The organism is Allorhizobium sp. nf9_anc (assembly GCF_056323085.1).
The window spans coordinates 1,425,488-1,872,586 of sequence record NZ_CM150481.1; the positions used below are offsets into that span (position 1 = coordinate 1,425,488).

At 61.6% G+C, this 447,099-nt stretch carries 429 protein-coding genes, 9 tRNA genes and 1 riboswitch (2 of these 439 only partly in view); of the genes, 204 read left to right on the forward strand and 234 right to left on the reverse strand.

The annotated features are described in order from the left end of the window. The 3 genes in view from mobA to AC02Y0_RS06760 are tightly spaced (at most 29 nt apart) and all read right to left on the reverse strand, a layout consistent with a single transcriptional unit that may run on beyond the window. On the reverse strand, positions 1-51 hold the start of the coding sequence (gene mobA, locus AC02Y0_RS06750; RefSeq protein WP_476383195.1) for a molybdenum cofactor guanylyltransferase MobA. The gene continues 576 nt to the left of window position 1, outside the view; the window shows 51 of its 627 coding nt (coding positions 1-51); it begins with the start codon at positions 49-51; its stop codon lies beyond the left edge, outside the window. A gap of 4 nt (positions 52-55) precedes the next feature. Next, positions 56-1,261: a multidrug effflux MFS transporter gene (locus AC02Y0_RS06755; RefSeq protein WP_476383196.1), complete on the reverse strand. Its 1,206-nt coding sequence runs from the start codon at positions 1,259-1,261 to the stop codon at positions 56-58. 29 nt (positions 1,262-1,290) lie between these two features. Next, positions 1,291-2,196: a DMT family transporter gene (locus tag AC02Y0_RS06760; RefSeq protein WP_444558357.1), complete on the reverse strand. Its 906-nt coding sequence runs from the start codon at positions 2,194-2,196 to the stop codon at positions 1,291-1,293. A 229-nt stretch (positions 2,197-2,425) separates the two neighbouring features. Here AC02Y0_RS06760 and AC02Y0_RS06765 point away from each other — a divergent pair, with 229 nt between their 5' ends. Then, complete coding sequence (locus AC02Y0_RS06765) at positions 2,426-4,960, forward strand: methyl-accepting chemotaxis protein (protein WP_476383197.1); 2,535 nt, start codon at positions 2,426-2,428, stop codon at positions 4,958-4,960. A gap of 24 nt (positions 4,961-4,984) precedes the next feature. On the opposite strand, the gene moaA is transcribed toward AC02Y0_RS06765, so the two are convergent. Beyond that, positions 4,985-5,971, reverse strand: coding sequence for a GTP 3',8-cyclase MoaA (moaA, locus tag AC02Y0_RS06770; RefSeq protein WP_476383978.1), 987 nt, complete (start codon positions 5,969-5,971; stop codon positions 4,985-4,987). 205 nt (positions 5,972-6,176) lie between these two features. On the opposite strand from moaA, the gene AC02Y0_RS06775 reads away from it, so the two are divergent. Next, positions 6,177-6,539: a gamma-butyrobetaine hydroxylase-like domain-containing protein gene (locus AC02Y0_RS06775; protein ID WP_444558359.1), complete on the forward strand. Its 363-nt coding sequence runs from the start codon at positions 6,177-6,179 to the stop codon at positions 6,537-6,539. Here AC02Y0_RS06775 and AC02Y0_RS06780 read toward each other — a convergent pair. Further along, positions 6,520-7,011 carry a MarR family winged helix-turn-helix transcriptional regulator gene (locus tag AC02Y0_RS06780; protein ID WP_102020287.1) on the reverse strand — a complete coding sequence of 164 codons (492 nt, stop codon included), beginning with the start codon at positions 7,009-7,011 and terminating at the stop codon, positions 6,520-6,522. The genes AC02Y0_RS06775 and AC02Y0_RS06780 overlap by 20 nt on opposite strands. 47 nt (positions 7,012-7,058) lie before the next feature. Here AC02Y0_RS06780 and AC02Y0_RS06785 point away from each other — a divergent pair, with 47 nt between their 5' ends. Further along, positions 7,059-7,982: an alpha/beta hydrolase gene (locus AC02Y0_RS06785; protein WP_476383198.1), complete on the forward strand. Its 924-nt coding sequence runs from the start codon at positions 7,059-7,061 to the stop codon at positions 7,980-7,982. 69 nt (positions 7,983-8,051) lie between these two features. After that, entirely contained in the window at positions 8,052-8,660 is a 609-nt protein-coding gene (locus tag AC02Y0_RS06790) for a pyridoxamine 5'-phosphate oxidase family protein (protein WP_476383199.1), read from the forward strand. 10 nt (positions 8,661-8,670) lie between these two features. Here the strand turns inward: AC02Y0_RS06790 and AC02Y0_RS06795 are convergent, their stop codons facing one another. Together AC02Y0_RS06795 and AC02Y0_RS06800 are read right to left on the reverse strand one after the other, a co-directional pair. Next, positions 8,671-9,735 (reverse strand): GGDEF domain-containing protein, encoded by a 1,065-nt coding sequence (locus AC02Y0_RS06795; protein ID WP_102020284.1) that lies wholly within the window; start codon positions 9,733-9,735, stop codon positions 8,671-8,673. A gap of 218 nt (positions 9,736-9,953) precedes the next feature. Continuing rightward, the gene (locus AC02Y0_RS06800) at positions 9,954-11,561 is read right to left on the reverse strand and encodes a fumarate hydratase (protein WP_444558363.1); all 1,608 of its coding nucleotides are present in this window, start codon (positions 11,559-11,561) and stop codon (positions 9,954-9,956) included. Between the two features lie 178 nt (positions 11,562-11,739). On the opposite strand from AC02Y0_RS06800, the gene AC02Y0_RS06805 reads away from it, so the two are divergent. Then, positions 11,740-12,606 (forward strand): GGDEF domain-containing protein, encoded by an 867-nt coding sequence (locus tag AC02Y0_RS06805; protein ID WP_476383201.1) that lies wholly within the window; start codon positions 11,740-11,742, stop codon positions 12,604-12,606. 45 nt (positions 12,607-12,651) lie between these two features. On the opposite strand, the gene fumC is transcribed toward AC02Y0_RS06805, so the two are convergent. Further along, positions 12,652-14,040 (reverse strand): class II fumarate hydratase, encoded by a 1,389-nt coding sequence (fumC, locus tag AC02Y0_RS06810; RefSeq protein WP_476383202.1) that lies wholly within the window; start codon positions 14,038-14,040, stop codon positions 12,652-12,654. A 448-nt stretch (positions 14,041-14,488) separates the two neighbouring features. On the opposite strand from fumC, the gene AC02Y0_RS06815 reads away from it, so the two are divergent. Then, positions 14,489-16,363: a L,D-transpeptidase family protein gene (locus AC02Y0_RS06815; RefSeq protein ID WP_476383203.1), complete on the forward strand. Its 1,875-nt coding sequence runs from the start codon at positions 14,489-14,491 to the stop codon at positions 16,361-16,363. A 64-nt stretch (positions 16,364-16,427) separates the two neighbouring features. Here the strand turns inward: AC02Y0_RS06815 and AC02Y0_RS06820 are convergent, their stop codons facing one another. Then, positions 16,428-17,123, reverse strand: coding sequence for an HAD family hydrolase (locus tag AC02Y0_RS06820; RefSeq protein ID WP_476383204.1), 696 nt, complete (start codon positions 17,121-17,123; stop codon positions 16,428-16,430). A gap of 123 nt (positions 17,124-17,246) precedes the next feature. Here AC02Y0_RS06820 and rpiA point away from each other — a divergent pair, with 123 nt between their 5' ends. The 3 genes from rpiA to gor all read left to right on the forward strand — a co-directional run bounded on the left by rpiA (position 17,247) and on the right by gor (position 20,012). Further along, complete coding sequence (rpiA, locus tag AC02Y0_RS06825; protein ID WP_102020278.1) at positions 17,247-17,948, forward strand: ribose-5-phosphate isomerase RpiA; 702 nt, start codon at positions 17,247-17,249, stop codon at positions 17,946-17,948. Positions 17,949-17,965: 17 nt separating this feature from the next. Further along, positions 17,966-18,508 (forward strand): DUF2059 domain-containing protein, encoded by a 543-nt coding sequence (locus AC02Y0_RS06830; RefSeq protein ID WP_102020277.1) that lies wholly within the window; start codon positions 17,966-17,968, stop codon positions 18,506-18,508. A gap of 115 nt (positions 18,509-18,623) precedes the next feature. Continuing rightward, complete coding sequence (gene gor, locus AC02Y0_RS06835) at positions 18,624-20,012, forward strand: glutathione-disulfide reductase (RefSeq protein ID WP_476383205.1); 1,389 nt, start codon at positions 18,624-18,626, stop codon at positions 20,010-20,012. Between the two features lie 445 nt (positions 20,013-20,457). Here the strand turns inward: gor and AC02Y0_RS06840 are convergent, their stop codons facing one another. Beyond that, on the reverse strand, positions 20,458-21,318 hold the full coding sequence (locus tag AC02Y0_RS06840; protein WP_476383207.1) for an alpha/beta hydrolase family protein: 861 nt from the start codon (positions 21,316-21,318) through the stop codon (positions 20,458-20,460). Between the two features lie 244 nt (positions 21,319-21,562). Between AC02Y0_RS06840 and AC02Y0_RS06845 the strand changes: the two genes are divergently transcribed. Further along, on the forward strand, positions 21,563-22,939 hold the full coding sequence (locus tag AC02Y0_RS06845; RefSeq protein ID WP_102020274.1) for a class II 3-deoxy-7-phosphoheptulonate synthase: 1,377 nt from the start codon (positions 21,563-21,565) through the stop codon (positions 22,937-22,939). An 81-nt stretch (positions 22,940-23,020) separates the two neighbouring features. Continuing rightward, positions 23,021-23,419, forward strand: a complete 399-nt coding sequence (locus AC02Y0_RS06850) for a GFA family protein (protein ID WP_476383209.1) — start codon at positions 23,021-23,023, stop codon at positions 23,417-23,419. A 6-nt stretch (positions 23,420-23,425) separates the two neighbouring features. Here the strand turns inward: AC02Y0_RS06850 and AC02Y0_RS06855 are convergent, their stop codons facing one another. Together AC02Y0_RS06855 and AC02Y0_RS06860 are read right to left on the reverse strand one after the other, a co-directional pair. Further along, positions 23,426-24,316, reverse strand: a complete 891-nt coding sequence (locus AC02Y0_RS06855) for a hypothetical protein (protein WP_476383211.1) — start codon at positions 24,314-24,316, stop codon at positions 23,426-23,428. Positions 24,317-24,520: 204 nt separating this feature from the next. Then, positions 24,521-26,452: an LTA synthase family protein gene (locus AC02Y0_RS06860; RefSeq protein ID WP_476383212.1), complete on the reverse strand. Its 1,932-nt coding sequence runs from the start codon at positions 26,450-26,452 to the stop codon at positions 24,521-24,523. Between the two features lie 200 nt (positions 26,453-26,652). Between AC02Y0_RS06860 and AC02Y0_RS06865 the strand changes: the two genes are divergently transcribed. The 4 genes from AC02Y0_RS06865 (at position 26,653) to bluB (ending at position 30,533) form a co-directional block, all read left to right on the forward strand. Next, the gene (locus tag AC02Y0_RS06865; protein ID WP_476383213.1) at positions 26,653-28,332 is read left to right on the forward strand and encodes an NAD+ synthase; all 1,680 of its coding nucleotides are present in this window, start codon (positions 26,653-26,655) and stop codon (positions 28,330-28,332) included. A gap of 2 nt (positions 28,333-28,334) precedes the next feature. After that, positions 28,335-28,670, forward strand: a complete 336-nt coding sequence (locus AC02Y0_RS06870; RefSeq protein WP_476383214.1) for a hypothetical protein — start codon at positions 28,335-28,337, stop codon at positions 28,668-28,670. Between the two features lie 19 nt (positions 28,671-28,689). After that, positions 28,690-29,526, forward strand: coding sequence for a TolB family protein (locus AC02Y0_RS06875; RefSeq protein WP_476383215.1), 837 nt, complete (start codon positions 28,690-28,692; stop codon positions 29,524-29,526). A 38-nt stretch (positions 29,527-29,564) separates the two neighbouring features. Further along, positions 29,565-29,754: riboswitch (cobalamin riboswitch) on the forward strand. 41 nt (positions 29,755-29,795) lie between these two features. Beyond that, positions 29,796-30,533 carry a 5,6-dimethylbenzimidazole synthase gene (bluB, locus tag AC02Y0_RS06880; RefSeq protein ID WP_476383216.1) on the forward strand — a complete coding sequence of 246 codons (738 nt, stop codon included), beginning with the start codon at positions 29,796-29,798 and terminating at the stop codon, positions 30,531-30,533. On the opposite strand, the gene AC02Y0_RS06885 is transcribed toward bluB, so the two are convergent. From AC02Y0_RS06885 to AC02Y0_RS06900, 4 genes are all read right to left on the reverse strand, one after another. Further along, entirely contained in the window at positions 30,490-31,545 is a 1,056-nt protein-coding gene (locus AC02Y0_RS06885; RefSeq protein WP_476383218.1) for a DUF2865 domain-containing protein, read from the reverse strand. The two genes, bluB and AC02Y0_RS06885, sit on opposite strands and share 44 nt — an antisense overlap. Positions 31,546-31,679: 134 nt before the next feature. After that, positions 31,680-32,321, reverse strand: coding sequence for an acyl-homoserine-lactone synthase (locus tag AC02Y0_RS06890; RefSeq protein WP_476383219.1), 642 nt, complete (start codon positions 32,319-32,321; stop codon positions 31,680-31,682). 100 nt (positions 32,322-32,421) lie between these two features. Then, on the reverse strand, positions 32,422-33,150 hold the full coding sequence (locus AC02Y0_RS06895; RefSeq protein WP_476383220.1) for a helix-turn-helix transcriptional regulator: 729 nt from the start codon (positions 33,148-33,150) through the stop codon (positions 32,422-32,424). A gap of 116 nt (positions 33,151-33,266) precedes the next feature. Next, entirely contained in the window at positions 33,267-35,582 is a 2,316-nt protein-coding gene (locus tag AC02Y0_RS06900; RefSeq protein ID WP_476383221.1) for an NADP-dependent malic enzyme, read from the reverse strand. A 212-nt stretch (positions 35,583-35,794) separates the two neighbouring features. On the opposite strand from AC02Y0_RS06900, the gene AC02Y0_RS06905 reads away from it, so the two are divergent. The 5 genes from AC02Y0_RS06905 to AC02Y0_RS06925 all read left to right on the forward strand — a co-directional run bounded on the left by AC02Y0_RS06905 (position 35,795) and on the right by AC02Y0_RS06925 (position 40,831). After that, complete coding sequence (locus AC02Y0_RS06905; RefSeq protein ID WP_476383222.1) at positions 35,795-36,649, forward strand: UDP-2,3-diacylglucosamine diphosphatase; 855 nt, start codon at positions 35,795-35,797, stop codon at positions 36,647-36,649. A gap of 171 nt (positions 36,650-36,820) precedes the next feature. Then, positions 36,821-37,972 (forward strand): MlaE family lipid ABC transporter permease subunit, encoded by a 1,152-nt coding sequence (locus AC02Y0_RS06910; protein WP_476383223.1) that lies wholly within the window; start codon positions 36,821-36,823, stop codon positions 37,970-37,972. 10 nt (positions 37,973-37,982) lie between these two features. After that, positions 37,983-38,792, forward strand: coding sequence for an ABC transporter ATP-binding protein (locus AC02Y0_RS06915; protein WP_476383224.1), 810 nt, complete (start codon positions 37,983-37,985; stop codon positions 38,790-38,792). Between the two features lie 3 nt (positions 38,793-38,795). Further along, on the forward strand, positions 38,796-40,169 hold the full coding sequence (locus tag AC02Y0_RS06920; protein ID WP_476383225.1) for an MlaD family protein: 1,374 nt from the start codon (positions 38,796-38,798) through the stop codon (positions 40,167-40,169). Positions 40,170-40,195: 26 nt separating this feature from the next. Beyond that, positions 40,196-40,831 carry an ABC-type transport auxiliary lipoprotein family protein gene (locus tag AC02Y0_RS06925; RefSeq protein ID WP_444558496.1) on the forward strand — a complete coding sequence of 212 codons (636 nt, stop codon included), beginning with the start codon at positions 40,196-40,198 and terminating at the stop codon, positions 40,829-40,831. 123 nt (positions 40,832-40,954) lie between these two features. Here the strand turns inward: AC02Y0_RS06925 and AC02Y0_RS06930 are convergent, their stop codons facing one another. Beyond that, a complete protein-coding gene (locus AC02Y0_RS06930; protein WP_476383226.1) occupies positions 40,955-46,801 on the reverse strand; it encodes an apolipoprotein A-IV repeat region-like domain-containing protein in 5,847 nt (1,948 codons plus the stop codon). Positions 46,802-47,273: 472 nt separating this feature from the next. On the opposite strand from AC02Y0_RS06930, the gene AC02Y0_RS06935 reads away from it, so the two are divergent. Both AC02Y0_RS06935 and AC02Y0_RS06940 read left to right on the forward strand, forming a co-directional pair. Beyond that, positions 47,274-47,648, forward strand: a complete 375-nt coding sequence (locus AC02Y0_RS06935) for an Hpt domain-containing protein (protein ID WP_476383227.1) — start codon at positions 47,274-47,276, stop codon at positions 47,646-47,648. 114 nt (positions 47,649-47,762) lie between these two features. Continuing rightward, the gene (locus AC02Y0_RS06940; protein ID WP_102020383.1) at positions 47,763-48,083 is read left to right on the forward strand and encodes a 2Fe-2S iron-sulfur cluster-binding protein; all 321 of its coding nucleotides are present in this window, start codon (positions 47,763-47,765) and stop codon (positions 48,081-48,083) included. Between the two features lie 295 nt (positions 48,084-48,378). Here AC02Y0_RS06940 and AC02Y0_RS06945 read toward each other — a convergent pair whose 3' ends face one another. Beyond that, a complete protein-coding gene (locus AC02Y0_RS06945; RefSeq protein ID WP_476383228.1) occupies positions 48,379-49,005 on the reverse strand; it encodes a DUF922 domain-containing Zn-dependent protease in 627 nt (208 codons plus the stop codon). Between the two features lie 110 nt (positions 49,006-49,115). Between AC02Y0_RS06945 and folP the strand changes: the two genes are divergently transcribed. The 3 genes from folP to folK are packed head-to-tail and all read left to right on the forward strand — an operon-like array spanning position 49,116 to position 50,858. Then, positions 49,116-49,985, forward strand: a complete 870-nt coding sequence (folP, locus tag AC02Y0_RS06950; protein ID WP_476383979.1) for a dihydropteroate synthase — start codon at positions 49,116-49,118, stop codon at positions 49,983-49,985. Continuing rightward, positions 49,982-50,353, forward strand: coding sequence for a dihydroneopterin aldolase (gene folB / locus AC02Y0_RS06955; RefSeq protein WP_476383229.1), 372 nt, complete (start codon positions 49,982-49,984; stop codon positions 50,351-50,353). The genes folP and folB overlap by 4 nt, the downstream gene beginning before the upstream one ends. Before the next feature lie 58 nt (positions 50,354-50,411). Beyond that, positions 50,412-50,858 carry a 2-amino-4-hydroxy-6-hydroxymethyldihydropteridine diphosphokinase gene (folK, locus tag AC02Y0_RS06960; protein WP_476383980.1) on the forward strand — a complete coding sequence of 149 codons (447 nt, stop codon included), beginning with the start codon at positions 50,412-50,414 and terminating at the stop codon, positions 50,856-50,858. Positions 50,859-50,885: 27 nt separating this feature from the next. Here folK and AC02Y0_RS06965 read toward each other — a convergent pair whose 3' ends face one another. From AC02Y0_RS06965 to AC02Y0_RS06980, 4 genes are all read right to left on the reverse strand, one after another. After that, complete coding sequence (locus tag AC02Y0_RS06965) at positions 50,886-51,437, reverse strand: hypothetical protein (protein ID WP_476383230.1); 552 nt, start codon at positions 51,435-51,437, stop codon at positions 50,886-50,888. Between the two features lie 141 nt (positions 51,438-51,578). Then, positions 51,579-52,688, reverse strand: coding sequence for a YcjF family protein (locus AC02Y0_RS06970; RefSeq protein ID WP_476383231.1), 1,110 nt, complete (start codon positions 52,686-52,688; stop codon positions 51,579-51,581). Beyond that, complete coding sequence (locus tag AC02Y0_RS06975) at positions 52,685-54,157, reverse strand: YcjX family GTP-binding protein (RefSeq protein ID WP_476383232.1); 1,473 nt, start codon at positions 54,155-54,157, stop codon at positions 52,685-52,687. The genes AC02Y0_RS06970 and AC02Y0_RS06975 overlap by 4 nt, the downstream gene beginning before the upstream one ends. A 130-nt stretch (positions 54,158-54,287) precedes the next feature. Next, complete coding sequence (locus AC02Y0_RS06980) at positions 54,288-54,782, reverse strand: SixA phosphatase family protein (protein ID WP_476383233.1); 495 nt, start codon at positions 54,780-54,782, stop codon at positions 54,288-54,290. 275 nt (positions 54,783-55,057) lie between these two features. Here AC02Y0_RS06980 and dksA point away from each other — a divergent pair, with 275 nt between their 5' ends. Next, positions 55,058-55,477: an RNA polymerase-binding protein DksA gene (dksA, locus tag AC02Y0_RS06985; protein WP_476383234.1), complete on the forward strand. Its 420-nt coding sequence runs from the start codon at positions 55,058-55,060 to the stop codon at positions 55,475-55,477. Positions 55,478-55,570: 93 nt separating this feature from the next. Here the strand turns inward: dksA and AC02Y0_RS06990 are convergent, their stop codons facing one another. Continuing rightward, positions 55,571-57,058, reverse strand: coding sequence for a hypothetical protein (locus tag AC02Y0_RS06990; RefSeq protein WP_476383235.1), 1,488 nt, complete (start codon positions 57,056-57,058; stop codon positions 55,571-55,573). Between the two features lie 257 nt (positions 57,059-57,315). Between AC02Y0_RS06990 and cckA the strand changes: the two genes are divergently transcribed. Then, on the forward strand, positions 57,316-59,937 hold the full coding sequence (gene cckA, locus AC02Y0_RS06995) for a cell cycle histidine kinase CckA (RefSeq protein ID WP_476383236.1): 2,622 nt from the start codon (positions 57,316-57,318) through the stop codon (positions 59,935-59,937). A gap of 89 nt (positions 59,938-60,026) precedes the next feature. Here the strand turns inward: cckA and AC02Y0_RS07000 are convergent, their stop codons facing one another. Together AC02Y0_RS07000 and AC02Y0_RS07005 are read right to left on the reverse strand one after the other, a co-directional pair. Continuing rightward, positions 60,027-60,953 (reverse strand): pseudouridine-5'-phosphate glycosidase, encoded by a 927-nt coding sequence (locus tag AC02Y0_RS07000; protein ID WP_476383238.1) that lies wholly within the window; start codon positions 60,951-60,953, stop codon positions 60,027-60,029. A 29-nt stretch (positions 60,954-60,982) separates the two neighbouring features. Continuing rightward, positions 60,983-61,927 (reverse strand): carbohydrate kinase family protein, encoded by a 945-nt coding sequence (locus tag AC02Y0_RS07005; protein WP_476383240.1) that lies wholly within the window; start codon positions 61,925-61,927, stop codon positions 60,983-60,985. 242 nt (positions 61,928-62,169) lie between these two features. On the opposite strand from AC02Y0_RS07005, the gene recA reads away from it, so the two are divergent. The 3 genes from recA (at position 62,170) to AC02Y0_RS07020 (ending at position 67,455) form a co-directional block, all read left to right on the forward strand. Beyond that, the gene (recA, locus tag AC02Y0_RS07010; RefSeq protein WP_102020243.1) at positions 62,170-63,258 is read left to right on the forward strand and encodes a recombinase RecA; all 1,089 of its coding nucleotides are present in this window, start codon (positions 62,170-62,172) and stop codon (positions 63,256-63,258) included. A 153-nt stretch (positions 63,259-63,411) separates the two neighbouring features. Then, the gene (gene alaS, locus AC02Y0_RS07015) at positions 63,412-66,069 is read left to right on the forward strand and encodes an alanine--tRNA ligase (RefSeq protein WP_476383241.1); all 2,658 of its coding nucleotides are present in this window, start codon (positions 63,412-63,414) and stop codon (positions 66,067-66,069) included. Between the two features lie 135 nt (positions 66,070-66,204). Then, a complete protein-coding gene (locus tag AC02Y0_RS07020; RefSeq protein WP_476383242.1) occupies positions 66,205-67,455 on the forward strand; it encodes a GGDEF domain-containing protein in 1,251 nt (416 codons plus the stop codon). Between the two features lie 6 nt (positions 67,456-67,461). Here the strand turns inward: AC02Y0_RS07020 and AC02Y0_RS07025 are convergent, their stop codons facing one another. Then, a complete protein-coding gene (locus AC02Y0_RS07025; RefSeq protein ID WP_476383981.1) occupies positions 67,462-69,096 on the reverse strand; it encodes a SulP family inorganic anion transporter in 1,635 nt (544 codons plus the stop codon). A 163-nt stretch (positions 69,097-69,259) separates the two neighbouring features. On the opposite strand from AC02Y0_RS07025, the gene AC02Y0_RS07030 reads away from it, so the two are divergent. Further along, positions 69,260-69,778: a hypothetical protein gene (locus tag AC02Y0_RS07030; protein ID WP_476383243.1), complete on the forward strand. Its 519-nt coding sequence runs from the start codon at positions 69,260-69,262 to the stop codon at positions 69,776-69,778. Positions 69,779-69,811: 33 nt separating this feature from the next. Here AC02Y0_RS07030 and AC02Y0_RS07035 read toward each other — a convergent pair whose 3' ends face one another. Then, positions 69,812-71,026 carry an NADP-dependent isocitrate dehydrogenase gene (locus tag AC02Y0_RS07035; RefSeq protein ID WP_102020240.1) on the reverse strand — a complete coding sequence of 405 codons (1,215 nt, stop codon included), beginning with the start codon at positions 71,024-71,026 and terminating at the stop codon, positions 69,812-69,814. Positions 71,027-71,248: 222 nt separating this feature from the next. On the opposite strand from AC02Y0_RS07035, the gene AC02Y0_RS07040 reads away from it, so the two are divergent. From AC02Y0_RS07040 to AC02Y0_RS07070, 7 genes are all read left to right on the forward strand, one after another. Next, entirely contained in the window at positions 71,249-71,785 is a 537-nt protein-coding gene (locus AC02Y0_RS07040) for a hypothetical protein (RefSeq protein WP_476383244.1), read from the forward strand. Positions 71,786-71,919: 134 nt separating this feature from the next. Further along, on the forward strand, positions 71,920-72,753 hold the full coding sequence (locus AC02Y0_RS07045) for an RNA methyltransferase (RefSeq protein WP_476383245.1): 834 nt from the start codon (positions 71,920-71,922) through the stop codon (positions 72,751-72,753). Then, a complete protein-coding gene (gene murI / locus AC02Y0_RS07050; RefSeq protein WP_476383246.1) occupies positions 72,731-73,576 on the forward strand; it encodes a glutamate racemase in 846 nt (281 codons plus the stop codon). The genes AC02Y0_RS07045 and murI overlap by 23 nt, the downstream gene beginning before the upstream one ends. An 84-nt stretch (positions 73,577-73,660) precedes the next feature. Then, entirely contained in the window at positions 73,661-74,950 is a 1,290-nt protein-coding gene (locus AC02Y0_RS07055; protein ID WP_476383247.1) for a hemolysin family protein, read from the forward strand. A 394-nt stretch (positions 74,951-75,344) separates the two neighbouring features. Further along, the gene (locus tag AC02Y0_RS07060; RefSeq protein ID WP_476383248.1) at positions 75,345-75,581 is read left to right on the forward strand and encodes a DUF1127 domain-containing protein; all 237 of its coding nucleotides are present in this window, start codon (positions 75,345-75,347) and stop codon (positions 75,579-75,581) included. Between the two features lie 152 nt (positions 75,582-75,733). After that, positions 75,734-76,870: an MFS transporter gene (locus AC02Y0_RS07065; RefSeq protein WP_476383249.1), complete on the forward strand. Its 1,137-nt coding sequence runs from the start codon at positions 75,734-75,736 to the stop codon at positions 76,868-76,870. Between the two features lie 99 nt (positions 76,871-76,969). Beyond that, positions 76,970-78,502 (forward strand): helicase HerA domain-containing protein, encoded by a 1,533-nt coding sequence (locus tag AC02Y0_RS07070; protein ID WP_476383250.1) that lies wholly within the window; start codon positions 76,970-76,972, stop codon positions 78,500-78,502. Here the strand turns inward: AC02Y0_RS07070 and AC02Y0_RS07075 are convergent, their stop codons facing one another. From AC02Y0_RS07075 to AC02Y0_RS07090, 4 genes are all read right to left on the reverse strand, one after another. Then, entirely contained in the window at positions 78,503-80,701 is a 2,199-nt protein-coding gene (locus tag AC02Y0_RS07075) for a methyl-accepting chemotaxis protein (RefSeq protein ID WP_476383251.1), read from the reverse strand. Between the two features lie 199 nt (positions 80,702-80,900). Beyond that, positions 80,901-82,136: a peptidase T gene (pepT, locus tag AC02Y0_RS07080; protein WP_476383252.1), complete on the reverse strand. Its 1,236-nt coding sequence runs from the start codon at positions 82,134-82,136 to the stop codon at positions 80,901-80,903. Positions 82,137-82,166: 30 nt separating this feature from the next. Continuing rightward, positions 82,167-82,997, reverse strand: a complete 831-nt coding sequence (locus tag AC02Y0_RS07085; protein ID WP_476383253.1) for a D-alanyl-D-alanine carboxypeptidase family protein — start codon at positions 82,995-82,997, stop codon at positions 82,167-82,169. A gap of 166 nt (positions 82,998-83,163) precedes the next feature. After that, complete coding sequence (locus AC02Y0_RS07090) at positions 83,164-84,207, reverse strand: endonuclease/exonuclease/phosphatase family protein (RefSeq protein ID WP_476383255.1); 1,044 nt, start codon at positions 84,205-84,207, stop codon at positions 83,164-83,166. 361 nt (positions 84,208-84,568) lie between these two features. Between AC02Y0_RS07090 and rpsD the strand changes: the two genes are divergently transcribed. From rpsD to AC02Y0_RS07115, 5 genes are all read left to right on the forward strand, one after another. After that, positions 84,569-85,186: a 30S ribosomal protein S4 gene (gene rpsD / locus AC02Y0_RS07095; protein ID WP_102020230.1), complete on the forward strand. Its 618-nt coding sequence runs from the start codon at positions 84,569-84,571 to the stop codon at positions 85,184-85,186. A gap of 113 nt (positions 85,187-85,299) precedes the next feature. Then, on the forward strand, positions 85,300-86,226 hold the full coding sequence (locus tag AC02Y0_RS07100; RefSeq protein WP_102020229.1) for a glutaminase: 927 nt from the start codon (positions 85,300-85,302) through the stop codon (positions 86,224-86,226). Between the two features lie 58 nt (positions 86,227-86,284). Continuing rightward, a complete protein-coding gene (ttcA, locus tag AC02Y0_RS07105; RefSeq protein ID WP_476383256.1) occupies positions 86,285-87,172 on the forward strand; it encodes a tRNA 2-thiocytidine(32) synthetase TtcA in 888 nt (295 codons plus the stop codon). A 175-nt stretch (positions 87,173-87,347) separates the two neighbouring features. Beyond that, positions 87,348-88,553 (forward strand): lipase, encoded by a 1,206-nt coding sequence (locus tag AC02Y0_RS07110; protein WP_476383258.1) that lies wholly within the window; start codon positions 87,348-87,350, stop codon positions 88,551-88,553. After that, positions 88,550-89,131 carry a protein-S-isoprenylcysteine O-methyltransferase gene (locus AC02Y0_RS07115; protein WP_476383259.1) on the forward strand — a complete coding sequence of 194 codons (582 nt, stop codon included), beginning with the start codon at positions 88,550-88,552 and terminating at the stop codon, positions 89,129-89,131. Before AC02Y0_RS07110 ends, AC02Y0_RS07115 begins: the two co-directional genes overlap by 4 nt. Positions 89,132-89,137: 6 nt before the next feature. On the opposite strand, the gene AC02Y0_RS07120 is transcribed toward AC02Y0_RS07115, so the two are convergent. Then, a complete protein-coding gene (locus AC02Y0_RS07120; protein ID WP_476383260.1) occupies positions 89,138-89,755 on the reverse strand; it encodes a thioesterase domain-containing protein in 618 nt (205 codons plus the stop codon). A 277-nt stretch (positions 89,756-90,032) separates the two neighbouring features. Between AC02Y0_RS07120 and AC02Y0_RS07125 the strand changes: the two genes are divergently transcribed. Then, on the forward strand, positions 90,033-90,860 hold the full coding sequence (locus AC02Y0_RS07125) for an inositol monophosphatase family protein (RefSeq protein ID WP_476383261.1): 828 nt from the start codon (positions 90,033-90,035) through the stop codon (positions 90,858-90,860). A 60-nt stretch (positions 90,861-90,920) separates the two neighbouring features. On the opposite strand, the gene AC02Y0_RS07130 is transcribed toward AC02Y0_RS07125, so the two are convergent. The 3 genes from AC02Y0_RS07130 to AC02Y0_RS07140 all read right to left on the reverse strand — a co-directional run bounded on the left by AC02Y0_RS07130 (position 90,921) and on the right by AC02Y0_RS07140 (position 92,928). After that, positions 90,921-92,168, reverse strand: coding sequence for a multidrug effflux MFS transporter (locus tag AC02Y0_RS07130; protein ID WP_476383262.1), 1,248 nt, complete (start codon positions 92,166-92,168; stop codon positions 90,921-90,923). A 90-nt stretch (positions 92,169-92,258) separates the two neighbouring features. Then, positions 92,259-92,591, reverse strand: a complete 333-nt coding sequence (gene grxD, locus AC02Y0_RS07135; RefSeq protein ID WP_476383263.1) for a Grx4 family monothiol glutaredoxin — start codon at positions 92,589-92,591, stop codon at positions 92,259-92,261. 106 nt (positions 92,592-92,697) lie between these two features. Beyond that, a complete protein-coding gene (locus AC02Y0_RS07140; protein WP_476383264.1) occupies positions 92,698-92,928 on the reverse strand; it encodes a hypothetical protein in 231 nt (76 codons plus the stop codon). Between the two features lie 123 nt (positions 92,929-93,051). On the opposite strand from AC02Y0_RS07140, the gene AC02Y0_RS07145 reads away from it, so the two are divergent. Continuing rightward, positions 93,052-94,206, forward strand: a complete 1,155-nt coding sequence (locus AC02Y0_RS07145; RefSeq protein ID WP_476383265.1) for a hypothetical protein — start codon at positions 93,052-93,054, stop codon at positions 94,204-94,206. Positions 94,207-94,264: 58 nt separating this feature from the next. Here AC02Y0_RS07145 and AC02Y0_RS07150 read toward each other — a convergent pair whose 3' ends face one another. The 3 genes from AC02Y0_RS07150 to AC02Y0_RS07160 form a co-directional block, all read right to left on the reverse strand. Continuing rightward, the gene (locus tag AC02Y0_RS07150) at positions 94,265-94,498 is read right to left on the reverse strand and encodes a BolA/IbaG family iron-sulfur metabolism protein (protein WP_054149753.1); all 234 of its coding nucleotides are present in this window, start codon (positions 94,496-94,498) and stop codon (positions 94,265-94,267) included. Positions 94,499-94,612: 114 nt separating this feature from the next. After that, entirely contained in the window at positions 94,613-96,835 is a 2,223-nt protein-coding gene (gene purL / locus AC02Y0_RS07155) for a phosphoribosylformylglycinamidine synthase subunit PurL (RefSeq protein WP_476383266.1), read from the reverse strand. Positions 96,836-96,982: 147 nt separating this feature from the next. Then, entirely contained in the window at positions 96,983-98,401 is a 1,419-nt protein-coding gene (locus tag AC02Y0_RS07160) for an aminotransferase-like domain-containing protein (RefSeq protein WP_476383267.1), read from the reverse strand. A 43-nt stretch (positions 98,402-98,444) separates the two neighbouring features. Between AC02Y0_RS07160 and AC02Y0_RS07165 the strand changes: the two genes are divergently transcribed. After that, positions 98,445-98,747 carry a DUF1127 domain-containing protein gene (locus AC02Y0_RS07165; RefSeq protein WP_476383268.1) on the forward strand — a complete coding sequence of 101 codons (303 nt, stop codon included), beginning with the start codon at positions 98,445-98,447 and terminating at the stop codon, positions 98,745-98,747. Here the strand turns inward: AC02Y0_RS07165 and AC02Y0_RS07170 are convergent, their stop codons facing one another. The 5 genes from AC02Y0_RS07170 to purC form a co-directional block, all read right to left on the reverse strand. Continuing rightward, positions 98,748-99,134: a hypothetical protein gene (locus tag AC02Y0_RS07170; protein ID WP_476383269.1), complete on the reverse strand. Its 387-nt coding sequence runs from the start codon at positions 99,132-99,134 to the stop codon at positions 98,748-98,750. It abuts the gene before it with no gap. A 61-nt stretch (positions 99,135-99,195) separates the two neighbouring features. After that, positions 99,196-99,867, reverse strand: coding sequence for a phosphoribosylformylglycinamidine synthase subunit PurQ (gene purQ / locus AC02Y0_RS07175; protein ID WP_476383270.1), 672 nt, complete (start codon positions 99,865-99,867; stop codon positions 99,196-99,198). After that, positions 99,864-100,121 (reverse strand): hypothetical protein, encoded by a 258-nt coding sequence (locus tag AC02Y0_RS07180; RefSeq protein ID WP_476383271.1) that lies wholly within the window; start codon positions 100,119-100,121, stop codon positions 99,864-99,866. Before AC02Y0_RS07180 ends, purQ begins: the two co-directional genes overlap by 4 nt. A 19-nt stretch (positions 100,122-100,140) precedes the next feature. Beyond that, a complete protein-coding gene (gene purS / locus AC02Y0_RS07185; RefSeq protein WP_476383272.1) occupies positions 100,141-100,383 on the reverse strand; it encodes a phosphoribosylformylglycinamidine synthase subunit PurS in 243 nt (80 codons plus the stop codon). Positions 100,384-100,401: 18 nt separating this feature from the next. After that, positions 100,402-101,166: a phosphoribosylaminoimidazolesuccinocarboxamide synthase gene (gene purC, locus AC02Y0_RS07190; protein ID WP_476383273.1), complete on the reverse strand. Its 765-nt coding sequence runs from the start codon at positions 101,164-101,166 to the stop codon at positions 100,402-100,404. 242 nt (positions 101,167-101,408) lie between these two features. Here purC and AC02Y0_RS07195 point away from each other — a divergent pair, with 242 nt between their 5' ends. Next, entirely contained in the window at positions 101,409-101,723 is a 315-nt protein-coding gene (locus AC02Y0_RS07195; protein WP_102020212.1) for a DUF1476 domain-containing protein, read from the forward strand. 38 nt (positions 101,724-101,761) lie between these two features. Here AC02Y0_RS07195 and AC02Y0_RS07200 read toward each other — a convergent pair whose 3' ends face one another. Further along, positions 101,762-104,233 carry an EAL domain-containing protein gene (locus AC02Y0_RS07200; protein WP_476383274.1) on the reverse strand — a complete coding sequence of 824 codons (2,472 nt, stop codon included), beginning with the start codon at positions 104,231-104,233 and terminating at the stop codon, positions 101,762-101,764. 183 nt (positions 104,234-104,416) lie between these two features. Then, a complete protein-coding gene (locus AC02Y0_RS07205; protein WP_476383275.1) occupies positions 104,417-104,965 on the reverse strand; it encodes an RBBP9/YdeN family alpha/beta hydrolase in 549 nt (182 codons plus the stop codon). A 167-nt stretch (positions 104,966-105,132) separates the two neighbouring features. Here AC02Y0_RS07205 and AC02Y0_RS07210 point away from each other — a divergent pair, with 167 nt between their 5' ends. Both AC02Y0_RS07210 and AC02Y0_RS07215 read left to right on the forward strand, forming a co-directional pair. Further along, positions 105,133-106,791, forward strand: coding sequence for a tannase/feruloyl esterase family alpha/beta hydrolase (locus AC02Y0_RS07210; RefSeq protein WP_476383276.1), 1,659 nt, complete (start codon positions 105,133-105,135; stop codon positions 106,789-106,791). A 243-nt stretch (positions 106,792-107,034) separates the two neighbouring features. Further along, on the forward strand, positions 107,035-107,826 hold the full coding sequence (locus tag AC02Y0_RS07215; RefSeq protein WP_476383278.1) for a DUF2189 domain-containing protein: 792 nt from the start codon (positions 107,035-107,037) through the stop codon (positions 107,824-107,826). A 16-nt stretch (positions 107,827-107,842) separates the two neighbouring features. Here AC02Y0_RS07215 and AC02Y0_RS07220 read toward each other — a convergent pair whose 3' ends face one another. The 5 genes from AC02Y0_RS07220 to rpe form a co-directional block, all read right to left on the reverse strand. Beyond that, a complete protein-coding gene (locus AC02Y0_RS07220) occupies positions 107,843-108,133 on the reverse strand; it encodes a hypothetical protein (protein ID WP_476383279.1) in 291 nt (96 codons plus the stop codon). Positions 108,134-108,213: 80 nt separating this feature from the next. After that, entirely contained in the window at positions 108,214-109,515 is a 1,302-nt protein-coding gene (purB, locus tag AC02Y0_RS07225) for an adenylosuccinate lyase (protein WP_166599734.1), read from the reverse strand. Positions 109,516-109,576: 61 nt separating this feature from the next. After that, positions 109,577-110,059: a hypothetical protein gene (locus tag AC02Y0_RS07230; RefSeq protein WP_476383280.1), complete on the reverse strand. Its 483-nt coding sequence runs from the start codon at positions 110,057-110,059 to the stop codon at positions 109,577-109,579. Beyond that, positions 110,056-110,775, reverse strand: a complete 720-nt coding sequence (locus AC02Y0_RS07235) for a DUF2259 domain-containing protein (protein ID WP_476383281.1) — start codon at positions 110,773-110,775, stop codon at positions 110,056-110,058. Before AC02Y0_RS07235 ends, AC02Y0_RS07230 begins: the two co-directional genes overlap by 4 nt. Beyond that, positions 110,772-111,449: a ribulose-phosphate 3-epimerase gene (gene rpe / locus AC02Y0_RS07240; protein ID WP_476383282.1), complete on the reverse strand. Its 678-nt coding sequence runs from the start codon at positions 111,447-111,449 to the stop codon at positions 110,772-110,774. The genes AC02Y0_RS07235 and rpe overlap by 4 nt, the downstream gene beginning before the upstream one ends. 212 nt (positions 111,450-111,661) lie before the next feature. On the opposite strand from rpe, the gene AC02Y0_RS07245 reads away from it, so the two are divergent. Further along, positions 111,662-112,426, forward strand: a complete 765-nt coding sequence (locus tag AC02Y0_RS07245; RefSeq protein WP_476383283.1) for an SDR family NAD(P)-dependent oxidoreductase — start codon at positions 111,662-111,664, stop codon at positions 112,424-112,426. A gap of 6 nt (positions 112,427-112,432) precedes the next feature. Here the strand turns inward: AC02Y0_RS07245 and AC02Y0_RS07250 are convergent, their stop codons facing one another. Further along, positions 112,433-113,512, reverse strand: a complete 1,080-nt coding sequence (locus AC02Y0_RS07250; protein WP_476383983.1) for an ABC transporter substrate-binding protein — start codon at positions 113,510-113,512, stop codon at positions 112,433-112,435. Between the two features lie 179 nt (positions 113,513-113,691). On the opposite strand from AC02Y0_RS07250, the gene AC02Y0_RS07255 reads away from it, so the two are divergent. Genes AC02Y0_RS07255 through AC02Y0_RS07285 form a run of 7 tightly spaced genes read left to right on the forward strand, consistent with a single transcriptional unit; the run spans position 113,692 to position 119,438 of the window. Continuing rightward, entirely contained in the window at positions 113,692-114,177 is a 486-nt protein-coding gene (locus AC02Y0_RS07255) for a flavin reductase (RefSeq protein ID WP_476383984.1), read from the forward strand. Positions 114,178-114,203: 26 nt separating this feature from the next. Then, positions 114,204-115,136: an AAA family ATPase gene (locus tag AC02Y0_RS07260; protein WP_476383284.1), complete on the forward strand. Its 933-nt coding sequence runs from the start codon at positions 114,204-114,206 to the stop codon at positions 115,134-115,136. Between the two features lies 1 nt (position 115,137). Next, positions 115,138-116,412, forward strand: a complete 1,275-nt coding sequence (locus tag AC02Y0_RS07265; protein ID WP_476383285.1) for a vWA domain-containing protein — start codon at positions 115,138-115,140, stop codon at positions 116,410-116,412. Further along, on the forward strand, positions 116,409-116,738 hold the full coding sequence (locus AC02Y0_RS07270) for an XdhC family protein (protein ID WP_476383286.1): 330 nt from the start codon (positions 116,409-116,411) through the stop codon (positions 116,736-116,738). The genes AC02Y0_RS07265 and AC02Y0_RS07270 overlap by 4 nt, the downstream gene beginning before the upstream one ends. Next, entirely contained in the window at positions 116,738-117,454 is a 717-nt protein-coding gene (locus tag AC02Y0_RS07275) for an XdhC family protein (RefSeq protein ID WP_476383287.1), read from the forward strand. The genes AC02Y0_RS07270 and AC02Y0_RS07275 overlap by 1 nt, the downstream gene beginning before the upstream one ends. After that, the gene (locus AC02Y0_RS07280; protein ID WP_476383288.1) at positions 117,451-119,094 is read left to right on the forward strand and encodes an NTP transferase domain-containing protein; all 1,644 of its coding nucleotides are present in this window, start codon (positions 117,451-117,453) and stop codon (positions 119,092-119,094) included. The genes AC02Y0_RS07275 and AC02Y0_RS07280 overlap by 4 nt, the downstream gene beginning before the upstream one ends. A gap of 2 nt (positions 119,095-119,096) precedes the next feature. Continuing rightward, positions 119,097-119,438 carry a TfoX/Sxy family protein gene (locus AC02Y0_RS07285; protein ID WP_476383289.1) on the forward strand — a complete coding sequence of 114 codons (342 nt, stop codon included), beginning with the start codon at positions 119,097-119,099 and terminating at the stop codon, positions 119,436-119,438. On the opposite strand, the gene AC02Y0_RS07290 is transcribed toward AC02Y0_RS07285, so the two are convergent. The 5 genes from AC02Y0_RS07290 to bcp form a co-directional block, all read right to left on the reverse strand. Beyond that, entirely contained in the window at positions 119,426-119,833 is a 408-nt protein-coding gene (locus AC02Y0_RS07290) for an NUDIX domain-containing protein (protein WP_476383290.1), read from the reverse strand. The genes AC02Y0_RS07285 and AC02Y0_RS07290 overlap by 13 nt on opposite strands. A gap of 4 nt (positions 119,834-119,837) precedes the next feature. Continuing rightward, entirely contained in the window at positions 119,838-121,340 is a 1,503-nt protein-coding gene (locus AC02Y0_RS07295; RefSeq protein ID WP_444558443.1) for a DEAD/DEAH box helicase, read from the reverse strand. Positions 121,341-121,575: 235 nt separating this feature from the next. Next, positions 121,576-122,883, reverse strand: a complete 1,308-nt coding sequence (locus AC02Y0_RS07300) for a M23 family metallopeptidase (protein ID WP_476383291.1) — start codon at positions 122,881-122,883, stop codon at positions 121,576-121,578. 134 nt (positions 122,884-123,017) lie between these two features. Beyond that, the gene (locus tag AC02Y0_RS07305; RefSeq protein ID WP_476383292.1) at positions 123,018-123,863 is read right to left on the reverse strand and encodes a ferritin-like domain-containing protein; all 846 of its coding nucleotides are present in this window, start codon (positions 123,861-123,863) and stop codon (positions 123,018-123,020) included. A 1-nt stretch (position 123,864) separates the two neighbouring features. Further along, positions 123,865-124,332 (reverse strand): thioredoxin-dependent thiol peroxidase, encoded by a 468-nt coding sequence (gene bcp / locus AC02Y0_RS07310; protein ID WP_476383294.1) that lies wholly within the window; start codon positions 124,330-124,332, stop codon positions 123,865-123,867. A 122-nt stretch (positions 124,333-124,454) separates the two neighbouring features. Between bcp and AC02Y0_RS07315 the strand changes: the two genes are divergently transcribed. Next, complete coding sequence (locus AC02Y0_RS07315; RefSeq protein WP_476383295.1) at positions 124,455-127,865, forward strand: hypothetical protein; 3,411 nt, start codon at positions 124,455-124,457, stop codon at positions 127,863-127,865. Positions 127,866-127,877: 12 nt separating this feature from the next. Here the strand turns inward: AC02Y0_RS07315 and AC02Y0_RS07320 are convergent, their stop codons facing one another. Next, entirely contained in the window at positions 127,878-128,570 is a 693-nt protein-coding gene (locus AC02Y0_RS07320) for a cobalt-precorrin-6A reductase (protein ID WP_476383296.1), read from the reverse strand. Continuing rightward, on the reverse strand, positions 128,560-129,696 hold the full coding sequence (locus tag AC02Y0_RS07325) for a cobalt-precorrin-5B (C(1))-methyltransferase (protein WP_476383298.1): 1,137 nt from the start codon (positions 129,694-129,696) through the stop codon (positions 128,560-128,562). Before AC02Y0_RS07325 ends, AC02Y0_RS07320 begins: the two co-directional genes overlap by 11 nt. Positions 129,697-129,803: 107 nt before the next feature. Between AC02Y0_RS07325 and cobA the strand changes: the two genes are divergently transcribed. From cobA to cbiB, 4 genes are read left to right on the forward strand one after another with little or no spacing between them, the layout of a single operon-like run. After that, positions 129,804-130,661: a uroporphyrinogen-III C-methyltransferase gene (gene cobA / locus AC02Y0_RS07330; RefSeq protein ID WP_476383299.1), complete on the forward strand. Its 858-nt coding sequence runs from the start codon at positions 129,804-129,806 to the stop codon at positions 130,659-130,661. Next, positions 130,658-131,962, forward strand: coding sequence for a cobyrinate a,c-diamide synthase (locus AC02Y0_RS07335; RefSeq protein ID WP_476383300.1), 1,305 nt, complete (start codon positions 130,658-130,660; stop codon positions 131,960-131,962). Before cobA ends, AC02Y0_RS07335 begins: the two co-directional genes overlap by 4 nt. Further along, positions 131,959-132,963, forward strand: coding sequence for a threonine-phosphate decarboxylase CobD (cobD, locus tag AC02Y0_RS07340; RefSeq protein WP_476383302.1), 1,005 nt, complete (start codon positions 131,959-131,961; stop codon positions 132,961-132,963). The genes AC02Y0_RS07335 and cobD overlap by 4 nt, the downstream gene beginning before the upstream one ends. Continuing rightward, positions 132,960-133,937 carry an adenosylcobinamide-phosphate synthase CbiB gene (gene cbiB / locus AC02Y0_RS07345; protein WP_476383303.1) on the forward strand — a complete coding sequence of 326 codons (978 nt, stop codon included), beginning with the start codon at positions 132,960-132,962 and terminating at the stop codon, positions 133,935-133,937. The genes cobD and cbiB overlap by 4 nt, the downstream gene beginning before the upstream one ends. Before the next feature lie 59 nt (positions 133,938-133,996). Here the strand turns inward: cbiB and AC02Y0_RS07350 are convergent, their stop codons facing one another. Then, the gene (locus AC02Y0_RS07350; protein ID WP_476383304.1) at positions 133,997-134,722 is read right to left on the reverse strand and encodes a Crp/Fnr family transcriptional regulator; all 726 of its coding nucleotides are present in this window, start codon (positions 134,720-134,722) and stop codon (positions 133,997-133,999) included. A 191-nt stretch (positions 134,723-134,913) separates the two neighbouring features. Between AC02Y0_RS07350 and hemN the strand changes: the two genes are divergently transcribed. The 8 genes from hemN (at position 134,914) to AC02Y0_RS07390 (ending at position 142,854) form a co-directional block, all read left to right on the forward strand. Then, complete coding sequence (gene hemN / locus AC02Y0_RS07355) at positions 134,914-136,263, forward strand: oxygen-independent coproporphyrinogen III oxidase (RefSeq protein WP_476383305.1); 1,350 nt, start codon at positions 134,914-134,916, stop codon at positions 136,261-136,263. Between the two features lie 105 nt (positions 136,264-136,368). Continuing rightward, positions 136,369-136,647 carry an acyl carrier protein gene (locus AC02Y0_RS07360; RefSeq protein WP_476383306.1) on the forward strand — a complete coding sequence of 93 codons (279 nt, stop codon included), beginning with the start codon at positions 136,369-136,371 and terminating at the stop codon, positions 136,645-136,647. A gap of 24 nt (positions 136,648-136,671) precedes the next feature. Beyond that, positions 136,672-137,145, forward strand: a complete 474-nt coding sequence (locus AC02Y0_RS07365; protein ID WP_476383307.1) for a 3-hydroxyacyl-ACP dehydratase FabZ family protein — start codon at positions 136,672-136,674, stop codon at positions 137,143-137,145. 101 nt (positions 137,146-137,246) lie between these two features. Next, on the forward strand, positions 137,247-138,449 hold the full coding sequence (locus AC02Y0_RS07370; RefSeq protein ID WP_476383308.1) for a beta-ketoacyl-ACP synthase: 1,203 nt from the start codon (positions 137,247-137,249) through the stop codon (positions 138,447-138,449). A gap of 13 nt (positions 138,450-138,462) precedes the next feature. Next, positions 138,463-139,752 carry a beta-ketoacyl-ACP synthase gene (locus AC02Y0_RS07375; RefSeq protein WP_476383309.1) on the forward strand — a complete coding sequence of 430 codons (1,290 nt, stop codon included), beginning with the start codon at positions 138,463-138,465 and terminating at the stop codon, positions 139,750-139,752. 169 nt (positions 139,753-139,921) lie between these two features. Beyond that, the gene (locus AC02Y0_RS07380; RefSeq protein WP_476383311.1) at positions 139,922-140,950 is read left to right on the forward strand and encodes a zinc-binding dehydrogenase; all 1,029 of its coding nucleotides are present in this window, start codon (positions 139,922-139,924) and stop codon (positions 140,948-140,950) included. Positions 140,951-140,960: 10 nt separating this feature from the next. Continuing rightward, positions 140,961-141,884, forward strand: a complete 924-nt coding sequence (locus AC02Y0_RS07385; protein WP_476383985.1) for a lipid A biosynthesis lauroyl acyltransferase — start codon at positions 140,961-140,963, stop codon at positions 141,882-141,884. A gap of 238 nt (positions 141,885-142,122) precedes the next feature. Further along, a complete protein-coding gene (locus AC02Y0_RS07390) occupies positions 142,123-142,854 on the forward strand; it encodes a PAS domain-containing protein (RefSeq protein WP_476383312.1) in 732 nt (243 codons plus the stop codon). A gap of 34 nt (positions 142,855-142,888) precedes the next feature. Here the strand turns inward: AC02Y0_RS07390 and AC02Y0_RS07395 are convergent, their stop codons facing one another. Next, on the reverse strand, positions 142,889-143,410 hold the full coding sequence (locus AC02Y0_RS07395; protein ID WP_476383313.1) for a hemerythrin domain-containing protein: 522 nt from the start codon (positions 143,408-143,410) through the stop codon (positions 142,889-142,891). A 277-nt stretch (positions 143,411-143,687) separates the two neighbouring features. Here AC02Y0_RS07395 and ccoN point away from each other — a divergent pair, with 277 nt between their 5' ends. From ccoN to AC02Y0_RS07445, 10 genes are all read left to right on the forward strand, one after another. Further along, complete coding sequence (gene ccoN, locus AC02Y0_RS07400) at positions 143,688-145,328, forward strand: cytochrome-c oxidase, cbb3-type subunit I (RefSeq protein ID WP_476383315.1); 1,641 nt, start codon at positions 143,688-143,690, stop codon at positions 145,326-145,328. A gap of 11 nt (positions 145,329-145,339) precedes the next feature. Then, positions 145,340-146,071: a cytochrome-c oxidase, cbb3-type subunit II gene (gene ccoO / locus AC02Y0_RS07405; RefSeq protein ID WP_476383316.1), complete on the forward strand. Its 732-nt coding sequence runs from the start codon at positions 145,340-145,342 to the stop codon at positions 146,069-146,071. Positions 146,072-146,081: 10 nt separating this feature from the next. Beyond that, positions 146,082-146,234 carry a CcoQ/FixQ family Cbb3-type cytochrome c oxidase assembly chaperone gene (locus tag AC02Y0_RS07410; protein WP_006726187.1) on the forward strand — a complete coding sequence of 51 codons (153 nt, stop codon included), beginning with the start codon at positions 146,082-146,084 and terminating at the stop codon, positions 146,232-146,234. A gap of 3 nt (positions 146,235-146,237) precedes the next feature. Further along, on the forward strand, positions 146,238-147,104 hold the full coding sequence (ccoP, locus tag AC02Y0_RS07415) for a cytochrome-c oxidase, cbb3-type subunit III (protein ID WP_476383317.1): 867 nt from the start codon (positions 146,238-146,240) through the stop codon (positions 147,102-147,104). A gap of 168 nt (positions 147,105-147,272) precedes the next feature. After that, positions 147,273-148,865: a cytochrome c oxidase accessory protein CcoG gene (ccoG, locus tag AC02Y0_RS07420; RefSeq protein WP_476383318.1), complete on the forward strand. Its 1,593-nt coding sequence runs from the start codon at positions 147,273-147,275 to the stop codon at positions 148,863-148,865. Next, positions 148,855-149,343, forward strand: coding sequence for a FixH family protein (locus tag AC02Y0_RS07425; RefSeq protein WP_476383319.1), 489 nt, complete (start codon positions 148,855-148,857; stop codon positions 149,341-149,343). Before ccoG ends, AC02Y0_RS07425 begins: the two co-directional genes overlap by 11 nt. Before the next feature lie 2 nt (positions 149,344-149,345). After that, positions 149,346-151,655 carry a cation-translocating P-type ATPase gene (locus AC02Y0_RS07430; RefSeq protein WP_476383320.1) on the forward strand — a complete coding sequence of 770 codons (2,310 nt, stop codon included), beginning with the start codon at positions 149,346-149,348 and terminating at the stop codon, positions 151,653-151,655. Beyond that, the gene (gene ccoS, locus AC02Y0_RS07435; RefSeq protein WP_102020172.1) at positions 151,652-151,807 is read left to right on the forward strand and encodes a cbb3-type cytochrome oxidase assembly protein CcoS; all 156 of its coding nucleotides are present in this window, start codon (positions 151,652-151,654) and stop codon (positions 151,805-151,807) included. Before AC02Y0_RS07430 ends, ccoS begins: the two co-directional genes overlap by 4 nt. A gap of 96 nt (positions 151,808-151,903) precedes the next feature. Continuing rightward, a complete protein-coding gene (gndA, locus tag AC02Y0_RS07440) occupies positions 151,904-153,325 on the forward strand; it encodes an NADP-dependent phosphogluconate dehydrogenase (RefSeq protein WP_476383321.1) in 1,422 nt (473 codons plus the stop codon). A 218-nt stretch (positions 153,326-153,543) separates the two neighbouring features. Beyond that, positions 153,544-154,725, forward strand: coding sequence for a GGDEF domain-containing protein (locus AC02Y0_RS07445; RefSeq protein ID WP_476383322.1), 1,182 nt, complete (start codon positions 153,544-153,546; stop codon positions 154,723-154,725). Positions 154,726-154,774: 49 nt separating this feature from the next. Here the strand turns inward: AC02Y0_RS07445 and AC02Y0_RS07450 are convergent, their stop codons facing one another. Then, positions 154,775-155,806: a LacI family transcriptional regulator gene (locus AC02Y0_RS07450; protein WP_444558466.1), complete on the reverse strand. Its 1,032-nt coding sequence runs from the start codon at positions 155,804-155,806 to the stop codon at positions 154,775-154,777. 449 nt (positions 155,807-156,255) lie between these two features. Between AC02Y0_RS07450 and AC02Y0_RS07455 the strand changes: the two genes are divergently transcribed. From AC02Y0_RS07455 to AC02Y0_RS07500, 10 genes are all read left to right on the forward strand, one after another. Continuing rightward, positions 156,256-157,491: an ABC transporter substrate-binding protein gene (locus tag AC02Y0_RS07455; RefSeq protein WP_102020169.1), complete on the forward strand. Its 1,236-nt coding sequence runs from the start codon at positions 156,256-156,258 to the stop codon at positions 157,489-157,491. 165 nt (positions 157,492-157,656) lie between these two features. Then, entirely contained in the window at positions 157,657-158,559 is a 903-nt protein-coding gene (locus tag AC02Y0_RS07460; protein WP_102020168.1) for a carbohydrate ABC transporter permease, read from the forward strand. Next, the gene (locus AC02Y0_RS07465) at positions 158,552-159,496 is read left to right on the forward strand and encodes a carbohydrate ABC transporter permease (protein ID WP_102020167.1); all 945 of its coding nucleotides are present in this window, start codon (positions 158,552-158,554) and stop codon (positions 159,494-159,496) included. The genes AC02Y0_RS07460 and AC02Y0_RS07465 overlap by 8 nt, the downstream gene beginning before the upstream one ends. Before the next feature lie 4 nt (positions 159,497-159,500). Next, positions 159,501-160,589: an ABC transporter ATP-binding protein gene (locus tag AC02Y0_RS07470; RefSeq protein WP_476383323.1), complete on the forward strand. Its 1,089-nt coding sequence runs from the start codon at positions 159,501-159,503 to the stop codon at positions 160,587-160,589. Between the two features lie 62 nt (positions 160,590-160,651). Beyond that, a complete protein-coding gene (locus tag AC02Y0_RS07475; protein WP_476383324.1) occupies positions 160,652-163,111 on the forward strand; it encodes a beta-mannosidase in 2,460 nt (819 codons plus the stop codon). 63 nt (positions 163,112-163,174) lie between these two features. Next, positions 163,175-163,936, forward strand: a complete 762-nt coding sequence (locus tag AC02Y0_RS07480; RefSeq protein ID WP_476383325.1) for a sugar phosphate isomerase/epimerase family protein — start codon at positions 163,175-163,177, stop codon at positions 163,934-163,936. A gap of 27 nt (positions 163,937-163,963) precedes the next feature. Continuing rightward, positions 163,964-165,097, forward strand: coding sequence for a Gfo/Idh/MocA family protein (locus AC02Y0_RS07485; RefSeq protein WP_476383326.1), 1,134 nt, complete (start codon positions 163,964-163,966; stop codon positions 165,095-165,097). 169 nt (positions 165,098-165,266) lie between these two features. Then, on the forward strand, positions 165,267-166,319 hold the full coding sequence (gene mgrA / locus AC02Y0_RS07490) for an L-glyceraldehyde 3-phosphate reductase (RefSeq protein WP_476383327.1): 1,053 nt from the start codon (positions 165,267-165,269) through the stop codon (positions 166,317-166,319). Between the two features lie 199 nt (positions 166,320-166,518). After that, the gene (locus AC02Y0_RS07495; RefSeq protein WP_476383328.1) at positions 166,519-168,123 is read left to right on the forward strand and encodes a glycoside hydrolase family 43 protein; all 1,605 of its coding nucleotides are present in this window, start codon (positions 166,519-166,521) and stop codon (positions 168,121-168,123) included. A 219-nt stretch (positions 168,124-168,342) separates the two neighbouring features. Next, complete coding sequence (locus AC02Y0_RS07500; protein WP_476383329.1) at positions 168,343-169,410, forward strand: DMT family transporter; 1,068 nt, start codon at positions 168,343-168,345, stop codon at positions 169,408-169,410. A 116-nt stretch (positions 169,411-169,526) separates the two neighbouring features. Here AC02Y0_RS07500 and fghA read toward each other — a convergent pair whose 3' ends face one another. From fghA to AC02Y0_RS07545, 9 genes are all read right to left on the reverse strand, one after another. Continuing rightward, positions 169,527-170,360, reverse strand: coding sequence for an S-formylglutathione hydrolase (gene fghA / locus AC02Y0_RS07505; protein ID WP_476383330.1), 834 nt, complete (start codon positions 170,358-170,360; stop codon positions 169,527-169,529). A 28-nt stretch (positions 170,361-170,388) separates the two neighbouring features. Further along, the gene (locus AC02Y0_RS07510; RefSeq protein ID WP_476383331.1) at positions 170,389-171,033 is read right to left on the reverse strand and encodes a DUF1345 domain-containing protein; all 645 of its coding nucleotides are present in this window, start codon (positions 171,031-171,033) and stop codon (positions 170,389-170,391) included. Between the two features lie 48 nt (positions 171,034-171,081). Beyond that, complete coding sequence (locus tag AC02Y0_RS07515; RefSeq protein ID WP_140827743.1) at positions 171,082-171,528, reverse strand: YaiI/YqxD family protein; 447 nt, start codon at positions 171,526-171,528, stop codon at positions 171,082-171,084. A 4-nt stretch (positions 171,529-171,532) separates the two neighbouring features. Continuing rightward, positions 171,533-171,628, reverse strand: coding sequence for a hypothetical protein (locus AC02Y0_RS07520; RefSeq protein WP_476383986.1), 96 nt, complete (start codon positions 171,626-171,628; stop codon positions 171,533-171,535). A 347-nt stretch (positions 171,629-171,975) separates the two neighbouring features. Then, positions 171,976-172,431 carry a GNAT family N-acetyltransferase gene (locus AC02Y0_RS07525; RefSeq protein WP_476383987.1) on the reverse strand — a complete coding sequence of 152 codons (456 nt, stop codon included), beginning with the start codon at positions 172,429-172,431 and terminating at the stop codon, positions 171,976-171,978. Beyond that, on the reverse strand, positions 172,431-173,558 hold the full coding sequence (locus AC02Y0_RS07530) for an S-(hydroxymethyl)glutathione dehydrogenase/class III alcohol dehydrogenase (protein WP_102020154.1): 1,128 nt from the start codon (positions 173,556-173,558) through the stop codon (positions 172,431-172,433). Before AC02Y0_RS07530 ends, AC02Y0_RS07525 begins: the two co-directional genes overlap by 1 nt. 101 nt (positions 173,559-173,659) lie before the next feature. Then, a complete protein-coding gene (locus AC02Y0_RS07535; protein ID WP_476383332.1) occupies positions 173,660-174,277 on the reverse strand; it encodes a GNAT family N-acetyltransferase in 618 nt (205 codons plus the stop codon). Between the two features lie 56 nt (positions 174,278-174,333). Then, positions 174,334-175,605 carry a zinc metalloprotease gene (locus tag AC02Y0_RS07540; protein ID WP_476383333.1) on the reverse strand — a complete coding sequence of 424 codons (1,272 nt, stop codon included), beginning with the start codon at positions 175,603-175,605 and terminating at the stop codon, positions 174,334-174,336. Between the two features lie 103 nt (positions 175,606-175,708). Next, the gene (locus AC02Y0_RS07545; protein ID WP_476383334.1) at positions 175,709-176,641 is read right to left on the reverse strand and encodes a DMT family transporter; all 933 of its coding nucleotides are present in this window, start codon (positions 176,639-176,641) and stop codon (positions 175,709-175,711) included. 282 nt (positions 176,642-176,923) lie between these two features. Between AC02Y0_RS07545 and AC02Y0_RS07550 the strand changes: the two genes are divergently transcribed. Next, the gene (locus AC02Y0_RS07550) at positions 176,924-177,361 is read left to right on the forward strand and encodes a helix-turn-helix domain-containing protein (protein ID WP_476383335.1); all 438 of its coding nucleotides are present in this window, start codon (positions 176,924-176,926) and stop codon (positions 177,359-177,361) included. Positions 177,362-177,365: 4 nt separating this feature from the next. Here AC02Y0_RS07550 and lipB read toward each other — a convergent pair whose 3' ends face one another. Next, on the reverse strand, positions 177,366-178,082 hold the full coding sequence (gene lipB / locus AC02Y0_RS07555) for a lipoyl(octanoyl) transferase LipB (protein WP_476383336.1): 717 nt from the start codon (positions 178,080-178,082) through the stop codon (positions 177,366-177,368). A gap of 214 nt (positions 178,083-178,296) precedes the next feature. Between lipB and AC02Y0_RS07560 the strand changes: the two genes are divergently transcribed. Further along, positions 178,297-178,381: transfer RNA gene (locus AC02Y0_RS07560), tRNA-Leu, on the forward strand. Positions 178,382-178,437: 56 nt separating this feature from the next. On the opposite strand, the gene AC02Y0_RS07565 is transcribed toward AC02Y0_RS07560, so the two are convergent. Both AC02Y0_RS07565 and AC02Y0_RS07570 read right to left on the reverse strand, forming a co-directional pair. Next, positions 178,438-178,938 (reverse strand): BON domain-containing protein, encoded by a 501-nt coding sequence (locus AC02Y0_RS07565; protein WP_476383337.1) that lies wholly within the window; start codon positions 178,936-178,938, stop codon positions 178,438-178,440. 67 nt (positions 178,939-179,005) lie between these two features. Further along, positions 179,006-179,500 (reverse strand): peptide deformylase, encoded by a 495-nt coding sequence (locus AC02Y0_RS07570; protein WP_476383338.1) that lies wholly within the window; start codon positions 179,498-179,500, stop codon positions 179,006-179,008. 181 nt (positions 179,501-179,681) lie between these two features. Between AC02Y0_RS07570 and mgtE the strand changes: the two genes are divergently transcribed. Both mgtE and AC02Y0_RS07580 read left to right on the forward strand, forming a co-directional pair. After that, entirely contained in the window at positions 179,682-181,094 is a 1,413-nt protein-coding gene (gene mgtE / locus AC02Y0_RS07575) for a magnesium transporter (RefSeq protein WP_476383339.1), read from the forward strand. Positions 181,095-181,203: 109 nt separating this feature from the next. Further along, positions 181,204-181,596, forward strand: a complete 393-nt coding sequence (locus tag AC02Y0_RS07580) for a MerR family transcriptional regulator (protein WP_054149681.1) — start codon at positions 181,204-181,206, stop codon at positions 181,594-181,596. 29 nt (positions 181,597-181,625) lie between these two features. Here AC02Y0_RS07580 and AC02Y0_RS07585 read toward each other — a convergent pair whose 3' ends face one another. The 3 genes from AC02Y0_RS07585 to AC02Y0_RS07595 all read right to left on the reverse strand — a co-directional run bounded on the left by AC02Y0_RS07585 (position 181,626) and on the right by AC02Y0_RS07595 (position 183,896). Continuing rightward, a complete protein-coding gene (locus AC02Y0_RS07585) occupies positions 181,626-182,102 on the reverse strand; it encodes a methyltransferase family protein (RefSeq protein WP_476383340.1) in 477 nt (158 codons plus the stop codon). Positions 182,103-182,116: 14 nt separating this feature from the next. Continuing rightward, positions 182,117-183,091, reverse strand: a complete 975-nt coding sequence (locus AC02Y0_RS07590) for an acetyltransferase domain-containing protein (RefSeq protein ID WP_476383341.1) — start codon at positions 183,089-183,091, stop codon at positions 182,117-182,119. Between the two features lie 112 nt (positions 183,092-183,203). Then, on the reverse strand, positions 183,204-183,896 hold the full coding sequence (locus tag AC02Y0_RS07595; RefSeq protein WP_476383342.1) for a DUF599 domain-containing protein: 693 nt from the start codon (positions 183,894-183,896) through the stop codon (positions 183,204-183,206). Between the two features lie 592 nt (positions 183,897-184,488). Between AC02Y0_RS07595 and AC02Y0_RS07600 the strand changes: the two genes are divergently transcribed. The 6 genes from AC02Y0_RS07600 to dusA all read left to right on the forward strand — a co-directional run bounded on the left by AC02Y0_RS07600 (position 184,489) and on the right by dusA (position 189,688). Further along, the gene (locus AC02Y0_RS07600; RefSeq protein ID WP_444558487.1) at positions 184,489-185,889 is read left to right on the forward strand and encodes an L-serine ammonia-lyase; all 1,401 of its coding nucleotides are present in this window, start codon (positions 184,489-184,491) and stop codon (positions 185,887-185,889) included. Positions 185,890-186,154: 265 nt separating this feature from the next. Beyond that, positions 186,155-186,592: a DUF1489 family protein gene (locus tag AC02Y0_RS07605; RefSeq protein WP_148167216.1), complete on the forward strand. Its 438-nt coding sequence runs from the start codon at positions 186,155-186,157 to the stop codon at positions 186,590-186,592. 126 nt (positions 186,593-186,718) lie between these two features. Then, on the forward strand, positions 186,719-187,804 hold the full coding sequence (locus AC02Y0_RS07610) for a DUF1176 domain-containing protein (RefSeq protein ID WP_476383343.1): 1,086 nt from the start codon (positions 186,719-186,721) through the stop codon (positions 187,802-187,804). A 140-nt stretch (positions 187,805-187,944) separates the two neighbouring features. Beyond that, the gene (locus AC02Y0_RS07615; RefSeq protein ID WP_476383344.1) at positions 187,945-188,139 is read left to right on the forward strand and encodes a hypothetical protein; all 195 of its coding nucleotides are present in this window, start codon (positions 187,945-187,947) and stop codon (positions 188,137-188,139) included. Between the two features lie 51 nt (positions 188,140-188,190). Further along, positions 188,191-188,565: a tyrosine-protein phosphatase gene (locus AC02Y0_RS07620; protein WP_476383345.1), complete on the forward strand. Its 375-nt coding sequence runs from the start codon at positions 188,191-188,193 to the stop codon at positions 188,563-188,565. A 55-nt stretch (positions 188,566-188,620) separates the two neighbouring features. Beyond that, positions 188,621-189,688: a tRNA dihydrouridine(20/20a) synthase DusA gene (dusA, locus tag AC02Y0_RS07625; protein ID WP_476383346.1), complete on the forward strand. Its 1,068-nt coding sequence runs from the start codon at positions 188,621-188,623 to the stop codon at positions 189,686-189,688. Between the two features lie 79 nt (positions 189,689-189,767). Here dusA and AC02Y0_RS07630 read toward each other — a convergent pair whose 3' ends face one another. Then, on the reverse strand, positions 189,768-189,980 hold the full coding sequence (locus AC02Y0_RS07630) for a cold-shock protein (RefSeq protein ID WP_006724570.1): 213 nt from the start codon (positions 189,978-189,980) through the stop codon (positions 189,768-189,770). A gap of 453 nt (positions 189,981-190,433) precedes the next feature. Here AC02Y0_RS07630 and AC02Y0_RS07635 point away from each other — a divergent pair, with 453 nt between their 5' ends. Beyond that, a complete protein-coding gene (locus AC02Y0_RS07635) occupies positions 190,434-191,060 on the forward strand; it encodes a J domain-containing protein (protein WP_370873153.1) in 627 nt (208 codons plus the stop codon). Between the two features lie 190 nt (positions 191,061-191,250). On the opposite strand, the gene AC02Y0_RS07640 is transcribed toward AC02Y0_RS07635, so the two are convergent. After that, a complete protein-coding gene (locus AC02Y0_RS07640) occupies positions 191,251-191,757 on the reverse strand; it encodes a hypothetical protein (protein WP_476383347.1) in 507 nt (168 codons plus the stop codon). Between the two features lie 1,075 nt (positions 191,758-192,832). Here AC02Y0_RS07640 and AC02Y0_RS07645 point away from each other — a divergent pair. Genes AC02Y0_RS07645 through AC02Y0_RS07655 form a run of 3 tightly spaced genes read left to right on the forward strand, consistent with a single transcriptional unit; the run spans position 192,833 to position 194,825 of the window. Then, positions 192,833-193,246: a hypothetical protein gene (locus AC02Y0_RS07645; protein ID WP_476383348.1), complete on the forward strand. Its 414-nt coding sequence runs from the start codon at positions 192,833-192,835 to the stop codon at positions 193,244-193,246. After that, positions 193,243-193,740 (forward strand): ImmA/IrrE family metallo-endopeptidase, encoded by a 498-nt coding sequence (locus tag AC02Y0_RS07650; protein WP_476383349.1) that lies wholly within the window; start codon positions 193,243-193,245, stop codon positions 193,738-193,740. Before AC02Y0_RS07645 ends, AC02Y0_RS07650 begins: the two co-directional genes overlap by 4 nt. Beyond that, the gene (locus tag AC02Y0_RS07655) at positions 193,737-194,825 is read left to right on the forward strand and encodes a beta family protein (RefSeq protein ID WP_476383350.1); all 1,089 of its coding nucleotides are present in this window, start codon (positions 193,737-193,739) and stop codon (positions 194,823-194,825) included. The genes AC02Y0_RS07650 and AC02Y0_RS07655 overlap by 4 nt, the downstream gene beginning before the upstream one ends. Here the strand turns inward: AC02Y0_RS07655 and AC02Y0_RS07660 are convergent. Continuing rightward, the gene (locus AC02Y0_RS07660; protein ID WP_476383351.1) at positions 194,774-195,448 is read right to left on the reverse strand and encodes a sce7726 family protein; all 675 of its coding nucleotides are present in this window, start codon (positions 195,446-195,448) and stop codon (positions 194,774-194,776) included. The genes AC02Y0_RS07655 and AC02Y0_RS07660 overlap by 52 nt on opposite strands. A 53-nt stretch (positions 195,449-195,501) precedes the next feature. Then, on the reverse strand, positions 195,502-198,537 hold the full coding sequence (uvrB, locus tag AC02Y0_RS07665) for an excinuclease ABC subunit UvrB (protein ID WP_476383352.1): 3,036 nt from the start codon (positions 198,535-198,537) through the stop codon (positions 195,502-195,504). A 227-nt stretch (positions 198,538-198,764) separates the two neighbouring features. On the opposite strand from uvrB, the gene AC02Y0_RS07670 reads away from it, so the two are divergent. Beyond that, the gene (locus tag AC02Y0_RS07670; RefSeq protein ID WP_476383353.1) at positions 198,765-199,676 is read left to right on the forward strand and encodes a hypothetical protein; all 912 of its coding nucleotides are present in this window, start codon (positions 198,765-198,767) and stop codon (positions 199,674-199,676) included. Between the two features lie 34 nt (positions 199,677-199,710). Here the strand turns inward: AC02Y0_RS07670 and AC02Y0_RS07675 are convergent, their stop codons facing one another. Continuing rightward, entirely contained in the window at positions 199,711-201,690 is a 1,980-nt protein-coding gene (locus AC02Y0_RS07675; RefSeq protein ID WP_476383354.1) for a putative bifunctional diguanylate cyclase/phosphodiesterase, read from the reverse strand. A 337-nt stretch (positions 201,691-202,027) separates the two neighbouring features. Here AC02Y0_RS07675 and AC02Y0_RS07680 point away from each other — a divergent pair, with 337 nt between their 5' ends. Further along, positions 202,028-202,378 carry a DMT family protein gene (locus AC02Y0_RS07680; protein ID WP_476383355.1) on the forward strand — a complete coding sequence of 117 codons (351 nt, stop codon included), beginning with the start codon at positions 202,028-202,030 and terminating at the stop codon, positions 202,376-202,378. A 55-nt stretch (positions 202,379-202,433) separates the two neighbouring features. Here AC02Y0_RS07680 and AC02Y0_RS07685 read toward each other — a convergent pair whose 3' ends face one another. After that, on the reverse strand, positions 202,434-202,871 hold the full coding sequence (locus tag AC02Y0_RS07685; RefSeq protein ID WP_476383356.1) for a hypothetical protein: 438 nt from the start codon (positions 202,869-202,871) through the stop codon (positions 202,434-202,436). 137 nt (positions 202,872-203,008) lie between these two features. Here AC02Y0_RS07685 and AC02Y0_RS07690 point away from each other — a divergent pair, with 137 nt between their 5' ends. After that, positions 203,009-203,785: an MmyB family transcriptional regulator gene (locus AC02Y0_RS07690; RefSeq protein WP_476383357.1), complete on the forward strand. Its 777-nt coding sequence runs from the start codon at positions 203,009-203,011 to the stop codon at positions 203,783-203,785. A gap of 6 nt (positions 203,786-203,791) precedes the next feature. Here the strand turns inward: AC02Y0_RS07690 and AC02Y0_RS07695 are convergent, their stop codons facing one another. Beyond that, positions 203,792-204,178: an acyl-CoA thioesterase gene (locus AC02Y0_RS07695; protein ID WP_476383988.1), complete on the reverse strand. Its 387-nt coding sequence runs from the start codon at positions 204,176-204,178 to the stop codon at positions 203,792-203,794. Positions 204,179-204,360: 182 nt separating this feature from the next. On the opposite strand from AC02Y0_RS07695, the gene AC02Y0_RS07700 reads away from it, so the two are divergent. From AC02Y0_RS07700 to AC02Y0_RS07710, 3 genes are all read left to right on the forward strand, one after another. After that, a complete protein-coding gene (locus tag AC02Y0_RS07700) occupies positions 204,361-206,172 on the forward strand; it encodes a methyl-accepting chemotaxis protein (protein ID WP_476383358.1) in 1,812 nt (603 codons plus the stop codon). A 164-nt stretch (positions 206,173-206,336) separates the two neighbouring features. Further along, positions 206,337-207,125: a hypothetical protein gene (locus AC02Y0_RS07705; protein ID WP_476383359.1), complete on the forward strand. Its 789-nt coding sequence runs from the start codon at positions 206,337-206,339 to the stop codon at positions 207,123-207,125. A gap of 263 nt (positions 207,126-207,388) precedes the next feature. After that, complete coding sequence (locus AC02Y0_RS07710) at positions 207,389-208,210, forward strand: sulfite exporter TauE/SafE family protein (protein ID WP_476383360.1); 822 nt, start codon at positions 207,389-207,391, stop codon at positions 208,208-208,210. Between the two features lie 22 nt (positions 208,211-208,232). Here the strand turns inward: AC02Y0_RS07710 and AC02Y0_RS07715 are convergent, their stop codons facing one another. The 4 genes from AC02Y0_RS07715 to AC02Y0_RS07730 all read right to left on the reverse strand — a co-directional run bounded on the left by AC02Y0_RS07715 (position 208,233) and on the right by AC02Y0_RS07730 (position 211,983). Next, complete coding sequence (locus AC02Y0_RS07715; RefSeq protein ID WP_476383361.1) at positions 208,233-209,606, reverse strand: biosynthetic peptidoglycan transglycosylase; 1,374 nt, start codon at positions 209,604-209,606, stop codon at positions 208,233-208,235. A 508-nt stretch (positions 209,607-210,114) separates the two neighbouring features. Continuing rightward, a complete protein-coding gene (locus AC02Y0_RS07720) occupies positions 210,115-211,140 on the reverse strand; it encodes a GlxA family transcriptional regulator (protein ID WP_102020122.1) in 1,026 nt (341 codons plus the stop codon). Between the two features lie 321 nt (positions 211,141-211,461). Beyond that, positions 211,462-211,689: a hypothetical protein gene (locus tag AC02Y0_RS07725; RefSeq protein ID WP_476383362.1), complete on the reverse strand. Its 228-nt coding sequence runs from the start codon at positions 211,687-211,689 to the stop codon at positions 211,462-211,464. An 81-nt stretch (positions 211,690-211,770) separates the two neighbouring features. Next, positions 211,771-211,983 (reverse strand): hypothetical protein, encoded by a 213-nt coding sequence (locus AC02Y0_RS07730; RefSeq protein WP_476383363.1) that lies wholly within the window; start codon positions 211,981-211,983, stop codon positions 211,771-211,773. A gap of 111 nt (positions 211,984-212,094) precedes the next feature. Between AC02Y0_RS07730 and AC02Y0_RS07735 the strand changes: the two genes are divergently transcribed. Both AC02Y0_RS07735 and AC02Y0_RS07740 read left to right on the forward strand, forming a co-directional pair. Continuing rightward, the gene (locus AC02Y0_RS07735; protein WP_444557059.1) at positions 212,095-212,991 is read left to right on the forward strand and encodes a LysR family transcriptional regulator; all 897 of its coding nucleotides are present in this window, start codon (positions 212,095-212,097) and stop codon (positions 212,989-212,991) included. A 98-nt stretch (positions 212,992-213,089) separates the two neighbouring features. Beyond that, the gene (locus AC02Y0_RS07740) at positions 213,090-213,524 is read left to right on the forward strand and encodes an acyl-CoA thioesterase (protein ID WP_476383364.1); all 435 of its coding nucleotides are present in this window, start codon (positions 213,090-213,092) and stop codon (positions 213,522-213,524) included. A gap of 3 nt (positions 213,525-213,527) precedes the next feature. Here the strand turns inward: AC02Y0_RS07740 and AC02Y0_RS07745 are convergent, their stop codons facing one another. Both AC02Y0_RS07745 and AC02Y0_RS07750 read right to left on the reverse strand, forming a co-directional pair. After that, on the reverse strand, positions 213,528-214,157 hold the full coding sequence (locus AC02Y0_RS07745; protein WP_476383365.1) for a histidine phosphatase family protein: 630 nt from the start codon (positions 214,155-214,157) through the stop codon (positions 213,528-213,530). 44 nt (positions 214,158-214,201) lie between these two features. Beyond that, complete coding sequence (locus tag AC02Y0_RS07750; RefSeq protein ID WP_476383366.1) at positions 214,202-214,927, reverse strand: pyridoxamine 5'-phosphate oxidase family protein; 726 nt, start codon at positions 214,925-214,927, stop codon at positions 214,202-214,204. A 64-nt stretch (positions 214,928-214,991) separates the two neighbouring features. Between AC02Y0_RS07750 and pdxR the strand changes: the two genes are divergently transcribed. Continuing rightward, positions 214,992-216,395, forward strand: a complete 1,404-nt coding sequence (gene pdxR / locus AC02Y0_RS07755) for a MocR-like pyridoxine biosynthesis transcription factor PdxR (protein ID WP_476383367.1) — start codon at positions 214,992-214,994, stop codon at positions 216,393-216,395. A 21-nt stretch (positions 216,396-216,416) separates the two neighbouring features. Here pdxR and AC02Y0_RS07760 read toward each other — a convergent pair whose 3' ends face one another. After that, positions 216,417-217,043, reverse strand: a complete 627-nt coding sequence (locus AC02Y0_RS07760; protein ID WP_476383369.1) for a TetR/AcrR family transcriptional regulator — start codon at positions 217,041-217,043, stop codon at positions 216,417-216,419. Positions 217,044-217,141: 98 nt separating this feature from the next. Here AC02Y0_RS07760 and AC02Y0_RS07765 point away from each other — a divergent pair, with 98 nt between their 5' ends. After that, positions 217,142-217,738 carry an NAD(P)H-dependent oxidoreductase gene (locus tag AC02Y0_RS07765; protein ID WP_476383370.1) on the forward strand — a complete coding sequence of 199 codons (597 nt, stop codon included), beginning with the start codon at positions 217,142-217,144 and terminating at the stop codon, positions 217,736-217,738. A 40-nt stretch (positions 217,739-217,778) separates the two neighbouring features. On the opposite strand, the gene AC02Y0_RS07770 is transcribed toward AC02Y0_RS07765, so the two are convergent. The 10 genes from AC02Y0_RS07770 to AC02Y0_RS07815 all read right to left on the reverse strand — a co-directional run bounded on the left by AC02Y0_RS07770 (position 217,779) and on the right by AC02Y0_RS07815 (position 225,969). Further along, on the reverse strand, positions 217,779-218,528 hold the full coding sequence (locus AC02Y0_RS07770) for a hypothetical protein (RefSeq protein WP_476383371.1): 750 nt from the start codon (positions 218,526-218,528) through the stop codon (positions 217,779-217,781). Positions 218,529-218,691: 163 nt separating this feature from the next. Further along, positions 218,692-220,725, reverse strand: a complete 2,034-nt coding sequence (locus AC02Y0_RS07775) for an ASKHA domain-containing protein (protein ID WP_476383372.1) — start codon at positions 220,723-220,725, stop codon at positions 218,692-218,694. Positions 220,726-220,786: 61 nt separating this feature from the next. Further along, positions 220,787-221,047 (reverse strand): BrnA antitoxin family protein, encoded by a 261-nt coding sequence (locus AC02Y0_RS07780; protein WP_476383373.1) that lies wholly within the window; start codon positions 221,045-221,047, stop codon positions 220,787-220,789. Continuing rightward, positions 221,034-221,321 (reverse strand): BrnT family toxin, encoded by a 288-nt coding sequence (locus tag AC02Y0_RS07785; protein WP_476383374.1) that lies wholly within the window; start codon positions 221,319-221,321, stop codon positions 221,034-221,036. The genes AC02Y0_RS07780 and AC02Y0_RS07785 overlap by 14 nt, the downstream gene beginning before the upstream one ends. 54 nt (positions 221,322-221,375) lie before the next feature. Next, positions 221,376-222,350, reverse strand: a complete 975-nt coding sequence (locus AC02Y0_RS07790; RefSeq protein WP_476383375.1) for a methyltetrahydrofolate cobalamin methyltransferase — start codon at positions 222,348-222,350, stop codon at positions 221,376-221,378. Positions 222,351-222,428: 78 nt separating this feature from the next. Next, on the reverse strand, positions 222,429-223,526 hold the full coding sequence (locus AC02Y0_RS07795) for a methylenetetrahydrofolate reductase (RefSeq protein WP_476383376.1): 1,098 nt from the start codon (positions 223,524-223,526) through the stop codon (positions 222,429-222,431). A gap of 4 nt (positions 223,527-223,530) precedes the next feature. Then, the gene (locus AC02Y0_RS07800) at positions 223,531-224,130 is read right to left on the reverse strand and encodes a methylenetetrahydrofolate reductase C-terminal domain-containing protein (RefSeq protein ID WP_476383377.1); all 600 of its coding nucleotides are present in this window, start codon (positions 224,128-224,130) and stop codon (positions 223,531-223,533) included. After that, a complete protein-coding gene (locus tag AC02Y0_RS07805) occupies positions 224,123-224,425 on the reverse strand; it encodes a virulence factor (protein ID WP_444557072.1) in 303 nt (100 codons plus the stop codon). The genes AC02Y0_RS07800 and AC02Y0_RS07805 overlap by 8 nt, the downstream gene beginning before the upstream one ends. Positions 224,426-224,533: 108 nt before the next feature. After that, positions 224,534-225,322, reverse strand: coding sequence for a formyl transferase (locus tag AC02Y0_RS07810; RefSeq protein ID WP_476383378.1), 789 nt, complete (start codon positions 225,320-225,322; stop codon positions 224,534-224,536). Continuing rightward, a complete protein-coding gene (locus AC02Y0_RS07815) occupies positions 225,322-225,969 on the reverse strand; it encodes an exopolysaccharide biosynthesis protein (RefSeq protein WP_476383379.1) in 648 nt (215 codons plus the stop codon). Before AC02Y0_RS07815 ends, AC02Y0_RS07810 begins: the two co-directional genes overlap by 1 nt. Before the next feature lie 225 nt (positions 225,970-226,194). Here AC02Y0_RS07815 and AC02Y0_RS07820 point away from each other — a divergent pair, with 225 nt between their 5' ends. Beyond that, positions 226,195-226,362, forward strand: coding sequence for an entericidin domain-containing protein (locus AC02Y0_RS07820; protein WP_476383380.1), 168 nt, complete (start codon positions 226,195-226,197; stop codon positions 226,360-226,362). Between the two features lie 35 nt (positions 226,363-226,397). Here the strand turns inward: AC02Y0_RS07820 and AC02Y0_RS07825 are convergent, their stop codons facing one another. Further along, positions 226,398-227,369, reverse strand: coding sequence for a hypothetical protein (locus AC02Y0_RS07825; RefSeq protein ID WP_476383381.1), 972 nt, complete (start codon positions 227,367-227,369; stop codon positions 226,398-226,400). Positions 227,370-227,476: 107 nt separating this feature from the next. After that, positions 227,477-228,091: a DUF1638 domain-containing protein gene (locus AC02Y0_RS07830; RefSeq protein WP_476383382.1), complete on the reverse strand. Its 615-nt coding sequence runs from the start codon at positions 228,089-228,091 to the stop codon at positions 227,477-227,479. Between the two features lie 37 nt (positions 228,092-228,128). Here AC02Y0_RS07830 and AC02Y0_RS07835 point away from each other — a divergent pair, with 37 nt between their 5' ends. Together AC02Y0_RS07835 and AC02Y0_RS07840 are read left to right on the forward strand one after the other, a co-directional pair. Then, positions 228,129-228,290 carry an entericidin domain-containing protein gene (locus tag AC02Y0_RS07835; RefSeq protein ID WP_102020103.1) on the forward strand — a complete coding sequence of 54 codons (162 nt, stop codon included), beginning with the start codon at positions 228,129-228,131 and terminating at the stop codon, positions 228,288-228,290. A 53-nt stretch (positions 228,291-228,343) separates the two neighbouring features. Then, positions 228,344-228,478 carry a hypothetical protein gene (locus AC02Y0_RS07840; RefSeq protein WP_281408928.1) on the forward strand — a complete coding sequence of 45 codons (135 nt, stop codon included), beginning with the start codon at positions 228,344-228,346 and terminating at the stop codon, positions 228,476-228,478. 27 nt (positions 228,479-228,505) lie between these two features. Here AC02Y0_RS07840 and AC02Y0_RS07845 read toward each other — a convergent pair whose 3' ends face one another. After that, a complete protein-coding gene (locus AC02Y0_RS07845) occupies positions 228,506-229,207 on the reverse strand; it encodes a corrinoid protein (protein ID WP_102020102.1) in 702 nt (233 codons plus the stop codon). 270 nt (positions 229,208-229,477) lie between these two features. Between AC02Y0_RS07845 and AC02Y0_RS07850 the strand changes: the two genes are divergently transcribed. From AC02Y0_RS07850 to AC02Y0_RS07860, 3 genes are all read left to right on the forward strand, one after another. Next, on the forward strand, positions 229,478-231,043 hold the full coding sequence (locus tag AC02Y0_RS07850; RefSeq protein ID WP_102020366.1) for a trimethylamine methyltransferase family protein: 1,566 nt from the start codon (positions 229,478-229,480) through the stop codon (positions 231,041-231,043). Positions 231,044-231,141: 98 nt separating this feature from the next. Further along, positions 231,142-231,843, forward strand: coding sequence for a ferredoxin (locus tag AC02Y0_RS07855; RefSeq protein ID WP_476383383.1), 702 nt, complete (start codon positions 231,142-231,144; stop codon positions 231,841-231,843). A gap of 100 nt (positions 231,844-231,943) precedes the next feature. Continuing rightward, complete coding sequence (locus AC02Y0_RS07860; RefSeq protein ID WP_476383384.1) at positions 231,944-232,687, forward strand: phosphodiester glycosidase family protein; 744 nt, start codon at positions 231,944-231,946, stop codon at positions 232,685-232,687. 10 nt (positions 232,688-232,697) lie between these two features. Here the strand turns inward: AC02Y0_RS07860 and AC02Y0_RS07865 are convergent, their stop codons facing one another. The 7 genes from AC02Y0_RS07865 to AC02Y0_RS07895 form a co-directional block, all read right to left on the reverse strand. Further along, on the reverse strand, positions 232,698-233,039 hold the full coding sequence (locus tag AC02Y0_RS07865) for a hypothetical protein (protein WP_102020099.1): 342 nt from the start codon (positions 233,037-233,039) through the stop codon (positions 232,698-232,700). A gap of 118 nt (positions 233,040-233,157) precedes the next feature. Beyond that, entirely contained in the window at positions 233,158-234,363 is a 1,206-nt protein-coding gene (locus tag AC02Y0_RS07870) for an ABC transporter permease (protein ID WP_476383385.1), read from the reverse strand. Beyond that, positions 234,353-235,069 (reverse strand): ABC transporter ATP-binding protein, encoded by a 717-nt coding sequence (locus tag AC02Y0_RS07875; protein WP_476383386.1) that lies wholly within the window; start codon positions 235,067-235,069, stop codon positions 234,353-234,355. The genes AC02Y0_RS07870 and AC02Y0_RS07875 overlap by 11 nt, the downstream gene beginning before the upstream one ends. Positions 235,070-235,077: 8 nt before the next feature. After that, complete coding sequence (locus AC02Y0_RS07880; RefSeq protein WP_476383989.1) at positions 235,078-236,304, reverse strand: efflux RND transporter periplasmic adaptor subunit; 1,227 nt, start codon at positions 236,302-236,304, stop codon at positions 235,078-235,080. A 240-nt stretch (positions 236,305-236,544) separates the two neighbouring features. Further along, positions 236,545-237,084: a type II toxin-antitoxin system VapC family toxin gene (locus AC02Y0_RS07885; protein ID WP_476383387.1), complete on the reverse strand. Its 540-nt coding sequence runs from the start codon at positions 237,082-237,084 to the stop codon at positions 236,545-236,547. Then, complete coding sequence (locus AC02Y0_RS07890) at positions 237,081-237,821, reverse strand: hypothetical protein (protein WP_476383388.1); 741 nt, start codon at positions 237,819-237,821, stop codon at positions 237,081-237,083. The genes AC02Y0_RS07885 and AC02Y0_RS07890 overlap by 4 nt, the downstream gene beginning before the upstream one ends. Before the next feature lie 114 nt (positions 237,822-237,935). Further along, positions 237,936-238,025 (reverse strand) — tRNA-Ser (locus AC02Y0_RS07895). A 316-nt stretch (positions 238,026-238,341) separates the two neighbouring features. On the opposite strand from AC02Y0_RS07895, the gene AC02Y0_RS07900 reads away from it, so the two are divergent. The 4 genes from AC02Y0_RS07900 (at position 238,342) to AC02Y0_RS07915 (ending at position 242,451) form a co-directional block, all read left to right on the forward strand. Next, positions 238,342-239,394, forward strand: coding sequence for a septal ring lytic transglycosylase RlpA family protein (locus tag AC02Y0_RS07900; RefSeq protein ID WP_476383990.1), 1,053 nt, complete (start codon positions 238,342-238,344; stop codon positions 239,392-239,394). A 54-nt stretch (positions 239,395-239,448) separates the two neighbouring features. Then, on the forward strand, positions 239,449-240,618 hold the full coding sequence (locus tag AC02Y0_RS07905; RefSeq protein ID WP_476383389.1) for a D-alanyl-D-alanine carboxypeptidase family protein: 1,170 nt from the start codon (positions 239,449-239,451) through the stop codon (positions 240,616-240,618). Between the two features lie 118 nt (positions 240,619-240,736). Beyond that, positions 240,737-241,429 (forward strand): dTMP kinase, encoded by a 693-nt coding sequence (tmk, locus tag AC02Y0_RS07910; RefSeq protein WP_476383390.1) that lies wholly within the window; start codon positions 240,737-240,739, stop codon positions 241,427-241,429. Then, on the forward strand, positions 241,426-242,451 hold the full coding sequence (locus AC02Y0_RS07915) for a DNA polymerase III subunit delta' (RefSeq protein WP_476383391.1): 1,026 nt from the start codon (positions 241,426-241,428) through the stop codon (positions 242,449-242,451). Before tmk ends, AC02Y0_RS07915 begins: the two co-directional genes overlap by 4 nt. Before the next feature lie 71 nt (positions 242,452-242,522). Here the strand turns inward: AC02Y0_RS07915 and AC02Y0_RS07920 are convergent, their stop codons facing one another. Continuing rightward, positions 242,523-243,155, reverse strand: a complete 633-nt coding sequence (locus AC02Y0_RS07920; protein ID WP_476383392.1) for a LysE family translocator — start codon at positions 243,153-243,155, stop codon at positions 242,523-242,525. 240 nt (positions 243,156-243,395) lie between these two features. Between AC02Y0_RS07920 and metG the strand changes: the two genes are divergently transcribed. From metG to AC02Y0_RS07935, 3 genes are read left to right on the forward strand one after another with little or no spacing between them, the layout of a single operon-like run. After that, positions 243,396-244,949 (forward strand): methionine--tRNA ligase, encoded by a 1,554-nt coding sequence (gene metG, locus AC02Y0_RS07925; RefSeq protein WP_476383394.1) that lies wholly within the window; start codon positions 243,396-243,398, stop codon positions 244,947-244,949. Positions 244,950-244,953: 4 nt separating this feature from the next. Beyond that, on the forward strand, positions 244,954-245,739 hold the full coding sequence (locus AC02Y0_RS07930; RefSeq protein ID WP_476383396.1) for a TatD family hydrolase: 786 nt from the start codon (positions 244,954-244,956) through the stop codon (positions 245,737-245,739). A 10-nt stretch (positions 245,740-245,749) separates the two neighbouring features. Further along, positions 245,750-246,568 carry an MBL fold metallo-hydrolase gene (locus AC02Y0_RS07935; protein ID WP_476383397.1) on the forward strand — a complete coding sequence of 273 codons (819 nt, stop codon included), beginning with the start codon at positions 245,750-245,752 and terminating at the stop codon, positions 246,566-246,568. A gap of 39 nt (positions 246,569-246,607) precedes the next feature. Here the strand turns inward: AC02Y0_RS07935 and AC02Y0_RS07940 are convergent, their stop codons facing one another. Continuing rightward, positions 246,608-247,141 carry an N-acetyltransferase family protein gene (locus tag AC02Y0_RS07940; RefSeq protein WP_476383398.1) on the reverse strand — a complete coding sequence of 178 codons (534 nt, stop codon included), beginning with the start codon at positions 247,139-247,141 and terminating at the stop codon, positions 246,608-246,610. Positions 247,142-247,472: 331 nt separating this feature from the next. Between AC02Y0_RS07940 and AC02Y0_RS07945 the strand changes: the two genes are divergently transcribed. Continuing rightward, complete coding sequence (locus AC02Y0_RS07945) at positions 247,473-248,900, forward strand: ISNCY family transposase (protein WP_476383399.1); 1,428 nt, start codon at positions 247,473-247,475, stop codon at positions 248,898-248,900. A 6-nt stretch (positions 248,901-248,906) separates the two neighbouring features. On the opposite strand, the gene AC02Y0_RS07950 is transcribed toward AC02Y0_RS07945, so the two are convergent. The 3 genes from AC02Y0_RS07950 to AC02Y0_RS07960 all read right to left on the reverse strand — a co-directional run bounded on the left by AC02Y0_RS07950 (position 248,907) and on the right by AC02Y0_RS07960 (position 253,268). After that, positions 248,907-249,644 carry a hypothetical protein gene (locus AC02Y0_RS07950; protein WP_476383400.1) on the reverse strand — a complete coding sequence of 246 codons (738 nt, stop codon included), beginning with the start codon at positions 249,642-249,644 and terminating at the stop codon, positions 248,907-248,909. 270 nt (positions 249,645-249,914) lie between these two features. Continuing rightward, on the reverse strand, positions 249,915-250,670 hold the full coding sequence (locus AC02Y0_RS07955) for a metallophosphoesterase (RefSeq protein WP_476383401.1): 756 nt from the start codon (positions 250,668-250,670) through the stop codon (positions 249,915-249,917). A 111-nt stretch (positions 250,671-250,781) separates the two neighbouring features. Next, positions 250,782-253,268, reverse strand: a complete 2,487-nt coding sequence (locus tag AC02Y0_RS07960) for a glycoside hydrolase family 3 C-terminal domain-containing protein (protein WP_476383402.1) — start codon at positions 253,266-253,268, stop codon at positions 250,782-250,784. Positions 253,269-253,499: 231 nt separating this feature from the next. Here AC02Y0_RS07960 and AC02Y0_RS07965 point away from each other — a divergent pair, with 231 nt between their 5' ends. Continuing rightward, the gene (locus AC02Y0_RS07965; RefSeq protein WP_102020086.1) at positions 253,500-253,946 is read left to right on the forward strand and encodes a DUF4864 domain-containing protein; all 447 of its coding nucleotides are present in this window, start codon (positions 253,500-253,502) and stop codon (positions 253,944-253,946) included. 48 nt (positions 253,947-253,994) lie between these two features. On the opposite strand, the gene tgt is transcribed toward AC02Y0_RS07965, so the two are convergent. The 5 genes from tgt to coaD all read right to left on the reverse strand — a co-directional run bounded on the left by tgt (position 253,995) and on the right by coaD (position 257,957). Then, complete coding sequence (gene tgt / locus AC02Y0_RS07970; protein WP_006727702.1) at positions 253,995-255,125, reverse strand: tRNA guanosine(34) transglycosylase Tgt; 1,131 nt, start codon at positions 255,123-255,125, stop codon at positions 253,995-253,997. Positions 255,126-255,128: 3 nt separating this feature from the next. Next, complete coding sequence (queA, locus tag AC02Y0_RS07975) at positions 255,129-256,223, reverse strand: tRNA preQ1(34) S-adenosylmethionine ribosyltransferase-isomerase QueA (protein ID WP_476383403.1); 1,095 nt, start codon at positions 256,221-256,223, stop codon at positions 255,129-255,131. Between the two features lie 92 nt (positions 256,224-256,315). Continuing rightward, the gene (locus AC02Y0_RS07980) at positions 256,316-256,825 is read right to left on the reverse strand and encodes a peptidylprolyl isomerase (protein ID WP_427275138.1); all 510 of its coding nucleotides are present in this window, start codon (positions 256,823-256,825) and stop codon (positions 256,316-256,318) included. Between the two features lie 39 nt (positions 256,826-256,864). Further along, entirely contained in the window at positions 256,865-257,434 is a 570-nt protein-coding gene (locus AC02Y0_RS07985; protein ID WP_476383404.1) for a peptidylprolyl isomerase, read from the reverse strand. Between the two features lie 28 nt (positions 257,435-257,462). Then, complete coding sequence (gene coaD, locus AC02Y0_RS07990; protein ID WP_476383405.1) at positions 257,463-257,957, reverse strand: pantetheine-phosphate adenylyltransferase; 495 nt, start codon at positions 257,955-257,957, stop codon at positions 257,463-257,465. A gap of 210 nt (positions 257,958-258,167) precedes the next feature. On the opposite strand from coaD, the gene AC02Y0_RS07995 reads away from it, so the two are divergent. The 3 genes from AC02Y0_RS07995 (at position 258,168) to AC02Y0_RS08005 (ending at position 258,758) form a co-directional block, all read left to right on the forward strand. Next, complete coding sequence (locus AC02Y0_RS07995; protein WP_172450130.1) at positions 258,168-258,326, forward strand: hypothetical protein; 159 nt, start codon at positions 258,168-258,170, stop codon at positions 258,324-258,326. A gap of 83 nt (positions 258,327-258,409) precedes the next feature. Further along, a complete protein-coding gene (locus AC02Y0_RS08000) occupies positions 258,410-258,562 on the forward strand; it encodes a hypothetical protein (protein ID WP_162760091.1) in 153 nt (50 codons plus the stop codon). A 61-nt stretch (positions 258,563-258,623) separates the two neighbouring features. Further along, the gene (locus AC02Y0_RS08005; RefSeq protein WP_267499031.1) at positions 258,624-258,758 is read left to right on the forward strand and encodes a hypothetical protein; all 135 of its coding nucleotides are present in this window, start codon (positions 258,624-258,626) and stop codon (positions 258,756-258,758) included. A gap of 175 nt (positions 258,759-258,933) precedes the next feature. On the opposite strand, the gene gyrA is transcribed toward AC02Y0_RS08005, so the two are convergent. Then, complete coding sequence (gene gyrA / locus AC02Y0_RS08010; protein WP_476383406.1) at positions 258,934-261,735, reverse strand: DNA gyrase subunit A; 2,802 nt, start codon at positions 261,733-261,735, stop codon at positions 258,934-258,936. A gap of 195 nt (positions 261,736-261,930) precedes the next feature. Between gyrA and AC02Y0_RS08015 the strand changes: the two genes are divergently transcribed. After that, a complete protein-coding gene (locus AC02Y0_RS08015; protein ID WP_444557096.1) occupies positions 261,931-262,560 on the forward strand; it encodes a MarC family protein in 630 nt (209 codons plus the stop codon). Between the two features lie 10 nt (positions 262,561-262,570). Next, positions 262,571-263,848 carry a DUF2254 domain-containing protein gene (locus AC02Y0_RS08020; RefSeq protein WP_476383407.1) on the forward strand — a complete coding sequence of 426 codons (1,278 nt, stop codon included), beginning with the start codon at positions 262,571-262,573 and terminating at the stop codon, positions 263,846-263,848. Positions 263,849-263,940: 92 nt separating this feature from the next. Here the strand turns inward: AC02Y0_RS08020 and AC02Y0_RS08025 are convergent, their stop codons facing one another. Further along, positions 263,941-264,486 (reverse strand): single-stranded DNA-binding protein, encoded by a 546-nt coding sequence (locus AC02Y0_RS08025; protein WP_166599265.1) that lies wholly within the window; start codon positions 264,484-264,486, stop codon positions 263,941-263,943. 268 nt (positions 264,487-264,754) lie between these two features. On the opposite strand from AC02Y0_RS08025, the gene uvrA reads away from it, so the two are divergent. The 3 genes from uvrA to AC02Y0_RS08040 all read left to right on the forward strand — a co-directional run bounded on the left by uvrA (position 264,755) and on the right by AC02Y0_RS08040 (position 270,386). Further along, positions 264,755-267,676, forward strand: a complete 2,922-nt coding sequence (gene uvrA, locus AC02Y0_RS08030; protein WP_476383408.1) for an excinuclease ABC subunit UvrA — start codon at positions 264,755-264,757, stop codon at positions 267,674-267,676. Between the two features lie 93 nt (positions 267,677-267,769). Continuing rightward, on the forward strand, positions 267,770-268,573 hold the full coding sequence (locus tag AC02Y0_RS08035; protein WP_476383409.1) for a DUF72 domain-containing protein: 804 nt from the start codon (positions 267,770-267,772) through the stop codon (positions 268,571-268,573). Positions 268,574-268,724: 151 nt separating this feature from the next. Then, complete coding sequence (locus AC02Y0_RS08040; RefSeq protein ID WP_476383410.1) at positions 268,725-270,386, forward strand: Na/Pi cotransporter family protein; 1,662 nt, start codon at positions 268,725-268,727, stop codon at positions 270,384-270,386. Between the two features lie 15 nt (positions 270,387-270,401). On the opposite strand, the gene AC02Y0_RS08045 is transcribed toward AC02Y0_RS08040, so the two are convergent. After that, positions 270,402-271,880, reverse strand: a complete 1,479-nt coding sequence (locus AC02Y0_RS08045; protein ID WP_476383411.1) for an NAD(P)H-hydrate dehydratase — start codon at positions 271,878-271,880, stop codon at positions 270,402-270,404. 351 nt (positions 271,881-272,231) lie between these two features. Between AC02Y0_RS08045 and AC02Y0_RS08050 the strand changes: the two genes are divergently transcribed. From AC02Y0_RS08050 to hspQ, 4 genes are all read left to right on the forward strand, one after another. Beyond that, on the forward strand, positions 272,232-272,570 hold the full coding sequence (locus AC02Y0_RS08050; protein WP_006727717.1) for a P-II family nitrogen regulator: 339 nt from the start codon (positions 272,232-272,234) through the stop codon (positions 272,568-272,570). Positions 272,571-272,633: 63 nt separating this feature from the next. Further along, positions 272,634-274,043, forward strand: a complete 1,410-nt coding sequence (gene glnA, locus AC02Y0_RS08055) for a type I glutamate--ammonia ligase (protein WP_069041355.1) — start codon at positions 272,634-272,636, stop codon at positions 274,041-274,043. Between the two features lie 145 nt (positions 274,044-274,188). Beyond that, positions 274,189-275,109: a DMT family transporter gene (locus tag AC02Y0_RS08060; RefSeq protein ID WP_476383412.1), complete on the forward strand. Its 921-nt coding sequence runs from the start codon at positions 274,189-274,191 to the stop codon at positions 275,107-275,109. Positions 275,110-275,196: 87 nt separating this feature from the next. After that, entirely contained in the window at positions 275,197-275,526 is a 330-nt protein-coding gene (gene hspQ, locus AC02Y0_RS08065; protein WP_112245661.1) for a heat shock protein HspQ, read from the forward strand. Between the two features lie 78 nt (positions 275,527-275,604). Here hspQ and AC02Y0_RS08070 read toward each other — a convergent pair whose 3' ends face one another. Then, complete coding sequence (locus AC02Y0_RS08070) at positions 275,605-276,240, reverse strand: invasion associated locus B family protein (RefSeq protein WP_444557104.1); 636 nt, start codon at positions 276,238-276,240, stop codon at positions 275,605-275,607. Between the two features lie 274 nt (positions 276,241-276,514). Here AC02Y0_RS08070 and AC02Y0_RS08075 point away from each other — a divergent pair, with 274 nt between their 5' ends. The 3 genes from AC02Y0_RS08075 (at position 276,515) to AC02Y0_RS08085 (ending at position 280,083) form a co-directional block, all read left to right on the forward strand. Continuing rightward, on the forward strand, positions 276,515-278,320 hold the full coding sequence (locus AC02Y0_RS08075; RefSeq protein WP_476383414.1) for an extracellular solute-binding protein: 1,806 nt from the start codon (positions 276,515-276,517) through the stop codon (positions 278,318-278,320). 98 nt (positions 278,321-278,418) lie between these two features. Beyond that, positions 278,419-279,090 carry a DsbA family oxidoreductase gene (locus AC02Y0_RS08080; RefSeq protein WP_476383415.1) on the forward strand — a complete coding sequence of 224 codons (672 nt, stop codon included), beginning with the start codon at positions 278,419-278,421 and terminating at the stop codon, positions 279,088-279,090. Positions 279,091-279,147: 57 nt separating this feature from the next. Beyond that, on the forward strand, positions 279,148-280,083 hold the full coding sequence (locus AC02Y0_RS08085) for a DMT family transporter (RefSeq protein WP_476383416.1): 936 nt from the start codon (positions 279,148-279,150) through the stop codon (positions 280,081-280,083). Between the two features lie 35 nt (positions 280,084-280,118). Here AC02Y0_RS08085 and mfd read toward each other — a convergent pair whose 3' ends face one another. Both mfd and AC02Y0_RS08095 read right to left on the reverse strand, forming a co-directional pair. Beyond that, positions 280,119-283,625: a transcription-repair coupling factor gene (gene mfd / locus AC02Y0_RS08090; protein ID WP_476383991.1), complete on the reverse strand. Its 3,507-nt coding sequence runs from the start codon at positions 283,623-283,625 to the stop codon at positions 280,119-280,121. Between the two features lie 6 nt (positions 283,626-283,631). After that, positions 283,632-283,946: an FAD assembly factor SdhE gene (locus tag AC02Y0_RS08095; RefSeq protein ID WP_476383417.1), complete on the reverse strand. Its 315-nt coding sequence runs from the start codon at positions 283,944-283,946 to the stop codon at positions 283,632-283,634. A gap of 95 nt (positions 283,947-284,041) precedes the next feature. Between AC02Y0_RS08095 and recG the strand changes: the two genes are divergently transcribed. Continuing rightward, positions 284,042-286,147, forward strand: coding sequence for an ATP-dependent DNA helicase RecG (gene recG / locus AC02Y0_RS08100; protein ID WP_476383418.1), 2,106 nt, complete (start codon positions 284,042-284,044; stop codon positions 286,145-286,147). Between the two features lie 12 nt (positions 286,148-286,159). Here the strand turns inward: recG and AC02Y0_RS08105 are convergent, their stop codons facing one another. From AC02Y0_RS08105 to pcsA, 9 genes are all read right to left on the reverse strand, one after another. After that, positions 286,160-286,888, reverse strand: coding sequence for a DUF502 domain-containing protein (locus tag AC02Y0_RS08105; protein ID WP_476383419.1), 729 nt, complete (start codon positions 286,886-286,888; stop codon positions 286,160-286,162). 102 nt (positions 286,889-286,990) lie between these two features. Further along, the gene (glmS, locus tag AC02Y0_RS08110) at positions 286,991-288,817 is read right to left on the reverse strand and encodes a glutamine--fructose-6-phosphate transaminase (isomerizing) (RefSeq protein WP_476383421.1); all 1,827 of its coding nucleotides are present in this window, start codon (positions 288,815-288,817) and stop codon (positions 286,991-286,993) included. A gap of 139 nt (positions 288,818-288,956) precedes the next feature. Continuing rightward, a complete protein-coding gene (glmU, locus tag AC02Y0_RS08115; RefSeq protein WP_476383423.1) occupies positions 288,957-290,318 on the reverse strand; it encodes a bifunctional UDP-N-acetylglucosamine diphosphorylase/glucosamine-1-phosphate N-acetyltransferase GlmU in 1,362 nt (453 codons plus the stop codon). A 73-nt stretch (positions 290,319-290,391) separates the two neighbouring features. Next, positions 290,392-291,144 (reverse strand): FadR/GntR family transcriptional regulator, encoded by a 753-nt coding sequence (locus AC02Y0_RS08120; RefSeq protein ID WP_476383424.1) that lies wholly within the window; start codon positions 291,142-291,144, stop codon positions 290,392-290,394. A 149-nt stretch (positions 291,145-291,293) separates the two neighbouring features. Beyond that, positions 291,294-292,367 carry a BMP family ABC transporter substrate-binding protein gene (locus AC02Y0_RS08125; protein WP_476383426.1) on the reverse strand — a complete coding sequence of 358 codons (1,074 nt, stop codon included), beginning with the start codon at positions 292,365-292,367 and terminating at the stop codon, positions 291,294-291,296. Positions 292,368-292,407: 40 nt separating this feature from the next. Further along, positions 292,408-293,328: an ABC transporter permease gene (locus tag AC02Y0_RS08130; protein ID WP_476383427.1), complete on the reverse strand. Its 921-nt coding sequence runs from the start codon at positions 293,326-293,328 to the stop codon at positions 292,408-292,410. Next, positions 293,325-294,416, reverse strand: coding sequence for an ABC transporter permease (locus AC02Y0_RS08135; protein WP_444557116.1), 1,092 nt, complete (start codon positions 294,414-294,416; stop codon positions 293,325-293,327). The genes AC02Y0_RS08130 and AC02Y0_RS08135 overlap by 4 nt, the downstream gene beginning before the upstream one ends. Beyond that, on the reverse strand, positions 294,406-295,995 hold the full coding sequence (locus AC02Y0_RS08140) for an ABC transporter ATP-binding protein (protein WP_476383428.1): 1,590 nt from the start codon (positions 295,993-295,995) through the stop codon (positions 294,406-294,408). Before AC02Y0_RS08140 ends, AC02Y0_RS08135 begins: the two co-directional genes overlap by 11 nt. 122 nt (positions 295,996-296,117) lie before the next feature. After that, a complete protein-coding gene (pcsA, locus tag AC02Y0_RS08145) occupies positions 296,118-296,846 on the reverse strand; it encodes a phosphatidylcholine synthase (protein ID WP_102020060.1) in 729 nt (242 codons plus the stop codon). Between the two features lie 190 nt (positions 296,847-297,036). On the opposite strand from pcsA, the gene AC02Y0_RS08150 reads away from it, so the two are divergent. Continuing rightward, positions 297,037-298,242: a UbiH/UbiF family hydroxylase gene (locus AC02Y0_RS08150; protein WP_476383992.1), complete on the forward strand. Its 1,206-nt coding sequence runs from the start codon at positions 297,037-297,039 to the stop codon at positions 298,240-298,242. Here the strand turns inward: AC02Y0_RS08150 and AC02Y0_RS08155 are convergent. Then, positions 298,219-299,181, reverse strand: coding sequence for an AEC family transporter (locus tag AC02Y0_RS08155; protein WP_476383429.1), 963 nt, complete (start codon positions 299,179-299,181; stop codon positions 298,219-298,221). The two genes, AC02Y0_RS08150 and AC02Y0_RS08155, sit on opposite strands and share 24 nt — an antisense overlap. Before the next feature lie 42 nt (positions 299,182-299,223). Continuing rightward, positions 299,224-299,970: a cytochrome c biogenesis CcdA family protein gene (locus tag AC02Y0_RS08160; RefSeq protein WP_476383431.1), complete on the reverse strand. Its 747-nt coding sequence runs from the start codon at positions 299,968-299,970 to the stop codon at positions 299,224-299,226. Between the two features lie 185 nt (positions 299,971-300,155). On the opposite strand from AC02Y0_RS08160, the gene AC02Y0_RS08165 reads away from it, so the two are divergent. The 3 genes from AC02Y0_RS08165 (at position 300,156) to AC02Y0_RS08175 (ending at position 300,709) form a co-directional block, all read left to right on the forward strand. Then, positions 300,156-300,231 (forward strand) — tRNA-Lys (locus tag AC02Y0_RS08165). Between the two features lie 103 nt (positions 300,232-300,334). Further along, positions 300,335-300,457: a hypothetical protein gene (locus AC02Y0_RS08170; RefSeq protein ID WP_280951000.1), complete on the forward strand. Its 123-nt coding sequence runs from the start codon at positions 300,335-300,337 to the stop codon at positions 300,455-300,457. 126 nt (positions 300,458-300,583) lie between these two features. After that, positions 300,584-300,709 carry a hypothetical protein gene (locus tag AC02Y0_RS08175; RefSeq protein ID WP_280950999.1) on the forward strand — a complete coding sequence of 42 codons (126 nt, stop codon included), beginning with the start codon at positions 300,584-300,586 and terminating at the stop codon, positions 300,707-300,709. A 139-nt stretch (positions 300,710-300,848) separates the two neighbouring features. Here AC02Y0_RS08175 and AC02Y0_RS08180 read toward each other — a convergent pair whose 3' ends face one another. Continuing rightward, complete coding sequence (locus AC02Y0_RS08180; protein WP_476383432.1) at positions 300,849-302,303, reverse strand: cobyric acid synthase; 1,455 nt, start codon at positions 302,301-302,303, stop codon at positions 300,849-300,851. 997 nt (positions 302,304-303,300) lie between these two features. On the opposite strand from AC02Y0_RS08180, the gene AC02Y0_RS08185 reads away from it, so the two are divergent. From AC02Y0_RS08185 to bmt, 4 genes are all read left to right on the forward strand, one after another. Continuing rightward, entirely contained in the window at positions 303,301-304,299 is a 999-nt protein-coding gene (locus AC02Y0_RS08185; protein ID WP_476383433.1) for an ABC transporter substrate-binding protein, read from the forward strand. A 220-nt stretch (positions 304,300-304,519) separates the two neighbouring features. Beyond that, positions 304,520-305,434, forward strand: a complete 915-nt coding sequence (locus AC02Y0_RS08190; protein WP_444557122.1) for an ABC transporter permease — start codon at positions 304,520-304,522, stop codon at positions 305,432-305,434. Next, positions 305,427-306,479: a quaternary amine ABC transporter ATP-binding protein gene (locus AC02Y0_RS08195; RefSeq protein ID WP_476383434.1), complete on the forward strand. Its 1,053-nt coding sequence runs from the start codon at positions 305,427-305,429 to the stop codon at positions 306,477-306,479. Before AC02Y0_RS08190 ends, AC02Y0_RS08195 begins: the two co-directional genes overlap by 8 nt. 128 nt (positions 306,480-306,607) lie before the next feature. Further along, positions 306,608-307,627, forward strand: coding sequence for a betaine--homocysteine S-methyltransferase (gene bmt / locus AC02Y0_RS08200; RefSeq protein WP_476383435.1), 1,020 nt, complete (start codon positions 306,608-306,610; stop codon positions 307,625-307,627). A gap of 71 nt (positions 307,628-307,698) precedes the next feature. On the opposite strand, the gene AC02Y0_RS08205 is transcribed toward bmt, so the two are convergent. The 5 genes from AC02Y0_RS08205 to cysG all read right to left on the reverse strand — a co-directional run bounded on the left by AC02Y0_RS08205 (position 307,699) and on the right by cysG (position 312,656). Then, positions 307,699-308,511, reverse strand: coding sequence for a ferredoxin--NADP reductase (locus AC02Y0_RS08205; RefSeq protein ID WP_476383436.1), 813 nt, complete (start codon positions 308,509-308,511; stop codon positions 307,699-307,701). Between the two features lie 170 nt (positions 308,512-308,681). Then, positions 308,682-309,194: a DUF934 domain-containing protein gene (locus AC02Y0_RS08210; protein WP_476383438.1), complete on the reverse strand. Its 513-nt coding sequence runs from the start codon at positions 309,192-309,194 to the stop codon at positions 308,682-308,684. Positions 309,195-309,207: 13 nt separating this feature from the next. Beyond that, complete coding sequence (locus AC02Y0_RS08215) at positions 309,208-310,881, reverse strand: nitrite/sulfite reductase (protein WP_476383439.1); 1,674 nt, start codon at positions 310,879-310,881, stop codon at positions 309,208-309,210. A gap of 15 nt (positions 310,882-310,896) precedes the next feature. Next, complete coding sequence (locus AC02Y0_RS08220; RefSeq protein ID WP_102020052.1) at positions 310,897-311,211, reverse strand: DUF2849 domain-containing protein; 315 nt, start codon at positions 311,209-311,211, stop codon at positions 310,897-310,899. A 2-nt stretch (positions 311,212-311,213) separates the two neighbouring features. Further along, positions 311,214-312,656: a siroheme synthase CysG gene (gene cysG, locus AC02Y0_RS08225; protein ID WP_476383440.1), complete on the reverse strand. Its 1,443-nt coding sequence runs from the start codon at positions 312,654-312,656 to the stop codon at positions 311,214-311,216. A gap of 270 nt (positions 312,657-312,926) precedes the next feature. On the opposite strand from cysG, the gene AC02Y0_RS08230 reads away from it, so the two are divergent. From AC02Y0_RS08230 to AC02Y0_RS08240, 3 genes are read left to right on the forward strand one after another with little or no spacing between them, the layout of a single operon-like run. Further along, a complete protein-coding gene (locus AC02Y0_RS08230) occupies positions 312,927-313,514 on the forward strand; it encodes a deaminase (protein ID WP_476383441.1) in 588 nt (195 codons plus the stop codon). Between the two features lie 20 nt (positions 313,515-313,534). Next, positions 313,535-314,368 carry a nucleoside triphosphate pyrophosphohydrolase gene (gene mazG, locus AC02Y0_RS08235; RefSeq protein ID WP_476383442.1) on the forward strand — a complete coding sequence of 278 codons (834 nt, stop codon included), beginning with the start codon at positions 313,535-313,537 and terminating at the stop codon, positions 314,366-314,368. 6 nt (positions 314,369-314,374) lie between these two features. Continuing rightward, entirely contained in the window at positions 314,375-315,592 is a 1,218-nt protein-coding gene (locus AC02Y0_RS08240) for an FAD-dependent oxidoreductase (RefSeq protein ID WP_476383443.1), read from the forward strand. Here the strand turns inward: AC02Y0_RS08240 and bchJ are convergent. From bchJ to dusB, 11 genes are all read right to left on the reverse strand, one after another. Beyond that, positions 315,492-316,229, reverse strand: a complete 738-nt coding sequence (bchJ, locus tag AC02Y0_RS08245) for a bacteriochlorophyll 4-vinyl reductase (RefSeq protein WP_476383444.1) — start codon at positions 316,227-316,229, stop codon at positions 315,492-315,494. The two genes, AC02Y0_RS08240 and bchJ, sit on opposite strands and share 101 nt — an antisense overlap. Beyond that, the gene (gene bchE, locus AC02Y0_RS08250; protein ID WP_476383445.1) at positions 316,216-317,841 is read right to left on the reverse strand and encodes a magnesium-protoporphyrin IX monomethyl ester anaerobic oxidative cyclase; all 1,626 of its coding nucleotides are present in this window, start codon (positions 317,839-317,841) and stop codon (positions 316,216-316,218) included. The genes bchJ and bchE overlap by 14 nt, the downstream gene beginning before the upstream one ends. A gap of 86 nt (positions 317,842-317,927) precedes the next feature. Beyond that, complete coding sequence (gene hflX / locus AC02Y0_RS08255; protein ID WP_476383446.1) at positions 317,928-319,262, reverse strand: GTPase HflX; 1,335 nt, start codon at positions 319,260-319,262, stop codon at positions 317,928-317,930. Between the two features lie 67 nt (positions 319,263-319,329). Beyond that, entirely contained in the window at positions 319,330-319,581 is a 252-nt protein-coding gene (gene hfq / locus AC02Y0_RS08260; RefSeq protein ID WP_006728386.1) for an RNA chaperone Hfq, read from the reverse strand. A 112-nt stretch (positions 319,582-319,693) separates the two neighbouring features. Then, positions 319,694-320,557 carry a D-amino-acid transaminase gene (locus AC02Y0_RS08265; protein WP_476383447.1) on the reverse strand — a complete coding sequence of 288 codons (864 nt, stop codon included), beginning with the start codon at positions 320,555-320,557 and terminating at the stop codon, positions 319,694-319,696. Positions 320,558-320,571: 14 nt separating this feature from the next. Then, on the reverse strand, positions 320,572-321,948 hold the full coding sequence (gene trkA / locus AC02Y0_RS08270; RefSeq protein WP_476383448.1) for a Trk system potassium transporter TrkA: 1,377 nt from the start codon (positions 321,946-321,948) through the stop codon (positions 320,572-320,574). A gap of 49 nt (positions 321,949-321,997) precedes the next feature. Further along, entirely contained in the window at positions 321,998-323,362 is a 1,365-nt protein-coding gene (gene ntrX / locus AC02Y0_RS08275) for a nitrogen assimilation response regulator NtrX (protein ID WP_476383449.1), read from the reverse strand. After that, entirely contained in the window at positions 323,352-325,616 is a 2,265-nt protein-coding gene (locus tag AC02Y0_RS08280; protein ID WP_476383450.1) for a sensor histidine kinase NtrY-like, read from the reverse strand. The genes ntrX and AC02Y0_RS08280 overlap by 11 nt, the downstream gene beginning before the upstream one ends. A gap of 179 nt (positions 325,617-325,795) precedes the next feature. Then, a complete protein-coding gene (gene ntrC, locus AC02Y0_RS08285; protein ID WP_102020041.1) occupies positions 325,796-327,247 on the reverse strand; it encodes a nitrogen regulation protein NR(I) in 1,452 nt (483 codons plus the stop codon). Further along, complete coding sequence (locus tag AC02Y0_RS08290; RefSeq protein WP_102020040.1) at positions 327,247-328,386, reverse strand: two-component system sensor histidine kinase NtrB; 1,140 nt, start codon at positions 328,384-328,386, stop codon at positions 327,247-327,249. Before AC02Y0_RS08290 ends, ntrC begins: the two co-directional genes overlap by 1 nt. Then, positions 328,383-329,399: a tRNA dihydrouridine synthase DusB gene (gene dusB, locus AC02Y0_RS08295; RefSeq protein WP_476383993.1), complete on the reverse strand. Its 1,017-nt coding sequence runs from the start codon at positions 329,397-329,399 to the stop codon at positions 328,383-328,385. The genes AC02Y0_RS08290 and dusB overlap by 4 nt, the downstream gene beginning before the upstream one ends. A gap of 158 nt (positions 329,400-329,557) precedes the next feature. Here dusB and AC02Y0_RS08300 point away from each other — a divergent pair, with 158 nt between their 5' ends. Together AC02Y0_RS08300 and AC02Y0_RS08305 are read left to right on the forward strand one after the other, a co-directional pair. Next, positions 329,558-330,766, forward strand: coding sequence for a bifunctional 2-C-methyl-D-erythritol 4-phosphate cytidylyltransferase/2-C-methyl-D-erythritol 2,4-cyclodiphosphate synthase (locus AC02Y0_RS08300; RefSeq protein WP_476383451.1), 1,209 nt, complete (start codon positions 329,558-329,560; stop codon positions 330,764-330,766). After that, positions 330,766-331,272, forward strand: a complete 507-nt coding sequence (locus AC02Y0_RS08305; protein WP_476383452.1) for a CinA family protein — start codon at positions 330,766-330,768, stop codon at positions 331,270-331,272. Before AC02Y0_RS08300 ends, AC02Y0_RS08305 begins: the two co-directional genes overlap by 1 nt. Here the strand turns inward: AC02Y0_RS08305 and AC02Y0_RS08310 are convergent. The 17 genes from AC02Y0_RS08310 to AC02Y0_RS08390 form a co-directional block, all read right to left on the reverse strand. Further along, on the reverse strand, positions 331,257-331,709 hold the full coding sequence (locus AC02Y0_RS08310; RefSeq protein WP_476383453.1) for a type II toxin-antitoxin system RatA family toxin: 453 nt from the start codon (positions 331,707-331,709) through the stop codon (positions 331,257-331,259). The genes AC02Y0_RS08305 and AC02Y0_RS08310 overlap by 16 nt on opposite strands. Before the next feature lie 10 nt (positions 331,710-331,719). Then, a complete protein-coding gene (locus AC02Y0_RS08315; RefSeq protein WP_476383454.1) occupies positions 331,720-332,289 on the reverse strand; it encodes a P-loop NTPase family protein in 570 nt (189 codons plus the stop codon). Between the two features lie 12 nt (positions 332,290-332,301). After that, a complete protein-coding gene (locus AC02Y0_RS08320; protein WP_476383455.1) occupies positions 332,302-332,598 on the reverse strand; it encodes a HigA family addiction module antitoxin in 297 nt (98 codons plus the stop codon). Positions 332,599-332,606: 8 nt separating this feature from the next. Beyond that, positions 332,607-332,888, reverse strand: coding sequence for a type II toxin-antitoxin system RelE/ParE family toxin (locus tag AC02Y0_RS08325; protein ID WP_476383456.1), 282 nt, complete (start codon positions 332,886-332,888; stop codon positions 332,607-332,609). A 26-nt stretch (positions 332,889-332,914) separates the two neighbouring features. Further along, positions 332,915-333,910 carry a lipoyl synthase gene (lipA, locus tag AC02Y0_RS08330; protein ID WP_476383457.1) on the reverse strand — a complete coding sequence of 332 codons (996 nt, stop codon included), beginning with the start codon at positions 333,908-333,910 and terminating at the stop codon, positions 332,915-332,917. 40 nt (positions 333,911-333,950) lie between these two features. Further along, complete coding sequence (locus AC02Y0_RS08335; RefSeq protein ID WP_172450126.1) at positions 333,951-334,205, reverse strand: GlsB/YeaQ/YmgE family stress response membrane protein; 255 nt, start codon at positions 334,203-334,205, stop codon at positions 333,951-333,953. Between the two features lie 76 nt (positions 334,206-334,281). Further along, on the reverse strand, positions 334,282-335,727 hold the full coding sequence (gene lpdA, locus AC02Y0_RS08340; protein WP_476383459.1) for a dihydrolipoyl dehydrogenase: 1,446 nt from the start codon (positions 335,725-335,727) through the stop codon (positions 334,282-334,284). A gap of 81 nt (positions 335,728-335,808) precedes the next feature. Beyond that, positions 335,809-336,075: a YdcH family protein gene (locus AC02Y0_RS08345; RefSeq protein ID WP_444557144.1), complete on the reverse strand. Its 267-nt coding sequence runs from the start codon at positions 336,073-336,075 to the stop codon at positions 335,809-335,811. A gap of 112 nt (positions 336,076-336,187) precedes the next feature. Further along, the gene (locus AC02Y0_RS08350) at positions 336,188-336,826 is read right to left on the reverse strand and encodes an SGNH/GDSL hydrolase family protein (RefSeq protein ID WP_102020030.1); all 639 of its coding nucleotides are present in this window, start codon (positions 336,824-336,826) and stop codon (positions 336,188-336,190) included. 16 nt (positions 336,827-336,842) lie between these two features. Next, positions 336,843-338,186: a pyruvate dehydrogenase complex dihydrolipoamide acetyltransferase gene (locus tag AC02Y0_RS08355; protein ID WP_476383461.1), complete on the reverse strand. Its 1,344-nt coding sequence runs from the start codon at positions 338,184-338,186 to the stop codon at positions 336,843-336,845. Between the two features lie 12 nt (positions 338,187-338,198). Then, entirely contained in the window at positions 338,199-339,578 is a 1,380-nt protein-coding gene (locus tag AC02Y0_RS08360) for a pyruvate dehydrogenase complex E1 component subunit beta (protein WP_476383462.1), read from the reverse strand. A 15-nt stretch (positions 339,579-339,593) separates the two neighbouring features. After that, the gene (gene pdhA / locus AC02Y0_RS08365; RefSeq protein WP_102020027.1) at positions 339,594-340,640 is read right to left on the reverse strand and encodes a pyruvate dehydrogenase (acetyl-transferring) E1 component subunit alpha; all 1,047 of its coding nucleotides are present in this window, start codon (positions 340,638-340,640) and stop codon (positions 339,594-339,596) included. 148 nt (positions 340,641-340,788) lie between these two features. Continuing rightward, the gene (locus AC02Y0_RS08370; RefSeq protein ID WP_102020026.1) at positions 340,789-341,106 is read right to left on the reverse strand and encodes an FtsB family cell division protein; all 318 of its coding nucleotides are present in this window, start codon (positions 341,104-341,106) and stop codon (positions 340,789-340,791) included. Positions 341,107-341,253: 147 nt separating this feature from the next. After that, complete coding sequence (gene eno / locus AC02Y0_RS08375; RefSeq protein ID WP_476383463.1) at positions 341,254-342,528, reverse strand: phosphopyruvate hydratase; 1,275 nt, start codon at positions 342,526-342,528, stop codon at positions 341,254-341,256. A gap of 214 nt (positions 342,529-342,742) precedes the next feature. Next, positions 342,743-343,591 (reverse strand): 3-deoxy-8-phosphooctulonate synthase, encoded by an 849-nt coding sequence (gene kdsA / locus AC02Y0_RS08380; RefSeq protein WP_476383464.1) that lies wholly within the window; start codon positions 343,589-343,591, stop codon positions 342,743-342,745. Then, the gene (locus AC02Y0_RS08385) at positions 343,588-344,481 is read right to left on the reverse strand and encodes a VOC family protein (protein WP_476383465.1); all 894 of its coding nucleotides are present in this window, start codon (positions 344,479-344,481) and stop codon (positions 343,588-343,590) included. Before AC02Y0_RS08385 ends, kdsA begins: the two co-directional genes overlap by 4 nt. A gap of 27 nt (positions 344,482-344,508) precedes the next feature. Continuing rightward, complete coding sequence (locus AC02Y0_RS08390; protein ID WP_476383466.1) at positions 344,509-345,051, reverse strand: DUF1003 domain-containing protein; 543 nt, start codon at positions 345,049-345,051, stop codon at positions 344,509-344,511. A gap of 201 nt (positions 345,052-345,252) precedes the next feature. Here AC02Y0_RS08390 and lexA point away from each other — a divergent pair, with 201 nt between their 5' ends. Beyond that, positions 345,253-345,966, forward strand: a complete 714-nt coding sequence (lexA, locus tag AC02Y0_RS08395) for a transcriptional repressor LexA (RefSeq protein WP_102020021.1) — start codon at positions 345,253-345,255, stop codon at positions 345,964-345,966. On the opposite strand, the gene AC02Y0_RS08400 is transcribed toward lexA, so the two are convergent. After that, positions 345,947-348,442, reverse strand: a complete 2,496-nt coding sequence (locus AC02Y0_RS08400) for a ComEC/Rec2 family competence protein (protein WP_476383467.1) — start codon at positions 348,440-348,442, stop codon at positions 345,947-345,949. The two genes, lexA and AC02Y0_RS08400, sit on opposite strands and share 20 nt — an antisense overlap. A gap of 266 nt (positions 348,443-348,708) precedes the next feature. Between AC02Y0_RS08400 and gltA the strand changes: the two genes are divergently transcribed. The 6 genes from gltA to AC02Y0_RS08430 all read left to right on the forward strand — a co-directional run bounded on the left by gltA (position 348,709) and on the right by AC02Y0_RS08430 (position 355,688). Further along, positions 348,709-349,998 (forward strand): citrate synthase, encoded by a 1,290-nt coding sequence (gene gltA, locus AC02Y0_RS08405; RefSeq protein ID WP_102020019.1) that lies wholly within the window; start codon positions 348,709-348,711, stop codon positions 349,996-349,998. Between the two features lie 217 nt (positions 349,999-350,215). Then, positions 350,216-352,105 carry a peptidylprolyl isomerase gene (locus AC02Y0_RS08410; protein WP_476383468.1) on the forward strand — a complete coding sequence of 630 codons (1,890 nt, stop codon included), beginning with the start codon at positions 350,216-350,218 and terminating at the stop codon, positions 352,103-352,105. Positions 352,106-352,131: 26 nt separating this feature from the next. Continuing rightward, a complete protein-coding gene (gene trpD, locus AC02Y0_RS08415; protein WP_476383469.1) occupies positions 352,132-353,154 on the forward strand; it encodes an anthranilate phosphoribosyltransferase in 1,023 nt (340 codons plus the stop codon). Between the two features lie 10 nt (positions 353,155-353,164). Beyond that, a complete protein-coding gene (trpC, locus tag AC02Y0_RS08420) occupies positions 353,165-353,980 on the forward strand; it encodes an indole-3-glycerol phosphate synthase TrpC (RefSeq protein WP_476383471.1) in 816 nt (271 codons plus the stop codon). Beyond that, positions 353,977-354,474 (forward strand): cyclic pyranopterin monophosphate synthase MoaC, encoded by a 498-nt coding sequence (gene moaC / locus AC02Y0_RS08425; RefSeq protein WP_476383472.1) that lies wholly within the window; start codon positions 353,977-353,979, stop codon positions 354,472-354,474. Before trpC ends, moaC begins: the two co-directional genes overlap by 4 nt. Next, the gene (locus AC02Y0_RS08430; protein ID WP_476383473.1) at positions 354,474-355,688 is read left to right on the forward strand and encodes a molybdopterin molybdotransferase MoeA; all 1,215 of its coding nucleotides are present in this window, start codon (positions 354,474-354,476) and stop codon (positions 355,686-355,688) included. Before moaC ends, AC02Y0_RS08430 begins: the two co-directional genes overlap by 1 nt. 89 nt (positions 355,689-355,777) lie before the next feature. Here the strand turns inward: AC02Y0_RS08430 and AC02Y0_RS08435 are convergent, their stop codons facing one another. The 4 genes from AC02Y0_RS08435 to AC02Y0_RS08450 all read right to left on the reverse strand — a co-directional run bounded on the left by AC02Y0_RS08435 (position 355,778) and on the right by AC02Y0_RS08450 (position 359,861). After that, positions 355,778-357,415 (reverse strand): CTP synthase, encoded by a 1,638-nt coding sequence (locus tag AC02Y0_RS08435; protein WP_280951005.1) that lies wholly within the window; start codon positions 357,413-357,415, stop codon positions 355,778-355,780. A 134-nt stretch (positions 357,416-357,549) separates the two neighbouring features. Next, positions 357,550-357,960 (reverse strand): preprotein translocase subunit SecG, encoded by a 411-nt coding sequence (secG, locus tag AC02Y0_RS08440; RefSeq protein ID WP_476383475.1) that lies wholly within the window; start codon positions 357,958-357,960, stop codon positions 357,550-357,552. Between the two features lie 108 nt (positions 357,961-358,068). Further along, on the reverse strand, positions 358,069-358,839 hold the full coding sequence (gene tpiA, locus AC02Y0_RS08445; RefSeq protein WP_476383476.1) for a triose-phosphate isomerase: 771 nt from the start codon (positions 358,837-358,839) through the stop codon (positions 358,069-358,071). Positions 358,840-358,985: 146 nt separating this feature from the next. Continuing rightward, positions 358,986-359,861 (reverse strand): alpha/beta fold hydrolase, encoded by an 876-nt coding sequence (locus AC02Y0_RS08450; RefSeq protein WP_476383994.1) that lies wholly within the window; start codon positions 359,859-359,861, stop codon positions 358,986-358,988. 223 nt (positions 359,862-360,084) lie between these two features. Here AC02Y0_RS08450 and parE point away from each other — a divergent pair, with 223 nt between their 5' ends. The 3 genes from parE to AC02Y0_RS08465 all read left to right on the forward strand — a co-directional run bounded on the left by parE (position 360,085) and on the right by AC02Y0_RS08465 (position 363,988). Beyond that, positions 360,085-362,139 carry a DNA topoisomerase IV subunit B gene (parE, locus tag AC02Y0_RS08455; protein ID WP_476383477.1) on the forward strand — a complete coding sequence of 685 codons (2,055 nt, stop codon included), beginning with the start codon at positions 360,085-360,087 and terminating at the stop codon, positions 362,137-362,139. A 58-nt stretch (positions 362,140-362,197) separates the two neighbouring features. Continuing rightward, positions 362,198-363,436: an AI-2E family transporter gene (locus AC02Y0_RS08460; RefSeq protein ID WP_476383478.1), complete on the forward strand. Its 1,239-nt coding sequence runs from the start codon at positions 362,198-362,200 to the stop codon at positions 363,434-363,436. A gap of 132 nt (positions 363,437-363,568) precedes the next feature. Beyond that, on the forward strand, positions 363,569-363,988 hold the full coding sequence (locus AC02Y0_RS08465; protein WP_476383479.1) for a hypothetical protein: 420 nt from the start codon (positions 363,569-363,571) through the stop codon (positions 363,986-363,988). A 5-nt stretch (positions 363,989-363,993) separates the two neighbouring features. On the opposite strand, the gene AC02Y0_RS08470 is transcribed toward AC02Y0_RS08465, so the two are convergent. From AC02Y0_RS08470 to AC02Y0_RS08480, 3 genes are all read right to left on the reverse strand, one after another. Beyond that, positions 363,994-365,133, reverse strand: a complete 1,140-nt coding sequence (locus AC02Y0_RS08470; RefSeq protein WP_476383995.1) for a DUF2336 domain-containing protein — start codon at positions 365,131-365,133, stop codon at positions 363,994-363,996. 148 nt (positions 365,134-365,281) lie between these two features. Next, positions 365,282-365,890 (reverse strand): flavin reductase family protein, encoded by a 609-nt coding sequence (locus AC02Y0_RS08475; RefSeq protein ID WP_476383480.1) that lies wholly within the window; start codon positions 365,888-365,890, stop codon positions 365,282-365,284. Continuing rightward, complete coding sequence (locus AC02Y0_RS08480; protein WP_476383481.1) at positions 365,890-366,474, reverse strand: nitroreductase family protein; 585 nt, start codon at positions 366,472-366,474, stop codon at positions 365,890-365,892. Before AC02Y0_RS08480 ends, AC02Y0_RS08475 begins: the two co-directional genes overlap by 1 nt. Before the next feature lie 110 nt (positions 366,475-366,584). On the opposite strand from AC02Y0_RS08480, the gene AC02Y0_RS08485 reads away from it, so the two are divergent. After that, positions 366,585-367,538: a hypothetical protein gene (locus AC02Y0_RS08485; RefSeq protein WP_476383482.1), complete on the forward strand. Its 954-nt coding sequence runs from the start codon at positions 366,585-366,587 to the stop codon at positions 367,536-367,538. Positions 367,539-367,542: 4 nt separating this feature from the next. Here AC02Y0_RS08485 and AC02Y0_RS08490 read toward each other — a convergent pair whose 3' ends face one another. The 5 genes from AC02Y0_RS08490 to AC02Y0_RS08510 all read right to left on the reverse strand — a co-directional run bounded on the left by AC02Y0_RS08490 (position 367,543) and on the right by AC02Y0_RS08510 (position 371,905). Next, positions 367,543-368,382 (reverse strand): lysophospholipid acyltransferase family protein, encoded by an 840-nt coding sequence (locus AC02Y0_RS08490; protein WP_102020007.1) that lies wholly within the window; start codon positions 368,380-368,382, stop codon positions 367,543-367,545. A gap of 97 nt (positions 368,383-368,479) precedes the next feature. Next, entirely contained in the window at positions 368,480-370,477 is a 1,998-nt protein-coding gene (thrS, locus tag AC02Y0_RS08495) for a threonine--tRNA ligase (RefSeq protein ID WP_476383483.1), read from the reverse strand. 115 nt (positions 370,478-370,592) lie between these two features. Beyond that, entirely contained in the window at positions 370,593-371,021 is a 429-nt protein-coding gene (locus AC02Y0_RS08500; protein ID WP_476383484.1) for a DUF2267 domain-containing protein, read from the reverse strand. 66 nt (positions 371,022-371,087) lie between these two features. After that, complete coding sequence (gene yidD / locus AC02Y0_RS08505; protein ID WP_476383485.1) at positions 371,088-371,456, reverse strand: membrane protein insertion efficiency factor YidD; 369 nt, start codon at positions 371,454-371,456, stop codon at positions 371,088-371,090. A gap of 2 nt (positions 371,457-371,458) precedes the next feature. Then, complete coding sequence (locus tag AC02Y0_RS08510; RefSeq protein ID WP_476383486.1) at positions 371,459-371,905, reverse strand: iron-sulfur cluster assembly scaffold protein; 447 nt, start codon at positions 371,903-371,905, stop codon at positions 371,459-371,461. Between the two features lie 269 nt (positions 371,906-372,174). Between AC02Y0_RS08510 and folE the strand changes: the two genes are divergently transcribed. The 3 genes from folE to AC02Y0_RS08525 all read left to right on the forward strand — a co-directional run bounded on the left by folE (position 372,175) and on the right by AC02Y0_RS08525 (position 374,284). Further along, on the forward strand, positions 372,175-372,780 hold the full coding sequence (gene folE, locus AC02Y0_RS08515) for a GTP cyclohydrolase I FolE (RefSeq protein ID WP_476383997.1): 606 nt from the start codon (positions 372,175-372,177) through the stop codon (positions 372,778-372,780). Positions 372,781-372,795: 15 nt separating this feature from the next. After that, the gene (hisI, locus tag AC02Y0_RS08520; RefSeq protein ID WP_476383487.1) at positions 372,796-373,248 is read left to right on the forward strand and encodes a phosphoribosyl-AMP cyclohydrolase; all 453 of its coding nucleotides are present in this window, start codon (positions 372,796-372,798) and stop codon (positions 373,246-373,248) included. A 79-nt stretch (positions 373,249-373,327) separates the two neighbouring features. Beyond that, the gene (locus AC02Y0_RS08525; RefSeq protein WP_476383488.1) at positions 373,328-374,284 is read left to right on the forward strand and encodes a patatin-like phospholipase family protein; all 957 of its coding nucleotides are present in this window, start codon (positions 373,328-373,330) and stop codon (positions 374,282-374,284) included. Positions 374,285-374,332: 48 nt separating this feature from the next. On the opposite strand, the gene AC02Y0_RS08530 is transcribed toward AC02Y0_RS08525, so the two are convergent. Then, positions 374,333-374,767, reverse strand: a complete 435-nt coding sequence (locus AC02Y0_RS08530) for a CBS domain-containing protein (protein WP_444557175.1) — start codon at positions 374,765-374,767, stop codon at positions 374,333-374,335. Positions 374,768-374,870: 103 nt separating this feature from the next. Continuing rightward, on the reverse strand, positions 374,871-375,647 hold the full coding sequence (locus tag AC02Y0_RS08535) for a rhomboid family intramembrane serine protease (RefSeq protein WP_476383489.1): 777 nt from the start codon (positions 375,645-375,647) through the stop codon (positions 374,871-374,873). Positions 375,648-375,960: 313 nt separating this feature from the next. Here AC02Y0_RS08535 and AC02Y0_RS08540 point away from each other — a divergent pair, with 313 nt between their 5' ends. From AC02Y0_RS08540 to AC02Y0_RS08565, 6 genes are all read left to right on the forward strand, one after another. Continuing rightward, the gene (locus AC02Y0_RS08540; protein ID WP_476383998.1) at positions 375,961-376,572 is read left to right on the forward strand and encodes a PilZ domain-containing protein; all 612 of its coding nucleotides are present in this window, start codon (positions 375,961-375,963) and stop codon (positions 376,570-376,572) included. Between the two features lie 482 nt (positions 376,573-377,054). Beyond that, positions 377,055-377,663: a transglutaminase-like cysteine peptidase gene (locus AC02Y0_RS08545; protein WP_102019996.1), complete on the forward strand. Its 609-nt coding sequence runs from the start codon at positions 377,055-377,057 to the stop codon at positions 377,661-377,663. Positions 377,664-377,881: 218 nt separating this feature from the next. Further along, on the forward strand, positions 377,882-378,676 hold the full coding sequence (locus tag AC02Y0_RS08550) for a hypothetical protein (protein ID WP_476383490.1): 795 nt from the start codon (positions 377,882-377,884) through the stop codon (positions 378,674-378,676). Positions 378,677-378,832: 156 nt separating this feature from the next. Continuing rightward, a complete protein-coding gene (locus tag AC02Y0_RS08555) occupies positions 378,833-380,233 on the forward strand; it encodes a D-alanyl-D-alanine carboxypeptidase (RefSeq protein ID WP_476383999.1) in 1,401 nt (466 codons plus the stop codon). Between the two features lie 47 nt (positions 380,234-380,280). Further along, complete coding sequence (locus tag AC02Y0_RS08560) at positions 380,281-380,553, forward strand: hypothetical protein (protein ID WP_476383491.1); 273 nt, start codon at positions 380,281-380,283, stop codon at positions 380,551-380,553. 16 nt (positions 380,554-380,569) lie between these two features. Further along, positions 380,570-381,097 carry a gamma carbonic anhydrase family protein gene (locus tag AC02Y0_RS08565; RefSeq protein ID WP_476383492.1) on the forward strand — a complete coding sequence of 176 codons (528 nt, stop codon included), beginning with the start codon at positions 380,570-380,572 and terminating at the stop codon, positions 381,095-381,097. Between the two features lie 12 nt (positions 381,098-381,109). Here AC02Y0_RS08565 and AC02Y0_RS08570 read toward each other — a convergent pair whose 3' ends face one another. From AC02Y0_RS08570 to znuC, 3 genes are read right to left on the reverse strand one after another with little or no spacing between them, the layout of a single operon-like run. Further along, positions 381,110-381,517 carry a Fur family transcriptional regulator gene (locus tag AC02Y0_RS08570; protein ID WP_444557180.1) on the reverse strand — a complete coding sequence of 136 codons (408 nt, stop codon included), beginning with the start codon at positions 381,515-381,517 and terminating at the stop codon, positions 381,110-381,112. Between the two features lie 4 nt (positions 381,518-381,521). After that, positions 381,522-382,337, reverse strand: a complete 816-nt coding sequence (gene znuB / locus AC02Y0_RS08575) for a zinc ABC transporter permease subunit ZnuB (protein WP_476383493.1) — start codon at positions 382,335-382,337, stop codon at positions 381,522-381,524. Beyond that, positions 382,327-383,223, reverse strand: a complete 897-nt coding sequence (gene znuC / locus AC02Y0_RS08580; RefSeq protein WP_476383494.1) for a zinc ABC transporter ATP-binding protein ZnuC — start codon at positions 383,221-383,223, stop codon at positions 382,327-382,329. Before znuC ends, znuB begins: the two co-directional genes overlap by 11 nt. A 100-nt stretch (positions 383,224-383,323) precedes the next feature. On the opposite strand from znuC, the gene znuA reads away from it, so the two are divergent. Continuing rightward, positions 383,324-384,430, forward strand: a complete 1,107-nt coding sequence (znuA, locus tag AC02Y0_RS08585) for a zinc ABC transporter substrate-binding protein ZnuA (RefSeq protein WP_476383495.1) — start codon at positions 383,324-383,326, stop codon at positions 384,428-384,430. Positions 384,431-384,522: 92 nt separating this feature from the next. Beyond that, positions 384,523-385,713, forward strand: coding sequence for a GTP-binding protein (locus AC02Y0_RS08590; protein WP_476383496.1), 1,191 nt, complete (start codon positions 384,523-384,525; stop codon positions 385,711-385,713). Positions 385,714-385,716: 3 nt separating this feature from the next. Here the strand turns inward: AC02Y0_RS08590 and lpxB are convergent, their stop codons facing one another. From lpxB to AC02Y0_RS08660, 14 genes are all read right to left on the reverse strand, one after another. Next, positions 385,717-386,892 carry a lipid-A-disaccharide synthase gene (gene lpxB, locus AC02Y0_RS08595; RefSeq protein ID WP_476383497.1) on the reverse strand — a complete coding sequence of 392 codons (1,176 nt, stop codon included), beginning with the start codon at positions 386,890-386,892 and terminating at the stop codon, positions 385,717-385,719. Beyond that, the gene (locus tag AC02Y0_RS08600; protein WP_476383499.1) at positions 386,889-387,779 is read right to left on the reverse strand and encodes an LpxI family protein; all 891 of its coding nucleotides are present in this window, start codon (positions 387,777-387,779) and stop codon (positions 386,889-386,891) included. Before AC02Y0_RS08600 ends, lpxB begins: the two co-directional genes overlap by 4 nt. 3 nt (positions 387,780-387,782) lie before the next feature. After that, complete coding sequence (lpxA, locus tag AC02Y0_RS08605; RefSeq protein ID WP_476383500.1) at positions 387,783-388,598, reverse strand: acyl-ACP--UDP-N-acetylglucosamine O-acyltransferase; 816 nt, start codon at positions 388,596-388,598, stop codon at positions 387,783-387,785. Next, positions 388,595-389,062 carry a 3-hydroxyacyl-ACP dehydratase FabZ gene (gene fabZ, locus AC02Y0_RS08610; RefSeq protein WP_476383501.1) on the reverse strand — a complete coding sequence of 156 codons (468 nt, stop codon included), beginning with the start codon at positions 389,060-389,062 and terminating at the stop codon, positions 388,595-388,597. The genes lpxA and fabZ overlap by 4 nt, the downstream gene beginning before the upstream one ends. After that, positions 389,055-390,119: a UDP-3-O-(3-hydroxymyristoyl)glucosamine N-acyltransferase gene (lpxD, locus tag AC02Y0_RS08615; protein ID WP_476383503.1), complete on the reverse strand. Its 1,065-nt coding sequence runs from the start codon at positions 390,117-390,119 to the stop codon at positions 389,055-389,057. Before lpxD ends, fabZ begins: the two co-directional genes overlap by 8 nt. Before the next feature lie 50 nt (positions 390,120-390,169). After that, positions 390,170-392,524 carry an outer membrane protein assembly factor BamA gene (bamA, locus tag AC02Y0_RS08620; RefSeq protein ID WP_476383504.1) on the reverse strand — a complete coding sequence of 785 codons (2,355 nt, stop codon included), beginning with the start codon at positions 392,522-392,524 and terminating at the stop codon, positions 390,170-390,172. A gap of 194 nt (positions 392,525-392,718) precedes the next feature. After that, on the reverse strand, positions 392,719-393,852 hold the full coding sequence (gene rseP / locus AC02Y0_RS08625) for an RIP metalloprotease RseP (RefSeq protein WP_102019982.1): 1,134 nt from the start codon (positions 393,850-393,852) through the stop codon (positions 392,719-392,721). A gap of 66 nt (positions 393,853-393,918) precedes the next feature. Next, entirely contained in the window at positions 393,919-394,752 is an 834-nt protein-coding gene (locus AC02Y0_RS08630) for a phosphatidate cytidylyltransferase (RefSeq protein ID WP_476384000.1), read from the reverse strand. Between the two features lie 8 nt (positions 394,753-394,760). After that, entirely contained in the window at positions 394,761-395,504 is a 744-nt protein-coding gene (locus AC02Y0_RS08635) for an isoprenyl transferase (RefSeq protein WP_102019981.1), read from the reverse strand. A 49-nt stretch (positions 395,505-395,553) separates the two neighbouring features. Further along, positions 395,554-396,114: a ribosome recycling factor gene (frr, locus tag AC02Y0_RS08640; RefSeq protein ID WP_102020345.1), complete on the reverse strand. Its 561-nt coding sequence runs from the start codon at positions 396,112-396,114 to the stop codon at positions 395,554-395,556. 60 nt (positions 396,115-396,174) lie between these two features. Then, positions 396,175-396,897: a UMP kinase gene (gene pyrH, locus AC02Y0_RS08645; protein WP_102019980.1), complete on the reverse strand. Its 723-nt coding sequence runs from the start codon at positions 396,895-396,897 to the stop codon at positions 396,175-396,177. 98 nt (positions 396,898-396,995) lie between these two features. Beyond that, entirely contained in the window at positions 396,996-397,922 is a 927-nt protein-coding gene (gene tsf, locus AC02Y0_RS08650) for a translation elongation factor Ts (protein WP_166599382.1), read from the reverse strand. 260 nt (positions 397,923-398,182) lie between these two features. Next, entirely contained in the window at positions 398,183-398,950 is a 768-nt protein-coding gene (gene rpsB / locus AC02Y0_RS08655; protein WP_102019978.1) for a 30S ribosomal protein S2, read from the reverse strand. A gap of 188 nt (positions 398,951-399,138) precedes the next feature. After that, positions 399,139-399,954 carry a cell envelope integrity EipB family protein gene (locus AC02Y0_RS08660; protein ID WP_444557392.1) on the reverse strand — a complete coding sequence of 272 codons (816 nt, stop codon included), beginning with the start codon at positions 399,952-399,954 and terminating at the stop codon, positions 399,139-399,141. A gap of 131 nt (positions 399,955-400,085) precedes the next feature. Between AC02Y0_RS08660 and AC02Y0_RS08665 the strand changes: the two genes are divergently transcribed. The 4 genes from AC02Y0_RS08665 to AC02Y0_RS08680 all read left to right on the forward strand — a co-directional run bounded on the left by AC02Y0_RS08665 (position 400,086) and on the right by AC02Y0_RS08680 (position 402,984). Next, complete coding sequence (locus AC02Y0_RS08665; RefSeq protein ID WP_476383505.1) at positions 400,086-400,556, forward strand: RidA family protein; 471 nt, start codon at positions 400,086-400,088, stop codon at positions 400,554-400,556. Beyond that, positions 400,553-401,284, forward strand: a complete 732-nt coding sequence (locus AC02Y0_RS08670) for a glycerophosphodiester phosphodiesterase (RefSeq protein WP_476383506.1) — start codon at positions 400,553-400,555, stop codon at positions 401,282-401,284. Before AC02Y0_RS08665 ends, AC02Y0_RS08670 begins: the two co-directional genes overlap by 4 nt. 10 nt (positions 401,285-401,294) lie before the next feature. Beyond that, positions 401,295-402,494, forward strand: coding sequence for a GNAT family N-acetyltransferase (locus tag AC02Y0_RS08675; protein WP_476383507.1), 1,200 nt, complete (start codon positions 401,295-401,297; stop codon positions 402,492-402,494). Positions 402,495-402,564: 70 nt separating this feature from the next. Beyond that, positions 402,565-402,984: an HIT family protein gene (locus AC02Y0_RS08680; RefSeq protein WP_476383508.1), complete on the forward strand. Its 420-nt coding sequence runs from the start codon at positions 402,565-402,567 to the stop codon at positions 402,982-402,984. Positions 402,985-403,015: 31 nt separating this feature from the next. Here AC02Y0_RS08680 and AC02Y0_RS08685 read toward each other — a convergent pair whose 3' ends face one another. The 8 genes from AC02Y0_RS08685 to cysE form a co-directional block, all read right to left on the reverse strand. After that, the gene (locus AC02Y0_RS08685; RefSeq protein ID WP_476383509.1) at positions 403,016-403,204 is read right to left on the reverse strand and encodes a hypothetical protein; all 189 of its coding nucleotides are present in this window, start codon (positions 403,202-403,204) and stop codon (positions 403,016-403,018) included. Positions 403,205-403,294: 90 nt separating this feature from the next. Then, positions 403,295-403,627, reverse strand: coding sequence for an AzlD domain-containing protein (locus tag AC02Y0_RS08690; protein WP_102019971.1), 333 nt, complete (start codon positions 403,625-403,627; stop codon positions 403,295-403,297). Then, the gene (locus tag AC02Y0_RS08695; RefSeq protein ID WP_476383510.1) at positions 403,624-404,406 is read right to left on the reverse strand and encodes an AzlC family ABC transporter permease; all 783 of its coding nucleotides are present in this window, start codon (positions 404,404-404,406) and stop codon (positions 403,624-403,626) included. The genes AC02Y0_RS08690 and AC02Y0_RS08695 overlap by 4 nt, the downstream gene beginning before the upstream one ends. A gap of 71 nt (positions 404,407-404,477) precedes the next feature. Continuing rightward, on the reverse strand, positions 404,478-406,955 hold the full coding sequence (clpA, locus tag AC02Y0_RS08700) for an ATP-dependent Clp protease ATP-binding subunit ClpA (RefSeq protein WP_476383511.1): 2,478 nt from the start codon (positions 406,953-406,955) through the stop codon (positions 404,478-404,480). A gap of 9 nt (positions 406,956-406,964) precedes the next feature. After that, a complete protein-coding gene (gene clpS, locus AC02Y0_RS08705; protein ID WP_102019968.1) occupies positions 406,965-407,312 on the reverse strand; it encodes an ATP-dependent Clp protease adapter ClpS in 348 nt (115 codons plus the stop codon). 241 nt (positions 407,313-407,553) lie between these two features. Continuing rightward, on the reverse strand, positions 407,554-407,901 hold the full coding sequence (locus tag AC02Y0_RS08710; protein ID WP_444557197.1) for a phasin family protein: 348 nt from the start codon (positions 407,899-407,901) through the stop codon (positions 407,554-407,556). Positions 407,902-408,103: 202 nt separating this feature from the next. Continuing rightward, entirely contained in the window at positions 408,104-408,310 is a 207-nt protein-coding gene (locus tag AC02Y0_RS08715) for a DUF3126 family protein (RefSeq protein WP_076396262.1), read from the reverse strand. A 141-nt stretch (positions 408,311-408,451) separates the two neighbouring features. After that, complete coding sequence (gene cysE / locus AC02Y0_RS08720; RefSeq protein WP_476383512.1) at positions 408,452-409,276, reverse strand: serine O-acetyltransferase; 825 nt, start codon at positions 409,274-409,276, stop codon at positions 408,452-408,454. 71 nt (positions 409,277-409,347) lie between these two features. Between cysE and AC02Y0_RS08725 the strand changes: the two genes are divergently transcribed. Continuing rightward, on the forward strand, positions 409,348-410,151 hold the full coding sequence (locus tag AC02Y0_RS08725) for an enoyl-CoA hydratase-related protein (RefSeq protein ID WP_476383513.1): 804 nt from the start codon (positions 409,348-409,350) through the stop codon (positions 410,149-410,151). 3 nt (positions 410,152-410,154) lie between these two features. Here AC02Y0_RS08725 and AC02Y0_RS08730 read toward each other — a convergent pair whose 3' ends face one another. Next, complete coding sequence (locus tag AC02Y0_RS08730; protein ID WP_476383514.1) at positions 410,155-410,940, reverse strand: alpha/beta fold hydrolase; 786 nt, start codon at positions 410,938-410,940, stop codon at positions 410,155-410,157. 165 nt (positions 410,941-411,105) lie between these two features. Here AC02Y0_RS08730 and AC02Y0_RS08735 point away from each other — a divergent pair, with 165 nt between their 5' ends. Continuing rightward, the gene (locus tag AC02Y0_RS08735) at positions 411,106-411,351 is read left to right on the forward strand and encodes a zinc-finger domain-containing protein (protein WP_102019963.1); all 246 of its coding nucleotides are present in this window, start codon (positions 411,106-411,108) and stop codon (positions 411,349-411,351) included. A 28-nt stretch (positions 411,352-411,379) separates the two neighbouring features. Further along, a complete protein-coding gene (locus tag AC02Y0_RS08740; protein ID WP_476383515.1) occupies positions 411,380-412,543 on the forward strand; it encodes an FAD-dependent monooxygenase in 1,164 nt (387 codons plus the stop codon). A 16-nt stretch (positions 412,544-412,559) separates the two neighbouring features. On the opposite strand, the gene AC02Y0_RS08745 is transcribed toward AC02Y0_RS08740, so the two are convergent. Beyond that, positions 412,560-413,750 carry a cystathionine beta-lyase gene (locus tag AC02Y0_RS08745; RefSeq protein WP_476383516.1) on the reverse strand — a complete coding sequence of 397 codons (1,191 nt, stop codon included), beginning with the start codon at positions 413,748-413,750 and terminating at the stop codon, positions 412,560-412,562. A gap of 356 nt (positions 413,751-414,106) precedes the next feature. Between AC02Y0_RS08745 and AC02Y0_RS08750 the strand changes: the two genes are divergently transcribed. The 4 genes from AC02Y0_RS08750 (at position 414,107) to AC02Y0_RS08765 (ending at position 418,441) form a co-directional block, all read left to right on the forward strand. Further along, entirely contained in the window at positions 414,107-415,135 is a 1,029-nt protein-coding gene (locus AC02Y0_RS08750) for an amino acid ABC transporter substrate-binding protein (RefSeq protein ID WP_476383518.1), read from the forward strand. Positions 415,136-415,302: 167 nt separating this feature from the next. Beyond that, complete coding sequence (locus AC02Y0_RS08755; protein ID WP_102019959.1) at positions 415,303-416,496, forward strand: amino acid ABC transporter permease; 1,194 nt, start codon at positions 415,303-415,305, stop codon at positions 416,494-416,496. A 2-nt stretch (positions 416,497-416,498) separates the two neighbouring features. Then, positions 416,499-417,650, forward strand: coding sequence for an amino acid ABC transporter permease (locus AC02Y0_RS08760; RefSeq protein ID WP_444557204.1), 1,152 nt, complete (start codon positions 416,499-416,501; stop codon positions 417,648-417,650). A 17-nt stretch (positions 417,651-417,667) separates the two neighbouring features. Next, entirely contained in the window at positions 417,668-418,441 is a 774-nt protein-coding gene (locus tag AC02Y0_RS08765) for an amino acid ABC transporter ATP-binding protein (RefSeq protein WP_102019957.1), read from the forward strand. Positions 418,442-418,526: 85 nt separating this feature from the next. Here the strand turns inward: AC02Y0_RS08765 and AC02Y0_RS08770 are convergent, their stop codons facing one another. From AC02Y0_RS08770 to AC02Y0_RS08805, 8 genes are all read right to left on the reverse strand, one after another. After that, a complete protein-coding gene (locus tag AC02Y0_RS08770) occupies positions 418,527-419,258 on the reverse strand; it encodes a nuclease (RefSeq protein ID WP_476383519.1) in 732 nt (243 codons plus the stop codon). A 152-nt stretch (positions 419,259-419,410) separates the two neighbouring features. Beyond that, positions 419,411-419,668, reverse strand: coding sequence for a hypothetical protein (locus AC02Y0_RS08775; RefSeq protein WP_476383520.1), 258 nt, complete (start codon positions 419,666-419,668; stop codon positions 419,411-419,413). A 225-nt stretch (positions 419,669-419,893) separates the two neighbouring features. Then, positions 419,894-419,970, reverse strand: a tRNA-Arg gene (locus AC02Y0_RS08780). A gap of 30 nt (positions 419,971-420,000) precedes the next feature. After that, a complete protein-coding gene (locus AC02Y0_RS08785; RefSeq protein ID WP_102020343.1) occupies positions 420,001-420,306 on the reverse strand; it encodes an ETC complex I subunit in 306 nt (101 codons plus the stop codon). Positions 420,307-420,656: 350 nt separating this feature from the next. Next, positions 420,657-421,028 carry a hypothetical protein gene (locus tag AC02Y0_RS08790; protein ID WP_476383521.1) on the reverse strand — a complete coding sequence of 124 codons (372 nt, stop codon included), beginning with the start codon at positions 421,026-421,028 and terminating at the stop codon, positions 420,657-420,659. 289 nt (positions 421,029-421,317) lie between these two features. Then, positions 421,318-421,394, reverse strand: a tRNA-Pro gene (locus AC02Y0_RS08795). Between the two features lie 105 nt (positions 421,395-421,499). After that, positions 421,500-421,964, reverse strand: a complete 465-nt coding sequence (locus tag AC02Y0_RS08800; RefSeq protein ID WP_476383523.1) for a DUF192 domain-containing protein — start codon at positions 421,962-421,964, stop codon at positions 421,500-421,502. Between the two features lie 16 nt (positions 421,965-421,980). Continuing rightward, positions 421,981-422,559 (reverse strand): cold-shock protein, encoded by a 579-nt coding sequence (locus AC02Y0_RS08805; RefSeq protein ID WP_102019953.1) that lies wholly within the window; start codon positions 422,557-422,559, stop codon positions 421,981-421,983. Positions 422,560-422,742: 183 nt separating this feature from the next. Between AC02Y0_RS08805 and gloA the strand changes: the two genes are divergently transcribed. From gloA to AC02Y0_RS08830, 5 genes are all read left to right on the forward strand, one after another. Then, positions 422,743-423,183, forward strand: coding sequence for a lactoylglutathione lyase (gloA, locus tag AC02Y0_RS08810; RefSeq protein WP_476383524.1), 441 nt, complete (start codon positions 422,743-422,745; stop codon positions 423,181-423,183). A gap of 102 nt (positions 423,184-423,285) precedes the next feature. Then, positions 423,286-424,281: a hypothetical protein gene (locus tag AC02Y0_RS08815; RefSeq protein WP_476383525.1), complete on the forward strand. Its 996-nt coding sequence runs from the start codon at positions 423,286-423,288 to the stop codon at positions 424,279-424,281. 158 nt (positions 424,282-424,439) lie between these two features. Beyond that, a tRNA-Glu gene (locus AC02Y0_RS08820) sits at positions 424,440-424,514 on the forward strand. A gap of 171 nt (positions 424,515-424,685) precedes the next feature. Further along, a tRNA-Glu gene (locus AC02Y0_RS08825) sits at positions 424,686-424,760 on the forward strand. 169 nt (positions 424,761-424,929) lie between these two features. Continuing rightward, positions 424,930-425,004 (forward strand) — tRNA-Glu (locus tag AC02Y0_RS08830). Between the two features lie 36 nt (positions 425,005-425,040). Here the strand turns inward: AC02Y0_RS08830 and recJ are convergent. From recJ to AC02Y0_RS08850, 4 genes are all read right to left on the reverse strand, one after another. Continuing rightward, positions 425,041-426,846: a single-stranded-DNA-specific exonuclease RecJ gene (recJ, locus tag AC02Y0_RS08835; RefSeq protein WP_476383526.1), complete on the reverse strand. Its 1,806-nt coding sequence runs from the start codon at positions 426,844-426,846 to the stop codon at positions 425,041-425,043. A gap of 516 nt (positions 426,847-427,362) precedes the next feature. Then, on the reverse strand, positions 427,363-428,682 hold the full coding sequence (locus AC02Y0_RS08840) for a homoserine dehydrogenase (protein WP_476383527.1): 1,320 nt from the start codon (positions 428,680-428,682) through the stop codon (positions 427,363-427,365). Positions 428,683-428,753: 71 nt separating this feature from the next. Continuing rightward, positions 428,754-429,971, reverse strand: coding sequence for an LL-diaminopimelate aminotransferase (locus AC02Y0_RS08845; RefSeq protein ID WP_476383528.1), 1,218 nt, complete (start codon positions 429,969-429,971; stop codon positions 428,754-428,756). Between the two features lie 230 nt (positions 429,972-430,201). After that, the gene (locus tag AC02Y0_RS08850) at positions 430,202-430,612 is read right to left on the reverse strand and encodes an SHOCT domain-containing protein (protein ID WP_476383529.1); all 411 of its coding nucleotides are present in this window, start codon (positions 430,610-430,612) and stop codon (positions 430,202-430,204) included. Positions 430,613-430,772: 160 nt separating this feature from the next. Between AC02Y0_RS08850 and AC02Y0_RS08855 the strand changes: the two genes are divergently transcribed. Next, positions 430,773-432,605: a PHA/PHB synthase family protein gene (locus AC02Y0_RS08855; protein WP_476383531.1), complete on the forward strand. Its 1,833-nt coding sequence runs from the start codon at positions 430,773-430,775 to the stop codon at positions 432,603-432,605. 93 nt (positions 432,606-432,698) lie between these two features. Here the strand turns inward: AC02Y0_RS08855 and AC02Y0_RS08860 are convergent, their stop codons facing one another. Then, positions 432,699-433,028 (reverse strand): nuclear transport factor 2 family protein, encoded by a 330-nt coding sequence (locus tag AC02Y0_RS08860; RefSeq protein ID WP_476383532.1) that lies wholly within the window; start codon positions 433,026-433,028, stop codon positions 432,699-432,701. A 77-nt stretch (positions 433,029-433,105) separates the two neighbouring features. Between AC02Y0_RS08860 and AC02Y0_RS08865 the strand changes: the two genes are divergently transcribed. The 6 genes from AC02Y0_RS08865 to AC02Y0_RS08890 all read left to right on the forward strand — a co-directional run bounded on the left by AC02Y0_RS08865 (position 433,106) and on the right by AC02Y0_RS08890 (position 439,018). After that, positions 433,106-433,489, forward strand: a complete 384-nt coding sequence (locus tag AC02Y0_RS08865; RefSeq protein WP_476383533.1) for a winged helix-turn-helix transcriptional regulator — start codon at positions 433,106-433,108, stop codon at positions 433,487-433,489. An 18-nt stretch (positions 433,490-433,507) separates the two neighbouring features. After that, on the forward strand, positions 433,508-434,227 hold the full coding sequence (gene sfsA / locus AC02Y0_RS08870) for a DNA/RNA nuclease SfsA (protein WP_476383534.1): 720 nt from the start codon (positions 433,508-433,510) through the stop codon (positions 434,225-434,227). 41 nt (positions 434,228-434,268) lie between these two features. Continuing rightward, entirely contained in the window at positions 434,269-435,093 is an 825-nt protein-coding gene (gene map, locus AC02Y0_RS08875) for a type I methionyl aminopeptidase (RefSeq protein ID WP_476383535.1), read from the forward strand. Between the two features lie 115 nt (positions 435,094-435,208). Further along, positions 435,209-436,075, forward strand: a complete 867-nt coding sequence (gene radC / locus AC02Y0_RS08880; protein WP_476383536.1) for a RadC family protein — start codon at positions 435,209-435,211, stop codon at positions 436,073-436,075. Between the two features lie 148 nt (positions 436,076-436,223). Then, positions 436,224-437,648, forward strand: coding sequence for a Si-specific NAD(P)(+) transhydrogenase (gene sthA / locus AC02Y0_RS08885; RefSeq protein ID WP_476383537.1), 1,425 nt, complete (start codon positions 436,224-436,226; stop codon positions 437,646-437,648). Between the two features lie 155 nt (positions 437,649-437,803). Then, positions 437,804-439,018: an MFS transporter gene (locus AC02Y0_RS08890; protein ID WP_476383538.1), complete on the forward strand. Its 1,215-nt coding sequence runs from the start codon at positions 437,804-437,806 to the stop codon at positions 439,016-439,018. A gap of 5 nt (positions 439,019-439,023) precedes the next feature. Here the strand turns inward: AC02Y0_RS08890 and AC02Y0_RS08895 are convergent, their stop codons facing one another. From AC02Y0_RS08895 to AC02Y0_RS08915, 5 genes are all read right to left on the reverse strand, one after another. Beyond that, positions 439,024-439,773, reverse strand: a complete 750-nt coding sequence (locus tag AC02Y0_RS08895; RefSeq protein ID WP_476383539.1) for an MBL fold metallo-hydrolase — start codon at positions 439,771-439,773, stop codon at positions 439,024-439,026. A 77-nt stretch (positions 439,774-439,850) separates the two neighbouring features. Beyond that, positions 439,851-441,329: a trigger factor gene (tig, locus tag AC02Y0_RS08900; protein ID WP_476383540.1), complete on the reverse strand. Its 1,479-nt coding sequence runs from the start codon at positions 441,327-441,329 to the stop codon at positions 439,851-439,853. 184 nt (positions 441,330-441,513) lie between these two features. Then, positions 441,514-441,598: transfer RNA gene (locus AC02Y0_RS08905), tRNA-Leu, on the reverse strand. A 149-nt stretch (positions 441,599-441,747) separates the two neighbouring features. After that, entirely contained in the window at positions 441,748-442,323 is a 576-nt protein-coding gene (locus AC02Y0_RS08910) for a GDYXXLXY domain-containing protein (RefSeq protein WP_476383541.1), read from the reverse strand. Further along, complete coding sequence (locus tag AC02Y0_RS08915; protein WP_476383543.1) at positions 442,320-443,429, reverse strand: DUF2157 domain-containing protein; 1,110 nt, start codon at positions 443,427-443,429, stop codon at positions 442,320-442,322. The genes AC02Y0_RS08910 and AC02Y0_RS08915 overlap by 4 nt, the downstream gene beginning before the upstream one ends. 572 nt (positions 443,430-444,001) lie before the next feature. Here AC02Y0_RS08915 and AC02Y0_RS08920 point away from each other — a divergent pair. Then, complete coding sequence (locus AC02Y0_RS08920; protein ID WP_006728511.1) at positions 444,002-444,148, forward strand: DUF1127 domain-containing protein; 147 nt, start codon at positions 444,002-444,004, stop codon at positions 444,146-444,148. A 90-nt stretch (positions 444,149-444,238) separates the two neighbouring features. Here the strand turns inward: AC02Y0_RS08920 and AC02Y0_RS08925 are convergent, their stop codons facing one another. The 3 genes from AC02Y0_RS08925 to cobJ form a co-directional block, all read right to left on the reverse strand. Further along, positions 444,239-445,204, reverse strand: a complete 966-nt coding sequence (locus AC02Y0_RS08925; RefSeq protein ID WP_476383544.1) for a nucleoside hydrolase — start codon at positions 445,202-445,204, stop codon at positions 444,239-444,241. 90 nt (positions 445,205-445,294) lie between these two features. Beyond that, positions 445,295-446,074, reverse strand: coding sequence for a precorrin-4 C(11)-methyltransferase (gene cobM, locus AC02Y0_RS08930; RefSeq protein ID WP_476383545.1), 780 nt, complete (start codon positions 446,072-446,074; stop codon positions 445,295-445,297). A 155-nt stretch (positions 446,075-446,229) separates the two neighbouring features. Beyond that, positions 446,230-447,099: the 3' portion of a precorrin-3B C(17)-methyltransferase gene (gene cobJ / locus AC02Y0_RS08935; protein ID WP_476383546.1), read on the reverse strand. Its footprint extends 966 nt past the window's final position; the window shows 870 of its 1,836 coding nt (coding positions 967-1,836); its start codon lies beyond the right edge, outside the window; its stop codon occupies positions 446,230-446,232.

Consider the following 447,099-nt stretch of genomic DNA (forward strand, 5'->3'; position numbering starts at 1 on the left):
GGACAGGCCGCCTGCGAGAATGACTGCGGGAGGTCGAGCGTCCGGCATCATGTGTTCACCGCTCTTCACCCGGTGCGAACCGCAGGAAGATCACGGCAATCAGCGCCAGCACACAGCAGGCGAGCATGACCAGTAGCAGCGGCATGGCTCCCGTCTCGACCGACAGGATACGGGAGGCCAGCCAGGAGACGAAGGCGCCCCCGCCCATGGTGATGGCGCCGCCAAGACCAGAGGCCGAGCCGGCAAGCTCAGGGCGCACGCTGACGATGCCGGCATTGGTGCTCGGCAGCGACAGGCCATTGCCGAAGCCGACCACGACCTGGGGTGCGAAGAAGGCAATCGACGACACGAAGCCCTGGAGGAAGAAGAAAATGGGAATTGCCGCACCCACCAGCGCGACGATGCCGCCGACGAGCATCATCATGTCGATGCCGGCGCGCCTTGCAAACCGGCCCGAGAGGTAGTTGCCGGCAATGTAGCCGGCGGCGATGAACATGAATTGCAGGCCAAGCACGCTCGGCGTCAGGCCCATCAGCGTGCCGCCGACGAAGGGCGCACCGCCAAGAAAGGCGAAGAAGGCGCCCGAGGTGAAGGTGCCGGCCATGGTGTAGCCCCAGAAGCGCGGTGAGGCGAGGAGGCGCGGCCATGCCCGGAATTGCTGCGAGAAGCTTCCGCTTTTCTGGCGGTTCGTCTCGCCAAGGTCCCGGTAGACGAGCAAAAGCACCAGGATTGCCGCGACGAGGATTGCCACGAAGTTTGAGCGCCAGCCAAAGCTGTCGCTGAGCAGGCCGCCAAGCGTCGGACCGATCATCGGGATCAGCGTCATGCCCATGGTGACATAGCCGATCATCGAGGCTGCTTCCTCCATCGGCACCATGTCGCGGATGATGGCGCGGGACAGAACCAGACCTGCAACGACGGCCGTCTGGACCATGCGCGCGATGGTCAAAACTTCGATCGAGGTCGCAACCATGCAGACGAGGGAGGCAAGGATCAGGATGCAGAGTGCGCCCAGCATCACCGGTCGACGCCCATAGCGGTCGGATAGCGGGCCGATGACCAGCTGCACGAGGGCCGTCATCGCGATGTAGCCGGAGACCAGAACCTGCACACGGTCGTAGTCCACGCCCAGATCGGTCGCCATGGCCGGCAGTGCCGGAAGGAAGATGTTCATCGTCAGCGCCGAGAGGCCCGCGATTGCCACAAGGGTGACGATGTGCGGGGCCGTGGTCCTGTCGAAGAAGCGGGAAACTTGCTGCACGCGTATGTGTCCTTGGGCGCTAGACGAAATCAGCCGGGAGAGGCCGGATCGGCGCGGCGGGCGAGCGCCGCCTTCTTCTTGCTCTCGCGATAGAATGTGTAGAGGCCGGAGCCGATGACAATGGCCGAGCCTACGACCATCCAGACATCCGGCGTTTCGTTGAAGAAGAGCATGCCGAGAAGCACCGCCCAAAGGAGGCTCGTGTACCGGAAGGGGGCGATGAAGGAGATCTCGCCGGTCCGCATCGCCATGATGATGGCCTGGTAGCCGGCAAAGAGGAAGATCGAGGCGAAGGCCAGCCGGCCAAGTGCGCTGCCGGACATCGGTTGCCAGCCGCCAAAGACGGGGATCAAGAGGAGTCCGGCAAACGAGATGGAGGCTGCCGTGAACAGCGTCACCGTCAGCGACGAGATATTGGGATCGATGCGCCGGGTGACGAGATCGCGCCCGGCGGCCGTGATCACGCAAAGCACGATGTAGACGGAGGCAAGCGTGAAGCCTTCCGGCCCCGGCTGAATGATGACAAGGACGCCGATGAAGCCGAGCCCGATCGCTGTCCAGCGTCGCCAGCCGACGGGTTCCTTGTAGAACAGAGCCGCCCCCAAGGTCACCGCCAGCGGCAGCGACTGCAGGATCGCCGAGGCATTGGCGAGCGGCACCTGGCCGAGCGCTGCCAGGAAGGCGACGGCGGCGATGGTCTCCAGCACGATCCGAACCAGGATCAACGGCTGCAGGATGTTTCTGATGTGATCGAGCGCGCCCATGCGCCGGGCGACGATATAGACCAGAAGAGCCGTGAAGGCCCCGCGCACGAACATGATCTGCGCCACGGTCAGTTCCGAGGTCACCGATTTCGTCAGGGCGTCGTTGAATGTGAAGCCAGCCATCGAGATCGCCATCAAGAGGGCGCCTCGGGTGTTCTCGGATAATGCCATGCTCGATTCCCGTGCGTGTGGCCCGGTTCTAAACCAAGCGGCATGCGCGAGAAACCGTAATTCGGCTGTTCCGCACCTGAAACGATGCTGCAGTGCCAAAAACGCGGTCGGCAGTTAACCTTTGTTCAAACTCCGGTCGACAAGCTCTGATCCGGCGCTGCATGAGGTGGTTCCGTTCCTTCGACCCTGCGCGATGATCTCGCAGGACATCGACCTCTCCGAGGGTCTTATGAGTTTTATTGATCGCCTCCTGCAAAGTCGCAGGATCGTCACCAAGGTATTGCTTTTCGTTGTTCCTCTCGTTCTGCTCATGGCCGGTGTCGGCCTTCTGGGCTATTGGACTGCCACCACTCTCAACGGCCATATGACCGTTACCCGTGCCACCATCGGCAATATCAGCGACCTGGAAACACTGCAGCAGGGCCTGCAGGAATTCAGCCTCGATCCAACCGGTGCAAGCAGGCAGGCTCTTCTTGCCGCGATTGACGGCCAGAAGAAGGGTCTTAACGTACTCAATGGTGTGCTGGCGAAGCAGGCACAATCAGGCGATCTGTCGGCCTTGACCGGATTGCCGGCAGCGATGCGCGACCAGACGGGGGCTCTCTGGGCCAGCAAGACGACCCGCGATGAGCTGGATGCCGGCCTGACCGCCGCCGTCGCTGGCTTGCAGGCGGAGAGCCAGCAGATCGTCAAACAGGTCGATTTTGTCCGCGACGATCTCGCCGGTAAGGAGCGCTTCGCCAAGGAGCTGCTGTTCGATGCCTCGGCCTTCAAGTCTTTGCTCGATCGGCTCGGTAAACTGCGCGTTGGCGTGCAGTTGGCCTTTACGCCTGAAGAGCAGCTTGCCGAGACGAAACTCTATCTCGGACCGATGCGGAAGGATCTGGCGAAAGCCAACGAAATTGCTTCCGACAAGGGCAAGGTTCTGGTCGGTGAAGTTGGGGCTGCCATTGCCAAGATCGAAACGATCCTCGGTCAGTCGGCGCCAGACGATGTCAGGGCGCAGGACCTCGGTCGCGTGCTCGCCGAACTGGTCGAGATCGAACAGAAGATCACCTTGCAGGCTGCCAAGAACAGCGATGTCGCTGCCGATCGCTTCGTCAACCTCGACAAGCTCGTGGCCGAGCAGAAGGAATTGATGACGCTCGTCGACAGCGCTTCACTCACCATTGCGACGATTGAACTCCGCGTCCAGCAGATGCTGGGGACGCTGGACGATCAGAGCCGTGCCGTGGTCGTCGGTGAGGTGGAGGCGCTGCAGACGGTTGCGGCCCGCATCTCCGAGCTCGGCGCCAAGAACAGTGCCCTGCGTGATTTCCCGCAGAAGATCGTGCCGCATCTGGCGTCGATCACGGAAAACTCGCAGGCCCGTCTCGATGCCGGTCGCGACTGGCAGGACAAGCGACTGGCCGCCAATGCGGCTGTCTCTTCCGCGATGGGATCGCTGCGTAATTTCGTCAGCCAGGCCCAGGAAATCGGCCGCGAGGACAGCGAGCGTTCCGCCACGATTTCGGTCATCACCATGGTGGTGGGCACGCTGCTTGCGATCATCGGCGGCCTGATGCTGGTCGAAACGCTGCGGGCGCCGCTGAAGCGCATCACCGGCGTTATGTCGAGGCTCGCCAGCGGCGATCTCTCGGTGCCGATCGAGGGCCGCAATCGCGGCGACGAGATTGGCGACATGGTGCGCTCGGTAACTGTCTTCCGCGATGCCGCTTTGGAAAACCGGCGTCTTGAGGAAGAGGCAGAGGCGGCGCGTTCGCGGTCCGAGCAGGAGGGCGCGCAGCGCGCCCAGGAGCGAGCCCGCGTCGAGGCCGATCAGCGCTCTGCGCTGGAGGCCTTGTCCTCGGTGCTCGAAGCGTTCGCAAACGGCCAGCTCAACGTCTCCATGCGTGACGACCTGCCGGCCGATTTCGTTGCCATGGCATCGACCTACAATCAGGCGGTCGAGGCACTGCGTGCAACGCTCGAAGAGGTTCGCGCGGCCAGCGTCGACATCAATGCCGGGACCGAAAACCTTGCGGTTTCCGCTGACGATCTGGCACGCCGCACCGAACAGCAGGCGGCGGCACTTGAGGAGAGCGTGCGTGCGCTCTCACACTTGAGCGATGTCGTTCGCTCGACGGCGGATGGAGCCGGGCGCACCGCTCAGTCCGTCCAGTCGGCGCGAGATCATGCGCGGCAGTCTGGTGTGGTGGTCAGAAGGGCCGTCGAGGCCATGGCCGAGATCAGCCGCTCCTCGGAGAAGATCTCGACCATTATCGGCGTGATCGACGAGATCGCCTTCCAGACGAACCTTCTCGCACTCAATGCGGGTGTCGAGGCCGCACGCGCCGGTGAGGCCGGTCGTGGCTTTGCGGTGGTTGCTCAGGAAGTCCGTGATCTCGCCCAGCGCTGTGCCAATGCGGCCAAGGAGATCAAGACTCTCATCTCCGTCAGTGGCGGTCAGGTCAAGTCGGGTGTCGAGCTTGTCGAAAACACCGGCGTTGCTCTGCAGTCGATCATCGATCAGGTCGAGGAGGTTCAGGCGCTGGTCGAACGCATCTCCGCAGCGACCCGCGAGCAGTCGACCGGCATCAGCGAAGTGACATCTGCCGTGCGCGACGTCGAGCTGATCACGCAGCAGAATGCGGCCATGGTCGAGGAGAACAATGCCGAGATCCAGGGACTTCGCCAGCGCGTCGATATCCTGATGAACAAGATCTCGCGGTTCCGCACCGACACCCAGCGCAGCGAGACGCAGGCCTATCGGCGTTCGGCATAATCGCCACGAAGCTACCGGCGGCGATCAGCCGCCGGTCACGCTCATGTGGCGGGCAACAGCCGGCTTGCGATGGTTGCGATCGATTATGAAGTCGTGGCCCTTTGGCTTGCGCGAAATGGCTTCGTCGATGGCCGCTGAAAGATAGGCATCGTCATCGGATGCGCGAAGTGCCGTGCGCAGGTCGGCGGCATCGTCCTGGCCGAGGCACATATAAAGCGTACCCGTGCAGGTCAGACGCACGCGGTTGCAGCTCTCACAGAAATTGTGGGTGAGGGGCGTGATGAAGCCAAGGCGGCCACCGGTTTCGCGCACTTCCACGTAACGGGCCGGCCCACCGGTGCGATAGGGGATGTCGTCCAGGGTAAACTGCTCTTCCAGCCGCTGGCGAACCAGTGACAGCGGCAAGTACTGGTCCGTCCGGTCCTCGTCCGTCTCGCCCATCGGCATGGTTTCGATCAGCGTCAAGTCCATGCCCTCGCCATGAGCGAAACGCATGAGTTCCGGGATCTCGTGCTCGTTGAAATCCTTCAGCGCGACGGCGTTCAGCTTCACATGGATGCCCGCGGCTTGGGCGGCGCGGATGCCTTCCATGACCTTGTCGAGCTCGCCCCAGCGGGTGATCGTCTTGAACTTCACTGGATCGAGCGTGTCGATGGACACGTTGATGCGGCGCACACCGCAGTCGGCGAGTTCGGCCGCATTCCGGGCAAGCTGCGAGCCATTGGTCGTAAGCGTCAGTTCGTCAAGCCCGCTTCCGATGTGGCGCGACAGGCCGCGCACGAGATGCATGATGTTCTTGCGGACCAGGGGTTCGCCGCCGGTGAGGCGCAGCTTACGAACGCCCTTGGCGATGAAGGCGGAACAGAGCCGGTCGAGTTCTTCCAGCGTCAGAAGATCCTTCTTCGGCAGGAAGGTCATGTTCTCCGCCATGCAATAGGTGCAGCGAAAATCGCATCGATCCGTAACGGAGACGCGCAGATAAGTGACGGCCCGCCCGAAGGGGTCGATCATCGGTGCGGCTCGGTCCACGAGCGGCTCGGCATTGCGCCAATTGGCGGGGGTATGGTCCAACAGGTTCCTCCTGTTCGTTTCATCCAATGTGGGGTCAAGCCCTTGAAGCGTCAAGCTGACATCGACTGTCGACTTGAAATTGGATTGCAAACAGACCGTGATCGCCCTAGGTCTGCTGCAGCCAAACGGAAGAGACGAGTGCCCCATGAGTGAGATCTGGCCGAGCGAATTGAAGGTGTCCAAAGATCGCCGTCTGCTGACGGTGACCTTCAACGACGGCGTCGTCGCCTCGCTTCCGGCGGAAATGCTGCGTGTGCTTTCGCCATCGGCGGAGGTCCAGGGACATGGACCCGGTCAGAAGGTCACGGTGCCCGGCAAGCGCAATGTCGGCATTCGCCAGATGACGCCGACGGGCAATTATGCCGTTCGCATCGGCTTCGATGACGGTCACGACACCGGCATCTTCACCTGGCTTTATCTGCGGGAGCTTGGCGAGAGCGGAGATGAAAAATTCGCCGCCTACGAGGCTGAACTTGCCGAAAAGCGGCTCAGCCGCGATCCTCGCTGACTTCCAGGTCCCCCATTTCATCCGATGACAGCATGCGCTGGATCAACAGATCCATGTTGTCTGCGAGACGCTGGCAGTCCTCGATCGGCGTCGCCGACAAGGTGCGCTCGATCAGATCCGTCTGAATACGCATCGCTTTTTCGCTGAGCGCTCGTCCTTCGTCCGTCAGGGAGAGCCTGAGGATGCGCTTGTCCTTTGGATCTGGACGCCGCTCGAGCAGTCCACGCTTCTCCATCTGGGGCAGCAGCATGCTCATATTGGATCGACCGACGAGCAATTTGCGGGCAAGCTCCTGCTGCGAAATCCCTTCGAACCGATAGAGATTGACCAGAATATCGAGATGCGGCGGCTTGATGTCGAGCGGTACCAGAGCACGGCCCAGGGCCTGCTGCATCAGCTGGCAGGCACGAGCGACCGAGATCCAGCTGCGAAAACGGGGATGGTCCCAGGGGAAGGCTTGCTTTTTGTTCATTCTTGTACTTTATTGTTCAGCATTGAACATTCGATGGGATTCTGACTATGCCATCCTTTCCTCTCAAGGTCACCCGCCTGGCTTTCGCGCAGCTGGAGAAGGCGTCGCCGGCCCTTGCCGGGCGCATCGCCTTCGAGCTTTTCTGTCGAACGCCGAGCCGACGACCGAAGGGCGCAAAGGCGAAACAGGTCTTCATGGTGGGGCGCAATCGGTTGCGGCAGGCGCAGACGGTGCGGCTCGCGCTGTCGCGCGGGATGGCGGCCGCCCATCTCCTGCCGACAGAGACCGTGGGCAAGAATGGGCACCTGATCCTGGTGGTGCATGGCTGGGGATCGCGTGCCGAGTATCTCTCTGATCTGGCCCTCGGCCTTCGCCAAACGGGTGCGGAAGTTGTGGTTCTCGATCTGCCAGGTCATGGAGCGTCCAGCGGGCGGCGGCTTGATCTCAAGATTGCCGCTGAGGCCATCGTGGCTGCCGAGCGTCATTTTGGCCGTTTCGACGGTGTGCTCGGTCACTCCTTTGGCGGTGCGGCCGTGATGATGGCCGCAGGCTCTGTCTTTCCGGAACTGAAGCCGCTGCAGGCCGATCGAATTGCCCTAATCGGCTCGCCGTCGAGCATGGGAGAGGTGTTCAACGGCTTCGCCTCCATGGTCGGCCTTGGGCGCGGCAGCGTCGGCGCAATGCGCAATCGGGCGATGGAACTGGTCGGGGCGCAGGTCGAGGATCTGGATGGCGTTAGCGTCGCGCGGCGCATCGATCGGCCCTTGCTGGTGGTTCATGCCGAGGACGACAAGGAGGTCAATGTCGGTCACGCTCAACGCTATATCGGCGTTTCGCCGCATGTCCGGCATCTCTGGGCCAATGGCCACGGCCACCGGCGGATTGTCAGTGCACCCGAGGTGATCGCGGCGGTCGCGTCCTTCCTCGCTGGGGCGGATGCGTCAGCCCAGGTTGATCGCCGGGTGTCATAGAAGCGTCATCGCCCTTGCCTAACCCCGGACGCTGGATAGTGTTCAGAACCGGAAAGAGGGAGTGCGGCAATGACGATCATCACATCCGTGGACGAGTTGACGGCGATTTATGGCGCGGTGAGTGAAGCGTCGACCGCCAAGGTGACGCGATCTCTGACGCCGGCCTATCGTCGGATGATCGACATGTCTCCCTTTGTCGCCCTTGCGACCGTCGGGCCGGAGGGGCTGGACTGCTCGCCGCGCGGTGATCGCGGGACGGTGGTCCGGATCGAAGACGAGCAGACGCTCGCTTTGCCGGAGTGGCGCGGCAACAACCGGGTCGATTCGCTCATGAACATCGTGCGTGATCCGCGCGTTGCCCTGATGTTTCTCATTCCCGGCTCAAACAGTGTGATGCGCATCAACGGTCGCGCCGTTGTGTCGGTAGCGCCTGATCTTCTGCAAAGCTTCGAGATGGACGGCCGTCACCCGCGCAGCGTCATCTTGATCACGATCGACGAAGCCTATTTCCAATGTGCGCGGGCCGTCATGCGGGCGGAGTTGTGGGTTGTCGAGAAGCAGATCGCGGCCGATTCGTTGCCTACTCCCGGCGAGATGCTGAAGGCAGCGAAAGAGGATTTCGACCGCGAGACTTATGACCGGGAATGGCCCGAACGGGCCGCCAAGACCATGTGGTAACCGCGCCGGTTCAGCGCTTGTAGATCAGCCAGCTCTTGTTGAAGTCCTTTTTCATCCCGTCTTCATAGGGCTTGGTGCGATTGCGGCCGGCATTCTTGGCGCAGTAGAGCGCGATGTCCGACTTGGCATAGAGTTCACCCGCGTCTTCGGCGTCGGGTGCCATGGCAAAGCCCAGCGAGATGGTAATCGGCCCGTAATTCACGCCGGTCTTGGAGTTCTTGAACGGCGTCGTCTCGAGCGCAATGCGGACGCGTTCGCAGGTCTGGTAGATCTCGTCCGCCGTGTTGCCTTCGATGATGATGGCAAACTCTTCACCGCCCGTCCGTGCAACGAAGCTGTCCTTGCGGACATTGGCGCGGATCACGGTTGCGACCGTTGCCAGGATCTTGTCGCCGACGGGATGACCGTAGGCGTCGTTGACCTTCTTGAAATTGTCGATGTCGGCCAGAACGAGGGCAGCAAGCGGCTTGGTGCCGCTGGTGTAGATCGTTGCAAGCTTTTCGTCGAAGGCGCGCCGATTGGCGATGCGGGTCAGCGAATCCGTATTGGCGATCCGCTTGTATTCGTCGAGTTCGCGGCGAACCTCGTCCATTTCCTGGGAGCGCTGCGACATCTGAACGACCGTCTCCTCGCCATGGGCCATGGTGGAGCCGGTGGCTTCGGTCAGGATGTTGATGGCGCTGCGCAGGATGTCGGCGCTGTTGGTGCTCTTCGAATTGATCCGGTGATAGGTTTCGCCCAGCAGGCGGTTGTAGCTCTGCAGGGAGTTCTGCTCCTGCTGCAGAAGTCGCAGCAGCCCGTCCAGTTCGCCAATCAGCTTGCTGTGGACATTTTCGATGGCTTTGGACTGGTGGGCGGCAAAATACTGTTCGCCGACGGCATCCAGCTCATCTTGCGTCGCACGGCTGCCGAGCGCTGCCAGTTCCCGGGTGAGAGATGGATTGGAGCCGATGAAGGCTTCGTAGAACAGCTCGTAATTGCGCGGGATTGGGGCAACCCCCATCGAGCGCATCGCGTAGGTGATCTGTGCCGCGACGTCAGGTGCCTGCGTCTTCGGCGGTGTCGCCGTGCTCATTCGGCCAACTCCAGTGGTCGCTCAGTCAAGGCCTTCAAAGGCCATAAGAAAAATTACAGGCAAATGATTGGAAAATGTTTAATGTTCGCGCAACGACAATTTGTCGGTGCGAAATGAGCGGCAATCGCTCTTTTTCGATAAGTATCTGCGAAATAAGGAATGATCGCCGTCGCGGAAAATGCCTTCCGCAACGGCAGTTCGTTTGGCTGCAAGAAAACTCAGCCGAGGTTGAATTCCTGGAAGAAATCATTGCCCTTGTCGTCGGTGACGATGAAGGCGGGGAAGTCTTCGACCTCGATCTTCCAGACCGCTTCCATACCGAGTTCGGGGTATTCCAGGACCTCGACCTTCTTGATGCAGTCCTGTGCCAGACGGGCAGCCGGGCCACCGATCGAGCCGAGATAGAAGCCGCCATGGGTCTTGCAGGCCTCACGCACGGCGCGCGACCGGTTGCCCTTGGCAAGCATGACCATCGAGCCGCCGAAGGACTGGAACTGATCGACGTAGCTGTCCATGCGGCCGGCAGTCGTCGGGCCGAAGGAGCCGGAGGCGTAGCCGGTCGGGGTCTTGGCGGGACCGGCGTAATAGACCGGATGGTTCTTCATGTATTCGGGCATGCCTTCGCCCTTTTCCAGGCGATCGCGGATCTTCGAATGGGCGAGGTCGCGCGCGACGATGATCGTGCCCGTGAGCGACAGGCGCGTCTTGACCGGGTGTTTGGTCAGTTCCGCCAGGATCGCGCTCATCGGCTGGTTCAGGTCGATCTTGACGACCGACGAGGAAAGGGCCGTGTCGTCGATCTCGGGCATGTATTTCGACGGATCTGTCTCCAGCTGCTCGATATAGATGCCGTCTCGGGTGATCTTGCCCTTTGCCTGGCGGTCGGCGGAACAGCTGACGCCGAGGCCGATCGGCAGCGACGCGCCGTGGCGGGGCAGGCGGATGACACGCACGTCGTGACAGAAATACTTGCCGCCGAACTGCGCGCCGACGCCCATCGACTGGGTCAGCTTGTGGATTTCCTTTTCCATTTCGATGTCGCGGAAGGCGTGGCCGCTCTCCGAGCCTTCGGTCGGCAGATCGTCGAGATAGCGCGCAGAGGCGAGCTTGACGGTCTTCAGCGTCATCTCGGCGGAGAGGCCGCCGATGACGATCGCCAGATGGTAGGGGGGACAGGCTGCCGTACCCAAGGTGAGGATCTTCTCCTTGAGGAAGTCGATCATCCGGTCATGGGTCAGAAGCGATGGCGTGCCCTGATAGAGGAAGGTCTTGTTGGCCGAGCCGCCACCCTTCGCCATGAAGAGGAACTTGTAGGCGTCCTCGCCCTCCTCATAGAGGTCGATCTGGGCCGGCAGGTTGGTCTTGGTGTTCTTTTCCTCGAACATCTTGATCGGGGCGAGCTGCGAGTAGCGCAGATTGCGACGCTCATAGGCGTCACGCACGCCCTCGGCCAATGCCGCGTAGTCCTGTCCGTCGGTCCAGACGCGGCGGCCCTTCTTGCCCATGACGATTGCGGTGCCGGTGTCCTGGCACATCGGCAAGATGCCGCCGGCGGCGATGTTGGCATTCTTCAGGAGGTCGAAGGCGACGAAGCGGTCATTGTCGGTGGCCTCGGGGTCTTCGAGGATCGAGGCGAGCTGCTTCAGATGGCCGGGGCGCAGGAGGTGGTTGATATCCGAGAGTGCGGTTTCGGCGAGAAGGCGCAAGCCTTCAGGTTCGACCGTCAGGATCTCCTGACCCTTGAAGGTCTCGATGGAGACATAGTCGGACGTGATCTTGCGATAGGGAGTCAGGTCTTCGCCAATTGGGAACAGATCGTCTGCCATCACGGGGCCTTTCGCGACGTAAGCTGGAAATTCCGGTGGTTTACGGGGAAGGGCTTAACATTTCAATGCGGCGAAAGCCTTAAGCTGCGCGTTGACAGGACAGGTGGCCTTCTGTGAAAGGCCTGATCGCATGCCCTTCGACGGGCCTGTCAAACACGGAGAAGTGCAAGGAATGCCCATGGACTACGCCAACCGAGCGAAGTGGTATCGCTCGATCATCGCCAAGATATTCCTCGTCAGCTTCGTCTGCATCCATGTTCCCCTGATTGCACTGCTGATCAATTTCGGCACGGCCACGCAATCGGATATGTTGACGATAGGGCTCGTCGTGCTTGGGGCCACGCTGGTGGGAACCGCAGCCTGCCTGGCGACGATGTGGTGGTTGACGTTGCCGCTGCGCAATCTGGCGATGGCTATCAGTCGGTATCGCACCGGGGCCGCTTTTGCGGAGGAGAACCTCAACAAGCATGGTGATGACGAGATTGCGGTCGTGACGCGGGCCGTCTGCGGCATGGTCGGCGAGATCTCGGCGCTTGCCGAACGCGTCGAGGGACAGCCGGCTCTCGACCCACTGACGGGCCTGTTGAATGGCAGCGCCGCCTATGGTGTGCAGCTTGGACCTCTGGCGCGGCAGATCGGTGGTACGGCGGACATCGTGGTCGCCGTCTTCGAACTGGAGGCGATTGGTGCCCCGCTTTCGGGGTTGGACCAGGAAACGTCCGACCGGGCGCTGGTGGCTGTGGGCGATCTGGTTCGCCAGCATTTCTCACCACGGCCGGTGGCGGCACGCATGTCCAATACGACATTCGTGCTGCTCTTTGCAGGCGATGAACTGTCTGCCGTCCATGCCAGCTGCGAGGCGATCCGGCGCGCTGTGCTCGAACTCGAAGTTGGCTCCCTGGCGCGTGGTCGACTGCGCGTGACGTTCGGGCTTGCCATTCGCCGCAAAAACGAGGCCATGGCCGACCTGTTGCATCAGGCGGACATGGCGCTCTTCCGGGCGAAGGACATCCGCCGCACCGGCCTTGAGATGTTGCTGCGCTAGGCGGGCAAGAATTGACGGCGCGGAATCCTCCGCGCCGCTTGGCCTTTACTGTGGGCCGATCATCAGTTCCGGGCGCACGAACTGGTCGAACTCCTCGTTGGTCAGATAGCCGCCACCGACGGCCTCTTCACGCAAGGTGGTGCCGTTCTTGTGCGCGGTCTTGGCAATCTTGGCGCAGGTGTCGTAGCCCAGGCGGCTGTTGAGCGCCGTCACCAGCATCAGCGAATTCTCGACGCCCTTGCGGATATTGTCCTCGCGAGCCTCGATGCCGACGACGCAATTGTCGGTGAAGGAGACGGCGGCGTCGCCCAAAAGCTGCACCGATTGCAGGAAGTTGTAGGCCATCATCGGATTGAAGACGTTGAGCTCGAAATGGCCCTGGCTGCCGGCAAAGGTGATCGCGGCCTGGTTGCCGAAGATGTGGGCGCAGACCTGGGTCAGGGCTTCCGACTGTGTCGGGTTGACCTTGCCCGGCATGATCGAGGAGCCCGGTTCGTTTTCCGGCAGCGCCAGTTCGCCGAGACCGGCGCGGGGGCCGGAGCCCAGGAAGCGGATGTCGTTGGCAATCTTGAAGAGCGCTGCTGCAGCCGCATTGATCGCGCCGTGGGCAAAGACCATCGCGTCGTGTGCTGCAAGCGCCTCGAACTTGTTCGGGGCCGTGATGAAGGGCAGGCCGGTGATCTCGGCGATTTCTGCCGCCACCTTCTCCGCAAAGCCGATTGGGGCATTGAGCCCTGTCCCGACTGCGGTGCCGCCCTGGGCGAGTTCATAGAGACCCGGAAGGGTGAGTTCGATCCGCTTGATCGAAGAGGCGACCTGAGCGGCGTAACCGCCGAATTCCTGGCCAAGCGTCAGCGGCGTTGCATCCTGGGTGTGGGTGCGGCCGATCTTGATGATGTGGGCAAAGGATTTCGACTTGGCGTCCAGGGCCGCGTGCAGGTGTTTCAGGGCCGGCAGCAGGTGGTGGACGACATGCTCGGCAGCCGCGATATGCATGGCCGTTGGATAGGTGTCGTTCGACGACTGGCTCATGTTGATGTGGTCATTGGGGTGGACGGGCTTCTTTGAACCCATTTCTCCGCCCAGCATCTCGATGGCGCGGTTGGAGATCACCTCATTGGCGTTCATGTTTGACTGCGTGCCGGATCCGGTTTGCCAGACAACGAGGGGGAAGTGGTTGTTCAGCTTGCCGTCAATAACTTCCTGGGCGGCCGCAACGATGACATCGCCGATTTTCGGATCGAGTTTGCCAAGCGCCATATTGGCGCGAGCGGCTGCCTGCTTGACGATGCCGAGCGCGCGCACCACCGGCAGAGGCTGCTTCTCCCAGCCGATCTTGAAGTTGCCGAGCGATCGCTGAGCCTGGGCGCCCCAATAGCGGTCCGAGGCGACTTCGATCGGGCCGAAAGTGTCGGTTTCTGTGCGGTGCGTCATCTGATGTCCTGCCTTTGACGGGGGCTGTGCCGGCTGCCGGCGTTAGCGATGGATTTAGGTGCTCGCGGGGCCGTTACAAGCTGAACATCATAAGATGACCGTAACTGTCAACTCTATATCGGGAGGCGTATCTGCCACGGTCGCAGCGGTGCGTCTGTGTCGTTTGCAGCACGTGTCACGACTATTTGTCGTGAAGTGAATGGGGATCCTGGGGGTGCGTTTGCTACGAGTTGTTAACGTCAATCAAAATTTAACGAATGTTTCCATTTAGTTTGCGCGGGCACGGCGGCTTTCCTCAGCCGACGGGTCACACAAAGTTGACGCTGTTGCATGAGAGAGCATGGCGACGTCCAACTTTTCAACGATATGCCGATCCGCTAGTGATCCGCCAAGACACTCATGATGCCGCGAGTCCGCCCAAGACTCGGACCGGGAAATGGAACAGAGAATGACGAGAAACACGAAATTCGTAGTCACCGCGCTTCTTGCTGCGACTACCGCGGTCGGAACCCTGCCGGGCGAGGCGACTGCCACTACGCTTCTCGATCTGCTCCGCGGCGGCCCTGGTCGTCAGGCCAAGCAGCAGGCTGCTCCGGCCTCGCTGGAACAGCAGGCGCGCGGTGGGCTTGAGATGGGTGATCCGGAGCCGTTGCCGAAGGTCGCGGGCCCGCAGTACTACACATACAAGCCGGAGGCGCAGCGCGCGATCAAGATCAAGCTGCCGGTATCGGAGCCTGTCGCAGGCTCTGCCGAAGCTCAGGCTTCGCCGGAAGTCTTGGGTAGCCGGCGTTTCCTGTCCGACGTCTCTGTTCGGGCGAATGACGAGGTCGCGAAGACTGTCGAAGCCTATTACGGCAATCTCAACAAGCCGCTGATCTGGACGGATGGCGAGGGTATTTCCGAGCGAGGTCGCCGGATGATCGAGGCGCTCGCCGCCGCAGACACCGTCGGTCTCTCGCCCGACGACTACCTGGTTACCATGCCGGCCGAAACGGCTGATCCTGCCGATCCGGAGAAGCGTCAGCGCGAGCTGATGGGGTTCGAAGTGGCGCTCTCGGCCAAGGTGCTGACCTACGTGCAGGATACGACGCGCGGGCGCATCGATCCGAACAAGATCTCCGGCTATTACGACTTCAAGCGGAAGGGCGTGAACATTGCGCCCGTGCTCGATATGCTGCGGCTGAGCCCTGACGTCGCCGCCTATCTGCGCAACCGCGATCCGAAGAGCCCGCAATTCGTGGCCTTGCGCGACGAGCTCGCCCGTCTGCGAGCGGAAGATGCTCAGGCCTCGACGAAGCCGATCGCGATTGCGCCGGGTACCTTGCTGAAGCCCGGTCAGAGCAATCCGGAACTCGCCAATGTCGTGGGTGCGGTGAAGCAGGTTGCCTCCGAAGCCGTCCTGTCTGCGCATGCAGCAACGCTGACCGGCTACATGAACACGCCGGAATACACGCCCGAACTGGTCGCGCTCGTCGAAGCGTTTCAGAAGGAAAAGGGCTTGAAGCCTGACGGTGTCGTCGGCCCCGCCACGATCCGTGCCATGACCGGCCATAGCAATGCCGAGAAGATCGCCAAGCTGCAGACGTCGCTGGAAGCCGTGCGCTGGCTGCCGACCGATCTCGGCTCGCGCTATGTCTTCATCAATGCGCCTTCCTTCCGCGCCACTTACGTGAACGACGGCAAGGAACAGCTGTCGATGCGGGTGGTCGTCGGTTCCAAGGCCAACCAGACCTATTTCTTCCAGGACCAGATCGAGACCGTCGAATTCAATCCCTATTGGGGCGTTCCAAAGTCGATCATCGTCAACGAGATGCTGCCGAAGCTGCGCGCAGATCCATCCTATCTGGACCGCCTCGGCTACGAAGTCTCGTATGACGGCCGTAAGGTTGCATCGAGCCAGGTCGATTGGAACGTGACCCATGCCGTCGACGTCCGTCAGCCGCCGGGTGGCGACAATGCACTCGGCGAGTTGAAGATCCTCTTCCCGAACGAGCATGCGATCTACATGCATGACACGCCGTCGAAGAGCTACTTCAACCGCGACATGCGGGCGCTCAGCCATGGCTGTGTGCGCCTCGCCGAGCCGCGCGTGATGGCGGCTGCGGTTATGGGCACGACGGTCGAGGAAATCGGTAAGCAGATCGCATCGGGCCAGAACCGTGCCGTTCAGGTGCCGCAGAAGATCCCGGTTTACGTGTCCTATTTCACGGCCTGGCCGAACAAAGACGGCGTCGTCGAGTATTTCGATGATGTCTATGGCCGCGACGGCCACACGGCAAAGGCCTTCAAGGCGACGACGGATGCGCGCGCACCGCGGGTCTGATCAGGCAGATTTCTGAGCATGATATTGAATGGCGGGCCTGGTGCCCGCCATTTTTTGTGTCCGCTTAGCGGGTCAGGCGCTCGACGAGTTCGACGGTCAGTTCGTCGAAGTGTGCGATCACATGCGAGGCGCCGAGCTCTTCCACGGGAACGTCCGAATAGCCGAATGGGACAGCGATCGATGGGATGTTTCCGTTTCGGGCGGCCAGGATGTCGTTGATGCTGTCACCGATCATCAGCACCTTGTCGGCCACGCCGCCCGCGCGTTCGACGGTTGCCAGGATGTGTGCCGGGTCAGGCTTGCGGAAGGCGAATGTGTCGCCGCCGGCAATGGCTGCGAAATAGTCGGTCAGCTCCAGACGTTCGAGCAGTGGCAGCGCCAGCCGTTCCATCTTGTTGGTGCAGACGGCCAGCCGGAAGCCTGCGGCGCGCAGCCGATCAAGCGCGTCGAGCAGGCCCGGATAGGGGTGGCTCTTGCCGGGCATGGCTTCTTTATAGTGATCAATGAAGCGGTCGAGCAGGGCGGGGACCTCGTCTTCGGTCAGCGGCGCACCGCGCAGGGCGAAGGCCCGCTGGATCATGACGCGCGCACCCTGGCCGACAAGATGGGTCAGGTCATCATAGGTGACGGGGTCGAGATTGCGGGCCGCGATCGTGTGGTTGAGGCTTTCGACCAGGTCCGGGGCCGTGTCGATCAGGGTTCCGTCGAGGTCGAAGACGATGGTCGTGGCGGTCAAGACGAAGCTCCCTTGCAATCTCATCAGTGCTGCCGGGGGTAGGGGAAATCCTCTGAAAAGGCAACGCCGCATGGCGATGCGGGGCTTTCACTCGGCCAAGGAGGCGTGTAAACAGCATCCAACGAAACGGACGGGAGCTTTCGGCGCATGGACGCCCGCGAAATGAAGATCAAGGCCGCAGCTGCGGCGCTGGAACATGTCGAAGACGGCATGCGTCTCGGGATCGGAACCGGTTCGACCGCGGAAGAATTCGTTCGGCTGCTGGCGGAAAAGGTGGCCGGTGGCCTCAAGGTCGAGGGTGTCCCGACATCCGAGCGCACGGCGCGCCTCTGCCTTGAACTCGGCGTTCCGCTGAAGTCGCTGGACGAACTGCCGCAGCTCGATCTGACGATCGATGGCGCCGACGAGATCGATGGTGGTTTTCGCCTGATCAAGGGCGGCGGCGGCGCGCTTCTGCGCGAAAAGATCGTCGCGGCTGCCTCGACCCGGATGATCGTCATCGCCGACGAGACCAAGCTGGTCGAAACACTCGGCGCATTCCCACTGCCGATCGAGATCAATCCCTTCGGCCAGGCGTCGACCCGGCTTGCCATCGAACGACTGGCAGACGAGCTCGGTCTCAGCGGTCCCATGAAGCTCAGGACCCGTTCGGACGAGAGCCTCTTCATGACCGACGGCGGACACCTCATTCTCGACGCATCTTTTGGCCGCATTCCTGATGCAGACGCTCTGGCAAGCCGGCTCAATCAAATCCCCGGCGTGGTGGAACACGGCCTTTTCATAAACTTGGCATCGCTCGCGATCATCGCCGGACCGGCGGGTGCACGGGTGATGGAGCCGAAGAACTAACAGGAGCATTGAATTTCATGATCAGCTTTACGGGTATGGGCCGCTTTGCCTCGATCGCCGTCATCGCCGGCAGCCTTGCACTGGGCGCCGTTTCGGCAAAGGCTCAGGACGTGCCGGCCGAGCACATGCAGGCGGCACGCGACGCGATCAGCGCGCTCGGCGTGACCAACCGCTTCGATGCGATCCTGCCGAACATCATGGACCGTCTGACGGCCCAGCTCATCCAGGCCTATCCGAACCTGCAGGACGTGATCTCGGCCAAGGTCGAGGAAGAAGCCCTGAAGCTTGCTGCCCGCCGTGCAGACCTCGAACGCGAAGCAGCACTGGTCTATGCCAAGGCGTTCACGGCTGAAGAACTGAACCAGATCACTGCCTTCTACGGCAGCGAAGCCGGCAAGAAGCTGTTGAAGGATGGCCCGATTGCCACCCGCGAACTGCTGAAGGCAGCCGACATCTGGACCGCCGGCATCGCCCGCGATCTCGAACAGCAGGCCAATGCAGCCCTGCTCGCCCAGGTTCAGGCCGAGCAGCCGGCAGCGGCGGAAGCGCCGAAGCCCTGATACGATCCGTTTTGGATTTTCGAGCCCGGGCGTCGTCCCGGGCTTTTCTTTTTGTGCTTCCGTCTCCTATATCAGGCGCAGTTGCAGCAAGCGCCCGGCCGGGCAGGAGACCTCCATGAGCCAGTTCGACTACGACCTCTTCGTCATCGGCGGCGGCTCAGGCGGGGTGCGCAGCGCCCGTGTGGCGGCATCGCTCGGCAAGAAGGTGGCGATTGCCGAAGAGTATCGCTTCGGCGGTACCTGCGTGATCCGCGGCTGCGTGCCGAAGAAGCTCTTCGTCTATGCCTCGCAGTATCACGAACATTTCGAGGATGCGGCCGGCTATGGCTGGACGGTTGGCGAAAGCAAGTTTGACTGGCCGTCGCTGATTGCTGCCAAGGACAAGGAAATCGACCGGTTGGAAGGCCTTTATCGCAAGGGCCTGGAGAATGCCGACGTCGAGATCCTTGAAACGCGCGCCGAACTCACGGGGCCCCACAGCGTGCGCCTCGTGAAGGGCGGCCAGGAAGTCACGGCCGAGCGCATTGTCGTGGCCGTCGGTGGCGCGCCCAATCCGCATGCGGCTCTGCCAGGCTATGAGCACTGCATCTCGTCCAACGAGGCATTTCATCTTGAAAAGTTGCCGCGCTCCATCCTGATTGCCGGCGGCGGGTATATCGCAGTGGAGTTTGCCAACATCTTCCACGGGCTGGGCGTCGAGACGACGCTGATCTATCGCGGTGGCGAGATCCTCAGCCGCTTCGACCAGGACATGCGCCGTGGGCTGCATGAGGCGATGGTGGCCAAAGGGATCCGCATCATTTGCCAGGACCATATCCAGAAGGTGACGAAGTCGCCCGCCGGCAATCTCGACGTTGAGACGATGAACAATGGCCGTTTGGTCGTCGAGCAGGTCATGCTGGCGCTCGGCCGCGATCCGAACACCACGGGGCTTGGTCTCGAAGCTGCAGGCGTTGAGACGAACGAGCGTGGCGCGATCGTGGTCGACGCGTATTCGAAGACCAACGTGCCGAGCATCTTCGCTCTCGGCGATGTCACGGACCGGGTTCAGTTGACGCCGGTCGCCATCCATGAGGCGATGTGCTTCATCGAGACGGAGTACAAGAATAATCCGACGTCACCCGATCATGATCTGATCGCGACGGCAGTATTCTCGCAGCCGGAGATCGGCACCGTTGGCCTTTCTGAAGAGGCTGCTGCGAAGAAGTTCGAGGAGATCGAGGTTTATCGCGCGCAGTTCCGTCCGATGAAGGCGACGCTGTCGGGCCGGGCCGAGAAGATGATCATGAAGCTGATCGTCAATGCCGCCGATCGCAAGGTCGTCGGCGCACACATCTTGGGCCATGATGCAGGCGAGATGGCGCAGCTGCTGGGCATCACACTCAAGGCCGGCTGCACCAAGGATGATTTCGATCGCACCATGGCCGTTCACCCGACAGCTGCGGAAGAACTGGTGACGATGTACACGCCGACATACAGGGTCAGGAACGGCGAGCGGGTCTAAGCCGCCGCCGCTTGTACCGACATTAAAGCAATCCCTGCGGGTCTCATCAGAGGTCCGCAGGTGACAATCAGAACTTCGAGATGAGATCCAGTCCCAGGACGGGTGCCGATAATGCGGCAAGGCTCAGAAGCGAGAGCAGGACAATCCGGAGCCGGCGGCTCCTGCGGGTTTGTACTCCAGTCCAATCATACGCCATCACACGATCCTCATGATCAACGCAGGAAGTCAAAACTTCCCGAACACCACGTTACGCCCCCATAGAGCGGGGTAGAGGGCGAGGCTTGCGTGAAGCTTGCCTCCGGTCGGTACGGGCGCACGCCTCGGGATTGAGGTGTTCGCAAGATCTCCATGCTCTCATGAAGCGACGGCTTTGCAAGTTTTCACTGAAAAGCGTGCGTGTTTTGGGCTGTGAATTGTGTGGGTAACCATGCTGCGCTGCGATAGCTCAAGCCTGCTTCAGCCAGTCCACCGCGGGTCCCCAGAGAGTGTCCTTGAAGGCCGAGCGGAAAAAGCCGAGATGGCCGATTGTGCCGCCTGCTTCATGCGGGGAGACCCAGCGTATCTCTGTCGGGGCGCGGCTGTAGTATTTCAGCAGTGCATGTTGGGCCTTGGGCGTACCCCAGGGATCGTCGGTCAGGCCGATGGCGAGAATGGGGGTCTCGACCTCTGCAAAGCGGCGCGCCGCATCCATGGTCGGATCGGCGAAGAAGTATTCGGGATGCCGGCCCCAACGCGCCCATTCGCGAAAGATGGTCCCTGGCAGGGTCTGACCCAGGCCGATCTGGCCGGGAACCTTGCCGAGCAGTGCCGCCAGCGGCACGCCCACCAGATTCATCTGGCTGAAGACGCGAAACCTCGGCTTGGTGTTTCCCCAGTATCCGGTCATGGTCGCGACCATCAGATAGCGGGAGAACCTGTCGGAGCGGCCACCGAGCGCCAATACCTGTCCGCCGAAGGACTGGCCGACGCCGACGATCGGATGCTGGGGTCCCTCCAGTTCGAGTCGACGCAGTGCGGCGGGCATGTCGAAATGCGCCCAGTCGCGCATCAACAGCGGACGCCTCCAAGTCTTCGGTGCCTGGGAGGCTGCGACGCCGCGATAGTCGTAGGTCATGGCGGCGCGGAAGCCGTGATGGGCGACGAGATGTTCGGCAAAGCGGGCGTAGAATCCGCGTGGCACGGCTGCGGCCGAGGAGATGAGCGCCATGGGCCCGTCGCCGCGACCACGCATTAGCGTTCCGTGCAGCGGGAAGCGGTCCGCCGTTTCGAACTGGATTTCGGTATTTTCGATCTCGTGCCGTGTCATGCCGAACCTCCCGTTCCGGATGTCGATCAAGATCTTACGTTTACGTGCATGTCATATCAAGCGTCTGCCGTCGCAAGGGCAGGTCCGGGCCAGTCCGAGGGGTGAGAAAGTGCGCGGTCGGCTCTTCGTTATACCCTCCGAAAGTCCCTAAACTTCGGCTTTCCAAGCATCGATTAACCGTTTATAAGCCCCCATCCGATGCGGCCGGGAGGTTGCCGCAGCTAGTATCAGACAGGTGACGACCATGGCGCAGAATTGGACCCCGAGCAGCTGGAGACAGAAGCCGATCAAGCAGGTTCCGGCGTATCCGGACCTCGACGCATTGAAGGCTGCCGAGCAGCAGCTTTCGACTTATCCGCCGCTGGTCTTTGCGGGCGAGGCCCGTCGCCTGAAGAAGTCGCTGGCCCAGGTCGCGGAAGGCGAAGCCTTCCTGCTGCAGGGCGGTGATTGCGCCGAGAGCTTTGCTGAGCATGGCGCCGACAACATCCGCGACTTCTTCCGCGCCTTCCTGCAGATGGCCGTCGTCCTGACGTTCGGTGCGCAGCTGCCGGTGGTCAAGGTTGGCCGTATTGCCGGCCAGTTCGCCAAGCCGCGCTCTTCGGACATGGAGACGATCGGTGGCGTCGAGCTGCCGAGCTACCGTGGTGACATCATCAACGGCATCGAGTTCACCGAAGAGGCTCGCATCCCGAGCCCCGAGCGCCAGCTGATGGCCTATCGCCAGTCGGCAGCGACCTTGAACCTGCTGCGCGCCTTCGCGATGGGTGGCTATGCCAACCTCGAGAACGTGCATCAGTGGATGCTCGGCTTCGTCAAGGATAGCCCGCAGGCCGAACGCTACCGCAAGCTTGCTGACCGCATTTCCGAAACCATGGACTTCATGAAGGCCGTGGGCATCACCTCGGAAAACAATCCGAGCCTGCGCGAAACCGATTTCTTCACCAGCCATGAGGCTCTGCTTCTCGGCTATGAAGAAGCGCTTACCCGCGTCGACTCCACCTCTGGCGACTGGTATGCAACCTCCGGCCACATGATCTGGATCGGCGACCGTACGCGCCAGGCCGACCATGCGCATCTGGAATACTGCCGCGGCATCAAGAACCCGATCGGTCTGAAGTGCGGCCCGTCGCTGCAGGCCGACGATCTGTTGAACCTGATCGACATCCTGAACCCGCAGAACGAAGCCGGTCGCCTGACCCTGATCTGCCGTTTCGGTCACGACAAGGTTGCCGAGCACCTGCCGCGCCTCATCCGCGCCGTCGAGCGTGAAGGCCGCAAGGTCGTGTGGTCCTGCGATCCGATGCACGGCAACACGATCACGCTCAACAACTATAAGACCCGTCCGTTCGAGCGGATCCTGTCGGAAGTGGAGAGCTTCTTCCAGATCCACCGTGCAGAAGGCTCGCATCCGGGCGGCATCCATATCGAGATGACCGGCAAGGACGTGACCGAATGCACCGGCGGTGCGCGTGCGGTGACCGGCAATGATCTTGCCGATCGTTACCACACCCATTGCGACCCGCGCCTCAACGCCGACCAGGCGCTCGAGCTTGCCTTCCTGCTTGCCGAGCGGATGAAGAGCGGCCGTGACGAAAAGCGGATGCTGGTTGCGAACGGCTGAAGCATAAGTTCAGCATTCCGAGTTTGACGACCGGGCGGGCTTCAACGAAGCTCGCCCGGTTCTCGTTTGCGGAGGTGTGTGATGAGCGAAGACAAGATTGGCGGCTGTCTGTGCGGCGCGGTGACGATTACGGTCAGGGGTAAGCTTGGACCCGTCAGCTATTGCCATTGCTCGCAATGCCGTCGGCAGACCGGGCTCTATTATGCGACGACGGATGCGGCGCTGAGCGAGGTCGAGATCAGCGGGCGCGAGAAGATCAGCGCCTATCGGGCAAGCCCCGATGCCGAGCGCGCCTTTTGCCGCGATTGTGGTTCAGCTCTCTACTGGAAGGCGGATGGCGAGGCGCGGATCTCGCTGATGGCGGGCCTGTTTCCGAACCCGACGGCTCTCGAAGGCGGCTATCACATCTTCTGTGCCGACAAAGGCGATTTCTACGACATCGAGGATGGCTTGCCGCACTATGCCGCAAGCCGAAGTTGAGCGCCTTCAGGCGGCAGCCGCGTTCTCCGCGTTGATCCCCAGTGAAGCCAGCGCCTGCTGGTAGGACTGGTCGATGGCTGCAAACTTGGCCGACTGCCAGTTGAAATAGTCTTCCAGGAAGCGGTTCGTCAGCAGCAGGTCGCCCCGGCGTCGCGGCTGCTCCCAGCAGAGGAGCTCTTCGGTTTCCGCCTTCTTGAACATGCGCTTCAGGTTGGTGGTCGAGACCTGATAGGTTTCGCTCAATTCCACCAGCGTCACCGGTCCGCAGGATACGCTTGAAGCCGTGCGGTCGACATTGTCGAGACGTGCGATCAGGTCGTGCAGGATGATGCCGCCGAGATCCGACCACAGGAAGTGGCCAATCGAGTCCGGTGGCTCCCGCCACATCGGATCGCCCACCATGATGTCGGCGCCGATGGGTTGGGCGATCAGGAAGATCCGCTCTTCGCCCAGCGAGGTCATTTCGCGATTGCCGCCATCGAGCCGATCGAGGCAGGCGAGATGGCCATTGAACCAGCTGCGCAGGCCGTTCAGGCTGAGTTCCGTAGGCTCAAGGACGCGGACACGCTTGTCGGGGACGTCGGGAACGTCACGCAGGAACTTGTAGGCGACCAGTTCCGCCAGATAACCCGTCGCCGTGTTGCGGCTTGCAGCCCCCAGGCGCATTACCGTTTCCACGAAACGTGTGGCCGTCAGGCCCGACAGCGGGTCGTCCGGCGTGCGGCGCAAGGCGAGCGCGAACACCGACTGCGTCATCAGCCACTTGCGGTGGGATGCCTTCAGGCGGGACATGCGCGGGGTTCGCATGTGAATGCCAATGAGATGCTGGGCGATCTGCCTTTCGATCGCCGGGTAGAGCGGATGTGCAACTATTTCAGCGCGCGACATGAGCGGCATGGCAAAAGCTCGGCGTTAAACTTTGAATGCAATCAGAGTGTTCGACCGCTCGTGCAGCCAGGCAAGAACAGTGGTCGCTAATACTGTCAAGCAGGCCGGTTTGGTGAACAAAAAAAGTCTATGACTGAAATCGGGGGGCGCTGCAATAGCGCCCCCCGTTCAAAATGTCTTTATGGATAACTGTGATCCGAAGTAACGATGCGTTCAACTGCTCGGTTGCAGTCGATCGGACTGCTCGGGGAAGAAACGATCAAGTCCGTAGCCTTCGCCGAACATCACATCGTGCTGCAGAAGACGGTAATCGCGGATCAATGGGTCGATGCGGCCCGACAGAGCCCAGTCGGCCTGCGCCTTGTTGTTACGGCCGATCAGTTGATGCCGGTCGATGACCGAGTAACGTTCGGCGACGCGGCCGAGCATGCCGGTATAGTATGGGTGGCGATAGCCGGCCATACGGACGATATAGTAGGGCAGCTGCGAGGGGCTGACCGAGCCGATGTCCTTCTGAACGCCGCGCTTGGACGACCAGATGACGAGCGGAGTCTCGTGCTCGCGCTTCATGGTGGCGACCGAGGCCTTGCGGGTGGCGACGACGTTCGCCATGTAGCCGCTCTCCGTATAGACCTCGTTCAGCGGTGGCAGGTGGTCGCCGAAGAGCACGATGATCGTTTCGCGGCGGCGCTTCTTCGCCCAGTCCATGAGAACCTTCAGGCTCTGGTCCGCTTCCTTCACACCCTGCGCATAGGTCGCAAGCGCGCTGGTGTTGCCGTCAGAGAGGGTCGGAGCGTCCACCTCGATGGTGTTCTTGGCATAGCGGTTATGCTCGTAGGGCCCGTGACCCTGCAGGGTGACAGCGAAGAAGAAGAAGGGTTCGCTGGTGTTGTCGGCTTCCCGGATGATGTGGCGCGTCAGGGCCTCGTCCGAGGCGAAGATCCCACGCTTGTCCATCACAGGCATGTTCTCTTCGGACTGGAACTGACGGAAGCCCAGAGACTGGTAGACGTTGTTGCGGTTCCAGAACCAGCCCTGGAAAGGGTGGAAGGCCTTGCTCACATAGCCCTTCGATTCAAAGAAGGTGGCGAGAGAAGGCACGGGACGGCGGATATATTGCTGATAGGGAATGCTGCCATAGGGCAGGAAGGCATTGGAAAAGCCGGTCAGCGCTTCGAATTCGACATTAGCCGTCATGCCGCCGAACTCCGGCGAGAAGACCTGGCCGGACTGCGAGGCGCGGATGGTCGGCATCGGATCGGTCGAGTAGCGGACGCTGCTCATCTTGGTCGGATCCCACAGCGACTCGCTCATGACGACGATCACGTCGGCCTGACGGCCCGAGAAGAAGGACGCTGGCAGAAGGTCGGTCTGCATGTCGGTGATGGCGACGTGATTGTAGCCGGCGGGGGCGCTGACGCTCGCCATCGGCACGTTGAAGGCAAAAGCCATCAGGAAGCCGTTGTGGCGATAGTTTTCCTTCTGGTCCCACATCATCGGCACGATGTTGAGGCGATCCCGGAAGGCGGAAAAGGCCATCGGGTCCATCAGGGAGATGAAACCGGCGAGCAGCGGGAAGGCGAGGGCAAGGCGAACGCCCCGGCCTGTCAAGTTCAGCCGCGGGAAGACCTTACGGCTCTTCCAGATGAGCGTGACGAATGCGGCAACGAAAACGAGGCTTCCGATGGCAAGGGCAATCGCTTTGACCGGTTCAGCCGCAACGATGGCTGGCAGCAGCTGCATGATCTGACGACCGAAGAGAAGGTCGCTCGGAAAAAGCGGGTCCGACAGGAAGAGCTGCTTCTGTCCCGAGAAGAAGGCGGGCAGCAGAGCCAGCGGCGCAACGAAGAGCGTGGACTGGTAAGCCTTGCCGATAATGGCGTCTGCAAAGCAGAGGACCAGGAACATGATGCCCACGGCCACAAGCCCGGGCCGGCTCGACGATGTCAGGTACTCGACGACATCGACCATCGTGCCGCGTGCGAGCACTTCGCTCAGTACGACGATGACGGCTGCGATCAGCGCCGTGTTGACCCACTGAATGACCAGCTGCAACGTCCAGGACGTGCCGAGCTCGCGTTCGCGCGTCGCACCAAAGGCATTAAAAATGGTCGCGACGAGCGATTTCGGGCTGGTCTGTGCCACGTCGAACTCCGGGTCAGGGACAGGTGTCGTAAAATCTTCGCACAGATGTCACACAAGTGTCATGAATGCTACATGAACCGTAGCGCAGAAGCCTTTGTTCCCACACTTTCAGGGGGATTGGTTAGCGGCGGCGGACATTGCTGATCACAGGGTCGACAAGCAACGTTGCGATCGGTCACGCGAGCGGCTAAATCGATGTCATGAGCGAAGCAAAGAAGATCTCCGACGTCCTGCGTATCGCGGTGGCACAGTTCAATCCTGTTGTCGGCGACGTCGCCGGCAATCTGGCCAAGGCGCGTGCTGCGCGCGCCGATGCGGCCGGGCAGGGGGCAGACCTCCTGTTGCTGACGGAGCTCTTCATTTCAGGCTATCCGCCGGAAGATCTGGTATTGAAACCCGCCTTTCTGAGCGCCTGTCTCCAGGCTGTTGAGGCGCTTGCCGCCGACACGGCCGATGGTGGCCCGGGCGTGATCGTCGGCTTTCCCCGCCAGGGCGAGAAGGGACGGCACAATTCCGTCGCCATTCTCGACGGCGGGAAGATCCTTGCCTTCCGCGACAAGCTCGATCTGCCGAACTATGGCGAGTTCGACGAGAAACGCGTCTTTACCGAAGGCGAGATGCCGGGACCGGTGAATTTTCGCGGTGTGCGCATCGGGGTGCCGATCTGCGAGGAGATCTGGAACGATCTCGGCGTCTGCGAGACGCTGGCCGAGACCGGCGCCGAAATTCTGCTGGTACCGAATGGCTCGCCCTACTACCGCGGCAAGGTCGATGTCCGCCATCAGGTGGCGCTGCGTCAGGTGATCGAGACAGGCCTGCCGCTGGTGTTCGCCAACCAGCTCGGCGGCCAGGACGAACTCGTCTTCGACGGCGCAAGCTTTGCCTTCAACGGCGACAAGTCGCTCGCCTTCCAGATGAGCCAGTTCGAGGAGACGCTGTCGGTCACGACCTGGAAGCGCACGGATGATGGCTGGCGCTGCGACCAGGGTCCGATGTCGCGTATTCCGGAGAAGGAAGAGGCCGACTACCGCGCCTGCGTGCTGGGCTTCCGCGACTACGTTAACAAGAACGGTTTCAAGAGCGTCGTGCTCGGCCTGTCCGGTGGCATCGATTCTGCCATTTGTGCTGCGATCGCCGTCGATGCGCTCGGCGAGGAGCGGGTGCGCACGATCATGCTGCCCTATCGCTATACCTCGCAGGAGAGCTTCGCCGACGCGGAAGCCTGCGCCAAGGCGCTCGGCTGCCATTATGACATCGTGCCGATCCAGGAGCCGGTTGAGGGCTTCCTGTCGTCGCTGTCGGAAATGTTCGAGGGCACCGAGAGCGGCATCACGGAAGAAAATCTGCAGAGCCGTACACGAGGGACAATCCTGATGGCGGTCTCCAACAAGTTCGGTTCGATGGTCGTCACCACTGGCAACAAATCGGAGATGTCGGTGGGCTACGCCACGCTCTATGGCGACATGAATGGCGGCTTCAACCCGATCAAGGACCTCTACAAGATGCAGGTCTATGCGCTGTCGGCCTGGCGCAACGAGAATGTCCCCCCAGGCGCGCTTGGACCATCCGGCGAAGTCATTCCCGCAAACATTCTGTCCAAGGCGCCGTCTGCCGAGCTTCGGCCGAACCAGACCGACCAGGATTCGCTGCCGCCTTATCCGGTTCTCGACGATATCCTCGAATGCCTCGTCGAAAAGGAAATGGGCGTGGACGAGATCGTTGCGCGTGGCCATGACATTGCGACGGTGCACCGGGTGGAGCACCTGCTTTATCTTGCCGAATACAAGCGCCGCCAATCGGCGCCGGGCGTGAAGATCACCAAGAAGAACTTCGGACGCGATCGCCGCTATCCGATCACGAACCGTTTCCGGGATCGCTGAGCGTGTCGATAGAGGACCACGATGCCCGGGCTGCTTTGCCTGATTTCACGGCGGAGGAGCGCAGCTATATCTTTGCTGTCGGAGCGCATGACAATCAGGATAGCGGGCTGTACCGGACGCTCTCAGGCGCCGCCTACTTCCTGCCCTCGATTGCGATTGGCTGCTACGGCCTGTGGGATGGAAGCTTCAAGATGCTGGGCATCGGGTTCCTCACGCTGAACGTCAGCCTGATCTGGGGTTTCTACACCGAATGGCGCAGTGCTCATCTTGAGCGGACTGGCCGGGCGATCTTCGCCAAACTGCGCCAGGCGATGGAAAATCGCTCACGTGCAGACTGATTATTCCAAGGAGACCACTATGCGCAGTTCGGTCGAGATCTACGATATGACGACCCGTGAATGCGAGGTCGTCTGGCAGACGGAGGACCTCGTCGAGGCGCCCAACTGGTCGCGTGACGGCGAGTTTCTCGTCATCAATGGCGACGGCCTGCTCTATGCATTGCCGCTCGATGAGGATGATCCGGAGCCGGAACTGATCGACACCAGCTTCGCCGTCCGGCTGAACAACGACCACGGCATTTCGCCTGACGGTGCCTCGATCGTCTTTTCCGACCATACGCTCTACGGCAAGTCCTGCATCTACATGCTGGGTGACGGGGATGACGAGCCAAGGCAGGTGACGACGAACATGCCGTCCTATTGGCATGGCTGGTCGCCGGACGGGAAGGTGCTTGCCTATTGCGGCGAGAGAAACGGTGCCTTCGACATCTACACGATTTCGACGAAGGGCGGTGCCGAACAGCGCCTGACCAACGGCGAGGGGCACAATGACGGTCCCGATTATTCGCCTGACGGGCAGTGGATCTACTTCAATTCCAGCCGCACCGGCACCATGCAGATCTGGCGGATGCGCACCGATGGCACCGGCCTGGAGCAGCTGACCTCCGACGGCTACGGGGACTGGTTCCCGCATCCGTCGCCGGATGGCAGCAAGGTGCTGTTCCTCTCCTATGATGCCGAGGTCTCAGGTCATCCCCGTGACAAGCAGGTCCGGCTTCGTTTGATGGATGCCGATGGCGGCAATGTGGAGACGCTGTTCGAGTTCTTCGGTGGGCAGGGCTCGATCAACGTGCCGAATTGGTCGCCGGATGGATCCGCCTTCGCATTCGTGCGCTACTTCCCAACAAGTGACTGACGCCGTCGTTTTTGATCTGTCCCAGCCGGGCTCTTCACGCTAGAAACCATCTGTCAGGTGCCTGCCTATCGGCAGGAGAATCGGGAAGCTGGTGAAATTTCGGCACGTGCCCAACGCTGTGAGGCGGACGTGATGCGCAAGGGGGAACCCGACCACTGGAGCAATCCGGGAAGGTGCGTGTTGCGGATGATGCCCAGTCAGAAGACCGGCCTGACAAGATAGACCGAACCCGCGTGGACGGCGGGTGGTTGCGCATTGTGGGGATTACGATGCACGACGATCCGAACGAGTACCTCGTCCGGACAGCGCCCTTTGTCGACGAGGACAAGGATGCCGTCTACCGGGCCATTCATACGCGACGCGATGTTCGCGACCAGTTTCTTCCCGATCCTTTGCCCGACGATCTCGTGCGCAGGCTGCTTGAAGCAGCCCATGCCGCACCGTCGGTTGGTTTCATGCAGCCTTGGAGCTTTATCCTGGTCCGCAGCGCTGAGACGCGTGCGGCGGTCTGGGACGCGTTTGCGCGGGCTAATGAAGAGGCAGAGGCGATGTTTCCCGAGGCGCGCCGCGATGCCTATCGGGCGCTGAAGCTGGAGGGCATCCGCAAGGCGCCGCTGAATATCTGCGTCACGTGTGATCCCGATCGTGCCGGTCCCGTTGTTCTCGGGCGGACCCATGATCCCAGGATGGATGCCTTCTCGACGGTCTGCGCGATCCAGAACCTGTGGCTTGCCGCGCGAGCGGAAGGGGTCGGGCTCGGCTGGGTCAGCATCTTCCACGAGGCCGAAGTGAAGGCGATCCTCGGGATCCCGGATCGCGTCCAGATCATCGGTTACCTGTGCCTCGGCCTTGTCGATCACCTCTATGCGTCGCCCGAACTCGAAGTGAAGGGCTGGCGCAAGCGTCTGGCGCTCGAGGAGCTGATCTTCGAGGAGCATTGGGGCGTGCATGCCGCCGGGCCGGTCACTCCTGCAGGGGCTGTGGACCCGGCGCTGCCGGGTTCCTGAGATCGATCGTTCCCTTGTCGGGAGGGATGAAGACCGGGCCGACGCGGCGAACATTGAGGTTTGCCTCATCCAGACTGCGTTCCACGGCAGGGCGGGGAGCCGCCGGTGTCGTTTTCGACTTCGGTGCAATCTCCAGCACGGAAGACTGGTAGTCGGGCAAGGCGGGACGGGGCGTCATGCGTTGGTAGTATTGCTGAAGATTGCAGGCGCAGGACGGCTCCGCATTCGTCCGGCGATTGCGGTAGACGAAGGCGTTCGGCAGGTCCCTGTAGGGACGGCCAGTGATGGCCGAGACCATGTCGACCGTTTCGCTGCGTTCCGGCGCGTGAAAGAAGAGCTCCGTTTCCGTCCCCGGGCACATCTGCTGACACTGGGCAGCGTCGCGGCCAAAATTCATCGCTGACGTCTGTGATGAAATCGGGAAAAAGCCGCCGTCGCAGGTGCGGACGCAGAGCGTGCGGACATTGCCGGTCGGAAGGATGCCGATCGGCGGCGGTGGCGTCGCATAGGCTGCTTCCGCCTCGCGGTCCGGACGGTAGGGTTCCGGCAGCGTGTCGAGATAGGGGATGCGCTCGGCTTCCTGCGGCAGTGGCGGCTCATCCGGGCCGCATCCATTTGCCTCGAGGGCCGTTACAAGAGCTGCGCGGGCATCCGCCACGCGGCTTTCGCGAAGGTCGGCCAGCCGCGTTGCAAGGATGTCGCGATTTGCCTCCATGCGGGAGATTGCCGTTGCCAGGTCGCTGCAGTCATTGCCGCCATCAGGCCGGATCTGGACGATGGAAGAGGTGAGGCAGCGCAGCCGACGCTGGTCCTGGCGCGCCTTGCGCAGTTCGAGATTCTGCTGCGCAATGGCGCTGGCATAGCTGTTGATCTCAGGCGATCGTCCGCCCTGCTCCACCAGGACCAGGCGGTCGCGCAGTCGCTCGCAAAGCGCCGAGGCCTCGGCCCCGGATGGCAAGATGCCGCCCATGAGGACAAACATCGCGATGGAACTGACTATCCTGCTCGGCACATCCGGATTCCAGTTGTCGTTTGCAAGGCAGACTACGACCCTGATGCGGTGCAGGATATCCGAGTGGTGGTCAAATTCAAATGACAGATGACGTGAGTAGGGTACGGCACCTGCCGCACCCGCCTTGTTCTATGTCATGCGGCCTGAGCTGCCGTGAGGGTCATCGGTCGTTCGAGCACGCTTCCCTCGATTGCCGCCACCGCTTTCATCCTGTCGAGCATGTCCCGGGAGACCTCCCAGGATACCGCTACCGCCTGAACCACGCCGATGCGCTGGGGCTCGCCGATCCGCAATCCGGGGCAGCCCATGCGCTTGAACATGCGCTCCAGAAACACATCCGTTACGGTGACGATGTGGCTGAGGCCGGATGCCAGGCCCAGTTCTCCGACGCCGCACATCAGCTCGGCTGCGGCGATCGTCACCTGGTTTCCGGCACGGTCCTGCGAGATCTCGGGATCGATGCAGAAGCGGCTCGATTCCCAGATGGCGGCGCTGCGGATTTGCGGACCGTCCCCGAGCAGGATCGGGAATGTGTCGTCGAGCATGTTCGGCCCAAGCGTCGGCAGCAGTCGAAGCGAACCGCGCAGACGTCCCTCATCGCCATAGGAGAGAACATAGAGCGGATTGGACCGGTCATAGTCGTCGATCTCCCAGGCATCGCGCACCTCGACCTCCCAGCCGAGGAGGTCGTGGAAGACACGTTTGCGCAGCCTGTGCATCGCATCGATGTCGGAGGGAAACTGGTGTCGGCGTGCGCCGTTGATGATCCTGATCATGCCTTGCTCCTTCTTGCAGAACGGAACAGGCAGGATGCGGCTCAAGCCATCCGAATGAAATTGACGGTTGCGCCAGCATTCTTATATGCAATCTATGATACTATGAAGGTTTTGCCTTTTCTGATGACACGTCAGTGTCCGCGAGACGCGGGATCAGGCCGCGCCAAACGGCCTCGGCGACAGCTTGAGCATTTGTCATGACGTCGAGTTTGTGCCGGGCATTGGCCATGAAGTGGCGGATCGTGCGTTCGGTAATGCCGAGAATGACGGCTGTTTCCCAGTAGCTCTTGCCGGCTGCAATCCAGGCCAGCGTCTCGCGCTCGCGGCGGGTCAACGACTGTCCCCCCGACTTTTCCAGGCTCTCCATGCGAGCGGGTCGCGTCAGCCTGGCGTTCAAACGTGTGCCCAGGCTCAGGAGGTCTCTGTCGTGGAGGCGGCGCCAAGTGGAGAGTTCGGGGATCTGTGGTCCGGCTTCCACCAGAAGACCGCTGTTGCGACCGGGCAAGGGGTAGCCAATGATTGCAGGCCCGTCCTCGTTGCCCCTGTTCCTGCCGGCGAGTTGAATGGGCTCGAGGGCTGCGAAGACACGGAGGATCTGTTCGACAGGCGGCTTGCGATGCGGGCTGCGCACACTGTGTGGCACGTGTCGCCGGAGACTGCGGTGAATGGTATGGGCGCGCATGCGGCCATTGCTGATGACCGCGTCGACATAGGTGACCGGTCCCGTTTCGTAGGCCACCTGCAGGCGCGACAGGAAGGCTGGAGGATCGAGCGTTTCCTGCTGGTCCAGCCAATCCAAGAGTTCGAAATATGCCCCCGACTGCGCCATCGACAATACCCTATATTTCAAGGGAAACAGTGTCGGCGTTGCAGCTTTGGCTTGTCTAGTGGCTAAGTTTCGCGGCGGTCGAGCGGCGGACGAAAACCGCCGCTCGAGAGCCCAAATCAACCGGCCGGCTGCGACGCTTCGACGACGGCCAGTGCTGCCATGTTGACGACGCCACGGGATGTCACAGAGGTCGAAAGCACGTGCGCCGGCATGGCGGCACCGAGCAGGATCGGACCCACATGCAGGGCATCCATCATGGTGCGGACGATGCCGAGCGAGATGTTGGCGGCGTCGAGATTCGGGAAGACCAGAAGGTTTGCTTCACCCGTCAGCGTGCTCTCCGGCATGGCGCGCTTGCGCAGGACCTCTGACAAGGCCGAGCCGCCCTGCATTTCGCCGTCGACTTCGATCTCCGGTGCATTGGTCCTGATGATCTCAAGTGCTTGACGCATTTTCGAGGCGCTGGCGGACGGGCGGGAGCCGAAGTTGGAATGGGAGAGCAGGGCTGCCTTCGGGCTGATGCCGAAGCGGCGGATTTCCTGCGCCGCGAGAATGGTCATTTCCGCGATCTCCTCGGCACACGGATCGTCCGTGACGAAGGTGTCAGTGAAGAAGATGGCGCCGCGCTGCGAGATCAGCAGGCTGAGACCTGAGAAGTCGCGCACACCCTCACGCTTGCCGATGATCTGGCGAACGTCACGGACATGGCGGTCGTAGCGGCCTTCGACGCCGCAGATCAGGGCATCTGCATCACCACGCTTGACGGCAAGTGCGCCGATAACAGTGGTGTTGGTGCGCACGATCGTGCGCGCAGCTTCCGGGTTGATGCCGGCGCGGCCGACCAGCGCGAAGTAGTCGTCGACATAGTCGCGGTAGCGCGGATCGTCTTCCGGATTGACCAGTTCGAAATCGGTGCCCGGGCGGATGCGCAGGCCGTAGCGCTTCAGGCGCGTCTCGATGATCTGCGGACGTCCGATCAGGATCGGTTCGCCGATACCGTCTTCGAGCAGGACCTGGGCTGCGCGCAGCACGCGCTCGTCCTCGCCTTCGGCGAAGATCACGCGCTTGTTCGATGCCGTCTTGGCAGCCGCGAAGATCGGCTTCATGACGAAGCCGGAGCGGAAGACGAAGCGATTCAGCTGGTCGAGATAGGTGTCGAAATCGGCGATCGGACGGCGTGCGACGCCGCTGTCGGCTGCCGCCTTTGCAACGGCCGGAGCGATACGCAGGATCAGGCGCGGATCGAACGGCGAGGGGATCAGGTAGTCTGGGCCGAAGGTTGGCGTTTCGCCGGTATAGGCGCGCGCGGCGACTTCGGAGACTTCCTCGCGGGCGAGGGCTGCGATGGCGCGGACGGCGGCCATCTTCATCTCTTCATTGATCGTGGTCGCGCCGCAATCGAGTGCACCCCTGAAAATGTAGGGGAAGCAGAGGACGTTGTTGACCTGGTTCGGGAAGTCGGAGCGACCGGTGCAGATCATCGCGTCGGGGCGGGCCGCGCGGGCCTCTTCCGGCATGATTTCCGGCTTCGGATTGGCGAGCGCCATGATCAGCGGCTTTGGCGCCATGCGGGCCAGCAGTTCCGGCTTCAGGACGCCGGCTGCCGACAGGCCGAGGAAGACGTCGGCATCGTCGATGCTTTCGGCGAGCGCACGCTTGTCGGTTTCCTGGGCGTAGACTTCCTTCCAGGGGTCCATCAGCTCGTTGCGGCCCTTGTAGACCAGGCCTTCAATGTCGTGGACCCAGATGTTCTCGCGCTTGGCGCCGAGGATCACCAGGAGGTTGAGGCAGGCGAGGGCGGCCGCACCGGCACCGGAGGCGACAATCTTGACGGTCTCGATCGACTTGCCGGCAAGTTCCAGGCCGTTCAGGATCGCGGCGGCAACGATGATCGCGGTGCCGTGCTGGTCGTCATGGAAGACAGGAATGTTCATCTTGGCGCGGAGCTGGTCTTCCACCTGGAAGCATTCCGGGGCCTTGATGTCTTCGAGGTTGATACCGCCGAAGGTCGGCTCGAGGGCCGAAATGGTCGAGACCATGTCGTCGACGCCAGGTGCATCGATTTCGATGTCGAAGACGTCGATGCCGGCGAATTTCTTAAAGAGGACGGCCTTGCCTTCCATGACCGGCTTGGAGGCCAGCGGTCCGATATTGCCGAGGCCCAGGACCGCTGTGCCGTTTGAGATCACGGCGACGAGGTTGGAGCGTGCCGTGTAATCGTCGGCGGCTGCCGGGTCGTCCTTGATGGCGAGACAGGGAGCGGCGACACCCGGCGAATAGGCAAGGGCGAGGTCGCGCTGATTGCCGAGCGGCTTGGTTGCCTGGATCTCGAGTTTCCCGGGACGGGGATAGCGGTGATAGAAGAGCGCCTGCTCGTCGAGATCGGCGGTCGGGTTCGCAACTTGCGGCTTGTTCTTGTCCTGGGAATTCATTGGTTTCACCGGCAGTTTCTGGTCATCGGATCTGTATGCCCGTCATACACGAATTGACCGGGAGTGGTAGACTTTAGTTCCGCCTATGCCCAGCGAGCTTTCAGTAGATTTTGAGGGGTGAAGGTCCCGTAAATGGCATGATCACGGCGATGTCATCTTCCTGAAACACGAGTCTGATTAAGCGCTTTCAAGACAGCGATGAGGACCGTGCCGTGGAAGAAGCCAGCGAAACACGCCATTTCAGGACCCTGTTCATCTCGGACGTTCATCTCGGATCGAAAGCCGCCAAGACGGACTTCCTCCTGGATTTCCTGCGCACGCACGAGGCCGATACCATTATCCTCGTCGGTGACATCGTCGACGGATGGCGCCTGAAGCGCAGCTGGTACTGGCCGCAGCAATGCAATGACGTGGTTCAGAAGGTGTTGCGCAAGGCGCGCAAGGGCACGCGGATCATCTACATCCCCGGCAATCACGATGAGTTCATGCGCGATTTCCCGGGCATCCATTTCGGCGGGATCGAGGTCGAGCAGCGCATCGTGTACGAAATGGCCGATGGCAAGAAATACCTCGTCCTCCATGGCGACGAGTTCGACGTGGTCGTGCGCAATGCCCGCCTGCTCGCCTATCTCGGTGACTGGGCCTATGACACCGCGATTGCCATCAACGTCCTTCTGGCCGCGATCCGTCGCCGCCTCGGCATGCCCTACTGGTCTTTCTCGGCCTGGGCGAAGCTGCAGGTCAAGCATGCGGTCAATTTCATTGGCGAGTTCCAGCGCGTCGTGGCAGACGAGGCACGCCGCGCCGAGGTGGATGGCGTTATCTGCGGCCACATCCACCACGCCGTCATGGAAGACATCGACGGCATCCACTACGTCAACACCGGCGACTGGGTGGAAAGCTGCACGGCGATCGCCGAACATCCCGACGGTCGGCTGGAGTTGATCTCCTGGGGCCACAAGATCAGCGAAGCGCCGGTAGCCAAGCGCGCCAGCAAACTCGTCCCCATCCTGCTGCCGAAACCGATTGCCGAAACGGCCCAGGACGATGGGATTCGCGCGGCCTGAGCCACCCCTCTGTTGCAAAGCGGTCATGACGGCCCGCAATCGGGTTGGAAAACGCAATTAACGGTTTGCAAAGGATTTCTTCGCAGGCGGCGATGGTTATAGTGTGCAGCTATCTGTCACGTGATTTGCGAACCCGGATCCCCCGGCGCGAATTTGGAAGTTGTCGCCACCTTGAGTTCGGTTGAGCAAGAAGACGCCCGTATTGAGATCGAAGAGCAGCCGGACGGAAACGCCCGGCTGATCCGGCTTGCCGGTCGCTGGAAGAACACCAGCCTGAGCGCGATGATCAACTCCGCCGGCCCGCTGGTTGATTCTCCGGTCGCGCAGCGGGAGACGATCGATCTCAGCGCAGTCAGCGATATGGACACGGCTGGCGCATGGCTGGTTCGCCGCTACATAACCGAACGGCGCGAGCGCGGCGGATCGATCGAGATCGTTGGCGGATCTCCGGGGATGCGCGAGTTGATCGAAGCGCTTCCTGAGCACGTCACGGCTCCGGAAAAGCCGGTCGATCACCGCACCCGTTTCGAGCGCATCTTCGAACCTGTCGGGAAAGTGACGATCAGCCTCTGGGGCGATCTGATCGCGATGATGTTTGTCCTCGGATCTGCCGTCCGCGGGGCGCAGACCAAGGCTGGGCGCGGTTCCGGTGTGTCTCCGGCATCCGTGGTCAATCAGCTCGACCACATGGGCGTGCGGGCCGTCCCGATCATCACATTGATGTCGTTCCTGATCGGCGCGATCATTGCCCAGCAGGGAGCGTTCCAGTTGCGCTATTTCGGTGCCGAAGTTTTCGTCGTCGATCTCGTCGGTATCCTGCAGCTGCGCGAAATCGGCGTGCTTCTGACCGCGATCATGATCGCGGGGCGTTCCGGTAGCGCCATCACGGCTGAAATCGGTTCGATGAAGATGCGTGAGGAAATCGATGCCTTGAAGGTCATCGGCCTCAATCCGATCGGGGTTCTGGTCTTTCCGCGGCTTGTTGCGCTGACGATTGCACTGCCGCTGCTGACGATCGTCGCCAACTTCGCCGCGCTTTATGGCGCAGCGGTCGTGGTCTGGGCCTATTCCGGCATCACCTTTGATGTCTTCATCACCCGCCTGCACGAGGCAGTCGATTATTCGACGCTTGCGACCGGCATGATCAAGGCGCCGTTCATGGCGCTGATCATCGGGATCATTGCGGCTGTCGAAGGCATGAAGGTGGGCGGCAGCGCCGAATCGCTCGGACGCCATGTCACCGCATCCGTGGTCAAGTCGATCTTCGTCGTCATTCTCGTGGACGGGCTGTTTGCCATGTTCTACGCCGCGATCGATTTTTGAGGAGGGCCAGATGAACACCAGACCCTCCCCAGACCGCGAGGTCATCCTGTCGGTGAAGGAACTGACGGTCGGCTTCGGCGATAAGATTGTTCTCGACAAGCTGAACCTCGACATCTACCGCGGCGAGATCCTCGGCTTCGTCGGGGCATCCGGCGCGGGCAAGTCCGTTCTGATGCGCACTGTGCTGCGCCTGTTGCCGCGTCGCTCCGGCAAGATCGAGATCCTCGGCGCGGATTACGATGCGGTCGATGACCTGCAGCGCATGAGACTCGACACACGCCTGGGGGTTCTTTTCCAGCACGGCGCCCTATTTTCCTCACTCACTGTGAAGGAAAACATCCAGCTGCCGATGCGTGAATATCTGGATCTGCCGCAATGGCTGATGGATGAGCTTGCCTATCTCAAGATTGAGCTGGTTGGTCTCCATCCCGATGCTGCGGACAAATATCCGTCCGAACTTTCAGGCGGCATGATCAAGCGTGCGGCACTTGCGCGTGCGCTGGCGCTTGATCCGGATCTCGTCTTCCTCGACGAACCAACCTCCGGTCTCGATCCGATCGGGGCTGCCGAATTTGATGAATTGATCGCGCAGCTGCGCGATACGCTGGGATTGACGGTCTATATGGTGACCCACGATCTCGACAGCCTGTTTTCCGTCTGCGACCGTATTGCGGTTCTGGGACAGAAGCGCGTTCTGGTCGAGGGGACGCTGGACGACATGCTCGCCTTCGACGACGAGTGGGTGCAATCCTATTTCAAGGGCAAGCGTGCCCGTTCCATTCCCCGGGCGGAGCCTTCCGCCGGACATCCGGTAGAGTGAGCCATGGAAACCAAAGCCAATTACGCCATAGTCGGTTTTTTCACGATGCTGGTCATCGGGGCCGCCTTCGGCTTCGTCTATTGGATGGCCGAATATGGACGCGGTGGCGAAATGGCGCCGCTCGCCATTCGCATTCCGGGATCGGCCAATGGCCTTAGCATCGGTTCGCCGGTTCGCTTCAACGGCATTTCGGTCGGCTCAGTCCGCAATCTCTATATCGACAATGAAGATCCGAATTTCTCGGTGGCCTTCACTGAGGTCCGCGCCGACGCTCCCGTGACATCCGGCACCACCGCGGTGCTTGAAATCCAGGGGCTGACGGGCGCTGCCTATGTCGAGCTTTCCGGCGGCGGTCCGGGATCCGGTGATCCCATCCTGCAGCGTGCCATGGATACCGGTGAGCCGGCTATCCTGACAGCCGAACAATCCAGCGTGACCAATCTGTTGACGACCGCCGACCGCATCTTGCAGCGAGCCGATGGTGCCGTGGCCGAGCTTCAGGGCTTCATCGCCGATGCCCGCGCACCGCTAACCAACACCGTTCGCAATGCCGAGACCTTCTCGAAGTCGCTCGCTGATAATGCCAAGGGGATCGATGAATTCCTGAAGAGTGTCAGCTCGCTGTCCGATTCCGTATCCGGTCTCTCCGGCCGTCTCGATACAACGCTGGCGGCAGCCGAGGATCTCTTCAGGGCGCTTAACTCCGAGAAGATCGACCAGATCCTGACCAATACGGAGCGGGCAACGGCAAGCTTTGCCGACGCTTCGAACCGGATCGGTCCGGCGATCGACAGCTTCCGCGAAACGGCTGACACCTTCCAGCGCTTCGGCAACAATGCCGATCAGACGCTCCAGAAGGTCTCGTCGCTGATCGATGCCGTCGACAGCCAGAAGATTGGCCAGGTCGTTGACGATGCGTCGGTCGCTTCTGCCGATGCCCGCAAGGCGATCGCAGGCTTCCGCGAACTTTCGGACAGCATTACAGGCCGTCGTGACGATATCGACAAGGCCATCGACGACTTTACCCAGCTTGCAAACCGTCTGAACACCTCATCCCAGCAGGTCGACGGGATCCTTAGGAAGGTTGATGCGTTCCTTGGCTCGGGTGATGCAAATTCGCTCAGCGTGGAAGCCCGCAAGACGCTTGAGGCCATCCGCATGACGGCCGAGAACCTCAACGCCCAGATTGGACCGATTGCTTCCAACTTGCAGCGCTTCTCGGCGACAGGCCTGCGCGACATCCAGACGCTGGTGAACGATACCCGCAACACTGTTCGCGGCCTGAACGACGCGATTACCAATTTCGACGACGACCCGCAGCGCCTGCTTTTCGGCGGCGATACGGTCAAGGAATTTGACGGGCGGACACGCCGATGACGAGAACCACCGGGAAGGACGACAGAATGGACAGGATCGGCGTCAACGGCTCCAAAGGCGTGGCAAAGCTCCGGCGGCTGCTTGTGGCTTCGGTGCTGATCCCAAGCCTTGGCCTCGGCCTTGCCGCCTGTGGGTCCAAGGCGAACAACGACACATTCGACCTTACGGCTTCGGTAAGCGATGTGGCGACCAATGCCAGCGCCCGCAACCGGCAGCTCCTGGTGGCCGATCCGTCGGCGCTCAAGGCGCTGGACAGCGAGCAGATCCTGGTGCGTGTGTCCGGCGCGGAGATCCGTTATCTTTCGCAATCGCAGTGGAGCGATCGCCTGACGCGGGTCGTGCAGTCGAAGCTCGTCGAAGCCTTCGAGAACACCGGACGCCTGGGCGGCGTCGGGCGTCCCGGGCAGGGCCTGGCTATCGACTTCCAGCTGATCACGGATGTCAGGGCCTTTGAAATTTCGGCCGAAGGTGGCGATCGCGGTGTGGTCGAGATCTCGGCAAAGCTGCTCAATGATCGCAATGGCACCGTCAAGGCGCAGCGGGTGTTCAAGGCTGAGGTGCCTTCGACAGGGTCCGACAACGCGGCCTATGTAGCAGCCCTCGACCGTGCCTTCGCACGCGTGACCGGTGATATCGTCGCCTGGACGCTTCAATCGATCTGAAGCCTATCAAGGCTCAGTCAGCTAGCAGTCTGACAAAAAGAAAACCCCGGATCAGCATATGATCCGGGGTTTTTCTTTTGGCTTGTCGGAAGCCGGCTGACCGGCTCCCGTATTGGTTTGATATCAGCTGAAACGGCCGGCCGCGTGCGCGAGCATCGTGTAGACCTTGCCCGTGTCCGACGTCAGGTAGGACTGGGTGATCGACTTGTCGCGGTCAGTGCGGGCTACGTCTGCCAGAAGCTTTTCGAAATCGGCGATGTAGCGATCGACGGCGACGCGGAATTCCGGCTCGCGGTCGTACTTGCGCTTGATCTCGTCGAAGGTCTGCTGGCCCTTCAGCGTGTAGAGGCGACGGGTGAAAATGTCGCGCTCGCCCCGCTGGTAGCGGCGCCACAGGTCGACCGAGGCGTCGTGGTCAATGGCGCGGGCGATGTCGACCGACAGCGAATTCAGTGATTCGACCATATGGCGCGGATTGCGGGTATCGCTCTGGCGGGCCGGCGGAGCTTCGGCGACCGGGCGCTGCGGGGCAGGGGCCGGACGGGCAGGAGCGGTCTCAGTGGGCTCCTCACGCGAGGCGCCACGCAGGAGGTCGCTGATCCAGCCGCCACCTTCGGCGCGCGTGGTCGCGGCCGTCGATTGGTTATAGGCGTCGGTTGCGCCGAGGCTGCCGCGAAGCCCCAGGCTTTCGCTCTGGCGGATCTGCGGCGCCGGCTGCGGCTGTGGTTGCGGTGCGACCGGCTGGCGACGAACGGGCTCTGGCTGGGCTTCGGCCAGACGACGGGCCACTGGCTCGGAGATTTCCAGCGTCTGGCTGGTGCGGCCTACGAGCTGCGAGATGTCCTGCAGGGCCTTGATCTGCTCGGAGACCGCGCGGCGCATCTGGGCCGCACTTTCCTTGGCTTCCTCTGGAAGGTCGAAGGCACCGCGCTTCAGTTCGTTGCGCGTCAGGTCGAGCTCCTTGCGGATGTCGACAGCCGAGCGGCGGATCTCATCGGTTGCGCCGCTGAAGCGTGCGACAGCTTCGTCAACGGCGCTCTGCATGGCTTCGCGCAGGGCGAGCGCTGCACCTTCGGACTTGCGACCCGCTTCTCCGAGGAGACGGTCGATGTCGCTCAAGGAGACGGCGAGGCCGCCACGCAGACGGTTGGCGAGTTCGCCCGAACGCTTCTCGGCCTCGGTCAGCGTCTTGTCGATCGACTGCTGGGCTTCCTGCTCGGCAGAGAGCAGGGCATTGCGCATATTGGCGGCCGTAATCTGCGCCTTCTTTTCCGTCTCGCCGAGCACCTGGCCGATGTCGGCGAAGGAGGCCTGGACGCTTTCGCGCATATTGGTCGCCGTTGACTGGGCGCGCTTTTCCGTCTCGCCCAGGATCTGGCCGATATCGGTAAAGGAGGCCTGGACGCTCTGGCGCAGGTTGCCGGCCATCTGACCGGAGCGTTGTTCGGCGCGGTCGAAGGCGGTTTCCACCATCTTGCCGAGACCCTGCATCGTCGTCTCGATTTCTTCCGAGCGCTTCACAAGGCCGATGGAAAGATCGCGGAGCGCCTGCTGGCGCTCTTCGAGCGTGCCCACGAGGTTCGACTGGGCGGCCGACAGAAGTTCGGACGCCTTGCCGAGAACCTGGGTGTGGTCACCGAAGCGGCTGACGATCGAGGAGACCTGCTGCAGCGTTTCGCCGGAGATGGCGGTCAGGCGGCCGAGCTTGTCGTCGAGCAGGCGGTTCGAGGTGGACAGCATGTCCGTGGCCTGGTTCGCCGTCTCATTGAAGCGGTTGGCGGTGGCGCCGAGGCGGCTGTCGAGGGAGCCGATGCTCTGCACGGCTTGATCGATCATCGAAGACAGGCCGGCATTGCTGTCGCCGAGGCGTTCGATGAGCTGCGAGGCGCTGGCAACCAGGTTCTGCTCGGCGGTGCCGAGCGTCGACACGGCGCGATCCGTGCGCTGGCTGATCGCGTCGACGAGGGCTGCGTTTTCGGAGCGCAGGCGCTCGGCGCTCTGTTCTGCGGCAGCGGTGATCTGTTCGGCGGCGACACGGCCGGTCTCGGCATAGGCGGCGACCACCGGAGCTGCCTTCTCGTCGATCAGGCGCGACAGTTCGGCCGAGCGGGTCGAGAGCATCGAGTTCAGCTCGCGGGTGCGGTCGTCGAGAACCGAGCGGATCGAATTGCCACGGGCTTCGAGCGCCTTTTCCACCGCGTTCATTGTGGTGGCGAGTTCCTGGGTATTGCCAGAAATCGCATCGCGGATGGAATTGCCGCGAGCCTCGAGTGCCTTTTCTGCCGCGTTCATGGCAGTGGCGAGTTCCTGCGTATTGCCGGAGATCGCTTCACGGATCGCGGCGGCTCGCTGTTCCAGCGTGGTGCTCACTTCGCCGAGAGTGCCCGAAAGATTGGCCACCTGCGCGCTGACAAGGGCTTCTGCCTGGTTCACCTTGTTGCTGATGACATCGCCGGCCTGCGAGAAGGTTTCGGCGATTGTCGCAGCCTGTCCGGCAAGGCGGTTCTGGGTTTCAGTGATGCGCCGCGCGAGGTCTTCGGAACGTTCTTCGACCGTGCGATTGAGTTCCGCGCTACGTTCGCCGATCTGCTCGGCGAACTGCGAGGTGGTGGCCGCCAGGCGATCGACGGAGCGCTGAGCCTCGGCATCGAGGTCACGGGCGGCGTCGGTCACGGCGCTGCGAAGGGCAGTCGCCAGACCTGCGGCCTTGCCTTCGATGGTGCGGTTGACGTTTTCAAGGCCGATATTGAGCGCACGGTCCATGGTCGCCAGACGCTCTTCGATCACCGGGGTGCGGGTGTCGAAGGTTTCGGCAACGCGGTTCACGCCTTCGTCGAGCACCTGTGCGACGCGCATGGAAGCTTCGTCGCCAACGCGCTCCATGTTGGAAACCTTCTCGTCCAGACGGGCGGCAAACTTCTCGCCGGCATCGTTGACGCGGGCGTCGACGCCATCAAGGCCGTTGCGGAGACGGTCTTCCAACGTTCCCAAGCTCTGCTCGATGCGGGTGCTGGTTTCGTCGAGGCGGATGGTCATGCCGGAGACGGACTGTTCGACCGTGCCGGAGAAGCCCTGGGCAGACCGGGTGATGTCGTCAGCTGCTTCGCGGATCTGATCCGTCAGCGCACCGGCCGTTCCACGCAGGCGCTCGTCGAGCGCGCGGCTGCTGGCGTCGATGGCCTTCCGGAGGTTTTCCTCGTGATCCTCGAGGCTCATCTCGAGCATGCCGGTGCTGGCGGCCACTGAGGCGCCAATCGAGGTTGCATGTTCGCTGAGTGTGGTTTCCAGTGCATCGCGGGCATCGCCGAGCGAGGCCGTGATGGCTTGCGTGCGATCGTCGAGCGTCGCGCGGATGCGCTCATGGGTGTCGACCAGACGGTCATCAATTGCGGCCACGCCAGAGGCGATCGTCTGCGAGATCCGGTCGGTGTTGTCGCCGAGGGTGCTCGCCAGAGCATTGGTCGCCGTGTCCAGGCTGGTTTTCAGCGTGAAGTTGGTGTCGGCAATCCGGCCGTCGATATCGTCGACGCCTGATTTCAGCGTGTTGGCGATGCGGGCCGCATTGTCTTCCAGCGTGTTCGAAATGGTGTTCGAGGCCGCAGCCAGCATGCTGTCGAGCCGCTGTTCGCTGCCGCCGAGCGCGTCGCCGAGGCCGGTAATGCCAGCGGCGACCGTTTCAGCGATGCGGCCGGACGACTGGCCGAGGTTTCGTTCGATTTCGCCGGTCGCGTCTTCCAGCGTCGAAGACAGGTAAGACGCATGGCTTGCGAGCGAAAGTTCGAGGCGCTCCTGGTTTTCGCCATAGGCGTTGCGGATCGCTTCGGCCTTTTCAGCGAAGGCGGCGTCGATCCGACGGTCGGCATCTGCGACGGTCTCGATGATCGAAGAGGCGCGCTGGCTCAATGTTTCATCGATCCGACGCTGGCTGTCGTTCAGGGTCTCGGAGAGATCCTGGGTGCGGGCCGTCAGCGTCAGGTCCAGTTCGAGGCTCTTGGTGTTCAGCGCATCGATCAGGATCTCGCTCTGGCCTTCCACCAAGGTCGCGATGCCACGGGCCTTGACGTCGAGGGTTTCGGCGAAGCGGTCCTGGTTGGCTTCGAGCGCATTGACGATGTGCTCGGCGCGGCTCGAGAGTGTTTGTTCGAAGCGAGACTGGTTGTCGCTGAGGGCATTGTAGAGCGAGCCACTGCGCTCTTCCATCACCTGGTCGATACGCTTCTGGGCGCTTTCCAGGCTCTCGGTGAGGGCTGCTGCACGGGCCGACATCGCGTCTGCAATTTCTTGCGCGCGGTCGGACATCGAGCTGTCGAGCATTTCCTGGCTGGTGCTCAGCGTCATCGCGATGGCGAGCGACTGGTCCGTGAGGGTGGAGCCGAGGCGTTCGATGCTCGAATTCAGGATGCCGCTGATCGAATCCGTTCCGCCGTTCACCGTTTCGTTGATGCGGGCGAGGCTTTCCATCAGCTTCGAATCGAGCGAGCCGGAGCGCTGGTCGAAGGCGCTGGCGAATTCGGCCACGCGCTGGTCGAAGGTCGCGTTGATCTGGCCGATCGTCGTCTGGAAGCGGTCCTCGAAGAGGCCCGAGCGCAGGTCGAGATCGACAATCGCGTCGTCGGCGCTCGCCTGAAGGCTCTGGCGGAAGCTGCGGCCGCGTTCGTCGAGCGAGCTGTTGAGGCGCGACAGCACGTCGTCGAGCGACGAGGTGATAGAGCCTTCGCTGCCCTTCAGGGTCTCGGCGATATCGCGGGTGCGCTCGACGAGGGTTTCGTTGAGCTGACGTGCACGTTCGTTGAGAGCTGCATTCAGCTTCTCGGTGTTGCTATCGAGCGTCGAGGCCCGCGTCTCGAATTCGCCGAGCAGTTCGCGACCGCGCTGGCTGAGCGTCGAGGTCAGCGACTGAAGCTGGGTGTCGAATTCATTGGAGAGCGACATGCCGGACGCGGCCAGCGTCTGGACCATGTTTTCTGTCTTGTGGGACAGCAGCGAGCCGAGTGCGGTCACGGCTGCATCCGACTTTTCCATGATCGTTGCAGCACGCATGTCGATCATCGAGGCAAAGGCTTCGCCCGAGGTCTGCAGGCGTACCGAGATTTCTTCGGTCGCGAGCGACAGCTCTTCCTTCAGCTGCTCGTGGGCCCCCACGATCGACGAGCGGATCCGCTCGGCATGATTGACGATCGCATCGCGTTCGGCGCCGAGTTCGTGGACGAGGCCACGGACACGCAGTTCATTGTCGGTGTAGCTGCGCTCCAGCGCCGTTACTTCCGAATGGACCAGCGTTTCAAGTTCGGTGGCGCGCGCAATGGTGCGCTCGATGCCCTCGTTCATGGCCGAGACTTCACGGCGCACGGCCTGGCCGACGGTCATGATGCGTTCGGAGGCAATTGTTTCAGGCTCAGCAAGGCGCAGTGCCACTTCGGCCATGGAGCGTGCAGCGTTGCGCAGGTCATGGGCGCGAGCCATCATGATTGCGAAGGCGAAGAAGAGCATGATCGGCAGGAAGGTGCCAACGACGATGGCGACGACGCCGGGCATGGCAACGATGTCGGCAACCGAAGGCGCCTGCCAGATCGCGCCACCGTAAAGAAGCTGTGTCAGGCCGAGGGCGCCGAGCACCCACAGAGCCGATACAATCGCGGCATTGCGCAGTGCCGACGTGAGCGAGGCACCGTCGAGAGATTTCAGGATGGCGGAGGGCGTGCGGCGGGAACCGTCATTGGCGGGCGCGAAGGCGGGAGCCTTGGGAGCCGGCTCCGGGTTCAACTCACCGGCGCGTGCGGAACGACGCTCTATGGACTTCTTCGAGGCAGAACGCGGGATACTATCTGACACAGGTGCCTCCGGGCCGCGAGCTTGGGACCGAGCCTTGACAGGCGCGGCGGCTTCCTCGCCGTCGAAATCGATGCTCAGGGCCGCCTCGAGAGCCTGGAACGCGTTCTCGTCAATCGAGTCGGACTTCTTGTTCGCCATAGGGTTACGCCTCGTTACCGCTTACTCTCGGCAGGACGGACACTGACAGCGATACCGCTGATCGCCTGGCCCCGTCCGGATCCCGCCGTTTACCTGAGATTCCGTCTGTCGCCACGCCAGACGAGATCTCTTCTTTCGCAATTCAACTGCTCACAGCCGGCGTTCCCGCCGGACGTTTTAGCACCGACTGGCTTGCGGGCATAGTTCACGCACTTTTGCCCAATCAACCGTATCGTACTGACACATTTGGTCATGCGATACAATTAATGCGCTCCCGGCGGTCCAGTGTCTCCGGGTCTTGTTAACAGTATTTCAATCAAGGTTTAGGCTGAAAAGCCAGTCTGTGCCGGGGTTTAATTTTCGTTAACCATAGTGAGAGCTTTTTCCCGAAATCCCCGGGGTTTTTAACGCGGTGCCCATCGTGATGCCTCAGGCTGGCATCACCAAAAACAAAAAATCAAGGATCACGGTCATGGCAGCCGCAGTTAACATCGCCTTTACAACCCCTGATAACCTCAACGGTCTGACGCCGTCGCAACAGCGTCCGATCGACCTCGTGCATCTTGCATCGCAGACGAAGGGCGACAAGGCGGTGGAAGTCGAGATCCTGCAGATGTTCGCGCGTCAGGCGCGCGGCTGTCTCGTCGCGCTGACGGCGGACCGGGGCAAGGTCGAAGTCAAGGCAGCAGCGATCCGCCTGCGCAATGCCGCCATGGCTGTCGGTGCCTTGCGCGTCGCTGCCGCTGCTGATCTCGTGGAAACCAAGGGTGCGAATGCCGATGCCCTGGCTTCGGTCGCGGCTGCCGTCCTGGAAGCGGAACACTTCATCCTGAAGCTTGCCCGCTGATCCCAAACAGGCGCGAGCCGCTGATGCCGCTCGCTTCCCCGTGAGTTGACTGCCCTTCCGAATTGGGAGATGACTTCGCCGGTTTTTCACAAGGCGAAGTCTGGACAGGCAAACATGGCAAACATCAGCATCATCGCATTCGACGGCACCCGTTTCGACATCGCGGCAGCCGAGGGCTCCACGGTCATGGAAAATGCCGTCCGCAACTCGGTCCCCGGGATCGATGCCGAATGCGGCGGCGCCTGCGCCTGTGCCACCTGTCATGTCTATGTCGATGACGCCTGGTCCGAAAAGGTCGGCCAGCCGTCGCCGATGGAAGAGGACATGCTGGACTTTGCCGTCGAGGTGCGCCCAACGTCGCGTCTTTCCTGTCAGATCAAGGTGACGGCGGCCCTCGAGGGCCTCGTCGTCCATGTGCCCGAACGTCAGGGCTGAACGCCTCTGTCAGCGCTATCCCCTGTTAAAAAAGCCCCGCTTTCGTCAAGACGAAAGCGGGGCAAGGGGGCGCATCGCCAAGCAGGCGAGGGAGGAAGCACCTGTGGCACCAGGACGCGCCGGGAGAACGGGGAAATCGGGTTACGCTTAATCAACGTATTCGATGACACTTATATTTCAGATTTGTATCAAGGGCCACGCCCAGAAATTGCCGGTTATTCACAGGCGAGGGCGCAAGCCTGGGGCAAGCCGCAGCATGGCAGCAACACTCCCCCTCGAAATTAATGGGTGATTTCTACTGGTTTTCCAGGGTTTCCCGGCGATGCCGGAGGATTCGCAGCATGCGATCCTGGAAATTCTTCGCCTCGATCATATCGAATCGCATCTGTGCCTCGTCATGCGCGACGGTCACTTCGTCCGTGACCTCGCTGGCGCGATCCTGAAGGGTCTCGCAATCCCGGGTCGGCCGCAGCTTCAGGAGGCGCTGCTCCAGGAGTTTGGCATGCTGGCGGGCAATTTCCGCGTGGCGCTCCTCGTGGCGCTTGATGTCGGAGGACAGGGCGTCCCACAGAGTGGCCATCTCCTGCGATGCCCGATTGCGGTTCTTCCAGCGCGGTATGATGAGCTTGGTGTCCACGGTGACGCGCACATCCTCGACCGCACAGCGGTTGCCGCGCAGCGCATAGGTCAGGTCGCCGCCGAAACGGATCTGGGTTGCGCCGGGATGGCGGCTGCCGCTTGCCTGCGTGAAAGGGCCCTTGCGTGACAGTTCGGCATCAAGTTCGGCGGCGGTTCTCCCGCCGATCTGGAAGTAGCTGATGGACTTGCGGACGACGACGTCAGCGCGGGCCGAAAGTGGCAGTGAGATGCCGGTCAGGACTGCCAATATTAGAGCAGCCCGAAGACGGCGGGAGTGCTTCATTCTTTTTTCCGCAATGTTGTATTCGCCGCGCCCTTGGGGCATAGCCAAACCCGATCTGCACTATCGCAGCTTCGCGGATTTCCGTCGAGAGGATACAGGGTCGCGTGACCATGGTTGAACGCACAATTTGGCGTGTAGGGCATGGCCGCAGCCTCGATCTTTCCAAGCGCGGGGCGATCATGGCCATCGTCAATGTGACGCCAGATTCCTTTTCCGATGGCGGCCTGCATGCCGACGTCGAGGCGGCCGTTGCCCATGCGCTGGCCTGTGTCGACGAGGGGGCGGTCATCCTCGATATCGGCGGAGAATCGACGCGCCCGGGTGCTGCCGAGGTCACGCCAGAGGAAGAGATGGCGCGCGTCGTGCCGGTCATCTCGGCGCTGAGGCAGAAGACAGATGCGCTGATTTCCATCGATACCTATCGTGCTGCCACCGCACAGGCTGCGGTGGAGGCCGGCGCTCATATCATCAACGACGTGCACGGGCTGCAGCGCGAACCGGAGATCGCAGCCGTTGCGGCGGCGGCAGGCGCTGGTCTCTGCATCATGCATACGGGTCGCGGGCGCGAGAAGCTTGCCGATCCGATTGCCGACCAGCGGCATTTCCTGGGCCTTTCGCTCGATATCGCGGCTCGTGCAGGCGTGGCGCGTGAAACAATCGTTCTCGATCCGGGTTTCGGTTTTGCCAAGGAAACCACGGAAGAGAACATGGACCTGATGATCCGTTTCGAGGAGTTGCAAGACTTCGGCCTGCCGCTTCTCGCCGGCACGTCGCGCAAGCGTTTCCTTGGAGCCCTGACAGGCCGGGAAGCGCGTGATCGTGATGCGGCAACGGCGGCGACCACGGTTGCCCTGCGACTGAAAGGCGCTTCCGTTTTCCGCGTCCATAATGTCGCGATCAACCGGGACGCGCTCGTCATCGCCGATGCTATGCTTTCGGCAGAGCGGCGGCTGGCCGCAACTAAGGAATTGTCCGCATGAGCGGTGTTTTCACCATCACCCTGAAGAACTGCGCCTTTTTCGCCCATCACGGGGTATTCCCGGAGGAGGGGGTGCTCGGCCAGCGGTTTTTCGTCGATGCGGAGTTTGACGTCGATGCGATCGAAGCCGCCGAGACCGATACTCTCGAAGGGACCGTGCATTACGGGATCGCCTTTGAGGTGATCCGTGACATCGTGACCGGCAGCCGTCGCCAGTTGATCGAAGCCTTGGCGCTTGCGATCGCGCGCGGCTTGCTCGACCGGTTCCCGGAAATGCAGCGATGCCGGATCACGGTTCGCAAGCCGAGCGCGCCGATCGCCGGCATTCTCGACCATGTACAGGTGAGTGTTGAACAGTTCAGACGTTAAGCGCTGGCAGGCGGCAACGCTTGGCCTTGGCGGCAATATCGGCGACCCCGTAGCCGCGATGGCGGAGGCGCTTCGCAGGCTCGACGCGCGGCGCGATTGCCGCGTGACTTCGGTTTCCAGGCTCTACCGGACGCCGCCCTGGGGCAAGACCGATCAGGATGATTTCTACAACGCCTGCGCCTCCGTCGAGACGCTGCTCGAACCGCAAGAACTGCTGGCTGCCTGTCTCGAGATCGAGCGGACGATGAAGCGCGTGCGAGTCGAGCGCTGGGGGCCGCGGACGATCGACATCGACATCCTGACTTTCGCCGATCGCATCATCGATGCCGAGCATCTGAAGGTGCCGCATCCGCGCATGACGGAACGCGCCTTCGTGCTGATGCCGCTCGCGGACGTCGATCCGGAGCTCTCGGTGCAGGGGCGCTCAGTTGCGGATTGGCTTGGAAGCATCGATCAGGCGGGAATCGTCATCGCAAACGAAAACCGCGCCTGGTGGCGCGGTTGAATTCTGGCTCTCGCGATTTAGGGACCGTCAGTCGTTTTCAGCGGTCTCAGCCATGGCAGTTGCCTGGCGATTGAGCTTGAGACCGATGACCGGGATCATCCGGTCTTCCACCTTCACGGAAATGGTGATGTTCATCGCATCGTCTTCTTCGATACGAGCAACCATGGCGCCGTTCAGCTTGGCGCGGTTGATCCCCATTACGGCGCGGTTGCCGGTGACAGTGCCCGAAACGATGTCGAGGCCCTTGCCATCGGCACCATCCAGGAACTGGCCCTTGTAGCTGCCGCCGGACTGCGAGATGATAGCCGACATCGGCTGGCTGAAGACGCCAACGCGGCAGGTGCCGTCGAGTTTCAGGCCGGTTTCCTTGCCCTCAGCCGGAAGCCCGGTGAGGTTGCAGGTGAACTTGGTGCCCTTGTACTTGCCAGCAACGATCTCGCCCGGACCCTTCCAGACCCCGGCGACGGATTCGAAGAAGCGCTTGTCGCGCGAAGCAGCATCGGCGACCGTGGCCGGCATGATTGCGGCAACGGCAAGGATGACGGCGCAGCGGCCGAATGTCGAGGAGCGAGAGAACATCGATTTGCCTTGGTACGAGAAACCAGAAACCCCGCTCAGACCCTAGCGGAAAAATGGTTAATGCATCATTGCCATTAACCCCAAATGCCGGTTCCGACAACCGGCAAAAGTCACTGGTCTCTCCGGTGTGGCCCGTCTGCCTCACCCCGTCCGGTCGCGGTCCTTGCCGGTCATGGAGGGGGTGAGGTCGCCGATGAAGTCGCCGATGCCAGGCCGTTTGGCCGCGCGGAACGGCAGTGGCCTGCAGAGGTCCATGGCGGCAATGCCGATGCGGGCAGTCATCAGGCCATTGATCACGCCTTCGCCGAGACGGGTCGAAAGGCGCGCGGCAAGCCCATGGCCGAGGACCTGCTGGGCTAGGCCGTCGCCGATGGCAATGGAGCCGGTGACGGCAAGATGGGCGAACACGTCCCTGAGGAGGCGGAGCATGCCGAAGGAACCCGGTCTTCCACCATAGAGTTCGGCCATGCTTCTGATCAGCCTGACGACCTCAAAAAGCACATAGGCGAGATCGACCACAGCTCTGGGGCTGACGGCGGTGACCACCGAGACGCGCTTGGCGGCGTTGAGGATGAGCGCGCGAGCCTTGATATCCAGGGGGGAGAGCAGTTCCCGTTCGGCAAGCTCGATCAAGTGCGGCGCGTCGATGATGTCGTCTTTGACCGCGTCCAGCGTCTTTTGCCCGCGGGTTGTCTCCGGGCGATGGGACACGAGGCTCGACAGTTTCGCAACGACAGCGGCGGCGCGGGTGCGCTTGCCGCTTTCTGCCGCAGCGTCTGCTTCCACCTTCAAATCTTGCACGGCGTCCAGGCGCCATAGGCCAAGCAATTCCCGACCGACGGCGATCATGAACGCGAGCAGGCCCACGGCGAGCACTGCGACCGCCAGATAGCCAAGCCAGTCGGCGCGGGCGAAGAGGTCCGAAATCAGTCGGTCGACCCAGAGGCCGAAGGCAAGCGACAGGAGCACGCCGAATGCGCCCGTCGCGAGTTTCGCAAAGGAGAAGCGCCGACGGCGTGGTTCTGCCACGGGAACCGGCGGCAGTTCATCCACTGCGGCCGCAAGGAACGGATCTTCCGCGTCGGGGACAATCAGGACCTCGCCGGAGAAGCTACGTGGCTGTCGGCTGGTCTTGTCTTGAGGGTCGGCGCGCCGTGTTTCGGGCTCAACGGAGAAGGCTGCGGGCCGTCTTTGCGGCTCGGAAGCCTTCGCGGTCGGTGCGCTAACGGGGGGCACGGTGGGTTTCTTCATGCGAGACGGTCTCCCAGCAGGAATTGCAGCGCGCGGTCCAGGCGGATATGCGGCACGGATAGCGTCACGCCGTGCTTCTCATCAAGTTGTGGCGGTCGGAAGCGGACGATGCTGAGGTCCGGCAGGGTCGCTGATGTGTCACCTTCGTCGACGGAGCGGAAATAGGCTTCCGGATCCTGCGGCAGGTCGCCCGGAAAGACTGCCGTCTTGCGATCGCCATCGAAGATCTCGTTGCCGATGCGCTCGCCGGCCATCGGCGTGCCGACGATGACGGGCAGATCGTGGCCGTCCTGCTTCACGTTCGCTTCCCGCGTCGCGCGCACCGAGGCGAGCGCCATGACTTCTATGCCGGCACCGCTCATGCCGATCGTGCGGATCGCGCGGTTGACGAGGCGCCGTGTCAGCACTTCGAGCCTGTCATGGCTCTCGTGGTGCAAATGGTCTGCTTTCGTTGCCGCCACCAGCACGCGGTCGATCCGTCGGCGCACCAGCGACGTCAGGACGTTGTTGGAGCCGGCGCGGAAACAGGCGAGCACGTCTCCCAGCGCGCGTTCCAGATCCTGGACCGCTTCCGGGCCGCGATTGAGAGCCTGAAGTGCATCGACCAGCACGATCTGGCGGTCCAGTCGCGCAAAATGCTCGCGAAAGAAGGGTTTCACCACCACCGACTTGTAGGCTTCGAAGCGGCGCTCCATCATCGCCCGAAGGGATCCCTTCGGGGCACGGCCTTCCGAGAGAACCGGGAGTGGGGCGAAGGTCAGGGCTGGCGAGCCTTCAAGGTCGCCCGGCATCAAAAAGCGGCCGGGAGGCAGGGTCGACAGAGAGCGCTCATCCGATTTGCAGAGCCTGAGATAGGTCGTGAAGGCTTCGGCCAAGCGGCGGGCGGTCATCTCGTCTGCGGGGCCGTCGGGATCGACAGTTGCCGCCAAGGCCAGCCATTCGCGGGCCAGTTTGGCGCGCACGCCGGTTTCTGCAAGCTTCGTCGTATTCTCTGAAAATGTCCTGTAGTCCTGGCCCAGCAGCGGCAAGTCGAGCAGCCATTCACCGGGATAGTCGACGATGTCGATCGACAGCCTGCCGGCCGAGAACATGCGGTTCCAGGAGCTGGCGCTCTTGTATTCGATTGTCAGCCTGAGCTCGGAAATGGCGCGCGTCGAATCCGGCCAGACCCGTTCGTCGACCAGTGCCCTGATGTGGTCTTCGTATTGGAAGCGTGGGACGGCGTCGTCCGGCTGTTCCTGCAGGGTGGCGCCGGTCATGCGTCCCGACCGCAGCGGTTCGAACAGCGGCAGTCGACCGGCGTGGAGCAGATTGTGCACCAGCGATGAGATGAACACGGTCTTGCCGGCGCGCGAAAGACCCGTCACGCCGAGCCTGATCGTCGGGTTGATCAGATGCGCAGCCCGATCGGTCAGATTGTCGAGGGCGATCGCGGCTTCGTCGGTCAGACTGGTGAGGGAAGGGGGCAAAGGGCTGTCCTGCGAGACGGTGACGGGTGCTGTGTCGCCCCGGCACGAGAGAGTTCAGATATCGTGATCCCCCATATAGGCGTCGGTTGCGGCGCAAAAAAGAGGCAGGCTTTGCCCGCCTGACAAACCGTCAGCCGACGAGAAAGTCGCGCAGCCGATAGGCCTCGTCGCCCATGGCGTCGATCACGGCGAGGCCCGAGGTGGGATAGCCTTCCGGCACCGTCCTTGCCATCACGTCGTTGCCGCACAGCCGGGCAAAGACCTCCTCGATCGCCGGGTTGTGCCCGACGAGCATCAGCGCCTCGACGCCCTGGGTCGATGCGGCGATCTCAAGATAGGCCTCTGCCGGGGCGTTGTAGAGCGCGTCGACATAGCGGAATTCTACGAGGCCCGAAAACACCCTGTTGATGGCGTCGGCGGTCTGCCGGCAGCGCTTAGCGGTCGAGCAGACAACGAGATCAGGGCGGTACTGCTTGTCGGCAGCGGTCTCGGCCAGGAGTTCGGCCTCGGCGAACCCCGCATCTGACAGGCTGCGATCGAAATCGCGGCCACCTGGCTCGGCCCAACCGGATTTCGCGTGGCGCAGCAGATAGATGCGCTGGGGAGGCTGAATGGAGGGCGTCATCCGTTGGACATTCCGCGTAAGATGGTGCTAGTCACTGAACTACCGGTTCTTGTGCCTCGCCGTCAACCATGCGCGGCGAATGCGCTCATCATCCTATCGTGGTGGGTTGCTGTATATCGGGCGTCAGTACTCAAGCAAATTATGCTTAAAAAATAGAAATTTAGATGAAAAATGTAACAGATTTAAAAATGGCTTTGAAACAGTCAGAAGGCTTGAACAGGTTGCCTTGAAAGGTTATACACCCGCCCATTGAGATGTTCTTCAGGAGAATCGCGTTGAGTGAGAAGATCAATCTTAGCAATTATGTGCTCTCGGAAGACGATGAGTTCATGAACGCGAGCCAGCGGGCCTATTTCAGAGCCAAGCTGATCGCATGGAAAAACGACATCCTCCGAGAAGCGCGTGAGACACTCGGCCATCTCGCCGAAGAGAGCGCTAACCACCCAGACCTCGCCGACCGGGCTTCCTCCGAAACCGACCGGGCCATTGAGCTTCGGGCGCGCGACCGCCAGCGCAAGCTGATCTCGAAGATCGACGCTGCCCTGCAGCGGATCGATGACGGGACCTACGGTTATTGCGAAGAAACCGGTGAGCCGATCGGCCTCAAGCGCCTCGACGCTCGTCCGATTGCAACGCTGTCGATCGAGGCCCAGGAGAGGCATGAGCGTCGCGAAAAGGTCTATCGCGACGAGTAAGGCTCAAGCCTCGTAGAGCCGCTTGTGTTCATCGGAGTTTTAAGACCCGCCATCGGCGGGTCTTTTCATTTGCGCAGTTGGAAAGTGGTCCCGTCAGGGATTTCGGCTGGCCGACATTTCCCCGAAGATCCGCGCGATTTCCGTCTGCAGGTTGGGCTCCTGGCCCTGCTTGTCGGAATTCGGCGCAACAGTATCAGATTGGCCATTTGCCGGAAGGATTGCCGAGGCCGGGAGGCGCGGCCGGTCTGCCCGGGTCTCCGGCAGGATCTGCGAGAATTCGGCAGCGGGCTTCGGCGCGGGGGCCGGGTCGGCAGCGAGATGGAAAGCCATCTCTTCTTCGAGCACGCGTTCGAAATCGCTTAGATCGCGGCTCGGTGCTTCCGGTTCGCTGGCAACCAGTCGGCGCTCAGCAACCGGTTCGTAGCGCTTGGCCTCAAATGGCAGAGGCTGCGCGGCAGACGGGGCAGGACCGAGGACACGCAGGCGCGCTGCTTCGAGCATATCTTCTGCCGCCGGCGCATCGATGACGGGCGGCAAGGCAGGGGCGGTCTGCTGCGCGGATGCGACCGGCCGTTCTGCTTCGCGAGCGGGCTGCACCATCTCCGGCGCCATGACCGGCTCCATAGGTTCCATCCGGAATGTCTCGGTCCCCGGCGTGTAAGCCTTGGCCGGCGGTTCGATGGCGGGCGCTGCTTCGGTAACCTCAGTCTCAAACGCCACCGGCGTCACAGCGGCATCGGAAGGCCCGGCGTTGACCGAAACTGCCATGACGGGCTCGACGCTGGCCGTTGGCTGAACCAGTGCAACGTCTGGCGCCATCGGCTTTTCCATAGGCGGGGCGGGGCGCTGCACTGCTTCGATCGTCGGAGTTTGTGCAGGTTCTGCTGGCCGTTTTTCCACCGCTATCACGGGTGCTGCGACGGCAGCAGGTGCCGCAGCAAAGGCAGCTGCCAGGACCGGTGTTGGAGGGGTGACGGGCTGTCTTTCCTGAGCGGGCTCGTGAACCCGCGGCTGGACCGGCTGCGACCGCTGTTCGGCTGGTCGTTGCTGGGCAGTTGGGGCCGCCGCCGGCTGCGGCCGTGTCGGTGCGACCACCGGTTCAGGTTTTGATAGCTCTGCCGGCTGATGCTTGATAGTTGGTTCGATGACAGTGTTCATCGTCGCGGCCGGCGAGGCGATCCGAGGGGCTGCAGCGTCCGTCGCGGGCAGGGTCGGTGCCACGGCCGCGCTCGGCAATTCCGACTGTTCCTCGAGCGCCTGCGGGTTCACAGGTCTTGCGCTCAGATAGGGGCGTTCATCGCCGATCCCGCTTTCGATGACCAGGTCGGTCGGGCCGCCGATCATCACGAGGTGCTCGATATTGTCCCGGCGGATCAGGACGATGCGGCGGCGCGTATCGATCGCTGCTGCGTCCAGCACCTGAAGGCGCGGCTGGCGGTTGCGACCGCCGCGGACGAAGGGCGACGGGGCCCGATTGCGCAGGATCCAGAGCACGATGAAAAGGCAGAGCAAGGCAAGGCTGACTCCCAGCGCCGCCACGAGAAAACGATCGCCATAAGCCTTGATCAAGTCATCCAGCATTTTCGTGCTCCTTTTGTCTGGCTTTCTGGCAGAAGACGGCCCTTTCCGCAATCTTGCGCGGACGCCAACATATCGCGTCCATAACGCAACAAAGTTCCAAATGCTCCGCCAGGATTGCGGCATTCCTGTGGGGGAGCGGCTCTGCGCTCACATCTGGGCCTTTCTTTGCTTTTTGCTGTTGCGGCAAATTGATAAACAGGAGACAGCGCCGATTCTCGCTAGGTCGGATCATCCGTGCGCTTAGGCAAGAGGCATTCATGACACGACAGCAGTACGAACGAGATGGAGACGGCCCCTTGGTCGATCGCCGCAGCGGCGTCGGCATGGCGTTGCGCATCCTGCTGCTTGCCCTCGTGCTGATCGCGGCCTCTGCCGCCTTCATCTTCTTCCGTGATCAGTTGGACAATCAGGTCGTGCTGGGCGTGCTCGGCATTCTCGCGATGATGGGCATCTTCTTCATCGTGTCTGCCGTCATCGGTTTCGTCGAGGTCATGCCGCAGTCCAACAGTGACACTCTCGCGCGCCGCTTTCTGGCCAGCCAGCCCGATGGTACGCTGATCACCGACAGCGAAGGCCGGATCGTCTATGCGAATCTGGCCTATGGCACAATGACGGGCGCGCGCACGGCGACCGAAGTGCAGACGCTCGAGGCATTGCTCTCTCGCTACCGGGAATCGAGCGAGGCGCTCTATCGGCTGACCAACGGGTTGCGCGAAGGGCGCGACAGCCATGAAGAATTCCGCCTCCTGAAGCCGCTTGGTAACCAGACGAACAACGGGTCCGGCGCCCACTGGTACCGCCTGAAGGCGCGGCTGCTGCCTGGCGAAGGTCGCGGCAAGCCGCTGCATGTCTGGCAGATTTCCGACATCACCGCCGAGCGCGACGACCAGGAGCGCTTCTTCAAGGAATTGCAGCACGCGATCGACTATCTCGACCATGCGCCGGCCGGCTTCTTCTCCGCCGGTCGCAAGGGTGAGATCTATTATCTGAACGCCACGCTTGCAGAATGGCTGGGGGTCGACCTTACCCAGTTCAACCCTGGCTCCATGACGATTTCCGATCTGGTGGCCGGCGAGGGCATGGCGCTCATCAATTCGGTTCAGGCCGAGCCTGGTCAGGCGCGAACCGAAACGCTCGATCTCGACCTGCGCCGTGTCAACGGCCAGAGCCTGCCGGTTCGGCTCGTGCATCGCGTGCGTGCCGCGCGGGACGGAGCGCCGGGCGAGAGCCGGTCGATCGTTCTGTCACGCGTCCAAGGCGAGGGCGGAGACCAGTCGGATTCGGTCGCGTCGATGCGCTTCACCCGCTTCTTCAACAATACGCCGATGGCGATTGCCTCCGTTGACGGCGAGGGCCGGATCCTCCGGACCAACGCGCCATTCATGAAGCTCTTCGCCGACATCATTTCGCGCGACGAGATCGAGCGCCATGGACTGATCGAGGTCGTGCTGCACGAGACGGAGCGGGAAGGTTTCCGTGAGGCGCTCGCGGCGGCCATGGACCGCCAGGGTGACATTCCGCCGATCGACAGCCGTCATCCGACCAATGACGTCAGGCATTTCCGCTTCTACGTGAACGCGGTCATCGACCAGAGCGACGAGGCGCCGGAAGAGGCTGCGATCGTCTACGCCGTCGACGTGACCGATCAGAAGGCGCTCGAGGCGCAGATGGCGCAGACGCAGAAGATGAATGCGGTCGGCACGCTTGCCGGCGGTATCGCGCACGACTTCAACAACGTGCTGACGGCCATCCTCCTGTCCTCCGACCACCTGCTTCTGCAGGCGCGGCCCTCGGATGCGAGCTTTGCCGATCTCATGGAGATCAAGCGCAACGCCAACCGGGCGGCCGTTCTCGTGCGCCAGTTGCTCGCCTTCTCGCGCAAGCAGACGATGCGGCCGAGCGTCTTGAACCTCACCGACGTGATCGGCGATCTCAGGATGCTGGTCGACCGGCTGATCTCCGGCAGCAATGTCAAACTCAGGGTCGAATACGGCCGGGATCTCTGGCCGGTGAAGACGGACCTCTCCCAGTTCGAGCAGGTGCTGATCAATCTCTGCGTCAATGCACGCGACGCCATGCCGGATGGTGGATCGATCACCGTGTCGACCCGCAATGTCGATGCCGACGAGGCCGCGGCCTTCGGCTATCGTGGCCTGCCGTCGGAAGACATGGTGCTGGTCGAGGTCGCCGATACCGGAACCGGCATTGCGCCCGAGATCATGGACAAGATCTTCGAGCCCTTCTTCACCACCAAGGAAGTGGGCAAGGGAACGGGTCTCGGACTTGCCATGGTCTATGGCATCGTCAAGCAGTCGGGCGGCTACATCTATCCGGAATCGGAAGTCGGCAAGGGTACAACCTTCCGCATCTTCCTGCCGCGCCATGTGCCCGAGGTTCAGCCGGTTATCGAAGGCCAGGTCCAGGCCTCCGTCAGCGGTGACACGATCACCGTCGCGACGGCCAGTGCCAAGGCCGAGGCTCAGGATGCGCCTGATCTGACCGGCAAGTCGGCCGTCGTGCTCCTCGTCGAGGACGAAGAGGCCGTTCGGCGCGGCGGCAAGCGCATGCTCGAGACGCGCGGCTATACCGTGCATGAGGCCGGTTCCGGCGTCGAAGCGCTCGACATCATGGAAGAGCTCGACGGTGCGGTCGACATCGTCGTTTCCGACGTCGTCATGCCTGAAATGGACGGCCCCACCCTGCTGACCGAGTTGAGGAAGAAATATCCGGACCTGAAGTTCATCTTCGTCTCGGGCTATGCCGAGGACGCCTTTGCCCGCAACCTGCCGGCAGACGCGAAGTTTGGCTTCCTACCGAAACCCTTCTCGCTCAAGCAGCTCGCTGTCGCTGTGCGTGAAATGCTGGACGGCGAAGGCTGAGGGCTTCCGCAGGGTTTTAGAGTATTGGTGAATCAAAGAACCCGCCGGATCGCTCCGGCGGGTTCTTTTTCATTCGGATTGTTAGTAGCTCAGCCGTTCATGGCGACGGCGATTTCGGCTGCCAGACGCGCATTATTTTCGACCAGCGCGATATTGGTCTTCAGCGAGCGGCCACCGGTTAGGTGGAAGATGTTGTCGAGCAGATAGGGCGTAACCTGCTTGCCGGCAATTTCGTCGCGTTCGGCATTGGCAAGGGCCCGGCTGATATAGATTTCCATTTCCTCGCGCGGGATCTCGTCGCCTTCCGGCACGGGGTTGGCGATCAGCATGCCGCCATCGATGCCGAGCTGGTCGCGCATCTTCTGGAAATTGGCGATGGCCGCCGGGCTCTGCAGGTTGAGCACGCTCTTGAGGCCGGAGCTGCGCGACCAGAAGGCGGGGAAGTCTTCGCTGTCATAGGTGACGACAGGTACGCCACGGGTTTCCAGCACTTCCAGTGTCTTTGGAATGTCGAGGATGGCCTTCGGGCCGGCCGACACGACGATGACGGCGGTGCGGGCCAGTTCTTCGAGGTCAGCCGAGATGTCGAAGCTCTCCTCGGCGCCGCGGTGGACGCCGCCGATGCCGCCGGTCGCAAAGACATGGATGCCGGCGCGATAGGCGGCAATCATGGTGGCGGCAACAGTGGTTGCGCCATTGCGGCGTTCGGCGATCGCAAACGCAAGATCGGCGCGCGAGAGCTTCATCACGTGCTCCATCTGCGCCAAGGCTTCGAGCTCTGCCGGCTCCAGGCCGATATGCAGCACACCCTTGATGACGGCGATGGTTGCGGGCACGGCGCCCTGCTGGCGTACGATGTCCTCGACGCTGCGGGCCATCTGCAGGTTGCCGGGATAGGGCATGCCATGGGTGATGATGGTGGATTCGAGCGCCACGATCGGGGCGCCGCGCTGCTTGGCGGCGCTGACTTCGCTCGAATAGGTGATGGGAAGGAGGGGGGAGATGGAACGGGTCATGGGGGATCTTCCGCTAGAAATTCAGGTTCTCATGACAGGAAACGGGCAGGCGGGACAAGAGCCAACTGGCGCTTGAGCCGTTCCTCGGAGAGATTTTCATCGGTTGCGTGGGGTGAGGCGAGGGTGATGGCCGCAGAGGCGGTGCCATGGCGCAAGGCCTCGGTCAGGTCGGTACCCTTCAACCTCGCATGCAGAAAGCCTGCCGCGAAAGCGTCGCCGGCGCCGGTCACATCAGCGATTTCGTCGAGTGGCACGGGTTCGATGAGCGCAATGCCCTCTGGACCGAAGGCGACCGTCGGGCCGCTGCCGCTGGTCACCGTCCCACCGGCAAGGCCTTGGGCACGCAGCAGATCCGGCCAATCCTCAGCTCTTTCCGGTCGCGATCCGGCAATGGTCTCGGCCTCCGCGCCATTCATGAAGAGGTGGCTGATGTGGGGCAGGGCGCCTTTGAACTTGACCACCTTCGCTGGCGAGATGGCGATCGCGGAAAGGCCCTTGCCCTCAGAATCGCAGACCTTCGCAAGGGCGGTCAGCGTATCTGCCGGGAGGTTTGCGTCGGTCAGCACGTGGTTTGTGCTCGCCAGGCTGTCGCGCAGAGACCGCGCCTTCAGGCGGCGGGCCGAGAAGGCATCATAAAGCGCCATGTCGGCAAGCGCGATCACCAGGTTGCCGTCGCGCTCAAGGATCGCCGTATAGCTCGGCGTCGCGCGATCGAGGAACATCACCGGCTGATCGTCGAGGCCAGCGCGCTCGGCGGCATCGGCGACCATCTGGCCGGCTGCATCACCACCTCGGGGTGCGATCAGGCGGACCGCGCGACCGAGCCGCGAGAGATTGCGGGCCGCATTGAAGACGCCGCCGCCGGCTTCCTCGAACCATTGCCCGGGATTGCTGGCACCGGGCTTCGTGTCGCCGAATATGCGTGCCCGGCGGTCGATATGCGCGCCACCGATGGCGAGGATTTCAACGGTCATCTATCGCTCTCCGGAGCCCGCAAATATCGAATCGAACTGGTTCTCAAGGCTGCAGCATGCGGGCCCCGCCGTTCCCATATCGCTAACCGCTGATATGGTGGAACATCTCTCGAACACTCTTGCAAAAATGGTTTCGAAACAACCACTTCGCATGCTCTTGCAAAATGAGAACAAAAAGTGTACATATTCCCCATCGGCGGCTTCATTGCCTATGCGGCCTCAATAACCTAAAGGTGGATCAAATGGCACAGAATTCTTTGCGGCTTGTAGAGGACAAATCGGTGGATAAAAGCAAGGCATTGGAAGCGGCGCTCTCGCAGATCGAACGGTCGTTCGGCAAGGGCTCGATCATGAAGCTCGGCGCGAACGAGAGCGTGGTCGAAGTCGAGACGGTCTCGACGGGGTCGCTCAGCCTCGATATCGCGCTCGGCATCGGCGGTCTGCCGAAGGGGCGCATCATTGAAATTTACGGCCCGGAAAGCTCGGGTAAGACGACGCTTGCGCTGCAGACGATTGCAGAGGCCCAGAAGAAGGGCGGCATCTGCGCCTTCGTCGACGCTGAACACGCGCTTGATCCGATCTATGCCCGCAAGCTCGGCGTCGACCTGCAGAACCTCCTGATCTCGCAGCCTGATACCGGCGAACAGGCGCTTGAAATCACCGACACGCTGGTGCGCTCCGGCGCGATCGACGTTCTCGTCGTCGACTCGGTTGCAGCGCTGACCCCGCGCGCCGAAATCGAAGGCGAAATGGGCGACAGCCTGCCGGGCATGCAGGCCCGTCTGATGAGCCAGGCGCTGCGCAAGCTGACCGCCTCGATCTCGCGCTCGAAGACCATGGTGATCTTCATCAACCAGATCCGCATGAAGATCGGCGTCATGTTCGGTTCGCCGGAAACGACGACCGGCGGTAACGCGCTGAAGTTCTACGCCTCTGTGCGCCTTGACATCCGCCGTATCGGCGCGGTCAAGGATCGCGAAGAGGTTGTCGGCAACCAGACCCGCGTCAAGGTCGTCAAGAACAAGATGGCGCCGCCCTTCAAGCAGGTCGAATTCGACATCATGTATGGCGAAGGCGTGTCGAAGACCGGCGAACTCGTCGACCTCGGCGTCAAGGCCGGCATCGTCGAGAAGTCGGGGGCCTGGTTCTCCTATAACAGCCAGCGTCTCGGCCAGGGTCGTGAAAACGCCAAGCTCTTCCTGCGCGACAATCCGCCCGTGGCTCAGGAAATCGAGATGGCGTTGCGCCAGAATGCCGGTCTGATTGCGGAAAAGTTCCTGCAGAATGGCGGACCGGATGCCAATGACGGCGATGGTGCCGACGACGCGTAAGGCGTTTGGCCTTTATCTGAAAGTTTTGCCGGCCGCGTTTCCCTGGAGGCGCGGCCGTTTTCGTTGCGGCTGCTGGACAGGGAAGAAGCCGGGCGATAAAAGCCATTGATTTTGCAAATTGGCCGGCTTCCCGGCCTGAATGAAGGGCGTGACATGAGCGGTGTAAACGACATCCGGTCGACTTTTCTCGATTACTTCAAGACGAACGGTCACGAGGTCGTTTCCTCCAGCCCGCTGGTGCCGCGCAATGACCCGACACTGATGTTCACCAATGCCGGCATGGTGCAGTTCAAGAACGTCTTTACGGGTCTCGAACAGCGTCCGTATTCGACCGCTGCGACCGCGCAGAAATGCGTGCGCGCCGGCGGCAAGCACAATGACCTCGACAATGTCGGTTATACCGCCCGCCACCACACCTTCTTCGAAATGCTCGGCAACTTCTCCTTTGGCGACTATTTCAAGGAGCGTGCGATCGAGCTTGCCTGGAACCTGATCACCAAGGAATTCGGCATCGACCGGAACCGCCTGCTGGTCACCGTCTATCACACCGATGACGAGGCCCACGCTCTGTGGAAGAAGATCGCCGGGCTCTCCGACGACAAGATCATCCGCATCGCGACCAACGACAATTTCTGGGCCATGGGGGACACCGGTCCTTGCGGTCCCTGCTCGGAAATCTTCTACGATCACGGCGACCATATCTGGGGTGGCCCTCCGGGCTCGCCGGAAGAAGACGGTGACCGTTTCATCGAGATCTGGAACCTCGTCTTCATGCAGTATGAGCAGGTGACGAAGGAAGAGCGCATCAACCTGCCGCGCCCGTCGATCGACACCGGCATGGGACTGGAGCGCGTTGCCGCCCTGTTGCAGGGCAAGCACGACAATTATGACATCGACCTCTTCCGCGCCCTGATCGATGCTTCCGTCGATCTCACCGGGGTCAAGGCCGAGGGCGAGCGCCGCGCCAGCCACCGCGTCATCGCCGACCACCTTCGCTCGTCGGCCTTCCTGATCGCCGATGGCGTTCTGCCGTCGAACGAAGGCCGCGGCTACGTGCTCCGCCGCATCATGCGCCGCGCCATGCGCCATGCGCAGCTTCTCGGCGCCAAGGATCCGATCATCTACAAGCTGCTGCCGGTTCTGGTGCAGCAGATGGGTCGCGCCTATCCGGAACTGGGCCGTGCCGAGTCCCTGATCTCGGAGACCCTGAAGCTCGAAGAAACCCGTTTCCGCAAGACGCTGGAGCGCGGCCTGACGCTGCTCTCCGACGCGACCGCGACGCTCGACAAGGGCGACAGCCTCGACGGCGAGACCGCGTTCAAGCTCTACGACACCTATGGCTTCCCGCTCGACCTGACCCAGGACGCGTTGCGCGGCCGGGAAATCGGCGTCGATCTGACCGGCTTCAATGATGCCATGCAGCGCCAGAAAGCCGAGGCGCGCGCCAATTGGGCCGGCTCCGGCGACAAGGCCCAGGAGACCGTCTGGTTCGAGCTCAAGGAAAAATTCGGCGCGACCGAATTCCTCGGCTACAGCTCTGAAACTGCCGAAGGCCAGGTGCTGGCCATCGTCAAGGACGGCAAGGTCGTCGAAAAGGCGAGCGCCGGTGAAGAGGTTCAGATCGTCGTCAATCAGACGCCGTTTTACGGCGAGTCCGGTGGCCAGATGGGCGACACCGGCGAGATCGTCGGTGAAGGCTATTCGCTCGCCGTCAGCGATACCCAGAAAAAGGGCGAGGGCGTCTTCGTCCACGTCGCGACCGTCCAGAACGGCATCGTGACGGCTGGTGGCGCGGTTTCGCTCAACGTCGACCATGCCCGCCGCTCGCGCCTGCGGTCCAACCATTCCGCCACGCACCTTCTCCATGAGGCACTGCGTGACGTGCTCGGCACCCATGTCGCTCAGAAGGGTTCGCTCGTGGCGCCCGAGCGTCTTCGCTTCGATATCTCTCATCCGAAGCCGATCTCGGCCGAAGAGTTGAAGATCGTCGAAGAGATGGCAAACGAAATCATCATCCAGAACGCGCCGGTCACGACCCGCCTGATGGCCGTCGACGACGCGATCGCGGAGGGCGCCATGGCGCTCTTCGGCGAAAAATACGGTGACGAAGTTCGTGTCGTATCGATGGGCACTGCGGTTCGCGGCGAGAAGGCCGGCAAGGCCTATTCGATCGAACTTTGCGGCGGCACGCATGTGTCGGCGACCGGCGACATCGGTTTGGTGCGCTTGGTCGGCGAAAGCGCCGTCGGGGCCGGTGTGCGCCGTCTCGAAGCCCTGACCGGTGAGGCGGCTCGCGCCTATCTCGCCGAGCAGGACGAGCGCGTCAAGACGCTGGCTTCGACGCTCAAGGTGCAGCCGACGGATGTCGTCGCCCGCGTCGAGGCGCTGGTGGACGAACGCCGCAAGCTCGAAAAGGAACTGGCGGAAGCCAAGCGCAAGCTCGCCATGGGCGGTGGTGCGAGTGGTGGCGCTGAGGCGCCGAAGCAGGTGAACGGCATCAACTTCATCGGCCGTGTGCTTGCCGGCATCGACGCCAAGGACCTCAAGGGCATGGCAGACGAGGCAAAGGCCGGTCTGGAAACAGCGGTCGTCGTGCTGATCGCTGTGGCTGAAGACGGCAAGGCAAGTGCTGTCGTCTCCGTCACCCCGGATCTTGCTGCCCGCCACAGCGCTGTCGATCTCGTCCGCGTCGCTTCTACTGCTCTTGGTGGCAAGGGTGGCGGTGGACGTCCCGACATGGCCCAGGCCGGCGGTCCCGATGGGGCTCAGGCCGATGCTGCGATTGCGGCTGTCGAGGCCGTGCTGGGCTGACCTCTCGCGGTTTGATCGGATCAAGGCCGGGCAATGCCCGGCCTTTTTTATTGTCGATTATCGAGATTTACCGATAGATTTTGCGGATTCTTCAACCTTGTGGACTACGACTGTTGCATCATCGAGGTTGTCGACTTGGCTGCAGTCTTTCACATTCCCACGCTCACTGTGTGCCTTGCGGCAACGCTGATCATCGTATCCGGCTTTCTCACCCTTCTCTGGGTGCATGAGCGTGACAATCGTGCGCTCGGGTTCTGGTCGCTCGGCTTCTCCGCCGGCGCGCTCGGAATGGTGCTGGTCAGCCTGCGCGAACTCGCGCCACCTATCGTCGCGCTCGGCCTGGGCAATGGCTTGGGCATTTACAGCATCGGCCTGATCTGGCTGGGTTGTCTGGCGTTCGAAGGCGAAACGCGCAAGGGCAGCGGTATCATCGCGGCGGCGGGCGCTGTCCTCTGGCTTTGTCTGTTTGCGTTCCCATTTTTTGCAGAAGATCTCGGCATCCGCATCCTGGTGGCATCGATCCTTTATGCCGGTTACTCCTTCCTCTGCATTCCCATTCTTCTGTCTGGGCAGCGGCGGGAGCCTCTGCCGGCCCGGCTCATTGCTATCGTTGCGTTCGGCACCCATGGCGCGGCCTATGTCATCCGGTTTCCGCTGCAGCTGATCGAGCCGGTGCACCTCGTCGCCGGCCATGCGCCGCTCTGGTACGGCACCATGAACTTCGGTTTCTTCGTACAGGGGCTGGTTGGCGCTCTCGCGGTGTTCGCCATGGTGCATGAGCGGGCGACGCGCCGCTACAAGCGGGATTCCGAGACGGATGTGCTGACATCGCTGTCCAACAGGCGGGCCTTCATGGAGGCTGTCGCCAAGGCACGTGCCGGGTTTGGCGGATCCGGCCCGGGTGCCGTGCTTGCGGTCGTCGATGCCGATCACTTCAAGTCGATCAACGACACCTACGGACATGCGGCCGGCGATCTTGTCCTCATGCAGCTTGGTCGGTTCCTGTCCCGTGAGTTGCCCGACGGCGTTATCGTCGGACGGCTCGGAGGCGAGGAGTTCGGTATTTATCTACCTGCCTATATAGCTATGCGGCATCCGCAGTTGCTGGAGGACCTGCGACGCGGGGTGAGTACGATCGCGACCGATGATCTAGCGTCGTCGCCGGGTGTCACGGTCAGCATCGGTGCCGTATCCCTTCCTTCGGGCCCGCTTGATTTTTCGCGTGCTCTCGCCAGTGCCGACAAAGCGCTCTACGGATCGAAAAAGGCAGGGCGCAATTGCCTCACCTGGGCGACGGCAGATCAAGATCCAGGCGAGCGGCTGGAGCTTCACCCCGAGTCGTCGATGGGCGAGCCGGTGACATCAGCACCCCGTTCTGCCGCCTGAAAAGCCTCAGGGATTGTGGGCTGCCTCGCGTCGGGCGAGCGCCTCGCGCGCTTCGCCCATCGTGCGAACGAAGGTTAATCCATGTTCTGGTGCTTCGTGGTGGTGGAGCATGGTCTTCAGTTCCGGTCGATCCGTGACGAGGTAAACCTCGACACCCTGCCGGACGGCCTTGCGGATGACGCTGGTCAGCAGGTTTACTCCCGAAGTGTCGACGAACTGGATGCCGGTGCAATCGAGGATAAGATTGCGGTGGTCGTCGCCGATGCGATCAAGCACGGCGCCGGCGGCGGCCACGGCGCCGAAGAAGAAGGCCCCATCCAGCCGGTAGGTCACGGTATCGGCATCCGTCGCATCCAGCGGCTTTTCCGGCCCTTCCGCCGTCACCCTTATGCTCTTCGACATATGGTGGATGAATTGCAGTGCTGCAAGCGAGAAGCCGACGACGATGCCTTCCGTCAGGTCGCGGAAGACCACCAGAAGGAAGGTGACGCCGAGAATGAGTGCTTCGCCGCGCGATGAGCGAACGAGGGCTGCGATCGCCGACTTCTCCACCATGTTCCAGGAGACGACCGCGAGCACGCCGGCTAGGGCCGCGAGCGGTATGAAGGCGGCGAGCGGAGCTGCGACCAGCATGAAGCCGAGCAGGAAGGCCGAATGCAGCATGCCGGAGACGGGGCTCGTCGCCCCGGCGCGGACATTGGTCGCGGTGCGTGCGATCGTGCCTGTGACGCAGATGCCGCCGAACAGGGCCGAGGCAATGTTCGCGGTTCCCTGCGCCACGAGTTCGGTGTTGGAGCGATGCCTGCGTCCGGTCATGCCGTCGGCCACCACGGCCGAGAGCAATGATTCGATCGCGCCGAGCAGTGCAAAAGCGATGGCGTCCGGCAGGACGGCAATGGCCAGTTCCGCTGTGACGTTCGGCAGCGCCGGCAGAGGCAGGCCCGAGGGTATGCCGCCAAACTTGGAGCCGATGGTCGCGACAGGCAGTTGAAGCATCCCAGCGATCGCCGAGGCGACGATCACTGCGATCAGCAGTCCCGGCCAGGACGGACGGTAGTGGCGCAGCACAAGGATGATCGCGATGGTGAGGCCGGCAATCCCGGCCGCCGCCGGTGACACGCTCGGCAGGGCATTGGCGATGGCGCCTAGTTTCTCGGCAAGCGGGCCGGGCTCCCCCTCGGCGAAGGTCAGCCCAAGCAGTTCGCCGATCTGGCTTGCGAAGATGATGACCGCAATACCGGCGGTAAAGCCCACAGTGACGGGATAGGGAATGAACTTTATATAGTCGCCGAGCCTCAGAAGCCCGCAGGCGATCAGCATCACTCCGGCCATGGCGGTTGCCAGCAACAGTCCCTCAATGCCGTGGGTCGCAACCGTCATGCTGACGAGCACGATGAAGGCACCGGCCGGTCCGCCGATCTGGTGGCGGCTGCCGCCGAGCAAAGAGACGATGAAGCCGCCGATGATCGCCGTATAGAGCCCGCGGTCCGGCGTCACGCCCGAGGCAATGGCGATTGCCATCGAAAGCGGAAGGGCGACAATTGCCACCGTCAGTCCCGCAAGCGTATCGGCCTTCAGGCGCGCAAGACCATAGCCTTCGCGGAAGACGCTGATCGTTTTGGGAAGGATGACATCTGCCATGTTGATCGCGATTGCCGGGTGGTGAACGCGGTCGCCCCTCTGCCGCGTCTCTTCAGCCATTGGACTCTGAGTCCGCGCATTTGACAACATGGCCAAAGGGATACAGTCGCTGAGTGCGATCTGCCGGCTTTTCGAGGGGCAGAATTCTCCCTATGGATAGATCATGAAGACCGAGACGAGTTATCCCACCCTGATGATCTATCCGCGCCGCGGCCTTGCGGTGCTCTGGGCTGCAGGCGGTGCGGTCATTCTGTCCGTAGCATTCGGCGGGCTCCTGGCGAGCCTGCTCGGCGGCGGTTGGGCAAGCCTGATGACCTTCGTCTATCTGCTCCTGTTCGCGATCGGCATCCTGGGGTTCCGCCGAGGTTGGCAGGGCCTGGTTGCGGCGATGCGGCCCGTGGTCGAGCTCAACAACGAGGAACTGATTGATCTCAGAACCGAGCGCCGGATTGCCTGGGCCTCCATCGTCGAGCTTTCACAGCGCCGCGTGGCCGGCCGCTGGGTGATCGATATCGACTATCTCGATGAAGACGATCCGGATCGTCTCGACAGCTACGATCTGCCGCTCTCCGGCTATCACATCTCCGGACGCCGTCTGGGGGCGGAGATCCGCAAACGCTTTGCCGAGGTGGATGCCGGCGACGCACTTCCCGATACAGAAAACCCGGCCACGTTGCCGTGACCGGGTTCTGAAATTTCAGGCTTTGGCTGCCGATCAGGCGGCCATGGCCTTCTTCAGGTTTTCGTCGACCTTGTCGAGGAAGGCTGTGGTCGAGAGCCACGGCTGATCCGGACCGATGAGCAGCGCCAGGTCCTTGGTCATGTAACCGGCTTCAACCGTGTCGATGCAGACCTTTTCCAGCGTCGTTGCGAAGTTGGCCAGATCGGCATTGTCGTCCAGCTTGGCGCGGTGAGCGAGGCCACGGGTCCAGGCGAAGATCGATGCGATCGAGTTGGTCGAAGTTTCCTGACCCTTCTGGTGCTGGCGGTAGTGACGCGTAACCGTACCGTGGGCGGCTTCGGCTTCGACGGTGCGGCCATCGGGGGACAAGAGAACCGAGGTCATCAGGCCGAGCGAGCCGAAGCCCTGAGCAACCGTATCCGACTGAACGTCGCCATCGTAGTTCTTGCAGGCCCAGACGTAGCCACCGGACCACTTCAGAGCAGAAGCGACCATGTCGTCGATCAGGCGGTGTTCGTAGACGATGCCGGCTTCGTCGAACTTCGCCTTGAACTCGGTCTGGTAGACTTCTTCGAAGATATCCTTGAAGCGGCCGTCATAGGCCTTGAGGATGGTGTTCTTGGTCGACAGGTAGACCGGCCACTTGCGCATCAGGCCGTACATCATCGAGGCGCGGGCGAATTCGCGGATCGATTCGTCGAGGTTGTACATCGCCATGGCGACGCCGGCGCCCGGTGCGTTGTAGACTTCCTTCTCGATGACTTCGCCATCTTCACCGACGAACTTGATCGTCAGCTTGCCCTTGCCGGGGAACTTGAAGTCGGTCGCCTTGTACTGGTCGCCGAAAGCGTGACGGCCGACAACGATCGGCTTGGTCCAGCCGGGAACGAGGCGGGGTACGTTCTTGCAGATGATCGGCTCGCGGAAGATCACGCCGCCGAGGATGTTGCGGATCGTGCCGTTCGGGCTCTTCCACATTTCCTTGAGGTTGAATTCCTTGACGCGCTGTTCGTCCGGGGTGATCGTCGCGCACTTGATGCCGACGCCGTGCTTCTTGATGGCGTGAGCGGCGTCGATGGTTACCTGGTCATTGGTTGCGTCGCGGTTTTCGACCGAGAGGTCGTAATATTCGATGTCGAGATCCAGGTAGGGCAGGATCAGCTTGTCCTTGATGAACTGCCAGATGATGCGGGTCATCTCGTCGCCGTCGAGATCGACCACCGGGTTGGCTACCTTGATCTTGGTCATGAATATCCTCACGAGTTTTTGCCTGACGCGCAGGCGCGGGGAGGGCGCTCTGCCGATGGCCTGCCTATAACATTCTCTCGTTACAAGGCAAACAGGAGAGGGTGTCTTCCGGTAAATTCTAGGTTCAGACTTTCGACGTGCGTTTTGCCCCAAACTTGGTTGCGGGAGACGCCCGATTTGCGGCTAAAAGCAAAGTGTCGATCAGATCCTTCGGAGTCTCCCATGAAACCCCTGTCTGCAGCCTTCGTCCTTGGCCTGTTTTTCGTATCGGTCGCGCCTGGTGTCGCGACAGCCGACATGAAGGCTCCGGTTCGGGAAATCATAGAGGCGGCGGCCCGCAGTTGGGACAACACGATCGACGAGCCGGCGGAGGACGTCTTCAGCGTGGATCGACTGGACCGACTGTTCAGCGAGGATTTCGCGCGGGCATTCGAGGCGGCATCGAAGAACCCGCCCTTCGATCCGCCCGAAGGCGAGACGACCGGCTATCCCTTCGACTACGACCCGATTGCCCAGGGGCAGGATGGTTGCCCCTTCGAGAATATCCATCTGGAGGACGACGGGGAGGGGCAGGTGACCGCGTTTTTCAACAATCGTCGTTGCATGGGCGAAGGCCCTGACTACGAGGTCCAAACGATCCTGATGTTCGAGGTCGTTGACGAGGACGGTCGGACGGTCATCGACGATTTCTACCCCGTGGTCGACGGACAGAATGGCTCCTCGATCAAGCAGGACTTGAAGGCGCAAGGCGGGCTCTGAGCTCTGGCGCGCCGTTTCTCTGCACGAGACTCACCGGGCGCAACGCCGTTCCACGGCTTCCTTGCCGGTGCAACCCCTTTGCGCCCTGACGATTTTATGCCAATGGGTGGCCCACACTCATACAAGGGCAGATCATGGCAGGGACGAACAGCGAGCGCATCATGCTGGCCGAAGGGCCGGCAATCATTCTGGTTGAGCCGCAACTCGGCGAAAACATCGGCATGGTGGCGCGCGCCATGGCCAATTTCGGCCTGGCTGAGCTGCGTCTCGTCAATCCGCGCGACGGCTGGCCATCCGAGAAGGCCCGCTCTGCAGCAGCCAAGGCCGATCACGTGATCGACGGTACGGTGGTCTTCGATACGCTCGAAGAGGCCATCGCCGATCTCAACTTTGTCTATGCGACGACAGCCCGTTTCCGGGATGGCTTCAAGCCGGTGCGCTCGCCGGTTACCGCCGCCGAGACCCTTCGCCAGAAGTTTCGCACGGGCGAGAAGACGGGGATCCTGTTTGGACGCGAGAAGTCTGGCCTCTCCACCGAAGATGTGGCGCTGGCCGATGAAATCGTCACCTTTCCGGTCAATCCGGCGTTTGCCTCGCTTAACATCGCCCAGGCGGTGCTTCTCATGTCCTATGAATGGATGAAGTCCGACATCGAGGATCTGCATTCCGTGCCGTTCGATGCGCCGGAGCAGCCACAGGCGACGAAGGAAGAGGTCGTCGGCATGTTCGAGCATCTGGAACAGGCGCTCGAGGTCAGAGGTTATTTTCACCCCGCCAGCAAAAAGCCGAGAATGATCGACAATCTGCGCGCTGTGTTCACTAGGCGAGCCTTCACGACACCCGAAATCCATGTGGTGCGCGGCGTGATCAACTCGCTCGACCGATTTTCGCGGCCAGGCCAGATCAATGCGTCGGTAAAGGCTGTGGTGGCGGAAGATGGATCTGATGACGAAGGTTCCGGCAAGTAACAGCGACACGGACGGCTTAAAGCCGATCCTGGTTTTCGATTCGGGCATCGGCGGTCTCACCGTGCTGCGCGAGGCGCGCCTCTTGATGCCGGAGCGCGGCTTCATCTATGTGGCCGACGACGCCGGCTTCCCCTATGGCGGTTGGGAAGAGGAGCCCCTGAAGGCGCGGATCGTCCGGCTCTTTGAAGACCTCTTCGAGCGTTACAATCCCGAGGCGGTCATTGTCGCCTGCAATACCGCCTTCACGCTTGCGGGTGCTGATCTTCGCCAGCACTTTCCGGAGATGCGCTTCATCGGCACGGTGCCAGCGATCAAGCCGGCGGCAGAGCGCACGCGCTCCGGGCTCGTCTCGGTGCTGGCGACGCCTGGGACCGTGAAGCGCGCCTACACACGCGATCTCATCCAGTCCTTTGCCTCGCAATGCCATGTCCGCCTCGTGGGCTCGGAGAACCTTGCGCGCATGGCCGAGGCCTATATCCGGGGTGAGGCGCTTGATGATCAGGCCGTGCTTGCCGAGATCGCACCCTGTTTCGTCGACAAGGACGGGGCTCGCACCGATATCGTCGTGCTCGCCTGCACCCATTACCCGTTTCTCGCCAATGTCTTCCGTCGGCTCGCGCCCTGGCCGGTCGACTGGCTCGACCCTGCAGAAGCGATTGCACGGCAGGCGCGCCGGCTGGTTCCGCTCGTCGAGGGTGCAGAGCACCCGGAGGATTTCGACTTTGCGGTGTTCACCTCCGGCAGCCAGGATTTCTCCACGCGCCGGCTGATGCAGGGCATGGGCCTGTCCGTGAAACCCGTCTCCACGCCCTTTTTCGGCTAATGACCTTTTTGGTCGGGGTCCGGCGTGCTACCTATGCGGGGCTGCCGGACGTTCAGCCGGTGTAGAGGAGCCTTGTCCCCTTAGTTGTTTACCGAAATTGCGATTGTTCTTTTCCTGACCGTGCTCAACGGCGTACTCGCCATGTCCGAGCTTGCAGTCGTCTCTGCCCGACCCGCGCGCCTGAAGGTGCTTGCTGAGCAGGGCAGCCGGGGAGCAGAAACTGCGCTCAGACTGGCCGGAGATCCCGGTCGCTTCCTGTCAACCGTCCAGATCGGCATTACCCTGGTGGGCGTTCTCTCCGGTGCCTTCTCGGGCGCCACGCTCGGTGCCCGTCTGTCGGGCTGGCTGCAGGCCCAGGGCCTGTCCGTCGGTCTTGCGGATCCAATCGGGGTTGGCACCGTCGTCGTTCTCATCACTTATCTCTCGCTGATCGTTGGCGAACTCGTGCCCAAACAGGTGGCGCTGCGCGATGCCGAAGGTGTTGCCGTGCGCGTCGCGGTCCCGATGTCTGTCCTGTCCAAGGTCGCTGCCCCCCTGGTTTTCCTGCTCAACGGATCCGGAAAGCTTGTCCTGTCGCTGCTCGGACAGAGCGGTGAAGGCACCGGCAAGGTGACGGACGAAGAAATCCGCACGGTTCTTGCCGAGGCCCATAGCGCAGGCGTCATCGAGACCAGCGAATCGGCCATGCTCTCCGGCGTGATGCGTCTTGCCGACCGCCAGGCACGCGGCCTGATGACACCGCGCCGCGATGTGCAGATGCTCGACCTTGACGACACGCTCGACGAGATCCGGGAGAAGCTGAGGGACATTCCCCATTCGCGTATCCCTGTTCGCATTGGCGATTCGGATGAGATCGCTGGGGTCCTGCCGACCAAGAAGCTCTATGAGCGCCTGGCGGAAGGTGGCCCGTTCAGCCTCTCCGAACTGGTGAGCGACGTCCCCGTCGTCTCTGACCTTGCCAAGGCGACCGATATCATCGCCTCGCTCCGCCGCACTTCGCTGCACATGGTTCTGGTCTATGATGAATACGGCCATTTCGAAGGGATCGTGACCAGCGGCGATATCCTGGAAGCCATTACCGGCGCCTTCAGTCAGGACGAGACTGAAGAGCAGGCCATGGTGCAGCGCGCTGACGGATCCTATCTCGTCGCCGGTTGGACACCCGTCGACGAATTCATCGATGTGATCCGCGTGCCGATCGATCCGGATCCGGACTACACCACGATCGCCGGCTTCGTGCTCGACGAGTTGAAGCGTATCCCGGAACTCGGCGAGACCTTCACGAAGGGCGACTGGCATTTCGAGGTCATCGACCTCGACGGCCGGCGCATCGACAAACTGCTGGTCTCACCCGTGCGACCCACCGACGCCTGAGGCGATCAGCACACCTGCGACAATTTGTTGCATATCGGCAACGGTCTTCGGCAAGATTTGCAATCTCGAATTGCGATCTTGCCGGAGGCTTTTTTGCGTGGCATGTTCCCATCATCCGCAACACGAACAACAGGAGGCGACAGATGTTTCATTTTACAATGCGTACGCGCCTCTCTGGCGGATCGGTGCCATCGACGTGCGTGGGAGTTTCCACCACCGTTCGATCCACCCGATGACTGTCTGAACAGTCATATTTCCTGCCTTTTCCGGCGTTTTTCCACCATCCTGACGTGACTTGCTGTCTGCGCGTTTGAACGCGTCCGTCCGCTCGGCCCACGTCGCTTTTCATCACCGAAAGGACCTGGGCGCAGCTGCGTTCCGGGACGGACAAGTCATGCACGAAAATCAATCTTTAGTTGAAATCCCGCTCGCAAAGCGGATGGACGAACTGCTCGAACGCTTTGGTTCATGGCGGCTATTGGCTGCCCTGGTCGGCGCAAGCTTTCGGCGCAGGCAAATCCGCAATCTCGCGGTTCATCTGTCACCGCAGATGCGGCGGGATATCGGATTGCCAGAGGAAGACGATCTGGTTTTGCCACGGCGTCCGTCGCTTTGGGATATCCGACCCTGATCGGACGCGGCCTGGGCATCGCTGATGTCCCGGGCCGCAGTTTATTGTCGGTGAACAGACCATTCTCGGCACTGGTCTTCTATGCGAATCGGCAAGGCTCGCCGAATGTCTCTTGCTCCGCCGTTTCTTCCCTGCAGCATCCCGGTATTCCCATGCCCCCCAAGCCCGCCATCATGACCGCCTTTTTCCTGCAGCCGATTGCCTTTGGCAGCTGGTTGCCGCAGATCCCCGGCGTGCAGGAGCGACTGGCGCTTGGGCCGGCCGAGCTCGCGATCGCGCTTCTCGGTTTGCCCACGGGCATCCTGCTGATGTTGCCATTTGCCGGGCAGTTGGTCGGGAGGATCGGCAGCCGGAATACGCTGCTCTATGGTTTCCCGGTTTTCCTCGCGCTCGTCCCCTTGCCGGTCGCAGCGCCCGACATCGTCTCGCTCTTCCTGCTCCTCGTCTTGCTCGGCATCGGTCTCTCGACCATTGAACTCGGTCTCAATGTCGAGGCCGACATTATCGAGAAGCGTGGGAGCGCGTCGATCATGAACCGTTGCCACGGCTTCTGGAGCCTCGGCATCATGACAGGCAGTTTGATCGGTGCAGGCTTTCTGGCACTTCACACATCGCCCGCGTTAGCCATCGGATTGCTGTCGCTGCTCCTGGTGCCAGTTGCCTTTTTTGTCTGCCGCGCCCTGCCAGTGCATGAGGTGCCGGTTGCCGAAACGCAGCCACGATCATCCTGGCGGCTGCCGAGCCCTGGTATCCTTGGCATCAGTCTCTTCGTCTTTGGGATCACGATGACCGAAGGGGCCGTCGCCGACTGGTCGGCCGTCTATCTCAAGGATGTCTTTTCAACATCAGGCATGGCGACCGGCATGGGCTATGTGGTCTTCGCCATGATGGTCTCGGTCGGGCGTTTTCTTGGCGATGCGGCCAAGGAACGCTTCGGGCCTGTCGTCCTGGCGCGGGTCTGCCTGTCTTTCTCGCTGGTCGGAATGCTGCTTGTCGTCGTCGCACCCATGACGGCCATCGTTTATCTGGGGCTCGGCTGCGTCGGTCTCGGCGTGTCGGTCGGCTTTCCGCTTGCCGTCACGGCCTCTGCCGATCTCGGAGACCGTCCGGCTGCAGAAAATGTGGCGATCCTGAGCTTCATTGCGCTGTTCGGCTTTCTGGTCGGGCCACCGATGATCGGTTTTGTCGCAGAACTTTCAGGTCTGCGCAGCGGGCTTGCCATGCTTCTGCCTCCGCTGCTACTCAGCATGCTGCTAGCCGGGCTCCTGCGTCGCGGTCACTCCGCGTGAAAACCTGACTTCCCTGTGGGTTTCGCGGATGTAAGCCACACGGGGATGCCCAAGTCTGTTAGGGACTACGGTTCAACACACGAATTGAGGATACCGCCATTGAAGGTCGGAATCGATATGGGAACGGTGCAGGGCGGTCAGCCTGCCAAGCTCGATATCGAGGAGCTTCTCGCGACCCGTCTGCTCGTGCAGGGCAATTCCGGCTCGGGCAAGTCGCATCTGCTGCGCCGTCTGCTCGAACAGTCTGCCCAGTGGGTGCAGCAGGTCATCATCGATCCTGAAGGCGACTTCGTCACGCTCTCGGACAAGTATGGCCATGTCGTCGTCGACGGCGAGCGCACCGAGGCAGAACTTGCGGGTATCGCCGACCGTATCCGCCGTCACCGCGTCTCCTGCGTGCTGACGCTCGAAGGTCTCGACGTCGAACAACAGATGCGTGCCGCCGGCGCCTTCCTCAACGGTCTTTTCGATGCCGATCGTGAATTCTGGTATCCGGTACTGGTCGTGGTCGACGAAGCCCAGATGTTTGCGCCGGCTGTCGGCGGCGATGTCTCGGAAGATGCGCGCAAGATGTCGCTTGGTGCCATGACCAACCTGATGTGTCGTGGCCGTAAGCGCGGGCTTGCCGGTGTCATCGCCACGCAGCGTCTGGCAAAGCTTGCCAAGAACGTCGCGGCGGAAGCCTCCAACTTCCTGATGGGCCGAACCTTCCTCGATATCGACATGGCGCGTGCGGCCGACCTGCTCGGCATGGACCGCCGCCAGGCAGAAATGTTCCGCGATCTGCAGCGCGGCAATTTCGTGGCGCTGGGCCCCGCCATGTCGCGCCGGCCGCTGCCGATCGTCATCGGTGCCGTGGAAACATCGGCGCGCTCGTCCTCGCCCATGCTGATGCCGCTGCCGGATGCGCCTCAGGATGTTGAGGACCTGATCTTCACGCCCGATCCTGAGGAATTCACCCGACCGATCGTGCGCCGCGCGCCGCCTGCGCCGCGTCCGACGACAGATATCCTGGCCGAACTCTCGCGTTCAACACCGGCCTCGACGGCGCCTGCGCCGAGCGAATCGCCGATGCGGGGCGCCGAAATGTCCGCCGAAGAGCGCGAAGACCGCCTCTCGGCTGTGCTCTCCGAAATCCTCGGTGACCCGCAGGCCGCCTATCGGACCGACAGCGTGCTCTATCAGGAATTCCTGGTGCGCGCCCGTATGCGCCGCGTTTCCGGTCCGCCGATGCCGATGGGCGAGTTCCGCCGCCGGGTGGCGATTACGCGGGCCGGGGTCGATGAAGAGACGGCCGAAAGCGAGGGATGGCAGACGGCGCTGTCGCTCTCTGTTCGCGTCTCAGACGATTTGCAGGGTGTGTTCCTGCTGCTTGCCAAGGCAGCGCTGCGCAACGAGGAATGCCCGTCCGACCAGCGCATCGCGCGCGCCTATGGCACGCATTCAGCCCGTCGTGCGCGCCGTCTACTCGGTTATTTCGAGGAGCAGGGTCTGGTGGTTGTTCACACCGACTTTGCCGGCAAGCGCATCGTCGCCTTCCCGGATCTGGAGGTGCAGACCGCACCCGGCGCCCCGGATGCGATCGATGATGAGCCTGCGGCCTCCGTCGTTGATCAGCACGCAGCAGAATGATCAGGCTGCGCGGCGCATCCGCGCCTGTTGCGGCAGAATGAACCGGCGCACCAGTGTCTGAAGACGGTCCGATTCGTTCGCCAGCGAGCCGACGGAGGCGGTGGTTTCCTCAACCATGGCGGCGTTGCGCTGGGTTGTCTGATCCAACTCGTTGATGGCGGAATTGACTTCGGCGAGCCCGGTAAACTGCTCGCGCGACGAGGTGGAGATCGATTCCATGTGCTCGTTGATCTGGCCGATATAGTCGGAGATCTCGGTCAGGGAATTGCCCGTCTGACGGACAAGATCAACGCCCTCGCCAATCTGCTTGCCGGAGGTGGTAATCAGCGCCTTGATTTCCTTCGCAGCATTGGCTGAGCGCTGGGCCAGTTCTCGGACTTCCTGAGCGACAACCGCAAAGCCCTTGCCCGCTTCGCCAGCACGTGCCGCCTCGACGCCAGCATTGAGCGCAAGCAGGTTCGTCTGGAAGGCGATCTCGTCGATCACGCCGATAATGCTCGAGATCTTCGAGGAGCTAGCCTCAATTGCCTTCATGGCGTCTTCGGCCTTGGTGACGATGACGCCTGAGCGGCTGGCGTCGTCATTGGCTTCGCGCGCAACACGGCGGGCTTCTTCCGTGAGTTGCGACGCGCTCTTGACGTTGGTCGTGATCTGCTCGATCGCGGCCGCGGTTTGCTCCAGGGCTGTTGCCTGTTGCTCTGTGCGCTTTGAAAGGTCGTTCGCACCTTCGTTGATCGAACTTGCGCCTTCATCGATGGAGGCGACGCCGTCAATGATGGCGATCAGTGTTTCGGCCAATTGCGCGACCGAATGGTTGAAGTCATGGCGCAGCGCTTCGAAATCCGGCGCGAAGGGCTCTGTCAGGCTGAAGGCCAGATCGCCCGAGGACAGGCGTTTCAGACCTGCTGCGAGGCCTGAAGTGGCAATGCGAAGCTTCTCCGCGGCTTCTGCCTCTGCCAGTGCCTGAGCGTGCTGGCGCTCCTGCTCCATCCGTTCGCGCGCGTCTCCCGCTTCCTTCTCCAGTTGCTGATTGCGGACGGCTGCCAGCTGGAACACTGCGATGGAGCCCGCCATCGCGCCGATCTCATCCTTTCGCTGCGTGAAGGGTATGGTGACGCCATAATCGCCCGCTGCGATGCGGTTCATGACGGTCGTCATGGTTGAAATCGGGCCAATGAAGCGAGTTGCCGCGATGGCGGCAAGTGCCATAGCCACGAGGGCGACGATTGCGCCGAACACCAACATCTTGTTTCTTGCGTCGCGGGCGGCCACGACCATATCTGCACTCGGCGCAGACAGCATCAGTGTCCATTGCTCATCCAGCCCGGGAAAGCTGATCTTCACGGAGGCATGGTAGATGCCGTTCTCGTCGGTGATATCTGCGATATTGGCGGCCGATGCCTTCTGTCCCAGACTGAGGAAAGTGCTGTCTTCCACAGATTTTGCCAGCAGTGATTTATCTGTATGTGCCAGCCACAGGCCGGAAGCATCGGCCAGATAGACCGCACCGGTGCCGAATGGCTTCAATTCTCCGACTCGGCGTGAAATGTCGCTCAGGTTAAAGTCCGTGCCGGCAAGACCGATCAACTCGTCGCCCCGCCGAATAGGCGAGGTGATCGTGGTGATCATCGTCTCGACATTTTCAATCAGGTCCGTATAGGCGGGGGTAATCAGCGGTTTGCCCGCTTTCATCGGTTCCTGGTACCAGATCTTCGCTGCCTCGTCGGCCATATCCAGCTTTTCGATTTCGACGCGCTGTCCACCCGTGCGGTAGAGGTAGGTCGCGAAGCGACCGCTGCGCAGCTCGGCATTGGGGTGATTGATGAACTTCTCGTCCTCTCCGTCCAGCTTCTGTGGTTCGAAGACGAGGCTCACGCCGAGCAAGCCTTTTTCCGCGTTGACGGCACGATCGAGAATATCGCCCAGCAAGTCTCGGTTCGGTTTATCCGTCGCGGCAACCGCTTCCGCAGCGTGACTGACGCCCTGCAAAACTGCCGAGGTCCGGGAGATATCGGCGCGGATGTCGTTGGCATATTGCAGCAGAAGCCCGCGGGCAGACTTTTCGGCTTCCTGCTTCATGGCGCTTTCCATGAAGGCGGCACCGACGAGCGCAACGGCGGTCAAACCTAGGGTGAAGCCAACCACAGCCAGAACAGTGAAGCGGCCGCGCAACGAGCGAAACAGATAGTCCAAAATCATTAATCTCATCCCGACGAAGAATGCTGTTCAGCAATACAGTCTTCGTTGGGTAGAGAGAAAAGATTGAGAATAAGTCAAAATCACTTCCAGATCATAGAAGTCACGCACTCATACATCGTCCTCTAAATTATATATTATAGAAATACGATTTCGCTTGGGGTGCAAAGGAAAAGTGCCGTTTCACGAGGCCTTGTTACTTTCAGGCCGCTCGCTCTTCCCAGACCTTCACCAGTGCGACGATCGTCTCGACCGCCTTTTCCATATCCTGAACGCTCACCCATTCGAGCGGCGAGTGATAGGCATGGCCGCCGGTATATATGTTGGGGCAGGGCAGGCCCATGAAGGAGAGGCGCGAGCCGTCGGTGCCGCCTCGGATGCTGTGACGGACCGGTTCGAGACCGACGCGGCGGACAGCTTCCTCGAGGTTGTCCATGATCTCCGGATGGTGATCGAGGACCTCCTTCATGTTGCGGTACTGGTGCTTCACCGTGAAGCTATGCGTCGAGCCAGGATAGGTGGCCATCACCTCATGGGTGATCTCCTGCAACAAATCTTCCTTTTCCTTCAGGCCGGCTTCGGTGAAGTCGCGGATGATGAGCTGAAGCTTGGCCGCTTCCATGCTGCCCGCGATGTCGACGGGGTGGATGAAGCCCTGACGGCCCTCCGTGGTCTCCGGCGCGATATCGCGGGGCAGGCGGGCGACGATGTCGCTTGCAGCCTTGATCGCATTCTCCATCTTGCCCTTGGCATAACCCGGATGCATGGCGACGCCCGTGATCTCGATGCTCACGCCGTCTGCCGAGAATGTCTCGTTCTCGATCTCGCCGACCGTCGAGCCGTCGAGGGTATAGGCGAAGCGGGCGCCGAGCTTCTGCAGATCCACCTTGTCGGCCCCCCGGCCGATTTCTTCGTCGGTCGTGAAGAGGATCTTGATGGTGCCATGCGGAATGTGCGGGTTGGCCATGAGATGGGCGGCCGCCGTCATGATCTCGGCGACACCTGCCTTGTCGTCGGCGCCGAGCAGGGTGGTGCCGTCGGTTGTGACGATGTCGTTGCCGATCTGGCTGTTCAGCTGCGGATGGGAGGCAACGCGGATAACCTGGCTCGTGTCACCCGTCAGCGTGATGTCGCCACCCTGGTAGTTGCGCACCAGCTGCGGCTTCACATTCGTGCCGGTGAAGTCGGGCGCCGTGTCCATGTGGCTGCAGAAGCAGATGACGGGTACATCCTTGGCTGTGTTGGCCGGGATCGTCGCATAGACATTGCCGTGTTCGTCGAGATGGGCGTCGGTGAGACCAAGCGCCAGGAGTTCGGCGACCAGAACGCGCCCCAGGTCCTTCTGCTTTTCCGTCGACGGCTGCGCGTCGGAGGCCGGATCGGACTGCGTGTCGATGACGACATAGCGGAGGAAGCGGTCGAGAACGGTCTCGGTCATGGGCTAGGCCTTTCCTAGTATTCCTGCGGATCACTGGCTGACTTTAGTGCCCAGATGGCGGTCAAAGAGCGTGATCATTTCCTGCGTTCGGGCATTGGCGCTGTCGGCACCCAGCACCACGCCGATCAGGCGGCGGTTGCCGTTGCTGGCCGAGGTGACGATGTTGTAGCCCGACGCATTGGTAAAGCCGGTCTTGATGCCCTCGGCGCCGGGATACTGCGCCAGAAACGCATTGTGGCCGCGAAACTTCATGCTGCGGAAGGTCATGCCGCGCGAGGCGAAGAGTTTGTATTCTTCGGGAAAGTCGCGCAGCAGCGCAAGGCCGAGCCTTGCCATGTCGGTGGCCGTCGTCACCTGACGCGGGTCGGGCAGGCCAGACGGATTGGTGAAGACGGTATTCGTCATGCCGAGTTCGCGGGCTTTCGATGTCATCATCTGACCGAAGGCTTCTTCCGAACCGCCAAGGGTTTCGGCGACGGCCGTTGCCGCGTCGTTGGTGGACAGAACGACCATGCCCATGACCGCTTCCTGGACGCTGATCGTATTGCCGGCGCCGACTGCGAACTTGTAGGGCTCCTTGTCATTGGCATTCTTCGAGATGACCAGTCGCTGGTCCCAGTCGAAACGGCCGGAATGCAGCGCCTCGAAGGTGAGGTAGAGCGTCATCATCTTGGTCAGCGATGCCGGATAGAGAACCTTGTCGGCGTTTTCCGCTTCCAGGATCGCACCGGTTCCCGCATCGACGAGGATATGGGCGTGGCCGGGTTTCTGGGTCTCTGCAGCTGCCGGCGTGACGGCTGCCAGGAGGCTGAGAAGCAGGGCGGCGAATGACGCCAAGCGGAATGGGGATCGACCAATCATGAAGTAATCTGGACCTGTGCGACGGGATGGGACGTGCCTTGGATAGACCACTTGCCCCCGTGTGTCAGGGGGTAAGTCTCGGAAGAACCGGATTTGGCACGACTAAAAGGGGTCCGCGATGCCCGGTAAGCATCGATGGGTCGGGCGCTGGCGTTGGGCTGGCTGTTCACTGGCCGGGCTTCAGGTCAGCCGTTTCCTTCAGATAGGCTTCGGAAAAGTCTGTCCGCAGTTCGATCCAGACCGGCAGGTGGTCCGAGATCTCGTGCGTACGCCAGGTGGAGAAGGCCTTCTCCGTCTGCGGATAGGTCCCCGCAGGCAGGGCGGCAACAGCAGGATCTGCAGCCATGGCCGCATAGCTGGCCGCCTCGGACGTTGTGTAGACTGCCTCGTGCCAGGGTATGATGTCGCCCCGGAGCAGGTTTTCGCTGTCCAGGGGGCCGGTAAAGGCGATCTGGTCATAGGCTTTCTTTCCATCGAGCGAGGATGGCGGCAGTGGCGAGACGCTGAACCCGTTGTCGAGCAGGGCTTTCCCGCCCGGGTCCTCGAGATCAACGATATTCATGTCGCCGAGCATGATATGGACTTCGTCTGTGGCCTTCGCACGCTTGGTGAGTTCGGCGGCGATGACGCGGATCTCGTCCTCTCGCAGCGGGCGGTTTTCCTTCTCCTCGAATACGATATGGGTCGAACAGAGGGTGAAGCGGAACCAACCGGCCTGGAAGGCTGCGAAGAAGGGTGTGCGACCAATCTGCTCATCACCGGGCAGGGCGCCCTTGGAAAAGACCATTTCCCCGATCAGATTGCGGAAGAAAACGCGATTGCGATTGTAGGCAAAAGCCATGCGCTCGTAATTGCCGCGGCCTGAACCGGAGCTGTCATTGATGAAATAGGTCCAGTTGGGCCCGAGCAGCCGCATGAGGCGCTCCATCGAGGCAATGTCCTTGACCTCCTGGATGGCGCAGATGTCGAAATGGTCTATGATTTCGGCAATATAGTGCATGCTTTCGTTGAGGCGCAGCCGACCGCCGTCAAAGTGACGAATGTTCCACGAGCCGATGATCAGTGAATTGGGCCGGCGCGCCGTGGTGATCCTGCTGTTCAGCAGCGCACGCAGCCGAAGAATGCGCTCGGCGATACAGCCGGCCTGGCCTGGACGATCCTTTCCGCGGGGATAGGTCCGTTCGTCGCGCAATGTCTTGTAAAATGCCATGATGCCCCTCCATCGTGCTAGAAAGCCGCTGTAGTCCCATCTTGCTTCGGTGAGTAAAGCGCGAAACGGGTTGGGTATCAATGGTTGTGTCTCCGTCGGCGCCATCGACCATGCTGTGTGATGGAGCCTGGCCTGTCATCAAAACGTCGCCTTCCGCTTGACTTGTCGGTCTCTTGCCACTAATGACCCCACCAACGCCGGGCCGAAATGCCCGGTGTTTGTTTTGACATGTCCCGTGGTTTTCTCCGTTCGCTGACGTGAGAAGCCTGTCAGAACCTCTCAGAAGGAGGTTCAGAGGAGGGCGTGTTTCCTTAAGCGGTTTGGCAACAAACCGCTCTAACCTGTTGAAAAGGAAATACGGATGAGCAAGCGCGCATCTTCCAAGTATAAAATCGACCGCCGTATGGGCGAGAACATCTGGGGCCGTCCTAAGTCCCCGGTAAACCGCCGCGAATACGGCCCGGGCCAGCACGGCCAGCGCCGCAAGGGCAAGCTTTCCGACTTCGGCGTGCAGCTGCGCGCTAAGCAGAAGCTCAAGGGCTACTACGGCGACATCCGCGAGAAGCAGTTCCGCGCCACCTACGACGAAGCCAACCGCCGCAAGGGCGACACCGGCGAAAACCTGATCGGCCTGCTCGAGTCGCGTCTGGACGCCATCGTCTACCGCGCCAAGTTCGTACCGACGGTCTTCGCTGCCCGCCAGTTCGTCAACCATGGCCACGTCACGGTTAACGGCGTTCGCGTCAACATCGGTTCTTACCGCTGCAAGGCTGGCGACGTCATCGAAGTTCGTCAGAAGTCGAAGCAGATGGTCACCGTTCTGGAATCCGTATCGCTCGCCGAGCGTGACGTTCCTGACTACATCGAAGTCGACCACAACAAGATGGTTGCTACCTTCGTTCGCGTTCCTGGTCTGTCGGATGTTCCGTACCCGGTCATCATGGAACCGAACCTGGTCGTCGAATTCTACTCGCGCTAATTGCTCGCGAGACGGATTTGTGGAAAGCCGCCCTTCGGGGCGGCTTTTTCTGTTTGCAGTGCAGCGCTGCCTGGGGAAGATGACGCGGCACAAACGCGGTTGAAGGAAACGAGATGGATCTGCAGCTGATCGCCGACGAGATCGTCACCGCGCTCGAGCCGCGCCTTGGGGAGGGCAAGGTCGCCGACTACATTCCGGAGCTCGCCCGGGTGGAGCCGAAGCAGTTCGGCATCGCGATCACCACCGTCGATGGCCAGACCTTCAAGGCAGGCCACGCCGACACGGCCTTCTCGATCCAGAGTATCTCCAAGGTCTTCATGCTGACACTGGCGCTCGGCAAGGCGGGCGAATCGATCTGGAAGCGCGTCGGCCGCGAACCCTCCGGCTCCTCCTTCAATTCCATCGTCCAGCTCGAACACGAGCATGGCATCCCGCGCAATCCCTTCATCAATGCCGGCGCAATCGTGGTCACCGACATGGTCCTGGCAGGGCACAAGCCGCGCGAGGCGATCGGCGAATATCTGCGCTTCATGCGCTACCTCGCCGATGACGAGACACTATCGATCGACGAGAAGGTCGCCCAGTCGGAGCAGCGCACGGGTTACCGCAACTTCGCGCTGGCCAATTTCATGCGTGGCTTCGGCAATCTCGATCACCCGGTCGAACACACGCTCGGTGTTTACTTCCACCAGTGCGCGCTGGCGCTGTCCTGCGTCCAGCTTTCCCATGCGGGCCTGTTCCTCGCCAACAGGGGCACCAATCCGCTGACGGGCTTCTCGGTCGTCTCGCCGAAGCGTGCGCGCCGCATCAATGCCTTGATGCTGATGTGCGGGCATTATGATGGTTCTGGCGATTTCGCCTATCAGGTCGGCCTGCCTGGCAAGTCCGGCGTCGGCGGCGGCATCCTTGCGGTGGCGCCGGGCAAGGCCTCGATTGCGGTCTGGTCCCCCGGCCTCAACAAGGTCGGCAATTCAGCGCTCGGTTCGGCCGCACTCGAAATGCTGGCCACCCGAACCGGGTGGTCCGTCTTCGGGACTTGATCTTCAGGGCCGCAACAGGCATTGCAAGGCGGAATTGCCGCCGAGGCCGGAGCCGCAGATGAACCTCGTGAACACGATCGATAGTCAGAATGCCGCCGCGCTCGACGGCGAGGACGAGCTCGACCTGTCGACCGTGCATCCGGTCTTTGCCAATGCGCCGCGCTCCGTGTCGTTCAACAAGCTGCGCAAGCGGCTTATACGGCAGGTGCGCCAGGCGCTCACCGATTTCGATATGCTGAAGGGCCAGCAACGCTGGCTGGTCGGTCTCTCCGGCGGAAAGGACAGCTACGGCCTGCTGGCCATCCTGCTCGATCTGCAATGGCGCGGTCTGCTGCCGGTCGAACTCATCGCCTGCAATCTCGACCAGGGTCAGCCGAATTTTCCCAAACACGTTTTACCGGAATATCTCGCCTCGATTGGGGTGAAGCACCGGATCGAATATCGCGACACCTATTCGATCGTGAAGGAAAAGGTGCCGAGCGGCGGCACCTATTGCTCGCTCTGTTCGCGGCTGCGTCGTGGCAATCTCTACCGGATCGCGCGTGAGGAGGGCTGTGATGCCCTGGTGCTCGGCCACCACCGCGAGGATATCCTCGAAACCTTCTTCATGAATTTCTTCCATGGCGGCCGGCTCTCGGCCATGCCGGCGAAGCTGCTCAACGACGAGAAGGATCTCTTCGTGATGCGCCCGCTGGCCTATGCCGCTGAAGAGGATATGGCGCGCTTTGCCCAGGCCATGCAGTTCCCCATCATCCCTTGCGACCTTTGCGGCTCCCAGGACGGGCTTCAGCGCAATGCGATGAAGGAGATGCTGGCCGGGATCGAAGCAAAGATGCCGGGCCGCAAGGATGCGATGCTGAGAGCGCTCGCCCATGTCGATCCGTCGCATCTCATGGACCCCAAGCTCTTCGATTTTGCCGGGCTGATGGCAACGAAGGCGGGTTGAGCGCTGCACTGCACCCATTGTTGCGGTCTTGCTTGTAAAGACACGGGAAAAATCGACGCAATCCTGCTGTAAGGGGTTCCAAGGCTGGACTGCGCATGAGGCATCTTGCACATTGCGCGCGGAAAGGGGCAGCGAGCATTGCGTCGCGGCTCCGGTAATGTGTGTGGGAGTAGGAATGTCTGAGGTCGCTCAGCCTTCGGTGTCGAGGCGTGCCGTGTTTCTCGTCGGAGGTTATGAACGCAACGACGCTGCCGGCTTCTTCCGGCGGATCGGTCGCGAGATGGACCGTTTCCGCAAATGCTGGTCCGTCGACGCCACGCTTGGAACGCCGGTCGAGGCGTCCAGAGGGGCTGCGACCACCGCATCCGTCGACTATCGCGGCCCGGATGGCACCTGCCGGTCCGATATCACCTTTCTCAGCTTTGATGACATCGTGAAGCATGATGGCGCCAGACCCTTCGTGGTCAGGCTCGGCGCCTATCTGTTGGCCTTCTTCGACTATGTCTTCAGCGGCACCATGTTCCGCTTCTTTGCAACGAACTGGCGCTTCGCTCTCTATTTCCTCTATCCCGTCGTGATGCTGGTGTTCTTTGCCTGGCTGGGCACGATTGCCTATCGGCTCACGGGTGCTTTGCCGCTTCCTGGTGGTCCGGTTCTCCCGGCGTTTGTCGGGGCTAGCGTCGCCTATGTCGTCGGCCGCTTCATCGGTCAGCGCTACTTCGTCTTCCATCTGATGGATCTCTGGTCGTTCAGCCGGGAGCACCTGCATTGCCGCCGTCCGGAAATGGATGCGCGCATAGACGTCTGGGCCTCGCTGATCGACGAACGGTCCTCGGCCGTCGACTATGATGAAGTTCTTCTTGTCGGGCATTCCACCGGTGGCGCGCTGATCCTCGATGTCGCGCATCAGGTTGCGGAACGACTGGTTGCCGAGGGGCGGCCGGTCAACTTCAAGCTTGTCACCGTTGGCTCGACCTCGCTGAAGGTTGCGCTTCATCCGGCAGCGAAACGCGCCCGCGAACGGCTCCAGGCTCTATCCGGCTATCCCGGTATCCGCTGGACCGAGTTCCAGGCGCTGACCGACATCATCAACTTCTACAAGTGCAATCCTTATACGCGTGCCGGCCTCACGCATCAGCGCGGAGATGAGTTCCCACGGCAGTATCAGGTCCGCATCCGCGACATGCTGGAGCGCGATGCCTACAAACGCGTGAAGAAGAACTTCTTCCGGGTTCACTATCAGTTTATCTCGGCCAACAGCCGGCGCTATTTCTATGATTTCTTCATGATCTGCTGTGGCACGCGACCGATCGAGGCCGTAAGAGGCGATACTCTGCCGCTTGCGGTGGAGGCAGGCAAAACGGCAGAGGCAGTGTCATGATCCGTATATCCTTTATCATCTGGGCCTTGATGCTCGTGACCTGGTGCGCCATGCGCTATCCGGCCATGCGTCGGGCGCGCCGTCAGAAGACCCGGGTCGACCGCCGCACCACGCTCGACATCTCCCTGCTTGTCACCTGCACCTTCGGACTGGTTGTCATGCCGATCGTCTGGCGGCTCGGCATCTTCGACGGCTTGGCCGATCGCGGGCAGGGGATTGTCCTCGTGATACTGGGGACGCTGACCGGCATCGCCTTTCTCTGGCTCTTCCGACGCAGCCACAAGGATCTCGGCAAGAACTGGTCCGTGACGCTCGAAGTACGCGAAGGCCATCAGCTGGTTACGGGCGGCGTCTATGCCCATGTCCGGCATCCGATGTATGCCTCGTTCCTGCTCTGGGGCATCACCCAGGCTCTGCTGATCCCGAACTGGATCGCAGGTCTTGCCGGTCTTGTCGCGGTGGTGGCCCTCTATGCCGTCCGCCAGTCTCGTGAGGAGGCGATGATGCGGGATACCTTCGGCACCGAGTACGACGCCTATTGCGCCCGCACCAAGCGGCTCATCCCCTGCGTCTTCTGAGACGCCTCAGCGCTTGCGCAGCGCCTGCGTGATTTCCTTGATTGCCCTATCATGGAGCGCCGGGTTCTTGTCGATGTTGAAGTGACCGATGCCCTTGATGGCAGTTTCACCCTGGCGCAGGTTGATATTGGCGAGCTCGCCCTTGAAGCCGGGTGCGGGCAGGACAGGCGACCAGAGGTTTTCACCACCGGTATAGAAATTCAGCGTCTTCTTGACGTTGCCAGGGACCGGACCCTTGCCCGTCGGATCGAAGCTCAGGATCAGCGCCACCGGAATCTTCATCGGCTGTAGTGCGCTTGCCACCGAGAATGTCATGTCGGCACCCAGCGAATGACCGATGAGCACGATCGGGCGGGCATCCTTCGATTCCCTGTAGCGGTCGGCAATCTTGCGGGCAAAGGCCTGGGCATTGGGCAGAGAGAGAACCTCTGCCTTGATCCCGTCTGCGGTGAGCTGTCTTCCAAGCGTGTCCAACCCCGTCGAGAAGATGTTGGCGAAGCCGCGGAAGAGATAGACCTGACCGGTCGCCAGCTTCGGTTTGCGGGGTTTTGCTGCTTCTGCGGGCAGGACGGAGGCAGCAAGGATCAGCGATGCATGGGAAAGAAGGGCGCGCCTGGAGATCATGTCGGGAGGTGGTCCTGAAAAAGCAGTTGTTTCGAATTCATGCATGATTCAGGCCGGCTGACAACCGGAACGGCCGTGCTTTCGACCTCTACCTCACCATTGTTGATGGGCTAGGGCACTTCAGGCGGAGAGGGATCCGCCTTCAATACCTTCGATCCCTTCACACAAAACTCTGGACGCAAAACCGCTTCGCACTTTGGCGAGAATTGCACTAGAACGGGCGCGACCGGACGGTGCGACTGGGTCGCGCCATGCCTCAAGCATCAGGAGACGCCTCATGACTGCCGCCATCGATATCGCTGCCCTTGCCAATCTCCTGCAGGAGGCTGCCGTCGAGGAGATCCTGCCGCGCTTTCGCAATCTCGGCGATGGCGATATCAGGATGAAGACGGAGGCGATCGACCTCGTCACGGAAGCCGACGAGGCCGCCGAGCGTCTGATCCGCAAGGGCATCGAAGGCCTGATGCCCGACGCCCTGTTCGTTGGCGAGGAATCGGTCGCGGCTGATCCTGCCCTCCTCGATCGCCTCAAGGATGCCGATCTCGCCGTCATCGTTGATCCCATCGACGGAACCTTCAACTTCGCCTCCGGGCTCAGCCTTTTCGGCGTCATGCTCGCCGTGGTCTCCAAGGGCGAGACCGTGGCCGGTTTGATCTATGATCCGATCGGCAATGACTGGGCGCTTTGCGAAAAGGGATCCGGTGCCTGGCTCTATCGCACGGATGGCGCCCAGGAGCAGATGTTCATGCGGCCGAGCGGTCCGCTCGAGCAGATGATCGGCATTGCCAATACCGGCTTCTTCGATCTTGAGATGCGCCGCAAGATCCTGTCGAACCTTGCCGAGGTCCGGCTCTTCACCAGCTACCGTTGTGCAGCCCATGAATACCGGCTGCTCGGCCAGGGGCACATGGATTTTGCGATGTACAACAAGTTGATGCCCTGGGATCACCTCGGCGGTGCCTTGATGATGCAGGAGGCGGGCGCCCATGTCGCGCGCTTCGACGGTTCGCCCTATCTGCCGCATCATACGGCGGGTGGGCTTTTGGTTGCCGCCGATGAAGACGCCTGGCAGGAATTGCGCGAGCGGATCTTCACCGTCGACTGATCAGAGAAAAGGCCCGGCAGTGACCGGGCCTTTCGATTTCTGGGCTGCGCAACCGGTCGGTCAGACCGGCTTGTTCTGTGCCTGGAACAACCGGCCCTTTTCGCCGATCAGGACGAAAACGAGACCGATGATCGAGACCACGAAGAAGCCGGCCACCATGGGCAGTGCCGTGCCGTCGAAGGCCTGGCCGATGGCCGCCCCGATGATCGATCCGCCGATAGTGCCCATAAAGCCGAGCACCGAGGACGCCGTGCCGGCCACGTGACCGAGCGGCTCCATGGCCAGCGAGTTGAAGTTCGAACCGATCCAGCCAAACTGGAACATCGCCAGCGCGAAGAAGGTGATGAACAGCGCAAACGGCATCGGCGCCGGACCGACAAGCTGCACCACAAGCCAGATCAGATTGATGGCAATGAAGCCCAGCAACGAGGCATGGGACAGCTTGCGCATGCCGAACCGGCCGACCAGCTTGGCGTTGACGAAGGACGAGAGTGCCATGAACAGGGCGACAGCGGCAAAGGCGACCGGGAACCAGACGCCGAGGCCGTAGATGCCGACATAGATCTGCTGGGCCGAGTTGATGAAGCCGAACAGGGCTCCGAAGATGAAGGTGCTGGCAATTGTGTAACAAAGGGCCACACGATTTGTCAGCACGATGCGGAAGCCGTCGAAGATGACCTTCACCGTGAACGGGCGCACGTCTTCCGGTGCCAGTGTCTCGGGCAGGCGAACATACATCCATGCGCCGACGATGACGGCGATCACCGCCATGAAGACGAAGATCCAGTGCCAGTCGCCGAAGAGCATGATGACCTGGCCTGTGCCGGGCGCGACGACCGGGATGACCATGAAGACCATCATGATCAGCGACATGACTTCCGCCATCTGGCGGCCGCCGAAGACGTCACGGACGATCGAGACCGTGATGACGCGGGTCGCGGCCGAGCCGATGCCCTGGATGAAGCGCAGCAGCAGCAGCGATTCGAAGGAAGGCACGAAGACCACGGCGAGCGACGAGACGACATAGATCGCAAGGCCGACGATCATCGGGATGCGCCGGCCGAAACGGTCCGCAATCGGGCCATAGAAGAGCTGCGCGATGCCGAAGCCGATCAGATAGGCGGAGACGACATATTGCCGATGGTTCTCGTTCTCGACGTTGAGTGCCGCGCCGATTTCCTGCAGGCCGGGCAGCATGATGTCGATGGCGAGCGCGTTGAGCGCCATCAGGAAAGCCATGAGGGCAATGAACTCGGCACGCCCCATGCCACCTAAGGCCTTGGGAGCGGACTGTAATGAATCTGACATGAACTATGACCTTATAACGGCATGAAGGCGTTGCTTGGGACAACGCCTTCATCGCCTGGAGATTTTTTAGAGGCCTTGCGGCCGGTAGGGTCAGGCTGCGCCGCGAACGGCGATGCCCTGGTCTTCGAGATGCGTCTTGAGTTCGCCCGCCTGGAACATCTCGCGGACGATGTCACAGCCGCCGACGAATTCGCCCTTGATGTAGAGCTGCGGAATGGTCGGCCAGTTGGAATAGGCCTTGATGCCTTCACGGATTTCCATGTCGGCCAGCACGTTGACGCCCTTATAGTCCACGCCGAGGTAGTCGAGAATCTGGACGACCTGGCCCGAGAAACCACACTGCGGGAACTGCGGGCTGCCCTTCATGAACAGGACCACGTCGTTGGTCTTGACTTCGTTGTCGATGAATTCGTGGGCGCTCATGTCATTTGTCCTTTCACATGCCGTTCAAGGCGGCAGCTTTGCTTTGCCGTAGAAATAGCAACACAGCTCGCCTTTTGCCAGTGGCGAGTTTGCGGCTGGGCCTGAATTAACGGCTCCGCTGGCGGCTGCGCTTTGCAGCAGAGCGGCGGCGGCTCACCTGCTTGCGGGCCGGGGCCTTCACGCGCTTCGTCGTCTTGCGCACGAAGCGTCCCGTCGTTGCAGAGCGGGTCTGGCGCTTGCGCCGACGCGTCGTGCCGCTGCGGGTCGATTTCTTCAGGATTTCCTTTAGGACGCCTTCGACGACGTCCTTGACGATGTTTCCGAGCAGATCCGCCATGTTTATCCCTCTTGCACTCACGGTTCTGGATGGTTTTGTTCCATTACGCTCTTTAAATCAGCGCAAATCTCGTCTAGCAAGCGCCACCTGCGGCCGCCTGCCGTCGATTGAGTGACCGCTTTCATGATCCACAGCCGCATCGTCCTGCATTTCCCGGGTTTCGAACCCCTCAATGCAGAAGCCCACCGCCAGCGCTATGAGCGCTCCGCCGCTCAGGCTGCCCGGATCTGGCAGGCACGCTTCGATGTGGGCGGGCTCTCTGTCGATGAAACGGGCGCGCACTTTCCGGTGGATGCCGAGGTGGCCGGCTGGGCGACGCGTTCCGATATCCATGTGTTCGACCACAATGATCTGATCACCGCGATGCGGTCCGAGCCGGTCTGGCTGCAGATTGCGAAGGGCTTCAAGGCGGGCTTCGACGTCGTGCGGCAGGGCGGAGCTCTCGGCTATTTTCGCCATGCCTGGCGTTTTGGCCTGTTCTTTCTCTTCCCATTCCTGTTCCTCGCCGCCGGTATCGCACTCGGGGTCAATGTCGCGGCCATTCCGTCAACATTCGACCTGTCGTTTTGGTGGTTCCTCCTCACCGTGCCTGCCGGCGCCCTCGTCTTTCGCTATGGTGTTATCCGCTTCTCGGATCGCTATCATGTGCTGCATCTGCTGGCCGACTGGCGGCTCGCGGTTGCCGTTGCCGAGAACCGGTCGGAGGTTGCATCCTTCATCGAGATTGCGGCAGATGAGGCGATTGCCTCGCTCAAGCAGCCGTCGGACGAAATCCTGGTCACATCGCACAGCATGGGCGCCAACTTTGCACTTTCGGTCGTCGGTCGCCTCATCGAGAAAGCACCTGAGGTTCTCGAGGGACGGCGGATCGTTTTCGTCACGCTGGGGGGAGCGGCTCTCCAGTGCAGTCTGTTGTCGAGCGCGACCATCCTTCGCCGTCGGATCGGCAGCGTCGCGCGTGCTCCCTCGATCGACTGGTTCGACATCCAGTGCCTGACCGACCCGATCCATCTCTACAAATGCCATACGGTGGCGCTGTCTGGACACATGGATGCGCCGCAGCCGAAGCTGGTCTTCGTTCGTTTCAAGCACGCGATGTCGCCGGAGCGCTACGAGAAGAACCGCCGCGATTTTCTGCGCATGCACCGGCAATATGTGCTCGGTCCCGACCAGCCGAGCGGCTTCGACTTCACCTTAATGACGGCCGGGCCGCTCCCGGCCAACAGCTTCGAAGCGCTGGATTCGACACGCGCTCCGGTCATCCACCCGATGTCGTGAAAAAGGCCCGCCGGTGAACGGCAGGCCTTAGATTTCGTCTCGGCAAGGACAGCCCCGATCAGTCGGGAATGCTGGTCTGCAGTGCGAGTGCATGCAGCACGCCGCCCATATTGCCCTTCAAGGCATCGTAGACCATCTGGTGCTGCTGGACGCGGCTCTTGCCCCGGAAGGCTTCGGCGACGACCTCGGCGGCATAGTGATCACCGTCTCCGGCGAGGTCGCGGATAACGACCTTCGCTCCCGGAATACCGGCCTTGATCATGTCTTCGATGTCGCCTGGTTTCATCGGCATGTAACAGATCCCTCATGCAAATCAGCAATGCGAGAACTATCCTGCATTCGCCGAAGTCTTTCAATGGGGTAGGCCGCGCCTACCCCATGCTCCACAGGCATGTGATCGAATGCCTCAGGCGAGCTTGCCGTCCATGAGCGCGGGGAACCAGGCTTCGTGGGCCGCCTTGAGGTCTTCGACCGCGACAGGCTTGGCATCGCCGAGCACAACGTTCGAACCGCCGGTGCGGCCGATCCACGGGCAGAAGACGCCAGCGGCTTCGGCGCGGACCTGAACCTGGTCGACATTGGCTTCGGTGACGGTCAGGACGTAGCGGCCCTGGTCTTCGCCATAGAAGACGGCGATCGGGTTCGCATCGTTCAAGGCGTTGATATGTGCGCCGATGCCGGAGGCCATAGCCATTTCGGCGACGGCAAGGCCGAGGCCACCCGACGAGCAGTCGTGAACGGCGGTCGCGAGACCGTCCTGGATCAGGCCGCGGACGAAGTCGCCGACCTTCTTTTCATGCTCGAGATCAACATGCGGTGCCGGGCCGTCGGTGCGGCCGTGAATGTCGCGCAGGTAGCAGGATTGGCCGAGATGTGTGCCCCAGCCGGACGGAGCGCCGGCGAGCAGGATCGCTTCGCCCTGAGCGGCAAAGCGGATACGGGCCATTTTCTTCCAGTCCGCCATCAGGCCGACGCCGGCAATGGTCGGGGTCGGCAGGATGCCCTGGCCATTGGTCTCGTTGTAGAGCGACACGTTGCCGGAGACGATCGGGAAGTCGAGCGCAAGGCAGGCCTCGCCGATGCCTTTGATCGCAAAGACGAACTGGCCCATGATTTCAGGACGCTCGGGATTGCCGAAGTTGAGGTTGTCGGTCGCCGCCAGCGGCAATGCGCCGGTCGCTGTGATGTTGCGCCAGCATTCGGCCACCGCCTGCTTGCCACCTTCGAACGGATCCGCCTCGACGTAACGCGGGGTGACGTCGGAGGAGAAGGCGAGCGCCTTGGAGGAGTGACCCTCGACGCGAATCACGCCGGCATCGCCGCCCGGCAGCTGCAGAGAATTGCCCTGGATCAGCGTGTCATACTGCTCATAGACCCAGCGGCGCGAGGAGTTGTTGGCGGAGCCAACGAGCTTCAGCAGCGCGTCTGCGACGTCGCCGGCCGGAATGTCGTTCTCAGCGAGCGGGGCAGGGGTCTTCGGCTCGATCCACGGACGATCATATTCCGGGGCTTCGTCGCCGAGTTCCTTGATTGGCAGGTTCGCGACTTCCTCGCCCTGGTGGATGACGCGGAAGCGCAGGTCGTCTGTCGTGTAGCCTACGATCGCGAAGTCGAGGCCCCACTTGACGAAGATCGCCTTGGCGACTTCTTCCTTGGAAGGCTCGAGCACCATGAGCATGCGCTCCTGGCTTTCCGACAGCATCATTTCATAGGCCGTCATGCGCTCTTCGCGCACCGGCACCTTGTCGAGCTGTAGTTCGATGCCGAGGCCGCCCTTGGCGCCCATTTCGACCGCCGAGCAGGTGAGGCCTGCGGCACCCATGTCCTGGATGGCGATGACGGCGCCAGTCTGCATCAGCTCAAGGCAGGCTTCCAGCAGGCACTTTTCGGTGAAGGGGTCACCGACCTGGACCGTCGGGCGCTTCTCTTCGATCGACTCGTCGAATTCGGCCGATGCCATGGTCGCACCGCCGACGCCGTCCCGACCGGTCTTGGCACCGAGATAGACGACCGGCAGGCCGACGCCCTTGGCCTCAGACAGGAAGATGCCGTCCGCCTTGGCGAGGCCGGCGGCGAAGGCGTTGACGAGGATGTTGCCGTTGTAGCGCGCGTCGAATTCAACTTCGCCGCCAACCGTCGGAACACCGAAGGAATTGCCGTAACCGCCGACACCGGCAACGACGCCAGCGACGAGGTGCTTGGTTTTCGGATGGTCAGGGGCGCCGAAGCGCAGGGCGTTCATGGCAGCCACCGGACGCGCGCCCATGGTGAAGACGTCGCGCAGAATGCCGCCGACGCCGGTCGCAGCCCCCTGATAGGGTTCGATGTAAGACGGATGGTTGTGGCTCTCCATCTTGAAGACGACGACATCGCCATCATCGATATCGACGACACCGGCATTTTCGCCCGGTCCCTGGATGACGCGCGGACCCTTGGTCGGCAGCGTCTTCAGCCACTTCTTTGAAGACTTGTAGGAGCAGTGCTCGTTCCACATAGCCGAGAAGATCCCGAGCTCGGTGAAGGTCGGCTCGCGTCCGATCAGGTTCAGGATGCGATCGTATTCATCCGGCTTTAGGCCGTGGCTTGCGATCAATTCTGCGGTGATGGGACGGGAGTTGGAAACGGTCATCTGGCTCTCAGGGCAATGGAGATCGGTGGGAGATCGGTTTCGAGGCAGGCTATAACCCAAGCCTGCGCCCGGCGCACTTGAAAAATGCGCGCAATCAGGCCTTTCCTGCCGCTTTCCAGCACAAGAAGCCTTGGCTATTCCCGATGGTCAGACGATGGCGCTGGTGCCGAGCGGCGACTGGTCGAGGATGCGCCGAACCGTCTTCAGGCCTTCGATCGAAATCGAGCGTTCGCGGCCTTCGCTGAAGCCGACGCGGACATGGTGATAGACCCGTGACGAACGGGCGGGCTTGAACTCGTCCTCGTCGTCGATCAGGACATCGGCATCGAGCACCGCCTGCTTGAAGGTGCCGGACATCCAGGGCTCCGGAAGCTTCAGCCAGAAGAAGGGTAGGCGCGGATGGGAGCGGAAGTCCTTGCCGGCAAAGAGCTCGCGGACGACCGCTTCGCGCGCGCCGATTTCCGCCAGCACCTTGCCGCGGATTTCGCTCGCGGCGCCCGACAGTACCAGCCGGGCGGAGAGTTCAGCGAGAAGAAAAGGTAGGCCGCCGCTCACCATCTTCTGGGTCACGCGGACGCGCTGGCTCATATGGGGTGGGCAGGCGACCCAGCCGCCGCGTACGCCGGCTGCGACGCATTTCGACAATCCGTTGAGTAGGAAGGTCCGGTCTGGCGCGAGTTCGGCCAACAACGGAATCTCATCTGCGATCATGCCGCCATAGAGATAGTCCTCGATCAGCCAGACATTGTATTTGCGGGCGATGGCGACGATGTCCTTGCGCCTGGAAAGCGGGAGCGTCGCGAGCGTCGGGTTCTGGCCCGATGACATGATGAAGGCGGCCTTGGGATGTTCCCGGGCGCAGACGCGCTCGAAATCCTCCGGCAGGATCCCATCCTGGTCCGAATCGACGAGCGCAATTTGCCGGCCCATCAGGTTGGCGCTGCGCGACACCTGCGAATAGGTCAGGTGCTCGCATACGATCCGGTCGCCAGCGCCGCTGACGGCGGCGACCACGGCATTGATGCCGGCATGGACGCCGAGTTGCGGCAGGATCTGTTCGGCATCGGGTGTCCAGCTGCCTGAAGACAGCCATTGCCGGCCTGCTTCCAGCCAGTCGGGGGAGAGGGTTCGGGTATAGCTCGAAATCTCGCCCGGATGGGCAGAAGCGATCTCCGCCATGATGCGCCCGACTAGTTCCGCCTGGCCGACATCGATCGCGGCCGTCGTGTCGAAGCGCAGTTTGCCTGGCGGTGGGATGATGGCGCGCGTGCCGCCATAGTTGATCGACACGGGATCGCGGGGTTGCGCCGCGCCGCTGTCGTCGTTGCCCTGAACATACGTGCCGCGACCGACCTCGCCTGTCACCAGCCCTCTTTCCCGCAGCAAGGCATAGGCACGCGAGATTGTCCCTATTGTCACCCCGACGTCATAGGCGAGATCTCGCTGCGGCGGCAATTTGGCGCCATTGGGTAGTGCGCCTGATTTGATGGCGTTTTCCGCTTCATCCGCGATGCGGACATAAAGCGGGCCAGTGCCTGTGTCGAGGGAGGGGAGCCAATTTGTCATGATGACAATTCTATAGATTGTCACCCAATAGGAGTCAATTCATATGCTGTCATCACAGGAATTGACATCGGGAATTTTTGTTATGGTGACAATAGAGACAATCGGTTCGAAGGCCGTGGCTGCCCCGGTTCAGCCGCCAAGATTGGCGTGGCTGGCTGGGACCATTCAGGCTGCGGGAAGGGCGTTGGCGCTGTGGCGGCGGCGACGGACGACGCGCGTCCATCTCTCACAACTGACCGACGACCAGCTGCGGGATGTGGGCCTGTCGCCTGACGTAGCCGAGCGTGAAATCAGGAAGTCGCGTCTGCTGCTGCTGCTCGAGCGGCCGTATCAGCCGCCGTTCTGATCAGCAGTCGTTCCTGCCATTCGCCCAGCGGACGACGTCCTGACGGATCCGTGGCGCGACAGTTTCGTTCAACAGAGGGCCGAATGCGTCGAGGCGAGGGGGCGTTCCCTCGGCCTGAACCACGAGCACGGGGCGGTCGTCGCGGGACCCCTTGCGAACCAAAAGAATACGTGGGCGACCGGAGAAGGAGCTCAGTTCAGGGGAGAGCTGGTAGGTCCGGAAAGCGGCGTCTCCGGACTTGAACCAGCAGCGGTTTGCAGCGACCGCCACCTTTTCCATGATGTCGAGCGCAGATTGTCCACGGACTGCGGGCCGAGGAGCCTCAGGCTTGCAGGCCGTGAGGCCCGTTGCTGCAAGGAGAATGACGGAGAAGGCGAAGCGGCGCATTGGCGATCTTTCGGCTAACTGCCGCCTTCCCTTAAAGGTCTGTGGTTAAGCGAAGCTTACTTCAGGCCGCGATGACGTCGAGTGCCGAGGCGAAGATGCCGCGGCCGTCATTGCCACCATGGGCAGCCTCGATCAGGTTCTCCGGATGCGGCATCATGCCGAGAACGTTGCCCCGGGCGTTGATGACGCCGGCGATATCGTTCATCGAGCCGTTCGGATTGGTGCTGTCGGCATAGCGGAAGACCACCTGGCCATTGCCCTCGATCGTCTTCAGCGTCTCGGCATCGGCGAAGTAGTTGCCGTCGTGGTGAGCGACCGGGCAGCGAATGATCTGGCCCTTGGCATAGGCGCGGGTGAAGTCGGTATCGGCGTTCACCACTTCCAGCCGGATTTCCTTGCAGACGAACTTGAGCGACTGGTTGCGCATCAGGGCGCCCGGCAGCATGCCTGCTTCGACCAGGATCTGGAAGCCGTTGCAGACGCCGATGACCTTGACGCCCTTTTCGGCCTTTTCCTTGATCGCCTGCATCACCGGCATGCGGGCTGCGATCGCGCCACAGCGCAGGTAGTCGCCATAGGAGAAGCCGCCCGGGATGACGATCAGGTCGACATCGGGAATGTCAGTCTCCGTCTGCCAGATCGTGACGGGCGCGTGGCCGGAGATCTTGGTGAGAGCCGCGATCATGTCGCGGTCACGGTTGAGGCCTGGGAGCTGGACGACGGCTGATTTCATGGCTGTGGCTCAAACCTTGCTTGGGCCTCTGCGAGTTCACGCAATTCGAGGCGATCTTCTATCCGGTCGAGACGAACAAGAACCTGCGCCATAGTTCCATGCAGATTGTTCAAGTCGCCTTGCATGACGTGCATGTGGCTGCGAAGGCTTATAATGTCCTGCCTCAGTCCTCGATTGTCTTCGCTCATATTCGCCAAATCGGCATGGACGCGCTTCAACAACTCATACATGAGTTCGTTCGTTATCTCGGCCATCACGGCTCTCCCTCAACCCTTAGGCGATGGAGATAGTATAATTCTCGATAACCGTGTTGGCCAGGAGCTTTTCACACATGGCCTTGAGGTCGCTTTCCGCCTTCGCCTTGTCGGTGCCTTTGACTTCGAGGTCGAAAACCTTGCCCTGGCGGACCTGGCCTACGCCGTCGAAACCGAGGGCGCCGAGTGCGCCTTCAATGGCCTTGCCCTGTGGGTCGAGGACGCCGTTCTTCAGGGTAACGGTGACACGTGCCTTGATCACTGATCTCTTCTCCGAAGCTTACTTGACGAGAACCGGGCCGGTGCCACGGATCGGTTCGTTTTCATTGATGATGCCGAGCCGGCGGGCGACTTCCTGATAGGCTTCGAGAAGCCCGCCCAGGTCCTGCCGGAAGCGGTCTTTGTCGAGCTTTTCACGGGTCTCGATGTCCCAGAGGCGGCAGCTGTCCGGCGAAATCTCGTCGGCGAGGATGATGCGCATCATGTCGCCTTCATAGAGGCGGCCGCATTCGATCTTGAAGTCGACGAGCTGGATGCCGATGCCGAGGAAGAGGCCGGACAGGAAGTCGTTGACGCGGATGGCGAGCGCCATGATGTCGTCGAGTTCGGCAGGATTGGCCCAGCCAAACGCGGTGATATGCTCTTCGGAGACCATGGGGTCCGCGAGCGCATCGGACTTGTAGTAGAATTCGATGATCGAGCGAGGCAGAACCACGCCTTCCTCAATGCCGAGGCGAGTCGAAAGCGAGCCGGCGGCGACGTTGCGCACGACGATCTCAAGCGGGATGATCTCGACTTCCTTGATCAGCTGCTCGCGCATGTTCATGCGGCGGATGAAGTGGGTCGGAATGCCGATCTTATTGAGGTGCGTGAAGACGTATTCGGAGATTCGGTTGTTCAGAACGCCTTTCCCGTCGATGACTTCATGCTTCTTCTTGTTGAATGCCGTTGCATCGTCCTTGAAGAACTGGATCAGCGTGCCGGGCTCGGGACCCTCATAGAGGATCTTTGCCTTGCCCTCGTAAACGCGGCGGCGACGGTTCATGGGCGGTTTTCTCTGTTGTTGGCATCCCGGCGCGAAAGCGCGGACGCAGTGGATCGGTCTTTAGGGCGGTCCCTTAACGGAAAACCTTCGTTTTCACAATGCGCAGATCACCCCTTCCTGCCAAAACGTCGCGCCATCAGGGACTCACCTGGAATCGCGGAAGTTTGCATTGCACTTTGTACTCCCTTTTGATTAATGGGGAAACGAAACCGCACGATGGCGGCACAAAATGGGAGATCGATATGAGCGGCATTGGTGATCGCGAAAAGGCCTTTGAAAACAAGTTCGCCCACGATCAGGAGCTGCGCTTCAAGGCTGAAGCGCGTCGCAACAAGCTTCTCGGTCTCTGGGCCGCCGGTCTGCTCGGCAAGGCCGACCCGGACGCCTATGCGAAGGAAGTCGTTGCTGCCGATTTCGAAGAGGCCGGTGACGAGGACGTGATCCGCAAGGTGATGGGGGATCTGACGGCTGGTGGCGTATCGATCACCGACGAAGAACTGCGCACGAAAATGGTCGAGTTCCTCGGACAGGCCATCGAGCAGATCCAGAACGCCTGATCCAGGATCTGTATTCATCGACATCGATCCGCCCCGGCTTATGCCTGGGCGGATTTTTTGTGTTTTCTGAGGAGCTCGGTCACATCTGCCACGCTGGCGGGCCAGGCCAAGCCATATCCTTGCAGCACGTCGCAGCCGAGGCGGCTGAGGATGCGGGCGTGCTCTTCCGTTTCCACACCTTCCGCCGTCACCTTGATGCCGAGCGAGCGGGCGATCTGGATGATCGACTTCACGAGGATCCTCTGCTCCTGGCTGTCGGGCACGTGTTCGATCAGCTGCCGGTCGATCTTGAGTGTCGTTGGCTTGAGGTTGAGCAGGCCGACGATCGACGCATGACCGGTGCCGAAATCATCGATCTCGATATCGATCGCCAGCCGGCGCAACATGTCGAGGTTGCTCATCACGGCGGCGTCCTGGCGGTCCAGGAAGACACTCTCCAGGAGTTCGAAGGAAACGGTTCCAGGCTTGATGTCGAGGTCGTGCAGTCCGCGAGCAAGGTCCGGATCTGTCAGCCGGCGTGCCGAGACGTTCACCGATATCTTCGGCGGCGCGATGCCGGCGGCGCGCCAGCCCTCGAGATCGGTGAGTGCCTTTTCCAGAATTAGGCCATCGATCTGGGCGAGCACGCCGTATTCTTCTGCGATCGGCAGGAATTTGTCCGGGCCTATGATCCCCCTTGTCGGATGCCGCCAGCGGGCGAGGCATTCCGCGCCGACCACTGACCGCGTCCGGGCATCGAACTGAAGCTGGTAGTAGGGGAAGATCTCGTCGTTCTCCAAAGCCCGCAAAAGCTCGCCGGAGAGGCGGCTTGCGTCGGCCAGCATGGTTCTGCTGGCCGGTGCGTAGAATTCGTAGCGGTTGCGGCCGAGGTTCTTTGCCTTGTAGAGCGCGATATCGGCGTTTTGCAGGAGCTGCTTGGGGTCGATGTCCCGTGTCAGCGTATGCGCGATCCCGATGCTCGCGCCGAAGCGGCATTCCTGCCCGTTGTACCAGGCCGGCTGGCGCATGTGGGCAATAATCCGGCTGGCAACCGCCGAAATTGTGGATGTCGCCCCTTCGTGGTCGATAATGACGACGAATTCGTCGCCCCCGATGCGGGCAGCAAAGTCCTTGACGCGGATGTTTTCGCGCAGGATGCGGGCCGCAAGCGTCAGCATGGCATCGCCGGCACCGTGGCCGAGGGTATCGTTGATCTGCTTGAACCGGTCGAGGTCGATGTGGAGGATCGCAATGCCGGCGCCCAGCGTGCCTTTGCCAGCGCGCCACTCCTCGAGTTTCTCTTCCAGATAGCGCCTGTTCGGCAGGCCCGTCAGATAGTCGTGCAGGGCCGATTGTTCGGCCTCAAGCCGGGTCCGCTCCAGTTCCGCATTGCGGGCCTCGGCAAGGGTCTTTTGCTGTTCCAGTTCCTGCCGGAGGCGCTGGTCTTCTGTAACGTCCCAGTTCACACCGATCATCTTCAGCCGGCCGTCATGATCCATGAAGGGAAGGCTGTTCGCGCGGATGTACCGGGTGCTGCCATCCTTGGCGATGATTCGATAGTTGTCGGTAAAGGGCTTCAGCTCGGCGATCTTGGCTGCGACATGCGCCAAGGTGCGGCTGCGGTCTTCCGGATGCAGCTTGCTTTCCCAGAAGCCGCCGATCTGGACGTCGCAATCGTTTTCGACTTCGAAGATGCGGCGCATCCCTTCGTCCCACTCGCTCGTGCCGGCTTCGAAATCGGTCTCGAAGATGCCGATCCCGGAAATGTCGACGGCGAGCTTTAGGCGACGCGACAGGCCATCAAGCCATTCTTCCTGCTGTTTGCGGGCAGTAATGTCAGTGTCGGTGCCGACGATCCGGGCAGGCTTGCCCTCTTCGTCCCGTTCGACGCATGCGCCACGGCATTCGATCCAGACATAGTGACCTTCCCGGTGCAGCTCGCGATATTGGAAGACGGTGTATTCCGGGTCGCCGGCATTCTGTCGTTCGATGCAGTGGACGACGCGCTCGCGATCCTGGGGGTGCACCAGCTGCAGCCAGTCCTCCATGGTCGGCGGGAAGGGATCGCCGGGCCTCATGCCGCGGATCTGTCGCCAGATCTCGGAATAGTAGAGTTCACCCGAGCTGCGCTGGTCCCATACGCCTGAGAGCGAGCCAACAAGCGCGTGGTTCCATCGGCTCTCGCGTTCCTTGACCTCGTAAAGCTCCCGGCGGAGGCTGGTGATGTCAGTCAGCTGAAGGAGCGTCGGCGCTGGTCCTGAGCCATGGACGCTTGGGCCGGCAAGGGTTGCGATGAAGTGCCGGCGATCTGCGTTTGCCTTGGTGATCTCGAGGACCGAGGGGATGCCATCCATCATGCGGCTGAGGGCCACGACCATCTTCGGCGCGTCTGCGCCATTCAGCCACTCTACGACATTATGTCCCGCGATATGCTGCTCGCCAAAGGCCCCGCACATCGCTTCGTTTGCATTCCGGATGATGCCATCCGGTTCCAGCCATGCTGCAGGCCAGGGCAGTTGCGATATGTCCATTTCACCTGCACCAGGAGTGGCAGAGGTGGCTGCTTTTGGGTGCAAAATCATGCTCCTGGCCTCGAATGGTTGCAGGAAGTCTATGAGTGCCAACTTAAGAAGGGTTTAAACTTGGTCGTTTCCGGCGAACATTAAGACCAAGTTTGCAATTGGTCGCAGGCGGCGTCGCCGGATGCGCTGACCTTACAAGCGCCCGATAAACTGGGCGAAGACCATCGTACCCTCGGGCCAGGGACCATGGCCGGATTCTGCATTGATATGGCCGGATTCGCCCGCATCGATCAGGAAGGATCCCCAGGCGTTCGCGATTTCCTCGGCATGCGCATAATCCCCGAAAGGATCGTTGCGGCTGGCGATCATGATCGACGGAAAGGGAAGCGGAAGACGCGGATAGGGCCCAAAGGTCATCAGGTGCTTGGGGCGGATGTCGGGGTTGGCGACGTCAGGAGGAGCCACCAGAAAGGCGCCGGCTACACGCTGTTTCATCTCCGGGATCGCATGCACGATGGCGGGCACCCCGAGGGAGTGGCCAACGAGCACGACGGGCTTCGTGGATGCGTTCACCTCTTCGGCCACACGGGCAATCCAATCCTCGCGAACCGGCTTCGACCATTCGGCCTGCTCCACGCGCCGTGCCGTCGAGAGCTTCTGCTCCCAGCGGGTCTGCCAGTGTTCGGGGCCGGAATTGGTATAGCCGGGGACGATCAGGATTTCTGCTTCGGAGACTTTCATGGCTCCTATCTGCGGTCCCGCCGGGGCGACGTCAAGATTTCTCAAAGCTGAACTGGCGATAAAAAATAATACGTAACACATACTAGTTCGGGGCTTGTCCCGATGTTACGATCTTCCTGTCCTAGATCGGGAGGAGATCGGTCTGGGCGTCTATCGGGAGGAATTTCATGAAGCACATCCATATGATGGCTGCAGCCATGCTGCTGCCTTGGCTCGCTCCGTCCGCCGCGCAGGCGGCAATCGCCTGCGCTGACCTTGCCAAGGACGGCAACCACCCATCCACGGTGACCCTTACCGAGGCTGTCGACACTCCAGCGAGTGAAGAGGTGCCGGTGGCCCATTGCCTCGTCAGGGGGCAGACGACGGAAAGGCAGGGCATGGACGGAAAGGTCTATGCGATCCGCTTTGAATTGCGGCTACCGAACGCCTGGAATGAACGTTTCGTCCATCAGTTCAATGGCGGCAATGATGGCGCGGTGGTGCCGGCGCTCGGCATCCTGCTTGGCGGGCGCAAGAGCGAGACCGCACTGGGACGCGGCTACGCGGTGGTGTCCAGTGACGCAGGCCATGACGGGAAGGCCAATCCTGACAAGGGGCTGGCTGGCGGTGCCGCCTTTGGGTTCGACCCGGAAGCGCGCCGTGACTATGGCTACGCAGCCGTGGCAACCCTCCAGCCAATTGCAGAAGAGATTGTCGAGGCCCATTACGGCAAGCCGATCGCATTCCGATATGGTCTGGGCAGTTCCAATGGTGGGCGCCATGCGATGGTGGCTGCAGAGCGCATGCCAAAGGTCTTCGACGGATTGCTGGTCGGCTATCCCGGTTTCAACCTTCCGAGGGCCGCCGTGCAGCATGCGCTCGATATTCAGGCCTGGAGCAGTGTCGATGAAGATATCGCAAAATCCTTCAGCCGCGATGACCTGAAGCTCGTGGCTGACAGCGTCCTTGGCGCCTGTGACAAGCTGGATGGCGCAGAAGATGGCGTTATTGCCGACGCGGACAGCTGCGAGCAGTCCTTCGACATCACGTCGCTGACCTGCGAGGGCGACGCTACCTCCGGATGCCTGAGCACCAAGCAGGTTGATGCGCTGAAAACCTCCCTGGCCGGCCCGGTGGATGCATCGGGCAATGCGCTTTACAGCCGGTGGATCGTCGATACGGGCATCGCATCCGGCAATTGGCGCACCTGGAAGATCGAAAGCCCGATCGAGGCCTGGAAGAACAAGCCGATCATCGGTGTGATGGGCGCGGCATCGCTGGCGCAGGTGTTTACGACGCCGCCGACGGCTGTCGGTGGCACGCCCGAGGAGTTGATCGCCTTCCTCCGAGACTTCGATATTGCCCGCGACGGGCAGAAGATCTTCGCGACAGATCAAACCTTCCAGCAATCCGCCATCGACTTCATGGTCCCGCCCGGGGCTGCGGATCCCAGGCTTGAAGCGTTCCGTCAGGCGGGCCACAAGATGATCGTGTTCCACGGCAATTCCGACCCTGTCTTTTCGGTGGTGGATACGGTCAACTGGTATCGCAAGCTCGACGAAAACCTCGATGGCTCCGCCTCCGATTTCGTCAAGCTCTACCGCATCCCCGGCATGCCACATGGCGCTGGCGGACCGAGCTTCGACGATTTCGACTTCTTTGCGCCGCTTGTCGACTGGGTCGAGAAGGGCAGGGCGCCGGAGGCTATCCCTGCCGGTGTGACGGAGGGTAATAAGGAGGCAGGTCCGCTCCAAGGGGAGCGTTTCGTCTATTGCCCCTATCCCTCGGTTACGCGCGCTAGTGATGATCCGGGTGCTGAAGGCGAAGCACGCTACGCCTGCCGATAACTGAGCCGACGACTGGTGGCGCCCAGCGTCATCAGTCGCTTCACGGCTTCGTGCGCCGTTGGGCGCGACAGGAAGGATATTAGCTGATACACTAAATCCTTAATCAGCATGTCTGGTGCGTCGATCGGATGACGATGCGCCAGAGGATACAGACGGCGCGTTGTCGCGACCCTCTCGGCCCGACGCCGCCCCGCATTTCACTTTGCAGCTAGACGATCCAGTTTGCTCGAGGAGGAAGTGAGAATGTCGACTTTCCATGTGATGACCAATGCTACCGGTAACATCGAACGGCCCGCGGTTCGCCAGATCGCAGTGTCGGATGTCTTTGCGTCCCTGCGTGAAGGCTATGAGGATTTTCGCGAAAAGCCTTCGCATTATGCCTTTGTCGCGCTGATCTATCCCATCGCCGGGGCCCTGATGATCGGCTGGAGTGCCGGCGTCGAGCTCCTGCCGATGGTCTACCCTCTGTTGACCGGCTTTGCCCTGCTCGGGCCACTGATGGCGCTCGGGCTCATGGAAATCAGCCGGCGCCGCGAACTTGGCCAACCGGCCGACTGGTCGAACGTGCTCGACCTCTTCAAATCGCCATCACTGCCGTCGCTCCTGATGATGAGCGCCTATCTCGTCACCTTGTTCATGGTCTGGCTGGTCGTGTCCCGCGGGCTCTACCTCTCCATGGTGGGTGACTATCCCGCGCCGGGTGTGTTCGCCTTCGCGACCGGTATCTTCGACCACCCGAACGCCTGGGCCTTCCTGTTCTGGAGCAATGGCTTCGGCTTCCTGCTGGCTCTCGTGGCCCTGACGATCAGCATCGTGGCTTTCCCGATGTTGCTCGACCGCGACTGCGGGGCAGCGGCGGCTGTCGGCACATCGGTCCGGGCAAGCCTTGCCAATCCGGTGCCGGTTGCGGTCTGGGGCCTCATGGTCGCGGGCTTGCTTGGGATCGGAATGGCGACGCTGATGGTCGGCCTCGTGGTCATCGTGCCGGTGCTCGGGCACGCGACCTGGCACTTCTATCGCCGGCTGGTGGTCTAGGCTTCGGCCGGGGCAATCACGCCCGGCTCAAAGCATAGGCGCCAACCGCCACCACGGACAGGACGAGAGGCACAATGCGTTTGCCTCTCGTTCTGCCGATTGCCGCAAGAGCCGCCATTGCGCTCAAGGCTGCGAGGAGGAGTAGGGTCGAGACGAGTTTCCTGCTGCCGTCGGTCTCGATGGAGCTTGCGGCAAAGGTCGGATCGAGTTCAGCCATCCAGTCATATTTGCTGCCGCCAAGGAGCAGGATGCCGAAAACCGCGGTCGCATAGATCGCCAGGATGGCGAGGCGCACCAGACGCTGCATGACATGTCCTTCGATCGAAACGAAACGGGCGCGGATTTCTCCGCGCCCGCCATCTCATCTTGTCGCGTTGCCGCGTCCGGTCAACCGAAGACGCGGGCGAAAATCGTGTCGACGTGTTTGGTGTGATATCCGAGGTCGAACTTCTCGCGGATGTCTTCTTCCGAAAGGGCGGCGCGAACCTCTTCGTCGCCGAGCAGTTCTTCCAGGAAATCTGCGCCCTTTTCCCAGACCTTCATCGCATTGCGCTGGACGAGACGGTAGCTATCCTCACGCGAGACGCCGGCCTGCGTTAGTGCCAGAAGCACGCGCTGGCTCATGACCAGGCCCTTGAATTTGTTCATGTTCTTCAACATATTCTCGGGATAGATGACGAGCTTTTCGATGACGCCGGCCAGACGGTTCAGGGCGAAATCAAGGGTGATGGTGGTGTCTGGGCCGATCGCGCGCTCGACGCTCGAATGGCTGATGTCGCGCTCGTGCCAGAGGGCCACGTTTTCCATGGCAGGAACGACCGACATGCGAACGAGCCGGGCGAGACCGGTGAGGTTTTCGGTCAGGACCGGGTTGCGCTTGTGCGGCATGGCTGACGAGCCCTTCTGGCCCGGCGAGAAGAACTCTTCGGCTTCCAGAACTTCCGTGCGCTGCATGTGGCGGATTTCGATCGCGACGTTTTCGATCGAAGAGGCGATGACGCCGAGCGTGGCGAAGAACATCGCGTGGCGGTCGCGCGGGATGACCTGGGTCGAGATCGGCTCCGGTACGAGGCCGAGCTTTGCGCAGACATGCTCTTCGACGCGCGGGTCGATATTGGCAAAGGTGCCGACGGCGCCGGAGATCGCGCCGGTCGCGACTTCAGCGCGGGCATTGACCAGACGATCGCGGTTGCGGGCCATCTCGGCATAGAAGCGGGCAAAGGTCAGGCCCATGGTCGTCGGCTCGGCATGAATGCCGTGGCTGCGACCGATACGCACCGTGTCCTTGTGTTCGAAGGCGCGGGCCTTGAGGGCTGCCAGCACGCGGTCCATGTCGGCGATCAGGATGTCGGCGGCGCGAACCAGCTGGATGTTCAGCGTCGTGTCCAGCACGTCCGACGAGGTCATGCCCTGGTGGACGAAGCGGCTATCCGGGCCGATGAATTCGGCGAGATGCGTCAGGAAGGCGATGACGTCATGCTTGGTCACGGCCTCGATCTCGTCGATGCGGGCGACGTCGAATTCGGCCGGGCCACCCTTTTCCCAGATGGTGCGGGCGGATTCCTTGGGGATCACACCGAGATCGGCGAGCGCGTCGCAGGCATGGGCCTCGATCTCGAACCAGATGCGGAACTTGGTTTCGGGGGACCAGATGGCGACCATTTCCGGCCGGGAGTAACGCGGGATCATCGGGCTCGTCTTTCGTTGGACTTGAAATGCTGGCCCCCCTTAGCAAAGTGGGGCGGCAAGCTCAACGGCTGCGGCGGGCCATCACGACGCTCAAGGCGATAAGCATGGCAAAACCGGCCGGCAGCAGATGCCGCACACCCAGCACCGCGAACTGATAGAGGGCCACGGCGGTCGTGTAGAACATCTGGTAGCCCCAGATGCGTGAGGCAAAGGGTGCGTGCCAATGGGCATAGAAATAGCGGTATTGTAGCGCGTAGAGGCCGGCCGTTGCGCCGATGGTGACAATACCGAGGAGCAACACCCATCCAGCGAGAACCACGGATGGCCGACGCCTCTGGGTCGCTATATGAATCAGCGGCAGCGCGACAATCCAGCCTAGGAGGCCGCCGCCTGCGTAAATCGCCGTCAGGCCGAGATCATGGCTGCCGGTGGCGCGACCGAAGACATGGACCGAGAGCAGGAAGCTTGCCGCCATGGCAAGGCCCCAGGCGATCGAACCGAAGATCCACAATGCAGCCGGTGGAAACCATCGCCACTGCGTCAAGGCTTCACCGGAACGGCGAGCCAGCGCAGATTGTTGCCCTCGAATCCGAGGGAGACGACCTGGATCATGACCATGTGCGGCGCGGGCGAGCCCATGGCAGGCGTCACCACGCCGCCGATCGCATAGGCGCTCGGGCAGTTGCGGCTCTTCGGGACGGACTTGTCGCGATAGACCTCGCGCCGCGTGTCAGGCTTCTTGTCATCGGCGAGCGACAGCGCAAAGCCCTGAACATTGACGTTCATGCTGCGGCAGAGTTCCTGGGCCTCAGCGCCGAATTCTTCCAGAGACAGGCGATGGATGCCATCGGAGACGTACAAGCTCGGGAAGGCCTGATAGCGCCGCTCGCGAACCTGTTCCGACAATTCCCCAATCGGCGACAGGGCGACCAGAAAGCCCGGGTCGTCACCGATCTTTCTGACGTCGAGGATCGTCTTTGCCTGAGCGAGGCTCTCACGCCGCGCTTCGCCGACCGATGCTTCTTCGCGACGGATCAGCACCGACACCGGTGTGCCGGGCACGTATGCGTCGGTCTGCGTGTCGATCACCTGGATTTCCGCGTAAGCGAAACCGGAGCCGTCCTGCTGGCCGAATTGCTCGAAGGCGAAAAACCTGCCGTCCGGAGAGAAGCCGATCGGTCGCATCTCCGCCACGTCACCGGCGCTGACGGCGGTGGCCGTCAGGAGAACGAGTGCAATGGCGGAAAGCGTGATCCTCAACCGCGACCTCCCTCGGCTGCCTTGCGCAGAGTGTCGACCGTCTTGCGGTAGTCGTCAACGCCCTTGCCCTTGAAGATCGCGGAACCCGCGACGAGGGCATTGGCGCCGGCCTTGGCGATCTCCGCGGCATTATCAGCCGTCACGCCACCGTCGACTTCGAGATCGATCGGGCGGTTGCCGATCAGGGCATGGGCCTTGGCGATCTTGTCGGTCATGGCGGGAATGTACTTCTGGCCGCCGAAGCCCGGGTTGACGCTCATGATCAGGATGAGGTCGAGATCATCCATCACGTGCTCAAGGACCGAGAGCGGGGTCGCCGGGTTGAGCGAAACGCCGGCCTTTTTGCCGAGTGCCCGGATGGTTTGCAGCGAACGGTGCAGATGCGGTCCTGCTTCCGCATGAACGGTGATGATGTCACAGCCGGCATCGGCGAAGGCCGCCAGATAGGGATCGGCAGGCGCGATCATCAGATGGCAATCGAACACAGCCTTGGTGTGCGGGCGCAGCGTCTTGATCACCGCCGGGCCGAAGGAGATGTTCGGCACGAAATGGCCGTCCATGACGTCGAGATGCACCCATTCCGCGCCGGCATCGACGACATCGCGGACTTCTTCGCCGAGGCGGGAGAAGTCGGCTGCGAGAATGGAGGGCGAGATCAGGAGAGGGCGGGTCATCTTGGTATCCTCGACGGGCAGTACGATTGCGCGCCGTCCGGGCGTTGCTTGCCTTGGCGGACGGGGCGATGGCTCGGCGACCGCATAGCATCGGCGACCCCGGGCGGCAACCATGCCTTGGGATGAGAACGTCCCATCGCCATGCCTGCCCTTGACGATCGCCGCCTGGCCCTTCATCCCTCGGACACATCAAAGCAGTCTGGGAGGACGACATGGCCAAGTTCGCAATCATCACCGGTGGCAGCTCCGGCATCGGCCGGCATCTGGTCTCGGCCTTTGCGCGCGAGGGTTATGACGTCGCCTTCACCCATCTTGGCCAGAGTGATGCCGCTGCCGAAGTCGAGGCGGAGGCCGCAGCGCTTGGCGGGCGCGCCGTGGGCCGAGAATGCGAGGTGGCCAACAGTTCAGCAATCGAAGCCTTCCTCGACGAGGTGATTGTCTGGGCGGGCCAGACACCCGATGTGCTGGTCAACAATGCCGGCATCCAGACCTGGGCCTCGATGCTCGAGCTTTCCGAAGAGCGCTGGGATGCCGTGATCAGCACCAATCTCAAGGGTACGTTCCTGAATACCCAGCGTGTCGCCCGACGCATGGTCGCTGCCGGTAAAGGTGGGGCGATCATCAATCTCGGCTCCGGCTGCAACAAACATGCCTTCCCGAAGCTCGTCGATTACACCGCCTCCAAGGGTGGCATCGAGCAGCTGACCAAGGTGTCTGCCGTCGAGCTCGGGCCGCATCAGATCCGCGTCAACTGCGTGGCGCCGGGCGCCATCGAGACGGCCCGCACGCAGGCTGAGGCGCCCGATTACGCCAAGACATGGGGAGACGTCACGCCGCTCCGCCGCGTCGGCACGCCGGAGGATATCGCAGGTCCGATCCTTTTCCTCGCCGGACCGCAATCGGCTTTCGTTACCGGCCAGACAATCTGGGTCGATGGCGGGGTGTTCAGCCAGGCCTTCTGGCCCTATCGCGACTGAGGGCTTTTACTGCGTCTTTTCCGGCACCGGCACGAACCGGTCGCCCTGCCACTCCAGCAGGCGATAGGGGTTCTCGGTCAGTTCGTGATCCTCGCCGAAGGTGACCGGGCCGAGCGCCGTCTCGAAGGTCGTGCCGATGAGGGCATCCGCGACGGGCGTGCCCATGGCTGAGGAAATGCCCCAGGCATCCGCAAGGATGGTCACGGCTGAATGGGCGGGCACGACATAGCCTTCCGGCGTGATCTTCGCCTCTGTGAGTTCAGCCGCAAGCGCTGCGGCGGCAGGCTCCTGGGGTGTCTCGATCAGACCGACTGCGAGCACGCCATCTTCCAGAGGCACAGGCTCGTCGGCCGCGCGCATGGCCTCGCCGCCGAGCAGGGTCAGCGACAGGCCTTCCGCCTTCGCGTCACGGGCGATGACCGCCACGTCGCCGCGGTCGCCTCCGATAAAGGCGTGGGTGATGCCGGCAGCTTTCACGCGCCGGACAAGCGTCAGTTGCTGCTCCTGGCCCGGACGAAAGGTATCGACAAAGGCGGGCTTCAGGCCGCGCTCTTCAAGGCTCGTCCGGATTGCCTCTGTCAGTTCCCGGCCACGGATGGTGCCGTCTTCGAGAAGGGCGACGGCTGAACCCGCCCAGTCGCGCAGGATGACATCCGAGAGCTTGGCAGCCTCCTGGTCGGCATTCGGCGCCAGGCGGAAGAGCGGCGAGCCCGCCTTGATCGCATCTTCCATCAATCCCTTCCAGCGAACCGAAAGGGTGAGGGCTGGCACATTGGCCTGCTTAAGCGCGGGAAGGGCGTCCTTCAAACTCTCGCTGCAAAGAAATCCGATGGCGGCTGTGGCACCCGCTGCCGAAATCGCGTCCGCAATCACCTTGCCACTGCCTTCGCTGCAGGTCTCGTCGATTTCGACGAGCGTGATCGAGAGCTTGCCCGCAGCCAGGGTTGCGCCCTGGCGAACCTGGTCTCCGAGCACTGCGAAAGGGCCATTCTGGGGTGCGACGACCGCAATCTTGAACTCGGCGGCCGTGGGCGCGCCGAGGCTGACGCCCAGGAGCAGCGAGGTTGCGAGAGCAAGTTTCAACAGGGGCTTCTGCATCATGGCGCAATCCTAGCCGAAAGCGCAGCCAATTGGAAATGCTGGCTTTCCGGCCTTCGTGGGGTGGTTGGAACGAAATCGTTCTCCTGTTGTGGAAAAGGTAAGGGCCGCGGCCCATATTGCGGTTTCTACGGGGGATGCCTTCAAGGGGAGACGTGAATTTGAGCATGCAAGGTCTGGATCCGGTCGCCTATCGCGAAGCCATGAGCCGCTATGCGGGGCATGTGCAGATCGTGACGACGGAGCATGAGGGTGTCAGGCGTGGCGTGACGATCACGGCGGCATGCTCTGTCTCCGACAGTCCACCGACCGTGCTCGCCTGCCTCAACAACAGCAATCCGAGCAATGCCGTGCTGTTCGAGAGCGGACATTTTGCCTTGAATACGCTGGGTGCCCATCACCAGGATCTCGCCAATGCCTTTGCCGGCTTCGGCAAGCTGACGTCCGAAGAGCGTTTCGCGCTTGCAGAATGGCAGGTTATGGAGACGTGCTCGCCCGTGCTCTCCGATGCGATCGTCGCCTTCGACTGCGTGGTCACCGACCGTAAGGTCACCAACACGCATACGGTGCTTTTCGGTGAAGTGAGGGCGGTACATTTCGGCGCGCGTGAGCCGTCGCTCATCTATCTGGACCGAGGCTACCGCACGCTATAAGCTTCCGCTCAAACATGGGAGGAGACATGGCAGAAACCTCGGGAAAGGTCCTGCCGGAGACGATCGATGGCATCATCGATCTTCTGTCGGCGGAGGATTATCTGGCGGCAAAGCCGCTTGCGACTGTGCTGTTCCTGGCTCTCAGGATGAAGCGTCCGCTGTTTCTGGAAGGCGAGGCGGGCGTCGGCAAGACCGAAGTCGCCAAGGTGCTCGCCAAGGCCCTCGACCGTCCGCTGATCCGACTGCAGTGTTACGAAGGTCTCGACGTCGCTTCCGCCGTCTACGAGTGGAATTATCCGGCCCAGATGCTGGAAATCCGCATGGCTGAGGCCTCGGGCGTCTCGGACCGCTCGCGGCTCGAGAGCGACATCTTTTCCGAACGCTATCTCATCCGCCGCCCTGTCCTGCAGGCGCTTGAGGGACAGCCCGGCCGGGCGCCGATCTTCCTGATCGATGAACTCGACCGCACCGACGAGGCCTTCGAGGCGTTTTTGCTTGAAGTGCTCTCCGATTTCCAGGTGACGATCCCCGAATTCGGAACGGTGAAGGCCGCCGAGCCGCCGATCGTCATTGTGACGTCCAACCGGACGCGCGAAGTGCACGACGCCTTGAAGCGTCGTTGCCTCTATCATTGGGTCGATTATCCGGCCGCTGCCGACGAACTCGCCATCATCAGGCGCAAGGTGAAGGGCTGCAACGAGCAGCTCTCCCGACAGATCGTTGCCTATGTGCAGAAGCTCAGGACCGTCGATCTCTTCAAAAACCCTGGCATCGCAGAGACCATCGACTGGGCGACAGCGCTTACCGAACTCGATCGCCTCGCACTCGATCCGGAGACAATTGCAGATACGCTGGGCACGCTCCTGAAATATCAGGAGGACATTGCCCGCATTCAGGGGAGCGAAGGCGAAAAGCTGCTTTCCGAGGTCAAGGCCGAGTTGCTGGCGAAGGCTGGCTGAGATGGAAACCTTCGGGCCGCACCAGGGCAGCGGACGCGACGGCATCGTCGTGCCGCCACCGGCTCAAGGGGACGGGCGGCTTGCCGACAATATCGTGCATTTCGCGCGCGTGTTGAGAAAGGCTGGCCTGAAGCCTGGGCCGGGTGCTGTGATCGACGCCATCGCCGCGATCGATGCGATCGGCTTCGGCTCGCGCGTGGAGTTTCATGCGGCGCTGTCGGCCATCTTCGTCAAACGCCACGAGGACCAGCCCGTTTTCGACGAGGCCTTTTCGATCTTCTGGCGCTCGCGGGATATCGTCGGCAAGATGATCGCGCTGATGTCGCCGGTCGCGGCGATTGGCGAGCGGCAGAAGCCGAAGGCTGGCGGTGCGCGGGTCAGTGACGCGCTGTTTGCCGACAAGAGCCGTGAGCCGAAGCCGCGCGACGAGCCCGATGTCGAGATCGATGCGCGGCTTACGGTTTCCGGCCAGGAGGTGTTTCGCCGGCTCGATTTCGGGCAGATGACCGCCAGCGAGCTTAAGGAAGCCCGCCGCGCCATCGAACGGCTCGCCATGCCGCTCGATCTGGTCGAGACCCGTCGCTATCGGCTGTCACCCCGCGGGCGGATCATCGATCCGCGGGCGACGATGCGGCAATCGCTGCGTACCGGCGGTGACCTGATGTTGCCGAAATTCCGCGAGCGCCGGCAACAGCCGCCACCGCTCGTCATCCTCGCCGACATCTCCGGCTCGATGAGCCAGTACACCCGCATCTTCCTGCATTTTCTCCATGTGCTGACCGAGCGCCGCCGCCGGGTGCACACCTTCCTGTTCGGCACCCGGCTCACCAACGTCACCCGCCAGCTTCGCCACCGTGACCCGGACGAGGCGATCGCCCAATGCACCGATGCCGTCGCCGACTGGTCGGGCGGCACGCGTATCGGCGAGACGCTGAAGCTCTTCAACCGGCATTGGGCTCGGCGCGTGCTGGGGCAGGGCGCCGTCGTGTTGCTCATCACCGACGGGCTGGAGCGGGACGAGGTGGAGCTTCTGTCGCGGGAAACCGATCGCCTGCACCGCTCCTGCCGCCGCCTCGTCTGGCTCAATCCGCTGCTGCGTTTTGCCGGTTTCGAGGCCCGCGCACGGGGCGTCCGCGCCATGCTGCCGCATGTCGACGAGTTGCGCTCGGTGCACAATCTGGAAGTCCTTTCGGATCTGGTGCAATCTTTGTCCGGCGCACCGGATCGAGACTGCGACCCGAAGCGTTACCTCGGTTCTGGAAGGAGCCCGTCATGACCACAGAGACCATTCTGCGCGACCCACTCGCGATTGCCGAGACTTGGCACGCCGAAGGCCGGTCCGTCGCCATCGCCACTGTCATCGAGACCTGGGGCTCGGCACCGCGCCCGGTCGGTAGCCATCTTGTCATCGACGGCGAGGGGAATTTCGAAGGCTCGGTTTCCGGCGGTTGCGTTGAAGGGGCCGTCATTACCGAAGCGCTCGACGTCATCGAGAACGGGGCAGCAAAGATGCTGGAGTTCGGTGTCGCCGACGAGACTGCCTGGCGCGTCGGGCTCTCCTGTGGCGGGCGCATCCGCGTGCATGTCGAGAGGCTCGGCTGATGGACGTTTCGACGCTTACGGCCTTGAATTCCGCCAAGCGCGATCGTCGCGGCGCCGTGCTGGTAAGCGATCTCGCCGCAGGAACGTCCCGGCTGATCTCGGAAGATCAGGTGCCGACTGGTGACCTCGGACAGGAAATCGAGGCGCGGCTGCTCTCCGGCAAGTCGGGTATGGTCGAGATCGACGGTCGGAGCCTCTTCCTCAACGTGTATCTCCCGCCGCCGAGGATCGTGGTGATCGGCGCCGTGCATATCAGCCAGGCGCTGGCTCCGATGGCGGCGCTTGCCGGCTTCGCGGTGACCATCATCGATCCGCGCACGGCCTTCGCCACCCCCGAGCGCTTCGCCGGCATCGACCTACGCGCCGACTGGCCTGACGACGTGTTTGCGAGCATGCCGCTTGATCGCTACAGCGCCATGGTCGCCGTCACCCATGATCCGAAGATCGACGATACCGGTCTGATCGCAGCCCTTAACGCCGGCTGTTTCTATGTCGGCGCGCTGGGTTCGCGCAAAACCCATGCAAAGCGCGTCGAGCGATTGATGGCGGTCGGTCTGGATGCTGATCTCCTTGCCGGCATCCGCGCCCCGATCGGTCTCGATATCGGTGCCGCCACACCGGCGGAGATCGCGGTTGCCATCCTCGGTGAGATCATCCAGTCGCTCAGAAGGCGCAGCCTCGTCTCCGCCTCGATTCCGCAAGAGGCCTCCGCATGAAGTTCGGGCCAATCCCGACCGTCGAGGCCGAAGGTACGATCCTCGCTCATTCCCAGCCACTCGCCTCCGGCAAGCTTTCGAAAGGCCATCTCCTGCAGGCCGCCGATATCGCGCGTCTGACCGCCGAGCACATCTCAACCGTGATCGCCTGTCGCCTCGAGCCGAGTGACCTGACGGAAGATGAGGCGGCCGAGAGACTGAGTGGCGCCATCCAGCCCAAAGGTCTCAGCCGTAGTCCCGCCTCGACGGGGCGGGTGAATCTCTACGCCAGCGAAAACGGGCTCTTTTTGGCGGAAAGGTCTGTCGTCGATCGGTTCAATGCCGTGGACCCTGACATCACCTTGGCCTGTCTCAGCGATCGTCGCGACGTGCGGGCCGGCGATCTCGTGGCGACGATCAAGATCATTCCGCTGGCGGTCGCAGGTGCGAGCGTGGAGCGCGCGACGACGATCCTTGAGCAAACTCGCGCCTTCGAAGTGGCCCCCTACCGCGCGCATCGCGTCCATCTCATTGCGACGCAATTGCCGTCGCTCAAACCGTCCGTCATGGAGAAGACGGCGCGCGTGCTCGAAGCCCGGCTCATGCCCTTGGCCAGCCGGTTGGTTTCAGAACGGCGCGTGGCCCATCGGGCCGAGGCTGTGGCAGAGGCATTGCGTGCGGCTCTCGAGGAAACACTGCCTGAACGAGATGATCCGCCCCTGATCGTCGTCTTCGGCGCCTCAGCGGTTGCCGATCAAGAGGATGTCATCCCCTCGGCCATCCGGCTGGCGGGTGGCGACGTCACCCAGGTCGGCCTGCCGGTGGATCCCGGCAATCTGCTTGTGCTCGGCCATGTCGATGGCGTGCCGGTCATTGGCGCGCCCGGTTGCGCCCGGTCGCCGAAGGAAAACGGCTTCGACTGGGTGCTGAACAGGATCCTCGCCGGTCATCCACCCGATCGGGCCGAGATGACAGGCTGGGGTGTAGGAGGCCTCTTGATGGAGATTCCGAGCCGTCCGCTGCCGCGCCTTGCCGCAACTGCAGACGCCGATCCTGCAGCATTCGGGCTGGTGGTGCTTGCTGCGGGTCGCGCGAGCCGGATGGGCGAGGGCGGGCGGCACAAGCTACTGGCTGAATTCGAGGGCGAGCCGCTTGTACGGCGCTCGGTCCGGCAGGCGGTGGAGGCGAAGTGTGGGCCGGTCACTGTAATCACCGGTCATCGCAGCGCGGAGGTCGCCGAGGCTCTTTCAGGGCTTGGCGCGCAGGTGGAGGAGAACCCGGATTTTGCGAGCGGCATGGCAAGCTCGCTGAAAGTGGGACTTGCCTCCATCGAGGCACAGGGACTGCCCGGGATGATGGTGCTGCTCGCCGACATGCCGAACGTCTCGTCCGCCGATATCGCGGCACTCGCCCAGGCCTATCGCAAGGCAGGTGGCAAGGCGATCGTGCGTGCAGTTTCCGATGGCCAGCGGGGAAATCCCGTCGTTCTGCCGGCTGCCACCTTCGAGGCCTTGAAGGCGCTTGAGGGCGATATCGGTGCGCGACCGGTAATCGAAAGTGCAGGCCTTGCCGTCATCGATGTCGAAATCGGATCCGCCGCTCGTCTTGATGTGGATACGCCCGAGGCTATTCTCGCAGCCGGTGGCATCCTGAGGGACTGAACATGGACAATGCGGCAATCGAGGAGATGTTCGAGGCGGTCGGCCCTGTGACGATACGACGGATGTTCGGCGGCAAGGGCATCTATGCGCGCGGCATCATCTTTGCGCTCGAACTGCGCGGGGAGTTGATGCTGAAAGGCGATGACGACAGTGCGGCACTGCTGGAGGAAGCCGGCGCCAAGCGCTGGCGCTATGAGGGCCGCAATGGCAGGCCCGTTGCCATGCCCTACTGGACGGTCCCCGACGAGGCGCTCGATGATCCCGACATGATGGCGAAATGGGCGCGGATCGCGCTCGATGCCGCGATCCGGGTCACCGAGCGGGAAGCCGCTCAGCGCAGATAAGTCAGAACTGTCTGTGTGAAGACCGAAAGCGGCTGCGGCAGATCGTCGAGATCAAACCAGCCAATCTCCGAGAGCTTGTCGGGTTCGGTGAGCTGCGGCTCGCCGGTCGTGTCATCGGTGACGTAGAGCAGGGAAATCCAGTGCTGGCGGTCCGCCTCGATCCGCTGCTCGGTCAGGCCGAGATAGCGGATTTCGCCAATCTCCAGCCCCGTCTCTTCCTCGGCTTCACGGCGCGCGGCAGTCTCTGCCGGCTCCATATGGTCGACCTTGCCGCCCACGATGTTCCAGTGGCCGGCTTCCGGTGCCTTCATGCGCTTGCACAAAAGCAGTTTGCCATCCCGAAGGATGGCAAGACCAACCCCGAGACCGGGGAAATCGATACCTGGCTGACCCAAGGGATCAGGCCTTTGCGGCAGCAACGATCAGCATGAAGGCAGGGATGTCATCGCCGAAGCCAACAGGCGTCGGGCCGTCGTCATGGTCATGGTGACGGTTGCGACGACGATCGCGGTTGTCGTCATTGGCCGGCGACGGATTGTTGCGGTTGTTGCGCGGGTTCTGATCGCGGCGCTTGTCCGTTCTGCGTTCCGCCGCTACCGGTTCTGCCTTGACCACTTCGACCTTCACCGCTTCTACCACCTGTTGTTCCTCTACCGGTTTGACATACTCGCTGCGCGTATCGGATTTATGACCGCCGCGCCGCTCGCGACCCTTGTCGCGGCCGCGTTTTCCACGGCTTTCGTCGTGGCTCTCCGCAGGCGCCGGAAGCGCCGACAGATCACCATCGAGCCATTCGATCTTCTGGTCGATCAGCTTTTCGATGGCATCGAGGAACTTGGTGTCGCTGCGCGTCACCAGGGTAAAGGCTGCACCCGACCGCCCAGCACGGCCGGTACGGCCGATGCGGTGAACATAGTCTTCGGCATGGATCGGAACGTCGAAGTTGAAGACGTGGCTGACATCCGGAATGTCGAGACCACGGGCTGCCACGTCGGATGCGACGAGCAGCGTGATCGCATTGGCCTTGAAGCCTGCCAGCATTGTGGTGCGCGAGCGCTGATCCATGTCGCCATGTAGGGCGCCGACTGAGAAGCCGTGGCGCTCAAGCGAACGGAAGAGGTCGGCCACATCCTTCTTGCGGTTGCAGAAGATGATCGCGTTCTTCAGGTCGTCCTGGGCGCGGATCAGGTCACGCAGCGTCGAACGCTTTTCGTAATCCTTGTTGTGGCAGGCAACCAGGCGCTGGGTCACGGTCTTCGCCGTCGAGGACGGCGGTGCGACTTCGATGCGCTCGGGGTTCTGCAGGAACTGGTCGGCCAGCTTCTGGATCTCCGGCGGCATGGTTGCCGAGAAGAAAAGCGTCTGGCGCGTGAAGGGGATCATCTTTGCGATACGCTCGATGTCGGGAATGAAACCCATGTCGAGCATGCGGTCGGCTTCGTCGATGACGAAGACTTCAACGCCGGTCATCAAGAGCTTGCCGCGCTCGCAATGGTCGAGCAGTCGGCCGGGCGTGCAGATCAGGACGTCTGCGCCGCGTTCAAGCTTGCGGTCCTGCTCGTCGAAGGACACGCCGCCGATCAGGAGCGCGACGTTGAGCTTGTGATTCTTGCCATACTTCTCGAAGTTCTCAGCGACCTGGGCTGCCAGTTCGCGCGTCGGCTCCAGAATGAGCGTGCGCGGCATGCGGGCCCGGGCGCGGCCCTTTTCGAGCAGCGTCAGCATCGGGAGAACGAAGGATGCCGTCTTGCCGGTGCCAGTCTGCGCAATGCCCAGAATGTCCCGCCGCTGCAGGGCCGGCGGAATGGCGCCTGCCTGGATTGGGGTCGGGATCGTGTAGCCGGCATCAGTGACGGCAGAAAGGACTTTTTGGCTCAGGCCAAGGTCAGCAAAAGTGGTCAAAGGGAAGTAGTTTCCGTTCCTGTTCTCGCGAACATCGCTCTATAGCCCTTGAGATTGGGCTCCAATGGTTGCGGCGAATAGTGGGAAACTGCCGGAAAGTCAAGGAAACAGGCGGATTTACCCCTACAAAGGCTTAATCTTCACCATTAATTGGCAAGAGTTGAGCAAACCAATTATAATGCATTCGCTTTCTGGGTGTCGCATAAGGCGAGTTTCCGGTTTTCGAATAGCCGCATCAATTGATCAGCGGCGTCAGTTTCATGCCGGCATTGAGAAAACGCATCGGATCGACGGGATCCCCATTGCGGCGGACTTCGTAGTGCAGGTGCGGCCCCGTTGACCGGCCCGTAGAACCCGAAAGACCGATCAATTGGCCCGGTTCAACCGTGTCGCCTTCGCTGACGAGAATGCGGGACATGTGGCCGTAACGGGTGGTGAGGCCAAGACCGTGGTCGACCTCGACCATGTTGCCATAGCCGCCGGAAAAGCCTGCAGTGACGACCTTGCCGCTGCCCGTCGAGCGGATGTCTGTGCCGGTCGGTGCCCTGAAATCGATCCCCGCATGCATGGCAAGGCCGCCGAAGAAGGGGTCGGGACGATTGCCGAATCGGCTGGTGATTTCCTGGCCCGGCGCCGGATTGGCAAAGGGCAGGCGTTTTGCGGTTCCGCGAACGGTTTCAAGACGGTTGAGGGCGGCGTCGAGCGCGTTGATCGAGGCATTGAAGTCGCGGTCCGACTGCGGCGCCAGGTAAGGACCGCCGACGGCGTCTGCCACCGGCAGAGCTGCAACCTCTTCAATCGGCACGCCCTGTCGCTTGAGAATGGCGGCGATCTCGTCCGCTGTCTGGGAGGCGCCGCTTGCCAGCTGATCGATGCGCTGCAATTGCTCTGCTTCGATCTCTTTCAGGGACAAGGTCATGTGGGAGAAGAGGCGGTCGGCACGATCGGCGACATTTTCGCCAGTCATCGGAACATAGCCGAGGGCGAGGGGCGGTTTCTCTGTTGTCGCTGATGGACGTGATGCGCCTTCGCCCCCGAGGAGAGCCGCGAAAGCTTCGGTGCCGTTTGCGAGAGCTGCCTGATCCTTGCCGTCGACGAGAGGCTTTTCGGCCGGGACCGGTCCGTCAGCGGGCAGGGGATCAGAGGGGGTGCCCTCGAGAAGGGCGCCGATCCGGCCATGCCGTGATGTCAGAGCCATCTGCTGTTCGAGGAGCTTTTCCACCTTCTCCTCGACGACCTGCTGGTCGAGCAGTTGCCGGGAGGTAACGCGGTCGACCTGAGCGCGCAGCGCTGCGATTCGGTCTTCGTATTCGTGCTGCATGCGTGCCTGCCGCGCCATGGTGGCGCCGATCAGATTGTCGCGCAGAACGAGGTAGGTCGTGGCGCCGAGATAGCCGATGGCCATTGTGCCAAGAAAGCAGACGGTGAGGGCAATCATCCAGGGGCGGATCGTCATGTGGCGTATCCGGTCGCCGCTCGCCAGGATGACGACGTGCTGCACCTTGCGCTTTCCGAAGACCTGGTTGTTTGAAGTCGTCGCCACGCTGACCCCCAATTCCTGCTCGATCAATCGCTGCCGCGCGAGTGTCCGATGGCGGTGAGTCGCCTGTCTGCTCCCGCTTTTAGGAGTTACGCATAATTAGGGTTAATGAAGCGTTAGGCGATTGGAATTGCGGTTCAAACCGAGGAATTGTTCTTGGATGAAAGCGAGCGGTAGAAGGATGGCGTGAGGCCGGCTTCGGCGCGGGCCACGTCGTTGAAAGGCGCTTTCAACTGGCCGCGAAAATTGGCACGCACAAGGTCCTGGAAGGCGCGCGCCGGGTCACGCTTTTCGCGGGCGCAGAGGAAGCGGAACCACTTCGCGCCAACAGCCACGTGGCCCTTCTCGTCCTCGTAGATGACCTTCAGGACGTCGGCACTGTCGATGTCCCCGGTCTCGCGCATCTTCTCCTGCAGTGCCGGCGTCACGTCGAGGCCGCGCGCTTCGAGAATGAGGGGCACCACCGCGAGCCTGGCCGTCAGGTCGTTCTTGGTCGAATGGGCGGCCTGCCACAGGCCGTCATGGGCCGGCATGTCGCCATAGTCGGCGCCGAGTGTCCGCAGGCGATCGCGCACCAGGTTGAAATGCTTGGCTTCCTCGAAGGCCACCTTCATCCAGCCGTCGAAGAAGGAATGCGGCACGGGCTCGGTGGCAAAGCGGGCCACGATGTCGAGGGCGAGATCGACGGCATTGAGCTCGATATGGGCGAGCGCATGCAGGAGCGCCACACGCCCTGGCAGCGTATGCAGCGACCGCTTGCCGACCGCCTTGGGTGGAACAAGTTCCGGTTTCTCCGGGCGGCCTGGTCGATCGGGAAGCGGTGGATCGAGCGGCGAGCGCAAGGACAGGCGGCGTTCCTGCCAGCGGATCGCCGCCGTTTGTGCGAGCGCCGTCTTCTCGTCGAGGTCGGCGCTCAGGATTGCAAGTGTGGCAGCGCCGCGAAGGGAGTGAAAAGCCGTCTCGGGCTGCGTCATCTCGGGCATGTCAGAGGGCCTGCGCGGCCTTCAGCACGGCTTCGGCATGGCCAGGAACCTTCACCTTGCGCCAGACTTCGGCCACCTTGCCAGATCCGTCGATCAGGAAGGTCGAGCGTTCGACACCCATATAGGTCTTGCCGTACATGCTCTTTTCCTTCCAGACGCCATAGGCTTCCAGTGCCGTGTGCTCTTCGTCTGCGGCAAGCACCACAGACAGGCTGTGCTTGGCTGCAAACTTGTCATGGCTCTTCACCGAATCGGGCGAGACGCCGATCACGGTCGCGCCCAGCTTTTCAAACTCTGCGCTGAGGCCCGAGAAGTCGATCGCTTCGGTCGTGCAGCCGCTCGTGTCGTCCTTGGGATAGAAGTAGAGAACGACTGGTTTTCCGGTGAAATCGGAGAGCGAAACGGTGCCGCCGCCGTTGCGGGGCAGGGAGAAATCGGGGGCCTTTTCCCCGGCAGTCAAATCCGTCATGGGATAACCTTTCTTTTGCCCGTTTTATGAGTGAATCTGGGCATCATCGATATATAGTCCGCTCCGAAGTCGTCCAGAGCGACTTGTTAGCGGCATCGGTCGACGGAGACAATCACCAGCACATGTCTGAGATCCGGGGCGAAAAGCTACGGTTTCGCAAGCGGGACATCGTGCCGCTGCATGCCCTTCCGTCCGCTCAGGCCGAAGATCCCCTCATCGTGCATTGTCCACCGCCGAAGCGGTCGCTGTTCCGTCGCTTTCTCAGGGTGCTGGCCGGCTTTGCCGGGCTTTGGCTCGTGGTGTTCTTCGCCGTCTATGCGGTGGTCGAAAGCGGTACTCTCGATGCAGCACTGGCACAGCGCGCCCAAGCGGTTCTGAACAATGCCCTGGGAGGGCAGTTCACAGCCAAGATCGGCGGCACCGAAGTCCGATTCTCTGACGGCATGGAGCTGACGGTCGAAGCGCGCGACGTCACCCTGCATGAGCAGGCCGGTGGCCAGCAGGTGGCCCTGACCCAATCCGTCCGCTTCATCGTCGAACCACTTGCCCTGCTCGGCGGTCGTTTCGTGATCCGTGAAGTGGTGAGTGAGGGTATCAATCTCGATGCCACGGTGCTGCCGAAGGGCAAGCCGATCGATCTGAGCGGTCTCCGGATCGACCAGGTTCCGGCGCGGCTGGCGGGCGCTTTCGAAGAGCTCGACAGGCTGCAGGGCATCATCGCGCGCGGCGGCCTCGACCGCATGCGTCTTGCCGGTCTGGAGATCGAGTCGACCAGTGCGAGCGGGCGACCGTTGATCATCGCGATCGATGACGTCGCGCTGGAGCGGGGCGAAGACGATTCGCTGTCGATCTTCGGCGCAGTCTCGGTCAATGGCCAGCAGACGGAGCTCACCGCGCTCACCACGAATGTCGGCGGTCGTGCCGAATCTTTGACGATGCGGATTGCCGATGTGCGGGTCACGCCATTTCTGCTCCGGCGCTCCAGCACCGGTGAGGCACGTCAGGGCATCGACGGCTCTGCCGAGCTGCTTTTGACGGCACGACGAGCCGATGGCGGGCAGGCGCCGGCGGTGTCGCTCGGCATCAACATGCGCAATGGCGGCTTCTACTCGGATGGCCAGCGCCAGGAACTGACAGACGCTGCGCTCAAGCTCTCCTACGACTTCTCCAAGGACACGATCGAACTTGCCGATTCCGTCGCGCGCTTCGGCGAGACGGTGTTCCCGCTCTCGGGTGGCATCATCGATCTCGACCGGCTTCCGGAGGGACCGAGTTTTGGCAAGGGGTTCGGCATCGATCTGGTGGTTACGGACGGGCGGGCGAATGTGCCCACGGCCGGCGAGACACCGTTCCCGTTCTTCCTGAAAGGCTATGGTCGCTATCTGGTCGGCGAGAACATGCTGCAGCTCGACACGCTGGATGCCTCGACGCCTGGTGGCAACATGCGTGGCAAACTGCAGGTGCGCTTCGGCGGCACGGGTCCCGAGATCCGCTTCAACGCGGAAGTGCAGAATATGGCGACCAGCGTCGTCAAGCAGCTCTGGCCCTACTGGATTGCTTCCAAGCCCCGGCAATGGGTGCTTGAGAACCTCTATGGCGGTACTATCCCGCGCGGCACGATCGACGTCTTCATTCCGCAGAACCGTCTGTCGATCGATCCGAAGCCCGTCCGCCTCAATGCCGACGAGCTGAAGATCGGCTTCGATCTCGAGGATGCCCGGCTGAACCTCACCGGTGATCTGCCGCCGCTTCGCGATGTCTATGGGCGCTTCGACATGCTGGGAGAACGGGTGGATGTCGACATCCGCTCGGCCGGTTCCTTCTTCCCGTCAGGACGCATGGTGAACCTCGATCGTGGGAAGCTCGTTCTGCAGGACGCCTATGAAAAGCCGCTGATGGCGGATCTGGAGCTCGATGTCAGTGGTGCAGCGGATGCCGTTGCCGAGCTGGTGTCGTTCAAGCCGATCGAGGCCCTGCGCACCGTCGATTTCAAGGCCGATGACTTTGCCGGAAAGGTGCGGGGCAAGGCGAAGATCCGCCTCGGTCTCGTCCCGGACCAGCGTCCGCCGAACCCGATCTGGATGGCTGAGGTCGATCTGGAAGATGTCGATGTGGCGAAACCTTTCGACGGCCGGCGCATCAGCGACGTGACGGGCAAGCTGCTGGTCGATGTCGACAAGGCCAAACTGGACGCCGAGGCCCTCATCGACGACGTCCCGATGGAGGTCGAGCTCACCGAACCGGTTCGGAAGGGCGAGGGCGAAGTCGCACGCGAACGGGTCGTCACGGCTACGCTTGACAACGCAACGCGCGAAAAGCTGGTGCCCGGGCTCGGCGAGATCGTCAATGGTCCGATGAAACTCGAACTGCGCCGCCTCGATGAAACTCGTCAGGCCGTCTCCGTCGATCTGCGCTCCACAACGCTCACCATCCCCTGGGTAGGATGGTCGAAGGGGCAGGGGATCGGCGCCAAGGCGACGTTCGAGCTGTCCAAGAATGGTGAGCAATCACTGATCGAGAAGTTCGAGCTGGATGGCGATGGGTTCGGCGCGACCGGCGATCTCTCGGCTGACGATCGGGGTCTTGTGGCGGCCAATCTGTCGCGGGTAAGGCTCTCGCCTGAAGACGATGTCGCGCTGACCGTGCGGCTCACCAAGGGTGTTTATTCGGTCGTTGCCAATGGGCGCGCCTTTGATGCTCGCTCGCTGCTCTCCACCTTGCAGAACCCCTCCGGTGACGGTGAGACGGCGAAGTCCGGGACCTCTCTCAGGATCGAGGGCCGGTTCGAGCGCGTGCTCGGCTTCGGTGGCGAACAGCTGTCGGGTGTCTCGATCATCTATGGTGCCGGCAAGGGCCGGGTGAATGCCGTGGATTTCTCCGGCGTGACGGGCAGTGGCCAGGCGCTGGTTGCGAAGCTGCGCCAGCCGGAAGGGCTGCGGGAACTGTCGGTGACGACGAGTGACGCTGGAGCTGTGCTGCGCTTCCTCGATACCTACAAGCGGCTCGGAGGCGGGCTTGCCAATCTGCGGCTCACCGAAACCCGCGACGGCGCCTGGAGCGGCAATCTCGATCTGCGCAATTTCCAGGTCGAGAACGAAGAGCGCCTGCAGACCATCGTCTCGACACCGACGGGTGCCGACGGGCGCAGCCTCAACAACGCTGTTCGAAGCGACATCGATGTCAGCTCTGCCCGGTTCCAGCGTGCGTTCGCCCGTCTGGCCATGGTCAACGGCACCCTCAGCGTGGAAAACGGCATCGTGCGCGGGGAACAGATCGGCGCGACCTTCCAGGGCATCGTCCGCGACCAGGCCGGAAGGATCGATCTGACCGGCACCTTCATGCCCGCCTATGGTCTCAACCGTCTGTTTGGGGAATTGCCCGTGATTGGCGCCATCCTCGGCAATGGCCGCGACCGTGGCCTGCTCGGGATCACCTTCAAGCTGACGGGTGCAACGTCCAAGCCGAACCTCGTGATCAACCCGCTGTCGATCATCGCGCCCGGCGTCTTCCGCCAGATCTTCGAATTCCGCTGAGGCTGATTAGGGTCAGTCGCGCTCGATCATGATCACCGGCAGCGCCAGCCGCCGTGCCGCGATGATCTTGGCGTAGCCCGCGGGTCCCCCGGAATTCCGGCAAACGAGATGCGTGATGCCATGCGCGGTGAAGAGGTCTGCCTCCCGGTCGGGATCCGATGCCGGCTTGCCGAGGACGAGCGTGTAATCCGCGAAACCGAGTGGCGTCTCCGGCGGATCCACCATGCGGATGACAAAGTGGCAGTCGTCGCGCCCGGTGAAGGCATCCAGATACTGCCTGCCAAGGGCGAGAAAGACAGTGGCCCCTTGCGGCAATACCTCTGCTGCCGCCTCAAGCGTCGCCACGGACTTCCAGCGGTCCCCGGGCTGCTTCTGCCAGCGGGGTCGCAGCCGCTGTTCGAGCGGGATACCCGAAATCGCCGAGGCCTTGATGGCGTTCTCGCTGATCCGCCTGGCAAAGGGATGCGTGGCGTCGATCATCCGGTCGAACTGCTCGTCCCGCAAATAGGCTGCGAGCCCATCCGCGCCGCCAAAGCCGCCGATGCGAACCTCGCCCGCCGGCAGCACCGGATCGACCGTCCGTCCCGCCAGCGAGGTCGTGACACTGTGGCCTTCCTCAATCAGTTGTGCGGCGAGCAGACGTGCCTCTGCCGTTCCACCGAGGATCAGGATCTTCTGTCGAGATGCGGGCAGGCTACTGGGCATGGGCGATGACCGTGCCCTTGCGGTCGGTGACGAGGATATCCACGGTGACGCCGCTGTCGCGCAGTACGCCTTCTGCGGTTAGTTTCGCCGCCTCGGCCACCGACTGGGCGATCTCAACCTTCGCCTTCGTCATGATCTCCAGCACTTCCATTGCCGTGTTCGCCTCCTGCACGGCTCGCCGCTCGGTTTCATCGAGCGACAGTGTGCAAGGCAGGGAGAGATAAAACATGTTGTCGATCTGACTGCGCGAGGAATGCAGGTCGAGCGCGCCCTGGGCGAGCTTGGACATCTTGGCGAAGCCGCCGGCGATCGTCAGGCGCGGCACCGGATGGGCGCGCAGATATTTGAGAAGCCCACCCGCAAAGTCGCCCATGTCGATCAGTGCCCCGTCGGGCAGGGCGTGGAAGACCTGGGCTGCCTTTTCCGACGTCGAGCCGGTCGCGCCGAGCAGATGCGTTAGGCCCTCGGCGCGCGCCACGTCGATGCCGCGATGGATGGAATGGATCCAGGCAGCACAGGAGAAGGGATGGACGATGCCCGTGGTGCCGAGGATGGAGATGCCGCCGAGAATGCCGAGCCTCGGATTCCAGGTCTTTTCGGCTATCGTGGCGCCACCTGGCACCGAGATCCTGATCTCCACATCCGGCGAGACCTGATGCTCTTCCGCCAGCGCCTCGATCTCGGCTGTCATCATCGCGCGCGGCACCGGATTGATTGCGGCCTCGCCGACTGCAATCGGCAGGCCGGCCTTGGTCACCGTGCCGACGCCGTCGCCCGCCACAAAGCGGATGCCGCTTCCGGGAGATAGGCGGGTCACCGTCGAGATTACGGTGGCCCCATGGGTTACATCCGGATCATCGCCTGCATCCTTGACGATGCCCGCAAAAGCGCTTTCGCCCGCGAAGCCTTCGCAGGCAAGCGCGAAGGCCGGCGTCTCGCCTTTCGGCAGCGTGATCGAAACGGGATCCGGGAAGGCGCGTGTCAGCAAGGCCGTAAAAGCCGCCTTGGTGGCCGCCGTGGCGCAGGCGCCGGTCGTCCAGCCGTTGCGCAGTGGCGCGCCTTCCGGCTTGTCCAGCCGGTGGCCTTCTGCTGCGTCTTTCGCGTCTGGTCGATTGGCATCGCTCATGGCTCGCTTATAGGCGAGGCAGCCTCCGGGCGAAAGTCAGGTGACCGCAGGTTCCGTGCGGAAAGCAGCGGGGCGGAATTGCAATTTTTTCCGACGGGGCCTAGACCATGAGCATGACTAATATGACGCGTCTCGTCCTGCCAACAAGCCTGCCGGCCATCGAGCCGGGCCATGTGTGGCTGGCCGGCGCCGGGCCGGGAGACCCGGGCCTGTTGACCCTGCTCGCGGCCAAGGGGCTGTCGGAGGCAGACGTCATCGTGCATGACGCGCTGGTCAACGAAGACTGCCTGAAACTGGCGCGCACCGGCGCCATACTCGAATATGCCGGCAAGCGCGGCGGCAAACCGTCGGCCAAGCAGCGTGACATTTCCCTTCGTCTCGTCGAGCTCGCCAGGGCCGGCCACCGTGTGCTGCGCCTCAAGGGCGGCGATCCCTTCGTCTTCGGGCGGGGTGGCGAAGAGGCACTGACGCTCATCGAACATGGCGTGCCCTTCCGCATTGTTCCCGGCATCACCGCCGGTATCGGTGGGCTTGCCTATGCAGGCATCCCCGTCACCCATCGCGAGGTCAATCATGCGGTGACCTTCCTCACGGGGCATGATTCGTCCGGCGTGGTGCCCGACCGGATCGACTGGGACGCGATCGGTCGCGGATCGCCTGTCATCGTCATGTATATGGCGATGAAACACATGGGGCAGATCGCCGCCAATCTGATTGCCGCCGGCCGTTCGCGTGACGAGGCCGTCGCCTTTGTCTGTAATGCCGCGACCCCGGAGCAGACCGTGCTCGAAACCACGCTCGGACGCGCCGAAGCCGACATGCTCGCCGCTGGCATCGAGCCGCCCGCAATCGTCGTCATCGGCGAGGTCGTCCGGCTTCGGCCATCGCTCGACTGGCTGGGTGCACTTTCCGGTCGCAAGCTTCTGCCTGATCCCTTTGCCGTGGAACAGAAAGACACGGCATGAGCGGACTGCTGATCGCCGCGCCGGCTTCCGGTTCGGGCAAGACAGTGGTGACGCTTGGCCTGATGCGGGCGCTGCGCCGGCGCGGCATTTCCGTTGCCCCGGGCAAGGCTGGCCCCGACTATATCGATCCTGCCTTCCATGCCGCCGCGAGTGGCTCGCCCTGTTTCAATTTCGATCCCTGGGCCATGCGTCCCGCGTTCCTCAAGGCGCAGGGCGCTCAATGTGCCAAGAGCGGCACTCTTGTTATCGAGGCGATGATGGGGCTCTTCGATGGCGCCGCCGACGGGACGGGAAGCGCCGGCGATTTGGCGGCCCTTCTGTCGCTGCCGGTGGTGCTCGTCGTCGACTGCGGGCGGACTTCGCAATCGGTCGCAGCCCTTGTCACGGGGTTCTCAAGGTTTCGATCCGATGTGCAGGTCGCGGGTGTCATCCTCAACCGTGTCGGCAGTGACCGGCATGAGGGTATGCTGCGGGAAGCCATGGCGAAGACGGAGGTTCCGGTTCTCGGCAGCCTGAGAAGCGATAAATCGCTTTCGCTGCCCGAACGGCATCTCGGCCTCGTGCAGGCGGGCGAACATGGCGCGCTCGAAACCTTCATGGAAAATGCGGCCGATGCCATCGAGGCCGGTGTCGACCTCGATCGCCTGATGCAGTTGGCCGGCAAGACGGCTGACGCCTCGGGCTCCGCAACGGTCACGAGCCTTCCGCGGCTTGGCCAGCGGATCGCAATCGCCCGCGACATCGCCTTTGCCTTTTCCTATCCGCATCTGCTCGAAGGCTGGCGCGCCCAGGGCGCGGAATTGTCCTTCTTTTCGCCGCTTGCAGACGAAGCACCGGCGGCGGATGTGGATGCGATCTATCTGCCCGGCGGTTATCCGGAACTGCATGCGGGCAAACTGGCGTCTGCGGAGCGCTTCCGGTCCGGCATGGTGTCCGCGGCCGAGAGGGGCGCCACGATCTACGGCGAGTGTGGGGGCTACATGGTGCTTGGCGAGGGACTGGTCGATGCTGACGGTGAGCGTCACGGCATGCTCGGTCTCTTACCCCTTGTGACCAGCTATGCGACGCGCAAGCGGCATCTGGGTTATCGGCGGCTGCGGTCGCTGGCGCCAGACCTGTTTGCCGGTGACTTCACTGCCCACGAATTCCACTATTCCACCGTCATCTCCGAGGGCGCTGCAGACCGCCTCTTCGAAGCGGAGTGTGCCTTGGGCGAGAAGCTTGGCGCCGTTGGCCTGCGTCGCGGCTCAGTGGCGGGATCCTATATGCATCTGATCGATATCGCGGGAGAGGGCGCATGAGCGGTCCCATCCAGCATGGCGGCGGACTTGCGGCTGCCGCTTCGCTATACGGAGGACGCATCGGAGACTGGCTGGACCTGTCCACCGGCATCAATCCCTGCCCACCGGAACTGCCGGAGATCCCGATGCGCGCCTGGCATCGCCTTCCAGACCAGGAGCGCGAAATGGCAGCGCGCGAGGCGGCTCGCGGCTACTATCGCTCGGGCGCGCGCCTGCCTCTGCCAGTGCCGGGCACACAGTCCGTCATCCAGCTCCTCCCGCGCCTTGTTGCGCCGGGCAGTCGTGTCGCCGTGCTGACGCCGACCTATGGCGAATATGTTCGAGCCTTCACCCTGGCTGGTCTGGCGGTTGACGCAATCAGCGACCTCGAACAGGTCACTGGCGATCACGGGCTGGTCGTCGTGGTGAACCCCAACAATCCCGATGGTAGGTTTTACGGGCGCGAGAGGCTGCAGGCGCTGGCCGGCGAACTCGCGCATCGGAACGGAGTGCTCGTCGTCGACGAAGCCTTCGGTGATACTGAACCCGACCACAGCCTTGCAGCTGATCCCAGCCCGAATATCATCGTCTTCCGCTCTTTCGGCAAGTTCTTCGGGCTCGCCGGCATCCGCCTTGGTTTCGTCATTGCCGAGGAGAACCTGACGGCGCGATTTGCAGAATGGCTCGGTCCCTGGGCGGTATCCGGACCCGCATTGGTTCTGGCCGAACATCTGATGACGTCGGACACAGGGCGTATCACCGACCAGATCCGTCAGCGTTCTCGCGCACTCTCCGAAGTCTTGTCGAATGCGGGCTTCACGGTGCGGGGAGGTACGGATCTGTTCCAGCTGGTCGAGTACGTGGACGCTCCCGAATTGCACGACCATCTCTGCAGCCATCATATCCTGACCCGTAAATTCGACTACCGGCCAGACTGGCTGCGCTTCGGCCTTTCTCCAGACGAGGCCGGCGATGCGCGCCTTCTGGCGGCGCTCAACTCCTTTCGGAAACCACAGACATGAGCCATCTCCTCATCCTGCTTGCGGCGATCGGTCTTGATCGCGTCGTCGGCGATCCTCCGTGGCTCTGGCAGCGCGTGCCACATCCGGTGGTCCTGTTCGGCAAGGCCATCGATCTCTTCGAAAAGCCTCTGAACCGCACGACGTTTACCGCGGAAGGCAGGCGGCTCAACGGTGTTATCACCATCGTCCTGCTGCTCATCGCCTCTGCAGTCATCGGCCTGGTCCTCTCGTCGATCTTCGAAGCTCTGGGCGTGGTCGGCCTGATCCTTGAAATCGTCGTTGTCGGCGTTTTCCTCGCGCAGAAAAGCCTTGGCGATCATGTGCAGGCCGTGGCTGACGGGCTGCTCGGGCATGGCCTGGACGGCGGTCGCCGTGCGGTGGCGATGATCGTCGGGCGCGATCCGAAGACGCTCGATGAAGCGGGTGTCTCGCGTGCTGCAATCGAAAGCCTGTCGGAGAATTTCGCCGACGGCGTGGTGGCACCGGTCTTCTGGTACGCGATCGCGGGCCTTCCCGGGATCCTCGCCTACAAGATGCTCAACACCGCCGATTCGATGATCGGACACAAGAACGAGCGCTTCCTTGATTTCGGCTGGGCCTCGGCGCGGCTCGATGACCTTGCCAATTGGCCCGCCGCGCGGCTTTCGGCCGTTTTTATCGCGCTTGCGGCATGGCTGAAGCTCGGGGCAGGGGCCGGTCGTCGCTCCTTCTCGGCAGCACTTCGAGACAGTGGCCTGCATCGGTCACCGAATTCCGGCTGGCCTGAGGCCGCAATGGCCGGCGCGCTTGATCTGCAGCTGGCAGGTCCGCGTGTCTATGGCGGAGTCAGGGTGAGCGAGCCTATGATGCATGCGGCAGGCCGCAGCGATGCCGGCCCCACGGATATCCTGATCGGTATCCGGGTCTTCTACTTGGCCTGTACGGTCATGGCGGCTTTAGTTGCGGTCGCCTGGCTCATCGTCCGGTGGTTCTAGGCCGGAAAGACCGAATTATCGCTTGAGAAAAGAATCGGCGCGGGTACCGACGCTGAGGGTCAGTCGATACCGGCTGCGTCGCGCAGGCGGTCGAGCTTCGGCACGATGACGTGGCGATTGTTCTCGATGACGATGATTCCGTCCTTACGCAGCTTGGTCATCTGGCGGCTGACGGTTTCGATCGTGAGGCCCAGGAAGTCAGCAATGTCGGCGCGCGAGAGCGGCAGGTCGAAGGTCTGGGTGCCCTCGCTTTCCGGATCGATATGCGTCGCGATCAGGTAGAGGAAGCTTGCGACCTTTTCCTGGGCGGTCTTGCGGCCCAGCGTCAGCATCCAGTCACGCGCTTCGTCGAGTTCCTTCAGCGACTGGGAATGCAGCTTGCGCTCCATGTCAGGCACTTCGCCGACCATGCGGTCGACGATGTTGCGCGGGAAGGTGCAAATATCGGTGTCGGTCGCGGCTTCCGCCGTGATCGTGCTTTCGCCGAGGAAGGGGCGGCCCAGGAAATCGGGCGCAAACTGCAGGCCGACGATCTGCTGGCGGCCATCGGCCATCATCTTCGACAGCTTGATGACGCCCTTCAGGATATTGCTGTAGCTGCCGACTTGCTCGCCCTGTCCGATGACCTCGTTACCGGCTTCGACGCGACGGCGAATCGAGTGGCGATTGAGTTCGACCAGCTGGGCGGATGTAAGCACCGAGCAGAGGCCGCCATGACGGGCTTCACAGGAACGGCAGACCGCGGGAGCCTCGCATTCCGGGAAGTGTTTTCTGTAGGTGTCCATGGTGAAGCCATCCCGTCAGACCGCTCGGCGCCTTTAAGGCTGCGTCCGGTCGAGTGCCCTCCTCGGGCCGCTGAGTTTCAATAAACTCTACGTGAGAAATGTATCAGCAAATTGATCGAAGTCAAAGGCCGCGATGTGTGACGGCGCTATCTTTGGTCGCAGTTCGATACACCTCAAGGCAGCGCAATCTCATGGAAAATTCCCTTCTCGCCAAGTATTCCGGCGCTGTCCCACGCTACACGAGCTATCCGACGGCGCCGCATTTTCATGAAGATATCGACTGCGGCAAATATGCGCAGTGGCTCCAGGCGATCACTGGAAAAGAGCGCATCTCGCTCTACATCCACGTCCCCTATTGCGACCGCCTCTGCTGGTTCTGTGCCTGTCATACCAAACATACGCTGAAATACGAGCCTATCGCGATCTATCTGGAATCGTTGAAGAAGGAGATCGCAGCCGTTGGCGCGCTGGTCAGCCGCGACGCGGCCGTCACGGCTGTGCATTTCGGTGGCGGCTCTCCGACCATGGTGCGGCCAGACGATCTGATCGATCTGATGGCAGCCCTTCGGTCGGCCTTTCGTTTTGCCGATGACGTCGAGATCAGCGTCGAGATGGACCCGAATGACCTCGACGAGCCACGCTATAATGCGCTCGCCGCCATCGGCATGACACGTGCGAGCCTCGGCGTTCAGGACTTCCACCCTGAGGTGCAGAAGGCGATCAACCGGATCCAGACCTTCGAGCAGACGAAATCGGTGGTGGAGGCTGTGCGGGCGCGCGGTGTGCATTCGGTCAATTGCGACATTCTCTATGGCCTGCCGCACCAGACCGAGACGACCGTGGCGGAGACGGTCAAGGACATCCTGTCACTCGCGCCTGACCGTATCGCTCTCTTCGGTTACGCGCATGTGCCGTGGATGAAGAAGCATCAGACGATGATCAAGGAAGAGGTGCTACCCGGCCTTGAGGAGCGTTTCGCGCAGATGAGCCTTGCCGCCTCGATGCTTGTCGCTGCCGGATACGAGCCTGTGGGCATCGACCATTTCGCGCTGCCGTCCGACCGGATGGCGATTGCGGCGCGGGAAGGGCGCCTGCGTCGCAACTTCCAGGGCTACACGGATGATGCCGCCGAAGCCCTGATTGGGCTCGGCGCCTCGTCGATCGGGCAATTGCCACAGGGCTATGTGCAGAACATGCCGGCGACGGGCGAATACCAGCGTATGGCTGATGCTGGCGGTCTCACCGCCGTTCGCGGCATCGCGGTGAGCGATGACGACAGGCTGCGCCGCCGCGTGATCGAAGAGATCATGTGCCGCTTCACGGTCTCCTTCCCGGAGCTCAAGTCCGAATACGGCAATGCCGTCGACGACATCGTTGCGGAAGCGCGAGCCTTTGCGCAGTCCAATCAGGACCGCATCTGTCTGATCGAAGACGACCACTTCGTCATAACCGAGGCCGGTCGTCCCTTCGCGCGGACCATTGCCGCCGTCTTCGACAGCTACCTCTCCAATGGCAAGGGGCGCCATTCGATTGCTGTTTAGGCAACACTTCGGCTGCAAATTTCACTGCAATACAAAACCACCATTGGCATTTCACGCTGCTTTCCTTATGTGGAACCCAGAATTTGAGACATATGAGGTACTGGCGTGACCGCTACATTCGACAAAGTTGCCGACATCATCGCAGACACCAGCGAAATCGATCGCGAGACGATTACGCCGGAAAGCCACACGATCGATGACCTCGGCATCGACAGCCTCGACTTCCTCGACATCGTCTTTGCGATCGACAAGGAATTCGGCATCAAGATCCCGCTCGAGCAGTGGACGCAGGAAGTCAACGAAGGCAAGGTTTCGACCGAGGAATACTTCGTTCTGAAGAACCTGTGCACCAAGATCGACGAATTGCGGGCCGCCAAGGGCTGATCCGCCACGCGGCGGAGACATGTCATGCTGCTTGAATACTTCCAGATGATTGACAAGGTCGAGAGCGTGGATCTCGGCCTTGGTCGTTTGAAGGCTACCTCGACCGTGCCGATGGAAAGCCCCGTTTTTGAAGGGCATTTCCCCGGCATGCCGCTCGTGCCCGGCGTTCTCCTGATCGAGACCATGGCGCAGGCCTCCGGCATGCTGCTGCTCGCGGTCAAGGACTTCGAGGCTATGCCCTTCCTGATGTCGGTCGATGGCGCCAAGATGCGCACCTTCGTCGAGCCGGGCGCCGTGCTCGACATCGAGGCGGAGCTTGAACACGACGGGTCCGGCTTTGCTGTTACCAAGGCGAAGATCACGAGCGGCGGCAAGAAGGTATGCGACGCGCAATTGAAGCTGCGCACCATGCCCTTCTCCGATGTCCCGCTCGCCCCGATCGTGCGCAAGCGCGCCGAGGAAGTCGGTCTCATGGCCGCGATGGCCGCCCAGGCCTAAGGCGCATTCGGCCGCAAGGGCGCAATTCCTATTGACCTTGGGGCCTTATTCGGGAAAACCCGCATTTTAGGCTGGCCAGCCTGCCGGCGAGAGGATTGCATATGGTCAAACAACCGAATGATGTGGTGATCACCGGCGTCGGGATCGTCACCTGCCACGGCACCGGCAAGGATGCGCATCTCGCGCTGCTTTCTGCCAAGACCGCACCCGAGCCTGTGCTCGAGACCGAAAAGTTCGCGCCCTATGTCGTGCACAAGCTGCCCGAGATCGACTGGTCGGAGCAGATCGGGCGCAAGGACCAGCGCCAGATGGAAAACTGGCAGCGCCTCGGCGTCTTTGCAGCTGGCCTCGCGCTCGACGATGCCGGCATGAAGGACGATGTCGACGCCTGTGGCTCGATGGACCTGATCGTGGCCGCTGGTGGCGGCGAGCGTGACATCGCCGTCGACAGCCTGATCGTCGACGAGGCGCTGAAGCGCAACGATCGCGAAAAATTCCTGATCGAGAAGCTGAAGACCGAGCTTCGCCCGACGCTGTTCCTGGCCCAGCTCTCCAACCTGCTCGCCGGCAATATCTCGATCGTTCACAAGGTCACCGGTTCCTCGCGCACCTTCATGGGCGAGGAAGCGGCCGGCATCTCCGCGATCGCAACCGCCTTCGCCCGCATCAAGGCCGGCCAGTCGACCCATACGCTCGTCGGCGGCGCCTTCGTTGCCGAACGCCCCGATATCCTGCTCCTCGTCGAAGGCATCCGCGCCCACCAGACTGGCCCGTGGCAGCCTCTCTGGTCGCGTGACGGTTCGTCCGGCGGTGGCATGATCCTCGGCACGGTCGGCGCCTTCCTGGTGCTGGAATCGCGCGAACATGCCGAAGCGCGCGGTGCACATATCTATGCCGTGCTGGACGCCGTCGAAGGCGATCGTGGCAATCGCGACGAGGGCAAGCTCGAAACGCGCCTCGGCCGAATGGTGCCGGAAGCGGCATCGCTTTCATCAGCCGATACGATCGTCTTCTCGGGCGCTTCGGGTCTTGCTGACCTCACCCTACGTGAGAAGGCTCACCTAACGGAACGTTTTGCCGGCATGCCGGTGCGGGGTTACGCCGGTTCGATCGGTCATTCCGTTGAGGCGCAGTTCCCGGCGGGGCTGGCGCTTGCAGCACTTGCCATCGATGCCGGTGCCTCAGTGCCCGCTTTCGATCCGGCCAGCGAAGCCGCCCAGGCCGGTCCGGCCAAACATGCCATCATCTCCACCGTCGGCTATGTGCGGGGCGAAGGCCTTGCCGTGCTCTCGGCGAATGCGTGAGAAGGATAGATCCATGACCGACAGCCGCTTCAAGGATCATCTCAGCCGCCCGATCATCGCCGTCACAGGCATGGGCGTCATCACCTCGCTCGGCCAGGGCCTCTCCGACAACTGGTCGAAGCTGACGTCGGGACTATCAGGCATCCACTATATCAAGCGTTTCGATACCGAGGGCATGTCGACCCGCATCGGTGGCACCGTCGATTTCATCGCCGTTCCCGCCAACAATGCCGTCGAGCGTTCCTATGCGCTGGCTCGCGAAACGACCATCGAGGCGCTGGCCCAGGCTGGCATCAATGGCGATTTCAACGGCCCGCTCTTCCTCGCCGCACCGCCGGTCGAGCCGGAATGGCATGACCGGTTTGCGCTTGCCGAGCGCGCGCCGGCCTCGACCCAGCCGGGCGATGCCTATGACCGTTTCCTCGCCGCCATGCGCGAACAGCCCGATCCGGTCTTCCTTGAAGCCGTGCAGTTCGGCTCCATCTCCGAGCGTCTATCCGACAAGTTCGGCACGCGTGGCCTGCCGGTGACGCTATCGACCGCTTGCGCCTCTGGCGCCACCGCCATCCAGCTCGGCGTCGAGGCGATCCGCCAGGGCCGCACCGAGCGGGCGTTGACGGTTGCGACCGACGGCTCGATCAGCCCTGAGGCCGTGATCCGCTTCTCGCTGCTCTCGGCACTCTCCACCCAGAACGATCCGCCGGAAAAGGCATCGAAGCCATTCAGCAAGGAGCGCGACGGCTTCGTCATCGCCGAGGGTGCCGCAACGCTCGTCCTGGAGTCGCTGGAATCGGCGATTGCCCGTGGCGCCAAGGTGCTCGGCGTGATCAAGGGCTGCGGCGAAAAGGCCGACCATTTCCACCGTACACGCTCGTCGCCGGACGGCGGCCCTGCGATCGCTACGATCAAGGCAGCGCTTGTCGATGCCGGCCTGTCCGAGGATGCCATCGGCTATATCAATGCCCACGGCACATCGACGCCCGAGAACGACAAGATGGAATACGGCGCCATGCTGTCGGTCTTCGGTGACCGGTTGAAGGACGCCATTCCGGCTTCGTCGAACAAGTCGATGATCGGGCATACGCTGACGGCTGCCGGTGCGGTCGAAGCGGTGTTCTCTATCCAGACCATGCTGACCGGCACGGTGCCGCCAACCATCAACTACACGAACCCCGATCCATCGATCGTGCTCGATGTGGTGCCGAACGTGAAGCGGGAGGCCTCGGTTTCGGCTGTGCTCTCCAACTCCTTCGGTTTTGGCGGTCAGAACGCCAGCCTTGTCATGACGCGGGAACCGGTCTAAGGCCTGCGCCAACAATTCGGGACGTCATCCTCGGCTTTCAGCTGGGGATCCACGCACCTCGCAAGAACAACGAAGGTCGGCAGATGCCCGGGGTTAGCCCCGGTTTGACGATGAGAGCGTGACGACGCCTCATCCGCATCCGCCCCATAGGCCCTGAAGGAAACATGTCATGCGCGCATTGCAACTCGTCGAAGACCGCAAGCTTGAAATCGTCGACCTGTCGGAGCCGGATGCTCCGGGTCCTGGCGAAGTCACACTGCGCGTCAAGGCCGTCGCGCTGAACCATATCGACGTCTGGGGCTGGCGCGGCATGGCGTTTGCCAAGCGCAAGATGCCACTCGTCATCGGTGCGGAAGCCTCCGGTGTCGTCGAGGCGATCGGTCCCGGCGTCGGCAATATCCTGCCGGGCCAGCTCGCCGCCGTGTACGGCGCGCGCACCTGCGGTCTCTGCAAGCCCTGCCGCGAAGGCCGTGACAATCTTTGCGAAAACGTCTCGGGCGTGCATGGCTTCCATCTCGACGGCTTTGCCCAGGAAAAGATCAACCTGCCGGCCCGACTGCTGGTGCCTGCCCCTCCGGGCGTCGATGCGGTTGCCGCGGCTCTCGCCCCGGTTACCTTCGGTACTGTCGAGCATATGCTCTTCGACAATGCCAAGCTCCAGCCGGGCGAAACCATTCTCATCCATGCCGGCGGTTCCGGCATCGGCACGGCTGCCATCCAGCTTGCCAAGAAGATCGGCTGCACGGTGATCACCACCGTCGGCTCCGACGACAAGATCGAGCCGGCCAAGGCACTCGGCGCCGATCACGTCATCAATTACCGCACCGATCGCTTCGAAGGCATGGTCCGCAAGATCACCAAGAAGAAGGGCGTCGACGTCGTCTTCGAACATGTCGGCAAGGATACGTTTGCGGCATCGATGTTCTGCCTGAAGCGCGGTGGTCGCCTCGTGACCTGCGGCTCGACCTCTGGTGTGTCGACCGAAGTGAACCTGATGATGCTCTTCCAGCAGCAGCTGAAGCTTTTCGGCTCTTTCGGCTGCCGGATGGAAAACATGGCAGACGCCATGCAGAAGATGGCGCGCGGCCTCGTGCATCCCGTGATCGATACGCAGGTCTCCTTCGACGACATCGACAAGGCGCTTGCCCGCATGGAAGGCCGCCAGGTGTTCGGCAAGATCATCCTGAAGATGGATTGATCGCGTGCGGATGCTCGTCACCCGTATCGTTCTGGCGCTGCGCAAGTTCTATCACTGGTCCGTGGCCCAGATCGCCTTCGGCTTTCTGACGTCGCTCAAGATCTTTCCGGCAGACGGGGCGATCAACTTCGCCGATCGGCTGATGCGCTGGGTGGGGCCGAAGACCAAGCGTCATCGCCTGATGCAGGTGAATTTGCGCAATGCTTTTCCGGAAAAGTCGGAAGAGGAACTCGAGGTCATTGCGCTGGCAAGCTGGGGCCATATGGGCCGACTGGCTGCCGAATATGTCTTCCTGGACCGTCTCTTCGACTTCGATCCGGAAAAGCCCGGCGAGGGCAGGGTAGAGGTGTCGGGCGTCGAGCAGTTCCTCGACCTGCGCGACAATCCGCGTCCCTTCATCGTCTTTACCGGTCACACCGCCAATTTTGAGCTGTTGCCGGTCGCGGGTGCCGCCTTCGGGCTGTTCGTCACGGTCCTCTTCCGGCCGCCGAACAATCCCTATATCGCGGACAAGGTCTTCGAATTCCGCCGCAAGCGCATGGGCAACCTCGTGCCGTCCCATGCGGGATCGTCGTTTGCGCTGGCGCGCCAGCTGGAGCAGGGCGGCGGCGTTGGCGTGCTTGTCGACCAGAAGTTCTGGAAGGGGGTGGAAACGCAGTTCTTCGGCAATCCGGTCCGCACCAACCCGCTGCTCGCCAAGCTTGCCCGACAGTTCGATTGTGAGGTCTATCCGGCTCGCTGCATCCGCCTGCCGGGGAACCGGTTCCGGCTGGAGATCGAGCCTCAGGTTGTGCTGCCACGCAACGACAAGGGCCAGATCGACGTCACGGCCACGGCACAACTCTTGAACGACAAGGTCGAATCCTGGGTTCGTGAATACCCTGAGCAATGGCTCTGGTATCATGACCGCTGGGACATCAAGCGGTCGATCTAGAACCTATACTCAGCTTGCTACCGACCGAGTTGATTCGCTGTGGCGCAGACGAGCGCGGCAGTCTGCCCGTAAGTCTGAATTTTCATCATTCATTTCACAAAGGTGGGCCGATATTTTTTGGGCTGCGCCGCGACCCGGTGCCCGTGCCGATTGAAGGTGACGCAACCTCATGTTACGGACGCCCAATTGTCTGTGACGTGTCGGGTTTTTTTGTCACATCTGAGGGATGAGGTTGCGAATGTCTTTTGACGAATTCCGTGATTCGAATCTGCGCGCAATGTTCGAAGCGGTTTCGTTGAAGAACCTTCAGTTGCAGCAGGCCATTCGCAGCGGTGACGACCAGCTTGTCCGCGTCCTCGATCGTGAGATCGATCCGCTGATTTCGGCGCTAATCAGCTACCGCGCGACGGATTTCGATGACATCTATCTGCAGATGCGTTTGCTGACCAAGCTCCTGCGTGAAGATGCAGATGACCGGACCTGCGTGCTTCGCCATGCGTCCATGCTGACGCTTCTGGTCGAGCGCTATTTCGGCCCGAGGCGAAGCCAGGAGGTCCCGGCGCCGAAGGTTTCTTCGACCCGTCCGCTTCAGGGTGGCGACGACATCCAGCTGAATGAAGCCATTCTCAACAATCTGCCGGAGCACGTGGCGGTCGTCACGCGGGACTATCGCTATCTGTTTGCCAATACGGCGATGGCCGGCATGCTGGGCATGCGACAGATGGAGATCATTGGGCGCAGTGTGTTCGATCTCTGTCTTGCTGATGGCAATGACGACTGGCTGCAGGATGCGCTGGACGCCGCCTTTGCAGGCCGTTCCGGTTCCTTCGTCGCCAGGATCTCGGCTGGGATGGGCAAAAGCGATATGCGCGGCCGATACGCGCCTTTGCGTGCAGCCGATGGCAGCGTCAGCGGTGCCATCCTGACGCTCGGCGAGTCGGAACCCGTTTTCGGCGACGTCGCGGCCTGAAGGCGTCTGCTGGCTTGGCAGCCGGGCAGGGGCTTCAGCGCCCGACTGCCTGCAATTCTTCTGCCGTCACGCCCTGCAACAGGTGCTCTCGCTCAAAGGCGATGTGACGGCGAATGCCTTCGAAGAAACCGCGCAGCATGTAGCCGACGGCCTCCATGTTCACGCGGTCGCCAGAACCGAGCTTGAGCAGCGCATCCGTCAGTTCCTCGGCAAAGCACTCATCCTCGCAATGCTCGAACTTCAGCCTCTCCAGCGTCGGCCCGAGGGCATCGGTCGCATCAGGGCTTGCCTCAAGCTGCGGGAAGAGGACCGTCTCTTCATAGTGATGGATCCCCTTGATCAGGGGGCCTAGGGCCTTCGCCGCATAGATGCACTTCTGCCGGTTGATGCTCGCCGGCAGTGAGTCGGCGATTTCTTCCAGTTCCCGGCAGAGTGCGAGTTGTTCTGTATGGGCGCGATATAGCCAGGCCAGATCACGCTTGCCCGCATCGAGCAGACGGTTCCCCGTCCTCGTATTGCTATTGTCGGCCTTGCCAGTCTGCATGTTCGTTAGCATGTCCGTTCTCTCCAACGGGGTTCTCCGCCGCACGGCTCCCCAGTGCTCCAAGACACGCGCATCGGATCCTTGCATTTTGCGATCGAAAGCCTTGGTGCCTGAGGGATCGCGAACCCGATTGCATCTCCAAACCTCGCCAATTTTAGAGAGACACGCATTGACTTGGATCAAGGTAGCTTGAGCCACCCAATGCGATTGGTGCATCCGACGCGGGAGGTTCGGCCCATTGGGCACAAGCCCCCGCGATGAGATCAGCAAGCGTTGGGGGATTCCAACAATGAACTACACGTTAGAGACACTGGTGATGGCGGTGCTCGCCTTCGCCGCGCTGCTCGGGGTGGCTTTCACCCAGGACAGCCTCTTCGCAGCCCATATGTGGGTTGCGTTCTTCGTGCTCACTGCGGGCACGATCGTCATGCTGCGTCGGATGCAGTTTGCTCCGTCCGTGGCATCCTCCTCCGCAACCAAGCCCAAGGCCCCGCAGTCGGAATATTTCGACGAGGTCGTCCGCTATGGTGTCATCGCCACCGTCTTCTGGGGTGTCGTCGGCTTCCTGGTCGGCGTGGTCGTCGCCTTGCAGCTCGCCTATCCCGATCTCAACATCGAGCCCTGGCTGAATTTCGGGCGCCTGCGTCCGCTGCACACCTCGGCCGTTATCTTCGCCTTCGGCGGTAACGCTCTGATCGCGACGTCCTTCTATGTGGTTCAGCGCACTTCGCGCCAGCGCCTCTTCGGCGGAAATCTCGGCTGGTTCGTTTTCTGGGGCTACCAGTTCTTCATCATCATGGCGGCCACCGGCTATCTGCTTGGTATCACCCAGGGCAAGGAATATGCCGAGCCGGAATGGTATGTTGACCTGTGGTTGACCGTCGTCTGGGTCGCCTATCTCATCACCTTCATGGGCACGGTGATGACCCGCAAGGAGAGCCACATCTATGTGGCCAACTGGTTCTACCTGTCCTTCATCATCACCATCGCGATGCTCCACATCGTCAACAACCTCGCGATCCCGGTCTCGTTCCTCGGCGTGAAAAGCTACTCGGCCTTTGCCGGTGTCCAGGATGCGCTGACCCAGTGGTGGTATGGCCACAACGCCGTCGGCTTCTTCCTGACCGCAGGCTTCCTCGGCATGATGTACTATTTCGTGCCCAAGCAGGCCGGCCGTCCGGTCTATTCCTACCGCCTGTCGATCATCCACTTCTGGGCTCTGATCTTCATGTATATCTGGGCCGGCCCGCACCACCTGCACTACACGGCTCTGCCCGACTGGGCTCAGACGCTCGGCATGGTGTTCTCGGTCATGCTCTGGATGCCGTCCTGGGGTGGCATGATCAACGGTCTGATGACGCTGTCTGGCGCCTGGGACAAGATCCGCACCGACCCGATCATCCGCATGATGGTGATTGCCATCGCCTTCTACGGCATGTCGACCTTCGAAGGCCCGATGATGTCGATCAAGGCCGTCAACTCGCTCAGCCACTATACCGAATGGACCATCGGTCACGTTCACTCGGGCGCACTCGGCTGGGTCGGCATGATCTCCTTCGGCGCGATCTACTACCTGACTCCGAAGCTTTGGAACCGCGATCGCCTGTACTCGATGCGCATGGTCAACTGGCACTTCTGGCTCGCCACGCTCGGCATCGTTGTCTATGCCGCCGTGCTCTGGGTTGCCGGTATCCAGCAGGGCCTGATGTGGCGCGAATATGATGCCCAGGGCTTCCTGGTCTACTCGTTCGCCGAGTCGGTCGCTGCCATGTTCCCCTACTATGTCCTGCGTGCCGTTGGCGGTGCCATGTACCTGCTGGGCAGCGTGATCATGGCCTACAACATCCTGATGACCATCCTCGGCTATGAGCGCCAGGAAGCCCCGATCCCCGGATCGGTCGCTCCCGCCGCCCTGCAGCCGGCTGAATGAGGAGGGCTCCCATGTCCATTCTTGATAAACACGCAATCCTCGAGAAGAACACGAGCCTTCTCTTCCTCGGTTCGCTTCTGGTGGTCACCATCGGCGGCATCGTGGAGATTGCACCGCTCTTCTACCTCGAGAACACCATCGAAAAGGTGGAGGGCATGCGTCCCTACTCACCGCTCGAACTGGCCGGCCGCAACATCTACATCCGTGAAGGCTGCTATGTCTGTCACAGCCAGATGATCCGGCCGTTCAAGGACGAGGTTGAGCGCTACGGACACTACTCACTGGCAGCGGAGTCGATGTACGACCATCCGTTCCAGTGGGGTTCGAAGCGCACCGGGCCGGATCTCGCTCGTGTCGGCGACCGCTATTCGAACGAATGGCACGTGCAGCACCTGACAGAGCCGCGCGACGTCGTGCCGGAATCGATCATGCCGAGCTACTCGTATCTGAAGACGACGCCGCTCAAGGTCGCCAATGTCACGATGGACCTGAAGGCCAACAGCCTCGTCGGTGTGCCCTATACCGAAGAGATGATGGCACAGGCGGAAGCCGATCTCGCCGCCCAGGCCGATCCGAACGCCGATACGTCAGGTCTTCTGGAGCGCTATCCGAAGGCCAAGGTCGCCGATTTCGACGGCAATCCCGCGCAGGTTTCGGAGATGGACGCTCTCGTCGCCTATCTGCAGATGCTCGGCACGCTGGTCGACTTCTCCACCTATGACGACGCAAGCGGTTACCGCTGAGGAGAGCACCATGGAAACCTACACCGCCATGCGCCACTTCGCCGACAGCTGGGCTCTGCTCGCCATGACCCTGTTTTTCGTCGGAGTCGTGCTCTTCACATTCCGCCCGGGCGGCAAGAAGCCTGCCGACGACGCGGCCAGCATCCCTCTCAAGGAGGATTGAACAATGGCAGACAAGAAACACATCGACGAGATCAGCGGCGTCGAGACCACCGGCCATGAGTGGGACGGCATTCGCGAGCTGAACAACCCGATGCCGCGCTGGTGGGTCTATACCTTCTATGCGACCATCGTCTGGGCGATCGGCTACACCGTCATGTATCCGGCCTGGCCGCTTCTGACCGACAACACCAAGGGCCTGCTCGGCTATTCCAGCCGCGCAGAAGTCGCCCAGGAGCTGACGGCGGCGCAGTCTGCGCAATCGGTCTATCTTGAGAAGATCGCCGCTCTGCCGCTCGACCAGATCGTCGCCGACAAGGACCTGACCCAGTTCGCGCTTGCCGGTGGTGCTGCCGCCTTCAAGGTGAACTGCTCGCCCTGCCATGGTTCGGGTGCCGCCGGCGGTGCCGGTTATCCGAACCTCAACGACGACGACTGGCTGTGGGGCGGGGATCTCGAATCGATCCACACCTCGATCGCCCATGGCATCCGTTACGATCAGGATCCGGATACGCGCGTTTCGGAGATGCCGGCTTTCGCCGACATCATCGAGCCGGAGCAGATCAAGCAGGTTGCGGCCTATGTCGTCAGCCTGACCGGCACGCCGAACGATGCGGCCATGGTCGAGCCGGGCAAGCAGGTCTATGCCGACAACTGCGCCTCCTGCCATGGGGAAGACGCCAAGGGCAATCGCGATTTCGGTGCGCCGAACCTCGCCGATGCCATCTGGCTGAAGGTCGATGGCGAGGCTCAGATTGCAGCACAGATCCGCCAGCCGCGCCACGGTGCGATGCCTGGCTGGGCCGCACGCCTGGGGGATACCACCGTCAAGCAGCTGACCGTCTATGTGCACCAGCTGGGCGGCGGCGAATAAGCTGACCCCTTCTTCCCAATCTTCAGGGCCGCATCGTTGATGCGGCCCTTTTTCGTGCAATAGCGAAAATCCTATGTGTTGCGACGCTTCGCCGCTGCTTGACTTAAGTCAAGGCGGGCTGGCCTTCGAGATGGGACAAGGCGAGCATCAGAAGAAGGTTCTCGTCCCATGAACATACACGCCGATCAAACCCGCGCCGCCGACGCGCCCGAGGTGGAGAGATTGGAAGCCGAGGCGGTGATGTCGGCCAAGAGCCGCGGCCCGCTCTATGAGGCTCGCAAGAAGATCTTCCCGAAGCGTGCGGAAGGGGCCTTCCGCCGCTTCAAGTGGATCATCATGGCGATCACGCTCGGCATCTACTACCTCACACCCTGGCTGCGCTGGGATCGCGGTGAGTTCGCGCCTGATCAGGCCGTGCTGATCGACCTTGCGCATCGGCGTTTCTATTTCTTCTTCATCGAGATCTGGCCGCAGGAGTTCTTCTTCGTCGCAGGCCTGCTCGTGATGGCCGGTTTCGGCCTCTTCCTCGTCACCTCAGCCGTCGGCCGAGCCTGGTGCGGTTATACCTGTCCGCAGACCGTCTGGGTCGATCTCTTCCTCGTCGTCGAACGATTCATCGAGGGCGACCGCAACGCCCGCATCAAGCTTGAATCGGCGCCCTGGACCTTCGACAAGATCTGGAAGCGCGTTAGCAAACACGCCACCTGGATCCTGATCGGTGTTCTGACGGGTGGTGCCTGGATCTTCTATTTCGCCGACGCGCCCTCGCTCGCCATGGATTTCCTCACCGGCAATGCCGCACCGGTCGCTTATATGACTGTCGCCATCCTGACGGCTACGACGTATGTCTTCGGCGGCCTGATGCGCGAGCAGGTTTGCATCTATATGTGCCCCTGGCCGCGCATCCAGGCCGCCATGCTCGATGAGAACTCGCTCGTCGTCACCTATAACGACTGGCGCGGCGAGCCCCGCACGCGCCACGCCAAGAAGGCGGTCGCCGCTGGCGAATCGGTTGGCGACTGCGTCGACTGCAATGCCTGCGTCGCCGTCTGTCCCATGGGCATCGACATCCGCGACGGCCAGCAGCTCGAATGTATCACCTGCGCGCTCTGCATCGACGCCTGTGACGGCGTCATGGACAAGGTTGGCAAGCCGCGGGGCCTCATCGCCTATGCGACGCTCGACGAATACCAGTCGAACATGGCGCTCGCCACCGGTGGCGGGACCTGCAGCATTGACCCGAAGAAGGTGCGCAACGAAGACGGCAGCTTCTCGGACAAGGTCCGCCATTTCGACTGGCGCGTGATCTTCCGCGCCCGCACGCTGCTCTACATGGGCGTCTGGACCGCTGTCGGCATCGGCATGCTCGTTGCTCTGCTGGGTCGCGACCGCCTGGAGGTCAACGTATTACATGACCGCAATCCACAATTCGTGCTGGAATCCGATGGCTCGATCCGCAACGGATACACGGTGCGCATCCTCAACATGATCGCTGCCCCGCGCGAGATCGAGGTGTCGCTCGAAGGCCTGCCGGATGCGACGATGAAGATCAACGGCATCAACCAGCCACCCGCCCGTTCCTTCACCGTCTCGGTCGAGCCGGACGAGGCGACCACGCTCAAGGTCTTCGTGACGCTTTCGGGCGACAAGGTCGAGGACGACAATCAGGAATTCCAGTTCATTGCCAAGGATCAGGGCAGTGACGAGCGCGATGTCTATGAAGCCGTCTTCATAGGACCGGGAGAAAAAGATGACGACTGACGCAAAAAAGCCCTTCACCTTCACCGGCTGGCACATGCTGACGATCATGCTGGCCTTTTTCGGCACGATCATCACGGTCAACTTCACCATGGCCTATCTGGCAACGTCGAGCTGGAGCGGGTTGGTGGTGAAGAACACCTATGTCGCAAGCCAACAGTTCAACGGCAAGACGGCTGCCATCCGCGAGATGCTGGCGACCGGTATCGCCGGGGATCTCCAGGTCGATGCCAAGGGCATGCGCTACCGGCTGACGCTTCCGGGAAACACGGCCGTCGTTGCCGATGCGGTGACGGCCCATTTCAAGCGGCCCGTCGGTGTCGCCCAGGATTTCGAACTCCAGCTGACGCCCGCCGGCGACGGTCTCTATCTGGCTGAAACGGCTGTTCTACCCGGAAGCTGGATCGTCGAGATCAAGGCGACGAAGGACGGCAAGTTGATCATGCATGAGGCGAAGCGGGTTACCGTTTCAGGAGAATGACGATGAGTTGCTGCGCGGCAGGCACCGAAGGCGCATTGGACATGGAGCGGGCAGGGGTCTCCCTGCCTTCGGCGGAAGAACTGAAGCTCTCCAGCCGAGCGGTTGGACCCGGCCTCTGGCAGGTCGACATGAGCGTGCCCGCTGTCCATTGCGGCACCTGCATCACGACTGTCGAAGGTGTGCTGAAGGCGCTTCCCGAAGTCGAGCGGGCGCGCGTCAACCTCTCGACCAAGCGTGTCTCCGTCGTCTGGAAAGAGACCGTCGACGGCGTCGAGACCGACCCGGTCAATCTCGCCCGGGCCATCGCCTCGACTGGCTATACCGCCCATCTGTTCACATCAGCGGAAGAAGCTTCCGTCGCGCTGCGCAACAAGCTGATCCGGGCGGTTGCCGTCTCAGGCTTTGCCGCGACCAATATCATGCTCTTGTCCGTCTCCGTCTGGTCCGGCGCGGATGCCTCGACGCGTGATCTCTTCCACTGGATCTCGGCGATGATTGCAGCACCGGCCCTGATCTATGCCGGTCGCTTCTTCTACGAATCGGCCTGGAACGCGCTCCGCCACGGGCGCACCAACATGGATGTGCCGATCGCGATCGGCATCACGCTCTCCTATTTCGCCTCGCTCTGGGAAACCATCCATCACGGTGAACACGCCTATTTCGACGCAACGGCGTCACTGCTCTTCTTTCTTCTGATTGGCCGCACGCTCGATCACATCATGCGCGACCGGGCACGCTCCGCCATCAGCGGGCTTGCCCGCCTCAATCCGCGCGGTGCCATGGTGCTGGCCGACGACGGCTCGCGCGAATATCGCGCGGTCGATGAGATCCGTGTGGGCGATCAGGTCGCGATATCAGCTGGTGACCGCATTCCCGTCGATGGCGTCGTCGTCTCTGGCGAGAGCGATCTCGACATGTCGATCGTCAATGGCGAAAGCGCGCCGGTTTCTGTCCGTCCGGGCACCGAAATCCAGGCTGGTACGCTGAGCCTCACGGGCTCGCTGACCGTCCGCGCCACGGCGACCGCCCAGAACTCCTTCCTCTCCGAAATCATTCACCTGATGGAAGCGGCTGAAGGGGGCAGAGCGCGCTATCGCCGCATCGCCGACCGCGCCGCGCAATATTATTCGCCGGCCGTGCATCTGCTGGCGATCACCTCCTTCGTCGCCTGGGGTCTCTATGACGGAGACTGGAAGCACGCGATGATGGTCGCGATCGCGGTGCTCATTATCACTTGCCCCTGCGCTCTCGGGCTTGCCGTGCCTGTCGTCCAGGTCGTTGCCGCCGGTCGCCTGTTCAAGGCTGGCGTCATGGTCAAGGACGGTTCCGCCATGGAGCGGCTTGCCGAAATCGAGGCTGTGGCCTTCGACAAGACCGGCACGCTGACGCTCGGCCGCCCGCGCCTCGTTGATGCCACCAAGATCGAGCCGATCGGCTTTGCTGTCGCCGCCGGTCTCGCAGCCCATTCCCGCCATCCGCTGTCTCGGGCGCTCTGGGCGGCCTATGGGGGGCAGCCTCGGGGGTTCGACACCGTTCGTGAAGTGCCGGGATCCGGCGTCGAAGCTGAAACGGTGGAGGGCGTCTGGCGTCTCGGCAACCGTCGCTTTGCCTGCGTCTCTGAGGCCGTTGATACGAGCGACAAGCCTTACTCCGAGGTCGTTCTCTCGCTCGACGGGATCGAACGGGCGACCTTCCTGTTCGAAGATATGCTGCGGCCAAGAGCCCAGTCCTCGATCGCGGCCCTGAAGCAGGCCGGCCTCGACCTCGGCATTCTCTCGGGCGACCGCGCCCCCGTTGTTGCCAAGCTCGCCGCCGATCTCGGCATCGATAACTGGCGCGCCGGTCTTTCCCCGCGCGACAAGGCCGAAGCCTGCGCCGAGGCATCGGCCCGCGGTCGCCGCGTACTGATGGTCGGTGACGGCATCAATGATGCACCGGCGCTCTCATCCGCGCATGTCTCGATGGCACCCGCCACGGCCGCCGATGTCGGTCGCCAGGCGGCTGATTTCGTCTTCATGCGTGACGGGCTGGAAGCCGTGCCTTTTGCCATCGAAGCCTCGCGTCGTGCAGGTCGCCTGATCCGCGAGAACTTTGCGCTCGCGATCGGCTACAACGTCATCGCCGTTCCGATTGCGCTGCTTGGTTACGCCACGCCGCTGATTGCAGCGGTCGCCATGTCCACCTCGTCGATCATCGTGGTCGCCAATGCGCTGCGTCTCAACCGGTTGACCCTGGATGAAAACGTGCTCGCATCAGGTCTTGCCGCGAACGCATCGACACTACCTGCCGATGGTGCGAGGATCGCCGCATGAACATGTTGATTTTCCTCATCCCTATCGCGCTCTTCCTCGGCGGCCTCGGTCTCTTCGCCTTCCTTTGGTCGCTCAAAAGCGGCCAGTATGAGGACCTCGATGGCGCGGCCTGGCGGGTTATCTCGGAGAGTGATGACAAGCCCGACGCTTGATACAGCGTTTACCGAACGGTCAACTTTCGCTCTTGCCGCATGCCTTCGCGGATGCGAGAAAGCCGCATCCATGAATTTGCATGCGGAGGCTTCATCGTGCAGCAAGCGGAAATCGGACTGATCGGTCTTGGAGTTATGGGTTCCAATCTGGCGCTCAACATTGCCGAAAAAGGCAATCGGATCGCAGTCTTCAATCGGACGCCGGCGCGCACGGACGAGTTTCTCGCAGAAGCCGGCGATCTGGCCGGCCAGATCATCGGCTGCCACACGATCGAAGAATTTGTCGCTGCCATTCGTCCCCCACGCCCGATCATCATCATGATCAAGGCCGGTGAGGCCGTCGACCAGCAGATGGCCGCGCTGATGCCGTATCTGTCGAAGAACGACATCATGATCGATGCCGGCAATGCCAATTTCCGCGATACGGTCGCGCGCTTTGAAAAGCTCGCAGGGACCGACCTGACCTTCATCGGCATGGGTGTATCCGGCGGCGAAGAGGGTGCCCGTCATGGTCCCTCGATCATGGTCGGCGGCACCGAGGAGAGCTGGAAGCGCGTCGAACCTGTTCTCACCTCCATCGCGGCCAAGTTCAACGATGACCCTTGCGTCGCCTGGCTCGGTACCGACGGTGCCGGCCACTTCGTCAAGACGATCCACAACGGCATCGAATATGCCGACATGCAGATGATCGCCGAGATCTACGGCATCCTGCGTGATGGCCTGAAGATGTCGGCCGCCGAAATCGGCGAGATCTTCGGCGAATGGAACAAGGGCCGCCTCAACTCCTACCTGATCGAAATCACCGAGAAGGTGCTGAAGGCAACCGACCCCGAAACCGGCAAGCCGATGGTCGACATCATCGTCGATGCTGCCGGCCAGAAGGGTACCGGCAAGTGGTCTGCCATCGAAGCGCAGAACCTCGCGGTTACGGCTTCCGGCATCGAAGCCGCTGTTGCCGGCCGTGTTCTGTCGTCGCTGCGTGAAGAGCGCATGGCTGCCGAAAAGTTGTTCGGCCTGCCGGCGCTTGCCGAGGCGCCTGCTGATAAGGCCGCCTTCATCGCCGATCTCGAAAACGCGCTGCTCGCCGCCAAGATTGCCGCTTACGCACAGGGCTTTGCCGTCATGTCGTCGGCGTCGGAAGAGTTCAACTGGTCTTTGCCCATGCCGACGATCGCCCGCATCTGGCGCGCCGGCTGCATCATCCGTTCGCAGTTCCTTGACGAGATCACGTCCGCCTTTACCAAGGATCCGAACGTGCCGAACCTCGTTGTGACGCCGGCCTTTGCCGAGATGGTCAAGGAGACCGACGGGGCGCTCCGCCGCGTCGTTGCTTATGCCGCGCTCTCGGGCCTTCCGGTTCCGGCCATTGCCTCGGCGCTCTCCTACTTCGACACCTATCGTCGCGGTCGCGGCACGGCAAACCTCATCCAGGCGCAGCGCGACTTCTTCGGCGCGCATGGCTTTGATCGCCTCGACGGCAAGGACCTGCATCACGGTCCCTGGGCCGGCCAGTTCTGATCGAACGACAGCATGAACCGAAGGGACCCGACATGAACAATGTCGGGTCCTTTTCTTTTTGGAACCCCTGCCATCGCCAGCCCTTTCATTGCCTTGTGAATGAAATGTCTGGCAGGTGGTTTTCGTTAAAATGATAGCCGCTTGTTTACCTTTGGCTTAACGCCTGTGGCCTAGCGTGGCCAGGCGGTTAAGGAAACCGCTCGAAATGCAGGCGAATCATGATGGTCTCCGTTAATCTTTCCACAGTCTCTGTTGGTGCTTTCGCACTTCTGGCTGTCTTTGCGTTCTTGTACTGGCGGCAGTGGCGGCAGGACTCAACGCGCAACGAGTTCGCCCTGCTTTCTGCAGCGACGGCCAGCGGTGCTGCCGGTGCATTCCTCAGCATCTTCTCCAGCGGAGACTTCGGACTGTTCACCGTCGGGCTCGCTCAGACCCTGATGCTGCTTTCGGCGACCGTGGCATGGCAGGCGCTCCGCGCTTTCGACCACCGGAGCCTTAACCTCAAGCATGCGGTAGCCGGTCCTCTGTTCTTCTTCCTTTTGACCGCGTCGGCTCCGTTCCTGCAGGTCGATGTGAATGCCCGCTTCCAACTCGGCATGCTGGTCGGTGCTATTTATACAGCGCTCGCCGCCCGCGAATTGGTGGTGTCCGAGACTGAAGAACGCCTGAGCAATCGGCCCTTCACCTATAAATGGTTCGGCATCATGTCGGCACTGCTTATCCTGGCGGGCATCGCGGCCTTTGTCTGGCCACTTGGCACGTCTGACGTCGCCGCCGCGTTGCAGCCTCTGTGGTTTTCGGGGATCGTGCTGGCGATGTTCCTGCATGCAGTCATTGCGCCGGTCTCCATGTTCCTGCTCGTTCGTGACCGGCTGCTCGTTGAACATAATTGGGCGGCCGCCACCGATATGCTGACCGGCCTTGCGAACCGCGGCACCTTCCTCGACCTTCTGCAGACGTTGTCTATGAAGATCCGCGGGGAGGGCGCCTTCCTCTATGTCGACGTCGACCATGTGAAGCGGATCAACGACCGTTTCGGCCATTCCGGCGGCGATCACGTGCTGAAGACCTGCGCCGAGCTCATTCAGCGCGAACTGCCCGAGCATGCGCTTCTCGGCCGGCTCGCGGGCGCCGAGTTCGCCGCCTATGTGCCGTTCTGCAAGGTGGAGGAGGCCGAGACGCTCGGCAACATCATCCGCGACAGCGTCGCACAGCAGATGTTCTTTCTCGGCGACGAGATGGTCGAGGTCACCGTGAGTGTTGGCGTCGCCCATGGCGCCGTTCAGGTGACGCCGGACGAGCTCCTGAAGCGCGCCGATGCAGCCCTTCACACGGCGAAGGTCCGTGGCCGCAATTCCGTGGTTGTCTGGCACGAGGGCGAAAGCCCGTCCTTCGCCTGACGCCGGGCGTGCAGCAAGCGCGGGGAGCCTATGCTGCTATCCGTCCGGCCTATTCCCAGCGCGGCTTGCTGACGCTCTGCAGCAGTTCCGCATCGACGCCGTCGATGCGGGCAATTACCGCCTTGGCAAGCTCGCGTCCCGACTGGCGCACATCCTCATAGACCGCGATGATCTCGGGGCGGATCCAGTTGAGGATCGGCGTGCCCTGCTTGGCGACGAGGTCGATCTCTACGCCCACGCGCTTGCCGGCCGCCTCGATCCCGGCATTGGCCGCGATCGCGCTGCTGCCTGAGGACGAGATCAGGCCGTCTGGCGCGTCCGGCCCCCGCATCAGCGCCTCGACGGACGACCGGATCTGCCCGAGCGATGCGTCGATGTTGATGTGCAGCGGTACTTCCTCGGCACCGAAGGCCTTCAGGCCGCGCATGAAGCCATCGAAGGTGTGCTGGTAATAGGTGAGCTTGCTCGGCGGCGGCAGCAGCGCCAGGCGCTTGCGTCCACGCTTCACCAACCGTTCCACGGCGCTGTAGGCGAAAGCCTCGTTGTCAAAGTCGTGATAGGGATGCTCGATGCCCATGGCGGTACGGCCATGGGTGACGAAAGGCATGTTCTGCTCGGTGAGCAGCCGCACGCGGTCGTCATCGGGCTCGGTGCGCGAGATGATCACGCCATCGGCCGAGCCGGTCTCGAGAATATAGCGGACCGGCAGCATCGGGTCCTTGGTATGGGCATGTGGCGTGACCACGATGTGGTAGGGGGTGCCCGATAGCACTTCCGAGATTCCGACCACCATCTGGTTGGAAAAGCCCAGAATTTCCTCATCGATGCCGAGCACCAGGGCAATGACGTTGGTCTTGCCCGTGCGCAGGCGAACGCCCGCCCGGTTCGGCTGATAGCCCAGTTGGCGCGCCACCATGCGCACCCGTTCCTTGGTCTCGGCGCCGATATCGGGAGCGTCCTTCAGGGCCCGCGACACGGTGGTGATGCCGAGGCCCGTCATGAAGGCGATCGTCTTGAGCGTCGGCCGCTCCTTCGTCGCCACTGGGCGGTCTATGAGGCCGCCCCCCTGCTGATCTGTCATGTCGTCCCCGCCACTCGCACAAGCCACGCTTATAATTGGCTTTTCCTCGCCTGCAAACCTGGAGACCGGCACTCCTCCCGGTACGGTGAACGGAAAATCTGAAACGATACAGTGGATTTGTCGAGCGGTTTCTCGTGCTGCGCTGCGAAGGCGTGCAACTTTTACGATTGTGCGCTGCGAAATTACGGGTCTTCGCGCCGCGAAGTCTCGCCAAAAGAGACGATATATCGAAATAAATGATAAAGCATTGAAAATGATGGAGTTATGGCAGTGTTTGGACTGCTCTTGGAGCGATCGAAATCCGAATCAAAGCGTTTTGAAGGGTGGTGTGCAGGTGCACCCTGACGATGAATGCGGAGGTGAAAGCGTTTTTTCCGATCCGGCTGGTTGCGTCTGCGATTTCTTTCGCATAAGTTTTTCCGGCAACGTTTCAGTGAGGGAGGAGACTCATGAATTTTCGTAGCTTTGCGGCAGCTTTGGCCGCTACTGTTGTCATGCCGTTTGCGGCAGCACAGGCCACCGATCTCGAAGTAACCCATTGGTGGACGTCCGGCGGTGAAGCCGCGGCCGTCGCCGAGCTTGCCAAGGCCTTCGATGCCACCGGCAACAAATGGGTCGACGGCGCTATCGCCGGTTCCGGCGGTACCGCCCGCCCGATCATGATCAGCCGCATCACCGGCGGTGATCCGATGGGCGCCACCCAGTTCAACCACGGCCGCCAGGCCGAGGAACTGGCTGAAGCCGGTCTGATGAAAGACCTGACGGCTGTCGCCGAAAAGGAAGGCTGGAAGGACATCATCAAGCCGGCAAGCCTGCTCGAAAGCTGCACGATCGACGGCAAGATCTATTGCGCCCCGGTTAACATCCACTCCTGGCAGTGGCTGTGGCTGTCGAACGCCGCCTTTGAATCGGCTGGCGTTGCCGTGCCGAAGAACTGGGACGAGTTCGTCGCAGCAGCACCGGCACTTGAAGCCAAGGGCATCATTCCGCTCGCGGTTGGTGGTCAGCCGTGGCAGTCTGCCGGTGCGTTCGACGTGCTGATGGTCGCCATTGCCGGCAAGGAGACCTTCGAGAAGGTCTTCAAGGAAAAGGATGAGGCCGTCGCAGCCGGTCCGGAGATCGCCAAGGTCTTCAAGGCCGCCGACGATGCTCGCCGGATGTCCAAGGGCACCAATGTGCAGGACTGGAACCAGGCCACCAATCTTGTGATCACCGGCAAGGCCGGCGGTCAGATCATGGGTGACTGGGCACAGGGCGAATTCGCTCTCGCCAATCAGGTTGCCGGCAAGGATTACACCTGCCTTCCGGGCCTCGGTGTGAACGAGATCATCTCGACCGGTGGTGACGCCTTCTACTTCCCCGTCATCGATGACGCGGAAAAGTCGGCAGCACAGGACGTTCTCGCGTCTACTCTGGTTGCCCCTGCAACGCAGGTCGCCTTCAACCTGAAGAAGGGCTCGCTGCCCGTTCGTGGTGACGTCGATCTGGCCGCTGCCAACGATTGCATGAAGAAGGGCCTCGACATTCTCGCCAAGGGCAATGTCATCCAGGGCACCGACCAGCTGCTTTCGGCTGACAGCCAGAAGCAGAAGGAAGACCTCTTCTCTGAGTTCTTCGCCAATCCGTCCATGACTGTCGAAGATGCGCAGAAGCGCTTCGCCGACATCATTGCTTCCGCCGAGTAATCGCGGGTGACCTGTCCGGCCAGGGGTGTCTCCTGGCCGGACATTGGCCATTATCGACCGGGTAGGGCATGAGCGCCCGTCTGCCGGCCGTGTGCGGGAAGCGTGTGCGTTTCAGCGTGACGGTCTTGGCTGGCCACCCGTGTCCAGGACGAGGAGGACTGACCCATGGCAAGCCCGTCGCATGCCGGTCGACCCAACAAGCTGTTTCGCAATCTGAACGCCAAGATCGCCTCTATTCCCATGGTGCTGACCGCAATGGTCATCTTCCTTGGCGGCACGATCTGGACGGTCGTCTATTCCTTCACCAATTCGAAGCTCCTGCCGCGTGCGAGTTTCGTCGGCTTTGATCAGTACGAGCGCCTCTGGGACGCGCCGCGCTGGGTGATGTCGATCCAGAACCTGGCCATCTACGGCATCCTGTCGCTGATCTTCTCGATCGTGATCGGCTTCGTGCTCGCCGCATTGATGGACCAGAAGATCCGCTTCGAAAACGCGTTCCGGACGATCTTCCTTTATCCCTTCGCGCTTTCCTTCATCGTCACCGGCCTTGTGTGGCAGTGGATCCTGAACCCGGATTTCGGGGTGCAGTCGATCGTGCGCTCGCTCGGTTGGGAGACGTTCACCTTCAATCCCCTCTATGATGCTGACATCGTCATCTACGGCATTCTGATTGCCGGTCTCTGGCAAGGCACGGGGCTCGTCATGTGCCTGTTGCTCGCGGGCTTGCGCGGCATCGACGAGGACATCTGGAAGGCCTCGCGTGTCGACGGCATTCCGATGTGGAAGACCTATCTCTTCATCATCATCCCGATGATGCGCCCGGTCTTCATCACCACGCTCGTGATCATCACATCAGGGATTGTCCGCCTCTACGACCTCGTCGTCGCCCAGACCAGCGGCGGCCCCGGTATCGCCTCCGAAGTGCCGGCAAAGTACGTCTACGACTACATGTTCCAGGCGCAGAACCTCGGACAGGGCTTCGCCGCCTCCACCATGATGCTGCTGACGGTTGCCATCGTCATCATCCCCTGGGCCTATCTCGAATTCGGAGGAAAGAAGCGTGGCTAATCCCGGTTCTCTGAACACCACCGCCGCCGGTTTCGATGCCGTCTCCGATCGTCTCGGAGCCGGGCCCCGCGGCGCAAAGCCGAAGCGCACCTTCTCACCGCGCAACATCATGCTCTACGGATCGCTGATCTTCTTTGCGATCTACTATCTGATCCCGCTCTACGTGATGATCGTCACCTCGCTCAAGGGCATGCCGGAGATCCGTCTCGGCAACATTTTCTCGCCGCCGGTCGAGATCACCTTCGAGCCCTGGGTCAAGGCCTGGGCGACCGCTTGCACCGGCCTCAATTGCGATGGTCTGTCGCGCGGCTTCTGGAATTCGGTGCGCATCACCGTGCCGTCGACGCTGATCTCGATCCTGATCGCCTCGGTCAACGGCTATGCGCTCGCCAACTGGCGCTTCAAGGGTGCGGAACTGTTCTTCACCATCCTGATCATCGGAGCCTTCATTCCATACCAGGTGATGATTTATCCGATCGTCATCGTGCTGCGCGAACTTGGTATCTACGGCACGCTGACCGGCCTCGTGATCGTGCACACCATCTTCGGCATGCCGATCCTGACACTGCTGTTCCGCAACTATTTCACCTCGCTGCCGGAAGAGCTGTTCAAGGCCGCGCGCATCGACGGGGCAGGGTTCTGGCAGATCTATCTGAGGATCATGCTGCCGATGTCGCTGCCGATCTTCGTGGTCGCCATGATCCTGCAGATCACCGGCATCTGGAACGACTTCCTGTTCGGCGTGGTCTTCACCCGACCGGAATATTACCCGATGACCGTGCAGCTCAACAACATCGTCAATTCGGTCCAGGGCGTGAAGGAATACAACGTCAACATGGCCGCAACGTTGCTCACCGGCGCCGTGCCGCTCATCGTCTACTTCATTTCCGGACGCCTTTTCGTCCGGGGCATCGCCGCCGGCGCAGTCAAGGGTTAAGCTCATGTCGCACAGTGTATCGATCAAGGACCTCTCGTTGAGCTTCGGCGCCGTCAAGGTGCTGGAAAACCTCAATCTCGACATCGTCGACGGTGAGTTCATCGTTCTCCTCGGCTCATCCGGCTGCGGCAAGTCCACGCTGCTCAACTGCATCGCTGGCCTGCTCGAGCCGACCGACGGCCAGATCTTCATCAAGGGCAAGAATGTCACATGGGAAGAGCCCAAGGACCGCGGCATCGGCATGGTGTTCCAGTCCTATGCTCTCTATCCGCAGATGTCGGTGAAAAAGAACCTCTCCTTCGGCCTGCAGGTCGCCAAGATGCCGAAGGAGGAGATCGAAAAGCGCGTCCAGCGCGCCGCCGATATCCTGCAGATCGGCCCGTTGCTCGACCGCAAGCCTTCGGCACTGTCAGGCGGCCAGCGTCAGCGCGTGGCAATCGGCCGAGCCCTGGTGCGCGACGTCGACGTCTTCCTGTTCGACGAGCCGCTCTCTAACCTCGATGCCAAGCTGCGCTCGGAACTGCGTGTCGAGATCAAGCGTCTGCATCACAGCCTCAAGAACACGATGATCTATGTCACCCATGACCAGATCGAGGCGCTTACGCTCGCCGACCGCATCGCGATCATGAAGAGCGGCGTCATCCAGCAGCTTGCCGATCCGAACACGATCTACAACCAGCCGAGAAACCTCTTCGTTGCCGGCTTCATCGGCTCGCCGTCGATGAACTTCCTGCATGGCGATCTCGTCAACGAGGGCGGCGAGATCTTCTTCCGCACCCACGACGTGCTCTTCTCGATGAAGGGATATCGCTCGCAGGAGCCTCTGACCGGCGGTCGCAAGGTCGTGCTCGGCGTGCGGCCGGAGCATATCAAGGTCGATGAAGAGAGTGGCATCAGCGAATTGCACGAGGCCGTCGTCGACATCGAGGAGCCGATGGGCGCCGACAACCTTCTGTGGCTGAAGCATGCCGGTCATACCATGTCGGTCCGCATCGGCGGCACACGCCGCTACGCGCCGGGTGCCAAGGTGCGGCTGGGCTTCGACATGGAAGTCGCCTCGCTCTTCGATGCGCAGACCGAAGAGCGCATCTGAACAGTTCCCCCTGCGCCCCGGGCTGTGACCGGGGCGCCTTTTTCTTCTGCAGGACAAGCATCATGACTGAGAGTGCAAACGGCGGCGTCATCGATCTTCACGGCGAATGGCATCTCGCTTGCGCCGATGGCGCACACGCGGCGGCGATCACGCTGCCGGGTGACGTGCATTCGGCTCTCCATGCGGCGGGCCTGATCCCGGATCCCTATTTCGGCCGCAACGAGGAAGTCGTGCAATGGGTCGCCGAACGCGACTGGGTCATCGAGCGCCGCGTTGTCGTGCCCGATATCTCTGGCAGCTGGTATCTCGACATCGATTATCTCGACACGGTCGCCGTCGTCTTCGTCAACGATATCCCGGTGCTGTCTGCCGACAACTGCTTCCGCCGCTATCGCCCCGATGTGAGCCACGCTTTGCAGCCGGGCGAGAACACCATCCGCATCGTCTTCCATTCCAGCATCACGGCAGGCGCCGAGCGCCAGGCGCGCCAGCCCTTCTATATTCCCTATTCGACCGGCAATTGCCCGATCCCGAACGGCAACATGCTGCGCAAGCCGCAATGCCATTTCGGGTGGGACTGGAATATCGCGATCGCGCCGCTCGGGATTTACGGCACACTGTCGTTGAAGAAGCTCGACCCCGCCCGCATCGAGCATGTCGAGACGGAGCAGGTCCACCATGCCGATGGCCGGGTCGAGCTCAAGGTTACCGCTACCATCCATTCCTTCGAGCCAGCCGTGGTGCCGATCCACTTCGCACTCGACGCCGACCGTATTCGTCTCGATGTTGGCATTGCTGCCGGCGAGACCAAGGTCGTGCATGTCTTCGAGATCGAAAGCCCGCGCCTCTGGTGGCCATCGGGCTCAGGCGAACAGGCGCTCTATGCGCTTACCGTCGATCTGCCGACCGAAACCGTCACCCGCCAGATCGGGTTGCGAACCGTCGAGTTGATCACCGATCCGGACGCGGCCGGCAGCCGCTTCGCGCTCAAGGTCAACGGCCGCGAGATCTTCTGCCGTGGCGCCAACTGGATCCCGGCCGATGCGTTGTTCTCGCGCTCGTCCGAGGAGAAGACCACCGATCTGCTGAATTCTGCCGTCGCTGCGCATATGAATATGATCCGCATCTGGGGCGGTGGCTTCTACGAGGCCGACTGGTTCTACGACCTCTGCGACCGGCTCGGCCTGATGGTCTGGCAGGATTTCATGTTCGCGTGCAATCTCTACCCTTGCACCGAGGACTTCCTCGACAACGTCGCCCACGAAGTCGAATATCAGGTCAAGCGGCTGTCCAGCCACGCCTCGATCGTGATCTGGTGCGGCGACAATGAGCTCGTCGGTGCGCTCACCTGGTTCCCGGAATCCCGCAACAACAGAGACCGTTACCTCGTCGCCTATGATCGCCTTAACCGGACCATCGAGCAGGGCGTCAAGAAGACTTATCCGCAGGGCATCTGGTGGCCGTCGAGCCCGGCTTCCGGCTATCTCGACTACGGCGATGCCTGGCATGCCGATGGCTCTGGCGACATGCATTACTGGTCCGTCTGGCACGAGAATAAGAGTTTCGATAATTACCGAACTGTCAAACCGCGCTTCTGCTCGGAATTCGGCTTCCAATCCTATACGTCGCTGCCGGTCATCGAGAGCTTCGCCGACAAGGCGGACATGAACATCGCCTCGCCTGTCATCGAGCTTCATCAGAAGAATGCCGGCGGCAATGAGCGGATTGCGGGCACGATGTTCCGCTATTTCCGTTTCCCGAAGGATTTCGCCAATTTCGTCTATCTGAGCCAGATCCAGCAAGGTCTCGCCATCAAGACGGCCGTCGAATATTGGCGCTCGCTGAAGCCCCATTGCATGGGCACGATCTATTGGCAGCTCAACGACACTTGGCCGGTCGCCTCCTGGTCCAGCCTCGACTACGGCGGCAGCTGGAAGGCCATGCACTACATGGTGCGCCGCTTCTTCCAGCCGGTCGCGGTCGCAGCCATCCCGTCGGAAGATGGCAGCAGCATTGCGCTCTCCATGGTCAACGATACGCTCGACACCGTCACCATCGACGCCAACCTCTTCGTGCTGACGCTCTCTGGCGAGCGCATTCCGCTGAAAAGCGTGCAGGGCGACTGCGGCCCGGATGCCGCAGACATTCTCGTCACCCTCGATGCGAGCGAGATCCCGGCCGATGGCCTGCTCGCCTGGAACTTCACGGTTTCGAATGGCATGACCGGGGAGGGGCATTTCATCAACGGCACCTACAAGGCGCTCGATCTCGAACCATCGCGTCTCGAAACCTCGGTCACGCCGACCGGCGACGGTGCGTTCGAGGTGGCCGTCACGTCCCACGGCCTGGCGCTCTTTGTCATGCTCGAAAGCGCAACCCCCGGCCGATATTCCGATAACGCCTTCGATCTTTCGGCCGGCGAGAGCCGCCGCATCATCTTCAAAGCGGACACTCAGCTTGCCGCCGGCACCGTGCCGCAGTTCCGCATCTACGATCTTTACAGCTGCCAGTCGGCGGACTGACAGCCATCATATCTAAGGCCCTGGGCGCCCGATCCAGGACCAAACGAGGAGGAGACTACCCCCATGACCAAACTCGGTTTTCAGCTCTACAGCGCCCGCAATTTCCCGCCCTTCAGCGGCATCTATCCGAAGCTCCAGGCCGCTGGTTACGGTGAGGTCGAGGGCTACGGTGCCCTCTACGCCTCGCTCGCCGATGGCGAACTCGACGCCTTCCGCAAGGAGCTTGATGACAATAGCCTCACCATGCCGACCGCGCATTTCGGTCTCGACATGATCGAGAGCGATCCGGCTCGCGTAATCAAGATCGCCAAGACGCTCGGCATTGAAGCCGTCTATTGCCCCTATCTGATGCCCGATCAGCGCCCGACGGATGCAAGCGGCTGGTTCGCTTTTGGCCAGCGCCTGCAGGCCGCGGGCAAGCCGCTGCGCGATGCCGGTCTCGTTTTCGGCTGGCACAATCACGACTTCGAGTTTGCAAGCTTGCCGGATGGTTCGACCCCGCAGGAGCAGATCTTCGCTGGCGGTCCCGAGCTCGACTGGGAAGCCGACATCGCCTGGGTCATCCGCGGCAAGGCCGATCCCTTCGCCTGGATCGAAAGCTACGGCAAGCGCATCAGCGCAGTCCACGTGAAGGACATCGCGCCGGCAGGCGAGAATGCCGATGAGGACGGCTGGGCCGATGTCGGTCACGGCACCGTCGACTGGAAGGGTCTGATCGCGGCGCTGAAGAGCACCCGTGTCAAACATTTCGTCGTCGAGCACGACAATCCCAAGGATATCGACCGGCTGATCACCCGTTCGATCGCTTCCTTCAACACCTATTGAACCCATCGCACATAGCAGGATACTTCCATGGCACGCGAACTCGGCGTCGGCATCATCGGATGCGGCAATATCTCCACCACCTACTTTACGCTTGCGCCGCTGTTTCGCGGCCTGAAGGTCGTTGCCTGCGCGGATATCAATCCGGCAGCGGCAGAAGCCCGGGCTGCCGAATACGGCGTCAAGGCTCAGACCATCGATGAACTCCTCGCCAATCCCGAGGTCGACATCGTCGTCAACCTGACGATCCCGGATGCACATTACCCGGTCTCCAAGCGCATCCTCGAAGCCGGCAAACACGTCTATTCGGAAAAGCCGCTGGTGCTCTCGCTCGAGCAGGGCGAAGACCTGCGTGCGATTGCCAAGGCCAAGGGCCTGTCGGTCGGCTGCGCGCCGGACACCTTCCTCGGCGGTGCGCATCAGCTGGCACGTGCCTATATCGACAAGGGCGGCATCGGCCGTGTCACGTCGGGCACCTGCCATGTGATGAGCCCGGGCATGGAAATGTGGCATCCGAACCCGGACTTCTTTTTCCTGCCCGGCGGCGGCCCGGTCCTCGATCTCGGCCCCTATTACATCGCCAACCTGATCAACCTGATCGGCCCGGTGAAGCGCGTCGCGGCCCTGACATCGATGGCCAACGAGACCCGCACCATCACCAGCCAGCCGCGCAATGGCGAGACAATCCCGGTCAAGACCCCCACCAACATCCATGCGCTTCTGGAATTCCAGAATGGCGCCACGATCACGCTTTCTGCCAGCTGGGATGTCTGGAGCCACCGCCACGCCAATATGGAGCTCTACGGCACCGAGGGCTCGCTCTACGTGCCGGATCCGAACTTCTTCGGCGGCGTCGTGGAGGCCTCCGGCCGCGACAAGAACATCCAGCCTCTCGAAGCCTGGGATCACCCGTTCGGTCGCAACAACCAGGAAAGCCCGCAGGGGCCGCGTGCCAATTACCGCACGGCCGGCCTCGCCGACATGGCGGTTGCGATCCTCGAAGGCCGCGATGCCCGCTGCTCGCTCGACCGCACGCTGCATGGCGTCGATGTCATGGTGTCGATCCTGAAGTCGGGCGAGACGGGTGAATTCGTAACCCTGTCGACAACCTGCACCCAACCGGCTGCTCTGGGTATCGACGAAGCGCAGGCTCTGCTTAGATAAGGTCTGTGTCTTAGCCCCTCATCCGGCTGCCGCCACCTTCTCCCCGCAAGCGGGGAGAAGGCCGGTGCGGCCGGCGTCTTGCCCCCTTCTCCCCGCATGCGGGGAGAAGGTCCCGGCAGGGGGATGAGGGGCAATCATGCGACCATGACCTTCTGGGAGAGAACCATCCATGACCTATACCCCCGCCGAAAACCGCTATGAGCGGATGACTTATAATCGCTGCGGCAAGAGCGGGCTGAAGCTGCCGGCGATTTCGCTCGGCCTCTGGCACAATTTCGGCAATGACACGCCGCATTCCACCAAGCAGGCGATCTGCCGCAAGGCTTTCGATCTCGGCATCACCCATTTCGACCTCGCCAACAATTACGGCCCGCCGGCCGGCTCTGCCGAAGAAGCGTTCGGCGAAATCCTCAAGACCGATTTCCGCGGTTACCGCGACGAACTGATCATCTCGTCCAAGGCCGGCTACAACATGTGGCCCGGCCCTTACGGCGAATGGGGCAGCCGCAAGTACCTGATCGCCTCCTGCGACCAGAGCCTGAAGCGGATGGGCCTCGACTATGTCGATATCTTCTATTCCCACCGCTTCGATCCCGACACGCCGCTTGAGGAAACCTGCGGCGCGCTTGACCACATCGTGCGGTCGGGCAGGGCGCAGTATGTCGGCATCTCCTCCTACAATTCGAAGCGCACCCGCGAAGCTTATGCCATCCTTAAGAGCCTCGGCACGCCGCTTCTCATCCACCAGCCCAGCTATTCGATGATCAATCGCTGGATCGAGGAAGACGGGCTGATCGATACCCTCGAAGACCTCGGTGTCGGTTCGATCGTCTTCTCGCCGCTCGCGCAGGGCATGCTCACCTCTAAATACCTGAACGGCATTCCGGAAGGCACCCGCGCCACCCAGGACAAGTCGCTTGATCCGGGCTTCCTCAACGAGCGCAATCTTGAAAACATCCGGGGCCTCAACCGCATCGCCGAGAAGCGCGGCCAGACGCTGGCGCAGATGGCGCTGTCCTGGGTGCTGCGCGGCGGCCATATCACCACCGCCCTGATCGGCGCGTCGAAGCCTTCCCAAGTGGAGGACTGCGTCAAGGCGATCGAGACGCCGGACTTTACGGCAGAAGAACTCGCCGAAATCGACGTCTTCGCCAAGGACGCCGACATCAACATCTGGGCGGCCTCTGCCGAGCGCAAGGGCCCGCCACGGAAGAAGAAGTAAGGCCCACTCCACCCTCCCCTTGAGGGGGAGGGTCGGAGCGAAGCTCCGGGGTGGGGTGACGTGCACGAGTTTTGCTTCACTCATGGTGTCGAACTCGCATGGATCCCCCCCACCCGCCGCTTCGCGGCGACCTCCCCCATCAAGGGGGAGGTGGGCCATCAATTTGCAATAAGCCATCAGGCAGGAGAAACCACACGCCATGATCATCAACCCCATCCTGCCCGGCTTTAATCCGGATCCGTCGATCTGCCGCGTGGGCGACGACTACTACATCGCCACCTCCACCTTCGAGTGGTTTCCGGGCGTGCAGATCCACCACTCGCGCGATCTCGCCAACTGGGAGCTCGTGACCCGTCCGCTCAACCGAGCGAGGCAGCTCGACATGCGCGGCAATCCCGACAGTTGCGGCGTCTGGGCACCGTGCCTGTCCTACGCCGATGGCCTGTTCTGGCTCGTCTATACCGACGTCAAGCGCTTCGAAGGCTCGTTCAAGGATGCGCATAACTACATCGTCACGGCACCCTCGATAGAAGGCCCCTGGTCCGATCCCATCTATGTCAATTCCTCCGGCTTCGACCCCTCGCTCTTCCATGACGACGGGCGAAAGTGGTTCCTTAACATGCAGTGGAACCACCGCCCCGAGGCGCGCAACACCATCGGCCACGCCAAGTTCGACGGCATCCTCCTGCAGGAATGGGACCCGCAGACGCAAGAGCTCACCGGCCCGATCAAGAACATCTTCGAGGGCAGCAGCCAGGGGCTCGTCGAAGGCCCGCATCTCTTCAAGCGCAATGGCTGGTACTACATGACCACCGCCGAGGGCGGCACCGGCTACGACCATGTCGTGACCATGGCCCGCGCGCGCTCGATCGAGGGCCCTTACGAGATGCATCCGAACACGCATCTCATCACCTCGAAAGATGCCCCCGACGCTATCCTGCAACGCGCCGGCCACGGCCAATATGTCGAGACGCCCGATGGCCAATTCTACCACACCCATCTCTGCGGTCGCCCCATGGCGCCGAAGCGCCGCTGCACGCTGGGTCGCGAGACGGGCCTGCAGAAATGCGTCTGGAAGGACGATGACTGGCTCTATCTCGAGCAGGGCGGCGTTGTGCCAGCCGTCGAGGTGCCGGCGCCTCTTGGTGCAGTCAAACGGGAGGAGCCAGTCGAGATCATCAGAACGTTCGACAGCGCAGACTTACCTAGGGAATTCCAGTGGCTGCGCACGCCGCAGCCGGAGCGCCTGTTCAGCCTGAGCGCGCGGGCAGGGCGCTTGCGCCTCTTCGGTCGTGAAAGCATCGGCTCCTGGTTCGAGCAGTCGCTCATCGCCCGTCGCCAGGAGCATCACCGCTTCCATGCCGAGACGCGGCTGGAATTCTCGCCCGACACTTACCAACAAGTCGCAGGCCTGACCCACTACTACAACCGCTACAAGTTCCATGCACTCGGGGTCTCGACCGACGAGAAGCTCGGCCGCTCGCTGATCATCCTGTCCTGCCCGGGTGACTACCCCTCCGGCAATCTCACCTTCCCGATCGGGATGGGCCAGTCGATCCCCGATGGCGCGATCGATCTTGCCATGGACATCACCGACAACGATCTGCAATTCTCCTGGCGCCCAGCGGGCGAGGGTGCATGGCAGCCCATCGGCCCTGTCCTCGACGCCGGTGTCGTCTCCGACGAAGGCGGCTTCGGCGAACACGGCTCGTTTACCGGGGCATTCGCCGGCATGTTCTGCTTCGACATCACGGGTCAGGGCCGACCGGCGGACTTCGAGCGGTTCGTCTATCGGCGGGGGTGAGGGGCGCGCGCTGACATACCCCGTCGTCATCCTCGGCCTTGTGCCGAGGATCTACTGAGGTCTCAGTCAATTCGACGGTCGTAGATGCTCGGGACAGGCCCGAGCATGACGACGCCCGGCGGTCACAGCATCCCACTGCGCCAGTGCATTCGTGCCGGGATGGACAGTTGCGGCGTGAATCGGGCTGTACGCTTTCGACATTCTCGCTAAACTCGGCGCATGGACCATCCCCACTCCCATCTCTTTCCGGGCGTTCCGCTCGCCCTCGGCTCGGCCATCCTCTTCGGCGCCTCGGCGCCGCTGTCGAAATGGCTGCTCGGCAGCGTGGATCCGTGGCTTCTGGCGGGTATCCTCTATCTCGGGGTCGGCGTCGGCCTGGCGCTTGTTCACTGGGGGCGGCCACTGATCGGGCTTCAGCGGGTCGAAACCCCGCTCTCCCGCCCCGATCTGCCCTGGCTTGCCGCCGTCGTGCTGTTCGGCGGCATCATCGCACCACTGTTCCTGATGCTCGGGCTGTCGCTGACGACTGCCTCCTCCGCCTCGTTGCTCCTCAACCTCGAGGGCCTGGCCACCATGCTGATCGCTTGGCTGGTGTTTCGCGAAAATGTCGATCGCCGCCTGTTGATCGGCGCTCTCACTATCCTTCTCGGCGCCGTCGTTCTGTCATTCGATGGGGGCGGCTTTGAGCTTGATCCGGGCGGTCTATGGATTGCGGCCGCCTGTCTCTGCTGGGGCATTGATAACAATCTGACCCGCAAGCTTTCGTCTGCCGACCCGGTGCAGATCGCGGTGATCAAGGGGCTGGCCGCCGGATCTACCAACGTCATCCTTGCCTTTACGCTCGGCGCCGCCATACCTGACATGACGATCATCGCCGCCGGCGCCGTGGTCGGCTTTCTCGGCATCGGCGTAAGCCTTGTGATGTTCATGCTGGGTTTGCGCCATCTCGGCACCGCGCGCACCGGCGCCTATTTCTCGCTCGCGCCCTTCATCGGCGCCCTGATCGCCGTGACCGTCTTTCGTGAGGCGCCATCCGTCTCGCTTCTGCTCGCGGCGTTCCTGATGGGGATCGGCTTATGGCTGCATCTGTCGGAACGGCATGAACATGACCATGTGCACGATCCCCTCGAGCACGATCATCTTCACAGCCATGACGATCATCACAGCCATGTGCATGATGGCCCGGTGACCGAGCCGCATGCACATTGGCACCGCCACACGCCGCTCAGCCACAAACACCCGCATTATCCGGATCTGCATCATCGCCATGGGCATGGGCATGGGTGACGGGCGTCTGGAGGCGAGCGCACTAAACCACCGTCATCCTCGGGCCTGCCCCGAGGATCTACTGATGTCTCACCCAATTCAACGGTAGTGGATGCTCGGGACGAGCCCGCTGGCTTTCAACCCAGCCGTTCCGCATGCCACTTCAAATGATCCTCCATGAAGGTCGAGATGAAGTAGTAGGAGTGGTCGTAGCGCTCGTGCATGCGCAGCGTCAGGCCGATATCCGTGCCCTTCACCGCCTCCTCAAATTTCCAGGGGGCGAGACCTGTCTCCAGGAAACTGTCGGCCTTGCCTTGGTCGATCAGGAACTCCGTGAAACGGGCGCCGTCCTCGACGAGCGCGCAGGCGTCGTATTCGCGCCACTTGGCGCGGTCGGCGCCGAGATATTTTTCAAACGCATCCTGCGTCCAGTCGGCCGTCAGCGGATTAACGATCGGGGCGAAGGCCGAGCAGCTCTTGAAGCGGTCGGGATTTTTCAGCGCAATCGTCATCGCGCCATGGCCGCCCATGGAATGGCCGAAAATGCCCTGGCGGCTCATATCGGCCCGGAATTGCTCGGCCACCAGCGTCGGCAGCTCTTCCGTGATGTAGGAATACATCTGGTAGTGCTCCGCCCAGGGCGTTTCAGTGGCATTGAGATACATGCCGGCACCCTTGCCCATCTTCCAGTTGGTCAACTCGTCTGCCACGTCATTACCGCGCGGGCTGGTGTCCGGGCAAACCACGATCAGGCCGAGTTCGGCGGCCATACGGCGGTATTCGCCTTTTTCCATGACATTGGCATGGGTGCAGGTGAGGCCTGAGAGATACCAGAGCACGGGACGCTTCTCGGCGATCGCCTGGGGCGGCACGAAGACGGCGAAGGTCATCTCGGTGCCTGTCGCTTCCGACTGGTGCGAGAAGACGCCCTGCATGCCGCCGAAGGCGGTGTTCTGGGAGAGAATGTTCATCGGGAAGCTTCCTTGTCCTGGGAATGGGTCAGCCGGCGAGCGACACGGCCGCGTTGACAGCGGCGGCCACCAGCACGGTGTTGAAGAAGTAGGAGATCGTGGCATGCACAAGGTTCAGCTTGCGCATCGGGGTCGAGGTGATCACGACGTCTGATGTCTGGGCCGTCATGCCGATGACCAGCGAGAAATAGAGGAAATCGTGACCGCAGGGATCTGGCGTGCCGGGAAAGTCGAGCCCGCCGCGCCGCCCGTTCTCATGGGCGCGGGAGGGCCGCCAGTAGACATGGGCGTAGTGCATCGCCGCCATCGTGTGGATCGTCAGCCAGCCCAGCACGACGGCGGCAACGGCGAGCGCCAGTTCACCCAGTCCCGCCTGCTGTTCGCGGTTCAGCGCCAGAAACAGCGAGCCGATGGCAGCGACGATGGCGAGCACCGTAACGCCGAGAATGACAAAGGCCGGGGCATCGGCGACGTCGGCACGTTGTTTGAGATAGGCCGGCGTAAGCCGCCGCAGGCGTAAAAAGGCGAGGGTGAGATAGACGGTGAAGAACAGGATGGCCGGCAACTCGATGGTGACATCGGGTTCGTAGACTACGGCGAAGGGCAGAGCTGAAAGCGCAATCACACCCGCCACCATGAAGGCGCGGTAGCGATGATCCAGCACTGAATTCATCATATTTTTCAAAGCGTCGCGCCGCCGTTATGGCCGTTGAATGAGGGCCTACTTCTTGATCCGGCGGCAGAGCCTGTCAAGCGTTTCGAGGAAGGCCGAGCGGTCGCGCGGCGAAAAGGCAGCGTTGTAGCCCTTGCTCTCGCCGGTCTCGCGCAAATGGGCTCCGAGATCGCGCATGGCCGTCGCCATGCCAATATTGGCCGTGTCGAAGATCCGCCCCGTCGGCCCTGTCACCAGCGCACCGGCCGCCACGCAACGACCGGCCAGCGGCACATCGGCGGTAACCACGATATCACCTTCGCCGCAACGCTCGGCGATCCAGTCGTCGGCCGCATCGAAGGCACCTGATACGATGACGTTCTTCACCATCGGATCGCGCGAAGGCCGCAGGCCCGAATTCGCCACAAAGGTCACCGGCAGATCATGCCGCTCGGCGACTTTCAGGATCTCCGGCTTCACCGGACAGGCATCGGCATCGACATAGATTTCGGGCATTTGATCAGTCGTCAAAAAATCTGCGATAGTCTCGCGCCGCATGCAGGAGACGGATGAGCTCGATCCCGTCCCCGGTGTCGAGTGGCTGGTAGATAATCAGGTATCGCCGGAAGGGGAAGAGGCGGAAGTCTCTATGCCAGCTCTATTGCCGTCGCTTGAAGACCGAGATTAGCTCGTCAGCACTCTCCATCGGTGCCAATGCACCGCTTCCGAGGCCTGCCTCCGCCTGCAGGAGGACCGCGTTGCTCCAAAAGTCCTCGTCTAACTCTGGAATCTCACTGGTGTCGATATCTTCGTCCGACAGGTTTTTCAGTTCTTAGAGGCTCAATTCTTTGTCGAAATGTCGGGGCATTTTTGTGCCTCCTGTCCGATCGTCGCTAAACCAGACTGTATCATTCTCCAGCAGCTGCACACCATAGAACGCCCGGAAAACTTAGGCTCCAAAACCTACCCCCGCCGCAGCATATCGACATGCGGAATCCCATCCTCCAGATATTCCTCCGAGATCACCTCGAACCCGAGCGACCCATAGAACTTCTGCAGATGGCTCTGCGCCGAGATCTCGATCGGCTCGCCGGGATGGCGCTTCTCCACCTCCGCAATTGCCTCGCGCATCAAGGCTTCGCCCAGCCGCCTGCCGCGATGGTTGGGCGACACCGCCACGCGGCCAATGCGCGGATGATGCTCCGGCGTCGGGCGCCAGAGCCGTGCGCAGGCGATCAGGTCGTCTCCATCCAGCAGTCGCAGATGCAGGCAGTCGATATCGTTTCCATCCAGCTCCGGATAGGGGCAGTGCTGCTCGACGACGAAGACATCGACGCGCAGTTTCAGCATGGCGTAGAGGTCGACGGCGGAGAACTCATCGAGCCTCCGCACATCGACCGTGTAGGCAGGCCCCGTGATCAATAGACCACGACGCCCCGGATGCTCTCGCCCTTATGCATCATGTCGAAACCCTTGTTGATGTCTTCGAGCGGCATGGTGTGGGTGATCATCGGGTCGATCTGGATCTTGCCTTCCATGTACCAGTCGACGATCTTCGGCACGTCGGTGCGGCCGCGCGCACCACCGAAGGCCGTGCCCATCCAGTTGCGGCCGGTGACCAGCTGGAAGGGACGCGTCGAGATCTCCTGGCCGGCACCGGCAACGCCGATGATGACAGACTTGCCCCAGCCGCGATGCGAGGCTTCAAGTGCCTGGCGCATGACTTTGGTGTTGCCGGTGCAGTCGAAGGTGTAGTCGGCGCCGCCGATCAGGTCGCCGTTGCGCTTGGTCATGTTGACCAGATACGGCACGATGTCGCCTTCGACTTCCTTCGGATTGACGAAATGCGTCATGCCGAATTTTTCGCCCCAGGCCTTCCGATCCGGGTTGATGTCGACGCCGATGATCATGTCGGCGCCAGCAAGGCGCAGGCCCTGCAACACGTTCAGTCCAATGCCGCCGAGGCCGAAGACGATCGCGGTCGCGCCGATCTCGACCTTGGCGGTGTTGATGACGGCGCCGATGCCCGTGGTGACACCGCAGCCGATGTAGCAAATCTTGTCGAAGGGCGCGTCCGGGTTGACCTTGGCGACCGCGATCTCCGGCAGAACCGTGTAGTTCGCAAAGGTCGAGCAGCCCATATAGTGGTGGATCTTGTCCTTGCCGATCGAGAAGCGCGAGGTGCCGTCCGGCATCAGACCCTGGCCCTGGGTGGAGCGGATCGCGGTGCAGAGGTTGGTCTTGCGGGACAGGCAGGAATAGCATTCGCGGCATTCCGGCGTGTAGAGCGGGATGACATGGTCGCCCTTCTTCACCGAGGTGACGCCTGGGCCTACATCCACGACGATGCCGGCACCTTCATGGCCGAGAATCGCCGGAAACAGACCTTCGGGATCAGCGCCCGAAAGGGTGAAATCGTCGGTGTGACAGATCCCGGTGGCCTTGACCTCGATCAGCACCTCGCCCGCGCGCGGGCCTTCGAGCTGAACGGTCATGACCTCGAGCGGCTTTCCAGCCTGAACGGCGACGGCGGCGCGAACATCCATGGTTTTTCTCCCTGACAAATCGTTGGGCCGGACTTTCGCACGGCATTGCCATCCGGCTCAAGGGGCGAGCCGGATTTTATCAATAGTCTGATTTTTCTTGGCTATTCAGACTTCAGGATCGGGAAATGCTGAGCGGCATCGGCGCGCAGTTTCCCGGTCTGACGCGGGTCTTCGAAGATTTCGACCATACGCTTGTAAGGCGTGAAGCCCGAGCGCTGGTAGAAGGCGAGGGCGGCCGGGTGGTCGAGATGGCAGGTGTGGACCCAGAATCGCGAGATGGGTTTCTCCCAGGCCTTGTCTATCGCGACATTCATCAGGATGCGCCCGGCGCCAGCACCGATCAGGCTCTGGTCGAGCCCGAAGAAGGACAGTTCACATTGCCCGGCCTCGCGGAAGTCGAGTTCCAGCAGGCCCAACCGCTCGCCATTTTGCATCATGGCATAGATCTCGACTGCGGGGTCCCCGATGATCGCCAGCAGAGCATCGTGGGCCATGACTGCGCGCGAGACCCAGAGCCAGTCTTCGCCGACCTGGCGATAGAGCGCGCGATAGTCATTGAGCGACGGCGAATGCCAGCGCTCGACCGTCAATCCATCCGTCGGCGGATTGGCGCGCGGCGCGGGTCTTGCCGTCATTTCAAGGCAGGTAACGATCGTCGCCAGCATATCGGGCGCGACATCGTGATAGCCGGCGGAGAGGGGTGTGTTCTCGGTGTCCATGCGCTTCTTGGAACCTGAGCGCCCGGCGATGTCAAGCTTTCGCGGGATGGTGCACTTCAGTCAAACAACCTGTCGCAGGCATAGATGACGGCATAGGCATGGATGGCGAGCGCTGCGTAATAGCCAAAGCCGGTCATCAGCCTTTCGGCCGCATTCATCGGCACCAGCGCCTCGCGCGGCTTGATCGATTTCGTCCTGATCAGGCTGAGCAGGATGAAGATCATCAGGCCACCGATCAGCATCGGCGCCCCCAGGCCGATGCGCCAGCCGGTCCAAAGGATCACGCCTGTTACGACGAAGCTGGTGATGGCGAGCGCCCTTTGCCCTTCGAAGACCTGGCGTAGAACCTGTCCGCCATCGAAGCGGTAGGTCGGGAGCAGGTTCAACAGGTTGAAGGCGCCGAGAATGACGAGGAAGACAAGCGTCGGACCGTCCATGGCCGCAGGATGCGGAATGCCTTGCACCGACTGGTGGGCCGCGACCAGGATCGGCACCAGAAGCGCAGAAAAGCCCGCTCCCATCAGGGCGCAGGTCGCCACCTCGAAATGGCTGTTATAGGGCCGCCCGCCGATTGCGATCCCGCCCAGAAGCGGCACGAAGATCATCCGGACGCTCGGATGGCCAAAGGCGCGGTAGGCCACCATGTGTCCGAGTTCGTGCAAGAGGATGACGAGGGTGAGGAAGACCGACATCATCAGCCCTGTCGCCGTCAGGCTGAAGAATGGCCAGAGCAGAAGCGTCGAGATGATGACCAGCACCGTCTGCCAGGCCGGATGCTCGAAATGCAGGAAGCCGGAGCTGTGGCGTTCCTCGACATGGTCTTTCAGCGAGGCCAGTTCGCGGGACAGCGCCATTTTGCGGAAGAGATAGAAGGCAAGGCCGCGATAATTGTCCGTCTGCTCGAAGGTGACCCGGCTGCCCAGCGGCGCGCGCTCGACCTTCCGGCTTTCCCGATAGCCTTCCCAGAAGGTTTGATCGAGCGTGCTGTCGCCGACTACCCTCAGGTCGCAGGAAAAGCAGGTGCCAGCGGTCATGGCGGTGCGATCAACTATCATGGTGCGTCGGCTCGGACGGCCATGGCGGTCCGGGTTCCGGTAGGCGAACTCGATCAGATCCGGCTTGCCGTCGACAGGCTCAACAGAGATCACGTTCGGGTGCCAGGCCGTCAGATCGCCGGCCGGCCGCGTGATGTTCCAGAGTTCTTCCGGGCGCTCGCGAATGATCCGGCTCACACGGATCGTCCGGCGCCCCAGCGGGGCTGCCATCAGGAGCCACAGCAAAGCGAGGTTGAACGCGGCCAGAAAGACTGCGGCCTGATGTGTCGCCAAGAAGGCTCTCCCAATGGTGAGGATTGATGGGCCCAACCTAAGCGAGAAGCCTTACGATTCCATCGCTGGAATCGCTCAAATGCAACATATCCTGCCGCTTCGCTCAGCCCGCTTCCGGCACCGTTTGAGAGGGGGATGCCCGCTTTTGCTCCCGCCAGAGAATGAAGAGACCCGAACCCACGATGATCAGGATGCCCAGCCATTTCGATGGCGTTGGAAACTCGTCGAACAGGAGATAGCCCAGGGCGACGGCAGCGATGATCTCGAAATACTGGAATGGCGCCAGCACCGAGAGGGTCGCCATGCGGAAGGCCCGGACGACGAGCAGGTGAATATAGCCGGAAATCGCGCCCAGAATGATCAGCAGCCCGAGCCCAAGGGCCGAGGTCGGGAGCGCAATCTCGAAATGGGCATCGCCGGCTGCGGTCCCGAGCAGCAGCGTCGCCCCAATGAACAGCGTTCCGCCAATGCCCGCCATGGTCTGCATGGTCATCGGTGAATCGGCCTCGCCGATCGCGCGATTGAGGAACATGTAGAGCGCATAGAGGAAGGCGCAGGCGACCGGGAGTAGCGCCGTCAGCCCGAACACTTCATAGCTCGGCTGAATGACGATCATCGCGCCGCCAAAGCCGACCGCAATCGCCAGCCACCGGCGCCAGCCGACCTTTTCCTTGAGGAAAACCGCCGACATGGCCGTCAGGATGAAGGGCTCGACGAAATAGATCGCGAAGACATCGGCCAGCGGCATGTATTTGACGGCCATGAAGAACATCAGGCTTGCCGCGCCGTGGATGGCGCCGCGCAGCAGGTTGATCCAGGGGCGCTTGGCCGAAAAGGCGCCCATGCCGTTGATCGCAATCAGCACCGGAAGCACCGAGGCGAGCTGGAAGAAAAAGCGGTAGAACGTGATCTGACCCGGTGACATGCCCTCCACCGTCGCCATGTATTTGGCGATCGCGTCCATCACAGGCAGGACGAGCATGCAGGCCGCCATCAGGACCATGCCGCGAAAGGGAGTGGAAGACGAGCTGAGCATGGAAGAGACTCGGACAAGAGGAGCGTGCTGCGTTCGCTGAACAAGCATGACCCGCCCCTTGTGATCAAGTGAAAGAAGCTCGGGAACAAAGGAAAGACCTTCGCGTTTAACAGGCGTTTGTACGCATCTTTCGGCTGAGGCCATGTGGCGGGTTTACACTCGTGGGTGGCGCGCCGGGGAAGATGCGGGGTCTATGCATCCGCTAATGTAGAGATGTGAGATCGGAACTTTGTCATCCGTCGGCACCTGGCTTGACGGAACCGAACGATCAGGAGGTCGCGAATGCCCGCACGCGAGCGTTTTTCCCGTATGACGGATTCCAGTGACGACACGCTTGGAGGGCGCCTTTCCGCGGCGCGTGACGCCTCCGGTCTATCGCTCGCGGATGTCGCAAATCGCATTGGCGTGAAACGCGACAGCCTGCTCGCCTGGGAAGCCGACCGCGCGGAGCCGCGTCCGTCGAGCCTCATCGATCTCGCCGGCATCCTCGGTGTTTCGCCGATGTGGCTGATGACCGGTGTGGGCTCGGGTCCGATCCAAGAATCCGGAGATTTGCCACTGGAGGCGCTGAAGCTCGAACTCCAACGCTTGACCGATGCACATCTCGAATGCGGGCGCCTCATCGAAAAGATCGCCCGACAGATCGAAACCTACGAGGAACGAGATGAGCGCCGGCGGGATGCCGGTGATCTCGACGGGCCCGTCATGGGACGGGCGTAAGCCGTCAGGCTTCGTTCGTCGTCGGGCCGAAGACGTCTTCGAACGCCTCCCGCAAACGGATATCGACATCCGCCATCATCACAGGCAGGCCAAGATCAACCAGGCTGGTCACGCCATAGGCGGAGATCCCGCAGGGCACGATGCCGCCGAAATGGGAGAGGTCCGGATCGACATTGATCGACAGCCCGTGAAAGCTCACCCAGCGTCGCAACCGGATGCCGAGTGCTGCAATCTTGTCCTCGCTCATCGTCCCGTCGGGAAGAGTGGGCTTTTCCGGGCGGCGCACCCAGACGCCGACGCGGTCTTCGCGGCGCTCGCCCTTGACGTTCATGCTGTCGAGCGTGCGGATGACGACTTCTTCGAGTGCAGCCACATAGGCGCGGACATCCTGGCGGCGGCGCTTGAGGTCAAGCATCACATAGGCAACGCGCTGGCCGGGGCCGTGATAGGTGTATTCGCCGCCGCGGCCGGTGGCAAAGACCGGGAAGCGATCCGGCTCGATCAGGTCCTTGGAATCGGCACTCGTGCCGGCGGTATAGAGGGCAGGGTGCTCCACCAGCCAAACCAGTTCGTCGGCCTTGCCATCGGCGATATCGGCCACCTGCCGCTCCATCTCGGCGACTGCATCCTCATATCCGACAAGTCCGTCGGCGACTCGCCAGCGCACCGGGGCCGAGCCTTCTTGGGCGTGCATGGAGAGGTCGAGATCAGTGCGGAGCATGAAATTTGCCTTCGGCTGTGGATAGGCGCAAAGCCTTGTTTTTCCTTTATTTGGCAAGAAAAGCCCCGGACTTCAAGGGCTGCAGCCACCCCCATCCCGAGGGCTTTTCCACCGCCCATGACGAATTTTCAAAAATCTGTCACGGCGGGCTTGTGGACCCCAGAGGCTTTTGCTACATGCAGCCCCGCCGGAGCAATTCGGCGCCTACCACGATGCGGTCGTGGCGGAATTGGTAGACGCGCAGCGTTGAGGTCGCTGTGGGGCAACCCGTGGAAGTTCGAGTCTTCTCGACCGCACCAAAAAAAAGAACCCGGCCTTCGAGCCGGGTTTTTTGTTGCCGATTTTCAAGGACTTCTTAGTCGGCATCATTGGGAATATGGCTATCGACGCCGAGTGTCGTAACGAAATTCTTCACTTCGCGGACCCCGTTCACGGAAAGCACCTTCAGTTCGATCGCCCGGCGCTCCTCGGCCGTGTCTACGGCGCCGCGCAGCGTCACGACATGGCCGTCGACATGGATGTCCAGGCCGGTCAGCACCGTGTCGTCGAAGCTTTCCAGTGCGGTTGAAATGTCCGATTCGAGCTGGTCATCATCCTCGCGACCCTCGGTCGTAGGCGTGTCAGGCGTCGCGAGATTCGGCTCGAAGCCTTCTCCAGTGACCGACTCGACCCTGAAGCCCTCATTGCGCTCCCGGTCGAAGTTGGCGCCCGTCTCGCCGTAGCCGCGATTGTCGACCGGGGATGCTGTCGCACCCGGACCATCGGCATAGGGCCAGCCTTCGCCGATATTGCGCTGATCATAATCGCGGTATTCGTCTTCGCGGGAGAATTCGGTCTTGCGGTCGTCCTTGGCCATCGGGGGCTCCTTCGTCACTCTGGTGACGGGATAACGCCGGGCCTTCCGCTTTGTTCGGCCGCGTCCGTCAGCGGGCCGTCTTTTCCCATTTCTTGAGGAGCCGCTCCCGCTTCAGGCGGGATAGTTTCTGGACCCAGAAGATGCCGTCGAGCTGGTCGACCTCGTGCTGCATGCAGATGGCGGCGAAGCCCTCTAGGTCTTCCTCCACCACCGCACCGTCGAGTGTCTGGTAGCGGACGCCTACTGCCTTTGGCCGCGTGACCTCTTCCGTCATGCCTGGCATCGAGACACTGCCCTCCGTGTGGGTCATGACGTCGTTCGAAAACCAGAGGATCTCAGGATTGACGTAGTTCTGCCGTCCGCCCAGTTCCGGCAAGTCGATGACGATCAGCCTCTTGAGGATGCCGCAATGGGTTGCGGTAATGCCCACACCGGGTGCGGCTTTCATGGTCTCGTAGAGATCATCGGCAAGCGTCGCGAGCTCGGGGCCGAAGTCGGCGACGGGTTCTGCCGCCGCTTTCAGGGCCGGATCGGGATAGCGTCGAATGGTCAGGCGGGTCACGGTAAGCTCACTTCTGGCGGTGTGTCCGGGCAATCGGCTGTGGCCTGTCGGTCACGCTAGCAGGAAGCGCGGTGCTTTGCACAGACATGCGCGTTTTTCCGCTATCTGCTTGTTGACTTGAGGGTTTTTGCGGCCATTCTCCGGGTCGTCGAGGCATGGTGCCGCAAAGCGTGAGGTTGGGATGACAGAGAACGACGACGAGATTCTCGACCGCCCGGCGGCCGAAGACAGGCAGGACGACATCTATGACGAGGAAGGCTCGGTTCGCCACGACTTCCTGACTATGGTCGGCGCGGCGATTGCCGATCGCGACGTGATCTTCCTGCGCCAATACGTCGCAAAGCTGCACGAATCGGAACTCGGTGACCTCATCGAGGCGATCCAGCCCGACCAGCGACTGGCAATGATCCGCCTGCTCGGCGACGATTTCGACATGACGGCGCTGACGGAAGTCGACGAAGCGATCCGCATGCAGATCGTCGACCAGATGCCGAATGCGCAGATCGCCGCCGCCATCGGCGAGCTCGATTCCGACGATGCTGTCTACATTCTCGAAGACCTCGACGATGAGGACCGCGAGGAAATCCTCGCGCAGCTGCCGTTCACAGAGCGGGTGCGCCTGCGCCGAGCGCTCGACTATCCGGAAAGCTCGGCTGGTCGCCGCATGCAGACGGAATTCGTCGCCGTTCCGCCCTTCTGGACGGTCGGCCAGACGATCGACTACATGCGCGACGAGGAGGACCTGCCGGAGAGCTTTACCCAGATCTTCGTCATCGACCCGACCTTCAAACTGCTCGGCGCGGTCAATCTCGATGCCATCCTGCGCACCAAGCGCCAGGTGAAGATCGAAACCATCATGCATGCGACCAACCACCCGATCCCGGCCGAAATGGACCAGGAAGAGGCGGCCCAGGTTTTCGAGCAATACGACCTTCTGTCGGCCGCCGTCGTCGACGAGAACGAGCGGCTCGTCGGCGTGCTCACCATCGACGACGTGGTCGACGTGATCCAGGAAGAGGCGGAAGAAGACCTTCTGCGCCTTGGCGGTGTCGGCGACGAAGAGCTCTCCGACAGCATTGGCGAAACCTCCCGCTCGCGCGTGCCATGGCTGGCGGTCAATCTGGTCACCGCCTTCATGGCCGCCTCGGTCATTTCGCTGTTCGAGGCGACGATCCAGCAGATCGTGGCGCTCGCCGTGCTGATGCCGATCGTGGCGGGCATGGGCGGCAATGCCGGCTCGCAGACCATGACCGTGACGGTTCGCGCGCTCGCCACCCGCAATCTCGACATCCACAACGCCTTCCGCGTCGTGCGCCGTGAAGCAGGGGTTGGGCTCCTGAACGGGGTGATCTTCGGTCTTCTGATCGGGGCCGTCGCCGGATTCTGGTTTCAGGATGCCAATATCGGCGGCATCATCGCAACCGCGATGCTTATCAACATGATGGCCGCTGCCATCGCCGGCATCCTCATTCCGCTCGCGCTCGACCGATTCGGGGCGGACCCTGCGGTTGCCTCCGCGGTCTTCGTCACCACAGTCACCGACATCACCGGCTTCTTTGCCTTTCTCGGCCTTGCCACCTGGTGGTTCATGTGATGCAGGGCACAGCGCGCGCGCCCTAAAGGGCTGCGTTACAGGGGAATGGCGGGGCAAAAAATTGACTTGTACGTAAAAGTCAATATCATGGTCTCCAGTACAGGATCGGATGACCGTGAAGAAATACTATAGCATAACAGAGCTCACGCGTGAATTCGGTGTTTCGACGCGCACCCTGCGGTTTTACGAGGACGAGGGCCTGCTGCATCCGGAACGTCGTGGCCGCACGCGCCTCTACCGTGCCGCTGACCGTCGGTTTCTGCAGGAAATCCTGCGCGGTCGCCGCATCGGCTTCACCATCGCCGAAATCCGCGAAATCGTTCACGTCTACAAGGAGCCGCCGGGCGAAATCGGCCAGCTCAAGCTGATGATGAAGAAGATCGACGAGAAGCGCGACGAGCTTCGCCAGAAGCGCCGCGACATCGACGAGACGCTATCCGAACTCGACCAGGCCGAAGAAGCCTGCCTGACGCGCCTGGTGGAAATCGGCGTCGGCACCTGACGCCGCCTAACCCCGCGCCACTCACCTGATCAAAACCAACGCCGCGTCCGCTTGCGATAGTGCTCGTAATCGAAGCCGAATCGCGCTTCGAGATGGCGCTCCTCGCTTGGGATGGCGAGCAGCCGTGTGGCCGCGAGCGACACCAGAGCCGCGATAAAGAACCAGCTGTTGCCGGACATCAGCCCAAGCGCCACCGTGAACAGCGTATAGCCGAGATAGATCGGGTTGCGGCTGTAGCGGAAGGGACCGCAGGTGACGAGATAGCGGGCGCAGCCGCTGTCGAGCACGGGTGTCTGTCGTTCCATCAGCGTGCGCACCGCCCAGATATCGAGCGTGACGGCGACCAGCGCAATCGCGAAACCGATCGACGGCAACAACAGCGGATGGGGCGAGGGGATCGGTGCCAGCGCCGCAATGCGTCCGGCCAGAATGGCCGTCAGGATGCTCGTCAGATAGAGCATCGGCGGCCAGGGATATTTCAGAGGCTTCGCACGGTAGGCATTCATTGAAGAACTCCCCGTTACGGCGCTGACTGACTCCTCAACGTGCATTCGTCGGCCAGCGTCTGTATGCGCTGATCCTGCTCCGGCAAGATTGCGCCGGACTGGAGGGGAGAGAATAGGTTCTCCGCCTGCAGCCGTTCCAGCGTACAGGCGCAGAAGCGCTGGCAGAGCCCCGCTTCATTGCCCTGTTCGAGGCAGCTTGCCTCGCAGCTCCCGATATACTGCGCAACCGGATCGACGGCGGGCGGCGGGATAACGAAGCTTGCGAGATAAAGTCCCGCAATCAGCACCGGCTGATGGAGCAGATAGACGGTCAGCGAATGCCGTCCGCCCCAGCGCAGCCAACGCGGGCCGGCCGGCAGCCGGTCGATCCAGCCAAGCCTTTGCCCATCCACCAGGAAGCGAGCGACCGCGATGCCCGTCAGCAACGCGCCGATCCAGGGCAGGAGCGGCACATAGTCGTTCGAACGGGGCAGGGTTTCGGAGAGGCCGAGGAACCAGAACCAGGGCGCATCGAAGCTTGGCGACCGGAGATATGCGGGCAGGGCGAAGGCGACCACCGCTGCAAGCAGCGTGACGAGCGGCGGAAGCTTCAGAAACAGAAGACCGATCAGGCTGGAGAGCGCGATTGCATGCAGGATGCCGAAGAAGATCCAACTGTCCGGCGTGAACCAGAAGGTCGCGACCGAGATGGCGGCGGCTGCTATCACGATCATGCCTAGCCGGCGCAGGAAGGGCTGCAGCCGTAGCTTCGGATACTGGGCCAGCACGAGGCTGAAGCCTGCCAGGAAGAGGAAGCTCGAGGCGATCATCCGGGCATAGATCCGCAGGAAGCCCTGCGTGGATGTGCCCGGCGCCAGATAGCCGAAGAATTCCAGGTCCCAGCTGAAATGATAGCTCGCCATGGCGATCAGGGCGAGCCCGCGTGCGGCATCGAGAGCCAGAAGGCGCGGCCGGGCGGAACCGGATCGGGGCTCAGTCGTGTCTGCCACGCAGTCTTCCTTCACGTCTCGTTCGTCAGGCGCGCTGCCCACGGGTTGGCTCAGCCTGCGGGGTCGGTGCCAAACACGGCAAAATCAAGGCTTTGCAGGCCTCCTCCCGCTTTCAGGTATCGCGCTCGGTCAGCAGAGCAAGGCGCGCTTCGGAGAAAAACTGCCGGCGCAGCAGGACGATAAAGACGAGTACGGTCGCCACCATGAAGACCCAGGGGCTGACGAACCAGCCGAGATAGCCGATCGAGTAGAAGATTGCGCGGAGGCCCATGTTGAAGTGGCTGGCAGCGATGATGTTCATCCGGATGGTGCGTTCGGCCGCGTCCATCGCCCGCTTCGGATCCTTGGCCGCTTCTTCCATCATCGGGATCGCGCCGAACAGGATGGTGCAGTAGTTGAACAGGCGATACGACCAGCCGAACTTGAAGAAGGAATAGGCAAAGAGGCCAATCAGCCCGCAGACCTTGAGCTCGAAGGTCGCCCGGCCGCCCTGGACGATAAAGGGTATGTCGCGGAGGATGGCGTCGACCTGTTCCGTCGCGCCGAGCAGCGCAAAACAGCCGCCGATGGCGAAGATCGTCGTCGAGGCGAAGAATGCCGTTCCGTTCTGCAATCCGCCCATGATCTGTGTGTCGATCATCTTCAGGTCGCGGGTCATCGAGTTCAGGATCCATTCGCGCCGCCGCTCGGCCATGGCCTTGGTCAGGCTCGTGCGCGACAATATCTGCTGGTTGCCGGTGATGCGGGCATAGGCGAGCCAGAGCAGGACAAAGAGCGCCATGGCGCAGTAGTCGACGATGGTCATTGCGGCGAATCCTCAAGGCTGATCGCAGGCGCCATTATCCCGTCGACTGGCTTGTCCACAATGGGAATTAACCACGCGAAAGATATTGGTCCAAATTGAGGCAGGGCGAATGAGGCGGTCGTTAACGCTTCCACTGGCTAACTCATTGTTATTTCATAAATCCATGCAAGGGGTGCATGCCTGATACGCAAAATGCGCCTCCCTTTTGCCATTTTTGCAGTTGCGAAGCCTGCCCGATTTTAATAGATCAAGCATCAGAAAGCGGTCGGGGGACGGCTTTCCTTGTGATGTGACCTCGTTTGGAGTTTCCATGGAAGGCAGTTTCCAGAAGTCGTGCTGGGGTGTCACCTTCCGTGCCTTGATGGGTTTTGCTGGCGTTATGTGCCTGGCCTACCTTTTCGGCACGATCTGACATCCGCCACAGGCGATTGAACAGGCAGCGCGGTCGTTTCGACCGCGCTGTTTGCGTTTCAGGGGTAAAACACCATCTCTGCCATGTCGCGGCCATGAAAGCCGATGTCGATTGCAAGGCGCATTCGTGCTAGGCGATGCTCTAGCCTTTGCGCTTTCAGTCCCGCATGCGAGGAGCCCCATGTTTCTTTCGGTTTTCGACGTGTTCAAGATCGGCGTCGGCCCCTCGAGTTCCCACACCATGGGTCCGATGACGGCGGCCAACCGGTTTCTCGATCTCATTCTCTCCGACCAGTGGCCGCGCCCGGCAGGCGCCCATGTCGCAGCGCTGAAGGCGAGCCTGCATGGTTCGCTCGCCTACACCGGCATCGGCCATGGCACCGGCAATGCCGTCATCATCGGTTTGATGGGTGAGGCGCCCGACAGCATCGATCCTGATCGGATGGAGGGCATCATAGCCGAGGTGGAACGGACAGGTCGCGTCACGCCATCAGGCCATCCGGCCTATCATTTCCAGCCGAAGGACGATCTAGTCTACGACAAGAAGACCCCATTGTCCGGCCATGCCAACGGCATGCGGCTCTCGGCGCTGGACAAGGACGGGCGCGTCCTGCTGACCCAGATCTATTATTCGATCGGTGGCGGCTTCGTCGTAACCGACACCGAGCTGCTCGCCATGCAGAAGCAGAAGAAGCAGGCCTCGGCGCAAAAGGTGCCGTATCCCTTTGCCTCGGCCAAGGAGATGCTCGCCATGGCCGCCGCCTCCGGCATGACGATTGCGCAGATGAAGCGTGCCAATGAAGAAGTCGTCCGGTCCCGCGAGGATCTGGATGCCGGTCTCGACAGGCTTTGGGACGCGATGTCGAGCTGTATCGACCGTGGCCTGCGCCAGGACGGCCAGCTTCCGGGTGGATTGAAGGTTCGCCGCCGGGCGAAATCGATCCATGACCAGCTGCAGGAGGAATGGCGCTCGAACCGTCTCAACCCTGTTCTCGCCAATGACTGGCTCTCGGTCTATGCCATGGCGGTCAACGAGGAGAATGCAGCCGGCGGCCGCGTCGTGACCTCTCCGACCAATGGTGCTGCCGGCGTCGTGCCCGCCACCATCCGCTATTACCTGCATTTCCATCCCGACGCCGACCAGCAGGGCATTCGCGACTACCTGCTGACGGCGGCGGCCATTGGCGGCATCATCAAGCACAATGCCTCGATTTCGGGCGCTGAAGTCGGCTGTCAGGGCGAAGTCGGCTCGGCCTCTGCCATGGCCGCCGCCGGTCTTGCCGCCGTCATGGGCGGCACGCCGGAGCAGATCGAGAACGCCGCCGAAATCGCGCTGGAACACCATCTGGGCATGACCTGCGACCCGGTCGCCGGTCTCGTCCAGGTTCCCTGCATCGAGCGCAATGCGCTGGGCGCCGTGAAGGCCGTCACCGCCGCTTCGCTCGCCCTCAAGGGCGACGGCGTGCATTTCGTGCCGCTCGACGCATGTATCGAGACGATGCGTCAGACCGGCAACGACATGAACGAGAAATACAAGGAAACCTCGCTCGGAGGTCTGGCCGTCAACGTTGTGGAGTGTTGAGGCGGGCAGGGGCTTTGCTCCTGTCCTGATACCATCTGCGGCGTCATCCTCGGGCTTGTCCCGAGGATCTGCTACGCGAACTCCGCCCCCCGACGGTAAAGGTCGCATATCCAGACCATCGTTGAGCGGATAGCCTCCCTCGGCAGATCCTCGGGACGAGCCCGAGGATGACGAAGCATCAAAGTAACCACCGAAACTGTTGAGCACGTCCCCCTGCGACACCCCAGCCCTTGACCCGCAGCCGGGACCGGCTATCTCGGGTGTCATGGCACTGCATCTCCTCAAGCTCTGCGTCGGAGCCGACTCAATCGACGACCTTCGCGACTGGGTCGCCGAACGCTGTCTCGTGGCTGTGGCGGCGGGTCTTGAGCCGCATAGCTCGCATGTCACCCGGATGGTGCCCAAGCGCATGGAAGAGCTGCTCGATGGTGGTTCGCTCTACTGGATCATCAAGGGCCAGTTGTCGGCGCGCCAGAAGCTCCTCGACATCAAGACCTTCACCGGCGGTGACGGGATTTCGCGCTGCGAACTGATCCTCGGCCCCGAGGTGATCGAGGTGGCGCCCGCACCGCGTCGTCCGTTCCAGGGCTGGCGCTATCTGGATGCCGACGCCGCGCCCCGCGACCTGTCCGCGTCCGGTGCCAATATCGAGGATATGCCCGACGACCTGAAGCGGGAACTGGCAGAGTTGGGTCTGCTGTGAGCGGCCTTTTTTGATCCGCATCTAGAGAAGGTTCCGGCTTGTGAGGACCCGTCTCTGACGATACCCTAAAATTTGGGTGGATTGCGCTGCCGTGGGGCAGGGCGCGGTCCGGGATCAGGGGGAACCATGCCGTCTTTGAAATTGCCTTGTCTTGCTCTGGCGCTGGCTTTTGCCGCGTCGCATCCCGTTGTCGCACAAGAGCCGGCGATCGACCTCAAGCTGTTCGGCAAACATGAAATTGAAGGCGGCCTCAGCACCTGCCATCTCGCCTTTTGGCAGAGCAACAAGGATCCTGAGACGGACAAGTATGCCTATCTCATCTACATGCCGTACGATAAGGACGGCGTGCAGATGCAGGCGGTCGTCGAGATCGGCAAGGAGAAGATCCCGCTGAACGAGAGTGCACGGGGCGATTTCGATCCGCCGCCGCGGCTCGGTTACCGGCTCTATTCCAGCGCCGATCATGCGACGCATGTACTGGTGCGGATCGAAGAGGCGGTCGTCACGGGATCGCTGCAGACGGTCAGCAAGGCGACAGTCACCGTGGTCCGCGAAGATCTTCCGCCTTTCGTCGCGGGTGCCAAGGGCGTCATCGGCTGTCCCGGCTCGCCGGCGCCCGAGACGGCGCAAGCTACGCCGGAGCCTGTCTCTGACGAGGGCGCCGCGGCTGGCGGACCTTCTCCCTATACCGGTCCGGTCGGGTTGCCGCTCACCCCGCCTGTCACGCTCACGGCCACCAGCGAGGTGCCGGCGGCGGTTCGCAACGAGATCGCGACCTATGCGCCCGACGAGTGCAGCGAGCCGGATACGCTTGCCTATCCGGGTCAGCGCTATGCGGTGAATGACAATTTCATTCTCTGGGAAGTCCCGTGTTTCCTCGGCGCCTATCAGGGCACCAGTATCTTCGCGATCACACAAAATCCGCCCGCCGACTGGGCAACGATGCTCAGCCTGCCCAATCCGCCGGCGCTGGAGGGCGAGAACAATGCGCAGATGATGAACCCGGAGGTCTTTGCCGAAGAGGGCGTCTTCATCTCGACCTCGCTTGGGCGCGGCGAGGGGGATTGCGGCACCTACCAGGTCTTCCGCCTAATGGATGCGCCGGGCGAGACCTTTGAGTTCCAGCTGATGGAATATCGCGAGAAGGTCAATTGCGACGGCGTGCAGTCCGAGCCGTCCGAATGGCCTTTGCAGTTCCAGGCGGGCGAGTGAGGGCAAGGCTCGGCAGCTTGCGTGGACTTTTTTGGTTCTGCGCCTTGTGGGGCTGAGCCTTTGCCATCGAAACATCTGAATCGGGGGCCATGAGCCGCAGGGCAAGGCTGGTCATTCGGGCCGGGCCGGGGGAATTTGCAATGTCGAGTGTCGAGGATAATCACGAGAGCCTGGAGCGCAGGGCGCGGCCGGTAGGCGGCTGGCGCAGGATTGCCTTGCGGTCGGGCCTCACCCTTGCCGGGCTTGCCGCACTGTTCGGTGCCTATGTCGGCATCCTGATCCTGTCCGGCAATTTCCATGAAGTCCTGCCCTGCCAGCTCTACCGTTCGGCCTAGCTCTCCGGCGAGCGGCTGGGCGAGGAGATCGACCGTTACGGCATCAAGACGGTGATCAACCTGCGTGGCGAGAATGTCGGCAAGGTCTGGTATGACGACGGGGTCGTAGCCACCGCGGCGCATGGCGCGACGCATATGAATTTCGGCATCTCGGCCCGCAAGGACCTGACGCCGGAAAAGGCGCAGCAATTGCTGACCCTGCTCAAGACCGCCGAACAGCCGATCCTCGTGCATTGCATGTCGGGGGCCGACCGCACGGGGCTCGCCTCGGTGATCTTCCTGCAACAGGTCGCCGGCATCGATGAGGAGGAGGCCGAATGGCAGCTCTCGCCGATCTACGGCCATATCAATCTGCCGTTCCTCGCAGCCTATGCCATGGACGATACCTGGGAGCGGCTTGAAAAGGTGATCGGGCTGGACAGCTGAGCGGGGCCCGGCCGGCATGGTGTCTTTTGCGGGGAAACATGCTATTGGCGCGCCCATGACGACAGAAACCGACTTCCTCACCCGTGACATACCCGGTCCCAAGCCCTATGGGCGGGCGGTGTTTGCCGTTGCACCCATGATCGACTGGACGGATCGGCATTGCCGGTTCTTTCATCGGCAGCTGTCGAGCCAGGCGCTGCTCTATACCGAGATGGTGGTGGCCGATGCGATCATTCATGGACCGCGGGAGAAGCTGCTGTCGTTCAACGGTGAAGAACATCCGGTGGCGCTGCAGCTCGGCGGGTCGGATCCGGGAAAGCTGGTCGAGGCGGTCCGGATCGCTTCTGACTATGGCTATGACGAGATCAACCTCAATGTCGGCTGTCCGTCGGATCGGGTGCAGTCGGGGACGTTCGGCGCCTGTCTCATGCAGACGCCCGAGGTGGTCGAGGCTTGCGTCGCCGCGATGAAAAAGGTGGCGACGGTGCCGGTTACCGTCAAGTGCCGGATCGGGGTCGATGATCAGGAGCCGGCCGAGGTGCTTCCCGAATTTCTCGCCCGGATGATCGGGGCGGGGGCGGATGCGATCTGGATCCATGCGCGCAAGGCCTGGCTGAAGGGGCTTTCCCCGAAGGAGAACCGGGAGATCCCGCCGCTGGATTACGAGCTGGTCTATCGGATGAAGCGGGAGAACCCTGACGTTTTCCTCGGCATCAATGGCGGGATCAGCGATCTCGACCAGGCTGTGGAGCATCTCTCCGTCATGGATGGCGTCATGCTGGGGCGGGCGAGTTATCACAATGCGACGCTTTTGACCGGGGTCGATCAGCGGATCTATGGCGATGTGGCCAAGACGGTCGACTGGGATCGGGTGCGCGATGCGATGATCGGTTATGCGGAGCGGGTGATCGCGTCCGGCGGGCGGCTCAACCATGTCACGCGGCATATGGTCGGGCTGTTCCAGGGCTATGCCGGCGCGCGGCGCTATCGGCAGATCCTGTCGTCGGAGGCGACCAAGCCGGGTGTTTCGCCTGACTTGATTGCCGCGGCCTTTGCGGCGGTCGACATCTTAGGAGGTCCGAAGACACAGGGCGCTTCGAACAGCTCTGCCGCTGCGGAATAGGTTCTAGCGCGGCTTTCGGGCGTTTTCAGGCCCTGAAATCGAAAATGGCGTCCCGGGGGACGCCATTTGAAATCTGTAATCAGGCAGCCTGGATGTTGACGGCCTTGGGGCCCTTGCCCATGCGGTCCGGCTCGGTGTCGAAGGTGACCTGCTGGCCGTCCTGCAGGGTCTGGAGACCCGAGGCCTGGAGCGCGGAGATGTGGACGAATACGTCCTTCGCGCCGCCTTCCGGGGTGATGAAGCCGAAGCCCTTGTCCTGGTTGAAGAATTTAACGGTGCCCTTGGTGGCCATGGGAGAGTTCCTTGTTCCCGAATTTCTTGTCGTCTGCGCCGCGGCCGGCGGACCGGAAGCGGCTGGTTGAAGTTCCGCCGAAACGGAACCGTCGAGTGGTCGCGATAACGGGGAAAGAACGTCTACCGGCGGGAGAAGGCCCCCATGACCGCAGATGCGGTCCATACAAGTCAGTCCAGTCTCCGGGATCTTTGGTGCCCGAACGGAGAAAGAGGTAGGGGCATTTTCGGACCTTGGCAAGTATGAAAAGTCACACTGTGCGGTGCAGCAGCGTGGCAACGGGCTGAAATCCTTGAGTTTTGAGGGGTGGCGGCCACCCCCGGCCGCGGTCTTGCCACCCCCTCGACCCTGCCGGTCACCGATTTTTCGGTCGGGGACAGAGCGGTGTTCCGTCTTGAAGCAGCCGCCATCCGGGTTTAGGGGAGGGGTGGCTGGGCGCGGGAGTGGATGAGTATGGCGAAGACGGGTGCCGCAGTGATCGACCCTTACGAGCTCCTGGGCGTGGCCCGCGATGCCGACGAGGCCGCCATCAAGGCCGCCTATCGCAAGGTGGCGAAGACCGCCCATCCGGATGCCGGCGGCGATACGGAAGCCTTCGCCAAGATCTCCGCCTGCTACGAATTGCTGAAGGATCCCGTGCGCCGCCGCGTCTTCGACGACACCGGCTATGATCCGCAGCTCGCCGAGCCCACCGATCTCAAGGGGTTGATGGTGCTGGAGACGCTGATCAACGACATGATCCTCGACGAGCGCGAGCCAGGCTCGTTCGATCCCGTCGCGGGGCTGCGGCGCAAGCTTACCGACGACATCCTCAAATGCCGCTTCCACATTCTCGAGCTGGAGCGCCACCGGGCGCGGGTCCGCAAACATCTCGACCGGCTCGGCCGGAGGCCGGAAACCGACGTGCTCGGCTCGATGCTGCGGGCCCGGGCGCAATCGATCACCGATGCCATCAAGGCGTCGGAGGTGCAGATCGGTGCGATCGAGCGGGCCTATTCCATGCTCGAGGGCTATTCCTACGAAATGGAGCCGCTGCCTGTTGAGGTGGAGGCCGAGGATCTGCCGAAGGCGGCGGAGTAGCATCATTCCCTCTTCTCCCCAGCGGGGAGAAGTGCCGAGCACAGCGAGGCGATGAGGGGGCGGCTTGACCGCAGCTTTTGCAGTCCAATCTTGAAAGCTGCCGAAGCGTGCTTTGTCGGTGAGCTTCGCTCCCCCTCATCCGGTCCTTCGGACCACCTTCTCCCCGCTGGGGAGAAGAGGGAACGCGCCGTCATGCCGCGGTGCCCGGGCTGGCGGCGTTGGGCTTTTCCGGTTTGCTGTGATGCCAGGCGAGGCGGTAGAGGGCGGTGGTGTGCGGGTCGGGATCGGTGGCGTGCCAGTCGGCAAGCGCTGTCCGCTCGTGTTCGGGATGCGGGCCGGGGCGGGTGTGGATGCGGTGGAGTATCGCCAGCGCCAGGCGAAGCTGGGCGGCGGCCTTGGTGTCTTCGGGCCATTGGCGGGGCTCGGTGCTGGGGCCGACATGCGGCTCTACCTCGCCAAGCATGGTCTGAAGCAACGGGTGCGCCTCCGGTTTGGCCTTGGCCGCGCAGGGCGGCAGGCCTGCGCCCGAGGCCAGCGGCCGATCCGCGCGCTGCGCCTCCCCGCTGCAATGCCGGTTGCGCCGGCATTGGCGCCGCCGGCAGGTGAGGGGGACTGCGTGTTCGTCGAGCACGTCGCGCAGCAGGCGCAGGTCCAGCGGTTCGGGCTTGGGGTCATCGGCGGTTGTCGGTTCTGGCATGTCGGTCTCCTTGTCGTGAGGTGTTTCGGGAATTGGCGAAATAGGGAATTTTTGGGGGGGCGCGACGCCCTCATGCTGAGGTGCCCGCGAGAAGCGCGGGCCTCGAAGCATCCTGCGCTAGTGGCCTCGCCCTTCGAGGCCCGACGAGGTCGGGCACCTCAGGATGAGGGGCAATCATTGGCCCAAGCTTCGCCGCCGGTCGGGATCAACTCCCTCCGGGTCGGGTCATGCTTGTCTCGGACGAGGCGCCAGAAGCAACCTGTCTAAGGTGTTTATGTGGCTCCTTCCGGCGCCTCGTTCGACGTTTTTTCCCGCTGCATGCGTCTCTCTGGCAAGGCGGCGACGGTCCTTGGTCCTCGGGTCAGGCCCGAGGATGACCGAGGAATGACCGGGCGCGGGTCCGGCTGCGGCGTCACATGATGACGCTTCAGCCTGGCCGGTGGCCCGGGAGGTTCCCGCCGGATGGTGCACCAATCCGACCGGGACCCTCGCCCGGGGGATGATCGTCTGGCCATTTGCGACCCGGCGCTCATCCCCGCCGTTTGTTTCGCCCCGCTGTCTGGATGTTCGCGACAGCGCTGGCGCCTTGTCTGTGTGCCTCTGAGGCACGTCCTTCCGATCAGGGGTTTCAGGCGTCGGGCATCCGACCGTCCGCCGTCACTTCCACCCCTTCGTCCGGAGGGAGACCGTTGCAGCGGGCCGGGGAATTGTGCCTGCGAGAGCACGCCACCCCGGCGCCGACCCCGCCTCGCCTGACATCGCATCGTCAGGTGTATCCGAGGGCGGGACGGGGGTGATTCTACGAGGGTGGAAAGGGTGGGGGATGAAAAAACATGTCGGAGTTTGATTTTGTTGGGGAATCGCTGCGGGGCGTCCCCCTTTTTCGGCGGAATTAGCGCGAGTCGGGCGGGTCTCCATCACTCACAGAAGATGCAGCCTTGGCCACAAAAGGGAGACTATTGTCACCGTCGCGCTGTCGGAATTGCATAAGTTGCGCAGCCTAACGTTTCAATTTAGGGTGATGCTGGAAAGCCTGATGCGATCGCGTGTCAGGTTCACAGATGGACTTGAGAATATGTCCCAGAATAAAGGTAATTCAAGCTTCGCGACTGGAGTAGCTCTTGGTGGCTTCTTTGGGGGATTCGTATTCAGTGCGTTCTTGTTTTCTGGTTTGCTTCATGTGAACGATCAATCCGGTTTCAATCTGGACTTTGACGCTGCTACAACAATCACAATTGTGCTGACTGCTTTATCGATAATGCTTACTGCGTTGGGAATAATCATAGCGGTAGTAGGAGCTTTTGGTTTCAGCATGCTGCGGACCGCTGCAATTGAATCGGCGGCAAACCATGCAGCAGATCAGTTGGGAGAGCGAGGTGAGCTACGGAAGTTGATAGAGGCGAGGGTCAACTCATTGGTCGCCGAGATGCAAAAGGGAGGGTTTACCAATCTCGATCTCCCGAATCCAGAGTCGGAGTACGGTGAATGATCAGTCAATCTCGCGAGTGGGATAACTTGGCCGAAGATGCGAAGGCAGCAATCGTCGCTTATCAGCAGGATTTCCCAGTTAAAATTGGCGATTTGATCAAAGAATTTAATTTAGAATTGAAGGTTTCAACTCTCGACGTTGGTATATCTGGTATGATCTTTCCATTTGAGGGGAGTTATAAAATACTGGTGAACAAGCATGAGCCCGCTTATAGGCGTCGCTTCACTGCGGCTCATGAGCTTGCGCACTTCCTGCTTCATAGAGATAGTATTGGAAGTGGTATTAGCGATAATGTTCTATACAGATCTACTTTGTCAGATTCTATGGAGGCAGAGGCAAACCGGCTAGCGTCCGATATTCTGATGCCGCTGGCGGCGGTCAAAGCCGCGCGCAAAGATTTGCTGGTTGCGAAAAACGCCGACGCGGTCTCACCGCTTGCGGCTATGTTTGCCGTCTCTGAGGAAGCTATGCGAATTAGGTTGGGCCTAAAGTGACCGCACAATACATTCCTATACTCTCGATTAGACCTGCCGAAATTGTGGCTCTCTCGGAGCTGCCGGACGTTGCCAAAGATCGAATGGCGCCTTTGTTCCTAATCAAGCCTTGGCTTGGTGCTGGGCCATTAATGCGGGGCATCGAGAAGGTAATCCACAGCTATCCCGGTCGCCGTTGGTTTGCAGAATTAGATCCCCAATACGAACCTGGGAGCGGTAGCGAGGCATTCGGCGAAATCAGTTCACTAAGAGATCCTGCGGCTGGCTTTCAGAACTGGGTGCATTTCGTAGGAAGCCTCCCAAATGCTGTGCCAGTGCTACAGCTCAGAGGTAGTATTGATGCTCCTAATGTTTTAGACCAAATTGATCGCGCAGCGGACTTAGGTCGAGGGGTTGCTGTACGAATTGACCGCGCCATCTTGACCGCGACAGCGTCTATTAATCCGCTAATCGACTTGTTTGCTCAACGCCCAGAAGTAGATTTCACTGTTATTGTAGACTATGGGCAACGTGATTATCGTATTCTCGTAGACGTTATCCCAGCTGTAGCTGACATGAATTATATACGAAATAAGATGGGGGCAGTGGAACTTTGTGTATCGTCAACCACGTTCCCCTCTTCGTTCTCAAGTTCCTCTCAAGAAATTTACGAGCGTAGCTTCTTTAGTGAGGTAAATTCTCAGGTAGGAGGCCTTATATACAGCGATCGCGGGAGCGCTCGCGCTGTGGATCAAGGCGGCGGGGGAGTTCCGCGGCCCCGTATTGATCTGCCAACTTCTTCCCAATGGCACTTCTTCCGCAGTGATTGCGTAAAGGAAGAGGGGGAGTCACCTGAAGAATTCAGAGACCGTCGCCTCGATGCTTATGGTGATATGGCGGATGCCGCAGTCAATAGCCCGCTTTGGGATCCCGCTTTGAATGTATGGGGCACCCAGTTAATAAAGATTACTCAACTTAGGAGTCAGTATGGAATTACGTCCCCTGCTAAGGCGACGGCTTGTCGAATAAACATACATTTGACGAAGCAATCACTCTATGGAGTATCAATTTCTGAAAACGACCTCGAAGAAGAGTGGGTCGACTGAATTTCAGAGATTAGATTGGATAGATCCTCCCTGTATTTCTGGTGTTTCAATTTTAAATTTTGTTGTCGAACATGATTTGGATTCGTGTTTCGGATGTCGGTAGGGTCTATTTTTTGATCGAAATTGACACTCAATAATTTGTATCGCGTGCGAAGAAGATTGCGATAGTGTTCTTCAGATGGAGAAAAGTCTCTTTTCTTTAGTAGAGATGCTGGAAACAAGCTAAAGGTAAGCGCGCGTCGTGATATCGATCGACTTCTTCCCGCCAAGAGTGTTTTAACTGTTCCGCCGGTCACAATGTGCAAACCGACGCTCTCCCTCGCGCATATAGCCCTTGCCTTCTCTGCATGATTCTCACTGACGATCACATCGACCCGATTGCTTACTAACTTCAGGTTTTTGATCTGTCCCTCTAAGCGTTGAATCTTATCGCGGCTGCTTTTAATCTCGACAGAGATCACCTGATTGTCGCTCACGTACACCAAGTCCGCCCGCGCCTTCCAGTTGTTGGCGGCGTACTCATTTATCAGTACGCCTGCGCCTGAGGAGCCATAACGCTTCGCCAGCCACGATGCGGCTAAGATCTTGATTTCCATCTCGAAAGCGTTGTGTGCAATATTCATTTCGCGCCTGCCTGAAGCGACCGGTATCCTGATTCTACTTTACATCTAGTTTATCACCGCCCCGGGCGCCCCGTCTTGCCCTTCGTCCTTGCCTTGCGCTTGCCATCACCCGGATCCTCGTAGGAGCCGGCGCCGGAGCGGGCGCGGATGATGGGGCGGGGGTCGTCGGGTTGCCCCTCATCCGCCCTGCGGGCACCTTCTCCCCGTGAACGGGGAGAAGGAGGAGCCTCCGGCTTGTCCGGAAGCTTGCCGGTCACCGGTTTTTCGGTGCGGCCGACGGTCATTTCGTCGAGGGTGTTCTTGCGGAAATAGGAGCTTTCCGGGCCGGATTTCGGCAGGGGGACGGCGCCGTCGGTGCCGGGGCCCATGTCGTCGATATGGGGTTTGGAGAAATAGCTGCCCTTGCCTTCCGGGGAGCCCGACTTGTTGCGGCCTGACGTGGAGATGCGGGGCTGCCCCTCATCCGCCCTGCCGGGCACCTTCTCCCCGCCAGCGGGGAGAAGGGGGGCGCTGCGGCCCTTCGACGTTTCCTGCGACTTGGATTCCTGCTTCGCAATCGGGTCGTCCATGGCGGCGAGTTCGACGGCCTTGAGGCGTTTGATTTCGTCGCGGAGGCGCGCGGCCTTTTCGAAGTCGAGGTCGGCGGCGGCGTTGCGCATGTCTTTTTCGAGCGCGTTGAGATGAGCCTGGAGGTTGTTGCCGACGAGGTGGCCGCCATCGGCGAAGCCCTTGCCGGACACGCCAGAGATATCGGCGCGGACGTGGTCGCGTTCGTAGACGCTGTCGAGGATGTCGGAGATGCGGGCTTTGACGGACTCAGGCGTGATGCCGTGTTCGGTGTTGTAGGCGACCTGCTTTTCGCGGCGGCGGGACGTCTCATCCATGGCGCGCTGCATCGAGCCGGTGATCTGGTCGGCATAGAGGATGACCTTGCCGTCGACGTTTCGCGCGGCGCGGCCGATGGTCTGGACAAGCGAGGTTTCCGAGCGGAGGAAGCCTTCCTTGTCGGCATCGAGGATGGCGACGAAGCCGCATTCGGGGATGTCGAGGCCTTCGCGCAAAAGGTTGATGCCGACGAGCACGTCGAAGGCGCCGAGACGCAGGTCGCGGATGATCTCGATGCGCTCCAGCGTGTCGATGTCCGAGTGCATGTAGCGGACGCGCACGCCCTGTTCATGCAGGTATTCGGTGAGGTCCTCGGCCATGCGCTTGGTGAGCACGGTGACGAGGGTGCGGTAGCCCTTGAGCGCCGTTTCGCGGATTTCGCCAAGCACGTCGTCGACCTGGGATTTGGCCGGGCGGATTTCGACCGGCGGGTCGATGAGGCCTGTGGGTCGGATGACCTGTTCGGCGAAGACGCCGCCGGCTTCTTCCATTTCCCAGCTGCCGGGGGTGGCGGAGACAGCGACGGTCTGGGGGCGCATGGCGTCCCATTCCTCGAAGCGCAGCGGGCGATTGTCCATGCAGGAGGGCAGGCGGAAACCGTATTCGGCCAGCGTCGCCTTGCGGCGGAAGTCGCCGCGGTACATGCCGCCGATCTGGGAGACGGAGACGTGGCTCTCGTCGATGAAGAGCAGGGCGTTGTCGGGGATGTATTCGAAGAGCGTCGGTGGCGGCTCGCCGGGCTTGCGGCCGGTGAGGTAACGCGAATAGTTCTCGATGCCTGCGCAGGAGCCGGTGGCCTCGAGCATTTCGATGTCGTAGCGGGTGCGCTGTTCCAGCCGCTGGGCTTCGAGCAGGCGGCCGCCCTTTTCGAGCTCGGCGAGGCGGATCTTCAGCTCGTCCTTGATCGATTTGATCGCGCCGTTGAGGGCGGGCCTAGGCGTGACATAGTGGCTGTTGGCGTAGATCTTGACCGTCTTCATGTCGCCGGTCTTCTTGCCGGTGAGCGGGTCGAATTCGGTGATGCTCTCGATCTCGTCGCCGAAGAGGGTGATGCGCCAGGCGGCATCTTCCAGGTGGGCGGGGAAGAGTTCGATCGTGTCGCCGCGGACCCGGAAGGAGCCGCGGACGAAGTTGATGTCCTGGCGCTTGTATTGCTGGGCGACGAGGTCGGCCAAGAGCTGGCGCTGGTCGATGCGGTCGCCGACCGACATCTGGAAGGTCATGGCGGTGTAGGTTTCGACCGAGCCGATACCATAGATGCAGGAGACGGAGGCGACGATGATGCAGTCGTCGCGCTCGAGGATGGCGCGGGTGGCGGCGTGGCGCATGCGGTCGATCTGCTCGTTGATCGAGGATTCCTTCTCGATGAAGGTATCCGAGCGCGGCACATAGGCTTCCGGCTGGTAGTAGTCGTAATAGGAAACGAAATATTCGACCGCGTTGTCGGGGAAGAAGTTCTTGAACTCGGAATAGAGCTGGGCGGCGAGCGTCTTGTTCGGCGCGAGGATGACGGCCGGGCGCTGGGTCGCCTCGATCACCTTGGCCATGGTGAAGGTCTTGCCGGAACCGGTGACGCCGAGCAGGACCTGGGTGCGGTCATTGTTCGAGAGGCCCTCGACGAGGTCCTTGATGGCGGTCGGCTGGTCGCCAGCGGGCTCGAAGTCGGAGGCCATGCGGATCGGCACGCCGCCTTCGGATTTCGCCGGGCGGGCCGGGCGGTGCGGCATCCAGAGTTCGCCGTTCTTGAACAGCGGGTTGCCGCTTTCGATCAGGGCGGAGAGCGCCTCGACGGTTGCGGTGACAGCGCCGGGGGCGAGGGATTCGGCCTCTTCCAGCGAGACGTCCATGCCGGCGATCGGATTGAGGCCGGCGGCGGCGCGGGTCTTCGGATCCGAGGATGCGCCGATCGAGACGCCGCGGGAGGTCTTGGTGGAGGTGGTGTTTTTCGCCGTGGGTTTGGTGGTCGCCTTTTCGAGCGCCACTTTTTCGGCGTGGCGGCGGGCCTCGATCTCGATCTTCTTGCGGTGTTTGCCCGCTTTCGACGCGAGTTCGCGCTGGCTTTCGACCGTGGAAGCTTCCGCCTCGGCCTCCAATTGCTTCACCCAATCGGACACGGAACCCGACAGGGGCGCGCCTTCGAACGAGGCTTGCGGGGCTTCCTCGAAACCATTCGAGGGGGCGGAAGATTTGGGAGATTTGGCCATGGCCGGAATATGGAGAAGGGCGGCGGCAAAGGAAAGGGGCGGGGCGGGATAATCAGAACGAAAACGCAACAGGGAGGCGGAGTTGTTGCCAGCGTGGTGGCAGGAGGGTCGGGGGTGTTAGATCGGGACAGGGATGTGTTGCGAAGAAGGGCAGGGTTGCGCATAGTGGTGCTGCAGCCGATGGGAGACGTCGTATCCGTACTGCTCATTCGCCCGCACAGCAGTCGATGTCGACGGAACCGGACTGGTCCGCGGTCGACGCGGTCGTTCTTGCCCAGAGCACGCGGCGTGAGAGCCTGCTGCGCCAGGAGCGAATGATCAAGATTTGCGGTCTGGGCGTCATTGCGTCGGCCTGCGGCGCCGGGCTCTGGCTGAGCTATCTCCGGTCCGATCCGCAAATCGCCCACGCGACGCTTTTCCTGGCATTGCTCGCGCTGGTCCCGCTCTTCATGGTGATCGCGGCCAAGCAGCGTCGGTTCCAGACGGATTTCTACATCGCGATCCTGCCCCTGCTTCTGCCTGGTCTCGACCAATGGTCGATCGTCACCAGGAAACCGGCGCGACAGATCGAGCGCATGCCGGGTCATTATTTCGTTCCGCGTGACGAGATCGATTGCGATTTTCATATCGAAGGCTCTCTACACGGCGTTCCGTTCTCGGTAACGCAGGCGGTTCTGCGACATTCGCCGGCTGAAAGCCCAGAGACAACATTTCGAGGCCTCATTGTCTGGACACGGGTTTCCAATGCGTTTCCAGGCGACTTCTCTGCCTTGCGCCGACCGCCGCAGGAACGTTCGCTCTGGCGGGGTACAGTCTTGCCGGACAGGCTGATGCCAATGCCGAATGCAACGCGTCTGGGGCGTTGGGCCTATGACTTTGTCTCAACGGATCTTGTAACGGCCGACATGCGGTTGAACGGCATGGTCGGTGCGATCGACACCCTGTTGACGCTGAAGCTGGACGACCTGCCGCAAGTGGCAATCAGGGGCGCGGACGCATTCGCGCTGCTTCCGCTGCCACGCTTTGGCTGGGATGGCGACACGCCAGCGCACACTCTCGATGTCGAGCGGGACGTCCGACCTTTTGCGGCCAGGCTGCGGAGTGTGTTGCAGGCCATGGATGCGGTGCGGAAGATCTAGACCCGCTGCCTGGGCTGCCGGTTGAGCGTTTAACTTACGCCACCGACAGATGCTTGGCTTTTGCCTTGCGCTTCAGGTCCGCGCTCGGCTGGTGCTCGGCGATCCAGGTGTCCAAGGCTCTTGGGGGCATGGGGCGGGCGAAGAGGTAGCCCTGGGCGGTGCCGCAGCCGAGGCGGGCGAGGATGGCGGCGTCTTCGGGGGTCTCGACGCCTTCGACGACGATCTGCAGGGACAGGGACTGGCCGAGGCTGACCATGGCGGAGATGAGCTTCTGGTTGGTCTCGCTGCGGGCGACGTCCTTGACGAAGCTGCGGTCGATCTTCAGGCGGTCGACCTTGAGGCCGATGAGATAGGCGAGCGATGAGTGGCCCATGCCGAAGTCGTCGACGGCGAGCTTGTAGCCGGCCTGTTCCAGCTGCTTCAGCTGTTCGTCGGCAAGCGCCGGATCGAGGATCGCCTCTTCGGTGATTTCGACTTCCAGGGTCGAGGGGTCGACGTCGTGTGCGGCGGTCACGCGGTGCAGCATCGAGGCGACGGAATAAAGCGCGAATTCGCGCGGGGAGACGTTGAGCGCGACGGTGACATCCTTGAGGCCGAGTGCCGGCAGGCGGCGGGCAAGCAGGCATGCGTCTCCTGCAATGCGGGCCGTCAGCTGTTCGGACAGATGCACGGTGCGGGCGGCATTGACGATCTCCGGCGGTGAGACGAAGCCGAGCTGCGGATGCTGCCAGCGGACCAGAGCTTCGAAGCCGGTGATGCGCCGGCTCATCAGATCCACCTGCGGCTGGAACCAGGCGCCGAGGCTGCCGGTGTCGATCGCCCGCTCAAGATCCTGCTCGATGATCCGCTTGCGCTCGGCATTGCGGCGTAGATCGGGATCGAATTCGCGCAGCTGGCGACGGTCGCCACGCTTGGCGTCATAGAGGGCCATGTCGGCGCAGGCGAGCAGTTCCTCGGCATCGCCGGCATGATCGGGATAGGCGGCAAGGCCGACGCTGAGGCCGACGACGGCCTGGCGCTGGTGCCAGTGGATCGGGTGACGGCTTGCCTCGAGCACGGTGGCGGCATGGGCGCGGGCGCGCTCCAGGGCTTCTGGACCGCTGACCACGACGGCGAATTCGTCGCCGCCGAGGCGGGCGATCAGGCTGCCGTCCTCGACGATGGAGGAGAGGCGGGCTGCAATCTCGCGCAACAGGGCGTCGCCTGCGCTGTGGCCGAGCGTGTCGTTGATCGACTGGAAGCGCTCCACATCGAAGATCAGCAGCGCCACCTGCTCCTTCACGACCGTGGCGCGTGCGATGTCACCGGCCAGTCGTCCGTGAAAGAACATGCGGTTGGCGAGGCCGGTCAGCGTGTCCCGATTGGCGAGTGCCTCGAGGCGGGAATTCTGGCGCAGGATATCGCTGTTGGCGCGGGTCAGGCTGTCGGCCAGCGCAGTCGCCTGATGGCGCGCCACCTGGCTGCTGACGAACATGTTTTCCGCCCAGATGCTGCGGCGGATGAAGACGAAGATCATCAGCGAGAGGCAAAGGCCGACCAAGACCTCGTTCAGCTGCCACATGCCAATGAGATTGATCATCAGGGAGATGAGGATCGGGATCGAGTAGTTGAGCGCCAGTGGCGTGTAACCGATCTGCTTGATGACCGAGCCGGCGGCCATGCCGCCCATCATCAGGAAGAGTGGTGCATGTCGTCCGAGCGGCTCGAAATCGGCCACGGCCCAGGGAAGGGCGGCCCAGACCAGGCCGAGGGCGAGGGCGCCGATCGAGAGAATGGTGAGGCTTCCCTTCGGCGCTGACATCAGCGCGCCGCGCCGGGTGAGCGCCTGCATGGCATAGGCTCGCGCCGCGATCACGATGATTGCGCTACCGAACCAGGCGAGGGTCGCCCAGGTCGTTTCGTCATGTAGGTGGAGGATATAGATGCAGACGCAGAGCGTGATGATGTTCAGAACGAGGGTCGAACGATAGCCGTCTGCGATGTCCGCCACCTGGGCTTGCAGCACTGCCGGCATTGTCTTGCCGCTTCGGCTCTCACTCAACCACATAAAACAAAGCCCATACCGATCGCAATAAATACTCAATAACAAGAGCGACTTAACGGGATGTTACGGCAACTTTGCGCAATTTAACGAGAAATCATCGGCAACTTTTTGGCGACCTGGCGACAGAGATCCCCTCGCGCTTTGCGGGCAGTCTATCTGCTTGTGGGCGGGGTCTGGTTTCCTCAGGTTGTAAAATATGACGGAGAGGATTGTCTGCCGCCTGCACCATCCTCGTTCCATATTGTTATGGTCAGATATACGCCGCGACTCGGGGTCGCGTCATTATCCTCCCACGCACGAGTTTTCCATGCCGAGCTTTTCCCCCGCCGCTCTTTGGCCCATCCTGCTTCTGTCCCTCTCCAATGTTTTCATGACCTTCGCCTGGTATGGGCATCTGAAATACAAGACGTCCGCGCTCTGGATCGCCATCCTTGCGAGCTGGGGCATCGCCTTCTTCGAATACTGCCTGGCGGTGCCGGCCAATCGGATCGGCGCCGAGGTCTATTCCGCCGCGCAGCTGAAGACGATGCAGGAAGTGATTACTCTGATCGTGTTTTCCGGCTTCTCGGTCTTCTTCCTCAAGGAGAGCCTGACGATCAATCATGCCATCGGTTTTGCGCTGATCGCCGCGGGGGCGGCCTTCGTTTTCCGCGGGTAACGAGAAGGCGCGGCTGTGCCAGCCGCGCCCTTCCATATGACAGTTTCCGCTTTCCTCAACGGTGTGCAGCCACCGGTCCGGTCTCTAGCCGCCAGGCGGGCAGGACTATGGCGAGCATCAGCACCGTGTTGAGCAACACGTTGACCGTGGCGCCGGCGACGAAGGAGCCGGTGCTGTCGACGAGGAACCAGGCGAGTGTCGCTTCGATCAGCAACAGCCGCGCGAGCCTGGGATCGACCGGGAGCAGCCGGTCGACGACGAGCCACATCATCACGCCCCAGCCGACCATGACGCCGCCGCCAATGGCAGCAAGCGCACGGGCGGCCTGATGGTCGAGCGTCTGTTGGCCATCAAACGGCCAGAAGACGATATCGGTGAGCCAGGTCGCGGGCAGGGCGGTGGCCGGATGGGCGCCCAAGGCCACGAGCAGGCCGAGGAGCACGACGAAGAGGCTGTTCAGTTTCAGCCAGGTGGATGTGAATTCGGGGGACATCTGCGGTCTTCCTTCTTGGTTGCGATGGACCGACCATGCGGAGCGGAAGAGACTGCCGCAATTACCGCTGAGGTAAGTGACGGCATTGGCTGCGCGTGGCAGATAGTCTGGAGACCTAGCTTCGAAAGAGGAATGTCATGGCATTGGAATTCGGCGGCCAGCTCCGAACCTGGCGTGGCAAGCGGCGCATGAGCCAGTTGCAGCTGGCACTCGCAGCGGAGGTCTCTGCCCGCCATATCGCCTTTCTCGAAACCGGGCGGGCGAAGCCGAGCCGACGCATGGTGCTGCTGCTGGGAGATGCGCTGGAAGTGCCAAGGGCCGATCGGAACCTGATGCTGGATGCAGCGGGGTTTCGAGCCGCCTATGCCAGCCGTCCGCTGGATAGCGCTGCCATGGAGCCGATCCGCAAGGCGATCACCCATATGATTGAGGGGCATTCGCCCTATCCCGCCTTTGTCTTCAACCGACACTGGAGGGTGCTCGATGCCAATGCCAGCGGGCGCGCCATGCTGGCCGGCTTCGGGCTGGATGCCGACGACAGCTTTATCGATTTTTTGCTTGCGCCCGGGCGAGGTCCTGACCTGGTCGAGAACTGGGCTGAGGTGGCGCATCATCTGGCCGCACGGTTTCGGCTGGAGAGCGCCCATCTCGGCGGCGATCCGGTGCTGGAGCGGGCAGCAGCCGGGCTCGCCTTCGGGCCGGAGCCGCAACATGGCGAGTCGACCAAGGGCGGTGATTTGCCGCCTGTCCTCACCGTGCGCTTTCGGCTCGGCGGACAGGTCTATCCGATGTTTTCGACGATGACGCAGTTTGGCACTGCCGAGGACATTGCGCTGGCGGACATCAAGATCGAGATGTTCTTTCCGACGGATGCAGCCTGCGAGGCGCTGTTCCAGCAGATGGCGGCCGGGTGATCCTCGTCAGGCGGCTGGCACGGGTGTCGGCTTGCCGTCCACATCCAGCGCGACCATGACGAAGGTGGCTTCCGTGACCTTTTCCATGATGTGGGTGAGATAACGCTGGGCCCAGGTTTCCACCTTGAGCGTCATCGATGTACGCCCGACGCGGGATATCTCTGTATAGACGCAGAGGGTGTCGCCGATCTTCACCGGCATGGCAAAGGCCATTTCCTGGACGGCGGCGGTGACGACGCGGCCGCGGGCGCGTTCAGCCGCCCGGATACCGCAGGCGAGGTCCATCTGGGCCATCACCCAGCCGCCGAAGATATCGCCGGCGGCATTGGCATCAGCCGGCATGGCCAGCGTGCGCAGTGTCAGTTCGCCCGTGGGTTTCGCTGTCGCGTCGATCATGTCTTTTCGATTCTCTTTTTCTGTTGCGCGCCCAGAAAACGGGGCGTGCGCGGCAGGCGCCACTACTAGATTTCACGGGCGAAAAAGTGCCCCTCACTTTTAGTAGGCGCGCATTTACGGAAATTAGAACTGATAAATATCAAACTTTAGACATTATGGAATTTTCTGGGGGTGGAAGAATGAAAATCATGTCTCTGTCGGTGCGCCTCTATGCACTGGTCGCACTGGCTCTGGCAGTCCTTGTTGGTGCGCTGACTTACAGCCTGTTTCAGTCCTACGACACGCTGGTGCATGAGCGCCGCATGGGTCTGGCGCAGATCAATGACAACGCTGTCGCGATCCTCAACAAGTATCACAAAATGGAGCAAGAGGGCACGCTGACGCGCGAGGAGGCGCAGGAGCGGGCCAAGGATGTGATCGGCGCGATGCGCTATCAGCCCGATGGCTACATGTGGATCAATGACATGCAGCCCGCCATGGTCATGCATCCGATCAAGCCCGAGCTGAACGGCAAAGACCTGAGCCAGAATAAGGACCCGAACGGCAAGTTCCTGTTCGTGGAATTCGTCAATACGGTTAAGGCCGGCAAGGAAGGCTTCGTCGACTACTACTGGCCGAAGCCGGGCTTCGAGGAGCCGGTCGAAAAGCTGTCGCATGTCATCGGCTTTGACGCCTGGGGCTGGGTTGTCGGCACCGGCGTCTATTCGGACGATCTGGCGGTGCTGTTCCGCGGTACGGCGATCCGCTATGGCGTGCTGATCGGCTTTGCCACGATCGGCCTCGTCTTCTTCGCCTATCTCGTGGTGCGCAGCGTCGTGAACCCGATCAATCGTCTCAAGGGCGCCATGCAGGACATCGCCGAGGAAAAGGTCGATGTCGAAGTGGCCGATACCAATCGCAAGGACGAGATCGGCGGCATGGCGAAGACGCTGCAGGTGTTGCGCAACAGCGTTCGCGAGCGTATCGAGCTTCGGGACCGCGAGGTGCAGCAGCAGGCGAGCCTGAACGGCGAGCGCGAGCGCAACGAGATCAACCTGCGCACGGCCTCCGAACGGCAGAACCATGCGATCAACGCGCTGGGTTCGGCACTGGAGCAGCTGGCCGAGGGTGACCTCACCGTGCAGATCGGCGTCATCGGCTCGGAATACGAAAAGCTGCGCGACGACTTCAACCGTGCGGTGGAATCGCTCGGCGGCGTTATTGCCGCGATCAACCAGACGAGCGAGATCGTGACGTCTTCTGCCGGCAATATCAGCGAGGCGACCAACAACCTGTCGAAGCGCACCGAGCAGCAGGCGGCAGCCCTTGAAGAGACCGCAGCGGCGCTTGACGAGATTACCGCCACCGTTCGCACGGCGGCCGAACGCGCCAATGAGGCGCGCCAGATGGTGGCCGAGACGAAGACCAGCGCCAATCGTTCTGGTCAGATCGTGCGCAATGCTGTCGATGCCATGGGCCGGATCGAGGGTTCGTCGCAGAAGATCAGCCAGATCATCTCCGTGATCGACGAGATCGCCTTCCAGACCAACCTGCTGGCGCTGAATGCCGGCGTCGAGGCGGCGCGTGCCGGCGAAGCCGGTCGCGGTTTTGCGGTCGTGGCGCAGGAAGTGCGTGAACTCGCACAGCGCTCGGCCAATGCGGCGAAGGAGATCAAGGTGCTGATCAGCGCGTCGGCGGCCGAAGTCGACACGGGCGTGGGCCTGGTGCGTTCGACCGGCGAGGCGCTTGTCGAGATCGAGGCGCTGGTCAACCGTGTCAACGAGAGCGTCAACACGATCGCGACGGCTGCCAAGGAACAGGCAACGGGGCTGGCCGAGATCAACACCTCGGTCAACCACATGGACCAGATGACCCAGCAGAATGCTGCTATGGTCGAGGAAACCTCGGCGGCCGGCCAGTCGCTGGCGGAGGAGAGCTACAATCTGCGCCAGCTGCTCTCGCGCCTCAAGGTCAATGCCCAGCAGGCCATGGGCCATCGCCGGGCGGCTTGATTGTCGCCACGCATCGTCGGCACAGACGAACGAAAGGGCCGGTGGAGTGATCCGCCGGCCCTTATTTTTTGCGGCGAATTCCTGGCGAATTCCGTTCATGGCGCATTAAGCCGGGAGACCTTAAGCTGCTGGAAGTTGTCCCATATGGGGCCATCGAGGGTGAAATGAGTTTTGTGTTTTCGTCCCTTGGCAGCCGGCTCACGGTTGCTGTTTTCGCAAGCTTTCTCGTTGCCGGCTGCTCCGGCAGCGACCGGGTGCCCTTTGCCGATATCGGCGGGCCGAAGGCTGGCGACCAGTTGATCGGCAAGGTGGATCGCGCCCGCGACGGACGCGTCATCGTGGGGCGGGTCGGTGACCCCCGCGCGGAGGCTGCGGCCTATGCGCCGGCGGCGGGGGCGCAGAATGGCGGGAGCCAGGGGCTGGATTATCTCGATACACCCAACATGGCCGAGAGCGACGGGATGCAGGCGGCGCCCATGATGGCGGCGGCTGAGCCTGAGATGGTCGATGGGGGCCAGGGACAGGCGATGAGCGCGATGGTCATTCCGGATGGCGGCGTGAACATCGATGGCGAGCTCGGGATTGGGGCGGCCCCTCAGGTGTCGGATCTCGGTTCGGCGGAGATGGCAAGCCCTGTCGGAGTGCAGCCGCATATGGTGACCGAGGGCGGGGCGATGGCGATTGCCGAGGGCAATACCAGCCAGCCGGTGGTGGACGGGATCGGCTTCGACGAGCCGACGCAGATCGTAACGGGCCCGAGCGGGGCTCCAGTGGCGGAGACGCAGGTTGCCGAGCAGATGCCGGAGGAGGGCGGGATCCTGCCGCTTTCGGTCGATAGCGGCAATTCCGGCATGGAGGATCCGGTTCCGGTCGGGAGCCGGCGGGTCGCGGCGCAATCCGCGCCGGGGGCCAAGGATTGTTCGCTCTATCTCGACAAGCGCAACTGCCGCTGAGGCGGGTTTTTGCTTGCTGCGCTAATTCGGGAATTTCCTAAATCTTGACTGTGCTTTTGGCGCAAGATGGTGGTTGCGCGGATGGATCCGGTCGCGAGGGGCGTACCGAGACGGGTAAGGCTGGGCTTGCGGGCGGGGTGGCGGAGGCCTAGAGGCAGGGCAGGTTCTTGTGCAGCGGCCGGATGGTCGGTGTGCCCTGTCTTGCCTCTCATCTGCCCTTCATGACCGTCCGGCCGGGCGGTCGATCTTTTCCGGAGTGCCCCATGCCGCCGATTGCCGATATACTCTTGTTTGCCGTGATGCTGGCTGCCGCGGGCGCCGTGGCGGGGCTCTTGGCCGGCGTCTTCGGGATCGGCGGGGGTGCGGTGCTGGTGCCGGTCTTCTACCAGGTCTTCGGTTATGCCGGGATCCCGGAGGAGGTGATCATGCATCTCGCCGTCGGCACCTCGACGGCGCTGATCGTGCCGACCTCGATCCGGTCGTTTCAGGCGCATCGGAAGCGCGGGGCCGTCAACATGGAGCTCTTGAAGGGCTGGATGATCGCGGTGCCCTTGGGCGCGCTGCTCGCCACCGTCGTTGCCGCCTATGTGTCGAGCGAGGGCTTGCGGCTGTTCTTCGCGGTCATGGGTCTGGTGCTGGCGGCGCGCATGCTGTTTCTGTCCAACCGGATGCATCTGGGCACCGAACTGCCGGGCCAGCCGGCGCGGTTTCTCGTGGGCTCCGCGATCGGGCTGTTTTCAGGCCTGATGGGGGTCGGCGGCGGGGTGTTCAACAACACCTTCATGACGCTCTACGGCCGGCCGATCCACCAGGCGGTCGCGACGTCCTCGGGCGTCGGCGTGCTGATCTCGATCCCGGCCTTTTTCGGCTTCATCTATGCCGGCTGGGGCGAGGCGGGCCTGCCGCCGTTTTCCACCGGCTTCGTCAACTGGATCGCCTTTGCAGTGATCTTCCCGATCGCCATGCTGGTCACGCCCTATGGCGCACAGCTGGCGCACCGGCTGAACAAGCGGCAGCTGGAAATGGGCTTTGCGGTGTTTCTGCTGTTTGTATCGGCGCGGTTTTTCTGGAGCCTTTACGGCTGAGGGGCGCATGACGAGATGATGCTCAGGCTGTTTTCCTTTCTAGGTGCTGCTTAGAGCACATGTCTTCAAGTCGCGTGACATCGCTAATCGGTGCAATCACTCGTCCAGCACTTATCTGTTCCCGGAATATCTCCATCACCGACACTATGTCTCCGGCGCTCAAGAGACCCTTTGACCTCAAGTGAATAATGTTTTTCGAGACTTTTTCGACAATCAGTTTCGATCTAACATTCGCAACGCGCTCAATTAAGAAAAACGTCTGAGCACTGCTTATGTCGTTTAGCTTTTGGCCAGGAAAGAAGTGGCTCAGCGCTTCAGCAATGCCCATTACGTTATGCTCATATCTGACCGCACATATATACATGTCCGCAATGTCGGATTTTTGGAACTGCTTATCGAACCAGAGTGCAAGAAGAAGCTCTACCAGCTTCCGACGCAGAGCGCTCCGTAATCGCTTTATGAACAGAGTTCTCGCGATCTGTTGAGTAATTGTGGAGCCGCCGCTGCGTTTCCGTCTGCTTACGTACCGATAAGCGGCGGCTAGCATCGCTCTCAAGCTAACGCCGGAATGCTCATAGAAGCCTCGATCCTCTAATTCGACGAGGATAGGCCTCATTTTCTCTAGAGGAGTGCCCAGCCTCTTTGCTTCTATTACCGAAAGTCTTGCACGGTAGATCGTGTACTCAATATCTTTGACAAGCGGTTGCCTTAGTAAGGTGGCCACTACGCCTGCAAATAACCGGCCTACCGTTTCGTATTGGTCAAGAAGATGTAGTCTGTAGAAAAACGCAACGAAAGCGCTCCAAACCAGCCCTAAAATCAAAGGCGTCGATTGAAAATTAAAACCATAATCATTGAGTAGATTTCGTGGTGTGAATAGCCAAACGAAAACTCCGGACGCTATCGATATACAAAATATCGGTACTGCCTTCGCGGACTGCCACCCGTGAAACATAGGCAAGTGATATGGTTCGTTAGCGCCTTCAATTCTGCGACTAGGCAGTACGAGTTCAATCTTCCCGTAACTTAACCCCAGCATCCTTCTCAATATTACTATTTTTCTACTCGCTAAAACAGCGGTCTTCCTCGTGTCTGCAAAATATGTCGTCGCAGATAGCGTAATCAATGAGAACAATATCGCGCTCGCCGTAAATCCGGATAGACTGGATATTCCATTTTGGAGCGCTTCGTCCACGATCCTTGTATTGTCTTTGTAGAACGCTGCGCCTATTCCTATTATGCCGACTAGCAAAGATGTCGAAAAACTCAGAACCTTTTCATCTGCTGCTAGCGTTGAAGCTGCGAGTTCATACTCTTTCAACGCGACATCAGCGGCTTCAGGTGAAAGATGATATGTCGGGAAATATTGCTGGTCTTGCTCTTTGATTTTTCCCATCAAATTCCCCCTTGTGTAAATTTTTCAAAACTCAATGATTTGGTAATGTGCCTGAATTTCCAAGGAAAAACAGACTGTTTATTGCTGAGTACCCATTGCTCTAAAATAGCTGTTGTCTAAATCATACAAGAACAATCCCTGCTAGGATGGCAAGGTTAACTTGGGTCGCCAGGTACAGGTGCCTGAATCAGTTTAACGCTCACCGTAATCGTAATGCTCTGGCAGTTTAGCATGATGATGCGGAATGGCCGATCTGGCGCCAACGATCAGCCCTCATCCTGAGGTGGGAGCGGGAGCGACATCAGAAGGACGAGGGCGGGCGGCGTCCTGGGGCTGGGCCTCGGTCCTTCGAGGCCCGCTGACGCGGGCACCTCAGGATGAGGGGTAACGTTGTCTGCGCGGCCGACTCTCTATGGGGTAGATCTAGGGGCTCGGGGGAAGTCCCCTCCCAAACCCTCCCCACAAGGGGGAGGGCTTAACCTAGCGGCGCCCTTCATGGCTCGTGGCTTCACACCACCACGCCCGTGCGATTGCTCGACATCGTGAGCTTCCTCTCCGCGCGCTCCTGCTGGGGCGAGCGGTTGTAGAGTTCGCGGTAACACTTGGAGAAGTGGGAGGCGGAGACGAAACCGCAGGCGACGGCGACTTCGACGACGGGCATGGAGGACTGGACCAGCAGATGGCGGGCGCGGTCGAGGCGGATTTCGAGATAGTAGCGGGCCGGCGAGCGGCCCATTTCCTGTCGGAAGAGGCGTTCGATCTGGCGGCGCGAGAGGCCGGCGTCGTCGGCGATTTCGAGAAGCGAGAGGGGCTCTGCGAGATTGGCTTCCATCAGCTCGATGATCTGCAGCACCTTGGAATTCTGCACGCCGAGGCGGGCGCGCAGAGGCAGGCGCTGGCGGTCGTTGGCGGAGCGGACGCGGTCGGTCAGGTGCTGTTCGCAGACGCGGTTGACCAGACCTTCGCCGAAATCCTGGCCGATCAGGTTCAGCATCATGTCGAGCGAGGCCGTGCCGCCGGCGCAGGTGTAGAGATTGCCGTCGACTTCGTAGAGGTCGGCATAGACTTCGGCCTGGGGGAAGGTTTCCGAGAAGCCGGGCAGGTTTTCCCAGTGGATGGCGCAGCGCTTGCCATTCAACAGGCCGGCCTGGGCCAGCACATGGGCGCCCGTACAGAGCGAGCCGACCGCGACATTGCGGTTATAGGCTTCGCGCAGCCAGGCATTGACCGACTTGTTGTTGAACTCCTCGACATAGATGCCGGAACAGACGATCGCCATGTTCGGGCGGTTTTCGCCGCCGAGAAAGCGGCGCTCGTCGGCGAGCGAGGAATTCACCTCGATGCCGATGCCGGAGGAGGAATAGACCTTCTGGCCATCGACCGAGGCGAGGCGCCACTCATAGGCGGCATAACCCAGCATGCGGTTGGCGATGCGCAGCGTCTCGATGGCGCCGGCAAAGGGCAAAAGCGTGAAATGGGGGACGAGGAAGAAGACGATCGAACGCTTCTTGGTCTGTGGCTGCTGCTTGCTCATGATGGTGCCCCGTTGTCCTTGCTGCCGTTCCCTTGTTTTGTCGGCATGCTCCGCCTGAATTGATCGGCGCGATGGTCGCTTTGCGACATTGTCATGAAATCGCGCGCCGTGAAACTATTCGGGATCGCTAACGAGCGACATTTTTCCGCGTTTTTCAGGCTGCGACGTCATGGATCGGGCGTGGGCGGCGGGTCTGGTCGCAGGTGGTTGAAAAGCTTTGGCTTCGCGGAATGGGAGGCGCCGGGCTTTCGGCGGACGGTTTCGCCGGTTTGCGACGCGGAGGGGCGTCCGCGTCGCTGAGGGAGAAGGCTTGGGGGTGGCTCAGCGGCGCGTGTCGCCTGCAGGCCAGCCGAGATCCTTGCGCAGATCGAAGGGCAGGGCCTCCAGGGCGGCCTGCTCCAGACGATGGCGGCGGTGCTCGGCGATCGCCCGGGCGAGACGGTTCAGTTTTGCCGCGAGGTGGCCGGCCATGGCCTTTGCCGTTGCACCCAGCATAGAGGCCGGGGAGGCGGTTCTGATCTCGGGGGTGACACTGCAAACCATGGTCATGGTCGTTATCCTTCGTGGCTCGGTGGCCCTCTCTTCATCCGTTGTCTGGGGCCGGTTTCTGGTATTGCGCAGTCTCAATCATCAATCAAACGAATGTTTCTTATGTCTATCATTCTGAAAGCTGATCAATTGGCGATGGCGTGTCAGGCCGAGATCATCGCGCAAGGCCGAGGGCAGCGGGGCGAGAAGGCGGCGGGTGGCTTCGCGCGTGGCGTTGTGGCGGGAGTTCGCGAGAAGGGTCGCGAGGGTCTGGCGCAGGGTGCGTGAATGGGCTGGTGAGCGGGCTTCTGGCATGGCGAACATCCTCCTTTCGCGGTGTGTGAGAAGGAGGATGCGCCCCGATTGACATTCAATCAAACGCAATAGTATCGTTCTCAAGTTCAATTTTGTTGAAGGTCAATCCGCATGACTCTCATGTTGCGCCAGCCGCTTCCGCTTCTCGACAATGATGTTCTGCGCACCTTCGTGGCGATCGCCGAGACCGGCAGTTTCACCACCGCCGCCGACCGGGTGTACCGCACGCCGTCGGCCGTCTCGATGCAGATCAAGAAGCTCGAGGAGCAGCTGAATGTGACGCTGTTCTTACGCGATGCGCGCTCGGTGACGCTGACGGAAAGCGGCGAGGTGCTGTTGCCCTATGCAAGGCGGATGCTGGCGCTTTCGAACGAGGCGGTCGGGCGGTTTCGCATGCCGGAGATGAAGGGGGTCGTCAGGCTCGGTGCGCCCGATGATATCGGCGAGCGCTTCATGCCGACGATTCTGAGGCGGTTTGCCGAGCTTTATCCGCTGATCATGGTGGATCTGACGGTCGACACATCGGGGGCGCTTCGCCGGCGGCTCGCCGAGCAGCGGCTGGATCTGACGCTGGTCAATTGTGCGCCGGGTCAGGTGGTGCATGAGGGCGAAGTGATCCACCAGGAGCAACTGGTCTGGGCCGGTGCCAAATGCGGCACGGCGCATTTGCGCGATCCGCTGCCCGTATCGATCTGGGAGGATGGCTGCTGCTGGCGGGCGGATGCGCTGGCGCGGCTCGACAAGGACAAGCGACCCTACCGCATCGCCTATCTCTCGGCGCATACGATGGCGCAGCGCGCTGCGGTGATTGCCGATCTTGCGGTCGCGCCCTTGCCGCGCAGCTACCTCACCGACGACATGACGGCGCTGGGGTCCAAGCACGGGCTGCCGGAGCTGGGCTCCTTCGAGGTGCGGTTGCTCACCGGCCGCGAGACGAGCGAGACGATTCAGGCGGTGGCCGACAGCGTGCGTTACGCCTTTTCCGAGATGATCGGCATGGCGGCGTAAACGGGCCCGATCGGTAAGTGATTGGCGATTTCTGCAATTAGGGAAATGCCGAATTGCGTTTGGGCCAATAGGCAGTAGGCAGTAGGATTTGAGTGGGTATGGTGGATGAGACGAAGACTTTGAGGCTCGAGGATTTTGCGGGCCAAGCTTACGACAAGCTGCGTTATGGCGACACGGACCGGCAGGGGCATGTCAACAATGCGGTCTTTGCCACCTTCATGGAAACCGGGCGTGTGGAGCTGATCTACAATCCCGCCGATCCGCTGCTGGACGAGGGTTTTTCCTTCGTGCTCGCCAAGCTCGATATCGACTATATCGCGGAGGTGCTGTGGCCCGGCACGGTCGAGATCGGCACGCGGGTGACGCGTGTCGGGCGGTCTTCGGTGACGATGCAGCAGGCGGTGTTCCAGAACGGCAAGTTGTGTGCGTCTGCCGAGACGGTGGTGGTGCATTTCGACCAGGCGACGCGCAAGTCGCATGCGTTTTCGGACGGCCAGCGGGCCAAGCTCGAGGGGTGGATGCAGGCGGGGTGAACCTCAGACGAGGTTGGCGAGATGCGCCGTTTCGCCGAGCGTGACCACGGCGCGGCTCTTCCACTGAGCGTTCTCCGCCAGATGGGTGATGCTGCCCGATTTGACCGGGAAATTGACCCGGCCGAGGCTTTCGATCGGCATGCCGATCCACCAGGCGATGACGAAGGTCAGTGCGAAGCCGTGGGTGATGATGATGTGGTAGTCGGCGGGATCGGCGAGGATCTCGTCCATGGCGCGGTAGATGCGGGTTGCCATCATGCGCCGGCTTTCGGCGCTTTCGATGCCGCCGGTATCGTCAAGGCCGCCGTCTTCGGGGACCGGCAGGCGGCGACTGTCGAGCCAGGCTTGGGGCTTTCCTTCCGCGACACCATAGCTCATTTCACGCAGGTCCGGCGTCAGACGGGGTGGCAGCTGCAGCTGGCGACCGATGGTGTCGGCTGTCTGGCTGCAGCGGAGCAGATCCGAGGAGATGAGGCCGGGTGCTTGGCCGGCGCAGAGGGCGGCCAGGCGCGCGGCGATCGCCTCGGCCTGGCGGTGGCCGAGATCGGTGAGACCGGTATCGTACCAGCCGCCGACCTTTCCTTCGACATGATGGATCGATTGCGGATGGGTGACGACGAAAAGGGTTTTCATGCGGGGCCTCGCTTTCAAAACGTGCCCCGCATCGGGAGGCGCGTTCAGCCCTCTCTTTCGTAGAGCGCCTGGCTTTCCGTCAAGACCTCATCGAGGCGGCGGCCTTCCTGGAAATGGGCGAGGTGGTCGGGGAAGGTTACGCCCTCGGGCACCTTGGGGCAGATTTCGGGGGCGCGGAGGCGGGTTTCGACCGGGATGATGCCGGCCCAGACGCGGGCGTCGACATCGGCCGGATCATCGGAGACGCCGCCGGAGCGGATCTTGGCGGAGGCCTCCTCGATGCGCATGCCGATGACCATGGTGCCCTTGGCTTCCTGGGGATCGTTTTCGCGCAAGACGTCGGTGCGGCCGGGATAGAAGCGGTCGACGACGGCGTCTAAGGCTTCCGCCTTTTCCTCCGGGTCGTCGATGATATGGGCCGTGCCGAAGCACATGGCGGAGCGGTAGTTGGCGGAGTGGTGGAAGCCGGAGCGGGCGAGTACCAGGCCGTCGAGATGGGCGACGGTGAGGCAGACGGGGATGCCTGTCTTCTGGCTCTTCAGCATGCGGCTGGCGGACGAGCCGTGCCAGAACAGCCAGTCGCCCTCGCGCCAGTGGATGGTCGGCGTGCAATAGGGCTGGCCGTCAATGACATAGGCGACGTGACAGAGGAGTGCCGCATCGAGCACGGCATAGACGGCGTCGCGGTCGTAGGCTGCGCGCTCGTGCAGGCGCTTGGCCCGGTTGCGCGGGGTGACGGGGAAGGTTTGTGGCTCGGGTCTCTCGTTCATGCTTGCCTCCTGACGGCTGATGCGGCAGGGATAGTTGCAGTGATTGGTCCTAAGAAGATCCACCATGCATAAAAATATCCGAACCAATTCCGACTGGTCTGCGAGCACGCCGATGCTGCCAGCGCAGGGGCCAAGGCGGCTGGCGCTTTATCGTTCGCTGCGCGGGCTGATCGAGAGCGGGCAGATGCGGCCCGGCGACAAGCTGCCGACGACGCGGGATATCGCCAATCGGTTTGGCGTGTCACGCGGGGCTGCCGTTGCGGCCTATGAGATGCTGGTGGCCGACGGCTTTGCCGAAGCGCGCGTGGGGGCGGGGACCTATGTGGCCGAGGCCGTGCCGCTGTTGCAGGCGGCGCCGGAGGCTCCAGCCGTCGCGGAGGCGGAAGTGCAGGCGCCGCTGCCCGGCACGCTCGGGTGTTCGACGGCGGACGAGACGACGCTTCGGATCTTCCGGATGCTGATGAACCGGCATCTGACGCAGCCTTCGGCACGGCATTTTCACTACAATGATCCGGCGGGGAGTTATGCGCTTCGGGTGGAAGTTGCGGCTTATCTGAAGGCGGCGCGCGGGGTGGTGTGCGAGCCCGACCAGGTGATCATGACGGCGGGGACGCAGCAGGGGCTGGATCTGGCAGTGCGGACGCTGCTCAAACCCGGCGATCCCGTGTGGATCGAGGACCCGTGTTACGCGGCGGCACGCGAGCTTTTCGAAGGGGCGGGGCTCTCCGTGACGCCGGTGCCCGTCGATGGCGAGGGGATCGAAGTGTCCTCGGGGATTGCGGCGCGGCCGGAGGCGAAGGCGGTCTATGTGACGCCGTCGCATCAGTATCCGTTGGGTGTGACGCTTTCCATGGCCAGGCGGCTTGCCCTGATCGACTGGGCTCGGCAAGCTGGCGCCTATATCATCGAGGATGATTACGATAGCGAGTTTCGCTTTGCCGGGCCGCCGCTCAGCGCCCTGCAGGGGATCGATGGCGAGGGCCGGGTGATCTATCTCGGGACGTTTTCGAAGACGCTACTGCCGGGGTTTCGTTTCGGCTATCTCGTGGTTCCCCGCCATTTGCGTGAGCGGGTGCTGACCATTCGCCGGCTAACCGATCGCTTTCCCTCGACGCTCGCCGAGGATGCGCTGACCGAATTTCTACGCGACGGGCATTTTTCGGCGCATATCAAGCGGGCGCGCAAGCGGGTGAAGGCGGCGCGGGATGCGCTGGTGGAGGCGCTCAGGGATGGGCCTTTCCAGATTTCCGCACCCGAGCAGGGCCTGCATCTTGTGGCGGAACTTGCGCCCGGGGCGGACGATGTTTTGCTTGCGCGACAGGCGCGAGAGATGGGCTTCGGGACCAAGGCGCTGTCGCCGCTCTATCACGGGCAGTCCGGACGGCGCGGGCTTGTCATCGGCTTTTCCGGATTTCCGCCAGAGGTTTTGGGGGCTGCTGCCCGCCGATTTTGCGCTTCGCTCGGCTGACGTTGCGGCACGTCGCTGTTGTCATGCGGTCGAGTTCGGCGATGGCGCGGTCTGAATGGCGCCTGATATCCAGATGTCGAGAAACTGGCCGAGCATGAGCTCGGCGGTCTGCGGCGGTGTGAGCCAGCCGGAAATTTCATAGACGATGACTTCGTGGAACAGCGCCTGCACGCCGCGGGCGAGAAGCTGTGCGCGTTCGGGCGAGGTGCTGGTCGCAGAGCGGGCGGTAAAGAGGGTGGCGACCTGGCCTTCCAGCACGCGGCAGAGATCGAGGAAGGCGTCCGTATGCGGCCCACGGGCGACAGCGGACTGGCTGAGATAGAGGCCAGCAAAGGCGTGTTCGCGGCAGAAATAGGCGAGCCATGGCGAGAGCAGGGCGCGCAGCCGGTCGGCCAGCGGGCGGTCATCCGTGCGGTCGACTTCCGCCTTGCCGGCTTCGGCGAGCTTCTCGATTTCGGTGAGGCCGAGGGCGGCCAGGAGATTGGCCTTGTCGCCGAAATGGGCAAAGACGCTCGATTTCGCCACCTTCGCGGCGGTTGCGATCTGGTCGATGCTGGTCGGCTCATAGCCCTGGCGAGAGAACAGGTCGCGCGCGGCGGCCAGGATCTGCTCGCGGGTCTGGCGGCTGCGGGACTGGCGAAGCTTCATGCACGATTCCTTTTGGAAGAGCCTACGCCAAAAATATCTTGACCGAGGTCATTTTAATCATCATAAACTGACCGCGGTCAAAAACAAGAGGATCCCTCATGTCTTTCCTGTCGCGTGATGCCCAGCCGTCCCGGGTTCTGGTGCTGAATGGCAATCCCGCACGGGACACCCTGTGTGGCGCCATGGCGGAAAGGATCGCGGACGAGGCGCGCAGGCGGGGCCAGACGGTTCGGCTGGTGCATCTCGAGGATCTCGAATTCGACGCCAATCTGCGCCAGGGCTATCGCGCCCGGATGGACTGGGAGCTGGACCTGCAGGCGCTCGCCGAAAGCCTCACCTGGTGCGACCGGCTGGTCATCGTGCATCCGCTGTGGTGGGGTTCGGCGCCGGGCCGGCTGAAGGGCCTATTCGACCGGTTGCTGATGCCGGGTTTCGGCTTTCAGTATATCGAGGGCAAGTCTCTGCCGAAGCCGCTGCTTTCAGGCCGCAAGGCGCGCGTGGTCATCACCTCTGATACGCCGACCGTCTTCCTCAAATGGATCTATGGCAATGGCTGGGTGAAGGTACTGCGCCGGCAGATCCTGGCTTTTTGCGGGTTCAAGGATTTGAAGGTGAAGTATTTCAGCCCGGTGCGCGGGGCAAAGCCGGAGGCGCTGGCGAAGATGGTGGAGGATTCGGCGGGGATTTTGGGGTGAGGGAGCATAGTGACTTTGGATTGCCCTTCTCGGTCTGCCCTCAAGTCGGGCCGCTGACCGGCGGCAGCGGATTTTTCAACAGGACGTCTTCTATTGCCGCCGAAACCCATTGGGTTATCAGCGTACGCGCCTCCCACAATTCCATAGGGCAGCTATGAGGCTTTTTCTTTTGGTTGGGATGGTGCCTATGCGCTGTGTTGGCCGTCTGGGTAAACCGCTTGATTTCGGCCTCAGGCAGCCCTCCGCTTGGCATTGGTTTTAAGGCCTCATAGGCCTTGTAGAGATCAACCCAGTTGGGCTTTCCTTCGAGATAGCGAAGTGCCGCACCGATATCCGGTACAAGCGCTGCCGCTCTCATCCACTCTTGGGGGCGGGAGGGCGCCAGCTTTGACTTGATTACGTTGCCGTTGGCATCCGTAACGGTAAGCTGAATGATGCCCGGTCGGATCTTTAGTGTGGCGGGGAGCGCTTCCAACACATGATGCTTGCGCGGCGGACTATTGTGGACAAATTCCACGATCGCACCGCAGGAAACAGCATCAGCATCAGCATTCTTCGCCATAGCGACATTCAAGGTACAAAGTAACGGCTTAGCGGCCGAATAAACTTCGGATGGTCCCCTCATCTCCTCAAAATTCGATGAAAATAGAACCAGATAGTCGCCCCTTTCGTCGAATATTTCCTTTACATAAGGATCGAATGGTTGCTTCAGCAAGATCTTCCAAGCCGCGAGATCCAGCTCATCGCCCTTCAGCTCAATACCCCAGTTGCCAGTCATGGTGCTTTCCATGGTTATCCTGACGAGCAGCAACACTCGATCGGCAGTATTTGATTAAGCAATCTGAGAAATGAGCGAGTTTAACGTAGACGTAAAGCCTCTAGGGTGTCTCATGTTGTGATTTGCGCAGGGGGCATCTTTACGCGATTGGTTTCGGCGTGACCTGCTGCGCCACCTACTCCCTACTCCTCCGCCGCCTCCGCCCGCCACCCTCGCCATCACCCTCCGCGAGCACCTTGCGCTCCGGCAGCGTCACTGCCGCGGAGAGCTTCGGGAAGGGATCGACCTTGTTGGGCAGTGCCATGGCGTCGATGAAGAGTTGCTGGAAATGCGGCTCGAGTGCCGTTTCGATCTTTTCGATGCGGGTGACGGTTTCCTCTATTTCGCGGCGGTGGTCGCGGTTGAGGAGGGCCATCAGGGCGCCGGTGCCGGCGGCGTTGCCGACGGCTTTGACTTCTGAGAGTTCGCAATCGGGGATGAGGCCGAGCACCATCGCGTATTTCGGATCGATGAAGGAGCCGAAGGCACCGGCGAAGCGGATGGTGTCGACGGTTTCGACCTCGAGCTTTTCCATCAGCAGCTTGATGCCGGCATAAAGGGCGGCCTTGGCGAGCTGGATGGCGCGCACGTCGTTCTGCGTCACCGTGATCTTCTGGGCGCCGTCATGCAGCAGGTAGGAGAAGGTGCGGCCGTTTTCGAGGATGCGGGGGCTTTTGGCCGCCATGCCGCCATCGACGACGCCATCGGTCGAGATGACGCCGGAGAGATACATTTCGGCGACGACTTCGATGATCGCCGAGCCGCAGATGCCGGTGATGCCGGTCTTTTCGGCGGCTTCGGCAAAACCATCCTCGTTCGACCACTGCTGGACGCCGATGACCTTGAAGCGGGGTTCCAGCGTTTCAGGGTCGATGCGGACGCGCTCGATGGCGCCGGGGGCGGCGCGCTGGCCGCAGGAGATTTCCGCACCTTCGAAGGCAGGACCCGTCGGGGACGAAGCGGCAACCGTGCGTTCACGGTTACCAAGCACGATCTCGGCATTGGTGCCGACATCGACCATCAGCATCATCTTGTCCTGGCGATGCGGGCCTTCCGAGAGCGTGGCGCCGGCGGCGTCAGCGCCGACATGGCCGGCGATGCAGGGCAGCAGATAGGTGCGGGCGCCGGGGTTGAGCGATAGCTCGATGTCCAGGGCTTTGCAGGAGATCGCGCCGGAGACGGCAAGCGCGAAGGGCGCCTGGCCGAGTTCGGTCGGATCGATGCCGAGGAAGAGATGGTGCATGATCGGGTTGGCGACGAAGACCGCATCGAGGATGTCGGTTCTGGCGACGCCGCCGGAGGCGCAGACCTGATCGACGAGATCGGAGACGGCCTGGCGGACGGCCTTGGTCATGGCTTCGCGGCCATCGGGGTTCATCATCACATAGGAGACGCGGCTCATCAGATCCTCGCCGAAGCGGATCTGCGGGTTGGAGGCGCCGGAGGAGGCGACGATGCGGCCAGACAGCAGCGAGACGAGATGCATGGCGATGGTGGTCGAGCCGATGTCGCAGGCGATGCCATAGGCTTCGTTGTGCAGGCCGGGCCAGAGCCCAATTACGGTAGGGCGCGAGGTTTCGCTGTCGCGGTGGATGGCGGCGGTGACGGTGAAGTTCTCCCTGCGCAGGATTTTTTGCGCCTGGGGCAGGAGATAGGGTTCGATCTGGAGATCGGTGTAGCCCCAGTCCTTTTCCAGTATGACCTTCATGCGATCGAGATCGCCAAGCGGCTTGTGCATGTCGGGTTCGTCGACCTCGACATAGCAGAGATGGACGGCCGGGTTGCGCTCGATGACGCGGTCGGAGGCTGCCTTGCGCACGACCTGGGCATTGACCACGGCATCCTGCGGCACGTCGACGACGAGATCGCCCTCAATGGTGGCCGAACAGGAGAGGCGGCGTCCCTCGGGCAAAGTGCGGACTTCGGCGTAGCGCTTTTCCTTGGGGCCAACAGGCGAGATATGTTCGTTGGAGGAGGTGACGCCATGTTTGGCGAAATGGCCTTCCTGGACCTCGATCTGGCAGCGCCCGCAGGTGGCTCGGCCGCCGCAGACGCTCTCGACATAGACGCCGAGCGTGCGGGCGGCCTCCAGCACCGAGGTGCCGACGGGGAAATGGCCACGCTTGCCGGAGGGCATGAAGAGGACAAGGGGATCTGCGGTCTCGGTCATCAGGGTCTTTCGGTATGTGGGGGGTGATCCCCGGTGTCATGCTTGTCCGGCCTTGGGCGCTTTACTTGGCAATCGTCTTTTCCAAGGCCTCGCGGATCAGGCGGGTGTAGGGAATACCCCGTTCCCGTGCCTTGGCCTTGATCGCCGAAAGCAGGGCTTCCGGCAGCCTCATGTTCAGTTGTGCCGACTTCTTTTCGAACTCGAACTGGACGGGTTTGAAGTCGGACAGGTCGTATTCTGAAAGGTCTGCAGTGTCGACGAAGGCCTCAGCCTCCTCGTCAGAATGCAGGACCGGCATCTGCTTGCCCTTACCGTTGCTCATAGCGCCTGATCTCCCGTTCGTGCATGTAACGCGCGCTGATAGGTCGGATGAGAATTCCGAGCTCGCTTTCGCGGAAGGTGAAGACGACGAAGACGTACCGACCTTCAGCAGTGGTCCCGATCGCACGCTTTCGGTCTTCACCAACCGTTGGGTCGGGATAGACCGATGGCGTCCTCATGAACACTTGCTCGATTTCCGGTTTCGTCAGGCCATGCCTGGCACATTTCGGCCAGTTGCCGCTGTCCCAATCAAAGCCGGAAATCGATCGCTTCATCTTTCCATACTACACGTTTGTATAGGCAAATGTAAAACGGTGGGAGCTATGCTGTTACTCCGTTGCAGCACCGCCACCGACACGCGCGGCACGGCCGCCGCGGCGGCCGCCGCCGGTGGAGGCAGAGGCGGGGGATGCGGTCGGGGCTGCATGGGCCCCGCCTTCGGCGGGCTTGTAGTCGCGGTAGGTCTTGATCCAGTTGTAGCAGTTCTCGTCGGTGCCGTTCAGCACGTTGGCGGCGCGCACGGCTTCCATTTCCTGCGGGCGGCAGGGGTTCATGATGGCGGACGTCATGCCCGCACCAATGACCATGGGGATGAAGCCGGCATTGATGCCGTGGCGATGGGGCAGGCCGAAGGAGATGTTGGAGAGGCCGCAGGTGGTGTTGACCTTCAGCTCCTCGCGCAGCCGCCGGATGAGGGCGAAGACCTGCAGGCCGGCGGAACCGATGGCGCCGATCGGCATGACGAGCGGGTCGACGACGATGTCATGCGGCTTGATGCCGTAATCCATGGCGCGCTCGACGATCTTCTTGGCAACAGCGAAGCGGACGTCCGGATCCTGGGAGATGCCGGTCTCGTCGTTGGAGATGGCGACGACCGGGACATTATACTTGGCGCAGAGCGGCAGGATGGCTTCGAGCTTTTCTTCCTCGCCGGTGACCGAATTGACCAGCGGGCGGCCCTTGGCGACCTTGAGTGCTGCCTCGATGGCGGCGGTGACGGAGCTGTCGATCGCGAGCGGCACGTCGACGAGGCCCTGGACGATTTCCATGGTCTGGACGAGCAGGCCCGGCTCGGTCTCGTTCGGGTTGACCGAGGTCACACCGGCATTGATGTCGAGCATGGTGGCGCCGGCTGCGACCTGTTCCAGCGCATCCTTGATGACGGTCTCGAAATTGCCGGCCTGCATTTCGGCGGCGAGCTTCTTGCGACCCGTCGGGTTGATGCGCTCGCCGATGACGCAGAAGGGCTGGTCGAAACCAATGATGATTTCCTTGGTGGCGGATGCGACGATGGTGCGGGTCATTTCAGTCCTCCGGTCGATGCCGGCTCTCGCACGGCGGGAATGGGATGTGCCGGCAATTGCCGGGAAAAAGCAATGTGGTCAGTGGGTTTGCGAATGGGCCGCGCGGCCGGCCATTTCCTGCTGGTCCTGGACGGGATCGGCGCCGATCTCGCGCATGCGCTGGGCGGCGATGTCATCGGCGCGAGCATGTTCACGCTTCCAGGGCTGACGGCCCTTGAGGATGCCGGATTCATGCACGATCTCGGCGACATATTCTTCCTGGCGATAGGCCATGACATGTACGCCGGAGACGCCCTCGATCTCCTTCACCTCGTTGATGATGTCGATGCAGAGCTGCTTGCCTTCCTTCTTCTGGTCCTGTGCCCCCTCGAGGCGGGCAATGACAGAATCCGGAATGTGGATGCCCGGCACGTTGGAGCGGATCCACTTTGCGGTCTTAGCCGAGGCGAGCGGGCCGACGCCGACGAGGATGTAGCATTTCTCGTGGAAACCGAGGTCGCGGACCTTCGCCATGTAATCGCGGAACATCGGCACGTCGAAGCAGTACTGGCTCTGGACGAACTGGGCGCCGGCTTCGATCTTCTTGCCCAGGCGATAGGGCCGGAAGTCGTATGGGGGCGCGAAGGGGTTAATGGCGGCGCCCAAGAAGACCTTGGGCGGGGTGGTCAGCTTGCGGCCGGAAAGGAATTTCGACTCGTCGCGCATGGTGCGGACGGTTTCCAGGAGCGACATGCAGTCGAGGTCGAACACGGGCTTGGCACCCGGCTGGTCGCCGGCCTGTACGCCGTCGCCGGTCAGGCACATGATGTTGGCCACGCCCATGGCGGCAGCGCCCAGCACATCGCCCTGGATCGCGATGCGGTTCTTGTCGCGGCAGGCGATCTGCATGATCGGGGCATAGCCCATGCGGGTCAGAAGCGCGCAGATGCCGACGGAGGACATGTGGCAGTTGGCGCCTGACGCGTCGACCGCATTGATGCCATCGACCCAGCCATCGAAGACCTTGGCGCGCTCATACACATCTTCCGGGTCGGCGCTGTCCGGCGGGTTGAGTTCAGCCGTGACGGCGAATTCGCCGCGGCGCAGAACGCGCTCCAGGCGGCCGAGCGAGGAATGGCCGGGCAGGGGATCGAGCGGCAGGTGGACGCCAAGCGGATTTTCGTCGATCTGGGCCATGCTCTCAGACTTCCTTTGCCGTCTGTTTTTCCCGCTCGGCGGCGGCTTCTGCCGTGACGCGCAGCCAGGAGGATGTTTCGCGCAGCGACTGGTTGACCGGCTTCTGCACCTTCAGGATCGCGTCACCGGCGACCATGTTGCGCGAGCCGTTCCAGGCCTGGACCCAGACGCAGGGCATGTCGGGCTCGACCTCGCAATTGCCATTGGCGCGCACGCCGCCGCAGGGGCCGTTGCGCAGCTGCTTGGGACAGTTCATCGGGCAGGACATGCCGGTCGAGGACAGCACACACTGGCCGCACATGCGACAGTCGAAGAGAAGCCCCTTCACATTGCGCTCGACGAAGGTGACCGGGGTCTCGACGCGGTTATAGCCGAGCTTCTTCCAGACCGGATGGAGGAAGAGGAAGGCATTGGCGAAATTGCGGTAGAACCATTCGAGGAAGCGCGAATTGCGGACCGCCCAGAGGCGGATGGTATAGGAGCGGCGGGCGCGGCGGTTGGGCGAAACGCCGGCCGGTGTGAAGGAGCCGGTCTTTGCCTTGGCGGCCGGGGCGGCATTGCCCTTCTTCGGCGGGCCCGGGTCAACGAGTACTGGTTCAGCCATTGTCGCGGCCTCCGGCATGGACGAGGGCGACGAGGCGGGCCTTGTCGTAGGCGGCTTCGATTTCTGCGGCAGCGGTTTCGGCCTCGGCTTCGAGGTCGTCACCGACAGGGACCGGATCGGCCTTGCGCCAGTCGGCGAGATAGGCGTCGGTTTCAGCGGCGCCTGAGCGCATGGCGGCCATGTCGATCGCCTCGGTGAAGCGCAGCGAGAGCTCGCGCTTGGCCGATTTGCGACCCTGCTTGACGATGACCTGAGCGGGAATATCCCGCCAGAAAACGACGATCTTGTCTGCCATGCCACTCTCTCCCTTTGACGGCAGAATGCACGGGGGGCATTCGCCGGACTGCGCTTTTCACGACGTCGCTTGTCGCCAAAAACGACGCTGCTGCGAGTCCCGGTGTTTTTACCAGATTCGCCGCGTGACGCCGCACCAGATCCAGGACCAGAGCGTCGGCGGGAAGCGGAGCGCCGAGGGGCCGTCGGGCGTCCGCGGAGCAAGGCGACCGGCAAGCGCGTCTTCGAGGGATCGTCTGGTGATGTCGAGGGAAGCGATGGTCATTAGCAGCGGGTAGGTGGAGATGAAATCGGCTGATGCAGGCCGGGTCCGAACCTCGTAGAGCGTGCCGCCGGTGTCTGTGCCGGCATCAACGAGATGGAGCGTGGCGCCGAAGTTCTCAGCATCGTTTTCGCGCAGCGACCAGTAGCCGCCCATCTGGCCGCGATAGTTGGGATTGATGCCGGCATGCAGGTTGATGACCGTGCAGGGCATGGCCGCGAGTTGCTTTCCCGACATGAGGCGGGTGGAGACGAGCAGGACGGCGCCCGGGCCGATCTGCTCGATCAGGTCCTTGGTCTCGGCAGCATTGATCGAGGTGACGGGGTGGATCGGGATGGTATCCGGCAGCGCGCGATCGAAGCCGTGGCGGCTCAGCAATTCTTCGACGCGGCGGTCGGCGAGGCGGCGCAGAAGACGGGCGGCGACCATGGTGCCGAGCTGGCCAAGTGCGGCGACCCAGCCCAGCTTTCTGGCGCGGCGGCGGGTGATCTCGCCCTTGCCCTCGGCATTTTCCAGGATGACGTGAACATCCATGCCGGATTTCACGAGATGCTGGACGACGATGGTCGGATTGAGGCCGCCGGCGGTCATGACGACCACCGGGCGGCGCATGGTGTCCGTGACGGTTTCAGACATCAGACGACGAGCGAGACGACGGCGACTGCGGTGTAGACGACGAAGCCCGCGATCATCAGAGACAGGATGCCGATGACGCAGCCGGCGAGGACGCCGAGGCCATCACGCTGGGAATGCGCAAAGCCGAGGACGGCAAGCGCAAAGGCCGGCGGCCAGTTGCCGAGCGGGATCGGCAGGAAGACGACGATCGCAAGGATCAGGGCCAAGACACCGATCACCCGTTCGGCGAAGCGGCTTTCAAACAGCCAGAAGCGCGGGATGACCAGCTTTTCGGCCCAGCGCATCCAGGGAACGAGACGCTTGACGATCGCCTCGAATGTCTGCGGCTCGACGCCGTAATCGCTGACGATGCGCGGAAAGAAGACCCGGCCACCGGGGGACATTGCCATCTGCCAGGCGACGAAGACCAGCGGCAGGCCGAGGATGAAGGTGCTGCCGGGCGGCAGGGGCACGAGATTGGGGAGCGCAAAGACCAGGAGGAAGGCGCCGAAGGAGCGGTCCTGAAGGGCGATCGCGATGTCGCGGATCGTCACCTTGCGCTCCGTCGTGCGGGCCAGACGGACCAGAAGGTCCGAAAGGTTTTCGGGATGATTGTGTTCACGCGCAGTGACGAGACCCGCCACCCATGTTTCCGCCCTGTCGGTCATGCCTGATTCTCTTGGTTTTTGTTGACCTAGCCCCAAGTTTGCACGGGGATATTACAGGGGGATTAAAAGCCGGCTGGGTCGCAGTTCACGCTTTTGGGAATGGTGAAGGGAGGGTGAAGAAGGGGCTGTTCCGACCAGCGATTCATCGACCTAACTGGCTGCCTTGATTTTTCCACAGGCGCTTGGCACTAAGTTCGCCTTGTTTTGATCAGACGGGGAATCAGAATGGCTGTCGTTTCTCATCGTTTGGCGGGTGTCTTCGCCTTCATCATCGCCATGACACTCGGTCTTTCGTCTTGCGGCAATACGATCCGCGGCATTGGCAATGATCTCGGAAACGCCGTCGATGCGACGCAGGATGCAGGCCGCAGCGTTGCCAATTCGGTGCGCTAGTTGCGAAACGAAAACTGTTGGGGGCACCGATGTGGTCAGGAGATAGAGTATAAAACCTTGTCCGCTAGCATGCGGAGCGAGGAGACCTGAGCCCTGTCGGGGGTTTCAATGTCACCGTGAGCTATATCGTTACGCAAGTCCTTCAAAGTCGAAAAAATTTCACAGTCAGCCCCAGTAATACCCGGCCAGATATTTTCTGCGCAAAATTGGAATTTCTTGGAAAGGTCTCTTATTTTGGAGTTCCTATTTGGTGCGCGTTCGAAGGTTTGGTGCGTCAGCACCTCCAAGGCGAGAAAAACATAGATGAAGCTTTTGAGAGTATCTCTCTCGTTGCAGCCTAACCAGAAAAATCTCGCGCTACGCGTTGGAACGGCTCTTGAAGTTCTATCGATCGAGTTGACCAAGGTTTCGTATTGTCCAGACCCTAAGGCTCGGTTTACGCGAAGTTCAGCCTGAACGCTGATGTTGAATGGTCTAATGATCTTCAAATCGGCGGAAACTCCGACGGTTGCCCGGTCAATTTCTCGAATAATTGGCGCTTCAGTGTATCTTGATAACGCCACTAATGCAGACGACATAACCAGAGAGCGCAGATTCTGCTCGCATTCATCCAGCAGGGCCCGGGTGTGCTTGAAGCAGTCGTAGGCCTCAATTGATGTTTCGCTTTGAATAGCAAACGTACACATGTCCGTCTGAGGCTCAGGCAAGTTTAGAACTAGCAGGGCGTACGGGCCTTTGCAGTGGTGTTCTTTCTCCCAAGCGACAAGGTCATCAACCCAATCATCATCACACAGACTTCGGCAGATTTCGTTGGCGTCTCGGGCAAACCCGACACTGAAGTTCAAATCTTCAATGCTTGATGAATATCTGGCGACACCGCCGTCAGGAAGGTTGATCCCTTCAATTGAATACATGATCATACGTCTGAAACGGGCAGTGATTGCCAACGGCGGCTCTAGCTTAGAAAAACCCATTGCATTGAGTGCATGATCTGAAATTTGAACCATTTTAGGAGCCTACGGCGTTTCGTTCCCGCAGAGATTGCATTTGATGGCCCGTGAGATCAAGCGTCTGCGTGTAGGTTCCGTGCGTTGAGTCCTGCGAGGACTGGAAGTCAGACGTTCCGTGCTGCCGCGACGAGTTCGGGCTGGAGATCGCCATAGCCGGTGAAGCGGTATTCGTAATCCAGCTTCAGATAGTTTGCCGCCCATTTGGCCTTGGCTTGCAATTCGGCGTCCTCGGTCTGGGCGAGGTAGACGATCTTCGTGTAATTGCCGAAGACCATGTCGCGCAGTTCGGGATGGCGGTCGAGCTTCAGAGGTTCGATGACAAAGGCCTCGAACTGGCGGGTGATGAGATCCGTCAGGTAGAAGGCGGTGAATTCCGTTTCGCATTCGGCGAGGAATTTTTCCGTGCCGGTGAAGAAGGCGTAGCAATGCGGGCCCGAGAGCCGCTCGATGCCTTCCTCGCGACAGATCTTGTCGACTTCACCCTGGGTGCCGCATTCCGCATAGCCGATGAAGATGTTGTCGTGGCCTGAGGCCCGGGCTTCCGCGATTTTTTCGCGCAAGGCAGGTGCGATGCGGTCTGGCCAGACATGCCAGATGGCGGGCAGGCATTCGAGCGTCAGATGGTCGAGGCCGTTGAGGGCTTTTACGGCCAAAATCTCGCGCGCAATCGCGCCGCACGCAATCACGTGAACCTTTTCCGATTTCGCGCGTTGTTCCATCGCAATCCACTCGTTACCAGACAGAAGGTACATTCACATGATGGCGAAAAAACTGACAGTCGGCGCAGCCCTCGTTCTCACCGTCTTCGCACTGTCGTCTTGCGGCAATACGATCCGCGGCGTTGGCCAGGATGCTGCAAATACCGTTGACGCGACGCAGAACGCTGCGAACAACGTCGACGCAGCCGCCTCCCGCTAAGCGCATTCGCGCGGGGACACCGCTTTGAGCGCAGCTATATCAGGAGAGGGAGCATGACGCTCACGACCATCGCAAAGGCCAGTGCCATCTATATGCTGGCGGCCATCCTGTATGCCGGCGGGCATGTTGCCTGGCAAACCATGGCAACGTCCCCTCAGGGCGAGTATTACGCAGAAGCCGGCCTTTAAAAGGGCCGGCTTCGCCGTTTTCAGACCTCAGGCACGGGCGCCCATGCTGTTGTGCTTGCGGCTGATGAATTCCTTGGCCGTTTCCACCGCCACAGCTGCATCGCGGCAATAGGCATCAGCGCCGACGGCCTTGCCGAATTCCTCGTTGAGCGGCGCGCCGCCAACCAAGACGACGTAATCGTCGCGAATGCCCTTTTCCTTCATCGTGTCGATCACGACCTTCATATAGGGCATGGTGGTGGTGAGCAGCGCCGACATGCCAAGGATATCCGGCTTTTCGCGTTCCAGAGCTTCGAGGTAGTTTTCGACCGGATTGTTGATGCCGAGGTCGATGACGTCGAAGCCAGCGCCTTCCATCATCATGCCGACCAGGTTCTTGCCGATGTCGTGGATGTCGCCCTTGACGGTGCCGATGACCATCTTGCCCTGCTTCGGGGCGCCGGTTGCGGCGAGAAGCGGGCGCAGAATTGTCATGCCGGCCTTCATCGCGTTGGCCGAGAGCAGAACTTCCGGCACGAAGAGAATGCCGTCGCGGAAATCGATGCCGACGATGCGCATGCCTTCGACGAGTGCCTGGGTGAGGATGTCATAGGGCGCCCAGCCGCGTTCGAGCAGGATGTTCGTCGCTTCTTCAATCTCTTCCTTGAGGCCGTCATAGAGGTCATCATGCATCTGCTGCACGAGCTCTTCGTCGGAGAGTTCGGAAAGAATGATGTCGTCTTCGGCCATGGTGGTGCTTCCCGCTTCTTTTTCAACGCGATTCCGGTCGCGCCGGGCATGAGACTGCCCGATCGAAAGTTAAACCTCAAGTTCGTGAAAAACTCTTTTCGATTACGACGCGGCGGCAGTGAAAAGCGACGGTGGCAGACAAGTGATGGAAAAGCCGATGTCTGCATGACGCAAGTCGTTGGCGCATAAAGGATGGTTTCACAAGCGGATTGGATTAGCATAATGGAGGAGAGAAGCAGCGCGGACGAGCGCTCGAGCGAGGAAGCAGACATGGACGACATCACGGCAGAACCGGGCGCAGGCCGCCGCCAGCGTGGCGAAGGACGAGGGGCAGCGGCCCGAAGGGCATCGCGCAGCGGCGGCGGTGCCGGTCCGTCGATGCCTTACATCACCCGCAAGATTCAGCCGTACAACGTGCTGGACGAAGAAGGCCTTCAGCTGATCGAGCGCAATGCCGACATCGTGCTGGAGGAAATCGGGATCGAATTCCGTGAAGACGCGGAGGCGCTGGAGCTCTGGAGACAGGCTGGCGCCGACGTGAAGGGCGAGCGGGTGCATTTTCCGAAGGGTCTCTGCCGCGAACTTCTGAAGACTGCACCTTCCGAATTCACTTGGCATGCCCGCAACCCTGAGCGCAGTGTGCGGATCGGCGGCAATGCCACCGTGTTTGCGCCGGTCTATGGCTCGCCCTTCGTCCGCGATCTCGAAGGCGTTCGTCGTTATGCGACGCTTGAAGATTTCCGCAACTTCGTGAAGCTCGCCTATATGGCCCCGTCGATGCATTCGTCGGGCGGCACGGTCTGTGAGCCGGTCGACATTCCGGTGAACAAGCGTCACCTCGACATGGTCTACAGCCACATCAAATATTCCGACAAGCCGTTTATGGGCTCGGTCACGGCACCGGAGCGGGCGGAAGATTCGGTGGCGATGGCGAAGCTCGTTTTCGGTGACGACTTCGTCGAAAACAACTGCGTCATGCTGAACCTGATCAACGCCAACTCGCCGATGGTTTTCGACGAGACCATGCTCGGTGCGGCGAAGGTCTATGCCCGCCACAACCAGGCTTCGGTCATCTCGCCGTTCATCCTGTCGGGCGCCATGAGCCCGGTGACCGTGGCCGGCACGCTGACGCAGATCCTCGCCGAAGTTCTGGCGGGTGCCTCGTTTACGCAGCTGATCCGGCCGGGCGCGCCTGTTCTGTTTGGCACGTTCGCCGCTTCGATCTCGATGCAGTCGGGTGCACCGACCTTCGGCACGCCGGAACCGGCACTGGTGTCTTATGGTGCCGCCCAGCTTGCGCGTCGCATGGGTTTGCCTTTCCGTACCGGCGGTTCGCTCTGTGCGTCGAAGGTTCCGGATGCGCAGGCGGCACACGAGAGCGCCAATACGCTCAACATGACGCTGCTTGCCGGTGCAAACTTCGTTCTGCATGCGGCCGGTTGGCTCGAGGGTGGTCTCGCCGCCTGCTACGAGAAGTTCATGATCGACCAGGATCAGCTCGGCATGATGCAGAAGATGGCACAGGGCGTTGATCTGACCGAAGACGGCCAGGCGATGGACGCGATCCGGGAAGTGGGTCCGGGCGCGCATTATCTCGGCTGCGCCCACACGCAGGCGAATTTCCAGACGGCTTTCTACCGCTCGGCGCTTGCCGACAACAACTCCTTCGAACAGTGGGAGATCGAGGGTCGCAAGCGCATCGAAGACCGGGCCAACGTGCTCTGCCGTTCGTGGCTCGACAGTTACGAGGCCCCGGCACTCGATCCTGCCATCGACGAGGCGCTGCTTGCCTATATTGCGAGCCGCAAGAATTCGATGCCCGACGCCTTCACCTGAAAGGGTCCCGTTGCCAGGGAGCAAGGCGGAGCCAACCAGGTTGCCGACATGATCCAAGAGGAGGTCTGGCGACCGCATTACAAGATCGAGGGGCCGCGATGAGCGGCCCTTCGGGCGTTTTGGGCAGGCTCGATGCGGCGCTGGCGGCATTCGGTCTGTCGTCTCGTGGGGTGGTGCGTTTCGGCGAGCAAGAGCAGGGGCCGTCTTTGGCTGACGGCCGGCCCGCGGCGGCTGTCGTGCTGATCGGTATTGTCGGCGGTGCGATGTGGCCGGTGTTCGACGCCTGGCGTGCGACGCAGATGGACGGGGGCGGATCGGATCCGCTCGATCGCTGGTCGAAGATCGTCATCGACGGCGTGGCCGAGGAGATCGGGGCGGTCGCCTGTTGTCCGTCAGAAGCGCCTTACCAACCGTTTCAGGCATGGGCGATGAAAGCGGAAGGGCTGAAAGCCTCGCCGCTCGGGATCCTCATCCATCCGCGCTTTGGACTGTGGCACAGCTATCGCGGCGTGCTGCTGTTTGGAGAGTGGGACGAGGAGGTCGAAACGCCTGTAGCGTTCGCTCATCCCTGCGATCGCTGTCTGGAGAAGCCTTGCCTGTCCTCCTGTCCTGTCGATGCCATCACGCCAAGCGGCTTTGATGTCGCCGGCTGTCGCCAGCATCTGGCGGGTCCTGTGGGGCAAAGGGGCTGCATGATGTCAGGGTGTCTGGCGCGCAACGCCTGTCCGGTCGGGACCGAATACCGCTATCCGCCGGAACAGCTTGGTTTTCATATGCAGGCGCTGAAACTCCCCGCTTGAGGGACACTGGTGATTTCGGTGATATCCGGTTTGCGGCCTTCACAATGTCCGGAATCATCGCCAAGAACGGGTTCACTCAAGGACCCGTGGAATTCCCTGCATGCGCAAGAGCCTTTCTCTCCTCGGCCTTCTGACCGGCCTGCTGCTGCCCTCGCTGACCTTTGCGGCTTGCGAGCAGATGCGCGAGGGGGCCGCGACCTATCTTGCCTGTCGCTTTGATCCGACGCGGGAGGATATACGCCTGCATCTCGGAAGACCGGATGGTGCGGCCTATGGCGGGTTTGTCGGCCTTCGGCGTCAGCTCTGGGCGGAGCGGCGGGTGCTCACCTTTGCGATGAATGCCGGCATGTATCACGATGATCTCTCGCCGGTCGGTTACTTCGCCGAATATGGCAAGGTGCTGAAACCGGCGGTGACCGGCGGCGGATGGGGGAATTTTCACCTGCTGCCGAACGGGGTCTTCCTGATCAAGGGCGGCAAGGCTTCCGTGATGGAGACGAAGGCCTTCGTCGCCAGTGGCCTAGTGCCGGATTTCGGCACGCAGTCCGGGCCGATGCTGGTCATCGACGGCAAGCTGCATCCGAAGTTTCTGGCCGATAGCGACAGCTTCAAGATCCGCAACGGCGTCGGTGTCGACGACCGCGGGCAGGTCCACATGGTCGTCTCACGGGTGCCGGTGCGCTTCTATGATTTTGCGGTGTTTTTCCGCGACCGTCTGGGTGTGGGCAACGCGCTCTATCTCGACGGGACGATTTCGAGCGTGTTCATCGCTGAGGACAAGCGGATGGACCGGCTGTTTCCCATGGGGCCGATCCTCTCGGTCAGCATGCCGATCCCGCAGTAAGACTGGGGGGTCAGACGGCAGCTTTCGGATAGGCGCGTTCCAGGCCGCCGGAGCGATTGAGGCCGGTGCGGAACGAGGCAAAGGCCGGATGCTGGCTGGAGCGGGCGGCTTCCATCAGGCGGATCTGGAGACGGGCCGGGGCATTGTCGCCGATCCATTCGCCTGCGCGCTCGAGCTTCAGCGAATTGAGAAAGCGGGCTTCCGAGGCAATCTCCAGATAGACATAGAGACCCTCGAGCAGGGCATCGTCCTGGGCCGGGTTCTCGAAGATCAGCTTCAGGAAGGCCTGATCCGGCTCCTGCAGGGAGGCGATCTTGGCAGCGACGGTGTCGCGATCCGGAAAGGCGGACATGGGTTCACTCCCTCACATGGTCAAGGCTACCGGACAGGGGCAGGCCCCGATCCATTAGGATGAGCTACACCACAACAAGTTTGCCCGAGGCTTGCTGCGATGATGCAACGGCTTGGCGTCACTCGTGGCGGAGAGCATCGATCGGGTTCATCTGGGCGGCGCGGCGGGCGGGGAAATAGCCGAAGACCATGCCGATCGCCGCCGAAAAGGCGAAGGCGAGCAGGATGATCGAGGGGCTGGCGACGAAGGGGACGGACATCAGGGAGACTGCCGTGTAGGCGATGCCAAGGCCAAGCGCGATGCCGACCACGCCGCCGAAGACGGAGAGCGTCACGGCTTCGACGAGGAACTGCATCAGCACCTGACGCTCGACCGCGCCAATTGCCAGCCGGATGCCGATCTCGCGGGTGCGCTCGGTGACCGAGACCAGCATGATGTTCATGATGCCGATGCCACCGACAAGCAGCGAGACGGCGGCGACTGCTCCGAGCAGGCCGGTCATCAGTGTCGTGGTGCCGGTCAGGGTGGCTGCCATCTGGGTCATGTCGTTGACGGAAAAGTCGTCGTCTCGGCCGGCAACGATCTTGCGGCGTTCGCGCAGCAGACGCTCGACATCGGCCTGGACCTTTGATGTCGAGACGCCGTCTTCCGCCGACAGCATGATGCTGGAGACATCCGTCGAGCCGCCGATACGGCGCTGGAAGACCTTGAGCGGCATCATGACGACATCGTCCTGGTCGCTGCCCATGCCGCTCTGGCCCTTCTTGGCGAGAATGCCGATCACCTGGCAGGCGACATTGCCGACGCGGATCGTCTGTTCAATGGCGGGCGTCGAGCCGAAGAGCTTGGAGCGGACGGTTTCGCCGACGAGGCAGACGGCCTGACCGCCGCGCTCTTCCGACGCCAGGAAGGTGCGGCCCGACGCCAGTTCCCAGTTTTGCGCGATCAGGTAATCGTCTCCAGAGCCGATGATCGAGGTCTGGCGGCTCTGGCCGCTGAAGATGACGGTCTGGCTGGACTGGTTGATGGCGGCCACGGCGCGCAGGCCGGGGATCTGCTCGCGGATTGCCTCGATGTCCCTGATGGTGAACTTCTTGGCGTCGGTTGCGGCACGGCCCGGTCCAAACTGGCCGGGGCGAACGAAGAGCAGGTTGGTGCCGAGCTTTGAGATCTCGCTCGTGACCTGGGCCGTCGTGCCGTTGCCGATCGTGACCATGGCGATGACGGCGGCAACGCCGATGACGACGCCGAGCACGGTGAGGAAGGAGCGTAAGAGGTTTCGGCGGATGGCGCGCAGCGCCAGTTTAAGGGTTTCACCGAACATGGGCACGTGCCTCCTCGATCCCGCTGTCGGACTGGATATGGCCGTCGACAAACCGCAGGGTCCGCTTCGCATAGGCGGCGATATCGTCTTCGTGGGTGACCATGATCACCGTGATGCCGTGGTCGCGGTTGAGGCCGGTGATGAGTTCCATGATCTCGCGGCTGGTCTTGGTGTCGAGATTGCCGGTCGGTTCATCGGCAAGCAGAACGGCGGGGTTGGTGACGATCGCGCGGGCAATCGCCACGCGCTGCTGCTGGCCACCGGACAGTTCCTGGGTGGTATGGTTTTCGCGGCCGGCGAGGCCGACCTGCGACAGCGCCTTCAGCGCCCGCGCCCGCCGTTCACGCCCGTCCATGCCGCGATAGACCAGCGGCAGTTCGACATTTTCGACGGCCGAGGTGCGGGCGAGCAGGTTGAAGCCCTGGAAGACGAAGCCCATCATGTGGCGGCGGAGCAGGGTGTACTGCGCGCGATCAAAGCCTGATGTGTCGATACCTTGAAAGAAATACTGGCCTGATGTCGGCACATCGAGGCAGCCGAGGATGTTCATGGCGGTCGATTTGCCGGAGCCGGACGGGCCCATGATCGCGACAAATTCGTTGCGTTCGATCGACAGGTCAACCCGGTCGAGGGCGCGGATGGTTGCCTCGCCGCGTCCATAGACGCGGGAGATCTGGCGAAATTCGAGGAGCGGGGAGGAGGCCATGGCGCGCCTTAGCCGTTGCGGACGGCCTGGTCGGTGATGACCTGGTCGCCTTCCTTGACGTCGCCCTTGACGACGACCGTGTTCTGGCCGTCGGAGGCGCCAATCTCGATGTTGACGGCGACAGGTACGCCGTTGCGCAGCAGCCAGATGGTGCGCTCGCTGCCCTCGGGTTCGGGCGCACTTTGCGGCGCTTCGCGAGGCGGGCGGAAGAGGCTGAAGACGCCGCTGCCGCCGCCGGTGGTCTCCGCCGCGGTGGTGGCCGGCGGGGAATAGCGCAGGGCGGCATTGGGGATCAGCAGGCCGTTCTTCACCGACTGGACGACGATATCGGCGGTCGCGGTCATACCCTGGCGCAGCAGAAGATCGTCATTGGAGACAGAGAGAATGCCCTTGTAGGTCACGACGTCGCTCACGGTTTCGGCAGCGTAGCGGATCGAGGTGATCTCGGCGGGGAAGCGCTGGTCGGGAAAGGCGTCGACCGTAAACGTGGCGGCCTGGCCGACGGCGACCTGACCCACATCGGCCTCGTCGATCGAGACCTGCAGCTCCATCTGGCGCAGATCGCCGGCCAGGGTGAAGAGCGTCGGGGCTTCGAGCGATGCTGCGACCGTCGCGCCGGTGTCGACATCGCGCGACAGCACAATGCCATCGATCGGCGAGACGATGGTCGCCTTGGACACCGACAGTTTCGCCTGTTCGAGGGCGGCTTCTGCAGAGATGACATCGGCTTCGGCGCTCTGGCGCGCGGCGGACGCCGCCTGGTACGTGTATTCGGCGGTGTCGAGATCCTGCTGGGTGGAGACGCGGCTGGAGACGAGCGTGGTCTGGCGGTCGAGCTTGGACTTGGCGGATTGTTCGTCGGCGCGGGCCTTGGAGACCGAGGCGCGGGTGGACGCGAGAGCCGCCTCCTTGGCCTTCAGGTCGGCGTTCAGCTTGTCGGTGTCGAGGCGCGCCAGCACGTCGCCCTTCTTCACCTCGCTATTGAAATCGGCAAGCACCTCGCGGACCGTGCCAGACTGTTCCGAGGAGACGTCGACCTGAACTGTCGGCTCCACGGAGCCGGTTGCAGTGACGACCACGGTGACATCTCCGGGCTTCAACTCGGCGGTGGTATAGCTGACGGTGGTTCCGCCCGCCGACCAGAGATAGGCACCGTAGCCGAGGCCGACGATCGCGAGCAGACCAAGGAAACGCAGGCCCCAGCGGGCCTTTGGCCGCGCGGCGCTTGCGAGCATCGCCTTCAGCTCTTCCGTCTCGGACGAGGTCTTGGGGTTCGGGTTTTCGATCACGTCTGCTCCGTCTCAATCATTCTGCTTCACCGGACCTTGGACCAGGCCGGCGCCCAGGCCCTTGATCGGTATCAAGGGCATCAGGTTCCATGGCTATGCAGATAGACTTTCGGCGGGGAAAGGACAGTGAAAGATTGGTAAGGTTGGGAGGAGGGCAGGCCGCGCGCCCGCTAGAAGGCCCAAGTTTTAGCGGTCTGAAGGTTCAACTAGCGGCAATGGCATTTGCGGATCGCTTGGAGGCAGCGGCAGGCCGCCAATTCCGATCGTTTCGAAACCGAAGTCCTTTCCGAGCTTCCGGAGATGTGGATCATCTGAATAGACGGTGTCGGCTCGATGTACCTTGGCGACGGCTGCAATCATCACATCAAACTTTAGCTTAGAGCGGGCGTCACCACCCACCGGCTTGATGTCACTCGACATTAGCTGCGCCAACATAGCGCCCGCCTCCACTGCGGCGCGTTTGCCGAAGTCAGCAATAACGACACAGCGCTCTTTTTCGAGAATCTGAAGATATTCCGGCCCGGCGGTGCCCGCTCTTACTAACACCTCGGCAAGGACCGGAGTTGGCACGATAACAGTCGCCTTCGAGCGTTCCAATGTCTTGAGAAGAAAAGCTACACGAGCTCCACATTCAGTAACGCGTTCGCCTGTGATGGGATCAATTGGAGGCGATGTTCGGTCGTTCAGGAGGAACAACAAGACGCTCGTATCAATGACTGCGCTCAATGAGACACCTCGCCATTTCCACGTTCACTCAAAATCAATGCTACCGGATCCAGTTCCTCAACCCATCCGTTTCCGCCCACTTCTCTTAGCTTTGCGAATACCTCACCAATGGGATTGTCGTCGAGCGGTTCAAAATCATTGATCCTAAAGCCCCTTAACTCCCACTCACCTGTTCCAGAACGTTCCCAGGTCCCGACCCCTTGTACTCTGACATAAGAGCCGAGGAAAAACGTGGCCATCTTTCTCGCCAGTTCACGACTGGTGGTGCAGCGGCTGTACGTGCGGTCTCCATCCATCAACGTTACATGAATCGTTTCGTCTTTGCCGCCTATACGGACGATCTGCCCGTCCAGGAACCCTTCCTCTTTGAAAGGACCATAACACGGTGGAACTGGGCGCTCGCGCCCCATGAAGGAAATCAAAACGTTTCCGGCGCCGTCGGCGAGAGAACCCGTTGCGTTGTCGGCAGCAAGAAGCTCATCGATCTTCCGAAGTGCTTTTTGGAGATCACCGTTTGCGTCGCTATTGATAGACGCCAACCGTACCTCCACCTTCTTCGCAGCACTGAAATCAATTTTTGCGTATACCTCTACCGATCCTTCCAGAACTTCGGAGAGATGGACGTGCTCATGCTCGCCGAAGACACGAGCGAGTTCCGTGATGTATTCAGCCAACCGGCTCATCGGAATCGTGTCGGGCGTAAAAGCCTCATTGATCTTGAAGCAATATACAGTCATGGCAGCCTTCTTTGGAGGCAAGCTTATCATATGGGAAATCGGACAAACATCATGAAAGTCCAGATGTTGCCCATCAGTTAATGGTAGGCCATGAAAAGTAGAACAAAAACGGCATGGCGGAAGAGGTGGGATTCGAACCCACGGTACGGTCTCCCGCACGCCGGTTTTCAAGACCGGTTCCTTAAACCACTCGGACACTCTTCCGGACGGGTGCGTTATGCGCAAAGCCGTCGAACTTGGCAAGAGTGATTGTCGCTTGAAAAGTGGGTTCAGGTGGGGAGCGCGTGACCTCGCTGAGGTCCAATTCGGCAATCGGATCCGGCCCTCGCTTCATTAACCATGCGCTAACCATGATCGCAGCTTTGTGGCGCCTTGGATCGTTCAAATTGTGACTTTTCCCATTTTGGCCATTTTTGCACAGGCTTCATTGCGCGCAAGTGAGCGGGGCATGGGGGCCTCGCAGATGGGGCGCGATGTCAGCATGCCCCGCTGATCTGAAGTGGGACAGATGCAGTTTTCGATGCGTGGCCTGATGGCCAATTCGGGGAAGTGGTTCGGACTGGTGTTGCTCTGCGCCTTCACCGCCTCCTGTTCGACGACCAAGACGGCCGAGAAGCCGAAGCGGTCGAAGGAGTATTTCGCCGAATCGATCTATGGCGTGAAGGCAAGCCCGCGTCTCGTCGCGAGCGGTCCGGTTCCAAAGGGCGGCGGGCGCTACATGGTCGGCAAACCCTATGTGGTGAAGGGCAAGACCTTCGTGCCGAAGGAAAATCCCGGCTATGACAAGGTCGGTGTCGCCTCCTGGTATGGCGATGCCTTTCATGGCCGGATGACGGCGAATGGCGAGCTCTATGACAAGGAGCATCTGTCCGCGGCCCATCCGACGCTGCCACTGCCGAGCTATGCGCGGGTTACCAATCTGAATACCGGCAGCTCCGTCATCGTGCGTATCAATGACCGTGGACCTTTCCACAAGGGCCGGATCATCGACCTGTCGCGCAAGACCGCCGACATGCTGGACATGAAGCATAGCGGCACGGGTGAAGTGCGGGTGCAGTATATCGGCCCGGCACGCATGGACGGGCATGACATGCCCTATCTCATGGCGTCCTATACGCGGAAGGGTGATCGCGGCCCGGTCGTGGATCCGGGTGGCCAGATCGCATCGGGCGTGATGGTCGCGTCGAACGACACAGCCACACCGCAATACCAGCCGCCTGTCGCCACAACCTATCAGACAGCACTGTCCGGCTCGACCCCGAGCGGCGGGGCGGCCAGCCAGACGCTCGACGCGCAGCTTCTGATGCAGGGCGGCCAAGGCGTTGCCGCCGGCGGCGTGGTTTCGGGCGAGAGCTTTGCAGCCCTTCCGGATTTCGGGCCAATGCCTATGCCGCGTCCGCATCACATTGATGGTTACGATGGTTCGGGTTATGCGGCGGCCTATGTCGAGGCCGAGCCGCAGGCTGGCGCGCTTGCCTTCGATGCCATTCTCGTGCGCAATGACAGCCTCACCGAGCACTCGATTCTCTCCTCGGTCGCCAAGGGTGGCATCAAGCTCTCCAGGGGGCGCTGACCGCCCCGGCGGCGGCACAGGAGAGGCCGTGTGCCCCGCAGCTGAAGTGTGATCATGCGTCGTCCTTTTCCCGTCCTGCTGCTCGTCTCGATCCTTACCCTTGCAGGGTTTGCCGCCCAGGCGCAGGCTCCGGCCACTTCTGCTCCACAGCTGATCGAGACCAAGGCTGCCCAAGTCTATCTGGTTGAGGCCTCGACCGGCACGGTGCTGCTCTCCAAGGGCGAGCGGCAGAGTTTTGCGCCGGCATCGCTTGCCAAGCTGATGACGCTGGAAGTGGTGTTCGACGCGCTGAAGAAGGGCGAGATCCGGCCCGATACCATCTATCCGGTTTCCGAATATGCATGGCGGACGGGCGGCGCGCCGTCGCGGACCTCCACCATGTTTGCGGCCGTGAAGAGCCAGGTGCCGGTCGCGGATCTGGTCAAGGGCATTGCCGTGCAGACGGCGAATGACGGCTGTTTGATCATCGCCGAGGGCATGGAAGGCTCCGAAGCGAAGTTCGTCGAGCGGATGAATGCCCGGGCTGCCGAGCTTGGGCTTGCCGACAGCCGCTTCGGCAATGCCACGGGCCTGCCGCATCCCGACAACCGCTCGACGCTCTATGATCTGGTGAAGCTGTCGCGGCATCTCGCCTCGACCTATCCGGATCTCTACCAGACGTTCAGCCTGCCGGAATTCGAGTGGAACAAGATCCTGCAGCGCAACCGCAATCCTCTTTTGGGCTTCGGCGCGGATGGGCTGGGGACCGGCTTTGCCGAGGGCAGCGGTTTTGCCATGGTCGCCTCGATGGAACGGGGCGGGCGCCGGCTGTTCCTCGGGGTGAGCGGGATCGCGACCGACAAGGAGCGGACGGATGAGGCGCTGCGGCTGCTCAACTGGGGTTTCGACAGTTTCGAGATGCGCACGCTGTTCAAGGCCGGCGAGGTGATCGGCGAGGCGAGCGTCTATGGCGGGGCGCAGTCGACGGTGCCGCTGGTGGCGGCCGCGCCGGTCGAGGTCTATGTGCCCGTCAACAATCCCGAGCGGCTGCAAGCGCGCATCGTCTATCGCTGGCCGCTCAATCCGCCGGTCGCGGCGGACCGTGAGATCGCAACGCTCAATATCCTGTCGGGCGACCGTCCGCTGGTCAGCGTGCCGCTGAAGAGCGCACAGGCCGTCGAGGTGGGGACGCTGCGTCAGCGGGCCTGGGATGCACTGATCGAGTTCCTGTTCTTCTGGATCTGACGAAAATCTGCAGCGCCCGGGTGCTTCACGGTTTCGCTTGAGGTCATCTTGGGTTAGAGCCGTAGGCAAGCCCGCAAGGGCGCAATCTGGAACGCCGCTGGCGGGAAGAAGGCAAGCATTGACGACGGCGCGCGGATTGTTCGTGACTTTCGAGGGAGGCGAGGGGGCCGGGAAATCGACCCAGATCCGCCTGCTCGCGGAAGCCTTGCGCGCGCGCGGCCACACCGTGGTGACGACGCGTGAGCCGGGTGGATCTCCGGGGGCAGAGGCGTTGCGCCATGTGCTGCTCTCCGGTGCGGCCGAGCCGTTCGGCGTGCGCATGGAAGCGCTGCTGTTTGCCGCCGCTCGGGCCGATCATCTCGACTGCGTGATCCGACCGGCCCTGTCGCGCGGCGAGATCGTGCTGTGCGACCGCTTCGTTGATTCCTCCCGCGTCTATCAGGGTGTGACCGGCAATCTCGAGCCGCCGTTGATGGCGGCACTCGAGCGCGTCTCGATCGGGGCGACCATGCCGGATGTGACGCTTGTGCTCGATCTGCCGGCCGATGTCGGCCTGCAAAGGGCGCGACGCAGGGCCGGGGCTTCGACCGAGGCAGTCACGCCTGACCGGTTCGAGAAGGAAAAGCTCGAGATCCACGAGAAGCGCCGCCAGGGTTTTCTCGACATTGCCGCCCGTGAGCCTGAGCGCTGCCGGGTGCTCGACGCCTCTTTCGACGTCGACCATATCGCGCGGGACATCCTCTCCGAGGTGGCGCTGGTGATTGCGAGACAGGCTGGCGCTGGGCGCGACGGGCAGGCGGCACGGTCATGAGCGAGGAAAGAGCAGGGCTGCTCGACGGGGCGATCGCGCCGGTCAGCAATATCAGGCTGTTCGGCCACGAGGTGGCAGAAGAATTTCTGGCGCGCAGCTATCGCTCCGGCAAGGGCCACCATGCCGTGCTGATCGAGGGGCCAGAGGGGATCGGCAAGGCGACCCTGGCCTTCCGCTTCGCCAACCATATCCTGCGAAATCCGGATCCGGCGACAGCACCCGAGGCTATTGCCGATCCGGATCCCGAACATCCCGTGACCCGGCAGCTTGCCTCTGGTGCCAGCCACAATCTGCTGCATCTGTCGCGGCCGGTGGATGAAAAGACCGGACGTGTCAGGACGGCGATCACGGTCGACGAAGTTCGCAAGGCTGGGCACTTCTTCAGCCAGACATCGGGCACGGGCAACTGGCGCATCGTGATCATCGATCCGGCCGACGATCTGAACCGCAATGCGGCCAACGCCATCCTGAAGATCCTCGAGGAGCCGCCGAAGCGGGCGATGTTCCTGGTGCTTTCTCACGCGCCGGGCAAGCTCTTGCCGACCATCCGGTCGCGCTGCCTGCCGCTGAAGCTGCACGAATTGTCACCGCCGGCGATGGATCAGGCGCTGGGACAGCTGGGCCTCACGATTCCCGCCGGCAAGCGCGATGCTGTGCTGACACTTGCCAAGGGCAGTGTCGCGCGGGCTCTGAAGCTGGTGAATTATGGTGGCGCCGACATCCTTGAAGCCTTCGAGCAGATGCTGGCCACTTCGGGTCCGGCCCAGCGCAAGATGATGTTTAAGATCGCCGATGCGCTGTCGGGCAAGGACAGCGAAGTCGCTTTCGGCTTCTTTACTGAACATCTGGGTGATCACCTGGCGGAGACGGCGCGGACGCTTGCGATGACAGGCGATCTCGGCGGGGCCGAGCATTACGCGCGCCTCTCCTCCGTCATCAACCAGCAGCTCGGCGTGGCGGCGGCCTACAACCTCGATCGCAAGCAGACCATCCTCGATGTGCTGGCGGCGATCGTGCGCTGATCACAATCGTTCCGGAAGGAATAGGTTTCTAAGCCGCTTCCTTCCGGTCGACCTCGCAGAGTGCTGCGCCTTTAGCTTCTTGTTCCAAAGGCGAGACGGCAAGCAAGGCCAGCAAAGACGGTCGCCAGCAGGTATTGCGGGAGCTTTTTAAAGCGGCCCAGACCTGTAATCCGGTTGCGGATATAGCCACTCAGCAGGATGACCGCGCCGTTCACCAGAAAGCCGATGACGTTCAGCACCGTCGCCAGAATCAGGATCTGCAGGGTCAAGGAGCCCTGTGCCGGATCGAGGAACTGCGGGAAGAGGGCGAGGACAAACAGCGCCATCTTCGGATTGAGCAGGTTCGTCGCCAGGCCTTCGCCCAGAATTCGTGGCATTGAATAGCGCTTGAGGCCGGTATTCGGGGCAAATTGCATTACTTCAGACCGCAGCGTCTTCCAGGCAAGGTAGAGCAGATAGGCGCAGCCTGCCCAGCGGACCACCTCGTAGGCGGTCGGTACGGCAAGAAAGAGCTGTGACAGACCCAGCGCTGCAGCAAGCGCATGGCAGTATGTGCCGAGTGCGATGCCGATATAGGTGAGAAAGCCCGCTGCACGGCCTTGGCTGATGCTGCGCGAGGCAATCAGCAACATGTCAGGTCCCGGCGTCGCGGTGAGAACAACGCTGGCGGCGGCAAAAAGCATCAGTGTAGAGAGATCCGGCATATCGGTTTCCTTCGAGTTGGCCGGAATTCCGATCTATCACGATCAGCGGTGGTGGCAAGTCTCGTATTGCTGGCAGAGCGCGCTTCTTCGTGGCGCTGCAGCAAAACGGATGTTCCTAAAGGCCGAGGAATGCTTTAAGAGCGTTCGACCCCATTTGTCGTCGCCGCAACATGGCTGGCCCTTTGCGCCGCCATTGTCCGGCCCGTGACATCGCAACCGACGAAAAGACACCAGGTAGACATGAGCGATCCCTTCTACATCACCACTGCCATCTCCTATCCGAACGGCAAGCCGCATATCGGCCATGCCTATGAGCTGATCGCGACCGACGCCATGGCGCGGTTCCAGCGGCTCGACGGGCGGGATGTGTTTTTCCTGACGGGTACGGACGAGCATGGGCAGAAGATGCAGCAGACGGCGCGTGCAGAAGGCATTACGCCGGAGGCGCTGGCCGAGCGCAACTCCAATGCCTTCCGCGAGATGGGCCAGCTCTTGAACTCGTCCAATGACGACTTCATCCGCACGACCGAGAAGCGCCATCACGAGACGGTGCAGGAAGTCTGGCGCCGGATGGAGAAGAACGGCGACATTTACAAGGGCGGTTATGCCGGCTGGTATTCGGTTCGTGACGAGGCTTACTTCCAGGAAGAGGAAACCGAACTGCGCGCCGATGGCGTGCGTTACGGTCCTCAGGGGGCGCCGGTCGAATGGGTGGAAGAGGAAAGCTACTTCTTCAAGCTATCGGCCTATGAAGACAAGCTGCTTAAGCTTTACGAGGAGCAGCCCGACTTCATCGGCCCGAACGAGCGCCGCAACGAGGTGATCTCCTTCGTCAAGTCGGGTCTGAAGGACCTGTCGATCTCGCGCACGACCTTCGACTGGGGCATCAAGGTGCCCGGCGACGACAAGCATGTGATGTATGTCTGGGTCGATGCGCTGACCAATTACATCACCGCGACGGGTTATGTCGAAGACGAGAAGGGTCCGCGCGCCAAGTACTGGCCGGCCGACGTGCATATCATCGGCAAGGACATCATCCGCTTCCACGCCGTCTACTGGCCGGCCTTCCTGATGTCGGCGGGTCTGCCTTTGCCGAAGCGCGTCTACGCCCACGGCTTCCTGCTCAACAAGGGCGAGAAGATGTCGAAGTCGGTCGGCAACGTCGTCGATCCCGTTGATCTCGTGGCACATTTCGGCCTCGACCAGGTGCGCTACTTCTTCCTGCGCGAAGTGTCCTTTGGCCAGGATGGCAGCTATTCGGAAGAGGGGATCGCGACCCGCATCAATGCCGATCTGGCGAACGGCATCGGCAACCTCGCCTCGCGCTCGCTGTCGATGATCAACAAGAACTGCGAGGGCAGGGTGCCGACACCCGGACCGCTCACGGCTGAAGACGAGGCGATCCTCAAGGTGGCTGATGACGCCATCGCGATTTGCCGCGAGGAAATGGGCCGCCAGCAGATCCACAAGGCAGTTGCAGCTGTTATCAACATCGTCAACGAAGCCGACCGCTATTTCGCGGCGCAGGCGCCGTGGGTGCTGAAAAAGACCGACGAGGCGCGCATGGGCACGGTGCTCTATGTCACGGCGGAAGTCGTGCGCCAGATCGCGATCCTCTTCCAGCCGATCATGCCGGCCTCTTCGGCAAAGATCCTCGATCTTGTGGCTGTTGGGGAAGACGACCGCGTGTTCGCCAAGCTCGGTGCAGCCGGCCGTCTGACGCCGGGCACGGAACTGCCGGCGCCTTCACCGGTTTATCCGCGTTATGTCGCCCCGGACGCGGGTAAGGCGTGACCCGATGCTGATCGATACCCATTGCCATCTCGACTTCGCCGACTTCGACAGCGAGCGTGACGAGCTCGTCACGCGGGCGCATCAGGCGGGCGTGAAACAGATGGTGACGATCTCGACGCGCGTCCGGAAGCTTCCGACGCTTCTGGCGCTGACAGAGCGTTATCCGAGTGTGTTCTGCTCTGTTGGTACGCATCCGAACAATGCCGGCGATGAGCTGGATGTAACGGCGGACGAACTGGTGGAACTTGCGGAAAGCCACGAGAAGATTGTGGCGATTGGCGAGGCCGGGCTCGACTATTTCTACGACACGCAGACGCCCGAGGACCAGAAGACCGGGTTGATCCGCCATATCGAGGCAGCGCGGCGCACCAAGCTTCCGCTTGTCATCCATAGTCGCAGTGCCGACGAGGATATGGCTGCGATCCTGACGGAAGAGATGGGGAAGGGCGCCTTCCCCTTCATCCTGCATTGCTTCTCGTCCGGCCAGGCGCTTGCCGATACCGGCGTGGCACTCGGCGGCTACGTGTCCTTCTCGGGGATCGTCACCTTCCCAAAATCGGAAGAGCTGCGCGAGATCGCCAGGAGCGTGCCGATGGACCGGCTGCTGGTCGAGACCGACGCGCCGTATCTGGCGCCGAAGCGCTGGCGTGGAAAACGCAACGAGCCGTCCTATGTGGTGAACACGGCGGAGGTTCTGGCCGAGGTGAAGGGCGTGAGCTACTCGGAGATGGCCGAGATCACCACGGAAAATGCCTTCCGCTGTTTCTCGAAAATGCCAAGGCTGGCGTGAGGGAGTTTGGATGAAGGTCACGCGCCGGTTCACGCTCTTGGGTTGTTCGTCGTCACCGGGCGTGCCCCGGATCAATGGCGACTGGGGCAATTGCGACCCCAACAATCCGCGCAACCGGCGGACCCGCGCATCCTTCCTGATCGAACAGATCGGGCCCAACGGCGGCAAGACAACCGTCGTCGTAGATACCGGCCCTGACTTCCGTGAGCAGATGATCCGTTCACGGGTCGAGCGTCTCGATGCCGTCGTCTACAGCCATGCGCATGCCGACCATCTGCATGGGATCGATGATATCAGAGGCTATTTCATCACCCAGAAGAACCGGATCCCGATCTATGCGGAACCGTATACGATGGCCCGGATCGAAGAAGGTTTCGGCTATTGCCTGAAGACGCCTGCCGGCAGCAGCTATCCGCCGATCGTGGCACCTCATGTCATCGAGGACATGGATCAGCCGATCGTCGTCGAAGGAGCTGGCGGTGCGATCACGATGATGCCGCTCATGCAGGAGCATGGTGACATCGTCTCAATTGGTCTTCGGATCGGCAATGTTGCCTATTGCTGTGATGTCTCTGACTTTCCCGAGGAGACGGTTGCCAAGCTCTCTGGGCTCGATCTGCTTTACATCGACGCGCTTCAGTATCGGCCGCATCCGAGCCACCTGTCGCTGGAACAGGCGCTCGGATGGATCGAGCGGATCGCGCCTGTTCATGCGGTGCTGACACATATGCATACGCCGCTCGACTATGAGACCGTGATGGGCGAGACGCCGCCGCATGTCGAGCCAGGATATGACCAATTTATTATGGAATTTGAAGTAGATATTTGATTTAGTTCATATCATGCTTGCGGCAGAGTAGGGCGCTTGTCATCTGATCTGCGGCGCGAAATCCAGACGCATGTGGATCTCGTCGTGGAAGTGGTCACCGACCAAGAGAGCCTGTTTTTCAACGGCCCATGCAGTGAAGCCGAGGGCTTCGTAAAGGTCGATTGCCGCTCTGTTTTTGGCCTCGACACAGATGCGGAGCGACCGCAGATCGGACATCCAAGGCTGCGGGTGTACTAGCATTGCGTCTGAGATCACGGTTTCGAGCAGACGTTTTGCAACGCCAGAGCGGCGCCAGGATGGACGGACGTAGAGACCACAGATCAGGCCGATATGCCTGGTCTTTTCGGCCCGGGAGCAGGCGAGACCAACGACGCCGGCAATGGCATCATCCGCGACAGCTGCCATGACATGTCCGTTCTCAAGCCTGTCTGCGACGCGTTCGAGAGGCTGGGACTGTTCCTCGGCGAAGGATGCGCCAAAAGCATCGGGATGAAGACGGAGACCTTCGGACCGGATTTCTCTGAAGGCAAAGGCATCGGATGCGCGAAGGCGGCGCAGGTTGAGGGCTTGCAATGTGTGGCTCCCATCTGAAATGTTGAAGGACGATCTCGTGCTCAAAACAGGTCGATGGTTGTCCGGTGCATCGCCGAATGCAAGAGGCTTCGGTGGTCGTGCCGAGCATATGAATCGCCAGGAACGCCGCTTTTTCATATCTTTGGGCATGCGTTATAGTTCCATAATCTATCTTATGCGATCTTTGTGTGTAGCGGCTATTTAGTAATGCGACAGTTGGGCCAGTTAGAGATGCGACAGCCTCGCCCCTCAATGCACTGGTCAATATCAACGTCGGGAGCAAGGATGGTGACTTCGAGCTTGGTCGAGACCATGAGCGGTTGGAGTCGTCATGTCCTTTTTGATCACCATGTCGCAGATAGAATTGCATCGCCTCGAAGTCATTCAGAAGATCCGTGACGACCGCCTTAGCGTCGTACAGGCAGCTGAGCAGCTCGATCTTAGTCGAAGTCAGGTCCATCGGCTGCTGCAGGCCTATGACCTTGATGGTGCAGCCGGTCTGGTGTCAAAGAAGCGATCTCGACCAAGTAACCGGCGCCACAGCGAGGAGTTTCGCAATGCGGCACTGGATCTGATCCGCGAACGCTATCTGGATTTTGGTCCGACGCTGGCGCGCGAGAAGCTGATCGAGCTGCATCGGATTTCTGTTGCCAAGGAGACGTTGCGGCAATGGATGACCGAGGCTGGTATCTGGATCTCGCGTCGTGAACGCAAGAAGCGTGTTTTCCAGCCTCGTGGTCGGCGCGATTGCTTTGGTGAGCTGGTGCAGATCGATGGGTCGCATCATTGGTGGTTTGAGAACCGCGGCCCCAAATGCGCCCTCCTCGTCTACATCGATGACGCCACCGGTAAGCTGCTGCACCTACGTTTTGCTGGGTCAGAGAACACGTTTGACTACCTGCATGCAACGAAAGCCTATCTGCAGCAATGGGGTAAGCCGCTTGCTTTCTACAGCGACAAGCATGGTGTTTTCCGGTCGACGAATGCTTCGAAGACGGACAGGACGACCGGTCTGACACAATTCGGTCGGGCGCTTTATGAGCTGAACATCGACATCATCTGCGCCAACACGCCTCAGGCCAAAGGCCGGGTCGAGCGGGCCAATCAGACGCTGCAGGATCGCTTGGTGAAGGAGATGCGACTTAGGGGCATCAGCACGATCGAAGCAGCTAATGCCTATGCACATGAATTTATTGACGATTTTAATAAGCGTTTTGGCAAGCTGCCGCGCAATCCGAAAGACATGCACCGGCCTCTCGCTGATCATGAGAACCTCGACGGCGCCATGTGTCGAAAGGAAGTCCGAACACTGTCGCAGTCTCTGACGCTACGCTACGACAAGGTGCTGTTCATTCTCGATCCAACCGAGATCTCGCGACCCCTGGCCGGGCAAAAGGTCATCGTTTGTGATTATCCGGATGGACGGCTTGAGATCATGCATCAGAGCTTTGCGCTGCCCTACAGAACCTTCGACACATTACGGTCGGTGCATCGCGCGGAGGTCGTCGACAACAAACGGCTGGACGACATGTTGTCGATCGTTGCTGAGATGCAGGTCGGGCGCGAACTTGAGCGCAGCAAGAGCGGCCCATCCCGGACGGGTCAGAAAGATCATATGTTTGGCATTCGGGACGGTAGCATTGGAAACGGTTATCAGAAGCGCGGCCGCAAATCCGGCCCTCGGACGGATTTCATGAACGATCCGAAGGTGATTGCCAGACGGGAGAAGGCGTTGATGAAGGCGCCTGCTGCGGAATGAGAATCGTCAATGCACGCCGATATCACTTTGCATGTCCGATTCCAGCTGCAGACAAGCGGACCAAAGCGGCGCTTTGTGGAAGGAGCCGTCCTCAAAAATGGCGAGCCCTTCCCTCGCCTCATAGAGCAGACCGAGCCAGCACAAACGCCGGAAGACACCATATTGAAGATCGTATTTCAGGTTCCAGGCTTCAATGGTCATTTCGCTTTCCGTCAAAGGTGCCAGGTCTGGACGGAGGATTTTGACAACCTCCATTGGGGTACACCCTTCTCTGGTCTTGATGTTGAGAAGGTTCAGAAACATGCGCCACCAACGTAACCTTGCGTGAACGGCCTGTTCACGTTCGGTGTCGTGGATATAGGAATAGAGATAATCCGTGGCGATCAGATCGAAGTAGCCCTGCGGCTTCTCAAGAAACTCTCGGCCGCGTTTGGTTGCCAGCAAAAGCCCTTTTCTGCGACGAAGAAACTTCATGTGAAGGCTCATATCGCGCACCACCCAGAGCGGCGGTACGTCGTTTTCATTCAGGACCTTGTTCATGCTGTAAAGGTCTTCGGCTGTGAAGCCTGGCCAGGTGAAGTTCACTGCTGCCCAATGCACAAACTTGCGGTTCATAGCCCCGGTCGCCGTCAATCCGATGCCGCCCTCTTCCTCGGCATAGGCAACTGAGAGCAACATTCCGCGGATCAGTGGTGACATCGCGGCGAGATCGACATCGGCCTGCAATTTGATTTCTGGCAGCATCGCGAGCTGTGACTCTCCCTACCCTTTCACGTTCCAGGATATGAGTATCAACCGTCGGCGGAGGATTTGCTACTGAGGAAGCTAAAGCCAACGGGTGCGGCTCCTAACCCGCCCCCGCTCCGCCCTTGCTAACCGGCCCAGCCGGTCGGATCGGGGGCTAATCGGCAGCGCGAGTGTCGCGTTTCTAACTGGCTAGTGAGCACGCGCCTCTAACCAGCTTTGACATTGTGTGTGGTCTGGTGGGAGCGCGTTGAGCCTTCCCTGCGGCCCCTAGAGGTCCGCAACATGCAGAATGGTCTTGGCGGAGATCTCCGTCTCCGAGGGATAGCCGAAAGCGTTGTTGATGTAGGTGACGCCGTCGATCACCTTGTTGCGGTTCAGATGGCTGTGTCCGTAGAAATGCTTCGAGGATCCCAGGCGCCGGATCTGGGCTTCCAGCCGGTCGGTGCCAAGGACGGGAAACAGTGCCTTGTGTTTTTCCGGATAGCGCGCCGGCATAAGGTCGATGCGCGGCACGAAATGCGAGACGCTGTAGACGGCGTCATAGCCTGATGTGTCCGGAATCACATTCATGGCGTCGAAGCGCGCCGCGACGTCGGCCGGCGTGAGACCTTCCCAATTGCATTTGTAGAAATCCATCCAGCCGCGCCGGATCGTCGGACCGGGTTCGCCGAAGGAATAATCATACCAGGCGAGCAAGGGAACGATCAGTGACTTGCCGATGGCAAGCGGTCCGGTCTCGATGCCGTAGCTGTGGCAGAGCGTGTTCAGTGTCTCGAATTTCTCGAAGGAGGGTCCCTTCCCGCTTCGTGCCGTCCAGAGATCGTGATTGCCGGGGAGGAAGAGGAGCTTGGCGTAACGCGGCGCCAGTTCGTCGAAACAGGCTTTCACGAGATCGAGCTCATCGGAGAGATCGCCAGCGATGATCAGGACGTCATCGGTGAAATCGGCACGCGAGAGCGCGCGCAGCCAATCGAGATTCTGCCGGTAATCGACGTGGAAGTCGGATCCGAGGAAGAGGCGCATACTCAAGGTATCCGCTGCGGTTTCGAAGACATCAGGACCTTCTAACGGATTCTGCGGTATGGGCAAGCGCACTGGCGGGCGGAGGTCTGGGCCGACCTCCGCCTTGGCCACTCAATCGACCACGGCTGGCAAAGGCGGGGCGGAGACCCCTTCCCGCCATTCGGTCGAAAGCCTGAGCGGCAGCGTCGCGCGGATGTCTTCTGCGTTCGCGGCAATGATCAGTTCATAGTCGCCGGCCTCGGCAATCCAGGCGCGGGCGTCCGGGTCGAAGTAAGCGAGGTCGCGGATGCTGATCGAGAGCCTGGCGGTCGCCCTGCCGCCGGCTGGGATCGCCAGTTTGGCAAAGGATTTCAGTTCCTTGACCGGGCGCGGCAGGCGGGAGACCTTGGGGGCTACATAGAGCTGGACAAGCTCTGCCCCTGCCCGGTCGCCAATGTTCCTGACCTCAACCTCGAAGGTGACGCCATCCGGGCCAATGTCTGTGCCTGAGGCGCGGGGTTCAGACCAATCGAAGCGCGTGTAGGACAGGCCGTAGCCGAAGGGGAAGAGCGGCTTTGCGCCATCCGCATCGTGGTGGCGGTAGCCGACGGCAAGGCCCTCCGTGTAGACCACGTGGCCGTTCTCACCCGGATAGGTCTTTGGGTCGCCGGTCATGGCGGAGTTGTCGGAGAGATGCTTGGGGAAAGTCTGCGGCAGGCGGCCGCCGGGTTCGGCATCCCCGAAGAGCACATCGGCGATCGCATTGCCAGCTTCCTGGCCCGGATACCAGGCCTGAACCACGGCGGAGACCTTGTCCAGCCAGGGCATCTCGACCGGGCCACCCGTCTGGAGGACCACGACTGTGCGCGGATTGACCGCAGCGACTTTCTCGATCAGCTCCTCTTGGCGCCCGGGCAGGCGCATGTTGGGCAAGTCGAGGCCTTCGGTGTCCCACTCCCCTTCCCGCCCGACGACGAGGACGGCGACGTCGCAGGCCTTGGCCTGTTCCACGGCTTCTGCGATGGCGGCATCGCTGGTCGGCAGTTCGGCACCGAAGCGGACGGCGCGGATTTCTATGCCTTCGTAGCCTTCCGGCATGGCGCGGTAGTCGACACGGATCTCGTAAGTTCGGCCGGCTTCCAGCGATTTCTCGACACGAACCTCGGTATTGCCCAGGCCGAAGAAATTGTCGCCGCGTGCCCAGCCGGTTTCGCCATCGACCAGGAGTTCGCCATCGACATAGAGTTTCGCGAAGCCGGCATTGGTCAGGCCGAGGACATGCGCGCCGCTTTCATCCGGGCGGAATCGGGTGATGATACGGGCGGAGAAATCCCGCGGATTGAGCGTGGCGTCCGGCATGTCGAGCCAGAAGAACTGGCTTTCTTCGGCGGTGGAGCGATGCACTGACGGTCCGGACCAGTCGCGGCCGTGGAAGAAGTCGACCGAGACATCGCGCCGGATCATCTGGGTCAGTCGGTTGTTGCGGCAGGCCTTAAGATGGATGACGCGGTTGGTGCCTGACAGTGCGCTCTTGATGCCCTCGAGCGGGCTTACCTTGTAATGGGCGTTGATCTGGGCGCTGCCGCCGCCCATGACGCGGGGTTCAGCCGCGTTAGGGCCGAGGACGGCGATGCGGTCGAGGGCTGTCTTGTCCAGCGGCAGGATGCCATCGTTCTTCAGAAGCACCATGCCGTCTGCGCCGAGCTTGCGGATCAGCGCGCGATGCTCTGGGCGATCGACGGCCTTCTCTTCCTCCATCGTCGCATCCGCGAAGGCGCCGACGCGTTCGAGGAGGAGCAGCATGCGACGGGCAGCGGCCTTGACGGTTTCTGCGGGCACCCTGCCCTCGCGGACGGCTGCGACGAGCTTGTCTCCACGGTCGCGAGTGGGACCTGGCATTTCGAGATCGAGGCCACCTGTCACCGAGCCTTCCGTGGTATGCGAGCCGAACCAGTCGGACATGACGATGCCGTCATAGCCCCATTCCTCGCGGAGCAGTTCGGTCAAGAGCCAGTGGTTTTCGCTGGTCCAGACACCGTTCAGGCGATTGTAGGAGGACATGATCGCCCAGACGCCGGCCTGTTTCACCGCCGCCTCGAACGGTGGCAGGTAGATTTCGCGGAGCGTGCGTTCGTCGATATCCGACGACATCGTCTGGCGCTCTATTTCAGACTCGTTGCCGACGAAATGCTTGATCGTGGCGGCGATGCCTTGCGACTGGACGCCCTCGATATAGGCGACGGCGAGTGCCGAGGTCAGCATCGGGTCTTCGGAGTAACATTCGAAATTGCGGCCGTTGAGGCCGGAGCGGTGAATGTTGACGGTGGGGGCGAGCAGAACGCGGGCGCTCTTCGTCTTGGTTTCCTCGGCAAGAGCCACGCCCATCTGGCGCACCAGTTCGGGGTTCCAGCTCGCGCCGATACCGATCGCGGCGGGGAAACATGCCGATTTCACGCCGCCGACGAGCGAGCCACCACCGCGGGCGCCGTTCGGACCGTCGGTCACCTTGATCTTGGGGATGCTGAGACGCTCGACCGCGACCGTCGTCCAGAAATCGGCGCCGGCCAGCAGAGCGACCTGCTCCTCAAGTGTCATCTGGTTGAGCAGGTCATCGATCATGGCAGCACTCCTCATCAGGCCATCGCATCAGCACGATTCACGGCAACGTTGCAGCCGCGGATATCAGCTCTGCTTTAAAGCGTTTTTGATCGAGTCTTGTCCAGACCGGCTGGTGTCCAAGGAGGCGCATGCGCTCACGATATCGCGATGAGCGACATCAAACCGTCACAGGACCTTTCCAAGGGGGCGAATCGTCCTATCCTTTTATTTCGGACTTCCTGAAACAAGGGGATGATGATGCGCATGCGGATTGGAATTGCCCTCTTTCTCACGGCCGGGCTCCTCGCTGCCCCGGTGTTTGCCCAGCAGGATACGAAAACAGAGGCTGCCGGCCTTGCCAAGGATGTGATCGAGCAGCAGATCACGGCCTTCCTCAACAATGACGCGACGACCGCCTATTCCTTTGCCTCTCCGGAGATCAAGTCGGTTTTTCCCAATGCCGAACGCTTCTTCGAGATGGTGAAAAAGAGCTACGCGCCGGTCTACCGGCCGGGCAATTATGCCTTCGGGCGCAATCAGGTTTCTCCTGATGGCACGGTTGCCTATCAGGAGGTGTTGATTTCGGCACCTGATGGCAAGGACTGGGCGGTCTATTATGAGCTGAAGCGTCAGCGCGACGGGCAGTTCGCCATCAATGGCGTGCGCATGATGCGCGAGACCAACAGCCAGGGCATCTGATGTGACGGATGGAATGGGCGGCAAGGCCGCCCTGCCCTTTGCGTGTGATCAAACCGGGTCGATGTCGCCGCGTGCCCACATCTCGATGGTTTCCGCCTTGAAGTCCTCGAAGCGGTCTTCAGCGATCGCCTGACGGATGCCCTGCATCAGCTCCTGATAGTAGCTGAGGTTGTTCCAGGACAAGAGCATGCCGCCGAGCGCCTCGTTCGAGCGTACGAGGTGATGCAGATAGGCGCGCGAGTAATCGCGGGTCGCCGGGCAGGACGACTGCTCGTCCAGCGGACGCATATCTTCGGCATGGCGGGCGTTGCGGATGTTCACCTTGCCGCGTCGGGTGAAGGCGAGGCCGTGGCGACCGGAACGGGTCGGCATGACGCAGTCGAACATGTCGATGCCTTCAGCCACCGATTTCAACATATCATCAGGCGTGCCGACACCCATCAGGTAGCGTGGCTTCTCTGTCGGGAGCACCGGCAGTGTGATGCGCAGCATGTCGAGCATGACGGCCTGGGGTTCGCCGACGGCGAGACCGCCGATCGAATAACCCTTGAGATCGAGCTGCTTGAGGCCCTCTGCCGAGCGGATACGCAGCGCCGGCTGGTCGCCACCCTGGACGATGCCGAACATGGCTTTTCCGGGCTGGTTGCCGAAGGCGACGCGGCAACGCTCTGCCCAGCGCAGCGACAATTCCATGGCGCGCTCGATCTCGCGCGGTTCATTCGGCAGGGCCACGCATTCATCGAGCTGCATCTGGATGTCACTGTCGAGCAGGCCCTGGATCTCGATCGACCGTTCCGGCGACATGTGATGCAGCGAGCCGTCGACATGGCTCTTGAAAGTGACGCCCTGCTCGTCGAGCTTGCGCAGGCCCGACAGCGACATGACCTGGAAGCCGCCTGAGTCGGTCAGGATCGGGCCGGGCCAGCGGATCAGCTCATGCAGGCCGCCAAGGCGGGCGACGCGTTCCGGGCCGGGGCGCAGCATCAGGTGGTAGGTATTGCCGAGGATGATGTCGGCGCCGCCTTCCTTGACCTGGTCGAGATACATGGCCTTGACCGTGCCGACGGTACCAACAGGCATGAAGGCAGGTGTGCGGATCGTGCCACGCGGCATGGTGATCTCGCCAAGGCGGGCCTTGCCGCTGGTGGCCTTCAGATTGAATGTGAAATTCTCGGACATCGGTCAGTCGTCTTTCCGGAAGAGCAGGCTGGAATCGCCGTAGGAATAGAAGCGGTAGCCAGTCTCGATCGCGTGGGCATAAGCGCCCCGCATCGTGTCGAGGCCGGCAAAGGCGGATACCAGCATGAAGAGCGTGGATTTGGGCAGGTGGAAATTGGTCATCAGCATGTCCACCGCCTTGAAGCGATAGCCGGGCGTGATGAAGATGCCGGTCGCACCCGACCAGCCGGGTATGTTGCCATTGTCTTCGGCCGCACTTTCAAGCAGGCGCAGCGAGGTGGTGCCGACGGCGATGATGCGGTTGCCGCGTGCGCGCACGGCATTCAGCGCTGCAGCCGTCCAGGGTGAGATATAGCCGATCTCCTCGTGCATCTTGTGCTCGGCGGTATCATCCGCCTTGACGGGCAAAAAGGTGCCAGCGCCGACATGCAGGGTGACGAAATGGCGCTCTACGCCAGCGGCGTCGAGTTTCTCGAAGAGGTCGGGCGTGAAATGCAGGCCGGCGGTCGGGGCAGCTACGGCGCCTTCCTCGCGGGCGTAGATCGTCTGATAGTCCGTGCGGTCCTGTCCATCTTCCGGCCGCTTGGCAGCGATGTAGGGCGGAAGCGGGATGTGGCCGACGGTGGCGATCGCCTGGTCGAGATCCGGGCCCGAGAGGTCGAAGGCGAGGTCGATTTCGCCGGCTTCGCCTTTCTCGGCGACAGTCGCAACCAGCGCTCCCGAGAGGCATGCGGCACTGTCGCCCTGCCCCACACCGAAGTCGATGCGATCACCCTGCTTGATGCGCTTGCCTGGCTTGGCAAAGGCTTTCCACCTGGAGTCACCGACGCGCATATGCAGCGTGCAGGAAACGGCAATTTCTTCCGCACCTTCACGGTGGCGGATGCCTCCGAGCTGAGCGGGGATGACCTTGGTGTCGTTGAAGACCAGCGCATCGCCCGGTCTCAGGAACGACGGGAGGTCGTAGACATGGTGGTCTTCGAGCACCGGCGTCTGGTCCGGGCGGACGACCAGGAAACGGGCATGATCGCGCGGGCTTGCGGGCCTCAGCGCAATGTTGTCGTCCGGAAGATCAAAGTCGAAGAGGTCTACACGCATCGCTGTCTGTCAGAGTGTGGGTGGAAGATCTAAACGCGAAAACCCGCCCGGGTGCCAGGCACCGAGGCGGGCTTCGTGTGGCTTTAAGCCGATCAGGCGTCGGCGGCAACCTTCATCGAGACGATCGAATCCGGGTCGCTGACGGGCTCGCCCTTCTTGATCTGGTCGATGACGTCCATGCCTTCGATCACCTGGCCCCAGACGGAGTACTGCTTGTTGAGCCACGGCGCATCGGTGAAGCAGACGAAGAACTGCGAGTTGGCCGAGTTCGGGCTCTGCGAGCGCGCCATCGAGCAGGTGCCGCGCACGTGCGGGGTAGCCGAGAATTCAGCCTTCAGGTCCGGCTTGTCGGAGCCGCCCATGCCGGCACGGCCGGGGTTGAAGTCCGAGCCACCCTTCTTGCCGAACTTCACGTCGCCGGTCTGGGCCATGAAGTCGGGGATGACGCGGTGGAAGACGACGCCGTCATAGGCGCCTTCGCGGGACAGTTCCTTGATGCGGGCGACATGGCCAGGGGCCAGATCCGGGAAGAGCGCGATGACGACCTTGCCCTTGGTGGTTTCCATCAGGATGGTGTTTTCCGGATCCTTGATCTCGGCCATGGTGTTTCTCCTTGGTTGGGGCTTTGCGCCCGGTAGATATCAGTTGCGACCGACGGTGACCTTGACCATGCGGTCGGGATCGGTGACTTCGCCGTTGCCGCCTTCGCCACGCTTGATCTTGTCGACATATTCCATGCCAGCGACGACCTTGCCGACAACCGTGTACTGGCCGTTCAGGAAGCCGCCTTCGGCGAACATGATGAAGAACTGCGAGTTGGCAGAGTTCGGGTCCTGGCTGCGGGCCATGCCGACCGTGCCGCGCTCGAAGGGCACGCTCGAGAATTCAGCCTCGATGTCCGGCAGGCTGGAGCCGCCGGTGCCAGCGCGACCAGGCTCGAAACCGTTTTCCATGTCGCCAAACTGGACGTCGCCGGTCTGGGCCATGAAGCCTTCGATGACGCGGTGGAAGGCGACGTTGTCATATTCGCCCTTGGCTGCGAGATCCTTGATCTGCGCGACATGCTTCGGTGCGACATCCGGCATCAGCTGGATCACGACCGGCCCGCCCTTCAGCTGGATGGTCAGGAAGTCTTCGTTGGACTGGGCCTGGGCGGAGCCGAAACCGGCGACGGCCAGGAGGAATGCGGTTGCGAGTTGGACGAGCTTCATGATCACTCCCGTTCTTAAAAATTGCGGCTCAGCGGCCGTATCTGGAATTGAGGGCAGCCAGCACCGGGGCCGGCACGAAGGGGCCGACATCTCCACCCATGGCGGCGATCTGACGAACCAATGTGGCCGTTATGGGCCGTGAGGCGGTCGCAGCCGGCAGAAAAACAGTCTGGATATCCGGTGCCATGGTGGCGTTCATGCCGGCCAGCTGCATCTCGTAGTCGAGATCCGTGCCGTCGCGCAGGCCACGCAGCATGATGCTGGCGCCATGACGTCGGGCGGCATGAATGGTGAGATCGGAGAAGGACACGACTTCGAGGTCCCCTGCCCGAGCCGGCAGAACCTCGGCCAGTGAAGCGTGGATCAACTCGGCGCGTTCTTCGAAGCTGAAGAGCGGCGTTTTTCCCGGATGCGTCCCGATCGCCACGACCAGACGTTCCACGAGCTTCATCGCCTGCACGAGAACATCAAGATGACCATTGGTCATCGGATCGAAGGAGCCAGGATAAAAAGCGGTCGCCATGAGAGCCCGTTCTTTGGTTTCGCCCGCCTTTTGTCATGGAAGGCCTGAGTTCGCAAGCGTGCAAGCGGAGGCTTAAGGTCACGTTTCGGCTCGCTCCCCGCCATTTTCCAGCGCTGAACCACAGATGAACGGCCCATTCAAGGTCGTTTCAGGCAGGGCACAATAGAACAGCAGTGTTGCACCAACCCGCCAAGCCACAAGGTCGTTCCCATGCTGGTCCTTCTCATCGCCGCCGCCATCGCCGCATCCCTGCTCGTCGAACTCGGCCTGATGGTTGTTCGAGATCAGATCGAGGCGTCGCAATTCGATTGCAAAGATGAACGCCAGATGAACGGCGTGTTCAAGGGGACTTCAGGCGGGGGTTGGTAAACATCTTCCTACACTGTGCGGGAACTATTTCCGTGCGCAAACATTTTACGGCTGCGAATGCCGGTACGCAAAGGACTAAAGCAATGCATGACAAGGTTACCCTGATCAACCTCGTATGGATGATGATGATGACTGCCATGGTTGCCACCTCCGCAACCTTTTACATCAAAGACAGCGGCGATGCTGCTTTCTACGGCCCGCCGATGACCGCCCGCTACCACAGCTTCGGGCATTAATCGGAAATCAAATCTTCGCCGCTAGAAAAGCAACAACCCCGCTGAAAAGAAAGGAAAGCCCATGTTTATCACCCTGTCGGTACTGGCTGCCCTAATCAGCGGCATGTTTGTTGCCTCCGTTGTTTCGGCGATTGCCGCACTGAAGCGCGAAGACGATGACTTCCGGGCCATGATGGAACGCCGCAAGGCATTCTGAGACCGATCCCAAGCGGTCACAGTCGGTGGATCCACACGCCGGCCCAATGAAGACCGCATCGAACTTGATGCAGACCTCCAGCAAAAAGCCCGCTCGGACATTGTCCGGCGGGCTTTTCGTTATTAATTCTTTTCAATCAGTTGTTTGAAGCCGGCCCCGGAGGGCCGGCTCTTGATCATTCCGTCGGCGTTTCACTGCCGTCATCTGCGATCGGGGCAGCCGTGCCCTCGCCTTCGACGCCTTCTGCGGCTTCGACGACGTCCTCATCGCTTTCCGGCTCGCTGATACGCTCGACCGATACGACCTTCTCGTCCTTGGCCGTCGAGAAGATGGTCACACCCTTGGTTGCGCGGCTTGCGATGCGGATGCCGTTCACCGGCACGCGGATCAGCTGGCCACCGTCGGAGACGAGCATCAGCTGGTCCTTTTCCTCGACCGGGAAGGCCGCAACCAGTTCGCCGATTTCCGCCGTCTTCGAGGTGTCGGTGGCGCGGATACCCTTGCCGCCACGACCGGAGGTGCGGAAGTCGTAAGACGAGGAGCGCTTGCCGAAGCCCTTGACCGAGACTGTGAGCACGAACTGTTCGCGTGCCTTGAGCTCCTGGTAGCGGTCTTCCTGCAGCTCGCCTTCTTCGGCGACTTCTTCACCGACCAGTGCGATATCATCCTCTTCAACGCCGCTTGCACGACGCTCGACAGCGGAGCGCTTGAGATAGGCTGCGCGTTCCCATGGCTCGGCATCGACATGGCCGAGGATGGTCATCGAGATCAGACGGTCGCCATCTGCCAGGGTCAGACCCCGCACGCCGATCGAGTTGCGGCCTGCAAAGACTCGGACTTCATCGACCGGGAAGCGGATTGCCTGGCCGAGTGCGGTCGTCAGCAGCACGTCATCGTGCTCCGTGCAGGTCTCGACGCCGAGGATCTCGTCGCCCTCTTCCTCGAGCTTCATTGCGATCTTGCCGTTGCGGTTGACCTGGATGAAGTCGGAAAGCTTGTTGCGGCGAACCGTGCCGCGGGTCGTGGAGAACATGACGTCGAGGTTGCCCCAGCTCGTTTCGTCCTCGGGCAGCGGCATGATCGAGGTGATGCGCTCGCCGGGCTCCAGCGGGAACATGTTGATCATCGCCTTGCCACGCGAGGTCGGGGTGCCGATCGGCAGACGCCAGACTTTTTCCTTGTAGACGATGCCGCGTGAGGAGAAGAACAGCACGGGCGTATGGGTGTTGGCGACGAAGAGACGCGTTGCGAAATCCTCGTCCTTCATGGTCATGCCAGAGCGGCCCTTGCCGCCGCGGCGCTGGGCACGGTAGGTCGTCAGCGGCACGCGCTTGATATAGCCGGCATGGGACACAGTCACGACCATGTCTTCGCGGGCGATCAGGTCTTCGTCGTCCATGTCAGGACCGCCGTCGACGATCTGGGTGCGACGCGGGGTGCCGAATTCATCACGGATTGCGCTGAACTCGTCCTTGACGATCTGCTGGATGCGGATGCGCGACGACAGGATGTCGAGATAGTCAGAGATCTCGACGCCGATCTTGTTCAGTTCCTCGTCGATTTCGTCGCGACCCAGAGCCGTCAGGCGGGCGAGACGCAGTTCGAGGATGGCGCGGGCCTGCTCTTCCGAGAGGTTGTAGGTCAGGTCGTCGTTGATGCGGTGGCGCGGATCGTCGATCAGGCGGATCAGCGATTCCACGTCATGGGCCGGCCAGCGGCGGGTCATCAGCTGCTCGCGGGCGGTTGCCGGATCCGGCGCCTTGCGGATGAGCGCGATGACTTCGTCGATATTGGCAACCGCAATCGCGAGACCGACCAAGACATGGGCGCGCTCACGGGCCTTGCGCAGCAGATATTTGGTGCGGCGGCTGACCACTTCCTCGCGGAAGGAGACGAAGGCGCGCAGCATGTCGAGCAGAGTGAGCTGCTCCGGCTTGCCGCCATTCAGCGCCACCATATTGCAGCCGAAGGATGTCTGCAGCGGGGTATAGCGATAGAGCTGGTTCAGGATGACATCGGCATTGGCGTCGCGCTTCAACTCGATGACGACGCGGTAACCCTCGCGGTCGGATTCGTCGCGCAGGTCCGAGATGCCCTCGATGCGCTTTTCGCGCACGAGTTCGGCCATCTTCTCGATCATCGTCGCCTTGTTCACCTGGTAGGGGATTTCGGTGATGATGATCTGTTCGCGGTCGCCGCGCATTGGCTCGACGCGGGCCACACCGCGCATGACGACGGAGCCACGGCCTGTCTCGTAAGCCGACTTGATGCCCGAGCGGCCGAGGATCATGGCGCCGGTCGGGAAGTCCGGTCCCGGAATGATCTGCATCAGTTCCGGCAGCTCGATGGCCGGATTTTCGATCAGCGCCGTGCAGCCGTCGAGCACTTCGACGAGATTGTGCGGCGGGATGTTGGTCGCCATACCGACGGCGATACCGCCGGCACCGTTGACCAGAAGGTTCGGGAACTTGGCGGGAACGACGACCGGCTCCGACATGGTGCCGTCGTAGTTGTCGCGGAAGTCGACCGTTTCCTTGTCGAGGTCGTCGAGCAGCGCGTGCGAGACCTTCTCGAGGCGGCATTCCGTGTAACGCTGGGCGGCCGGCGGGTCGCCGTCGACGGAACCGAAATTGCCCTGACCGTCGATGAGCGGCATGCGCAGCGACCATGGCTGCGCCATACGGGCCAGCGCGTCATAGATCGCGGAGTCGCCATGCGGGTGATACTTACCCATGACGTCACCGGTGACGCGGGCGCTCTTGACGTATTTCTTGTTCCAGTCGAGCCCGAGCTCATTCATGCCGTAAAGGATACGGCGGTGGACGGGCTTGAGCCCGTCACGCACGTCGGGAAGTGCGCGGCTCACGATAACGCTCATCGCGTAATCGAGATAGGACCGCTGCATTTCCTCCATGATGGAAATAGGCTCAATGCCTTGCGGGAACTTGCCGCCGCCGGGAGTGCTTTGATCAGTCAAATCAGGTCACGATCTTTGTTCGGAATCACTGGGAAATTTATAGCGGAACACGCGCGCGCGCGCCAATTTCGAGGCTGGTTATAAACAGGCTTTTGCGGCTGCGGAAAGGCATTTCTCTCAATATCTTGGGCCTCAGCCTTGCAAGCCCACCAAGGCTTCGGCTTTATGGGCCTTCGCACAGGAGAATTCGACACCATGGCCATGACCGACACGATGATCAGCGCCTTTACCACCCTGCTGGTCACCGTCGACCCTCCGGGGCTCGCGCCGCTGTTTCTCGGCCTGACCCAGGGCATGACGCGGGCGCAGCGCCAGCAGGTCGCGATACGCGGCTCGGTCATGGGTTTTGCGATCCTCACCGTGTTTGCGCTGTTCGGCGCCACCATTCTCGGCGCGCTCGGCATCTCCATGGGCGCCTTCCGCATCGCCGGCGGCTTGATGCTGTTTGCCATTGCCTTCGAGATGATCTTCGAGAAGCGCAACGAGCGTAAGGAAAAGACCACGGATGACGCGATCACCAAGGATCACATCCACAACCTCGCCGTCTTCCCGCTCGCCATCCCGCTAATCGCAGGTCCGGGCGCGATTTCCGCCACGGTGCTGATCTCAGGCACCATGGACGGATGGATCGGCAAGCTGCAGCTGGTTGCGGTCATCGGCGTGGTGCTGGGCCTCGTCTTTGTCTCGCTTTACCTTGCCGAGCGCCTCAACCGCTTCCTGGGCGTGACCGGCCGTGCGCTGCTGACACGTCTGCTCGGTGTGCTTCTTGCGGCACTTTCTGTCCAGTTCGTCGTTGACGGGGTGAAATCTGCCTTTATCGGCTGAGGAAACCCGTATGACACAAGATCCAGCCGTCTCAAGCCGCTGGCGATTCATCCTGAAGCAATTCAGCCGGCGGCTCTGGGTGCGCGCTTCGGCCATCGGTGCGATCGGTGTGCTGGCGGCAGTGCTGGCGGCCGTTGCAGAGCGATTTGTCCCCTTCGAAATCCCGGGATCGATTAAGGCGGACTCGGTCGACACAATCCTCAACATCATCGCCTCCAGCATGCTGGCCGTGACGACGTTTTCGCTGAGCGCCATGACCTCGGCCTATGGTTCGGCGACCAGCAATGTGACGCCGCGCGCGACGAAGCTGCTGATCGAAGACACGGTGACGCAGAACGTAATGTCGACCTTTGTGGGATCCTTTCTCTACGGCATCGTCGGCATCGTGGTGCTGCAGACTGGCGCCTATGGCGACCGGGGCCGCGTCATCCTCTTCGTAGTCACGATCGGAGTGATCGCGCTTATCGTCTTCCAATTGCTGCGCTGGATCGATCACCTGACCACGCTCGGGCGTGTTGGCGAGACGACAAGCCGGGTGGAGAATGCGGCAGCTCGGGCAATCGAGGCGCGGCGGCAGAACCCTTATCTGGGCGGCAGCCCCCTGCCGGACAGGAAAGGCGCGGATCCTGATGGCATGGCGCCGGTGAAAGCCGGCGCTATCGGCTATGTCCAGCACATCGACATGCAGGCACTCTCAGCGCTTGCCGAGCGGATCGACGGTGAGATCCACCTGGGCGTCAATCCCGGCGCCTTCGTCTATCAAGACAGCACTGTCGCTTATCTTACCTCGGCCATGGCTCGACCGGAGGATGACATCGCACCGGAGGATGCCTTGCGACGCGCCGTGACCATCGGCAATGAACGCGACTTCGATCAGGATCCCCGTTTCGGACTGGTCGTGCTTAGCGAGACCGCGCAGCGCGCGCTGTCTCCGGCGGTGAATGATCCCGGTACGGCGATCGATGTCATCGGGCGCGCCACCCGACTGCTCAGCACATGGGCCAAACCCGTCGAGGAAGAGGAACCAAAGTTTCCCCGCGTCTTTATCCCTGCCCTGACGGCTGACGATCTTTTCGAAGACGCCTTCATGACGATCGCCCGCGATGGCGCAGCCCAGGTCGAGGTTCAGCTTCGACTGCAGAAAAGCCTCTCAGCGCTATCACGGCTCGGAGGATCCGATTTTCGGGCCGCAGCACGACGCCAGGCCGCCCTTGCTCTGTCGCGTGCCGAAAAGGCCTTGCCGATCGAGGCGGATCTCAAACGATTGCGCGACGACCTGAGCGACTAGCGGGGGATCTCACCTCCTGAAACGGCGAACGCCCCGCGTGAGCAGGGCGTCCGGGAAATCCAGGTGTTGTTTGTTCGGCGGGACGCGCCGGCTCAGAACGGGATGTCGTCGTCGAGATCGCGGGAGAAGCCGCCGGAAGGGGCGCTGCCGCCGCGGCTTGCGCCACCGGAAGAGCCACCACGCGACGGGGCTGGCGCACCATAGCCGCCGTCGTAACCACCGCCGCCGCCACCGTAATCGGCGCCGCCGAAGTCATTGCCGCCGCGCGCGCCGCCAGCGCCATCACCGCGACCGCCGAGCATGGTCAGGTTGCCGTTGAAGCCCTGCAGGACGACTTCCGTCGAGTAACGGTCGGCGCCGGTCTGGTCCTGCCACTTGCGGGTCTGAAGCTGACCTTCGACGTAAACGGTCGAGCCCTTCTTCAGATATTGTTCGGCGACCTTGCAGAGGCCTTCGTTGAAGATGACGACCGAATGCCATTCGGTCTTTTCCTTGCGCTCGCCGCTGTTCTTGTCGCGCCAGCTTTCCGAGGTCGCGATGCGCAGGTTGGCGATCGGCCGTCCGTCCTGGGTCCGGCGGATTTCGGGATCGGCTCCGAGATTGCCGATCAGAATGACCTTGTTGACGCTACCAGCCATGACACTCACCTTACTGCCGCGCCGCCGCGGCGTTCAAAATCCAATCAAATGCCACCTTATCCCATCCGCTTCGGCGATTGGGCAGTGACCGGCTTAAATCCACAGCGAAAATGTTCTTTATTTGTTCTAGTATTTCTCTATGATCCTGTCAACAGAATCGAAATTCCGCCGTGGTGGCGCCTTGCGCCTCGACTCGGGAGCTTCGTTGACTACATAAGGACAGTTCTCCCAGGAACAGTCCCCTTCCCTTTGCCGATCAGAGCCCGACATGAGCGAACTCAAGACCATTTCCATCCGTGGCGCGCGCGAGCACAATCTCAAGGGCATCGACCTCGATCTGCCGCGCAACAGCCTGATCGTGATGACGGGGCTTTCCGGCTCCGGCAAGTCGTCGCTTGCCTTCGACACGATCTATGCCGAAGGGCAGCGGCGTTACGTCGAGAGCCTGTCGGCCTATGCGCGGCAGTTCCTCGAAATGATGCAGAAGCCGGATGTCGACCAGATCGAGGGTCTGTCGCCGGCAATCTCGATCGAGCAGAAGACGACCTCGCGCAATCCGCGCTCAACGGTCGGCACGGTCACCGAGATCTACGACTATATGCGCCTTTTGTTCGCGCGCGTTGGCGTGCCCTATTCGCCCGCCACGGGCCTGCCGATCGAGAGCCAGACGGTGAGCCAGATGGTTGACCGGATCCTGGCGCTTGAGGAAGGCACGCGCCTCTATATCCTCGCGCCGATGATCCGCGGCCGCAAGGGCGAGTATAAAAAGGAACTCGCCGAGCTGATGAAGAAGGGCTTCCAGCGCGTCAAGATCGACGGGCAATTCTACGAGATCGCCGAGGCCCCGACGCTCGACAAGAAGTACAAGCACGACATTGATGTGGTCGTCGACCGCGTCGTTGTGCGCCCGGATATCGCGAGCCGTCTTGCGGACAGTCTGGAGACTTGCCTTCGGCTCGCGGATGGGTTGGCGGTTGCCGAATATGCCGACAAGCCGCTGCCGCCCGAGGAAACCTCTGCCGGCGGTTCAGCCAACAAGTCGCTGAACGAGACGCATGAGCGCGTGCTGTTTTCGGAAAAATTTGCCTGCCCGGTCTCCGGCTTCACCATCCCGGAAATCGAGCCGCGGCTCTTCTCCTTCAACAATCCCTTCGGCGCCTGCCCGGCCTGTGATGGTCTCGGCAGTCAGCAGAAGATCGACGAGGCGTTGATCGTTCCGGAAGTGCATCGCAAGCTGAATGACGGAGCCATCGCGCCCTGGGCCAAGTCCAGCTCGCCCTATTACAACCAGACGCTTGAAGCGCTCGGCAAGGCCTTCGGGTTCAAGCTGACGAACAAGTGGTCGGAGCTGTCGGACGCCGCACAGAAGGCAATTCTGCACGGCACAGAGGAGAAGATCGACTTCCATTATGCCGATGGTGCGCGCTCCTACACGACGACCAAGACCTTCGAAGGTATCGTGCCGAACCTCGAACGGCGCTGGAAGGAAACCGACAGTGCCTGGGCGCGCGAGGAAATCGAGCGCTTCATGTCGGCCGCCCCCTGCCCGGCGTGCAATGGATTCCGCCTGAAGCCTGAGGCTCTCGCGGTCAAGATCAACGGGCTGCATATCGGCCAGGTGACGAACATGGCGATCCGCAATGCGGGCTCCTGGTTCGAAGACCTGCCGGCGAAGCTGACCGACAAGCAGAACGAGATCGCGGTCCGTGTGCTCAAGGAAATCCGCGAGCGCCTGCGCTTCCTCAATGATGTCGGTCTCGACTATCTCTCGATGTCGCGCAATTCCGGCACGCTGTCGGGTGGTGAGAGCCAGCGAATCCGTCTGGCATCGCAGATCGGCTCGGGTTTGACTGGCGTGCTTTACGTGCTGGACGAGCCGTCGATCGGCCTGCACCAGCGCGACAATGCGCGGCTTCTCGATACGCTGAAGCATCTGCGCGACATCGGCAACACCGTGATCGTCGTCGAGCATGACGAGGATGCGATCCTGACTGCCGATTATGTCGTCGATATCGGTCCGGCGGCCGGCATTCATGGCGGCCAGGTGATTGCGCAGGGGTCGCCGCAGGACATCATGGCGCATCCGAAATCGCTGACGGGCAAATACCTGACGGGCGAAATGGGCGTGAGCGTTCCGGCGCAGCGGCGGAAGCCAAAGAGGGGCCAGCAGATCAAGGTCGTCGGCGCGAAGGGCAACAACCTGAAGAATGTCACGGCCTCGATCCCGCTCGGCGTGTTCACGGCAGTGACGGGCGTCTCCGGTGGTGGCAAGTCGACCTTCCTCATCGAGACGCTCTACAAGGCGGCCGCACGCCGCGTCATGGGTGCGCGCGAAAACCCGGCCGAACACGAGCGGATCGACGGTTTCGAGTTCATCGACAAGGTGATCGACATCGACCAGTCGCCGATCGGCCGCACGCCACGATCCAATCCAGCGACCTATACCGGCGCCTTCACGCCGATCCGCGACTGGTTCACCGGTCTGCCGGAAGCCAAGGCGCGGGGTTATCAGGCCGGCCGCTTCTCGTTCAACGTCAAGGGCGGCCGCTGCGAGGCCTGCCAGGGCGACGGCGTGATCAAGATCGAGATGCACTTCCTGCCGGACGTCTATGTCACGTGTGACGTCTGCCATGGCAAGCGCTACAACCGCGAAACGCTGGACGTGACCTTCAAGGGCAAGTCGATCGCCGACGTGCTCGACATGACGGTCGAGGAAGGCGTCGAGTTCTTCCAGGCGGTGCCGGCTGTGCGCGACAAGCTGCAGGCGCTGTTCGATGTCGGCCTCGGCTATATCAAGGTCGGTCAGCAGGCGAACACGCTGTCGGGCGGCGAGGCCCAGCGCGTCAAGCTCGCCAAGGAGCTGTCGAAGCGCTCGACGGGACGCACGCTCTACATCCTCGATGAGCCGACAACCGGCCTACATTTCCACGACGTCGCCAAGCTCTTGGAAATGCTGCAGGAACTGGTCAATCAGGGCAATAGCGTCGTGGTCATCGAGCACAATCTCGAGGTCATCAAGACGGCTGACTATATCCTCGATTTCGGCCCCGAAGGCGGCGATGGCGGCGGCCAGATCGTGGCACAGGGTACGCCGGAAGAGGTGGTGAAGGTCGAGGCGTCCTATACCGGGCAGTTCCTCAAGGAGCTGCTACAGCGTCGGCCGGTGAAGAAGGTGCAGGCGGCGGAGTGATCCGCCGCTGGCCGGACAGAAGACGGTCTGCCATCTGCACGGTTTGTTTTTGATTTAGCCAATTACCTAACTCTATCAAGCAAGAGGCATTTCATGACCAAATCCGGCACGATCCGCACCGGTATCGGAGGATGGACGTTCGATCCCTGGGACGACAGTTTTTATCCGTCCGATCTGCCGAAGAAGCGCCAGCTGGAATATGCCAGCCGGCAGCTGACAGCGATCGAGGTGAACGGCACCTATTACTCCAGCCAGAAGCCGGCGACCTTTGCCAAATGGGCGGCAGAGGTGCCGAAGGATTTCGTCTTTTCGCTAAAAGCCAGCCGGTTCTGCACGAACCGCAAGATCCTGGCCGAGGCCGGGCCGTCGGTGGAGAAGTTCCTGCATCAGGGCATTGAGGAGCTTGGGGGCCATCTCGGGCCGATCCTCTGGCAGTTCATGGGCACGAAGAAATTCGACGCTGACGATTTCGAGGCCTTTCTCGACCTGTTGCCGAAGAGCTTGAACGGGCAGCCGCTTCGTCACGTGGTCGAGCCTCGGCATGAGAGCTTTCTGGTACCGGAATTCGTCGACATGCTGCGCCGGCATGGGGTGGCGGCCGTGTGTGCCGACCATCACGACTATCCGATGTTTGCCGATCCCACGGCGGACTTTGTCTATGCCCGACTGCAGAAGGGAACCGACGAGACACCGACCTGCTATCCGCCTGGGGAAATCGACGCCTGGGGCGAGCGGTTCAAGACCTATGCTGCTGGTGACGTACCCGGCGACCTAAACCTGATCGCGAAGGACAAGCCGGCGACGAAGGAACCCCGCGATGTCTTTGCCTTCTTCATATCGGGCGGCAAGGTGAATGCGCCGAAGGGCGCGATCGAGCTCAAGAAGCGGATCGACTGACATCCCCGACGTCCTGGCTGTCATCAATTTGTGACATTGGCGAAACTGGACTAGGCTCGGTCGCAGAGTCGCGGTCATTTCTGCGCGCTGGGCCGGCATGCTCCCCTCTTTGGACGTGCGCGTCCAGAATATGAGAGTTCGGGGCACTTCCATGTCGGGCATCGCCGTCTTCATCCATCTTGCTGGCGCAGTCGCGCTGCTTCTCTGGGCGACCCGCATGGTCCGCACCGGGATCGAACGCGCTTATGGCGGCGTCTTGAAGGACAAGCTTCGGCATGCGGTTGGCAACCGGTTCTCGGCGGCTTTTGCCGGCTTCCTGTTTGCTGTTGCCCTGCAGAGCGCGACGGCGGTGGCGCTGATTGTCGCCTCGTTTTCGGCGGCCGGCTATGTCGTGCCGGCGATTGGGGTTGCAACGCTTCTCGGCGCCGATTTCGGCTCTGCCTTCGTCGTCCGCATCCTGCGCTATGATCTGTCGCTGCTTGTGCCGGTGCTGCTTCTGGCCGGCACGATCGCGTTTCGGACATCGGAAGCGCGTGGCTGGCGACAGATCGGGCGCATCCTGTTCGGCCTTGGCCTGCTTCTCCTGTCGCTGCGGCTGATTGGTGAAGCGTCGGAACCGCTGCGCGAAAGCAGCATCCTGCCCATCCTGTTCAACTATCTCGCGAGCGACTGGATCAGCGCCTTCGTGCTTGCGGCGCTGCTCGCCTGGTCATTCCATTCGAGCGTGGCTGCGGTTCTTCTCGTTGCTTCACTGGCCGACAAGCATCTGCTGCCGGACGCCCTCATCATCCCGCTGGTGCTGGGCATCAATTTTGGGGCTGCGATCATCGCTGCGCTGCTCACCAAGAATGCCGAGCCGAATGCCAGGATCGTACCACTGGGCAATGTTGTGATCCGGGGCATGATGACGCTCGTAGCGCTTGGCGGTCAGTTCGCCTTTGCTGTCAGCCCGACAGTGTTTTCCGCCCAGCCCGGAGATGCCGTCGTTCTTGTTCATCTGGCGATGAACGGCGCCGTGCTAGTGCTTGGCCTGCCCTTTGCCGGTCTCGTTGCCGGCATGCTTGAGCGTTTGCTGGCGCGGTCGGAGGATCGTGCCGCCAATGATGACCGGCTCTCGGCGCTCAATGTCGTCGATCTTTCCAACCCGCAACAGGCGATATCCAACGCGACACGCGAGGTCCTTGCGGTTTGCGACAAGACGGAGGTCATGCTGAACGGCATCTTCGACCTGTTCGAACGTTGGGACCCAAAGAAGATGGAGCGGATCGCGACGCTCGACGACCAGATCGATACGATCCATCGCGACATCAAATTCTACCTCGCCCGCATATCAGAGACCGCACTCGACCAGACCTCTGCCGCCCAGTGCCAGAACCTTCTGGGTGCGACGATCAAGATCGAACAGGCGGCCGATATCATCTCGCAGAACATGCTGACGCGGGCACGCAAAAAGAGCGAGCGCAATGTTGCCTTTTCGGCCGAAGGTTGGGCCGAACTCTGCGCGATGCATAATGAGGTGGTGCAGAATGCGCATCTTGCCTTCAACCTGCTGGTCACCCGCGATCTGGAACATGCGCGCCAGCTCGTCGCCCGCAAGGAGGCCATCCGCGGCCTGGTGAAGACCAGTGAGGAAAGCCATCTGCAGCGCCTGCGCCAGGGTAATGCCGCAAGCTTCGAATCGAGTTCGCTGCACATCGACACGATGCGGGACCTGAAGGAGATCAACTCGCTCTTCGTGTCGATCGCCTATCCGCTTCTGGAAGGGGAAGGTCTGCTGCGGCGCAGCCGTCTGGTGCAGCCGGCGGAACTTTAGGCCTCGGATGGGCCGTCAGTCCGGCCGGACATGCGCCACGAGATCCTCTGCGGTCATGGCCTGCCCTGCCCTCAAGGCGGCCTGGCCATGCTGGTGCACACCGGCGCAGGCCGCTTCGAAGGCCGGCATGCCATTGGCCAGTCTGGCACCGATGATCCCGGCAAGCACATCGCCCGAGCCGGCCGTGGCCAAAGTAGCCGGCGCCTTTTCCTCGATCGCAGCGCGACCGTCGGGCGAGGCAATCACGCTATCCGCACCCTTGTAGACGACGATGCCGCCCAGCGCCTTTGCGGCGGTCAAGGCCTTTTCCACCTTGCCCAGCGAGGTATCCGACGCGATGTCGGGGAAGAGCCGAGCGAACTCCCCTTCGTGCGGCGTCACCACCAGTCGCGGTTCGCCACCCTGGAATGCTGCTGACAGCTGATCGGCTGCGTCCTTGAAGGCGGAGATGCCGTCGGCGTCCAGGACGAGGCTGCGACCGGCGTCCCCCACCATCACGGCGAAGCGGCGGGCCCGGTATAGGTCGCCGAAACCCGGGCCGAGCACGAATGTCGACCGCCGGGTGTCGGTCAGCCAGGTAGAGAGGTCGGCGACGGTATCGAGGCGCGCCAGCATCACGGCCGTCAGATGGCCTGCATTGATTGCCAGGGCTGAGGCCGGGGATGCCAGCGTGACCAGACCGGCCCCGGCGGACAATCCTGCTTTAGCGGAGAGCCTTGCCGCCCCGGTTGCCGTTTCCGGTCCGGAAAAGACAGTCAGGTGGCCGCGGCGATACTTGTGATCCTGGGCCGAGACCGCTTTGTTCTGTCCGGACCATAGCTGGGGACCGTTGACCCAGAGCTTGGCCGCTTCGGCTTCGACGATCCTTCGGGGAATACCGATGTCGAAGACTTCGAGATCACCGCAATGCAGGCGCCCGGGCAGAAGAAGGTGACCGGGTTTGCGCGTCATGAAGGTGACGGTATGGGCCGCCTTGAACGCTGCGCCGCGAATGCCGCCCGTCGCACCGTCAATGCCCGAGGGTAGATCGATCGCCAGAATCGGAACACCGGCTGCCTCAATGGAGGCGATGGTTTGCATCACGATCTGCGGGACATCGCGGGTCAGGCCGGCGCCGAGGAGCCCGTCGATGATGACGTCCCCCGCACGCAGCTCGAAGACGTCCAGGGCCGTGACTGGGAGGTCACACCCTGCCTGTGCCCTGGCTGCGTCGCCCTTGAGCTCGCCCACTTCCGCCAAGCTGTAGACGACGACATACGCTCCTGCCCGCGCAAGCGCCGAGGCCGCGACATATCCGTCTCCGCCATTGTTTCCCGGTCCGCAGAGGACAATGAAACGGAGCGCCTGCGGGTAGAGGCGGAGCGCTGTTGCGGCCACGGCCTCGCCTGCCCGCATCATCAGTGCAAAGCTGTCGATGCCCGACCGGGCTGCAGCGATATCGACGCGCGCCATGGCAGATGGGGAAAGCAGGATTTCCGGAGTGTGGTGGTTCATGCGGAGAGGTTAGAGCATATTCCAAGCCTTGCGCAATGATGCACGATTTTGGGCAGAGCCGATTGCTTACTTTATATGCATTTGCACTTTTTATGCCCTTGTCTATTCGGGATAACGCAAAGACCGCAAGGGGTTACGCTGCGGCTCCGCAATTAAAAAAGATTGGCCAAAATCGTTATTTTGATCGAAACGGGCTGGCTTTTCCGGCCAATTTGCTGGAGATTTGCCCGGTCGGATGGAGGAGGCACCGGTTTTCGCGCAATTTTCGCGAAAGACTGGCACATTCCATGCATCCAGCCCGGCGGGCGGGGCTCATCCTGCTTTACTGAGGAAGCGGAGAGAAATTTTCTCATGAAAAAGATCGAAGCGATCATCAAGCCTTTCAAGCTCGACGAAGTGAAGGAAGCCCTTCAGGAAGTCGGCCTGCAGGGTATCACCGTGACGGAAGCCAAGGGCTTCGGTCGCCAGAAGGGCCATACAGAGCTCTATCGCGGCGCCGAATATGTCGTGGACTTCCTGCCCAAGGTGAAGGTCGAAGTGGTACTGGCCGACGAGAACGTGGAGGCCGTCATCGACGCCATCCGCAATGCAGCCCAGACGGGCCGCATCGGCGACGGAAAAATCTTCGTGTCGAATGTCGAAGAAGTCGTCCGTATCCGGACCGGCGAAACCGGCATCGACGCCATCTAACTCGGACCCGACACTTAGGGAGGTCGGGTTTAAATCGTCTGCTCACGCGAGGAACATAAAAATATGACGACCGCAAACGATATCCTGAAACAGATCAAGGACAACGACATCAAGTTCGTCGACCTGCGCTTTACCGATCCCAAGGGCAAGCTGCAGCACGTGACGATGGACATTGCCTGTGTCGACGAAGACATGTTCGCCGATGGCGTCATGTTCGACGGCTCCTCGATCGCTGGCTGGAAGGCCATCAACGAGTCCGACATGGTGCTGATGCCGGATCCGGCAACCGTGCACATGGACCCCTTCTTCGCCCAGTCGACGATGGTCATCCTCTGCGACATTCTCGATCCGGTTTCGGGCGAAGCCTATAACCGCGATCCGCGCGGCACCGCCAAGAAGGCCGAAGCCTACCTCAAGGCATCTGGTATCGGCGACACCATCTTCGTCGGCCCGGAAGCTGAATTCTTCGTCTTCGACGACGTGAAGTACAAGGCCGACCCGTACAACACCGGCTTCAAGCTCGATTCGACCGAACTGCCGTCGAACGACGACACCGATTACGAGACCGGCAACCTCGGGCACCGTCCGCGCGTCAAGGGCGGCTACTTCCCGGTTCCGCCGATCGACAGCCTGCAGGACATGCGCTCCGAAATGCTGACGGTTCTCGGCGAAATGGGTGTCGTGGTCGAAAAGCACCACCACGAAGTGGCAGCTGCCCAGCACGAGCTTGGCATCAAGTTCGACGCGCTGGTGCGCAACGCCGACAAGATGCAGATCTACAAATATGTCGTGCATCAGGTTGCCAATGCCTATGGCAAGACTGCGACCTTTATGCCGAAGCCGATCTTCGGCGACAACGGTTCGGGCATGCACGTGCACATGTCGATCTGGAAGGACGGCAAGCCGACCTTCGCCGGCGACGAATATGCCGGTCTCTCGGAAAGCTGCCTGTTCTTCATCGGCGGCATCATCAAGCATGCCAAGTCGATCAACGCTTTCTCCAACCCGTCGACCAACTCCTACAAGCGTCTGGTCCCGGGTTATGAAGCGCCGGTTCTGCTCGCCTACTCGGCCCGCAACCGCTCCGCCTCGTGCCGCATTCCGTTCGGCTCCAACCCGAAGGCCAAGCGCGTCGAAGTCCGCTTCCCGGATCCGACCGCGAACCCCTATCTCGCTTTCGCCGCCATGCTGATGGCCGGTCTCGACGGCATCAAGAACAAGATCCATCCGGGCAAGGCCATGGACAAGGACCTGTACGACCTGCCGCCGAAGGAACTGAAGAAGATCCCGACCGTCTGCGGTTCGCTGCGCGAAGCGCTCGAAAGCCTGGACAAGGATCGCAAGTACCTGACCGCCGGCGGCGTGTTCGACGACGACCAGATCGATTCGTTCATCGAGCTGAAGATGCAGGAAGTCATGCGCTTCGAAATGACCCCGCATCCGGTCGAATTCGACATGTACTACTCGGCCTGATTTTTAGGGTCACTCATCAGACGCCGGCGGATCGCTCCGCCGGCGTTTTTCGTTTCGAATGGTACCAATTGTTGGCAATCGCGCTTTCGCCCCGGGCATTGTCGCGCTAGCAGTGGTCATCCCTCCTCTGTTGTCACGGTTTTCCATGCCGGCCTCACAGCAATCGCCCTCGCCGCGCCTCTATGACTGGACGCTCTTCCTGCTGGCGCCGGTGTTCTTCTCGTCGAACCTGATCTTCGGGCGTGGCATCACCGGCGAGGTCGGGCCATTCACGACCGCGCTGCTGCGCTGGGTGGGGGCAGCGATCCTGATGTCGCCCTTCATCTGGCAGGAGCGGCATGCCTGTCTCACCTTCGTGCGGCGTCATACGGCGCTCTGGCTGACGCTCGGCATTCTCGGCATGGGCATCTGCGGTGGCTTGGTCTATTGGGCATTGACGTTGACGACGGCCTCCAACGCGACGCTGATCTACACGACATCGTCGCTGTTCATCATCCTGTTCCAGTGGCTGTTTCAGAAGCGCGCGATCACGCGGCGGGAACTGGGGGGCATGGTGATTGCTTTTGCCGGGGTCGTGGCGATCGTTTTGAAAGGGCATCCGGAGGCGCTGCTGGAGCTCACATTCAACATCGGGGATCTGGCGATCCTGGTGGCGGCCATTGCCTTTGCCGCCTATTCGCTGCTGTTGCGGCGTCCGTCCGTGCGCGAGATGCCGCCGCTCCCGCTGTTTGCTCTCCTGGCACTTTCAGGCTCGATCGTGCTGGTGCCGCCCGGTCTCATCGAGATCGCCGGCGGCGGGCTTCTGCCGGATACGGGCATGGAATTTGCCAAGCTTGCGGGCATTATCCTCTTCGCTTCGCTGGCGGCCTTCTATTGCTTTCAACATGCGGTGCAGGTGTTCGGGCCGGGCATTGCGGGAATGACGCTCTACCTGATGCCGCCCATGTCGATCCTGATGGCCGTCATATTCCTCGGGGAGCGCTTCGAGCACTATCATGCGGTCGGCATTGTGCTGGTGACCGGAGGTCTCATTCTTGCGACCGCGCCGAGGCGCAAAACAAGCTAGGTGTCGCAGCTGACAATGACGTCACACACCATCCCTTGATTTTGGCGGGCTTTCTTCCCAAATATGACAGGGAAAGGAAGTCAAACCATGAAACAACGAAGCGCTAAATTTGGTATCGGGGACGTCGTGCGGCACAAGTTCTTTCCGTTCCGCGGCGTGATCTTCGATGTTGACCCGGAATTTGCGAATTCCGAGGAGTGGTGGAATGCGATCCCGGCCGAAGTTCGGCCGCACAAGGACCAGCCCTTCTATCATCTGCTCGCGGAGAATTCCGAGACGGAATATGTGGCCTACGTGTCCGAGCAGAACCTCGAGCGCGACCAGAGCCAGGAACCGTTGCGCAATCCGCAGATCCAGCAGATTTTCGAGCCGCAGCAGAGCGGCCACTACAAGCCGAAGATGAACTTCGCGCACTGACCTCCAGCCGATACCACAAAGCAAAGAGGCCCGCGTCTCACGACGCGGGCCTCTTGTTATTCATTGCCTTGAAGCGGATCAGTTGCCCTGCTTGGCAGCGTTCTGGGCGTCGGTGATCGCCTTGTTGCGCTCTTCCTGCTTCTTCTGCATGGCTTCCTGCAGGAGACGCTGACGCTCTTCGGCCTGCGACTGCGACATCGCTTCGCCATCAAAGGCGCCGGTGAAGCCGGTCAGCGGGATCTTGATCGGGTTCGGCGCGCGGCGGAAGTTGATCGAGGTGAAAACGACCTCGCCACCCTTCTTCAGGCTGTCGATGATTGCATCCGTCAGCGGGATTTCAGCCGTGCAGCGGTCGGGCAGGCAGACGGCGTAGTCGAGCTTGGTGCCCTTGGCGCCATCGATCTGCATCAGAACGCCCGGCGGGATGAGACGCGCCGAGGGAACGGTGACCTGAAGCAGCTTGCGGTTGACCTTGCCTTCGACCGTGATCAGGCCAACGGCCGTGATCAGCTGGCCATTGGCGGCAACGAGCTGGTTCTGGACGACGCAGACGTCGGACTCTTCCTGCTTGGCGCAGGTCTTGAACCACTTCGCCTCAGAGGGAGCGGCTGCGGCTTCCTGGGCCTGGGCGACAACCGGCATGGCGGCAGCGGCGAAGGACAATGCGAGTGCAGACACAGCCGTCCGCGTTGCGTTGCTAAGTTTGAACATCATACGTATTCCGTCTCCTGAAAACCCCTGTCGCGCGGACTTCAATGCCGCGTCATTCGCCTGTCTTGTCTGCCCTCACCTGTCGTTCAAATGAGGCAAATACATGACCCGGCGATCCGGCTCACCTGTTACATTGTGGCGGCCGGAATATCCAGCGTTTCTTTGACGCCGGATCGACTCACCTCGTCTAAATCCCACCCGCTTGTGTTGGTTTTATGGTGATTGTGCTAGCGTCCGCGCACTTTGCAGATTCCATATCCCGAGGAGGACCGAGATCTTGCGCCGTCTCTTGTTTAGCCTTTGCCTGCTGCCCTTTGCCACCGTCGCCCAGGCGGAGCCCGTTCACGGTATTGCAATGCATGGGGAGCCGGCACTCTCCGCCGATTACACGCACTTCCCTTATGTGAAGCCCGACGTGAAAAAAGGCGGCAAAGTCAATTACGGTGTCGTCGGCACCTATGATGCGCTCAACCCCTTCGTGCTGAAAGGCATGCGGACTACGGCGCGCGGCGTCTGGGACCCGGAATTCGGCAATCTGCTCTATGAGCCGCTGATGACGCGCTCAGCCGACGAGCCCTTCACGCTCTATGGTCTGCTGGCCGAAACCGTGGAATGGGATGCTGACCGGACCTATGTGCAGTTCAACCTCAATCCCAAGGCCCGGTGGCATGACGGCAAGCCGGTGACGCCCGAGGATGTGATCTTCACCTTCGAATTGCTGCGCGACAAGGGCCGTCCGCCCTTCAACGGCCGTCTCAATGCCGTCGCCAAGATGGAGAAGGTCGGTGAGCACGGGGTGAAATTCACCTTCAACGAGAAGGCGAATCGCGAGACGCCGCTGATCTTTGCATCCGCCACGCCGATCCTGCCGAAGCATGCGATCGATCCTTCAACCTTCGACCAGGGTGGGCTCGCCATCCCGGTTGGATCCGGTCCCTACAAGATCAAGGAGTTGCGGCCCGGCGAGAAGGTGACCTGGACACGCGACCCCGATTACTGGGGCAAGGACCTGCCTTCGAAGATCGGCTTCGACAATTACGACGAGATCACGGTCACCTATTTCCTGCAGGAAGCGACGCTGTTCGAAGCCTTCAAGAAGGGAGAGATCGACATCTATCCGGACGGTGATTCCAATCACTGGCAGCGGGCCTATGATTTTCCGGCAGCGCAGAATGGCGACGTCGTGAAGGAAGCCTTCAAGCCGGGCCTGCCAGCGGGCATGCTGGGCTTCGTCTTCAATATCCGCCGTCCGATCTTCGCAGATGTGAAAGTGCGTGAGGCGATCAACACGGCCTTCGATTTCGAGTGGCTGAACAAGACGCTCTACGGCAATGCCTTCACGCGCACGCAGAGCTATTGGCAGAATTCGGCGCTTGGCGCTTTCGGCAATGCCGCCGACGAGAAGGAGCTGGCGCTCTTGGGCACGGCGAAGGACAAGCTGTCTCCGGAAATCCTGGCAGGCACCTATGCGCAGTCCGCGACAGACGGCTCTGGCGGCGATCGCAAGGCGCTCGCCAAGGCGGTGAAGCTGTTCGGCGAGGCCGGCTACAAGATCCAGGGCGGCAAGATGCTGGATGCCTCCGGCAAGCCGCTTGCCTTCGAGGTGATGACGCAGAACGAGGGCCAGGAGAAGATGGCGCTCGCCTTCCAGCGGACGCTGAAGCTGATCGGTATCGACATGGCGATCCGCACCGTCGACGACGCGCAGTATCAGGCGCGCTCCAACAGCTTTGACTACGACATGATCATCAAGTCCTATACCTCGTCGCTGTCGCCGGGTGCCGAGCAAGTCAACCGCTGGGGTTCGGAATCGAGGGATGCCCAGGGGAGCTTCAACTATGCGGGTGTTGCCGATCCTGACATCGACCGGATGATGGAGGCGCTTTTGCAGGCGCGCGAGCCCGCCGACTTCCAGGCGGCCGTGCGGGCCTATGACCGGCTGCTCGTTGCCGGGCACTATGTCGTGCCGCTCTACCATATCGGCGAGCAGTGGGTGGCGCGCTGGAAGCATATCGGGCGGCCGGAAACGGCTCCGCTCTACGGCTATCAGCGCCCGACCTGGTTCGACGCGCGCGTCCAGTAAGCCTCACCCGTTTGACGCTGTGTTTTCGGGCCGGAACTTGTCTCCGGCCCGCTTTGCTTTAAGTGACAGGCATATCTCTGCCAGGAAAGGACACCCTCATGGACCGCATCACCATCGACCTCGTATCCGACGTGGTCTGCCCCTGGTGTTATCTCGGCAAGGCCCGGCTGGAGCTTGCGATTGCCGAGGTGCAGGACGAGGTCAGTGTCGACATCAACTGGCGCCCGTATCAGCTCAACCCCGATTATCCGCCTGAAGGTGTCGACCATCAGGTCGAACTGGCCAAGAAGCTCGGCGGCAAAGACAAGATGGACCAGGCGCATGCGCATCTGAAGTCGCTTGGCGCCGAGGTCGGCATCGCCTTTGATTTCGAGGCGATCAAGGTCGGTCCGAACACGCTCGATGCGCACCGGCTGATCCATTGGGCCGGCCAGGAAAGCCGGGAAACGCAAACCCGCGTGGTCGACTTGCTTTTCAAGGCGAATTTCGAACAGGGCCGCAATATCGGTGACGCGGCGGTGCTGCTCGACATTGCGACCGAGGCCGGACTGTCGCGTCCCGTCATCGAATCGCTGCTGGCAGGCGATGCCGATGTGAACCACGTGCTGTCTGAGGTGGAAGCCGCCAAGCAGATGGGCGTCAACGGCGTGCCGTTCTTCATCTTCGACCAGCAATATGCCGTGAGCGGTGCTCAGCCGCCGGCGGAACTTGCCAATGCCCTGCGCGAAATCGCCAAGGCGAAGGCCGAGGCGCTGCGCAATCTGAATTGACGGTTGTAACGAACACTCGTATCCCGGTGAGGTAACCTCCTCCCCGGGATCATCACCTTGTCCGCCGATACCACCCTCAAAGGCGTTTTCTTCGCCTTCATCTGCTTTGCCGCCTATTCCTTCAGTGATGCCGCCGTGAAGATGGTGGAAGGGCGCGTGCCTGCCTTCGAGGCCGGCTTCATTGGCAGCCTGTTCGGCTTTGTCGCCATCCCCTTCCTGATGAAGCGCGGCGACCGCTATACGGATCTGGTGCGCAGCACCAACTGGCCGCTCTGGGGCCTTCGCTTCGTCTGCTCTGCGGTCGGCACGGTCGGCAGTATCATTGCCTTTACCCAGCTCTCCATGGCCGAGGCCTTCTGCCTGATCTTCCTGCTGCCGAGCTTTGCAACGATCATGTCGGTGATCTTCCTCAAGGAAGAGGTGGGCATGAAGCGCTGGGCAGCCGTCTTGATCGGCTTCCTCGGCGTGCTGGTGGTGCTGAGGCCTGGTTTTCGCGAATTGGAGATCGGGCATCTGGCGGCGCTGATCTCGGGCTTTGCCGGCGCCGTGACGATCATCATCTTCCGCGCCATGGGGCCGCAGGAGAAGAATATCTCGCTCTATGGCGCGGGCCTGCTTGGTAGCGTCATCATCTGTGCGGCCTTTTCGCTGCCGGACTTCCAGGCGCCTGGCGGCTATGACCTGATGCTGCTTGCCGCTTTCGGCCTGCTGGCGGCCGTCGGCAATATCTTCATGATGCTGGCGTCGTTTTATGCGCCCGCCCCGATCGTCGGGCCGATCCAGTACAGCCAGATGCTCTGGGCGATCCTGCTCGGCTATCTCGTCTTTGGCGACAAGGTCGACTGGCCGATGGGCATTGGCATCGTGCTGATCGTTGGCTCTGGTCTCCTGACGCTGATCCGCGAGCGCAAGCGCGACACGCCGCTCCCGCCGCCGGTGGCCGGCAAGGGCGATGCGGCTCTGGCGATCAAGCCGGAACAGTCTGACACTTGAACGGAGGCGGGCCCCAAGCGGCCCCCTCCCTCGCCTCAACCAGCCTTGGCCAGTTCCGCCAGTTGCGTCATCACCACCGCAGCACCCGACAGCCGCTTTTCCGGTGTCGGCAGGTCGCGGGTGAGGAACACCGAGTGGTCGGGGCGGATCTTCGCCATCGCGCCCTGCTTGGCGATATAGCCGACCAGTGCCGCCGGGTTCGGGAACTGCTTGCCGCGGAACTGGACGACGACGCCCTTGGGGCCGGCTTCCAGCTTCTCGACATTGGCCTTGCGGCAGAGTGCCTTGATGTAGACGACCTTCAGCAGGTGCTGGACCTCGACCGGCATAGGTCCGAAGCGGTCGATCATCTCGGCACCAAAGGCATCGATCTCCCCCAATTCGTTGATTTCACCCAGGCGACGGTAAAGGCCGAGGCGCAGGTGCAGGTCGGGTACGTAGGCGTCGGGGATCATCACTGACGTGCCGACCTGGATCTGCGGTGACCAGCCGGTGTCTTGGATTTCGTCCACGCCCTTCACTTCGGCGACCGCCTCTTCCAGCATCTGCTGGTAGAGTTCGAAGCCGACTTCCTTGATATGGCCGGACTGTTCTTCGCCGAGCAGATTGCCGGCGCCGCGGATGTCGAGGTCGTGGCTGGCGAGCTGGAAACCGGCACCGAGCGTGTCGAGCGACTGCAGAACCTTCAGGCGGCGTTCGGCGCCCGTGGTCAGCACCTTGTTGACCGGCAGCGTCAGGAGCGCGAACGCACGCACCTTGGAGCGACCGACGCGGCCGCGGATCTGGTAAAGCTGGGCCAAGCCGAACATGTCGGCACGGTGCACGATCAGCGTGTTGGCGGTGGGCACGTCGAGACCGGATTCGACGATGGTGGTCGAGAGCAGCACATCGTAGCGGCCTTCATAGAAGGCGTTCATGATGTCTTCGAGCTCGCCGGCTGCCATCTGGCCATGGGCGACGGCGACCTTCAGCTCGGGCACGTTCTCATCGAGGAAGCTTTTCACATCCGCGAGATCGGCGAGACGCGGGCAGACGTAAAAGCTCTGGCCTCCGCGATAATGCTCGCGCATCAGGGTCTCACGGATGACGAGCGGATCGAAGGGCGAGATGAAGGTGCGGACCGCCATGCGGTCGACCGGCGGCGTGGTGATCAGCGAGAGTTCGCGCACCCCGGTCATGGCAAGCTGCAGGGTGCGCGGGATGGGCGTGGCCGAGAGCGTCAACACGTGAACGTCCGACTTCAGCTCCTTCAGACGCTCCTTGTGCTTCACACCGAAATGCTGCTCCTCGTCGATGATCAGGAGGCCGAGATTGGCAAAACTCACGCCGGTGCCGAGCAGCGCATGGGTGCCGACGACGATGTCGGTCTTGCCGTCTGCCACTTCCTTCTTGACGAGGTTCAGTTCCTTCGTGCCGACGAGGCGCGAGGCCTGCTGTACACGGATGGGCAGGCCCCGGAAGCGCTCGGAGAAGGTCTTGAAATGCTGGCGGGCGAGCAGCGTGGTCGGCACGACAACGGCGACCTGGATGCCGTTCATTGCGGCGATGAAGGCGGCACGGAGCGCGACTTCCGTCTTGCCGAAGCCGACGTCGCCGCAGACGAGGCGGTCCATTGGCCGACCGGCGCCGAGGTCCGAGCGAACGGATTCGATCGCCGTTTCCTGGTCTTCCGTCTCGTCATAGGGGAAACGGGCTGCGAACTCGTCGTAGAGGCCTTCCTGGGTGGTGAGCACGGGCGCAGACCGGGTCATGCGTTCGGCAGCGATGCGGATCAGGGCACCGGCCATATCGAGCAGGCGCTTCTTTAGCTTGGCCTTGCGCATCTGCCAGGCGCCGCCGCCCAGCTTGTCGAGTTGGACTTCGGTTGCCTCGCCGCCGTAGCGCGAGAGCAGGTCGATGTTTTCGACCGGCAGGAAGAGTTTGGCGTCGTCGGCATACCGAAGTTCAAGGCAGGCATGCGGGGCACCGGCCGCCTCGATGGTGCGCAGACCGACAAAGCGGCCGATGCCGTGTTCGGCATGCACAACGATCGAACCTTCGTCGATGCCAGCGACTTCCGAGATGAAGTCGGCGGCGCGCTTGCGGCGCTTGGAGCGGCGGACCATGCGGTCGCCGAGGATGTCCTGTTCGCCGATGATGACGAGACCGTCTGTCTCGAAGCCGCCTTCAAGGCTGAGAACGGCGGTGCCCGCCTCCCCCTTCTTCAGCTTGTCGACGTCTTTCAGGGCGGCGACTGGAACGAGTTTTTCCAGGCCATGTTCGTTCAGTACCTGCAGCAGGCGGTCGAGCGAGCCTTCGGACCAACCGGATACGATGACCTTCACCCCGGCTGCGCGCTTGTCGGCGATATAGCTGACGGCCTGGCCGAAGACGTTGGCGCGGTTGCCTTCTTCGCTGGCTTCGTTGGCAGACTTTGCCCAGCGGGGTGTCGGGCGGGCATTGACCTCAATGACCAGCCGGCTTTCACCGCCGGCTTCTGCAAAGGGCGTGATGCGGATCGGGTCGAAGGCATCGAGCGACTTGCCGAACTCGCCCGCACCGAGATAGAGCCGCTCCGGCGGCACCGGCTTGTAGGGCGTGCCCTGGGCGAGATGGCCCTTGCCAGGCGTGGCGGAGTTGAGGCGCGCCTCGTAATAGTCGCGGATCAGCTTGGCGCGCTCGTCGGCTGCCTCACGTACGGTATGATCCGTGACGATACGGAAGCCGCGCAGATAATCGAACGTGGTTTCCAGCTTGTCGTAGAACATGGGCAGCCAATGCTCCATGCCGGCGTAACGCCGGCCCTCGGAGACAGCGGCATAGAGGGCGTCGTCGCGGGTCGCGGCACCGAACAGCGACAGGTAGTTCTTGCGAAAGCGGCTGATGCTCTCGGGCGTCAGCGTAACCTCGCTCATCGGGTTCAGATCAAGCGAGCGGATCTGGCCGATGGTGCGCTGGCTCGCCGGATCGAAGGAGCGGATCGATTCGAGCGTGTCGCCGAAGAAATCCAGTCGCACCGGCTCTTCTGCGCCGGGTACGAAAACATCAAGGATGCCGCCGCGGACCGCGAATTCGCCGACTTCCCGCACGGTTGCGACACGATCGAAGCCGTTGCGCTCAAGTCGGGCGGCGATGTCATCCATGCGCACCTGGTTGCCGGGCTTGGCCGAAAAACCGAGGCTATCGATGACATCCGCCGGTGCCACTTTCTGCAGCATGGCATTGACCGTGACCAGAACGATCGCCGGGTGCGGATTGAGATAGAGCGCAATAAGACCCGAGAGTGCTGCCAAACGGCGGGCGGAGACGTCTGCCGATGGTGACACGCGGTCGTAAGGCAGGCAGTCCCAGGCCGGCAGGCTTAAGACCGGGATGTCTGGCGCGGTGAAGCTGAGCGTCTGTTCGAGGTTCTGCAGCCGCTGGCCGTCGGAGACGATGTAGGCCACAGGGCGGCCCTGACGCGCGAGTTCGGCGAGGATGAAGGCATCCATGCCGTCGGGCACATGGGAGAGCGTCAGGGCGGATTGTGCGCCGACAATCCGCTTCACATCGATCAGGGACATCATCAGTTACTTTGCAGCGGTTTCGTCGCCCGTGACCGGTGAGAAATCCGGCCGGAGAGCGGCTATGCGTTCGAAGAGCGGTGTCTGGAGATGGGCGGGCACCGGATCGGCACCCGTGATGTAGCGGACGAGGTCGTTGTCTTCCTCGACCATGATGTGCTCGAGTTCGTCGAGTTCCTCATCGGAAAGCTCGCTGATATGAGCCTCGCAGAACTGGCCAAGCATCAGGTCCATTTCCCGGATGCCGCGGTGCCAGCAGCGGAACAGGATGCGCCGACGGCGCGGATCGAGGTCGGCACTGCTTTTCACCAGTCCAGTCATCTTGGCATCCTTCCAATTCTTGCGCCTCTATAGAGCAGCGACCGGCAAATGTCAGCTTGCCAAACCGGCATTTTGCGAGGCATTTTGCCCCCATCATGCGTCCCCATCTTCTCGATCCCCTCTTTGCCTCCGTGGCTTCGCTCAGCGGAGTCGGTCCCAAGCTCGCCCAGCTGCTCGCCACCCTGCTCGGGCGCGAGGATGCCGAGGATGCGCGGGTCGTCGACCTGCTGTTCCTTGCACCGCACCGGCTGATCGACCGGCGCCACCAGCCGGGCATTGCCTATGCGCAGCAGGGTTCGCTGGTGACCATCACCGGACGCGTCGACCGCCACATGCCGCCCCCGCCGGGCAAGAACAACATGCCCTACCGCATCTTCCTGCATGACGAGACGGGGGAACTGGCGCTCACCTTCTTCCGGGTCAAGGGCAACTGGCTGGAAAAGGCATTGCCCGTCGACGAGATCGTCATGGTCTCAGGGAAAGTCGACTGGTTCAACGGTCGGCCATCCATGGTTCATCCCGACCTGATGGTGAAGGCGAGCGAGGCGGAGAACCTGCCGCTGGTCGAGCCGGTCTATCCGCTGACGGCGGGGCTTGGACCGAAAGTGTTGCGCAAGGCGGTCGAATCCGCTGTCGAGAAGATGCCGGAACTTGCCGAATGGGCGGATGCGGCGCTCGCGGCGAAACAGGGATTTGCCAGTGTGCGCGACTGTCTGGTCGCGCTCCACAATCCGCGCGACGAGAAGGATATCGACCCGCAGGCCCCCGCCCGGCGGCGGCTAGCCTATGACGAATTTCTCGCCGGTCAGGTGTCGCTCGCCTTGGTGCGGCAGAAGTTGAGACGGGTGCCGGGCACACCGATCAAGCCGACGGGCGAACTCAGCGGCAGGATCCGCGCCGCCCTGCCCTTTACGCCCACCAACAGCCAGGTGGCGGCGATCGACGATATCCTGAAGGATATGGCGACCGACCAGCGCATGCTGCGGCTCGTGCAGGGTGACGTCGGCGCCGGCAAGACGCTGGTGGCGCTGTTTGCCATGGCAGCCGCTGTCGAGGCCGGTGGGCAAGCCGTGCTGATGGCGCCGACTGAAATCCTGGCACGGCAGCATCATGCGACGCTCGCCAAGCTCGGTGCGGCGGCTGGCCTGAAGATCGAGGTCCTGACCGGGCGCACCAAGGGCAAGGAGCGCGAAGCGATCCTGGAGCGGATCGCATCCGGCGAGGCTCAGATCGTCATCGGCACACATGCGCTGTTCCAGGATGCGGTAGTCTACCGGAACCTCACACTCGCCGTAGTCGACGAGCAGCATCGCTTCGGCGTGCATCAGCGCCTGCGGCTCACCTCCAAGGGCATCTCGCCGCACATGCTGGTCATGACGGCAACGCCGATCCCGCGCACGCTGGTGCTCGCCGCCTTCGGCGACATGGACGTCTCCAAGCTCACCGAGAAGCCGGCGGGCCGCAAGCCGATCCAGACGGTGACGGTGCCGACCGAGCGCGTGCCCGACGTCATCGAGCGACTGAGGTCTGCCATTGCCGAGGGCAAGAAGGCCTATTGGATCTGCCCGTTGGTCGAGGAAACCGAAGAAAGCGAGCTGATGTCGGCCGAGGAGCGGCAAGCGGTGCTTGCGCAGTTCATCAAGGCGCCGATCGGGTTGGTGCATGGACGCATGGCGGGGCCCGAGAAGGACGCTGCCATGCTCGCCTTCAAGAACGGCGATACGCGGCTGCTGGTGGCCACCACCGTGGTCGAGGTCGGCGTCGATGTGCCGGATGCAACGATCATGGTCATCGAGCATGCCGAACGCTTCGGTCTTGCCCAGCTGCACCAGCTGCGCGGCCGTGTAGGCCGAGGCGATGAGGCCTCGAGCTGCATCCTGCTCTACAAGGGACCGCTCGGCGAAACCGGAAAGGCGCGCCTTTCGATCCTGCGCGATTCGGAGGATGGTTTCCTGATCGCGGAGGAGGACCTGAAGCTGCGTGGTGAAGGCGAATTGCTAGGGACGCGGCAATCAGGCACGCCGGGCTTCAAGATCGCGAGCCTTGAGCATCACGAGGATCTGCTGGAGATCGCTCGTAAGGATGCGGCCTATCTGCTGGATCGCGATCCGGAACTCACTTCGGAGCGTGGGGAAGCGGTCAGGACGCTGCTTTACCTGCATCGTCGCGACGAGGCGATCCGCTTCCTGCATGCGGGGTGAGGAACGACGTGTTCAGGAGCGGCCGGCACGCTTGGGCGGCTCGACCGGGTCTTCTGCCGCGAGGTCCTGAAATGCCGCCATGGCGTCCGAGGCGGTCGGCTTATATTCCGGCGTGACCAGTCCTGCCGAGATCAAGAGCTTCACGCCCTCTTCCGGGCTCATGTCGAGCAGCATCAGCTTGCTGCGCGGCACGAACATCAGGAATCCGGCGGTAGGCACAGGCGTCGGCGCGAGGAATACGGCGACCATTTCCTCGCCGTCCTGGTTGAGCCTGGCTGCAATCTCGCCCTTGGCATCCGTCGAGATGAAGACCAGCGCCCAGGTTCCGGCGCGCGGGAACTCGATCAGGCCGACTTTCTTGAAGGAATTGCCCTGCTCTTTCAGCACCGTCTCGAAGATCTGCTTGGTGCTCTTGTAGACGGTCCGGACCAGCGGCATCCGGTTGAGGATGTTTTCGCTGTAGGAGACGATCGAGCGGCCGATCAGGTTTCGGCCGAGAAAGCCGACAAGCGTGATGAAGAGGATGGCGATCAGAAGTCCGGTGCCGGGCACGGCGAACTTCAGATAGGCCTCCGGGTTGTAGCGATCCGGCAGATAGGGCTTCACCCAGCTGTCTGCCCAGCGGATGAAGGTCCAGGTCAGGTAGATAGTGATCGCCATCGGCGCGCAAATGATCAAGCCGGTCAGGAAGTTGTTCCTGAGCCTGGTCGCCATCGAAATCCTGTCAGAACCTTCGGTCATGCCCACCGTCATTGTGCAGTGCCGTAACGCTGCGGACAATGCCGGAGCGCAACCTAGGGCGCAAGAGCAAGAATTGGGGCAGCGGCCTGCCCCGATCTGGGATCACTCGACCGTGACGGATTTCGCCAGGTTGCGCGGCTGGTCGACGTCGGTGCCCATGAAGACGGCCGTGTGATAGGCGAGCAGCTGGATCGGGATCGAATAGATCATCGGCGAGACGATCTCGGCGACCACGGGCAGAACGATCGTCGCCATGGTCGGGAGCTTGGAGGCGGCGGCCCCCTTCTCGTCGGTGATAAAGATGATCTTTCCGCCGCGGGCCGCCACTTCCTGCATGTTCGACACGGTCTTTTCGAAGAAGCGGTCGAAGGGTGCAATGACGATGACGGGCATGTTTTCGTCGATCAGGGCGATCGGGCCGTGCTTCAGCTCGCCGGCGGCATAACCTTCGGCGTGGATATAGGAGATTTCCTTGAGCTTCAGCGCGCCTTCGAGCGCCAGCGGATAGCTGGTGCCGCGGCCGAGATAGAGCACGTCCTTGAACTTGGAGAGATCGCGCGACAGGGCTTCGATCTGCGGCTGAACTGCGTTCAGCACCTGGCTCATGATGCGCGGCATTTCTGCCAGGCTCTTCACGAGCTGCTTTTCTTCCGTTTCATCAAGCGTGCCACGGGCACGACCGGCGGCAAGCGCAAGCGAGGCGAGCACGGCGAGCTGGCAGGTGAAAGCTTTCGTCGAGGCGACGCCGATTTCGGGGCCGGCGAGGATCGGGAAGACGGCATCCGATTCGCGGGCGATCGTCGATTCCTTGACGTTAACCACGGCGCCGATCTTCAAGCCGTTGTCGCGGCAGTAGCGCAGCGAGGCGAGCGTGTCGGCGGTCTCACCGGACTGCGAGATGAAGAGGGCCGCCTGATCCTTGGAGAGCGGCATTTCGCGATAGCGGAATTCCGAGGCGACATCGATTTCGACCGGCAGGCGGGCATAACGCTCGAACCAGTATTTGCCGACGAGGCCAGCCAGATAGGCTGTGCCGCAGGCGGAGATGGCGAGGCCGCGAAGGTTGGCGAAATCGATCTCGTTTGCCGCGTCCCGAACAGTGTGATTGGCGAAGTCGACATAGTGCGACAGCGCGTGGGAGATCACTTCCGGCTGTTCGTAGATCTCCTTCTCCATGAAGTGGCGATGATTGCCCTTGTCAATCATGTAGGCGCTGGCTGAGGAGATCTGGACCGGACGATCCACCGGATTGCCGTCGATGTCGAAGATGTGGGCGCCCTGCTTGCCGATGACGGCCCAGTCGCCGTCGTGGAGATAGGCGATGCGGTTGGTGAATGGAGAGAGCGCAATCGCGTCGGAGCCGAGGAACATCTCGCCGTCGCCGAAGCCGATCGCGAGCGGCGGGCCGGAGCGGGCAGCCATGATCGTCGAGGGATCGTCTTGGAAGATGACGGCGAGCGCATAGGCGCCGGTCACATGGCGCAGCATCTCGTGCATCGCTTCGCGGCGGCCAAGGCCCTGGCGGCGGTACTTGGCCAAGAGCTGGGCGACAACTTCAGTGTCGGTCTGGGTGGTGAAGACGGCACCCTCGGCAGCGAGCTCTTCCTTGATCTCGGAGAAATTCTCGATGATGCCGTTATGGACGACGGCGACGCCCTCGACGAAATGCGGATGCGCATTGGTCTCGTTCGGCACGCCATGCGTTGCCCAGCGTGTGTGGGCAATGCCGATATTGCCCGGGAGCGGATCGCCGGCGAGCTTGGTCTCAAGATTGAAGAGCTTGCCTTCGGCGCGACGGCGATCAAGCTTGCCGTCGTTGATGGTGGCGACGCCGGCAGAATCATAGCCGCGATATTCGAGCCGCTTCAAGGCGTCGACGAGACGCTCCGCCACGGGCTTGTTACCGACGATGCCGACGATGCCGCACATGCAATTCTCCGTTTCATATCCATCACGCGGACTGTTCCTAGCGGTTCCGCCGCAATAGGCAATCGCAACCGAGGTCAAATTGCGTTTCGTCTCGTAATGCAACGCAGCATTACAAGCGGTGAAGTTTGGTTTGGCGCTGTTACTTGCCGGACTTCTTGGCGGCCTTGATTGCCAGATTATGCTCACGGATGACGGCGGCACGGCCTGGCTTCATCTCCTGGCGGGCACGACCGAAGGCGAGTGCGTCGGCTGGCACATCCTCGGTGATCACGCTGCCGGAGGCGATCAGTGCACCGTCGCCAATCGAGACGGGAGCCACGAGAGATGAATTGGAGCCGATAAAGGCCCCTGCCCCGATCCGGGTCTCGTGCTTGTTCACGCCGTCATAATTGCAGGTGATCGTGCCGGCACCGATATTGGTTTCGGCGCCCACCACGGCGTCGCCGATATAGGTCAGATGATTGACCTTGGCGCCCTTGCCGATATCGGCCTTCTTCACCTCGCAGAAATTGCCGACCTTGGAGCCTTCGGCGAGGTTGGCACCGGGACGCAGACGAGCGAAGGGTCCGACGGTCGCACCGGCGGCAACATAGGCACCTTCCAAATGTGAGAAGGCGTGGATGATCGCGCCGCCCTCGACGGAGACGCCGGGGCCAAAGACGACATTCGGTTCGATGAGGGCATCCTGGCCGATGACCGTGTCGTGGCTGAGGAAGACCGTTTCGGGTGCGATCATCGTCACGCCCGAGACCATCAGCTCGTGGCGGCGGCGCTCCTGCCAGAGGCGCTCGATCACGGCGAGCTCAGCGCGGTTGTTGCATCCGGTCAGTTCGCTCTCCGGCGCATCGACGGCAACCGCCTTGCCGCCGAGCGAACGGGCGATCTCGACGAGGTCGGTCAGGTAGTATTCACCCTTGGCATTGCTGTTGCCGATCCGGCTCAAGAGATCGAGCGCCTTCTGACCGCTGATGGCCATCAGGCCGCTGTTGCACCAGGTGACGGCACGCTCGGCTTCGGTCGCATCCTTCTCCTCACGGATCGCAACCAATTCGCCGTTCTCCACCAGCAACCGGCCGTAACCCGTGGGGTTGTTCGTGTGGAAGCCGATGACCGCGACATCCGCACCACTGGCCAGCGCTTCACGGGCAGCCTTGAGTGGGGCAGCAGTGATCAGGGGAACGTCGCCATAAGCAACCAGGATTTCATCATAACCTCGGGCGATTGCATCGCGGGCCATGAGCACGGCGTGGCCGGTGCCGAGGCGTTCGATCTGCAGGACGCTTTCGACAGCGAGTTCGCCGATCTTGGCCGCGGCCTCGACCTTTTCCGCATCACGTCCGAGAACCACAGCCACATCCGCGACACCGGAGGCTGCGATCGACGCCATGACATGGGCGATCATCGGACGTCCGCCGACCGGGTGCAGGACCTTGGACATCGAGGACTTCATCCGGGTGCTGTCGCCGGCAGCAAGGACGATGGCAAGGCATGTGCGGGTCATGGATGGCTCCGGGCATGAGAAACGCGATTCTCACTAACGCCCGAGACGCAGGGCTGCAAGACCGGCGTTGCCCTCAGCTCCGTTTGGCGGCCGCGTCGGCGGCCTTCAAGGCAGTGATGCGCCCGAGCTGGACGACTTTTTCCGTTGCGGCACGGGCGCCATTCGCATCCTTTTTCTCGATGGCATCGACGATTGCGAGATGCGTTTCGATGATCGACTCGCCCCGCCCGGCCAGTTTCGGGTCGAAGGCCAGTGTGAAGGCGCCGTCGAGGGCAGCCTTCAGGAAGCCGATCATGCTTTCGAGAAAGGGATTGGCGCCGACCAGGGTGAGCAGCACATGGAAACGAAGGTCTGCCTCCACCTGGCTCTGCCAGTCGAGATCTTCAGAACCGAGCAGGTTTACATAGCGCCGCAATTCGGCGCAGTCCTCGGGCGTTGCGCGCAGGGCGGCGTAAGCGGCAGAAGCCGGCTCGAAGACCAAGCGGACGTCATAGAGGTGGTCGATGAATTCACGGGTGACGCCCGCCTTGAAATGCCAGCGAAGAACGTCCTCGTCGATGAGGTTCCAATGGCAGCGATCGGTCACCCTCGTGCCGACGCGTGACTTTGCGACGACCAGGCCCTTGGCGGTCAGCGTTTTCATCGCTTCTCGCAGGACCGAACGCGACACGTCGAACTGTGATTCCAGCTCGGTGTCGCCGGGCAAGGGTTCACCGATCTCAAACTGCCCGCCGACGATTGCCAGACCAAGCTGATCGACCACGCGGGCATGGCTGGTGCGGAGATTCGTGACGATCTTCAGATCCCGAACTTCATCCTTGCGCATCCGTCACCAGTCCCCACTGTACCTTGGGACGGCTTGTTATATGAAACAGCAAAGATCGTGAAGTGAGTACCTAAGAATTTTCCTATTCACGGGAAAGCTAAAAAGAAAGGGCGCCAAAGGCGCCCTTTCCCAAAGTCTGAACCGCAAACTTACTGCGGCAGCTTGTCGTCTACACCTTCGATGTAGAAGTTCATGCCGAGGATGGTGCCGTCGTCTGCCGACTCACCTTCCTTCAACCACGCAGTGCCGTCCTGCTTGTTGAGCGGGCCGGTGAAGGGCTTCAGTTCGCCAGACTTGATCTTGGCTTCGCTGTCCATTGCCATCGCCTTCACGTCGTCAGGCATGTTGGTGTAGGGCGCCATGGACAGGATGCCGTCCTTCAGACCGTCGAAGGTCTGGGCGGACGACCAGGTACCGTCGATCACGGCCTGGGTGCGCTTGATGTAGTAAGGCGCCCAGGTGTCGACGATGGCGCTGAGCTGCGCGGTCGGGCCGGCAGCGATCATGTCGGAGGCCTGGCCGAATGCCTTCAGGCCGCGCTCTTCAGCAACCTGCATCGGAGCTGTCGTGTCGGTGTGCTGGGTGAGCACGTCGACGCCCTGGTCGAAGAGAGCCTTGGCGGCATCAGCTTCCTTGCCCGGGTCGAACCAAGTGTTCACCCAGATGACCTTCAGCTTGAATTCCGGGTTGACGGTGCGGGCGCCATGCAGGAAGGCGTTGATGCCGGCGACAACTTCCGGGATCGGGAAGGAGGCGATGTAGCCGGCAACGCCGGTCTTCGACATCTTGCCGGCGATCTGACCGTTGATGAAGCGGCCTTCATAGAAACGCGAGTTGTAGGTCGCGACGTTGGCAGCGGTCTTGTAGCCGGTCGCATGCTCGAACTTCACGTCCGGGAACTTCTCGGCAACCTTCAGGGTCGCGTCCATGAAGCCGAAGGAGGTCGTGAAGACCAGGGCGCAGCCGGAGCGGGCCATGCGCTCGATGGCGCGCTCGGCATCCGGACCTTCCGGCACGTTTTCGAGATAAGGCGTTTCGATCTTGTCGCCGAAATGCGCCTGAAGCTGCTGGCGGCCGATGTCGTGGGCCTGGGTCCAGCCGCCGTCAGTCTTCGAGCCGACGTGGACGAAGCAGACCTTCGTCTTGTCCTGGGCGGCGGCCGGTGCCGCGACGCCGACGATTGCGGCTGCCGATGCGGCAAGCGCGAGGAGGATGTTCTTCATGATGTACCCCTGTCTGGTTAGGTTGAAGCTTTTGTTTTGATTATCTATCCGGCACGAACGGCTTGCCGAGGCAGGCCGGCGTGTTGATCAGCGTCGTGCGGCGATTATGGGAGATTATAATCAGCACGACAATGGTCGCCGCATAGGGCAATGCGGACAGAAACTGCGAGGGCAGACCGATGCCGAAAGCCTGGGCATGGAGCTGGCCGATGGTGACGGCACCGAAGAGATAACCGCCGGCGAGAACCCGCCAGGGCCGCCATGCGGCGAAGACGACGAGAGCAAGCGCGATCCACCCGCGGCCGGCCGACATGTTCTCCACCCATTGCGGCGTGTACACGAGCGACAGCTGCGCACCGGCAAGGCCGGCACAGGCGCCGCCGAACATCACGGCGAGATAACGGGTGCGGATGACCGGAAGTCCAAGCGTGTGGGCCGAGCTGTGGCTGTCGCCGATGGCGCGCAGCTTCAAGCCGGAGCGGCTCTTGAACAGGTACCAGTTCACACCAGCCACGAGGAGGATGGAGAGGTAGAAGAACAGGTCCTGGGCAAAGAGGATCGGGCCGATGACCGGGATATCCGAGAGGAGCGGGATGACGATTGGCTGCATCTTGACGCCCGGCACACCGACCACACTTTCGCCGACCATGCCGGAGACGCCGAGGCCGAGAATGGTCAGTGCCAATCCCGTGGCGACCTGGTTGGCGACGAGGGTCAGCGTCAGGAAACCGAAGAGCAGCGAGAACAGAGCGCCTGTCGCGATGCCCGCGAGAACGCCGATATAGGGCGAACCGGTCAAGTTGGTGGCGATGAAGGCGCAGACAGCGCCGATGATCATCATGCCTTCGACGCCGAGGTTGAGCACACCAGAGCGCTCGGCAACGAGCTCACCCATGGCGGCGATGACCAGAGGTGTGGATGCAGTGATGATGGTCAGAAGGATGGCTTCAAACATCGTCACGCACCCTTCGACGCAGTGTTGCGGGCGCGATCAAATACGAGGCGCACTTTATAGAGAATGAGGGTGTCGCAGGAGAGTACGAAGAACAGCAGCAACCCCTGGAAGACGCGCGTCACCTTGTCGGAAACGCCGATCGACAGCTGTGCGCCCTCGCCGCCGAGATAAGTGAGCGCCAGCACGAAGCCGGAGGCGATGATGCCGAGCGGGTTGAGGCGACCGAGGAAGGCGACGATGATGGCGGTGAAGCCATAACCCGGGGAAATGGTCGGCTGCAGGTGACCGATCGAGCCGGAAACTTCCGAGATCCCGGCGAGGCCTGCGAGCGCGCCGGAGAACATCATCGAGAACCAGACCATCTTGCGGGACGAGAAGCCGGCAAAGCGCCCTGCCCGTTCGGACTGGCCGAGCACCACGACCTGAAAGCCCTTCAGCGTGTAGCGCATCATGAACCAGACGGCGACGGCAGCCAGCAGCGCGAAGATGATGCCGAGATGGGCGCGGCCGGACGACAGGATTTCCGGCAATACGGCTTCGGACACAAAGGACCGCGACTGCGGGAAGTTGTAGCCCGCCGGATCCTTCCAGATGCCGCGCGTCAGCCAGTCGAGGAGAAGCTGCGCGATATAGACCAGCATCAGGCTGGTCAGGATCTCATTGGTGTTGAAGCGGGTCTTCAAGAGCGCCGGGATCGCGGCATAGGCGGCACCACCGATCGCGCCCATCACCAGCATCAGCGGCAGAAGCAGCGGCGAGGTCCACTCATAGAAGGTGATCGGCAGGATGGAGCCGACGATTGCACCAGCGATGAACTGGCCTTCGGCGCCGATATTCCAGTTGTTCGAGCGATAACAGACCGACAGGCCAACGCCGATCAGGATCAGCGGTGCGGCTTTGACCGCGAGCTCATGCAGCGACCAGACCTCGAGCAGCGGCTCGATGAAGAAGCTGAAAAGGGCGGAGACCGGGTCCTTGCCGAGCAGCGCGAACATGATGCCGCCGAAAAAGACGGTCAATGCCAGCGCCAGAAGCGGCGAGACGATGGCAAAGAGGTTCGACTGGCGGGAGCGGCGTTCAAGTTCAATGCGCATGGGCCGCCTCCGGGGCAGTCTGGACACCGTGGACGCCGCCCATCAGGATGCCGATGCGTTCGCGGGTCATGGTCGAGGCGGGATAGGCGTCGGACAGCCTGCCTTCCGAGATGGCGGCGATCGATGTCGCAACTTCGAAGATCTCGTCGAGGTCCTGGCTAATAACAACGACTGCCGAACCCGACTTGGCTAGATCGACCAGGGCTTGGCGGATGCGGCTTGCCGCACCTGCATCCACGCCCCAAGTCGGCTGATTGACGACAAGCACGGACGGCTGGCGATCGAGTTCGCGGCCGACGATGAATTTCTGCAGGTTGCCGCCGGACAGGGAGCCGGCTGCCGGATCATCGCCGCTTTTGCGCACGTCCATCATCTCTGAGATGCGACGTGCCGCCTGCTGGACGAGGCCATGGCGGATGAGGCCGATCTTGCCGCCCGAGAGATAGGCGCTCCGGTCAGACGCGTTGCGCGACAGGAAAAGATTTTCGGACAGGCTCATGGCGGGAATGGCTGCGTGGCCGTGGCGCTCTTCGGGCACGAAGCCGCCGCCGAGAAGGCGCCGCTCGTTGATCCCCAGACGGCCGACCGACTTGCCGCGCAACCGGATCGCATCGGGGCTCTGGACCGGGTATTCGCCGGAGAGTGCGTCGAACAGTTCGCTCTGACCATTGCCGGCAACACCGGCGATCGCCAGGATCTCGCCTACCCTCACCGTCATCGAGACATTCTTGAGCGGCATGGCAAAGGGCGTGCGCGGATTGACCGAGAGATCGCTGACCTGCAACTGGATGGCACCGTCTGCCGGCGGCTCGACCTTTTCGACACCGGCTACATCGGCACCGACCATCATGCGCGCGAGCGAGGCCGGGGTCTCCTGGCGCGGATCGCAGGCGCCCGTGACCTTGCCGTGACGAAGCACGGTCGCACGATCACAGATGCGCTGCACTTCCTCGAGACGGTGGCTGATATAAAGGACAGAGCGCCCCTCGGCCTTCAGCTTGAACAACGTCTCGAACAGCTTGTCTGCCTCTTGCGGCGTCAGCACCGAAGTCGGCTCGTCGAGGATGATGAGTTGGGGGTTCTGCAGCAGTGCGCGGACGATTTCGATGCGCTGGCGCTCGCCGACGGAGAGATCGGCGACATGGGCGCCCGGATCGAGTGGCAGGCCGTAGGCGGCCGAAAGTTCGGCGGCTTTCTTGGACAATTCGGAGATTGAGAGCTTTTCATCGAGCGACAGCGCGATGTTTTCCGCGACCGTCAAAGCCTCGAACAGGGAAAAGTGCTGGAAAACCATGCCGATGCCAAGGCGGCGGGCGGCGGCTGGGTTGGGAATGATCCTCTCCTGGCCTTCCCATCCGATCGTGCCGGCAGACGGTGCGAGAATGCCGAAGAGCATCTTCACCAGGGTCGACTTGCCGGCGCCATTTTCGCCGAGGAGCGCATGGATCTCGCCATGGCCGATGTCGAGATCGATGCCGTCGCAGGCCTTGAAACTGCCGAACAGCTTCGTGAGGCCCCGCACGGTCAGCAGCGGCTTGTCACCCTCGGGCGGTTGTTGCGGCACAGGTCCCTCTTGCATTGCGATGCGTCCCGGCCGGGTCTTGCGCCCGGTCCGCCGCTCAATTCATAACCGGTTTGCGGCAGCGCACAATATATAGGCAAAAGTTTTTTTTGGTTTTGCCCAGCCATCACGGTCGAGCTTTAGTCCCGACGCCCCAGGGCCGGGAAAATCTGCAGCACGCCGCCGATCGCATAGAGGTAAAGGCCGGTCAGGATCGTACCCCAGACGACCCAGGGCGGCGACTGGAAATGCAGGAGGAGCGCATAGCCGCCGAAGGCGCACCAGAGCAGGAAGACCGCCATATTGACCGTCCGCAGACGCTTGACCCGCACAGGGTGAAGGAAATGGATCGGCAGGAATGTCAGGAAGACGGAGGCGAGAACCACGATCAGGGCTGTCGTGGCACTGGCATCGATGACGAAGAGCGTAAAGATCAGCATGTTCCAGACGACCGGGAAACCGGAGAAGAAATACTCGTCCGTCTTCATGCCCATGTCTGCGTAGTAGATCGCGCTCGACACGACGATCAGGCCGGCGGCGACGAAGGACCAGGGCTCGCCGATCATGCCGCTCTGATAGAGCGCGAAGGCCGGCAGCAGCACATAAGTTACATAGTCGATGATGTTGTCGAGCGTATCGCCGGACCAGTTGGGAAGGACTTCCTTAACACGCACCTTCCGGGCGATCGGTCCGTCAATACCATCAACGAGAAGCGCCAGCCCCAGCCACCAGAACATGTCGACGAAACGCCGTTCGGCTGCTGCGACAACGCCGAGAAAGGCAAGAAAGGATCCAGAAGCGGTCAGAATATGGACCGAGAAAGCGCGGATCTCGGCATAAGGCACCCGCTTGTAGTTGAAGATCTTCATCCTTGCTCCAGTCGGCGGCATTTCGGAGGAAACGGTATCGGACGAAACGACGCGGTTTGCAACACAAGTGGCGGTCTTTGCCCGCTTTTCGCGGCCAAGTGTTTCATGCGACTGCGCCATTTGGGCCCATGGATTTTGTCGTGACCGGGATCTAGATATCATGACAGTGAAGACAATCGGGATCCTGACCATGAGCTACGAATACGACATCGCCGTCATCGGCGCCGGGCCGGCCGGTCAGATCGCCGCCATTGCCATGGCTCGCGGAGGCAGGCGCGTCGTACTCGTCGGTCCTGAGCCTGACGGTTCCGACCGTCGGACGACCGCGCTGATGGACCAGTCGCTTGCCATGATGGAGCGGCTTGGCCTCTGGGAGGAGTTGCATGCCCGGACCGCTCCGCTCCAGGTGATGCAGATCATCGATGGGACGAAACGGCTGCTGCGCGCGCCCACTGTCGCCTTCCGGAGCGCCGAGATCGGACTTGATGCCTTTGGCTACAACACCCCGAATGCGGCCCTGCTCGAGACGCTGTCGAAGGCCGTGGCGGCAGAGCCCTTGATCACGCGCAAGCCTTCCGCTGCCGAGACGATCCATGTTGGCGCCGATGCGGTGACCATCGGCATTCAGGGTGAAGAGCCGCTGATGGCGGGCTTCGTGATTGGGGCTGACGGCCGCAAGTCCAAGACCCGTGAAAGCGCCGGGGTCGGCGTGAAGACCTGGTCCTATCCGCAGACCGCCGTGGTGATGAATTTCGCCCACACGCTGCCGCACCAGAACATCTCCACGGAATTCCACACCGAATCGGGACCGTTCACGCAGGTTCCCCTTCCCGGGCTGCGCTCCAGCCTTGTCTGGGTGGTGACACCGCAGGAAGCCGAGAAACTGACATCGCTCTCACCGGAACAACTCTCCGCCGAAGTCGAAAGCCGCATGCAGTCCATGCTCGGCAAGGTCTCGGTGGAAGGCGGCGTGCAGGCCTGGCCGCTGTCGGGCATGACGGCTCGCCAGTATGGCAAGGGACGTGCTGCCTTTATCGGCGAAGCAGGCCATGCCTTCCCGCCGATCGGCGCCCAGGGCCTCAACTTGAGCCTGCGCGATATCGCAGCACTTGAGGACATCCTGATCGATCACAGCGCAGCACCGATTGCGGCCGACTGTGGCGACCGGTTCGACCGCAAACGCCGGATTGATATCGCCAGCCGGACGGCGAGTGTCGACCTGCTCAACCGCTCGCTGCTGTCGGGCCTGCTGCCGGTGCAGATGCTCCGGGCTGCCGGTATTCAGGTTCTGGCAAGTGTCGCGCCGCTGCGCAATCTCGTCATGCAGGAAGGGGTGGCACCCGGGCGCGGGCTGAAAAGCCTGCCGTCGCTGTTACGGGAAAAGGTCCGCCGGTAACACACCGCTGGTGATGGCGAAGAGAAGCGCCGAGACGGAAAACACCGAAATCACCGTGGTGATCAGGATCGTGGCGGACGCCCTTTCCTGCCAGACGCCATATTGCTGGCCGATGACGAAGACGTTGGTCGCCGTCGGCAGCGAGGCGAGCAGGATCGCCGTGTAGACCCAGAGCGGGTCGAAATTGCCGACGAAACTCAGGACGACATAGACGAGCACGGGGTGCAGCACGAGCTTGATCGGCACAATGTAGCCGATTTCGGCCGGGATGCGCTTCAATGGGCGCAGTGCCAGCGTCACGCCCATTGCAAACAGGGCGCATGGGGCGGCAGCCTGGGCGAGGTAGTCGATCAGGCGCTGCAATGCGAGCGGCGGCTCGAATGCAAGCGCTGCGGCGAGGAAGCCGATCAGGGTCGCGATGATGAAGGGATGCGTGAGGATCTTTTTGACGACATCGAAGGCGAGCTGCGCGGGCGGCCGCTTGTCGCCGCCGGCAAAGGCCATCATCGCTGGTGCGACCATGAAATGGACAGCGTTTTCGAAGCAGAACACCAGCGCCACCGGGACGGCTGCCTTTTCACCGAAGGCGAGCAGCGACAGGCCGGGGCCCATGTAGCCGATATTGCCATAGGCCCCGGCCAGCGCCTGCACCGTCGATTCGGCAATGTTGTTACCGCGAACATAGCGGCCGATGACAAAGACCAGCACGAAGATGGAATAGGTCGCGGCGAGACAGGCGGCGATGAAATCGATGCGCGTCAATTCTTCGATCGGCGTGCGCGAGACCAGCTTGAAGAAAAGCGCCGGCAGCGAGACGTAAATGACGAAGAAATTCAGCCAGCCGAGTGCCTGGGCAGAATGGTCGCCGAGCTTGCCCGATACATAGCCAATGAGGATCAGGCCGAAGAACGGCAGGACCAGCGCGACGATATCCGCCATGGGCTTTCTCCCTCAGAGCGCGAAACTGCGCCCTGTCGCGACTTAGCCGATTTGCGAGAGGATTGGAAAGGTCTGCTGGAACCAGATTGCCAGGTCCGTGATGTAGCCGAACATGAAGGCGAGGCCTGTGAGGACCAGGAGCGCGCCCATCGCCTTCTCTACCAGGCCCAGATGGCGGCGGAAACGGGTGAGGAAACGCATGAAGGCGCCGGAGAATCCGGCTGCGATCCAGAAGGGCACTGCAAGACCGAGCGAATAGATGGCAAGCAGCAAGGCGCCGTCACCGACAGTCTCCTTGGAGGCGGCCACGCCGAGGATCGCGCCCAGGACAGGCCCGATGCAGGGCGTCCAGCCGAAGGCGAAGGCCAGACCCATGACATAGGCGCCCGACAGCGTCGCCGGCTTTCCACCGCCTGCGAATCGGTATTCCGAGGACAGCAGGCCAAGCCGGAAGACGCCTAGGAAATTCAGACCCATCACGATGATGATTGCGCCACCAATCTTCGACAGAAGATCCATGTGCTGGCGCAAGAGGCCGCCGATCGTCGACGCCCCTGCCCCAAGCGAGACGAAGACGGTTGCGAAGCCAAGGGTGAAGACGAGTGACGTCAGAAGCACGGTTCGACGGGCAGCGGCATTCTGAGCCTGCTCACCATCGCGGAACTGGTCGACCGAAATGCCTGCCATGTAGCAGAGGTAGGGCGGCACGAGCGGCAGCACGCAGGGCGACAGGAAAGACAAGGCTCCGGCCAGAAGCGCGCTGAAAAAGGAAATATCGGCAATCGACACAATCAACTCCGGGACCCGAACCGGGCCCTTCCTAATCCCGCAACCCCATGCTTGCCAATCACCAATGCGTAAGCTGCGACAACGGGGCTGAATTTTGCTTGGCAAACTGCATTTTTGCGGTTGACCGGTCGGGGTCACCTGCATATGTTCCGCGCACTTCTTGAGGCGGCGCAAAATCCGCACGGGAGAGCGTAGCTCAGCCGGTAGAGCAACTGACTTTTAATCAGTAGGTCCAGGGTTCGAATCCCTGCGCTCTCACCACTCTTTAGAATTTCCGACAGATCATTCAGATTGTAACGATCCGCTTAGCCGATCTCCAATCGCCTTGTTCTATTCTGAGCCATGTTCTGGCTAGGGGTAGCCCATGCGCGTGATGGTATTCTTGATGATCGCGGCAGTGTTCAGCATTCTGGCGATCAAACATTCGGACAATTCGCTCGGAACCAGGCGATTGACGGCGTCGCCGACCGAAGTCGCCACGGGCTGAAGCCCAATTTGTTGCGGATTAGCAACAAGTGCTCAGCTTCACTCGTTGCTTGAGCGCAAAAGGCTGTCGAGCGAAACTGCTTTTGCCGCAATCTCGTTCAAGAGCTTCAGGCAGGAGCAAAAAACAATGCGTTACATCTTCATCCTGCTGGTCGCCTCGGTGCTCAGCATTCTCGCTTTCAAATACTCGAACAATTCACTGGGCGGCGGCGAGCTGATGGCTTCGCCGATGGATGTGACTGAGGCGCATTAAACTGACGTCTTGGTCATCCGTGCCCTGACGGCCAACTTTATAATCTAACATTTCGGCCAGGCGCCTTGTTCTGCGGTCTTCACCTACCAAGCAGTAAGAAGATGAATGGGCCGCCTTCTCCTTCCAAGAAGCAATAGAATCAGCCCAGCAGTTGCGTCAGCCAATCGCGCGACAGGCGCGTCTCCAGCTCGGCTGCGAGTTCATCAAGTGCTTCTTCGACCATGGCACGATAGCTCTTTCCACCGCCTTCAATCCCGAAGCTTTCCAGCAGCTTGCGGCGATAGGGGTCGCTGGAAAACAATCCGTGCAGATAGGTCCCGATCACACGACCGTCGGCGGAAGATGCGCCATCGGGGCGTCCGTCGATCTCGATGGGAGCCCGGACCGTGTCAGGCCCTTCGGTCACACCCAGATGGATCTCGTAGCCCGACAGCGGAACGTCATGTTCGAGCGAGTGGGCCTTGCTGTTCCGCACGGTCTTTTCAGCGGCCATCACCGTCTCCACGTCGATCAGGCCCAGCCCTTCCACGGTTCGAGGTGCTCCTTCAAGGCCGAGGGGGTCTGCAACGCTTCGGCCGAGCATCTGGTAACCGCCGCAGATGCCGATGACCCGACCGCCTCGACGCAGATGCATCTGGAGATCACGGTCCCAGCCATTGGCGCGGAATTCTTCCAGATCGGCAATGGTCGATTTGGAACCCGGCAGAATGACAAGTCCCGCATCGGGGGGCAGTCGATCACCGGCCCTGATGTAGACGAGGTCGACTTCCGGCTCGGTTGCGAGCGGATCGAGATCGTCGAAATTGGCGATGCGCGACAGGACGGGAACCGCGACTTTCAGAGCTCCGCCATTCCCCTTGGCCAGCCGCTCCAGCACGACCGAATCCTCGGCGGGTAGCCGGCCTGCCGCTTTCAGCCAGGGGATCACGCCGAAACAGGGCCAGCCGGTGAAGTCGCCGATCGCGGAAATCCCGTCGTCGAACAGGCTGACATCGCCGCGGAACTTGTTGATGATATAGCCGACGATCTGGGCGCGATCCTCGTCGGGCAGAATGGTATGCGTGCCGACCAGCGAGGCGATCACCCCTCCCCGGTCGATGTCGCCGACCAGCACGACCGGAACCTTGGCCCGGGTAGCAAAGCCCATATTGGCGATGTCGCCGGCACGCAGATTGATCTCGGCCGGCGATCCCGCTCCTTCGACGATCACGAGGTCGCGGCCCTCGCTGACGGTTGCGAAACTTTCGAGGACCGCTCCGAGAAGCTGCGGCTTCAAGCGCTGATAGTCGCGCCCCTTCGCCTGGCCGAAGACCTTGCCTTGCACGATGATCTGGCTGCCGGTTTCACTCTGCGGCTTCAAGAGGACCGGGTTCATGTGGATCGAGGAGGACGTGCGGGCCGCGAGCGCCTGAAGCCATTGGGCCCTGCCGATCTCGCCACCATCATCGGAGACGGCCGCGTTGTTGGACATGTTCTGCGGCTTGAAAGGGGCAACCTTCAGACCACGATTCGACGCCAGCCGGCAGAGCCCTGCGACCAGTATCGTCTTTCCGACATCAGACCCTGTCCCCTGCAACATGATCGTCCGTGTCATCGCATCCTGTCCTGTTTCCGCCTTGGCGCAGATCGCCTGTTTTTCATGGTTTTGCCGCGATCTTGCCACCAAGGTTACTGCAAATGCGACACTGCGGCAGCCTGTCGCGGGCCTTTCGTGCGCAGTTTGTCATTTGCGACGGATCATGACGGTTTGCGCTCTGGCGCAGCGTCTCGGAAGTGATTATCTGCGGCTCGAAAACAGCGCCCCGAAGAGGCGCAGCACCTAGGAAACACCCATGCTCTACATCCTGCAGAACCGCAATAGCCTCGCCATCGCCTGGAACGGTCGTGCACCGCAGCGTAAGCCTGTCGCCCGTTGGGAAGTTCGCGATCCGATCAAGGCCGCCAAGGGCTGATCGTCACTTCGGCATCTGGAATGCGGCGGTCCATCAGACCTTCGATTACCGAGCAGGTGCGCCAGAATAACAAAACGCCCCGGTACGCGATACTCGATCCGGGGCGCAACCGACAGTAACGCGCCGGCCCCTCCATCTATCGTTACAGATGTTACTGGATCGTTATCGATCGGGGCCTACCCGCATTTTTTCAATTTTTTTTGTGCGTGCCGCCGAGCATGCAAACGCCTGTCATATTGACGCAGTTGAGACACGTTAAGTCTCACGTGAGAGGGCGACCCTCCCCAGCTTCTGATCCGCCGGATACAACTGCGCGTCCATTGGGCGACCAAGGCTCGCGCCAGAGCCGAAATGCGGCAAAATCAGTCGCACCAATGGCTTGGGGCGGCGACCAGCGGAGCCAATGACTACGGCGAGAGGTTGATTTTCAGAACCAAAGACGTAGGCTGATGGTCGTGACACGCGGTCGACAGGGCACTCAGCCCCTCATGACAAGGCCCGGTCACATGAATGGCGAGCCGGCGAGACGCGCCCCGGTCACCATTCGCAGTGAAGAGAAAATTGGCAGAGCGGTGCGCAGTAGCCGTCCCTGCCCTTCCCGATGAACGCTGCAAGATAAGACTGGGAGGTCTTAACTCCATGAAGAAGCTCCTTGCTTCCACACTTCTCGCCGCGGGCCTTTACGCAGTTGCCGGGTCCGCCCAGGCTGCCGAATGCGGCGATGTCTCCATCGCAGAAATGAACTGGGCTTCGGCCGGCGTCGCTGCCTATGTCGACAAGATCATCCTGGAAAGCGGCTATGGCTGCACCGTGACCGTCGTCACCGGTGATACCATGCCGACCTTCGCCTCGATGAACGAAAAGGGCCAGCCGGACATGGCTCCGGAATTCTGGGTCAATGCCGTGCGCACCGCTCTCGACCAGGCGATTGCCGAGGGACGTCTGATCCAGGCTGCTCCGCTGCTCTCCGACGGTGGCGTTGAAGGCTGGTGGATCCCCAAGTTCATCGCAGACGCCAACCCTGACATCAAGACCGTCGAAGACGCACTGAAGCGTCCGGATCTCTTCCCGGCTCCGGAAGATCCGACCAAGGCTGCCGTGACCAACTGCCCGTCGGGCTGGAACTGCCAGGTCTCGACCGCCAACCTCTACCGTGCGCTCGGCGCAAAGGATAAGGGCTTTGAACTCGTCGACACCGGCTCGGCTGCCGGCCTCGACGGCTCGATCGCCAATGCCTTTGAAAACAAGAAGGGCTGGCTCGGCTACTACTGGGCTCCGACCGCCATCCTCGGCAAGTACGAAATGGTCAAGCTCTCCTTCGGCGTAGAGCACGACAAGGCCACCTGGGATGCCTGCACGGCCGTTCCGGATTGCGCCGATCCGAAGGTGAATGCCTATCCGGTGTCCGACGTCTACACGGTCGTCACCAAGGGCTTTGCTGAAAAGGCCGGCGTTGCCATGGACTACGTGAAGACCCGCAAGTGGGACAACGCGACCGTCGGCAAGGTTCTCGCCTGGATGGAAGAAAACCAGGGCACCAACGAAGATGGCGCCAAGCACTTCCTCGAAACCTATCCGGACATGTGGACGACCTGGGTCGCCCCTGAGGTCGCCGAGAAGATCAAGGCGTCCCTCTAAGCCTGAACTGTGTGCAAACATGCGGCGGGCTTCGGCCCGCCGCGCTTTCTGCGAAGCGGCATGCCGCATCACGCCATTCAAACGACTCCCGACGTCGCAGACGGCATGAATTCCCTTCCGGAACTCGATTAGCCTCTCACTCGGGAATATGGCATCGCCGTCAGGGCCCATCGCAGCGTTTCAAACGTCATAAAGTGCGAGGGTCGACAAGGGGAACGAGATGGCTTCGACTTTATGTAACTACCTGCCCGAAGTGCTGTGCAGGTTTCCGGAAATCGACGATACGGTCATGCGCGTCGCGCGCAAAAGTATCGACGACAGTTTCAAGGGCTTCGTCCGTGCCTACGGCAATGTGATCGATGCCGTCACCCATCCACTGCAGCTTTTCCTGAACTGGCTTGAGGCGCTGTTCGTCAACACGCCCTGGTTCATCTTCCTGGCTGTGATGGTGCTGATCGTCTATCTGACCAGCCGCAACATGCGGATCGTCGCTATCACCGTCATCGGCATGCTGTTCATCGGTTTCGTCGGGCTCTGGGAAGACACGATGATCACGCTCGCGATCGTCACCGTCTCGACACTGCTCGCGATCGTCATCGGCATTCCGATCGGCATCATGATGGCGCGTTCTGATCGTGCCCAGTCCCTGGTCAATCCGATCCTGGACGTGATGCAGACGCTGCCAAGTTTCGTCTATCTGATCCCCGTCGTCATGGTCTTCGGCATCGGCAAGGTGCCAGGCGTGATCGCGGTCGTGATCTATGCCGTGCCGCCGATGATCCGCCTGACCAATCTCGGCATCCGGCTCGTCGATCGCGAAGTCCTGGAAGCAGCCGATGCCTTCGGTTCCTCGCCGAGCCAGAAGCTGATGAACGTGCAGATTCCGCTGGCGCTGCCGACCGTCATGGCCGGCATCAACCAGACCATCATGATGTCGCTTGCCATGGTCGTGGTGGCGTCGATGATCGGTGTTGGTGGCCTCGGCAAGAACGTTCTGCAGGCCATCTCCAACCAGTTCCTGACGATCGGCTTCCTCAACGGCTTCGCGCTTGTCGCCATCGCCATCATCTTCGACCGCGCCAGCCAGGCCTATGGCAAGCGTCTTCAGCGCCATACGGAGGTGGTCCATGGCTAGTCACGACATCGAGATTCGCAATCTCTACAAGATCTTCGGGCCGAACGGCGGGGCTTTCATCGACCAGGTGAAAGCGGGTATGTCGAAGGCGGAGCTCAACGAGACGCATGGCCATGTGCTCGGCCTCAAGGACATCAACATCCAGATGCCGGGTGGCGGCATCACCGTCGTCATGGGCCTTTCCGGCTCCGGCAAGTCGACGCTGATCCGCCATATCAACCGGCTGATCGAGCCGACATCGGGCGAAGTGCTCTATGACGGCGTCGATGTCTGTCGGATGAATCCGTTGGAGCTCCGGGAGTTCCGCCGCCACAAGACGGCGATGGTGTTCCAAAAGTTCGCGTTGCTGCCGCATCGCACCGTGCTGGAAAACACTGTCTACGGCCTCGACATTCAGGGCATTCCGCGTTCGAAGAGCGAGGATATCGGTCGTCGCTGGATCGATCGCGTCGGTCTCTCCGGCTTTGAGAGCCACTATCCGAACCAGCTGTCCGGCGGCATGCAGCAGCGTGTCGGTCTGGCGCGGGCGCTGTCCAACGATGCCGACATACTGTTGATGGATGAAGCCTATTCGGCGCTCGATCCGCTTATCCGCGTCGACATGCAGACGGTGCTTCTCGACCTGCAGCAGGAGCTGAAGAAGACCGTTGTCTTCATCACCCACGATCTGGACGAAGCGCTGCGGCTCGGTGACAAGATCGCGATCCTGCGCGACGGCGAAGTCATCCAGCAGGGCACCGGCCAGGAAATCGTTCTGCAGCCGGCCGACGACTACATCTCCGCCTTCGTCAAGGAAGTGAATCGCGGCCGCGTGATCCGTCTCGATACAATCATGGGTCCTGTCGCCGGCCCAAGCGAAGGGCTTGCCCTGCCCGGCGGAACGGTTCTGGAAGCGGCAGCCCGGATCATGACGGATGCCCGCCAATCGAGCACCATCGTTACGGATGATGCCGGCACACCGATCGGTCGCGCGGACCTGCAGCAGATCATCTCCGCCATGGTCACGCCGAAGAGCCACGAAGATAAACAGCTCGCGGCGGAGTAGCGCTTTTCTCTCCCTCAAGGGAGATGCGGCTCAACGGCCCCGCACAGTGCGGGGCCATTGTCGTTTTGGAGATTGAAACCATATAAAGACTTCTTTATATGATCACCATGACAAAGAGAGGAACCGCCATGGCAACCCCGTCCAATCCGCTTTCCGAACTGCTGGCCGAAAAGGGCGTGCTGCTCGCCGATGGAGCCACCGGCACCAATCTTTTCGCGCAAGGTCTTGAGGCCGGCGAAGCACCCGAACTCTGGAACGAGGCGCAGCCGGAAAAGATCGTCAAGCTGCATCAGGATTTCGTCGATGCCGGCGCCGACATCATCCTCACCAACTCCTTCGGCGGCACGCGCCATCGCCTGAAACTGCACCATGCCCAGGACCGCGTCCACGAGCTGAACAAGAAGGCCGCTGAAATCGCGCGCTCGGTTGCCGACAAGGCGCCGCGCAAGGTGATCGTCGCGGGATCCGTCGGTCCGACCGGCGAGTTGTTGATCCCGCTCGGCGCGATGTCCTACGAGGATGCTGTCGCAGCCTTCGTCGAGCAGATGGAGGGCCTCAAGGCCGGTGGTGCGGATGTTGCCTGGATCGAGACGATGTCGTCGGCGGATGAAATCCGCGCGGCTGCGGAAGCTGCAGTAAAGGTCGGCATGCCCTACACGTTTACCGGCTCGTTCGACACGGCCGGCAAGACCATGATGGGCCTGCACCCGAAGGACATCCACGGTGTTGCGCCGGACATCGGCGCCGGCCCGCTGGCTGTCGGCGCCAATTGCGGCGTGGGAGCCTCCGACATCCTCCAGAGCCTGCTCGACATGACCGGCGCGAACCCGGAGGCGGTCGTGATCGTCAAGGGCAATTGCGGCATTCCGGAATTCCGGGGCGCGGAGATCTTCTATTCGGGTACGCCGCCGCTGATGGCGGATTATGCTCGCCTCGCCCGTGATGCCGGTGCAAAGATCATCGGCGGTTGCTGCGGGACGTCCTGTGATCACCTTGCCGCCATGCGCAAGGCACTCGACGACTATACGCCCGGCCCGCGCCCGACGCTGGAGGTGATCGTCGATCGCATCGGGCCGCTGCGCAACAAGACTGCGGACGAGAGCGGTGCGCAGGAAAGCAGCCGACGTCCGCGTCGCCGCGGCAACTGATCTCCACCAGAGAGCAAAATGACAAAGGGCGCCTGTGGGCGCCCTTTCTGATTCTGGAATGCGGGATGCGATCAGCCGACGAAGGCGCGTTCGATGACGAATTCGGCCGGCTTGTTGTTGGCGCCTTCAGTGAGGCCAGCCTTTTCCAAAAGTTCCTTGGTGTCTTTCAGCATCGCGGTCGAGCCGCAGATCATGCCGCGATCGATCGCGGGATCGAGTGGGGGCATGCCGAGATCGGTGAACATCTTGCCGTTCGCGATCAGGTCCGTGATGCGGCCCTGGAAGGGATAGTCTTCGCGGGTGACCGTCGCATAGTGCTTGAGCTTGTCGCCGACGAGTTCGGCGAGGAATTCGTGGTTTTTGATCTCGTCCACGAGGTCGAAGCCGTATTTCAGCTCGGCGACGTCGCGGCAGGTGTGGGTGAGGATGACTTCCTCGAACTTCTCATAGGTCTCTGGATCGCGGATCAGGCTCGCGAAGGGCGCGATGCCGGTGCCGGTCGAGAACATGTAGAGGCGCTTGCCGGGGGTGAGCGCGTCGAGAACGAGGGTGCCAGTCGGCTTCTTGCGCATCAGGACCTTGTCACCCGGCTGGATGCGCTGCAGGTGCTGTGTGAGCGGACCGTTCGGCACCTTGATCGAGAAGAATTCGAGTTCTTCATCCCAGGACGGGCTTGCGATCGAGTAGGCGCGGTAGATCGGCTTGCCCTCGACCATCAGGCCGATCATAGCGAATTCGCCCGAACGGAAACGGAAGCCGGCCGGTCGCGTCATGCGGAAGCGGAAGAGATGGTCGGTGTAATGCGTGACGCTCAGCACCGTCTCGGCGAATACGCCTTCGGGTATGATCAGTTCAGCATTGTCGGTCTTCACAGGAGCATTCATAGGCTGTCGGTCCTATCGTTCTGTCGATTGGGAAGAGCCTATAATCCAGACCGTCCCATTCCACAATTCAGCCGGCATGCAGATTTCGCAGCCGAGATATCCATTAAAGCGAAGGCGGCATCCTTGACCGAGGTCAATTCGCCGCCCTTACATAGCGATTTCTATAAGTCTCAGGCGCCGGTGGAGCCAAGACGACGCCAGCTGAAACCACCGACGGCCTGGGAATCCCGAGCGGTCGGCTGGTAGCGCTGGGCAACGCCCGTGAGACAGTTTTCGGAAAGCCTGCGCTGGGCAACCGGATTGGTGACGGCGAAGCTGTCGAAGCCGGTGCGCAGCATCAGCGGCACCTGGTCGATCAGCACGTCGCCGACGGCACGAAGCTCGCCCGCATAGCCCAGACGTTCGCGCAGCAGCGTTGCATGGCTGAAGCCACGGCCATCGTTGAAGGCCGGGAAGGCCACGGCGATCAGCGCGATGCGATCGAGATGCGGCTCCAGCTTCTTTACGTCATCGGCGGGCGCGATGAACACGCCGAGGCCGACGTCATTGGTTTCAGCGACCGCTTCGAGGAAGGCGTCCATCGGCAGAAGGGGTTTTTCGCCCTCGCCTGCCTTGCGCTCTTCCGTCTCGGTCACCCAGATGTCGCCTTCGACGAAACCGGTTTCTTTCCAGATCTTGGTCATGTGTCTTCCAGTCTCAGGCTGCTTCGACGGCAGCGTTGCCGTAGAGCGCGTCCTTGAAGGGCTTCGGGCCGACGCGGCGATAGGCTTCGAGGAAGGTTTCCTTGGGGTCGAGGCGCAGACCGAGATAGGTGTCGACGATCGTCTCAACAGCGTCGGTTACCTTTTCCGGCTCGAAGCCGCGACCGATGATTTCGCCGATCGAGGAGTTCTCGTCGCCGGAACCGCCCAGCGTGATCTGGTAGAGCTCGGCACCCTTCTTCTCCACACCCAGCAGGCCGATATGACCGACATGGTGGTGGCCGCAGGCATTGATGCAGCCGGAGATCTTGATCTTGAGTTCGCCGATCTCTTCCTGGCGGGCCTGGGAGCCGAAGCGCTCCGAGATCGCCTGGGCGACCGGGATCGAGCGCGCATTGGCGAGCGCGCAGTAGTCCAAGCCGGGACAGGCGATCATGTCAGTGATCAGGTTGGAATTGGCGGTCGCCAGCCCTGCCTTTTCCAGTGCCTGATAGAGCGGATAGAGATCGCCCTTGGCGACATGCGGCAGGATCAGGTTCTGTTCGTGGCTGACGCGGATCTCGTCGAAGGCGTAGCGCTCGGCGAGATCGGCCACCAGATCCATCTGCGCATCCGAAGCGTCGCCCGGCGTGCCGCCGATCGGCTTCAGCGAGATCGTCACCATGGCGTGGTCGGGATGGCGGTGTTCCTGAACGTTGTGGCGTACCCAGGAACCAAAAGCGGGATCCGCCTTCTGCGCACGGGCAAGGGCTTCCCAACCGTCCGGGCGGGCGGTGAGTGCCGGCGGGGCGAAATAGGTTTCGATGGCGCGGATATCACCTTCCGGCAGCTTCAGCTCGCTGTCCTGGATTTCGGCAAATTCAGCGTCCACCTGACGGGTCAGTTCTTCAACACCGGTCTCGTGGACGAGGATCTTGATGCGCGCCTTGTACTTGTTGTCGCGGCGACCGTGCAGATTGTACACCCGCACGATGGCGGTGATGTAGGTCAGCAGGTCTTCCTCGGGCAGGAAGTCGCGGATCTTCTTGGCGATCAGCGGCGTGCGGCCCTGGCCACCGCCGACATAAACGGCAAAGCCAAGTTCGCCCGCTTCGTTCTTCTTCAGCTGCAGGCCGATGTCATGCACCTGGATCGCGGCACGGTCCTTGTCGGCGCCGGTGACGGCAATCTTGAACTTGCGCGGCAGGAAGGAGAATTCCGGATGCAGCGAGGACCACTGGCGGAGGATCTCGGCATAGGGGCGCGGATCGGCGACTTCGTCTGCGGCAGCGCCGGCGAAATGATCGGCGGTCACGTTGCGGATACAGTTGCCCGAGGTCTGGATGGCGTGCATCTCGACGCTTGCGAGATCTTCCAGGATAGCCGGCGTGTCCGAGAGCTTCGGCCAGTTGTACTGGATGTTCTGGCGGGTGGTGAAGTGACCATAGCCGCGGTCATACTTGCGGGCGATATGCGCCAGCATGCGCATCTGCTTGGAGTTCAGCGTGCCATAGGGAATGGCGACGCGGAGCATATAGGCATGAAGCTGGAGATAGACGCCGTTCATGAGGCGCAGCGGCTTGAAAGCATCTTCCGCAAGCTCGCCCGACAGGCGGCGAGCCACCTGGTCGCGGAACTGTTCTACGCGCGCCGACACAAAAGCGTGGTCGAATTCGTCATAACGATACATGTCTTACCTCAGGCCTCAAGCCGCGATGAATGCAGGGTCGGCATAACCATGCCCTTCCGCATATGCAATGGTCGGACCTTCCGCCCGGATACGCTCGCGCAGGCGCAGCGGACGCAGCTTGCCATCCTTTTCCTCGATCTCGATGACGTTGACATCGACTACGAGGTTGCTGGCGAAGGCCTGCTTGCCCGCGGCTTCGAGGGCATCGACCGCCTCAGCATGGCGCGCGACAAAGGCTTCCTGCAGACGCTCGGTCCACTGGCCATTGGCGTCCAGCCATACGGCGATGCCGTCGGTCAGGCGGTTTGCTGTGAGAACCTTGTCTACCATCCTCAAATCCTTGCAAGTTGCGGTTCGGCCGAGACAAGCGCGCCAAGCGGCTCGGAACGGCTGAAATCGGCGCCGGCGACTGCGTCGCCGATGATGACCATGACCGGACCTGATAGCTCTGTGCGAGCTTCCAGGCCTGGCAATTCCTTCAATGTGCCATGCAGCAGGCGGCTGTCACGGCGGCCGGCATTCTCGACGACGGCGACCGTCGTGTCCTCGGCCAGGCCGCCAGCCATCAGGCGCTCAGCGACGGAGGCGGCAACCGTGCGGCCCATATATACGGCGACGGTGGCACCCGACAGTGCGAGACGCGCCCAATCCGGCAGCACATTACCCTGAAGATCGTGGCCGGTGGTGAAGACCAGCGACGAAGAGACGCCGCGCAGCGTCAGTGGCAGTTCGAAATCGGCGGCGGCGGCCAGCGCCGACGTGACGCCCGGCACGATCTCATAGGCGATGCCTGCGTCACGAAGGGCAGCCATTTCCTCGCCTGCACGGCCGAAGACCAGTGGATCGCCCGACTTCAGACGCACGACGCGTTTACCGGCATGGCCGAGTTCGACGAGGAGCGCGTTGATCTCGCTTTGAGACTTCGAGTGGCAGCCCTTGCGCTTGCCGACCGGAATGCGCTCGGCATCGCGGCGGCCCATGTCGACGACTTCGCGGGGCACCAGTGCATCGTAGACGATGACGTCACATTCCATCATCAGGCGGTGGGCGCGCAGCGTCAGCAGATCCTCGGCGCCTGGGCCGGCACCGACAAGAAACACGCGGCCTTCCACACGGTCAGCGGCAACGCCCTTGAGGATGCGGGTTGCTTCGCGCCGGGCGAGGCTAATCTCATCGGCTTCAACATGGTCTGCGACCTTGCCCTTGAAGAAATCGCGCCAGAACAGCCGGCGCGGCGCTCCACGGGGCACGAGGCGGTCGACGGCGCGGCGATAGGAATTGGCGAGACGGCCGAGCTTGCCGAGCGAACGCGGCAGGAGACGGTCGATGTCGGCGCGGATCATCTGCGCGAGCACCGGGCCCACGCCTTCAGTTCCGATAGCCACAGCAATCGGTGCGCGGTTGACGAGGGCTGGCGTGTAGAAATCGCAATAGTCGGGCTGGTCGACGGCATTGGCCGGAATGCGGGCAGCGCGGGCGGCGGCCACGATCTCGCGGTCGAGAGCGCCCTCACCCGTTGCAGCAAACACCAGGCGCGCGCCATCCACCTGGGTGGGCTCGAAGGGCAAAGCCACCTGTTCGATGCCGTGCTGGGCGAGAAAGGCAGCGTAATCCTCTTCCGGGGCATCTGTGTAGGCGACGATGCGGGCTTCGGTATTCTTCAGCAAGCGCGCCTTCGCATAGGCCTCGTCGCCGTTTCCGAAAACGGCGGTGACCTCATTCTCGACCTTGAAGAAGGCCGGAAAGACCGAAAGCTGTTTGTCCTGCTGTGCCATGAATCATCCGCTGCGAGAGTGCTGCACTATCGCGTTTTGTCTTTAACATTTGAAGAAACAGAAATTCCTTCGCCCTGCACCTTGCGTATTTCTGTCCTAGTGCCTCCGCCGTTGCGAGCAAAATGCACCGAGTTTCGTCCAGACGGATCGCTCGCCCGGGCCAGAGCCATCAAGCGTGCCAAAAAGTTGGAGACAGAGCATCATTTCCCTTTCGGCGGATCCTCTGCAAGCGCTAGGATCGCATTGCACAAGACTGCGGAGCGCGCCACCTTGACCTCACCCGAACTCACCCGCCGACTTCTCGACGTGATCGAACACGACATCCTGCCCCTGACCGCCCGTGGCGTTGCCGCCGGCAACAAGGTGTTCGGCGCGGCGATCCTGCGCAAGTCCGACCTGTCGCTGGTGCTGGCGGAGACGAACAACGAACTCGAAAACCCGCTCTGGCATGGCGAAGTGCATACGCTGAAACGTTTCTACGAACAGGGCGAGCGGCCAAACACCAAGGACCTGATTTTCCTGTCGACGCATGAACCCTGCACAATGTGCATGTCAGCGATCACCTGGGCGGGCTTCGACAACTTCTACTATTTCTTCAGCCATGAAGACAGCCGAGACGCTTTTGCGATCCCCCATGATCTGAAGATCCTCAAGGAAGTCTTCGGTCTGGAGCCCGGCGGCTATCGCCGGCAGAACGCCTTCTGGCTGAGCCATGCGATGATCGAGATGGTGGCCTCCGCCAGCGATGCCGATCGCCCTGCCCTGTTCGAACAGGTGAGCCGGATCAAGGCGCAATACGACCTGTTGTCGGAAAACTATCAGTCGTCCAAGGGCGACAACGACATTCCGCTCAATTGAGCGAGCCACACGGGATTACAATGGAAGCCTCCACCGACATCAACCGCCTGCTCGAGATCATGGCGGCGCTGCGCCAGCCCGACACGGGTTGCCCTTGGGACATCGTCCAGACATTCGAGACGATCAAGCCCTATACGATCGAGGAAGCTTATGAGGTCGCTGATGCGATCGAGCGCAAGGATCCGGACGATCTCTGCGAGGAGCTGGGCGATCTCTTGCTGCAGGTGGTCTTCCACGCCCGTATCGCTGAAGAGGCCGGACAGTTCAATTTCGGCGACGTCGTCGAAGCCATCACGCGCAAGATGATCCGGCGCCATCCGCATGTGTTTGCGCGATCCGATGCCGATACGCCCGAGGCGGTCAAGGCACAGTGGGACACGATCAAGCAACAGGAGAAGGCGGAACGCCTCGCACGGCGCGCGGCCCGCGGCTCGGCTGCTGATCCTGACACCGGCTATCTCGGCTCAGTGCAGCGCTCCTTCCCGGCACTCACAGAAGCACTGAAGCTGCAGGAGCGTGCGGCCAAGGTCGGCTTCGACTGGTCTGAAGCTGCTCCCATCCTCGACAAGATCGAGGAGGAGATCGGCGAATTGCGCGAGGCGCTGGGCGAAAACAAGCCTGACAAGGTCAAGGACGAACTCGGCGACCTGATCTTTGCGCTCGTCAATATCGGCCGGCATGTTGGGGCAGAACCGGAACAGGCTCTGCGTGGAACGAATACGAAGTTCCGAAATCGTTTCAGTTATATAGAAACTTCTCTTAAGGCATCAGGTGAGACACTCGAAGCAGCTTTCCTGGAACGGATGGAAGAGCTGTGGCAGGCAGCAAAAGGCATCCAGCGGCAGATTGGTTGAACCAGCATGAAGCTCACTGGACTTGATGTGGCCATTGCCGGCGCTGGCGTCGGGGGACTGGCTCTCGGCACCATGCTCGCCCGGTTCGGCGCCTCCGTGACACTCTACGACCAGATGGATGCGCCACGTCCGGTGGGCTCCGGCTTCGTGCTGCAGCCGACGGGGGCTCAGGTTCTGGCGGCCATGGGCCTGCTCGATCCGGTCGCCGTACGCGGGCGACGCATCGACCGGATGGTCGGACGGTTGAAGGACGGCGGCAAGCCTGTGCTTGACGTCCGCTACCGGTCTGGCGAATTCGGGATCGCTGTCCAGCGGGTGGCGCTGTTCGACACCTTGTTCGAGGCGGCTCGCGAAGCCGGTGTGGCTTTCGAGGCGTCGGCACGGATCAGCGACGTCGAGCCGGGGCCTCGTGCTTGTCTCGTCTTCAAGGATGGTGCTCGATCATCACAAGCAGACCTCGTCATCGATGCCATGGGGGCCAATTCCCCGATCGGCAGTCGACCGGATAGCGAACTCAGCTACGGCGCGCTCTGGGCAACGGTGCCCTTCCCCGATGGCGGGCCATTCCAGGAAAACCTGCTCGAACAGCGCTATGGCCGTGCCTCACGGATGGCCGGTGTGCTGCCGGTCGGGACCGCCCGCGAAGGGGCGCCCGCCATGGCGACCTTCTTCTGGAGCCTGCGTACCAGTGATCATCCCGCGTGGGTCAAGGCTGGCCGCGACGCTTGGCTGGAGGCGGTGGGCAAGCTGTGGCCCGATGCGCTTCCGCTCGCGGCTGCCGCGGAGCCGGTTCATGCGCGCTATCGCCACCAGACACGTTCGCCGGTGATCGGGCGGCACGCGCTGAAGATCGGGGATGCCTGGCATGCGACAAGCCCACAGCTCGGCCAGGGCGCCAACATGGCGCTGCTCGACGCTGCATCGCTCGCCTCGGCCCTCGTCCACGCAGAGGATATCGATGCCGCGATCGCGCAGCATCTGCGGCAAAGGCAGATGCATGTGCGCAGCTACCAGTTCCTCAGTCGGGTGCTGACGCCCTTCTACCAATCGGACAGTCGCCTGCTGCCTGCCTTGCGGGATCACCTGATCGCGCCCGTGACGACGCTGCCAGGCGTGCGATCCATCATCTCGACGCTTGTGACGGGCGATCTTCTCGATCCGGTCGGTCGGCTGCGGCTCTCCGAGACATTCGGTCAGAACGCAGTGGCCCAGTCGCACACGTAATCGTCCATTCGCAGCAGTCGTTGCCCTTGGCTTGGCAGCGGGGGTGCAGGACCGAGACTTGGGTTGCGGTCAAGGTGGCGAAGAGGCGTTCGAATACGGCACCATGCCAGGGGCAGCCGGGGGTCGCGAGCGGGTTTTCCTGGATTGCAAGGTGAATGACTGGTCGCCTCCAGCCGTGGACCTCCCCTGAAAACACGCCGCTTCCGGCAAATGTCCAGGCATGGGCGGAGATGGCGCGGCTAAGCACCCGCGCAGAAATGGCGGTCGGCAGACGCGGCAACAACCAGCGAGCCGGTTTCGGTATGCGGTACGCTAGCAGATACTGGCCCGTGCGGTGTCCGGCTTCCGCCAGGACGCGGGCGGCGTCCTGATCCGACAAGGTGTCGCAAAGCACGGCGAACAGCCGCTGCGGCTCTCGTTCATCCAGCATCGTACCGGGTGGGGCGGCGTAGCGATGGCCGATGCCCGCTCGGTCGAAGATCTGCCGCGCCGTCTCGTCGCCAAACAGCGCCGCGAGCGCCTGCCCCGTCTGGATGACAGCATTGGGGCCGATCCGGGCTGGCGGCCTGGCTTCACGGGCGCCTTCTGCGACATCGTCGTCGTACAGTCGCGCCAAGCTGCTGTCAGACGTGGGCATCGTGGCTCTCCGGCCCTCCGCCGCAAACAAGCACGGGTGTCCGCGCCTCTTCCGCCGCCCCAGCCTTTCGAGCTCGCAACTGGCTTGCCCGGTCGGAAGCCGCCTGCCAGTCGTCGATCTGGGCCGGTGCGATCTTGCGGGTCATGTCGAAGCCGAAATCGACCTTTTCCTTTGACTGCGGGCCCCAATAATTGTGCTTGCCGAGATCGTAGAATTTCCGTTCGAAGCCGGCTTTCATGAAGGCCTTGAGACAGCCGAGAAGATAGCGCCGCCGAAAGCCTTTGCCGCGCCAGGGGTAGTGGAAGAGCGCCTTGATCATGTAGAAGCGGCGGTAATTGTTCATGACGCGGTCGAGCAGTTCGGCGCGGTCCATGGCGTCGGGTTTCATGATCGGCGTGACGAAGTTGTATTTCGAGAAGTCGAAGATCTCGACCTTGTCGCCGAGTTCCTGAAACAGCGGCGAGAAGGGCCAGGGCGTGTACATGGCCCAGTTGGCGAGATCCGGGTTCCAGTCGCGCGCCATGCGATAGGTTTCCTCCAGCGTCTCCGCCGTCTCGTTTTCCAGCCCGACGATGAACTGCGCCTCGGTGAAGATGTCGGCTTCGCGCAGCAGGCGGATCGCCTTCTTGTTCTCAGCGACCTTGGTCTCCTTGTTGAAGCGATCGAGCTTCAGCTGGGCGGCAGCTTCCGTGCCGAGCGAGACATGCACGAGGCCAGCCCTGCGATAGAGCGCCAGATATTCCTCGTCGCGGATGATGTCGGTGACGCGGGTGTTGATGCCCCATTTCACCTTGTCCGGCAGGCCGCGCGCGATCAGCTCCTCGCAGAAGGCGATGAACTTCTTGCGGTTGATTGTGGGTTCCTCGTCGGCGAGAATGAAGAAGCCGACCTGATGGTCGTTGACCAGTTTCTCGATCTCGTCGACCACCTTTTTCGGATCGCGGATGCGGTAGTCGCGCCAGAACTTCCACTGCGAGCAGAAGGAGCAGGTGAAGGGGCAACCGCGCGCCATGTTGGGGATCGCGACGCGTACGCCGAGAGGCACGTAAATGTATTTCTCCCATTCGAGCAGCGTCCAGTCGGGATCGACGGCATCGAAGTTCTTGACGGTGGGGGCGGCCGGCGTGGCGATGATCTTGCCGTCGTCGGTGATGTAAGCGAGGCCCTTGATGCCCGCCCTCGCCTCCTTCCAGGTGCCGGCGGCAAAGGCGCGGGCGAGCTCGAAGATGATCTCCTCGCCCTCGCCGCGGACGATCACGTCGATCCAAGGCGCCTCGGTCAGCACCTGCTGGTACATGAAGGTGGCATGGATGCCGCCAAGAACGCGGAGCGCCTGTGGGCAGACCTCTTTTGCAATCTCGAGGCAGCGCTCGGCCATGTAGATCGACGGGGTGATCGCGGTGCAGCCGATCAAATCCGGCTGAAGGCGGCGCAATTCGTCACGCAGCCGGTCCTCGGTCATGTCGTTGGTCATCGCATCGAGGAAATGAATATCGGTGAACCCGGCCGACTTCAGCGCCCCGCCGAGATAGGCGACCCAGGCGGGTGGCCAGTTGCCGGCAATCTCGGCGCCGCCGGAATGGTAGTTCGGATGAATGAAGACGACGCGCATGACCACCTCCCATGTGTGTAAACAAAAGTTGACACACATGGCGGCGCGATCAGTTGACCTGGATCAAGAGGTCATCACGCCTTTGGTCAGCGCTCCCAGTCTTCCTTAACCGTGGGCTGCAGTCCGCCGAGCTTGCGCTCCAACTCGTTGGCCTGGCGATCGGTCAGGCGCACGTCGAGACTGACGGAGCCGTCCTCGTGATCCTCGCGGCCCTCGACGACCGCGTTCTCGTAGAGCCAGGAGATAACGGCATGTTTGTCGGCCGGAATGGTGATCGTCGCCTCGGTCAACACGCCGGACAGGCGCTGCGAGATGATGTCGATCAGTGTGTCGACGCCCTCGCCCGTTATGGCGGAGACCGGCAGGACGTTTGCGCGACCGGCTGCCTTCTGCAGAATGCCGTCGTGGTTCTCCGGGTCGAGACGGTCGATCTTGTTCCAGATCTCGATGATCCGTTCCGAGCGCTCCTTCTCGTCGATGCCGAGATCGTCGAGGATGCGCAGGACATCGGCCGACTGTGCGCCATTGTCAGGATCCGACATGTCGCGGACATGCAGGATGAGATCGGCTTCCAGCACCTCTTCCAGTGTTGCGCGGAAGGCGGCAACGAGGTGGGTCGGCAGGTCGGAGATGAAACCAACGGTGTCAGACATGATCACGGTGCGGCCATGCGGCAGCTTCATGCGGCGGAGCGTCGGATCGAGCGTCGCAAATAGCATGTCTTCGGCGAGCACGCCCGCACCGGTGATGCGGTTGAACAGCGTCGATTTGCCGGCATTGGTGTAGCCAACGAGGGCGACGATCGGATGCGGCACCTTGCGGCGCTTGGCGCGGTGCAGTTGACGGGTGCGGACCACCTGTTCAAGCTCGCGCTCGAGCTTGATGATCTTGTCCTGCAGCATGCGCCGGTCGGCTTCGATCTGGGTTTCACCCGGACCACCCATGAAGCCCGCGCCGCCGCGCTGGCGCTCAAGGTGGGTCCAGGAACGGACCAGACGGCCCTTCTGGTAGTTCAGATGCGCGAGGTCGACCTGCAGCGTGCCTTCCTTGGTGGAGGCGCGGCGACCGAAGATTTCCAGGATCAGGCCCGTGCGGTCGATGACCTTGGCGCCCCATTCCTTCTCAAGATTGCGCTGCTGAACCGGGGTGAGCGGATGATCGACGATGACGAGGCCCGCGTCGAATTCGTCGAGCAGCGCCTTCACCTCGGCGATCTTGCCGGATCCCATGAGTGTTGCGGGTCGTGGCTGGCTAACTGTGACGATCAAGCCTTGAACGATGGTGAGATCGATGGCGCGGGCAAGACCGATCGCCTCTTCGAGACGCGCTTCATTCGAGCGGCTCGGGGCCGGCGGAGCGCCTTCGGGAAGAGGCTGCGCCTTTGCCTGCTTCAGGACAGGAACGAGCACGAGTGCCCGCATGTCATCCCGGCGCTTTTCGTCCTCCGGGATGATCGATTCGTTCTTTGTATCGCGGCTGGTGATGATCTCAGTCCTGTCCGGAAGAGGCTTCGTCGTTCTCGAACATCGTCATCGGCTGGCCGGGCATGATGGTCGAGATGGCGTGCTTGTAGACCAGCTGGGAATGGCCGTCGCGACGCAGGAGAACACAGAAATTGTCGAAGGATGTCACGACACCGGTGAGCTTAACGCCGTTGATCAGGAAGATCGTCAGCGAAATCTTCTGCTTTCGCACGGTGTTGAGGAAAAGATCCTGCAGATTCTGAGAACGTTCCGCCATGGCGCCGCTTCTTTCTTTTTTGCCGGTGCTTTGTCGACCGGTGTGATTATTGTTTGACAGCTGGTCCGCTTGGGGAATTGGCCCCTCGCCCCTCCGCCGAAAAAACGTGGTATCAAATCACCGTCTTTTCCGCAACGTCGAAAAAGGCGGAACGGATCCGTTCGGCCATGGCGCCAGGGTGGCCATTGGCGATCGGCTGGCCATCGATATCGACGATCGGGAAGCAGATGCTGGTTGCAGCGGTGATAAAGACTTCGCGGGCCGAGAGCATCTCTTCGCGGGAGAACTCACGTTCCTGCACCTCTATCCCAAGCTTTGCCGTCACATCCATCAGCCCGGTGCGGGTGATGCCGCGCAGGATGCCCTGGTTGGCGGGGCGGGTGACAAGAACGCCGTCCTTGTCGACGATCCAGACATTGGTTGCCGCGCCTTCAGTCACCATACCTCGGGCGTCGACGTAAATGGCTTCCTGTGCGCCCTTTTCCTTTGCCGCCTGACGGGCCATGGCATTGGGCAGAAGCCCGACAGTCTTGATATCGACTCGGTCCCAGCGATTGTCGGGAAGCGTGATTGCCTTCAAGCCCTTTTCGTTTTTCGTCGCAATTACCGCCGGATCGGTGATCTTGGCTGTGATGACGAGGCTCGGCGGGGTATCCGGCGACGGATAGACGTGGTCGCGGCGGGCGACGCCGCGTGTCACCTGGAGATAAAACAGGCCGTTCTTCACCCGGTTGCGGCGGGCGACCTCGCGGATGACCTGGGTGAGTGCTCCCCGGCTCATCGGGCGCCTCATGGCAAGCTCCGACAGAGAGCGATCCAGGCGATCCAGATGCCGGGTCAGATCGACGATGACACCGTGGCGGATTTCACAGACCTCGTAGACACCGTCAGCGAATTGATAGCCGCGATCCTCGATATGCACGCCCGCCTCGGAATGCGGCAGATAGCGACCGTTGACATAGGCAATGCGCGGCATGGGGTTGTGAACCTTCAGAAATACTGGATCGAAACGCGGAAGAGCTGCTCGACATGGCGAACGGCCTCTGCAGCGGCGAAGAGAACCACGCGGTCCTTGGCCTTGATCTTGGTGTCGCCATCGGGGCGGATCACGGTCTTGTCGCGCAGGATCGCGCCGATGCGCAGGCCAGGCGGCAATTCAAGCTCCCGGAAGGGCTTGCCGACGAGCGGAGAGGTTTCCAGCGCCTCCGCCTCGATCACTTCGGCCTTGCCCTTCTGGACGGCATAGACGGCGCGAATGCGGCCCTTGCGGACATGCTGCAACACGCGGGAAATGGTGACGGCGCGCGGGTTGATGTGGGCATCGATCCCGATCGACGTCGCCAGTTCGTGGAAGGACGGGCTGTTGATCAGTGCCATGCCCGACTTGCAGCCGAGGCGCTTGGCCATGGCGGCACTCAGGATATTGGTCTGGTCGTTGTTGGTGAGCGTCACCATCAGGTCGGCATCCTGGATGTCGGCCTGCTGGAGGATGTTCTGGTCGAGTGCCGATCCGTGCAGGACGATGCCGTCCTTCAGCTGGTCGGAGACCGCAAGCGCGCGCTCACGATCGTTCTCGATGATCTTCAGGCGGGTTTTCGGCTGCATCTCCTCGATGGCGCGGGCGACGTAGTAGCCGATATTGCCACCGCCGGCGATGACGATGCGACCGGCTTCCTGCTCCTCATGGCCGAAGAGGCCGAGCGTGCGGCGGGCGTGGTCGCGCTGGCAGATCACATAGGCGAGGTCGCCGACCTGCAGGTGATCCTGCGAGCGCACGACATTCAGGCGGCTGTTGCGATAGATGGCGCAGACCGTCGCCATGAGGTCGGGAAAGAGTTCGCTCAGCTGGTTGAGCGGAGTGTCGACGACAGGGCAATCTTCCATGCATTCGATGGCGAGCATGGCAATATGGTCGTCGGCGAAGCGCACGATGTCGGTGGCGCCGGGGAAGGAAATGCGCCGCAGAACCATCTTGCCGACCTCAATCTCCGGCGAAATGGTCACGTCGATCGGCAGGTTGTCACGGCTGAAGAGATCGGAATATTCCGGCCGCAGATAGTTCTGCGAACGAATACGGGCGATCTTGGTCGGGACGTTGAACAGCGAATGGGCGACCTGACAGGCGGTCATGTTGATTTCGTCGTAGAGCGTCACGGCAATCAGCATTTCGGCCTGATCGGCGCCGGCCCTCGCCAGCACATCCGGATGGGCGCCGTGGCCGACATAGCCGCTCACATCCAGCGTCTCGGTGATATGCGAGACGAGCGAGGCGGAGGTGTCGATGACCGAGACGTCGTTGCCTTCTTGGGAGAGACGCTCGGCAATGCCGTAACCGACCTGGCCCGCGCCGCAGATGATGACTTTCATTCTATGCTTCCTGCCCCAGGATCGGTTCTACCGGACTCGGTTCGACCGCTTATACGCCAAGCGACTTCAGTTTGCGATGGAGGGCTGAGCGTTCCATGCCGACGAATTCCGCCGTGCGTGAAATGTTGCCACCGAAACGGTTGATCTGGGCAATCAGGTAGTCTCGTTCGAACATTTCACGCGCCTCGCGCAGGGGCAGCGTCATGATATGCGTGTCGTTGCGGGCCGAAACCTTCGGCAGCATGTCGGAGAGATCCTGCGGCAACATCTCGGCCGTGATCGGCGCTTCGGGGCTGTCGCCCTGGGCGAGGATCATCAGGCGTTCGATGTTGTTGCGCAACTGACGGATATTGCCCGGCCAGTCATTCGCCTGGAGGACCGCCATGGCGTCCTCGCCGATCTTGCGCTGGCGGATGCCGGCCTGCTCGGAGACCTGGCGCATGAACATGTCGACGAGGAAGGGGATGTCCTCGCGGCGCTCGGCAAGCGCCGGCACCTTTACCGGCACGACGGCCAGGCGATGGAAGAGGTCTTCCCGGAAGCGCCCCTCGGCGATCAGGCTTTCGAGATTGTAGGCGCTGGAGGAAATGATGCGCACATCCACCTTCACGCGCTTGGAGCCGCCGATGCGCTCGAACTGCTGCTCGACGAGCACGCGCAGGATCTTGTTCTGGGTCTCGCGCGGCATTTCGCCGATTTCGTCGAGATAGAGAATGCCGCGATGGGCTTCCTCCAGCGCACCGATGCGGCGGGGCTGGCCGGGCGTGCCTTCGGTGCCGAACAGCGCCATCTCCATACGGTCCGGCGTGATCGCCGCCGCATTCAACGAGACGAACGGCCCGACAGAGCGGGTCGAACGCTTGTGGATCATGCGGGCGACCAGTTCCTTGCCGGAGCCAGAGGGGCCGAAGATCATGATGCGGCTGTTGGTCGGCGCGACCTTCTCGATCGTCTGGCGGAGCTGCGAGACGGCGACCGAGGTGCCGATGAGTTCGATCGCGTCACCGGTCCGGCGCTTGAGTTCGGAGACCTCACGCTTGAGCTTGGAATTTTCCAGCGCGCGCTCGGCGATCAGGATGAGGCGATCGGCCTTGAAGGGCTTTTCGATGAAGTCGAAGGCGCCGCGCTTGATGGCCGAGACAGCCGTCTCGATATTGCCGTGACCGGAGATCATTACGACCGGCAGATCAGGATGGCGTGCCTTGATTTCGTCGAGCAGCGAAAGGCCATCAAGCCGGCTGCCCTGCATCCAGATGTCGAGGAAGACCAGACGCGGGACACGGTCGGAGATGGCGGCAAGCGCGCTGTCGGCATCATGGGCGGTGCGGGTCTCGTGTCCCTCGTCACTCAGAATACCGGAGACGATCTCGCGAATGTCCTCTTCGTCGTCGACTACCAGAATATCAGAGGCCATAGACCTTTTCCTTATCGCTTTCAGTGACCATGGCGGGGGCGTCTGCGCGCGGCAGGATGATGCGGATCATCGCACCCCTGCCCCGGTCGAAATCCACAGGTGCGTCGTGCAGCTCAAGCTGCCCGCCATGCTCTTCAATAATCTTCTTCACGATTGCGAGGCCAAGGCCGGTGCCTTTCTCGCGCATCGTCATGTAGGGTTCGAGAATGCGGTGCCGGTTCTCCGTCGGCAGGCCGCGGCCGTTGTCGATCACGTCGACCGTGAACCGGTCGAGTTCGGAATCGAATGTCGAGCGGACCAGGATCTTGCCGTGGTCGCCCAGTTCTTCCTTCGGCACCGCCTCGATCGATTCGACGGCGTTCTTGACGATGTTGCCGACAGCCTGAGCCAGCATGCGCGCGTCGAAGCTCCCCTCCAGCGGCTCGTCGCCGAAGCTCCGCTGGAATTCGATTTCGGCGCTGCCGATCTCGCGCAGGAAGACGGCGTCCGTGAGGATCTCGCGCAGGTCTGAGCGCTGCTTCGTCGGCTTCGGCATCCGGGCGAAGGCGGAGAATTCGTCGACCATGCGGCCGATGTCCTCGACCTGACGCACGATCGTGTCTGTGCACTGGTTGAAGACGGCCTTGTCGTCTTCGGCGATCTGCTTGCCATAGCGGCGCTTCAACCGCTCCGCTGAGAGCTGGATCGGAGTGAGCGGGTTCTTGATTTCGTGGGCGATGCGCCGCGCCACATCGGCCCAGGCGGTGGAGCGTTGGGCGACGACCAGATCGGTGATGTCATCAAGGGTGATGACGTAGGAATCGACCGAGCCTCGGGTCTCCTCCCGCGTCACCTGGACGTTGAGGGTGCGTTCCTTACCGCCCCGGATCATGTTGATCTGTTCGCGATATTCACCGCGATGGCGGACAGCCGCTTCGGCCAGCACCCGGTCGACCTCAGGGGCGACGAGCGCCAGCTTCTGGCCCATCAGCTGTTCGCCGGGCAGTGCCAGGAAGTATTCGGCAGACGGATTGACGATGGTGATGATGCCATCGTCCTCGACGCCGATGACGGCGGCCGTAACGCCCGAGAGAACCGCTTCGATAAAGCGTCGGCGGTCATCGACCTCGTCCTTGGCTTCCAGGATCTCGTCGCGCTGCGAGCGGATCTGCGAAACCATCTTGTTGAAGGTCCGCGACAGGCTGCCGACATCGCCGTCTGCCGCGCGGACGGGCACCAGGACATTGAGGTTGCCGGACGCGATACTGTCGGCGGCCCCGATCAACAGGCGGATCGGCCGCACGATCCGGTCCGCGACGGCGATTGCGGTCCAGATGGCGGCCAGCAGCACGATCAGTGCGAAACCGAGATAGAGAATGGCGAAGGCGATCTGCAGCGTCGTTCGGCCGTCCTCCATCGACTGGTATTCGGCGGTGTTTTCTTCCATCTGGCGCATCGCCTGCATGACCTTCGGGTCAACGGCTCTGATGGTGTAGAGGAATGTTCCCGACAGGCTATCGAGCTTGATGATGGCGCCGACGAGATTGGTGATGCCCGGCGGGATCAATGTCGGCTGACCTGCCGAGGCGCTCGCAAGCGCATCCCGGGGAATGGCCGGCAGAGGCTTTTCCGTATCGATGTCGGCTTGAGTGATGGCAGAACCATCTTCCCGCACCAGGAAGGCGCCGAGCATGCCGCGACCGCGCGCCTGGCGGGTCATCAGCTCCACGAAGCCGGTCCGATCGAGGTAAAAGAGCGCGCGATTGCGCTCCAGATCGTTCGCCATGGAGATCGTCTGGCCCTGGAGGTAGCTGGCATTCTCCATCATGTAGGCCTGGGCGATGTTCATCGACGATGAAACGATCGACTGCGTTCTGATCGAGAACCAGCGATCCAGCCCGACATTGAGCGTGATCGAGGCGAAAATGGCCACCAGAATCGCCGGCGTGATCGCGATGACGGAGAAGAGCGCGACGATGCGGACATGAAGGCGCGCGGCGGCACGCCCGCGGTTGCGCGCCTTGAACAGGCGCATCACTTCCCGGCCAATCAGGAAAACCAGACCAACGATGAACAGCGAATTGATGACCGCCGACGCGACCAGCACCCGGGAGGTGGGCTCGATCGGGGTCAGGCCGAGCAGGATCGGCAGGGTCAGCGACGCGCAGAGCAGCGCACCGCCAGCGGTCAGCAGACCAGGCAGCGCAAAGGATGCGCGGCGGTCGTGTGCCAGCGTGTCAACATCTGCTGCGGCGGCGTTCCTCACGCGTGCCATCATTTCCCCCGGATCCGCGCTATCGGATCTTATTGACGCGGCCGCCTGGCGGTTCCCGTCGACTTTGTTTCTGCAAGGCTCGTCACATCGGTAGCCATGAACGGCTAAGGTCCATCACGATGAGACGTGACTTTTGAGCAACGCAATGTGGCGAAATTGCAACGGCGGTTCCGCAATTGTCAAGCCGAGCGGGAGCTTCGATAGACCGAGACGCCCAGCTCCCGGATCTTCTTGCGCAGCGTGTTGCGATTGAGGCCGAGCAGATCGGCTGCCTTGATCTGATTGCCGCGGGTGGCGGTCAGGGCCGCGAGAATCAGCGGATATTCCATTTCCGTCAGAACACGGTCGTAGAGGCCCGACGGCGGGAGGGCATCGCCGAATGATGCGAAGTAGGTCCGCATGTTCTCCTCGACGGCCTGCGAGATCGTCATCGTGCCCGAGGGCATGCCGACCTTGGCGATTGGGCTGTCGGAGACATCGGCACGCAGTTCCTGCTCGACGATTTCGCGTGCGATCACATCCTGTGGATAAAGCGCCATGAGGCGGCGGACCACATTCTCCAGCTCGCGGACATTGCCCGGCCAGGCATAGGACTTCATCACTTCGAGCGCTTCATGGTCGAAACGCTTCGAATCGAGACCTTCCTTTTCGCCCTGCTGGATGAAATGGCGGACGAGATCCGGAATGTCCTCGGCGCGGTCGCGCAGCGGCGGCAGGCGCAACGGCACGACGTTCAGTCGATAATAGAGATCTTCGCGGAAAAGGCCCTGGTTGATCGACTGCTTCAGGTCCTTGTTTGTCGCAGCGACGATCCGGACGTCGGTGCGGATCGGGGTACGGCCACCGACGGTGGTGTATTCACCCTGCTGAAGGACACGGAGCAGACGGGTCTGGGCATCCATCGGCATGTCGCCGATCTCGTCGAGGAAGAGCGTGCCGCCCTCGGCCTGCTCGAAGCGACCGGTGGAGCGGGTCTGGGCGCCGGTAAAGGCTCCCTTTTCATGGCCGAAGAGCTCCGACTCAATCAGGTCGCGCGGGATGGCGGCCATGTTAATCGCGACGAAGGGGCCGTTCCGGCGTTTGCCATAGTCGTGCAGCGCCTTGGCCACCAGTTCCTTGCCGGTGCCCGACTCGCCGGTGATCATCAGCGTCAGATCCGTCTGCATCAGTCGGGCGAGTACGCGATAGATTTCCTGCATCGCGGCCGAGCGGCCGACCAGCGGCATGCCGTCCTGCATGTCATCGTCGAGGCGCGCCGGGCGCTTCTTCGGCTCCGACAGCGCGCGGCCGATGATGGCGATCAGCTCGGTGAGGTCGAAAGGCTTGGGCAGGTAGTCATAGGCGCCCTTCTCGGAGGCCTTGATGGCGGTCATGAAGGTGTTCTGGGCGCTCATGACGAGGACTGGCAGATCCGGCCGCGCCTTCTTGATGCGCGGCAGGAGATCGAAGGCGTTTTCATCCGGCATCACGACGTCGGTGACGACCAGATCGCCCTCGCCTGCCGAAATCCAGCGCCAGAGGGTGGCAGCGTTCGAGGTGATCCTGACGTCGTAACCTGCACGGCTCAGTGCCTGGTTCAGCACCGTGCGGATCGCAGCATCGTCATCTGCAACAAGGATCGTGGCCGTCATCAGTTCGTTCCCGTGGATTTGGCAAGAGGCGCGTCGTCGAGCGCTGTCTCTTTCGACATGGGCATGAGGACCCGGAAGGTGGTGCGGTTCGCCTGGCTGTCGCATTCAACGATGCCGCCATGGCCGCCGATGATCTTGGCGACCAGGGCCAACCCAAGACCGGAGCCGTTCGTCTTCGTTGTGATGAAGGGATCGAAGAGATGCGGCAGGAGATCGGACGGCACGCCTGGCCCATTGTCATGAACGCAGAATTCGAGTGGCAGCGAGATCTTCTCGCGGGAGCCCGCGACCGAGAGGCGAATGCCCGGGCGATAAGCGGTCGTCAGCTGGATCTCGCCATCGGAGCGTTCGCCGATCGCTTCGGCAGCGTTCTTCACGAGGTTGAGGAAGACCTGCACCAACTGGTCACGGTTGGCAAAGACCGGCGGCAGAGAGGGATCGTAATTCTCGGTGATCCGGATGTTGCGGGCAAAGCCTGCCTTGGCGACGGCCTTCACCTGATCGAGGACCGAGTGGATGTTGATCGACTGGCGGTCGACCGGGCGCTCGTCGGAGAAGACCTCCATGCGGTCGACCAGCGAGACGATGCGGTCGGTCTCATCACAGATCAGCCGGGTCAGCGCCCGGTCTTCGTCGGTTACCGCTGTCTCAAGCAATTGGGCCGCTCCGCGGATACCGGAAAGCGGGTTCTTGATTTCGTGCGCGAGCATGGAGGCCAGACCAGTGACGGAGCGGGCCGCGGCCCGATGGGTCAACTGACGGTCGATCTTGTCGGCCATGGAGCGCTCCTGGAAGACCACGACGACATTGCCGGGCTGGCTCAGAACCGGCGCCACATAAAGGTCGACCAGCTTCTCCTGCCCGAGGCGCGGCGAGCTCAGATCGACGCGGTATTCATTCACCGGAGCGCGGCGTTCACGCACCTGTTCGATCAGCGACAGCAGCGGACTGCCGAAGGGAATGAAGGTCGAGATGCGGTAGCGCGCCAGATGGGAAGCACTCGCGCCGAAAAAGGCTTCCGCCTCCCAATTGGCGAATGCGATATGGCCGTTTGCGTCGACCATCACCACCGGGTTCTGGATGGCGTTCAGCACTGCCATGGCAAGGCCGTTGGTGCCCGCGTTGTCGTTCGCCGTCATGCGGCCTCCTGTCTGGCGCTGGCGTCGGCACTGCTCGAGAGCGCAAGCTCCAGAGCCTCGGCGACAAAACCGGCGTCCTTCGATGTCATGATTGCGGCCTTGGTTTCGCCCGCGAGATCAGGTGCGTGGCGGTCGAGATACCAGCCGAGATGCTTGCGGGCGTGGCGGACGCCTACCTCCGCGCCATAATGCTCCAGCATCATCCTGTAGTGTTCGACGACGAGGCCGGGGATATCGGAAGCCCGAGGGCCGGCATGACCAGCGAGGACACCGGCATGCCAGGGCCTGCCCTGACACGAACGACCGACCATCACCGCATCAGCGCCGGAGCGGCGCAATATGTCGTGAGCATCCTCGACGGTCTCGACGTCGCCATTGGCGATCAGTGGAATGCGGATTACATCGCGAACAGCGGCGATGGCGTCCCAATCGGCGCGGCCTTCGTAGAATTGCATGCGCGTGCGGCCGTGGACCGTGATCAGCTGCACACCGGCAGCTTCCGCACGGGCCGCAATGTCAGGCGCATTCATCGAGTTTTCGTCCCAGCCGAGACGCATCTTGACCGTGACAGGGATCTTCACTGCCTTCACCGTCGCTTCGATCAGCGACAAAGCGTGCTCCGGTTCGCGCATGAGGGCAGACCCGGCATAACCACCGATGACCTTCTTGGCTGGGCAGCCCATGTTGATATCGATGATGTCGGCGCCGTTCGCCTCTGCAATGACGGCAGCCTCAGCCAGCCATTTTGCCTCGCGGCCGGCTAGCTGGACCATATGGGGCGTGAGCCCCGCCCCCTTGAGGCGCGACCAGCTTTCTGCTGCATTGAAGACAAGTTCGCGGCTTGCCACCATTTCGGTCACGACAAGTCCAGCACCAAAGCGAAAGGCCAACTGTCGGAATGGCAGATCGGTCACTCCGGACATCGGCGCAAGCACAAGCCGGTTCCGGACGGGAACCTTGCCGATGCTGAAGGGCGTGTCCAACGCGACGGAAATCAAATGATTATCTTTCAGGCAAAGAACGCATTTGCATTATTTTTAGACAGTCAGCTCTGGCTTGCCAAGAGGCAAAGCTCACGCATCGACAAAAAATCGTGCAAATGCTGGAAAAGCTGATGCCGAGCCGATAGAGCACGGTTGCGAAGAAAATGTGTCATGGACCAGGCAGGGCGATGGAGCAAGGGCGTAGCGGAACAATCGGGGTCGTGGTGGTTGCCGCAGGACGCGGCGAACGCGCCGGCGCCTCGATCGAAGGACCCAAACAATACCGGCGGATCGGCGGCAAGCCGGTCATCTGGCACACGCTCAAAATCTTCCTCGACTGGCCCAGAAGTGGTCCGATTGCCGTGGTGATCCACCCTGACGATCGGGCGCTGCTCGAGGCTGCCGTCGCCGATTTACCCCAACGAGAGGATCTGATCATCGTGACGGGTGGCGCGACGCGACAGGCTTCGGTGCTGAACGGCCTGCGTGCCTTGCAGGATCGCGGCATCGAGCATGTGATGATCCAGGACGGCGTCCGGCCCTTCGTCGATACAGCTCTTCTGGAGCGGAGCGCCCGTGAACTTGCAGCCGGCAAGAAGGCCGTGTTGCCAGCCCTGCCCGTTTCCGACACGATCAAGCGCGCCGACACCTCCAGTATCGTTGGAGCGACCGTTCCGCGCAAGGATCTTTTCGCCGCCCAGACGCCACAGAGCTTTCACTATGCGACCATCCTAGCCGCCCACGAACGGGCAGCCGAAGAGCATGCTGCGGATTTCACCGACGATGCGTCGATCGCGGAATGGGCCGGCATTCCGGTTCATCTCGCCGAGGGCTCGATCGACAATGTTAAACTCACCGTGCAAAGGGATATCGCCATGGCCGACGAGAAATTGCGGGGCTCCACCCTGCCCGATGTTCGCACCGGGAACGGCTATGACGTGCACCAGCTCGAAGCCGGTGACGGCGTTACCCTCTGCGGCATCTTCATTCCGCACGACCAGAGGCTCAAAGGACATTCGGATGCCGATGTCCCGCTGCATGCGCTGACGGACGCGCTGCTCGCGACCTGTGGTGCCGGTGATATCGGCGATCATTTCCCACCTTCGGACATGCAGTGGAAGGGTGCGCCCTCGCGCATCTTCCTGGAGCATGCCGCCAGGATCGTGCGCGAGGCCGGCGGCACGATCATGAATGCAGATATTTCGCTTATTGCCGAAGCACCTAAGATCGGACCCCATCGCCAGGCCATGCGGGAAAAGCTCTCGGAAATTCTCGGCATCTCGCTTGATCGCTGCTCGGTGAAGGCGACGACCAACGAGACGATCGGCTTTGTCGGCCGGCGCGAGGGGATCGCGGCGATCGCGACTGCGACGGTCGTGTTCCGCGGTGCAGAGTGATGGGGCTCTATCCCGACGACATCGAGGCGCAGACCGCTGAGATCATTGCCGCCTATCAAGACCGGGGCTGGATGATCGCGACAGCTGAGTCCTGCACTGGCGGATTGATTGCCGGCGCCCTGACCGAGATCGCCGGTTCGTCGGCCGTCGTCGACCGCGGTTTCGTCACCTACACGAACCAGGCCAAGATGGATCTGATCGGCGTTTCAGCATCGACGCTGGAGGCCTTCGGCGCCGTCTCGAAGGAGACGGCGCTGCAGATGGCGCATGGGGCGCTGATGCGTTCCGGTGCCGAGGTTGCTGTGGCCGTCACCGGCATCGCCGGACCGGGCGGCGGCTCGGCGGAGAAGCCGGTTGGCCTCGTGCATCTCGCCTTGAAGACCCGCTCGGGCCTCATCGATCACCGGGAGATGCGCTACGGCGAGATCGGCCGGGATCAGGTGCGGCTTGGGACCGTCAGGACTGCGCTTGAAATGCTCTCGGCCGCGGCTCAGACCCCGGCGTAGATCTTGTCGGCACGCTCCTCGAAGGCTTCCGAGAACATGCGGAAGGCACGGTCGAACATCGAGCCCATGAGCGCGCCGAGGATGCGGTTCTTGAACTCGTAGTCGATGTAGAAATGCACGGAGCAGCCGCCATCCGCCGTTTCTTCGAAGCGCCAGCGATTGTCGAGGTACTTGAAGGGCCCCTCGATGTATTTGACATCGATGGTGCGCTCGGAGGGCGTCAGCAGGACCTGTGTGGTGAAGGTCTCGCGGATCGCCTTGTAGCCCACCGTCATGTCAGCGAGCAGCAATTCCTTGCCATCGCGTTCGCGACGCGACCGGATGGACAGCGCTTCGCAGAGCGGCAGAAATTCCGGATAGCGCTCGATGTCGGCGACGAGAGCATACATGCGGTCGGGCGAGTGCTTGACGGGACGGCGGGTTTCGAATTGTGGCATGAAGCGGGACTTAATGAGGAAGTCCCGCGAGATCAAGCAGGTGCGCCATTTCGCCGTGGGATTTGAGGGTGATCACGGGCACGGACGGGCCGTGGCGATCGATTTCCTGGATGATGCGTGGAACGTAGCGGCGTTCGAAGTTCCAGATGTAGGAGAGGAATTCGCGGTCGGGCAAAGGTTCAGGGCAACCTTCGGCCATATCAGGTCTGACTGTACCTTTGTACCGCGCCACTCTTTTGGCAACGCCCAGAAGGCATTTCCACCTGGAAAGGCGCAGCCACACAATAAGATCGGTGCGCGGCAGCCTTATATCAAAGGACGACGAACCACTGCCGTCTATGACCCAAGCCTCGTCCGCAACCAAGGCACTCAAGCGTTCACGCTGCTCTTGCCTGCTCCGCTCCTGCCAACCGGGCAGCCAGCGCACATCCCTGTCCAGCGAAACGTAAGTGAGATTGAGCGAGGATGCGAGGCACTGGGAATACGTGCTCTTTCCGGCGCCTGATGAGCCGATGACGCAGATGCGTCGAGCGTCACGCAATTGCATCGCGGCATCATTTCCGAGCGGGATCTCCAACATTCGGAGCAACCGTCAAGCTGCGGCCACGGGCCTGATCTGATCAAGCCCCTTCGCGGTTTTGCTTGCCTGAGCAAGGTCGTAGGTCCGCTGAAGGTTCAGCCAAAATTCAGGACTTGTCGAGAAATAGCGCCCCAACCGCAACGCCATCTCCGCCGTTACATGGGCATCGCCCTTGTCCAGCGATTCGAGCGCAGGCAAGGGGATACCGGTCTCCGCAGCCACCGTCGCGCACGCCAGCCCGAAGTCAGCGATGAAATCATCGAAAAGGACGCGACCGGGATGGATGGGCTCATCAGGCAACTGCAGCATCTGGCACCTCAATGGTAGTCGCAAACTTCGACGTCGTAAGCATCGCCATCGACCCATCGGAAGCATATTCGCCACTGATCGTTGATCCGAATCGAATGCTGGCCTTCTCGATTGCCTCTCAGCTTCTCCAGCCGATTGCTCGGCGGTACGCGCAAGTCACCGAGATCGTGAGCGGCGTTTATTGCCATCAGCTTTCGCCGGGCCCGCTCAACGACGTCTGGCGGGAGCGCTCGAACGTTCGACGTCTTGAAAAGTTGCTCCGTCAGTTTGTCCTTGAAATCTCTTATCATGATTTCATCCAAACCGACAGGGCAGCCTAGGTACGAACCAGTTGCAGCTTCTCCCGCGCCGCCTTCAACCGTGCGAAGTCATCGCCGGCATGGTGGGAAGACCGGGTGAGCGGGCTTGAGGACACCATCAGGAAGCCCTTGGTATAGGCGATATCCTCGTAGGACTTGAACTCTTCCGGCGTGACGAAGCGCTCGACCTTGTGGTGCTTGCGGGTCGGCTGGAGATACTGGCCGATGGTCAGGAAGTCGACGTCGGCCGTGCGCAGGTCGTCCATCAGCTGCAGGACTTCATTCCGCTCTTCGCCAAGGCCAACCATGATGCCAGACTTGGTGAACATCGTAGGATCAAGCTCCTTGACCCGCTGCAGCAGACGCACGGAGTGGAAGTAGCGCGCGCCCGGACGGACGGTCAAATAGTTGCCGGGTACGGTTTCCATGTTGTGGTTGAAGACGTCGGGCTTGGCCGCGACAACACGCTCCAGGGCACCGGGCTTCTTGAGGAAGTCCGGGGTCAGGATCTCGATCGTCGTTTGCGGCGACGCGGCACGAATGGCCCAGATCACCTTCTCGAAATGTTCAGCGCCGCCATCAGCCAGATCGTCGCGGTCGACGGAGGTGATGACGACGTGCTGCAGACCCATCTGGCGGACGGCCTTGGCGACGTTTTCCGGTTCGTCCAGGTCGAGCGCATTGGGCTTGCCGGTCGCGACATTGCAGAAGGCGCAAGCGCGGGTACAGATCTCGCCCATGATCATGAAGGTCGCGTGCTTCTTGTCCCAGCACTCGCCGATATTCGGGCAGCCGGCCTCTTCGCAGACCGTCACCAGCTTGTGGGAACGGACGAGTTCGCGGGTCTCGTGATAGCCCTTCGAGGTCGGCGCCTTGACGCGGATCCATTCCGGCTTGCGCAGCACTTCGGTGTCGGGCTTGTGGGCCTTCTCCGGATGGCGCACACGCTTTTCGTCTGCGGGCACCAGGGGTGCCGCGTTCGAAAGATTGGTCCTGTCGAGAATGGTGACCATGGTCAAAACCCTGTCCCGCCGCTCGTGCGGCTGATCGAGATTACCGCCGGACAAGCCGGGCAATGAAGAGAAGGATGCTGGCACCGACGAAGCTGGTGAGCAGATAACCGAGCCAGTCACCTTCGACAAAGATGCCGAGGCGACGGAAGATTGCGGCTGCGATTGCCGCACCGACGATGCCGATCACGATGTTCATGAAGACGCCGAAGCGCATGTCCATCAGCTTGCCGGCAAGCCAGCCAGCGAGGCCGCCGAAGAAGATCGTCGCGATAATGCCGACTTCAAAACCTGCCACGTCGAACTCCCTTCGGATCGTCAATTTGGACCCTGCCGCTCATATAGGCGGCGAGGTTCCGTTTCACAACCGGGCTTTAGGCGTTGAGCACCCGGCCATAGGCGTCGAGCACGCTTTCCTTCATCATTTCCGACAGCGTCGGATGTGGGAAGATCGTGTGCATCAGCTCTTCTTCTGTCGTCTCGAGGTTCATCGCGACGACAAAGCCCTGGATGAGCTCGGTCACTTCCGCGCCAACCATGTGGGCACCGATGAGTTCGCCGGTCTTCTTGTCGAAGATCGTCTTGATCATGCCCTGGTCTTCGCCGAGTGCGATCGCCTTGCCGTTGGCGGCAAAGGAGTAACGGCCAACGCGGATCTCGCGGCCCTGCTCTTTCGCCTTGGCTTCCGTCAGACCAACCGAGGCGACCTGCGGGTTGCAATAGGTGCAGCCGGGGATCTTAGCCTTGTCCATCGGGTGAACGTTCGGCAGGCCAGCGATCTTCTCGATGCAGATGACGCCTTCATGCTCGGCCTTGTGGGCAAGCATCGGGGGGCCTGCGACGTCGCCGATCGCATAGAGGCCCGGCACATTGGTCTTGCCATAGCCGTCGATGACGATGCAGCCGCGATCTGTCTTCACGCCGAGCGTTTCGAGGCCGAGGTTCTCGATATTGCCCTGAACGCCGACGGCGGAGATCAGGCGGTCAGCGGTAATCGTCTGGACCTTCCCGTCCTTGGTTTCGACATGGGCGGTGATGGAGTTTGCGCCCTTTTCAACCTTGGAGACCTTGGCTTCGGTGATGATCTTCAGGCCGCGCTTTTCCAGCTGCTTGCGTGCGAAGGTGGAGATTTCCACATCCTCGACCGGCATGATGTTGGCCATCAGCTCGACAACGGTGACGTCGACGCCCATCGAGCGATAGAAGGAGGCGAATTCGATACCGATCGCGCCCGATCCCATGACGACCATGGACTTCGGCATGAAGTCCGGCTTCATCGCTTCGAAATAGGTCCAGATCAGCTTGCCATCCGGCTCAATGCCGGGAAGCGCACGCGGACGCGCACCAGTCGCGACAATGATGTGTTTGGCTGTGTAGGTGCCCTCGCCCAGAACGCCCTTCGGGATCGGGTTCTGCGGCTCCACGACAGGCTTGGTCATCTTGCCGACGACGACTTCGCCGGGCTTGGTCAACTTGGCTTCGCCCCAGATCACGTCGATCTTGTTCTTCTTCATCAGGAAGGCGACGCCGCCGTTCAGGCGAGCCGAGACGCCGCGCGAACGGGCGACCACGTCCTTGACGTCGGCGGTCATCGTGCCGTTCAGCGTCAGGCCGTAGGATTTTGCGTGATTGGCGTGATCGAGGATCTCGGCCGAGCGTAGAAGCGCCTTGGTCGGGATGCAGCCCCAGTTGAGGCAGATGCCGCCCAGATGCTCGCGCTCGACGATTGCGGTCTTCAGGCCGAGCTGGGCTGCACGAATAGCGGTGACGTAGCCGCCGGGGCCGGAGCCGATGATGATGACGTCGTAAGCATTCGACATGGGCGCTTCCACTCCTCGGTTTTCTGCGAGCCTCCGCGCGTTTGGCGGCGGAGGCCCGGTTCGGGACTGGAAGCGAGAACCTCAGACTGCAGGCTTCTCGGCTTCCGGTTCATGATGAACCAACATCCCGTAGATCTCATCCTTGAGCTGCATCCGCTTCTTGCGCATTTCCACGATGTGGAAGTCGTCTGCAGGCTCGACATCGGTTTCGGCGCGGTGGATGGCCCGGTTCACCTCATGATAGGTTTCGAACAATCTTGCGAAGTGACCATCCGTTTCCTTCAGATGACGCATCAGCGCGACGTGTTCCGGGAATTCCACTGCCAGTTCGTGCGGTGTGTTCGACATGATCCCATCTCCTCTTGTCGGGGTTGATGGGCTCAGGTTAGACGCAGCGCACAAGACCTCCTTGATTTTGATCAACGCGCCCTGACGGAGAGTTCAGGACGCCGTGTTTTCGTTAAAGCCCGAGCATCATGCGGACGATCGGCTCAAGACCGCGTCCGATGGCGCGCGTGTTCTCGGCATCCAGGTGGATGCCGTCGAGCGGCGTGGTTTCTGCGACCGATCCGGCATCGAAAAAGGCACATCCGGCCTCGTCCGCTGCGTCGCGATACATGCTGGCCAGCATGGCGCCTTCTTCCACCGAGTGGTTGAACATGGCGCCGAACACCGAATTGGCCGTCTCGCGGATCGCAGGCGGTGCGACGATCAGGATTTCGGGCTCTTCGAACTCGAAACCCCAGTCGTGCTTCTGCACCTGCTTGACGAGACGCTTGACGCCACTGGTCGCACCGATGGCCGTTCCCTGGATGCCACGCTTGAGGTCATTCGTCCCCAGCATGATGATCACGAGATCAATCGGCTTGTGCGTGGCGAGAAGCGTCGGAAGCAGCTTGGTTCCGTTGCGCTCGCAATCGCCCAGATGGTCGTCATAGGCTGTGGTGCGGCCGTTCAGGCCTTCGGCGATCACCCGGACCCCATGACCGAGCGCCTTTTGCAAGACGCTCGTCCAGCGGTCCTCGTGGGCATGCCGACCCAGGTTCACCGGGTCGTATCCCCATGTCAGGCTATCGCCATAGGCAAGAACGGTCTTCATCTTAACCGCCCCCGGATCAGACCAGCATGCCCATCGGATTTTCGATGTAGCGCTTGAAGGCACCGAGCAGCTCGGCACCGAGCGCGCCATCGACGCAGCGATGGTCGGTCGAGAGCGTCACGGTCATGACGTTTGCCACCTTCATCTCGCCCTTCTTGACCACCACCCGCTCTTCGCCGGCGCCGACCGCGAGGATCGTTGCATGCGGCGGGTTGACCACGGCCGAGAAGCTCTTCACGCCCATCATGCCCATGTTGGACACGGCAGTCGTACCGCCCTGATATTCCTCGGGCTTCAGCTTGCGATCTTTGGCGCGCTTGCCGAGGTCCTTCATCTCGTTGGAGATGGTGGACAGGCTCTTTTCCTCGGCCTTGCGGATGATCGGTGTGATCAGGCCGCCGGGGATCGAGACCGCCACGCCGACATCGGCATGCTTGTGCTTGACCATATTGGTGTCGGTCCAGGAGACGTTGGCATCCGGCACGTCGCGCAGTGCGAGAGCCAGGGCCTTGATCACCATGTCGTTGACCGAGAGCTTGTAGGCCGGCTTGCCGTCCTTTTCGGGGGCAGCGGCGTTCAGCTGGGCACGAAGCGCCATCAGGGCATCCAGTTCGCAATCCACGGAAACGTAGAAGTGCGGGATGGTCTGCTTGGATTCCTGCAGGCGCTTGGCGATCGTCTTGCGCATGCCGTCATGCGGCACGAGCTCGTAGGAGCCTTCGGCGAAGTTCTTGAGCACCGCCTCTTCCGACGCACCCTTGGCCAGAACCGGTGCAGGAGCTGCGCTCGACGCAGCTGCGGCTGCAGCCGGTGCGGCCTTTGCACCACCGGTGCTGACGGCCTTTTCGACATCGCTCTTCACGACGCGGCCCTTCGGACCGGAGCCCGAGACAGCCTTCAAGTCGAGACCGGCTTCCTTGGCGAGGCGGCGCGCGAGTGGCGAGGCAAAGACCCGCTCCCCGCTCGACGCTGCCGGAGCAGCCGACGCGGCTGCGGGAGCCGGCGCTGCGGCTGGTGCAGCAGCAGGTGCAGGTGCTGCTTCAGCCTTAGGAGCAGGAGCCGCCTCAGCCTTCGGCGCGGACGAGCCGCCACCAGCGGCGGCGGCGGCCACGTCTTCGCCTTCCTCGGCGAGGATCGCGATCAATGCGTTGACCTTCACGGCCTCGGTGCCGGCGGGAACAACGATCTTTGCGACGATGCCTTCATCGACGGCTTCCACTTCCATGGTCGCCTTGTCGGTCTCGATCTCGGCGATCACATCGCCGGACTTGACCTTGTCGCCTTCCTTGACCAGCCACTTGGCCAGATTGCCCTCTTCCATCGTCGGAGACAGGGCCGGCATGGTGATATTGATCGGCATGACCTTGCCCCCTTACTTGTAGCAGACGGTTTTGACGGCCTGAACGACTTCGGCAACGCTCGGCAGAGCCAGCTTTTCGAGATTGGCCGCGTAAGGCATCGGAACATCCTTGCCGGCGATCGTCAGGATCGGTGCATCCAGATAGTCGAAGGCCTGCTGCATGACGCGGGTCGCAATTTCGGTGCCGACGGAGGACTGCGGATAGCCTTCCTCGACGGTGACAAGGCGACCGGTCTTCTTGACGGATTCGATGATGGTCGGCAGGTCCATCGGACGGATGGTTCTGAGGTCGATCAGCTCGACGTCAATGCCTTCCTTCGCCAGTTCCTCGACGGCCTTGACCGAATAGGTCATGCCAATACCGAAGGAAACGATGGTCACGTCCTTACCGGTCTTGTGGATGCGCGCCTTGCCGATCGGCAGGACGAAGTCATCCATCTTCGGCACTTCGAAGGAGTGACCGTAAAGGATCTCGTTTTCCAGGAAGATGACCGGGTTCGGATCGCGGATAGCAGCCTTCAGCAGGCCCTTGGCGTCAGCTGCCGTGTAGGGCATGACGACCTTGAGGCCCGGGATCTGGCTGTACCAGGCCGCATAGTCCTGGCTGTGCTGGGCGCCAACACGGGCAGCTGCACCGTTCGGGCCGCGGAAGACGATCGGCGCACCCATCTGGCCGCCGGACATGTAGAGCGTCTTGGCAGCCGAGTTGATGATGTGGTCAATCGCCTGCATGGCGAAGTTGAAGGTCATGAATTCGACGATCGGCTTCAGGCCTGCCATGGCAGCACCAACTCCGAGACCGGCAAAGCCATGCTCGGTGATCGGGGTGTCGACGACGCGCTTTGCGCCGAATTCCTGCAGCAGCCCTTGAGTGATCTTGTAGGCGCCCTGATATTCGGCGACTTCCTCACCCATGATGAAGACGTCAGGGTTGGCGCGCATTTCCTCGGCCATGGCCTCGCGCAGCGCTTCACGCACCGTCATCGTCACCATTTCGGTGCCGGCCGGAACGTCCGGATCGGCAGCGACTTCCACCTTCGGAGCTGCCGGAACGGCGGCAGCAGCAGCAGGCGCTTCGGCAGCCGGAGCGGATACCGGCGCGGCGGCAGCAGGTGCTGCCTTCGGAGCGGGTGCCGCATCGGCGCTTTCACCATCCTGCAGGAGAACGGCGATCGGCGTGTTGACCTTAACGTTCTCGGTGCCGGCCGCAATCAGCAGCTTGCCGAGTACGCCTTCATCGACGGCTTCCACCTCCATGGTCGCCTTGTCGGTCTCGATCTCGGCGATCACGTCGCCAGACTTTACGGTGTCGCCTTCCTGCTTAATCCACTTGGAAAGCGTGCCTTCTTCCATTGTCGGAGAAAGGGCGGGCATCAAAATTTCGATCGGCATGGGTTCCCTCCCCGATTACAGAAGAATGTCGGTGTAGAGCTCGGAAACATCCGGCTCCGGATCGGCCTGGGCGAAATCGGCGCTGTCCGCGACAATGTCACGCACATCCTTGTCGATCGCCTTGAGCTGGTCTTCTGAGGCCCAGCCATTCTCGAGGAGACGGGCCTTGACCTGCTCGATCGGATCCTGCTCCGACCGCATCTTCTGCACTTCTTCCTTGGAACGGTACTTCGCCGGGTCGGACATCGAGTGGCCGCGATAGCGATAGGTCAGCATTTCCAGAATGATCGGACCCTTGCCGGAACGGCAATGCTCAAGCGCCTCATCGGCGGCAGCCTTCACCGCACGCACATCCATGCCGTCGACCTGGACGCCGGGGATACCGAAGCCGGAGCCACGCAGCGAGTAGTTTGACTGGGCCGTGGCGCGGGCCGTCGAGGTGCCCATGGCGTAACGGTTGTTTTCAACGATGTAGATGATCGGCAGCTGCCAAAGGGCCGCCATGTTGAAGCTCTCGTAGACCTGGCCCTGGTTCGCAGCGCCGTCGCCGAAATAGGCGACAGAGACGTTGTCGTTGCCGCGATACTTGTTGGCGAAGGCCAGACCGGTTCCGAGCGAAACCTGCGCGCCGACGATGCCGTGGCCACCGTAGAAATGCTTCTCTTTCGAGAACATGTGCATGGAGCCGCCCTTGCCCTTCGACAGGCCGCTGCGGCGACCCGTGAGCTCGGCCATGACGCCACGAGCGCTGAGGCCCGCTGCGAGCATGTGTCCGTGGTCGCGATAGGCGGTGATGACCTGATCACCTTCCTTCTGCGCCATCTGCATGCCGACGACCACAGCTTCCTGGCCGATGTAAAGGTGACAGAAGCCCCCGATAAAGCCCATGCCATAAAGCTGGCCGGCCTTCTCTTCGAAACGGCGGATCAGAAGCATTTCACGATAGGCGTGAAGCTCTTCGTCTGCTCCAAATTCAGGTGAGTTCTTCCCGGTGAATTCCTTGCCGGCCGATTTGGCGGAAGACTTCCGACCGTTCGCAGCTGCTGGCTTGCGAGGCGCCATGCATCCCTCCCATGGGTTATTATGGTCCAAAGTTGAACACAGAATAGGGAAGAAAGACGACGGCGGCAATGCCATAAATGCATGGCTCACATTCGCCGCAAGCAACTGTAATGACTAAAAAATTTACGATTAACTGAATTCAGGTTAATCAGAAATAGGTGTTGAAGATGACGATTTCATCCGGGCGGGACATATTGAGCTGATAACGCGCCTTTTCGTCGATGATATCCTCATCCAGCGAGCCATCACTCAACAGGCTGACTTCCTTTTCGAGGACAGTCCGTTGCGCCACCAGTTTGTCGAGCTCGGCTGCGCGCTCCTTGCGAACACGCTCGAATTCCTGACCGGCCCTGAGGCCATAGTCGCCATGAATGGAATGATAGCCGAAATAGGACAGGAAAGCGATTGTGACGGCGGGGAGAACGAGACGACCGTATTTCTTCTTTTTGTGATGTCTGGTCCACATGCCGACAAATGCCCTGAAACGCGAAACTGAAATTCCCGTTCAGATTAGCGGGCATGTCTTAACCGATCGTTGACCCTGTTCCACACCTGAAAGAAAAAGCCCGCGCCGGGGAACCGGCACGGGCTTTCAGAATGGATGCGAAGGCGATCAGCCGCGCAGGATGGAAGACCCTGCGTAACGCGCCTGCGGGCCGAGCTCTTCCTCGATGCGGATCAGCTGGTTGTACTTGGCGGTACGGTCGGAGCGGGCAAGCGAGCCGGTCTTGATCTGACCGCAGTTGGTGGCAACTGCGAGATCGGCGATCGTGGAATCCTCGGTTTCGCCCGAACGGTGCGACATCACGGCTGTGTATGCAGCGCGATGTGCGGTCGAGACGGCATCGAGGGTTTCCGAGAGCGAGCCGATCTGGTTGACCTTGACCAGGATGGAGTTGGCAACGCCCATCTTGATACCGTCGCGCAGACGGGCCGAGTTGGTGACGAAGAGATCGTCGCCTACGAGCTGGACCGTCTTGCCGATCTTGTCGGTCAGAGCCTTCCAGCCATCCCAGTCGTCTTCTGCCATGCCATCTTCAATCGAGAAGATCGGGTACTTGGCAGCCAGTTCCGCGAGGTATTCGGCCATGGCTTCCGGCTCAAGCGTGCGGCCTTCGCCTTCGAGAATGTACTTACCGTCCTTGAAGAACTCGGTCGAGGCGCAATCGAGTGCGATGTGCATGTCTTCGCCCGGACGGTAGCCGGCCTTTTCGATCGACTTCATGATGAAGTCGAGGGCTGCCGGAGCCGATGCGAGACCGGGGGCAAAGCCGCCTTCGTCACCGACATTGGTGTTGTGGCCGTCGGCCGCGAGCTGCTTCTTCAGCGTATGGAAGACTTCCGAGCCCATGCGAACGGCGTCGCGGATGGTGTCGGCGCCAACCGGCACGATCATGAATTCCTGGAAGTCGATCGGGTTGTCGGCATGGGCGCCGCCGTTGATGATGTTCATCATGGGAACCGGCAGGACGTGGGCGTTCGGGCCGCCGACATAACGGTAGAGCGGCAGGCCGGAAGACTGGGCTGCAGCCTTGGCGACGGCGAGGGAGACGCCGAGGATCGCATTTGCACCGAGGCGCGCCTTGTTTGGCGTGCCGTCGAGCTCGATCATCAGGTTGTCGATCTGGATCTGGTTTTCGGCATCATGGCCGCCGATCGCATCATAGATCTCGCCGTTGACGGCTTCGACTGCCTTTTCGACACCCTTGCCGAGGTAGCGCGAGCCACCGTCGCGCAGCTCGACGGCTTCATGCGCGCCGGTCGAGGCGCCCGAGGGAACAGCCGCACGGCCCATGCTGCCGTCTTCGAGGTAGACGTCGACTTCGACGGTCGGGTTGCCGCGGCTGTCGAGAATCTCGCGGCCGATGATGTCGGTAATGGCGGTCATGTTCGCTCCCTGTAGACGGAAATTGGACAAGGCTCCGAAGGCCGATCACCGGGCAAGAAGCCACCGGACCCGCCTGTGAGTCATCCTCTCTTATCCGATGATCGGGAAAATACAATGACGGATAGGGAGCGGAATGAACGAAATCTAATCGATTTAAACTGCAACTGCCTACGGCGCTTCCGGTTCAACCGATTGAAGCGCCGCGGAAGGCCGATCAGGATGCCTTGGCGATCTCGTCGAAGGCGATGAGTTTTTCCAGGAGCCGGCGCATGTCTCCGATCTTCACCATGTTCGGACCATCCGAAGGCGCATTGTCCGGGTCCTGGTGAGTCTCGATGAAGAGACCGCCGACACCCACGGCGACTGCCGCCCGGGCAAGCGTCTCGACGAATTCGCGCTGGCCACCGGAGGAGCCGCCCTGCCCGCCCGGCTGCTGCACCGAGTGGGTGGCATCGAAAACAACGGGCGCGCCCATGGCGGCCATGATCGGCAGCGAGCGCATGTCGGAGACGAGCGTGTTGTAGCCGAATGAGGCGCCGCGTTCGCAGAGCAGCACATTCGGGTTGCCGGAACCGGTGATCTTGTTGAGGACGTTCTTCATGTCCCAGGGGGCGAGGAACTGGCCCTTCTTGACGTTGATCGCGCGACCGGTCTTGGCGGCAGCAACAAGCAAGTCTGTCTGGCGGCAGAGGAAAGCCGGGATCTGCAGGATGTCGACGGTCGGGGCGACCGCAGCGCACTGTTCTTCGGTGTGGATGTCAGTGAGAACCGGAACGCCGAATTCCTTCTTGATGTCGGCGAAGACTTCCATTGCCGTTTCCAGGCCAATGCCGCGCTCGGCGGACAGCGAGGTGCGGTTCGCCTTGTCGAAGGAGGACTTGTAGACGAGGCCGAGGCCGAGTTCGCGGCAGAGCTCGACGAGCTGGCCGGCGATCATGAAGGCGTGATCGCGGCTTTCCATCTGGCAGGGACCTGCGATCAGGGCGAAACGGCCCTTCTGCGAGAAGACGGCCTTGCCCGCGCCTTCACCGACCACGACTTCCGAATTGGGAGAAACGCTCATTTCAACTCCTCGAAGGCGAAGGTCACGCCTTGCCCCTTTTCCGGCGCGACAACGAGGCGCGCGCCCGTTTTGTGATAGTGGACGCCATTAGCAGCGAGGCAGGCTTCTGTCACGCCGAGATCAGCGGTGGAGATGACCACCGCTGCACCCAGGAGACCACGCTCTGAGAGGGGAAGATCCTGGCCGTAATGGGCGAAGAAGCCTTCGGGCGTCAGAACATCGACGGCCGCATTGGCGGTTTCGATCGAGAGGCCGAAGGAGTGGGCGGTGACGTCGCGCTGCTCAAGCACCATTTCCAGCAGATATTGGAAGTCGCTCGGGTTTTCCTCGACCAGAACGATCCGCTTTAAACCCGTCGACCCATTTTGATGGACAGTCAGGGCGCCGCGATCAGCGGGAAGCGGGTTCACGCGCTCACAGGCAAAGGCGAAGAAATCCGGCGCCCTCAGATCCGCTGCGAAGGCAAGTCGAAAGGCGCCTTCCGCCGTTCGACCATCAGGGAAGCGAAACTGGCGCGCGAATTCGAGCAAGGGACCGGCGCTCTGCCCCTCGGCGTGGTAATGCGCATCATCGGCTGCCGCATCATCGGTCTTGACGACGAAGGCAGAAAGCCCCTCACCGCGACGAAAGCGGAAGGCCTGGTCGCGCGCCACAAAGACATTGTTGTTGCGCTGCGCCTCCAGGCAATCCTCGCGACTTCCGACGGCGAGCGGCTCAAGATAGGTGTCGTCGGCGAAGAAGACGCAGGCGTTCTCTGTGCCGAAGGGATGGCGCGCGTCGGCGGCGACCGTGAAGCCGAGCTGGTTCAGACGGTTTCGGCCGGTCTCTAGATCGACCACGGGCAGGACGAGGTGATCGATGGCGCGCGGCGCAGACATGGGATGGGACATGACTTGTCTCTGTTTCAGAAGCTAGATTTAGGAATTGTTCGGTCGGCTTGAAAGGGCCTCGACCGCCTTGCGCAGGGCATCGATCTCCTCGCGGGTCTCACGCAGTTCCTTTAGGACCTGCTCATCGATCTTGTGGTGCAGCGCCAAGACCTCGATCTCGGCCTTCAGGTTGATCTCATAATCCTTGGCCGCCATGAAGCGATCGCGCTCCGTCTGACGGTTCTGGCTCATCATGATGATCGGCGCCTGGATGGCCGCCAGCATGGACAGAATGAGGTTCAGAAAGATGAAGGGATAGGGGTCTAGCGCGCGCGTCGAAAGAAGGACCGTGTTGAGGAATACCCAGGCGACGAGGAAGAGCATGAACCCGATGATGAAAGCCCAGGATCCGCCGACCCTCGCGATCGCATCCGCGAGACGTTGGCCGAAGGTGGCGCCGGCTAGAAAGTCCTCGCCGGCATTGGTCGAGACCGTCCGGCGTTCGCGCGCCTTGCTCAACACCTTCTTCTCGGCCGAGGTCAGGTCGGCGGTCTGCTTGCCCAATACAATCTTTTCGATGTCTTTCAGCATATCCCACTTCCCGAAAGGGTCTCACGGCATGCGAGACGTCTTTTTGGCAGCGCCGCGCGCCGATCCTGTCTTGTTGCCAAGTTTCATCTCGGGCTATCGCATTTTCTCACCGGCTCTTCACGGAAATTTATCCACTTGCGGAACACAAATGGAACATATAGTGTCTGTTCTGGATTTGTTTCACCCTAAGGGGCTCCACATATGCTGACGCGCAAGCAACAGGAACTGCTTCTCTTCATCCACGAACGGATGAAGGAATCGGGTGTCCCGCCGTCCTTCGACGAGATGAAGGATGCGCTGGACCTCGCATCGAAATCCGGCATCCATCGACTGATCACGGCTCTCGAAGAACGCGGCTTTATCCGCCGCCTGCCGAACAGGGCTCGTGCGCTCGAGGTGATCAAGCTCCCGGAAGCCTATACGCCGAGCCTGCAGCCGCGTCGCGGCTTTGCGCCTAGCGTGATCGAGGGCAGCCTCGGCAAGACGCCGCCACCAAGCCTCACCAAGCCGCCGGTGGAAGAGAGCAGCTCGTCTGTGTCGGTCCCGGTCATGGGGCGAATCGCGGCCGGTGTGCCGATCTCGGCTATCCAGAACAATACGCATGACATCACGGTGCCTGCCGAAATGATCGGCGCTGGGGATCACTACGCCCTTGAGGTCAAGGGTGATTCGATGATCGAAGCCGGCATTCTCGACGGCGATACGGTCATCATTCGCAATGCCTCGAATGCCAATCCGGGCGACATAATCGTAGCCCTCGTCGATGACGAGGAAGCAACATTGAAGCGCTTCCGCCGCCGAGGCGCCTCGATCGCGCTTGAGGCCGCGAACCCGGCTTATGAAACACGCATCTTCCCGCCGGATCGCGTCAAGATCCAGGGCAAGCTGGTGGGGCTTATTCGCCGCTATCATTGATGTCGGGTATGGGGTCCGCTAGCGGCCGTTTCATGCCGCGGCTGAATGGTTCAGGCGCTAGGTGCTCTATATCGGCCTGTCCGGTTCGCCAGTCATAAAGGCGGTGCGCGGTCCAAGGCCGCGCCGCCCCCTCGAAAGAAGTTTTGATCGCCAGGCCTTGCGGCATGTTTGCGATGCCTGAGATCTCGATAGCGCCAGTGGCCCTCAGGCTGGTCTGCGAGAAGAGAACCGCACCGGATCGGCAATAGGTTTGCCGGGTCCTCGCGGCGAGGACGACCAGATCGGCGCGGTCACACGCTGCGCCGAGAAGTTCGGAACGGTCGACCGTCATCAGTGTTTTTCCGGATATCAGCTTCAACGCGCACGCCTGACTTATGCAGACGAAGCGGCTGGTCTCGGCCGAGGTGATCAGGCGGTCGAAGATCGCTTCTGCTTCCTGTTGCTGGACATCCGTCCATGTCTCGCCCAGGCGCCAATCGGGTGACGGCGGCAATGGCCCGAGCTCAAGCATCAGAGGCGGCACGGGCTTGTCGATACCGAGGACGGGCTGCCACTGATCGAACAGGAAGGCCGACGGCCGCGTGCGGTTGGTGGCGAGGCTGGCACCTCGGTCTTCCCCTGTCCAGACGGCCACGAGGCGTGCGTCTTCGCTGATCAGCACGTCGCTTGGCTTCTCCGGCGGTGCCCACCATGTTGCAGCGACGGTAATAGCGATCAACGCCGTGCCTGCATGGCGAAGGCGCGTGCGCAGGAGCGTCAGCAGCAGCATCCCGGCGACCGTGCCGATCAGGAACGAGGCCGGCAATCGCGGGAAAACGTAGCCTCCACCCCATCCGGCCACGGTGTGTGCGACCAGCAGCACCAGTTCCAATCCCTGCCCCATCACCCAAAAGAATGGCGCATCGAGACCAAGCGGCATCATCAGCATGGCGATGAAGCCGGCGGGCATGACGACGATTGAGATCAGGGGCATTGCAGCGAGATTGGCTTCGAGGCCGTGAGTCGAGAGCCGGTGAAAGTGGGTGATGGCAAAGATCGCCGTTGCCATCCCGCCGATGAGGGAGGTCGCAAGCGTACCACCGACAAATGTGGCGCTTGCCGCTGCAATCCGCATGCCGACAGACCGCGCAGGCGGAAGGATCGCGCGCGGCCTTGCCCGCCACCCGGCATAGCCCGCGATCAATCCGGCGGTCGCCGCAAACGACATCTGGAAGCTCGGCCCCATGACGGTGGACGGTTGGACACAGAGGATGGCAACCGCCGCCAGGGCGAGATTGCGCAGGCTGATGGCGGGCCGGTCGAAAAGCACGGCCGTCAGCATGATTGCTGTCATCAGATAGGCTCGGAGCGCCGAGACCTGATAGCCGGAGATCAGAACATAGCCGGTCGTCGCGATGAGCGCGCCCACCGCCGCGATCTTCTTGATCGGATAGCGCTGGGCCAGAACAGGCACGAGGCTGAGCAGGCCACGCAAGCCGACGAAAAAGATACCGGCCGCAAGCGCCATGTTGAGACCGGAGATCGCGGTGATATGCGCAAGTCCCGAGACCCGCAGCGCCTCTGTCGCGTTCTCCGACACGGAGCGACGCTCGCCGGTGATGATCGAGGCGGCGAAGGCTCCGGGGTCTCCGGGAAGGACTTCGCGGATGCGATTCGAAATGCGGTCTCTGAGCGAAAACAAAGCCGCATCGAAGCGTGCAGCGAGGCCCACGGCATCCCCCTGCCCTCCCGGCTCCAGCTTCGGTGGGCCGAGAAAGAAACCAACAGCACCGATTCCGGCAAAGTAGCTCTGGAAGGCAAAGTCGTTGAGACCCGGCAGGGCCGGACCGGACGGGGGAGAGAGCCGCGCGCGGCCAGTAAGGCGCTCCCCGATCGCGGCCGGCACATGCTTGCTGCGGGCAAGCAGGTTCACACGTTCGGGCGGGCGCCGCACCGTTGGCTCGACCGTCTGCAGGATCCGCATAGTGTAGCGCCATTCGCCGGCTGCGCCCTGCTCCCTTCGCTCGACGATCCCGCTCACGGTTGTGACGAGCGGCTGGTCAAGGATCACAGTCGACAGTCGGCGGGTCTCCCACTCCGCCAGCAGCATCCCGATGACAGTCAGACATATGCTCCAAAGGAGGATGTGCGAGGCGGTGTGTCTGAGCGACCGCACGAGTGGGATCGAAAGCACGGTGAGGATGGAAAAAAGAACCCAAGCAGAAGGCGGGCTCTTGACGGAAAACCAGATTGCAGCGCCTGCGCCCAGGCAGACCGGCACGAAGAGGAAGAGATGCCCATGGCGAACCTCGTCCGTTGTGCACTGCCTGATATGAAGCCCAATCCGCCCCAGTCTATTGCGGCTGCGGACCACGGCTCCGGATGCTGTAGGTCGATGCGCGGGCAGCTGATCGATGGCACGCGGCAGATCCCTGCGGGCCAGCGTTTCGCCGGGCCCTGCATGCCCTACCCCCTGTCTTTCTGCCACGTCGACCATTCGGTTCGTCCGAGCGAAGCCACCCCATCCGGGCACAGGATAGGCGAAAAGCGAGAGCAATCATAGCGTGCGCGAAGGGGTGATTCTGCTGCCTATCCGGGCTTTAAACGATTAGAACCGATCGGTTCGATTGTTGCTGTTTTCGCGACGCACAATTTGCCCTTTGGATAGCTTGGCATTAACTTCGGTATCATATAGCTACATCGACACGCTTAACCGATGGCGGCTTTTTTGAGACGCCTTCCCGCCAATACCGGAGGATCAGCATGACGGACAAAAGCGCTTCTTTGAAACTCGGTGACAAGACGGTCGACCTGAGCGTCAAGGCCGGAACGATCGGCCCAGACGTTATCGACATCGCGGCCCTGTACAAGCACACGGGCACGTTCACCTACGATCCGGGCTTTACGTCCACGGCCTCCTGCGAATCCAAGATCACCTATATCGACGGCGACGAAGGCACGCTGCTGCATCGCGGTTACCCGATCGAACAGCTCGCGGAAAAGGGCGACTTCCTGGAAGTCTGCTACCTGCTTCTTTACGGCGAACTGCCGACGGCAGCCCAGAAGAAGGACTTCGATTATCGCGTCACGCACCACACCATGGTGCACGAGCAGATGAGCAAGTTCTTCTCCGGCTATCGCCGTGACGCCCATCCGATGGCGGTCATGGTCGGCACGGTCGGCGCACTCTCCGCCTTCTATCACGACTCGACCGACATCACCGATCCGCATCAGCGCATGGTCGCCTCGCTGCGCATGATCGCGAAGATGCCGACGATCGCTGCGATGGCTTACAAGTATCACATCGGCCAGCCCTTCGTTTATCCGAAGAACGATCTGGATTACGCCTCGAACTTCCTGCGCATGTGCTTTGCCGTGCCTTGCGAAGAATACCAGGTCAATCCGGTTCTGGCGCGCGCCATGGACCGCATCTTCATCCTGCATGCCGATCACGAGCAGAATGCATCGACCTCGACCGTGCGCCTCGCCGGCTCGTCGGGCGCCAATCCGTTCGCTTGCATCGCAGCCGGCATCGCCTGCCTCTGGGGCCCCGCTCATGGTGGCGCCAACGAAGCCGCCCTCAACATGCTGATGGAAATCGGCTCGGTTGACCGTATTCCGGAATATATCGCCAAGGCCAAGGACAAGAACGACCCGTTCCGTCTCATGGGCTTCGGTCACCGCGTGTACAAGAACTATGACCCGCGCGCGAAGATCATGCAGAAGACCATGTACGAGGTCCTCGAAGCGACCGGCCATGGCGATGATCCGCTGATGAAGGTGGCTCTCGAGCTCGAGAAGATCGCGCTCAACGATCCCTACTTCATCGAGAAGAAGCTCTACCCGAATGTCGACTTCTATTCGGGCATCACGCTGCGTGCGCTCGGCTTCCCCACGACCATGTTCACCGTTCTCTTCGCGCTCGCCCGCACCGTCGGCTGGATCGCACAGTGGAACGAGATGATCGAAGATCCGCAGCAGCGTATCGGCCGTCCGCGCCAGCTCTACACCGGCGCGCCGCAGCGCGACTACAAGGCGCTCTCGGAACGCTAAGACGCTTACATCGCAATCTTTGGAGAAGGCCGGCTCAGTCCGGCCTTCTTTCGTTTCAGCTGACGCCTTTGCGCTCCGGACAGTCGGATGCGATCAAACTCACCGTGATGGCTGCGCATTTCGCCGCTAAATGCCTTCATTTCCCGAAAGGTTTGTTCTAAGGAAGTCAACCTGCTTCGTCCCGGACGAAGGTTTACAATGAGGTTCATGCGTCCCGATGCTCGTCATTCTGCGAAAAGCTTCCCAAACCATCTTTGCCAAGATCTTGCTTCTGTTGCTCGTCGTTTCCTTCGGCGTGTGGGGCGTTTCGGCATCCCTGTTCAGCAACACGTCGGACACCGTTGTTGCCGTGGGTGATCAGACTGTGTCGTCCAGTGACTTTGCTTTCGCCTATCAGCGGCAGGTCTCGGACATGAGCAGCCGGTTTGGAATGCAGCTCACCACCGAGCAGGCCCGTGCCTTCGGCATCGAGTCCCAGGTGTTTTCGCAGCTTGCAGCGGGTGCTGCGCTCGACCAGCTCGCCTCGGACATGAATCTCGGTCTTTCACAGGATCGCCTTGCCCAGCTGATCGCCGATGATCCGGCGTTCAAGAATGCAGCCGGAAGCTTCGACCGGGCGCTGTTCTCGTCGCGTCTTCGCAATGCGGGCCTCAGAGAAGACGACTACATCCAGGAGCGCTCGCGTGTCGCAATCCGCAGCCAGATCGTCGACGCCACCGCAGACGGCTTCGTTGCGCCGAAGGTGCTTGTCGATGCGCTGAAGGCCTATCGCTACGAAAACCGCGACATCAACTACCTGCTGCTGACCAACGCCAATATCGAACCGGTCAAGGCGCCTGACGATGCAACGCTTGCTGCCTGGTTCGAGACGACCAAGTCGGGCTACCGCGCGCCGGAATATCGCAGCTTCAACTATGTAAAGCTGGAGCCGGCCGACATCGCCGACACGGCGTCGATCACGGACGAGCAGATCCGCGAAGACTATGAGCGCCGCAAGGCGACCTACGAGATCGCCGGCACCCGCACGATCGAACAGCTTTCCTTCGAGAACCGTGAAATGGCCGAGGCCGCCCTGCAGGAACTGCAGAACGGCACCAGCTTCGACCAGTTGGTCACTGACCAGGGCAAGACCGCCGGCGACGTGTTGCTCGGCGACTTCACCCGTGACCGTCTTCCCGATCCTGCTCTCGCCGACGCGGCCTTTGCCGTAACGGCCGAAGGCGGCACCACGGCCGTTGTCGACGGAGCGCTCGGTCCGGTCATCCTGCGCATTACCAATATCAAGGAAGGTCGCACCCAGAGCCTCGACGAGGTCCGGGAAGAAATCCGCGCGGCACTCGCCGAATCTGCCGCGATCGCCGACATCACGACGGTGCATGACCAGTTCGAAGACCTGCGCGCCGGTGGCTCGACGCTCAAGGAAGCGGCAGAGCAGCTGAAGCTCCAGTCCTCGTCCGTCACCGATATCGATCGCCGTGGTCTGGACAACCGCGAGACGGAAGTTGCCGGCATTCCGGAACGTGACAAGCTGCTGACCGAAGTGTTCCGCACCGATGTCGGCGTCGAGGCACTGCCGGTAAACCTCGGCAGCAACGGCTTCATCTGGTTCGAAGTCACCGATATCAAGGCCGAGCGTGATCGCGAGCTTTCCGAAGTGCGCGAAAAGGCCGTGACCGACTGGACGGCGGAGCAGCAGCGCATTGCGCTCGGCGCCAAGGCCGAGAGCCTGCGCAAGCGCATCGCTGACGGAGGCAAGCTGGAAGAGATTGCCACCGAACTTGGGCTTGTGGTTGAAAGCAAGGCCGGCATCACCCGCCGCAGCGATGATGCCGTTCTCGGCACGACCGCAATCACTTCCGCTTTCTCCGGCCCGCAGGGCACGGTAGCGACGGCCTCGGGTGCAGACCCGTCCACGCAGATCCTCCTGACGGTCACTGCCGTTCGCGATCAGCCGACCGGCGGCGTGCCGCTCAACGAAGACGAGCAGATCGCACAGGTCGCCAATGCGGCCGGTGACGACATCCTCGATCAGATGGTCGGCCAGCTGCAGTCGGAATATGGCGTGACGATCAATCAGGCGCTGGCCCAGCAGGCCATCGTCCGGTAAGCGCCAGCCAGCGGGGGAGCTGCAGAATGTCCGGGTTGAAACCCTTCATCGCCAAGATCGCCACGCGCCAGCCGCTCACGCGGCAGGAGGCGAGCGACGCCTTCGAGATCCTAATGTCGGGCGAAGCCAGCATGGCGCAGGTCGGCGGCTTCCTCTTGGCTTTGCGCGTGCGCGGCGAGACCGTCGACGAGATCGCGGGCGCGGTTTCGATCATGCGGCAGAAGATGGTGCCGGTGGATGCGCCTGCCGATGCGATCGACATCGTCGGAACCGGCGGCGACGGCACCAATACCTATAACATCTCGACGCTCGCCGCGATCATCGTGGCGGGTGCCGGCGTCCCCGTCGCCAAACACGGCAATCGCGCGCTGAGCTCGAAGTCCGGCACCGCCGATGCGCTCTCCCAACTCGGCGTGAAGCTCGATATCGAGCCGGACCTCATCGGCCGTTGCATCCGCGAGGCCGGGATCGGCTTCATGTTTGCGCAGCTGCATCATCCTGCGATGCGCCATGTCGGCCCTGCCCGCGTCGAGCTGGGTGCCCGCACGATCTTCAACATCGTCGGACCCCTGTCGAGCCCTGCCCGGGTCAAAAAGCAGCTCTTTGGCGTCTACTCGCCCGAGTGGCTGGTGCCGGGAGCGGAAGCCCTGCGAGACCTCGGCCTGACCAGCGCCTGGGTTGTTCATGGCAGCGGCTTGGACGAGATTACGACGACCGGTCCGTCTCTGGTTGCGGCACTGAAGGACGGCGAAATCACCACCTTCGAGCTCACGCCTGCTGATTTCGGCGTCGAAACAGTCACCCTCGACGCCATCAGAGGCGGTGACGGTGCGGTGAATGCGGCAGCGCTGCGTGATGTGCTCGGCGGCGCCAAGACGCCTTATCGCGACGTGGCGCTCTGCAACGCAGCCGCCTCGCTGATCGTCGCCGGAAAGGCGAAGGATGTGACCGAGGGCATGCATCTCGCCAGCCAGTCGCTGGACGGTGGCGGCGCTGCACGAGCGCTCGAAACGCTGATTGCCATTTCCAATTCCGCCACTCAGGGCTAAGCTTGCGACCATGACCGATATCCTGAAGCGTATAGAGACCTACAAGCGGGAAGAAATCGCGGCAGCGAAAGCCGCAGTGTCGCTTTCGGAGCTCAAGGACCGGATTGCCGGTGAGGAAGCGCCACGCGGTTTCCACCGCGCGCTGGTGCGCGCCCGCGACGAGGGCCGTTTCGGCCTGATCGCCGAGATCAAGAAGGCCAGCCCTTCGAAGGGACTTATCCGTCCGGATTTTGATCCGCCGTCGCTCGCGGCTGCTTACGAAGCCGGGGGCGCTGCCTGCCTCTCCGTGCTGACCGACATGCCGAGCTTCCAGGGCGCACCGGAATTCCTGACGGCGTCCCGCAAGGCCTGCGCCCTGCCGGCACTGCGCAAGGACTTCATGTTCGATGCCTATCAGGTCTACGAGGCCCGCGCCTGGGGTGGCGACTGCGTCCTGCTGATCATGGCATCGCTGTCGGACGGCGAAGCGGCTGAACTTGAAGCTGTCGCCTTCGAACTCGGAATGGATGTGCTCGTCGAAGTGCATGATGCCGAGGAGATGGAACGGGCGTTGAAGCTTAGGTCACCGCTGGTCGGGATCAATAACCGCAATCTGCGCACCTTCGAGGTCAGCCTCACCGTCAGCGAAGAACTCGCTTCCATGGTACCGGCCGATCGGCTGCTGGTCGGTGAAAGCGGCATCTTCACCTACGAAGATTGTCAGCGGCTGGAGCAATCCGGCATATCGACCTTCCTCGTCGGCGAGAGCCTGATGCGCAAGGACGACGTCGCCTCTGCCACCCGCACACTTCTGACCGGCAAGACCGGCGCCCTGGCGGCCGAATGACTGCCGGGTCCGGCGGACTGACTCATATCGGCGCCTCCGGCGAGGCGCATATGGTGGACGTCTCGGCCAAGGATGACACGGTCCGCCTTGCGGTTGCCGAAGGCTTTGTGCGGATGAACCTCGCGACACTTGCGACTGTTATCGCCGGAAATGCCAAGAAGGGCGACGTGATCGGCACGGCTCGGATCGCCGGCATCATGGCAGCCAAGCAGACCAGCAACCTCATTCCGCTTTGCCATCCGCTGATGCTGTCGAAGGTCATCGTGGACATCACGGAGGATGCCGATCTCCCGGGTCTTCGGGTCGAAGCGACCGTGAAGTTGACCGGCAAGACCGGTGTCGAGATGGAAGCGCTGGCGGCCGTTTCCGTGACTTGCCTGACGATCTACGACATGGCGAAAGCCGTCGACAAGACGATGGAGATTGGCGGTATCCGCGTGATGGAAAAGAGTGGCGGCAAGTCGGGCGATTTCCGCCATCCGGAGCGCGGCTGATGTCGCTGCTGCCGGTCGAGGACGCACTGGCGCGGCTTCTGGCTGCTGCCCGCCCGATCAGCGACACAGAAGAGATATCCCTTCATGAGGCCAACGGTCGCGTGCTTGCGGCCGATCTCAACGCGCGCCTCACCCAGCCGCCCTTCAATGCGTCGGCCATGGACGGCTATGCGCTGCGGGCTGAGGATGCGGACAAGATCGGATCGGTACTCACCGTCATCGGCGAATCGGCAGCCGGGCATGGATTTTCGGGGACGGTCAGCACAGGTCAGGCTGTGCGCATTTTCACCGGAGCGCCCGTGCCCGATGGCGCTGACAGCATCCTCCTGCAGGAAGATGCAGAGAAACTCGATGACGGGCGCATCCGCACCCAGTTCGTCGCCACCCATGGCCGGCACATTCGCCCGAGAGGCCAGGATTTTGCCGAGGGCGATGTCGCACTTTCCGCCGGGCTCAGCCTCGACTTTACCCATCTAACGCTGGCCGCGGCCATGAACCACGCGACAGTGCCCGTTCATCGCCGCCCCAGGATCGCGATCCTGGCCACCGGTGATGAACTGGTGTCTCCGGGAGGCAAACCCGGCCCCAGCCAGATCATCGGCTCGAATACCTTCGGGATCGCGGCACTTTCCCGGGACAATGGCGCTGACGTGATCGATCTCGGCATCGTGCCTGACAATCGCGAGCTTTTGCGAGAAGCGGTGGAGCGGGCGCGCGTCCTCGGCGTAGACGTGCTCGTCACCCTTGGTGGCGCCTCCGTTGGCGACCATGACCTGGTCCAGTCGACGCTTGTCGCGGCTGGCATGGAGCTCGATTTCTGGCGGATCGCGATGCGTCCGGGCAAACCCCTCATGGTCGGCCGCCTGGGCGGCATGCAAGTGCTGGGTCTTCCGGGCAATCCGGTGTCTAGCCTGGTCTGCGGGCTTCTGTTCCTCGAACCGCTTCTTTGTCACCTCGGACATCGAAAGACGCCACGACGCATGGCCACGGCGAGGCTGCGCGCCGCCCTGCCCACCAATGACAAACGTCAGGACTATGTTCGTGCGCGGCTTATTGAAACGAGCGATGACATGCCTGCGGTCGAAAGCTTCGGCAGGCAGGACTCCTCGATGATGCGGATCTTTTCGCAGTCGGACTGCCTGATCGTGCGTCCGCCCAATGCACCGGCAGTCGAAGCGGGTGACACCGTGCCACTCCTATTGCTGCGTCCATAACGACGAGTCCGACCTACTCCGAGCAATATCCCAGAATCAGAAGACCCGGCACATGGCCGGGTCTCTGTAGGTCTGTCTGCAGTTCGTCCTCAGACGAGGCGGCTCTGTTCCAGCGCCGCACCGATGAAGCTCGCAAAGAGCGGATGCGGGTCGAGAGGGCGCGACTTCAGCTCCGGATGGTACTGCACGCCGATGAACCACGGATGATCGGGATACTCGACCGTTTCCGGCAGAAGGCCGTCCGGCGACATGCCGGAGAAGACGAGACCACAGGATTCCAGGCGATCCTTGTAGTCGACGTTGACTTCGTAGCGATGGCGGTGGCGTTCGGAGATGTCCGCCGAGCCGTAGATCTCGGAGATCTTGGTGCCCTTCTTCAGCGAGGCCTTGTAGGCGCCGAGACGCATGGTGCCGCCGAGATCGCCGACAGCCGAACGCTTCTCGAGCTCGTTGCCCTTCATCCACTCCGTCATCAGGCCAACGACCGGTTCTTCGGTCTTGCCGAATTCAGTCGACGAGGCGTTCTCGATGCCGGCGAGGTTGCGTGCGGCTTCAACGACCGCCATCTGCATGCCGAAGCAGATACCGAAATACGGCACCTTGCGCTCGCGGGCGAACTGGGCGGCCAGGATCTTGCCTTCCGAACCACGCTCGCCGAAGCCGCCGGGCACGAGGATGCCGTTGACCTTTTCCAGCCACGGCGACGGATCTTCCTTTTCGAAGATCTCGGACTCGATCCACTCCAGCTTGACCTTGACCCGGTTGGCGATGCCGCCGTGGTACAGGGCTTCGATCAGAGACTTGTAGGCATCCTTCAGACCGGTGTACTTGCCGACGATCGCGATCGTGACTTCGCCTTCCGGGGTGCGGATGCGATTGCAGACCTCTTCCCAGGCATCTAGGCGCGGCTTCGGAGCCGGCTCGATACCGAAGGCGGCCAGTACCTCGTTGTCGAGGCCTTCCTTGTGGTAGGCCATCGGGACGTCGTAGATGTTGGCGACGTCGAGAGCCTGGATCACGGCGCTTTCACGCACGTTGCAGAACAGCGAGAGCTTGCGGCGCTCGGCCTGCGGGATCTCGCGATCGGCACGGACCAGCAGGATGTCGGGATGAATACCGAGCGCCTGCAGTTCCTTGACGGAATGCTGGGTCGGCTTGGTCTTCAATTCGCCGGCTGCCGGGATATAGGGCATCAGGGTCAGGTGCACGTAGACGGCAGTTCCGCGCGGCAGGTCGTTGCCGAGCTGACGGATCGCTTCCATGAAGGGCATGGCTTCGATGTCACCGACAGTGCCGCCGATCTCGCAGATGACGAAATCGTAGTCGTCATTGCCCTCGATGACGAAATCCTTGATCTCGTTGGTGACGTGCGGAATGACCTGAACGGTCGCGCCGAGATAGTCGCCGCGGCGTTCCTTGTCGATGATGTTCTTGTAGATGCGACCGGTGGTGATGTTGTCGGTCTTGGTGGCCGAACGCCCGGTAAAACGCTCATAGTGGCCGAGGTCGAGGTCGGTTTCGGCACCGTCATCGGTGACGAAGACTTCGCCGTGCTGAGTCGGGCTCATGGTGCCCGGGTCAACGTTGAGATAGGGGTCCAGCTTGCGCAGACGCACGCGGTAACCCCGTGCCTGCAACAATGCTCCGAGTGCCGCGGCCGCAATTCCTTTACCGAGAGAGGAAACCACGCCGCCAGTGATGAATACATATCGCGCCATGGGCTTCACCGGATACCGTTTCAGATTCGATTCCGCCAGCCCCAATCGGGCTTGTCCCACATTTTTCGTGTGGAGTGGCGGAATTCAGACAAAAGAAAACCGGCGGACCCTTGAGCCCGCCGGAGTGATGGATGTCGTTCCGATCAGTTGTTCGGAACGGCGTTGGGGTCTGCTGCCGGGGCCGGCGTTGCCGGAGCCGCAGGCGTTGTTGCTGCAGGCGCCGTCGTCGACGGCTGGGCCGGAGCTGCGCCCGGAAGCTGGTCGAGAACGCTGCCGCCGCCCTGGGTCGTGCCGTTGCCGGCCGGGATGCGATCCAGAATGTCGGTCGGGCGGGATTCGTAACGGGCAAGGATGCCAAGCGCCAGCGAGATGACGAAGAAGAGCGTCGCCAGGATCGCGGTCGTGCGGGTCAGGGCATTGGCCGTGCCACGCGCAGACATGAAGCCCGATCCGCCGCCGATGCCCAGACCGCCGCCTTCCGACCGCTGGATGAGAACGACGCCGATCAGTGCGACGACGACCATGAGGTAAATTACGAGCAATACGGTCTGCATGGAATGTCCATCCTGCCCAACAGGGGCAAAATCAATGAGGTTGGCGGCTCTTTACATGAGAGGAACGGGCAATGAAACCCCCTCTCCCGCATTTCAGGGCTTTGCCCTTCAGGCGGTGAGTTCCTCGTAGACCCGGTATATGGCGAGGAAATCCGCAGCCTTCAAGCTCGCGCCACCGATCAGGGCACCGTCGACGTTCTCGACGGCCATGAGTTCCCGGGCGTTGGAGGGCTTGACCGATCCGCCATAGAGAATGCGCATCTTCTTGCCTTCGGCGCCAAAGCGCTTGACGAGTTCGGACCGCAGGAATGCATGGGCTTCAGCAACATCCGCCGTGGTCGGGGTCAAGCCGGTACCAATCGCCCAGACGGGTTCATAGGCAATGACCGTGCGCTCGGACTTCGCACCATCCGGAACGGAGCCGGCAAGCTGACGCTTGAGAATGTCGAGGGTCTGGCCAGACTTGCGCTCGTCCGCGGTCTCACCGATGCAGATGACGGCGGTCAAGTCCGCGGCATAGGCAGCTTCTGCCTTGGCACGCACCAGATGGTCGGTTTCGGCATGATCGGTGCGGCGTTCGGAATGGCCGACGATCACATGCGTGCCAAAGCAGTCGGCGATCATCTCGGCAGAGAGGTCGCCGGTGTGGGCGCCCGAAGCGTTCTGATGGCAATCCTGGGCACCGATTTCGAGAGCGCTGTCGGTGCAAAGCGCGGTTGCGACATAGAGGAGGGTCGCCGGCGGGCAGATCAGACTATCCACCTTTTCCGCGAGCGGTCCCTGGACACCTTCAGCGATGGCCTTGATCTGATCGAGCGAAGCTCGTGTGCCGTTCATTTTCCAATTGCCCGCAACGAGCGGACGAACTTCCGGTGTCATGTCGCCTAAACCCCTATTTCGCTTCTGCGAAGTAGCAAATCTGAGCCCGGAAGGAAAGATTGCGGAGCGTGATTGGCTCGTTAATCGGGCGACATGGTGAAAATCTGGCCGGATGGAGCCTCTAAAGACAGCAAAGCAGGAAGCCCCTAGCGGATCAGCCAGTTGAGCATGGCCCGCCAGTCGGACATCCGCACCGGCGTTCCATGCGAGCCGGTTTCGAACAGGGTGAACCGGGCGGGCTGCCCCGCGGCTCTGAGCTTCTGATAGATGGCCAGCTGATCGTTGGCCGCATAGACGCTGTCGCGGCTGCCATGGGTGAACCAGAGCGGAAGCCTGGCCTTGGCGGCAGCACTTTTCGGCAAGGCGGGATCCGGCGCTCCGCCGAGGATCGCCATTCCCGACAGTTTCGCGACCGCCTGCGCGTCGCGCGAGATGCCCCAGCAGATAAAGCTCCCCATGGACGCGCAGGCGAGGACGACGGGCTTTCCGCCGGATTGCGCTGAAGCATGGCCAATCAGAGCGGCGATATCTGCGACGCCCTTTTCATCGAAGCTGCTGACCGAGGGGGCGTAGTAGGTGCCGCCATTTTCGGCTGCCAGGTTCTTCAGGCGATTGAAATTGCCGCCGAAGCTGATGTCGTTCAACCCGAGGCGACGGTCACCGCCACGACCGTGGATGAAAATAACCGTGAAGGCCTGCGCCTGATCGAGACCAACCCTGCCGACATCAAGCGGTCCGGTGGATAGTGGCAGCGTCTGGTTTTCCTGGACGCGGCGCACCTTGAGGGAGACATAACGATCCCTCACCCGCCGCTCGGGAATGCTGTCGCGGCCATTGATGTCGCGCATCTCGTCATAGTCGACGATCGTGAAGTCACCGCCATCCCCGGTTTCAAGCACGTTCTGCGCCGAAAACAGGTCGTCCTTGAAGGGACCTACCGCCTGCGCATGGGCACTGGCCAGAAACAGAAACGGAAAGAGAACGCAGGAAATCGCCGCAGTGCGGAAATGAGCTGTGGACATCTGCATGGAAGATGGGTTTCCTCTCGGCTCACGCTTGCCTTCGCGAAATGCGCCACGCAAAGCTGGCCCGAATTCAACATGCGCCGGCTCTATGGCCCTTCGCGCCTGCCCTGCCTTTCTGGCACAATCCGACCGATTCGCAGATGCGACTGGCCTGGTGCGGCGGCTTTCTGAAGGTGCCGCAGACCCGGCATCAAACAGCAACAGAGTATCGAACGACGCCATGGACGACAACGATCTCTTTTCCGGCATGCCGCTCGCCCAGAAGGTCGAGGCGGAAACCGTGACAGCGCCGCCCCCTGCCCCCGCACCTGTTGCGCGGCCGGCTGCCCCTGCTTCGACTGCGGGTGCCGAGGAATACGGCGCGTCCTCCATCCGGGTTCTCGAAGGCCTCGAACCGGTGCGCATGCGTCCCGGCATGTATATCGGCGGCACGGACGAGAAGGCGCTGCATCATCTGTTTGCCGAAGTCATCGACAACTCGATGGACGAAGCGGTGGCCGGCCACGCCAACTTCATCGATGTGCATCTCGATACACAAGGCTTCCTGACGGTCACCGACAATGGTCGCGGCATCCCGGTAGAACTGCATCCGCAGGTGCCGGGCAAGTCGACGCTCGAAGTGATCATGACCAAGCTGCATGCCGGCGGTAAGTTCGACGGCAAGGCCTATGAGACCTCGGGCGGTCTGCACGGCGTCGGCGTTTCCGTCGTCAACGCGCTCTCCGATCTCCTCGAAGTCGAAGTTGCCCGCAATCGCAAGCTCTATCGCCAGACCTTTTCGCGCGGCGTGCCGCAGGGCGGGCTCGAAGAACTGGGCGAAGTGCACAACCGCCGTGGAACGCGCGTGCGCTTCCATCCTGATCCGCAGATCTTTGGCGACCATGCAAAGTTCGATCCGGGCCGGATCTTCCGTATGGCGCGGTCCAAGGCCTATCTTTTCGGCGGCGTCGAGATCCGCTGGTCCTGCGATCCGGGCATGGTCCCGGAAGGCGGCGACATCCCCGAAAAGGCCGTCTTCCACTTCCCCGGTGGCCTCAAGGACTATCTCGCCGCCACGCTCGGCAAGGAATTTACGGTCACCCGCGAGATCTTTGCCGGCAAGACCGAGAAGACCGGCGGACATGGCGCGATGGAATGGGCTGTCACCTGGTATGGTGGCGATCCGGCTCTGCATTCCTATTGCAACACCATCCCGACGCCTGAAGGCGGCACGCATGAAGCCGGTTTGCGCATTGCGCTCACCAAGGGCCTGAAGAACTATGCCGAACTGACGCAGAACAAGCGCGCCAAGGAAATCACCACCGACGATGTGATGATTTCTGCTGTCGGCATGCTGTCGGTTTTCATCCGTGAGCCTGAGTTCGTCGGACAGACCAAGGACAAGCTCGCGACCGTCGAGGCCCAGCGCCTTGTCGAAAACGTGCTGCGCGATCCCTTCGACCATTACCTCGCCGACAATCCCAACGAAGCGGCTAAGCTGCTCGACTGGGTGATCGAGCGTGCAGAAGAGCGGCTGCGTCGCCGCAAGGAAAAGGAAGTCAACCGCAAGACTGCCGTTAGAAAACTTCGCCTGCCGGGCAAGCTGGCCGACTGCTCGCAGAACACCGCCGAAGGCGCGGAACTGTTCATCGTCGAAGGTGACTCGGCCGGTGGCTCGGCGAAGCAGGCGCGCAACCGCTCCAACCAGGCGATCCTGCCGCTGCGCGGCAAGATCCTGAACGTCGGTTCGGCCAGCCGCGAAAAGCTGATGGCCAACCAGCAGATCGCCGATCTCATCCAGGCGCTCGGCTGCGGTACACGGACGAAATATCGCGACGAGGATCTGCGCTATGAACGCGTCATCGTCATGACCGATGCCGACGTCGACGGTGCCCATATCGCATCACTGCTGATCACCTTCTTCTACCAGGAAATGCCGGAACTGATCCGCGGCAACCATCTCTATCTCGCCGTGCCGCCGCTCTATGTCATCCGCCAGGGTGCAAAGACCGTCTATGCCCGCGACGACGCCCACCGCGCCGAACTGATGGAGACGGTGTTCAAGGGCAAGAAGGTCGAGATCGGACGCTTCAAAGGCCTCGGCGAAATGATGCCGGCGCAGCTCAAGGAAACGACCATGGATCCGGCAAAGCGCACGCTTCTGCGGGTCGGCATCGATGATGTCGACTTCGAAGGCACGCGCGATGCGGTGGATGCCCTGATGGGCACCAAGCCCGAGGCGCGTTTCCGCTTCATTCAGGAGCGTGCGGCCTTCGCGGAGAACCTCGACATCTGAGCGTCGGGCGTCAGACGCCCGCCGCCGCCCGCTTGTTTCCCGATCCAGAATGCTCCATATGCAGGGCAGTTTTAACGGGACACTTCAGATTGTGAGCCAGGCTGATATTCAGACCCCGTCGAAAGGGCCGCGTTGGCTCGGTCAGGCAACGGCGAACCGCATAGCATTGATCACTCCGATCTCGGTGGCGCGCTGGCTGCTGGTACTGATCGGTATCGCGGCCATCTACTTTTTCCACGGCTTTCTGGTGCCGGTGCTGGCATCACTGGTGATCGCCTTTGCCAGCTGGCCGCTTTACCGGCGACTGCTTGACCGGATCGGCGGAAATACGACGCTCGGCGCGACACTCGCCCTCTTGTTCATCCTGACCTTCCTGATCGTGCCGATCGGCGTTGCAATCTCCTATGCCGTCGAGGAAATCCGCCAATGGATTACCTGGGCCGTCGAGGCGAACAACACGGGTGCACCGCCTCCGGCGTGGATCTCGGCACTGCCGCGTGTGGGCGAGTGGTTGGCGGCGAAGTGGACTGAACATATCGGCCAGCCTGGCGCGATCGGAGAACTCATCCAGATCGTTAGCGGCGCCAATATCGGCAATATCTACCGCGCCGTCATTGCGGCAGGCGATGGGATCTTCCATCTGCTGCTGACGCTGCTCTTCATGCTGATCGCGCTGTTCTTCGTCTATCGCGACGGGGCGAATTTTGCCGGCCAGCTAGACCTACTCGGCGAGCGCATTCTGCCGAACCGCTGGGAGCGGATCTCACGCGTGGTGCCGGCGACTATCAGCTCCACCGTCACCGGTATGACCCTGATTGCCATCGGCGAAGGCATCATTCTCGGGATTGCCTATTGGCTGGCGGGCGTTCCCTCGCCTGTCACGCTCGGCGTCATCACCGGCGTCATGGCGCTCATTCCGGGCGGTGCGCCCCTGTCCTTCACGCTGGTCTCCATCTACCTCGTCGCGAGTGGCGCGATGATCGAAGGCGTGGCTCTGTTCATCTGGGGTTCGGTCGAGCTCTTCATCGTCGACAAGACGGTGCGGCCACGGCTCGTTGGCGGTCCGATCAAGCTGCCGTTCCTGCCGACCTTTTTCGGCCTCGTCGGTGGCGTGAAGACCATGGGCTTCCTCGGCCTGTTCATTGGCCCGGTGCTGATGGCACTGCTCGTGTCGATCTGGCGCGAATGGATCCGTGAAGTCGAACTTGCCGATGATGTCGTGCCGGACGAAGCGCAAGGCGAGCTGGATTTCGTCGCGGAGCCCGCTGTTGAAAACCGGATGGTTTCCACAGGCTAGCGCCTCATCGGCAATTGTCAGCCTCAAGAAAGCGCTGCGCTTACTCTTCAAGAGCGCAGCCGGTGACGCCATGCTTTGGCTCCAATCCTCTGTTTCGTCTAGCGCACCAAACATCCTGCCGGGAGCCCCGCGATGAAGACTGCTCTGATCATGATGACGATCCTTGGCTGCGACGACAGTGTCAGCCAGTGCGAATTCGTCGAGACGCCGTCAGAGCGGTTCGTGTCCATCGAACTCTGCAATGCGGCATCTGAAGAGGTCCTGGGGCGCTATACCAACATTGGCTATCCGACGGCTGTAGCCGTCTGCCAAATGCCGCCACCGGAAATTACGGAAGCTCTTGCAGCACAGGCCCCGTTGCAGCCGGGTGATAGCGCTGCCTCTCCGGCTGTCCAACCGACCGAAGAGCAAGAGAAGACGCTGAAGGACCGGGCGATCGATGCCGTGCGCGAGGTTCTGCCCGGCAAGGCGGCGATCAAGATGATCTTCGAAAAGCCGATCCACGTCGTGTCTGAGAGCTATTCCTGGGTGGCGAAAAAGATCACGCCTTGATCTGATCAGGCCGCAGCCAGCGCAAAGCCGCTGGCATAGTCCCGCGCCAATCTCCGCTCCTCGGCAATCGCGATCCGCTCGATCATGTCGATGAGGACGCGGGCCGAATCGCTGAGGTCACGGGCGTCTCGATAGCGAGCGACGAGCCGGTGGGCGATATGGTCGAGATCGAAACCGTCTGCCGACTGGATGAGCGTGCGCCAGAGCATCACGGCCTCCACGAAAAGCGGGCTGACATCCCGGGTAAGACCCGAGGACTCCAGCAGAGCGCGCACCGCATGAAAGCGGCCAGTCGCGAGAATGGAACGCACCCGCCGTTCATCCAGACCGGAGATCGCAACGATCGCCGACGAGAAGAAGTCGGTGCGGCCGGCGCAGAGCGCATGCATCAGGAAGGCGGGGGTCAGGCGGCCTGCGCCGCGAAGCTGGTCTGTGAGGCGGGACAGTTCTTCACCATGGACGTCCGCCAGAAGCGCAATCGTTGCGCAGTCTCCGGCTTCCCGGGCAATGCGCTCAATCCGCCGGGTGCCTATGGCGCCGATCACCAGGCCGGAACCCGCAAGCGCATCGGCGACGAACTGCACCAGGAGTTGGCGAACGCCGCTTGTCAGATCGTCACGCTCAAGTAGGAGAGCCCGGATGCGCTCGCTATGGCCGTGGCGCTCTGCAATGCGGCGCAGCGTGAAGGCAGTGAGGCGTGCACGGGGATTTTCAAGCAGGACTTCGAGCTCTGCGGCATCTCCGATCTCGGCCAGCGCTGCGGCGACGCCGATACTGACGTCGTTGCGGGCAGCGATCAGCGCGCGGGTCTCGACGGTGCCGCGGCCTGCGATATCCACGAGATCGGCATCGGAGAGGACCGGCGAATGGAGAATGACCGAAGAGGCGATCTCCGGCTGGTCTTCAGCAAGCGACACCATCAGGGCGCGCGGCGCCCTCGCCTCTTGCGCAAGAACGTCTGCCAGTGCGAGGCGCACCTGCGGGGCAGGATCATCGAGAAGATAGGTCATGGCCATCTGGGCTGCATGACGTTCTTCCGGGGCCATGTCCGACTTCAGGTAAGCCCGAGCCAGAGCATTCGCCGCACGAGCCCGCTCCTGCGATTTCGCCGTCTCGACCCATTTGAGAAAAGCTGCAACGATCAAAGTCGAACCCACTCGCCACCTGTGCACACCCGAAACATTCGGTATCTCGGACACTAGGTTCAAAGTGTTTAAGAAACGTTCACCACGTTCGTTAACGCCTTCCGGAAACCCCTTATTTCTACGGGTTCGAGAAGAGGTACGGCACGCGCTAGATTCGCTGGCCGGGACGTTTCAGCTCGAAGACAGGGCCCATACCGGCATAATCCATGTAGCCCAGCCTCATGATCGGATCTGCGAAGGCAAGATCGAATCGCCCGTTACGGATCACGCCATCAGCGATATGGATACCCACCACCTGACCGAAGACGGCATGGCTGTCGGTCTCGTTGCCATCCATGTCTGGCAGGGTCAGGACCTTGGTCACCCGGCATTCGAGTGCGGCAACGGCTTCTCCGACATAGGGCGCGTCGATGAGCCGGCCCGGCGCTGCGGTCAGACCGGCGAGCGCGAACTCGTCCGTCTCATAGGGTACGGCCGCCGAGGAGACGTTCATCTGATCGATAAGCGTGCGGCTAACAAAGCTCGCGGTGAAGACCCGTGTCTCCTCGACATTGCGCAGACTGTCCTTGCGACCGCTCGACGAAAACATCACCAATTTCGGGCGATCACCGACGGCGTTAAAGAAGGAATAGGGCGACAGATTATGGCCGCCATCCCTACCCTTCGTGCCGATCCAGCCGATGGGCCGAGGTGCCACGATCGCCTTGAAGGGATCGTGCGCCATGCCATGCGCATTCGATTCGGTATCGTAGAACATCAATCTTCACCACCCTGCCAGGAGACGACTTCCTCCAGGGCCGGACGCGGACGCTCTACGATCGGGAATTCCGTCGAGCCGATATGGATGAAGCCTGCAACCTTCTCGCCGGGCTTGACGCCGAGGAGCGGATAGGCGCGTTCGTCGAAGGCAAACCATTCGGAGAGCCAGTTGGACACGTAGCCATGGGCATTGGCGGCCATCAGCAGATTGAGGCACACGGCGCCGGCCGACATGACCTGTTCCCATTCCGGGATCTTCGCATGTGGGGCGGCCGTCGAGATGACGCCGACGACCACGGGCGCGCGGGTGAACCGGGTGCGCTCAACCTTGATCATCTCCTCGGAAAGCGCCGGGTTTTTCTCCAGCGCCATTGCCAGAAGCTCCGCGCCAATGCGCGCGCGCTCCTCGCCACGATAGACGATGAAGCGCCAGGGAGCGATCTTGCCGTGATCGGGAACGCGCACCGCGAGCGACAGAATCGACTCGATCTCACTCTTCTCCGGACCGGGTTCGCACATCTGAAATGCGGGCACGGAACGACGAACTGCGAGATAATCGAGCAGTTTGATATCTTTTTTCATTTTCTTGATGCCTTCATAGTCCTTGGGCGCGTCGGCAGGTCTTGAAATTGCCATGCGGTTCGGTTTGAAGTTGCCGGCATTGGGAAGGAAGTCAACACACAGTGCATCGCATGTCCCACCAACCTGTTGTCATCCGGCTGCTGCTCGGGCTCCTCGTGGCCTCTGCCGCGACCGCGCCGGCTTTTGCACAGGACGCCTTCGAAACCTTCAAGCAGCTCAACGGCTCCACCAAGATGCCGAAGCTGAAGGCTTTCTCGGCGCCGGGCATCGGCGCGATTGCCAATGTGACCCAAGGGCGCAGCGTAAAGCTCGACGCCAAGCTGACGAATGAGGGCGAGCCCATGCAGCATGGTCTGTCCTGGCGTGTCTTCAGCCCCATTCCCGGCGCCGATGGCAAGCTGCCATTGCTGGCCAGCGCCGAAGGTGGTTCAGCGGCCTTTCAGCTTGCTCCCGGCGACTATTTCGTCAACGTGTCCTTCGGTCGAGCAGGCGCCACCAAGAAACTGAGCGTGCCCGTCGAAGGCGATATTGCCGACCAGGTTCTGGTGCTGGATGCCGGCGGTATGTCGCTCAATGCGATCTCGGGCACGGATACACACATTCCTGACAAACAGCTCAGCTTCGACATCTACTCGTCGGAAGTTCGCGAGGATGGCGAGCGCGGTCTCGTGCTTTCCGACGTCAAGCCAAACACCATCGTGCGCCTGAATGCCGGGACCTATCATGTCGTCTCGGAATATGGCGCGATCAATGCCGTGGTGCGGGCCGATATCACCGTTGAGGCAGGCGAACTGACCGAGGCTACGATACAACACCGCGCGTCTCAGGTCGGACTGAAACTCGTGTCCGAAGAGGGCGGCGAAGCGATTGCCGATACTGCGTGGTCGGTGCTCACTTCTGGCGGCGATATTGTCGCGGAAAGTGTCAGCGCTTTCCCGGTGATGGTTCTTGCCGAAGGCCAGTATACGGCCGTGGCGCGCAACAAGGACCAAATTTTCCAGAGGGACTTCGAGGTGAAGGCCGGCACCAACATGGATGTCGAACTGATGCTCGACCAGTCCTGACGGTTCAGGCTGCCCGACGGAACTTCCGGCGCTCTACCGGCGCCATGCTGAACACTGCACCGAAGAGACGCGCAAGCAGATCCTTGCGGTCGGCATGGGTGCTCAGCTCTTCCCAGGGAATCATCACACCAACACGTGCCCGGATGGTCGAGCCGGACAGGCGACGGAACTCACGGATCAGCAGCGAGACACGAAGCGTCAGCGAGATCTTGCTCGCGAGATGAAAGAGACGGCCGTTCTGTCCTTCGAAGAAGACAGGCACGACATTGGCCTTCGCGGCCTGAATGAGCTTGGCGGGGAACATCTTCCAGGGAAGATCTTCTGCACGGCCAAAACCCTTCTTCGCTGTCGCCACGCCACCTGCCGGGAAAATCACGACGGTGACACCCTCCTTCAACAGCCGAAGCGCCTCGTGGCGGGTCTGCATGTTGAGCGCGAGCGCTTCCTTGGTCTCCTCGAAGGAGACCGGCAAGGAGTAAGGCGCCATTTCCGGCACCTTCAGAAGTTCGTTGTTGATGAGGACCCGGAACGGTCGGCCGAGCTGCTCGGCGAGCGCCAATACTGCAATGCCGTCGCCGATGCCGAACGGGTGGTTGGCGACGATGACGATCGGACCGTCCGGGATGTTTTCCGGCGGCCATGTGCCCTCGACCTTCAGATCTACGTGAATAAGGTCCAGCATCTTGCCGAAGACCCGGTCGGTCTTGCCGACGATGTCGTTGCGCCAGATCTCGTAGAGCCTGGTGAAACGATCACGACCAGATAGCCCCTCGATCGAGCGGATGAACCACCGCTTCAGCTTGGGGTCGCGTTCGTTGGCATAGGACAGTTCTTTGAATTTCACGCTGGAGCTCCAGGTGGACGGAAGATCATCGTTCCGTCATATGCCAATTCGATGACAGGCGTCTGACAGGGCGGTGACGCCCTGCCAGCCTTTTTGCTCAGACCTTGCGGTTCGCCAGCTTGCGCTTGACGTCAGGCGGGGTTGCTTCGCCTGCCAGTACCGCCACGGCTTCAACGAGCGGCATGGACACCTGCTCCTGCGAACCCAGGCGACGGATGTTGACGGTCTTTTCTTCCGCTTCACGCTTGCCGCAGACGATGATCACCGGAACCTTGGTCACGGAATGCTCACGGACCTTGTAGTTGATCTTCTCGTTGCGGAAGTCCGTCTCGACCTGAAGGCCGGCGTCACGCAGCTGTTCGGCGACTTCGCGACCATAGTCATCGGCATCGGACGTGATCGTTGCCACGACGACCTGCAGCGGTGCGAACCAGAGCGGCATATGGCCGGCAAAGTTCTCGATCAGGATGCCGAGGAAGCGCTCCATGGAACCGCAGATGGCGCGATGGATCATGACCGGCTGCTTCTTCTCCGACTTGTCGTCGATGTAGAAGGCGCCGAAGCGTTCCGGCAGGTTGAAGTCGACCTGGGTCGTGCCGCACTGCCATTCACGGCCAATGGCATCGCGCAGGGTGTATTCGAACTTCGGACCGTAGAAGGCACCCTCGCCCGGCAGAATGCCGGTCTTGATGCGACCGCCGGACTGTTCCTCGATCTGCTTCAAGACCTCCATCATCACGCTTTCGGCGCGATCCCAGAGATCGTCTGAACCCACGCGCTTTTCCGGACGGGTGGAGAGCTTGACGACGATTTCACCGAAGCCGAAGTCCTCGTAGACCGACAGGATCAGGTCGTTGATGCGCAGGCATTCCGCCGCCATCTGCTCTTCCGTGCAGAAGACGTGCGCGTCGTCCTGGGTGAAGCCGCGGACGCGCATCAGGCCGTGCAGCGCGCCGGAGGCTTCGTAGCGGTGAACATTGCCGAACTCGGCGAGGCGGACCGGCAGTTCGCGATAAGACTTCAGGCCGTGCTTGAAGATCTGCACGTGGCCCGGGCAGTTCATCGGCTTCAGCGCGAAGACCTTCTGGTCGGCTTCCTCATCGTCGGGGTGGGTGAAGGCATGGGCCGACTTCACGGCAAACATGTTCTCCTGGTACCAGCCCCAGTGGCCAGAGGTCTCCCACAGCGACTTGTCGAGCACCTGCGGCGCGTTGACTTCCTGGTAGGTGCCGTCGAGACGACGGCGCATGTAGGAGGTCAGCGTCTGGAACATGCGCCAGCCCTTGCCGTGCCAGAAGACGACGCCCGGACCCTCTTCCTGGAAATGGAAGAGATCCATTTCACGGCCAAGCTTGCGGTGATCGCGCTTTTCCGCTTCAGCCAGAATGTGCAGGTAGCGGTCCAGCTCTTCCTGTTCGGCAAAGGCGGTGCCGTAGATGCGGCTCAGCATGGCGTTGTTGCTGTCACCGCGCCAATAGGCACCGGCCACCTTCATCAGCTTGAAGGCCATGCCGATCTGACCGGTGGACGCCATATGCGGTCCACGGCAGAGGTCGAACCAATCGCCCTGATAGTAGATCTTCAGATCCTGGTCTGCCGGGATCGCGTCGACGAGCTCGACCTTGTACTTCTCACCCTTGGAGGCGAAGACTTCCTTGGCCTTGTCGCGCGACCAGACTTCCTTGGTGAAAGGCTTGTTTCGCTGGATGATCTCCTTCATGCGCTTTTCGATCTTCGGCAGATCGTCCGGCGTAAAGGGCTCGTCCTTGGCGAAGTCGTAATAGAAGCCGTTCTCGATCACTGGACCGATGGTCACCTGGGTGCCGGGCCAGAGTTCCTGCACGGCCTCGGCCATCACGTGTGCGGCGTCATGGCGAATGAGTTCGAGCGCACGCGGATCGGTGCGGGTGACGATCTCGATCTTGCCATCGACGATGGGGTCAGAGAGGTCGCGCACCGTGCCATCGAGCGCAATCGCGACGGCCTTCTTAGCGAGCGACTTGGAAATCGATTCAGCGACCTGCGCGCCAGTCGTGCCGGCAGCGTATTCGCGGATAGAACCATCGGGGAAAGTGAGAGATACGGAAGCGGACATGCTATGTCTCCTGATCCAGTCCCGCCAACGAATGCGGGTGGTGAAAGGGGCGGGTTGGATCCCGCGATTTACCGGCGCTCCTTAGGACGAAAGCGCTGCTGAGTAAAGGATCTTGCTATCCCTGCCCCATGAACCAGAAGTCCCGGGCCTCGGGCGGCAGGGTCTTAAGCACCCTCTCGAAAGCTGCGGGATCGACGTGGCGACGGATCACGGTGGTGACGTCTTCGATGGCAGTTTCAGTCGAGAGGTTGTGGTCGTGGCGCAGCGCACGAACTTCCTTCATCAGCTCATCGCGTGCGACGAAGGGCCTAGCAGGCGCGTCTACGTCCCAGTCGCTGACGAATATCGCGCGCAAGACCGGTGGCAGCATGTTCGCGAAGGCGATGGCCTGGCCGACGGAGAGGCGGTGGCGAAACACCTGAAGCACGGCCTGCAGCATGGTGTAGGCCTGATGCGAAGAGGTCAGCATCGATGTGGCGACCAGGTCCTTCATGAAGGCGTCGAAATCGGCTGAAGCCTGGCGATACTCAAGCGGCATTGGCATGCGTCGTCTCCGCAATGATTCGTGCAGCCGATCTTAGTGCGAGGCCTGGGATTGGTTGAACCCTGATCAGCTGAGCTTCTTGCGACCGAAGGTCCAGAGGCGCCAGGGCGCATACCAGGTGAAGCGCTGCTCCAAGGTCTCGGGAACCGGATCCGGTCCCCAGGTGCCGCCGGGCCCGCAGCGGACGACGCGAAACAGCGTCAGCCAGCCACCCGACCAGAGACCATGTCGCGCGACGGCCTCATAGCCGTATTCCGAGCAGGTCGGCATGTGACGGCAGGAGCTGCCGACGAGGCTGGACAAGGTGAGCTGGTAGAAGCGGATCAGCCCCATGCCAAGCAGGCGGCCCGGCGTCTTGCGAAAGGGGCCAGACCAATTCCGGCCGCGCGGACGAAGATCGTCCGGACCATGCCCGCAGTTGGGGCCATTGCACATGATCAGCTCGCCTCGGCAGCCACGGTCTGGTGCTCGATCTGGTCAAGACAGTCGACCACGGCGTCAAAGGTCAGCATGGTGGACGCATGGCGGGCCTTGTAGTCACGCACGGGCTTGAGGAAACGCATGTCTTCGAAACGACCGGAAGGTCCCTCGCCGTTTTCCTTCAGCATAGCAAGCATCTCCAGCCTTGCCTGGCGCAACTCCGCCGCAGTTGCTCCCACCACATGGCGGGCCATGATTCCGGAAGAGGCCTGACCCAGCGCACAGGCCTTCACCTCGTGGGCGAAGTCGGCTACCACGCCGTCTTCGACCTTGAGGTAGACCTTGACGCGGGAGCCGCACAGCTTCGAATGTTTTTCCGATACGGCTGGCGCATCGGGAAGCGTGCCGATGCGGCTGATATTGCCGGCAAACTCGAGGATCTTGGTGTTGTAGATGTCGTCCATGGTCAATCCACTCTGGCGCTTCCCCCGTATATAGGGATTGGCTGCTACATTGTCGCCGCCATCATGTCGCAGCCTTGGCCTTTATATCGTTTTCGGCGCCCACTATATCCAAGGGACTGGCACAGGACAAACGCAAGCCGACCCTCAAGGTTCGATCTTCTCACCGCAAACAGCGACAACGGACTTGCATTATGAGCCGCATTACGCATTTACAATCCGGCAAAGCCAAACCAGCGGCCCGTCTCGGACGGGACCGGGAGACCAAGGCCATGGACGCCATCGTCACGAAACTGACCACAGAAGCGCCGCGCCCGACGCGCGAAGAGGCCGAACAGGCCGTTCGGACGCTTCTGCTATGGGCCGGAGACGATCCGGAGCGCGAAGGCTTGCTCGATACGCCAGCCCGCGTCGCCAAGGCCTATGGCGAACTATTCTCGGGCTATTCGGCCGATATTGAGGATGTGCTTGGGCGCACCTTCGAAGAAGTCGGCGGCTATGACGACATGGTTTTGGTCCGCGATATCTCCTTCTTCTCGCATTGTGAACACCACATGCTGCCGGTGATGGGCAAGGCCCATGTCGCCTATCTGCCGAAGGGCCGTGTTCTTGGCCTTTCCAAGATCGCGCGGGTGGTCGATGTCTTCGCCAAGCGCCTGCAGACGCAGGAGAACATGACGGCCCAGATCGCGCATGCGATCGATGAGACGCTGCAACCACGCGGGGTTGCGGTTTTTCTCGAGGCCGAGCATATGTGCATGGCCATGCGCGGGATCCAGAAGACGGGATCTACGACGCTCACCACAACCTTCACAGGCGCCTTCAAGGACAATGCCGCCGAGCAGGCGCACTTCATGTCCATGGTTCGCAGCCGCTAAGCCCGCGAGTACCCCATGTCCGGTTTCGTTTTCGATGCACCCTCCGCGGACAAAAAGATCCTCGAAGAGGGGCTCTTCTTCACGCCCAAATTCGACGACCACGGCCTGGTGACGGCAGTGGTTACGGATGCGCGTGACGGCGAACTGCTCATGGTCGCGCATATGAACGCCGAAGCGATCGCTTTGACCATGGAGACCGGGATCGGCCACTATTTCAGCCGCTCGCGCGGCAAGATCTGGAAGAAGGGCGAAAGCTCTGGCAACCTCCAGACCGTCAAGGAAATGCGCGTCGATTGCGACCAGGATGCCATCTGGCTGAAGGTGGAAGTCGCCGGGCATGACGCGACCTGCCATACGGGCCGTCGCTCCTGCTTCTACCGCTCCGCCCAGTCCGTCGATGGCAAGCCGTCGCTGACCATTGCCGACGATCACCGCCATTTCGATCCGGATCACGTCTACGGCCACTGACGGCCACCCCGCATAACGAAATCGTAAGCAGACGGTGTCCTAATATAGTTCAGATTGTTCAGCTAATGGGGTAGCGGAGATGCTGAACTGGAGCATGATTTCAAATGGCGGCGCGGGCGTCGCGCAGCCGTCCAAGGATGGCGGGACAACGCCGCCCGGTCCTATCGTTCCTGAAAAACGCCCTAAGGCAAAAGTGGCCTTGGCTCTCGGTGGCGGGGCTGCGCGCGGCTGGGCCCATATCGGCGTCTTGAGAGCCCTCGACGAGGAAGGCATCGAAGTCGGCATGATCGCCGGCACATCGATCGGCGCCCTGGTTGGCGGATGCTATCTTGCCGGAAAGCTTGACGAATTGGAGGCGTTTGCGCGCTCCCTCACGATGCGCCGCATAGCCTCGCTGCTCGATCTCACCATCGGTGGTGGAGGCCTTCTGGGCGGCATGCGGCTTACCAAACGGATGCAGGAACATCTCGAAGGACTGACCGTCGAGGAACTGCCGAAACCCTTCGTCGCTGTGGCATCCGAATTGAACAGCGGACATGAGGTGTGGATCGATGGCGGAAGCCTGATCACGGCACTGAGAGCTTCTTACGCCCTGCCCGGCATCTTCGAGCCCGTTCACTGCAACAACAGAACCCTGATCGATGGTGCGCTCGTCAATCCGGTGCCGGTCTCTGTCTGCCGCGCCTATGAGCAGCCGCTCGTGATGGCCGTTAACCTGCACTACGACGTCTTTGGTCGCTCGGCCGTGGTCAAGCACAAGGCCTCGATGCCCTCGCAGGCACACACTGAAACGGCGCGTGCACCCAACAAGGTCGGCCTGACCGGCGTGATGGTGCAGGCGTTCAACATTATCCAGGACCGCATCTCGCGTGCACGCCTCGCCGGCGATCCTCCTGATCTCGCACTTCATCCACGTCTCAACGATATCGGACTGTCGGAATTCCACAGGGCCGGAGAAGCGATTGAACGCGGTTATGAAGAAGCCAAGATGCGGGTCACAGAGATCCGCCGGATGCAGGAAGCCGTCTTGCGCTAGAGGCGGCGTCGCCGCCGCCCCGTCACTCGGCTCTGTTCTCTCGCCGTATCATCCGGCGATATAGGCCTTGATGTGTTCGGCCTCTTGCTCGATCTCGCGGATACGCGACTTCACCACGTCACCGATCGAGATGATGCCGGAAAGCTTGCCATTGTCCTCGACGGGCACATGGCGGAAACGACGGGTCGACATCATTTCCATCAGTTCGTTGACGCTGGTCTCTTCGCGGCAGCGATAGACATTGGCCGTCATGAAGGCCGACACCGGTTGATCGAAGGCATTCTTGCCTTCCGACCCGATCGCACGCACCACGTCACGCTCGGTGAAGATGCCGACGATCCGGTTTTCCATGCCGACCACGACGGCGGCACCGATCTTGTGTTCTTCCAGCACATGGGCGGCTTCGCCCAAGGTCACTGTCGGGCTGATCGTGATAACGTTGCGGCCCTTTTGGTCGAGTATGCTTCTGGCTGATGCAGGCATGCGTTCCTCCTCGCATAGAACACTCGGTCGGCAGCCCAACCCTCCTCAGACTGCCGGACCAAAATCGTGCCCTTTATTCAAGCGGAATGCAATAAGCGCTCGATCACGCCCTTGTGGCCCGGCGGCTATGGGGATCGAAAAGAGCAAAGCAGAAGAAGCCCAGGAGAAAGCCACCGATATGGGCATCCCAGGCGATCGCGGTCGAATCGCTGCCGAGCATCGGCAGGCCGAGCGCGATGGCGACATTGCCGAGGAACCAGACAATGATGAAAACCCGCACAGTTTTATCGGCAAGCGCCTGCCCCACCGAAAGCAGCGGCGGCTCCGCGCCTGTGAGACGCGCAAAGTTCCGCTGACGTTCGCCGAAGGCGAAACGGCAAGCAGCCCCCATCAGCGCGGAAATAACGCCCGAGGCCCCCACCATCAAGGAGGGCACGCCCCAGTTGACCGCTGCGTGAAGCGCGGCAGCTGCCACGGAGGAGACGATCCAGAACAAGACAAACCTGGTCTCTCCGATTCGCCGGCAGACCGGCGTGCCAAAGGCGGCAAGCCACAGGCTGTTGAACGCGAGATGCTCGAAACTGCCATGCAGCAGCGAATAGGTGACCGGCGACCAGAGCCAGGCCAGCGACTGCTCAGAGAACGGATAGAGATAGCGAATGGGGGAGAAGCCGAACTCGACGGCGACCCACTGATTGAACGGAGCCGAGAGGAAGAGTTCCTGCAGCGCGTAAATGCCACAGATCAAACCGAGCGCTGCTAGAACGCCTGTCGGCAGATTGAAGATCGGTGGCTCAGGCGAGGAAACCGGCTCTCGGTTCGAGGCATAGGGCTCTCCTGTCGGAAGCGCTTCGCCTCGAGTTCCTGTCTCATCCTGCATCTGCGCTTCCTCTTCTTCAGCTCAACTCAGGTAATGCAGGCGGCGGATAAAAAAAAGGCCACCCGGAAACCGAGTGGCCGGTTGGCGCTCGACGAAACGTCGCGCCGACTGGAGTTGGTGCCGAAGGCTGCCCTTCGCGTCTGATGAAGACGAGATGCCATCTCGATACGAAAAGGGCAATCTCAACCTTCGCTTAACCTTAATCGCCAAGCAAATAACGTTCCGTCTCGAAAAAGCGCGACCAAAAGCAAACACTATATTAACGGCTCGCCGCCTACTGTTAAGCGACAGAGGAACAGACAGATTCTCCATGATGTACTCTACGCAGGCAAGCCAGAGCAACACGATCGCATCGCCGGGACAGCAACGTGCCTTTCAGCGCGTCGCCGTCAGCCTGCAGGGTCGACTCATGCTTGCCACTTACGAAGAGTATGTCTGCAAGGTGATCGACATGTCGCCGGGCGACGTTCGCTTCGCTTGCGCGGGCATGCCACGCCCGGGTGAACGTGTGATCGCCTATATCGATCACCTCGGCCGGATCGAGGGGACGGTGGTCAAGCTGACCGAGGACGGCTTCGTCATTTCCATCAATGCGACGGTGCGCAAGCGCGAGAAACTAGCAGCCCAGCTCACCTGGATTGCCAACAAGCACGAGCTCGGCCTGCCTGAAGACCGCCGTCATGACCGATTGACGCCGCGCCAGACGCGGACAGAGCTCACGCTCGAAGATGGCAAGACCTATCCCTGCCGCCTCATGGACCTTTCGCTTTCGGGCGCAGCCGTCGATATCGACATCCGTCCGCCGATCGGATCGGCCGTCCGCCTCGGCAACATGCGTGGCCGCGTCGTGCGCCACTTCATGGAAGGCGTCGCCGTCGAATTCCTGACGCTGCAGTCGAAGGAAGCTCTCACCGAGTTCCTCTGATCCTCCACGACATCCAATGAAAAAGGCGCCTGCGGATCCCGCAAGGCGCCTTTTTCTATGCCCAAACAGAAATCGTGCCAGAGCGGCACAACATTTTTCAAAAAATTTCGATCGCAAAACTGACTAGATACGCCCCGGCGAGTGAGCCAAGCGGCCACTTTGGTCGACTGCGAATTGCTGCTCTTTACTTCTCAAAGCCAATCCTAGCTTCTACCCCAGTGCTATTCTCTTCCGATCGGAAAAACCACAAGCCTCTGTTTTATTGACATTTATCGGCATCGATCGCCGCCCAGCCACAGAGGCTTGATAAAATACCGCTCAATTTTTCTGTAAATTTTCTTCAATATATAATCAAATAAAGCGCAAATACATGTAAATATAGAATCTGATTTTCAGATACTTCGTCGTTTATCTTACCGCTATTCTTCGCGGACGATCAAAATATCCATGTCATTGCTATCTCCATTACCGGGAGACAACCAATGACAACAAAGAAAAATCTGGGTATTGGAACTCTGGCCGCCGCTATCGCTGGCGTCCTCGCTTTTCAGGTGTCGGCCATGCCGGCCAACATGCAGGTGGTCGGAAAGGCCAACCCGCCGATCGGTCACTACGAATTCTGTCAGACCTATTCCGGCGAATGCGCCGGCAGCCAGGCGGATAGTGGGCCGATGGTTCTGACCGAGGACCTCTGGAAGGCTATCCTCGACGTCAACTACACCGTCAACAGCTCGATCACCCCGCTCACCGACATGGAGATCTATGGCGTTGAAGAGCGCTGGACCTATCCGCGCAGCGTCGGCGATTGCGAAGACTTCGCGTTGCTGAAGCGCAAGATGCTGGTCGACCGCGGCGTCGACCCGGCCGACCTGCTGATGACCGTCGTCCTGCAGCCGAATGGCGAAGGCCATGCCGTGCTCACGGTGCGCACGGACCACGGCGACTTCATTCTCGACAACATGCGCAACAAGGTGCTGCTGTGGTCGGAGACCGAATACACTTACCTGAAGCGTCAATCTTCGAGCAATCCGGGTCGCTGGGTGAAGCTCCAGGACGGACGCGCAGGCATCGTCGGCAGCGTGTCTCAATAAACCACACGCCACCTCCGCTTCTGGCCCGGTCTGTCCCCGCCTACCCGTCCCCCGACCGGAGCCAATGAGCCGGTCCCGTCCAACCGGGACCGGCTCTCTTTTTGCTCAGCGTCCCGCCACGGGCCTCGGAAATTTCACCGAAAATTAACCACGTTCATCGAAGTCTCATGTCGGGATCAGCCACGCTATCGCGGTTGCGCCGAGGGGATGGACAAACGATGCGAGGCGAAATCAGCAGACCGGAGGCGGATGAAAACGAGCCCCCCCTGATCTCGACGCGCTTCCTCGTCATTGCGATGCTCGCGATTCTTCTCCTGGCCGCCGCCTCGTTCGCGATCAGCTGGTATGGACGCGCCTATGGCGAGCGCCTGTCGTTGGCGGGGCACACCGAGAGCACCGAGATCGTCAACATCGTCATCGGGCGCGACGAACTCGCCTTGCCGGCAAACGTGATCCGCTTCGAGCCACAGCGCCAAGGCGGACCCGCTGAACGGGTGGATCTCTATCTCCTCTGGCCGGAGCTTACCGGATACGCGAGCGCGGAGCGCCGGCGCTTCGACGACCTGACGCTGGCAAACTCCCTGATCTTTCTGCAGATTTCACAGAGCACAATGTCGAGAGACATGTCCGGGCGTATCGAGCCCATCTATCGGCATCTGTTTGATGGCCCGCCCACGCCTGGGCCTGCCGGCCTGACCCTGCAAACCTTCAAGAGCGCCACCGGCTACGAAGGCGAACAGTTGCTCACCGGCACGCTGCCAGATGGCACGACCTACGCCATCCGCTGCCTGATGCCGATGACGTCCGAGGACGCAACCGCCAGCGACTGCCAGCGCGACATCCATGTCGGCGAAGATCTCACCGTCCTCTACCGCTTTTCAAGCCAGATGCTTGCCGATTGGGCCAAGATCGATCAGGCCGTGCGCCAATACGTGGCTGGCCGCGCCCACGCGGCCCCGGCTGCCGCGACGCTTAAAAATCAACTCAAAGCGTCAACCGACCGTTCATCATAAACCTCTTGGTAAGGCTAATTCCGTAGGGTCCCTCGAGATGGTCGCGATTGGGGGAGAGCGCCCTGTCGTCAATTGTTAGATTCAAAGAGTATCGTGGTGCATAAAGTTTTGGGAAGCTTCAACGTCGCAGCCGTTCTTCGCCGGCTTGTCCTCACGCTGTTTGCGGTCCTCGTGGCTAGTGTCGCTGCCGTCAGTGTCGCACAGGCCAACCCGAAATATGCAGGCGTCGTGATCGATGCCAAGACCGGCAAGGTTCTCTACAGTGAGAACGCTGACAGCCTGCGTTATCCAGCCTCGCTTACCAAGATGATGACCCTATACATGGTCTTCGAAGCGCTTGAAGCGGGCAAGATTTCGCTCAACAGCAAGGTTCCCTTCTCGGCCAATGCCGCCAAGGAGCCGCCGTCCAAGCTGGGCGTTGGCACTGGGCGCAGCATCACCGTCGAGCAAGGCATCATGGCGCTGGTCACCCGCTCTGCGAACGACGTCGCGACCGCTCTTGCCGAATATCTCGGCGGCTCCGAGCAGCGTTTCGCGCAGATGATGACATCCAAGGCCCGAAGCCTGGGGATGACCAAGACGACCTATCGCAATGCGCATGGCCTGCCAAACACCGCGCAGATGACCACCGCGCGTGATCAGGCCCGCCTCAGCATCGCCCTTCGCCAGCACTTCCCGCAGTATTACGGCTACTTCTCCACCCGTAGCTTCCGCTTCGGCAAGCAGACGATCGGCAATCACAACCGCCTGCTCGGCCAGGTGCGCGGCGTTGACGGTATCAAGACCGGTTATACCCGCGCTGCCGGCTATAACCTCGCGACCTCCGCACAGGCCGATGGTCGTTCGATCGTCGCCGTCGTGCTCGGCGCAACATCCGGTGCACGCCGCAATGCGCAGATGACCAATCTCGTGCAGCGTTATCTTCCGGCTGCATCTTCGAGCCGCGGCGGTGGCAACCTGATCGTCAAGAACGACACCTCGGTCGCGCCTGCTCAGGCAACAGCATCGCTTGGCGGCGGCAGTGTTCCGAACCTGCCGCAGACCGGTCCTCTGCCGACCGTTCGCTACAGCGGCGTAGCACAGGCCTATGCCGCATCGCCGGCAGGCAATGCAGCAAGTGCCGCTCTTGAGACAATGCGTCCCGTTGCACCCAGCGCCACGCCGGCGGTGCCTGTTCCGCAGCCGGCGCCTGCCTACATGCCGGATTCCGGTGCTGCAATTGCGCCTGCCGCGCCCACTCAGTCGGTCGCTGCAGCTTCTACAATGCCGCCGGATGTCGATGCGGTCACGACTGCATCAACCACGCCAAGCTCGGGCTGGGTCGTGCAGATCGGCACCTCGCCCGACAAGGACCTGGCCATGGATCTCTTGCGCAATGCGCAGGAAAAAGGCGGAAAGGTATTGCGTTCCGCCACCCCCTTCACTGTCGCCTATGGCGATGGTGCCCAACAGATCTACCGCGCCCGTTTTGGCGGCTTCGACGAACAGAAGGACGCGGTGAATGCATGTAACGCCCTGAAGAAGAAGGGAATCGGTTGCTGGGCAGCTGCCCAGTAACACGGTCACCCGAAACCTCGATTTGTACTGTTTACGAGGAATACGGAATGGCAACGAAAGACTTCCGACATCAACCGGTTGATGGTCAGGACAATAGCGGCCTCGCGCCTTCAAGCGGTGTGCTGCATCCCTTGCATGAGGCAGCCTATCGCCTCGCCGATCTGGGGCTTCGCGAAAAGCGCTCCAAGACCAAGGACCTCATCGGGCTTCTGCTCTCTCACGGCGCCCGGGCCTGGCGTTATTCGCAACCCGAGGCCAGCATCCATCTTCACGTGACGTCTCAGGCCGGGCGTTTCCCGGTCATCATGCGCTTGCGCTGAACAGACGGATCCGCCTATGCCGCTCTACCGTCTGGGAGACAGGGTGCCGAAACTGCCGGGCGCCGGGAGTTACTGGATCGCGCCGGATGCCCAGGTCATCGGCGACGTGCAGCTCGGCGAGGATGTCGGTATCTGGTTCGGCGCGGTTTTGCGTGGCGACAATGATCCGATCGTGATCGGTGCCGGCACCAATATCCAGGACGGCGTGATGATGCATACCGATCCCGGTAAAGGCGTCACGATCGGCGAGGGCTGCACCATTGGTCACCACGCAATCATTCATGGCTGCACGATCGGCAATAACTCGCTGATCGGAATGGGCGCAACCGTGCTGAACGGCGCCCAGATCGGCGATAACTGCCTGGTCGGGGCCAATTCGCTGATCACGGAAGGCAAGAACTTTCCGGACAATTCCCTGATCGTCGGCTCTCCCGCCCGGGTCGTCCGCACCCTCGACGAGGTGGCGATTGCGGGGCTCAAGCTGTCGGCGGAAAACTATGTGCGCAACTGGCGCCGTTTCGCGGCGGACCTGCAGCCAATGTGAGCGCTACTGCCGTCAGGCAGCAATTTCCGCACAGGTCGCACAAAATCCCCTGATCTCGATCGTCGTCTTTTCCGGCTTGAAGCTGCGGCCACGCGTGATGGTTTCCAGCCGGTGGTCAACGTCGTGGTCGTGGAATTCCGTCACGTGTCCGCACTTGTTGCAGATCATGAAGGCCACAGTGCCATGTCCCGAGCAGCCATCATGCGGATGCGCACAGGCGACGAAGGCGTTTAGGCTCTCGAGCCGATGGACCATCCCGAATTCGACCAGCTTATCGAGCGCCCTATAGACCTGCAGCGGTGCACGGAAGCCGTGCTCCCGCAGACGGTCGAGCAGGGTATAGGCCGAGAGCGGTCCGTCGCTGCCGACAAGTGCGTCGAAGACGAGGGACTGATTGCGCGTGAGATCGGTCTTGGTCATGGGTTCAGCCCCTCGATCGAAGGTCGGTTGTCCTGGCGCCAGGTCGGGGCAGCAGGCTGATGATGAAGAGAAGGAGAGCGGCAACCACGATCGACGGTCCGGACGGCGTGTCGTAGGTCAGCGAGCCGAAGAGGCCCATGACAACGGCCACGGCGCCGATCAACGAGGCGAGCACGGCCATGACTTCTGGTGTCGTCGCAAAGCGTCGGGCGGCCGCGGCTGGGATGATCAGCAGAGACGTGATCAGCATGATGCCGACGATCTTCATCGCGATTGCAATGACCAGCGCCATCAGCAACATGAAGATCAGCCGTGCGCGTTCGGGCTGCATGCCCTCAGCTTCAGCGAGTTCGACATTCACGGTCCCGGCCAGCAGGGGCCGCCAGAGCCAGGCGATGACGCCCACCACCACGAAACCACCGATCCAGACGATGGCCACATCCGTCGGTGTCACGGCCAGAATGTCACCGAAGAGGAAGGCGATGAGGTCGAAACGGACCCAGCTCATGAAGGCGACCATAACAAGGCCGATCGCCAATGTGGCATGGCTCAAGATGCCGAGCAGGGCATCGGCAGAGAGACCCTGGCGCTTCTGCAGAACGATCAGGATCAGCGAGACGAGTGCCGCGACAACGAAGACGCTGACCATCAGGTTCAGCGAGAAGAAGAGCGACAGCGCGACGCCGAGCAAGGCCGAATGGGCCATCGTGTCGCCGAAATAGGCCATGCGCCGCCAGATGACGAAACAGCCGAGCGGGCCGGTCGTGAGAGCAAGGCCGATGCCGGCGAGCATGGCGCGGATGAAGAAGTCATCCAGCATGATCGTGCTCCCGGTTCTTGTGGGGCCCATGGTCATGGCCATCATGGTGATCGTGGCCATGGTGATCCTGGTGGTCGTGATGGTGGTGCCCGTCTTCAGGATGGCAGTGATCGGTCACGCTGCCATCGGCGTGCTGGACACGCCCATCGGGCAGATGTGTATGGTCGTGGTCGTGGCTGTAGACGGCGAGCGTCTGTGCAGCCTTGGCACCGAAGAGCCGCATGTATTCCGGGCTCTGGCTGACCGCCGCCGGGGTTCCCCGGCAGCAGACATGGCCGTTGAGACAGATGACCGTGTCGGTTTCCGCCATCACCACATGCAGGTCATGCGAGATCAGAAGAATGCCGCAGCCGGTTGAATTGCGGATAGAGGTGATGAGGTCGTAGAGCGCGATCTCACCGGAGAAATCGACGCCCTGGACGGGTTCGTCGAGAACCAGAATATCGGGCTTGCGCGCCATCGCACGGGCGAGCAGGGCCCGCTGGAATTCCCCGCCCGACAGGTGCTGGACCTCTGCACCGGCGAGATGGGCGATGCCGACGGCTTCGAGTGCCGTGTTGACCTCCTCAGCGGACAAAGGTGCCGTCAGGGTCATCAGGCGGCGAACCGTCAGCGGCATGGTCCAGTCGACCGAGAGGCGCTGTGGCACGTAACCGACGCGCAGGCCGGGCTTCCGCTCCACCCTGCCCTCGTCCGCCTTGGTCACACCGATCGCCATCTTGGCGCTCGTCGACTTGCCGGATCCGTTGGGGCCGATCAGAGTGACGATCTCACCGGGGCGAACGGAGAAATCGACCCCGCGCACGAGCCAGCGGCCGTTTCGGTAGACACCAGCGCCGGTGAGTGACACCAGCGGTGCGGCCTCCCGTGATTTCATGGCATTCATAGGTTTCTCGAGATTTTGATGTTGCCACCTCCTATGCCACACGTTATAGCATAACGCAACTTAGGTAATAGTATTACATAACCATCCTCAGGAGCATTGCATGACCCGCTATCGCCTCGGACTGGCTGCCTCGACGGCGCTGCTTTTCCTGTCGCCCGCTTTCGCCATGGCAGCGCCTGACGTCGTGGTCTCGATCAAGCCTATCCACTCGCTCGTCGCTTCGATCATGAAGGGTGTCGGCGAGCCGTCGCTGATCGTCGAGGGTGCTGCCTCCCCGCATACCTATACGCTGAAGCCGTCCAACGCCCGGGCCCTCGAAAATGCCGATGTCGTTTTCTGGGTGGGCCCTGGTCTCGAAGCCTTCCTGGATAAGCCGCTCGAGGCTTTGCCGAAGAATGCCAAGGTGGTCGAACTCGAAGACGCGCCGGGCCTGACCAAGCTGCCGTTCCGCGAAGGCGGTGCCTTTGAGGGTCACGACCATGGTGACCATGCCGAGGCCGCCGAAGGCGCTGATGACCATGCGCATGATCATGGCGCCGAAGAAGCTGGCCATGACGATCATGCCAAGGCCGAGCACGCGGATGATCACGGGCACGACCACGGGCCGGAAGACGTCGCTGCCGCCGGTGATGGCGACGGGCACGAGGATCATGCCCATGAGGGTCATGATCACGATGAACACGAGCATGGCGGCACCGACATGCATCTCTGGCTCGACCCTAGCAATGCCAAGGCGATGGCGGCGGAAATCGCCAAGAGCCTTGGTGACGCCGATCCGGAAAACAAGGCGGCTTACGAAGCCAATCTGGCGACCCTGAATGCCGAAATCGATGCGCTCGACACGGAGATTGCAGCGCAGCTGAAGCCGGTGCTGGAGAAACCCTTCATCGTCTTCCACGATGCCTACCAGTATTTCGAAAGGCGTTATGGCGTGCGGGTCGCCGGTTCTGTGACCGTCAGCCCGGAAACCATGCCAGGCGCCGAGCGGCTGTCGACCATTCACGCCAAGATCGAGGAACTCGGAGCGGCTTGCGTATTCGCCGAGCCGCAGTTCGAGCCGAAGCTGATCAGCGTTGTTACCGAAGGCACGCAGGCGAAGTCGGGCGTGCTCGACCCCGAGGGCGGTGCGCTGGAGGCTGGACCAGGTCTCTATGGCCAGTTGATGCGCAATCTCTCCACGTCGATGAGCACCTGCCTCTCGCAGTAATCTGATCCCTCCCCCGGGCGAAAAGGCGGGACTTCGGTTCCGCCTTTTTCAGATCACCGATTGTTATGTTATTACATTAAATGGAGTTTTTCATGAAGAAGCTTCCCGTGACCGTCCTGTCCGGATTTCTGGGTGCCGGCAAGACGACCTTGCTCAACCATGTTCTCGCCAACCGCGACGGCTTGCGTGTCGCGGTCATCGTCAATGACATGAGTGAGGTGAATATCGATGCGGCGCTGGTGCGAGGCGGGGATGCCGCGCTTTCGCGCACGCAGGAGCAACTGGTGGAGATGAGCAATGGCTGTATCTGTTGCACGCTGCGCGACGATCTCTTGAACGAGGTGCGCGGGCTCGCCGAACAGGGGCGCTTCGACTATCTGCTGATCGAGGCGACCGGCATTGCCGAGCCCTTGCCGATTGCCACCACCTTCGACTTCCGCGATGAACAGGGTCGCAGCCTCTCCGACATCGCACAGCTCGACACCATGGTGACCGTGGTGGACGCCGCCAATCTTATCGGCGACTATTCCTCGAGCGACTTTCTCGCAGACCGTGGGGAGACCGCCGGCGAAAACGACAACCGGACGCTGGTCGATCTCCTGGTCGAGCAGATCGAATTCGCCGATGTGATCATCCTCAACAAGGTCGGCACAGCTTCCCCGGATCAGCTCGATGCGGCGCGCAAGATCATTGCGGGTCTGAATGCCGATGCCCGTATCATCGAGACCGACTTTGCCCACGTGGCCGCAAAAGACATCCTCGGGACCGGGCTCTTCGATTTTGCCAAGGCCGAGACGCATCCGCTTTGGTTCCAGGAACTGCACGGCTTTAGGGACCATGTTCCGGAAACAGAGGAATACGGGATCCGCTCCTTCGTCTACCGGGCCCGCGCACCGTTCGACCCCACCCGGTTCCGGGCCTTTCTCGATCGCTCCTGGCCGGGTGTGATCCGGGCCAAGGGCTTCTTCTGGCTCGCCACACGCCCACATCATGTTGGAGAACTCAGCCAGGCCGGCCCACTCGTCAGGACGACCAAGATGGGCCTGTGGTGGGCATCAGTGCCGAAAACTCGCTGGCCCGACGATCCGGGTTTCCTCAACGCGATGACGCCCTATCTCGACCAGGAATGGGGAGACCGGCGGCAGGAGATCGTCTTCATCGGTGCCGATCCCATGGATCAGTTGCAGATCATGGCCGAGCTGGACGAATGCCTCGTTGCCGCAGAGACGTTCACGCCGACGGCCTGGGAAGGACTTGCCGATCCCTTCGCCCGTTGGGCCTGATGATCAGATCTTCCCACGCTTTTGTAGGACAGAGAGAACCACGGTCGCGCCGGCTTCACCGGCCGGCCGTGCCGTTTGCAGCTTGTGCCAGACGTCGTCATATCCGCTGAGCATCGCTGCACGTTGCGGTGTATCCTGCGACAGGCGTTCGGCCCACCGCACGAGGCTTGCAGGCCGAAGCACGTCGTTGAAGTATTCCGGGACCACGGCATAGTCGGCAATCAGGTTCGGCAGGGCACCGGTCCAGATCTTGATGCGGTTGGCGAGCAGCCGGATGATCCAGTCGCCCCTGTAGGTCGAGACGACCGGGACATGGGCGAGCGCCAACTCCAGGATAACGGTGCCGGAAGCTGCAATCGCGGCATCCGCTTCCTCGAAAGCGCGCCACTTTGCCTCGTCACCGACCAGGATGTCAGGCCTCAGGGTCCAGTCTCGTGTGATGTCGCGCACTCGCGCTTCCTGGCGTGCCACCGTGGGCAGCACGAAGCGCGTCTCGCCATTGCGGGCGACGAACTCCTTCATCGCTTCCCCGAACACCGGCAGGAGCTGGGTGATCTCGCTGCCTCGCGACCCCGGCAACAGGAGGATGGTCTTCGGCTGACCTGACCCCTTAACCGCCCTCGCCTTGCGGGCTTCGCGAATGCGCCGGATATCCGGATGGCTCGACAGTCTATGGCCGACGAAATGGGTTTCCGGCCCACCGAGCCGCTGCATGACTGCGGGTTCGAACGGCAGGACCGCCAGCACGGCATCGACATAGTCGAGCATGGCTTTAACGCGGTATTCCTTCCAGGCCCAGACGCTGGGGCAGACATAGTTGATCACCGGCAGATCCGGCAGCTTGCGCCGCACCTTCTTTGCCACGCGATGGGTGAAATCCGGGCTATCGACGATCAACAGCAGATCGGGCTTTGCCTCGACGATCGCATCTGATGTCAATGAAATCAGTTTGATAAGGCGCGGGAGCTTCGACAGCACCTGGGTGATGCCCATGATCGACAGCTCGGAAAAATCGAAGAGCGACCTCAGCCCTTGCTCCTCGAGCGCATCCCCACCGACGCCGACGAGTTCGACTTGCCCCGGATGCATCGCCTTCAGCTGCGCAATAAGATCGGCCCCGAGCAGATCTCCTGAGACTTCGCCGGCAATCACGGCGATCTTCAGCGGCTTGTCGCTCATGATCCAAGCTCCTTGTTAGACCGGTCTATGCCGACGACAAAGATCCCGGCGGCATCTGCAGCCGCAATCATCGCGTCGCGCTCGACCACGAGGGCCCGGCCGGCTTCGACGGCAATGCCCGCCAGCCCTGCGGCCTTGGCGTTTGCGACAGTCGAAACGCCGACTGTCGGCAGGTCAGCCCGAAGATCCTGCTGCGGCTTGCAGAGTTTGACCAGAACGCCCTTGCGGCGCTGGGAGATCCGTCCTTCGGAGCGCAGCCCCTGGACGCGAGCAAGCATGGCGTCGGTGCCTTCGACGCCTTCTAGTGCTACAATGCGGCCACCGACCGCAACCGCCCCCTGCCCGACGTCGAGCCTGCCCAGCGTCTCGGCGGCATCTGCGGCCCTGTCGATATCCTTCAACGCATCCGCGTCTGGGAAAACCGTGCCGAGCGGCCCGACCGTTGCCAGGAGACCCGGCAGGATTTCATGCGCGCCGAGCACTTCGCAGCCTTGCGCCTCGATCAGCGAGATCACCATACGCAAGACAGCATCGTCTCCGCCGGCGAGCAGCGTCTTCAATGCACTGGGGAGCTTGAGAAGAGACTTCCAATTGACCCGGATCTCGCCGAAAGCCGGGCGTCGCTTGACGGCACCCGACATCACGACCCGACGTATATCATGCTGCCGGAAAAGCGCTGACAGGCCCGCCATGTCGCCAACCCCGATGACAGCGGTGTCGAAGCCTTGCCAGATATCGTCGGCTTCGTTCTTCAGCCTGAGGACTATGGGATCCTCGCCTGCGTCGCGAGCAGCTTCGGCCAGGAAGAGCGGCAGTTTTCCGCTGCCAGCGATGATCGCGAGGCGACCGGTCCGCGGCAGGCCGTCACGGTGCGCGGCCGCCGTCATCAATCAGTTCTTGCCGCGATGGGGCGACGACAGCGCCCGGTCGCTTTCGGCCGCGATGAAATCGAGGATCTCGATCACAGGCGCGCAATCGAGATACTCGTCGCGGATCGCGGCAGCATTGGCGCGTGCGGAACCTTCGCTCTCGAAGATCTGCTTGAAGGCGCGGCGGACCTGGTGGATCACCGAACGCTCGATACCCGCGCGGGTCATGCCGACCACGTTAAGGCCGCCGAGAATGCCAGGATTACCGTTCAGCATGCCATAGGGAATGACATCATAAGCAACGGCAGAGAGACCGCCGATGAAGGCCTGACGACCGATACGGGTGAACTGGTGCACGGCGCAGCCGCCGCTGAGGATGGCCTTGTCACCGACGTGAACATGGCCAGCCAGCATCACATTGTTGGACAGGATAATGTCATTGCCGAGAATGCAGTCATGGGCGACATGCGAATTGGCGAGGAACAGGCAATTGTCGCCGACGCGGGTGATCCCGCCGCCGCCGACCGTGCCGCAGTTCATCGTCACACCTTCGCGCATGGTGCAGTTGGCACCGACGACCAGGTTGGAATCGTCGCCCGCCTCGTGAAGGCTCTGCGAGACACCACCGATCACGGCCATTGGGTGGATCTTGGTGCCGGCGCCGATTTCGGTCAGACCGGTCACGACAGCGTTCGAAATGAGCTCGACGCCGTCCTTCAGCGTCACGCGCGAACCGACCCGGCAGAACGGACCGATCCGGACATTCTCGCCGATCACCGCTCCGTCTTCGACCACGGCCATCGGATGGATGACGGCGCTTGCGGCGATCTGGCTCATTTCTGATCCTTGCGCATGATCATGGCACCGATGTCAGCCTCGGCGACCAGTGCGCCGTCAACCTTGGCGTCGCAATGGAACTTCCAGATGTTGCCGCGCTGCTTCTGCTTCACGACGTGGAACTCGACGCGATCACCCGGCACAACAGGCTTGCGGAAACGGGCATTGTCGATCGTCATGAAGTAGACGAGATTTCCGCCCTCGCCCTGCAGCCTTGCACAGATGGCACCGGCGGTCTGGGCCATGCCCTCGATCAGAAGCACGCCCGGCATGATAGGGCTTTCCGGAAAATGACCCGTGAAGTGCGGCTCGTTGGCCGTTACGTTCTTGATGCCGATGGCAGAATTGTCACCGTCAATCTCGATGATCTTGTCCACCAGCAGGAAGGGATAGCGGTGGGGCAGAAGCTTCATGATCTCGAGGATATCAGCCGATCCCAATTCGCTCTTCGCGACTTCAGTCATTGCTGGCTCCTTTGTCTTTGGCGCGGCCATCATAGCGGCTCAAGGTGTCCGCCACCTCGCGCAGATAATCCTTCAATGGGCGGGCCGGGACGCCGCCGTATTTTTCACCCGGGGGCACGTCTGCAAGAACGCCGCTCATCGCAGCAATCTGTGCGCCGTCGCCAATCTTGATATGACCATTGACGCCAGCCGCTCCGCCGATCATGACGCCATCGCCGATGACCGTGCTGCCGGCAATGCCGACCTGGCTGACGATGCCACAATGACGCCCAATGCGGACGTTGTGACCAACCTGGACCAGGTTATCGATCTTGGTGCCCTCACCGATCACGGTATCGTCCATGGTGCCACGGTCGATGGTGGTGTTCGCACCGATTTCGACATGATCCTGGATGATGACGCGGCCGACCTGAACGATCTTGAGCATGCCACGGGGGCCCGGCGCATAGCCGAAGCCATCCTGGCCGATGCGGGCGCCGTTGTGAATGATGACATTGTTGCCGACGAGGGCAACCTGAACCGTCGCGCCGGCGGCAATCATGCAGTCACGACCGATGCGGACACCCGGTCCAATCACAGCACCTGGGCCAATGCGCGTGCCGCTGCCGATTTCGACATCGGCGCCGATTACGGCCATAGGCTCGATCTCGACACCGTCTTCAAGGCGTGCCGTCGCATCGACGAAGGCTGCCGGAGAGATTTTTGCCGTCTCCGAGGTCATGCGCACAGGTGCAAGCCCCTGCGGATGCAAAAGCCCGCCCGCAAGAGCAAATGCCGTATGGGCGCTCTTGGCGACGAGAACGGGAATATGGGGAGGTATCAGGGAAAGTAGCGGCTTCTCGCAGAAGATCACCGTGGCCTGGCAGGTCGTGAGTTCGTCACGGTTGCGGCGAGAGAGGATGTAGCAGACATCCCCTTCCTTCGCCCGAGCCACCGGCGAAACGGATCGAACGATCCGTTCCCCGTGGCTCGCATCCTGCAATTCCGCCCCCGTGTGGGCTGCAAGCGCAGCCAAGGTCACCCCGGTATGGGGCGGAAAGAAATGATTATGCTCCATCAGCAAACGCTCCAGAACGTCAACCTGTCAGCAGTTCTGGACCGCCAGTGTTAGAACTGGTTCGCCATGCTGAAGCGGAATTCCTGGGTCTCGTCGAAGTCTTCCTTGGCGACCGGAACTGCGTAGTCGACGCGAAGCGCACCGAAGGGCGAGTTCCAGACGAGGCCGGCACCAACCGATGCACGGAGCGACATTCCGGTGCCCTGCGCGCCAGCGTCGCTCGCCAGTTCGCTGCCGAACAGCGTACCGGCATCAGCGAAGACTGCGCCGCGGAAGCCGAGATCCTGCGGAACCAGCGGAAGCGGGAACGTCGCTTCAGCCGAAGCCGTGAAGTACGTCGTGCCGCCGATTGCATCGTCACCGATACGTGGGCCGATGCCGCTGTTATCGAAGCCGCGGATTTCCTTGCCGCCGATCTTGAACTGATCGAAGACGTTCAGGTTATCGCCGAGGGCGACGACGTGACCGGCCGAACCAGCCAGCGAGCCTACGATGTCGAACTCGTCCGACAGGGTGTAGAACATGCGGGCGCGGATGAAGGCCTTGTAGTATTCGGAGTCGCCACCGAGACCGGCATATTCATGCGTAAAGCTCGCATAGATGCCTTCATGCGGGTTCTGGCGATCGTCGACCGTGTTGTAAACGATCGAGTGACCGAGGATCGACTGCTTCCAGGTGCTGCCCGAGATCGCATCGATGTAAGGCGCGGCAATCGTATCGTCGCCACCGCCGGCAACACCGTTTGCACCGAAGGCACCATCATTGATGTAGTCGATGGTCTTGTAGGTGTAGCGCAGGGTCGTTGCGAGATCTTCGGTGATCGGCGCCGTGACGCGGATCGTACCGCCCTGCTCTTCGTAATCGTATTCCGAGTTGCTGCTGGTCGAGCTCTTGAAGAGATCGAAGCCGGCGGCCAGACGGTAACCGAGGAAATAGGGCTCGGTGAAGGAGAAGTTGTAGGTCTGCGTGTCGTCGAAGCCACCACCGGCAGCCAGACGGATGAACTGACCACGGCCGAGGAAGTTCTTTTCTTCGACGGACGCTTCGAGAACCAGGCCACCGTCGCCGACGGAGTAACCAGCGCCGATGCCGAACGAACCGGTCGGCTGATCCTGAACATCAACAATCACGACGACGCGGTCCGGCGAGCTGCCAGCCTGGGTCGAGATATTGACCGCGGAGAAGAAGCCGAGCGCTTCCAGACGGCGCTTGGCGCGCGAGATGGTCTCTTGGTTGAAGGCGTCGCCTTCGGAGATGTCGAATTCGCGGCGGATGACGTAGTCGCGGGTACGGGTGTTGCCACGCACTTCGATGCGCTCAACGTAGGCGCGCTCACCCTGATCGACCAGATAGGTCACGCCGATGGTGTTGGTTTCGAAGTTGCGGTCACCACGCGGCACAACGCGGGCAAAGGGATAGCCAGCCGAGGATACACGGCGGGAAATGGCTTCCATCGACTTCTGGACGTCGCGGGCGCTGTACGTGTCGCCTTCACGCGTCTCCAGGAGGCCCTGAAGCTCGGAACCGTCGATGCCATCGACAGTCGATTCAACCGATACCGCACCAAAGCGATAGCGCTGACCTTCGTCGACCGTGATGTTGATGGTGTATTCGTTACCGGTTTCGTTCAGCACGGCCTCAGAAGAGATCACGCGGAAGTCGGCATAACCGTGGTTATAATAGAACTGGCGCAGCGCTTCTTCATCAGCGCGCAGCTTGTCTTCATTGTAGACGTCCTTGCGGGTCAGGAAGGACAGGATGCCCGATTCCTTGGTCTGCAGGACGGCGGCCAGGCGACCGTCGGAATAGGCGCTGTTGCCGACGAAGTTGATCGAGCTGATCTTGGTGCGCTCGCCTTCGTTGACCACGAAAGCCAGGTTCACGCGGCCTTCTGCGACCGGTACAACCTGCGTCGTGACTTCAACGTCGCTACGGCCAATGGCGCCATAGGCTTCGCGGATACGCTGGATATCGGCGCTGATGAGGCTATCGCTGTAAGGACCCTGAGCCTGGGTCTGGACGATGCCCTGAAGCTTGTCGTCCTTGATCTTGCGGTTGCCGTTGAACACCACCTGATTGATCAGCTGGTTTTCAGCAACGGTTACGACGAGCGTACCGCCGGATACCGAGATCTGAACATCAGAGAAGAAGCCGGTCGCGTAGAGACGCTTGACCGATTCATCGATGTCGGCATTGGAGAAAGTCCGACCCGGCTGGATCGAAAGGTTGGAGCGTACAGCCTCGGGTCCAACGCGCTGAGCGCCGCGTACATCGATACGCTGAACCACTGCAGCTTCAGCCGCAACGGCCGATGCGAGGACGGCAATACCTGCTCCCGAAGACACAACACCAGCAGACAGCGCGACCGCCGATACTGCGTTCAAAAACTTTGAACCAGCCTTCATGTGTATACTTTACCTTCTTCCATTGCCCCGCAGTCGTTACCCGACTCCGGCCCGTGTGTGGTTTTAGCGGGTTTTACCCTACAAGCAAGTGTGCGAGTTAATTTCTGTTTACTTCATTTCAACGCGTGGCCCAATCGCCACTATCAATTTGAAACATCGTAAACAAACCCTTTCGCAGCTTGCAAGCTCCCCCGCTAGCCAATCAACCGGCTGATATCGTTCCAGGTGGCAAAAACCATCAGAGACAGGATCATGGCCATACCGATGCGGAAGGCGATTTCCTGTGCGCCCTGACCCATCGGCCTCCCTCGCACTGCTTCAATCGCGTAGAGAACGAGATGGCCCCCGTCAAGCACCGGAACTGGGAACAAGTTCAAAAGCCCCAGAGAAACGGAAAGAACCGCGGCCAGATTTAACAGAGCGATAACGCCGAGTGTCGCCATCTCCCCGGATGCCTGGACGACACGGACAGGTCCGCCCAGCTGATCCGCGTTCATACGGCCCGCAATCATGTTACCGATATAATCGAAGGTGCCGGTCACGATATGGCCAGTCTGACGCACGCCTTCCCACAGGGCCTGGAGCGGCGACAGCTCGACGATTCGGAAGTTGCCAGCCTGCTGGTCGGTAATGATGCCGATCTGCCCGACTTCCATTTCGTTGCCGAAGCGATCGGTGGTGACCGCCCGTTGCGGAACCAGATCGAAATCGACTTCCTGACCATCGCGGCGGACCGTCACTTCGACCGGGACTTCCGGCCGCATGGTGATGTAGCGCACAACATCGTCGAAGGTCTCGATGGTGCGACCATCCAGAGCGACCAGAACGTCGCCACGCGCGATCCCGGCGACCTCAGCTGCGCTGCCCGGCTTGATATCGGCCACGACAGGATCGGAGACCGGCTTGCCCATGGTCGCAAACATGCCGGCAAAGATCACGATGGCGAGCAGGAAGTTGGCAAGCGGGCCTGCAGCGACGGTCACGGCGCGCTTCCACAGCTTTGCGCCGTTCAGCGTCTGGGCGCGTTCCTGCTCGGTCAGCTCTTCGGCCATCGAGCCATCGGGACGGCTGGCAGCATCTGCGTCACCGAAGAAGCGTACATAGCCGCCGAGAGGGATTGCCGAGATCTTCCAGCGGGTTCCGTGGCTGTCCGTATAACCGATCAGCTCAGGACCAAAGCCCACGGAGAAGGCGAGGATCCGGATGCCCGACCAGCGCCCCGCTAGATAATGGCCCATTTCATGGATGAAAACGAGCAGTGACAGGATCAGGATATACGGCAGGATATAGCCGCCGAGGAAACTGAAGATTGCGCTGATGTGATCCATCTATCCGTATCCTGATCTCGCCCTTGGCGAAGGTTGACGCCGTCGACTGCCGGATTGAACCGATCCTCAAAGACCGAAGAGGAAGGCTCCCATGGACACGACGGCATTGGCACTTCCGGCGGAACTGCCGATGGCCAAGAAAAACGCGGCAAAACAGGCAAATACAAGGCCGTCAACGCGGTCCATCACACCACCATGGCCGGGAATGAGCTTGCTCGAATCCTTCACGCCAAATCGCCGCTTGATAAAGGATTCAAACAGGTCACCGATCTGGCTGGCAATCGAAAGAGCGAGCGCCACCAGCACCACCCATATGCCGACGTCCTGGAAATGGGCCATGGCCACCAAAAGTCCACCCGCCACGCCGGCCACGGTCCCGCCAATGGCGCCAGACCACGTCTTGCCGGGCGAGATGCGCGGGGCGAGTTTCGGGCCTCCGATGGCACGGCCAACGAAGTAGGCCAGGATGTCGGTTGCCCAGACCACCACGAAGACAAAGAGCATAGCGATGAAGCCGAGGGAATCCTCACCGCGGATGGCGGACAGCGAAATGGCGCTCAGACCGGCATAGAACAGCCCGCCAGGCTGCCACCAGCTGACACGGCGCAACAGAGAGGGAATGGCAGCCGTGATCACAAGCCCGGCAAAGAGCGGCACGGTCATTTCGGCCTGTCCGAACAGCATGTTGAGGCTGATCAGCGCCATCGACAACCAACCGAAGGCGTTCGCCCTCAGGCTGCCTTCCGCGAGCCGCGTGATCGTCGACCATTCGTAATAGATCAACAGACCGATCGCCGCCGCCACTGCCTTGAAGGCCAGACCGCCGAACCAGGTCGCCGAAAGGACCAAGACGATCATCACGATGGCGGAGACGATCCTGAGCTGCAGCTCGCGCGACATGGTCAGGGTCATGAGCCGACCGCCACGGCTTTCGCCGAAAGACCACCGAATCGGCGATCGCGGGCGGCGTATCGTTCCAGGACGGAATGGAAGAGCGCCGGCGTAAAGTCGGGCCAGAAATCAGGCACGAACATGAGTTCCGCATAGGCCGCCTGCCAGAGCAGGAAATTCGACAACCGCTCTTCGCCGCTCGTGCGGATGACGAGATCGGGATCGGGGATGCCGGCCGTATCCAGGCAGTCGTTGAGCTTCTGTGCGTCGATTTGGGACGGGTCGAGCCGACCGGCCTGGACTTCCGCCGCCAAGCGGGCGGCTGCTCGTGCGATTTCGTCACGGGAGCCGTAGTTGAAGGCGATGACGAGGGTCATGGCCGTATTGCCGACCGTGGTCTCTTCGGCCTCGAGCAGCAGCGAGCGAATGTCGTCGCGCAGGTTCTGTCGCTCTCCGATCACTCGGATCCGCACACCCTCGCGATGGAGGTCGGCAAGGTCGCGGCGGATGAAGGCTTTCAGCAGGCCGAAGAGTTCGTTCACTTCGGCTTCCGGGCGCCGCCAATTCTCGGAGGAGAAGGCAAACAGCGTCAGAAAAGCCACGCCCGCCTCGCCGGCCGCCTTTACGGTTTCGCGGACAGCCTCGACCCCCTTGCGGTGGCCGAAGGTGCGCGGCAAGCCGCGCGCATTCGCCCAGCGCCCATTGCCATCCATGATGATCGCAACATGCTGCGGGACGATGCGATGTTGAACTGTCGACATTGGCGAGGATCCAAGCGGCTCAGAGAGGACGATATACAGCGACTCTCGCTTAAACCTGCATGATTTCCTTTTCCTTCTCGACGAGCAAGCGGTCGATGTCGACAATCGTCTCGTCGGTCATCTTCTGCACCTTGTCAGAGAGGGAGCGGCTGTCGTCCTGGCTGATCGAGCCATCCTTTTCGGCCTTCTTCAGACCGTCCATGCCGTCGCGACGAACGTGGCGGATGGCGACCTTGGCCTTCTCGGCATAGTCATGCGCGACCTTCACCAGCGACTTTCGGCGCTCTTCGTTGAGCTCAGGCAGCGGAATGCGCAGGTTCTGGCCGTCGACGATCGGATTGAGGCCGAGATTGGCTTCGCGGATGGCGCGGTCGACGGCGTTCACCATCGACTTGTCCCAAATCGAGACGCCGAGCATGCGGGGCTCCGGCACGGTGACGTTCGCCACCTGGTTCAGCGGCACGCGCGAACCATAGGCATCGACCGTGACCGGATCGAGAATGTTGGCCGAGGCACGCCCCGTGCGCAGCGATGCGATGTCGTTCTTGAATGCATTGATCGCACCGTCCATGCGGCGCTTAATGTCGTTGAGATCAACCCCTGCGGTCATCATGGTTCTCCCATTGCTCTTTCAGTCGGCGACATCCAGCGATGCCGCCCTTGCCTGTTATCAGTTGTCGGTAACGATGGTCATGCGACCGGCGCCAGACAGGATTTCGCCGAAGCCACCCTTCTCATGGATCGAGAAGACGATGATCGGAATGTGATTTTCCCGTGCAAGGGCGACTGCCGCGACGTCCATGACGGCCAGGCCCTTTTGCAGGACCTCGTCATGCGTCAGGCTGTCGAAGCGCGTCGCGGTCGGGTCCTTCTTCGGATCGGCGGAATAGATGCCGTCGACCTGGGTTCCCTTGAAGATCGCCTGGGCGCCGATCTCGGCGGCGCGCAGTGCAGCAGCGGAATCGGTGGTGAAGAACGGGTTGCCCGTGCCGCCGGCGAAGATCACCACCCTGCCCTGCGCCAGATGGTGCAAGGCGGCGCGCTGCGAGAAGCTCTCGCAGATTTCCGGCATGGCGATTGCGGACAGAACAACCGTGTCGATGTCGAGTTTGCGCAGCGAGGTCGCAAGTGCCAGCGCGTTGATGACGGTCGCCAGCATGCCCATGTGGTCGCCGGTGACGCGGTCGCCGCCCTTGGATGCAACGGCGACCCCGCGGAAGATGTTGCCACCGCCGACAACGACGCCGACTTCGACACCCATGCGGCGGGCTTCAGCGATATCGCCAGCGATCCGATCGGCCACTGCGACATCGATCCCGAATCCCTGACTGCCCATGAGGGCTTCACCGGAAGCCTTGAGGAGGACGCGTTTGAACAATGGCTTGGCTGACATGAAAGCTCCCGAGAACAATTCTGTGCCGGATACACGAAGGGCATCGCGTTGTCACGCGATGCCCCAATGTTTTCCCTTGAAGAAGGGGAAAAGCGCTATCAGCCCTTGGCGACAGCTGCGACTTCGGCAGCGAAGTCGGACTCTTCCTTTTCGATGCCTTCGCCGAGCAGCAGGCGAGCCATGCCGGTCACTTCGATCGGGGCGCCAGCATCCTTCTCGGCAGCCTTGATGGCGTCGCCGACGGTCAGGTCCGGGTTGATGACGAAAGCCTGCGAGAGAAGAGCGACTTCTTCGAAGAACTTGCGCATGCGGCCTTCAACCATCTTTTCGATGATGGCTTCCGGCTTGCCCGAGGCGCGCGACTGTTCGATGAAGACGTTACGCTCGCGCTCGGCGACAGCGGCATCGACTTCTTCCGAACGGATGGCGAGCGGGTTGGTCGCAGCGATGTGCATGGCGACCTGGCGGCCGATGGCAGCCAGCACGTCCTTGTTGCCGGTCGACTTGAGCGCGACGAGAACGCCGAGCTTGCCGAGGCCTTCAGAAGCCGCGTTGTGGACGTAGGTTGCGACAACACCGTCTTCGACCGAGAGCTTGACGGCGCGACGCAGCGTCATGTTCTCGCCGATATGGGCGATAGCATCCTTGATGGTGTCGGTGACGGACTTGCCGGTTGCCGGATAGGTGGCAGCGCCGATTGCGTCGACCGAACCGTCGGTGCCGATGGCGACAGACGCCACGCCGCGGACGAGATCCTGGAAGGCATCGTTACGAGCTACGAAGTCGGTTTCGGAGTTGAGTTCGACGACAACGGCCGAGGTGCCAGCACCGTTGATGCCGATCAGGCCTTCAGCTGCCGTGCGGCCCGACTTCTTGTCAGCCTTGGCGATACCCTTGGCGCGCAGCCAGTCGATGGCGGCTTCGACGTCACCGTCGTTCTCGATGAGAGCCTTCTTGCAATCCATCATGCCTGCGCCGGACTTTTCGCGCAGTTCTTTTACCAGTGCTGCAGTGATTTCAGCCATTGTGTGCCTCTTGTCTGTTCAGGCGGTCGACCCGTGGCCGCGAGGGGAACGGTGAACCGCTAGGTTGGGGACGAAATGTACCCGGATGTATGACAACGTGATGAAGCGGGTCACCACGGAAACAATCGGCCGCCTTCGACGCCTTCTCGCGTGACGCGAATGGCATCTTGAAGAACGGAGGCCGCCCGCTGCTCAGGCGAGCTTGCAGGCGGCCATTCCCTTGACGGGAAAAAGCGGCGGTTACCCGCCGCGTAAAGCGATTAAGCTTCTGCTTCGGTCTCGAGAGCCGGCTCGATCGGAGCTTCGGCAGACGCACCGATGTCACGACCCGAGGCGCCCTGCTGGCGAGCGATACCGTCGATGGCAGCGCGCGAGATCAGGTCGCAATAGAGCGAGATGGCGCGCGAAGCGTCGTCGTTGCCCGGGATCGGATAGTCGATGAGGTCCGGATCGCAGTTCGAGTCGATGACAGCAACAACCGGGATGCCGAGGCGCTTGGCTTCGTCGATCGCGATCTTTTCCTTGTTGGTGTCGATGATGAACATCAGGTCCGGGGTGCCGCCCATATCGCGGATACCGCCGAGAGCCTTTTCAAGCTTTTCGCGTTCGCGCTCGAGGTTCAGGCGCTCCTTCTTGGAGTAGCCAGACGCTTCCGAAGCCAGGATCTCGTCGAGCTTGCGCAGACGGGCGATCGAGTTCGAAATGGTCTTCCAGTTGGTCATCATGCCGCCGAGCCAGCGGGAGTTGACGTAGTACTGGGCCGAACGCTTGGCGGAATCAGCGATGATTTCCGAAGCCTGGCGCTTGGTGCCAACGAACAGAACGCGGCCGCCACGAGCAACGGTGTCGGACACGACCTGAAGGGCGCGCGACAGCATCGGAACGGTCTGAGCCAGGTCGATGATGTGGATGTTGTTACGATCGCCGAAGATGTACGGCTTCATCTTCGGGTTCCAGCGGTGCGTCTGGTGACCGAAGTGAACGCCAGCTTCCAGAAGCTGACGCATGCTAAAATCAGGCAATGCCATGCCTTTTTCTCCTTTTCCGGTTTAACCCCCGCGAGACAAACAGCAGACCTTTCAGTCAGCCACCGGGCGGAAACGACAGGATTTCTCCCTGACGATCCCAAGTCTCGCGTGTGGAATGACGCCGGCCATACAGGGGCGTCGGTCAAAAATCAATAGCGGACGCGCCGAATTCTGGCAATCGAGCCGGTTTACTGGCAATCGCCGTCGGGTTTGCCGAGCACTTCGAGCTTGGTCAGCTTGCCGGCCAAGACGAAGTCGCCGTAGTCGAGCGTCAGGTCACGGGTCACGCCGTTTTCGTAGAGCTTGAAGGACTGGCTGTAGATCGGCTCCTGGTCGCCCCTTGTCTTCTCGTCGAAATAGGCGATCGAGACCGGCCAGTAGTCCTGCGTTCCGAGCGTTGCCAGAGCCTTGGCTTCCGGATCGGTCTTCGCAGACTTCTGCGGGCCGCCGACAATCGTGGTCGTGAGGAAGGTCTGGTCGCCATCTTCGGAACCGTCGAAGATCCGCGATTCGAAGACGCGCTCGCCCTTGCGGGCGCGGGCAATCACTTCAAGCATGTGCTCGGCCGGAAAGCGGCTGTCGGCGAGTTCGATATCGCGCCTGTCGGGTCCGGTCAGCTCGATCTTGACCTTGCCGCCGGCTTCGGCCGCAGCACCGCTGACGTCCTTGTCCAACTGGTCATCGGTGAAGGACTTGTTCTCGAATCGGAACTTGCCGGCAGGCACGTCTTCGAAGGTGGTCGAACGCTGGTCGGTGACGCGCACGCCCTCGCCTACGTCGATGCGGGTCACGAAGCGGAACTGGGTGTTGAAACCCTTGCAGGCCGAGCCACTAAATTCATAGACCATGCGGCCGCGCACGGATTCGATCCCGGAGCGGTCGGATGCCTCTTTCAGCACGATCTCGTAAACGGCGCGATGCGGCACAAGGCCGACGGTCGCCGCATAGGCCGCCTGCCCTGCAGCGCCAAAGGCAGCAAGGGAAAGCGTCGCACGGACCGCCATTCGCAAAGGAAACATCGACACCCTCCTGTTGGACTCGTCATCGATGTTATAAGAACACATCCGGCAAAAGCGAGACATGCTTTTCGTCGCCACAACTTTCTCAACTTTTATCAACAGACCGGGAATCGACCATGTCCGACACAATCGACGGCCGCCTTGCAGCGCTGGGCATCAGCCTGCCTGAAGCTGCTGCACCTGCCGCCAATTACGTGCCCTATGTGATCAGCGGAAACCTGCTGTTCCTCTCCGGCCAGTTGCCGATTGAAGGCGGAAAAGTGGCGGTGACGGGTCTTGTCGGCGGCGATGTCGTTCTCGCCGACGCCCAGCGGGCAGCCGAACTCTGCGCCATCAACATCCTGGCCCAGGCGAAAGCCGCGCTGTCCGGCGACCTGTCGCGGATCAGCCGTGTCGTGAAGCTGAATGGTTTCGTCGCTTCGGCCCCGGGCTTTATCGAGCAGCACCTCGTGATCAACGGTGCCTCGAACCTGATCGCGAACGTGTTGGGTGACGCCGGCAAACACGCGCGTGCCGCCGTAGGCGTTGCGCAACTGCCGCTGAATGCCGCCGTCGAAATCGACGCCATCCTGGAGATTGCGCTGTGAGTTCGGTTGACTGGATCAAGGACCTGCCGGTCGCCCATCGCGGCTATCACGACATGAACAGCCAAATCTGGGAAAACACACTCTCAGCTTTCAAACGGGCCATTGAGGCAGGCTTCGCCATCGAATGTGACATCCAGCTCTCGTCCGACAGCGTCCCCATGGTGTTCCACGACCACGACCTGCAGCGGCTCTGCAACATGAATGGTGAAGTGCGCGAACGCACCGCTGGCGAATTGCGCATGCTGTCGATCGGCGGAACCGCCGACAAGATCCCGACGCTTCGCCAGATGCTGGACCTCGTGAAGGGCCGGGTGCCGCTGGTGATCGAGCTCAAGGGCATCGATGCCGAGCATGATGACGGCTTCGTCGAGGCGGTACTCGAGGTGCTAGAGGGTTATGAGGGCAAGGTCGCGCTGATGAGCTTCGATTATCACCTCCTGCGCGCGCTAAAGGTTGCCGATTGCCCCTGGCCGGTCGGCCTCACGGCGGAAGGCGTCAAGCCGGAAAACCTCAGCGCCCACAAGGAAGCGATGGATCTTGGACTGGACTTCACCTCCTATTGCGTGGCGCATCTGCCGAATGATTTCGTCACCGGACTGCGTGAAAAGGGCACACCCGTGATTACCTGGACCGTCAGGGATGAAATCATGCGGGCACAGACCTATAACTATGCTGATCAGATGACATTCGAAGGCTTCGACCCGCGCCAGTCGCCGGCGATTGCCTGACGGGAGATCCATGGCAGACGAGGTGACGATCCGCGTAGTGCGCTCCTTCCAGGAGATCCCATCCAGCGAATGGGGCCTCCTCTCTGGGGCCTCCCGTTCGGAGCCGGGCTACAATCCCTTCACCTCGCATGCCTTCCTTTCGGCGCTCGAAGAATCCGGCTCGGCAACAGCCGAGACCGGCTGGATGGGCCATCACCTGTTGCTGGAAGAGGAAGGGCGGCTTCTCGGCGCCATTCCCTGCTATCTCAAGAGCCACAGCCAGGGCGAATATGTCTTCGACCACGGATGGGCGGATGCCTTCCACCGGGCCGGCGGGCGCTATTATCCGAAGCTCCAAGCATCCATTCCGTTCACCCCGGCAACAGGACCGCGGCTGCTCGTGCAGCAGGGTGAGGATGTCACGCGGATTCAGGGGCTGCTGGCACAGGGGCTGCAGCAGGTGGCCGGTGAACTCGGCACCTCATCGGCACATGTGACCTTCCTTCCGCGAGGTGAGTTATCTTCCCTTACGGAAGCCAAATTCCTGCATCGGACGGATCAGCAGTTCCACTTCATCAATCGCGGCTATGCGAACCACGAGGCGTTTCTCGCTGAACTCTCGTCGTCGAAGCGCAAGAACCTGCGCAAGGAGCGCCGAGCAGCCCTCGAAAACGGCATCAGCATCGATTGGCTGACGGGTGCCGACCTTACGGAGGATATCTGGGACCAGTTCTTCCGCTTTTACATCGACACTGGCAGCCGCAAATGGGGCAGGCCTTATCTCACCCGCCTCTTCTATTCGCTGGTTGGTGAGCGCATGCCCGACGACATCCTGCTGGTGATGGCGAAGCGCAATGGGCGATATGTCGCCGGTGCCATCAACTTCATCGGCGCCGAGGCCCTTTATGGCCGCCATTGGGGCTGCATCGAGGACCATCCCTTCTTGCATTTCGAGGTCTGCTATCATCAGGCGATCGACTTCGCCCTGGAGAAGGGTCTCGATCGGGTCGAAGCGGGCGCGCAGGGCGAGCATAAACTGGCGCGCGGCTACGAACCCGTCCTCACCCATTCAGCCCATTTCATCACCCATCCGGGTTTGCGCCGGGCGGTCGCCGACTATCTCGCGCATGAGCGCCGTGAGGTTGCCCAGGCCGGCGAATATCTCGGCGAACACACGCCCTTCCGCAAGGGCGACCGCCTGCCGCGCGACGGTGAGGAATTCGACGGTTGAGAGCGCCACCGCGCTCTTGAAGCCGGCGCAGGCTTGCCGTTAAGTGGCCCCGACAATCGAGGAGACAGCCATGACCGCCTATGATCCCAACAACATCTTCGCCAAGATCCTCGCCGGCGATATTCCATCGGTGAAGCTCTACGAGGACGAAGATGCACTTGCCTTCATGGACGTCATGCCGCAGGCGCCGGGGCACCTTCTGGTGATCCCGAAGCAGGGGTCACGCAATCTGCTTGATGCCGATCCGGCGGTGCTCTCAAAGCTGATGCCGGTCGTGCAGAAACTGGCCAATGCTGCCAAGGAAGCTTTCGAGGCCGATGGCATCTATATCGCGCAATTCAATGAGCCGTCGGCTGGCCAGACCGTCTTCCACCTGCATTTCCATGTCATCCCGCGCCACGAAGGCGTTCCGCTCAAGCCGCATGCCGGCGGCATGGCCGATGTCGAGATGCTGAAAGCGCAGGCCGAAAAAATCAAGGCGGCGCTCTGAGACGAGCGCCGCTTGGCCGGTCCTTGTCGGATCAGGCGACCAGGCCGCCCACGACAACAACGGCGGCAATGCCAACCAGAACAAGGACCATGATGGGAAAGGAGCCGGTCGAGCTCCAACTATCACGCCTTGATGACCGCTTGCGCAGATCGCCCAGCAGAACCTTGAAGCGGGGTGGATCCCCGTGTTTCAGCTTTCGGAAGCGTACTACCTTTGACATTTCGCTTTCCTCCTGTTGATCGGAAATTCGATTTGGGGAGCGAAATGTGGCAATACCAGCCTGCTCGCGCGTCTGTGAACGCGTATGATCTCAGAGCCAGATCAAGCCCGCCCCGAGGATCGCGAGGGGAACGACGACACCGACGATGACGCGCTGGCCGGACAGAAGGAAGGCCGCAAAGCCGATGCCTGCTGCCGCCAGGCGCAGCCACAAGGGTGATGCTTCAAGGGCACCGGTCGGAAAGACAACGAGTTTTGCCGTCACGGCCATGACCAGGGCTGTTGCGACCGCCCTCACCCAGTTCAGCGCCTCGGAGCCTTCCTGCAGCCGGTTGCCGGCCAGCACGCCCATCCAGCGCCAGAAATCCGTGGCCAGCCAGCCAGCGACGATGATCACCACATAGGGCCAGTAGTCCTCGATCATACCACCTCCTCAGTCGAGGCTGCGGTATCCGGCTCAGCGGTTCTCGCCTGTGTCTTGTCACCACGGATCACGTAGCGATCGAAGAGATAGGCAAGCGTTCCACCACCGAGACCCGCGATCAGGATATCAAATCCAGGCACGAGAACGGCGAGCACGGGGCCGGAGATCACACCAACGATGAAGGCGACCTTGACGACCGACTGTCGGCCCGTGGCCCAGATGGACGCGATGAAATAGACGGGAGTCAGGAAGAACAGCAGGGCAGCGACGACAGGTGGAAACTGGGACACCAGCCCGTAGCAGACCCCGACGAGGATCGTATTGACCGTTACGAGGGTGATGCCGAAGCCGGCAAAATAGGCGACACGCCCCTCTCTCGGGACATTCTTGAAGCTCCCCATCGCGAAGACCCAGGCGGTGATTGCGACGAAATGCGACAGGAAGAGCAGCAACCAGGTCGGCGTCTTTTCCGTGCGCATCTCCGGCACCAGGGACGCGACCATCGGCATCATGCGGATCGAGGACAGGGAAACGGCGAGGAAGATGGCGAGCAGATTGGCGCCGCTGGTCATGGTGCCGATCAGGATCATCTTGGCCGGCAGTGCCCAGACGGTCGCCGTCATAACCATGGCTTCCGTGCGGCTCACGCCGGATTGAAGCGCAAAAGCGGAAAAGCCGACGAAGGAAATCATGAGAATGATGGCAGGCAGACTGAACAGTCCGCGCATGCCGGTGAAAAACCACCGTGTCTGTGAAATATCGGAAATGGCCGAAGACATCTGAAATTCCGGTTCGGCAAAAAGAAAGTGCCGGGCGCTAAGCCCGGCACGGGTCTCTCATCTGATAGTGCTTACTTCTTCTTTGGCACCTTCGGCACAGCCGAACGCTTGGGCTGCTTTGGTGCCTCGTCGATCACCGCGACATCGCCTTCATCCTCGATCACCGAGGCCTTGGTAACCGGCTTGCGCTTGGCCTTGGCGGGCTTTGCGGAGGCCACTTCGGCTTCGGGCTTGGGCTTGACCGGTGCCACTTCGGAAATGGCTTCCAGATCGAGCACCTCGGTGCCGGTTTCGTCGGTCTTTGTGCCGACCTTCACGACGCCGCCCTTCTTCAGCTTGCCAAACAGGATCTCGTTGGCGAGGGGCTTCTTGATGTGCTCCTGGATGACACGACCCAGCGGACGGGCACCCATCTTCTCGTCGTAGCCGCTCTTCGCCAACCAGGCGATCGCGGATTCGGACAGGTCGAAGGTCACGTTGCGCTCGGACAGCTGGGCTTCCAGCTGCATGACGAACTTCTGCACGACCTGATGGATGACTTCCGTTGGCAACGGCGCAAACGGGATCGTCGCGTCGAGGCGGTTGCGGAATTCCGGCGTGAACAGGCGGTTCAGCGCCTCCTCGTCTTCGCCGGTGCGCTTCGAAGAGCCGAAGCCGATTGCCGACTTCGCCATTTCCGACGCGCCCGCATTCGTCGTCATGATCAGGATGACGTTGCGGAAGTCGATCTTCTTGCCGTTGTGATCCGTCAGCTGGCCATGGTCCATGACCTGCAGCAGGATGTTGTAGATATCCGGATGCGCCTTCTCGATTTCATCGAGCAGCACGACCGAGTGCGGATGCTGGTCGACGCCATCGGTCAGGAGACCGCCCTGGTCGAAGCCGACATAGCCGGGAGGCGCACCGAGCAGGCGCGAGACCGTGTGCCGTTCCATGTATTCCGACATGTCGAAGCGCAGCAGTTCGACGCCAAGCGAGGCGGCAAGCTGCTTGGCGACTTCCGTCTTGCCGACGCCGGTCGGGCCGGAGAAGACGTAAGAGCCGATCGGCTTGTTCGGTTCGCGAAGACCGGCACGGGCGAGCTTGATCGACGTCGACAGAGCCTCGATCGCCTTGTCCTGACCATAGACGACCGAGCGCAGTTCCTTCTCCAGGTTGGCAAGAACCATCTCGTCGTCCTTGGATACGGTCTTGGGCGGGATCCGGGCCATCGTCGCGATGGTGACCTCGATCTCCTTCTCGGTGATCAGCTTGCGACGCTTGGAGGCAGGCAGCAGCATCTGGGCCGCACCGGTCTCGTCGATCACGTCGATCGCCTTATCCGGCAGCTTGCGGTCGGAGATGTAGCGGGCGGAGAGTTCAACAGCCGACTTGATCGCCTCGTTGGTGTAACGGAGCTTGTGATAGTCCTCGAAATAGGGCTTCAGGCCCTTCATGATTTCGATCGCGTCATCGATCGACGGTTCGTTGACGTCGATCTTCTGGAAGCGGCGAACCAGCGCCCGGTCCTTTTCGAAGAACTGGCGGTATTCCTTATAGGTGGTGGAACCGATGCAGCGGATCGCCCCAGAGGAGAGCGCCGGCTTCAAAAGGTTCGACGCATCCATGGCGCCGCCCGAGGTCGCACCTGCACCGATCACGGTGTGGATCTCATCGATGAAGAGGACGGCACCCGGATAGTCTTCGAGTTCCTTGACCACCTGCTTCAGGCGCTCCTCGAAGTCACCGCGATAACGTGTGCCGGCGAGCAGCGTGCCCATGTCGAGCGAGAAGATCGTGGCATCGGCCAGAGCTTCCGGCACCTTGCCCTCGACGATGCGCTTGGCAAGGCCTTCGGCGATCGCCGTCTTGCCCACGCCCGGGTCGCCCACATAAAGCGGGTTGTTCTTGGAACGACGGCACAGCACCTGGATCGTGCGGTTCACCTCGTCGTGGCGACCGATCAACGGATCGATCCGGCCGGTCTTGGCCTTTTCGTTCAGGTTGACGCAGTAGGCCTTCAGGGCCTCCTGCTTGCCCTTGGCCGAACCTTCCTCTGGCTCACGACCCTGCTTGGCCTCGGGCTCGCCCTCATCCGAGCCACGGGGGCTGCGGACCTGCGATGCGCCGGGGCGTTTGCCGATGCCGTGCGAGATGTAGTTGACGGCGTCATAGCGCGTCATTTCCTGCTCCTGCAGGAAATAGGCAGCATTGCTCTCGCGCTCGGCGAAGATGGCGACGAGCACGTTTGCGCCGGTGACTTCCTCGCGACCGGAAGACTGGACATGGATCACGGCGCGCTGGATGACCCGCTGGAAGCTGGATGTCGGCTTTGAATCCTCGTCGTAACCGGTAATCAGGTTGGCGAGATCATTGTCGACGAAGTCGGTCACGGTCTTGCGCAACGCGTCGAGGTTGACGTTGCAGGCCCCCATCACGGCGGCGGCATCAGCGTCGTCGATCAGAGCGAGCAGCAGGTGCTCCAGCGTCGCATATTCATGGTGACGCTCGTTGGCGTAGGTCAGGGCCTGATGCAGCGCTTTTTCGAGGCTGGGTGAAAATGTTGGCACGTCTGATCCTCACTTCTTTTCCATGACGCATTGAAGCGGATGTTCATGTTGCCTGGCGAAATCCATCACCTGTGAGACTTTTGTTTCGGCGACTTCGTAGGTGAAGACACCACATTCGCCGACTCCATGATTATGAACATGCAGCATGATGCGGGTGGCAGCTTCCCGGTCCTTTTGGAAGAAGCGCTCCAGGATGTGGATCACAAACTCCATCGGGGTGTAGTCGTCGTTCAGAAGCAGGACGCGATACAGATCTGGCTTCTTCGTCTTCGGCTTGGTGCGGGTGATCACCGAGGTGCCGCGATTGGCGTTTTCCCCGTCACCCTGGCTTTGCATGAAGACCGGCTTGGCAGTCATTTCAGTTCATTCTCCGTTGTCCGGCCGGTTTGCCGTTACACATCGGTGCGGACGAACACTCAGCACAGTAAGGTAGTTCATTATGCGGTGATTTTAAGCCCCCCGGGCTGCCATGACGACAATTTGTCACGAAGCCCGGAAAAGCGAGAAAAGTGAACGATCAGGTTATACCAGCAGGCACAAATGACAAGACCGGCCGCGCAGGGCGCGGCCGGTCTCGCATGTTACACGCAAGCTTCGATCAGGCGGCAGCCGACATCGGCGCCATGGCCTTACCGACCACGCCCTCGTAGGGCTTGTAGGCGATCTTGGCGAGTTCGGCATACATCTCGCCCATCTTCGTCGCTTCGGCGACAAAGCTCTCGTAAGAGGACTTCATGAAGGAGGTCTGGAGCTCGAAAGCCGCCTCGACGCTCTTCACCGATGTCAGTGCTTCCATATAGGAAGCCATGTCCTGAAACGACTTCTTGGAATAGTCCGTTGCTTCGGTGGCGATCGCCTGGAAGCCCTTCGTGACCTCAGAATAGTTCTTCAGCATGGCATCCATGGCTTCTTTGCCCTTCGTGTTGGCGTCAGAGATATTGAACATGTGAGCCTCCTCCTTCTGTTCGGCATATCAGAGGCCTCGAACATAGCAGTCGCACAAAGAGGGTCAAGTGAATTTGTGCATCGCACAACAATCGTCAATTGTAAGCCGGATAAGAAAAAAGGGGCCTGTACGCCTCGGTACAGCCCCCTGCTTTACGCTCATTCCATCAAATCTCGCCGCCGATTGCGGCGAAAAGAACGCGTTACGTCAGATCGACGTCGAGGATCGCCATCGAGAAATTGTAGGACAGATCGCCATCTTCGTCGTCCTTGAAGACAACGCCGAGAAACTCGTCACCGACATAGACTTCAGCGGAATCGTCCTTGCGCGGACGAGCCTTCACGCTCATCGTGGGATTGAAGGTGCGCTTGAAATAAGCGTCGAGCTTCTTCAGTTCTTCCGGCTTCACACTGTGTCTCCATGGACTGTTTTCGGGGAGTGTTTCGATTTGCGCGCTTGTCGCACGGCCTTTCCGCCGATGTAAAGACGCAAAGAAAAGTTTGCCCCGGCAAGCCGGGTCGTTCCGCACCCGGCTCGTCGCGAAACCGCTTCAGTCCACCGAAGCGATCATTTGATCCATCGAGCGTGCCGGTTCGGCGCAACCGGCCTCGCCAACCACGCGCGCCGGAACGCCCGCAACCGTCGTGCATTTCGGCACGGGCTTCAGGACCACGGAGCCGGCCGCGATGCGCGAGCAGCTGCCGACCTCGATATTGCCGAGCACCTTGGCCCCTGCCCCGATCAGAACGCCGTCGCCGATCTTCGGATGGCGATCGGCGCCTTCCTTGCCGGTGCCGCCGAGGGTAACCCCATGCAGGATCGAGACATTGTCGCCGATGCGAGCGGTTTCGCCGACCACAAGCCCGGTGGCGTGGTCGAGGAAGATGCCCTTGCCGATATGGGCTGCCGGATTGATGTCCGTCTGGAAGATGTTGGACGAGCGGCTCTGCAGATACAGTGCAAAATCACGGCGCCCGTTGTTCCACAGCCAATGCGCCAGACGGTGCGTCTGGATCGCGTGGAAGCCCTTGAAATAGAGGACCGGCTCCATGAACCGCGTGCAGGCGGGATCGCGGTCGTAGACGGCCTGGATATCGACGCGGAGGATCGAGCTCCATTCCGGCCAGTCGGCCATCATCGCTTCGAAAGCCTGACGCAGAACGATCGCCGGCACGTCGGAATGGTCGAGGCGCTCGCAGATGCGGTAGATCACACACTCCTCCAACGAGCGGTGGCTGAGCACCGTCGAATGGAAGAAGGCCGCCAGCATCGGGTCACGATCGGCCGCCACGCGGGCTTCGTGCCGCAGGCTGTCCCAGATCGGGTCCATGGACTTGACGGTTTCGGTCTTGAGGACGTCGTTGTGTGCGACCATTGCCGGTCTCCTCGTTCGTCTTGGAATGGCATTATATAGTCGAAGACAGATCGAACTCAAATGGGGCCTGCATGAAACAGTCGAACACCCTTGCCAATGGCTTTATCAACGCTTTCGTCGATGGCGCGAAAGGGCTTCTGGTGATCGACAATCCGCAGCGGAAGAACGCGATCACGGCCGCGATGTGGCGGGCGATTCCGGACGCGATCCAGTGGCTGCATGCCGAGGCCGGCGCCCGCGTCATCGTGCTGGCCGGTGGCGGAAAGGTCGATTTCAGCGCGGGAGCAGACATTTCGGAATTTACCGAATTAAGGAAGGATGCGGCGACCGCCCGCATCTACGAGGCATCGAACAGCCGTGCCTTTGCCGCCATTCGCGAGGCCCCCGTCCCTGTCATCGCAGCTGTCAGGGGCATTTGTTATGGCGGCGGTTTCGGTCTTGCTGCGGCCGCCGATCTGCGGCTCGCCTCTGCCGAAGCCGTGTTTGCAGTCCCCGCCGCCAAACTTGGTCTCGCCTACCCGGCAGACGCCGTGCAGGATTTCGTCCGGGGACTGGGCAGCCAGATGGCTCGCAAGGCGCTTTTTACCGGAGCGCCGCTGAAGTCTGCCGAGCTGATGGCGGCCGGCTTCCTGTGCGAGGTCACGGCGACCGCCGATCTCGAAACACGAACCGACATCCTCGCCGAGGCGATTGCTGCCAACGCGCCGCTGTCACTCCGGGCCTCGAAGCTTGCCTTGCGGGCCGTCGAGCTTGGTGACGACGATCTTCTGCGCGAGGCGGAGATCATCGGCGCCTCGACCTTTGAGAGTGCTGACTATCAAGAGGGGCGCGCGGCGTTTGCCGAGCGCAGGCGACCCGTATTCACCGGGCGTTGATAGTCAGCGCGCCTCAATCTCGGCGTAGAAATCCAATGCGGCCTTCTTGAAGACGCGATCGCCGACGGCGAGCATGTGGTCGCGGTTGGGAATGTCGAGTGCGACGGCGTGCGGCATCAACTCCGCCAGCTCATGCGGCGAGCCGGCAATGTCGTCCTTCGTGCCGACACCGATCAGGCAGGGAATATCGACTTTGGCGATATCCTCACGGCGCACCAGATCCCGCGACGTCCGGATGCAGGCTGCCAGCGCCAGCCGATCCGACTTGGTCTGGTCTGCAAAGGCACGAAACATGCGGCCGCGCTCATGCGTGACATCGTCCAATGACGGAGCAAGCAAGGCGTCGGCGATCGGATCCCAGTCACCGACACCATCACACATGCCGATGCCGAGACCGCCAAAGACGAGCGAGCGCACGCGGTCGGGATGCTCGATGGCGAGAAAGGCGGAGATGCGCGCGCCCATCGAATAACCCATGACATGGGCCTCGGCGATGCCGAGATGGGTCAGGAGTGCCGCAGCATCCCCCACCATGGATGTCGGGTGATAGGCTGCGGGATCATGCGGCTTGGCGCTTGCACCATGGCCGCGATTGTCGATCGCGATCACCCGGTAGCCAGCGTCTCCCAGCGTTCTCAGCCAACCCGGATAGACCCAGTTGACGCTCGCCGACGAGGCAAAGCCATGAATGAGCAAGATTGGATCGCCTGCCGGATCGCCATCGTCGAAATAGGCAAGCTCGAGCCCGTCATTGTGAAAGCTGGAAAACGGCGGGGCGTCGAGATTCATGAATGGGTCCTTATGGCCTTGAGGCCGCAACCATAGCCAAGAGCATCCTGACATCAATTGCCGCAGACCGATTTTCTGTGACTTTTGCCCGCCGCCGGCTCTACACTTTTCGGAAGGACGGCGCTAATGTCCGCGCAAACTCGCAAAGCATTCTCGGAGCAAGACATGGCCGGCCACACCATTCCCCATTTTCAGAACGACGGCGGTCATCGCGTGATCGAAGTCGGCGTGAAGGAATTCATGTGCACCGGCGCTTCCGTGCCCTTCGACCACCCGCACATCTTCATCGACATGGGACATGACAACGAGAAGGTCTGTTCCTACTGCTCAACGCTCTATCGCTACAATCCGAGCCTGAAGGCAGAGCAGACGAACCCCGCGGGCTGCGTCTTCCACGTCAAGGCAGCGTGACCCGAGCGTCACGATCGGCATAGTTCCCATGTCCATCAAGCACGCCGCCATCGTCGGAGCCGGGATGGCGGGGTTGACCGCTGCCCTGGCGCTCGCGCGCAAGGGCATCTCTTGCGACATCATCGAACAGGCGCCACAGCTGGGCGAAGTCGGCGCGGGCCTGCAGCTTTCGCCGAATGCCACGCGAGTGCTGGCATCTCTCGGCGTGCTGTCCGAGCTGGAACAGCACTGGCTTGAACCAAATGCTATTAGCCTCGTTTCGGGAAGGGACTTGCGCCCCCTGGCTTCGGTCCCGGCTGGCAATTTCGCCCGCAAACGCTGGGGCTATCCCTATGGCGTGCTGCATCGCTCGACCCTGCAGCAGGCGCTGTTGCGCGCCGTGCTCAATCAACCGCTCTGCCGGCTGAATCTCGGCCAGCGGGTGCAGGGGATCGGCGCAGAAGCCCTGGGGTCGACCACCGGTCGCAAGCCGGATCTCGTGATCGGTGCCGATGGCGCCTGGTCGGTCGTAAGGGATGCCATTCAGGGCGGCCCCACGGTCAGCTTCTCCGGCAACATTGCCTGGCGCTTCACCATCTCCCAGAGCGGCGCTCCTTCGTTCCTGTCTCGCAATGGCGTGACAGCCTATCTCGGGGCGAAGGCGCATCTGGTCAGCTATCCGTTGAAGGAGATCGACGGCTTCAATCTCGTGGCGATCGCTGCCGGCACGAAGAGTGACGAGAGCTGGGCGATCGACGCGGATGCGGCACGGCGCGCCATGCTGCTCGAACAGTTTTCCGGCTGGCATCGCGACATCAGGACAATTCTTGCCGGCGCTGAGCAGGCGACGTTTTGGCCGCTTTACGAGGCCTCCGACGGCAATTGGCACAATCGTCGCGACACGGTGCTGATTGGCGATGCGGCGCATGCGATGATGCCGTTCTCGGCCCAGGGTGCTGCGATGGCCATCGAGGACGCGTTCTCGCTTGCAGCCCATGTCGCCCGGGCACCCCTCCCCTTGGCGCTTGCCACTTTTTCAACCGAGCGAAAGGCCAGGGCTGTACGGGTCAAGGCACGCGGCGACTTCAATCGCTTCGCCTATCACGCCCGAGGTCCGTTCCGAATCGGGCGCGATATCGTTCTTTCGCTTCGGCCGGCCGAGAAGCTCGCCGCCGATCTCGACTGGCTCTACGGCCATCGGATCGGCGACTGAGGGCGAAAACCGTCAATCAGACGGCAGCCGCTGCGGCAAAGCCGCGTTCGAGATCGGCGGTGATATCCTCGACATTCTCGAGACCGATCTGCAGACGGATCACGGCGCCATCGGTTGGGCCCTTGCGGATCTTTCGGTCATCCAGATTGACGTGCACCGCCAGGCTCTCATAGCCACCCCAGGACCAACCCAGCCCAAACAGCTGCAGCGCATCCAGGAAGGCATGCGCCTTCGGCTTGATCTTTTCCCGGGACGGAGCCGGCAGCACGAAAGAGAAGACACCACTTGCGCCCTTAAAGTCGCGCTTCCAGAGCGCGTGACCCGGGAAGCTCTCCAGGGCCGGATGCAACACTCGCGCCACGTCATTGCGGGCTTCGAGCCAGCGGGCAACGGAGAGCGCGCTCTTGTAATGGTGCTCGAGCCGCAGCCCCATGGTGCGCAGGCCGCGCAGGATCTGATAGCTGTCATCAGGGGCGCCGCATATGCCAAGCGTGATGTTGGCCTCACTTAGCGTCGGCCAGTGCTTAGCATTGGCCGAGACCGTGCCCATCAGAATGTCCGAATGGCCCGAGGGATATTTGGTCGCGGCGTGAATGGTCACGTCGGCACCGAAGTCGAGCGCCTTGAAATAGAGCGGCGTGGCCCAGGTGTTGTCGATGGTCACAACGCAATCGTGCTTGTGGGCAGCGTCGGAAATCGCACGGATATCTTGCATTTCCATGGTGTTGGAGCCGGGCGCCTCGGTATGCACCAGTTTGGTGTTGGGCCGGATCAGTCGCTCGATATCGACGCCGATCTCCGGGTCGTAATACTCGACCTCAACCCCGAGACGGGTCAGCATCGTGTCGCAGAAATGGCGGCACGGCGAATAGACGGAATCAACGATCAGCGCATGGTCGCCCGCCGAGAGGAATGCCAGGAACGGAACAGTGATGGCGGCGAGCCCCGACGGGACGAGGATCGTGCCGGCCGAGCCTTCCAGCGCATCGATTGCGCGGCAGAGAGCATCGGTCGTGGGGGTACCGCGCGTGCCATAGGTATACGGCTGTGAACGCGTTTCCATGGCCCGCGCATTGGGGAACAGAACCGTCGAGGCGTGCACGACCGGCGGATTGACGAACCCGTGGTAGTCTTCAGGATCATAGCCGACATGGCACAGTTTCGTATCGGTGCCGGCGGCGGCCAGCCAGTCTTTGGATTTGCTCATGGATTCAAGATTCCTCACGGTCGGATAGCGTGGTTTTCGCGCCTCCGGGAGGGCCGGTCAAGTTGCACAATTCCGTGATCCGAAGCGCAAGTCTTGCTGCTTACGCATATCAGCACAGTCAAAAAGGCGTCATTTTCATCACTTTGGGCCAAAAACCACACATTTTTGCCTATTTGGAGGGCGATTTTGGTAAATTCGCGCTTTTGTGGCCAATTCGCGGCATAAAGACTTGACCCTGTCCGCATTTGCGACTGAGATATGAAGGCTCGCACCGGGAGGCCGTGAGCCGACGTGCGCTGCTGGTTTCAGCAGCAGGCCGTCGCTGGCATACAACAAGAGAAAAAAGGTTGGGAAAAATGAACAACAAGTTCCTGTCAGCCGCCATCGGCGCTGCGGTCCTGGGTTTTGGCGCGTCTGCTGCATCCGCTGCAACGCTCGATGACGTGAAGGCCAAGGGTTTCGTCCAGTGCGGCGTGAACACGGGTCTCGCCGGCTTTGCATCGCCGGACGCAGCCGGCAACTGGACCGGTTTCGACGTCGACTACTGCAAGGCTGTCGCTGCCGCCGTTTTCGGCGATGCCACGAAGGTAAAGTACACACCGACCACCGCACAGAGCCGCTTTACCGCGCTGCAGTCCGGCGAAGTCGACATGCTTGCCCGTAACACCACCTGGACCATCAGCCGCGACACCGCGCTCGGCTTCAACTTCCGCACCGTCAACTACTATGACGGCCAGGGCTTCATGGTCACCAAGGCGCTCAACGTAAAGTCGGCCCTCGAACTCTCGGGCGCTGCCGTCTGCGTACAGTCCGGCACCACGACCGAACTGAACCTTGCCGACTACTTCAAGGCCAACAACCTCGAATACAAGCCGGTCGTTTTCGAAAAGCTGGAAGAAGTCAACGCTGCCTATCAGGCTGGCCGTTGCGACGTTTACACGACCGACCAGTCGGGCCTGTATTCGCTGCGTCTGACGCTGACCAACCCGGACGAGCACGTCATTCTGCCGGAAATCATCTCCAAGGAGCCGCTTGGCCCGGCCGTTCGCCAGGGTGACGACCAGTGGTTCGACGTCGTATCGTGGACACATTATGCCCTCGTGACCGCTGAAGAATTCGGCATCACCCAGGCAAACGTCGACGAAATCAAGTCGACCACCACGAACCCTGACATCAAGCGCTTCCTCGGCGCTGAAGCCGACACCAAGATCGGTACCGACCTCGGCCTCACCAATGAGTGGGCCTACAACATCATCAAGGGCGTCGGTAACTACGGCGAAGTCTTTGAGCGTAACATCGGCACCAACACCCCGCTCAAGATCGAGCGCGGCGTAAACGCCCTGTGGACCAAGGGCGGTCTGCAGTACGCTCCGCCGATCCGCTAAGATCCGGCTGACGTTTGCGAGGCGGCGAAAGCCGCCTCGCGCTTATCGGGACGACGGGTTCAGACCGGCACGGACGCTGCGGTCAGCAGCGCAATTTAAGAATGCCGGCTGTTTTCAAAAACAAGAACAGTTAAGGGCTCAAAGAAGCCCCGGGGATTTGGCACAGCATGACAGATCACGCCACCAGTATACCTGCCGGTGGGCAGAGCGTGGGCTCGCTGATCTACGATCCGAAAGCAAGATCGATCTTCTTTCAGGTCGCTACGATCGCCATCATGACGTTTATCGTCTGGACCATCGCGAACAACACCATCGAAAACCTCGCCCGGAGCAACACGGCCACGGGCTACGACTTCCTGAATGGCCGCGCCGGCTTCGACATCGGCCAGAGCCTGATCGCCTATACGGCGGATTCGACCTATGGCCGCGCCATTCTCGTCGGCCTGCTGAACACGATCCTGGTCGCCGTAACGGGCATCATCACCGCAACGATCATCGGCTTCTTGATCGGCATTGGTCGCCTGTCGAGAAACTGGCTGATTGCCAAGCTTTGCACGGTCTATGTGGAAGCCTTCCGCAACCTGCCGCCGCTGCTCGTCATCTTCTTCTGGTACTCGGGCGTGCTATCGACGCTGCCACAGCCGCGCGATTCCCTCGAGCTGCCCTTCTCGACCTTCCTCAACAACCGTGGTCTGGCCTTCCCCAAGCCGATCTGGGGGGATGGCGCGGGCATTATCCCGATTGCGCTCCTGATCGGCATTGTCGCGACCATCGTCGTTGCACGCTGGGCCAAGGCCCGTCAGATGCGCACCGGCCAGATCTTCCCGACCGGATGGGTTGGCCTTGGACTGATCGTCGGCCTGCCGCTGATCGCCTTCCTCGCCGCCGGCTCGCCGCTCACCTTCGACTACCCGGTCGCAAGCCGCTTCAACATGTCGGGTGGTGCGGTCATCGCGCCTGAGTTCGTTGCACTTTACCTCGCGCTCTCCTTCTACACGGCCGCCTTCATCGCGGAAATCATCCGCGCCGGCATCAAGGGCGTATCGAAGGGGCAGACGGAGGCGGCATCCGCCCTTGGACTGCAGCCCTCTACCACGACGCGTCTCGTGATCGTGCCCCAGGCGATGCGCATCATCATCCCGCCGCTGACAAGCCAATATCTCAACCTGACGAAGAACTCGTCGCTCGGTGTGGCCGTCGGCTTCCCCGAACTGGTTTCGACCGGCGGTACGACGTTGAACCAGACCGGCCAGGCCATCGAGATCGTCTCGATCTGGCTCGTCGTCTATCTCTCCATCAGCATTGTGACCTCGCTCTTCATGAACTGGTTCAATGCCAAGATGGCCCTGGTGGAGCGTTGATTATGGCACACGACCTTTCCTATGTGCGCCAGGACATGCTGGCACCCCTTCCCGCCCCGACCTCCGATGGCAGCATCGGCGGCTGGATCCGCAAGAACCTGCTCGCGACGCCGAAAGATGTGGTCCTCACGATCATCGGCCTTGCGGTTCTCGCACTCATCCTGCCGGGTGCGATCAACTTCCTGTTTCTCGATGCGGCCTGGTTCGGCGCCGACCGTGCCGTCTGCGCCACGATTGCCCAGGGCGGCGTCCAGCCCGACGGCTGGAAGGGCGCCTGCTGGGCCTTCGTAGAGAGCCGCTTCTCGCAGTTCATCTTCGGGCGTTATCCTCTTGAGGAACGCTGGCGGGTGATCCTGGTGGGCGTGATGTTCATCGCCCTGCTTGTGCCAATGCTCATCCCGAAGGCACCGCGCAAGGGACTGAACGCGCTTCTGCTCTTCGTCATATTCCCGGTCGTCGCCTTCTTCCTGCTGCATGGCGGCTTTGGCCTTCCGGAAGTGGAAACCCCACTCTGGGGCGGCCTGATGGTCACGCTGATCCTGTCTTTCGTCGGGATCGCGGTTTCACTGCCGCTCGGCATCCTGCTTGCGCTTGGGCGCCGGTCGGACATGCCGGTCATCAAGATGATCTGCGTCGTCTTCATCGAAGTGGTGCGCGGCGTGCCGTTGATCACGGTCCTGTTCATGGCCAACGTGATGTTGCCGCTCTTCATGCCGACAGGCTGGACGATCGACAATTTCCTGCGTGCGCTGGTCGGCGTGTCGCTCTTCGCATCTGCCTATATGGCGGAAGTGGTGCGCGGCGGTCTGCAGGCGATCCCGAAGGGCCAGTATGAAGGCGCGGATTCGCTCGGCCTCTCCTACTGGCAGAAGACCCGCTTGATCATCCTGCCGCAGGCGATCAAGCTGGTCATCCCGGGCATCGTCAACACCTTCATCGGCCTGTTCAAGGATACCTCGCTCGTGTCGATCATCGGCATGTTCGACCTCCTCGGCATCGTCCGCCTCAACTTCACCGATGCCAGCTGGGCAACGCCTGTGACACCGCTCACGGGTCTGATCTTCGCAGGCTTCGTATTCTGGATCTTCTGCTTCGGCATGTCGCGCTACTCCGCCTTCATGGAGCGGCACCTCGACACTGGCCACAAGCGTTAAGAACAAGGGGAAAAACCATGGCTGAAGCCAATTCCGCTAAGAAGACCGTGTCGGGCACCGACGTAGCGGTCGAGCTGATCAACATGAACAAGTGGTACGGTGATTTTCACGTGCTGCGCGACATCAACTTGAAGGTCATGAAGGGCGAGCGCATCGTCGTGGCCGGACCGTCCGGTTCGGGCAAATCGACGATGATCCGCTGCATCAACCGCCTGGAAGAACACCAGACCGGAAACATCCTGGTCGACAACATCGAACTGACGAACGACCTGAAGAAGATCGATGAAGTTCGTCGCGAAGTCGGCATGGTGTTTCAGCACTTCAACCTCTTCCCGCACCTCACGATCCTCGAAAACTGCACGCTGGCCCCGATCTGGGTCCGCAAGATGCCGAAGAAGGATGCCGAGGAAATCGCGATGCACTTCCTGAAGCGCGTCAAGATCCCGGAACAGGCCAACAAGTATCCGGGCCAGCTCTCCGGCGGCCAGCAGCAGCGTGTGGCCATTGCCCGTGCGCTCTGCATGAAGCCGAAGATCATGCTCTTCGACGAGCCGACCTCGGCGCTCGATCCCGAAATGGTCAAGGAAGTTCTCGACACCATGGTGGGCCTTGCCGAAGAAGGCATGACCATGATCTGCGTGACGCATGAAATGGGCTTTGCCCGTCAGGTTGCCGACCGCGTCATCTTCATGGACCAGGGCCAGATCGTCGAACAGAATTCGCCGGCCGAATTCTTCGACAATCCGCAGCACGAGCGCACCAAGCTGTTCCTCAGCCAGATCCTGCATTAAGCGGTCTTCCGCATTCGGAATCAAAGAGCCCGCCCCGGTCACCGCGGCGGGCTCTTTCGTTTGTGAAGACGACGGCTGTCTGCGGTTAAGGGCACCAGCTCTGCTGGCGCGCCATGCGCGGCTTGGCGAGGCCTTCGGACACCAGGATTGAACCCAGCGAGCGGCCATCGCGGGTTGCCACGCGTAGCACCCCTGAGGCACCGCTTGGACCAGCGGTCTTCAGTGTCTCAAGATCGAATCGTCCGGAGCTCAACAGATCCTTCAGCCGCACCTTTGCGGCAAAGCCGCGGTCGCGCTCTTGCTGGCAGGCGGCGCCATCCGTTCTCGGCGCTGCAATGTCGGCCAGCACGACCTTGGTCTTCTTGTACCAGAAGGTATCACCGCTCATGACGCAGTTGTCGAGGCCCGACGTGCCGCAGAAATAGAACTTGCCGGCGAAGTTCTCCCCCGTCAGTGGGCCGCCAGCGGCGGTCGTGACTGCCGGGCGAGACGCTGGGACCGCAGCCTTCACGACACCAACCTCGGCCGGCGGTACCGGCGTTTTCGTGCTATTCGATGCAGTCCGCGCATTGGCGGTTTTCTCCCGCTCACGGCGGGGCTCTGCCTTGGCTTCGGTGCGGGATGCGGCTGGTTTTCTGTCTGATAATAGGGGCGACAATTCCCTGAGCACTGCGGCCCGGTTGTCGTAGAGGGCGATACCGCCCGCGACAATGCCGAGCATGACCAGCCAGGTTGTCATGCCCTGGCTGCCGGAAGAGCGGGTCGACTTGCGCCGTTTGGCGGGCGCGCGGCGGGAAGATGCGGTGCGACTGGACATGGTTAACCTCTCGTGAGCGGCATCATGACGCTCAAGGGTTTCCGAAAGGTTGGCAGCGGGAGGGAAAAGCTGGTTCAGGCACGTTTCTGCACAAAGACGCGAATAGAAAATGGGGGCCGAGCTGGCCCCCATCATCAGATCGTTGCGTCAACTCACTCGGCGACGCAGTTCGGATCGGCCTTGGTTGCCGAGGAGTCCGCACTCTTCTGGCCGGGCGGGCACTGCGGCTCGTCGCCAGCACTGTTGTCGGATGCGTTCTCGTTGCCGCCATCCGTTGTGCCTTGCGTCTCGCCCTGCTGGCTGCCGCTGTCGCTGCTGCCCGGAGAATTGGAGCTGTCGGAGCTTTGCGCCCAGGAGGCGCCCGTCAGGCTCAAGGATACGATCGCGGCGGCTGCAAGCATCTTTTCCATGTGTCTCACTCCCTGTGATAGCGTTGTCTTCACGGGGAGGTTAACAAGCAAAGGCGCCTGCGGTTCCTGTTCCATACACGGAACCTTGGCAAATGATGGAGACAAGTTTGGCGCTGCCGCTGGCCTCATAGAGTGCGCGGCAGACACACTACACTTACGTCCGAAGTGTCAGGCTGTCCGGGGAAATACGCTTCGAAATGGTGAATCGACGAGATAGCCGAAAAATGGCGATCCCTGTAGGGCTCGAACCTACGACCTAGTGCTTAGAAGGCACTTGCTCTATCCAGCTGAGCTAAGGGACCGTCTCGGGGCCGCGCGAAGCGGCAGAAATGTCAGTGCGTCCAGGGCTGAAGACGGTTGTAGCGGAAGTTGTCCGTGTAGGACACGACCTGGCGCTTGGCTTCCTTGGGCAGGATGACGCGGTATTCAATGCCTTCGCGCTTCGCATAGGCTTCGGCCTGCTCCAGCGTTTCGAAGGTCAGCTTGACCTGCTGGCGGGTGTCTCCAGAGGTGGTGTAGCCCATCATCGGATCGATCTTGCGCGGTGCAGACTGGTCGAATTCCAGAACCCAAAGATGGGTCTTCGCCTTGCCGGACTGCATGGCGGTTTTCGCGGGGCGGTAGATCTTCGCAGACATGGCCTTATCCATCTCCAAGATTTTGCAGCAAGTTGCCCTGCCGCCGGACACCCGGCCCGCCGCATGCGGAAGGCCTTCTAATTCTGGTCGGTGCGGCGAGATTCTCGACCCCATATCCATTGAAAAACAATGGCATTTATCCGCTGTTCGTAAATTGCTCGCGCACTACGAGACCGACTTTCTTCGAGGTTCCGTATATCCTCGTTGGAGCGCCTTCGCAACAGCATGATGGATGAATTGCAGAGCGGATGTCCACACTCACCTGATGCCGCGACAGTCATCGAGAGGCCGCTTCCCTGCGGGCAACGCAAAGCAAATCAGCATCGCCCTCACCTTGCCCGTCAGACGGCCTAGTTTGCCTTCTTCGGTATTTGCGCCGTCGAGGTTCCCGCCCAGGCCAGTTGATTGACGAAGGCGTTGCAGGCCTCGATCGGGCCCACGAGCATGACGGCACTCATCAGATTGCTGTTCATCCGCTCGCGCGCTTTTTGAACATCCATCTCCGTCGCGCCGAGGGCGCGGGCACGGGCCAGATTTTGGTCGGCATCCGACCGCATGGCCGTTACGGCACCATAGCCGCCATAGGCCGGGCAATTCCGCGCAATTGCCTCCGCCGCCGCATGCCGGTTGAGATAGGCCTCCATCGGAGACGCGGCCGGCTTCATCGTCTGGCAGCCGGTTACCACGAGCGCCACGGCGGCAATCGTATAGATGTGTCTCATTGTGATCGTCCCCACCCCTGGATACAACCATAAGGAATAAAGGGCGCGCATTACGGCAGCAAGGGAAAATTGTGGCGTCGCCACAAATGCACGCAAGCCCCTCACGCATGCCGCAAAAGACGCGCGATTCGCCTACCGCTTGGAGACAACAGTCGGGGCGGCGCAAAGGCCTTGTCAGTATCGAGTTGGGAGGTTTTATTTGCCGGAGGTCTGTCTGTTCGTCGGTTCGCAACAGAAGACTTGTGGGACCCACGAACTCAGGATGTTCCTGATGGTCCGGCTCATTGCTTGGTCGGAGTGGAGAGATTCGAACTCCCGACCCTCTGGTCCCAAACCAGATGCGCTACCAGGCTGCGCTACACTCCGTTCAAGCAATGAAGCGGGAATACACGGTTCACCCCTCAGCCGCAACAGCAAAAAGCGGTTTGTTCGCGATTGAATCTTCAGGCGAAAACAAAGGCCGCTGCCCCGTCACTTGGGCAGGTCAAGCGGTAGCACCAGACGGGCGGTCGGTTTGAGGCCGAGTTCGGCGGCGTGGCCGCCGCGGATTTCCAGCGCATAACGCACAGGCTTGTCCGAGGAGACGATCGCCTCGGAATAGGGTGTCGTGCGCTCGGCGATGCGGGCGATCTTGCCCGTTTCGTCGATGAAGATCATGTCAAGAGATTCGGGCGTATTGGCCATCCACATGGTGACCATGCGCGTTTCGCCGAAATCAAAGAGCATGCCCGTACGGTCGGGAAGTGCCGGCCGCTCCATCAGGCCCCTCGCCCGCTGCTCGGCGGTCAGGGCCCATTCCACGTCCAGCGTGATCCGCTCGCCCGCTTCCGTCTCGAAGCTCAGTTGGCCGCGTTCAAAAACGACTTCGCTCAGCGCCACACCGGCCAGACAGAAAAACGCAAGAAGCGCCACGAAGGCGCTTCTGGTGATGGTCATCAGCTTGGTCATCGGCTCAGTGCGCACGCACGGCCGGGCCCGGATTGTCCGGGTGGATTTCGGCGGCCATCAGGCCCTTGTCGCCAGGTCCGAAGCGCACCAGCACCGTCTGGCCCGGGCGAAGCTCGGTCAGTCCGAATCGGCGAAGCGTTTCCATGTGCACGAAGATGTCCTCGGTGCCCTCGCCCCGCGTCAGGAAGCCGAAGCCCTTGGTGCGGTTAAACCACTTTACCAGCGCGCGCTCGAGACCGCTCGTCGGCGTGACCTGTACATGGGTGCGGACCGGCGGCATCTGCGATGGATGAACGGCAGTCGACTGGTCCATGGAGAGGATGCGGAAGGCCTGGTAGCCACGATCACGCTTCTGGATGAGGGCGACGATGCGGGTGCCTTCGAGGATCGTCTGGTAGCCGTCACGGCGCAGACATGTCACGTGGAGCAACACGTCCTGCATGCCGTTGTCGGGGACGATAAAGCCGAAGCCCTTGGCGACGTCGAACCACTTGACGACGCCGGTGATCTCCAGCAGGTCTACGGCTTCTCCGGACAGCTCTTCGTACTCGCCGAGCCCCTTTGATGAAATCCTGTCCGCCATTTCCCCAAGCCCCTCGAAAACGCGTCACATTGCTTAGTTAACTGATTCTTGAGATTCAGATTAACATTTGGTCAACGGATCTGCGCAAGCCCTAGTTTTACATTTCACCAGTTGCTTTTGCAGCCACAGCCTTGCTCGAAGCTGACGGCAGCCCCATATCGACCGCGTCAAAGGAGAACACCCATGCGTTACCTGCACACCATGGTCCGAGTGAAGGACCTCGAGGCCTCTCTGCACTTCTATTGCAACCTTTTCGGCCTCACCGAGATCCGCCGCTACGAGAACGAGAAGGGCCGATTCACGCTGGTCTTTCTGACCGCCGAGAAGGATCTGGACAAGGCGAAGGTGGAGATGGCCCCCTGCCTCGAGCTCACCTACAACTGGGATACGGAAGACTATACCGGCGGCCGCAACTTCGGCCATCTGGCCTATGAGGTCGATGACATCTATGCCATCTGCCAGAAACTGATGGACAACGGTGTCACCATCAACCGCCCGCCCCGCGATGGCCACATGGCATTTGTCCGCTCACCTGACGGCATTTCGATCGAGATTCTCCAGAAGGGCGAAAACCTTGCCCCTGCGGAGCCCTGGGCCTCCATGCCGAACACCGGCGCCTGGTAAGCACCACCGCCTCGCGCAAGTTTGCGCGCCTAATCTCCAGTCTACACGAGGGCCGCCCCGGCGGCCCTTTCCTTCCGCGCGAAGGTGACGACGGAGATCGACATGACTTGCTCATCCCAGCCCCAGAAACCTGCATTTGCGTTGATCGCTGTGTTCGCCAGCGCGCTGCTCGCGTCATGCCAGACCAGCGCTGACGAGGTGCTGTCAATCGGCGACGCGACACCGTCGGAAGAGGTTTCCGCATCGGCACCCGGCGGCAAGTCGTTTCGGGATCCCTATGTGGTTGCCGTTTCGGGACAACCGGCAGCCGCCGCTATGCCCGCCGCGTCTCAGAACGAAACAGATCCCCCGCGCCTGAAACGCAAACCGGTTCCGCTGGCCGCGGCCTTTGCCGATATTGCCGAACCGCCGCCGGAGGTGCTTGCCCTTCAGCAGCAGGCTGCTCAGGGACAGGGGCAACCCGCCGGTCAGCCACAAGCACAGGCTCAGGCGGACCTTGGTGACATCACCATGCAGCCGACGGCGGTGAATGCCGGCAACAACAGCCTGTTCTCTGCGGGACGGGCAAACCAGCCAAGCGTTGCGCCTACCGGTGACATGGGATCGGCGCAGGTTGCGGCAGCTGGGTCTGCGGCAAGCCCGAGCCTAGTGCCGGGCGATATGCCGACCCTCGGCGTCAATGCCGTGCGCAAGAGCCTGTTCAGCCCGTCTGCCGAACAGCAGGCATTGATGCAGCAACAGGCGCTTCAGGCGCAGACCCCGCAGCCCACAGCTGAAGGCCTGCCGCTCACCGAATCGGCTGTGGCGCCCGCCGAGGAGCAGCCGGTCCTCAAGAAGCTCTCCGACCCGCGCCCCAAGCGGAAGATACTGGCTCTTCGCGAGCCGACATCCGATGTTCCGGAACGGGTCCAGCTCACGCCTGATCAATTGCAGGCCATGGGTGCGGTCCAGGAATTCGATCCGGCAGAGCCACTGCCGGCCGATGAACAGGTCGTGGCCGAGGCAGATGCGGGTCCGAAGAAGAAGGGATGGCTGCCCTCGCTCTCCGATCTCCTCAAAGGCGGAAAGAAAGCGGACAAGGCTGCTGCGGCACCCTGATCCCGATTCTTTCGAGAGCGGCTCAAGTCCTTCCAATCAAAGCGTTTGTCGGTCACGCAACGACTGCATTTGATCGCTGTCACATTTTTTGCATGAAAGAGACAAAAGCCGCTTGCGGTCCGGGAACAGCCTGATTATAAGGGCGCCACGAAGCAGACGCGCCCTTCGTCTATCGGTTAGGACACCAGATTTTCATTCTGGGAAGAGGGGTTCGACTCCCCTAGGGCGTGCCACTTCGTATCAATCTCCCCAGCAGTTTAGTCGTCTACAGAGCCCTGTCGGGTACTGGCGTTTTCTGCCGAATCTCGCCCGCTTTCCGCGCCTGATTTTTTCTGTCGAACTTCGCCAAGTTTCCGCTTGCGGTCATCCGGACGCCTGACTATAAGGGCGCCACCGAAGCGCACGCGCCCTTCGTCTATCGGTTAGGACACCAGATTTTCATTCTGGGAAGAGGGGTTCGACTCCCCTAGGGCGTGCCACTTCGATCTTCCCCGAATATTCGCAACCTGTGGACAGCTTACGCGCAAGTGTCTGTTTCCGCTTGAGATACTGCCTCTGCGCATGCCTGTGGAAAAAATCGTCCCATGGCGTTTAAAGCCTCTTGCGCTTCCCCGAAGTTCCGGCCATAAGGGCGCCACCGAAGCGCACGCGCCCTTCGTCTATCGGTTAGGACACCAGATTTTCATTCTGGGAAGAGGGGTTCGACTCCCCTAGGGCGTGCCACTTCGATCTCCTCGACATCAGATCATATCATCCGCCTTACGGCGCCTTTGCTGCGTCCATAACGCGGAACTGCACGCGTCTGTTGCCCTGCCAGTGATCGGCGCTCAGGGTGCCTGCGACATGCACCTGGTTGCCACGGTTGTTCATCAGGAAATGGCCGAGATCGGTTTCGGCTGCCCGGAAGGCGATCCCCTCCAGACGCTTTCCATCCATGCCTTCCAGGGTGATCTTGATGTGGGTCGTCCCCACGGGGCGTGCATCCTTCAGCCGGTGCAGCGGCACGGCGAAGATGGGTTGCGGATGGCCCGAGCCATAGGGGCCCGCAGCCTCCAGCTGGTCGACGAGCGCAAGCGTCGCGCCCGAGGCACCGATGGCACCATCGATTTTCAGCGTCTGGTTGGCGGCAAGCGCCGATACCTGGGCTGTGGCCTGTTCGTCGAAGAAGCTGCGCAGCCGTCCGAGATTCGACCGCTCGACCGTCAGGCCCGCCGCCATGGCATGCCCGCCACCTTTGACCAGCAAGCCCTCATCGACCGCAGCCCGAACCATACGGCCCATATCAAAACCGTTGATCGAGCGGCCGGAACCGGTGCCCTTGCCCAGGGGATCGAAGGCAATGGCGAAGGCCGGGCGTTTGAACTTCTCCTTAAGCCGTGCGGCGAGCAGGCCGACGATGCCCGGGTGCCAGTTCTCCTTGGCGGTGACGATCACGGCTGCCCGCTCGCCCGTGCCGTATTCGGCCATCGCCTCAGCTTCTGCCTCGGCCAGCATGATGGCTTCCATCGCCTGGCGCTCACGGTTCAGTTCGTCGAGCTTTGCGGCGATCTCGTCGGCTTCTGCCGCGTCATCCAGCGTCAGCAGCCGGCTGCCGAGAGCGGCATCGCCGATGCGACCGCCGGCATTGATTCTGGGGCCGAGCAGAAAGCCGAAATGGTAGGGCGTGACAGGCCCGCCGATCCCGGCCACCCTCAGCAGAGCCGCCATACCGGCATTGTTCTGATGACGAGCGGCGATCAGGCCCTTGGTCACATAAGCGCGGTTCAGGCCCTTCAGCGGCACCACATCGCAGACAGTGGCGAGCGCCACGAGATCGAGCCAGGCAAGCAGGTCGAGCGAACGCGCATGGGGATGGCCGGCCTCTCGAAGAACCCGAAGTGTGGCCACCAGCACCATGAAGACGACACCGGCGGCGCAGAGATGGCCCTGCCCCGACAGGTCGTCCTCGCGATTCGGATTCACCAGCGCATGACAGACCGGCATCTCGTGGCCCATCTGGTGGTGGTCGATAACGACGACGTCCACACCGCGCCGTTCGGCAGCCCCCAGCGCTTCGATGCTGGTCGATCCGCAGTCGACGGTAATCAGGAGGTTCGCGCCGCGCTCGATCAGCTGGTCGATGGCTGCCGCATTCGGGCCATAGCCTTCGAAAATACGGTCCGGGATGTAGATCTCGGCCTCGATGCCGAAATGATGGAGAAAGCGGGCCATGAGGGCCGAGGACGCGGCCCCGTCGACGTCATAGTCGCCGAAGATCGCGACGCGTTCCTTTCGGTCGATCGCCTCCACGATGCGCCGAGCTGCTGCGTCGCAATCGGTCAGCTTCGACGGGTCCGGCATGAGATTGCGAATGGTCGGATCGAGAAAGGCCGGCGCCTCGTCCACACCGACGCCCCTGCCCGCCAGCACGCGGGCGACGAGTTCGGGAATGCCATGCAGCTGGCTGATCGCAAGCGCACGGTTCTGGCCGGCCTGGTCGGTGCGGGACATCCAGCGCTGGCCGCTGGCGGAGTGTTCAACGCCGAGGAAGGCGCGGATGACGGGATCTACCGGTTCAGTCGACATTACTGCTCTTTGCGGGTGCGCAGGCGCTTGCGAGCCTGCACGACAGGGCCATGGGCGGTGGCACCGCCCTCACCCGTTCTATACCGATCGCAGAAAATCACCAGAGGCCGGAGCCCGAGAGCCACAGCGCGGAGTCCGTGTCACCTCAGGACATCAACCACGCGACCAGCGCAAAGGCCACGGCCATGAATGCGGCGAGGACAAACAGAAGAGCCCAATCGGCGCGTGTTTCGACGGAAGCCGCGGATTTTGAGCGCTCGCCTTCGCGAGACCGTGACGATTGATCGTCACTGTCCAGAACGCCGTCGGATAGTTCAATCCACGGCGCTCTGCCTTTTACCAATCCCATCGACGAACTCCTCCCCAGGACCCGATAGAAGCTGGAGACTACGCTCGCATTAGACTTTTGGCGAGAGCCCAGGCGGGCAACCGCCAGAAATCATCTGACTAATGACGATTCCGGCATCGTTGCTGGTTCAACGGCGGGCCCGAGGGCGCCACCGAGTGCCGTTCCGTTCAGGTTTTGGGGCGTTCGATGCGAATCACCTGCGGCTCGCCGATCAGGTAACCTTCGCCCTTGATGGCACCGACGGCCTTGCGGACAGCGCTTTCCATCGTCGCGTGGGTGACGAGGATGATCGTCTGCGGGCGATCCGGCGTCACAGGCTGCTTGGAATGCTGGACGATCGATTCGAGCGAAATGGCGTTCTCGGCCATCTTCGTTGCAATGCTGGCGAAGACGCCGGTGCGGTCCTGCACGGTCAGGCGGATGAAGTAGCCACCTTCATGGCTCTGCATCTCGGCCTGACGATAGGGCTCAAGCAGATGGGCCGGACGGCCGAGGACGGGTACTTCCTGTGCACCCGGGCGGCTTTTCGCAATATCGGTGATGTCACCGAGCACGGCAGATGCCGTGGCATTGCCGCCGGCACCCGGGCCAACCATCAGCAATTCGCCGAGGATGTCGGATTCGAGCGCCACCGCGTTGGTCACGCCATCGACCTGGGCGATGACGCTGTCGAGCGGCACCATGGTCGGATGGACGCGCTGCTCGATGCCGCTTTCGGTCTTCTGCGCCACGCCAAGGAGCTTGATGCGGTAACCGAGGTCGGCTGCCGCATGGATGTCCTCGATCGAGATGTTGGTGATGCCTTCGAGATAGATCTTGTCCGCCGAGATCTCGCAGCCGAAGGCCAGCGTCGTCAGGATCGACAGCTTGTGGGCAGTATCATTGCCTTCGATGTCGAAGCTCGGATCGGCTTCGGCATAGCCGAGGCGCTGGGCTTCCTTGAGGCAATCGGTAAAGGACAGGCCCTCACGCTCCATCCGGGTCAGGATGTAATTGCAGGTGCCGTTCATGATCCCGTAGATGCGGGAGAAATTGTTGCCGGTCAGCGACTCGCGCAGGGTCTTGATGACGGGAATGCCGCCAGCGACCGCCGCTTCGTAGTTCAACAGGCGACCTTTTTCCTCGGCGAGTTTGGCCAGTTCAACGCCATGGCGCGACAGAAGTGCCTTGTTGGCCGTGACCACATGCAGACCGCGTCCAAGGGCTGCACGGACCGAGTCTTCGGCTGCCCCTTCAGAACCACCGACGAGTTCGACGAAGACGTCGATGTCGGCGTCCTTCGCCATCTCCACCGGATCCGCATACCAGGTGATGCCATCCATCAGGATGCCGCGATCCTTGGAGGCGTCGCGAGCCGAGACGGCCGTGACGGCGATCGGGCGACCACAGGCGACGGTCAGCGCATTGGCGCGGGTCTGGAGGATACGGACAAGCGAGGCTCCGACGGTACCGAGACCCGCCACGCCGATTTTTAGGGCATTTGCCATGAGGCATTCCTGACGTCATCGAAAAGGAAGTGAGGCGGTCCTGACGGGACCGCCTGGGGCGCAACGTGGGCTCAACGGTGGGCGTTGAGCGAAATCACGTTGTGCATGGTCTCGTCGGCAGTCGACAGGAACTTCTTGATGTTGCGGGCGGCCTGGCGGATGCGGTGTTCGTTCTCGACGAGGGCGAGACGAACATATTCGTCACCCATTTCACCGAAGCCGATGCCCGGGGCAACAGCCACATCAGCCTTCTCGACGAGGAGCTTGGAGAATTCAAGCGAACCGAGATGGCGGAACTTCTCCGGGATCTTCGCCCAGGCGAACATGGTCGCTGCCGGCGGCGGCACTTCGAAGCCGGCCTTGCCGAAGCTCTCAACCATGACGTCGCGGCGGCGGTGGTAGATGCTGCGCACTTCGGCAATGTCGGAGCCATCGCCGTTCAGCGCATGGGTCGCAGCCACCTGGATCGGCGTGAAAGCGCCGTAATCGAGGTAGGACTTGACGCGGGTCAAGGCCGAGATCAGGCGCTCATTGCCGACGGCAAAGCCCATGCGCCAGCCGGGCATGGAGAAGGTCTTCGACATCGAGGTGAATTCGACTGTGCAGTCGATCGCGCCCGGCACTTCGAGAACCGACGGCGGCGGATTGCCGTCAAAATAGATCTCAGAGTAGGCAAGGTCTGACAGTACGATGATGTCGTGCTTCTTCGCGAATGCGATGACGTCCTTGTAGAAGTCGAGGCTCGCCACGCGCGCCGTCGGGTTCGACGGGTAGTTGATGATCAGGGCCAGCGGCTTCGGGATCGAGTGCTTCACGGCGCGCTCGAGCGGCGGGAAGAAGGTCTCGTCCGGCTCGATCGAGATCGAGCGGATCACGCCGCCGGTCATCAGGAAGCCGAAGGCATGGATCGGATAGGTCGGGTTCGGGCAGAGGATAACGTCACCGGGAGCGGTGATCGCCTGCGCCATGTTGGCGAAGCCTTCCTTCGAGCCGAGGGTCGCCACGACCTGCGTGTCGGGATTGAGCTTCACGTTGAAGCGACGGGCGTAATAGGCCGCCTGGGCGCGGCGCAGGCCCGGAATGCCCTTGGAGGAAGAATAGCGGTGGGTCCGCGGGTCCTGAACCACTTCGCACAGCTTGTCGACAATCGCCTGCGGGGTCGGAAGATCGGGATTGCCCATGCCGAGGTCGATGATGTCGGCCCCACCGGCTCGCGCGCTCGCCTTCAAACGGTTGACCTGTTCGAAAACGTAGGGCGGCAAACGCCGGACTTTGTGAAACTCTTCCATCTTCAACCCCTGAAACCGCGCGGATCATAAACCGCGGCAGGCGCGCTCGTTTTCCCAGTGACCACACGCTCCGCAACGAACCGCAAAACCGGATGCGCGTGATGATATCTCAATCAGAGCGCTCGCAGGAAAATTTGTCGCAAATCCGGCGCAAGGCCTGAATCGCCGACGAAATTTTATGTCAAAAACGCCTCGGTTGCTTTGCGAAAAAAACGCCGCCAGCGCAAGCCTTAATTGGCGATCTGCGCCTGGGTTTCCGCGCCGTGCTGGGCCGCGAGCTTGCGCAACTCCGCAAGCTTGGCCTGATACTCAGCTTCAGAGATCGCGCCCGACTTGCGGGCCGCACCGAGCGAGGTCAGCTGAGCCTGCAATGCGGTCGCCTCCTCGTTGCTCATCTGGACGCTTGCGGCGTTCAGCGACCCGGCGAAGTTCGGATAGCCGTCGGCATAAGCAGGACGGGCGGCAGGCGCTTCCGGATTATCGGGATCCTCGACATTCACCTGGAGTGCTGCAGCGGCCGCGGCAACCGTCGGGGTAGCAGGTGGCGCCGACTGGCAGCCGGCGCCCGCCATCGTCGCCAGAAATGCGGCGATCAACGCCCGGCCCGAGAAACCCGAAAAATTGAACTTGCTGTGCACCATGGCCCCGACCGCCCGCGTTCGCGCGCAAAACTGACATTTCTCAAGGGCGCCACCGTCGATCATCATCGAAAGACTATGCGCCAATCGCTGGAACTTGTAGTCGTTTTCATGCAGGATAGGCAAACACAAAAGACACCAGAACAATCCTGGGGAGGATGGCATGGACAGGACGCGGGAAGAGGCCGAGGCGGGTGCCGCGTTCGATCCGAAGCTGATCGAGCCCTATATCATCAAGGATCCGCAGGCCTTCGCCGTCAACGCCGCCAAGGCGCTTGAGAACCTCGGCAAGGCCGCATCCGTCTGGCTGAAACCGCGTGAAACCGGTGAAATCGTCGACCCCGTTTCCGAGCCGGTGGCCGAACTCGTGAAGATCATGGGCAAGGTGGCGGAATACTGGATGTCCGACCCGAAACGGACGCTCGAAGCGCAGACCCACCTGCTCAACGCGGTCTTCGTCGTCTGGAGCCGGTCGCTGGCGCGATTCGCAACGCCGGAACAGCCGCTCGCCGATCCATTCCCCAAGGACAAGCGCTTCTCCGACGAGGACTGGGAGCGCAATCCCTTCTTCGATTTCCTCCGCCAGACCTATCTCGTGTTGTCGCAGTGGGCAGAGAAGATGGTCAATGATGCCGGTGGCCTCGACGAACACACGCGCCACAAGGCGAACTTCTATATGCGGCAGATCACGGCAGCACTTTCGCCCGCCAACTTCGTCGCGACCAACCCGCAGCTCTATCGTGAGACCGTGCAGAGCAGCGGAGCGAACCTCGTCAAGGGCATGCAGATGCTCGCCGAGGACATTGCCGCCGGCGGCGGGGATCTCAGGATCCGCCAGACCGATACCAGCAAGTTCGCCGTCGGCGAGAACATGGCGATCACGCCTGGCAAGGTGATCGCCCAGAGCGACATATGCGAGGTCATCCAGTACGAGCCGACGACAGAGACGGTGCTGAAGCGCCCTCTCCTGATCTGCCCACCCTGGATCAACAAGTTCTACATCCTCGATCTCAATCCGCAGAAGAGCTTCATCAAGTGGTGCGTCGACCAGGGGCATACGGTCTTCGTCATCTCCTGGGTCAATCCGGACGAGCGGCACGCAGCTAAAGACTGGGAAGCCTATATCCGCGAGGGCGTCGATTTTGCGCTCGACACGGTGGAGAAGGCGACCGGCGAAAAACAAGTGAATGCGATCGGCTATTGTGTCGGCGGAACTCTGCTTGCGGCGGCTCTTGCCCTGCATGCGCAGGAGAAGAACAAGCGCATCGCCAGCGCCACGCTGTTCACCACGCAGGTGGATTTCACCTTTGCCGGCGATCTCAAGGTCTTCGTCGATGAGGAGCAGTTGTCGGACCTCGAAGAGCGGATGAAGTCGACGGGCTATCTCGACGGCTCGAAGATGGCAGCGGCCTTCAACATGCTGCGCTCCTCCGAGCTGATCTGGCCCTATTTCGTCAATAACTATCTGAAGGGCCAGGATCCGATGCCCTTCGACCTGCTCTACTGGAACTCCGATTCGACCCGGATGGCGGCGGCGAACCACTCCTTCTATCTGCGCAATTGCTACCTCAACAACACGCTGAGCCAGGGCAAGATGCAGCTGGCCGGCAAGACGCTGTCGCTGAAGGACGTAAAGATCCCGATCTACAATCTCGCAACCAAGGAAGACCACATCGCACCGGCGAAGTCGGTCTTCGTCGGCAGCAGCCTGTTCGGTGGTCCTGTCGATTTCGTCGTCTCAGGCTCTGGCCATATCGCCGGCGTCGTCAATCCGCCCGACAAGCAGAAGTACCAGTTCTGGACCAATGGGAAGGTTGCCGGCACCTACGAGGACTGGATGGCGAATGCCAAGGAGACGTCAGGCTCCTGGTGGCCGCATTGGCAGACCTGGGTGGAGAACCTCGCCGACGAGCGCATCCCGGCCCGCAAGCCGGGCGGAGACGCGCTCAACGCGATCGGCGATGCGCCGGGACGGTATGTTATGGCGAGGGTCTAGAGCCTTGAGAGGTGAAGAGCCTTCCCGGCTCGATTGTCTCACAATGTTGGCACCTCACCGGCGAACTCGGCGGGTCGATCCTGAACGGCACGGTTATGGGGCGATCTCCAGGCTGGTGATCATGCCGCGCTCGGTCATGAAGCGATAGCGGAGGGTGATCGGACTGCCTGGAAAATTGCCGGAAACTTCGGCCGTGGCGATCACGGTGTCACCGTCGGTTTCAACGTTCAGAAGCTCGGAGCGGTCATAGTAGGCGGCTATGGTCTCCATCATCCAGGCGCGAATTTCCTGCGGGCCGCGATGTGTGCGGCTTTCGTCTCGGACGACGGCGTTGTCGGAAAATCCGGAAAGCGCTTCAGCAAAATCGCGTGCATTTCTGCCTTCGAAATAGGCCTCTACAGGCCCGGTCATTGTATTCGACATGGGATCAGATCTTTCGTTCTCAGTTGCGAAAGAGCGGCGCGCTTGCTCGAAGACGAAGATGGCTATACGCTCGCAGAATGACAAGAACAGACGAAAAAGTAAGGTACCCACTTAAAAGTAAGGATGCCTTCCTGACGCCGGCTGACGGGGCCGAAGGCGTGGAAAATGTCCTGCGAATTCTCGAGGGGCGCTGGAAGCTGGTGATCCTGTTTCAACTCTTCGGTGGGGCCGTGCTGCGCTTCTCGGAGCTCGAGCGAGCGATCCCGGGGATTTCACAGAAGATGTTGATCCAGCAGCTCCGCCAGATGGAGAGCGACGGCATTGTCCGTCGGATCGTCCATCATCAGGTGCCGCCCAAGGTGGAGTATCACCTGACAGACTGGGGACAGGCGCTCTGCCCTGCCCTTGATGCACTGCTGACCTGGGCGATCAACAAGCCCGATGCTGATCCGGCTGCTTAGGCCTCTGCGAAAACAGCCATGATCTTCTCCCCACCCCTCATCCCTGCCCGGCTCTTGCGCCGCTACAAGCGCTTCCTCTTCGACGCGGTGCTCGACGATGGCACTGAAATCACCGGGTTCTGCCCCAATACGGGCTCCATGCGCGGCCTGACGGAACCGGGATCGCGGATCTGGCTCTCGCGTCATGATACTGCGACCCGGAAATACGCCTATGCGCTCGAACTGGTCGAAGCGGACGGTACGGTCGTCGGGGTAAACACGGCCCTGCCCAATCGGCTCGCGGAAGAGGCAATCCTCGCCGGGCTCGTGCCGCCGCTTGCGGGCTTCCGGACGCTCAAGCGCGAGCAGCGTTACGGCCGCAATTCGCGGATCGACATCCTGCTGGAGGACGAAACCAAGGGCAGCGTGCATGTCGAGGTGAAGAACGTGCATTTCATCCGAGAGGCAGGTCTTGCGGAGTTTCCCGACAGCGTGACGACCCGCGGCGCCAAGCATCTCGATGAGATGGGTGATCTCGTCGATCAGGCCAAGCGGGCGGCGATGCTCTTCATCATCCAGCGTGCCGACTGTGACTGCCTCAGGATCTGCGCTGATCTCGATCCCGGTTATGGCCGCGCGTTTGCGCGTGCGGTTGCCCGCGGTGTGGAGGCCTATGCCGTGCGCTGCCATCTCGATCAGGGCAAAATCGTGCCTGAAAGCCTCATCCGGATAGACGAAGACGGGTTCGGTCGTTTATGAACGGCCAAAGCTCATAGATTAGAACTTGCGAAAGCCACACCATGGTCACCTATATCGACGCGGCGACGGCACCGCTGAAGAACACCGGCGCGATCCGTCTCTACGGCGCAGACGATTTCGAAGGCATGCGCCGCGCCTGCCAGTTGACCGCGCGCTGCCTCGATGCGCTGGCGCCTATGGTCAAGCCTGGTGTCACCACAGCCGCCATCGACCGGTTCGTCTTCGAGTTCGGTGCCGATCACGGCGCCCTGCCCGCGACCTTGAACTATCGCGGCTACAAGTATTCGGTCTGCACCTCGATCAACCACGTCGTCTGTCACGGGATGCCCGATGACAAGCCGCTGCGCGATGGCGACATCGTCAACATCGACGTGACCTATCTGCTGGATGGCTGGCATGGTGATTCCAGCCGCATGTATCCGGTCGGCCAGGTCAAGCGGGCGGCCGAACGGCTGATGGAAGTCACCTATGAGTGCCTGATGCGCGGTATCGCTGCCGTGCGTCCCGGCGCACGCACGGGTGCAATCGGCGAAGCTATCCAGACTTATGCCGAGGCCGAGCGTTGTTCGGTCGTGCGCGACTTCTGCGGCCACGGCGTCGGACGGCTCTTCCACGACAGCCCGAACATCCTGCACTACGGAAAGTCGAACGAAGGTCCGGAGCTGCGTGAAGGCATGATCTTCACCATCGAGCCGATGATCAATCTCGGCAAGCCGCATGTGAAGGTGCTGTCCGACGGCTGGACTGCGGTCACCCGGGACCGGTCGCTGACCGCGCAGTACGAGCACACGGTCGGCGTCACAGCCAATGGCTGCGAGATCTTCACCCTTTCGCCAACAGGGCTCGACCGGCCCGGCCTCGGCTGAGGCAACAGCGCCGACACAGCCTTTCGCAACTTGAACTTGCGCACGGCGGCAGTCGTGTCACTATATCCGTGCGGCTGCTCAGCCGCTCGACCATGAGGGTCAGGATTGGGGTGGCATGACGAGCAAGCTTCCGTTTTCAGACGAACCCTTGCGCCACGAGGGCGCGGCAGCACAACCGGCCGGCGATCTCTTCGGCGCAGGCCAAGCGCAGATGATGGATGGCGCAGACGAGCGCAGCTTCTTCGCCGAACAGCCGGCGCGCGAGAGCAATCTGGCGAAGGCCGCCTCCACACGCGCCACGCTGCAGCCAGAGGCGCATTACCTTGGCCATCGGGAACGCCTGCGCAGTCGGTTCCGCGAAGGCGGCGAGACAGCCCTTGCCGACTACGAGATCCTCGAACTCCTGCTTTTCCGGCTCATCCCCCGACGCGACACCAAACCGATCGCCAAGGCCTTGCTGGCGCGGTTCCAGACGCTTGCCGGTGTGCTCGGCGCGCCTCCGGGCTTGCTGCAGGAGGTCAAGGGCGTGGGTGAAACGGTGGCGCTCGACCTCAAGCTGATCGCCAATGTCGCCCAGCGCATGCTGAAGAGCGAACTTCGTGAAAAGCAGGTGCTGTCATCCTGGTCGTCGGTGATCGATTACTGTCACGCCGCCATGGCCTATGAGACGACAGAGCAGTTCCGCATTCTCTTCCTCGACAAGCGCAACGTGCTGATTGCCGACGAGATCCAGGGGCGCGGCACCGTCGATCACACGCCTGTCTATCCACGCGAGGTGGTCAAACGGGCACTCGAACTGTCTGCGACCGCCATTATCTTGGTGCATAACCATCCCAGTGGCGACCCGACACCGTCGCGGGCGGACATCGACATGACCCGGACCATCGTCGAAACCGCCAAGCCACTGGGTATCACCGTGCATGACCACATCATCATCGGCAAGGATGGTCATGCGAGCCTTAAGGGCCTCCGGCTGATCTGACGGCCAGGCGCTGAAGGCTCCCCCAGATCGGGGGTGCCCCAACCCTGTCGCCGCTCCAGCATGATAACGAAACGGTGACGTTGCCCTGTCATACTGCTGTTTGATAATGTGCACTGCAGCATTGCGGCAGGCGAATCAGAGGCACCTCATGAACCAGTATGACTTCGTCGTGATCGGTAGCGGACCGGCCGGACGCCGTGCGGCGATCCAGGCTGCCAAGCTGGAAAAGAAGGTTCTTGTCATCGAAAAGGGCACGCGCGTCGGCGGCGTCTCGGTACATACCGGCACCATTCCGTCGAAGACCCTGCGCGAGACGGCCCTGAACCTCACCGGCTGGCGCGAGCGCGGTTTTTACGGCCGCAGCTACCGTGTGAAGCAGGAAATCAACGCTGACGACTTGCGCCGCCGCCTGCTCATCACGCTCGACCACGAGGTCGAGGTGCTTGAGCATCAGTTCTCCCGCAACCGCGTGCAGCAGATGCGCGGCACGGCGCGCTTCATCGATGCGCAGACGATCGAAGTGACGAAGGAAGATGGCGAGGTGCTGCAGGTGCAGGCCAAGTCCGTTCTTCTCGCCGTCGGCACCCGTCCCTTCAAGCCCTCGCATATTCCCTTCGACGGTTCGAGCATCATCGACAGCGACGAAATCCTCGAGATCAAGGAACTGCCGCGCTCGATGATCGTCATTGGCGCCGGTGTTATCGGCATCGAATATGCGACGATCTTTTCGGCGCTGGATACCGCAGTCACCGTGGTCGAGCCACGCGACACGATGCTCGACTTCATCGACAAGGAAATCGTCGAGGATTTCACCTACCAGCTGCGTGATCGCAATATGAAGCTGATCTTCGGCCAGACGGTCGAGGGTGTCGAGAAGGTCGACGGCAAGTGCCGGGTAACGCTGAAGAACGGTCGTGTTCTGACCGCCGAAATGGTCCTTTTCGCTGCCGGTCGCGTCGGGGCGGTCGATTCGCTGAACCTGGAGGCCGCAGGGCTCGAAGCTGACAATCGTGGTCGGTTGAAGGTCAACCCCGAGACATTCCAGACCGCCGTCCCCACTATCTATGCGGCCGGTGACGTGGTGGGCTTCCCGTCGCTCGCCTCGACTTCGATGGAGCAGGGCCGGATCGCGGCTCGCCATGCCGTCGGCGCGCCGTCTCATGAACCGCCACAGTTCTTCCCCTATGGCATCTATGCGGTTCCCGAGATCTCGACTTGCGGGCTCACGGAAGAAGAGGTCATCCAGCGCAGCATTCCCTATGAAACGGGCATCGCGCATTTCCGCGAGACCTCGCGCGGTCACATCATGGGCCTCGACAGCGGCATGCTGAAGATGATCTTCTCGCTCAAGACCCGCCGCCTTCTCGGCGTGCATATCGTTGGCGAAGGTGCGACCGAACTGGTGCATATCGGCCAGGCGGTGCTCAATCTCAAAGGCACGGTCGAATATTTCGTCGAGAACACCTTCAACTATCCGACGCTCGCTGAAGCCTACAAGATCGCCGGGCTCGACGCGTGGAACCGGATGGGCGAGCTGAAGACGGAAAAGGTTGAGCGGCGGGCTGCCGAGTAAACCCTAGCCAGCGAAAAGCAGCCAATTGCGGACGGCAGGCTTCTGGCTTGCGTGAGATCGGCTGACGTCGCGCCGCGACTCATGTCAGGATGGTCTTCTTTAAACCATCCGGCTCCCCGCCGATTTTTCGCTGCGGCTGCAGCAGAGATCCTCTCATGTTTTCATCCTTCGGCCAGATTGCCGGCCGTCCGCAATTGCTCGTCTTGTCCTTGATGATATTCGCCCAAGGCTCGGCCTTTGGGGCAACGATCCCCTATCTTTCCGTGACCGCGATCGGCACGCTGGGGATGAGCGATCAGGCTTTCTCGCTGCTCGTTCTGGTCTCCTCGGTGTCCGCCGTCGTCATCAGCGTTTCGCTCGGCATTCTCTCAGATCTCTTGGGTGACAGGCGCCATATGCTGATGGCGATGTCAGCGCTGGGTTTCATCGGCTACGGCGCCATCTACCTGTTTCCCTCTGTCCCGGTCTTCCTCGGCGCGACCTCGCTGGTCGTGCCCTTCTTCTACGCCACCAGCTCGCTGCTGTTTGCCAGCGCGCGGCTGGAAACCGGCGACATCGAACCGGCGGATGCAGCCTCGATCAACGGCACCTTGCGCGCCGTGGTTTCTGCCGCCTGGGTGATAACGCCGGCGGGACTTGGGCTGGCGCTCGGGGCGTCCGGCAATATGCTCGGCGCCTGGGGGATCGCCGCGCTGTTTTGCCTGTTCATCCTCATCTGCGCGACATTTGTGCTGAAGGCCCCGCCCAGCCGGCCGGCCCGCGACACCTCGGCGCCCGGCTTTCTCGCGGCGCTCAAGGAGCTCGCCGCCCGCGACGTTCTGATCCGCATGGTTTCGATCGCGGCGATCACCTCGACCTTGCGGCTTAGCGGCACGGTCTGGCCTCTCATCCTCACGCTTCAGCTCGGCGGCAAGACCGCCGATGTCGGGCTGATCGCCGGCATGACGGCACTTGTCGAGATCCCCTTCATGCTGATGTGGGCGCATTTGCTCAAGCGCCACGGCATTGTTGGAATGATCGTGACTGCGGCACTCGGCTATGGCGCCTACATGGCAGCCCTCAGTTTCGCCTCGGCGCCTTGGCACATCTATGTGCTGGCGCTGCCGGGTGCGGCCTTTGCCGCAGCTCTGCTGGCGCTGCCGCTCAGCTATTTCCAGGATCTATTTCCCGGACGCCCCGGCCTCGGCACGGCTTTCCTGCCGATCAATTCCTTCCTCGGCAATGGAATCAATGCGGCCGCCTTCGCGGTCGGCTCGCATTACCTTGGCTATTCCGGATCGGCGTGGCTCGGGCTGGTGCTGGCCGTGCTCGGCGTGATCGGTCTCTTGTCGGTGGAACGGCGTGTGGCCCGTGCCGGTCCTGAGGGCTGATCCGGTTAGAAGCTCAGGATCTCGCCGTCTTCGGGCACCAGCAATCGGCTCTTATCGATAGAGGCGGCAGCAGCTATGCGCCTGAGATCGGCGCGCGAGACCGTCGCATGGTCGACCGCATCGAGATGGGTGACGACAACGGTCGCATGAACTGACAGCCTGACGGTATCGAGCACCATCGGACCATCCATCACCAATGGCCCCTTGCCCTGCCAAAGTGCACCGCAGCCATGAACCACAACGATATCTGGCCTTTCATGCGCCAACACGGCCTCCGCCTCAGGGCAGAGGATCGTGTCGCCCGCCCAGTAGAGCGTCGGCTCGCCTGCAGCGCTGATCAGAAAGCCGGAAACCTCCCCCATATCGTCCAGCACTTCCGGCGGTCCATGGCGGCCATCCGTTGTGCGAATGGTGACGCCCCCGACAGTCATCCCGTCGCCGATTGCCTGTACATCGGAAAAACCCATCGCGGCGATCTGATCCCGGTCACGGGCGTGGCAGAAGATCGGGATGGACTTCGGCAGCGCCCGTTGTGCCGCTTCGTCAAAATGGTCGGAATGGAGATGTGAAATCAGGACCGCATCGATGCCATCCAGCAGTTCTACCACCGTCAGAGGCAGGTCTACGAGTGGTGAGGTAGCTCGGCCGGAATAGCTGCGCCCTTCGCCCTTGGCCGCAAGCCAGGGATCGATGAGCAGCCGGCTGCCAGCCACATCGACGGTGAGCGTCGCACTGCGAATTAGCCTGATCTGCATGACCCATCCCCATCGCTTAAAGACGAAAAAGCCGCCCCGAAGGACGGCTTTCTCTCAAGTTCAATAAGGCACGAAGATTACTCGGCGTCGCCTTCGGCGGCCTTCTTCTTCGGAGCTGCCTTCTTCTTCGGAGCGGCTTCTTCGCCTTCGGCAGCGTCTTCAGCCTTGGCAGCAGCCTTCTTCTTCGGAGCAGCCTTCTTGGCCGGCTTGTCGCCTTCTTCAGCGTCGTCAGCGAGGAGCTCATCCTTGCTCACGGTCTTGTCGGTGACGGAGACTTCAGCCAGCAGCTTGTCGATGACTTTCTCTTCGAAGATCGGTGCGCGCAGGGAAGCTGCTGCACCCGGCGTGTTGCGGAAGAAGTCGAGGATCTGCTTTTCCTGGCCCGGGAACTGCTGCAGCTGAGCGAAGAGCGACCGCTGCATTTCTTCTTCGGTCACTTCGATGCCGGCCTTTTCGCCGATTTCGGAGAGAACGAGGCCGAGGCGAACGCGACGCTCGGCAAGAGCGCGGTATTCTTCGCGGGCCGCTTCTTCCGTCGTGTCTTCATCAGCAAAGGTCTTGCCGGACTGGGCGAGATCGGTGTTGATCTGGCGCCAGATGTTCTCGAACTCGGCATCGACGAGCTTCGAGGGCGATTCGAACTTGTAGAGCTCGTCCAGCTGGTCAAGGATCTGACGCTTGACCTTCTGGCGGGTGACGTTGCCGTACTGGCTTTCGATCTGGCCGCGGACGATTTCCTTCAGCTTCTCGACCGATTCGACGCCGAGCTTGGTGGCCAGTTCGTCATTGATTTCGGTCTTGGCCGGGCTTGCGACTTCCTTGACGGTGATGTCGAAGGTCGCTTCCTTGCCAGCGAGGTTGGCTGCCGGGTATTCGGCCGGGAAGGTTACGGTGATGACCTTTTCGTCACCAGCCTTCAGGCCAACCAGCTGCTCTTCGAAGCCCGGGATGAAGCGGTTCGAGCCGATGACCAGCTCTGCGTCTTCGTCCTTGCCGCCGTCGAAGGCTTCGCCATCGACCTTGCCGAGGTAATCCATGGTGACGCGGTCGCCATCAGCGGCCTTGCCCTTCTTCGCTTCGAAGGTGCGGGCGCTCTCGGCGATCTTTTCGATCTGCTCGTTGATCTCGTCTTCAGAGACTTCAACGACTTCGCGGGTCACCTTGATGCCATCGACCGACTTCAGTTCGATCGCCGGGATGATTTCGTAAGACAGCGTGAACTCCAGGTCAGCCTGGGCCGACAGGATCTTTTCCGCTTCCTTCTCGTCCTCGGTCATGACGATTTCCGGCTGGGTCGCCGACTTTTCGCCGCGCTCCGACAGGATCGCCGACGGCTTGTCACGGATGATCTCGTTGACGAGCTCGGCCATGATCGACTTGCCGTACATCTTCTTGACATGAGAGGTCGGCACCTTGCCCGGGCGGAAGCCGTTGATGCGGACCTTGTCCTTCACATCGGCCAGGCGCTCATTCATGCGCTGTTCCATGTCCTTGGCCGGAATGATGACCTTGATTTCGCGCTTCAGCCCTTCAGCGAGCGTTTCGATAACCTGCATGTTCTTACCTTCATGTCGTGGCGGCCGTGCTCGGACAGCCGGTGTTTTCCCTGAGCACGACGCCGGAATTGATTTTCCCGGACGTGGCTGCGTCGCAATTCGTCAACAATCTGCCAAGCAAAACGGCGCCGGACTGACAGGAGCCACACCTCGGTGTTCTCTCGTCGATCCCGCGCGGCTTAGCTGGTGCGGGTAGAGAGACTTGAACTCCCACGCCTTGCGGCACCAGAACCTAAATCTGGCGTGTCTACCAATTTCACCATACCCGCGTCCAAAAGCGCATGTCGCATTCGCGCATGGCCCCTCCGGAGCGCGCGTCTCTATAACACCCGTTTTCCCGCACGCAAAGGAAAAATGACAGTCTTGCAGGGCGCTCGCGACCCGCTTCACAGGCATTTCAGCAAGCGACTGGCACGGTTCAGTAAAGCGGCTCCTCGTATAGTGGCTCCCCGTCGAGCATCAGGGCGCGAATCTGCCCCTGCCCGGTATCGGAGATACGAACCGCAACCGAAACCCGGCCTTGGTTCCGGCCATCCTCGATCGGCTTGCCCTCACCTTCAGGCACGTAATAGCGCTCGATCCCGTAGGAGACCGTCAGGTTGCCCGCGTTCTGCCACTCCCAGTCGTAAATCGTGATAGGCATCGAAAGCAGGATCACGCTGCCCTCTTCAGCCTGAAGCGGATCGAAGGATGCCTCCGAGACAATCCAGTATCCGTCCGTGCCCGACTTCAGGCGGACATGCAACCGCTCAGCGTCGCCAGTTTCGGGTTTCTGACCGGTGACCGAGGTCGTAGAGATGGTCGAGATGTCATAGGTGAGGATGACATAGTCACCGCGCAGAAGATCACGCGGATCGACAGGCGCGGTCTTCAATAGCACCTCTGTTCCCGATCTGAGGATGCCCGCGCGCCCCTCGATCATATAGCCGAGGATCGCCGTCTGCAGGAGAGCAACGAAAAGCGCGACGGCGGCAAAGGGTTTGGCGGCGATCATGACTTCACCTCTGCGGCAAGACGGGAGAAGCGCTTCTCGAGGCGGATGACCACGTAGGCAAGTACCGCAACCACGAGACCGGAGAGGAGGAAGAAGGCAGATGTGCCGAGAATGCTGTCTATCGTTTCGTAGGAGAGGTAAAGAATTTCCGCCGCGAACGCCCCGTAGGCAAGCAAACGCACCGCGCCATTGTCACGACCATCCAGGGCGATGGCGGCAATCGAGAGGGCCAAAATGATGATGCCGAGCACGGCGATAGACACCGCATCCACGGCACTTCCCTGCGCATAGGCGAAGCCGCTCATCGCTATGATCAGGGTGTAGAAGCTCGCAGACGCGCCGAGCCTGCGATGCAGGTCCGCTAGAGGAGAACGCGGCAGCGTCAGTGACAGGAAGAGAAGCGTCGCGACGACGGCCACGACGAGGGCGTGGAGCTCGCCCCGCTCAAGTATGACCATCCACCAGATCCAGGCGAGGAGAAGCATGTAGCCGAAATGCTTGGCTCGGTTCGCTGCCGTCCAGCGCGACAGGCCAAAGACCACGGCCGCCCCGAATGGCGGCCACCAGGCCCAAAGGCCATGGCTACCGACATCCCAACCGAAACTGTCGAAACCGCCGCCGAAAGTGACGAGTGCGAGCACACCGGTCACCACGGCCAGCGCGCCCGACCGGAAGAGGGCTGCCGAAACGGCGGTCACTGAAAACCACAGGAACATGGCTGAAAAGGTATCGCCCGAGAGGTGATACAGCTGGCCGATCAGCGCGATCGCCCCACCGAAGGCCGCAGACCCCAGAACTAGGGAGGCCGCCGCAATGCGGTCGGCGCCGCGGCTCCTGGCAAGCAGTGCCGCCAGATGAAAGATCCAGATCAGACCGATGATGCCGGCGACCTTGATCAGTCGGGGAATCAGCTCCCAGTTGGCCGCGATCAGCATCAACAGAGAGGCCGCGATCAGGACAGCTGCGAACATCGACAGGATCGACCCGATGCTGAAGCCCGAGCCGCGGCGATCCACGTCATCGAGCAGCCTTGTGGCCGTGGCGGCGTCGATCAGCCCCCGCTTGACCCAGTCGTCGAGGTCGCGTTTCAACCTGCCTCTGTACATCTGCCTGCCCCCTTGAATTCGAAGGCAATCTGAAACGACACAGGCAGAAAAACAAGCCGCAAGGCACAGGGAGCAACGAGGCCAGCCGCCCATGCAAGAACCGCATGCCTTCCATGCTCTTTTTGCACTGCACAAAGTCGTACGTGTCGCCTATATTCATTCTCAACAGAGCGACGGAACTTCTGGCGCTTCTTCTTCGACCCGCTCACTCCTCCTCCCAGAGCGGGATCGATTGGCCAACGACACTCCTCCTCCCAGTCGTTGGTCTGCAAAAATGACGCTCACCGGACCTCCTCCCCCGGTGAGCGTTATTTTTTGTCTTCTCCCCCACTTCTGACTGCCTTGCGTTACGGGCTGCCGTATGATCTGCCCGAATGCAACGCACGATGGGATTTGAGGCAACCGCACAAAAAATCATCAGTTAACAATGAGTTAAATCGATTGATATGCGTAGAACGCATGGGTGCTCTGCCGCATTATGCCTTCAATGATTTCGCATCGCAGCATATATTCAGATCAACAAATTCGAAGGGGCCCACAGACGGGTCCAAACCACCAAAGAGGTAGACCCCATGAACATCGCTCGTTCGCTCAACAATTGGCGCAAGTATCGTCAGACCATCACCGAACTCGGCCGCATGTCGGACCGCGAACTGCGTGACCTCGGCATTGGCCGCGAAGACATCCGTCGCGTTGCCCGCCACGCCGTCAACGGCTGATTGGTCCCGACTTCGGTCGGATCCCAAATAGAAAAACCCTGGATCTCCTCCCAGATCCGGGGTTTTTCTTTGTCTGCTCGGCGCTGCTGCTCAGTCTTCGCGGACGGCCACGATAACATCGTGGATCAGCTTCAATACAGCCGGCGCGTCGATCTCGGTGCAGATCTTCTGGCTTGGCAGGTCACCATCCCAGTCGGAGGGACCGAATCCGCGACCATCCGGCTTCTGGATCGTCTGGCCGTCGGCAATGCCGCCGCAGACCACACGGATCACGCCGCTGCGGGTCTTGAAGAGTTCCGGTGCGACGACATAGACGCAGGCGCAGCTGTCGTGAACGACCATGCCGTCATCGACCAAGCCCTCGTAGAAATCGATGTAGAACTGCGAGAGGTCGAAGAGCAGGCGCGCGCGGCTGGTGCCGGCGGCGTCCCTGATGTCGGCGAGCTGCGAACGTGTCATCACCGTCTGCATCGTCACGTCGAGACCAACGACCACGACAGGCCATTTTGCCGTCATCACCACGTCTGCTGCTTCCGGGTCGCCATGGATATTGGCTTCGGCCGCCGGCGTCACGTTGCCGTTGACGTCAAAGGCGCCGCCCATGATGACGATCTCCTTTACCAGATTGACGATCTCGGGGTCTTCCTTCAGCGCATTGGCGAGATTGGTCATGCGGCCAACGGCAACGATCGTCACCTCGCCCGGATTGGCACGGACCGTCTCAACGATAAAGCGATGGGCCGGGCGCGGGTCGGGATGGACGTCCGTCACCTCGGGCACGCCGATATTGCCGAGACCGTCATCGCCATGGATGAATTTCGGCGGCTCGTGGCTGACGCGATGCGGAATGAAGGTCTCACCAGCGCCGCGGGCAACTGGTGAATCGATCTTCCATTCGCGTTTCAGGAAGAGCGCGTTGCGCGTGGTCACGTCGATCTCGGCATTGCCAAAGACCGTGGTGATGCCGAGGAGGTCGATCTCCGGATGATGGTGCAGGAAGAGAAGCGCCATGGCGTCGTCGACGCCGGGATCCGTGTCAAAGATGACCTTGTGCATGGGGGAAATCCTTTTCTTGTTGTTGTTGTTCGGCGTCCGCCGAGCGCGTCGGACGATAGACCCGAAGCGTGACGGCGGGAAGACCGGGTATCAGCCGGCTGCCTTCTTCTTTTTGCCGACGTTTCTCAAGACATGGCTGAAATCGGAATTGTAGAGATCGCTGTCGCGGAACTCGACATGGCCGAAGACCTTGCCGACCAAGATCAAAGCTGTGCGGGTGATTTTCGCCTTGCGCACCTCTTCGCCCATATCCTTCAAGGTGGTGCGGATGAAGAGTTCATCCGGCCAGGTGGAGCGATAGGCGATTACGACAGGGCAATCCTCGCCGTAGTAGGGCGTCAGCGTATCCCGGATATGCGCGAGATTGCGGATCGAGAGGTGGATCGCAAGCGTCGCGCGCGACTTCCCGAGGATCTCCAGCGTCTCGAATTCCGGCATCGAGGATGCCTTCATCTCGGTGCGCGTGACGATGACGGTCTGGGCGATCTCGGGAAGCGTCAGCTCGGTCTTCAGCCGTGCGGCGGTCGCCGCAAAAGCCGGGACGCCCGGAACGACATCATAGGGAATGCCCGCCGCATCGAGCCGGCGCATCTGTTCGGCAATGGCACCATAGATCGAAGGATCGCCGGAATGTACGCGCGCGACATCCTCGCCGCGTTCATGGGCTGCCACCATATCCGCGACGATCTCGTCGAGATGCATCGGGGCGGTGTCCTTGACGATCGCACCCTCCGGTGCAGCCGCGACGATCTCTTCCGGCACAAGCGAGCCTGCATAGAGGCAGACCGGGCAGCGCTCGATGAGGCGCAGGCCACGCACGGTGATGAGATCGGGGGCTCCGGGCCCAGCGCCGATGAAATAAACGGTCATGTGTTCTTCCTCTTCAACTCAATGGCAAACTAGCTGCCCCTCATCCCCCTGCCGGGACCTTCTCCCCGCGAGCGGGGAGAAGTGGCAAGACGCCGGCCGCATCGGCCTTCTCCCCGCATGCGGGGAGAAGGTGGCGGCAGCCGGATGAGGGGCTCTCAGTTGCCCTTCATGCCAGTGTCTGCCTTGCCCGAGTAACCGCGCGGCGTGTAGACCCAGGTCTTGCCGTCGCCGGTCGTCACCGTCCGGCTCTCGGACGAACCGACGACCACCACGGTCAGCATGTCGACGTCGTCGACATTCAATTCTCCGAGCGGCACGGTGCGCACGTTTTCACCCTCGCGACCAAGATTGGTGGCGAGAATGACGGGCGTCGAGGCCGGGCGATACTTGAGAAGTTCGTCACGGGCATAGGCCAGTTGCGTCCGGCGCTTCATCGAGACAGGATTGTAGAAGGCGATGACGAAATCGCCCTCGCCTGCTGCCTTCACCCGGCGCTGGATATGCTCCCAGGGTGTCAGAAGGTCCGACAGCGAGATGGTGCAGAAGTCATGGCCGAGCGGCGCACCGATGCGGGCAGCGGCAGCCTGCAGCGCGGAAATGCCGGGCGAGACCTGGACTTCGATACGGCTCGCGCCATCCGTGATGCCCCCCTTGTCAAAGAGTTCAAAGACCAGCGTCGCCATGGCGTAGATGCCGGCGTCACCCGAGCAGACCAGCGCCACCGTCTTGCCCTCACCCGCCAGCTCCATGGCATGCACGACGCGGGCCTCTTCCTTGCCGAGATCGAAATCGTGGCGGGTCTTGCCGTCGGCGAGTGGGCCGAGCAGGTCGAGATAGAGCGAGTAGCCGACGAGATCCGTGGAGGCCTGGACCATGCGCGAGACCTCGGGCGACCGCCAGCCTTCCGAGCCTGGGCCGATGCCGACGACGAAAAGCGTGCCGCGGGCACGGCCCGTCGTCTTCGGGTCGACGACATCAGCGGCCCTCGCAATCGCGGCTGTGGCCCCCTTGGACTTGATCTTCTC

What these genes read in the sequence shown, in the direction of transcription:
- AC02Y0_RS07745 (WP_476383365.1), bottom strand. Translation starts at nt 214,157, where the DNA reads ATGAAAACCCTTTTCGTCGTCACCCATCCGCAATCGATCCATCATGTC.
- trkA (WP_476383448.1), bottom strand. Translation starts at nt 321,948, where the DNA reads ATGAAAGTCATCATCTGCGGCGCGGGCCAGGTCGGTTACGGCATTGCC.
- glnA (WP_069041355.1), top strand. Translation starts at nt 272,634, where the DNA reads ATGACGACCGCAAACGATATCCTGAAACAGATCAAGGACAACGACATC.
- AC02Y0_RS06865 (WP_476383213.1), top strand. Translation starts at nt 26,653, where the DNA reads ATGAGCGAAGCAAAGAAGATCTCCGACGTCCTGCGTATCGCGGTGGCA.
- bchE (WP_476383445.1), bottom strand. Translation starts at nt 317,841, where the DNA reads ATGCGCGTCGTCTTCATTCATCCGAACTACCATTCCGGCGGCGCCGAG.
- cobD (WP_476383302.1), top strand. Translation starts at nt 131,959, where the DNA reads ATGAGCGGTCCCATCCAGCATGGCGGCGGACTTGCGGCTGCCGCTTCG.
- AC02Y0_RS07500 (WP_476383329.1), top strand. Translation starts at nt 168,343, where the DNA reads ATGGACCATCCCCACTCCCATCTCTTTCCGGGCGTTCCGCTCGCCCTC.
- AC02Y0_RS08050 (WP_006727717.1), top strand. Translation starts at nt 272,232, where the DNA reads ATGAAAAAGATCGAAGCGATCATCAAGCCTTTCAAGCTCGACGAAGTG.
- AC02Y0_RS07165 (WP_476383268.1), top strand. Translation starts at nt 98,445, where the DNA reads ATGCTGTCATCACAGGAATTGACATCGGGAATTTTTGTTATGGTGACA.
- AC02Y0_RS07805 (WP_444557072.1), bottom strand. Translation starts at nt 224,425, where the DNA reads ATGGCAGACAAGATCGTCGTTTTCTGGCGGGATATTCCCGCTCAGGTC.
- AC02Y0_RS08865 (WP_476383533.1), top strand. Translation starts at nt 433,106, where the DNA reads ATGACAAGAACAGACGAAAAAGTAAGGTACCCACTTAAAAGTAAGGAT.
- AC02Y0_RS08675 (WP_476383507.1), top strand. Translation starts at nt 401,295, where the DNA reads ATGGCAGACGAGGTGACGATCCGCGTAGTGCGCTCCTTCCAGGAGATC.
- AC02Y0_RS08190 (WP_444557122.1), top strand. Translation starts at nt 304,520, where the DNA reads ATGGCTTCGACTTTATGTAACTACCTGCCCGAAGTGCTGTGCAGGTTT.
- lpxA (WP_476383500.1), bottom strand. Translation starts at nt 388,598, where the DNA reads ATGAGCCAGATCGCCGCAAGCGCCGTCATCCATCCGATGGCCGTGGTC.
- AC02Y0_RS07125 (WP_476383261.1), top strand. Translation starts at nt 90,033, where the DNA reads ATGACTGCCGCCATCGATATCGCTGCCCTTGCCAATCTCCTGCAGGAG.
- AC02Y0_RS07000 (WP_476383238.1), bottom strand. Translation starts at nt 60,953, where the DNA reads ATGACCCGTTCCATCTCCCCCCTCCTTCCCATCACCTATTCGAGCGAA.
- lipB (WP_476383336.1), bottom strand. Translation starts at nt 178,082, where the DNA reads ATGCTCCGCACTGATCTCGACCTCTCCATGCACGCCCAAGAAGGCTCG.
- AC02Y0_RS07785 (WP_476383374.1), bottom strand. Translation starts at nt 221,321, where the DNA reads ATGAAGCGATCGATTTCCGGCTTTGATTGGGACAGCGGCAACTGGCCG.
- AC02Y0_RS07705 (WP_476383359.1), top strand. Translation starts at nt 206,337, where the DNA reads ATGAGTTTTGTGTTTTCGTCCCTTGGCAGCCGGCTCACGGTTGCTGTT.
- AC02Y0_RS06805 (WP_476383201.1), top strand. Translation starts at nt 11,740, where the DNA reads ATGGACTACGCCAACCGAGCGAAGTGGTATCGCTCGATCATCGCCAAG.
- tpiA (WP_476383476.1), bottom strand. Translation starts at nt 358,839, where the DNA reads ATGACACCGGAAGTTCGTCCGCTCGTTGCGGGCAATTGGAAAATGAAC.
- AC02Y0_RS08665 (WP_476383505.1), top strand. Translation starts at nt 400,086, where the DNA reads ATGTCCGACACAATCGACGGCCGCCTTGCAGCGCTGGGCATCAGCCTG.
- AC02Y0_RS06925 (WP_444558496.1), top strand. Translation starts at nt 40,196, where the DNA reads ATGGACAGGATCGGCGTCAACGGCTCCAAAGGCGTGGCAAAGCTCCGG.
- AC02Y0_RS07675 (WP_476383354.1), bottom strand. Translation starts at nt 201,690, where the DNA reads ATGCCGGCAGTGCTGCAAGCCCAGGTGGCGGACATCGCAGACGGCTAT.
- AC02Y0_RS06945 (WP_476383228.1), bottom strand. Translation starts at nt 49,005, where the DNA reads ATGAAGCACTCCCGCCGTCTTCGGGCTGCTCTAATATTGGCAGTCCTG.
- AC02Y0_RS08805 (WP_102019953.1), bottom strand. Translation starts at nt 422,559, where the DNA reads ATGGCGGACAGGATTTCATCAAAGGGGCTCGGCGAGTACGAAGAGCTG.
- AC02Y0_RS07025 (WP_476383981.1), bottom strand. Translation starts at nt 69,096, where the DNA reads ATGGCAGATGTCATCCTTCCCAAAACGATCAGCGTCTTCCGCGAAGGC.
- rpsD (WP_102020230.1), top strand. Translation starts at nt 84,569, where the DNA reads ATGAGCAAGCGCGCATCTTCCAAGTATAAAATCGACCGCCGTATGGGC.
- bcp (WP_476383294.1), bottom strand. Translation starts at nt 124,332, where the DNA reads ATGACGGATTTGACTGCCGGGGAAAAGGCCCCCGATTTCTCCCTGCCC.
- cbiB (WP_476383303.1), top strand. Translation starts at nt 132,960, where the DNA reads ATGAGCCATCTCCTCATCCTGCTTGCGGCGATCGGTCTTGATCGCGTC.
- AC02Y0_RS07060 (WP_476383248.1), top strand. Translation starts at nt 75,345, where the DNA reads ATGCACGAAAATCAATCTTTAGTTGAAATCCCGCTCGCAAAGCGGATG.
- AC02Y0_RS07265 (WP_476383285.1), top strand. Translation starts at nt 115,138, where the DNA reads ATGGAAACCTTCGGGCCGCACCAGGGCAGCGGACGCGACGGCATCGTC.
- AC02Y0_RS07750 (WP_476383366.1), bottom strand. Translation starts at nt 214,927, where the DNA reads ATGAACGAGAGACCCGAGCCACAAACCTTCCCCGTCACCCCGCGCAAC.
- AC02Y0_RS08840 (WP_476383527.1), bottom strand. Translation starts at nt 428,682, where the DNA reads ATGGCAAATGCCCTAAAAATCGGCGTGGCGGGTCTCGGTACCGTCGGA.
- AC02Y0_RS07075 (WP_476383251.1), bottom strand. Translation starts at nt 80,701, where the DNA reads ATGATTTTGGACTATCTGTTTCGCTCGTTGCGCGGCCGCTTCACTGTT.
- AC02Y0_RS07760 (WP_476383369.1), bottom strand. Translation starts at nt 217,043, where the DNA reads ATGAAGCTTCGCCAGTCCCGCAGCCGCCAGACCCGCGAGCAGATCCTG.
- pyrH (WP_102019980.1), bottom strand. Translation starts at nt 396,897, where the DNA reads ATGTCAGCCAAGCCATTGTTCAAACGCGTCCTCCTCAAGGCTTCCGGT.
- AC02Y0_RS07865 (WP_102020099.1), bottom strand. Translation starts at nt 233,039, where the DNA reads ATGTCCGCCTTTCCGGATCGCGACACCGTCGCTGCCAAGATCGCCTCC.
- uvrB (WP_476383352.1), bottom strand. Translation starts at nt 198,537, where the DNA reads ATGGCCAAATCTCCCAAATCTTCCGCCCCCTCGAATGGTTTCGAGGAA.
- AC02Y0_RS08510 (WP_476383486.1), bottom strand. Translation starts at nt 371,905, where the DNA reads ATGGACGACATCTACAACACCAAGATCCTCGAGTTTGCCGGCAATATC.
- AC02Y0_RS06900 (WP_476383221.1), bottom strand. Translation starts at nt 35,582, where the DNA reads ATGAATTCCCAGGACAAGAACAAGCCGCAAGTTGCGAACCCGACCGCC.
- AC02Y0_RS08035 (WP_476383409.1), top strand. Translation starts at nt 267,770, where the DNA reads ATGACCAAATCCGGCACGATCCGCACCGGTATCGGAGGATGGACGTTC.
- AC02Y0_RS08630 (WP_476384000.1), bottom strand. Translation starts at nt 394,752, where the DNA reads ATGTCGCGCGAGCTGCAGCTCAGGATCGTCTCCGCCATCGTGATGATC.
- AC02Y0_RS07550 (WP_476383335.1), top strand. Translation starts at nt 176,924, where the DNA reads ATGCCCGCACGCGAGCGTTTTTCCCGTATGACGGATTCCAGTGACGAC.
- AC02Y0_RS08020 (WP_476383407.1), top strand. Translation starts at nt 262,571, where the DNA reads ATGACACAAGATCCAGCCGTCTCAAGCCGCTGGCGATTCATCCTGAAG.
- AC02Y0_RS07995 (WP_172450130.1), top strand. Translation starts at nt 258,168, where the DNA reads ATGCTGGTCCTTCTCATCGCCGCCGCCATCGCCGCATCCCTGCTCGTC.
- trpC (WP_476383471.1), top strand. Translation starts at nt 353,165, where the DNA reads ATGACCGATATCCTGAAGCGTATAGAGACCTACAAGCGGGAAGAAATC.
- AC02Y0_RS07770 (WP_476383371.1), bottom strand. Translation starts at nt 218,528, where the DNA reads ATGGAAAGCACCATGACTGGCAACTGGGGTATTGAGCTGAAGGGCGAT.
- ccoN (WP_476383315.1), top strand. Translation starts at nt 143,688, where the DNA reads ATGAACTACACGTTAGAGACACTGGTGATGGCGGTGCTCGCCTTCGCC.
- AC02Y0_RS07350 (WP_476383304.1), bottom strand. Translation starts at nt 134,722, where the DNA reads ATGGACACCTACAGAAAACACTTCCCGGAATGCGAGGCTCCCGCGGTC.
- znuC (WP_476383494.1), bottom strand. Translation starts at nt 383,223, where the DNA reads ATGAATGCCATGAAATCACGGGAGGCCGCACCGCTGGTGTCACTCACC.
- AC02Y0_RS07615 (WP_476383344.1), top strand. Translation starts at nt 187,945, where the DNA reads ATGTCGAGTGTCGAGGATAATCACGAGAGCCTGGAGCGCAGGGCGCGG.
- AC02Y0_RS07170 (WP_476383269.1), bottom strand. Translation starts at nt 99,134, where the DNA reads ATGCGCCGCTTCGCCTTCTCCGTCATTCTCCTTGCAGCAACGGGCCTC.
- AC02Y0_RS07820 (WP_476383380.1), top strand. Translation starts at nt 226,195, where the DNA reads ATGGCTGTCGTTTCTCATCGTTTGGCGGGTGTCTTCGCCTTCATCATC.
- AC02Y0_RS08540 (WP_476383998.1), top strand. Translation starts at nt 375,961, where the DNA reads ATGTACTCTACGCAGGCAAGCCAGAGCAACACGATCGCATCGCCGGGA.
- pcsA (WP_102020060.1), bottom strand. Translation starts at nt 296,846, where the DNA reads ATGAAGATCTTCAACTACAAGCGGGTGCCTTATGCCGAGATCCGCGCT.
- AC02Y0_RS06815 (WP_476383203.1), top strand. Translation starts at nt 14,489, where the DNA reads ATGACGAGAAACACGAAATTCGTAGTCACCGCGCTTCTTGCTGCGACT.
- AC02Y0_RS07900 (WP_476383990.1), top strand. Translation starts at nt 238,342, where the DNA reads ATGCGTGGCCTGATGGCCAATTCGGGGAAGTGGTTCGGACTGGTGTTG.
- AC02Y0_RS08410 (WP_476383468.1), top strand. Translation starts at nt 350,216, where the DNA reads ATGCTCGTCATTCTGCGAAAAGCTTCCCAAACCATCTTTGCCAAGATC.
- AC02Y0_RS06760 (WP_444558357.1), bottom strand. Translation starts at nt 2,196, where the DNA reads ATGGCATTATCCGAGAACACCCGAGGCGCCCTCTTGATGGCGATCTCG.
- AC02Y0_RS08635 (WP_102019981.1), bottom strand. Translation starts at nt 395,504, where the DNA reads ATGTCGACAGTTCAACATCGCATCGTCCCGCAGCATGTTGCGATCATC.
- sfsA (WP_476383534.1), top strand. Translation starts at nt 433,508, where the DNA reads ATGATCTTCTCCCCACCCCTCATCCCTGCCCGGCTCTTGCGCCGCTAC.
- AC02Y0_RS06840 (WP_476383207.1), bottom strand. Translation starts at nt 21,318, where the DNA reads ATGACACGGCACGAGATCGAAAATACCGAAATCCAGTTCGAAACGGCG.
- AC02Y0_RS07365 (WP_476383307.1), top strand. Translation starts at nt 136,672, where the DNA reads ATGCTGCTTGAATACTTCCAGATGATTGACAAGGTCGAGAGCGTGGAT.
- folP (WP_476383979.1), top strand. Translation starts at nt 49,116, where the DNA reads ATGGTTGAACGCACAATTTGGCGTGTAGGGCATGGCCGCAGCCTCGAT.
- pdxR (WP_476383367.1), top strand. Translation starts at nt 214,992, where the DNA reads ATGCATAAAAATATCCGAACCAATTCCGACTGGTCTGCGAGCACGCCG.
- AC02Y0_RS08135 (WP_444557116.1), bottom strand. Translation starts at nt 294,416, where the DNA reads ATGCGCATTGAACTTGAACGCCGCTCCCGCCAGTCGAACCTCTTTGCC.
- AC02Y0_RS07585 (WP_476383340.1), bottom strand. Translation starts at nt 182,102, where the DNA reads ATGAATGCCTACCGTGCGAAGCCTCTGAAATATCCCTGGCCGCCGATG.
- hemN (WP_476383305.1), top strand. Translation starts at nt 134,914, where the DNA reads ATGGAAAATTCCCTTCTCGCCAAGTATTCCGGCGCTGTCCCACGCTAC.
- AC02Y0_RS07905 (WP_476383389.1), top strand. Translation starts at nt 239,449, where the DNA reads ATGCGTCGTCCTTTTCCCGTCCTGCTGCTCGTCTCGATCCTTACCCTT.
- AC02Y0_RS08765 (WP_102019957.1), top strand. Translation starts at nt 417,668, where the DNA reads ATGGCTGAAGCCAATTCCGCTAAGAAGACCGTGTCGGGCACCGACGTA.
- AC02Y0_RS07670 (WP_476383353.1), top strand. Translation starts at nt 198,765, where the DNA reads ATGTCGACGGAACCGGACTGGTCCGCGGTCGACGCGGTCGTTCTTGCC.
- AC02Y0_RS07730 (WP_476383363.1), bottom strand. Translation starts at nt 211,983, where the DNA reads ATGCCAGAAGCCCGCTCACCAGCCCATTCACGCACCCTGCGCCAGACC.
- AC02Y0_RS07795 (WP_476383376.1), bottom strand. Translation starts at nt 223,526, where the DNA reads ATGGCCCAGATCGACGAAAATCCGCTTGGCGTCCACCTGCCGCTCGAT.
- AC02Y0_RS08785 (WP_102020343.1), bottom strand. Translation starts at nt 420,306, where the DNA reads ATGTCTGCGAAGATCTACCGCCCCGCGAAAACCGCCATGCAGTCCGGC.
- AC02Y0_RS07285 (WP_476383289.1), top strand. Translation starts at nt 119,097, where the DNA reads ATGGACAATGCGGCAATCGAGGAGATGTTCGAGGCGGTCGGCCCTGTG.
- AC02Y0_RS07645 (WP_476383348.1), top strand. Translation starts at nt 192,833, where the DNA reads ATGTCCCAGAATAAAGGTAATTCAAGCTTCGCGACTGGAGTAGCTCTT.
- AC02Y0_RS07150 (WP_054149753.1), bottom strand. Translation starts at nt 94,498, where the DNA reads ATGCCGATGAAACCAGGCGACATCGAAGACATGATCAAGGCCGGTATT.
- AC02Y0_RS07205 (WP_476383275.1), bottom strand. Translation starts at nt 104,965, where the DNA reads ATGAAAGTCTCCGAAGCAGAAATCCTGATCGTCCCCGGCTATACCAAT.
- AC02Y0_RS07045 (WP_476383245.1), top strand. Translation starts at nt 71,920, where the DNA reads ATGGCAGGGACGAACAGCGAGCGCATCATGCTGGCCGAAGGGCCGGCA.
- AC02Y0_RS07735 (WP_444557059.1), top strand. Translation starts at nt 212,095, where the DNA reads ATGACTCTCATGTTGCGCCAGCCGCTTCCGCTTCTCGACAATGATGTT.
- AC02Y0_RS07835 (WP_102020103.1), top strand. Translation starts at nt 228,129, where the DNA reads ATGATGGCGAAAAAACTGACAGTCGGCGCAGCCCTCGTTCTCACCGTC.
- gltA (WP_102020019.1), top strand. Translation starts at nt 348,709, where the DNA reads ATGACGGACAAAAGCGCTTCTTTGAAACTCGGTGACAAGACGGTCGAC.
- AC02Y0_RS08815 (WP_476383525.1), top strand. Translation starts at nt 423,286, where the DNA reads ATGACTTGCTCATCCCAGCCCCAGAAACCTGCATTTGCGTTGATCGCT.
- AC02Y0_RS06920 (WP_476383225.1), top strand. Translation starts at nt 38,796, where the DNA reads ATGGAAACCAAAGCCAATTACGCCATAGTCGGTTTTTTCACGATGCTG.
- AC02Y0_RS07470 (WP_476383323.1), top strand. Translation starts at nt 159,501, where the DNA reads ATGTCGCACAGTGTATCGATCAAGGACCTCTCGTTGAGCTTCGGCGCC.
- AC02Y0_RS08305 (WP_476383452.1), top strand. Translation starts at nt 330,766, where the DNA reads ATGGGGCTCTATCCCGACGACATCGAGGCGCAGACCGCTGAGATCATT.
- bchJ (WP_476383444.1), bottom strand. Translation starts at nt 316,229, where the DNA reads ATGCCCACGTCTGACAGCAGCTTGGCGCGACTGTACGACGACGATGTC.
- map (WP_476383535.1), top strand. Translation starts at nt 434,269, where the DNA reads ATGGTCACCTATATCGACGCGGCGACGGCACCGCTGAAGAACACCGGC.
- AC02Y0_RS08080 (WP_476383415.1), top strand. Translation starts at nt 278,419, where the DNA reads ATGGACCGCATCACCATCGACCTCGTATCCGACGTGGTCTGCCCCTGG.
- AC02Y0_RS07335 (WP_476383300.1), top strand. Translation starts at nt 130,658, where the DNA reads ATGAGCGGACTGCTGATCGCCGCGCCGGCTTCCGGTTCGGGCAAGACA.
- AC02Y0_RS08465 (WP_476383479.1), top strand. Translation starts at nt 363,569, where the DNA reads ATGAAGACTGCTCTGATCATGATGACGATCCTTGGCTGCGACGACAGT.
- AC02Y0_RS08060 (WP_476383412.1), top strand. Translation starts at nt 274,189, where the DNA reads ATGCCGGCCTCACAGCAATCGCCCTCGCCGCGCCTCTATGACTGGACG.
- AC02Y0_RS06965 (WP_476383230.1), bottom strand. Translation starts at nt 51,437, where the DNA reads ATGTTCTCTCGCTCCTCGACATTCGGCCGCTGCGCCGTCATCCTTGCC.
- AC02Y0_RS07725 (WP_476383362.1), bottom strand. Translation starts at nt 211,689, where the DNA reads ATGACCATGGTTTGCAGTGTCACCCCCGAGATCAGAACCGCCTCCCCG.
- AC02Y0_RS08920 (WP_006728511.1), top strand. Translation starts at nt 444,002, where the DNA reads ATGAACATCGCTCGTTCGCTCAACAATTGGCGCAAGTATCGTCAGACC.
- AC02Y0_RS06935 (WP_476383227.1), top strand. Translation starts at nt 47,274, where the DNA reads ATGGCAGCCGCAGTTAACATCGCCTTTACAACCCCTGATAACCTCAAC.
- AC02Y0_RS08185 (WP_476383433.1), top strand. Translation starts at nt 303,301, where the DNA reads ATGAAGAAGCTCCTTGCTTCCACACTTCTCGCCGCGGGCCTTTACGCA.
- AC02Y0_RS07220 (WP_476383279.1), bottom strand. Translation starts at nt 108,133, where the DNA reads ATGCAGCGTCTGGTGCGCCTCGCCATCCTGGCGATCTATGCGACCGCG.
- AC02Y0_RS07935 (WP_476383397.1), top strand. Translation starts at nt 245,750, where the DNA reads ATGAAGGTCACGCGCCGGTTCACGCTCTTGGGTTGTTCGTCGTCACCG.
- AC02Y0_RS08195 (WP_476383434.1), top strand. Translation starts at nt 305,427, where the DNA reads ATGGCTAGTCACGACATCGAGATTCGCAATCTCTACAAGATCTTCGGG.
- AC02Y0_RS08680 (WP_476383508.1), top strand. Translation starts at nt 402,565, where the DNA reads ATGACCGCCTATGATCCCAACAACATCTTCGCCAAGATCCTCGCCGGC.
- AC02Y0_RS07870 (WP_476383385.1), bottom strand. Translation starts at nt 234,363, where the DNA reads ATGTTCGGTGAAACCCTTAAACTGGCGCTGCGCGCCATCCGCCGAAAC.
- AC02Y0_RS08710 (WP_444557197.1), bottom strand. Translation starts at nt 407,901, where the DNA reads ATGTTCAATATCTCTGACGCCAACACGAAGGGCAAAGAAGCCATGGAT.
- grxD (WP_476383263.1), bottom strand. Translation starts at nt 92,591, where the DNA reads ATGAGCGCCCACGAATTCATCGACAACGAAGTCAAGACCAACGACGTG.
- ccoO (WP_476383316.1), top strand. Translation starts at nt 145,340, where the DNA reads ATGTCCATTCTTGATAAACACGCAATCCTCGAGAAGAACACGAGCCTT.
- purL (WP_476383266.1), bottom strand. Translation starts at nt 96,835, where the DNA reads ATGACCGTTTCCAACTCCCGTCCCATCACCGCAGAATTGATCGCAAGC.
- AC02Y0_RS08215 (WP_476383439.1), bottom strand. Translation starts at nt 310,881, where the DNA reads ATGTATCGTTATGACGAATTCGACCACGCTTTTGTGTCGGCGCGCGTA.
- cysE (WP_476383512.1), bottom strand. Translation starts at nt 409,276, where the DNA reads ATGGTCGCACACAACGACGTCCTCAAGACCGAAACCGTCAAGTCCATG.
- AC02Y0_RS06780 (WP_102020287.1), bottom strand. Translation starts at nt 7,011, where the DNA reads ATGAACAAAAAGCAAGCCTTCCCCTGGGACCATCCCCGTTTTCGCAGC.
- alaS (WP_476383241.1), top strand. Translation starts at nt 63,412, where the DNA reads ATGAGCGGTGTAAACGACATCCGGTCGACTTTTCTCGATTACTTCAAG.
- ccoG (WP_476383318.1), top strand. Translation starts at nt 147,273, where the DNA reads ATGAACATACACGCCGATCAAACCCGCGCCGCCGACGCGCCCGAGGTG.
- AC02Y0_RS07980 (WP_427275138.1), bottom strand. Translation starts at nt 256,825, where the DNA reads ATGGCCGAGATCAAGGATCCGGAAAACACCATCCTGATGGAAACCACC.
- AC02Y0_RS06775 (WP_444558359.1), top strand. Translation starts at nt 6,177, where the DNA reads ATGAGTGAGATCTGGCCGAGCGAATTGAAGGTGTCCAAAGATCGCCGT.
- lipA (WP_476383457.1), bottom strand. Translation starts at nt 333,910, where the DNA reads ATGGTCACCATTCTCGACAGGACCAATCTTTCGAACGCGGCACCCCTG.
- ccoS (WP_102020172.1), top strand. Translation starts at nt 151,652, where the DNA reads ATGAACATGTTGATTTTCCTCATCCCTATCGCGCTCTTCCTCGGCGGC.
- AC02Y0_RS07660 (WP_476383351.1), bottom strand. Translation starts at nt 195,448, where the DNA reads ATGAATATTGCACACAACGCTTTCGAGATGGAAATCAAGATCTTAGCC.
- AC02Y0_RS07610 (WP_476383343.1), top strand. Translation starts at nt 186,719, where the DNA reads ATGCCGTCTTTGAAATTGCCTTGTCTTGCTCTGGCGCTGGCTTTTGCC.
- AC02Y0_RS07115 (WP_476383259.1), top strand. Translation starts at nt 88,550, where the DNA reads ATGATCCGTATATCCTTTATCATCTGGGCCTTGATGCTCGTGACCTGG.
- AC02Y0_RS07680 (WP_476383355.1), top strand. Translation starts at nt 202,028, where the DNA reads ATGCCGAGCTTTTCCCCCGCCGCTCTTTGGCCCATCCTGCTTCTGTCC.
- AC02Y0_RS07640 (WP_476383347.1), bottom strand. Translation starts at nt 191,757, where the DNA reads ATGCCAGAACCGACAACCGCCGATGACCCCAAGCCCGAACCGCTGGAC.
- AC02Y0_RS08385 (WP_476383465.1), bottom strand. Translation starts at nt 344,481, where the DNA reads ATGTCCCATCCCATGTCTGCGCCGCGCGCCATCGATCACCTCGTCCTG.
- parE (WP_476383477.1), top strand. Translation starts at nt 360,085, where the DNA reads ATGGACGACAACGATCTCTTTTCCGGCATGCCGCTCGCCCAGAAGGTC.
- AC02Y0_RS07100 (WP_102020229.1), top strand. Translation starts at nt 85,300, where the DNA reads ATGGATCTGCAGCTGATCGCCGACGAGATCGTCACCGCGCTCGAGCCG.
- AC02Y0_RS08550 (WP_476383490.1), top strand. Translation starts at nt 377,882, where the DNA reads ATGCGAGGCGAAATCAGCAGACCGGAGGCGGATGAAAACGAGCCCCCC.
- AC02Y0_RS07245 (WP_476383283.1), top strand. Translation starts at nt 111,662, where the DNA reads ATGGCCAAGTTCGCAATCATCACCGGTGGCAGCTCCGGCATCGGCCGG.
- AC02Y0_RS06845 (WP_102020274.1), top strand. Translation starts at nt 21,563, where the DNA reads ATGGCGCAGAATTGGACCCCGAGCAGCTGGAGACAGAAGCCGATCAAG.
- bluB (WP_476383216.1), top strand. Translation starts at nt 29,796, where the DNA reads ATGCACGACGATCCGAACGAGTACCTCGTCCGGACAGCGCCCTTTGTC.
- ntrX (WP_476383449.1), bottom strand. Translation starts at nt 323,362, where the DNA reads ATGGCCTCTGATATTCTGGTAGTCGACGACGAAGAGGACATTCGCGAG.
- AC02Y0_RS07765 (WP_476383370.1), top strand. Translation starts at nt 217,142, where the DNA reads ATGTCTTTCCTGTCGCGTGATGCCCAGCCGTCCCGGGTTCTGGTGCTG.
- AC02Y0_RS06785 (WP_476383198.1), top strand. Translation starts at nt 7,059, where the DNA reads ATGCCATCCTTTCCTCTCAAGGTCACCCGCCTGGCTTTCGCGCAGCTG.
- AC02Y0_RS08690 (WP_102019971.1), bottom strand. Translation starts at nt 403,627, where the DNA reads ATGATCGAGGACTACTGGCCCTATGTGGTGATCATCGTCGCTGGCTGG.
- AC02Y0_RS08910 (WP_476383541.1), bottom strand. Translation starts at nt 442,323, where the DNA reads ATGATCGCCGCCAAACCCTTTGCCGCCGTCGCGCTTTTCGTTGCTCTC.
- AC02Y0_RS08140 (WP_476383428.1), bottom strand. Translation starts at nt 295,995, where the DNA reads ATGCAAGAGGGACCTGTGCCGCAACAACCGCCCGAGGGTGACAAGCCG.
- AC02Y0_RS07565 (WP_476383337.1), bottom strand. Translation starts at nt 178,938, where the DNA reads ATGGCCAAGGACGACCGCAAGACCGAATTCTCCCGCGAAGACGAATAC.
- cobA (WP_476383299.1), top strand. Translation starts at nt 129,804, where the DNA reads ATGAGCATGACTAATATGACGCGTCTCGTCCTGCCAACAAGCCTGCCG.
- AC02Y0_RS08315 (WP_476383454.1), bottom strand. Translation starts at nt 332,289, where the DNA reads ATGTTGGAGATCCCGCTCGGAAATGATGCCGCGATGCAATTGCGTGAC.
- pdhA (WP_102020027.1), bottom strand. Translation starts at nt 340,640, where the DNA reads ATGGCGCCTCGCAAGCCAGCAGCTGCGAACGGTCGGAAGTCTTCCGCC.
- AC02Y0_RS06830 (WP_102020277.1), top strand. Translation starts at nt 17,966, where the DNA reads ATGATCAGCTTTACGGGTATGGGCCGCTTTGCCTCGATCGCCGTCATC.
- rpsB (WP_102019978.1), bottom strand. Translation starts at nt 398,950, where the DNA reads ATGGCATTGCCTGATTTTAGCATGCGTCAGCTTCTGGAAGCTGGCGTT.
- AC02Y0_RS07850 (WP_102020366.1), top strand. Translation starts at nt 229,478, where the DNA reads ATGGACGACATCACGGCAGAACCGGGCGCAGGCCGCCGCCAGCGTGGC.
- AC02Y0_RS07460 (WP_102020168.1), top strand. Translation starts at nt 157,657, where the DNA reads ATGGCAAGCCCGTCGCATGCCGGTCGACCCAACAAGCTGTTTCGCAAT.
- AC02Y0_RS08040 (WP_476383410.1), top strand. Translation starts at nt 268,725, where the DNA reads ATGTCGGGCATCGCCGTCTTCATCCATCTTGCTGGCGCAGTCGCGCTG.
- AC02Y0_RS07845 (WP_102020102.1), bottom strand. Translation starts at nt 229,207, where the DNA reads ATGGCCGAAGACGACATCATTCTTTCCGAACTCTCCGACGAAGAGCTC.
- AC02Y0_RS08355 (WP_476383461.1), bottom strand. Translation starts at nt 338,186, where the DNA reads ATGCCGATCAATATCACCATGCCGGCCCTGTCTCCGACGATGGAAGAG.
- AC02Y0_RS06940 (WP_102020383.1), top strand. Translation starts at nt 47,763, where the DNA reads ATGGCAAACATCAGCATCATCGCATTCGACGGCACCCGTTTCGACATC.
- AC02Y0_RS07375 (WP_476383309.1), top strand. Translation starts at nt 138,463, where the DNA reads ATGACCGACAGCCGCTTCAAGGATCATCTCAGCCGCCCGATCATCGCC.
- recA (WP_102020243.1), top strand. Translation starts at nt 62,170, where the DNA reads ATGGCACAGAATTCTTTGCGGCTTGTAGAGGACAAATCGGTGGATAAA.
- AC02Y0_RS07700 (WP_476383358.1), top strand. Translation starts at nt 204,361, where the DNA reads ATGAAAATCATGTCTCTGTCGGTGCGCCTCTATGCACTGGTCGCACTG.
- AC02Y0_RS07715 (WP_476383361.1), bottom strand. Translation starts at nt 209,606, where the DNA reads ATGGGAAAAATCAAAGAGCAAGACCAGCAATATTTCCCGACATATCAT.
- folE (WP_476383997.1), top strand. Translation starts at nt 372,175, where the DNA reads ATGGACGCCATCGTCACGAAACTGACCACAGAAGCGCCGCGCCCGACG.
- AC02Y0_RS08745 (WP_476383516.1), bottom strand. Translation starts at nt 413,750, where the DNA reads ATGAGCAAATCCAAAGACTGGCTGGCCGCCGCCGGCACCGATACGAAA.
- AC02Y0_RS07445 (WP_476383322.1), top strand. Translation starts at nt 153,544, where the DNA reads ATGATGGTCTCCGTTAATCTTTCCACAGTCTCTGTTGGTGCTTTCGCA.
- lexA (WP_102020021.1), top strand. Translation starts at nt 345,253, where the DNA reads ATGCTGACGCGCAAGCAACAGGAACTGCTTCTCTTCATCCACGAACGG.
- hisI (WP_476383487.1), top strand. Translation starts at nt 372,796, where the DNA reads ATGTCCGGTTTCGTTTTCGATGCACCCTCCGCGGACAAAAAGATCCTC.
- AC02Y0_RS08300 (WP_476383451.1), top strand. Translation starts at nt 329,558, where the DNA reads ATGGAGCAAGGGCGTAGCGGAACAATCGGGGTCGTGGTGGTTGCCGCA.
- AC02Y0_RS08120 (WP_476383424.1), bottom strand. Translation starts at nt 291,144, where the DNA reads ATGCGCAAGGATGAAGTTCGGGATCTGAAGATCGTCACGAATCTCCGC.
- AC02Y0_RS07855 (WP_476383383.1), top strand. Translation starts at nt 231,142, where the DNA reads ATGAGCGGCCCTTCGGGCGTTTTGGGCAGGCTCGATGCGGCGCTGGCG.
- AC02Y0_RS08320 (WP_476383455.1), bottom strand. Translation starts at nt 332,598, where the DNA reads ATGCTGCAGTTGCCTGATGAGCCCATCCATCCCGGTCGCGTCCTTTTC.
- AC02Y0_RS08730 (WP_476383514.1), bottom strand. Translation starts at nt 410,940, where the DNA reads ATGAATCTCGACGCCCCGCCGTTTTCCAGCTTTCACAATGACGGGCTC.
- AC02Y0_RS07305 (WP_476383292.1), bottom strand. Translation starts at nt 123,863, where the DNA reads ATGCCCGAGATGACGCAGCCCGAGACGGCTTTTCACTCCCTTCGCGGC.
- AC02Y0_RS08205 (WP_476383436.1), bottom strand. Translation starts at nt 308,511, where the DNA reads ATGAATGCTCCTGTGAAGACCGACAATGCTGAACTGATCATACCCGAA.
- hspQ (WP_112245661.1), top strand. Translation starts at nt 275,197, where the DNA reads ATGAAACAACGAAGCGCTAAATTTGGTATCGGGGACGTCGTGCGGCAC.
- AC02Y0_RS07425 (WP_476383319.1), top strand. Translation starts at nt 148,855, where the DNA reads ATGACGACTGACGCAAAAAAGCCCTTCACCTTCACCGGCTGGCACATG.
- AC02Y0_RS07090 (WP_476383255.1), bottom strand. Translation starts at nt 84,207, where the DNA reads ATGGCATTTTACAAGACATTGCGCGACGAACGGACCTATCCCCGCGGA.
- AC02Y0_RS07780 (WP_476383373.1), bottom strand. Translation starts at nt 221,047, where the DNA reads ATGAGCAACGGTAAGGGCAAGCAGATGCCGGTCCTGCATTCTGACGAG.
- mgtE (WP_476383339.1), top strand. Translation starts at nt 179,682, where the DNA reads ATGACAGAGAACGACGACGAGATTCTCGACCGCCCGGCGGCCGAAGAC.
- AC02Y0_RS07985 (WP_476383404.1), bottom strand. Translation starts at nt 257,434, where the DNA reads ATGAAGCTCGTCCAACTCGCAACCGCATTCCTCCTGGCCGTCGCCGGT.
- AC02Y0_RS07965 (WP_102020086.1), top strand. Translation starts at nt 253,500, where the DNA reads ATGATGATGCGCATGCGGATTGGAATTGCCCTCTTTCTCACGGCCGGG.
- eno (WP_476383463.1), bottom strand. Translation starts at nt 342,528, where the DNA reads ATGACCGCCATTACCGACATCATCGGCCGCGAGATTCTCGACAGCCGC.
- AC02Y0_RS08770 (WP_476383519.1), bottom strand. Translation starts at nt 419,258, where the DNA reads ATGTCCAGTCGCACCGCATCTTCCCGCCGCGCGCCCGCCAAACGGCGC.
- AC02Y0_RS07740 (WP_476383364.1), top strand. Translation starts at nt 213,090, where the DNA reads ATGGTGGATGAGACGAAGACTTTGAGGCTCGAGGATTTTGCGGGCCAA.
- radC (WP_476383536.1), top strand. Translation starts at nt 435,209, where the DNA reads ATGACGAGCAAGCTTCCGTTTTCAGACGAACCCTTGCGCCACGAGGGC.
- AC02Y0_RS07030 (WP_476383243.1), top strand. Translation starts at nt 69,260, where the DNA reads ATGAAGACCGAGACGAGTTATCCCACCCTGATGATCTATCCGCGCCGC.
- AC02Y0_RS07630 (WP_006724570.1), bottom strand. Translation starts at nt 189,980, where the DNA reads ATGGCCACCAAGGGCACCGTTAAATTCTTCAACCAGGACAAGGGCTTC.
- AC02Y0_RS08925 (WP_476383544.1), bottom strand. Translation starts at nt 445,204, where the DNA reads ATGCACAAGGTCATCTTTGACACGGATCCCGGCGTCGACGACGCCATG.
- trpD (WP_476383469.1), top strand. Translation starts at nt 352,132, where the DNA reads ATGTCCGGGTTGAAACCCTTCATCGCCAAGATCGCCACGCGCCAGCCG.
- AC02Y0_RS07450 (WP_444558466.1), bottom strand. Translation starts at nt 155,806, where the DNA reads ATGACAGATCAGCAGGGGGGCGGCCTCATAGACCGCCCAGTGGCGACG.
- AC02Y0_RS07815 (WP_476383379.1), bottom strand. Translation starts at nt 225,969, where the DNA reads ATGACCGACAGGGCGGAAACATGGGTGGCGGGTCTCGTCACTGCGCGT.
- AC02Y0_RS08500 (WP_476383484.1), bottom strand. Translation starts at nt 371,021, where the DNA reads ATGCCAATGCCGCTTGAGTATCGCCAGGCTTCAGCCGATTTCGACGCC.
- AC02Y0_RS07775 (WP_476383372.1), bottom strand. Translation starts at nt 220,725, where the DNA reads ATGACCGAGACCGCAGATCCCCTTGTCCTCTTCATGCCCTCCGGCAAG.
- AC02Y0_RS07475 (WP_476383324.1), top strand. Translation starts at nt 160,652, where the DNA reads ATGACTGAGAGTGCAAACGGCGGCGTCATCGATCTTCACGGCGAATGG.
- AC02Y0_RS08175 (WP_280950999.1), top strand. Translation starts at nt 300,584, where the DNA reads ATGCGTTACATCTTCATCCTGCTGGTCGCCTCGGTGCTCAGCATTCTC.
- AC02Y0_RS06980 (WP_476383233.1), bottom strand. Translation starts at nt 54,782, where the DNA reads ATGACGCCCTCCATTCAGCCTCCCCAGCGCATCTATCTGCTGCGCCAC.
- AC02Y0_RS08210 (WP_476383438.1), bottom strand. Translation starts at nt 309,194, where the DNA reads ATGACCAAGATCTGGAAAGAAACCGGTTTCGTCGAAGGCGACATCTGG.
- znuB (WP_476383493.1), bottom strand. Translation starts at nt 382,337, where the DNA reads ATGCTGGATGACTTCTTCATCCGCGCCATGCTCGCCGGCATCGGCCTT.
- AC02Y0_RS08310 (WP_476383453.1), bottom strand. Translation starts at nt 331,709, where the DNA reads ATGCCACAATTCGAAACCCGCCGTCCCGTCAAGCACTCGCCCGACCGC.
- AC02Y0_RS08845 (WP_476383528.1), bottom strand. Translation starts at nt 429,971, where the DNA reads ATGGAAGAGTTTCACAAAGTCCGGCGTTTGCCGCCCTACGTTTTCGAA.
- AC02Y0_RS08530 (WP_444557175.1), bottom strand. Translation starts at nt 374,767, where the DNA reads ATGCCTGCATCAGCCAGAAGCATACTCGACCAAAAGGGCCGCAACGTT.
- AC02Y0_RS07145 (WP_476383265.1), top strand. Translation starts at nt 93,052, where the DNA reads ATGATCCACAGCCGCATCGTCCTGCATTTCCCGGGTTTCGAACCCCTC.
- ttcA (WP_476383256.1), top strand. Translation starts at nt 86,285, where the DNA reads ATGAACCTCGTGAACACGATCGATAGTCAGAATGCCGCCGCGCTCGAC.
- AC02Y0_RS07280 (WP_476383288.1), top strand. Translation starts at nt 117,451, where the DNA reads ATGAAGTTCGGGCCAATCCCGACCGTCGAGGCCGAAGGTACGATCCTC.
- hfq (WP_006728386.1), bottom strand. Translation starts at nt 319,581, where the DNA reads ATGGCGGAACGTTCTCAGAATCTGCAGGATCTTTTCCTCAACACCGTG.
- gor (WP_476383205.1), top strand. Translation starts at nt 18,624, where the DNA reads ATGAGCCAGTTCGACTACGACCTCTTCGTCATCGGCGGCGGCTCAGGC.
- AC02Y0_RS07635 (WP_370873153.1), top strand. Translation starts at nt 190,434, where the DNA reads ATGGCGAAGACGGGTGCCGCAGTGATCGACCCTTACGAGCTCCTGGGC.
- AC02Y0_RS07800 (WP_476383377.1), bottom strand. Translation starts at nt 224,130, where the DNA reads ATGGCTGAACCAGTACTCGTTGACCCGGGCCCGCCGAAGAAGGGCAAT.
- AC02Y0_RS07875 (WP_476383386.1), bottom strand. Translation starts at nt 235,069, where the DNA reads ATGGCCTCCTCCCCGCTCCTCGAATTTCGCCAGATCTCCCGCGTCTAT.
- yidD (WP_476383485.1), bottom strand. Translation starts at nt 371,456, where the DNA reads ATGTGCAATGGCCCCAACTGCGGGCATGGTCCGGACGATCTTCGTCCG.
- recG (WP_476383418.1), top strand. Translation starts at nt 284,042, where the DNA reads ATGCGTCCCCATCTTCTCGATCCCCTCTTTGCCTCCGTGGCTTCGCTC.
- AC02Y0_RS07320 (WP_476383296.1), bottom strand. Translation starts at nt 128,570, where the DNA reads ATGCCCAGTAGCCTGCCCGCATCTCGACAGAAGATCCTGATCCTCGGT.
- AC02Y0_RS07455 (WP_102020169.1), top strand. Translation starts at nt 156,256, where the DNA reads ATGAATTTTCGTAGCTTTGCGGCAGCTTTGGCCGCTACTGTTGTCATG.
- kdsA (WP_476383464.1), bottom strand. Translation starts at nt 343,591, where the DNA reads ATGAGCGTTTCTCCCAATTCGGAAGTCGTGGTCGGTGAAGGCGCGGGC.
- AC02Y0_RS07930 (WP_476383396.1), top strand. Translation starts at nt 244,954, where the DNA reads ATGCTGATCGATACCCATTGCCATCTCGACTTCGCCGACTTCGACAGC.
- AC02Y0_RS08450 (WP_476383994.1), bottom strand. Translation starts at nt 359,861, where the DNA reads ATGTCCACAGCTCATTTCCGCACTGCGGCGATTTCCTGCGTTCTCTTT.
- glmS (WP_476383421.1), bottom strand. Translation starts at nt 288,817, where the DNA reads ATGTGCGGCATCGTCGGCATCGTCGGTAACAAGCCCGTGGCGGAGCGT.
- AC02Y0_RS08400 (WP_476383467.1), bottom strand. Translation starts at nt 348,442, where the DNA reads ATGGTCGACGTGGCAGAAAGACAGGGGGTAGGGCATGCAGGGCCCGGC.
- AC02Y0_RS08475 (WP_476383480.1), bottom strand. Translation starts at nt 365,890, where the DNA reads ATGTTCTACGATACCGAATCGAATGCGCATGGCATGGCGCACGATCCC.
- AC02Y0_RS08545 (WP_102019996.1), top strand. Translation starts at nt 377,055, where the DNA reads ATGACAACAAAGAAAAATCTGGGTATTGGAACTCTGGCCGCCGCTATC.
- AC02Y0_RS08525 (WP_476383488.1), top strand. Translation starts at nt 373,328, where the DNA reads ATGCTGAACTGGAGCATGATTTCAAATGGCGGCGCGGGCGTCGCGCAG.
- bmt (WP_476383435.1), top strand. Translation starts at nt 306,608, where the DNA reads ATGGCAACCCCGTCCAATCCGCTTTCCGAACTGCTGGCCGAAAAGGGC.
- sthA (WP_476383537.1), top strand. Translation starts at nt 436,224, where the DNA reads ATGAACCAGTATGACTTCGTCGTGATCGGTAGCGGACCGGCCGGACGC.
- AC02Y0_RS08170 (WP_280951000.1), top strand. Translation starts at nt 300,335, where the DNA reads ATGCGCGTGATGGTATTCTTGATGATCGCGGCAGTGTTCAGCATTCTG.
- AC02Y0_RS07260 (WP_476383284.1), top strand. Translation starts at nt 114,204, where the DNA reads ATGGCAGAAACCTCGGGAAAGGTCCTGCCGGAGACGATCGATGGCATC.
- AC02Y0_RS07600 (WP_444558487.1), top strand. Translation starts at nt 184,489, where the DNA reads ATGTTTCTTTCGGTTTTCGACGTGTTCAAGATCGGCGTCGGCCCCTCG.
- AC02Y0_RS07545 (WP_476383334.1), bottom strand. Translation starts at nt 176,641, where the DNA reads ATGCTCAGCTCGTCTTCCACTCCCTTTCGCGGCATGGTCCTGATGGCG.
- tig (WP_476383540.1), bottom strand. Translation starts at nt 441,329, where the DNA reads ATGCAGGTTATCGAAACGCTCGCTGAAGGGCTGAAGCGCGAAATCAAG.
- AC02Y0_RS08220 (WP_102020052.1), bottom strand. Translation starts at nt 311,211, where the DNA reads ATGGTAGACAAGGTTCTCACAGCAAACCGCCTGACCGACGGCATCGCC.
- AC02Y0_RS07605 (WP_148167216.1), top strand. Translation starts at nt 186,155, where the DNA reads ATGGCACTGCATCTCCTCAAGCTCTGCGTCGGAGCCGACTCAATCGAC.
- AC02Y0_RS07325 (WP_476383298.1), bottom strand. Translation starts at nt 129,696, where the DNA reads ATGAGCGATGCCAATCGACCAGACGCGAAAGACGCAGCAGAAGGCCAC.
- AC02Y0_RS07650 (WP_476383349.1), top strand. Translation starts at nt 193,243, where the DNA reads ATGATCAGTCAATCTCGCGAGTGGGATAACTTGGCCGAAGATGCGAAG.
- AC02Y0_RS08485 (WP_476383482.1), top strand. Translation starts at nt 366,585, where the DNA reads ATGTCCCACCAACCTGTTGTCATCCGGCTGCTGCTCGGGCTCCTCGTG.
- AC02Y0_RS08480 (WP_476383481.1), bottom strand. Translation starts at nt 366,474, where the DNA reads ATGAAAAAAGATATCAAACTGCTCGATTATCTCGCAGTTCGTCGTTCC.
- AC02Y0_RS07810 (WP_476383378.1), bottom strand. Translation starts at nt 225,322, where the DNA reads ATGTCTGAAACCGTCACGGACACCATGCGCCGCCCGGTGGTCGTCATG.
- AC02Y0_RS07860 (WP_476383384.1), top strand. Translation starts at nt 231,944, where the DNA reads ATGCGCAAGAGCCTTTCTCTCCTCGGCCTTCTGACCGGCCTGCTGCTG.
- AC02Y0_RS06915 (WP_476383224.1), top strand. Translation starts at nt 37,983, where the DNA reads ATGAACACCAGACCCTCCCCAGACCGCGAGGTCATCCTGTCGGTGAAG.
- thrS (WP_476383483.1), bottom strand. Translation starts at nt 370,477, where the DNA reads ATGTCCGCTTCCGTATCTCTCACTTTCCCCGATGGTTCTATCCGCGAA.
- AC02Y0_RS08150 (WP_476383992.1), top strand. Translation starts at nt 297,037, where the DNA reads ATGAGCTACGAATACGACATCGCCGTCATCGGCGCCGGGCCGGCCGGT.
- AC02Y0_RS07955 (WP_476383401.1), bottom strand. Translation starts at nt 250,670, where the DNA reads ATGCGCCTCTTCCTCGGATCCGACTTCCACGTCGATTACCGGCAGAAT.
- bamA (WP_476383504.1), bottom strand. Translation starts at nt 392,524, where the DNA reads ATGAAGGCTGGTTCAAAGTTTTTGAACGCAGTATCGGCGGTCGCGCTG.
- AC02Y0_RS07690 (WP_476383357.1), top strand. Translation starts at nt 203,009, where the DNA reads ATGGCATTGGAATTCGGCGGCCAGCTCCGAACCTGGCGTGGCAAGCGG.
- AC02Y0_RS07390 (WP_476383312.1), top strand. Translation starts at nt 142,123, where the DNA reads ATGTCTTTTGACGAATTCCGTGATTCGAATCTGCGCGCAATGTTCGAA.
- AC02Y0_RS07825 (WP_476383381.1), bottom strand. Translation starts at nt 227,369, where the DNA reads ATGGTTCAAATTTCAGATCATGCACTCAATGCAATGGGTTTTTCTAAG.
- cckA (WP_476383236.1), top strand. Translation starts at nt 57,316, where the DNA reads ATGACACGACAGCAGTACGAACGAGATGGAGACGGCCCCTTGGTCGAT.
- rseP (WP_102019982.1), bottom strand. Translation starts at nt 393,852, where the DNA reads ATGGATCACATCAGCGCAATCTTCAGTTTCCTCGGCGGCTATATCCTG.
- murI (WP_476383246.1), top strand. Translation starts at nt 72,731, where the DNA reads ATGACGAAGGTTCCGGCAAGTAACAGCGACACGGACGGCTTAAAGCCG.
- AC02Y0_RS07890 (WP_476383388.1), bottom strand. Translation starts at nt 237,821, where the DNA reads ATGACTGTATATTGCTTCAAGATCAATGAGGCTTTTACGCCCGACACG.
- AC02Y0_RS08695 (WP_476383510.1), bottom strand. Translation starts at nt 404,406, where the DNA reads ATGTCTTCGGCCATTTCCGATATTTCACAGACACGGTGGTTTTTCACC.
- AC02Y0_RS07840 (WP_281408928.1), top strand. Translation starts at nt 228,344, where the DNA reads ATGACGCTCACGACCATCGCAAAGGCCAGTGCCATCTATATGCTGGCG.
- AC02Y0_RS06930 (WP_476383226.1), bottom strand. Translation starts at nt 46,801, where the DNA reads ATGGCGAACAAGAAGTCCGACTCGATTGACGAGAACGCGTTCCAGGCT.
- lpdA (WP_476383459.1), bottom strand. Translation starts at nt 335,727, where the DNA reads ATGTCGAATGCTTACGACGTCATCATCATCGGCTCCGGCCCCGGCGGC.
- queA (WP_476383403.1), bottom strand. Translation starts at nt 256,223, where the DNA reads ATGCGTGTAGACCTCTTCGACTTTGATCTTCCGGACGACAACATTGCG.
- ntrC (WP_102020041.1), bottom strand. Translation starts at nt 327,247, where the DNA reads ATGACGGCCACGATCCTTGTTGCAGATGACGATGCTGCGATCCGCACG.
- AC02Y0_RS08850 (WP_476383529.1), bottom strand. Translation starts at nt 430,612, where the DNA reads ATGGTGCACAGCAAGTTCAATTTTTCGGGTTTCTCGGGCCGGGCGTTG.
- pepT (WP_476383252.1), bottom strand. Translation starts at nt 82,136, where the DNA reads ATGACCGAGACCGTTCTCGACCGCTTCCTCCGCTATGTCGTCATCGAC.
- tgt (WP_006727702.1), bottom strand. Translation starts at nt 255,125, where the DNA reads ATGTCCGAGAATTTCACATTCAATCTGAAGGCCACCAGCGGCAAGGCC.
- AC02Y0_RS07915 (WP_476383391.1), top strand. Translation starts at nt 241,426, where the DNA reads ATGAGCGAGGAAAGAGCAGGGCTGCTCGACGGGGCGATCGCGCCGGTC.
- AC02Y0_RS08685 (WP_476383509.1), bottom strand. Translation starts at nt 403,204, where the DNA reads ATGTCAAAGGTAGTACGCTTCCGAAAGCTGAAACACGGGGATCCACCC.
- AC02Y0_RS07085 (WP_476383253.1), bottom strand. Translation starts at nt 82,997, where the DNA reads ATGATTGGTCGATCCCCATTCCGCTTGGCGTCATTCGCCGCCCTGCTT.
- AC02Y0_RS08240 (WP_476383443.1), top strand. Translation starts at nt 314,375, where the DNA reads ATGAAGCTCACTGGACTTGATGTGGCCATTGCCGGCGCTGGCGTCGGG.
- AC02Y0_RS07275 (WP_476383287.1), top strand. Translation starts at nt 116,738, where the DNA reads ATGGACGTTTCGACGCTTACGGCCTTGAATTCCGCCAAGCGCGATCGT.
- lpxB (WP_476383497.1), bottom strand. Translation starts at nt 386,892, where the DNA reads ATGAGCGACAAGCCGCTGAAGATCGCCGTGATTGCCGGCGAAGTCTCA.
- mfd (WP_476383991.1), bottom strand. Translation starts at nt 283,625, where the DNA reads ATGTCCCTGATCGATGTGAAGCGGATTGTCGGCGCACAATCCGCCCTG.
- AC02Y0_RS08095 (WP_476383417.1), bottom strand. Translation starts at nt 283,946, where the DNA reads ATGACTGGACTGGTGAAAAGCAGTGCCGACCTCGATCCGCGCCGTCGG.
- AC02Y0_RS07595 (WP_476383342.1), bottom strand. Translation starts at nt 183,896, where the DNA reads ATGACCATCGTCGACTACTGCGCCATGGCGCTCTTTGTCCTGCTCTGG.
- AC02Y0_RS08370 (WP_102020026.1), bottom strand. Translation starts at nt 341,106, where the DNA reads ATGTGGACCAGACATCACAAAAAGAAGAAATACGGTCGTCTCGTTCTC.
- AC02Y0_RS07485 (WP_476383326.1), top strand. Translation starts at nt 163,964, where the DNA reads ATGGCACGCGAACTCGGCGTCGGCATCATCGGATGCGGCAATATCTCC.
- clpS (WP_102019968.1), bottom strand. Translation starts at nt 407,312, where the DNA reads ATGACTGCCAAGCCGGTCTTCATGCAAAGCCAGGGTGACGGGGAAAAC.
- AC02Y0_RS07110 (WP_476383258.1), top strand. Translation starts at nt 87,348, where the DNA reads ATGTCTGAGGTCGCTCAGCCTTCGGTGTCGAGGCGTGCCGTGTTTCTC.
- AC02Y0_RS08535 (WP_476383489.1), bottom strand. Translation starts at nt 375,647, where the DNA reads ATGCAGGATGAGACAGGAACTCGAGGCGAAGCGCTTCCGACAGGAGAG.
- AC02Y0_RS06970 (WP_476383231.1), bottom strand. Translation starts at nt 52,688, where the DNA reads ATGAAGAAACCCACCGTGCCCCCCGTTAGCGCACCGACCGCGAAGGCT.
- AC02Y0_RS07120 (WP_476383260.1), bottom strand. Translation starts at nt 89,755, where the DNA reads ATGATCTCCAGGCGCGCCCTTCTTTCCCATGCATCGCTGATCCTTGCT.
- hflX (WP_476383446.1), bottom strand. Translation starts at nt 319,262, where the DNA reads ATGCGGGCACTCGTGCTCGTTCCTGTCCTGAAGCAGGCAAAGGCGCAG.
- AC02Y0_RS07395 (WP_476383313.1), bottom strand. Translation starts at nt 143,410, where the DNA reads ATGCTAACGAACATGCAGACTGGCAAGGCCGACAATAGCAATACGAGG.
- frr (WP_102020345.1), bottom strand. Translation starts at nt 396,114, where the DNA reads ATGACCGCAGGGGTTGATCTCAACGACATTAAGCGCCGCATGGACGGT.
- znuA (WP_476383495.1), top strand. Translation starts at nt 383,324, where the DNA reads ATGACCCGCTATCGCCTCGGACTGGCTGCCTCGACGGCGCTGCTTTTC.
- mazG (WP_476383442.1), top strand. Translation starts at nt 313,535, where the DNA reads ATGGAAGCCTCCACCGACATCAACCGCCTGCTCGAGATCATGGCGGCG.
- AC02Y0_RS08125 (WP_476383426.1), bottom strand. Translation starts at nt 292,367, where the DNA reads ATGAAGAACATCCTCCTCGCGCTTGCCGCATCGGCAGCCGCAATCGTC.
- AC02Y0_RS07040 (WP_476383244.1), top strand. Translation starts at nt 71,249, where the DNA reads ATGAAACCCCTGTCTGCAGCCTTCGTCCTTGGCCTGTTTTTCGTATCG.
- AC02Y0_RS07270 (WP_476383286.1), top strand. Translation starts at nt 116,409, where the DNA reads ATGACCACAGAGACCATTCTGCGCGACCCACTCGCGATTGCCGAGACT.
- rpe (WP_476383282.1), bottom strand. Translation starts at nt 111,449, where the DNA reads ATGACCCGCCCTCTCCTGATCTCGCCCTCCATTCTCGCAGCCGACTTC.
- AC02Y0_RS07410 (WP_006726187.1), top strand. Translation starts at nt 146,082, where the DNA reads ATGGAAACCTACACCGCCATGCGCCACTTCGCCGACAGCTGGGCTCTG.
- AC02Y0_RS07005 (WP_476383240.1), bottom strand. Translation starts at nt 61,927, where the DNA reads ATGACCGTTGAAATCCTCGCCATCGGTGGCGCGCATATCGACCGCCGG.
- folK (WP_476383980.1), top strand. Translation starts at nt 50,412, where the DNA reads ATGGCGGAGGCGCTTCGCAGGCTCGACGCGCGGCGCGATTGCCGCGTG.
- gloA (WP_476383524.1), top strand. Translation starts at nt 422,743, where the DNA reads ATGCGTTACCTGCACACCATGGTCCGAGTGAAGGACCTCGAGGCCTCT.
- AC02Y0_RS07720 (WP_102020122.1), bottom strand. Translation starts at nt 211,140, where the DNA reads ATGAGCAAGCAGCAGCCACAGACCAAGAAGCGTTCGATCGTCTTCTTC.
- moaC (WP_476383472.1), top strand. Translation starts at nt 353,977, where the DNA reads ATGACTGCCGGGTCCGGCGGACTGACTCATATCGGCGCCTCCGGCGAG.
- AC02Y0_RS08460 (WP_476383478.1), top strand. Translation starts at nt 362,198, where the DNA reads ATGCAGGGCAGTTTTAACGGGACACTTCAGATTGTGAGCCAGGCTGAT.
- AC02Y0_RS08860 (WP_476383532.1), bottom strand. Translation starts at nt 433,028, where the DNA reads ATGTCGAATACAATGACCGGGCCTGTAGAGGCCTATTTCGAAGGCAGA.
- AC02Y0_RS07480 (WP_476383325.1), top strand. Translation starts at nt 163,175, where the DNA reads ATGACCAAACTCGGTTTTCAGCTCTACAGCGCCCGCAATTTCCCGCCC.
- purC (WP_476383273.1), bottom strand. Translation starts at nt 101,166, where the DNA reads ATGAACCGTCGCCGCCGCGTTTACGAGGGCAAGGCAAAGATCCTCTAT.
- purB (WP_166599734.1), bottom strand. Translation starts at nt 109,515, where the DNA reads ATGATCCCGCGTTACTCCCGGCCGGAAATGGTCGCCATCTGGTCCCCC.
- metG (WP_476383394.1), top strand. Translation starts at nt 243,396, where the DNA reads ATGAGCGATCCCTTCTACATCACCACTGCCATCTCCTATCCGAACGGC.
- mgrA (WP_476383327.1), top strand. Translation starts at nt 165,267, where the DNA reads ATGACCTATACCCCCGCCGAAAACCGCTATGAGCGGATGACTTATAAT.
- AC02Y0_RS08070 (WP_444557104.1), bottom strand. Translation starts at nt 276,240, where the DNA reads ATGATGTTCAAACTTAGCAACGCAACGCGGACGGCTGTGTCTGCACTC.
- AC02Y0_RS08360 (WP_476383462.1), bottom strand. Translation starts at nt 339,578, where the DNA reads ATGCCGATCGAAATTTTGATGCCCGCCCTTTCTCCGACAATGGAAGAA.
- AC02Y0_RS06990 (WP_476383235.1), bottom strand. Translation starts at nt 57,058, where the DNA reads ATGCTGGATGACTTGATCAAGGCTTATGGCGATCGTTTTCTCGTGGCG.
- AC02Y0_RS06890 (WP_476383219.1), bottom strand. Translation starts at nt 32,321, where the DNA reads ATGATCAGGATCATCAACGGCGCACGCCGACACCAGTTTCCCTCCGAC.
- AC02Y0_RS08740 (WP_476383515.1), top strand. Translation starts at nt 411,380, where the DNA reads ATGTCCATCAAGCACGCCGCCATCGTCGGAGCCGGGATGGCGGGGTTG.
- AC02Y0_RS07140 (WP_476383264.1), bottom strand. Translation starts at nt 92,928, where the DNA reads ATGGCGGATCTGCTCGGAAACATCGTCAAGGACGTCGTCGAAGGCGTC.
- recJ (WP_476383526.1), bottom strand. Translation starts at nt 426,846, where the DNA reads ATGTCGACTGAACCGGTAGATCCCGTCATCCGCGCCTTCCTCGGCGTT.
- AC02Y0_RS07195 (WP_102020212.1), top strand. Translation starts at nt 101,409, where the DNA reads ATGAGCGGCATTGGTGATCGCGAAAAGGCCTTTGAAAACAAGTTCGCC.
- AC02Y0_RS08775 (WP_476383520.1), bottom strand. Translation starts at nt 419,668, where the DNA reads ATGGAAAAGATGCTTGCAGCCGCCGCGATCGTATCCTTGAGCCTGACG.
- fumC (WP_476383202.1), bottom strand. Translation starts at nt 14,040, where the DNA reads ATGACGCACCGCACAGAAACCGACACTTTCGGCCCGATCGAAGTCGCC.
- AC02Y0_RS07580 (WP_054149681.1), top strand. Translation starts at nt 181,204, where the DNA reads ATGACCGTGAAGAAATACTATAGCATAACAGAGCTCACGCGTGAATTC.
- AC02Y0_RS07710 (WP_476383360.1), top strand. Translation starts at nt 207,389, where the DNA reads ATGCCGCCGATTGCCGATATACTCTTGTTTGCCGTGATGCTGGCTGCC.
- AC02Y0_RS08590 (WP_476383496.1), top strand. Translation starts at nt 384,523, where the DNA reads ATGAAGAAGCTTCCCGTGACCGTCCTGTCCGGATTTCTGGGTGCCGGC.
- cobM (WP_476383545.1), bottom strand. Translation starts at nt 446,074, where the DNA reads ATGACCGTTTATTTCATCGGCGCTGGGCCCGGAGCCCCCGATCTCATC.
- AC02Y0_RS08390 (WP_476383466.1), bottom strand. Translation starts at nt 345,051, where the DNA reads ATGCTGAAAGACATCGAAAAGATTGTATTGGGCAAGCAGACCGCCGAC.
- AC02Y0_RS08855 (WP_476383531.1), top strand. Translation starts at nt 430,773, where the DNA reads ATGGACAGGACGCGGGAAGAGGCCGAGGCGGGTGCCGCGTTCGATCCG.
- secG (WP_476383475.1), bottom strand. Translation starts at nt 357,960, where the DNA reads ATGCAGACCGTATTGCTCGTAATTTACCTCATGGTCGTCGTCGCACTG.
- AC02Y0_RS07210 (WP_476383276.1), top strand. Translation starts at nt 105,133, where the DNA reads ATGAAGCACATCCATATGATGGCTGCAGCCATGCTGCTGCCTTGGCTC.
- AC02Y0_RS08800 (WP_476383523.1), bottom strand. Translation starts at nt 421,964, where the DNA reads ATGACCATCACCAGAAGCGCCTTCGTGGCGCTTCTTGCGTTTTTCTGT.
- AC02Y0_RS08105 (WP_476383419.1), bottom strand. Translation starts at nt 286,888, where the DNA reads ATGACCGAAGGTTCTGACAGGATTTCGATGGCGACCAGGCTCAGGAAC.
- AC02Y0_RS08600 (WP_476383499.1), bottom strand. Translation starts at nt 387,779, where the DNA reads ATGACGGCGGCCGCGCACCGTGACGGCCTGCCGCGGACCGGTCGCCTC.
- AC02Y0_RS08290 (WP_102020040.1), bottom strand. Translation starts at nt 328,386, where the DNA reads ATGACGGCGAACGACAACGCGGGCACCAACGGCCTTGCCATGGCAGTG.
- AC02Y0_RS08265 (WP_476383447.1), bottom strand. Translation starts at nt 320,557, where the DNA reads ATGCCGCGCATTGCCTATGTCAACGGTCGCTATCTGCCGCATTCCGAG.
- AC02Y0_RS08890 (WP_476383538.1), top strand. Translation starts at nt 437,804, where the DNA reads ATGTTTTCATCCTTCGGCCAGATTGCCGGCCGTCCGCAATTGCTCGTC.
- AC02Y0_RS06895 (WP_476383220.1), bottom strand. Translation starts at nt 33,150, where the DNA reads ATGGCGCAGTCGGGGGCATATTTCGAACTCTTGGATTGGCTGGACCAG.
- AC02Y0_RS08565 (WP_476383492.1), top strand. Translation starts at nt 380,570, where the DNA reads ATGCCGCTCTACCGTCTGGGAGACAGGGTGCCGAAACTGCCGGGCGCC.
- AC02Y0_RS07790 (WP_476383375.1), bottom strand. Translation starts at nt 222,350, where the DNA reads ATGACCCGCACCATCGTCGCATCCGCCACCAAGGAAATCATCATTGGT.
- dusA (WP_476383346.1), top strand. Translation starts at nt 188,621, where the DNA reads ATGACGACAGAAACCGACTTCCTCACCCGTGACATACCCGGTCCCAAG.
- AC02Y0_RS08760 (WP_444557204.1), top strand. Translation starts at nt 416,499, where the DNA reads ATGGCACACGACCTTTCCTATGTGCGCCAGGACATGCTGGCACCCCTT.
- AC02Y0_RS08725 (WP_476383513.1), top strand. Translation starts at nt 409,348, where the DNA reads ATGAAACAGTCGAACACCCTTGCCAATGGCTTTATCAACGCTTTCGTC.
- AC02Y0_RS07685 (WP_476383356.1), bottom strand. Translation starts at nt 202,871, where the DNA reads ATGTCCCCCGAATTCACATCCACCTGGCTGAAACTGAACAGCCTCTTC.
- AC02Y0_RS08000 (WP_162760091.1), top strand. Translation starts at nt 258,410, where the DNA reads ATGCATGACAAGGTTACCCTGATCAACCTCGTATGGATGATGATGATG.
- AC02Y0_RS06855 (WP_476383211.1), bottom strand. Translation starts at nt 24,316, where the DNA reads ATGCCGCTCATGTCGCGCGCTGAAATAGTTGCACATCCGCTCTACCCG.
- AC02Y0_RS07315 (WP_476383295.1), top strand. Translation starts at nt 124,455, where the DNA reads ATGTCTGAGATCCGGGGCGAAAAGCTACGGTTTCGCAAGCGGGACATC.
- AC02Y0_RS08790 (WP_476383521.1), bottom strand. Translation starts at nt 421,028, where the DNA reads ATGAGACACATCTATACGATTGCCGCCGTGGCGCTCGTGGTAACCGGC.
- tsf (WP_166599382.1), bottom strand. Translation starts at nt 397,922, where the DNA reads ATGGCTGAAATCACTGCAGCACTGGTAAAAGAACTGCGCGAAAAGTCC.
- AC02Y0_RS07495 (WP_476383328.1), top strand. Translation starts at nt 166,519, where the DNA reads ATGATCATCAACCCCATCCTGCCCGGCTTTAATCCGGATCCGTCGATC.
- rpiA (WP_102020278.1), top strand. Translation starts at nt 17,247, where the DNA reads ATGGACGCCCGCGAAATGAAGATCAAGGCCGCAGCTGCGGCGCTGGAA.
- AC02Y0_RS06820 (WP_476383204.1), bottom strand. Translation starts at nt 17,123, where the DNA reads ATGAGATTGCAAGGGAGCTTCGTCTTGACCGCCACGACCATCGTCTTC.
- AC02Y0_RS08430 (WP_476383473.1), top strand. Translation starts at nt 354,474, where the DNA reads ATGTCGCTGCTGCCGGTCGAGGACGCACTGGCGCGGCTTCTGGCTGCT.
- AC02Y0_RS06795 (WP_102020284.1), bottom strand. Translation starts at nt 9,735, where the DNA reads ATGAGCACGGCGACACCGCCGAAGACGCAGGCACCTGACGTCGCGGCA.
- moaA (WP_476383978.1), bottom strand. Translation starts at nt 5,971, where the DNA reads ATGATCGACCCCTTCGGGCGGGCCGTCACTTATCTGCGCGTCTCCGTT.
- AC02Y0_RS08015 (WP_444557096.1), top strand. Translation starts at nt 261,931, where the DNA reads ATGGCCATGACCGACACGATGATCAGCGCCTTTACCACCCTGCTGGTC.
- AC02Y0_RS07535 (WP_476383332.1), bottom strand. Translation starts at nt 174,277, where the DNA reads ATGGACACCGAGAACACACCCCTCTCCGCCGGCTATCACGATGTCGCG.
- AC02Y0_RS08570 (WP_444557180.1), bottom strand. Translation starts at nt 381,517, where the DNA reads ATGACCAAGACCGATCTCACGCGCAATCAGTCCCTCGTCTTCGACGCA.
- AC02Y0_RS07200 (WP_476383274.1), bottom strand. Translation starts at nt 104,233, where the DNA reads ATGGACATATCGCAACTGCCCTGGCCTGCAGCATGGCTGGAACCGGAT.
- AC02Y0_RS08325 (WP_476383456.1), bottom strand. Translation starts at nt 332,888, where the DNA reads ATGATAAGAGATTTCAAGGACAAACTGACGGAGCAACTTTTCAAGACG.
- AC02Y0_RS07430 (WP_476383320.1), top strand. Translation starts at nt 149,346, where the DNA reads ATGAGTTGCTGCGCGGCAGGCACCGAAGGCGCATTGGACATGGAGCGG.
- AC02Y0_RS08025 (WP_166599265.1), bottom strand. Translation starts at nt 264,486, where the DNA reads ATGGCTGGTAGCGTCAACAAGGTCATTCTGATCGGCAATCTCGGAGCC.
- AC02Y0_RS06800 (WP_444558363.1), bottom strand. Translation starts at nt 11,561, where the DNA reads ATGGCAGACGATCTGTTCCCAATTGGCGAAGACCTGACTCCCTATCGC.
- AC02Y0_RS08895 (WP_476383539.1), bottom strand. Translation starts at nt 439,773, where the DNA reads ATGCAGATCAGGCTAATTCGCAGTGCGACGCTCACCGTCGATGTGGCT.
- AC02Y0_RS06765 (WP_476383197.1), top strand. Translation starts at nt 2,426, where the DNA reads ATGAGTTTTATTGATCGCCTCCTGCAAAGTCGCAGGATCGTCACCAAG.
- AC02Y0_RS08345 (WP_444557144.1), bottom strand. Translation starts at nt 336,075, where the DNA reads ATGTCGAACACACCGCACGAACTGGCAGTGGAATTCCCGGAACACGTC.
- AC02Y0_RS08560 (WP_476383491.1), top strand. Translation starts at nt 380,281, where the DNA reads ATGGCAACGAAAGACTTCCGACATCAACCGGTTGATGGTCAGGACAAT.
- fghA (WP_476383330.1), bottom strand. Translation starts at nt 170,360, where the DNA reads ATGAACATTCTCTCCCAGAACACCGCCTTCGGCGGCATGCAGGGCGTC.
- AC02Y0_RS07945 (WP_476383399.1), top strand. Translation starts at nt 247,473, where the DNA reads ATGTCCTTTTTGATCACCATGTCGCAGATAGAATTGCATCGCCTCGAA.
- folB (WP_476383229.1), top strand. Translation starts at nt 49,982, where the DNA reads ATGAGCGGTGTTTTCACCATCACCCTGAAGAACTGCGCCTTTTTCGCC.
- AC02Y0_RS07065 (WP_476383249.1), top strand. Translation starts at nt 75,734, where the DNA reads ATGCCCCCCAAGCCCGCCATCATGACCGCCTTTTTCCTGCAGCCGATT.
- AC02Y0_RS07370 (WP_476383308.1), top strand. Translation starts at nt 137,247, where the DNA reads ATGGTCAAACAACCGAATGATGTGGTGATCACCGGCGTCGGGATCGTC.
- AC02Y0_RS06850 (WP_476383209.1), top strand. Translation starts at nt 23,021, where the DNA reads ATGAGCGAAGACAAGATTGGCGGCTGTCTGTGCGGCGCGGTGACGATT.
- coaD (WP_476383405.1), bottom strand. Translation starts at nt 257,957, where the DNA reads ATGGCGACCGCTTTTTATCCTGGCTCCTTCGATCCGATGACCAATGGT.
- AC02Y0_RS07180 (WP_476383271.1), bottom strand. Translation starts at nt 100,121, where the DNA reads ATGGCCGAGATAACGAACGAACTCATGTATGAGTTGTTGAAGCGCGTC.
- AC02Y0_RS08350 (WP_102020030.1), bottom strand. Translation starts at nt 336,826, where the DNA reads ATGAAGACCGTTCTTGCCTATGGCGATAGCCTGACATGGGGATACGAC.
- AC02Y0_RS07385 (WP_476383985.1), top strand. Translation starts at nt 140,961, where the DNA reads ATGCTCGTCACCCGTATCGTTCTGGCGCTGCGCAAGTTCTATCACTGG.
- AC02Y0_RS07255 (WP_476383984.1), top strand. Translation starts at nt 113,692, where the DNA reads ATGCAAGGTCTGGATCCGGTCGCCTATCGCGAAGCCATGAGCCGCTAT.
- AC02Y0_RS07920 (WP_476383392.1), bottom strand. Translation starts at nt 243,155, where the DNA reads ATGCCGGATCTCTCTACACTGATGCTTTTTGCCGCCGCCAGCGTTGTT.
- lpxD (WP_476383503.1), bottom strand. Translation starts at nt 390,119, where the DNA reads ATGGAGCATAATCATTTCTTTCCGCCCCATACCGGGGTGACCTTGGCT.
- purQ (WP_476383270.1), bottom strand. Translation starts at nt 99,867, where the DNA reads ATGAAATCAGCCGTCGTCCAGCTCCCAGGCCTCAACCGTGACCGCGAC.
- AC02Y0_RS07130 (WP_476383262.1), bottom strand. Translation starts at nt 92,168, where the DNA reads ATGTCAGATTCATTACAGTCCGCTCCCAAGGCCTTAGGTGGCATGGGG.
- AC02Y0_RS08280 (WP_476383450.1), bottom strand. Translation starts at nt 325,616, where the DNA reads ATGGCACGCGTGAGGAACGCCGCCGCAGCAGATGTTGACACGCTGGCA.
- AC02Y0_RS07830 (WP_476383382.1), bottom strand. Translation starts at nt 228,091, where the DNA reads ATGGAACAACGCGCGAAATCGGAAAAGGTTCACGTGATTGCGTGCGGC.
- AC02Y0_RS07380 (WP_476383311.1), top strand. Translation starts at nt 139,922, where the DNA reads ATGCGCGCATTGCAACTCGTCGAAGACCGCAAGCTTGAAATCGTCGAC.
- AC02Y0_RS07515 (WP_140827743.1), bottom strand. Translation starts at nt 171,528, where the DNA reads ATGCCCGAAATCTATGTCGATGCCGATGCCTGTCCGGTGAAGCCGGAG.
- AC02Y0_RS08750 (WP_476383518.1), top strand. Translation starts at nt 414,107, where the DNA reads ATGAACAACAAGTTCCTGTCAGCCGCCATCGGCGCTGCGGTCCTGGGT.
- AC02Y0_RS08180 (WP_476383432.1), bottom strand. Translation starts at nt 302,303, where the DNA reads ATGACACGGACGATCATGTTGCAGGGGACAGGGTCTGATGTCGGAAAG.
- AC02Y0_RS06875 (WP_476383215.1), top strand. Translation starts at nt 28,690, where the DNA reads ATGCGCAGTTCGGTCGAGATCTACGATATGACGACCCGTGAATGCGAG.
- AC02Y0_RS06790 (WP_476383199.1), top strand. Translation starts at nt 8,052, where the DNA reads ATGACGATCATCACATCCGTGGACGAGTTGACGGCGATTTATGGCGCG.
- AC02Y0_RS07530 (WP_102020154.1), bottom strand. Translation starts at nt 173,558, where the DNA reads ATGGATGTTCGCGCCGCCGTCGCCGTTCAGGCTGGAAAGCCGCTCGAG.
- uvrA (WP_476383408.1), top strand. Translation starts at nt 264,755, where the DNA reads ATGAGCGAACTCAAGACCATTTCCATCCGTGGCGCGCGCGAGCACAAT.
- AC02Y0_RS08755 (WP_102019959.1), top strand. Translation starts at nt 415,303, where the DNA reads ATGACAGATCACGCCACCAGTATACCTGCCGGTGGGCAGAGCGTGGGC.
- AC02Y0_RS07160 (WP_476383267.1), bottom strand. Translation starts at nt 98,401, where the DNA reads ATGACAAATTGGCTCCCCTCCCTCGACACAGGCACTGGCCCGCTTTAT.
- AC02Y0_RS07510 (WP_476383331.1), bottom strand. Translation starts at nt 171,033, where the DNA reads ATGAATTCAGTGCTGGATCATCGCTACCGCGCCTTCATGGTGGCGGGT.
- AC02Y0_RS08660 (WP_444557392.1), bottom strand. Translation starts at nt 399,954, where the DNA reads ATGGCGGTCCGTGCGACGCTTTCCCTTGCTGCCTTTGGCGCTGCAGGG.
- AC02Y0_RS08915 (WP_476383543.1), bottom strand. Translation starts at nt 443,429, where the DNA reads ATGTACAGAGGCAGGTTGAAACGCGACCTCGACGACTGGGTCAAGCGG.
- AC02Y0_RS08045 (WP_476383411.1), bottom strand. Translation starts at nt 271,880, where the DNA reads ATGAACCACCACACTCCGGAAATCCTGCTTTCCCCATCTGCCATGGCG.
- ccoP (WP_476383317.1), top strand. Translation starts at nt 146,238, where the DNA reads ATGGCAGACAAGAAACACATCGACGAGATCAGCGGCGTCGAGACCACC.
- AC02Y0_RS08005 (WP_267499031.1), top strand. Translation starts at nt 258,624, where the DNA reads ATGTTTATCACCCTGTCGGTACTGGCTGCCCTAATCAGCGGCATGTTT.
- AC02Y0_RS08735 (WP_102019963.1), top strand. Translation starts at nt 411,106, where the DNA reads ATGGCCGGCCACACCATTCCCCATTTTCAGAACGACGGCGGTCATCGC.
- AC02Y0_RS07035 (WP_102020240.1), bottom strand. Translation starts at nt 71,026, where the DNA reads ATGACCAAGATCAAGGTAGCCAACCCGGTGGTCGATCTCGACGGCGAC.
- AC02Y0_RS08155 (WP_476383429.1), bottom strand. Translation starts at nt 299,181, where the DNA reads ATGGCGGATATCGTCGCGCTGGTCCTGCCGTTCTTCGGCCTGATCCTC.
- cysG (WP_476383440.1), bottom strand. Translation starts at nt 312,656, where the DNA reads ATGGCACAGCAGGACAAACAGCTTTCGGTCTTTCCGGCCTTCTTCAAG.
- glmU (WP_476383423.1), bottom strand. Translation starts at nt 290,318, where the DNA reads ATGACCCGCACATGCCTTGCCATCGTCCTTGCTGCCGGCGACAGCACC.
- AC02Y0_RS07215 (WP_476383278.1), top strand. Translation starts at nt 107,035, where the DNA reads ATGTCGACTTTCCATGTGATGACCAATGCTACCGGTAACATCGAACGG.
- AC02Y0_RS07880 (WP_476383989.1), bottom strand. Translation starts at nt 236,304, where the DNA reads ATGCTCGCAAGCGCCGCGCGGCCAAAGGCCCGCTGGGGCCTGCGTTTC.
- AC02Y0_RS07960 (WP_476383402.1), bottom strand. Translation starts at nt 253,268, where the DNA reads ATGATCGATGACCTGCTCAACCAGATGACACTTGAGGAGCAGGTCGCT.
- fabZ (WP_476383501.1), bottom strand. Translation starts at nt 389,062, where the DNA reads ATGACTGAAGTCGCGAAGAGCGAATTGGGATCGGCTGATATCCTCGAG.
- AC02Y0_RS07950 (WP_476383400.1), bottom strand. Translation starts at nt 249,644, where the DNA reads ATGCTGCCAGAAATCAAATTGCAGGCCGATGTCGATCTCGCCGCGATG.